The 434,331-nt window shown below is 67.3% G+C and carries 476 protein-coding genes, 6 tRNA genes, 1 other RNA gene and 9 pseudogenes (1 of these 492 only partly in view); 253 read left to right on the top strand and 239 right to left on the bottom strand.

Features of this window, described 5'->3' with window-relative positions; all coding sequences use genetic code 11:
* Positions 1-168 precede the first annotated feature (168 nt).
* Positions 169-244 (top strand) — tRNA-Cys (locus tag HALNA_RS02295).
* Between the two features lie 104 nt (positions 245-348).
* Here the strand turns inward: HALNA_RS02295 and HALNA_RS02300 are convergent.
* The 8 genes from HALNA_RS02300 to HALNA_RS02335 all read right to left on the bottom strand — a co-directional run bounded on the left by HALNA_RS02300 (position 349) and on the right by HALNA_RS02335 (position 7,481).
* Positions 349-612: a hypothetical protein gene (locus HALNA_RS02300; protein ID WP_049934755.1), complete on the bottom strand. Its 264-nt coding sequence runs from the start codon at positions 610-612 to the stop codon at positions 349-351.
* On the bottom strand, positions 581-1,180 hold the full coding sequence (locus HALNA_RS02305) for a hypothetical protein (protein WP_049934756.1): 600 nt from the start codon (positions 1,178-1,180) through the stop codon (positions 581-583). The genes HALNA_RS02300 and HALNA_RS02305 overlap by 32 nt, the downstream gene beginning before the upstream one ends.
* Positions 1,181-1,299: 119 nt before the next feature.
* A complete protein-coding gene (locus HALNA_RS02310; protein ID WP_245575982.1) occupies positions 1,300-2,115 on the bottom strand; it encodes an SWIM zinc finger family protein in 816 nt (271 codons plus the stop codon).
* A gap of 339 nt (positions 2,116-2,454) precedes the next feature.
* The gene (locus HALNA_RS02315) at positions 2,455-3,528 is read right to left on the bottom strand and encodes a succinylglutamate desuccinylase/aspartoacylase family protein (protein WP_049934758.1); all 1,074 of its coding nucleotides are present in this window, start codon (positions 3,526-3,528) and stop codon (positions 2,455-2,457) included.
* Positions 3,529-3,671: 143 nt separating this feature from the next.
* Complete coding sequence (locus tag HALNA_RS02320; RefSeq protein WP_049934759.1) at positions 3,672-3,971, bottom strand: hypothetical protein; 300 nt, start codon at positions 3,969-3,971, stop codon at positions 3,672-3,674.
* A gap of 139 nt (positions 3,972-4,110) precedes the next feature.
* On the bottom strand, positions 4,111-6,003 hold the full coding sequence (locus HALNA_RS02325) for an ABC transporter ATP-binding protein (RefSeq protein WP_049934762.1): 1,893 nt from the start codon (positions 6,001-6,003) through the stop codon (positions 4,111-4,113).
* A 24-nt stretch (positions 6,004-6,027) separates the two neighbouring features.
* Positions 6,028-7,188, bottom strand: coding sequence for a PAS domain-containing protein (locus tag HALNA_RS02330; protein WP_049934764.1), 1,161 nt, complete (start codon positions 7,186-7,188; stop codon positions 6,028-6,030).
* A gap of 2 nt (positions 7,189-7,190) precedes the next feature.
* The gene (locus HALNA_RS02335) at positions 7,191-7,481 is read right to left on the bottom strand and encodes a hypothetical protein (RefSeq protein ID WP_157573422.1); all 291 of its coding nucleotides are present in this window, start codon (positions 7,479-7,481) and stop codon (positions 7,191-7,193) included.
* 141 nt (positions 7,482-7,622) lie between these two features.
* Here HALNA_RS02335 and HALNA_RS02340 point away from each other — a divergent pair, with 141 nt between their 5' ends.
* Together HALNA_RS02340 and HALNA_RS02345 are read left to right on the top strand one after the other, a co-directional pair.
* Positions 7,623-8,630, top strand: a complete 1,008-nt coding sequence (locus tag HALNA_RS02340; RefSeq protein ID WP_049937928.1) for an alcohol dehydrogenase — start codon at positions 7,623-7,625, stop codon at positions 8,628-8,630.
* A gap of 162 nt (positions 8,631-8,792) precedes the next feature.
* Complete coding sequence (locus HALNA_RS02345) at positions 8,793-10,253, top strand: methyl-accepting chemotaxis protein (protein WP_049934768.1); 1,461 nt, start codon at positions 8,793-8,795, stop codon at positions 10,251-10,253.
* A 296-nt stretch (positions 10,254-10,549) separates the two neighbouring features.
* Here HALNA_RS02345 and HALNA_RS02350 read toward each other — a convergent pair whose 3' ends face one another.
* From HALNA_RS02350 to HALNA_RS02360, 3 genes are all read right to left on the bottom strand, one after another.
* Complete coding sequence (locus HALNA_RS02350) at positions 10,550-11,941, bottom strand: ATP-binding protein (protein WP_049934771.1); 1,392 nt, start codon at positions 11,939-11,941, stop codon at positions 10,550-10,552.
* Positions 11,942-12,136: 195 nt separating this feature from the next.
* Entirely contained in the window at positions 12,137-14,005 is a 1,869-nt protein-coding gene (locus tag HALNA_RS02355) for a cation:proton antiporter domain-containing protein (protein ID WP_049934772.1), read from the bottom strand.
* 108 nt (positions 14,006-14,113) lie between these two features.
* Positions 14,114-15,010, bottom strand: coding sequence for an MBL fold metallo-hydrolase (locus HALNA_RS02360; protein ID WP_049934774.1), 897 nt, complete (start codon positions 15,008-15,010; stop codon positions 14,114-14,116).
* A 148-nt stretch (positions 15,011-15,158) separates the two neighbouring features.
* Here HALNA_RS02360 and HALNA_RS02365 point away from each other — a divergent pair, with 148 nt between their 5' ends.
* The 3 genes from HALNA_RS02365 to HALNA_RS02375 all read left to right on the top strand — a co-directional run bounded on the left by HALNA_RS02365 (position 15,159) and on the right by HALNA_RS02375 (position 18,924).
* Positions 15,159-16,661: a hypothetical protein gene (locus HALNA_RS02365; RefSeq protein ID WP_049934776.1), complete on the top strand. Its 1,503-nt coding sequence runs from the start codon at positions 15,159-15,161 to the stop codon at positions 16,659-16,661.
* A gap of 143 nt (positions 16,662-16,804) precedes the next feature.
* A complete protein-coding gene (gene serS / locus HALNA_RS02370; RefSeq protein ID WP_049934779.1) occupies positions 16,805-18,190 on the top strand; it encodes a serine--tRNA ligase in 1,386 nt (461 codons plus the stop codon).
* A 188-nt stretch (positions 18,191-18,378) separates the two neighbouring features.
* Entirely contained in the window at positions 18,379-18,924 is a 546-nt protein-coding gene (locus HALNA_RS02375) for a hypothetical protein (protein ID WP_049934781.1), read from the top strand.
* A gap of 3 nt (positions 18,925-18,927) precedes the next feature.
* Here HALNA_RS02375 and HALNA_RS02380 read toward each other — a convergent pair whose 3' ends face one another.
* Positions 18,928-19,317: a nuclear transport factor 2 family protein gene (locus tag HALNA_RS02380; RefSeq protein WP_049934782.1), complete on the bottom strand. Its 390-nt coding sequence runs from the start codon at positions 19,315-19,317 to the stop codon at positions 18,928-18,930.
* Between the two features lie 185 nt (positions 19,318-19,502).
* Between HALNA_RS02380 and HALNA_RS02385 the strand changes: the two genes are divergently transcribed.
* Both HALNA_RS02385 and HALNA_RS02390 read left to right on the top strand, forming a co-directional pair.
* A complete protein-coding gene (locus HALNA_RS02385) occupies positions 19,503-19,991 on the top strand; it encodes a DUF367 family protein (RefSeq protein ID WP_049934783.1) in 489 nt (162 codons plus the stop codon).
* Between the two features lie 494 nt (positions 19,992-20,485).
* Positions 20,486-21,490 carry an NOG1 family protein gene (locus HALNA_RS02390; protein WP_049934784.1) on the top strand — a complete coding sequence of 335 codons (1,005 nt, stop codon included), beginning with the start codon at positions 20,486-20,488 and terminating at the stop codon, positions 21,488-21,490.
* Here HALNA_RS02390 and HALNA_RS02395 read toward each other — a convergent pair.
* The 3 genes and pseudogenes from HALNA_RS02395 to HALNA_RS02405 form a co-directional block, all read right to left on the bottom strand.
* Entirely contained in the window at positions 21,487-22,200 is a 714-nt protein-coding gene (locus HALNA_RS02395; protein WP_049934785.1) for an SIMPL domain-containing protein, read from the bottom strand. The two genes, HALNA_RS02390 and HALNA_RS02395, sit on opposite strands and share 4 nt — an antisense overlap.
* A 30-nt stretch (positions 22,201-22,230) precedes the next feature.
* Positions 22,231-23,649, bottom strand: coding sequence for a TIGR00341 family protein (locus HALNA_RS02400; protein ID WP_211225985.1), 1,419 nt, complete (start codon positions 23,647-23,649; stop codon positions 22,231-22,233).
* A gap of 106 nt (positions 23,650-23,755) precedes the next feature.
* Positions 23,756-24,349 (bottom strand): annotated as a pseudogene (locus HALNA_RS02405) (5-formyltetrahydrofolate cyclo-ligase); the annotation flags it as partial.
* Positions 24,350-24,364: 15 nt separating this feature from the next.
* Here HALNA_RS02405 and engB point away from each other — a divergent pair.
* Entirely contained in the window at positions 24,365-24,979 is a 615-nt protein-coding gene (gene engB, locus HALNA_RS02410) for a GTP-binding protein EngB (RefSeq protein WP_049934786.1), read from the top strand.
* On the opposite strand, the gene ddh (HALNA_RS02415) is transcribed toward engB, so the two are convergent.
* The gene (ddh, locus tag HALNA_RS02415; RefSeq protein ID WP_049934787.1) at positions 24,976-25,914 is read right to left on the bottom strand and encodes a D-2-hydroxyacid dehydrogenase; all 939 of its coding nucleotides are present in this window, start codon (positions 25,912-25,914) and stop codon (positions 24,976-24,978) included. The two genes, engB and ddh (HALNA_RS02415), sit on opposite strands and share 4 nt — an antisense overlap.
* A gap of 221 nt (positions 25,915-26,135) precedes the next feature.
* Positions 26,136-26,372 (bottom strand): hypothetical protein, encoded by a 237-nt coding sequence (locus tag HALNA_RS02420; RefSeq protein ID WP_049934789.1) that lies wholly within the window; start codon positions 26,370-26,372, stop codon positions 26,136-26,138.
* Between the two features lie 108 nt (positions 26,373-26,480).
* Between HALNA_RS02420 and HALNA_RS02425 the strand changes: the two genes are divergently transcribed.
* The gene (locus tag HALNA_RS02425; RefSeq protein WP_049934790.1) at positions 26,481-26,912 is read left to right on the top strand and encodes a hypothetical protein; all 432 of its coding nucleotides are present in this window, start codon (positions 26,481-26,483) and stop codon (positions 26,910-26,912) included.
* A 21-nt stretch (positions 26,913-26,933) separates the two neighbouring features.
* Here HALNA_RS02425 and HALNA_RS02430 read toward each other — a convergent pair whose 3' ends face one another.
* A complete protein-coding gene (locus HALNA_RS02430) occupies positions 26,934-28,166 on the bottom strand; it encodes an NUDIX domain-containing protein (protein WP_049934791.1) in 1,233 nt (410 codons plus the stop codon).
* Positions 28,167-28,247: 81 nt separating this feature from the next.
* On the opposite strand from HALNA_RS02430, the gene HALNA_RS02435 reads away from it, so the two are divergent.
* The 4 genes from HALNA_RS02435 (at position 28,248) to HALNA_RS02450 (ending at position 31,822) form a co-directional block, all read left to right on the top strand.
* Positions 28,248-28,751, top strand: coding sequence for a metallophosphoesterase family protein (locus tag HALNA_RS02435; protein ID WP_049934792.1), 504 nt, complete (start codon positions 28,248-28,250; stop codon positions 28,749-28,751).
* Between the two features lie 25 nt (positions 28,752-28,776).
* Positions 28,777-29,535: a coenzyme F420-0:L-glutamate ligase gene (locus HALNA_RS02440; protein WP_049934793.1), complete on the top strand. Its 759-nt coding sequence runs from the start codon at positions 28,777-28,779 to the stop codon at positions 29,533-29,535.
* Positions 29,536-29,651: 116 nt separating this feature from the next.
* Positions 29,652-30,644, top strand: a complete 993-nt coding sequence (locus tag HALNA_RS02445) for an aldo/keto reductase (RefSeq protein ID WP_049934795.1) — start codon at positions 29,652-29,654, stop codon at positions 30,642-30,644.
* Between the two features lie 197 nt (positions 30,645-30,841).
* The gene (locus tag HALNA_RS02450; protein ID WP_049937929.1) at positions 30,842-31,822 is read left to right on the top strand and encodes a 5,10-methylenetetrahydromethanopterin reductase; all 981 of its coding nucleotides are present in this window, start codon (positions 30,842-30,844) and stop codon (positions 31,820-31,822) included.
* 1 nt (position 31,823) lies between these two features.
* On the opposite strand, the gene HALNA_RS19745 is transcribed toward HALNA_RS02450, so the two are convergent.
* A complete protein-coding gene (locus tag HALNA_RS19745; RefSeq protein ID WP_157573423.1) occupies positions 31,824-32,033 on the bottom strand; it encodes a hypothetical protein in 210 nt (69 codons plus the stop codon).
* An 83-nt stretch (positions 32,034-32,116) separates the two neighbouring features.
* Between HALNA_RS19745 and HALNA_RS02455 the strand changes: the two genes are divergently transcribed.
* The gene (locus HALNA_RS02455; RefSeq protein WP_049937930.1) at positions 32,117-32,341 is read left to right on the top strand and encodes a DUF7573 domain-containing protein; all 225 of its coding nucleotides are present in this window, start codon (positions 32,117-32,119) and stop codon (positions 32,339-32,341) included.
* An 8-nt stretch (positions 32,342-32,349) separates the two neighbouring features.
* On the opposite strand, the gene mutL is transcribed toward HALNA_RS02455, so the two are convergent.
* The 5 genes from mutL to HALNA_RS02480 form a co-directional block, all read right to left on the bottom strand.
* Entirely contained in the window at positions 32,350-33,996 is a 1,647-nt protein-coding gene (mutL, locus tag HALNA_RS02460; RefSeq protein ID WP_049934798.1) for a DNA mismatch repair endonuclease MutL, read from the bottom strand.
* A gap of 8 nt (positions 33,997-34,004) precedes the next feature.
* Positions 34,005-36,656 carry a DNA mismatch repair protein MutS gene (gene mutS, locus HALNA_RS02465; protein ID WP_049934799.1) on the bottom strand — a complete coding sequence of 884 codons (2,652 nt, stop codon included), beginning with the start codon at positions 36,654-36,656 and terminating at the stop codon, positions 34,005-34,007.
* 38 nt (positions 36,657-36,694) lie between these two features.
* Entirely contained in the window at positions 36,695-38,923 is a 2,229-nt protein-coding gene (locus HALNA_RS02470) for an amino acid permease (RefSeq protein ID WP_049934801.1), read from the bottom strand.
* Positions 38,920-39,396 carry a universal stress protein gene (locus HALNA_RS02475; RefSeq protein WP_049934802.1) on the bottom strand — a complete coding sequence of 159 codons (477 nt, stop codon included), beginning with the start codon at positions 39,394-39,396 and terminating at the stop codon, positions 38,920-38,922. Before HALNA_RS02475 ends, HALNA_RS02470 begins: the two co-directional genes overlap by 4 nt.
* Before the next feature lie 159 nt (positions 39,397-39,555).
* A complete protein-coding gene (locus tag HALNA_RS02480) occupies positions 39,556-39,975 on the bottom strand; it encodes a hypothetical protein (RefSeq protein WP_049934804.1) in 420 nt (139 codons plus the stop codon).
* A 121-nt stretch (positions 39,976-40,096) separates the two neighbouring features.
* On the opposite strand from HALNA_RS02480, the gene HALNA_RS02485 reads away from it, so the two are divergent.
* From HALNA_RS02485 to HALNA_RS02505, 5 genes are all read left to right on the top strand, one after another.
* Entirely contained in the window at positions 40,097-41,878 is a 1,782-nt protein-coding gene (locus HALNA_RS02485; protein WP_049934806.1) for a site-2 protease family protein, read from the top strand.
* Positions 41,879-42,082: 204 nt separating this feature from the next.
* Positions 42,083-43,519 carry a heme-binding protein gene (locus HALNA_RS02490; RefSeq protein WP_049934808.1) on the top strand — a complete coding sequence of 479 codons (1,437 nt, stop codon included), beginning with the start codon at positions 42,083-42,085 and terminating at the stop codon, positions 43,517-43,519.
* Between the two features lie 55 nt (positions 43,520-43,574).
* Positions 43,575-44,474 (top strand): acyltransferase, encoded by a 900-nt coding sequence (locus tag HALNA_RS02495; protein WP_049934810.1) that lies wholly within the window; start codon positions 43,575-43,577, stop codon positions 44,472-44,474.
* 27 nt (positions 44,475-44,501) lie between these two features.
* Positions 44,502-45,632, top strand: coding sequence for a PQQ-dependent sugar dehydrogenase (locus HALNA_RS02500; protein ID WP_049934812.1), 1,131 nt, complete (start codon positions 44,502-44,504; stop codon positions 45,630-45,632).
* Between the two features lie 5 nt (positions 45,633-45,637).
* On the top strand, positions 45,638-46,345 hold the full coding sequence (locus tag HALNA_RS02505; protein ID WP_049937931.1) for an Nmad3 family putative nucleotide modification protein: 708 nt from the start codon (positions 45,638-45,640) through the stop codon (positions 46,343-46,345).
* On the opposite strand, the gene HALNA_RS02510 is transcribed toward HALNA_RS02505, so the two are convergent.
* On the bottom strand, positions 46,342-47,439 hold the full coding sequence (locus HALNA_RS02510) for a peptidase (RefSeq protein ID WP_049934813.1): 1,098 nt from the start codon (positions 47,437-47,439) through the stop codon (positions 46,342-46,344). The genes HALNA_RS02505 and HALNA_RS02510 overlap by 4 nt on opposite strands.
* 184 nt (positions 47,440-47,623) lie before the next feature.
* Positions 47,624-47,694: transfer RNA gene (locus HALNA_RS02515), tRNA-Gly, on the bottom strand.
* Positions 47,695-47,796: 102 nt separating this feature from the next.
* Here HALNA_RS02515 and HALNA_RS02520 point away from each other — a divergent pair.
* From HALNA_RS02520 to HALNA_RS02535, 4 genes are all read left to right on the top strand, one after another.
* Positions 47,797-48,132 carry a hypothetical protein gene (locus HALNA_RS02520; RefSeq protein ID WP_049934814.1) on the top strand — a complete coding sequence of 112 codons (336 nt, stop codon included), beginning with the start codon at positions 47,797-47,799 and terminating at the stop codon, positions 48,130-48,132.
* 103 nt (positions 48,133-48,235) lie between these two features.
* Positions 48,236-49,093, top strand: a complete 858-nt coding sequence (locus tag HALNA_RS02525; RefSeq protein ID WP_049934816.1) for an NAD+ synthase — start codon at positions 48,236-48,238, stop codon at positions 49,091-49,093.
* A 75-nt stretch (positions 49,094-49,168) separates the two neighbouring features.
* A complete protein-coding gene (locus tag HALNA_RS02530) occupies positions 49,169-49,834 on the top strand; it encodes a DUF7114 family protein (protein WP_049934817.1) in 666 nt (221 codons plus the stop codon).
* Between the two features lie 43 nt (positions 49,835-49,877).
* Positions 49,878-49,949: transfer RNA gene (locus HALNA_RS02535), tRNA-Thr, on the top strand.
* A gap of 29 nt (positions 49,950-49,978) precedes the next feature.
* On the opposite strand, the gene HALNA_RS02540 is transcribed toward HALNA_RS02535, so the two are convergent.
* Positions 49,979-50,491 carry a hypothetical protein gene (locus HALNA_RS02540; RefSeq protein ID WP_049934819.1) on the bottom strand — a complete coding sequence of 171 codons (513 nt, stop codon included), beginning with the start codon at positions 50,489-50,491 and terminating at the stop codon, positions 49,979-49,981.
* Positions 50,492-50,716, bottom strand: coding sequence for a UPF0175 family protein (locus tag HALNA_RS02545; RefSeq protein ID WP_049934821.1), 225 nt, complete (start codon positions 50,714-50,716; stop codon positions 50,492-50,494).
* Between the two features lie 520 nt (positions 50,717-51,236).
* Between HALNA_RS02545 and HALNA_RS02550 the strand changes: the two genes are divergently transcribed.
* From HALNA_RS02550 to HALNA_RS02570, 5 genes are all read left to right on the top strand, one after another.
* Positions 51,237-51,515 (top strand): ribbon-helix-helix domain-containing protein, encoded by a 279-nt coding sequence (locus tag HALNA_RS02550; RefSeq protein WP_049934823.1) that lies wholly within the window; start codon positions 51,237-51,239, stop codon positions 51,513-51,515.
* Positions 51,508-51,792, top strand: coding sequence for a type II toxin-antitoxin system RelE family toxin (locus HALNA_RS02555; protein ID WP_049934826.1), 285 nt, complete (start codon positions 51,508-51,510; stop codon positions 51,790-51,792). Before HALNA_RS02550 ends, HALNA_RS02555 begins: the two co-directional genes overlap by 8 nt.
* 1,035 nt (positions 51,793-52,827) lie before the next feature.
* On the top strand, positions 52,828-54,192 hold the full coding sequence (locus HALNA_RS02560) for a surface glycoprotein (protein ID WP_169719002.1): 1,365 nt from the start codon (positions 52,828-52,830) through the stop codon (positions 54,190-54,192).
* Positions 54,189-55,949, top strand: a complete 1,761-nt coding sequence (gene csg, locus HALNA_RS02565; RefSeq protein ID WP_049934830.1) for an HVO_2072 family ArtA-dependent S-layer glycoprotein — start codon at positions 54,189-54,191, stop codon at positions 55,947-55,949. The genes HALNA_RS02560 and csg overlap by 4 nt, the downstream gene beginning before the upstream one ends.
* A gap of 273 nt (positions 55,950-56,222) precedes the next feature.
* Positions 56,223-56,465, top strand: coding sequence for a hypothetical protein (locus tag HALNA_RS02570; protein ID WP_049934831.1), 243 nt, complete (start codon positions 56,223-56,225; stop codon positions 56,463-56,465).
* Positions 56,466-56,511: 46 nt separating this feature from the next.
* Here HALNA_RS02570 and HALNA_RS02575 read toward each other — a convergent pair whose 3' ends face one another.
* A complete protein-coding gene (locus tag HALNA_RS02575) occupies positions 56,512-57,348 on the bottom strand; it encodes a hypothetical protein (protein WP_049934832.1) in 837 nt (278 codons plus the stop codon).
* 171 nt (positions 57,349-57,519) lie between these two features.
* On the opposite strand from HALNA_RS02575, the gene HALNA_RS02580 reads away from it, so the two are divergent.
* From HALNA_RS02580 to HALNA_RS02590, 3 genes are all read left to right on the top strand, one after another.
* Positions 57,520-57,891 carry an Hsp20/alpha crystallin family protein gene (locus tag HALNA_RS02580; RefSeq protein ID WP_049934833.1) on the top strand — a complete coding sequence of 124 codons (372 nt, stop codon included), beginning with the start codon at positions 57,520-57,522 and terminating at the stop codon, positions 57,889-57,891.
* 111 nt (positions 57,892-58,002) lie between these two features.
* Positions 58,003-58,587, top strand: a complete 585-nt coding sequence (locus HALNA_RS02585) for a hypothetical protein (protein ID WP_157573424.1) — start codon at positions 58,003-58,005, stop codon at positions 58,585-58,587.
* 445 nt (positions 58,588-59,032) lie between these two features.
* On the top strand, positions 59,033-59,509 hold the full coding sequence (locus tag HALNA_RS02590) for a DUF7384 family protein (RefSeq protein ID WP_049934836.1): 477 nt from the start codon (positions 59,033-59,035) through the stop codon (positions 59,507-59,509).
* Between the two features lie 50 nt (positions 59,510-59,559).
* Here HALNA_RS02590 and HALNA_RS02595 read toward each other — a convergent pair whose 3' ends face one another.
* Positions 59,560-60,189, bottom strand: coding sequence for a non-canonical purine NTP pyrophosphatase (locus HALNA_RS02595; RefSeq protein ID WP_049934838.1), 630 nt, complete (start codon positions 60,187-60,189; stop codon positions 59,560-59,562).
* Between the two features lie 116 nt (positions 60,190-60,305).
* Between HALNA_RS02595 and HALNA_RS02600 the strand changes: the two genes are divergently transcribed.
* The 7 genes from HALNA_RS02600 to HALNA_RS02630 all read left to right on the top strand — a co-directional run bounded on the left by HALNA_RS02600 (position 60,306) and on the right by HALNA_RS02630 (position 65,228).
* The gene (locus tag HALNA_RS02600; protein ID WP_049934840.1) at positions 60,306-61,538 is read left to right on the top strand and encodes a translation initiation factor IF-2 subunit gamma; all 1,233 of its coding nucleotides are present in this window, start codon (positions 60,306-60,308) and stop codon (positions 61,536-61,538) included.
* A 17-nt stretch (positions 61,539-61,555) separates the two neighbouring features.
* Positions 61,556-61,921 carry a PIN domain-containing protein gene (locus tag HALNA_RS02605; protein WP_049934841.1) on the top strand — a complete coding sequence of 122 codons (366 nt, stop codon included), beginning with the start codon at positions 61,556-61,558 and terminating at the stop codon, positions 61,919-61,921.
* 1 nt (position 61,922) lies between these two features.
* A complete protein-coding gene (locus HALNA_RS02610) occupies positions 61,923-62,495 on the top strand; it encodes a DNA-directed RNA polymerase (protein ID WP_049934842.1) in 573 nt (190 codons plus the stop codon).
* Positions 62,495-62,692 carry a transcription elongation factor subunit Spt4 gene (spt4, locus tag HALNA_RS02615; RefSeq protein ID WP_049934843.1) on the top strand — a complete coding sequence of 66 codons (198 nt, stop codon included), beginning with the start codon at positions 62,495-62,497 and terminating at the stop codon, positions 62,690-62,692. The genes HALNA_RS02610 and spt4 overlap by 1 nt, the downstream gene beginning before the upstream one ends.
* A gap of 2 nt (positions 62,693-62,694) precedes the next feature.
* Positions 62,695-63,222, top strand: a complete 528-nt coding sequence (locus tag HALNA_RS02620) for a GTP-dependent dephospho-CoA kinase family protein (RefSeq protein WP_049934844.1) — start codon at positions 62,695-62,697, stop codon at positions 63,220-63,222.
* A gap of 77 nt (positions 63,223-63,299) precedes the next feature.
* Entirely contained in the window at positions 63,300-63,626 is a 327-nt protein-coding gene (locus HALNA_RS02625; RefSeq protein ID WP_049934845.1) for a 30S ribosomal protein S24e, read from the top strand.
* 6 nt (positions 63,627-63,632) lie between these two features.
* Positions 63,633-65,228, top strand: a complete 1,596-nt coding sequence (locus tag HALNA_RS02630; RefSeq protein ID WP_049934846.1) for a bifunctional N(6)-L-threonylcarbamoyladenine synthase/serine/threonine protein kinase — start codon at positions 63,633-63,635, stop codon at positions 65,226-65,228.
* Here HALNA_RS02630 and HALNA_RS02635 read toward each other — a convergent pair.
* Positions 65,225-65,509 (bottom strand): hypothetical protein, encoded by a 285-nt coding sequence (locus HALNA_RS02635; protein ID WP_084509869.1) that lies wholly within the window; start codon positions 65,507-65,509, stop codon positions 65,225-65,227. The genes HALNA_RS02630 and HALNA_RS02635 overlap by 4 nt on opposite strands.
* A gap of 148 nt (positions 65,510-65,657) precedes the next feature.
* Here HALNA_RS02635 and HALNA_RS02640 point away from each other — a divergent pair, with 148 nt between their 5' ends.
* Positions 65,658-66,641, top strand: a complete 984-nt coding sequence (locus HALNA_RS02640; protein WP_049937932.1) for an AAA family ATPase — start codon at positions 65,658-65,660, stop codon at positions 66,639-66,641.
* Here HALNA_RS02640 and HALNA_RS02645 read toward each other — a convergent pair.
* The 5 genes from HALNA_RS02645 to HALNA_RS02665 form a co-directional block, all read right to left on the bottom strand.
* The gene (locus HALNA_RS02645) at positions 66,638-68,155 is read right to left on the bottom strand and encodes a hypothetical protein (RefSeq protein WP_049934847.1); all 1,518 of its coding nucleotides are present in this window, start codon (positions 68,153-68,155) and stop codon (positions 66,638-66,640) included. The genes HALNA_RS02640 and HALNA_RS02645 overlap by 4 nt on opposite strands.
* 109 nt (positions 68,156-68,264) lie before the next feature.
* A complete protein-coding gene (locus HALNA_RS02650) occupies positions 68,265-69,557 on the bottom strand; it encodes a DUF58 domain-containing protein (protein WP_049934848.1) in 1,293 nt (430 codons plus the stop codon).
* The gene (locus tag HALNA_RS20440; RefSeq protein ID WP_049934849.1) at positions 69,554-70,192 is read right to left on the bottom strand and encodes a DUF7269 family protein; all 639 of its coding nucleotides are present in this window, start codon (positions 70,190-70,192) and stop codon (positions 69,554-69,556) included. The genes HALNA_RS02650 and HALNA_RS20440 overlap by 4 nt, the downstream gene beginning before the upstream one ends.
* Positions 70,189-70,482 carry a DUF4129 domain-containing protein gene (locus tag HALNA_RS20445; RefSeq protein ID WP_049934850.1) on the bottom strand — a complete coding sequence of 98 codons (294 nt, stop codon included), beginning with the start codon at positions 70,480-70,482 and terminating at the stop codon, positions 70,189-70,191. Before HALNA_RS20445 ends, HALNA_RS20440 begins: the two co-directional genes overlap by 4 nt.
* Positions 70,421-72,784, bottom strand: coding sequence for a transglutaminase family protein (locus HALNA_RS02665; RefSeq protein WP_049934851.1), 2,364 nt, complete (start codon positions 72,782-72,784; stop codon positions 70,421-70,423). Before HALNA_RS02665 ends, HALNA_RS20445 begins: the two co-directional genes overlap by 62 nt.
* A gap of 96 nt (positions 72,785-72,880) precedes the next feature.
* Here HALNA_RS02665 and HALNA_RS02670 point away from each other — a divergent pair, with 96 nt between their 5' ends.
* Positions 72,881-73,159 (top strand): DUF5808 domain-containing protein, encoded by a 279-nt coding sequence (locus tag HALNA_RS02670; RefSeq protein WP_049934852.1) that lies wholly within the window; start codon positions 72,881-72,883, stop codon positions 73,157-73,159.
* A gap of 117 nt (positions 73,160-73,276) precedes the next feature.
* The gene (locus tag HALNA_RS02675) at positions 73,277-74,281 is read left to right on the top strand and encodes a DUF5787 family protein (RefSeq protein WP_049934853.1); all 1,005 of its coding nucleotides are present in this window, start codon (positions 73,277-73,279) and stop codon (positions 74,279-74,281) included.
* On the opposite strand, the gene HALNA_RS19750 is transcribed toward HALNA_RS02675, so the two are convergent.
* The 4 genes from HALNA_RS19750 to HALNA_RS02690 form a co-directional block, all read right to left on the bottom strand.
* A complete protein-coding gene (locus HALNA_RS19750) occupies positions 74,274-74,450 on the bottom strand; it encodes a hypothetical protein (protein ID WP_157573426.1) in 177 nt (58 codons plus the stop codon). The genes HALNA_RS02675 and HALNA_RS19750 overlap by 8 nt on opposite strands.
* Positions 74,451-74,481: 31 nt before the next feature.
* Positions 74,482-75,306, bottom strand: coding sequence for an MBL fold metallo-hydrolase (locus tag HALNA_RS02680; protein WP_049934854.1), 825 nt, complete (start codon positions 75,304-75,306; stop codon positions 74,482-74,484).
* A 77-nt stretch (positions 75,307-75,383) separates the two neighbouring features.
* Positions 75,384-75,611: a hypothetical protein gene (locus tag HALNA_RS02685; protein WP_049934855.1), complete on the bottom strand. Its 228-nt coding sequence runs from the start codon at positions 75,609-75,611 to the stop codon at positions 75,384-75,386.
* A 64-nt stretch (positions 75,612-75,675) separates the two neighbouring features.
* Positions 75,676-76,206, bottom strand: a complete 531-nt coding sequence (locus HALNA_RS02690) for an ATP-binding cassette domain-containing protein (protein ID WP_084509870.1) — start codon at positions 76,204-76,206, stop codon at positions 75,676-75,678.
* Here HALNA_RS02690 and HALNA_RS02695 point away from each other — a divergent pair.
* Positions 76,164-77,012: a nitrilase family protein gene (locus HALNA_RS02695; RefSeq protein ID WP_157573427.1), complete on the top strand. Its 849-nt coding sequence runs from the start codon at positions 76,164-76,166 to the stop codon at positions 77,010-77,012. The genes HALNA_RS02690 and HALNA_RS02695 overlap by 43 nt on opposite strands.
* Here the strand turns inward: HALNA_RS02695 and HALNA_RS02700 are convergent.
* The 3 genes from HALNA_RS02700 to HALNA_RS02710 are packed head-to-tail and all read right to left on the bottom strand — an operon-like array spanning position 77,009 to position 80,478.
* Positions 77,009-79,507, bottom strand: coding sequence for a heavy metal translocating P-type ATPase (locus HALNA_RS02700; RefSeq protein WP_049934858.1), 2,499 nt, complete (start codon positions 79,505-79,507; stop codon positions 77,009-77,011). The two genes, HALNA_RS02695 and HALNA_RS02700, sit on opposite strands and share 4 nt — an antisense overlap.
* The gene (locus tag HALNA_RS02705) at positions 79,504-80,295 is read right to left on the bottom strand and encodes a sulfite exporter TauE/SafE family protein (protein ID WP_084509871.1); all 792 of its coding nucleotides are present in this window, start codon (positions 80,293-80,295) and stop codon (positions 79,504-79,506) included. The genes HALNA_RS02700 and HALNA_RS02705 overlap by 4 nt, the downstream gene beginning before the upstream one ends.
* Before the next feature lie 3 nt (positions 80,296-80,298).
* Entirely contained in the window at positions 80,299-80,478 is a 180-nt protein-coding gene (locus HALNA_RS02710) for a hypothetical protein (RefSeq protein WP_049934859.1), read from the bottom strand.
* A 173-nt stretch (positions 80,479-80,651) separates the two neighbouring features.
* Here HALNA_RS02710 and HALNA_RS02715 point away from each other — a divergent pair, with 173 nt between their 5' ends.
* Genes HALNA_RS02715 through HALNA_RS02730 form a run of 4 tightly spaced genes read left to right on the top strand, consistent with a single transcriptional unit; the run spans position 80,652 to position 84,740 of the window.
* Positions 80,652-81,956 carry a halocyanin domain-containing protein gene (locus HALNA_RS02715; protein WP_049934860.1) on the top strand — a complete coding sequence of 435 codons (1,305 nt, stop codon included), beginning with the start codon at positions 80,652-80,654 and terminating at the stop codon, positions 81,954-81,956.
* A gap of 12 nt (positions 81,957-81,968) precedes the next feature.
* Positions 81,969-82,472 (top strand): cytochrome c oxidase subunit II, encoded by a 504-nt coding sequence (locus HALNA_RS02720; RefSeq protein WP_049934861.1) that lies wholly within the window; start codon positions 81,969-81,971, stop codon positions 82,470-82,472.
* Position 82,473: 1 nt separating this feature from the next.
* The gene (locus tag HALNA_RS02725) at positions 82,474-84,153 is read left to right on the top strand and encodes a b(o/a)3-type cytochrome-c oxidase subunit 1 (protein WP_049934862.1); all 1,680 of its coding nucleotides are present in this window, start codon (positions 82,474-82,476) and stop codon (positions 84,151-84,153) included.
* An 11-nt stretch (positions 84,154-84,164) separates the two neighbouring features.
* On the top strand, positions 84,165-84,740 hold the full coding sequence (locus HALNA_RS02730; RefSeq protein ID WP_049934863.1) for a hypothetical protein: 576 nt from the start codon (positions 84,165-84,167) through the stop codon (positions 84,738-84,740).
* On the opposite strand, the gene HALNA_RS19755 is transcribed toward HALNA_RS02730, so the two are convergent.
* The 3 genes from HALNA_RS19755 to HALNA_RS02740 all read right to left on the bottom strand — a co-directional run bounded on the left by HALNA_RS19755 (position 84,737) and on the right by HALNA_RS02740 (position 86,371).
* Positions 84,737-84,883 (bottom strand): hypothetical protein, encoded by a 147-nt coding sequence (locus tag HALNA_RS19755; protein WP_157573428.1) that lies wholly within the window; start codon positions 84,881-84,883, stop codon positions 84,737-84,739. The two genes, HALNA_RS02730 and HALNA_RS19755, sit on opposite strands and share 4 nt — an antisense overlap.
* A gap of 312 nt (positions 84,884-85,195) precedes the next feature.
* Entirely contained in the window at positions 85,196-86,056 is an 861-nt protein-coding gene (locus HALNA_RS02735) for a hypothetical protein (protein ID WP_049934864.1), read from the bottom strand.
* A 135-nt stretch (positions 86,057-86,191) separates the two neighbouring features.
* A complete protein-coding gene (locus tag HALNA_RS02740) occupies positions 86,192-86,371 on the bottom strand; it encodes a hypothetical protein (RefSeq protein WP_049934865.1) in 180 nt (59 codons plus the stop codon).
* Between the two features lie 135 nt (positions 86,372-86,506).
* Here HALNA_RS02740 and HALNA_RS02745 point away from each other — a divergent pair, with 135 nt between their 5' ends.
* The 3 genes from HALNA_RS02745 to hemG all read left to right on the top strand — a co-directional run bounded on the left by HALNA_RS02745 (position 86,507) and on the right by hemG (position 90,429).
* Positions 86,507-88,003, top strand: coding sequence for a PQQ-dependent sugar dehydrogenase (locus HALNA_RS02745; protein WP_084509872.1), 1,497 nt, complete (start codon positions 86,507-86,509; stop codon positions 88,001-88,003).
* Positions 88,004-88,075: 72 nt separating this feature from the next.
* Positions 88,076-89,128 carry a ferrochelatase gene (gene hemH / locus HALNA_RS02750; protein WP_049934866.1) on the top strand — a complete coding sequence of 351 codons (1,053 nt, stop codon included), beginning with the start codon at positions 88,076-88,078 and terminating at the stop codon, positions 89,126-89,128.
* Complete coding sequence (gene hemG, locus HALNA_RS02755) at positions 89,125-90,429, top strand: protoporphyrinogen oxidase (RefSeq protein ID WP_049934867.1); 1,305 nt, start codon at positions 89,125-89,127, stop codon at positions 90,427-90,429. Before hemH ends, hemG begins: the two co-directional genes overlap by 4 nt.
* Here the strand turns inward: hemG and hemE are convergent.
* Entirely contained in the window at positions 90,419-91,426 is a 1,008-nt protein-coding gene (gene hemE, locus HALNA_RS02760) for a uroporphyrinogen decarboxylase (protein ID WP_049934868.1), read from the bottom strand. The genes hemG and hemE overlap by 11 nt on opposite strands.
* A gap of 86 nt (positions 91,427-91,512) precedes the next feature.
* Between hemE and HALNA_RS02765 the strand changes: the two genes are divergently transcribed.
* On the top strand, positions 91,513-91,863 hold the full coding sequence (locus tag HALNA_RS02765) for a hypothetical protein (protein WP_049934869.1): 351 nt from the start codon (positions 91,513-91,515) through the stop codon (positions 91,861-91,863).
* 17 nt (positions 91,864-91,880) lie between these two features.
* Here HALNA_RS02765 and HALNA_RS02770 read toward each other — a convergent pair whose 3' ends face one another.
* On the bottom strand, positions 91,881-92,216 hold the full coding sequence (locus HALNA_RS02770; protein WP_049934870.1) for a winged helix-turn-helix transcriptional regulator: 336 nt from the start codon (positions 92,214-92,216) through the stop codon (positions 91,881-91,883).
* Between the two features lie 216 nt (positions 92,217-92,432).
* On the opposite strand from HALNA_RS02770, the gene HALNA_RS02775 reads away from it, so the two are divergent.
* The 5 genes from HALNA_RS02775 (at position 92,433) to HALNA_RS02795 (ending at position 99,149) form a co-directional block, all read left to right on the top strand.
* Positions 92,433-92,849, top strand: a complete 417-nt coding sequence (locus HALNA_RS02775; protein ID WP_049934871.1) for a DoxX family protein — start codon at positions 92,433-92,435, stop codon at positions 92,847-92,849.
* 49 nt (positions 92,850-92,898) lie between these two features.
* Positions 92,899-94,005, top strand: coding sequence for a DoxX family protein (locus HALNA_RS02780; RefSeq protein ID WP_049934872.1), 1,107 nt, complete (start codon positions 92,899-92,901; stop codon positions 94,003-94,005).
* Positions 94,006-94,207: 202 nt separating this feature from the next.
* Positions 94,208-96,550 carry a methyl-accepting chemotaxis protein gene (locus tag HALNA_RS02785; protein WP_049934873.1) on the top strand — a complete coding sequence of 781 codons (2,343 nt, stop codon included), beginning with the start codon at positions 94,208-94,210 and terminating at the stop codon, positions 96,548-96,550.
* Position 96,551: 1 nt separating this feature from the next.
* Positions 96,552-97,271 carry a bacteriorhodopsin gene (locus HALNA_RS02790; RefSeq protein WP_049934874.1) on the top strand — a complete coding sequence of 240 codons (720 nt, stop codon included), beginning with the start codon at positions 96,552-96,554 and terminating at the stop codon, positions 97,269-97,271.
* Between the two features lie 33 nt (positions 97,272-97,304).
* Positions 97,305-99,149, top strand: coding sequence for a PAS domain-containing sensor histidine kinase (locus HALNA_RS02795; RefSeq protein ID WP_049934875.1), 1,845 nt, complete (start codon positions 97,305-97,307; stop codon positions 99,147-99,149).
* Here HALNA_RS02795 and HALNA_RS02800 read toward each other — a convergent pair.
* Both HALNA_RS02800 and gnd read right to left on the bottom strand, forming a co-directional pair.
* Complete coding sequence (locus tag HALNA_RS02800; RefSeq protein ID WP_049934876.1) at positions 99,146-99,742, bottom strand: 2Fe-2S iron-sulfur cluster-binding protein; 597 nt, start codon at positions 99,740-99,742, stop codon at positions 99,146-99,148. The two genes, HALNA_RS02795 and HALNA_RS02800, sit on opposite strands and share 4 nt — an antisense overlap.
* Positions 99,743-99,796: 54 nt before the next feature.
* Entirely contained in the window at positions 99,797-100,690 is an 894-nt protein-coding gene (gnd, locus tag HALNA_RS02805) for a phosphogluconate dehydrogenase (NAD(+)-dependent, decarboxylating) (RefSeq protein ID WP_049934877.1), read from the bottom strand.
* Between the two features lie 84 nt (positions 100,691-100,774).
* On the opposite strand from gnd, the gene HALNA_RS02810 reads away from it, so the two are divergent.
* Together HALNA_RS02810 and HALNA_RS02815 are read left to right on the top strand one after the other, a co-directional pair.
* Positions 100,775-101,869: an aminopeptidase gene (locus tag HALNA_RS02810; RefSeq protein ID WP_049934878.1), complete on the top strand. Its 1,095-nt coding sequence runs from the start codon at positions 100,775-100,777 to the stop codon at positions 101,867-101,869.
* On the top strand, positions 101,866-102,603 hold the full coding sequence (locus HALNA_RS02815) for a glycerophosphodiester phosphodiesterase (RefSeq protein ID WP_049934879.1): 738 nt from the start codon (positions 101,866-101,868) through the stop codon (positions 102,601-102,603). The genes HALNA_RS02810 and HALNA_RS02815 overlap by 4 nt, the downstream gene beginning before the upstream one ends.
* 2 nt (positions 102,604-102,605) lie before the next feature.
* Here HALNA_RS02815 and rnpB read toward each other — a convergent pair.
* Positions 102,606-103,080, bottom strand: an RNA gene (gene rnpB, locus HALNA_RS18855) — RNase P RNA component.
* Positions 103,081-103,190: 110 nt separating this feature from the next.
* On the opposite strand from rnpB, the gene HALNA_RS02820 reads away from it, so the two are divergent.
* A complete protein-coding gene (locus tag HALNA_RS02820; RefSeq protein ID WP_049934880.1) occupies positions 103,191-103,793 on the top strand; it encodes a TIGR00296 family protein in 603 nt (200 codons plus the stop codon).
* 142 nt (positions 103,794-103,935) lie between these two features.
* Positions 103,936-104,984: pseudogene (locus tag HALNA_RS02825) on the top strand (RNA-guided endonuclease InsQ/TnpB family protein).
* Between the two features lie 240 nt (positions 104,985-105,224).
* Here HALNA_RS02825 and HALNA_RS02830 read toward each other — a convergent pair.
* The 9 genes from HALNA_RS02830 to HALNA_RS02870 all read right to left on the bottom strand — a co-directional run bounded on the left by HALNA_RS02830 (position 105,225) and on the right by HALNA_RS02870 (position 111,937).
* Positions 105,225-106,373, bottom strand: a complete 1,149-nt coding sequence (locus HALNA_RS02830) for a nicotinate phosphoribosyltransferase (RefSeq protein WP_049934881.1) — start codon at positions 106,371-106,373, stop codon at positions 105,225-105,227.
* 117 nt (positions 106,374-106,490) lie between these two features.
* On the bottom strand, positions 106,491-107,888 hold the full coding sequence (locus tag HALNA_RS02835) for an Hvo_1808 family surface protein (RefSeq protein ID WP_049934882.1): 1,398 nt from the start codon (positions 107,886-107,888) through the stop codon (positions 106,491-106,493).
* 6 nt (positions 107,889-107,894) lie between these two features.
* Positions 107,895-109,481, bottom strand: coding sequence for an Hvo_1808 family surface protein (locus tag HALNA_RS02840; protein ID WP_049934883.1), 1,587 nt, complete (start codon positions 109,479-109,481; stop codon positions 107,895-107,897).
* Positions 109,482-109,683: 202 nt separating this feature from the next.
* Complete coding sequence (locus tag HALNA_RS02845; protein WP_049934884.1) at positions 109,684-109,929, bottom strand: DUF3194 domain-containing protein; 246 nt, start codon at positions 109,927-109,929, stop codon at positions 109,684-109,686.
* A 4-nt stretch (positions 109,930-109,933) separates the two neighbouring features.
* The gene (locus HALNA_RS02850; RefSeq protein WP_049934885.1) at positions 109,934-110,332 is read right to left on the bottom strand and encodes a prefoldin subunit beta; all 399 of its coding nucleotides are present in this window, start codon (positions 110,330-110,332) and stop codon (positions 109,934-109,936) included.
* Positions 110,333-110,409: 77 nt separating this feature from the next.
* Positions 110,410-110,688, bottom strand: coding sequence for a KEOPS complex subunit Pcc1 (locus tag HALNA_RS02855; RefSeq protein WP_049934886.1), 279 nt, complete (start codon positions 110,686-110,688; stop codon positions 110,410-110,412).
* A 78-nt stretch (positions 110,689-110,766) separates the two neighbouring features.
* The gene (locus HALNA_RS02860; protein WP_049934887.1) at positions 110,767-110,901 is read right to left on the bottom strand and encodes a DNA-directed RNA polymerase subunit P; all 135 of its coding nucleotides are present in this window, start codon (positions 110,899-110,901) and stop codon (positions 110,767-110,769) included.
* A gap of 1 nt (position 110,902) precedes the next feature.
* Positions 110,903-111,172, bottom strand: a complete 270-nt coding sequence (locus HALNA_RS02865) for an eL43 family ribosomal protein (protein WP_049934888.1) — start codon at positions 111,170-111,172, stop codon at positions 110,903-110,905.
* A gap of 42 nt (positions 111,173-111,214) precedes the next feature.
* Entirely contained in the window at positions 111,215-111,937 is a 723-nt protein-coding gene (locus HALNA_RS02870) for a DUF2103 domain-containing protein (RefSeq protein ID WP_049934889.1), read from the bottom strand.
* 90 nt (positions 111,938-112,027) lie between these two features.
* Between HALNA_RS02870 and HALNA_RS02875 the strand changes: the two genes are divergently transcribed.
* Complete coding sequence (locus HALNA_RS02875) at positions 112,028-113,374, top strand: hypothetical protein (protein WP_049934890.1); 1,347 nt, start codon at positions 112,028-112,030, stop codon at positions 113,372-113,374.
* On the opposite strand, the gene truD is transcribed toward HALNA_RS02875, so the two are convergent.
* The 7 genes from truD to HALNA_RS02905 all read right to left on the bottom strand — a co-directional run bounded on the left by truD (position 113,371) and on the right by HALNA_RS02905 (position 119,265).
* Positions 113,371-114,705: a tRNA pseudouridine(13) synthase TruD gene (gene truD, locus HALNA_RS02880; RefSeq protein ID WP_049934891.1), complete on the bottom strand. Its 1,335-nt coding sequence runs from the start codon at positions 114,703-114,705 to the stop codon at positions 113,371-113,373. The two genes, HALNA_RS02875 and truD, sit on opposite strands and share 4 nt — an antisense overlap.
* Positions 114,706-114,760: 55 nt before the next feature.
* Positions 114,761-115,423, bottom strand: a complete 663-nt coding sequence (locus HALNA_RS02885; protein ID WP_049934892.1) for a hypothetical protein — start codon at positions 115,421-115,423, stop codon at positions 114,761-114,763.
* An 87-nt stretch (positions 115,424-115,510) separates the two neighbouring features.
* A complete protein-coding gene (gene pth2 / locus HALNA_RS02890) occupies positions 115,511-115,849 on the bottom strand; it encodes a peptidyl-tRNA hydrolase Pth2 (protein WP_049934893.1) in 339 nt (112 codons plus the stop codon).
* A 48-nt stretch (positions 115,850-115,897) separates the two neighbouring features.
* A complete protein-coding gene (locus HALNA_RS19760) occupies positions 115,898-116,065 on the bottom strand; it encodes a hypothetical protein (protein WP_157573430.1) in 168 nt (55 codons plus the stop codon).
* A 103-nt stretch (positions 116,066-116,168) separates the two neighbouring features.
* Positions 116,169-117,320, bottom strand: a complete 1,152-nt coding sequence (locus tag HALNA_RS02895; protein ID WP_049934894.1) for a rod shape-determining protein — start codon at positions 117,318-117,320, stop codon at positions 116,169-116,171.
* A gap of 48 nt (positions 117,321-117,368) precedes the next feature.
* Positions 117,369-117,887 carry a FlaD/FlaE family flagellar protein gene (locus tag HALNA_RS02900; protein ID WP_049934895.1) on the bottom strand — a complete coding sequence of 173 codons (519 nt, stop codon included), beginning with the start codon at positions 117,885-117,887 and terminating at the stop codon, positions 117,369-117,371.
* A gap of 217 nt (positions 117,888-118,104) precedes the next feature.
* Positions 118,105-119,265, bottom strand: coding sequence for an MFS transporter (locus tag HALNA_RS02905; protein ID WP_049934896.1), 1,161 nt, complete (start codon positions 119,263-119,265; stop codon positions 118,105-118,107).
* A gap of 89 nt (positions 119,266-119,354) precedes the next feature.
* On the opposite strand from HALNA_RS02905, the gene HALNA_RS02910 reads away from it, so the two are divergent.
* Positions 119,355-120,560 carry a potassium channel family protein gene (locus HALNA_RS02910; RefSeq protein ID WP_049934897.1) on the top strand — a complete coding sequence of 402 codons (1,206 nt, stop codon included), beginning with the start codon at positions 119,355-119,357 and terminating at the stop codon, positions 120,558-120,560.
* Here the strand turns inward: HALNA_RS02910 and ddh (HALNA_RS02915) are convergent, their stop codons facing one another.
* Positions 120,561-121,502: a D-2-hydroxyacid dehydrogenase gene (gene ddh / locus HALNA_RS02915; protein ID WP_049934898.1), complete on the bottom strand. Its 942-nt coding sequence runs from the start codon at positions 121,500-121,502 to the stop codon at positions 120,561-120,563.
* A gap of 166 nt (positions 121,503-121,668) precedes the next feature.
* Here ddh (HALNA_RS02915) and HALNA_RS02920 point away from each other — a divergent pair, with 166 nt between their 5' ends.
* The 3 genes from HALNA_RS02920 to HALNA_RS02930 all read left to right on the top strand — a co-directional run bounded on the left by HALNA_RS02920 (position 121,669) and on the right by HALNA_RS02930 (position 123,946).
* A complete protein-coding gene (locus HALNA_RS02920; protein ID WP_049934899.1) occupies positions 121,669-123,282 on the top strand; it encodes a thiamine pyrophosphate-requiring protein in 1,614 nt (537 codons plus the stop codon).
* Positions 123,283-123,386: 104 nt separating this feature from the next.
* Positions 123,387-123,623, top strand: coding sequence for a DUF2061 domain-containing protein (locus tag HALNA_RS02925; protein ID WP_049937935.1), 237 nt, complete (start codon positions 123,387-123,389; stop codon positions 123,621-123,623).
* 53 nt (positions 123,624-123,676) lie between these two features.
* Positions 123,677-123,946 (top strand): hypothetical protein, encoded by a 270-nt coding sequence (locus tag HALNA_RS02930; protein WP_049934900.1) that lies wholly within the window; start codon positions 123,677-123,679, stop codon positions 123,944-123,946.
* A gap of 54 nt (positions 123,947-124,000) precedes the next feature.
* Here HALNA_RS02930 and HALNA_RS02935 read toward each other — a convergent pair whose 3' ends face one another.
* From HALNA_RS02935 to HALNA_RS02980, 10 genes are all read right to left on the bottom strand, one after another.
* A complete protein-coding gene (locus HALNA_RS02935; protein ID WP_049934901.1) occupies positions 124,001-125,968 on the bottom strand; it encodes an aconitate hydratase in 1,968 nt (655 codons plus the stop codon).
* 48 nt (positions 125,969-126,016) lie between these two features.
* A complete protein-coding gene (locus HALNA_RS02940) occupies positions 126,017-127,141 on the bottom strand; it encodes an ABC transporter permease (RefSeq protein ID WP_245575984.1) in 1,125 nt (374 codons plus the stop codon).
* Positions 127,138-127,833, bottom strand: coding sequence for an ABC transporter ATP-binding protein (locus tag HALNA_RS02945; protein ID WP_049934902.1), 696 nt, complete (start codon positions 127,831-127,833; stop codon positions 127,138-127,140). The genes HALNA_RS02940 and HALNA_RS02945 overlap by 4 nt, the downstream gene beginning before the upstream one ends.
* Entirely contained in the window at positions 127,830-129,362 is a 1,533-nt protein-coding gene (locus HALNA_RS02950) for a COG1361 family protein (protein WP_049934903.1), read from the bottom strand. Before HALNA_RS02950 ends, HALNA_RS02945 begins: the two co-directional genes overlap by 4 nt.
* Before the next feature lie 211 nt (positions 129,363-129,573).
* Complete coding sequence (locus HALNA_RS02955; RefSeq protein WP_049934904.1) at positions 129,574-130,116, bottom strand: NUDIX hydrolase; 543 nt, start codon at positions 130,114-130,116, stop codon at positions 129,574-129,576.
* A complete protein-coding gene (locus tag HALNA_RS02960) occupies positions 130,113-130,496 on the bottom strand; it encodes a hypothetical protein (protein WP_049934905.1) in 384 nt (127 codons plus the stop codon). The genes HALNA_RS02955 and HALNA_RS02960 overlap by 4 nt, the downstream gene beginning before the upstream one ends.
* Positions 130,497-130,534: 38 nt before the next feature.
* On the bottom strand, positions 130,535-130,948 hold the full coding sequence (locus tag HALNA_RS02965) for a DUF5809 family protein (RefSeq protein WP_049934906.1): 414 nt from the start codon (positions 130,946-130,948) through the stop codon (positions 130,535-130,537).
* A gap of 24 nt (positions 130,949-130,972) precedes the next feature.
* Complete coding sequence (locus HALNA_RS02970) at positions 130,973-131,368, bottom strand: DUF5810 domain-containing protein (protein WP_049934907.1); 396 nt, start codon at positions 131,366-131,368, stop codon at positions 130,973-130,975.
* Positions 131,369-131,394: 26 nt separating this feature from the next.
* A complete protein-coding gene (rimI, locus tag HALNA_RS02975; protein ID WP_049934908.1) occupies positions 131,395-131,916 on the bottom strand; it encodes a ribosomal protein S18-alanine N-acetyltransferase in 522 nt (173 codons plus the stop codon).
* A gap of 41 nt (positions 131,917-131,957) precedes the next feature.
* A complete protein-coding gene (locus tag HALNA_RS02980) occupies positions 131,958-133,136 on the bottom strand; it encodes a sensor histidine kinase (RefSeq protein WP_049934909.1) in 1,179 nt (392 codons plus the stop codon).
* A gap of 125 nt (positions 133,137-133,261) precedes the next feature.
* On the opposite strand from HALNA_RS02980, the gene HALNA_RS02985 reads away from it, so the two are divergent.
* The gene (locus tag HALNA_RS02985; RefSeq protein WP_049934910.1) at positions 133,262-133,840 is read left to right on the top strand and encodes a hypothetical protein; all 579 of its coding nucleotides are present in this window, start codon (positions 133,262-133,264) and stop codon (positions 133,838-133,840) included.
* A gap of 6 nt (positions 133,841-133,846) precedes the next feature.
* Here HALNA_RS02985 and HALNA_RS02990 read toward each other — a convergent pair whose 3' ends face one another.
* The gene (locus HALNA_RS02990) at positions 133,847-135,823 is read right to left on the bottom strand and encodes an aconitate hydratase (RefSeq protein ID WP_049934911.1); all 1,977 of its coding nucleotides are present in this window, start codon (positions 135,821-135,823) and stop codon (positions 133,847-133,849) included.
* Positions 135,824-135,971: 148 nt separating this feature from the next.
* On the opposite strand from HALNA_RS02990, the gene HALNA_RS02995 reads away from it, so the two are divergent.
* Together HALNA_RS02995 and HALNA_RS03000 are read left to right on the top strand one after the other, a co-directional pair.
* Positions 135,972-136,445, top strand: coding sequence for a deoxyuridine 5'-triphosphate nucleotidohydrolase (locus HALNA_RS02995; protein WP_049934912.1), 474 nt, complete (start codon positions 135,972-135,974; stop codon positions 136,443-136,445).
* A 61-nt stretch (positions 136,446-136,506) separates the two neighbouring features.
* Positions 136,507-137,070 (top strand): hypothetical protein, encoded by a 564-nt coding sequence (locus HALNA_RS03000; protein WP_049934913.1) that lies wholly within the window; start codon positions 136,507-136,509, stop codon positions 137,068-137,070.
* A 250-nt stretch (positions 137,071-137,320) separates the two neighbouring features.
* On the opposite strand, the gene HALNA_RS03005 is transcribed toward HALNA_RS03000, so the two are convergent.
* The 3 genes from HALNA_RS03005 to HALNA_RS03015 form a co-directional block, all read right to left on the bottom strand.
* Positions 137,321-137,431: transfer RNA gene (locus HALNA_RS03005), tRNA-Lys, on the bottom strand.
* Positions 137,432-137,731: 300 nt separating this feature from the next.
* Entirely contained in the window at positions 137,732-138,403 is a 672-nt protein-coding gene (locus HALNA_RS03010) for a DUF7119 family protein (protein ID WP_049934914.1), read from the bottom strand.
* Between the two features lie 71 nt (positions 138,404-138,474).
* Positions 138,475-139,290 (bottom strand): hypothetical protein, encoded by an 816-nt coding sequence (locus HALNA_RS03015; RefSeq protein ID WP_049934915.1) that lies wholly within the window; start codon positions 139,288-139,290, stop codon positions 138,475-138,477.
* A 165-nt stretch (positions 139,291-139,455) separates the two neighbouring features.
* Here HALNA_RS03015 and HALNA_RS03020 point away from each other — a divergent pair, with 165 nt between their 5' ends.
* Both HALNA_RS03020 and HALNA_RS03025 read left to right on the top strand, forming a co-directional pair.
* Positions 139,456-140,145 carry a lipoate--protein ligase family protein gene (locus HALNA_RS03020; protein ID WP_049934916.1) on the top strand — a complete coding sequence of 230 codons (690 nt, stop codon included), beginning with the start codon at positions 139,456-139,458 and terminating at the stop codon, positions 140,143-140,145.
* Positions 140,146-140,169: 24 nt separating this feature from the next.
* Entirely contained in the window at positions 140,170-141,471 is a 1,302-nt protein-coding gene (locus HALNA_RS03025; protein ID WP_049934917.1) for a dihydroorotase, read from the top strand.
* Positions 141,472-141,474: 3 nt separating this feature from the next.
* Here the strand turns inward: HALNA_RS03025 and HALNA_RS03030 are convergent, their stop codons facing one another.
* Positions 141,475-142,074, bottom strand: a complete 600-nt coding sequence (locus tag HALNA_RS03030) for a DUF5806 family protein (RefSeq protein ID WP_084509875.1) — start codon at positions 142,072-142,074, stop codon at positions 141,475-141,477.
* A 105-nt stretch (positions 142,075-142,179) separates the two neighbouring features.
* On the opposite strand from HALNA_RS03030, the gene HALNA_RS03035 reads away from it, so the two are divergent.
* A complete protein-coding gene (locus HALNA_RS03035; RefSeq protein ID WP_049934918.1) occupies positions 142,180-142,548 on the top strand; it encodes a universal stress protein in 369 nt (122 codons plus the stop codon).
* Positions 142,545-143,075, top strand: a complete 531-nt coding sequence (locus HALNA_RS03040; protein WP_049934919.1) for a GNAT family N-acetyltransferase — start codon at positions 142,545-142,547, stop codon at positions 143,073-143,075. The genes HALNA_RS03035 and HALNA_RS03040 overlap by 4 nt, the downstream gene beginning before the upstream one ends.
* A gap of 30 nt (positions 143,076-143,105) precedes the next feature.
* On the opposite strand, the gene HALNA_RS03045 is transcribed toward HALNA_RS03040, so the two are convergent.
* Complete coding sequence (locus tag HALNA_RS03045; protein WP_049934920.1) at positions 143,106-143,558, bottom strand: universal stress protein; 453 nt, start codon at positions 143,556-143,558, stop codon at positions 143,106-143,108.
* 79 nt (positions 143,559-143,637) lie between these two features.
* On the opposite strand from HALNA_RS03045, the gene HALNA_RS03050 reads away from it, so the two are divergent.
* A complete protein-coding gene (locus HALNA_RS03050) occupies positions 143,638-144,117 on the top strand; it encodes a universal stress protein (protein ID WP_049934921.1) in 480 nt (159 codons plus the stop codon).
* Positions 144,118-144,275: 158 nt separating this feature from the next.
* Complete coding sequence (locus HALNA_RS03055) at positions 144,276-145,475, top strand: DHH family phosphoesterase (protein ID WP_049934922.1); 1,200 nt, start codon at positions 144,276-144,278, stop codon at positions 145,473-145,475.
* On the opposite strand, the gene HALNA_RS03060 is transcribed toward HALNA_RS03055, so the two are convergent.
* Positions 145,476-145,898 carry a DUF5807 family protein gene (locus tag HALNA_RS03060; RefSeq protein WP_049934923.1) on the bottom strand — a complete coding sequence of 141 codons (423 nt, stop codon included), beginning with the start codon at positions 145,896-145,898 and terminating at the stop codon, positions 145,476-145,478. It abuts the gene before it with no gap.
* 87 nt (positions 145,899-145,985) lie between these two features.
* On the opposite strand from HALNA_RS03060, the gene HALNA_RS03065 reads away from it, so the two are divergent.
* Positions 145,986-146,264 (top strand): hypothetical protein, encoded by a 279-nt coding sequence (locus HALNA_RS03065; RefSeq protein WP_049934924.1) that lies wholly within the window; start codon positions 145,986-145,988, stop codon positions 146,262-146,264.
* Here the strand turns inward: HALNA_RS03065 and HALNA_RS03070 are convergent.
* Both HALNA_RS03070 and HALNA_RS03075 read right to left on the bottom strand, forming a co-directional pair.
* Positions 146,261-146,692, bottom strand: coding sequence for a DUF7112 family protein (locus tag HALNA_RS03070; RefSeq protein ID WP_049934925.1), 432 nt, complete (start codon positions 146,690-146,692; stop codon positions 146,261-146,263). The two genes, HALNA_RS03065 and HALNA_RS03070, sit on opposite strands and share 4 nt — an antisense overlap.
* Before the next feature lie 2 nt (positions 146,693-146,694).
* Positions 146,695-147,075, bottom strand: a complete 381-nt coding sequence (locus tag HALNA_RS03075) for a 30S ribosomal protein S6e (RefSeq protein ID WP_049934926.1) — start codon at positions 147,073-147,075, stop codon at positions 146,695-146,697.
* A 90-nt stretch (positions 147,076-147,165) separates the two neighbouring features.
* Between HALNA_RS03075 and HALNA_RS03080 the strand changes: the two genes are divergently transcribed.
* Positions 147,166-148,221, top strand: a complete 1,056-nt coding sequence (locus HALNA_RS03080; protein WP_049934927.1) for a matrixin family metalloprotease — start codon at positions 147,166-147,168, stop codon at positions 148,219-148,221.
* The gene (locus HALNA_RS03085) at positions 148,222-148,509 is read left to right on the top strand and encodes a hypothetical protein (RefSeq protein WP_394324586.1); all 288 of its coding nucleotides are present in this window, start codon (positions 148,222-148,224) and stop codon (positions 148,507-148,509) included. It abuts the gene before it with no gap.
* Positions 148,510-148,545: 36 nt separating this feature from the next.
* On the opposite strand, the gene HALNA_RS03090 is transcribed toward HALNA_RS03085, so the two are convergent.
* A complete protein-coding gene (locus tag HALNA_RS03090) occupies positions 148,546-149,073 on the bottom strand; it encodes an OsmC family protein (RefSeq protein ID WP_049934928.1) in 528 nt (175 codons plus the stop codon).
* A gap of 196 nt (positions 149,074-149,269) precedes the next feature.
* Between HALNA_RS03090 and HALNA_RS03095 the strand changes: the two genes are divergently transcribed.
* Both HALNA_RS03095 and HALNA_RS03100 read left to right on the top strand, forming a co-directional pair.
* Positions 149,270-150,070 carry a DUF7839 domain-containing protein gene (locus HALNA_RS03095; RefSeq protein ID WP_049934929.1) on the top strand — a complete coding sequence of 267 codons (801 nt, stop codon included), beginning with the start codon at positions 149,270-149,272 and terminating at the stop codon, positions 150,068-150,070.
* 167 nt (positions 150,071-150,237) lie between these two features.
* Entirely contained in the window at positions 150,238-151,470 is a 1,233-nt protein-coding gene (locus tag HALNA_RS03100) for an MBL fold metallo-hydrolase (protein ID WP_049937938.1), read from the top strand.
* Between the two features lie 157 nt (positions 151,471-151,627).
* Here the strand turns inward: HALNA_RS03100 and HALNA_RS03105 are convergent, their stop codons facing one another.
* From HALNA_RS03105 to HALNA_RS03115, 3 genes are all read right to left on the bottom strand, one after another.
* Positions 151,628-152,335: an alanyl-tRNA editing protein gene (locus HALNA_RS03105; RefSeq protein WP_049934930.1), complete on the bottom strand. Its 708-nt coding sequence runs from the start codon at positions 152,333-152,335 to the stop codon at positions 151,628-151,630.
* Positions 152,336-152,560: 225 nt separating this feature from the next.
* Positions 152,561-152,989 carry a CopG family ribbon-helix-helix protein gene (locus HALNA_RS03110; RefSeq protein WP_049934931.1) on the bottom strand — a complete coding sequence of 143 codons (429 nt, stop codon included), beginning with the start codon at positions 152,987-152,989 and terminating at the stop codon, positions 152,561-152,563.
* Between the two features lie 44 nt (positions 152,990-153,033).
* The gene (locus HALNA_RS03115) at positions 153,034-153,615 is read right to left on the bottom strand and encodes a cysteine hydrolase family protein (RefSeq protein ID WP_049934932.1); all 582 of its coding nucleotides are present in this window, start codon (positions 153,613-153,615) and stop codon (positions 153,034-153,036) included.
* 90 nt (positions 153,616-153,705) lie between these two features.
* Here HALNA_RS03115 and HALNA_RS03120 point away from each other — a divergent pair, with 90 nt between their 5' ends.
* On the top strand, positions 153,706-154,701 hold the full coding sequence (locus tag HALNA_RS03120) for a radical SAM protein (RefSeq protein ID WP_049934933.1): 996 nt from the start codon (positions 153,706-153,708) through the stop codon (positions 154,699-154,701).
* A 112-nt stretch (positions 154,702-154,813) separates the two neighbouring features.
* On the opposite strand, the gene HALNA_RS03125 is transcribed toward HALNA_RS03120, so the two are convergent.
* On the bottom strand, positions 154,814-155,065 hold the full coding sequence (locus tag HALNA_RS03125) for a hypothetical protein (RefSeq protein WP_049934934.1): 252 nt from the start codon (positions 155,063-155,065) through the stop codon (positions 154,814-154,816).
* Positions 155,066-155,154: 89 nt separating this feature from the next.
* On the opposite strand from HALNA_RS03125, the gene HALNA_RS03130 reads away from it, so the two are divergent.
* The 15 genes from HALNA_RS03130 to HALNA_RS03200 all read left to right on the top strand — a co-directional run bounded on the left by HALNA_RS03130 (position 155,155) and on the right by HALNA_RS03200 (position 169,748).
* On the top strand, positions 155,155-155,385 hold the full coding sequence (locus tag HALNA_RS03130) for a DUF7860 family protein (protein ID WP_049937939.1): 231 nt from the start codon (positions 155,155-155,157) through the stop codon (positions 155,383-155,385).
* Between the two features lie 301 nt (positions 155,386-155,686).
* Positions 155,687-156,019, top strand: coding sequence for an ATP synthase archaeal subunit H (gene ahaH, locus HALNA_RS03135; RefSeq protein ID WP_049934935.1), 333 nt, complete (start codon positions 155,687-155,689; stop codon positions 156,017-156,019).
* Complete coding sequence (locus HALNA_RS03140; RefSeq protein WP_049934936.1) at positions 156,006-158,246, top strand: V-type ATP synthase subunit I; 2,241 nt, start codon at positions 156,006-156,008, stop codon at positions 158,244-158,246. The genes ahaH and HALNA_RS03140 overlap by 14 nt, the downstream gene beginning before the upstream one ends.
* 263 nt (positions 158,247-158,509) lie before the next feature.
* Complete coding sequence (locus tag HALNA_RS03145; RefSeq protein WP_049934937.1) at positions 158,510-158,770, top strand: ATP synthase subunit K; 261 nt, start codon at positions 158,510-158,512, stop codon at positions 158,768-158,770.
* Between the two features lie 19 nt (positions 158,771-158,789).
* On the top strand, positions 158,790-159,371 hold the full coding sequence (locus tag HALNA_RS03150; protein ID WP_049934938.1) for a V-type ATP synthase subunit E: 582 nt from the start codon (positions 158,790-158,792) through the stop codon (positions 159,369-159,371).
* A complete protein-coding gene (locus tag HALNA_RS03155) occupies positions 159,368-160,417 on the top strand; it encodes a V-type ATP synthase subunit C (protein WP_049934939.1) in 1,050 nt (349 codons plus the stop codon). The genes HALNA_RS03150 and HALNA_RS03155 overlap by 4 nt, the downstream gene beginning before the upstream one ends.
* On the top strand, positions 160,414-160,737 hold the full coding sequence (locus tag HALNA_RS03160) for a V-type ATP synthase subunit F (RefSeq protein WP_049934940.1): 324 nt from the start codon (positions 160,414-160,416) through the stop codon (positions 160,735-160,737). The genes HALNA_RS03155 and HALNA_RS03160 overlap by 4 nt, the downstream gene beginning before the upstream one ends.
* A gap of 1 nt (position 160,738) precedes the next feature.
* The gene (locus tag HALNA_RS03165; RefSeq protein ID WP_049934941.1) at positions 160,739-162,508 is read left to right on the top strand and encodes an ATP synthase subunit A; all 1,770 of its coding nucleotides are present in this window, start codon (positions 160,739-160,741) and stop codon (positions 162,506-162,508) included.
* 1 nt (position 162,509) lies between these two features.
* On the top strand, positions 162,510-163,919 hold the full coding sequence (locus HALNA_RS03170; protein WP_049934942.1) for an ATP synthase subunit B: 1,410 nt from the start codon (positions 162,510-162,512) through the stop codon (positions 163,917-163,919).
* Between the two features lie 97 nt (positions 163,920-164,016).
* Positions 164,017-165,687, top strand: a complete 1,671-nt coding sequence (locus HALNA_RS03175; protein WP_049934943.1) for a bacterio-opsin activator domain-containing protein — start codon at positions 164,017-164,019, stop codon at positions 165,685-165,687.
* A 56-nt stretch (positions 165,688-165,743) separates the two neighbouring features.
* Positions 165,744-166,493, top strand: coding sequence for a bacteriorhodopsin (locus HALNA_RS03180; protein WP_084509876.1), 750 nt, complete (start codon positions 165,744-165,746; stop codon positions 166,491-166,493).
* 184 nt (positions 166,494-166,677) lie between these two features.
* On the top strand, positions 166,678-167,475 hold the full coding sequence (locus HALNA_RS03185) for a lycopene cyclase domain-containing protein (RefSeq protein WP_084509877.1): 798 nt from the start codon (positions 166,678-166,680) through the stop codon (positions 167,473-167,475).
* Positions 167,476-168,564, top strand: coding sequence for a Brp/Blh family beta-carotene 15,15'-dioxygenase (locus HALNA_RS03190; RefSeq protein ID WP_084509878.1), 1,089 nt, complete (start codon positions 167,476-167,478; stop codon positions 168,562-168,564).
* Positions 168,565-168,598: 34 nt separating this feature from the next.
* Positions 168,599-169,282 (top strand): V-type ATP synthase subunit D, encoded by a 684-nt coding sequence (locus tag HALNA_RS03195; RefSeq protein ID WP_049934945.1) that lies wholly within the window; start codon positions 168,599-168,601, stop codon positions 169,280-169,282.
* Between the two features lie 67 nt (positions 169,283-169,349).
* On the top strand, positions 169,350-169,748 hold the full coding sequence (locus tag HALNA_RS03200; RefSeq protein ID WP_049934946.1) for a DUF6276 family protein: 399 nt from the start codon (positions 169,350-169,352) through the stop codon (positions 169,746-169,748).
* On the opposite strand, the gene HALNA_RS03205 is transcribed toward HALNA_RS03200, so the two are convergent.
* Together HALNA_RS03205 and prf1 are read right to left on the bottom strand one after the other, a co-directional pair.
* Positions 169,745-170,962 carry a glycosyltransferase family 87 protein gene (locus HALNA_RS03205; protein ID WP_049934947.1) on the bottom strand — a complete coding sequence of 406 codons (1,218 nt, stop codon included), beginning with the start codon at positions 170,960-170,962 and terminating at the stop codon, positions 169,745-169,747. The two genes, HALNA_RS03200 and HALNA_RS03205, sit on opposite strands and share 4 nt — an antisense overlap.
* A gap of 42 nt (positions 170,963-171,004) precedes the next feature.
* Positions 171,005-172,249: a peptide chain release factor aRF-1 gene (gene prf1 / locus HALNA_RS03210; protein ID WP_049934948.1), complete on the bottom strand. Its 1,245-nt coding sequence runs from the start codon at positions 172,247-172,249 to the stop codon at positions 171,005-171,007.
* 97 nt (positions 172,250-172,346) lie between these two features.
* On the opposite strand from prf1, the gene HALNA_RS03215 reads away from it, so the two are divergent.
* From HALNA_RS03215 to HALNA_RS03230, 5 genes are all read left to right on the top strand, one after another.
* Positions 172,347-173,156: a nucleotide-binding protein gene (locus tag HALNA_RS03215; protein ID WP_049934949.1), complete on the top strand. Its 810-nt coding sequence runs from the start codon at positions 172,347-172,349 to the stop codon at positions 173,154-173,156.
* A gap of 39 nt (positions 173,157-173,195) precedes the next feature.
* Positions 173,196-173,324 carry a hypothetical protein gene (locus HALNA_RS21295; RefSeq protein ID WP_281172094.1) on the top strand — a complete coding sequence of 43 codons (129 nt, stop codon included), beginning with the start codon at positions 173,196-173,198 and terminating at the stop codon, positions 173,322-173,324.
* A gap of 122 nt (positions 173,325-173,446) precedes the next feature.
* On the top strand, positions 173,447-174,157 hold the full coding sequence (locus HALNA_RS03220) for a DUF120 domain-containing protein (protein ID WP_049934950.1): 711 nt from the start codon (positions 173,447-173,449) through the stop codon (positions 174,155-174,157).
* Positions 174,157-174,825: a 3,4-dihydroxy-2-butanone-4-phosphate synthase gene (ribB, locus tag HALNA_RS03225; protein ID WP_049934951.1), complete on the top strand. Its 669-nt coding sequence runs from the start codon at positions 174,157-174,159 to the stop codon at positions 174,823-174,825. Before HALNA_RS03220 ends, ribB begins: the two co-directional genes overlap by 1 nt.
* A 444-nt stretch (positions 174,826-175,269) precedes the next feature.
* Positions 175,270-176,217: a branched-chain amino acid transaminase gene (locus HALNA_RS03230; protein ID WP_049934952.1), complete on the top strand. Its 948-nt coding sequence runs from the start codon at positions 175,270-175,272 to the stop codon at positions 176,215-176,217.
* Positions 176,218-176,381: 164 nt separating this feature from the next.
* On the opposite strand, the gene HALNA_RS03235 is transcribed toward HALNA_RS03230, so the two are convergent.
* Positions 176,382-176,996, bottom strand: a complete 615-nt coding sequence (locus HALNA_RS03235) for a DUF502 domain-containing protein (RefSeq protein ID WP_049934953.1) — start codon at positions 176,994-176,996, stop codon at positions 176,382-176,384.
* A gap of 96 nt (positions 176,997-177,092) precedes the next feature.
* Here HALNA_RS03235 and HALNA_RS03240 point away from each other — a divergent pair, with 96 nt between their 5' ends.
* Together HALNA_RS03240 and pyrE are read left to right on the top strand one after the other, a co-directional pair.
* Positions 177,093-177,632 carry a CDP-2,3-bis-(O-geranylgeranyl)-sn-glycerol synthase gene (locus tag HALNA_RS03240; protein WP_049934954.1) on the top strand — a complete coding sequence of 180 codons (540 nt, stop codon included), beginning with the start codon at positions 177,093-177,095 and terminating at the stop codon, positions 177,630-177,632.
* A 111-nt stretch (positions 177,633-177,743) separates the two neighbouring features.
* Positions 177,744-178,268, top strand: a complete 525-nt coding sequence (pyrE, locus tag HALNA_RS03245) for an orotate phosphoribosyltransferase (protein WP_049934955.1) — start codon at positions 177,744-177,746, stop codon at positions 178,266-178,268.
* 15 nt (positions 178,269-178,283) lie between these two features.
* Here pyrE and HALNA_RS21300 read toward each other — a convergent pair whose 3' ends face one another.
* Positions 178,284-178,418 carry a hypothetical protein gene (locus HALNA_RS21300; protein WP_281172095.1) on the bottom strand — a complete coding sequence of 45 codons (135 nt, stop codon included), beginning with the start codon at positions 178,416-178,418 and terminating at the stop codon, positions 178,284-178,286.
* Between the two features lie 202 nt (positions 178,419-178,620).
* Here HALNA_RS21300 and HALNA_RS03250 point away from each other — a divergent pair, with 202 nt between their 5' ends.
* Complete coding sequence (locus HALNA_RS03250; protein WP_049934956.1) at positions 178,621-180,024, top strand: NCS2 family permease; 1,404 nt, start codon at positions 178,621-178,623, stop codon at positions 180,022-180,024.
* 64 nt (positions 180,025-180,088) lie between these two features.
* A complete protein-coding gene (locus HALNA_RS03255) occupies positions 180,089-180,337 on the top strand; it encodes a glutathione S-transferase N-terminal domain-containing protein (protein ID WP_049934957.1) in 249 nt (82 codons plus the stop codon).
* Here HALNA_RS03255 and HALNA_RS03260 read toward each other — a convergent pair.
* Positions 180,325-180,714 carry a cupin domain-containing protein gene (locus HALNA_RS03260; RefSeq protein WP_049934958.1) on the bottom strand — a complete coding sequence of 130 codons (390 nt, stop codon included), beginning with the start codon at positions 180,712-180,714 and terminating at the stop codon, positions 180,325-180,327. The genes HALNA_RS03255 and HALNA_RS03260 overlap by 13 nt on opposite strands.
* Before the next feature lie 47 nt (positions 180,715-180,761).
* Complete coding sequence (locus tag HALNA_RS03265; protein ID WP_049934959.1) at positions 180,762-181,733, bottom strand: transcriptional regulator; 972 nt, start codon at positions 181,731-181,733, stop codon at positions 180,762-180,764.
* A 115-nt stretch (positions 181,734-181,848) separates the two neighbouring features.
* Here HALNA_RS03265 and HALNA_RS03270 point away from each other — a divergent pair, with 115 nt between their 5' ends.
* Positions 181,849-183,108: a tRNA(Ile)(2)-agmatinylcytidine synthase gene (locus tag HALNA_RS03270; RefSeq protein WP_049934960.1), complete on the top strand. Its 1,260-nt coding sequence runs from the start codon at positions 181,849-181,851 to the stop codon at positions 183,106-183,108.
* Positions 183,109-183,317: 209 nt separating this feature from the next.
* Entirely contained in the window at positions 183,318-183,527 is a 210-nt protein-coding gene (locus HALNA_RS03275; RefSeq protein WP_049934961.1) for a DUF7511 domain-containing protein, read from the top strand.
* A 5-nt stretch (positions 183,528-183,532) separates the two neighbouring features.
* On the opposite strand, the gene HALNA_RS03280 is transcribed toward HALNA_RS03275, so the two are convergent.
* On the bottom strand, positions 183,533-184,591 hold the full coding sequence (locus tag HALNA_RS03280) for a pyridoxal-phosphate dependent enzyme (RefSeq protein ID WP_049934962.1): 1,059 nt from the start codon (positions 184,589-184,591) through the stop codon (positions 183,533-183,535).
* An 82-nt stretch (positions 184,592-184,673) separates the two neighbouring features.
* Positions 184,674-185,630 (bottom strand): succinylglutamate desuccinylase/aspartoacylase family protein, encoded by a 957-nt coding sequence (locus HALNA_RS03285; RefSeq protein WP_049937942.1) that lies wholly within the window; start codon positions 185,628-185,630, stop codon positions 184,674-184,676.
* 138 nt (positions 185,631-185,768) lie between these two features.
* Between HALNA_RS03285 and HALNA_RS03290 the strand changes: the two genes are divergently transcribed.
* The 3 genes from HALNA_RS03290 to HALNA_RS03300 all read left to right on the top strand — a co-directional run bounded on the left by HALNA_RS03290 (position 185,769) and on the right by HALNA_RS03300 (position 188,751).
* Positions 185,769-186,059: a DUF7536 family protein gene (locus HALNA_RS03290; protein ID WP_049934963.1), complete on the top strand. Its 291-nt coding sequence runs from the start codon at positions 185,769-185,771 to the stop codon at positions 186,057-186,059.
* 43 nt (positions 186,060-186,102) lie between these two features.
* The gene (locus HALNA_RS03295; protein WP_049934964.1) at positions 186,103-187,518 is read left to right on the top strand and encodes an MATE family efflux transporter; all 1,416 of its coding nucleotides are present in this window, start codon (positions 186,103-186,105) and stop codon (positions 187,516-187,518) included.
* Positions 187,519-187,590: 72 nt separating this feature from the next.
* Complete coding sequence (locus HALNA_RS03300; RefSeq protein ID WP_049934965.1) at positions 187,591-188,751, top strand: PAS domain-containing protein; 1,161 nt, start codon at positions 187,591-187,593, stop codon at positions 188,749-188,751.
* A gap of 36 nt (positions 188,752-188,787) precedes the next feature.
* Here HALNA_RS03300 and HALNA_RS03305 read toward each other — a convergent pair whose 3' ends face one another.
* A complete protein-coding gene (locus HALNA_RS03305) occupies positions 188,788-189,483 on the bottom strand; it encodes a TenA family protein (RefSeq protein WP_084509879.1) in 696 nt (231 codons plus the stop codon).
* Between the two features lie 93 nt (positions 189,484-189,576).
* Between HALNA_RS03305 and HALNA_RS03310 the strand changes: the two genes are divergently transcribed.
* A complete protein-coding gene (locus HALNA_RS03310) occupies positions 189,577-190,608 on the top strand; it encodes an NAD(P)/FAD-dependent oxidoreductase (RefSeq protein WP_049934967.1) in 1,032 nt (343 codons plus the stop codon).
* Here HALNA_RS03310 and HALNA_RS03315 read toward each other — a convergent pair whose 3' ends face one another.
* Positions 190,609-191,832, bottom strand: coding sequence for an MFS transporter (locus HALNA_RS03315; RefSeq protein ID WP_211225987.1), 1,224 nt, complete (start codon positions 191,830-191,832; stop codon positions 190,609-190,611). It abuts the gene before it with no gap.
* A gap of 69 nt (positions 191,833-191,901) precedes the next feature.
* Between HALNA_RS03315 and HALNA_RS03320 the strand changes: the two genes are divergently transcribed.
* The 3 genes from HALNA_RS03320 to HALNA_RS03330 all read left to right on the top strand — a co-directional run bounded on the left by HALNA_RS03320 (position 191,902) and on the right by HALNA_RS03330 (position 194,041).
* Positions 191,902-193,371: a molybdopterin-dependent oxidoreductase gene (locus HALNA_RS03320; RefSeq protein WP_049934968.1), complete on the top strand. Its 1,470-nt coding sequence runs from the start codon at positions 191,902-191,904 to the stop codon at positions 193,369-193,371.
* Between the two features lie 238 nt (positions 193,372-193,609).
* Positions 193,610-193,822: a hypothetical protein gene (locus HALNA_RS03325; protein ID WP_245575985.1), complete on the top strand. Its 213-nt coding sequence runs from the start codon at positions 193,610-193,612 to the stop codon at positions 193,820-193,822.
* Positions 193,823-193,852: 30 nt separating this feature from the next.
* Complete coding sequence (locus tag HALNA_RS03330) at positions 193,853-194,041, top strand: hypothetical protein (RefSeq protein WP_049934969.1); 189 nt, start codon at positions 193,853-193,855, stop codon at positions 194,039-194,041.
* 7 nt (positions 194,042-194,048) lie between these two features.
* Here HALNA_RS03330 and HALNA_RS20450 read toward each other — a convergent pair whose 3' ends face one another.
* Positions 194,049-194,216 carry a hypothetical protein gene (locus HALNA_RS20450; RefSeq protein ID WP_169719003.1) on the bottom strand — a complete coding sequence of 56 codons (168 nt, stop codon included), beginning with the start codon at positions 194,214-194,216 and terminating at the stop codon, positions 194,049-194,051.
* 103 nt (positions 194,217-194,319) lie between these two features.
* On the opposite strand from HALNA_RS20450, the gene HALNA_RS03335 reads away from it, so the two are divergent.
* On the top strand, positions 194,320-194,793 hold the full coding sequence (locus HALNA_RS03335; RefSeq protein WP_049934970.1) for a hypothetical protein: 474 nt from the start codon (positions 194,320-194,322) through the stop codon (positions 194,791-194,793).
* A 77-nt stretch (positions 194,794-194,870) separates the two neighbouring features.
* Here the strand turns inward: HALNA_RS03335 and HALNA_RS03340 are convergent, their stop codons facing one another.
* Positions 194,871-195,314: a CopD family protein gene (locus HALNA_RS03340; protein WP_049934971.1), complete on the bottom strand. Its 444-nt coding sequence runs from the start codon at positions 195,312-195,314 to the stop codon at positions 194,871-194,873.
* 166 nt (positions 195,315-195,480) lie between these two features.
* Here HALNA_RS03340 and HALNA_RS03345 point away from each other — a divergent pair.
* Positions 195,481-195,565, top strand: a tRNA-Ser gene (locus HALNA_RS03345).
* Here the strand turns inward: HALNA_RS03345 and HALNA_RS19205 are convergent.
* On the bottom strand, positions 195,547-196,071 hold the full coding sequence (locus HALNA_RS19205; protein ID WP_084509880.1) for an OsmC family protein: 525 nt from the start codon (positions 196,069-196,071) through the stop codon (positions 195,547-195,549). The genes HALNA_RS03345 and HALNA_RS19205 overlap by 19 nt on opposite strands.
* Positions 196,072-196,169: 98 nt before the next feature.
* Here HALNA_RS19205 and HALNA_RS03350 point away from each other — a divergent pair, with 98 nt between their 5' ends.
* Together HALNA_RS03350 and HALNA_RS03355 are read left to right on the top strand one after the other, a co-directional pair.
* Complete coding sequence (locus HALNA_RS03350) at positions 196,170-196,970, top strand: SipW-dependent-type signal peptide-containing protein (protein ID WP_157573431.1); 801 nt, start codon at positions 196,170-196,172, stop codon at positions 196,968-196,970.
* Entirely contained in the window at positions 196,970-198,820 is a 1,851-nt protein-coding gene (locus tag HALNA_RS03355) for a phosphatase PAP2 family protein (protein WP_049934973.1), read from the top strand. The genes HALNA_RS03350 and HALNA_RS03355 overlap by 1 nt, the downstream gene beginning before the upstream one ends.
* 123 nt (positions 198,821-198,943) lie before the next feature.
* Here HALNA_RS03355 and HALNA_RS03360 read toward each other — a convergent pair whose 3' ends face one another.
* Positions 198,944-200,668, bottom strand: a complete 1,725-nt coding sequence (locus HALNA_RS03360; protein WP_049934974.1) for a Rieske (2Fe-2S) protein — start codon at positions 200,666-200,668, stop codon at positions 198,944-198,946.
* 206 nt (positions 200,669-200,874) lie between these two features.
* On the bottom strand, positions 200,875-201,909 hold the full coding sequence (locus tag HALNA_RS03365; RefSeq protein ID WP_049934975.1) for a zinc-dependent alcohol dehydrogenase family protein: 1,035 nt from the start codon (positions 201,907-201,909) through the stop codon (positions 200,875-200,877).
* Between the two features lie 72 nt (positions 201,910-201,981).
* On the opposite strand from HALNA_RS03365, the gene HALNA_RS03370 reads away from it, so the two are divergent.
* On the top strand, positions 201,982-202,962 hold the full coding sequence (locus HALNA_RS03370) for an LLM class flavin-dependent oxidoreductase (RefSeq protein WP_049934976.1): 981 nt from the start codon (positions 201,982-201,984) through the stop codon (positions 202,960-202,962).
* A 76-nt stretch (positions 202,963-203,038) separates the two neighbouring features.
* Here HALNA_RS03370 and HALNA_RS03375 read toward each other — a convergent pair whose 3' ends face one another.
* Positions 203,039-203,497 (bottom strand): NOB1 family endonuclease, encoded by a 459-nt coding sequence (locus HALNA_RS03375; RefSeq protein ID WP_049934977.1) that lies wholly within the window; start codon positions 203,495-203,497, stop codon positions 203,039-203,041.
* A complete protein-coding gene (locus HALNA_RS03380; RefSeq protein ID WP_049934978.1) occupies positions 203,498-203,743 on the bottom strand; it encodes a PRC-barrel domain-containing protein in 246 nt (81 codons plus the stop codon).
* A gap of 127 nt (positions 203,744-203,870) precedes the next feature.
* Between HALNA_RS03380 and infB the strand changes: the two genes are divergently transcribed.
* Together infB and HALNA_RS03390 are read left to right on the top strand one after the other, a co-directional pair.
* Complete coding sequence (gene infB / locus HALNA_RS03385) at positions 203,871-205,673, top strand: translation initiation factor IF-2 (protein WP_049934979.1); 1,803 nt, start codon at positions 203,871-203,873, stop codon at positions 205,671-205,673.
* A gap of 140 nt (positions 205,674-205,813) precedes the next feature.
* A complete protein-coding gene (locus HALNA_RS03390; protein ID WP_049934980.1) occupies positions 205,814-206,041 on the top strand; it encodes a hypothetical protein in 228 nt (75 codons plus the stop codon).
* On the opposite strand, the gene HALNA_RS03395 is transcribed toward HALNA_RS03390, so the two are convergent.
* From HALNA_RS03395 to pepF, 3 genes are all read right to left on the bottom strand, one after another.
* The gene (locus HALNA_RS03395) at positions 206,022-206,405 is read right to left on the bottom strand and encodes a DUF5811 family protein (protein ID WP_049934981.1); all 384 of its coding nucleotides are present in this window, start codon (positions 206,403-206,405) and stop codon (positions 206,022-206,024) included. The two genes, HALNA_RS03390 and HALNA_RS03395, sit on opposite strands and share 20 nt — an antisense overlap.
* A 49-nt stretch (positions 206,406-206,454) precedes the next feature.
* Positions 206,455-207,684: a proteasome-activating nucleotidase Pan2 gene (gene pan2, locus HALNA_RS03400; protein WP_049934982.1), complete on the bottom strand. Its 1,230-nt coding sequence runs from the start codon at positions 207,682-207,684 to the stop codon at positions 206,455-206,457.
* Positions 207,685-207,757: 73 nt separating this feature from the next.
* Positions 207,758-209,551 (bottom strand): oligoendopeptidase F, encoded by a 1,794-nt coding sequence (pepF, locus tag HALNA_RS03405; protein ID WP_049934983.1) that lies wholly within the window; start codon positions 209,549-209,551, stop codon positions 207,758-207,760.
* Between the two features lie 101 nt (positions 209,552-209,652).
* Here pepF and HALNA_RS21565 point away from each other — a divergent pair, with 101 nt between their 5' ends.
* The 5 genes from HALNA_RS21565 (at position 209,653) to HALNA_RS03430 (ending at position 213,466) form a co-directional block, all read left to right on the top strand.
* Positions 209,653-210,063, top strand: coding sequence for a hypothetical protein (locus HALNA_RS21565; RefSeq protein ID WP_049934984.1), 411 nt, complete (start codon positions 209,653-209,655; stop codon positions 210,061-210,063).
* Positions 210,064-210,185: 122 nt separating this feature from the next.
* Positions 210,186-211,013 carry a CPBP family intramembrane glutamic endopeptidase gene (locus HALNA_RS03415; protein WP_084509881.1) on the top strand — a complete coding sequence of 276 codons (828 nt, stop codon included), beginning with the start codon at positions 210,186-210,188 and terminating at the stop codon, positions 211,011-211,013.
* Positions 211,014-211,139: 126 nt separating this feature from the next.
* Positions 211,140-212,636: a tRNA guanosine(15) transglycosylase TgtA gene (gene tgtA, locus HALNA_RS03420; RefSeq protein WP_049934985.1), complete on the top strand. Its 1,497-nt coding sequence runs from the start codon at positions 211,140-211,142 to the stop codon at positions 212,634-212,636.
* Positions 212,637-212,708: 72 nt separating this feature from the next.
* Positions 212,709-212,903, top strand: a complete 195-nt coding sequence (locus HALNA_RS03425; RefSeq protein WP_049934986.1) for a cold-shock protein — start codon at positions 212,709-212,711, stop codon at positions 212,901-212,903.
* 191 nt (positions 212,904-213,094) lie between these two features.
* Positions 213,095-213,466: a hypothetical protein gene (locus HALNA_RS03430; protein ID WP_049934987.1), complete on the top strand. Its 372-nt coding sequence runs from the start codon at positions 213,095-213,097 to the stop codon at positions 213,464-213,466.
* A gap of 59 nt (positions 213,467-213,525) precedes the next feature.
* Here HALNA_RS03430 and HALNA_RS03435 read toward each other — a convergent pair whose 3' ends face one another.
* Positions 213,526-213,993, bottom strand: coding sequence for a pyridoxamine 5'-phosphate oxidase family protein (locus HALNA_RS03435; RefSeq protein WP_049934988.1), 468 nt, complete (start codon positions 213,991-213,993; stop codon positions 213,526-213,528).
* A gap of 166 nt (positions 213,994-214,159) precedes the next feature.
* Between HALNA_RS03435 and HALNA_RS03440 the strand changes: the two genes are divergently transcribed.
* From HALNA_RS03440 to HALNA_RS03490, 11 genes are all read left to right on the top strand, one after another.
* Positions 214,160-214,399, top strand: a complete 240-nt coding sequence (locus tag HALNA_RS03440; protein WP_049934989.1) for a hypothetical protein — start codon at positions 214,160-214,162, stop codon at positions 214,397-214,399.
* A 47-nt stretch (positions 214,400-214,446) separates the two neighbouring features.
* The gene (gene arcS, locus HALNA_RS03445; protein WP_049934990.1) at positions 214,447-216,195 is read left to right on the top strand and encodes an archaeosine synthase subunit alpha; all 1,749 of its coding nucleotides are present in this window, start codon (positions 214,447-214,449) and stop codon (positions 216,193-216,195) included.
* 58 nt (positions 216,196-216,253) lie between these two features.
* Positions 216,254-218,077, top strand: coding sequence for an aldehyde ferredoxin oxidoreductase family protein (locus tag HALNA_RS03450; protein WP_049934991.1), 1,824 nt, complete (start codon positions 216,254-216,256; stop codon positions 218,075-218,077).
* On the top strand, positions 218,074-218,253 hold the full coding sequence (locus HALNA_RS03455; protein WP_049934992.1) for a hypothetical protein: 180 nt from the start codon (positions 218,074-218,076) through the stop codon (positions 218,251-218,253). The genes HALNA_RS03450 and HALNA_RS03455 overlap by 4 nt, the downstream gene beginning before the upstream one ends.
* 157 nt (positions 218,254-218,410) lie before the next feature.
* Positions 218,411-218,797, top strand: a complete 387-nt coding sequence (locus tag HALNA_RS03460) for a hypothetical protein (protein WP_049934993.1) — start codon at positions 218,411-218,413, stop codon at positions 218,795-218,797.
* 47 nt (positions 218,798-218,844) lie between these two features.
* On the top strand, positions 218,845-219,129 hold the full coding sequence (locus HALNA_RS03465) for a ubiquitin-like small modifier protein 1 (protein ID WP_049934994.1): 285 nt from the start codon (positions 218,845-218,847) through the stop codon (positions 219,127-219,129).
* A complete protein-coding gene (locus tag HALNA_RS03470) occupies positions 219,126-219,398 on the top strand; it encodes a hypothetical protein (protein ID WP_049934995.1) in 273 nt (90 codons plus the stop codon). Before HALNA_RS03465 ends, HALNA_RS03470 begins: the two co-directional genes overlap by 4 nt.
* A gap of 11 nt (positions 219,399-219,409) precedes the next feature.
* The gene (locus HALNA_RS03475) at positions 219,410-219,766 is read left to right on the top strand and encodes a hypothetical protein (RefSeq protein WP_211225988.1); all 357 of its coding nucleotides are present in this window, start codon (positions 219,410-219,412) and stop codon (positions 219,764-219,766) included.
* Between the two features lie 124 nt (positions 219,767-219,890).
* Complete coding sequence (locus HALNA_RS03480; RefSeq protein WP_049934996.1) at positions 219,891-221,381, top strand: response regulator; 1,491 nt, start codon at positions 219,891-219,893, stop codon at positions 221,379-221,381.
* 39 nt (positions 221,382-221,420) lie between these two features.
* The gene (locus tag HALNA_RS03485) at positions 221,421-222,167 is read left to right on the top strand and encodes an AzlC family ABC transporter permease (protein ID WP_084509882.1); all 747 of its coding nucleotides are present in this window, start codon (positions 221,421-221,423) and stop codon (positions 222,165-222,167) included.
* Complete coding sequence (locus HALNA_RS03490) at positions 222,164-222,502, top strand: AzlD domain-containing protein (protein WP_049934997.1); 339 nt, start codon at positions 222,164-222,166, stop codon at positions 222,500-222,502. Before HALNA_RS03485 ends, HALNA_RS03490 begins: the two co-directional genes overlap by 4 nt.
* 27 nt (positions 222,503-222,529) lie before the next feature.
* Here the strand turns inward: HALNA_RS03490 and aceA are convergent, their stop codons facing one another.
* Together aceA and HALNA_RS03500 are read right to left on the bottom strand one after the other, a co-directional pair.
* Positions 222,530-223,594, bottom strand: a complete 1,065-nt coding sequence (aceA, locus tag HALNA_RS03495; RefSeq protein WP_049934998.1) for an isocitrate lyase — start codon at positions 223,592-223,594, stop codon at positions 222,530-222,532.
* On the bottom strand, positions 223,595-223,849 hold the full coding sequence (locus tag HALNA_RS03500; RefSeq protein WP_049934999.1) for a hypothetical protein: 255 nt from the start codon (positions 223,847-223,849) through the stop codon (positions 223,595-223,597).
* Between the two features lie 218 nt (positions 223,850-224,067).
* On the opposite strand from HALNA_RS03500, the gene HALNA_RS03505 reads away from it, so the two are divergent.
* The 13 genes and pseudogenes from HALNA_RS03505 to HALNA_RS03565 all read left to right on the top strand — a co-directional run bounded on the left by HALNA_RS03505 (position 224,068) and on the right by HALNA_RS03565 (position 235,122).
* The gene (locus HALNA_RS03505) at positions 224,068-225,018 is read left to right on the top strand and encodes an ABC transporter ATP-binding protein (protein ID WP_049935000.1); all 951 of its coding nucleotides are present in this window, start codon (positions 224,068-224,070) and stop codon (positions 225,016-225,018) included.
* On the top strand, positions 225,015-225,782 hold the full coding sequence (locus HALNA_RS03510) for an ABC transporter permease (protein ID WP_049935001.1): 768 nt from the start codon (positions 225,015-225,017) through the stop codon (positions 225,780-225,782). The genes HALNA_RS03505 and HALNA_RS03510 overlap by 4 nt, the downstream gene beginning before the upstream one ends.
* 76 nt (positions 225,783-225,858) lie before the next feature.
* On the top strand, positions 225,859-226,758 hold the full coding sequence (locus HALNA_RS03515) for a S49 family peptidase (RefSeq protein ID WP_049935002.1): 900 nt from the start codon (positions 225,859-225,861) through the stop codon (positions 226,756-226,758).
* Positions 226,745-227,764 carry a DUF4350 domain-containing protein gene (locus tag HALNA_RS03520; protein ID WP_049935003.1) on the top strand — a complete coding sequence of 340 codons (1,020 nt, stop codon included), beginning with the start codon at positions 226,745-226,747 and terminating at the stop codon, positions 227,762-227,764. Before HALNA_RS03515 ends, HALNA_RS03520 begins: the two co-directional genes overlap by 14 nt.
* Positions 227,765-227,896: 132 nt before the next feature.
* The gene (locus HALNA_RS03525; RefSeq protein ID WP_084509883.1) at positions 227,897-229,555 is read left to right on the top strand and encodes an ABC transporter substrate-binding protein; all 1,659 of its coding nucleotides are present in this window, start codon (positions 227,897-227,899) and stop codon (positions 229,553-229,555) included.
* A gap of 3 nt (positions 229,556-229,558) precedes the next feature.
* The gene (locus tag HALNA_RS03530) at positions 229,559-230,506 is read left to right on the top strand and encodes an ABC transporter permease (RefSeq protein ID WP_049935005.1); all 948 of its coding nucleotides are present in this window, start codon (positions 229,559-229,561) and stop codon (positions 230,504-230,506) included.
* A gap of 2 nt (positions 230,507-230,508) precedes the next feature.
* Entirely contained in the window at positions 230,509-231,516 is a 1,008-nt protein-coding gene (locus HALNA_RS03535) for an ABC transporter permease (protein ID WP_049935006.1), read from the top strand.
* Positions 231,516-232,529, top strand: a complete 1,014-nt coding sequence (locus HALNA_RS03540) for an ABC transporter ATP-binding protein (protein WP_049935007.1) — start codon at positions 231,516-231,518, stop codon at positions 232,527-232,529. Before HALNA_RS03535 ends, HALNA_RS03540 begins: the two co-directional genes overlap by 1 nt.
* A pseudogene (locus HALNA_RS03545) lies at positions 232,526-233,497 on the top strand (ABC transporter ATP-binding protein); the annotation flags it as partial. The gene HALNA_RS03540 and the pseudogene HALNA_RS03545, both read left to right, overlap by 4 nt.
* 44 nt (positions 233,498-233,541) lie before the next feature.
* Positions 233,542-234,063, top strand: coding sequence for a hypothetical protein (locus tag HALNA_RS03550; RefSeq protein WP_049935009.1), 522 nt, complete (start codon positions 233,542-233,544; stop codon positions 234,061-234,063).
* Positions 234,064-234,092: 29 nt separating this feature from the next.
* On the top strand, positions 234,093-234,683 hold the full coding sequence (gene trmY / locus HALNA_RS03555; protein ID WP_049935010.1) for a tRNA (pseudouridine(54)-N(1))-methyltransferase TrmY: 591 nt from the start codon (positions 234,093-234,095) through the stop codon (positions 234,681-234,683).
* Between the two features lie 50 nt (positions 234,684-234,733).
* A tRNA-Pro gene (locus tag HALNA_RS03560) sits at positions 234,734-234,806 on the top strand.
* Positions 234,807-234,870: 64 nt separating this feature from the next.
* Positions 234,871-235,122 carry a hypothetical protein gene (locus tag HALNA_RS03565; RefSeq protein ID WP_157573432.1) on the top strand — a complete coding sequence of 84 codons (252 nt, stop codon included), beginning with the start codon at positions 234,871-234,873 and terminating at the stop codon, positions 235,120-235,122.
* Here the strand turns inward: HALNA_RS03565 and HALNA_RS03570 are convergent.
* Positions 235,086-235,493 carry a PIN domain-containing protein gene (locus HALNA_RS03570; protein ID WP_049935012.1) on the bottom strand — a complete coding sequence of 136 codons (408 nt, stop codon included), beginning with the start codon at positions 235,491-235,493 and terminating at the stop codon, positions 235,086-235,088. The two genes, HALNA_RS03565 and HALNA_RS03570, sit on opposite strands and share 37 nt — an antisense overlap.
* Positions 235,490-235,729, bottom strand: a complete 240-nt coding sequence (locus HALNA_RS03575) for a hypothetical protein (RefSeq protein ID WP_049935013.1) — start codon at positions 235,727-235,729, stop codon at positions 235,490-235,492. Before HALNA_RS03575 ends, HALNA_RS03570 begins: the two co-directional genes overlap by 4 nt.
* A 348-nt stretch (positions 235,730-236,077) precedes the next feature.
* On the opposite strand from HALNA_RS03575, the gene fer reads away from it, so the two are divergent.
* Positions 236,078-236,722, top strand: a complete 645-nt coding sequence (fer, locus tag HALNA_RS21305) for a ferredoxin Fer (protein WP_049935014.1) — start codon at positions 236,078-236,080, stop codon at positions 236,720-236,722.
* On the opposite strand, the gene HALNA_RS20820 is transcribed toward fer, so the two are convergent.
* Entirely contained in the window at positions 236,719-237,603 is an 885-nt protein-coding gene (locus HALNA_RS20820) for a PGF-CTERM sorting domain-containing protein (RefSeq protein ID WP_049935015.1), read from the bottom strand. The two genes, fer and HALNA_RS20820, sit on opposite strands and share 4 nt — an antisense overlap.
* 114 nt (positions 237,604-237,717) lie before the next feature.
* On the opposite strand from HALNA_RS20820, the gene HALNA_RS03590 reads away from it, so the two are divergent.
* Complete coding sequence (locus HALNA_RS03590; RefSeq protein WP_049935016.1) at positions 237,718-238,095, top strand: hypothetical protein; 378 nt, start codon at positions 237,718-237,720, stop codon at positions 238,093-238,095.
* Here the strand turns inward: HALNA_RS03590 and HALNA_RS03595 are convergent, their stop codons facing one another.
* Positions 238,096-239,136: a disk-shape morphogenesis protein volactin gene (locus HALNA_RS03595; protein ID WP_157573433.1), complete on the bottom strand. Its 1,041-nt coding sequence runs from the start codon at positions 239,134-239,136 to the stop codon at positions 238,096-238,098.
* Positions 239,137-239,257: 121 nt separating this feature from the next.
* Positions 239,258-240,190: a DUF7139 domain-containing protein gene (locus HALNA_RS03600; RefSeq protein WP_049935018.1), complete on the bottom strand. Its 933-nt coding sequence runs from the start codon at positions 240,188-240,190 to the stop codon at positions 239,258-239,260.
* 182 nt (positions 240,191-240,372) lie between these two features.
* Here HALNA_RS03600 and HALNA_RS03605 point away from each other — a divergent pair, with 182 nt between their 5' ends.
* Entirely contained in the window at positions 240,373-241,638 is a 1,266-nt protein-coding gene (locus HALNA_RS03605; RefSeq protein WP_049935019.1) for an aryl-sulfate sulfotransferase, read from the top strand.
* A gap of 30 nt (positions 241,639-241,668) precedes the next feature.
* Positions 241,669-242,313, top strand: coding sequence for an NUDIX hydrolase (locus HALNA_RS03610; RefSeq protein WP_049935020.1), 645 nt, complete (start codon positions 241,669-241,671; stop codon positions 242,311-242,313).
* Positions 242,314-242,358: 45 nt separating this feature from the next.
* On the opposite strand, the gene HALNA_RS03615 is transcribed toward HALNA_RS03610, so the two are convergent.
* Positions 242,359-244,293, bottom strand: a complete 1,935-nt coding sequence (locus HALNA_RS03615) for an aldehyde ferredoxin oxidoreductase family protein (protein ID WP_049935021.1) — start codon at positions 244,291-244,293, stop codon at positions 242,359-242,361.
* A 201-nt stretch (positions 244,294-244,494) separates the two neighbouring features.
* Between HALNA_RS03615 and HALNA_RS03620 the strand changes: the two genes are divergently transcribed.
* On the top strand, positions 244,495-245,565 hold the full coding sequence (locus tag HALNA_RS03620; protein ID WP_049935022.1) for an archaeosine biosynthesis radical SAM protein RaSEA: 1,071 nt from the start codon (positions 244,495-244,497) through the stop codon (positions 245,563-245,565).
* A gap of 98 nt (positions 245,566-245,663) precedes the next feature.
* Complete coding sequence (locus tag HALNA_RS03625; protein ID WP_049935023.1) at positions 245,664-247,883, top strand: hypothetical protein; 2,220 nt, start codon at positions 245,664-245,666, stop codon at positions 247,881-247,883.
* Positions 247,884-247,955: 72 nt separating this feature from the next.
* Here HALNA_RS03625 and purQ read toward each other — a convergent pair whose 3' ends face one another.
* The 3 genes from purQ to HALNA_RS03640 are packed head-to-tail and all read right to left on the bottom strand — an operon-like array spanning position 247,956 to position 249,959.
* Positions 247,956-248,648 carry a phosphoribosylformylglycinamidine synthase I gene (gene purQ / locus HALNA_RS03630; RefSeq protein WP_049935024.1) on the bottom strand — a complete coding sequence of 231 codons (693 nt, stop codon included), beginning with the start codon at positions 248,646-248,648 and terminating at the stop codon, positions 247,956-247,958.
* Positions 248,645-248,896: a phosphoribosylformylglycinamidine synthase subunit PurS gene (gene purS, locus HALNA_RS03635; protein WP_049935025.1), complete on the bottom strand. Its 252-nt coding sequence runs from the start codon at positions 248,894-248,896 to the stop codon at positions 248,645-248,647. Before purS ends, purQ begins: the two co-directional genes overlap by 4 nt.
* A 49-nt stretch (positions 248,897-248,945) precedes the next feature.
* Entirely contained in the window at positions 248,946-249,959 is a 1,014-nt protein-coding gene (locus HALNA_RS03640; RefSeq protein WP_049935026.1) for a phosphoribosylaminoimidazolesuccinocarboxamide synthase, read from the bottom strand.
* Positions 249,960-250,053: 94 nt separating this feature from the next.
* Here HALNA_RS03640 and HALNA_RS03645 point away from each other — a divergent pair, with 94 nt between their 5' ends.
* From HALNA_RS03645 to rnhB, 4 genes are all read left to right on the top strand, one after another.
* Complete coding sequence (locus HALNA_RS03645) at positions 250,054-250,581, top strand: DUF4112 domain-containing protein (RefSeq protein ID WP_049935027.1); 528 nt, start codon at positions 250,054-250,056, stop codon at positions 250,579-250,581.
* 34 nt (positions 250,582-250,615) lie between these two features.
* Positions 250,616-251,911 carry a tRNA pseudouridine(54/55) synthase Pus10 gene (locus HALNA_RS03650; protein ID WP_049935028.1) on the top strand — a complete coding sequence of 432 codons (1,296 nt, stop codon included), beginning with the start codon at positions 250,616-250,618 and terminating at the stop codon, positions 251,909-251,911.
* A 23-nt stretch (positions 251,912-251,934) separates the two neighbouring features.
* Positions 251,935-252,474, top strand: coding sequence for a peptide-methionine (S)-S-oxide reductase MsrA (gene msrA / locus HALNA_RS03655; RefSeq protein ID WP_049935029.1), 540 nt, complete (start codon positions 251,935-251,937; stop codon positions 252,472-252,474).
* Positions 252,475-252,671: 197 nt separating this feature from the next.
* The gene (gene rnhB, locus HALNA_RS03660; RefSeq protein ID WP_049937946.1) at positions 252,672-253,310 is read left to right on the top strand and encodes a ribonuclease HII; all 639 of its coding nucleotides are present in this window, start codon (positions 252,672-252,674) and stop codon (positions 253,308-253,310) included.
* Here the strand turns inward: rnhB and HALNA_RS03665 are convergent.
* Positions 253,307-254,869, bottom strand: a complete 1,563-nt coding sequence (locus HALNA_RS03665) for a preprotein translocase subunit SecD (RefSeq protein ID WP_049935030.1) — start codon at positions 254,867-254,869, stop codon at positions 253,307-253,309. The two genes, rnhB and HALNA_RS03665, sit on opposite strands and share 4 nt — an antisense overlap.
* On the bottom strand, positions 254,869-255,744 hold the full coding sequence (secF, locus tag HALNA_RS03670) for a protein translocase subunit SecF (protein WP_049935031.1): 876 nt from the start codon (positions 255,742-255,744) through the stop codon (positions 254,869-254,871). Before secF ends, HALNA_RS03665 begins: the two co-directional genes overlap by 1 nt.
* A 120-nt stretch (positions 255,745-255,864) precedes the next feature.
* Here secF and HALNA_RS03675 point away from each other — a divergent pair, with 120 nt between their 5' ends.
* Together HALNA_RS03675 and HALNA_RS03680 are read left to right on the top strand one after the other, a co-directional pair.
* Positions 255,865-256,557, top strand: coding sequence for a helix-turn-helix domain-containing protein (locus tag HALNA_RS03675; protein ID WP_049937947.1), 693 nt, complete (start codon positions 255,865-255,867; stop codon positions 256,555-256,557).
* 58 nt (positions 256,558-256,615) lie between these two features.
* Positions 256,616-257,416, top strand: a complete 801-nt coding sequence (locus HALNA_RS03680; RefSeq protein WP_049935032.1) for an alpha/beta fold hydrolase — start codon at positions 256,616-256,618, stop codon at positions 257,414-257,416.
* 3 nt (positions 257,417-257,419) lie between these two features.
* On the opposite strand, the gene HALNA_RS03685 is transcribed toward HALNA_RS03680, so the two are convergent.
* The 4 genes from HALNA_RS03685 to mch all read right to left on the bottom strand — a co-directional run bounded on the left by HALNA_RS03685 (position 257,420) and on the right by mch (position 259,982).
* Positions 257,420-257,893 carry a DUF5812 family protein gene (locus tag HALNA_RS03685; protein WP_049935033.1) on the bottom strand — a complete coding sequence of 158 codons (474 nt, stop codon included), beginning with the start codon at positions 257,891-257,893 and terminating at the stop codon, positions 257,420-257,422.
* Between the two features lie 51 nt (positions 257,894-257,944).
* A complete protein-coding gene (locus HALNA_RS03690; RefSeq protein WP_049935034.1) occupies positions 257,945-258,466 on the bottom strand; it encodes a hypothetical protein in 522 nt (173 codons plus the stop codon).
* A 92-nt stretch (positions 258,467-258,558) separates the two neighbouring features.
* Entirely contained in the window at positions 258,559-259,053 is a 495-nt protein-coding gene (locus HALNA_RS03695) for a hypothetical protein (protein ID WP_049935035.1), read from the bottom strand.
* Positions 259,050-259,982, bottom strand: a complete 933-nt coding sequence (gene mch, locus HALNA_RS03700) for a methenyltetrahydromethanopterin cyclohydrolase (protein ID WP_049935036.1) — start codon at positions 259,980-259,982, stop codon at positions 259,050-259,052. Before mch ends, HALNA_RS03695 begins: the two co-directional genes overlap by 4 nt.
* Before the next feature lie 458 nt (positions 259,983-260,440).
* Here mch and HALNA_RS20460 point away from each other — a divergent pair, with 458 nt between their 5' ends.
* Positions 260,441-260,614 (top strand): hypothetical protein, encoded by a 174-nt coding sequence (locus tag HALNA_RS20460; protein ID WP_169719004.1) that lies wholly within the window; start codon positions 260,441-260,443, stop codon positions 260,612-260,614.
* On the opposite strand, the gene HALNA_RS03705 is transcribed toward HALNA_RS20460, so the two are convergent.
* On the bottom strand, positions 260,611-261,504 hold the full coding sequence (locus HALNA_RS03705) for an ArsR/SmtB family transcription factor (RefSeq protein ID WP_049935037.1): 894 nt from the start codon (positions 261,502-261,504) through the stop codon (positions 260,611-260,613). The genes HALNA_RS20460 and HALNA_RS03705 overlap by 4 nt on opposite strands.
* Before the next feature lie 162 nt (positions 261,505-261,666).
* Here HALNA_RS03705 and HALNA_RS03710 point away from each other — a divergent pair, with 162 nt between their 5' ends.
* Positions 261,667-262,449, top strand: a complete 783-nt coding sequence (locus HALNA_RS03710; RefSeq protein WP_049935038.1) for a helix-turn-helix transcriptional regulator — start codon at positions 261,667-261,669, stop codon at positions 262,447-262,449.
* Positions 262,450-262,526: 77 nt separating this feature from the next.
* Positions 262,527-263,042 (top strand): DUF5817 domain-containing protein, encoded by a 516-nt coding sequence (locus HALNA_RS03715; protein WP_049935039.1) that lies wholly within the window; start codon positions 262,527-262,529, stop codon positions 263,040-263,042.
* 1 nt (position 263,043) lies between these two features.
* On the opposite strand, the gene hmgA is transcribed toward HALNA_RS03715, so the two are convergent.
* Positions 263,044-264,261 (bottom strand): hydroxymethylglutaryl-CoA reductase (NADPH), encoded by a 1,218-nt coding sequence (hmgA, locus tag HALNA_RS03720; RefSeq protein WP_049935040.1) that lies wholly within the window; start codon positions 264,259-264,261, stop codon positions 263,044-263,046.
* Positions 264,262-264,363: 102 nt separating this feature from the next.
* On the opposite strand from hmgA, the gene HALNA_RS03725 reads away from it, so the two are divergent.
* Complete coding sequence (locus tag HALNA_RS03725) at positions 264,364-264,816, top strand: YbhB/YbcL family Raf kinase inhibitor-like protein (RefSeq protein WP_049935041.1); 453 nt, start codon at positions 264,364-264,366, stop codon at positions 264,814-264,816.
* A gap of 69 nt (positions 264,817-264,885) precedes the next feature.
* Here the strand turns inward: HALNA_RS03725 and HALNA_RS03730 are convergent, their stop codons facing one another.
* Positions 264,886-265,407, bottom strand: a complete 522-nt coding sequence (locus HALNA_RS03730; protein WP_049935042.1) for an archaemetzincin family Zn-dependent metalloprotease — start codon at positions 265,405-265,407, stop codon at positions 264,886-264,888.
* 39 nt (positions 265,408-265,446) lie between these two features.
* On the opposite strand from HALNA_RS03730, the gene HALNA_RS03735 reads away from it, so the two are divergent.
* Genes HALNA_RS03735 through npdG form a run of 5 tightly spaced genes read left to right on the top strand, consistent with a single transcriptional unit; the run spans position 265,447 to position 268,324 of the window.
* Positions 265,447-265,863, top strand: a complete 417-nt coding sequence (locus HALNA_RS03735) for a UPF0146 family protein (RefSeq protein ID WP_049935043.1) — start codon at positions 265,447-265,449, stop codon at positions 265,861-265,863.
* A gap of 56 nt (positions 265,864-265,919) precedes the next feature.
* Entirely contained in the window at positions 265,920-266,531 is a 612-nt protein-coding gene (locus tag HALNA_RS03740) for a beta-class carbonic anhydrase (RefSeq protein ID WP_049935044.1), read from the top strand.
* A 51-nt stretch (positions 266,532-266,582) separates the two neighbouring features.
* Complete coding sequence (locus HALNA_RS03745; RefSeq protein WP_049935045.1) at positions 266,583-267,440, top strand: TIGR01548 family HAD-type hydrolase; 858 nt, start codon at positions 266,583-266,585, stop codon at positions 267,438-267,440.
* Positions 267,437-267,610 (top strand): hypothetical protein, encoded by a 174-nt coding sequence (locus tag HALNA_RS19775; protein WP_157573434.1) that lies wholly within the window; start codon positions 267,437-267,439, stop codon positions 267,608-267,610. Before HALNA_RS03745 ends, HALNA_RS19775 begins: the two co-directional genes overlap by 4 nt.
* 45 nt (positions 267,611-267,655) lie before the next feature.
* Positions 267,656-268,324, top strand: a complete 669-nt coding sequence (npdG, locus tag HALNA_RS03750) for an NADPH-dependent F420 reductase (RefSeq protein WP_049935046.1) — start codon at positions 267,656-267,658, stop codon at positions 268,322-268,324.
* Here npdG and hisE read toward each other — a convergent pair.
* Genes hisE through HALNA_RS03765 form a run of 3 tightly spaced genes read right to left on the bottom strand, consistent with a single transcriptional unit; the run spans position 268,321 to position 269,413 of the window.
* On the bottom strand, positions 268,321-268,629 hold the full coding sequence (gene hisE / locus HALNA_RS03755; protein WP_049935047.1) for a phosphoribosyl-ATP diphosphatase: 309 nt from the start codon (positions 268,627-268,629) through the stop codon (positions 268,321-268,323). The genes npdG and hisE overlap by 4 nt on opposite strands.
* Entirely contained in the window at positions 268,626-269,255 is a 630-nt protein-coding gene (pdxT, locus tag HALNA_RS03760) for a pyridoxal 5'-phosphate synthase glutaminase subunit PdxT (RefSeq protein WP_049935048.1), read from the bottom strand. Before pdxT ends, hisE begins: the two co-directional genes overlap by 4 nt.
* On the bottom strand, positions 269,252-269,413 hold the full coding sequence (locus tag HALNA_RS03765; RefSeq protein ID WP_049935049.1) for a preprotein translocase subunit Sec61beta: 162 nt from the start codon (positions 269,411-269,413) through the stop codon (positions 269,252-269,254). The genes pdxT and HALNA_RS03765 overlap by 4 nt, the downstream gene beginning before the upstream one ends.
* Positions 269,414-269,521: 108 nt before the next feature.
* Between HALNA_RS03765 and HALNA_RS03770 the strand changes: the two genes are divergently transcribed.
* Together HALNA_RS03770 and HALNA_RS03775 are read left to right on the top strand one after the other, a co-directional pair.
* Positions 269,522-269,788, top strand: a complete 267-nt coding sequence (locus HALNA_RS03770) for a thioredoxin family protein (RefSeq protein WP_049935050.1) — start codon at positions 269,522-269,524, stop codon at positions 269,786-269,788.
* 72 nt (positions 269,789-269,860) lie between these two features.
* On the top strand, positions 269,861-270,487 hold the full coding sequence (locus HALNA_RS03775) for a methyltransferase domain-containing protein (RefSeq protein ID WP_049935051.1): 627 nt from the start codon (positions 269,861-269,863) through the stop codon (positions 270,485-270,487).
* On the opposite strand, the gene HALNA_RS03780 is transcribed toward HALNA_RS03775, so the two are convergent.
* Together HALNA_RS03780 and HALNA_RS03785 are read right to left on the bottom strand one after the other, a co-directional pair.
* The gene (locus HALNA_RS03780; RefSeq protein ID WP_049935052.1) at positions 270,488-270,934 is read right to left on the bottom strand and encodes a hypothetical protein; all 447 of its coding nucleotides are present in this window, start codon (positions 270,932-270,934) and stop codon (positions 270,488-270,490) included.
* A 16-nt stretch (positions 270,935-270,950) separates the two neighbouring features.
* Positions 270,951-272,351 (bottom strand): DUF7096 domain-containing protein, encoded by a 1,401-nt coding sequence (locus HALNA_RS03785; RefSeq protein ID WP_049935053.1) that lies wholly within the window; start codon positions 272,349-272,351, stop codon positions 270,951-270,953.
* Positions 272,352-272,480: 129 nt separating this feature from the next.
* Here HALNA_RS03785 and HALNA_RS03790 point away from each other — a divergent pair, with 129 nt between their 5' ends.
* The 4 genes from HALNA_RS03790 to HALNA_RS03805 all read left to right on the top strand — a co-directional run bounded on the left by HALNA_RS03790 (position 272,481) and on the right by HALNA_RS03805 (position 276,364).
* Positions 272,481-273,626 (top strand): helix-turn-helix transcriptional regulator, encoded by a 1,146-nt coding sequence (locus HALNA_RS03790; protein ID WP_049935054.1) that lies wholly within the window; start codon positions 272,481-272,483, stop codon positions 273,624-273,626.
* Positions 273,627-273,677: 51 nt separating this feature from the next.
* A complete protein-coding gene (locus HALNA_RS03795) occupies positions 273,678-274,472 on the top strand; it encodes an electron transfer flavoprotein subunit beta/FixA family protein (protein WP_049935055.1) in 795 nt (264 codons plus the stop codon).
* Complete coding sequence (locus HALNA_RS03800; RefSeq protein WP_049935056.1) at positions 274,469-275,428, top strand: electron transfer flavoprotein subunit alpha/FixB family protein; 960 nt, start codon at positions 274,469-274,471, stop codon at positions 275,426-275,428. The genes HALNA_RS03795 and HALNA_RS03800 overlap by 4 nt, the downstream gene beginning before the upstream one ends.
* A gap of 93 nt (positions 275,429-275,521) precedes the next feature.
* On the top strand, positions 275,522-276,364 hold the full coding sequence (locus tag HALNA_RS03805) for a polyprenyl synthetase family protein (protein ID WP_049935057.1): 843 nt from the start codon (positions 275,522-275,524) through the stop codon (positions 276,362-276,364).
* Here HALNA_RS03805 and HALNA_RS03810 read toward each other — a convergent pair.
* The 5 genes from HALNA_RS03810 to HALNA_RS03830 all read right to left on the bottom strand — a co-directional run bounded on the left by HALNA_RS03810 (position 276,361) and on the right by HALNA_RS03830 (position 281,155).
* Entirely contained in the window at positions 276,361-277,476 is a 1,116-nt protein-coding gene (locus tag HALNA_RS03810) for a DUF373 family protein (protein WP_049935058.1), read from the bottom strand. The genes HALNA_RS03805 and HALNA_RS03810 overlap by 4 nt on opposite strands.
* Positions 277,477-277,517: 41 nt before the next feature.
* Entirely contained in the window at positions 277,518-279,425 is a 1,908-nt protein-coding gene (locus tag HALNA_RS03815) for a DUF2070 family protein (protein ID WP_049935059.1), read from the bottom strand.
* Positions 279,426-279,518: 93 nt separating this feature from the next.
* A complete protein-coding gene (locus tag HALNA_RS03820; RefSeq protein WP_049935060.1) occupies positions 279,519-280,067 on the bottom strand; it encodes a GMP synthase subunit A in 549 nt (182 codons plus the stop codon).
* Between the two features lie 42 nt (positions 280,068-280,109).
* Complete coding sequence (locus tag HALNA_RS03825) at positions 280,110-280,751, bottom strand: DUF7097 family protein (protein ID WP_049935061.1); 642 nt, start codon at positions 280,749-280,751, stop codon at positions 280,110-280,112.
* A gap of 38 nt (positions 280,752-280,789) precedes the next feature.
* Positions 280,790-281,155 (bottom strand): multicopper oxidase domain-containing protein, encoded by a 366-nt coding sequence (locus HALNA_RS03830; protein WP_342665004.1) that lies wholly within the window; start codon positions 281,153-281,155, stop codon positions 280,790-280,792.
* Between the two features lie 79 nt (positions 281,156-281,234).
* On the opposite strand from HALNA_RS03830, the gene HALNA_RS03835 reads away from it, so the two are divergent.
* On the top strand, positions 281,235-282,464 hold the full coding sequence (locus HALNA_RS03835; RefSeq protein ID WP_049935063.1) for an RNA-guided endonuclease InsQ/TnpB family protein: 1,230 nt from the start codon (positions 281,235-281,237) through the stop codon (positions 282,462-282,464).
* A gap of 253 nt (positions 282,465-282,717) precedes the next feature.
* Here HALNA_RS03835 and HALNA_RS20465 read toward each other — a convergent pair whose 3' ends face one another.
* The 3 genes from HALNA_RS20465 to HALNA_RS03845 form a co-directional block, all read right to left on the bottom strand.
* Entirely contained in the window at positions 282,718-282,885 is a 168-nt protein-coding gene (locus HALNA_RS20465; protein WP_169719005.1) for a hypothetical protein, read from the bottom strand.
* A complete protein-coding gene (locus HALNA_RS03840) occupies positions 282,886-283,095 on the bottom strand; it encodes a zinc ribbon domain-containing protein (RefSeq protein WP_049935064.1) in 210 nt (69 codons plus the stop codon).
* A gap of 78 nt (positions 283,096-283,173) precedes the next feature.
* Complete coding sequence (locus HALNA_RS03845) at positions 283,174-284,106, bottom strand: hypothetical protein (RefSeq protein WP_049935065.1); 933 nt, start codon at positions 284,104-284,106, stop codon at positions 283,174-283,176.
* Positions 284,107-284,275: 169 nt separating this feature from the next.
* On the opposite strand from HALNA_RS03845, the gene HALNA_RS03850 reads away from it, so the two are divergent.
* The 3 genes from HALNA_RS03850 to HALNA_RS03860 are packed head-to-tail and all read left to right on the top strand — an operon-like array spanning position 284,276 to position 285,756.
* Positions 284,276-285,004: a hypothetical protein gene (locus HALNA_RS03850; protein ID WP_157573435.1), complete on the top strand. Its 729-nt coding sequence runs from the start codon at positions 284,276-284,278 to the stop codon at positions 285,002-285,004.
* A 12-nt stretch (positions 285,005-285,016) separates the two neighbouring features.
* The gene (locus HALNA_RS03855; RefSeq protein WP_049935067.1) at positions 285,017-285,370 is read left to right on the top strand and encodes a DUF192 domain-containing protein; all 354 of its coding nucleotides are present in this window, start codon (positions 285,017-285,019) and stop codon (positions 285,368-285,370) included.
* A 47-nt stretch (positions 285,371-285,417) separates the two neighbouring features.
* Positions 285,418-285,756, top strand: a complete 339-nt coding sequence (locus HALNA_RS03860; RefSeq protein ID WP_049935068.1) for a cupin domain-containing protein — start codon at positions 285,418-285,420, stop codon at positions 285,754-285,756.
* Here the strand turns inward: HALNA_RS03860 and lysS are convergent.
* Both lysS and pyrH read right to left on the bottom strand, forming a co-directional pair.
* Complete coding sequence (gene lysS, locus HALNA_RS03865; RefSeq protein ID WP_049937948.1) at positions 285,753-287,360, bottom strand: lysine--tRNA ligase; 1,608 nt, start codon at positions 287,358-287,360, stop codon at positions 285,753-285,755. The genes HALNA_RS03860 and lysS overlap by 4 nt on opposite strands.
* Positions 287,357-288,067 carry a UMP kinase gene (pyrH, locus tag HALNA_RS03870; protein WP_049935069.1) on the bottom strand — a complete coding sequence of 237 codons (711 nt, stop codon included), beginning with the start codon at positions 288,065-288,067 and terminating at the stop codon, positions 287,357-287,359. The genes lysS and pyrH overlap by 4 nt, the downstream gene beginning before the upstream one ends.
* A gap of 119 nt (positions 288,068-288,186) precedes the next feature.
* On the opposite strand from pyrH, the gene HALNA_RS03875 reads away from it, so the two are divergent.
* The 3 genes from HALNA_RS03875 to HALNA_RS03885 all read left to right on the top strand — a co-directional run bounded on the left by HALNA_RS03875 (position 288,187) and on the right by HALNA_RS03885 (position 290,647).
* Positions 288,187-288,966, top strand: a complete 780-nt coding sequence (locus HALNA_RS03875; protein ID WP_049935070.1) for a molybdopterin synthase — start codon at positions 288,187-288,189, stop codon at positions 288,964-288,966.
* 215 nt (positions 288,967-289,181) lie between these two features.
* Positions 289,182-289,436, top strand: coding sequence for a DUF7123 family protein (locus HALNA_RS03880; RefSeq protein WP_049935071.1), 255 nt, complete (start codon positions 289,182-289,184; stop codon positions 289,434-289,436).
* An 83-nt stretch (positions 289,437-289,519) separates the two neighbouring features.
* Entirely contained in the window at positions 289,520-290,647 is a 1,128-nt protein-coding gene (locus tag HALNA_RS03885; protein WP_049935072.1) for a site-2 protease family protein, read from the top strand.
* Here the strand turns inward: HALNA_RS03885 and thiL are convergent.
* The gene (gene thiL / locus HALNA_RS03890; protein WP_049935073.1) at positions 290,644-291,513 is read right to left on the bottom strand and encodes a thiamine-phosphate kinase; all 870 of its coding nucleotides are present in this window, start codon (positions 291,511-291,513) and stop codon (positions 290,644-290,646) included. The two genes, HALNA_RS03885 and thiL, sit on opposite strands and share 4 nt — an antisense overlap.
* 90 nt (positions 291,514-291,603) lie before the next feature.
* Between thiL and HALNA_RS03895 the strand changes: the two genes are divergently transcribed.
* The 5 genes from HALNA_RS03895 to yqeC all read left to right on the top strand — a co-directional run bounded on the left by HALNA_RS03895 (position 291,604) and on the right by yqeC (position 295,003).
* Positions 291,604-292,644, top strand: coding sequence for a lysylphosphatidylglycerol synthase transmembrane domain-containing protein (locus HALNA_RS03895; RefSeq protein ID WP_049935074.1), 1,041 nt, complete (start codon positions 291,604-291,606; stop codon positions 292,642-292,644).
* A 68-nt stretch (positions 292,645-292,712) separates the two neighbouring features.
* Positions 292,713-293,168: a 30S ribosomal protein S19e gene (locus tag HALNA_RS03900; protein ID WP_049935075.1), complete on the top strand. Its 456-nt coding sequence runs from the start codon at positions 292,713-292,715 to the stop codon at positions 293,166-293,168.
* A gap of 65 nt (positions 293,169-293,233) precedes the next feature.
* Positions 293,234-293,590 (top strand): DNA-binding protein, encoded by a 357-nt coding sequence (locus tag HALNA_RS03905; RefSeq protein WP_049935076.1) that lies wholly within the window; start codon positions 293,234-293,236, stop codon positions 293,588-293,590.
* 1 nt (position 293,591) lies between these two features.
* Complete coding sequence (locus HALNA_RS03910; RefSeq protein ID WP_049935077.1) at positions 293,592-294,185, top strand: DUF7411 family protein; 594 nt, start codon at positions 293,592-293,594, stop codon at positions 294,183-294,185.
* Positions 294,186-294,277: 92 nt separating this feature from the next.
* Positions 294,278-295,003: a selenium cofactor biosynthesis protein YqeC gene (yqeC, locus tag HALNA_RS03915; protein WP_049935078.1), complete on the top strand. Its 726-nt coding sequence runs from the start codon at positions 294,278-294,280 to the stop codon at positions 295,001-295,003.
* Positions 295,004-295,130: 127 nt separating this feature from the next.
* Here the strand turns inward: yqeC and HALNA_RS03920 are convergent, their stop codons facing one another.
* The 3 genes from HALNA_RS03920 to hisS form a co-directional block, all read right to left on the bottom strand.
* Positions 295,131-295,742 (bottom strand): molybdenum cofactor guanylyltransferase, encoded by a 612-nt coding sequence (locus tag HALNA_RS03920; RefSeq protein WP_049935079.1) that lies wholly within the window; start codon positions 295,740-295,742, stop codon positions 295,131-295,133.
* 108 nt (positions 295,743-295,850) lie between these two features.
* Entirely contained in the window at positions 295,851-296,654 is an 804-nt protein-coding gene (gene truA / locus HALNA_RS03925) for a tRNA pseudouridine(38-40) synthase TruA (protein WP_049935080.1), read from the bottom strand.
* Positions 296,655-296,662: 8 nt separating this feature from the next.
* Positions 296,663-297,961, bottom strand: a complete 1,299-nt coding sequence (gene hisS / locus HALNA_RS03930) for a histidine--tRNA ligase (protein ID WP_049935081.1) — start codon at positions 297,959-297,961, stop codon at positions 296,663-296,665.
* Positions 297,962-298,064: 103 nt separating this feature from the next.
* Here hisS and HALNA_RS03935 point away from each other — a divergent pair, with 103 nt between their 5' ends.
* Together HALNA_RS03935 and HALNA_RS03940 are read left to right on the top strand one after the other, a co-directional pair.
* Positions 298,065-299,021 (top strand): AEC family transporter, encoded by a 957-nt coding sequence (locus tag HALNA_RS03935; RefSeq protein ID WP_049935082.1) that lies wholly within the window; start codon positions 298,065-298,067, stop codon positions 299,019-299,021.
* Positions 299,022-299,098: 77 nt separating this feature from the next.
* Entirely contained in the window at positions 299,099-299,815 is a 717-nt protein-coding gene (locus HALNA_RS03940) for a hypothetical protein (RefSeq protein WP_049935083.1), read from the top strand.
* Here the strand turns inward: HALNA_RS03940 and HALNA_RS03945 are convergent.
* Positions 299,812-300,273, bottom strand: a complete 462-nt coding sequence (locus HALNA_RS03945; protein ID WP_049935084.1) for a DUF3592 domain-containing protein — start codon at positions 300,271-300,273, stop codon at positions 299,812-299,814. The two genes, HALNA_RS03940 and HALNA_RS03945, sit on opposite strands and share 4 nt — an antisense overlap.
* Positions 300,274-300,381: 108 nt before the next feature.
* Here HALNA_RS03945 and HALNA_RS03950 point away from each other — a divergent pair, with 108 nt between their 5' ends.
* Together HALNA_RS03950 and HALNA_RS03955 are read left to right on the top strand one after the other, a co-directional pair.
* Positions 300,382-301,668, top strand: coding sequence for a hypothetical protein (locus tag HALNA_RS03950; protein ID WP_049935085.1), 1,287 nt, complete (start codon positions 300,382-300,384; stop codon positions 301,666-301,668).
* Between the two features lie 49 nt (positions 301,669-301,717).
* On the top strand, positions 301,718-302,653 hold the full coding sequence (locus HALNA_RS03955; RefSeq protein WP_049935086.1) for a CPBP family intramembrane glutamic endopeptidase: 936 nt from the start codon (positions 301,718-301,720) through the stop codon (positions 302,651-302,653).
* Here the strand turns inward: HALNA_RS03955 and HALNA_RS03960 are convergent.
* The gene (locus tag HALNA_RS03960) at positions 302,650-303,618 is read right to left on the bottom strand and encodes a hypothetical protein (protein WP_049935087.1); all 969 of its coding nucleotides are present in this window, start codon (positions 303,616-303,618) and stop codon (positions 302,650-302,652) included. The genes HALNA_RS03955 and HALNA_RS03960 overlap by 4 nt on opposite strands.
* A gap of 97 nt (positions 303,619-303,715) precedes the next feature.
* On the opposite strand from HALNA_RS03960, the gene HALNA_RS03965 reads away from it, so the two are divergent.
* Complete coding sequence (locus HALNA_RS03965; RefSeq protein WP_049935088.1) at positions 303,716-304,282, top strand: NUDIX hydrolase; 567 nt, start codon at positions 303,716-303,718, stop codon at positions 304,280-304,282.
* Between the two features lie 13 nt (positions 304,283-304,295).
* Entirely contained in the window at positions 304,296-304,733 is a 438-nt protein-coding gene (locus tag HALNA_RS03970; protein ID WP_049935089.1) for a desampylase, read from the top strand.
* On the opposite strand, the gene HALNA_RS03975 is transcribed toward HALNA_RS03970, so the two are convergent.
* The 4 genes from HALNA_RS03975 to HALNA_RS03990 form a co-directional block, all read right to left on the bottom strand.
* The gene (locus HALNA_RS03975; RefSeq protein ID WP_049935090.1) at positions 304,685-305,716 is read right to left on the bottom strand and encodes an AIR synthase family protein; all 1,032 of its coding nucleotides are present in this window, start codon (positions 305,714-305,716) and stop codon (positions 304,685-304,687) included. The two genes, HALNA_RS03970 and HALNA_RS03975, sit on opposite strands and share 49 nt — an antisense overlap.
* Positions 305,717-305,747: 31 nt before the next feature.
* Positions 305,748-306,986 (bottom strand): MFS transporter, encoded by a 1,239-nt coding sequence (locus tag HALNA_RS03980; RefSeq protein WP_049935091.1) that lies wholly within the window; start codon positions 306,984-306,986, stop codon positions 305,748-305,750.
* A gap of 38 nt (positions 306,987-307,024) precedes the next feature.
* Positions 307,025-307,918, bottom strand: coding sequence for an alpha/beta fold hydrolase (locus HALNA_RS03985; protein WP_049935092.1), 894 nt, complete (start codon positions 307,916-307,918; stop codon positions 307,025-307,027).
* Between the two features lie 115 nt (positions 307,919-308,033).
* A complete protein-coding gene (locus HALNA_RS03990) occupies positions 308,034-308,525 on the bottom strand; it encodes a phosphate-starvation-inducible PsiE family protein (RefSeq protein ID WP_049935093.1) in 492 nt (163 codons plus the stop codon).
* Between the two features lie 172 nt (positions 308,526-308,697).
* On the opposite strand from HALNA_RS03990, the gene HALNA_RS03995 reads away from it, so the two are divergent.
* The 4 genes from HALNA_RS03995 to yciH all read left to right on the top strand — a co-directional run bounded on the left by HALNA_RS03995 (position 308,698) and on the right by yciH (position 313,313).
* The gene (locus HALNA_RS03995; protein ID WP_049937949.1) at positions 308,698-309,690 is read left to right on the top strand and encodes an AAA family ATPase; all 993 of its coding nucleotides are present in this window, start codon (positions 308,698-308,700) and stop codon (positions 309,688-309,690) included.
* Position 309,691: 1 nt separating this feature from the next.
* On the top strand, positions 309,692-310,729 hold the full coding sequence (locus HALNA_RS04000) for a DUF58 domain-containing protein (protein ID WP_049935094.1): 1,038 nt from the start codon (positions 309,692-309,694) through the stop codon (positions 310,727-310,729).
* Positions 310,726-312,912: a transglutaminase TgpA family protein gene (locus tag HALNA_RS04005; RefSeq protein WP_049935095.1), complete on the top strand. Its 2,187-nt coding sequence runs from the start codon at positions 310,726-310,728 to the stop codon at positions 312,910-312,912. The genes HALNA_RS04000 and HALNA_RS04005 overlap by 4 nt, the downstream gene beginning before the upstream one ends.
* Before the next feature lie 107 nt (positions 312,913-313,019).
* On the top strand, positions 313,020-313,313 hold the full coding sequence (gene yciH, locus HALNA_RS04010; protein WP_049935096.1) for a stress response translation initiation inhibitor YciH: 294 nt from the start codon (positions 313,020-313,022) through the stop codon (positions 313,311-313,313).
* A 36-nt stretch (positions 313,314-313,349) separates the two neighbouring features.
* On the opposite strand, the gene HALNA_RS04015 is transcribed toward yciH, so the two are convergent.
* Genes HALNA_RS04015 through HALNA_RS04025 form a run of 3 tightly spaced genes read right to left on the bottom strand, consistent with a single transcriptional unit; the run spans position 313,350 to position 316,346 of the window.
* On the bottom strand, positions 313,350-313,700 hold the full coding sequence (locus HALNA_RS04015) for a rhodanese-like domain-containing protein (RefSeq protein ID WP_049935097.1): 351 nt from the start codon (positions 313,698-313,700) through the stop codon (positions 313,350-313,352).
* A 55-nt stretch (positions 313,701-313,755) separates the two neighbouring features.
* The gene (locus HALNA_RS04020) at positions 313,756-314,958 is read right to left on the bottom strand and encodes a hypothetical protein (protein WP_049935098.1); all 1,203 of its coding nucleotides are present in this window, start codon (positions 314,956-314,958) and stop codon (positions 313,756-313,758) included.
* Between the two features lie 41 nt (positions 314,959-314,999).
* The gene (locus tag HALNA_RS04025) at positions 315,000-316,346 is read right to left on the bottom strand and encodes an ABC transporter substrate-binding protein (RefSeq protein WP_084509884.1); all 1,347 of its coding nucleotides are present in this window, start codon (positions 316,344-316,346) and stop codon (positions 315,000-315,002) included.
* Positions 316,347-316,586: 240 nt separating this feature from the next.
* Here HALNA_RS04025 and HALNA_RS04030 point away from each other — a divergent pair, with 240 nt between their 5' ends.
* Genes HALNA_RS04030 through HALNA_RS04045 form a run of 4 tightly spaced genes read left to right on the top strand, consistent with a single transcriptional unit; the run spans position 316,587 to position 321,365 of the window.
* Positions 316,587-318,014, top strand: a complete 1,428-nt coding sequence (locus HALNA_RS04030) for a branched-chain amino acid ABC transporter permease (RefSeq protein WP_049935100.1) — start codon at positions 316,587-316,589, stop codon at positions 318,012-318,014.
* Position 318,015: 1 nt separating this feature from the next.
* A complete protein-coding gene (locus HALNA_RS04035) occupies positions 318,016-319,692 on the top strand; it encodes a branched-chain amino acid ABC transporter permease (RefSeq protein ID WP_049935101.1) in 1,677 nt (558 codons plus the stop codon).
* Positions 319,689-320,657: an ABC transporter ATP-binding protein gene (locus tag HALNA_RS04040; RefSeq protein WP_049935102.1), complete on the top strand. Its 969-nt coding sequence runs from the start codon at positions 319,689-319,691 to the stop codon at positions 320,655-320,657. The genes HALNA_RS04035 and HALNA_RS04040 overlap by 4 nt, the downstream gene beginning before the upstream one ends.
* A gap of 3 nt (positions 320,658-320,660) precedes the next feature.
* On the top strand, positions 320,661-321,365 hold the full coding sequence (locus tag HALNA_RS04045) for an ABC transporter ATP-binding protein (RefSeq protein WP_049935103.1): 705 nt from the start codon (positions 320,661-320,663) through the stop codon (positions 321,363-321,365).
* A 7-nt stretch (positions 321,366-321,372) separates the two neighbouring features.
* Here the strand turns inward: HALNA_RS04045 and HALNA_RS04050 are convergent, their stop codons facing one another.
* Positions 321,373-322,098 (bottom strand): DUF547 domain-containing protein, encoded by a 726-nt coding sequence (locus HALNA_RS04050; protein ID WP_049935104.1) that lies wholly within the window; start codon positions 322,096-322,098, stop codon positions 321,373-321,375.
* 106 nt (positions 322,099-322,204) lie between these two features.
* On the opposite strand from HALNA_RS04050, the gene HALNA_RS04055 reads away from it, so the two are divergent.
* From HALNA_RS04055 to HALNA_RS04065, 3 genes are read left to right on the top strand one after another with little or no spacing between them, the layout of a single operon-like run.
* Entirely contained in the window at positions 322,205-323,638 is a 1,434-nt protein-coding gene (locus HALNA_RS04055) for a radical SAM protein (RefSeq protein WP_084509885.1), read from the top strand.
* On the top strand, positions 323,635-324,354 hold the full coding sequence (locus tag HALNA_RS04060; protein WP_084509886.1) for a class I SAM-dependent methyltransferase: 720 nt from the start codon (positions 323,635-323,637) through the stop codon (positions 324,352-324,354). The genes HALNA_RS04055 and HALNA_RS04060 overlap by 4 nt, the downstream gene beginning before the upstream one ends.
* A 41-nt stretch (positions 324,355-324,395) precedes the next feature.
* The gene (locus HALNA_RS04065; RefSeq protein ID WP_049935106.1) at positions 324,396-324,887 is read left to right on the top strand and encodes a peroxiredoxin family protein; all 492 of its coding nucleotides are present in this window, start codon (positions 324,396-324,398) and stop codon (positions 324,885-324,887) included.
* A gap of 6 nt (positions 324,888-324,893) precedes the next feature.
* On the opposite strand, the gene HALNA_RS04070 is transcribed toward HALNA_RS04065, so the two are convergent.
* Positions 324,894-325,085 carry a hypothetical protein gene (locus tag HALNA_RS04070; RefSeq protein WP_049935107.1) on the bottom strand — a complete coding sequence of 64 codons (192 nt, stop codon included), beginning with the start codon at positions 325,083-325,085 and terminating at the stop codon, positions 324,894-324,896.
* A gap of 182 nt (positions 325,086-325,267) precedes the next feature.
* Here HALNA_RS04070 and HALNA_RS04075 point away from each other — a divergent pair, with 182 nt between their 5' ends.
* Positions 325,268-326,935 (top strand): methyl-accepting chemotaxis protein, encoded by a 1,668-nt coding sequence (locus tag HALNA_RS04075; RefSeq protein ID WP_084509887.1) that lies wholly within the window; start codon positions 325,268-325,270, stop codon positions 326,933-326,935.
* 41 nt (positions 326,936-326,976) lie between these two features.
* Here the strand turns inward: HALNA_RS04075 and HALNA_RS04080 are convergent, their stop codons facing one another.
* A complete protein-coding gene (locus tag HALNA_RS04080) occupies positions 326,977-327,588 on the bottom strand; it encodes a hypothetical protein (RefSeq protein WP_049935108.1) in 612 nt (203 codons plus the stop codon).
* Between the two features lie 55 nt (positions 327,589-327,643).
* A complete protein-coding gene (locus HALNA_RS04085) occupies positions 327,644-328,072 on the bottom strand; it encodes a hypothetical protein (RefSeq protein WP_049935109.1) in 429 nt (142 codons plus the stop codon).
* A gap of 164 nt (positions 328,073-328,236) precedes the next feature.
* On the opposite strand from HALNA_RS04085, the gene HALNA_RS04090 reads away from it, so the two are divergent.
* The 3 genes from HALNA_RS04090 (at position 328,237) to HALNA_RS04095 (ending at position 331,307) form a co-directional block, all read left to right on the top strand.
* Positions 328,237-329,445 (top strand): alpha-hydroxy-acid oxidizing protein, encoded by a 1,209-nt coding sequence (locus HALNA_RS04090; RefSeq protein ID WP_049935110.1) that lies wholly within the window; start codon positions 328,237-328,239, stop codon positions 329,443-329,445.
* Between the two features lie 79 nt (positions 329,446-329,524).
* Complete coding sequence (locus HALNA_RS19780) at positions 329,525-329,716, top strand: hypothetical protein (RefSeq protein WP_157573436.1); 192 nt, start codon at positions 329,525-329,527, stop codon at positions 329,714-329,716.
* Positions 329,717-330,422: 706 nt separating this feature from the next.
* Positions 330,423-331,307, top strand: a complete 885-nt coding sequence (locus HALNA_RS04095) for an NAD(P)H-binding protein (protein ID WP_049935111.1) — start codon at positions 330,423-330,425, stop codon at positions 331,305-331,307.
* On the opposite strand, the gene HALNA_RS04100 is transcribed toward HALNA_RS04095, so the two are convergent.
* Positions 331,308-331,736, bottom strand: a complete 429-nt coding sequence (locus HALNA_RS04100; protein ID WP_049935112.1) for a hypothetical protein — start codon at positions 331,734-331,736, stop codon at positions 331,308-331,310.
* Between the two features lie 100 nt (positions 331,737-331,836).
* On the opposite strand from HALNA_RS04100, the pseudogene HALNA_RS04105 reads away from it, so the two are divergent.
* Positions 331,837-332,265 (top strand): annotated as a pseudogene (locus HALNA_RS04105) (ATPase, T2SS/T4P/T4SS family); the annotation flags it as partial.
* 116 nt (positions 332,266-332,381) lie between these two features.
* On the opposite strand, the gene HALNA_RS19785 reads toward HALNA_RS04105, so the two are convergent.
* On the bottom strand, positions 332,382-333,425 hold the full coding sequence (locus HALNA_RS19785; RefSeq protein WP_157573437.1) for a hypothetical protein: 1,044 nt from the start codon (positions 333,423-333,425) through the stop codon (positions 332,382-332,384).
* Between the two features lie 354 nt (positions 333,426-333,779).
* Here HALNA_RS19785 and HALNA_RS19790 point away from each other — a divergent pair, with 354 nt between their 5' ends.
* The gene (locus HALNA_RS19790) at positions 333,780-334,334 is read left to right on the top strand and encodes a hypothetical protein (RefSeq protein WP_157573438.1); all 555 of its coding nucleotides are present in this window, start codon (positions 333,780-333,782) and stop codon (positions 334,332-334,334) included.
* A gap of 71 nt (positions 334,335-334,405) precedes the next feature.
* On the opposite strand, the gene HALNA_RS04115 is transcribed toward HALNA_RS19790, so the two are convergent.
* From HALNA_RS04115 to HALNA_RS21570, 3 genes and pseudogenes are all read right to left on the bottom strand, one after another.
* Positions 334,406-335,107: a GmrSD restriction endonuclease domain-containing protein gene (locus HALNA_RS04115; RefSeq protein WP_049935116.1), complete on the bottom strand. Its 702-nt coding sequence runs from the start codon at positions 335,105-335,107 to the stop codon at positions 334,406-334,408.
* A 72-nt stretch (positions 335,108-335,179) separates the two neighbouring features.
* Positions 335,180-336,040, bottom strand: a pseudogene (locus HALNA_RS04120) (hypothetical protein); the annotation flags it as partial.
* Positions 336,019-336,453: a DUF262 domain-containing protein gene (locus HALNA_RS21570; protein WP_049935118.1), complete on the bottom strand. Its 435-nt coding sequence runs from the start codon at positions 336,451-336,453 to the stop codon at positions 336,019-336,021. The gene HALNA_RS21570 and the pseudogene HALNA_RS04120, both read right to left, overlap by 22 nt.
* A 183-nt stretch (positions 336,454-336,636) precedes the next feature.
* Here HALNA_RS21570 and HALNA_RS19210 point away from each other — a divergent pair, with 183 nt between their 5' ends.
* Positions 336,637-337,500 (top strand): hypothetical protein, encoded by an 864-nt coding sequence (locus HALNA_RS19210; protein ID WP_084509890.1) that lies wholly within the window; start codon positions 336,637-336,639, stop codon positions 337,498-337,500.
* Positions 337,501-337,532: 32 nt separating this feature from the next.
* On the opposite strand, the gene HALNA_RS04135 is transcribed toward HALNA_RS19210, so the two are convergent.
* From HALNA_RS04135 to HALNA_RS04165, 7 genes are all read right to left on the bottom strand, one after another.
* Positions 337,533-338,651: a tyrosine-type recombinase/integrase gene (locus HALNA_RS04135; RefSeq protein WP_049935120.1), complete on the bottom strand. Its 1,119-nt coding sequence runs from the start codon at positions 338,649-338,651 to the stop codon at positions 337,533-337,535.
* On the bottom strand, positions 338,648-339,091 hold the full coding sequence (locus HALNA_RS04140) for a hypothetical protein (RefSeq protein WP_049937951.1): 444 nt from the start codon (positions 339,089-339,091) through the stop codon (positions 338,648-338,650). Before HALNA_RS04140 ends, HALNA_RS04135 begins: the two co-directional genes overlap by 4 nt.
* Before the next feature lie 38 nt (positions 339,092-339,129).
* Positions 339,130-339,579 carry a hypothetical protein gene (locus tag HALNA_RS04145; RefSeq protein WP_049935121.1) on the bottom strand — a complete coding sequence of 150 codons (450 nt, stop codon included), beginning with the start codon at positions 339,577-339,579 and terminating at the stop codon, positions 339,130-339,132.
* Positions 339,572-339,832, bottom strand: a complete 261-nt coding sequence (locus HALNA_RS04150; RefSeq protein WP_245575987.1) for a hypothetical protein — start codon at positions 339,830-339,832, stop codon at positions 339,572-339,574. The genes HALNA_RS04145 and HALNA_RS04150 overlap by 8 nt, the downstream gene beginning before the upstream one ends.
* A 105-nt stretch (positions 339,833-339,937) precedes the next feature.
* Positions 339,938-340,156, bottom strand: a complete 219-nt coding sequence (locus tag HALNA_RS04155) for a hypothetical protein (protein WP_049935122.1) — start codon at positions 340,154-340,156, stop codon at positions 339,938-339,940.
* 704 nt (positions 340,157-340,860) lie between these two features.
* A complete protein-coding gene (locus HALNA_RS04160) occupies positions 340,861-343,260 on the bottom strand; it encodes a PKD domain-containing protein (protein ID WP_084509891.1) in 2,400 nt (799 codons plus the stop codon).
* A gap of 357 nt (positions 343,261-343,617) precedes the next feature.
* Positions 343,618-344,406 (bottom strand): DUF429 domain-containing protein, encoded by a 789-nt coding sequence (locus tag HALNA_RS04165; RefSeq protein WP_169719006.1) that lies wholly within the window; start codon positions 344,404-344,406, stop codon positions 343,618-343,620.
* A gap of 310 nt (positions 344,407-344,716) precedes the next feature.
* Between HALNA_RS04165 and HALNA_RS04170 the strand changes: the two genes are divergently transcribed.
* The 4 genes from HALNA_RS04170 (at position 344,717) to HALNA_RS04185 (ending at position 347,315) form a co-directional block, all read left to right on the top strand.
* Positions 344,717-345,013: a hypothetical protein gene (locus HALNA_RS04170; protein WP_049935125.1), complete on the top strand. Its 297-nt coding sequence runs from the start codon at positions 344,717-344,719 to the stop codon at positions 345,011-345,013.
* Positions 345,014-345,200: 187 nt separating this feature from the next.
* Positions 345,201-346,250, top strand: coding sequence for an HNH endonuclease (locus HALNA_RS04175; protein ID WP_049935126.1), 1,050 nt, complete (start codon positions 345,201-345,203; stop codon positions 346,248-346,250).
* Positions 346,243-346,668: a DUF6884 domain-containing protein gene (locus tag HALNA_RS04180; RefSeq protein WP_049935127.1), complete on the top strand. Its 426-nt coding sequence runs from the start codon at positions 346,243-346,245 to the stop codon at positions 346,666-346,668. The genes HALNA_RS04175 and HALNA_RS04180 overlap by 8 nt, the downstream gene beginning before the upstream one ends.
* A complete protein-coding gene (locus HALNA_RS04185; protein WP_049935128.1) occupies positions 346,665-347,315 on the top strand; it encodes a hypothetical protein in 651 nt (216 codons plus the stop codon). Before HALNA_RS04180 ends, HALNA_RS04185 begins: the two co-directional genes overlap by 4 nt.
* Before the next feature lie 18 nt (positions 347,316-347,333).
* On the opposite strand, the gene HALNA_RS19215 is transcribed toward HALNA_RS04185, so the two are convergent.
* Positions 347,334-348,665 (bottom strand): SPL family radical SAM protein, encoded by a 1,332-nt coding sequence (locus tag HALNA_RS19215; protein ID WP_084509892.1) that lies wholly within the window; start codon positions 348,663-348,665, stop codon positions 347,334-347,336.
* Between the two features lie 508 nt (positions 348,666-349,173).
* Between HALNA_RS19215 and HALNA_RS04200 the strand changes: the two genes are divergently transcribed.
* A complete protein-coding gene (locus tag HALNA_RS04200; protein WP_084509893.1) occupies positions 349,174-350,223 on the top strand; it encodes an SPL family radical SAM protein in 1,050 nt (349 codons plus the stop codon).
* Positions 350,224-350,237: 14 nt separating this feature from the next.
* On the opposite strand, the gene tcmP is transcribed toward HALNA_RS04200, so the two are convergent.
* On the bottom strand, positions 350,238-351,263 hold the full coding sequence (gene tcmP / locus HALNA_RS04205) for a three-Cys-motif partner protein TcmP (RefSeq protein WP_049935132.1): 1,026 nt from the start codon (positions 351,261-351,263) through the stop codon (positions 350,238-350,240).
* Between the two features lie 324 nt (positions 351,264-351,587).
* Between tcmP and HALNA_RS19220 the strand changes: the two genes are divergently transcribed.
* Positions 351,588-352,538, top strand: a complete 951-nt coding sequence (locus tag HALNA_RS19220; RefSeq protein WP_245575988.1) for an HNH endonuclease — start codon at positions 351,588-351,590, stop codon at positions 352,536-352,538.
* Between the two features lie 3 nt (positions 352,539-352,541).
* Here the strand turns inward: HALNA_RS19220 and HALNA_RS19225 are convergent, their stop codons facing one another.
* Positions 352,542-353,027, bottom strand: coding sequence for an ASCH domain-containing protein (locus HALNA_RS19225; RefSeq protein ID WP_084509895.1), 486 nt, complete (start codon positions 353,025-353,027; stop codon positions 352,542-352,544).
* Complete coding sequence (locus HALNA_RS04210) at positions 353,027-354,049, bottom strand: GNAT family N-acetyltransferase (protein ID WP_049935133.1); 1,023 nt, start codon at positions 354,047-354,049, stop codon at positions 353,027-353,029. The genes HALNA_RS19225 and HALNA_RS04210 overlap by 1 nt, the downstream gene beginning before the upstream one ends.
* Positions 354,050-354,350: 301 nt before the next feature.
* Here HALNA_RS04210 and HALNA_RS04215 point away from each other — a divergent pair.
* The 3 genes and pseudogenes from HALNA_RS04215 to HALNA_RS04225 all read left to right on the top strand — a co-directional run.
* Positions 354,351-354,929 (top strand): annotated as a pseudogene (locus HALNA_RS04215) (secretion system protein); the annotation flags it as partial.
* 140 nt (positions 354,930-355,069) lie between these two features.
* A complete protein-coding gene (locus HALNA_RS04220; RefSeq protein WP_084509896.1) occupies positions 355,070-355,432 on the top strand; it encodes a hypothetical protein in 363 nt (120 codons plus the stop codon).
* A gap of 255 nt (positions 355,433-355,687) precedes the next feature.
* Complete coding sequence (locus tag HALNA_RS04225; RefSeq protein WP_049935136.1) at positions 355,688-357,277, top strand: pentapeptide repeat-containing protein; 1,590 nt, start codon at positions 355,688-355,690, stop codon at positions 357,275-357,277.
* Positions 357,278-357,536: 259 nt separating this feature from the next.
* Here the strand turns inward: HALNA_RS04225 and HALNA_RS04230 are convergent.
* Positions 357,537-358,810 (bottom strand): annotated as a pseudogene (locus HALNA_RS04230) (FAD-dependent oxidoreductase).
* 198 nt (positions 358,811-359,008) lie between these two features.
* On the opposite strand from HALNA_RS04230, the gene HALNA_RS04240 reads away from it, so the two are divergent.
* Positions 359,009-360,541, top strand: coding sequence for a phytoene desaturase family protein (locus tag HALNA_RS04240; RefSeq protein WP_049935140.1), 1,533 nt, complete (start codon positions 359,009-359,011; stop codon positions 360,539-360,541).
* On the opposite strand, the gene HALNA_RS04245 is transcribed toward HALNA_RS04240, so the two are convergent.
* Positions 360,542-361,591, bottom strand: coding sequence for a Brp/Blh family beta-carotene 15,15'-dioxygenase (locus HALNA_RS04245; RefSeq protein ID WP_049935141.1), 1,050 nt, complete (start codon positions 361,589-361,591; stop codon positions 360,542-360,544).
* 128 nt (positions 361,592-361,719) lie between these two features.
* Here HALNA_RS04245 and HALNA_RS04250 point away from each other — a divergent pair, with 128 nt between their 5' ends.
* Positions 361,720-362,367, top strand: coding sequence for a helix-turn-helix domain-containing protein (locus HALNA_RS04250; protein WP_049935142.1), 648 nt, complete (start codon positions 361,720-361,722; stop codon positions 362,365-362,367).
* 107 nt (positions 362,368-362,474) lie between these two features.
* Here the strand turns inward: HALNA_RS04250 and HALNA_RS04255 are convergent, their stop codons facing one another.
* Positions 362,475-363,308 carry a bacteriorhodopsin gene (locus tag HALNA_RS04255; RefSeq protein WP_049935143.1) on the bottom strand — a complete coding sequence of 278 codons (834 nt, stop codon included), beginning with the start codon at positions 363,306-363,308 and terminating at the stop codon, positions 362,475-362,477.
* A gap of 240 nt (positions 363,309-363,548) precedes the next feature.
* Here HALNA_RS04255 and HALNA_RS19795 point away from each other — a divergent pair, with 240 nt between their 5' ends.
* The gene (locus tag HALNA_RS19795) at positions 363,549-363,710 is read left to right on the top strand and encodes a hypothetical protein (protein ID WP_157573439.1); all 162 of its coding nucleotides are present in this window, start codon (positions 363,549-363,551) and stop codon (positions 363,708-363,710) included.
* 58 nt (positions 363,711-363,768) lie between these two features.
* Here HALNA_RS19795 and HALNA_RS04260 read toward each other — a convergent pair whose 3' ends face one another.
* The 9 genes and pseudogenes from HALNA_RS04260 to HALNA_RS04295 all read right to left on the bottom strand — a co-directional run bounded on the left by HALNA_RS04260 (position 363,769) and on the right by HALNA_RS04295 (position 373,096).
* Positions 363,769-364,422 carry a hypothetical protein gene (locus HALNA_RS04260; RefSeq protein ID WP_049935144.1) on the bottom strand — a complete coding sequence of 218 codons (654 nt, stop codon included), beginning with the start codon at positions 364,420-364,422 and terminating at the stop codon, positions 363,769-363,771.
* Between the two features lie 108 nt (positions 364,423-364,530).
* Positions 364,531-365,809, bottom strand: a pseudogene (locus HALNA_RS04265) (RNA-guided endonuclease InsQ/TnpB family protein).
* Positions 365,810-365,932, bottom strand: a complete 123-nt coding sequence (locus HALNA_RS21310; protein ID WP_004971932.1) for a hypothetical protein — start codon at positions 365,930-365,932, stop codon at positions 365,810-365,812. It lies immediately after the preceding pseudogene.
* A gap of 307 nt (positions 365,933-366,239) precedes the next feature.
* The gene (locus HALNA_RS04270; RefSeq protein ID WP_245575989.1) at positions 366,240-367,103 is read right to left on the bottom strand and encodes an ABC transporter permease; all 864 of its coding nucleotides are present in this window, start codon (positions 367,101-367,103) and stop codon (positions 366,240-366,242) included.
* Between the two features lie 5 nt (positions 367,104-367,108).
* Positions 367,109-368,023, bottom strand: coding sequence for an ABC transporter permease (locus HALNA_RS04275; RefSeq protein ID WP_049935145.1), 915 nt, complete (start codon positions 368,021-368,023; stop codon positions 367,109-367,111).
* Positions 368,020-369,090 carry an ABC transporter ATP-binding protein gene (locus tag HALNA_RS04280; RefSeq protein ID WP_084509898.1) on the bottom strand — a complete coding sequence of 357 codons (1,071 nt, stop codon included), beginning with the start codon at positions 369,088-369,090 and terminating at the stop codon, positions 368,020-368,022. Before HALNA_RS04280 ends, HALNA_RS04275 begins: the two co-directional genes overlap by 4 nt.
* Before the next feature lie 9 nt (positions 369,091-369,099).
* A complete protein-coding gene (locus tag HALNA_RS04285; RefSeq protein ID WP_049935146.1) occupies positions 369,100-370,167 on the bottom strand; it encodes an ABC transporter substrate-binding protein in 1,068 nt (355 codons plus the stop codon).
* A gap of 152 nt (positions 370,168-370,319) precedes the next feature.
* Complete coding sequence (locus HALNA_RS04290) at positions 370,320-371,708, bottom strand: cryptochrome/photolyase family protein (RefSeq protein WP_049935147.1); 1,389 nt, start codon at positions 371,706-371,708, stop codon at positions 370,320-370,322.
* Between the two features lie 95 nt (positions 371,709-371,803).
* Positions 371,804-373,096 (bottom strand): RNA-guided endonuclease TnpB family protein, encoded by a 1,293-nt coding sequence (locus tag HALNA_RS04295; RefSeq protein ID WP_049935148.1) that lies wholly within the window; start codon positions 373,094-373,096, stop codon positions 371,804-371,806.
* A gap of 58 nt (positions 373,097-373,154) precedes the next feature.
* Here HALNA_RS04295 and HALNA_RS20470 point away from each other — a divergent pair, with 58 nt between their 5' ends.
* Both HALNA_RS20470 and HALNA_RS04300 read left to right on the top strand, forming a co-directional pair.
* Positions 373,155-373,292, top strand: coding sequence for a hypothetical protein (locus HALNA_RS20470; protein WP_169719007.1), 138 nt, complete (start codon positions 373,155-373,157; stop codon positions 373,290-373,292).
* A gap of 67 nt (positions 373,293-373,359) precedes the next feature.
* Complete coding sequence (locus HALNA_RS04300) at positions 373,360-373,683, top strand: hypothetical protein (protein WP_049935149.1); 324 nt, start codon at positions 373,360-373,362, stop codon at positions 373,681-373,683.
* Here HALNA_RS04300 and HALNA_RS04305 read toward each other — a convergent pair whose 3' ends face one another.
* The 6 genes from HALNA_RS04305 to HALNA_RS04330 all read right to left on the bottom strand — a co-directional run bounded on the left by HALNA_RS04305 (position 373,684) and on the right by HALNA_RS04330 (position 378,847).
* A complete protein-coding gene (locus tag HALNA_RS04305) occupies positions 373,684-374,421 on the bottom strand; it encodes an SDR family NAD(P)-dependent oxidoreductase (protein ID WP_049935150.1) in 738 nt (245 codons plus the stop codon).
* A gap of 134 nt (positions 374,422-374,555) precedes the next feature.
* Positions 374,556-375,374, bottom strand: a complete 819-nt coding sequence (locus HALNA_RS04310) for an ABC transporter permease (protein ID WP_049935151.1) — start codon at positions 375,372-375,374, stop codon at positions 374,556-374,558.
* Positions 375,374-376,420 carry an ABC transporter ATP-binding protein gene (locus HALNA_RS04315; RefSeq protein ID WP_049935152.1) on the bottom strand — a complete coding sequence of 349 codons (1,047 nt, stop codon included), beginning with the start codon at positions 376,418-376,420 and terminating at the stop codon, positions 375,374-375,376. The genes HALNA_RS04310 and HALNA_RS04315 overlap by 1 nt, the downstream gene beginning before the upstream one ends.
* A 23-nt stretch (positions 376,421-376,443) precedes the next feature.
* Positions 376,444-376,863: a COG1361 family protein gene (locus HALNA_RS04320; RefSeq protein WP_049935153.1), complete on the bottom strand. Its 420-nt coding sequence runs from the start codon at positions 376,861-376,863 to the stop codon at positions 376,444-376,446.
* A 101-nt stretch (positions 376,864-376,964) separates the two neighbouring features.
* On the bottom strand, positions 376,965-378,245 hold the full coding sequence (locus tag HALNA_RS04325) for a hypothetical protein (protein WP_049935154.1): 1,281 nt from the start codon (positions 378,243-378,245) through the stop codon (positions 376,965-376,967).
* A gap of 71 nt (positions 378,246-378,316) precedes the next feature.
* Positions 378,317-378,847: a DUF4188 domain-containing protein gene (locus tag HALNA_RS04330; protein ID WP_049935155.1), complete on the bottom strand. Its 531-nt coding sequence runs from the start codon at positions 378,845-378,847 to the stop codon at positions 378,317-378,319.
* Between the two features lie 83 nt (positions 378,848-378,930).
* On the opposite strand from HALNA_RS04330, the gene HALNA_RS04335 reads away from it, so the two are divergent.
* From HALNA_RS04335 to HALNA_RS04345, 3 genes are all read left to right on the top strand, one after another.
* Positions 378,931-379,701 carry a hypothetical protein gene (locus HALNA_RS04335; protein WP_049935156.1) on the top strand — a complete coding sequence of 257 codons (771 nt, stop codon included), beginning with the start codon at positions 378,931-378,933 and terminating at the stop codon, positions 379,699-379,701.
* Between the two features lie 163 nt (positions 379,702-379,864).
* Positions 379,865-380,287 carry a hypothetical protein gene (locus tag HALNA_RS04340; protein ID WP_157573440.1) on the top strand — a complete coding sequence of 141 codons (423 nt, stop codon included), beginning with the start codon at positions 379,865-379,867 and terminating at the stop codon, positions 380,285-380,287.
* 20 nt (positions 380,288-380,307) lie between these two features.
* Positions 380,308-381,690 (top strand): HD domain-containing protein, encoded by a 1,383-nt coding sequence (locus tag HALNA_RS04345; protein ID WP_049935158.1) that lies wholly within the window; start codon positions 380,308-380,310, stop codon positions 381,688-381,690.
* Between the two features lie 17 nt (positions 381,691-381,707).
* On the opposite strand, the gene HALNA_RS04350 is transcribed toward HALNA_RS04345, so the two are convergent.
* Complete coding sequence (locus HALNA_RS04350) at positions 381,708-382,307, bottom strand: class I SAM-dependent methyltransferase (protein WP_049935160.1); 600 nt, start codon at positions 382,305-382,307, stop codon at positions 381,708-381,710.
* Between the two features lie 80 nt (positions 382,308-382,387).
* Here HALNA_RS04350 and HALNA_RS04355 point away from each other — a divergent pair, with 80 nt between their 5' ends.
* Both HALNA_RS04355 and HALNA_RS04360 read left to right on the top strand, forming a co-directional pair.
* Positions 382,388-383,527, top strand: coding sequence for a site-2 protease family protein (locus HALNA_RS04355; protein WP_049935161.1), 1,140 nt, complete (start codon positions 382,388-382,390; stop codon positions 383,525-383,527).
* A 53-nt stretch (positions 383,528-383,580) separates the two neighbouring features.
* Positions 383,581-384,885 (top strand): acetamidase/formamidase family protein, encoded by a 1,305-nt coding sequence (locus tag HALNA_RS04360; protein ID WP_049935162.1) that lies wholly within the window; start codon positions 383,581-383,583, stop codon positions 384,883-384,885.
* A gap of 3 nt (positions 384,886-384,888) precedes the next feature.
* On the opposite strand, the gene HALNA_RS04365 is transcribed toward HALNA_RS04360, so the two are convergent.
* Positions 384,889-385,152 carry a ubiquitin-like small modifier protein 1 gene (locus HALNA_RS04365; RefSeq protein WP_049935164.1) on the bottom strand — a complete coding sequence of 88 codons (264 nt, stop codon included), beginning with the start codon at positions 385,150-385,152 and terminating at the stop codon, positions 384,889-384,891.
* 7 nt (positions 385,153-385,159) lie between these two features.
* Positions 385,160-385,345, bottom strand: a complete 186-nt coding sequence (locus tag HALNA_RS04370) for an HVO_2922 family protein (RefSeq protein ID WP_049935165.1) — start codon at positions 385,343-385,345, stop codon at positions 385,160-385,162.
* An 86-nt stretch (positions 385,346-385,431) separates the two neighbouring features.
* Here HALNA_RS04370 and HALNA_RS19800 point away from each other — a divergent pair, with 86 nt between their 5' ends.
* Positions 385,432-385,578, top strand: a complete 147-nt coding sequence (locus HALNA_RS19800; protein WP_157573441.1) for a hypothetical protein — start codon at positions 385,432-385,434, stop codon at positions 385,576-385,578.
* Positions 385,578-385,790, top strand: a complete 213-nt coding sequence (locus tag HALNA_RS04375) for a hypothetical protein (protein WP_049935166.1) — start codon at positions 385,578-385,580, stop codon at positions 385,788-385,790. Before HALNA_RS19800 ends, HALNA_RS04375 begins: the two co-directional genes overlap by 1 nt.
* On the opposite strand, the gene HALNA_RS04380 is transcribed toward HALNA_RS04375, so the two are convergent.
* Both HALNA_RS04380 and HALNA_RS04385 read right to left on the bottom strand, forming a co-directional pair.
* Entirely contained in the window at positions 385,787-386,569 is a 783-nt protein-coding gene (locus HALNA_RS04380) for an iron-sulfur cluster assembly protein (protein WP_049935167.1), read from the bottom strand. The genes HALNA_RS04375 and HALNA_RS04380 overlap by 4 nt on opposite strands.
* Positions 386,569-387,633: an amidohydrolase family protein gene (locus HALNA_RS04385; protein WP_049935168.1), complete on the bottom strand. Its 1,065-nt coding sequence runs from the start codon at positions 387,631-387,633 to the stop codon at positions 386,569-386,571. The genes HALNA_RS04380 and HALNA_RS04385 overlap by 1 nt, the downstream gene beginning before the upstream one ends.
* Positions 387,634-387,733: 100 nt before the next feature.
* Here HALNA_RS04385 and HALNA_RS04390 point away from each other — a divergent pair, with 100 nt between their 5' ends.
* Positions 387,734-388,777 (top strand): NAD(P)-dependent alcohol dehydrogenase, encoded by a 1,044-nt coding sequence (locus tag HALNA_RS04390; RefSeq protein WP_049937959.1) that lies wholly within the window; start codon positions 387,734-387,736, stop codon positions 388,775-388,777.
* A 23-nt stretch (positions 388,778-388,800) separates the two neighbouring features.
* Here HALNA_RS04390 and HALNA_RS04395 read toward each other — a convergent pair whose 3' ends face one another.
* A complete protein-coding gene (locus HALNA_RS04395) occupies positions 388,801-389,256 on the bottom strand; it encodes a ferritin-like domain-containing protein (protein ID WP_049935169.1) in 456 nt (151 codons plus the stop codon).
* Between the two features lie 109 nt (positions 389,257-389,365).
* Positions 389,366-390,775: a receiver/sensor box histidine kinase gene (locus HALNA_RS21575; RefSeq protein WP_049935170.1), complete on the bottom strand. Its 1,410-nt coding sequence runs from the start codon at positions 390,773-390,775 to the stop codon at positions 389,366-389,368.
* 177 nt (positions 390,776-390,952) lie between these two features.
* Here HALNA_RS21575 and HALNA_RS04405 point away from each other — a divergent pair, with 177 nt between their 5' ends.
* The 5 genes from HALNA_RS04405 to HALNA_RS04425 all read left to right on the top strand — a co-directional run bounded on the left by HALNA_RS04405 (position 390,953) and on the right by HALNA_RS04425 (position 396,231).
* Positions 390,953-391,435: a hypothetical protein gene (locus HALNA_RS04405; protein WP_157573442.1), complete on the top strand. Its 483-nt coding sequence runs from the start codon at positions 390,953-390,955 to the stop codon at positions 391,433-391,435.
* Between the two features lie 115 nt (positions 391,436-391,550).
* The gene (locus HALNA_RS04410; protein WP_049935172.1) at positions 391,551-393,359 is read left to right on the top strand and encodes an L-aspartate oxidase; all 1,809 of its coding nucleotides are present in this window, start codon (positions 391,551-391,553) and stop codon (positions 393,357-393,359) included.
* 784 nt (positions 393,360-394,143) lie between these two features.
* Positions 394,144-395,463 (top strand): hypothetical protein, encoded by a 1,320-nt coding sequence (locus HALNA_RS04415; protein WP_049935174.1) that lies wholly within the window; start codon positions 394,144-394,146, stop codon positions 395,461-395,463.
* A gap of 74 nt (positions 395,464-395,537) precedes the next feature.
* Positions 395,538-395,897 (top strand): helix-turn-helix domain-containing protein, encoded by a 360-nt coding sequence (locus HALNA_RS04420; protein ID WP_049935175.1) that lies wholly within the window; start codon positions 395,538-395,540, stop codon positions 395,895-395,897.
* Position 395,898: 1 nt separating this feature from the next.
* Positions 395,899-396,231, top strand: a complete 333-nt coding sequence (locus HALNA_RS04425; RefSeq protein WP_049935177.1) for a DUF7521 family protein — start codon at positions 395,899-395,901, stop codon at positions 396,229-396,231.
* On the opposite strand, the gene HALNA_RS21050 is transcribed toward HALNA_RS04425, so the two are convergent.
* Complete coding sequence (locus tag HALNA_RS21050) at positions 396,228-396,569, bottom strand: ATP-binding protein (protein ID WP_049935178.1); 342 nt, start codon at positions 396,567-396,569, stop codon at positions 396,228-396,230. The two genes, HALNA_RS04425 and HALNA_RS21050, sit on opposite strands and share 4 nt — an antisense overlap.
* 431 nt (positions 396,570-397,000) lie before the next feature.
* Positions 397,001-397,513, bottom strand: coding sequence for a PAS domain-containing protein (locus HALNA_RS21055; protein WP_049935179.1), 513 nt, complete (start codon positions 397,511-397,513; stop codon positions 397,001-397,003).
* 213 nt (positions 397,514-397,726) lie between these two features.
* Here HALNA_RS21055 and HALNA_RS04440 point away from each other — a divergent pair, with 213 nt between their 5' ends.
* Positions 397,727-398,095 carry a hypothetical protein gene (locus HALNA_RS04440; protein ID WP_049935180.1) on the top strand — a complete coding sequence of 123 codons (369 nt, stop codon included), beginning with the start codon at positions 397,727-397,729 and terminating at the stop codon, positions 398,093-398,095.
* An 18-nt stretch (positions 398,096-398,113) separates the two neighbouring features.
* Here HALNA_RS04440 and trmB read toward each other — a convergent pair whose 3' ends face one another.
* Both trmB and HALNA_RS04450 read right to left on the bottom strand, forming a co-directional pair.
* Positions 398,114-399,160 (bottom strand): HTH-type sugar sensing transcriptional regulator TrmB, encoded by a 1,047-nt coding sequence (gene trmB, locus HALNA_RS04445; RefSeq protein ID WP_049935181.1) that lies wholly within the window; start codon positions 399,158-399,160, stop codon positions 398,114-398,116.
* Between the two features lie 89 nt (positions 399,161-399,249).
* A complete protein-coding gene (locus HALNA_RS04450) occupies positions 399,250-400,323 on the bottom strand; it encodes a glucose 1-dehydrogenase (protein WP_049935182.1) in 1,074 nt (357 codons plus the stop codon).
* Positions 400,324-400,431: 108 nt separating this feature from the next.
* Between HALNA_RS04450 and HALNA_RS04455 the strand changes: the two genes are divergently transcribed.
* Positions 400,432-401,676, top strand: coding sequence for an HAD family hydrolase (locus HALNA_RS04455; RefSeq protein WP_049935183.1), 1,245 nt, complete (start codon positions 400,432-400,434; stop codon positions 401,674-401,676).
* An 87-nt stretch (positions 401,677-401,763) separates the two neighbouring features.
* Here HALNA_RS04455 and HALNA_RS04460 read toward each other — a convergent pair whose 3' ends face one another.
* On the bottom strand, positions 401,764-402,213 hold the full coding sequence (locus HALNA_RS04460) for a universal stress protein (protein ID WP_049935184.1): 450 nt from the start codon (positions 402,211-402,213) through the stop codon (positions 401,764-401,766).
* Positions 402,214-402,443: 230 nt separating this feature from the next.
* Here HALNA_RS04460 and HALNA_RS04465 point away from each other — a divergent pair, with 230 nt between their 5' ends.
* Both HALNA_RS04465 and HALNA_RS04470 read left to right on the top strand, forming a co-directional pair.
* A complete protein-coding gene (locus HALNA_RS04465) occupies positions 402,444-403,856 on the top strand; it encodes an ATP-binding protein (protein WP_049935185.1) in 1,413 nt (470 codons plus the stop codon).
* 60 nt (positions 403,857-403,916) lie between these two features.
* Positions 403,917-404,714, top strand: coding sequence for a histidine kinase (locus HALNA_RS04470; protein ID WP_049935186.1), 798 nt, complete (start codon positions 403,917-403,919; stop codon positions 404,712-404,714).
* Between the two features lie 423 nt (positions 404,715-405,137).
* Here the strand turns inward: HALNA_RS04470 and HALNA_RS04475 are convergent, their stop codons facing one another.
* The 13 genes from HALNA_RS04475 to HALNA_RS04530 all read right to left on the bottom strand — a co-directional run bounded on the left by HALNA_RS04475 (position 405,138) and on the right by HALNA_RS04530 (position 415,835).
* Complete coding sequence (locus HALNA_RS04475) at positions 405,138-406,850, bottom strand: VirB4 family type IV secretion system protein (protein ID WP_211225991.1); 1,713 nt, start codon at positions 406,848-406,850, stop codon at positions 405,138-405,140.
* A 332-nt stretch (positions 406,851-407,182) separates the two neighbouring features.
* Entirely contained in the window at positions 407,183-408,208 is a 1,026-nt protein-coding gene (locus HALNA_RS04480) for a hypothetical protein (protein ID WP_049935187.1), read from the bottom strand.
* 20 nt (positions 408,209-408,228) lie between these two features.
* Positions 408,229-409,650: a hypothetical protein gene (locus tag HALNA_RS04485; RefSeq protein WP_245575991.1), complete on the bottom strand. Its 1,422-nt coding sequence runs from the start codon at positions 409,648-409,650 to the stop codon at positions 408,229-408,231.
* A 27-nt stretch (positions 409,651-409,677) separates the two neighbouring features.
* On the bottom strand, positions 409,678-409,950 hold the full coding sequence (locus HALNA_RS04490) for a hypothetical protein (protein ID WP_157573444.1): 273 nt from the start codon (positions 409,948-409,950) through the stop codon (positions 409,678-409,680).
* Positions 409,951-410,239: 289 nt separating this feature from the next.
* The gene (locus tag HALNA_RS04495) at positions 410,240-411,442 is read right to left on the bottom strand and encodes a hypothetical protein (protein ID WP_084509900.1); all 1,203 of its coding nucleotides are present in this window, start codon (positions 411,440-411,442) and stop codon (positions 410,240-410,242) included.
* Positions 411,443-411,574: 132 nt separating this feature from the next.
* Complete coding sequence (locus tag HALNA_RS19810; protein ID WP_157573445.1) at positions 411,575-411,715, bottom strand: hypothetical protein; 141 nt, start codon at positions 411,713-411,715, stop codon at positions 411,575-411,577.
* A 112-nt stretch (positions 411,716-411,827) separates the two neighbouring features.
* Entirely contained in the window at positions 411,828-412,238 is a 411-nt protein-coding gene (locus HALNA_RS04500; RefSeq protein WP_245575992.1) for a DUF3368 domain-containing protein, read from the bottom strand.
* A 101-nt stretch (positions 412,239-412,339) separates the two neighbouring features.
* A complete protein-coding gene (locus HALNA_RS04505; protein ID WP_049937960.1) occupies positions 412,340-412,630 on the bottom strand; it encodes a UPF0175 family protein in 291 nt (96 codons plus the stop codon).
* 167 nt (positions 412,631-412,797) lie between these two features.
* Complete coding sequence (locus tag HALNA_RS04510; protein ID WP_049935193.1) at positions 412,798-413,286, bottom strand: hypothetical protein; 489 nt, start codon at positions 413,284-413,286, stop codon at positions 412,798-412,800.
* Between the two features lie 2 nt (positions 413,287-413,288).
* On the bottom strand, positions 413,289-414,263 hold the full coding sequence (locus HALNA_RS04515) for a transcription initiation factor IIB (RefSeq protein WP_049935194.1): 975 nt from the start codon (positions 414,261-414,263) through the stop codon (positions 413,289-413,291).
* Positions 414,264-414,497: 234 nt separating this feature from the next.
* Positions 414,498-414,878: a type II toxin-antitoxin system VapC family toxin gene (locus HALNA_RS04520; protein WP_049935195.1), complete on the bottom strand. Its 381-nt coding sequence runs from the start codon at positions 414,876-414,878 to the stop codon at positions 414,498-414,500.
* Positions 414,875-415,138 carry an AbrB/MazE/SpoVT family DNA-binding domain-containing protein gene (locus HALNA_RS04525; protein WP_049935197.1) on the bottom strand — a complete coding sequence of 88 codons (264 nt, stop codon included), beginning with the start codon at positions 415,136-415,138 and terminating at the stop codon, positions 414,875-414,877. Before HALNA_RS04525 ends, HALNA_RS04520 begins: the two co-directional genes overlap by 4 nt.
* A gap of 229 nt (positions 415,139-415,367) precedes the next feature.
* Positions 415,368-415,835, bottom strand: coding sequence for an SWIM zinc finger family protein (locus HALNA_RS04530; protein WP_049935198.1), 468 nt, complete (start codon positions 415,833-415,835; stop codon positions 415,368-415,370).
* A gap of 263 nt (positions 415,836-416,098) precedes the next feature.
* On the opposite strand from HALNA_RS04530, the pseudogene HALNA_RS04535 reads away from it, so the two are divergent.
* Positions 416,099-416,650: pseudogene (locus HALNA_RS04535) on the top strand (Cdc6/Cdc18 family protein); the annotation flags it as partial.
* A gap of 207 nt (positions 416,651-416,857) precedes the next feature.
* On the opposite strand, the gene HALNA_RS20475 reads toward HALNA_RS04535, so the two are convergent.
* The 9 genes from HALNA_RS20475 to HALNA_RS04575 form a co-directional block, all read right to left on the bottom strand.
* The gene (locus tag HALNA_RS20475) at positions 416,858-417,022 is read right to left on the bottom strand and encodes a hypothetical protein (RefSeq protein WP_169719008.1); all 165 of its coding nucleotides are present in this window, start codon (positions 417,020-417,022) and stop codon (positions 416,858-416,860) included.
* A 216-nt stretch (positions 417,023-417,238) separates the two neighbouring features.
* Positions 417,239-417,853, bottom strand: a complete 615-nt coding sequence (locus HALNA_RS04540; protein WP_049935199.1) for a class I SAM-dependent methyltransferase — start codon at positions 417,851-417,853, stop codon at positions 417,239-417,241.
* Positions 417,854-417,998: 145 nt separating this feature from the next.
* Positions 417,999-418,403 (bottom strand): DUF4864 domain-containing protein, encoded by a 405-nt coding sequence (locus tag HALNA_RS04545; protein WP_049935200.1) that lies wholly within the window; start codon positions 418,401-418,403, stop codon positions 417,999-418,001.
* Between the two features lie 536 nt (positions 418,404-418,939).
* The gene (locus HALNA_RS04550) at positions 418,940-419,293 is read right to left on the bottom strand and encodes a hypothetical protein (protein ID WP_049935202.1); all 354 of its coding nucleotides are present in this window, start codon (positions 419,291-419,293) and stop codon (positions 418,940-418,942) included.
* On the bottom strand, positions 419,290-419,646 hold the full coding sequence (locus HALNA_RS04555) for a hypothetical protein (protein WP_049935204.1): 357 nt from the start codon (positions 419,644-419,646) through the stop codon (positions 419,290-419,292). The genes HALNA_RS04550 and HALNA_RS04555 overlap by 4 nt, the downstream gene beginning before the upstream one ends.
* Before the next feature lie 177 nt (positions 419,647-419,823).
* Complete coding sequence (locus HALNA_RS04560; protein ID WP_049935205.1) at positions 419,824-421,035, bottom strand: mandelate racemase/muconate lactonizing enzyme family protein; 1,212 nt, start codon at positions 421,033-421,035, stop codon at positions 419,824-419,826.
* A 518-nt stretch (positions 421,036-421,553) separates the two neighbouring features.
* The gene (locus tag HALNA_RS04565) at positions 421,554-421,958 is read right to left on the bottom strand and encodes a PIN domain-containing protein (RefSeq protein ID WP_049935206.1); all 405 of its coding nucleotides are present in this window, start codon (positions 421,956-421,958) and stop codon (positions 421,554-421,556) included.
* The gene (locus HALNA_RS04570; protein ID WP_049935207.1) at positions 421,958-422,239 is read right to left on the bottom strand and encodes an AbrB/MazE/SpoVT family DNA-binding domain-containing protein; all 282 of its coding nucleotides are present in this window, start codon (positions 422,237-422,239) and stop codon (positions 421,958-421,960) included. The genes HALNA_RS04565 and HALNA_RS04570 overlap by 1 nt, the downstream gene beginning before the upstream one ends.
* Positions 422,240-422,808: 569 nt before the next feature.
* On the bottom strand, positions 422,809-423,648 hold the full coding sequence (locus HALNA_RS04575) for a hypothetical protein (RefSeq protein ID WP_049935208.1): 840 nt from the start codon (positions 423,646-423,648) through the stop codon (positions 422,809-422,811).
* Positions 423,649-424,187: 539 nt separating this feature from the next.
* On the opposite strand from HALNA_RS04575, the gene HALNA_RS21315 reads away from it, so the two are divergent.
* On the top strand, positions 424,188-424,319 hold the full coding sequence (locus HALNA_RS21315) for a hypothetical protein (RefSeq protein ID WP_281172096.1): 132 nt from the start codon (positions 424,188-424,190) through the stop codon (positions 424,317-424,319).
* Positions 424,320-424,443: 124 nt separating this feature from the next.
* On the opposite strand, the gene HALNA_RS21580 is transcribed toward HALNA_RS21315, so the two are convergent.
* Together HALNA_RS21580 and HALNA_RS20480 are read right to left on the bottom strand one after the other, a co-directional pair.
* Positions 424,444-425,388 carry a cold-shock protein gene (locus HALNA_RS21580; protein ID WP_169719009.1) on the bottom strand — a complete coding sequence of 315 codons (945 nt, stop codon included), beginning with the start codon at positions 425,386-425,388 and terminating at the stop codon, positions 424,444-424,446.
* Between the two features lie 354 nt (positions 425,389-425,742).
* On the bottom strand, positions 425,743-425,919 hold the full coding sequence (locus tag HALNA_RS20480; RefSeq protein WP_169719010.1) for a hypothetical protein: 177 nt from the start codon (positions 425,917-425,919) through the stop codon (positions 425,743-425,745).
* Here HALNA_RS20480 and HALNA_RS21325 point away from each other — a divergent pair, their 5' ends adjacent.
* The 7 genes from HALNA_RS21325 to HALNA_RS04605 all read left to right on the top strand — a co-directional run bounded on the left by HALNA_RS21325 (position 425,920) and on the right by HALNA_RS04605 (position 429,223).
* Positions 425,920-426,051, top strand: coding sequence for a hypothetical protein (locus tag HALNA_RS21325; RefSeq protein WP_281172097.1), 132 nt, complete (start codon positions 425,920-425,922; stop codon positions 426,049-426,051).
* A 132-nt stretch (positions 426,052-426,183) separates the two neighbouring features.
* Positions 426,184-427,401: an exodeoxyribonuclease VII large subunit gene (xseA, locus tag HALNA_RS04585; protein WP_049935209.1), complete on the top strand. Its 1,218-nt coding sequence runs from the start codon at positions 426,184-426,186 to the stop codon at positions 427,399-427,401.
* Entirely contained in the window at positions 427,398-427,583 is a 186-nt protein-coding gene (xseB, locus tag HALNA_RS04590) for an exodeoxyribonuclease VII small subunit (protein WP_049935210.1), read from the top strand. Before xseA ends, xseB begins: the two co-directional genes overlap by 4 nt.
* A gap of 505 nt (positions 427,584-428,088) precedes the next feature.
* Complete coding sequence (locus HALNA_RS04595) at positions 428,089-428,358, top strand: AbrB/MazE/SpoVT family DNA-binding domain-containing protein (RefSeq protein WP_049935211.1); 270 nt, start codon at positions 428,089-428,091, stop codon at positions 428,356-428,358.
* A complete protein-coding gene (locus tag HALNA_RS19815) occupies positions 428,355-428,531 on the top strand; it encodes a hypothetical protein (protein WP_157573447.1) in 177 nt (58 codons plus the stop codon). Before HALNA_RS04595 ends, HALNA_RS19815 begins: the two co-directional genes overlap by 4 nt.
* A 167-nt stretch (positions 428,532-428,698) precedes the next feature.
* Positions 428,699-428,968 carry a type II toxin-antitoxin system HicB family antitoxin gene (locus HALNA_RS04600; protein ID WP_049935212.1) on the top strand — a complete coding sequence of 90 codons (270 nt, stop codon included), beginning with the start codon at positions 428,699-428,701 and terminating at the stop codon, positions 428,966-428,968.
* A 3-nt stretch (positions 428,969-428,971) separates the two neighbouring features.
* Positions 428,972-429,223, top strand: a complete 252-nt coding sequence (locus HALNA_RS04605) for a type II toxin-antitoxin system HicA family toxin (protein WP_049935213.1) — start codon at positions 428,972-428,974, stop codon at positions 429,221-429,223.
* A 277-nt stretch (positions 429,224-429,500) separates the two neighbouring features.
* Here the strand turns inward: HALNA_RS04605 and HALNA_RS04610 are convergent, their stop codons facing one another.
* The 4 genes from HALNA_RS04610 to HALNA_RS21755 all read right to left on the bottom strand — a co-directional run bounded on the left by HALNA_RS04610 (position 429,501) and on the right by HALNA_RS21755 (position 431,776).
* Entirely contained in the window at positions 429,501-429,800 is a 300-nt protein-coding gene (locus HALNA_RS04610) for a hypothetical protein (RefSeq protein ID WP_245575994.1), read from the bottom strand.
* Between the two features lie 341 nt (positions 429,801-430,141).
* On the bottom strand, positions 430,142-431,230 hold the full coding sequence (locus HALNA_RS04615) for a ComEC/Rec2 family competence protein (protein WP_049935215.1): 1,089 nt from the start codon (positions 431,228-431,230) through the stop codon (positions 430,142-430,144).
* 152 nt (positions 431,231-431,382) lie between these two features.
* On the bottom strand, positions 431,383-431,580 hold the full coding sequence (locus tag HALNA_RS04620; RefSeq protein WP_049935216.1) for a hypothetical protein: 198 nt from the start codon (positions 431,578-431,580) through the stop codon (positions 431,383-431,385).
* An 85-nt stretch (positions 431,581-431,665) separates the two neighbouring features.
* Positions 431,666-431,776, bottom strand: a complete 111-nt coding sequence (locus tag HALNA_RS21755; RefSeq protein WP_449404877.1) for a DUF7861 family protein — start codon at positions 431,774-431,776, stop codon at positions 431,666-431,668.
* Between the two features lie 154 nt (positions 431,777-431,930).
* Here HALNA_RS21755 and HALNA_RS04625 point away from each other — a divergent pair, with 154 nt between their 5' ends.
* Positions 431,931-434,331 carry the 5' portion of a type IV secretory system conjugative DNA transfer family protein gene (locus tag HALNA_RS04625; RefSeq protein WP_049935217.1) on the top strand. The gene runs 1,265 nt beyond the window's last position, so the window shows 2,401 of its 3,666 coding nt (coding positions 1-2,401); the start codon lies at positions 431,931-431,933; its stop codon lies off the right edge, out of view.

The following is a 434,331-nucleotide window of genomic DNA, read 5'->3' on the forward strand; positions in this document are numbered from 1 at the left end:
GCGAGCCTCTGGGAGATCCGATTCGCCGCCTCACCATTCATACTTCATTCACATTGGTGAGCTACCGCTGTCTGTGCTCACCGTTTTTCACCGTCCGAGCGGCCGCACTGGCCAGCCGTGGCCGCCGACCGCTAGGCTTAAGCGCGGGACGCCGATACTATCGACTGCGCCAAGGTGGCAGAGTCCGGCCTAACGCAGCGGCCTGCAGAGCCGCCCATCGCCGGTTCAAATCCGGCCCTTGGCTCTCACACGATACCCTAAAGCCCAAGACGACTACGTCTTGACGACTCCTCTTATTTCGAGGCGCTGTGTACGATTATCGAGAGAAATTTTCAACGAGGAGGTCGACTACTCCGAATCGTCGTCGGACTCGTCGTTCGCTTCGAGGATCTTCGCCGCTACATCCGTTACGTGCTGCTGGTGGGCAACCGATGTCCGGACGCTTTGGGCTGCATCGAGTTGGTCGTTGACGACCGCGTTCTGCTGGGGCCCCCACGTCTCCGGTGGCTCGGACTCGATGTACTCGACCCAGCGCTTGACACCTTCGATGCGCTGTTCACGGTTGCGTTCGTGCTTCGCATCAAGGCGCTCGTGCGCGTTTGAGTCGCTCATAGTCGGCTTCGAAATCGAGTCGCGTTACCCACTCTTTGAGGCGGGACACACTAAGACTTTCCTCGAAAAGAGTGTAGAGGTGGACCGCATCTTCGATGTCCTCCTGCGCGCCGAGGTGGAGTTTGTATGCGATCTGGAGCTCTAAGGGGCCTATCGGAACTGTCTTTCCACCGATTCGGGCCGTGATTGAGTTTTCGAGGGACGCGCGGTCGAACTCGTCGCGCGCGAACTTGACTTCGAGATGCGGCGTGATCTGATTCGTTGGCGCGACCCAGATGTTATCCCTCTCGTACATCGATGTGAGTGGCATCGCTGGGCTCCAGAACCCGTTCTCATCGAGTGTCTCTGCGAGTTCGTCTACAGCCTCTTCGTCGATCTGTTCGATGAGGATGTCGATATCTTCGGTAGAGCGAGCCCGACCGGCGAGGATGGAGACATACCCCGCGATGTAGACGTGCTTGATGTCGAATTGACCGAGAATCTCGGCGAACTCAATCGCCAGCTCGTCGAGCTGATTCGGTCCACGTTCGACGACGAGTGTGCCGTTTCGTAGCTCGATACCGCCCATAGAGGTTCGTTCGCAGGTGGGCGCATAACTTATCGGGAGTCGGTGGTCAACACCCAAATCCGGATTTCGGTAGCTGGTTCCCTGCTCCAATGATCGTTCGGTACAGGCTGACCGAACTTTCACTGGGCGGGTACTCGACCGTCATCGTCGCTCTTCGAGGTCGTCGATCGCTCGGTATTCGATGGCGGTTTCGATGTCGCTTGGTCTTCTAACACACCTCTGTACTTCTCGAACTCGTCTTGGTCAGGGTCGGCCGCGAGCACGCACTCGACGTAGCCGTCGAGGGCGGACTGCAAGGATTTGGTGTAGCGGCCGTATGCGGCGTCGATGCGGGTGTAGTTGTCGTCGATTCCCTCGAACAGTGCACGGTAGGTGATCGCAGCCGCCCGGTAGCGCTCGCGCCCGCGGTACCGCTCGGCTACTTCGAAGAAGTGTGAGAAGTCGATTGCCTCCGTGACGACTGGATAGTGCTGTGTGTGCTGGTCGAACGACTCTTGGATTTCGTCACGATACTCCTCTACCGACTTGCCGCTGTCGCCGAAACGGGCGAGAAACTGCTCACGCAGGTCCGGGTTCTCGGCGAGTGCGTCCCGCACGAACGCACGCAGGTCGTCGGGTGGGACATCTTCGATCACCCCGTCGACGCGTTCGCTCTCGTCTTGGGGCGGATCGGCGACGACATCCAGCAGCACCGCGACAACGTGTTTGCACTCGCCCGCCCCCTCGTAGGGACACGTACACCGCGCATCGATGGTATTCTCGCCCAGTTCGACGGTCACGTCGTACAGACTTGACCCCCGAACCGCGGCTGTGACCACGCCGCCAAACCGTTCGATTCGCCGAATGCGTCTTTCGTCTCGGTAGTTCCGCCCGCGCTCGAACACCGCGTCGGTACAGGCCTCCCGAATTTTTGCCTTGTCGAGATCCATGCTCATGGCACAGTCGTCTACCCTGGCTCGTCCGTTCGCGGCTCTATTCGTGTAGTAGTTCACAGGGATTATCGTAGCGGTTCATAGGCTCGGTTTCGCCCGAGTCGGAGACCACGGCCAGTCGAGTATCGCTAGACCTCCGGATGGCTACGATACTCCCTATCAGTAACACTCTCGACGGGGGCGTAGTAGCAGCGTTCGATCCGCCAGCGTATCATAATTAAAATGTGGATTCGATTCGGGTCCTTGGCCCTCATGCCGGAACGGCGTGAGGGCGCAGAGCCGAACGGCCGCGATTTGCACGATACGCGAAGCGACGGTCGTTCGAGCCCGGTCCACAGTTACTCACTCCGCGTCCTCCTCGTCGGCCATCCACCGTTGTCCGTACGACCGGTAGCCGTCGAACTCCCCGCGGGAAATCTCGTGCTCGATCTCCTCGCGTGTCTCGCTGCTGATCCGGACGAGATGGCAGATGGGATGGCCGGGCAGGGCGACGGGATTCTCGAGGACGCCGACGATGAGGCCGGTGAAGGGGGCTTCGACGACGCGTTCTCGATCCTTGAAATGATCCGAAATCGTACAGATCGCGTCTCCCTCGTGAACGAGGGGATTGGGTCCCCACTGCATCTCGACGAGGCCGCCCGTGTCGGCACGGAGCCACCGTTTCTCCTCGTTCGGTCCCATGACCGTCCGCCAGGACGGTTCGGTCACCGTCCCCTCGGGATAGACGCCGTACTCTGCGAGAACGTTCTCGACGCCGCTCAGTGCCTTCTCGATCAGGCCGGGTTGGAAGCGGTGTGCCTTCCCCATCTCGACGGTGATCGTCGGGACACCGTTTCGGGAGGCGACGGCGCGGAGCGATCCGGCGTCACCCTCTCCGGAGAGGATCACGTTCGTCCCGAACGCCGCGGCGAGGCGCTCGGTTTCGGGGCTTCCGATGTCGGCGCGGGCGTGATACATGGTGGTCCGGTTTCTGGTCGAGGTGTGGAAGTCGAGGCCGAGGTCACACTGGCTCACGAATCGGTGATACACCGCATGAGCGATACGTTCGGCCGTGTTCGACCGTTCTTTCCCCGGGAACGAGCGGTTGAGATCCTGATCGTAGATGGGGAGATACCGTTGTTGGGCCTGGTAGCCGGGAACGTTCACGACGTGGAGACAGACCAGCGTCCCGTGGATGTCCCCCGGCCGGTAGCGGTCGGCGACTTCTTGGAGTACCTTGACGCCGTTGAGTTCGTCGCCGTGGAGCGCCGCAGTCAGGCAGATACGGGGGCCGTCCCCCTCGCCGTTGACGACCGTCACGGGAATCTCGACGGGGTCGCCGAGATACGTCTTGCTCACTTCGAACCGGAACTGCCGTTTCTCACCGGGGTCGATGTCGGCGTCGATCCGGAACGGGCGTGGCTGGTCGTCGGACATATGCACCGAGTGGTGGGTGCGGATAATTAACTGTCGGCTCTCGGTGGGGTCACCGACCGCTCATACGGTTTATCGTAAGTCATTACCGGTGGAGTGCCGAGACGAGCCGGCGATTCACCGGTGAACAGTTACAATAATCCGTATCAGTCCCCATTCTCCGCTGCGGCCCGTTCGATGGCCCGTGCGACGCCGTCCTCGTCGTCGGCCTCGAACGCCGCCGTGAAGGAGTCCATCACCACCTTCGCCAGTTCGCGCGCGTCGGCTTCACTCGACTGGACGTTCTCGACACGGGTCGACTCCTCGCGCTCCTCGTCGACGATCCAGACCTCGAAGGTGCCGTTGCGCTCCGGCGTGGGCTGGAACTTCACTTCGACGTCGACGGTCAGGTTCTCGTACTCGCGGCGACCAGTTTTCAGCCAGCCGTCCGGAACTGCTTGGGTCATACTCCCTACTCCGTCGGTGATCGAAATAAGGCTATTGTGGGTCGGTGTCGGGCGCGGATCGGCTCGTAGTGATCGTTGTACGTCAGTACCGGCGGTTCGCCAGAACGGTCGGTCGAACCACCGGTCACAGTAAACAGTATCAGTCGTCCGCGACTCGTCCGGCGTCGGCTTGGGCCTGCCAGAGTGCGGCGTAGTCGCCGTCGTCAGCCAGCAGATCGGCGTGGGTGCCGGATTCGGCGATTTCGCCGTCGTCGAGGACGACGATGCGGTCGGCGTCCCGAATCGTCGAGAGGCGGTGGGCGATGACGAACGCGGTGCGGTCCTCGATGAGACGGTCGAGGCTCTCCTGGATGAGTTCCTCCGTCTCGGTATCGACGTCGCTGGTCGCCTCGTCGAAGACGATGATCGCGGGGTCGTTGAGGAGGGCACGGGCGATGGCGAGGCGCTGGCGCTGGCCCCCGGAGAGTTTGACGCCGCGTTCGCCGACCATCGTGTCGTAGCCGTCGGGCAGGTCGCTGATGAACTCGTGGGCCTCCGCGGCCGTCGCCGCCTCGACGAGGCGCTCACGGACCGTGTCGTCGTCCCGTCGCTCGGCCGCCAGCGCGTCCCGATCCCCGTACGCGACGTTCTCGGCGACGGTGCCGGAGAAGAGGTAGGGGTTCTGTTCGACGACGGCGATCTCCTCCCGGAGCGCGTCGAGGTCGTAGTCGCGAACGTCGACGCCGTCGACGCGCACGGCGCCGGCGCTCGTGTCGTGAAATCGGGGGACGAGTTTCAGGAGCGTCGACTTCCCGGCCCCGGTCGGCCCGGCGAGGCCGATAGTGGCGCCCGCGGGCACGTCGAGCGAGACGTTCCGGAGCACCGGATCGCGGTCACCGTAGCTGAAGGTCACGTCGTCGAAGGTCACCGCGCCGTCGACGCTGTCGGGCAGGTAGGGGTCTTCGGGGTCCGTGATCGTCGGCTCGCGCCCGAGGAGGCCGAACACGCGCTCGGCGCTCGATTTCGCGAGCTGATACTTGTTCGCGGACTTGCCGACGCGGCGCATCGGGGAGTAGAGCCGGCGTAGATAGAGAAAAAAGAGCGCGAAACTGCCCGCGGTCAGTGCGCCTTCGGCTCCGGTGATGTTGTCCATGCCGCCGATGTAGAGCACGAGAACGAACACGACGCCGGTGAGGAGACGGAGCGCGGCGAAGAAGGCCCGCCGGATGCGGAGAGCAGCCACCTTCTCGTCGTGGTACTCCTGGCTTCGCTCGGCGACTCGGTCGCGCTCGAAGGCGTAGCGGTTGAACGTCTTGATCACCGCCGCGCCGCCGAGGTTGTTCTCCAGTCGGGTGTTGAGGCGGGAAACGGCTTCCCGTATCGACTTGTACCGGGGTTCGATCCACGTCAGGAATCGGCCGCTCGCGACGCCGATCAGGGGGACGGGTGCGAGCGCGATGACGGCGAGTTTCGGCGAGTACGTCCAGAGGACGACGGCGATGCCGCCGACGGTGGCGACGACCCTGATGAGTTGTCTGAACTCGGTGTTGAGAAACTGCTCCAGTCGGTTGATATCGCTGTTCAGAATAGACATCATCGCCCCGGTCTGGTGGTCGACGAAGAAATCCATCGAGAGGTGCTGGAGGTGATCGTAGGTGTCGTTCCGGAGGTCGCGCTGAATCTTCTGGGCGGCCGACTGGAGGAGATATCGCGAGCCAAAGCGGGTGAGCGAGCGGACGACGTACGCGAGCGCCGCGATGGCGACGAGGCGTTCGAGCAGCGCCGTCCGCGCCGCGGTGCCGGCGATCCGACCGGCCGGGAGGAGCCCGATCCGGGCCAACAGGCCGGGATCGGCCGGGCCGAGGACGATCCGGTCGATGGCCGTAGCGACGAGAATGGGCGGGACGAGCCGGGCGAAGCGGGTACAGAACGCCGCGGCGACGCCGAGCGAGACGCGGGTCCAGTAGGGGCGGGCGTAGGCGAGCAGGCTCACAATCGGGTGGCCCTCCAGCGTCTCGCGTACGTCCTCGAACCCGCCGTGGTCGTCCGTCATTCGGGCGTGCTAATCAAGGCAGGTTCAAATACCGTGTGTCTCGTCGTCGGCCCGCTGGAGTTCGACACAAAAAATCGTCCCTTTCGGCTCGTTGTCCTCGATCCAGACCCGGCCGCCGTACGTCTCGACGAGGTTGTCGACGAGGTAGAGGCCGAGGCCGCTGCCGGGGCTCTCCAGCCCCTTTTTCCCGCGACCGAACACCTCGCGCTTGCGCGAGTCCGGAATGCCGGGGCCGTTGTCGGCGATGCGGGCGACGACGGTGTCTTCGTCTACCGTGATCTCGATGTGGATACGGATCTCGGCCTCGTCGTTGTGAAAGACGGCGTTGTCGAGGAGGTTGCCGAACACCGACGAGAGAATCGAGGTGGCCCACACGTCGACGACGGGTAGGTCGGCGTCGCCGGTGATCTCGATGCTTTCGGATCGGTAGTCGAAGTTCGATCGGACGCGCTCGATCTCCCCCCGGAGCACGTCGTCGAGCGCGACGGATTCGAGTTCGGGATCGGTCGGCCCGAGGATGCCCGCGAGGTCGCCGACCGCCTCGGTGAGCTCCTTGGTGTGTGTCACGGCGGTCATGACGCGTTCGAAGGCGTCGCTGTCCTCGTCGGGGATACGGTCGGCGAGTTCGCCGCCCCAGCCGAGCGCGACAGTCATGTCGTTGCGGATGTCGTGGCGAACGATCTGGTTGAGCAAGGCGAGGCGGTCGCGTTCGGTTTCGAGTGCCTCCTCGGCTCGCTTGCGGTCGGTCACGTCCTGCTGGAAGCCGACGTAGTGTGAGGGTTCGCCCCCCTCGTCGTAGATGGGGGCGATGGTCACCTGGTTCCAGAACTCCTCGCCGTTGCGGCGGTAGTTGCGCACTTCCACGGTCACTGGCTCCCAGCTGTCGACGGCGCGGCGCATCCGCGCCACCGTCTCGGGGTCGGTGTTTTCCCCCTGCAGGAACCGGCAGTTCCGGCCGACGACTTCCTCGATCGGATACCCCGTGATGCGTTCGAAGGCGGCGTTGGCGTAGACGACGGGATTGTCCGGCAGCGACGGGTCGGAGATGGTGATTCCGATGGGCGCCTCGTCCATCGCCCGCTCCTTGAGACGGAGGTCCGCGGCCGTCTCGCTACGGGCGGCCCGACCGACGTGAGTTACCACCGCGTAGCGCTCATCCTCGTGGCCGGCGGCGGCGTACCGCACGATCAACGCCTCGCCGTCCGCGTCGGCGTGGTAGGGTACTCCCCGCTCGCCTCGCTCTCGCCCTCGAACAGCGCCTCGAGTCGTCCGGCGAGGGTTACGGCTTGCCCGTTTTGCGACCGCCGGAGCGTGTCGAGATACGGGCGGTCGTCGTCGGTCGGGACGAGCGGATGGTCGTGATCGGCGACGAACGCGCGCCACGCGGCGTTCGACTCGACGATCCGTCCCCGGCCATCGATCACCGCGATGCGGGCCGGGAGCGTATCGAGGACCGTCTCGGTCAGCCCCGATGACATACTGGTGCCGTCACGACCGATCCCTGGCAGGCCACCGTAATAGACCTGTTCGCTCGCGGGCGTCACACACGGTGGCCGACCGCCGCGAATGCCCGGGCTTTTGTCGTGCCGTCCGTTGGAGTCACACGCATGACAGACACGATGCACGCGGCCGTGGTTCCCGAGGCGGGCGCCGACTTCGAACTCGTCGAGCGACCGATTCCGGACCCCGACGCCGACGAGGTTCGGATCGCCGTCGACGCCTGTGGTATCTGCCACAGCGACGTGTTCGTCAAAGAGGGAACGTTCCCCGGCGTCTCGTACCCCCGAGTTCCGGGACACGAGGTGGTCGGCCGGGTCGACGCCGTCGGGGCCGACGTGACCGCCTGGAGCGAGGGCGACCGCGTCGGCGCCGGGTGGCACGGCGGCCACTGTTTCACCTGCGAGCCGTGTCGCCGCGGCGACTTCCTCCTGTGTGAGAACGCCGAGATCACGGGGCTCACGTTCGACGGCGGCTACGCCGAGTACGCGACCGTTCCGACCGAGGCGCTGGCGGCCGTCCCCGACGACCTAGACGCCGTCGATGCCGCGCCCCTCCTCTGTGCGGGCGTGACCACCTACAACGCCCTGCGGAACAGCGACGCGCGTCCCGGTGACGTGGTCGCCGTGGTCGGCGTCGGCGGCCTCGGCCACCTCGGTATCCAGTACGCTCACGCCGCCGGCTTCGAAACCGTCGCAGTCTCGCGGAGCCCGGACAAGCGTGACCTCGCCCTCGACCTCGGCGCCGATCACTTCGTCGACGCGAGCGAGGACGACCCCGCCGAGGCGCTCCAGCAACTCGGTGGCGCTCGGGTCGTCCTCACGACGGCGCCGTCGGCCGACGCGGTCGAGTCCGTGGTGGGTGGCCTCGGCGCCGACGGCGAAGTCGTCGTCGTCGGCATCCCCGGCGACCCCGTCCCGGTCGACGCCCAGCATCTCGTCGGCACGCGCGGCGCCGTCTCCGGTTGGGGCTCCGGCCACGCCCGCGACTCCCAGGACACCCTCGAGTTCAGTGACCTCCGAGATATTACGCCGGTCGTCGAGACGTTCCCCCTCGACGAGGTGAGTGCGGCCTACGACCGGATGCTTGACAACGAAGCGCGCTTCCGGGCCGTCCTCGATCTCACGTAGCGGCCGAAAGCTATCGGCTTTCCGACCGATTTGGTCGTTCGCCGGGTCGCCAAACCGACACCGATCCGGCCCTCACCGTCCGGGAGTACGGTATCAGTCGAGATAATCCGCCCACCAGATATATGTTGGTGACCCCGAGTCTCGGCGGTAGTCACGAGAACCATGACCGTCTCCCAAGAGCCCGGACACCCGGCGGCCGAGTTTCCCCTGTCGTTCGACCGAATCGTCGGCCGTATCGGCGCACCGATCTTCATTCTCGACGCTGACCACGAGGTGGTCCTGTGGAACGAGGCTATCGAGACGTTGACCGGTAGTAGCGAGGCCGACGCCCGGGCGGCGGACTCGGTCGGCGAGGCCTGGTATCAGGACGGTCGCCGAGCGAAGACACTCGCCGACAAGGTGCTCGAAGCCCCCCGCGACGCCCACCGGCAGTTCGACGTCGAGCGCATCGACGACGGCGACCACCCCGAGTACCGCGACCGGAGCACGTTCACCGACACCCGCGGCGACACTCGCCACATCACGTTCAGTGCGTCGCCGCTGTACGACGACGGCGAACTCGCTGGCGTCGTCGAACTCGTCACGGACCGCACCGAGGAGGTTCGGCGCCGCCAGCGCGTCGAGGACCTCGTCGAGGAGGTCACCGCCACGATGCACGCCATCCAGCGCGGTGACCTCGGAGCGCGGGCGGAGTTCGAAGACGACACCGTCGACGACGAGTTGCTCGCGGTCGTCGACTCGTTGAACGAGATGGGGGCAACCCTCGATGGCCTCGTCGCGGACGTGGACGAACAGACCCACGACCTCCGGGAGATCACACGCGAGGTTGCGGACAGCGCCGCCCGGATGGAGGAACTGGCCGACGAACAGGCCGACCGAACCGAGGAGGTGGCGGGCGAGGTGTCGAACCTCAGCGCGACGGTCGAGGAAGTCGCCTCGACGGCCGACTCCGTCGCCGGCACCGGTCGACAGGCCCGCGATCACGCGGAGAACGGGCGCGAACTCAGTCAGAGTGCCCGCGAGACCATGTCCTCGGTCCGGGCGTCGAGTCGCGAGGTGCGATCGGACGTGGACGCACTCAGCGGCACCGTCGACGACATCGACGCGGTGATCGAGGTAATAAACGACATCGCGGACCAGACGAATCTGCTCGCCTTGAACGCCAACATCGAGGCGGCGCGCGCCGACCGCGACAGCGAGGGGTTCGCCGTCGTCGCCAACGAGATCAAATCACTCGCCCAGCAGGCACAGGAGCAGGCCGGCGAAATCGAGTCCATGATCGTCGACGTCCAGCGCCGGACCGAGGGGACGGTCGACAGCCTCGAGACGACCGAAGACGCCATCGACGACGGCGTCGAGGAGGTCGAAGCGGGGATGCGGAAACTCGACGACATCGTCGACGCCGTGGGCGAGGCGGTCGCCGGGATTCAGGAGGTGTCGACGGCGACGGACGAACAGGCCGCGAGCGCCGAGGAGATCGCGGCGATGGTCGACGACGCCCGCGACCGGGCCGACCGGGTCGCCGACGAGGTCACGCAGGTCGCCCGCGCCGCGGAGCGCCAAGCCGAGAAGGTCGAAGAAATCGAACGGAGCGTCGGGCAGTTGCGCGGCGACTCGGCGTGACGCGCCGGGGGACACCCGCGCCCGCCTCGCAGTGATCACTGTAACCGTTTCCCGGTGAGTCGCCGACCGACCTTGACGAACTCCGATACTGACTTACAATACTCACGATCACCGCTGGGCGAGGCCGGATCGAAGCGCCGACACCCGCGCGTTCTCCTTCAACACCTCGCTCACGGTGAGGTCGATGCCGCTCTCGTGGACTTGCGTCGTCTCGTGAAGCAGGCCGCCACGAAACCGTTCCCGGTGTCGCTCATGAGTCGACCGAGCCCCGCGACGGAGAAAAATCCCGGCCGGCGTCAGTGATCGTGGTCGTGGTCGTGATCCGAGTGCCCACCGTCGCCCGCAACTAGGGTGTCGGAGTCGCCGTCGATCATATCCATGTTCTTGAGGTTGTCCCGTTCCTCGAAGTCCTCGACGGCGTCGAGGATGTCCTCCTGGGTGAGCGCCGTGCGCTCCTCGGTGAGCGCTTCGAGCACGGCCTCCCGGAGCACCATCCGGAGGTCGCTCCCGGTGAGCCCCTCGGTGCGTTCGGCTACCGACTGTGGATCGAACTCGGCGATCTCCATGCGGCGGGTGATCACCTCGAGGATCTCCGCTCGCATCTGTACGTCCGGTTTGGGGAAGTTGACGATCTCGTCGAAGCGACGCCACGCCGCGGCGTCGAGCTGATCGGGGTGGTTGGTCGCGCCGATCAGGAGCACTTCGTCCCGGATCAGGCTGATGTCGTCGATGCTCTTGAGCAGGGTGTTGACCGCCCGCTTGAGCGCCGCGTGCTCGTCGGAGCGGCGGGTCTTCGCCACGGAGTCGAACTCGTCGATAAAGAGGATACAGGGCGAGAGACGCTTGGCGACCTCGAAGGTCTTCTCGACGTTTTTGGCCGTCTCGCCGAGATACTGGCTGGTGATCATCGACAGCTTCACCTCGACGAACGGCTGGCCGAGTTCGTGGGCCAGCGCGCGGGAGGCGGTGGTCTTGCCCGTTCCCGGCGGGCCGACGAAGAGCAGTTTCCCGATCTCGCGCAGGCCGATCTCCGCGAGATACTCGCGGTGTTCGATGGCCTTGACGATCTTCTGGATTTCTCCCTCCTGATCCGCGGTGAGCACGAGGTCGTCGAGGGTCATCTCGATCTCTTCGGGCGCCCGAACCTGCACCAGATCGAGCATCTCGGCGTCCTCCTCCTCGTCGAAGTAGGCGTCGAGCAGGCTGTCGATCCAGACGCGGTCGGCGTGGATCGGGCGGGTCTGTTCGCGCGCCTCCGCGAGCGTCACGTCCACGTCGTCGCGGTCGGCGATGACCGACGCGAGCGTGGGGTTGGTCGCGAGGCGGTCGCGGTCGGCGCGTTCGACGACCCAGTCGATCGCCATATCCGCCTGGGTCAGCGAGATGCGGCCGGAGAAGTTCTCCTTCTCGGTAAAGAGGAGATCCGACACCGCGTCCCACGGGTGTTCGACTCCCGTCGCCTGCCGGGCGGTCCGCTCGGTCACGACGAGGGGCCGCTCGATCCCCCCGGTCATCGCGTCACCGGGACCGGGCCGTTCCTCGCCGTCGCCGTCGTCTGCGTCCTCCCCGTCGGCCCAGAACACGCGCCGGTAGCGTGGCGGGAGGTCGTTTTCGTCGAGGCTCCGATCGTCCGTGTAGACGTGGGCCGTCAGCAGGAACTCGACGACTTCGAGAGCCGGGTCACTCATCCCTAACCTGTTCTCGTGGCACGGGTTTAAGATCGTCGGATTACGTCCCCGTTCCGTCCGCCGATCGTACGGATCGCGGTGTCGACCGGACGGGGCAACGGCACAGTCCGTCTCGTACGGATTATCGTAACTGTGTACCGGTGGTTCGGCGGACCGTCCTGGCGAACCACCGGCAATGACTCACGACGAACCGTCTCAGTCCTCGCTGGGATGGGCGAACCCGAGCGCCTGTGTCACCGATTCGCTGTCGCCGATGAAGGTGATGCGGTCGCCGTGTTCGAGCCGACAGCTTCCATCGGGGACGATGGTCTCGCCGTTGCGGGACACGAGCGCGATCAAACACCGCGGCGGGAGCTGTGGGCCGATCTCCGAGATGGTCTTGCCGACGAGGTCCTCGGAGGTGACCTCGATCTCTTGGACCTCGCCCTCGTGGCCGATTTCGCTCATCCAGTTGACGAGCGACGGGCGTTCGATGTAGTCGTCGAAGGCCATCGCGGTGGCGTCGACGGCGGAGATGGCGCGCACGCCGAGATCCTCGAACGCGTCCACGTTGTCCGGGTTGTTGACGCGGGCGAGGATGGTCTCGGGCGAGAACTTCGAGTCCGCGAGCTGGGCGACCAGGAGGTTCACGTCGTCGTCGCCGGTGGTCGTCGCGACGATTTTGGCGTTCTCCGCCCCGGCCGAGCGCAACACTTCGGTGTCGGTGCCGTCGCCGTGGTGGACGGTCAACCCCGCGTTGCGCGCCGTCTCCACGTTGTTCACGTCCTGTTCGATCAGGACGACGTTCTCTCCGCGGTCTTCGAGGCGCCGAGCGAGGGTGCGTCCCACGTTCCCGGCGCCGATGATGATCACACGCATGGGTATCACGTCGAGGAATTCGGCGATCTGTCTGGCGAACCCCGCTTCGAGGGCGACCGTCAGGAAGATGACGAGGAAGACGGTGCCGACGAGGACGTTCGCGACTTCGGGCATCCCCTCGGCACGGAACTCGACGGCAAAGAGCGTCGCGACGGAGGCGGGGATGATCCCCCGTGGGCCGACGAAGCTCATGAACAGCCGTTCCCCTCTGGTGAACCGATCCCCCCGCGTGCTGACGAACACGAGCACTGGACGGATCACGAGGGCGACGAGGGCCGCGACGACGAGGCCGCCAAGCCCCAATCCGAGGAGGTATTCGAACTGGAGCAGTGCGGCGAGCGCGATGAAGACGAAAGAGAGGACGATCAGCGTCACGTCTCCTTTGAAATCGGTGATCTCCTCCTCGTACGGTACGTCGGCGTTGCCGAGCAGGATGCCCGCGGTAGCGACCGCGGCGATGCCGGCCTCGGTGGCGACCGCGTCGGCGGCGCCGTAGGCGACGAGTGCGCCGCCGAGGACGAGCAGACGGGCGTTCTGTGGCGCGTTCCCCGGCGACAGATCGACGTAACGGAGGGCGTAGTAGACGATGCCCGCGACGGCGAGGCCGACGACGATTCCGGTCCCGAGTCGCTGGGTAAAGAGCGCGAACAGTTCCCCCGGCGCCCGGACGTCCTCGATGATCGCCTCGAAGATGACAATCGCGAGAATGGCCGCCGTCACGTCGTTGACGATGCCCTCCGTTTCGAGGGCGGTGCCGACGCGACTCCGAACCGGCACCACCTCCAGAATGGGTGCGATGACGGTCGGGCCGGTGGCGACGAGGAGGGCGCCGATCAGCGACGCGACCAGCCACTCCGTCCCGAGGGCGTAGTGGACGACCACCGTCGTGCCCACGAGGGCGATGACCGCTCCGAGGGTCACGAGTTTGAATGTCGCGGTCGGCGCCTCGCGCAGACGGTCGATACGCAGGTGGAACGCCCCCTCGAAGACGATGACTGCGACGGAGAGGCCGACGATGGCCGACAGCGCGTTTCCAAAGGAGTCGGGTCCGACGACGCCCATCACCTCGGGGCCGAGGATGACTCCGGAGGCCAGCAGAAAGACGACGCTCGGGATCCGGTAGCGATCGGAGAGGATCTGGGCGACCACGCCCACGCCGATCAGTGCCGCGACCAGTGTGATGAGATTCCCGCCGCCGGCGGCCACTTCAGTCCACCCCCATGTGTGGACGACGACGGCGTCGACGCCGATAAAACCAGCCTTTTGCCCGCCGGTCGGCGCCACCCAATCGTCCACTCGCCACCGGGCGGCCGGTCAGTTCTCCTCGTCGAGGTAGCCGAGGACGCCTTTCACGTTGAGGCGGTACTCCGCGCGGGTCTTGCGCTCGCCCCACGGCTCGACCGTCTCGGCCGTCTCGGCGAAGTAGTCGATGACGGCGTCGTCGTCGTCGAGTTCCGCCCGCTTCGTGCGCACCTGCTCGACCCACTCGGTGAGAACCGTCCCGTACTCGTCCATCAGGTCGGGGCTGAAGGGGGCGGCGCCGAAGTGGCCGAAGCAGATGCGGTCGGGGTTCCGCTCGGCGATGGTCTCCGCGTCCGCGATACAGGCCTCCAGATCGAAGTTGACCGGCGGTGAGGTGGGGAAGAGGTCGGCCGCCCCCTCGGGGCGGATGCCACCCGCGTCGCCCGAGAACAGGAGGTCGTCGCCCCGGTCGTGGAAGACGACCTGGTGGGGGGCGTGTCCCGGTGCGTGGATCACGTCGACCGTTCGGTCGCCGAGATAGATCTCGTCGCCGTCGTCGAGCGATTCGATGCGGTCTTGGGGGACCGGCTTCGGATCGACGTAGTACTGCCACTGGTCACCGACGGCGGCTTTCGTCCCCGCGACCAGACGCGAGGGGTCGATCAGGTGGCGAACGCCGATGTCGTGGGTGTACACCGTCGCGTCCGGGAACGCCTCGGCGAGAAAGCCCGCCCCGCCCGCGTGGTCGAGGTGGATGTGTGTCGTCAGGATGGCGTTCAGGTGGTCGATACCCACCTCGTCGATGGCGTCGAGGAGGGTGTCCACGTTCGTCCCGAGGCCGGTGTCGACCACCGCCGGGCGGTCCGCATCGAGGATGTAGACCGAACCGTAGCCTTGTACGTCGTACGCGCCCACGTCGACGTAGTAGAGATCGGTGCCGTCGACCGCAGTGAGATCGCCGATAGCCATGATGGGTGGCCGTCGTGGCTGGTGAAAAGCCTTCGCCCCGGCTGGCCGGTAGTGTTCGGAGACGCGTGTGGCCCATCATCCCTCCCGCTCTCCTCCGAACAGTACCGGCTGGCCGAAACGTTTTGCGCGTCAGACCGTAGGAGGAGGTATGCCGTCTTCCCCGGGAGCGTCGTTCCGTGCTCGGCTCGCGACCGTCGATCACGAGACGGCGACGGCGTTCGTCGCGGCGGTGTTCGCGGCTCGGGGGTGGACGGTCGACCACCGTGGAGACGACCTGCGAGCGACGCCGCCGGGTGCGGATCGGCCCCGTCGACTCGTCGTCGACATCGGGGTTGGGGAGCACGCCCACGCGGAGGCGGACACGAACGCGGCCGACGGCGCCGACCCGATTCGCGTCGACGCCGCGACCCTCCACGAACTGGTCGTGTACGCGCTGTCGACGGCGGAGCGGACGCGTCTCTGTCGGGAGTTCCTCGACAGCGAGTTCGGCGCCTTCGACGCGCCGCCGACGGTCGATCGGGTGGACGTGGGGACGGGCCGGAACGCGCGGGACAGCGACTCGCGTGGGACGGCGGACACGTGGCGGGAACGCGGTGGTGGGGCTCCGGCCTCGGACTCGACCGACGACGCCCGGTCCCGGGACGAGGTCCCCGAACACGACGGGGACGGAGAGTCGAGCGCGAGCGGGGACGCACGAACGATGACGCGGCGGGAGCGACGCGTCCGCGTGGGGGTCGCGGTAGTCGCGCTCTCGCTCGTCCTCGGCGGCATCGTGACCGCGGTGGGACCGGGACTCACGGGGTCCGCGGCGGCGATCCTCGACGGCGGCGTGACGGCCGACGACGGCGGCGGCGGGCAGGCGGACGAAGTGCAGTTGGCGGCCAACGGCTCGTGGCCCCCGGGCCTCGACGGGAGCGGCGTCGGAAACGCACGGCGACTCGCCGATGCACACGAAGCCGCTCTCGACGGCCGGCCGTTCCGGCTCCGGATCGTCTTCCGGGAGTTCGACGACGACGGTATGCGCGGCGTCGCCCACGAACGCGCCGTCGTCGCGGCGTCGGGCCGCTACCGATCCGAAGTGCGACGGATCGGCACGATCGATCACGGGTCGTCGGTGATCGGCGCGGCGGAGACGTACTCGGACGGGGAGCGACGGTACGTGCGTTCGGCGGACGGCGACGGCGACGCTGCGGGTGAGAGCCCGACGCTCCGGCCCTATAGCACGATGGCGACGACGGACCCGAACCGCCTCGTCGACCGGACCGAGCGGTACGTCCGGTGGTATCTGGGTGTGAACGAGTCACGACTCACCGGAACCGTCGATCGGGACGGGACGACGCTGTACGCTATCGACTTCGAGGGGGACCCCTGGCCCGCCGCGACCGACGCATCGGGCCGGGCGCTCGTCAGCGAGACGGGTGTCGTCCGCGAGATTCGCCGGACGTACGTCCCCCGGAGCGACCGGTCGGTGCGGATCGAGATCGTCGTCCAAATCACACCGGAGCCGGTGGCGGTAACGCGGCCGGACTGGGTGCCGACCGACGAGCCGGGACACGGGACGGACCCTCGGCCACCGCGGAACGCGAGCGCCGTCGACGGCCGCGCCGAAGCCGTCCGGGCCGGGGCACGACGCGACGTAACCACCGTCTGATACGGTTTAGTGTAAGTCATTACCGGTGGGCCGCCAGGACGGGTCGGCGACCCACCGGTGAACAGTTACACTAATCCGTATGATACGATCCGCCGCCCGTCGTCCCGACACGGTTTTGTCCCGGCCGCGAGAAGGTCAGCCAAATGCTCAGCAGGCAGTATCTCCGGGAGAATCCCGACGTGGTGCGGCGGAATCTCGACGACCGGGGAATGGCCGACGACGTCGATCTCGACCGACTGGTGGAGATCGACGAGGAGTGGCGATCGCTCAAAAGCGAGGGCGACGACCTCCGCCACGAGCGCAACGAAGTGAGCGACCGGATCGGCCGCCTCAAAGCCGAGGGAAAAGAGGAGGCGGCCCAGGACGCCATCGACCGTTCGGGGGAACTCAAAGAGCGGTTGGAGGACATCGAGGACCGCGCCGACGAACTCGAAGCCGAACTCGAAGCGGGTCTCATGGGGATTCCGAACGTCCCCCACGAGGACGTGCCCGTCGGCGCGGACGAGAGCGACAACGTCGAGGAGCGTCGCCACGGCTTCGACGACCTGCGCGACCTGCCCGACGCGGTGACGCCTCACTACGACCTCGGCGAGGAGTTGGACGTCATCGACGAGGCGCGTGGCGCCAAGACCACTGGCGCCGGCTTCTACTTCCTGAAAGGCGACGGCGCCCGCCTCGAACACGCGCTCGTCCAGTTCATGATGGACGTACACCGCGAGCAGGGCTATGTCGACCTCTTCCCGCCCATCCCCGTCAAGTCCACGTCGATGGAGGGGACGGGTCAGTTGCCCAAGTTCGCGGAGGACGCCTACCGCATCGGCGGTTCGGAGACCGAAGCGTACGACGACGACGACCTGTGGCTCTGCCCCACCGCCGAAGTTCCGGTCACCAACATGTACGCCGACGACATCCTCCTGCGGGAGGATCTGCCCCTGAAACACCAGGCGTACACGCCCAACTTCCGTCGCGAGGCGGGTGAACACGGCACCGAGACGCGGGGCATCGTCCGCGTCCACCAGTTCAACAAGGTGGAACTCGTCAACTTCGTCGACCCCGAGGAGAGCTACGAGCGCCTCGAAGGCCTGGTCGAGGAGGCCGAGGAGGTCCTGCGGCGTCTCGGCCTGCCCTACCGAATCCTCACGCTCTGTACCGGCGACCTCACCTTCGCGTCCGCGAAGACCTACGACATCGAGGTGTGGGCGCCGGGGACGGACGCCGACGACGGCCCGGAACGCGGCGGTCGGTGGCTCGAAGTCTCCAGCGCCTCGAACTTCGAGGACTTCCAGGCCCGTCGCGCGGGCCTTCGCTACCGCCCGGAGCGCCACGAGTCGGCGGAGTATCTCCACACGCTCAACGCCTCCGGCACCGCCGTCGGCCGCGTGATGGTCGCCATCCTCGAATACTACCAGAACGCGGACGGCACGGTGACGGTTCCGGAGGCCCTCCGGCCGTACATGGGCGGCATGGAGGTCATCGAGGGACACGAGAAGGTGGGAGAGAGCGCGGTTGGCGCCGGCGACCGGGAGTGAGAGCGGACGGCCGGCCCACCCGTAGCGACCTCACTTACGCTGGCGGCCCGACAAGCGTCGGCCGCCACGACCGAGACGCCAACGCCCGACGACTACTTCCAATAGGAGTGTCGCGTCGGCGCCGACGCTGGGCTGATCGTCGTCCGACGCGCCGAAACTTGTAGGGCCGCCGGGTCGAACCCACGGCCATGGCCGACTCGTCGCCGGATATCGAGTTCACGACCATCCTCTACGGCGTCGTCGCCTCGAACGCCCTGTTTCGCCTCACGCCCGCGGTCGACATCCGAAACGCCATGTTGCTGTTCGCGTTCGGCATCCTCGCGGCCGACTGGTTCGAATACCGGCTGTCGGCGGCCGCCGTGCCCGACACCGTCGGCGCCGACCTGCGCCAGTTCGGACTCGATATGCTGATCCTGGTCGTGTGGGCGTTCTTGCCGGTGTTGCCGGCGACCGCCCTCCCGACGTATCTCGCCGTCGTCGCCGTCTTCGTCGTTCTACAAGGCGTGTGGGACGCCGCGTTGCTGGAGACGCCGCCCACCCGCGGCATCCACACCCGGGCCGAGTGGGAACTCGCCGTCGGCTACGGCGCCTTGCTCGGTGCGTCCGTGCTCGTCCCCGTTTCGCGGCCCGCCCTGTTCGTGGCCGGTGTGGCCCTCTTTCTCGGTCCGAAGGGACTGGCCTGGCGGACGCTGTACCGCCGGGCGAAACGGGACGGCGCGACGGGCCGGATCTGACGGTCAGTCCGTGTACGTCCGCAACGACTCGATGCCCGCATCGCTCACGCGGTGAACGTCGACGAATCCGAACAGGTCGGTGCCGTCGACGGCTCGCAGTCGGCCCTCGACGAAGACGGCCGACGGGCCGTCGTCTCGCGGCCTCTCGGACACCTCGCCCCCGTTCCGGGACGCCGCCGTCGTCTCCCCCCCGACGCCCACCGCCTTGAGGACGTGTTCGGTGTCGGTTCGTGGCCGCTCCTCGCGCATGAATCGGACGAACGACTCCGGTCCGTCCAGGGTCCGGTCGGGACGGTGCTGGACGAAATCGGGCGCGAGGAGGGCACGCAAGCGGTCGTAGTCGCCGGCGTCGACGGTCTCGTAGTACGCCATCGCTGCGTCGCGACGATCCATACCGCCCCGTTCGTCGGTGGGCGGATGAAGCGTTCGGTCCACATAATGACAACAGTTTACCACGAACGGCGCGTGGAGGGACGTACGAGCGACGGGCCGACGACTTTCTCGCCGATCCCGACGCGCACCGACTGCTCGGACCGGCGTAGCCGAATCCCTTTATTCACTGGCCGCCTGCCCCCGCTGTGGACCTCCACGTTCGCTACGCGGGCGACGACGACCCCGAGAAATGCACCGCCCGCAAACTCGCGCGGTTCGACCTCGCCGAACTCCACCGCTCGGACCGGGGGACGCCGTACGGCGTCGTGCTCAACCCCCACGCGGAGCGGGCGCTCTCCCCCGCGGATGCGACGGAGACGCTCGTTGCTCTCGACTGTTCGTGGGAGTCGGCGGGCGAGGCCCGCTTCTCACTCCCCGGCGAACACCGCGCGCTCCCCTATCTCGTCGCCGCGAACCCGGTCAACTTCGGCAAGCCCTTTCGTCTGACGACGGTGGAGGCGCTGGCCGCAGGGCTGACCATCCTCGGCGACCGATCCCACGCCGAGCGGGTGCTCTCGAAGTTCACGTGGGGCGAGACGTTTCTCGAACTCAACGACGAACCGCTGCGGCGGTACGCCGACTGCGACGACTCGGCGGCCGTGGTGGCGGTGCAAGGCGAGTATCTGGATCGGTAGGTCGGCGGGCGCCGCCCGAAGCTGTAGAATCGTCGGTGTGTGCCGCCTAACGGCGGCGTACGCGGTCCCTCAAGCCCGTTCCCACCACCCTCGCCCTGGCCGGTGCCGCGGTCATCGCCATCGGCGTCCACCAGGGGCTCGTCGGCGTCGGCGCCGTCGCGGCGCGCCGGTGGCGACGCCTCGCCGTCGCCCCAGCCGCGACGGGTTTCGTCGTCCTGTTCTATACGCTCCGGGCAGTCCTGCACTACGCGCTGGAGCCGGGTCTCTACGTCGAAGTCACGACGTACGGGGCGCCGACGCGGTTCGTCCTCGGCGCCGAACCGATACTGCTCGTCGCCGGCGGGTTACTCCTCGTCGGCGCCGGCGTCGTCGGGTGGCGTGGAGCCGACCCCGACGGCGCGGAGGACGGCGAGACGCCGCGCGCGCCGTCGACACGGTAGTTCTCGCCGGTGCGAACGGACGACCTTTTATCCGCCCGTGTCGAAACGTCGACAATGATTTTCGAAGCCCTGCCGACCACGCCCCGGTCGGCGGAACTCATCGACAAGGCGTTCTCTCGGGCCGCGCGCACCGGGCGCGCGAAATCCGGCGTCGAGGCCCAGCAGTCGATGCTACAGACGGCGGGCAACATCCTCTCGGACAATCTGGAGAACGTGGTGACGGAGTGGCCGGATTTCGGCGTCGTCGATCCGTTCTACCGCGAACTCGCCGACGCCGTGTTGCACGGCGAGATGAGCACTCGCACCGCCGACGACGGCACCGAACAGACGGGCGTCGACGCCCTCCGGGCGAGCCTCTCGGAAGTGACGTGGGCGAGCCGTCAGGTCGAGGAGATCCAGCGTGAGTACAACGCGAAACTCCGGAAGACGGACCCCGAGACGGCAAGAAAGCATCGCAAGCAGGCCTTCGCGCGCATGGCGGACGTGGTCGAGGAAGTCGCCGACGACCTGTTGCGGGTGGGCGAGGCCCGCGACGCCCTCCGTGACCTGCCGGATATCCGCCCGGACGAACCCACCATCGTCGTCGCCGGCTACCCGAACGTCGGCAAGTCGTCGTTCGTGAACGCGGTCACGCGCGCCGACAACGAAATCGCCCGGTATCCGTTCACCACCCGCCGCATCGGGATCGGTCACTTCGACCGCGACCACATCCGCTACCAGATCATCGACACGCCGGGGCTGCTGGATCGACCGGAAGACGAGCGCAACGACATCGAGAGCCAGGCGGTGAGCGCGCTGGCTCACCTCGCCGACGCCGTCCTCTTCGTCGTCGACGCGAGCGAGGCGTGTGGCTACCCGCTCGACGCCCAACTCGACCTGCGGGACGCAGTCGTCGACCGTTTCGACGCGCCGGTCCTCACGGTGTGTAACAAGAGCGACCGCTCGCGGGCCGTCGACGCCGACGCCTACATGAGCGTCAGCGAGGGTGACAACGTCGAGAGCGTCCTCGATCTGGCGGTCGAGACGGTGGACTGGGAACCCGACCTCCCCTCGCGCTAGGCGGCGGTGTAGGTCACGTCGACCGTGACGGTGACCGTCACGGGAGCGGGCTGGATGACCGTCCCGCCGCCCTCCGCAGCGTCCTCGAACCGGGCAACGGGGAAGGGCGTGAACTCCGCGCCGGTCGAGGTCTGCCGGACGCCCGTCACCGAGAGGTCCGCCGCGGACGCGATGCCGTCCGCGTCGGTCCGGGCGGTGTCCATCGCCCGCTCGAGCGCCGTCACGCGCAGTTCGGCCCGCCGCTCGTCGCTCAGAGTGAAGCGGACGCCGTCGAAGTGCGTTGCGCCGTTACCGACCGCGAGGTCGACGATTTCGCCGACCCGGTCGGGCGCCGTCTCTATCGCGAGCGCGTGCACCGCGCGGTAGCCGACCACCTCGCGCTCGCCTCGTGAGTAGTTGTAGACGGGCGCGATGCCAAACGTCGTCGTCGTCACGTTCGCGTCGGCCACCCCGCCGTCGGCGAGGGCGCCCCGAACGCGCTCGATGTCGCGGGCCACCTGCGCGCGGGCCGCGTTCGCGCCGTCGGCCGTCGTCTCGACGGCCACGTTCACGACCGCGAGGTCGGGATCGGCGTTCGCCGACCCGGTCGCCGAGACGGAGATGGTCGGTCCGGACGGGGCGTCTCCGGTGTTCGCACCCGCCTGTAGCGGGCCGATACAGCCGGCGAGGAGGACGAGCACGACGAGTGTCAATGAAACAATAGCTTTCATACCTGTGGGGACGGCGGCCGAGCATATGAACTATCTCCCGTGGTGAACGATAGCGTGGCTCGGCGTCCCGACGGGGGGTCGTTCCGGCGTCTCGGGCGCGCCGGACCGAACGGTCGCCGCGGCGGCCGTCCGATCGGCGCTCGTCCCCGTGTTGACGGCGACGTACCGGACTTCGACGGTGATGGGGCCGTCGATCCGGAGGAGGGGATTGTCGAGGGCGTCGATCCGTTCGGCGAGCCGGCCCGCGAGCGCAGGCATCTCCCCTCCGGGCGGGTGGCCGACGGTGATCGTCACGCGTTCCGGACTGGAGAAGGGAAACGTCTCCTCGTAGGCGACGGTGAGCGAGAGGCGCTCCAACTCCTCGTAGTCGTCGAGCACGTCGTCGACGGCGGCACGGGTGTTCTCCTCGAACGTCGCGGTTCGGTAGGTACCGTAGGTGACGCCCGCCAGGAGTGAGGAGAGGGCGAGGAGGGCAACGCCGAGCGTGGCGATGCGTTTCAGCGTCGCCGTCCGTGCCTCCTCGCGTCGGAACCAGTTTTTCGGGCGATAGCCCGTGAGCCAGAGGACCGCCAGCGCCGCGAAGTTGATCGAGAGGAAGTTGACGAGGACGAGGACGAACGCGCCGGAGACGGTTCGGGGCGATCCCCACGCGAGGCCGATGCCGACGACGGCGGTCGGGGGGACGAGCGCCGCGGCGATCATGACGCCCACGAGCGCCGTCGAGACGCCGGTCGAGAGGCTGAGCGCGCCCGCGGCGCCCGCACCGAGCGCGATGACCAGCGAGAGCACGTCCGGAACGAGGCGTTCCCGCACCTCGTCGATGGCGAACACCTCCGCCGCTTCGAGCGGGACGACGTGGGCCGTTCGGAGCAGCGTCGCGAACGCCCCGGCGGCGACGACGGCCAGCACGCCGCCGGCGATCTGGAGTTTCACTCCCCGAAGCAGGAGGTCCCGATCGTCGACGACCGATCCAGTGCTCGTCGCCATCGCGGGGCCGATCAGCGGCGCGATGACCATCGAGCCGACGACGACGGCCGCGGAGTCGAGCAACAGGCCCGCGGTGGCGACCACGGCGCTCACGACCGTCATGATCACGAACGTCCGCCAACTCGGTGCGAGCGAGCGCGCCCGTGCCGCCAGTTCCTCGCGCGCGATCCGGTCGCCGTTCTCCTCGCCTTCCTCGTAGCGTTCGACGAGATCCTCGAATCGCCGCGAGATAACCGTCTCGGCGTCGAGGACGACCGTGTAGGCGTCGCGGTCGAGACCAGCCTCTCGAAGCTCCTCCAAGACCGGCTCCACCGCCGCCTGCGGGAGCGGGAAGGTTACCGACGCGGTGTATTCGCGGTTGCTGGTCTCCTCCGTGACGACGTAGTCGATGCCCTCGTCGTCGAGGGTCCGCAGGATCGACTCACGCTTGCCCGCGGGGACCATGACCTGGACGAGTCGCACGGACGCATATCCACCCGCGTCGGCAAATAGTCTGTGTCGGGTCGCGGTCCCGTTCGGTCCGCTCCGTTCAGCGGCCGTCGGGGTCGGCCGGCGGCGGCGTCTCGGCGACCTGCAGTTCGTGGACCGTCGTCGCCGTCGTCGTGTCGTCGTCGACGAGGCCGAACTCGCGCAGGACCGCGAACTCCAGATCGCTGTACCCCTCGCCTTTCCCGACGCGGGCCCCGTCCTCGGCCACCGCGACGCTGCCGCTGACGATCAGATCCACCGTCTCCATCCCCGCGGGTCCGACGAGGTCGCCGTACTCGTCGATACCGCCGACGGTGGTCGCGGCGTCGTACTCGTCGATAGCGTCGGAGTCGAGACGACGGAAGGCCTGCTCGTCGCGCAGGCGCGGCACCGCCACGTACACCGTCTTCCCGTCCCGGAGCGCCACTCGCCGAACCGGCAACTGCGGAGCGTCGGGATTGGCCTTGATCGTCCCCGCGTCCGCCCACTCGTCGGTCGCGGCGAGCCGGTCGGCCGCCTCGCTCGCGCCCGCGAAATTGGGGATGCGGCCGTGCGGTGGAAACGGGAACCGGGCGTCGCCGCGTTCTTCCAACTCGTCCCGGATTCGGTCGCGGAGGGCCGCCTTGTCCGTACGACCCGTCGTCGCTCGCGGTTCATATACGTCGCCCCGACACGCCGAGTTTAAACCCGTCACCCGTCTATCGACCCTATGTTCGAGGACCGTCCGGACCGCGACGAAGTCGTTCTCGTCGGCCGGTCCAACGTGGGGAAGTCGACGCTGATGCGCGAGCTAACCGGCCACTCGGTGACGACGGGTCGGAAACCGGGCGTCACCCGCCAGCCCAACCACTTCGACTGGGTCTCCGAATCGTTCATGTTCACCGACCTCCCCGGCTTCGGGTTCATGTCCGGGGTGCCGGAGGAGCAACGCGAGCGAATCAAAACCGACGTGGTGCGCTACGTCGAGGACAACGCCGCCGACATCCTCGCGGGCGTCCTCGTCGTCGACGGGAAAAGCGTCGTCGACATCATCGACCGCCACAGCGGCGACGACGAGATTCCACACGACGTGGAGCTGTTTCACTTCCTCCGCGAACTCGGGGTTCCGACCGTCGTCGCCGTCAACAAGATGGACAAGGTCGACGACCGGGACGAACGGCTGGACGACCTCTGTGACCGACTGGGCATCCTCCCGCCGTGGCAGCAGTGGCAGGAGACGGTCGCCCCCATCAGCGCCAAGCGGGGCGACATCGACGCCCTCACCGACGCGCTGGCGACCCACTTCCACGAACAAAAGCGGGACGACCTGCTGAAGTTCCTCTAGACGACGCGATTCGTCAGCGACTCGCCCGCATCGAACCGCCGCAGGTTCTCGCGGACGATGGTCGCGACACGCTCGTAGTACTCCTCGTTGAAACCGGCAGCGTGGGGGGTGACGATGACCTCCTCGCGGTCCCAGAGCGTCGAGTCGGCGGGGAGCGGTTCGGTCTCGAACACGTCGAGACCGGCGCCCGCGAGTTCGTCGGCGTCGAGGGCGTCGACGAGGGCGGCCTGATCCACGACGGGGCCGCGCGCGACGTTGACGAGGTAGGCGTCGTCGCGCATGGTTTCGAACTCGGCTGCCCCCAGCATCCCCTCGGTGTCGTCGGTCAGCGGCACCGCGAGGGCGACGAAGCGGGCGTCTGCGATGGCCTCGTGGAGGTCCTCGGGTGGGTAGACGCGGTCCACGCCGTCGACCGGTGTCGGGGTTCGCTTGACGCCCGTCACCGCCATCCCGAGCGCCGACGCGCGGGAAGCGATGCCCTGACCGAGCGTCCCGAGGCCGACGACGCAGGCCGACTCTCGACGGAGCGGGAAGGCGTCGTCCCACGCGGGTTTGACCCACTCGCCGCGCTCCTGATTCGAGCGGTGGACGTGCAGGCGGCGGGCGAACGCGAGCATCAGTCCGACCCCCGTCTCGCCCACCACGTCGCCGTGGATGCCCGTGCTGTTGGTGAGGGCGACCCCCCGCTCCCGCAGGGCGTCGAACGGGAAGCGATCCACGCCTGCTTGGATCGAGTGGATCCAGTCGAACTCGGCGTCGAGGAAGCGCTCCTCGTAGGTGAAGGTGACGAGGGCGTCGTAGGCGGCGAGATCGTCGTCGCCGACGACGCGGACCGTCGGCCCGCCGTCGCCGTCGACGAGGGCGTCACGAAAGACGGACGGCGGGAACACTTCGGCTACCGAGTCGTGGACCCCGAGGGTCGAAATTTCGGTCATGCCGACGGCTACCGATGCTGGCACGAAAAACCTATAGTCTCGCTCGGAACTGAATGTCACCCGATCCTGGGGCTGCGCGGGATGGGTTTCAACCGATACGATCCGTGAACGGTGGCTCGGGAAAATCCCTCGTCATAAGGGGCTCGGAGGGGGTAACTGTCGTCACGGCCACCGACGGCCGTTCGTCGCGCGGCCTCAAGAACCCCGCGTCTCGGCGGCGTTCAGTCGTCGGCGGGCGTCGCTGCCGTCTCGACCCCGTGTGCCGCGACGCCCGCGTAGCGAACCAGTTCGACACCCAGCGTCAGGAAGGCCGACTCGGGATCGGTCGGGGTGTGGACGCCCTCGTCCATGCCCGTCGACTCGGCGGCGTGACGGATACATTTCGGCGTGGACTGTCGGCTCCGCGCGCCGCCCGCCGGCCACGGCGGCGCCGGGGGCGCCGAACGATCCGGGTTCACCACTCTTGACCGGGATTAATCGTCGTTAAATTCGGTTCAAACCGCCGAAATTCGGGTTGACGGGAATCGGGGTTCAATACCCCCCAGCCACACGGATCGAGCGCAACGATGACCCGAACGAAACTCGTCGCAGTCGCGTTCGCGGCGCTGCTGGTGACCGTCGGTACGGTCGCCGCGGCGCCGGGCAACGCGCCCGTCGACGTCGGTGCGGACGACCAGTACGATGACCACGCGGACGCGGCCGCCGACAACGCCGACGACGCGTCCGAAGACGACGACGCGGCGGCGAACGAGTCGAACGACGGTCAGCCCGCCGACGCGGCCGCCGACAACGCCGACGGCGCGGCACCCGATGCGGCCGCGGAGAGCGCCGACCGTCGCGGCCCGCCCGCGGATCTGCCCGCGCAGGTGCCCGATCACGTCTCGGCGATTCACGACCTGATCCGGTCGTTCCTGGGCGGCGATCACGACGGCTCGCTCGGCGAGTCGGTGAGCGACGCGACGCCCGACGACGGTGGCGAGAACGCCGCGCCGGCGTAATCGTCACGCCCGCTGACGCCGTTACCCTTCCTCGTCCCACGCCGCGTTTTCTTCGTGTTCGGCCGCCACGTCCCGAACTCCCTCGCTGTCCAGCGCGCCGCGCTCGGTGAGCACCGCGTCCACCACTTCGGCGGGCGTCCGATCGAAGATGGGGTTCGAGACGGTCACGGCCGCCGATCCGTCGTAGAGGTCGACGGCGTCGCCCGCCTCGCCGTGGAATCGCTCGTCGGGCCGTATCTTGTCCGCGGCGGCGACGACGTACACCGGCACGCCCTCGCGGGCGGCCGCGAACGCCAGGCCGCGGGTACCGACCTTGTTGACGACGCTCCCGTCCGCGAGCACCGCGTCGGCGCCGACGAGGACGGCCGTTGGCGCCGAGTCGGCGAGTTCGCTCGAAAGCGCCGCGTCGGTCGTCAGCGTCACGTCCAGTCCCGAGTCGGCCAGTTCGGCCGCCACGTCGACGCCCTCGCGGGCGGGGCGGGACTCGCCGATCAGGACCGACGGCTCGGCCGCCCGGAGCGCCGCGAGGACGGTGCCGGAGCGCGAGAGTGTGGCCACCGATGCGCCACACCGCTCGGCGGCGAGCGTCGCCGCCGCGTCGTCGGCGTCGAGGGCGTCGCTAGCGACCGCCTCCGCCCGCTTTCGCACCGCCTCGGGCGTCCGCTCGGCCGTTGCCAGCACCCGGTTCACCCGGTTGGCGACGGCGGCCATGCTCGGCCGGGCGTCCCGGAGTTCGCGCGCGACGGCGACGACCGACGCCATCGAGTCGGCCGTGGCGGCCCGGTCCCGCAGGACGTCGAGTGCCCGCACTGAAATCCAGGCCGAGCCGTGCGTTTCGTCGTCGCGCACCGTCTCGACTGTCGGCGCGACGGCCGCGTAGGCGTCCCAGAGGCCGGGAACGGTGGATCGCTCGCGGATCGCTGGGGGCGACACCCACTCGTGGGCGACTATCTCCTCGTTCGGCTCGACCGTCCGATCTCCGACCTCGAACAGGAACGGGTGGACGGTCCACGTTCGGTCGCCGTCCACGATGTCCAGGGGGTCGCCGGCGCGGACGAGCGTCGCGTCGGTGCGCCCGACTTCCTCGCGAATCTCACGGCGGGCGTCGGCTTCGGCGTCGGCGGGGTCGCCCTCGACGTAGCCCGAGACGCCAGCCCACCGCCCGGCGTAGGTGCCGACGGCGCCGCTCCGGCGACCGAGCAGGACGTGTGTCCGGTGGCGCAGAAAGCAGGTGACGACGTGGGCGTGGGGCATGGCGGTCGTTCGACGGCCAGCCACACGGCTCTTGTGCCGCCGGTGGGACAAGGATTTCACCTCGCGCGACTACGCCAGTGTATGGAGTTGGCGATCATCAGCGACACACACGTTCCCGATCGGGCGAGCGGCATCCCCGACTGGGTCCGTGAGCGGATCGAGGCGGTCGATCACGTCATCCACGCTGGCGACTACGAGACGGCCGCCGTCGTCGACGAGGTTCGATGCCTCGCGGGCGGGTCGTTCACCGGCGTCCGGGGCAACGTCGATCCGGCGAGTGTCGACCTGCCCGAGGTGACGACGGTCGAGTCCGGTGGCGTCGAGTTCGTCGTCACCCACGGCACCGGCGACCGCATCGGCTACGAGGACCGCGTCGCCGCCGCGGTGCGGGAACACGGCGGGCCCGACGCCGTCGGCGTCGCCGGCCACACCCACGAACACCTCGACGGGGTCCACGACGGCGTGCGCATCCTGAACCCCGGCACGGCGACCGGTGCGAATCCGGGCACCGAGACGACGATGTTGACCGCCACCGCCGTCGACGGCAACCTCGACGTGACGCTCCACCGCGGGGACGGCTGGTGACGCCCGTCGCCACTGGAGGCGGCCGATGAAGCTCTCTCCCGTCCCCGACCTCCCCGAGTTCGACGCCGGCGACGACGTCCCCGCCCTCGTCTCCGAACGGGTCGACCTCCGCCCCGACGACGTGGTCTGTGTGGCGAGTACGATCGTCTCCAAAGTCGAGGGGCGCGTGGCCGACCTCGCCGACTTTCCGGCCGGCCCCCGCGCCCGCGAAGTCGCTACCCGCCTCGAACGCGCCACGGGCGAGCGGAAGGACCCGCGGTTCGCGCAGGCGGTCTTAGAGGAGAGTACGGACCTCCTGATGGAGTCACCCTTCCTGCTGACGGAGACGCGATTCGGCCACGTGACGGTCAACGCGGGTATCGACCGCTCGAACGTGCCCGGCGGCGACCTGTTGCTCCTCCCGAAGCGGCCAAGCGAGAGCGCGGCCCGGATCGCGGCCGGCCTCGACGCCGACCGGGTGGTCGTCACCGACACCTGCGGCCGGCCGTTCCGTCACGGCCAGCGTGGCGTCGCCATCGGGTGGGCCGGGACGCCCGCCGCCCGCGACTGGCGGGGGGAGCGCGACCGCGACGGGCGGGAACTCGGCGTCACCGTCCAGGCCGTCGTGGACGAACTCGCGGCCGCCGCCAACCTCGTCGCCGGCGAGGGTGCGGGCGGGACCCCCGTCGTCGTCGTCCGCGACTTCGAGTTCGGCGACCACGACGGCAGCGACGCCCTCTTCCGGGACGTGGAGGGTGACTTCGTCCGGCAGGCACTCCGGGGCTGGTCGTTCGAGGACGGCTGATACTGTCGATCGTAACTGTGTTCCGGCGTGTTGCCGACCCGTTCGACGACACGCCGGTACTGACTCACATGCCCTCCCCCGGCACCCTTTTGTCACCCCCCCGGCCTGCGGGTGGCATGGAGTATACGACGCTCGGATCGACCGGCACGACGGTCAGCCGTCTCTGTCTCGGCTGTATGAGCTTCGGTTCGAGCGACTGGCGCGACTGGGTGCTCGACGAGGCCGAGAGCCGGCCGATCATCGAGCGCGCAATCGATCTCGGAATCAACTTCTTCGACACGGCGAATATGTACTCGCTCGGCGAGTCCGAACGCATCCTCGGGAGCGTCCTCGACGAGTACGACGACGACTGGCCGGTCGTCGCGACGAAGGTGTACAACTCGATGGACGACGACAACCCGAACGCGCAGGGGTTGTCGCGGAAGGCCATCGAGCAGGAACTGCAGAACAGCCTCGACCGCCTCGGCATGGAGACGATCGACCTCTATCAGATCCACCGCTGGGACTACGACACGCCCATCGAGGAGACGCTGCGCGCCCTCGACGACGCGGTGCGTCGGGGCCGGGTTCGTCACCTCGGCGCCAGTTCGATGTGGGCCTACCAGTTCGCGGACGCGCTCCACACGAGCGACGCGTTGGGCCTCGACCGCTTCGTCACCATGCAGAACCACTACAACCTTGCCTACCGCGAGGAGGAACGAGAGATGCTCCCCCTCTGTGCGCGGGAGGGAATCGGCGTGCTCACGTGGTCGCCGCTCGCCCGCGGCTTTCTAGCGCGCCCCCACGAGGCCACCGGCGAGACGACCCGCGGCGAGTTCATGGACAACCACGACCGCATGTCCGAACGGGTCGCCACCTACTACGCCAACGGCGGCGCCGAGATCAACGAACGCGTTGAGGAACTCGCCGCCGAGAAGGGCGTGACGATGGCACAGGTCGCACTCGCGTGGCTCCTCCATCAAGACGAGGTGGACGCCCCCATCGTCGGGACGACGAGCATCGAGCATCTGGAGGCCGCGGTCGAAGCGCTGGAGATCGACCTCTCGGGGAGCGATCTCGACTATCTGGTGGAGCCGTACGGGCCGGTGCCGGTCAACGGGCACACCTAGGATCGGCGGCGTCGCCGTCTGTCCGAGGGGCGTCGCTCCTCGCTATCACCGGACTCCGCCGGTTGTTCGTGGCGCGAGGCGCCACGCTATCACCGACACCGGCAGGTACCGCGTACGACGAACGGTTTTTGAGCGTCGGGGCCAACCGACTGACGGATGACCCAGCCCACGCGCGCCCGACGGAGGAACCGCCGCTGATGTTCGGGATCGAACTCACGCCCGAGCATCCGCTCGATCGACTGGTCGACCTCGGCACCGCGGCCGAGGCCGCCGGCTACGACACGCTGTTCGTCTCCAGTCACTACAACAACCGGTCGCCCTTCGCCGCCCTCTCGCGGCTGGCGGCGGCGACCGACGACATCCGGCTGGGGCCGGGCGTCGTCAACCCCCTCGAACGCCACCCCGTGACGCTCGCGGGCGAGGTGGCGACCGTCGCCGAGGCCAGCGACGGCCGCGCCGTCTTCGGCATCGGTCCCGGCGATCCCTCGACGCTCGGCAATCTCGGCCTCGCCGAGGACCGGGGGCTCCGCCCCGTCCTGGAGGCGTTCAAGATCGCCCGACGGCTCTGGGACGGCGAGCGCGTCAGCCACGACGGCACCTTCACCGCCGAGGACGCCGGTCTCAACTTCGACGTGCCCACGCCCATCCCGACCTACGTCGGCGGCGAGGGGCCACATATGTGCAAGATGGCCGCCAAACACGCCGACGGCCTGCTCTACAACGGCTCTCACCCCGCCGACCTGCGCTGGGCACGCGACCAGGTCGACGACGGACTCGACGACCGCCTCGACGACCTCGGCGAGTTCGACCTCGCCGCCTACGCGAGCGTCAGCGTCGCCGCGGACGGCACGGCGGCCCGCGAGGCGGCCCGCCCGCCGGTCGCCTTCATCGCCGCCGGGTCGCCCCCGCCGGTCCTGAAGCGACACGGCATCGACGCCGACCGCGCCGACGAGGTGGGCAACGCCATCGCAGCCGGCGACTTCACCGACGCCTTCGACCTCGTGACGCCCGCCATGATCGACGCCTTCTGTGCCGCGGGCACGGTCGACGAGGTGGCCGATCGGCTGGCCGACGTACTGGCGTACGCCGACAGCGTCGTCGTCGGCTCGCCGCTCGGACCGGATCTCGACGCCGCGATCGATCTCGCGGCGGAGGCCCACGAGCGGGCACGGGAGTAGGTCAGGAGACGACGGTATCGCGAACCCACGCGAACAGCGCGCCGACCGTCAGCGCGCCGAAGAGGCCGGCGGCGACCGTCGTGAGCGCCGCGCCGACCAGAAAGACCAGCAGGCCGATCGGATCGTGCGGCGCCACCTCGGTGACGAAGACGATCACGAGGTCGACGACGCTCTCCACCAATCGCACAAGTAACTCCGTCACGGTAGCCATATCCCCGGTAGGTGCGCGTCGAACTTGACCGCTCCGGGCCCGTCGCCGTCACGGTTAATGCGCTCGACGCCCGGACGACACGCGTGTCCGACCGTTCACTCGACGAGTTCGCAGTTGCGTCGACGGAGGGTGATCAGGCCGACGTGGCAGACGACGAGGCGTCGACGCCCGCGGCCGACGCCGCCCCCAGCGTCCCGACGATGCGGTGGTCGGCCAACGGCGCCGCCTGCGACGACTGTGACGCCGTCGTCTCGCGTCGCTGGCGCGATGGCGATTCGTTCGTCTGTGCCGACTGCAAGGAGTGGTAGCCGCCGCGTCAGCGACGGTTCGGATGCCGATCGAATCCGCGGGCGAGGTGTGTCTCGTCGATGGCGAGGACCGTCGGCCGGCCGTGCGGGCAGGCGAAAGGCTGGTCGCATGCCCCGAGTCGCTCGATCAGCGCCGCCGCCTCGTCGTCGGTGAGTTCGTCCCCCGCCTTCAGCGACGGGTGACAGGCCAGATCCGCGAGCAGGGCGTCCCGTTCGTCGGCTCCCGACCCGTCACGGAGCGCGGCGAGCGTCGATTCCAGCGCCTCGGGGTCGGCGACCCGCCCGAGCGGCGCCGGGACGGCCCGGAGTCGGACGGTGCCGCCCCCGAACGGCTCGGGGTCGAAGCCGAGACGGGCGAGTTCGTCGGCGTGGGCCTCGACGGCGGCGACGTCGGCGGGCGAGAGCGACAGCGTCGCCGGCGGGTCGAGCGTCGCCGACGGGACGGCCGCCGAGTCGACCGCCTCGCGCAGGCGCTCGTAGTTGATTCGCTCGTGGGCCGCGTGCTGGTCGATCACCAGCAGGTCGCCGTCGGCCGCACAGAGCAGATACAGGTCGCGAAAGCGGCCGACGAACGTCGCGTCGGCGAGCGCCGACTCGTCGGCGTCGACCGGTTCGAGCGCCGCGTCGAGGTCCATCGCCACCTCCGCCGACCGCCGGAGGTCGGCCGTCGAGAGGGCGTCACCGACCGCGTCCTCGACCACACTCGCCACCGCGTCGGCCGCCCGAAGCGCCACTGTCTCTTTCGTCGGGTGGACGTTCGGATCGACGGCCCACGGCGGGAGCGAGACGGCGAGGGCGGCGACGGGATGGCGATCACCCGGCAGGAGCGACCCGTACCCCCGTTCGACCGCCAGGCGGAGCGCCGGCACCGAGACGGGGCGGCCGTTGACCGCGAGGCGGACGTGTCCGGTCGACGCCCGGGTCGTCGACGGGTAGGCGAGCAGGCCGCGGACCGCCACCTCCGTCTCCCGACCGGCAATCTCGACCGGCGCCGCCGCGTCGAGGGTCGTGCTCTCGCGGGCCACCGTCCGGCCGTACACCGAGAGCGCGGCGTCCGCGGCGTCGCCGGTGCCGGGGGTGGCGACGGTCCGCCGGCCGTCGTGATCGAGCGAGAATGCCACCGCGGGACGGAGGAGCGCGTAGTCGGCGACGCGGTCGCTGATCCGCTCGAACTCCGTCGCCGGCGCGGCCAGCGACTCCCGTCGGGCCGGGCGGTTGTGGAACAGGTCGCGAACCTCGACGGTCGTCCCGCGACCACGGCCCGCGGACTCGACGGTCACGTCGTCGCCGTCCACGGTGACCCGCGTTCCCCTCGGCCCCCCATCGTTCGTCGTCAGCGTCAGCCGGGCCACGTCCGCGACGCTGGCGAGCGCCTCGCCCCGGAACCCAAGGGTCTCCACGGCCGTCAGGTCTCCCTCGGGTAACTTGCTCGTCGTGTGGCGCTCGACGGCCAGTTCGGCCGCCTCGGTGCTCATCCCCTCCCCGTCGTCGGCGACGCGGATTCGCTCGGTTCCGTCGCCGTCCACCTCGATTTCGATCCGCTCCGCGCCCGCATCCAGCGCGTTCTCGATGAGTTCGACGACGACCCGCGCCGGACGGGTGACGACTTCCCCGGCCGCGATGCGGTCGACCGTCTCGCGATCCAACCGTCGCATGGTCGGGCTCACGACTCCTCGACCCGATCTTTCAGCGCCGCCAGCAGGTTCAGCGCCTCGATGGGCGTCGTTCGAGCGAGGTCGGTCTCACGGAGGGTGGCGGCGACGCCGTCGTCGGCCTCCGCTCCTCCGCCGGTCGCCCCCACCTCGACGCCGTCACGGTCCACGCCGTCGAGTGTCACCTGTATCCCGTCGTCGTGGCCGTTCGTGCCCCGGTCCGCGTCCTCGACGAGCGCCCGCGACCGCTCGACGACCGGATCGGGAACCCCGGCCATGCGCGCCACCTCGACGCCGTACGACGACGAGGCTGGCCCGTCGGCGACGCGGTGGAGGAAGGTCACGTCGCCGTCCTCGCGTTCGGCCGCGAAATGCAGGTTCCGAACCCCTTCGTACGCCTCGGCCAGCCCCGTCAGATCGTGGTAGTGGGTCGCAAAGAGCGTCGTCGCGCCCACCTCGTCGTGGAGGAACTCGGCGGTGGCGCGGGCGATGGCGCGGCCGTCGGCAGTGCTCGTGCCGCGCCCCACCTCGTCCAGCAAGACGAGGGAGTCGGGCGTCGCCTCGTGCAGGATCGCGGTGAGTTCGGCCATCTCGCGCATGAAGGTGGACTGCCCGCCCGCGATGTCGTCGCTCGCGCCGACGCGGGTGAACACCCGGTCGACCACTGGGAGACGAGCGGCGTCGGCGGGGACGAAACTCCCCATCTGCGCCAGGACGACGATCAGCGCCACCTGTCGCATGTAGGTCGACTTCCCGCTCATGTTCGGGCCGGTGACGAGGCTGACGCTGCCCGGCGGCAGGGCGGCGTCGTTCGGGACGAACCGGTCCTGTGTCGCCTCGACGACCGGATGGCGGCCCGCCTCGATGTCGATGCCCCCGTCGTGGAACGTCGGCCGCGCGTAGTTCCGGTCGACGGCGACGCCCGCGAGCGTCGCCAGGGCGTCGAGTTGGGCGAGAGCGTCGGCGACCGCTTGCAGTCGGTCAGTCTCGGCGGCGACCGACTCGCGCACCTCGCAGAAGCGTTCGTACTCCAGCGTGTCCGCCCGCTCGGCCGCGCCAAGAATCTCGTCCTCGCGGCGTTTCAACGCCGGCGTGTAGAACCGCTCGGCGTTTTTGAGCGTCTGACGCCGCGTGTAGTCGTCGGGCACCCGATCCAGATTGGGGTCGGTCACCTCGATGTAGTAGCCGTGGACCTGGTTGTGCCCGACCGAGAGGGAGTCGATGCCGGTCCGCTCCCGTTCGCGGGCTTCGAGATCCGCCACCCACGCCCGCCCCTCGCGTTCGGTCTCCCGAAGTCGGTCGAGTTCGTCGTCGAACCCCTCACGGATCACGCCGCCCTCGGTCAGTTCGACGGGCGGATCGGGCTGGATCGCCCGCCCGATCAGGTCGCGCACGTCGTCGACGGGGTCGATACGCTCGCGCAACTCGTCCAGCCGGGCCGCGTCGCCGTCGACTCCGTCCACGCCCGCCAGCACGTCGGGGACGGCGTCGAGCGTCGCTTTCAGCGACCGCAGGTCGCGGGCGTCCGCCCGTCCCCGGGAGATACGCCCCGAGAGCCGTTCGAGGTCGTACACCGCGTGGAGGGCGTCACGGATCGTCTCGCGGGCGAGGACGGCGTCGGCGAGGGCGTCGACGGCGTCCAGTCGCGCCTCGATTCGCTCGCGGTCGACGAGCGGTCGGCGGAGCCAGCCGTCGAGTTTCCGCCGGCCGAGCGCGCACGCGGTGTCGTCGAGCACGTCGAACAGCGTCTCGCTCGCGCCGGCGCCCCGATTCTCGAACAGTTCGAGACTGCGGACGGCCGTCGCGTCGAGGCCGAGGGCTGCCCGCGGGTCGTAGCGACGGATGCGCGTGACGTAGTCGAGGGGACCGTCGTCCCCCTGTGTCCACTCGGCGTAGGCGAGGGCGGCGCCACAGGCCCGGCGTTCGGCGTCGCCCTCGACCACCGCATCGGGGCGTGAGACGTACGCCGAGAGGGTTTCGGCCGCCGCTTCGACATCCAGATCGGCCGCCTCGTGGTCGGTCATCATCGGCGCGACGGCGAGCGTCTCGGTGTCGACGCTCGCGTCGGGACCGACGAGCAGTTCCGCGGGCGCGAGGCGGTCGAGTTCCGCGTACAGGCCGGCTTCGTCGTCGACGCTCGTCACCAGACACTCGCCGGTGGCGGCGTCGACGGCGCCGACGGCGCGGGTCCGACCCTCGCGGGTCACCGCCGCGACGTAGTTTTTCGTCCCTGCCCCCAGCAACTCGTCGTCGATGACGGTTCCCGGAGTGATCACCTGCGTGACCGCGCGGTCGACGAGCCCCGACGCCGCCTCGGGCCGTTCGACCTGTTCCGCGACGGCGATTCGGTAGCCGGCCTCCAGCAGGCGTTCGACGTACGTCGCGGCGTTGTCGACGGGGATGCCCGCCATCGGGTAGGTGCCCGTGCTGTCTTCACGCTGGGTGAGCGTGAGTTCGCACACCCGCGCCACCTCCTCGGCGGCGTCACAGTAAGTCTGGTAGAAGTCGCCGTTCTGGAAGAGGAGGAGGGCGTCCTCGTACTCGGCACAGCGGTCGAAGTACTGACTCAACATCGGCGTCAGGTCGTCGCGGGCGTCGACCATGCCGTCCGGAGGGCCAGTGACGGCGTCCGCGTCGGCCTCCGTGCCGGCGTCCGCGTTCATACCCGCTACCGGGCGGTCGAAGAATAAAAACCGTCAGGTTAGCCGAACAGCCGTTCGATCAGCCCGCGGTCCCGTTTCCGCTCGGCCAGCAGGACCGAACACTCCACGTCGTTGACCACGTCGAGGACGAGCGTTCCGCGGACCAGCCGGGAGAGCAGGCCACGCTCCGTCGCGCCGATGACGAGCATCGTCGCGTCCGCGGCCTCCGCCTCGATGGCCGCCTCCACGTCGCCGGAGCGGACGACGAGTTCGGCGTCCGAGAGGCCGTTTTCGGCCGCCCACTCCTCCAAGAACGCCTCGCCCGCGTCCACGTCATCGGCGACGTGGAGCACCCGCACCTCGGCGTCGTTGGTGAGGCGGAGGAGCGCCGCCACCTCCGCCGCGAGTTCGGAGTCCGGCCCGCCCGCGGTGGGGACGACGATCCGCGAGGGGTCGAACCCGCGGTCGTTCAACACCAGCATGTCGCAGGGCAGGCTGTGGACGAGTTCGTCCATCGTGCCTTCGACGCGGCCGGGGGCGCCGTGGGCGCCCGGATTCCAGCCCATCACCACGAGGTCGGCGTCGTGGGTCCGCGCCGCGTCGAAAATCTCCTCGTAGGAGCGATGCGAGAGGATGGTGTGGGTCTCCACCTCGACGCCGAAGGTTTCGGCGTCCTCGCGCGCCCGGTCGAGCAGGAACTTCGAGGTTTCGTCTATCTCGTCGGCCCGCCCTTTGGCGCGTTCCAGGGCCGTCTGGTCCGGCACCGTGATGATGTGGGTGGCGACGACGGTCCCGCCGCGTTCCTTCGCGATGGTGCTCGCTAGTTCGATCAGTTCCCGTTCGTGTTCGGGATTGGCCAGCGGCACCATCACCCGATACTCGCCGCCGTCCGGCTGGACGCTCGCGGCGGCGTCGACTGCGGCGTCGGGGAGTTCGTCGGCCCGATCGACGATATACTCCGAGAGGATCCCCTGTTTGGTTGCGCGGGTGCGGGCGTACGCGAAGTACCAGATGATCGCTCCGGCGACGAGGAGGGCGCTCAGCCCGATGACCAGCGGCGTGATGAAGACGATCAGCCCGAGCGCCGTGAGCGCGCCGAGGATCGGAACGACCGGGTAGAGCGGGATCGTGTAGTCCGGGTCGTACTCCGCCGGCTTCGCCTCCCGCATCACGATCAACGCGACGTTGAGGAGGGCGTAGATGACCAGGTGGAGGACACTCCCCATCGCCGCTAGCGTCTCGACGGTTCCCGCGGCGATGAACGCGAGGATGAGCGCGCCGGTGATGGCGATGGCACGGTAGGGGGTGGCGAATCGGGGGTGGATCTCGTTGAGCGACTCGCTGACGATGCCGTCCCGGCCCATCGCGAAGTTGATTCGCGAGGACGCGAGGATCGAGGCGTTGGCGCTAGAGGCCGTCGCCAGCAGACCGCCGAGCAACATGGCGATGGCGCCCGCGGGGCCGAGGAGGAGTCGCGCCACCTCGACGACGGCGATCCGTTCGGTCGGGAGGGCGTTGATGAATCCCTGCTCCACCGCGGCGGCCATCGTCACCAGTACGAGCGCGTAGATCACCGTCACGAGGAGGACGCTTCCGATGACCGCCCGTGGCAGGTTCCGGCCGGGGTCTTTGATCTCCTCGGCGACGCTCGTGATCTGGACGAAGCCCAGATAGGAGACGAAGATGATGCCGGTCACGGCCATCGTATCGCCGAACCCGGCGGCCGGCGGCAGGTTCGCGGGGTCGGCCCGGAGCGCGCCGTAGGCGGTGAAGACGGCGAGAATCCCGACCAAGACGATCACGATGACGTTCTGGAGGCGTCCCGTCTCCTTGGCGCCCACGTAGTTGACGCCGACGAAGAACGCACCGCCCGCGAGGGCGATGAGCTTCACCGGGTCGAGCCCGATAGGGCCGAGGCCGACCGTTCCCGTGATCCCGAATATCTGCTGGATGTACTGGCCGAACCCGACCATATAAAATGCGGAGGCGAAGGCGAGGCCGAGCCAGTTGGCCCAGCCGGCGATCGATCCAAAGAGCGGCCCGAGCGCGTGGTTGACGTAGTAGTACGCGCCGCCGGATTTCGGCATCGCCGTCCCGAGTTCGCTCGCCGAGAACGCCGTCAGGAGCGCGATGGCGCCCCCGAGGACGAACGCGACGACGGCGAAGGAGCCGGCCTGACTGATCGCCGTCCGCGGGAGCACGAAGATGCCCGCGCCGATCATCGTCCCGACGCCGATGGTGAGGGCGGCCAGCGGACCGAGGTCCTTCGCGAGTTCCTCGTCGCTCACTGGTCGGCCTCCGCGTCCGTGCCGTCGCTCGCAGCGTCCGGCAACACCACGACCGGTCGGTCGCTCTCGGCGATCAGCGTATCGCGTACGTCGCCGGTCAGGAGGTCGAGCAGCCACGACCCGCCACGGGGGTGGAAGACGATCGCGCTAGCGTCGAGATCCGCGGCCGCGTCGAGGATGGCATCGACCACGTCGGTGCCGTACCGGATCTCAGTCTCGACGTCGACCCCCGCCTCGGCGGCGCAGTCGCGAACGGCCGAAAACGCCGCTTTGGCCGCCTCCTCGCGCCCTTCGACCGAGGCCTTATCGGGCGCGCCTCCCGCCTTCTCTATCACGTGGACGACCACGGCCCGGCCGTCCGCGGCGGCGATACGCGGGAACGCCGTGTGACAGGTTTCGACCGCGTCGTCCTCGCTCGCCACTGGTATTAGCGGCCGCGATAGGAGGGCTGGCGGGGGAGTCGCGTCACTCACGGCCCCGCTCCTCCGATCTCCACGAGACGTTCATAATTCAGTATCCCGTTCGCCACGAGTATCACGCTTCCCCTCCGGTCGTACGGATCGTCGTCCGTCGGACCCGTCCGTCACCGACGCGGGACGGCGACTCACCGGCACCCAGTTACGGCCCCCGTCTCACACCTGCGTCACCCACGCCCGGTAGCCGTCGTCGAGGCCGTAGGTGGCCTGCAGGGCGCGGTCGGCGAACTGTCCCAGCCGGTTCGCGTCCGAGCGCGCGGTGACCCGAACGTTCGCCCCCTCGGCCTCGTCGGGTCGTTCGATCCGGTCGATACGACATTCGGGAAATTCGGCCAGCACGTCCTTCAGGCGGTCGAGCTCCGCGTCGGTGCAGTCGAGGTTGAACGTCTTTTCGGCGAACTGGACCCAGGGCACGGGCGCGGGGTCGTCGTCGCCGTCGTCGGGATCGACGCCCGGTGCGTCCGCGGGGTCGACCTCGATGGTCAGAAACTGGCTGCCACGGTTGCGGTGGGCGAGTACCGCCTCCGCGAACAGTTTGCGTCGCCCGGCCGTGTCGGCCGCGTCGAAGCGAGTCATGTCTCGACACTTGGTGGCCGACGGGAAAAAGCCGCGCGGGTTCGGTCGGCGGCGAGGAGACGCCCGAAGCGTGGTGATCGTATCCGAACGCCTTTTGCCGTCGCGGCCTTGCCTCGGGTAGATGAACACGCTGCTGTGGGTGCTCGTCGGCGTCCTCGTCTACTCCCTCGTGGCGAAGGCCCTCCAGATCCGCGGCTACCTCCCGAGTGCCGTGCGATTACAGGGTCCAATCGCGACGATTCACACCCGCCGTGGACGCGCCCTCCTCACCCGTCTCGCGCAGCCGAGGCGCTTCTGGCGCGCGTACAGCAACGTCGGCGTCGGCGTCGCGCTGGTCATCATGGCCGGTATGTTCCTCCTCCTGCTCTTTCAGGCGCTGACGATCCTCCGAAACCCGCCGCCGCCGTCGGCGGTCAACCAGCCCCAGAACTTCCTCGTCGTCCCCGGCGTCAACGACTTCCTCCCGCTCGCCGTCGCGCCCGAAATCGTCTTCGGCCTGCTGGTCGGCCTCGTCGTCCACGAAGGGGGACACGGCCTCCTCTGTCGCGTCGAGGACATCGACATCGAGTCGATGGGCGTGGTCTTTCTGGCCTTTATCCCCATCGGCGCCTTCGTCGAACCCGACGAGGAGAGCCAGGGGGCGGCCAACCGCGGCGCCCGCACCCGGATGTTCGCGGCGGGCGTGACCAACAACTTCGTGCTCACCGCCGTTGCCTTCGCGCTCCTTTTCGGTCCCGTCATCGGCGCGGTGGGCGTCGCTCCCGGCGTCGCCGTCGACGGCGCGTACGAGGGGTCGCCGGCATCGGCCGCCGGCATCGGCCACGGTGACCGGGTGACGGCCGTCGCCGGCACCGAGGTGACGACCGAGCGCGACCTGGACGACGCCCTCCTCGCCGCGGATAACCGGACCGTCGCCGTCGAAATCGATGGCGAGCGGACGATTCGGGTCGAGCGCTCGCTGACCGTCGTCGGGAGCGTCGGCGGCAACCCCGCGAACCTCTCGGTCGGGGACGAACCGATCCGCGTGACGGCGGTCAACGGCACGCCGGTCACCACCCGCGGCGAGTTCCGGGCCGCGGTGGCGAACGACACGTTCGCCGAGATCGAGACGACCGCCGGCACGCGCACCATCCCCGTCGGGGCGTACATCACCGGGGTCGCCCCCGACGGGCCGCTCGCCAACGCCAGCGCCCCGACGAACGCCACGCTGATCATCACGAGCATCGGCGGCGAACGGGTCACCTCCTCGGACGACCTGTCGCGGGTGCTGGACGGCTACGAGGAGGGCGACCGCGTCCCCGTCCGCGCCTACGTCGACGGCGAGTTCCGAACCTACGACGTGCGCCTCGGCGAGAACCCGCGAGACGGCAACGGCTTCATTGGCGTCGACATCTTCCCCGGCACGAGCGGGCTCCTCATCACCGACTTCGGCGTCCGCACCTACCCCGCGGGCACCTACCTCGAACTGCTCGGCGGGTCGGGTGGCGCCGGCGGCTCGGCCGTCGCCGGCCTGACAGACTCGCCCTTTGCCCTCGTCTACGTCGCCCTCGTCCTTCCGCTCGCCTCCGTCGTGCTTGGCATCCCCAACTTCCCCGGTTTCACGCCCTCGGTGACGAACTTCTTCGTCGTCGAGGGGCCGCTTGCCCCCCTCGGTGACGGGGTGTTCGTCCTCGCCAACACCCTCTTCTGGGCGGCGTGGGTGAACCTCCAGCTCGGCCTGTTCAACTGCATTCCCGGCTACCCGCTCGACGGTGGGCGCATCCTGCGCATGGGCGCCGAGTCGGTGGTGTCGCGGCTACCCGTCTCCGACCCCGCGAGGCTCGTACGCACCATCACCACTAGCATCGGGCTGACGATGCTCGCCTCGCTCGTGTTGATGATCTTCGGGCCGCAGTTGCTCTAAAACGCTCACCTTTTATTGCGCTCGGTCGCTTATAAAAGCTGGACCAAAAGCCTGCGGACCGCCTTACAGTCGGTCCTTGGCCCGCGCTCCGGTCGCAACCCTCCTCACAGCGACCGCACCGCCTCCGCCGCCGCATCGGCTCCCCTTCCCATCGCCTGGCGACGACACACAACTCCCATACCCCCCCAGTCCCAACGGACTCCTATGCGCGAACCACCCCAGACGGACGAAGGCTGGTACGCACTGCACGACTTCCGTCGGATCGACTGGGCGGCGTGGCGTGACGCCCCCGAGCGGGAGCGAGAGTCGGCCATCGAGGAGGGCGTCGCGTATCTCGACGCTCACGAGGCCGTCGAGGACGCCGAGGACGGCGTCTCGGCCGTCTTCGCGATGGTCGGGCACAAGGCGGACCTGATGATCGTCCACCTGCGTCCGACCCTCGACGCGCTGTCGACGGCCGAACGGCGGTTCGACCGCACGGCCCTCGGCGCGTTCACCGAGCAGTCCACCTCTTACGTCTCCGTCACCGAAGTGAGCGGCTACGTCTCGGACGCCTACTTCACCGACGACGAGGAGGAGACCGACGAGGGTCTCAAACGCTACATCGAGGGGAAACTCGAACCCGACATTCCCGAGGGCCAGTACGCCTGTTTCTACCCCATGAGCCGGAAACGGGGCGAGCAGGACAACTGGTACGACCTGCCCTTCGAGCGCCGGCGGGAGATGATGGAAGAGCACGGCGAACACGGCCGCGAGTTCGGTGGGCGGGTGAAACAGATCGTCTGCTCGTCGGTCGGCCTCGACGACTGGGAGTGGGGTGTGACGCTCTTCTCCGAGGACCCGACGAATCTGAAGGATATCGTCTACGAACTCCGGTACGACGAGGCGAGTGCCCGCTACAGCGAGTTCGGGCCGTTCTACGTCGGGCGCCGGTTCCCACCGAGTGATCTGCCCGCGTTTCTGGCGGGCGAGTCGGTGCCGACCGGCGACGACGCGCACGCCCACGACGAGGCCGACGCGGACCACCACGGTGACGACGAACACGACGAGGCCGACGCGGACGACATCCGCGGCGAACTCGAAGACCTGGACATCTACGCCGGCAAGCCCCACGGCGAGGACGTGTACGCGACGGTGCTCTACTCGGAAGCCGACGCCGACGGCCTCTTCGACGAGGTGGACGGCCTACGATCCAACTTCGACCACTACGACACACACGTCAAGACGGCGGTGTACGACGCCCTCGAACGGGACCGGCGGGCGGTCGTGAGCATCTGGGACACCGCGAGCGCCGCCGACACCGCCGCGGGCTTTCTCTCGGAACTCCCCGGCATCGTCAGCCGGGCGGGCGAGGAGTCCGGCTTCGGCACGATGGGTATGTTCTATACGGTCAAGCCGGACCACCGCGAGGAGTTCGTCGAGAAGTTCGAGACGGTCGGCGGCGTACTCGCGGACATGGCGGGCCACGGCGAGACGGACCTGATGATCAACCTCGAAGACGAGAACGACATGTTCATCGCCAGCCAGTGGCGCTCGAAGGAAGACGCCATGAACTTCTTCCGTTCCGACGCGTTCACCGACACCGTCTCTTGGGGGCGCGACGTGCTCGCAGACCGGCCGCGCCACGTCTTCCTCGCCTGACCGCGGACCGTGCACACCCGAACCCCTTTGAGTACCCGTTGCTTACCGGGGCTGCATGACGAAGCGACACGTCTCTCTCCCCGCCGATGCCGAGGACGGCGTCGGGGAGTTTATCGACTACGTCGACGAGCGACTCTCCTCCGACGAGGATACGTGCAGGGTAGTACGGGACGTACTGGTCGACCTGTTCGGGGACCGCGAGGCGTACGAACGGTGGCAGGACGGCGGCGACGTGTCCCCCGCCGAGCGCGTCCGCCTGCAGGGATACGACCCGTGTAACGCCACGCTCGAGAGCGAGTACTACGCGGAGAAAGACGAAGAGCAGTTCAGGGAGTCGAAGTACCTCCAGTGGCTCTGGCGCCAGTTCGACGCCACGCCGATGGCCGACAACGTCGAGTTCGCGCTCCGGTTCCGGCGGATGCTCGCCAACCACCTCTTCGCCGACTGCGGCGACGACTGTCGCTTCTTCAAGGGTATCACGTTCACCTACGGCCACAACATCGCCGTCGGCGACAATGTCGTCGTCCACGACGACGTCCACCTCGACGACCGGGGGCGACTGACGGTCGGCGACCGGGTCTCTATCTCCGACGGCGTCCACGTCTACAGCCACGACCACGACATCGTCGACCAGACCGAGGTGCGTAACTACCACACGATCATCGAGGACGACGCCCGCGTCACCTACGACTCGATGGTCAGCGCCGGCACGCGCGTCGGCCCGAACGCCGTCGTCGGCGCCCGGGCGGTCGTGCAAGGCGACGTACCGGCCCATCACATCGCAGTCGGGATGCCCGCCAAGAGCGTCCGCGTCAAACCCGGCTGGGACGAGGTGGCCGAACCGCTCGACGCCGGCGGCGAGAACCGCACGGAGGAGCGCCGCATCGACTACGACCTGCCCGACGACCTCGATGTCTTCGACGAGTTCGGCCGGAATCTCTCCCCCCCGAAGTAGTTTATCGCTCCAGTCCTACCGGCCGATATGGACCGACGACGCTACCTCGCGACCCTCGGGGCTACCGCGGTGCTCGGGGGCTGTGCCGAGCGGTCGGAGACGGGCAGTGGCTCGGCCGGGAGCGACGACACTGCCACCACCGACGGCGTCGCTACCGAAACTCTCGCTACCGGCCTGGAGATTCCGTGGGGCGTCGGCTACCGCGACGGCACCCTCTACCTCACCGAGCGGCCGGGGCGGATCGTCCGGCTGATCGACGGCTCGGTCGAACCCGTCGTCGAGTCCGTCGACGGCGTGCGCCACGTCGGCGAAGGGGGCCTGCTAGGGCTTGCTTTCCACCCCTCGGAGCCCTACGCCTACACCCACCAGACCTACGAGGCGGACGGCGGACTGGCCAACCGCCTCGTCCGTCACGATCTGACCGACGGCTGGGCGGCCGAACCGCTTCTCACGGGGATTCCGGGGGCACACATCCACGACGGCGGGCGCCTCCTCGTCCACGACGACGCCCTCTATATGACGTGTGGCGACGCGTCGGCCGCCCCGAGCGCCCAGGACTCCGACGTTCTCGCGGGCTCGGTGCTCCGCGTGACCCTCGACGGTGAGCCCCACCCCGACAACCCCTTCGACTCCCCCGTGTTCAGCTACGGCCACCGCAACCCCCAAGGGCTCGCCGTCCGCGACGGCCGACTCTACAGCACGGAACACGGCCCCTCCGTCGCGGACGAAATCAACGTCCTCCGGGCCGGCGAGAACTACGGCTGGCCCGAAGCCAGGGGGCCGAGCGACGACGACCGGTTCACCGACCCGCTCGCCCACTACTCCCCCACCATCGCGCCCGCGAGTGCGACGTTCTACGACGGCCCCATCGAGGCGTGGCGGGGGGATTTCTTCTTCGGGACGCTCAAGGCCGAACACGTCCGCCGGGTTCGGTTCGGGGGGAGCGAGTCGAGACGCGACTCGAACGGATCGGACGACGAGCCGCGAGGCCGCGACGCGGTGGTCGAACAGGAACGGCTCTTCGAGGGGGCGTACGGCCGGATTCGGACGGTGTTCACCGGCCCCGACGGCCACCTCCACGCCGTGACGAGCAACCGCGACGGTCGGGGGTCGCCCGTCGGAGCGGACGACCGCCTGCTCCGATTCACCCCAGCGTGAGCGACATGCCCCGAGCCATCGCCATCAACGTCGGCGCCAACACCACGCTCCCGGGGTTCCGTGGCCCCGTCACCCCGGACGGCCGGTTCGCGTACGTCCCGATTCCCGAACGCGAGCCGACGGGCGAGGCGGTGCCGACGTACGGTGATCTCTCCTTTCGGCTCCCCGTCGACACGAGCGACGTGGCCGACCGGCGGGTCCACCTCGACCCCGAGTTCGCGGGCGTCCACGGCTCGACGACCCACACCTACGGCGACGAACACGGCGTGAAGGCGGGGCCGCTCTCGACGCTCGATCCCGGCGACTCCCTCCTCTTTTACGCGACGCTGTCGCTCCGCGGCGACCCCGCCGGGGCGCCCGCGTTCCCGCCCGAGTGGGGCGCCTACCTGATCGGCGAGTTTCGGGTCGAACGCGCGGTGACGGGCGAGACGTACCGTGAACTCGACGACGCGGCACGGGCGCCGTTCACGAGCAACGCCCACCTCAAACGCGCGGCGTTCGACGCGAAGGTGCTGGTCGCCGGCGGCGAGGGCTCCCGCCTGCTGGATCGGGCGGTGCCGTTGAGTGCGCCCGATGCGGGCGCGACGGCCGGTCGCCTCGTCACCGAACTGTCGAGCGACTCGGGGAAGGGGCCGTGGTGGCGGCGGGTGCTTCGGTACGACGAGGGGGCGACGGCCGAACTCCGACGCGTCGTCGACGACGCCCAGCCTTAGCGCCCGCGCAAGCGGTCGATCCGGTCTCCGAGGGCGACGTTCACCGACAGCGGATTCGGCACGCGCCGCCGCGTCGGTTCCAGCGCGTGCACCTCGGCGTAGCGCTCGAACGCGTCGGCGACGGCGTCGTTCCCGACGGTTCCTGCCGCCACGTCGTCGGCCGCCCGGACGCCGCGTCGGGCGAGCCAGAATCCGACGAGGACGACGCCGACGGCGCTCCCGAGTAGCGGCCACCGTGGCCCCCATCCGGCCACCGCCGCGACGAGCGGTATCGCCGCGAGGGTGGCGCTGCCGGCCCGCCGGACGAGGAGGCGCGTTCGGACGCGGCCGGCCTGCACCGCGAGCAGGGCCGCCGCCGTCTCGTCGTCGAACCGGTCGAGGAACGTGGTCGTGACGAACAGCCGGCGGTAGCCCGGCGGGCCGCGGACGTAGGCGGCCGCCGTCTCCTCGTCGTCGGTGTCGAGGACGAGCGTGTCCCGGACGTCGAGTCCCGCCCGGTTCCGGAGCGTCGCCAGTCGGTCCCGAACCGACTCGTCCGGCGAGGTGGTCGAGCGAAGCGCGGCGACGATCCACGGCGAAGCGCCGACCCCGACGAGAAGCAGGACGGCGACGACGATAGTCAGTCCGAGCGGCGACACGCCCGACCCGACTCGAAGCGGGAGCATGACCACGGCGACGGCGACGCTCACCCCGACGACGTATCGCGCCATCCGGGCGACCGCCGTGGTCGTCGAGAGATCGATGTCGCGGACGGCCCGCACGCCGCGGATCGTGGCCGCGTATGCCGCCAGCCACACGACGCCGGCGCCGAGCAGCCCCGTCGCGTCCGCGACCAGCGAGCCGAGTGGGCCGGCCGTGCCGACCGTCGCCGCAACGGCGCTCCCGAACTCGAGGAGGGCGAGGACGCCGTACGACAGCAGCGCGAACGGCACGAGAACGCCGAGATACAGGAGTCGATACTTGCCGACGGGGTTCGATAGGCGGCGCGCGACGGCGCTTCCGAGCGCACCGAGACCGACGCCGCCGACGACGAGGACGACGAGAAACGCCAGCGGCGGGCCGAGTGAGGGCGGAGCGGACTGGAGGGGGACCATGGGCACGGTACGAGCGTGGTCGCACAAAAATCGTGTGTGACTGCGCCATTCGGGACGTGGGAGGGCAAACGACCACAGGGAGTGCGCCGTCCGGGAATCGAACCACGGTCGTTCCGCTCGCGTTCGCTCGCTTCACTTCCTGATTCGATTCCGTGGCGATTTCGCCTCACTTCGGTCGCAGAAATGCGCCGTCCGGGAATTGAACCCGGGCTAGTGGCTTGGGAAGCCACTGTCCTACCACTGGACCAACGGCGCGCGTCGGCCATCCGGACAATGGCCGATGAGTCGTATAAATACATCGGATGCGGGAGCGTGGGCACCGCTACTGATATGTGAGCTGATATTTCACTGGGCGGTATGGAGCTCCGACGATGGACGCCGTTCACCTTCCTCGTCCCCGATCAGTACGTCGATAACGACGCCCGGTGGCGGACGTTCGACTTCGAGAGGTGGTCGCGGTCGACCTACGAGTGGACCGCCGACGGCGACCCCTTGCACGTCGACGCCGTCGACTTCTACGACTCCGGGGTCTGGGTGACCCACGCCGGCGGCCGCGACTTCTTCCCGTACGAGCGCGTGCTCCGCATCCGGGAGGAGGCCACGGGCGGCGAGGCGGAGACGGCGGGCGAGCGACGCGACGCGGCCAGCGGGACGACCGGCGCCGTCGACGAGACGACACTCGACGTGGAGTGACGAACTGTCCGTCCGGTCGATTTCGGGATCGCTGTTCGGACGCACGTCCACCGCATTCCGTGAATGGGAGAGTATTTCAAACCGGCACCCGTACACCGAGTCGATGAGCGACGAATCCGTCATTCTGGAGGAGTCGGCCCCGCTCGACCTCCGCCTCTCGGAGGCGGAACTGGCGGCGACGCGCGACCATATCACCGCGTTCGTCGCGGATGTCGTCGACCGTGCCGGCGCCGACGGGGCCGTCCTCGGCCTCTCCGGCGGTATCGACAGCACGCTGACGGCGTTTCTCGCGGTCGAGGCCCTCGGTGCCGACCGCCTCCACGGTCTCGTGATGCCCAGCGAGGTGAACGCCGCGGACAACATGAGCGACGCCGAACGCGTCGCCCGCGATCTCGGCATCGAGTACGATGTCATCGACATCGAGCCCATCTTCGACGCCTTCGTCGACGCCTTCCCGGAGCAGGGGACAGGGGAGCGAATCGACACCGACCCGCTCCGGACGGCCGCGGGGAACGTCCGCGTTCGGGTTCGGGCTGTCCTCAACTACTTCGTCGCCAACGCGGAAAACCGGGTCGTCCTCGGGACGGGCAACCGGAGCGAGGCGCTCACGGGCTACTTCACGAAATACGGCGATCAGGCGGTCGACTGCAACCCCATCGGCAATCTCTACAAACAGCAGGTACGGCAGATGGCTGCCCACGTCGGCGTCGACGACGATCTGGTGACGAAGACGCCGTCGGCCGAGATGTGGACCGGCCAGACCGACGAGGCGGAGATGGGGCTCGGCTACGACACGCTCGATGCCATCCTCGCGTTACACATCGACGGCCCGCTCTCGAAGTCCGGGACGGTTCGGCATCTCGACGTGACCCCCGATCAGGTCGACCGCGTCGTCGATCTGTACGAACGGAGCGCGCACAAACGCGAGATGCCACCCGCGCCCGATCCGATTCACCTGTAAGGCTCCCGTCGTGCCGTCGGCGCCTCGGACACCGTTTCCAAAGGTCTTTGGCTCTCCCAGTGCTACCGCTTTGTAATGGACAACGCCGTACGGGCCCGGCGTGCCGCCCGCGACGCGCTCGCCGACATCGAACCCGAACGGCTCCGCGAAGTGCTTCGCGACCGTCTCGCGGACGCCTCGATGGCGCCCAGCGTCCTGACGTTGCTGAGCGCCCGCGCGCTCGACCCGGCGGTCGATACCGCTCCCCTCGCCGAACGCGCCGCTGGCGTCCAACTCATCTACGAGGGGCTTCGACTCACCCGGACGCTCGCCCACGATGAACCCTGGGCCGACGGTGAGAGCGAGGCCGCTCGGCAGGCCGATCTCGACATCCTCGCTGCCGACGTGTTCGTCTCCCGGGGGTTCTACCTCCTCGCGCGCACGGAGACGGCCGACCGCGCCGTCGAAGTGGTTCGGGCGTTCGGCCGGGACCAGACCCGGCGCCACGGAACCGGTGCCGACGCCGACCACGCGGCCCTGGATCGCAATCTCGAAGCCGACGTGTTCGCTCTCGCCGTCGCCGCCGGAACGACCGGCGTCGGCGTCACGCCCGGGTCGGACCTCCTCGAATACGCCGCCGGCCTCGCCAGGGAGTTCGACGGCGACCTTCCGCCCCCCGACGCCGCGCTCCCGGACGCGACTGCCGACCGTATCCTCACGCTCGCCGACGGCGACGCCGCGCCCTCGGCCGCCGACCCGTAAATCGAAACGCCTAAAGACGGCTCCGGCCAACCGGAATACGCGCGCCTGGGTAGCTTAGCGGTAAAGCGCGTCCTTGGTAAGGACGAGACCCCGGGTTCAAATCCCGGCCTAGGCTTGCGCCCGCGGCGCAGACTGCCCTCGTTTCTACTGCCCGTCGTCGAGTAACTCTGTCACGCTCTCGACCGGCGCGTAGTACCCTCGGCGTTTGCGCCACCTATCGAGCCACTCGTCAGCCGTTTTGCTGTCGATCCGCTCGCGTTCGATACCGAGCACGAGCAGTCCGATCGATCCCGTGACGGGAAGATCTCTGCTCTCGGCGACCCGGCGAGCGGCCAGGTCGTCCGTCGCCACCGTTCCGCCGTGGGAGAGTACTCCCAGTATCGATTCCGCTTCACCGGCATCGAGTCGGTCGCGGATCTCCGAATCGTCCGCTTCGGACGGTACCTCTCGAATCGGTAGCGACTCACCGATCGCATCGACTGCGACGCCGAGATACTCGTATCCGGCACGCTCTCCGCGTTCGATCTCTTCGCGAACGGCAGGCACGACGACTGGCGATTCGAGCAACGTCGAGAGAAATCCGATTCCGTCCGTGCTGGCGAAGTTGCTGACGACGGTCGTGTCGAGAAACACCGGTTGCGGATGCCCTTCCGCCATTTACTCGCCGAGGTTCCGAGCGGTGTCGATTTCCGCTTCCAGCTGGTCGTCCGTTCGTGGCCCGTACAGTGACTCGAAGCCGGCGTCCCGAAGTACTTCCTCGAACTCCCAGCGGGTCATCCCCGCCGCTTCGGCGGCCTTCCCGAGGGATATCTCGCCGAGGACGTACTGACCGACGGCAGTCGCCAACTCGTCGGTGGGTTCGGAACTGGTGGACGATGCCATTACATCTCTATGTCGGGCCTCTCGACGTAAGAATGTTCCCTCGGGAGCGTTGGAGCCGAGACTGGACTTCGAGCGGCCATCTTCTCACTTGGTGTAGTCTGCTAAACAGCCGCGTGTAACCGCCAGCGCGGTGACGAGAGTCCCGGGTTCAAATCCTGGCCTAGGCTCTTTCTGCCGTACACTCCTTGTACGCACACTTTAACGGCCACACACCTCTGAACGAAACCCGTTCAAGATTGACTCCTCTCGCTAAACGGGGCATCCCTCGCCGTAATGCGATTCGATGATGTGTCAGGACACACAGACTAATTCATAGACAGCGGCGGGATAGACCCGAAATCGACCGAGGCGCGTCCCCTCAGGGACACCACGGATTTCGCTAATCCACACTCACAGGACGGACGATGAACCGTAGTCAGGAATGTGATAGAATGGCCTCGATGCGGCCATCCACGACGGTTACGTGGCGAGTGGGATTCCGGCGAAACGACTATTGGTAAGACCAGCGTATTACGTCTATATGTCCGAAGCGGATACAAACGACGGCGGGGACGACATCGCCACGGTGAATTTCAAACTCACCGAATCGTTCCTCGAACAGATAGACGATACGTGGCAGGGGCGCGGGTTCAACAGTCGGAGCGAGTTCATCCGGTACACGCTTCGGGACGCTGTCGAGTTCCCGACGTTCGACCGCGACGAACTCGTCGCCCTGCTCGAAGCCGAGGAGGACATCCGCGAGGGACGGACGACGAGCGCAGAGGAGGCCCGCGAGCGGTTCGGCACGAGCGATGAGTGACGACGGGTGGACGTGGGAACTCTCCTCGACAGCCGAAGACGACCTCGACGGACTCTCCCCCGCCGACCAAGACCGGATACTGGACAAGCTCGATGAAATCGTCTCCTCACCGTGGCGCGACCCGCCGGACTACGGGGAACCGCTCCAGAACAGTCCCTACAAGAAGATACGAATCGGGGAGTTCCGGCTCTCCGTGACCTTCCGCCCGAACGACGGGCGGCTGGTCGTCGCACGCATCAAGCGTCGTAGCGGCGCGTACACCGCTGACGACGACTAGTACTCTCGATGGTGAGACGCGAGAGAGATACGTCGAATTCGCTCCGGTCGTAATCGGTCAGTAGCCGCCTCACCGCGGCTGGTTGCTTTTTCCCTCCTCGGTGTGTGGAGCGTTTGAGAGATACTGGAGATTTATTTGTGTATGCGGGAAGTTGCTAGCGTGAAGTGATTCATTCTCCAGCTGCTAAGCGATAGAAGACGTATATCAGGGCGGTCAGAACCAGAAAAGCGACGAACACATCCGCCCAATTGATCATATAAGGGAATGGGCCACCGGGATGTGCTTGTAGCATCATACACGCGTAATTATTCATCGAATATCAACCATCTACCAATTCTCTCAGAGGGCTCAGCTACCGGAACTACGCATCCAAAATAAAATGTAATTCGACCAAACCACCGCACCGGCAATTGCCACCAAGATAGCGATTCCGAGGAGAGTCATTTCGGCGGAGGTGTTCGGGTTGTGGGCCGTGCCAGTACGGCCCCCGGCCGGGATAGTGGGCTTCATCTACCTCCGCGCGGAGTGCGTATCCGTACCCCGGACTCGGCATCACAACCGACGAGCGCCGGTACAATCAACGTTTTGCCGGCTGTCGGCTTCATCCCACGACTGAACTCGTGGGCTTTCGCCTCGAAACTCCGTAACCGCCGGAGCGGCGACGGGAGACCCGGCGTTCCAAATCCCGGCCTAGGCTCTTTCTGCTGGACAGTCCTCATACCAATTAGTGTAACTGTTCACCGGTGGGTCGCCAGGACGGGTCGGCGACCCACCGGTAATGACTTACACTAAACCGTATCACACACAAGCGTCGCTTCGTGCGCATCCCGGACACCCGCCACCGGGCGGACCGCCTGTTCGATTCCACCCTCCAACGACACGCTTCGGACCGTACCGGGATACTCGTATCCAGCACGCTCGCGGTGTCGGCGCCCACGGCAAACCTCAATCAAAATTAAGTTGACGCAGTGACAAGAGCTACACATGGCGTAGACAGTATATCTGAGCTCTAGAACGTCTGTTTTCGCGCCGCACGTGATTTGCTATCACGCTGATACCAGAAAACATTTAATACAGGATGGGTATGTTTCGACTACCCCTACCGGTGGCTGGCGCGACGCCGGACCACAAATTCGACACGAAAGAGGGTCGACCTCGGGACTGTCACTGCAGACAACAACGAAAAACATGACAGACTATAATAAGAAAGTCCGCGCAGTCATCCTGGCCGCGCTCATGGTGTTCAGCGTCTTCGCTGGCACCGTGGCGCTGTCTGGGAGTGCTGCGGCAGCAGCCGGTACTCCAGTGCTCCAAAACGAGAGCCTGAGTCCGACTAGTGTTGCACAAACCACTGTGACACACGATGTATCGTTCGATGTGGATAATTACTCGGCAACTGGCGACAGTACGACCGAAATCAGTATCAGTGCCGGTTCATTTGCTGATGCCGATCTCGAAGTCACAGACGTAGACAACACTACTACCCTTTCCGGGAAAGCTGTTTCAACTGCGTCTGGATCTTCGATTGACATCACAACTAATGGGAAACAAAATGTTTCCATTAGCGGGACCGTCACTATCGACTGGAGTGGAACCACTTCGGGAGATAAAACTGTCAATATCAACGCTTACGACGGTTCAGCAACCGCCACTGGGACTGTTGACGCCAACACACCTGTCACCGTCACCGTCTCCTCCAGCACCACCCGGTCCAACCCGGGCGCTGGTGACGCGGACAGTCAGGTCTACAACGGATCGACCGTCTTCCAGGGTGAGGAAGACATCACGTTCGTCGATTCCAGCGGGAATCAGCTCGACTCCCTGACCGGCACCAGCGGTGATGCCGAGGGGCAGACGCTCACGATCCCGATCGACGACGACCAGGCGACCGGCCAGTACGACGAGAACGGTCCCGACCAGTTCCAGGACAGCGTCTACGGCGTGACGGTCCTGCAGCCCCAGATCGAGGACCTCGAAATCCTCAACACGAACGGCGAGGACATCGCTGGCGGCTCCGTCCGCGAGGGCGAGGGTGGCGCTAGCGGTCCCAACACCGGAACCGGTTCCGGTGACCTCGACGTCGTGGCCGACTACAACTACGAGGAGTCCGAGAACATCGAACTGACCGTCGAGGACGACACCGGCCTCGACGTGACCGGCGACGCGCTCACCCAGAACGGTGGCCCCGCGGTCAAGGGCGCCAACACCGACGGTGAGGACGTCACCTGGAACCTCGACCTGACCGACCTCGGGACGGGGACCTACACGGTCACCGTCGCTGGGAGCGACGACCTCGACTTCGGGTCGGCGACCGAGTCGACGACAATCACCGTCACCGGTGACGACGACATCACCAACGACCTCGACATGGAAACGGCCACGCGCGGGGTGAGGACGTGACCTTCACGCTCCGTGGGTCGGACGCTGGTGACAACCACTACGTGGTCATCGACGCCGAAGACTTCCGTGACACCAACAGCAACCTCGACTCGGCGCGCATCTTCCGCCAGGTCGGTGACACGAACGATGTCGGCCTGATCAACGCTTCCAACAGCGTGCTCACCCGGACGGAGATCAGCAACGGTGACACCGTCGGCACCGTGGAGTACGCCTACGCCAACGTCACCATCGACGACGACACGGGCGTCGGTGTCGGTCAGATCGAGACGCAGTACCTCGATACGACCGACGTCGATGTCGACCTCCACGCGTCGGGCACGACTCCGACGCAGATCGTCAACGGGCAGGAGCCCGAAGACGACCCGACGCTCACCGTCGAAGAAGGTGAGGTCTCCCTCGAGACTCCGGACAACACCTACGTGGTCGGCAGTGAAGTGACCATCAATGGTTCCGCGAGTCAGGGCATCGACGATGTCTCGCTCTACATCCGGCGCCAGGGCGACTACCAGCTTCTGGACGTCGACGGTACCGAAACCGGTAACGACGGTGCCAGCAGCGGTCCGGTCGACGGGTCGATCAGCGTCGACGCTGACGACACGTTCGAAGTCGAAGACGTCATCCTCTCGGAGGGTGACGGCGGAGGTAACGAGATCCTCTCGCTGCCCGGCAGCTACCGCATCGGCGTGATCGACACGGCCGACGCGGGTGGTACGGGTAACCCCGACTCGTCGCTCAACGTCTCGGCGTTCAACACGGGGACGAGCAGTCAGAAGTCCCTCCGTGTGGTCGACACCGAACTGAGCGCAACCGTCCAGACGGTCGGTGGCCAGGTGGCCATCGAGGACGACGAAGTGAACGTCACCGGGACGGCTCTGGGTAACCAGAACGTCGACGTGATCTTCGTCGGCGAGCGTGGGAACGCGAACTACGAGTCCATCTCGGTGGACGACGACAACACGTTCGAGGAAGACGAACTCAGCGTCTCCGGCGGTCAGGGCCTCCAAGAGGGTCAGGTCAGCGTGCACGTCCTGATCCCGGGCCGTGACGGCGACTACGGTGACGGTAACTTCCCGACCGGTGTCAACGATCTCCAAGACTTCGCCGAGAACGAACTCGACGGTGCGGGCCTGACGGGTGACCAGATCCGTGCGCGCATCCTCGATCAGACGACCGAGGAAGTCGCGAGCGACGACCGGATGGTGACCCAGCAGTTCCGCTACGCTGACGCGCAGACGACGATCCAGAACGTCTACCCCGAAGGCGCCGAGGCCTCGGGTGTCAACCCGATCGCCGTCGACGACACGATGGTCGTCGAGGGCAGTACGAACCTCGTGCCGGACGACAACGCGATCACCGTGGAGCTGCTGACCCAGGAGGGTGACTCCGTCGCCCTGACCACTACGGACAGTTGGTCGATGGACGGAACCTACCAGGTCTCGCTGGCACTCGAGGACGTGCAGACGGGCACGTACACGCTCGAGTCCGACGACAGCTACAACACGGACACCGAGACCGTGGAGATCGTCCAGAACCGCCAGACTGCGACGCCGGAACCGACGGCGACGCCGGAGCCGACTCCGACGGAGACGCCGGAGCCGACGCCGGAGCCGACGCCGGAACCGACGCCGGAGCCGACGCCGACGGCAACGGCAACGGCCACCGACACGACTAGCGGTGGCGGTCCCGGCTTCGGTGCCATCGTTGCAGTCATCGCGCTCATCGCGGCTGCGCTGCTGGCCGCCCGGCGCGACAACTAAGATAACCACGACTGACCGCCGAAAGCGGTCACCCGGTGCGGATTCTTTTATCGGCGCCACCCGGTCAGCGACGGCTGTTTCGACACGAAACGGGGGTCGCTGTCACCGTCTTGAGTCGCTGCTGCGACGGCGGACAGCACGGGCGTCCTCCACGTCCGAGTCCGACAATGTTGACACGCCCGTGAGCCGTTCGCTGATGCGACGACGGCTTCCTTGGACGTAGCCGCCGGATGCTCCGTCCGAGCCTCCCGCCTTGGAGCCGGCTCCGGAGCGATGACGCGGGCACGACTCGTCGCCGGCTTCGACGGGGAAACGGCGAATCGAGCGATAACGGGTGTAGATCCGCTCGTCGGCGCTCACGGCAGCGTTCCGGGGAACGAGATTCACATGGGTGAGACGCGGACGACGGTCGCCGTTCTCGGAACGGACCTCTACGGGCCCCGAGAACTCGACGATCCGCGAGGTGTTCGTCGACGCCGCTGGGCGGCCCCGCGCCCCGCCGACGGGTCGTCGTAACTGGGTATCGGCCGTCGTTGTCCCGTGGAACTGATTACAACGCGTGTCACGCGGTCCAGATGACCTTCACGTCGCCGTTCGAGAGCGACGCCTCCCACCAGCAGGTGAGGTCGCTCGCCTGCGTCCCCGTGGGGACGGCGTAGACGAGGTCACCGCGCCGAATCGTCCGTTCGTCGAGTTCGGTTCCTTCGTACGGATCGTCGCTCACGGCTTGGAACTGTGGACGGCGCTCGCCGTTGACTTCCAGAACGAACGTCGACGCTGCTGGCGTGTCCTGTGGCTCCTGCAGACGGTTTCGGACCTCGAGGCGCATGACTGCCCACTTCTCACCGTCGGGCGCGGCGGTCGACGTCCCGTTCGTCGCGGTCGATGCTGCCGTTTCGAACGATCCGCCGAGGAGGCTGAAACGGAGTCCAGTCGGGACGTTGTACGAGTCGCCGAAGCCGAGCGTCCTCGGCGTGACCTGGGTCGACCACTGCTCGTCGAACGCCACGATACGAAAACGGATCGGGTCGAGATACCGGGGCACGAACCGGGCGCTTTGCCACTCCCTCGTCTCGCCGGCGGGCACCGATACCGAAAGCTCGCCGGCAGTCCGCCACTCCGCGTCGCCGATTTTGATTCGAATCGGCGACGTGAACGTCCCGTCGGCCGACCCGACGTTTCGAACGGTGACGGTGAACGACTCGGGAACGTTCAGCTGGACGGAGTCGGGCGCCTGCACTCCGACGAACTCGAACGCCGCCGAACCACGCCCGCCGTTCGTGCTCGTCGACGGAGTGGGCGTCGGCGTGGCGGTTGGATCGGTCTCCGACCCGTCGTTGCCCGCGCAGCCACCGACCACGGTGGCTCCGAGCGTCCCGAGGAAGGCGCGGCGTTGCATACGCCGTGCGTTGTGGTGACGACTACAAATTCCGTTCGATGTCGACGGTGACTCCCATCCGCCACCAGCGCCCGTCGCCAGATGGGTCCGGTACCGAACGGTGCCGCCCCGAAAACAAAAATTTTTTATAGAACCGCGAACAAGGATCGGATGGAATCGAGGTGATCAGCAATGGCTCTGCAACCGAGCCCGTCCAGTTCGTGGATGAGTGGTCTCGATTTCCCGAACCGACTCTTCGAGATGGGATCGGACGACTACGAACTGTACGAGGAGGACGACGAGTTCGTCCTGAGCGTCGAGATGCCGGGGTTCGATCCCCAGGACATCCAAGTGACCTGGGACGACGGGGTCCTCAATATCGCCGGCGAACACGCCGACGAGTCGCGGAACCAACGGCGGACGTATCACCGCCGGTTCCGGTTCCCGAAGACCATCGACGACGATGACATCTCGGCCCGATATCGTAACGGTATCCTCGAAATCCGGCTGCCGGTTCTGGAGGGGGCCGCCACGCAGGGGACCACGATCGACATCCAGCAGTAACCGGCGCCGATCTCCGGTCTTCCGATCGGTGTCGCGCGGTCACCGCCGTCCGTGAACGGCGCGGTGAGACGGTTTCAAGTCGACGGGCTGAGAACGACCGGACGATACGTCGTGTCGTCGGTTCCCGAATCGCTGTGGCGCGAAGCCTGGCCGCTGGGAGCCGCGACCGTGCCGATCTTCGAGGGCACGGCCGCCGCCCTCGTGTCGAGCGCGGCCGGTCTCGTCGCCTGCGGGGCGTTCGTCCACCTGTCCGGCGGCCTCGTCGCTCGGCGTGACATGGCCGGCGGACAGCCGGTGTCGCCGACGACGCTCGCCCGCGCCGTCCGTGCCGCGATACACCTCCTCGCGTCGCCGCTTCTGGTCGGGGCGTGGAGCCTCGCCGTCGCTGCGGGCGCCCTCGTCCTCGCTCCCGATCTCGACGCCGTCGCCACGGCGCTGGCGGCGCTCGCGATCGCCGTTGCCGTCCGGGCGGCCGCGTACTACAGCGAGGACTTCTCCCGGACGCTGGCGACGATGCTCCCGTTCTCGTTGCTCGGTCTCGCCGTTCTGGACGGCGTAGTGACGCGCTCGCCGGCGACCGCCGCCGACGTGGTCGTGCGCCTGCTCGCCCACTGGCCAGTGGCCGTCTACGGGCCGTCGGCGCTGTTGCTCGTCGAGGCGATACTCGGAACGATCGACGTCGTGCGCCGTCGGTGACGCGTTTCTCGCACCCCGGCTCGGTACCCGGCCCCGCGAGCGTGTAGGGAGCTCCGGCTACCCGTCGCCGAAGACGGCGCCGTGGGGGAACGGCGCCGAGCACCGAGGTGCCAGTGGGGTGTGCCGGGCGCGCGGGTGGGGAGGATGGGAACTGAAGCCGGTGGTGCGCGCCCAGTGGTATGCTGTCCATGCCCGATTATAAATATGCGTCAGACAGGGGTCTGCCGTCACGCGATACGGGGCGGGCAAGGCTCTTTAGGCGGCCCCGCTCACACCCGACTATGACTTGGGCCGACCTCTTCGCGCGCGCGGACCGCTACGACCGGACCGAGGAGGACGTGACCGACACGCTCCGCCGGCACCGCGCGGACGACGATGACGACTAACGTAACTGCCGTATCCGCGTCCCCATGCGCCACCGGAACGGGACGACGGAGCCCCGATCGTGACCGATAGCGACCCCTCACCCGCCCGCGTCGTCGCCGACGCCGACGTTCTCGCGGCGGACCTCCTCGTCGGCGGCCCTGCCCGCGCGGCACTGGATCACGTCCGCGAGCACTCGTGGGTCACGCTCGTCGCCAGCGACCCCCTCCTCGACGACGCCGTGGCCGTCGTCGAGACCCTCGGCGACGCCGACCTGGCGCGGGACTGGCGCACCCGGATCGAGCGGGCGTGTGAACTGGTGTCCCATCCCGCCGAGGACCATCCGGCGCTCGCGAGCGCCTACCGCGGCGGCGCGATGCACCTGCTGACCCTCGACGACTCGCTGCTGTCGGCGTCGGCGGGCGCCGCCCTCCGGGGACGCGTCGAGACCAGCCCTCGCCATCCGCGCGCGTTCGCGACGCTGTTCGACGCCGCGAGCCTCCATCGCGAGGTGGTGGGCAGCGAGTATCCCGGGCCGGACCGAGACCCACGTGGGTAGGCGTCGAACACGGGAGCGCCGTGCGAGCCGTGTCGAGTCGGGTCGCGGCGCTACCGCGTCGCGTACCACTCCGCGAACTTCCCGAGCGCGCGGCCGCGATGGGAGACGGCGTTCTTTTTGACCGGTCCCATCTCCGCGAACGTCGTCCCCTCGTGTTCGAACACCGGATCGTAGCCGAACCCGGCGTCGCCACGCGGGTTGACGAGGCGCCCGCGGACGACGCCCTCGAAGAGTTTGACGGGGAGTGTGGCGTCGTCGTCGTCCTCGTCGACGGCCGCGGCGGCGGCCCGGTCGCCCCGGTCGATGGGGTCGGGGCTGGCGTCGAAGGAGTCGCCGTCACAGTAGGCGAGCACGCAGCGGAAGGCGGCGCGTGCCGGGTCGGGATCGGCAACATCGCGGGCGAGCGCGCTCACCCGTTCGATGCCCAGTTTCTCCTCGGCGTACGCGGTGTACGGCCCGGGGAAGCCGTCGAGACCGTCGACGAACAGGCCGGCGTCGTCGACGAGAACGGGTTCGCCGGCGTGGCGGTAGGCCTCGCGGGCGCCGCGGGCGGCGATCGGGTCGAGCGTCGGCGCCTGAATCTCGGTGTAGTCGAAATCGAGCTGTGAGACCGAGCCGTCGGCGAGATACTCCTCGGCCTCGCGCACCTTCCCGGCGTTGGTCGTGACGTAGCGAAGCATAGCGGGCGTGGGGCCGGTCGGGGCAAAGAGGCGTCGGTACCGGTCCCCGCTCTGTGCGTCGGCAAACAGCAAGTTTATCACCGCCAGGGGGCGAAAATCCTCCAAGATTACTCTCAATGGCGACGGAAACACACCAGCAACCGGAGGTGAACATCGGCCTCGTCGGCCACGTCGATCACGGAAAGACGACGCTGGTCCAGGCTCTCAGTGGGTCGTGGACCGACCAGCACTCCGAGGAGATGAAACGCGGTATCTCCATCCGACTCGGGTACGCGGACGCGACCTTCCGCAAGTGCCCCGGCGTCGAGGAACCGGAGGCGTTCACCGTCGACGAGACCTGCCCCGACGGCTCCGAGAGCGACGTACTCCGGACGGTCTCCTTTGTCGACGCGCCGGGTCACGAGACACTGATGGCGACGATGCTCTCCGGGGCCGCGCTCATGGACGGCGCGGTGCTGGTCGTGAGCGCGACCGAGGGGGTCCCGCAGGCCCAGACCGAAGAACACCTGATGGCACTCGACATCATCGGCGTCGAGAACATCGTCATCGCCCAGAACAAGATCGACCTCGTCGACCGTGACCAGGCGGTCCGGAACTACGAGGGGATCGAGGAGTTCGTCGAGGGCACCGTCGCCGAGGACGCGCCGATCGTCCCCATCAGCGCCCAACAGGAGGTGAACATGGACCTCCTCATCGCCGCCATCGAGGAAGAGATTCCGACGCCGAAGCGCGACGAGGGCGAGGCGGCCCGGATGTTCGCCGCCCGCAGTTTCGACATCAACCGCCCGGGGACGACCTGGCAGGATCTCAACGGCGGCGTCGTCGGCGGGAGTCTCGTCGACGGCACGCTGGAGGTCGGCGACGAACTCGAACTCCGTCCCGGCCGCGAGGTCGAGGAGGGTGGCCAGACCGAGTGGCGCCCGATCACGACCGAGGTGCGATCGCTCCAGGCCGGCGGCCGGTCGGTCGAGGTGGCCAGCCCCGGCGGGTTGCTCGGCGTCGGCACCGGTCTCGATCCGTCGCTCACGAAAGGCGACGCGCTGGCGGGGCAGGTCGCCGGCGACCCCGGGACGCTCCCGCCGACCTACGAGTCCTTCGAGATGGACGTGGAACTCCTCGACCGCGTCGTCGGTGAGGAAGAAGAAGAGATCGAGGAGATTTCGACGGGTGAGCCGCTGATGCTCACTGTCGGTACCGCGACGACGGTCGGTGCGGTGACCAGCGCGCGCGCCGGCGAGTGCGAAGTATCGCTCAAACGCCCGGTCTGTGCGGAGTCGGGCGACCAGATAGCCATCAACCGCCGTGTCGGCGCGCGCTGGCGACTCATCGGTATCGGCACGCTCAAGTGACAGAACCACCCGTCGCAATGGACACCAGCGCGCTCATGATGCCGGTCGAATGCGACGTGCGGCTGTTCGACGAACTCGACCGCCTCCTCGGCGACTGCGAGTTCGTGACGCCGGCCGCCGTGATCGCCGAACTGGAGTCCCTGGCGACGGGTGCGGGTGCTGAGGCCACCGCAGCGAGCGTGGGCCGGGACCTCGCCGAGCGATGCCGTGTGGTTGAGACCGACGCGTCGTACGCCGACGACGCCCTCGTCGAACTCGCCGAGGGCGGCGAGTGTGCGTGCGTCGTGACGAACGACCGTCCCCTTCGGGACCGACTGCTCGAACGCGGCGTTCGGGTAATCGGTTTAAGGGGTCGGAACACACTGAACATAACACAACCTTAGCATGTACAAACGGGTACGACTCAAGGACACGGTCGAAGTGCCGCCCAGGCACCTCGCCGACGTGACGCCCGAGCGGGTGAAGCGCCTGCTCCAAGACAAGCTCGAAGGACGGATGGACGAGGAGGTGGGGAGCGTCGTGAGTGTCATCGAAGTCCACGACATCGGTGACGGCGCGGTGTTGCCCAACCGACCCGGCGTCTACTACGAGGCCGATTTCGACGCCATCACCTTCGATCCACAGATGCAGGAGGTCGTCGACGGGACGGTCGTCGAAGTCGTGGAGTTCGGTGCCTTCGTCGGGATCGGTCCCGTCGACGGCCTGCTCCACGTCTCTCAGATCTCCGATGAATATCTCGCCTACGATGGCGAGAACCAGCAGCTCGCCTCGACGCAGACGAACCGGACCCTCGGCGTCGGCGACGAGATTCGGGTGCGCATCGTCACCAAGAGCGTCGACGAGCGCAACCCCCGTGACAGCAAGATCGGGTTGACGGCCAAACAGCCCGGGCTTGGCAAGCACGGCTGGCTCGAAGAGGAACGCCAGAAACGCGAGGCGCAGATGGAGGGTAACTGATGGCCGAGGACCGCCTCGCCTGCCGTGAGTGTCACTTCATCAACGATCCCGACACGCAGACGTGTGCGAACTGCGGATCGTCGAGCCTCACGGAGGACTGGGCGGGCTACGTCATCATCACCCACCCCGAACGCTCGGCGGTCGCCGAGGAGATGAACGTCTCCGCGCCGGGCGGCTACGCACTCAAGGTCCGCTGACCGTGCTGGAACTCCCCGACGACCTGCGGGGAGCCTTCAAAGACCCGCTGGGTCCCGTCTTCACCGATCCGGAGACGCTTCTGGCGGCCGACGACGCCGGCACCCCGCTCGTCGCCGTCGGCGACGTGGTCACGGCCCACCTCCGCGACGCCGGTCACCCGCCAGACGTGGCGGTGATCGACGGGAAGACCGAGCGCCACGCCGTCGACGACTCCATCGGACGCTCGCTTCCCCACCCCGACATCGAGGTGACGAACCCGCCGGCCACTCTCTCCCGCGCGCTTCTCGATGCGCTCGTCGAGGCGCTTGCCCGTGACGCCCCGACGACTATCGGCGTCGACGGCGAGGAGGATCTGGCGGCGCTGCCGGCCATCCTCGCGACGCCACTCGGCGGCTGTGTCGTCTACGGCCAGCCCGGCGAGGGAATGGTGCTCGTGCCCGTGACCGCCGAAACGCGAACGCTCGCTCGCGACTTGCTCTCGCGGATGGCCGGCGACGTCGATGCCGCGCTCGCCGGTCTCGACGGCTGATCGGCCGCTGTGAACGCCTCGCCGACCGCTTCGTAATCCTTTTGTCCAGTTCGGGACCACGTATGGGTAACTGAACGATGGATATCGACATCATCGAGGAAGACGAGAACCCCATGTTGCATCGAACGGACGTGCGTTTCGAGATCACTCACGAGGAGGCGACGCCCTCGCGCCTCTCCGTCCGCGACAGCCTCGCGGCCAAGCTGAACAAGGACTCCGCCGAAGTGGTCGTTCACAAACTCGACACGAAGTTCGGGATGCGAAAGACCGTCGGCTACGCCAAAGTGTACGAAAGCCCGGACCACGCCCGCGACGTGGAACAGGAGCATATGCTCGACCGGAACAAGATCAGTCCGGACGGCGAGGACGCCGACGAGGCCGACGCGGAAGCCGAAGAAGCGTAACGCTGGATGCGCATTCTCGGCATCGAGGGCACCGCGTGGGCGGCAAGTGCCGCCGTCTTCGACTACGACCCCGACGACCCCGCGCCCCTCGACGCCGACCCACCGGTTATCGAAACCGACGCCTACCAGCCACGTAGCGGCGGCATTCACCCGCGCGAGGCCGCCGAACACATGGGCGAGGCCATCCCCACGGTGATCGAATCGGCGCTCGACGCCGCCGACGGCCCCATCGACGCCGTCGCCTTCTCTCGTGGACCGGGACTCGGCCCCTGCCTGCGTATCGTCGGCACCGCCGCCCGCGCCCTCGCGGGCAGCCTCGACGTACCCCTGATCGGCGTCAACCACATGGTCGCCCACCTCGAAATCGGGCGATACGGCGCCGGGTTCGACGCCCCCGTCTGTCTGAACGCCAGTGGCGCCAACGCCCACCTGCTTGGCTACCACGGCGGCCGATACCGCGTCCTCGGCGAGACGATGGACACCGGCGTGGGCAACGCCATCGACAAGTTCACGCGACACGTCGGCTGGTCACACCCGGGCGGCCCAAAAGTCGAGGCGTCCGCCGAGGACGGCGAGTACGTCGACCTCCCCTACGTCGTCAAGGGGATGGACTTCTCGTTTTCGGGGCTCATGAGCGCCGCCAAGGACGCCTACGACAGTGACACGCCCGTCGAGGACGTGTGCTTTGCGCTACAGGAGACGATTTTCGCCATGCTGACCGAGGTGGCCGAACGCGCCCTGTCGCTCACGGGGGCGGACGAACTCGTCCTCGGCGGCGGTGTCGGGCAAAACGAGCGCCTGCGGGAGATGCTGGCGACGATGTGTGCCGACCGCGGCGCGCGGTTTTACGCGCCCGACCCCCGCTACCTCCGCGACAACGCGGGCATGATCGCCGTCCTCGGCGCGAAGATGCTCGCCGCAGGCGACACCGTCGCTATCGAGGAGTCGGCGGTCGATCCGAACTTCCGCCCCGATCAGGTCGACGTGACGTGGCGGGCCGATGAGGGGTCCGTCGCCGTCGCCCCCACGGAGACGCCCGAACGACGCGGCGCGGAGGCGGTCGTCACCGTGGCCGACGACCGCGTGACAAAGCGCCGGATTCCGAAGCCGTACCGCCACCCCGAACTCGATGCTCGCCTGCGTCGGGAGCGGACGGTCGCCGAGGCCCGCCTCACCAGCGACGCGCGCCGGGTGGGCGTACCGACGCCAGTCGTCCGCGACGTGGACGTAGCCGAGGCGACGCTCACGTTCGACCCGGTGGGCGACCGTGACCTCGGCGCCGCGCTCACCCCCAACCGCGCCCGGACCGTCGGCGAACACCTCGCCCGCCTCCACCGGGCGGGCATCGTCCACGGCGACCCCACGGTTCGGAACGTCCGGGTCGGGGGGCGCATCTACCTCATCGACTTCGGCCTCGGCTACCACAGCGGCCACGTCGAGGATCACGCGATGGACTGTCACGTCTTCGGCGGGAGCGTCCGCGGGACGGCCACCGACGTGGACGCGACGCTCGCGGCGTTCGAGGCGGGCTACGCCGACACCGGCGACGACGCGGTACTGGGTCGCTTACGGAAGATAGAGGAGCGGGGCCGGTACACCTAGCAGTCCGCACGCGGCCTGAACAGCGCCGTCCACGCCGACCAGTAGTCGCCGACGGCGTCGACGTAGCGTCGGAGCGGTCCCTCGGGAGTGGGTTCGCGGACACGTCGGTCGTCGACGACGCTCCGGCAGTCCGGACAGCGAAGCCGCTGCCGTTCGCCGACGGTCCGGACGGTCCAGTCGCCGTCGACCGGACTGGCGTGGCCGCAGTCCTGACAGAACAGGGTCGCCTTGTGGTCGCTCGTGTCGGCGCCCGACGGCGACGAAACGTGGGTCGAACTCATCGGTTCAACTACGAGCCTGAGTCGGATAATGTTGGCGGCAGACGGTCTGAATCGGTAGATAATGATGAATACGGGTTGGCGAGTCGCACCCGAACCACCCCGAAGACCTATGTACGAACGCCCCCTGGCCGACGGCGTGACCGAACCGATGGACGTCGAGACGGCGGCGGGCGTCTGTAGCGACATCGTCGACCGGGTGGGCGAAGCCGTCATCGCCGATCGAACCTTTCTGGAGACGGTGTTGACCGGCCTGCTCGCCCGTGGGCACGTCCTCGTCGAGGACGTTCCCGGTACCGGCAAGACGCTGACCGCCATCGCGTTCGCGGACGCCCTCGGCCTGGAGTTCAACCGCATCCAGTTCACGCCGGACCTCCTCCCGAGCGACATCACGGGCACGCACGTCTACGACGAACACGAGGGAACCTTCCGCTTCCAGCGCGGCCCCGTGTTCGCGAACGTCGTCCTCGCCGACGAAATCAACCGCGCGCCGCCGAAGACCCAGTCCGCCCTGCTGGAGGCGATGGACGAAGGGCAGGTAAGCGCCGACGGCGAAACGTTCTCGCTCCCCGACCCGTTTTTCGTCATCGCGACACAGAACCCCGTCGAACAGGAGGGCACCTTCCGCCTGCCCGAAGCCCAGCGCGACCGGTTCGTCGTCGAAGTCTCGATGGGGTATCCGGATCGTGACGGCGAACTCGAACTCCTCGAACGGCGGAGCAACCGGACGACGACGAAACCCCGCGTCGACTCCGTCTTCGACTCCGGAGCCGCGAGCGACCGGCCCAGCGCCGACCGCGTACGCACCCTCCGACAGGTGCCCGAGACGGTGACCGTCGAACGCGGGGTGTGCGAGTATCTCGTCGACCTGGCGCGGGCGACCCGCGAGGACGACCGGGTGGCGGTGGGCGTCTCCCCCCGTGGCATCCAGCGGTTCTACGAGGCGGCCCGCGCCCACGCGGTCGTCGCCGGCCGGTCGTACGTCGCGCCCGACGACGTGAAGGCCATCGCGTCCGCGGTGTTGACCCACCGGCTCGTGCTCACCTCCGAGGCGTCCATCCGCGACGTGGACCCTTCGACTATCGTCTCGGCCGTCTTGGATAGCGTGGCCGTGCCAGCGGCGACGGCGGACTAAGCCCGCAGGACACCTAGCAGGATCACCGCCGCCGCGACGGCGGCCACCGCGCCGAGTAGCGCGCCGTCCGGGAGCGCCACCGCACCGACGAGGCCGAGCGACACCCACGCCACGCCGACGCCGACGGCAGCGACGGCGACGCTCCCGACGACGTGGACGGCTTCGATGCTCGTCGCCGACCGCGGGCCGAGATCCGCCCGCGCCGCCACGCCCCGGTCGCTCACGTCCCACGCGACGACCCCGAGGCCGACGAGGACGAACGTCGCCAGCGCGGGCGCTGCCCCGAGGCCGAGGACGACCGCACACGCCGCCAGCCCCGTTCCGGCGAGGGCGCCGCCGCTCCCCCGAGTCGGCACGAGGTCGACGGCCAGAAGGACGACGAATGCAGTCAGCGCGGCGATCAGCGCCCCCAGCGCGCCGACGACGACGCCGAGCACGAGTCCCGTCGGCGAGAGCGCGTCGAGCAACCCGACCGCGACGGGCCGCACCGCCGACGGTAGCCCGTCCACGACGCCCCGGACGGCATCCTCCGTGCCGACGGCGACGACGACGACACCGACTCCGCCGACCGTCGCGGGCAGTATCCGGCCGAGCGCAGCCGCCGTGTCCCCCGCGGCGGCCTGCAGGAGGCGTCCGGCGAGCGCGAGCGTCGCCGCAGCGGCTGCCAACGAGAGGAGGACGACCCGCGGCCCCGTCGACGCCACGAACGCGGCCACCGCCACGACCGGGAGCGCCTCGCGGACGACCGGGAGCGCCGTCGGGAGGCTCGCGCTCGCGGCCACCACGCCGTATTTCACCGCCACACGGCAGTCGGCGTCGAGGCGGTCGACTACCTGTCCGACCGCCTCGCGTCGCGCCCGCGGCGCCAGTTCGACCACCGGCAGGACCGACAGCGCCCACCGGCCGGCGAGCGCCGCGGCGACGACGAGGCCGAAAAACGACACCAGCGACATCGTCGGCCCACCCGGCGACAGCACGGGGTCGAGAAGCGCACCCGGCGCGAACGCCGGCGTTGAAAGCCCGTCGAGCGCGTCGAATCGGGCGACCAACACGGCGCCGAAAGCCAGTCCGATCACCGTCGCCGTCACGATGGCGGAGCGATACACCTGCCGGAGCGCCACCTCACCGATCCCGTCCCCGAGCGTCCCGGTCGCGCCGAAGGCCGCCACGCCGGCACCGACCGCCAGGGCGACTGCGGGGAGTACCGCCGCGAACTCGCCGCCGAGAAGTCCGTCCAGACCTCCACGCTCCGCGGCGACGCGGACGACGCCCGCGACACCGACGAGGGCGACGACGGGCGTCAGCGCCGAACCGACGGCCGTGGCCGCCGGGCCGTCGTGGGCGCGACAGAGCGTCGCGACCCCCAGCCCGACGCCCGCCGCTGCCGTCGCCGCGACGCCCGCCGCCGCCCCACCCGTCACGCCCGCGACGATCAAGCCGACGCCGACGGCGAGTGCCACCGTCAGGCTCGCCGGTCGGGACGCGCCGGCGCCGAGAGACGAGTCGTGGCTCACGGCTGTCCCCCCGCCCGGAGCGCCCGGGCCAACGCCATCGGCAACTGTTCGTCTCGATCCCAGTCGACGACGGCCGCCCCGACCGGCGCGCCCGTCGACACCCTGCACATCACCGCACCCCCGCCCGGAGCGCCCGGGCCAACGCCATCGGCAACTGTTCGTCTCGATCCCAGTCGACGACGGCCGCCCCGACCCCTCGCATCCGGTCGAGCCGAACCGCACGCTCCAGTGCGAGCACCCGCCCACCCACGGACGCCGGCGTCACCGACGGCGAGAGGACGGTCACCGCGTGGCCGCGGCCCCGGAGCGACTCCACCGTCGACACCGCCGCGTCGTCGAGAGCGGGCGTACAGTGGATCACCTGGGCCGACGCGGGGAGGCGGCCAAGCAGTTCGCGGCTGTCGCCGCCGGCCCCGTCGGCCCGCACCGCGTCGGTGACCCCGTCGTCGGCGCCGGTCGCGGCGGCGTTGCAGACGGCGGCGGCGTGGGTCGCGAAGGCGTCGGCGTCCGGCGGCACCCACGCCGGTCGGCGGTCGGTGATCGGATCTGCGGTGCCGAGGGCGCCGACGCCGACGTGGTGGCCCTCGTCGCGAAGCGTTCGGACCGCGAGGGTGGCGGCGTACGCACACAGCGTCGCCCCGGTCGGGCGCGACGCCTCGCCTGCGACGTGGTTCGGCTCGCGGCCGTCGATCAGTACCGCCACCCGTGCGGCGCGCTGTTCGCGGTACTCGACCGTCGATAGCTCGCCGGTCTTGGCGTAGCGCCGCCAGTTGATGCGGTTGACCGGGTCGCCCGCGCGATAGTCACGGGTGGCGTGAAACTCGACGCCGACGCCGCCCGTGTCGGTCGCCATCGACCCGGTGAAGGCCGCGGTCCGCCGGCAGAGGGGTACGTCCTCGGCATCGATTCGACACTCGAACGCCGCGGCGCCGTCGGCCTCGCGGGTCGCCTCGTCGACGACCGTTCCGCTCACGCTCGACGCCCGGAGTCGGACCGGCTCGAACGCGTAGCGCCCGCGGTTCGCGGTCAGCGTATACGTCGCCGTCGTCGACTCGCTGCTCCGAAGCGCCGCGCCCGTGCTCTCCGACCCGTCCCGGACGGCGAGTTCCTCGGGCACGCCGTCCCGGACGCGCAGGTCCGGCACGACCGACTCGCCGACGTTCGTGGCCGTCAGCGTCACCTCGACAGGCTGACCCGGGAGCGGCGCCTCCGGCCGAATCTCGCGTTCGATCCGCACCCGGCCGTCGAGGGGCGCGAGCGTCGACAGCGCGCCCTGGATGACGAACGCGAGGGGGACGACCCCCGCGACCAGGAGCGTCGGCGTCCCCGTGCCGACGCCGACGGCGACGAGGAGGACCGTCGCCGCGGCCAACCCCCCGTACCGCCGGACGCGACGGGTCACGACGACCCCTCCAGCGCCGCACGGAGGGCACGGAGTCGGCTCCGCGGCGACGACACGTCCGGCGCCTCGTACCCGGACGACCGTTCCTCGTACGCTCGCTCGGTGGCGGCGAGCGCCCGACGTACCCGTCGGTCGTAGGCGCGACCGGGATAGAGCCACGCGTACAGCCGGTGATACCACGGGTAGTCCACGTCGGCGGTCGTCGAGAGGAAGGCGGCCGCGTATCGGTCGTCGGTCCACGTCCCCCGGTCGACGGACGCCGCGGCGTCGCCGTCGACGCTCGCGACGACCACGTCCCGGAGTCGCCGCCGGATGGGGTCGCGCGCCGCGTCGTCGGGACCGTCCTCGACCGCCCGCTCGTGGTACGTCGAGAGGTCGGTCCCGGCGACGGCCGGCGTCGAGGGAGCTCCCTTGCGCTCCGACATCGGCGTCGTGACGTCCGGTTCGGTGAGCCACGAGTACAGGAGGCCGATCACGCCGGCGACTGCGCCGGCGAACACCAGCGCCAAGCCGCGGTCGACACCGGTCCGTATCGACGCCGGAACCGACCCCGGCGCGTAGCCGTACCAGACCGCGAACCCGACGCTAGCGAGGGCGAGGCCGACCCCGCCCCGACGCAACGTGAGGTGGCTCATCCCTCTCCCCGAACCGCCTCACGAACCGCCCGAAGCGCCTCGCGGGCGCGGGAGAGGCGGTCCGCATCGGGCGCGAAGCGGCCGTACTCGGCGTCTCGATACGCCTCGGTCAGTGCGTGGATCGGCGCCGCCGGCAACCCCCGGTCGACGGCGTAGCGCGCGATCTCCCCCGGCGTCCGGGTGGTCGCCCGCGGCGGCGCGACGAGGCCGACGAACTCGCGCCAGAGGTCACGGAGCGTCGCCGTCCCGTCGTCGCCGTCCTCGGCGTCGAGCCCCGAGACCGTCGTCACGCGACCGCCCCCACCGTTCGACTTCGATTCGGCCGACACGCTCCGCGACAGCACCGCCGCCAGCCACCGGCGGAGCAGCCGGACGAATCGACGCGGATCGAGCGCCGCGAGTGCGGCCAGCCCCTGCGTCGCGAGTCGTCCCGGGAACGCTACGAGACGCCCCAGCCCGCGACGGAGCGTCCTCCCCGCGGCGACGAGACGGTCGGCGGCCCGGACGCAGGCGCTCGCCGCCCACGCGACGATCCGAGGCAGTCGCGCCGCCACCGCCCGGCCCGCGCGCCGCGCGGTGACGTTTCGCCGCCGGAGCGCCCGGCCGACGAGTGCGAGGCCGACCAGTCCGGCGGCGCCGACGACGGCGGCGTTGCGGGCGAGCGGAAGGGACACCCGCGCTTCCCCACCGCCCGGGCCGCGGGCGACGACGCTGGCGCCTCCGGCGACCGGGAGCGAGACGCCGAGCGTGCCGTTTTCGGTCGTCGTGCCCGCCTCGCGTCCGTCGACGGTCACCGCGGCGCCGCCGACCGGCGTCCCGTTCCGCGTCGTCGTCACCGTCGCCGAACCGCCCGGGAACACGAGAAGCGGCGCCGACACCGAGAGATTCAGCGGCGGCGGCTCGGCTCGTGGCGCCTCGCCGGCGGCGTACACCCGAACCGTCGTCGTCGCCCCGCTCGCCGTCGAGGGTCACTGTCGCCCCGCGGACGGGCACGTCACGGATCACCGCCCAGACCGTCATTCCACCGCCCGAGACGGGCGTCCCTTCGACGGTGATCGTGACGTTCGTGTCGCTCCGGTAGGTCCGCGAAGATCCGTTCGGCGCCGGCGCGGCCCGCTGTGTGGCTATCGGCAGTCCGTCTGTCACCGCCCCGCCACCGGCCGGAAGCGCCGCGCCGCCGGCCCACAGGTCGGCCGCCGTCCCGCCGTCAGCCCCTGTCCGATTTCCCGAGGACCGTGCCCCTTCGTATTTGCTCGCCCCGTCCGGCGGCCGCGCGGTCACGGTTAGCTCGGCCGCGTAGGGGAGTCGCGTCCGAACCGTCCCGTTCGCGCCCGTCCAGCCGACCCGCTCCCCGTTGATTTCGACCGGTGCGCCGACGACCGGCGACCCGTTCTTGGCGACGCTGACCGTGACGGGCGCACCCGCCACTGCCGAGCGGTTCAACGAGATGTCGTACGGCGGCTGGGGGTTCTGCACCGGCAGTCGTCCCGAAGCCGTCGGATCGAATCGTACCCACCCGGTCCCGGGGAAGAAGGCTTCGACCCACGCGTGCCCCCGGTCGGCGGTGACGAGATACTGCTTTTCGCCCACCCGCTCGCCCGGCGCGTAGCCGACGACGTACCGCGCCGGGATACCCTGCGTGCGCAGCATGACCACCATCGACGTGGCGTAGTACTGGCAGTAGCCCGACTCCATCTCGAAGATGAACTGGTCGGCGACGGGTTCGCCCGGTTCGTGGCTGGCGTTCAGCGAGTAGGGCTTCCCCTTGAGCCAGTCGCGGATCGTCACGGCCCGATCGTACGCCGTCTCGTCGCCGGCGGTCAACTCGTCGGTGAACGCGCCCACCCGATCGGGGGTCGACTCCGGCAGTTGCGTGTACCGCTCCTCGATCCCTTGGGGGTAGTCGGTGCCCGCCGCTCGGAGCGTCGACGGGTCCGCCGGCGGCGCCGCGCTTCGGGCCAGATACGTCGTCTCCGCGGGGAGCCGGCGTGTCGCGCGAACCCCCCCGACGCTCGACGCCTCGACGCTCGCGCTCCCGTTCGGCACGCTGACCGCGCTCGGCTGCCAGGCGGTCGGGAGCGACGACGAGGGGACCAGCAGGGTCACCTCGTAGTCCATCGCTCGCCCGTCGACCGTCCGCGCGTCGTTGGGAACGCCGTCGGCGATGGATCGCCACTGCGGCGAACTCGACCACGCCGACCCCGTGTACGTCGCGTACGCCGTCTGTCGCCAGTAGGTGTTCTCGCCACCCTCGACGACGAACTGTGGCGTCTGGGGGAGTTCGCCCTCGAACCCCCGTGTCGAGCCGATTCGCGTCCGATCGGGCGGCTGCGAGAGCGGGACGCCACTCGGCGATCCGCCACGTAACGCCTCCATCGGGGCCGTGGACGCCGGTCGCTCCCCACCGGCCTCGGCCGTCGCCGTCGCTGCCGGCGTCCCACGGTCGCTCGGTTCGCTCGCGCCGCCACCGAGTCCGGCCGCGGGAAGCAGCGCCGCCGCGACGACGAGCGCCGCGACGGCCGCCAGTGCGAGCGCGGCTTCGCCGTACTCGACCCCCGTTTCGTCGGGGCCGTCGGACCCCTCACCACTCATTGCGGATAGCGTCACTCGGCCGCCGTCGACAATAACCCTGTTCCCGCTCGGCGTCGAGCCGAAACGATTTATCCCGGGGAACCGTACGACTCGGCTATGGCAGACAAGCCGCAGTCAGGATCGATTCTCGGCATCCCGTACAACTTCGAACGTCCGAGCCTCGGGCGCCTGCTCTCCGCGCACTGGAAGCCCGGTGAGGGGATGATCGTCGAGAAACCCTTCGGCATCGGCTACACGCTGAATCTGGCGAACTGGCGGTCGTGGATCGTCGTCCTCGTCGCCGGCGTCCTGCTCTGGCAGGAGCGCGGCGGCGCCGACGACTTCGACGAGAGCGACGACGGCGACGAACCCGTCGAAGTCGTCGTCGACGACTGAGACGGTTTATCGTCACTATTCACCGGTCAGCCGCCGTGACGTGTCGGCGCCGTACCGGCAAACGGTTACGACACCTCCGATGACCGCCCGTCACCGCCGTCCCGACTCCGCCACATCATGAACGCCGACGAGCACGCGGGGTCGGAGTACGCCTTCGAACTCGCGCTGTGTGCCCACCTCGAACGCACCCGAGACTGGGTGCTCGGCCGCCAGATCGGCGCGTCGGTCGCCGACCCCGGCGCCCGCATCGTCGATGTCTGTGCGGTCGTCCCCGGCCCCGAGTTCGACCGCCGGGCCGCGATCACGAGCGAGACCATCCCGCCTCGTGCCGTCGAGAGCGACGTGGGACCGGGCCGCGCCGTCGACCCCGCTTCGGCGTTCGACTGCTCGCCCGACCACGCCCGGAGCGTCGCCGACCGCGCCGTCGACGTGGGCTACTTCGAGGCCGAACACCGTGGGAGTCGCCGGCACGTCCGCGCGACGGCGCGCTACCCCGACTGGATCGGCCGCCTCGTCGGCATCGAGAACAAACCCGACCTCGGCCGCCCCGGCGACCTCGAACGCCAGTTGCGCCGCGACGCCTCGCTCGGCCTCTTCGACACCGTCGTCCTCGCCACCGAGAGCTACGTGACCGGCGCGCATCTGAACCGTATTCCCGACGCGGTGGGCGTCTGGCGGTTTGGCGAGGCCTCGGAGACGCCTCGGGGCGGCGACGCCGCCGACCTCACCGTGATCCGGGACCCGACGCCGCTCGATCCGGCCGCGCCGGGGATCGAACCCCTCGCCGACCGACCGCTCCGGACGGACGTGGCCGTCGTCTCGCCGGACGCGAAGGCACGCAAACGCCGCGCCGTCGCCGAGCGCGCCTACGGCAAAGGGTGGCGTCCTCGCGAGTTTCCGGGCTGTGCGTCGATGTGCCCGACCGACGACGGCCGGCCGTACTGCGCCGCCTTCGAGCGCGTCGTCGACCCCGCGAGCGACTGCGGCGAGTCGTGTCCGGCCGTCGACCCCGCCGACCCGCCGACGGTCGACCGCGAGGCGTTGCGCGACGCGCGGACGCCGTGGGTCGCGGAGCCGGCGGGGGTGGCGCGGCGACAGGCCGGGCTGGATCGGTTCAGGTGAGGCGGGCGACGGCCGTCACGGCCGCAACGAGGGCGGCGAGTGCGAGGCCGGCGACGGCCGCTCGCTGGGGGTCGGGCGTGCCGAGGAAGAGCACCGAGGCGGCGACCCAGGCGAACGCGCCCGCGAGGCCGCTGGCGGCGCCGCGGCCGAGCGTCGAGGCGACGGTCATGGTGGGTGTGTGAGGTCGGGGCCCATTATACTTACAGATCGTACTGCTCGCCGTCGACGGCCAGTGGCTCTTCGAACGCCTCGTCGGCCGGGTAGTAGTGGGCGAGATGGACAAGCCGCGTCCAGTCGGCACCCAGTTCGGCGGCCAGATCTAACGCCCCCTCGCGGGTCATGTGTTTCGTCCCGAAGGTCCGCGGGACGCCGTCGGAATCGTGGTGTTTCCCGCCGAGTGGGTGGTGTACCGCCGACGACGCGGGGACGATACCGTCCGCGAGCAGGAGGTCGGGGTCGGACAGTGCTGCCCGCGAGTCCCCGGGAATCCCGTAGCTCGTATCGCCGGTGAGCGAGCATTTCGCGCCCGTCTCGGGGTCCTCGACGACGACGCCATAACACAGGAGCGGGGGGTGGTCGACGGGGACGAGACGCACGTCCAGCCCGCAGGTGCGAAACCACTCGCTCGGCGTGTGGTCGCGGACGCTCACGCGGTCGAGATAGTCGTATTTCCGGCGGATGGTGTCGGCGACGCTCTCCCCGGTTACGGGGTCCACCTCGTTGGCCGCGTGGACGGGCAGGTCGTCGAACAGGCGGTAGGCGTTGCCGAGGCCGTCGAGGTGGTCGAAGTGGATGTGGGTCACCAGCGCGGCGTCCGGGAGCGACACGTCGTGTGTGAGAAACTGGTAACGGAAGTCGGGGCTCAGATCGATCAGTAGCGACTCGCCGGTCCGCCCGTTCTCGACGTGGACCGAGAAACGCGAGCGCTCGACGCCCAGTTCGCGGGCGCGTTCGCAGGTGTCGCAGTCACAGCCGACCGTCGGCGTGCCCGTCGTATCACCCGTCCCCAGTAGCGTCACCCGCATTCGGTCGCCGATTGCCGCCCGCCCGTCTTATACTGTCGGATGTTCCCGGGCCGAAGCGGTGGTGTCCGTCCCCACCGTCAGCGCCCGCGATTCACGCGGTCGGACGCGTAGCCGTGACCGACGACGAGCGCCGCGGCGTTGCAGGCGAGGAGGACCCCGATCCACGTGAGCGGGACATTGAGTGCCAGCAAGCCGATGACTGCGAACGGGAGGGCAACGGCGCTCCAGAAGGCGGCGGCGCGGACGGCGGAGCCGGTGCGCGCGGCGGCGGACCGAGCGCGGTGGGTGGCGACGGATGGGACCATACGTGGTTCTCGAACGGGCGATGCAAAAGGGTGTGTAAGACGAAAGCGGGCGTTTGAGTGACGGTCAGATACCGATGTGTTTCCTGATGAGGCCGTCGTTTTGTAACCGTTCTACGTCGCCTTCCTCGACGATGCGACCGTTCTCGATGATGTAGCCCCGATCCGCCACGGCGAACACGAGTTCGATGTTCTGCTCGACGACGATGACCGGTACGTCCTCGTTGCGGTGGATCTCGGGAAGGATTTCGCCGATCTGTTCGACGATGGACGGCTGGATTCCTTCGGACGGTTCGTCGAGAAGGATGAGTTCGGGATTGGTCACGAGGCCGCGAGCGATTGCCAGCATCTGCTGTTGGCCGCCACTGAGCGTCCCACCTTTCTGTTCGAGTCGCTCCTCCAGAATGGGGAAGTACTCATACACGCGTTCGCGGTCCAGCGGCGTCCGATCACCGGCCGCGTACGTCCCCATCTGCAGATTCTCGTCGACGGTCAGATCCGGGAATATCTCCCGTCCCTGCGGGATCAGCGTGATTCCGCGGCGTGCTCGCTCGTGTGACGACCCGAGTCGGCGACTTGGAGGGGAACCGCGAGAAATCCTGTGAGTTCATCGAGGACGCCGCCGAACGCGGCGCGGATTTCATCGTCCTCCCCGAACTCGCCAACTCGGGCTACGTGTTCAACTCCCGCGAGGAGGCGCGGTCGCTCGCCGAGCCCATCCCCGAGGGGAAGACGGCACAGCGATGGATCGACCTCGCCGAGGAGTACGGCGCCTACATCGTCGGCGGCTACTCCGAACGGGACGGCGACCTGCTGTACAACTCCTCGATTCTCGTCGGCCCCGACGGGTACGTCGGCACGCACCGGAAGGTCCACCTCTGGAACGAGGAGAAACTCTGGTTCGAACCCGGCGACGAGGTAGCGGTGTTCGAGACGAAGATCGGTCGGATCGGCATGCAGATCTGTTACGACCAGTGGTTCCCCGAACTGACCCGGATTCAAGCGGGCAAGGGCGCCGACATCATCGCCGAACCGACCAACTGGGTGCCGATCAACGAGTACGAGCAGTCGGGACGGATGGACGAGGACGAACTCGCCCGCGCGAACTACCTCGCGGTGTCGAACGCCCACGTCAACACGGTGTGGTTCGCCTGTGCCGACCGCGTCGGCACCGAACGGGGCCAGCCCTTCCTCGGCCGCAGCCTCGTCGTCGACCCCGCGGGCAACCCCATCGCCGGTCCCGCGAGTCAGGAGGACGAGGAACTGCTCCTCGTGGAGGACTGTAACCTCATGGACGCCCGCAAGATGAAGACCTGGAACGACCACAACGTCATCCCGCGGGACCGCCGAACCGATCTCTACGACGAACTCTGTGGATACGAGGACGACCCACACGCCTTTTAACGCGCCTCGGACCCACCGTCGGCGACCGTCGCAGCCGGCTCCGGCGTCCCGTCCGGGGATGACGCCGTCGTGGGCGACGACTCCGCGTCACGCTCCCCCGTCCCCAGCCCCCGCGCCGAGTTCCCGACCACCAGCAGGCTGCTCGTCGCCATCGCGACGGCCGCGACGAGGGGATTGAGAACGCCGAGTGCGGCCGCCGGCACGGCGAGGACGTTGTAGAGGAACGCCCACCCGAGGTTCTCGTGGAGACGGCGCTTCGTCGCCGCGGTCAGGTCGAACACGGCCGGAACGGTCGTCAGGTCGTCCGTCGTGACGACGGCGTCGGCGGCGTCGGCGGCGAGGCGGGTGCCGCTCGAAAGCGAGATGCCCAGGTCGGCGGCCGCCAGCGCGGGGGCGTCGTTGCTCCCGTCGCCGACCATCACCGTCGTCCCCTCCGCGCGGAGTCGATCGATCACCTCGGCTTTCGCCTCGGGAGGCACGCCGGCGAAGGTGTCGTCCACGTCGGGATGGTCGCGGAAGCGGGCGGCCGCCGGCTCCCCGTCGCCCGTGATGACGACCACGCGATCCACCGCCGCCGCGACGGCCGAGACGACCGACTCCCACTCCGGACGGGGTTCGTCGCCGGCGACGAGCACTCCCCGGACCCTGCCGTCCCAGCCGACGTAGGCGGCGATACGCCCGGCGTCGACGGCGCGGTCGTAGCGCTCGCGGTAGGCGTCGGGAATTTCACAGTTCTGGAACAGATCGGCGCGGCCGACGGTTACGCGGTCGCCGGCGATACGGCCGCTCACGCCCCGTCCGGGGTGGTGCTCGAAGTCGTCGACGGCGAAGTCGGGGATATCGACCGCGTCGGTCACCGCCGTCCCCATCGGGTGATCCGCGAACGTCTCGACGGCGGCGGCGCGGGCGATGGCGTCGCTTTCGGCGGACTGCGTCCGGCGCTTCGAGGAGTGTGGCTCCTCGCTGTCACCGACCGCGTCGTACAGTCGCATCTCGCCCGTCGTCAGCGTCCCCGTCTTGTCGAAGGCGACGATGTCGGCCTCGGTCGCGCGCTCGAACACGTCGCCGTCGGTGATGACGACTCCCGAATCGAGCGCCTCGCGGACGCCCGCGGCGACGGCGAGCGGCGTCGCCAGCCCCAGCGCACAGGGACAGGAGACGACGAGGACGGTCAGCCCGGTCAGAAACGCCGTCGTCGGCGCCGCCCCGAGGGCGAGGTGGACGGCGAAGGCCGCCACGGCCAGCAGGACGACGACGGGGACGAACACCGCCGCGATGCGGTCGGCGAGGCGCTGGACGCCCGAGCGCGAACTCCGGACGTTCCAGAGGTGGGTGACGAGGCGGTCGAGCGTACTCGTCGCGGCGTCGTCGGCTTCGATCACGAACCCGCCCTCGGCGACGAGGCCGCCGCCGATCACCTCGTCACCGACCTCCCGCCGGACGGGCACCGACTCGCCGGTCACGAGCGACTCGTCGACCGCGGCAGTCCCCTCGATCACCGTGCCGTCGACGGGCACGCGGTCGCCCGTGCCGACGACGAGTTCGTCGCCCGCGGCCACGTCCTCGACGGCGACTGTCTCCTCGCCCTCGTTCGTCCGCCGTCGGGCCACCTCGACCCGGCTCTCGGTGAGTTCGGTCAGTCGCCCCGCCGCGCGCGCTTTCAGGCGCGTCTCGTAGTAGCCGCCGAGCGTCACGACGATGACGACCACCGTCGTGATGTCGAAGTAGACCTCCGTCCCGCCGAGAAGGATCGTCGCCGTGGAGTAGACGTAGGCGGTGCCGGCCGCCAGCGCGACCAGGAGGTCCATGTTCGGCCTGCCGGCCCGGAGGCTGACGTATGCCCCCCGGAGGATGGGGTAGCCGGTGTACCCGAGGACGATACTCGTCATCAGCCAGACGTTCCAGAGGAGATACGTCCCCGCGATACCCGTCACGTCGAGGAGGCTCACGTCGAGGCCGAGGTAGGTCGGGTAGAGAAAGAGGACGTACCACGCCATCGTCATCATGCCGAAGAAGCCGCCGATGATCAGGCGACCGATCGTCTCGGTGGTGTCGTCCTCCCCGTCGGCATCGACGGGGCGGGCGCGGTAGCCCGCGCCGTCCAGAATCGAGGGGAGGTCGGCCTCGTCGAGGCGGTCCGGGTCGTAGACGAGTCGAACCAGGTTCGAGGGGTACGACGCCTCCGCCTCGACGACGCCCTCGTCGTCCGTCGCCCGCGCTTCGAGAAACGCCTCACAGGTCGCACAGTGCATCCCGTTGACGGCGACGAAGGCCGCCTCGGTGTCCCCCGTCTCGGCGGCGGCCGACGCGTCGTCGGCGCCGAGGGCCGCCCGCACGTCGCCGGGGCCGTCCACCTCCGCGGCAGCCGACGCGTCGTCGGCGTCGAGGGCCCGTGCCACCTCCAGACAGCCCCGACAGCAGAAACGCCCGTCGACGGCCTCGTCCGTGACCGGCGGATCGGGCGTCGGCAGGTCACAGAGCGTACAGGACATCATCCGAGCGGTTGGTAGACGGGGATCATCGGGTGGGGGATGTGGATGCCGACGAGCATCAGCCCGTGCGCCAGCGGCAGGTAGCCGAGGACGACGAAGGCGACGCCGAGGACCCGGTGGAGCCCGACCCGCGTTCCCGTATCGAGCGATTGGAAGACGGTACCGTAAGCGAGCAGCGTCGGCACGGTGCCGATACCGAGAACGGCGAGCGACAGCGCCCCGCGAAGCGGGGAGCCGACGGCGAACGCATAGAGGAAGGCGGGGTAGAGCAACGGACAGGGCAAGAAGCCGTGGAGTGCGCCGAGTGCGGCGATTCGTGGGCCGCCGACCCACCGATCGACGCGGGCCGTGACCGCGCCGTAGAGCCGTGCGAACGCGTCCCCGACGACCGGGAGCGAGCCGCCGTGTCCGACCGAGCCCCGGACGACGTAGCCCGCGCCGGTGAGGACGATGAAACCGCCGGCCACGATGCCCGTGATGGCGCGCACGTCGGTCGCGACGGCGGCGACGGCCGCGGCGTCGAAGAGGACGGCGCCGAGCGCCCCCATCAGTCCGCCGATGAGCGCGTAACTGGCGGTCCGTCCGGCGTTGAAGAGGAGATGCTGGCGAACGTCGATGGGGCGCACGCGGTCGGCGTCGGCACCCATCCGGTTCGCGTACAGCGTCACGAGCGGCCCACACATTCCGAGACAGTGGGCGCCGCCGAGCACCCCGATCGCGAGGAAGACGAGCAGCCCAACGTCACCCTGTACGGCGGGGAGTACGCTCGACACGCCGGCGAGTGACAGCATAGCCTACGCGGAGGCGGCCTTGACCGTCGACTCGCTGGGCAGGAACATAACGTACACGCTCGCCGCGATGAGAACGACGTTGACCAGCGCGACGGCGACGACGGTGCTGATCGAGAACGCGTACGCCGCGACAGGCAGCAGTGCGAGCAGTCCGACGACCGGCACCTGGTGTACGGAAATCATACTGGGATTCTCGGGGAGTCGTCCTAATAACTACCTCCGCCATTCCAGCGAAGCGAAAATCGCCGGTTCGTATTATATGTGCAAGGTGGTGAGGTGGCACGTATGGTGGTAGACGACGGCAGTGAACGACTCGTCGGGACGTGGGATGGACCCCACGTCGGGAGGCGACGACGATGAACCGGGACCCCGACGGTGGGCCACGGACGCTCACTCGACGGGCGGCACTCCGGACGGCTGCGGGGACCGTCGCCGCCGGCGTCGCCGGAACGGGCGTCGCCGGCACCGCCGCCGCCCAGGGCGGCGTCGACTACGGCGGCTGGTTCGGGAACGCCACCGGCGGCGAGACGGGGAACTTCGACGGCACCGTCGACCGGACCGGTCAGGACTCGGTGACGGTCGACGTCGGCGCCGAGGGCAACGGCGGGCCGTACGCGTTCGGTCCGGCTGCCGTCCGCGTCGATCCCGGTACGACGATAACCTTCGAGTGGGTGTCGAACACCCACAACATCCTGATCGAGAGCCAGCCGTCCGGCGCTAGCTGGGGCGGCGTCGAGGCCATCGAAAACTCCGGATTCAGCCACGAACACACCTTCGAGACCGAAGGCATCTACAAGTACTACTGTCAGCCACACCTCGCGCTCGGGATGAAAGGCGCCATCGTCGTCGGTGGCGGTGGTGGTGGCGGCAGCAGCAGTGGCGGCGTCGCCGCCGACTACGGCGACTGGTTCGGGAACGCCACCGGCGGCGAGACGGGGAACTTCGACGGCACCGTCGACCGGACCGGCCGGGATTCGGTGACGGTCGACGTCGGCGCCGAGGGCAACGGCGGCCCGTACGCGTTCGGGCCCGCCGCCGTTCGGATCGATCCCGGCACGACAGTCACGTTCGAGTGGGTCTCCGACACCCACAACGTCCTGATTCAGGAACAGCCGTCCGGCGCCGGCTGGAGCGGCCACGAGACGATAGAGAACTCCGGGTTCACCTACGAACACACGTTCGAAACCGAAGGCGTCTACAAGTACTACTGTCAGCCCCACCTCGCGCTCGGGATGAAAGGCGCCATCGTCGTCGGCGCGGCACCGTCCGGGGGCGGCGGTGGTGGTGGTGAGACCCCTGCCGGCGGTGGTGAAGCCGGTGGTGCCGGGAGTTCGCCCGCTCTCACGCTCGCGTTCCGGCTGGTCGGCGGCGCCGTCGCGGCGGCGCTGGCCGTCGTCCTCGGCGTCACCGCGTGGGTGTTCATCAACTACGACGAGTTCACGACCGGCGGCGGAACGGCGGGCGCCGTCAAATCCGTCGCCGAACGGACGCCGGCCGAGTCGGTGTTCGAGTCGGGGGTCGTCCGCGAACTCGGCCACGACGACTTCGATCCGTACGGCACTGCGACGCTCATCGCTATTTACGTCGGTCTCATCAGCCTGCTGTGGGTGTTCATGTACTTCGTCGAGTTCCTCGGCGGCGGACCGACGGTGATCGGATAGGAGGGCACGCACATGGAAATTCACCGATACGAGAAGATCTGGACTGCCGCTGCACTGCTACTCATCGTCGGGCTTATCGCCACCGTGACCTACGGTGCGCTCGGCCCGGGTGTGAAGATGGTCGACGACTCCGGCGGGACGGTCGATCCCGGATCGCTCGGCGAGACCGAGTTCGCCGACCCCGGCGTGACACGGACCGGCGAGAACCAGTACGAGGTGCACGTGGTCGCCCGGCAGTTCCTCTTCCAGCCGGGCACTACCTCGCCGATCCGCGTCCCGGCGAACTCGAAGGTAACGTTCTACATCACCAGCGCCGACGTGGTCCACGGCTTCGAGGTCGCCGGCACCAACGTCAACGTGATGGTGGTCCCCGGACAGGTCAGCGAAATCACGGTCCGATTCGACGAGCCAGCACAGTACGGTATCGTCTGTCACGAGTACTGTGGCGCCGGCCACCACACGATGGCCGGACAGCTCGTCGTCGTCCCCGAAGACGAGTACGACGGAGGTAACTAGCATGGCATACGTCGACGACTTTCCGACCGACGCACGCATCGTTCGCTGGAATATGGGGGTCGCCTTCCTCGCGCTCGGGGTCGGCGGCCTCTTCGGGATGATTCAGGCGCTCCACCGGACGGGCATCTTCCGCGGCTTCGTGAGCTCCGCCGATTACTACACGGTGCTTACGGGTCACGGCGTCCTGCTCGCCCTGGTGTTCACCACGTTCGCCCTCGCGGGCCTGTTCACCTGGGGCGTCACCCGGAGTCTCGACCGGCCGCTCCCGAGTCCACGCTTCACGATGTCGTGGTTCGTGCTGATGCTCGTGGGCGCCGTCCTCGCGGCCGTCACCATCCTCGGGGGTCTGGTCCCCCAGATGCCGCTGAAGGCCGACGTGCTCTATACGTTCTACGCCCCGATGCAGGCACACCCGCTTTTTTACATCGGGCTCGTGCTGTTTATCGTCGGGTCGTGGCTCGCCGGCTTCGACTGGTTCCGTACCTACTGGCAGTGGCGCGGTGACAACCCCGACCGGCGCATCCCGCTGCAGACGTTCATGGTCCTCACGACCATGCTGATGTGGTATATCTCCTCGGCCGGCGTCGCGGTGGAGGTCCTCGTGTTCCTCCTGCCGTGGTCGCTCGGCCTGATCGAGAGCGTCGACCCCCTGCTCACCCGGACGCTGTTCTGGTACTTCGGCCACCCGGTCGTCTACTTCTGGCTCATGCCGGCCTACTTCATCTGGTACACCGTTCTGCCGAAGCTCTCCGGTGGCCGCCTGTTCAGCGACCCGCTCGCCCGCGTCGTCTTCGTCCTCTTTCTCCTGCTTTCGACGCCGGTCGGCTTCCACCACCAGTACACCGACCCCGGCATCCCCGAGGGCTTCAAATTCATCGCGATGACGAACACGATGTTCCTCCTGTTGCCCAGCTTACTCACCGCCTTCACCGTCGTCGCCAGCATCGAACACGGCGCGCGACAGCGCGGCGGTGAAGGGCGTCTCGGCTGGCTCCGCTCGCTCCCCTGGGACGAACCCGCCTTCGCCGGCTGCGTGCTCGCCGGCCTCATGTTCGCCGCCGGCGGCTTCTCCGGCATGATCAACGCGGGCATGAACATCAACTACCTCGTCCACAACACGCTGTGGGTGCCGGGTCACTTCCACCTCACCGTCGGCACCGCCTCGGCCCTGACGTTCATGGCCGCCGGCTACTGGCTGTTCCCACAGATCACCGGCAACCGCCTGCGCTTTCGCTCGCTCGCGACCGTCCAGCCATACGTCTGGTTCATCGGCATGACGCTGATGTCGAACGCGATGCACCGGGCCGGCCTCGCGGGCGTCCCGCGCCGGACCGCCGAACCCCAGTACGACGCCGTGACGTTCCAGGGTGTCGTCGGCGGGATCAGCGAGATGCGTCTCCAAATCGCCATCGGCGGCACGATCCTCTTCGTGGGGCTCGTGCTCTTCCTCGTCGTCATCTTCGGCACGTGGCTCGCCGGCAGCGGCAGCGACTCCCTCCGGGTCAACGGGACGATCCCAACACCACTCTCCGGCCCCGAACACAGCCCGAAGATTCTCGACAACCTGAAGCTCTGGACGGCCATCGCCGTCGTGCTGATCGTGCTCGCCTACGGGCTGCCGCTGTCGGCGCTGCTCGCCGACGGCCTGTTCGCACCGGGTAGCCCGCCGATCCCCGTCTAACCTCCCTATTCGTGACCGACACACCCGACGACGGCGACGACACGCCAGGCGGCCTCTCGAAGCGGACGCTGATCCGCCTGCTGGTGGGGTTCGGTATCGGCATCCCGATCCTCGTCGAGGCGATCACCTTCCTCGGCCTGCTCGACCAGCAGTTCGGCGGCGGGGAGGACCCCGACACGGGGTCGACTGCGACCACGACGGCCACGCCGAGTGTCGCCGTCGGCGACGACCTCCTCCCGGAGACCGACCGATCCGAGACGCTCGCCTCGGCCGTCCTGCGGGAGGTCAGTGGCGACCGCTGGCCCCTCACGCTTACCGTCGAGGTCACCAATTCCGGCGACACTGATTACGAGTTCCAACTCCTCACCATCCATCTCGACGACGGTCGGACCGTGAGCGGGCGCACGAGTACCGACCGCCTCGAACCCGGCGAGCGGCGGGCCATCACCGGCGAGTGGTCCATCCCCGCCGGATCGACGCCGCGTTCCGTTGAGGTGGTCGCGCTCGTCTATCCCGGCGACGACGGCGCAGTCGAGACTATCGAACGCCGCGTCGAACTGGCGAAAATCCCCGTCCGAGGCGGCTAATTCTCCTCGGCGTCGCCGAAGGCCGTCGGTTCGATGCGGATATACTCGTCACCGTTCACGTCGCCGCGCTGGAAGCGTAGCCACCGCTCGTACGGTCGAACGGGACGGTCGGATCGGCTGCCCTCGAGACCGCGGTTTCGCATATCGCCCGCCGACCCTCCCCAGCGGTAGCCCCGAGCGGTCAGTTTGAGCGTCCCCGCGCGGTTCTCCGCGCAGTTGTACTCGAACGCGCGTGACCGTCGCGCTCCCCCGCTATCGGCGTCGGAGAGGCGCCGTTACTGGACGGGCAACCGAGCCGCCGTCGCTCGCTCCGCGACGGGGTGGCCCCAGCCGAGTCCTCGTAGACGCCCACCCTTTCGGGTCGCCCCGGACTCTCATCTTCGACGGGAGGACGGCCGGAGAAAAGATTCCGGGCGGTTTGCCGGGTCGCCGGACGTGCCGCCCGAGAGTTCCGCTCAGTACCGCGAGGGCAGGTACGCCATCCCGAGCAGCATGATCGCCGTGCTGAAACTGACGATCGAGACGCCCCAGAGACCGTTGACGTGGTCGCGGTAGCTGTCGATTTCGTTCACCTGTTCCTGGTAGACGTTGTAGTCGCTCTCGAGGACGAGCGTGCTGTTATCGGGGAAGTACGCGAAGTACTGTTGCCCGTTCACCGTCACGTTCGCCTCGTTGCTCACGCTGACGGTGTTGGTCCGCGGCGCGGTCCACGCCAGGGTCGCGCCCTCGCCCGTCACGTCGGCGACGGTCGTCGCGTTCCCCTGGAACTGGAGGGTGTCGTCTTCCGCGTACTGTGTCGTGGACGGCGTCGGGAAATACTCGCTTGCGGGGATCAGCGTCCGGTTGTCGCCCGCCTCGCGGACGACGTACTCCGTGCCGTTCACCGTCACCGTCTCGTCGTTGACGGCCGTGTCCGCCTGCAGGACGGCGCTCCGGTTGATCTCCTCGACCAGCTGGAACGAGGTGGGGTCGTCCGCGTCTTCGACGAGGACGCGGTACTCCTCGTCTTGATACGTGATGGTCGCGTTGTGCTCCCATGTCTGTGTGTACCGAGCCGAGTCGTTGGTCCAGGAGAGCTCCCCGGAGCGGGTGACGCTCGGGGCACCGCCGTGGCCGCCGCCGCCGGACGTCTCGGCGGAAATCGACGAGACGGTGTACTGGCGGTTATCGACCGAGAACTGGTCCCCTTCTGCGAGCCTGTGATCGGGATTCTCGAACCCGATCGTCGGCGCCGTGGCCGTCGCGATCACCGAGTACGACGCCGCGCCGAGCACGATAAAGAACGCGACGTAGATGGCTGCAGCGCGTCGTTGCATACGTCGAATCTAGTCCACCCGGCGTATAACGATTACTAAGTCGCGTTTGGTCCGCCCCTGGCAACGGCTCGACCGCCGGACCGCACTCAGGTGTCCGAACGACTCCACGGCACCCGTAGCCCGACCGCCCGGCACTCACTCCTCGAGTGCCTTGACGAGTTGGAGCGCCTGTCTGAGGTGAAAGCGCGTCTCAGGCGACTGCGACGCGTCGAGTGCCTCGGTAAGCTGGCGCTCGATGGCCTCACTCGCCGAAGCGACAGTCGGTCCGGCGTCGGTGTCGGCTCCCCGCTGATCGGTTTTCGAACCGGAGCTCATACCTCATCATTCGTCGTCATCCGGAATAGGTATCGGTACCATACCGTCCGTCTGTGCGCCGTTGAATCCGGTTCGAGCGTCCGATCAGAATCCGCATTTCGTCGGGTTTTGAACCGGTTCAAACCGGAGAAATGTATGCCTACGGGGGTGTTCGGGGGCGTCGACGAGACGATCCAAACGCTCTACTTGCCACCCTTCGTATGCGGGGTCGTGACACGGGAACTTCACGGGGACGGCGCGGGGCGGCGGACGACCACCGGTCGCCGACGCTTCCTCCGACTGGCAGCCGGCGGGGTCCTCGCCGGACTCGCCGGCTGTGGAGGCGACAAGAGCGGGCCGGGTGCGACGCGGACGCCGACGGAGGCGGTGACGCCCACGGCCGCTCCCGACCGCGCCAGCGTCGGCGCCGACCCCGTCGCCGACGGCTTCACCGCCCCGACCGACGTGGCCTTTCCGACGGGCATCGACCGCGCGTTCGTCGGCGACCAGCCGGGGCAGGTGTACGCGACGGACCGCCCCGACGGGCCCGTTCTCGACCTCTCGGAGCGCGTCGTCGACCTCCGATCCGGGCCCGACGAGCGGGGGCTCCTCGGCCTCGCCCCACACCCCGACTTCGCGTCCAACGGCCGCCTGTTCGTCCGGTACAGCGCGCCCGTGCGCTCGTCGACGCCACCCGGCTACTCACACACGTTCGTCCTCTCCGAGTTCGCCGTCGATCCGGCCGCCGACCGCGCCGCCGCCGAAACCGAGCGGATCGTTCTGGAGATTCCCCAGCCCCAGCCCAACCACAACGCGGGGTCGCTCGCGTTCGACCCCGAGGGCTCCCTTTTCGTCGGCGTCGGCGACGGCGGCGGCGGCGGCGACGTGGGGCGTGGCCACGCCGAGGACTGGTACGAGCGGGTCCGCGGCGGCAACGGGCAGGATCTCACGGAGAATCTGCTGGGGAGTATCCTGCGACTCGACGTGGACGGCGAGCCGACCCGGGCGCCTCGGGGAGGCGGCGATCCCGAGGGGGACGGCGGCTACGCCGTCCCCGACGACAATCCGCTCGTCGGCGCGGACGGCCTCGACGAGCAGTGGGCGTGGGGATTCCGCAACCCCTGGCGGTTCTCGGTCGACGGGGATGCCCTCCTCGTCGCGGACGTGGGGCAGGTGCGGTACGAGGAGGTGAGCCGCGTCGAACGCGGCGGGAACTACGGCTGGAACGTCCACGAGGGGACGAGCTGTTTCGACCCGTCGGCGCCGGCCGAGGGCCCCGCGGGCTGTCCGAGCCACACGCTCGCCGGCGGTCAGTTGCTGGACCCGGTGATCGAGTACCCTCATCCGGGCGTGGAGGACGACCCGACTGCGACGGGTATCGCCGTCGTCGGCGGCTACCGCTACGACGGCCCCATCGAGGCGTTCGACGGCCGGTACGTCTTCGCCGACTGGCGGGCCGACGGGCGGCTGTTTCTGGCCGACCCCGTCGACGACGGCCTCTGGCCGATTTCGACGCTCCCGATCCGCGGCGAGTCGGTCGGATCGTTCGTCCGCGCGTTCGGTCGCGACCCGGACGGCCGCCTCTACGTCCTGTCGAGCCAGCGGGGCGGGGTCGCGGGATCGACGGGTGCGCTCCATCGCTTCGTCGCGTAACTCCCCGTGCCGATACCCACCATCCCGCACCGATCGACAGGTTTTGTACCGACCTGTCCCTAAGGGCGACGCATGACCACCGGAATCGTGTTACTCAACTTCGGCGAGCCGCCGGAGCCGGATCGTGACGTCGTCGTCGACTACCTCGAACGCATCTTCTTCGCCAACATGGACATCGAGGGCGAGGAGACAACCGAGGCGGAGGCGCGAGCGCGGTCACAGGAACTCGCCAAGCGCCGTGCCCCCGGCCTCATGGAGGAGTACGAGGCGATCGGCGGGTCGCCGCTGTACGACCACGCCACCACGCAGGCGACGATGCTCGCCGACGAACTGGAGCGTCGCGGCTACGACGTAAACACCTACTACGGGATGCAGTACACCGAGCCGTTCATCACGGACGCGGTGGGGCAAGCCCGTGAAGACGGCGTCGACCACTTGGTCGGCCTGCCGATCTACCCGCTCTGTGGCCCGTCGACCAACGTCCAGTCGCTGGACGAACTCGACGCGGCCCTCGACGAGGTCGGATGGGACGTTCCCGTCGACGGCCTGACGGGCTGGCACAAACATCCGGCGTACACCCGCCTCCGCATCGACAACATCCGCGAGTTCCTCGACGAGAACGACCTCACGCTCGGCGACGGCACGAAACTCATCTTCTCCGCGCACGGTACGCCCCAGTACTACCTCGACGAGGGGAGTCGGTACGAGCAGTACGTCGAGGAGTTCTGTGGCGTCGTCGCCGCGGCGCTCGACGCGCCGGACTACGCGCTCGGCTACCAGAACCACGAGAACCGCGACGTGGAGTGGACCGAACCCGACGTGGAGGAGGTCATCGAGACCATCGAGGCCGATCGGGTCGTCGTCGAACCGGTGAGCTTCATGCACGAACAGAGCGAGACGCTCTCGGAACTCGACGTGGAACTCCGGGAGGAGGCCGAGGCGGCGGGACTGGAGTTCTACCGCGTTCCCATCCCCTACGACGACGCACGCTTTGCCGGCGCGCTCGCGGACCTCGTGGAGCCGTTCGTCGCGGGCTACGACCCCTCCTACGCCGGCCTCCAGCAGTGTCTGTGCCGGGATACACCGGGAACGATGTGTCTGAACGCCGCCCACCACGACGAATGACGGTCGGCATCGTCGGCGCCGGCATCACGGGCCTCGCGCTCTCTCACTACCTCGGGAAGCGTGGGGTCGACGCCGTCGCCTTCGAGGCGTCGTCCGACCCCGGCGGCGTCATCAGGTCCGAACGGGTCGACGGCCGCGTCCTCGAACACGGCCCCCAGCGCACCCGGCTGACACCGGAGATCGAGGCGCTGATCGACGACTGCGGGCTGGGATCGGCCCTCCGAACCGCCGACACCGACCTGCCGCTGTACGTCTACGTCGACGGCCGCCTCCGACGGGTGCCCTTCTCGGTCGAGGAGTTCCTCTCGACCGACCTGCTCTCGGTGCGGGGGAAGCTCCGCCTGCTCGCGGAGCCGCTGACCGCGGGGGCCCGCGACGGCGAGACGGCCGCCGACTACTTCGTCCGGAAGTTCGGCCCCGAGGCGTACCGGAACCTCGTCGAACCGCTGTTCGGCGGTATCTACGGCTCCGACCCGGCGGAGATGCCGGGCGAGTACGCCTTGCAGACGATCAAGAAGATGGAGCGGTCGGGCAGTCTGATCCGGGCGGCGGTCAATCGTCGGCTTGAGGGCACGGAGCGCCAACCACCCATCTCGTTCGACGAGGGCATGGCCCAACTCCCGCGTGCGCTCTACGAACACAACGCCGACCGGATCGAACTGGAGACGGGAGTCGATCGAATCGTCCCCGAAGGGTCGGGTTACCGGCTGGAGACGGCCGCCCGGGACCGACTCGTCGACCACGTGGTCGTCACGGCGCGGGCGGACGTGGCCGCCGGCTTGCTGGCCGACGTGGACGCCGACAGCGCCCGCGCGCTCCGCCGTCTCTACTACAACCCGCTCGCGTACGTTCACGTCTACTCCGCGGCCGACCCGGACGGCTACGGCTATCAGGTGCGCCACGACGAACCGCTCCGCACCCTCGGCGTGACCTGGAACGCCAGCCTGTTCGACCGCGACGGCGTCTACACCTGCTTTCTCGGGGGCATGGAGAACCCGGGGCTCGTCGACCGCTCCGAGCGCGAACTCGGCCGGATAGCGACCGAGGAGTTCGAGATGGTGATGGGCGCGTCCGCGGAGGTGTTGAACGTCACCCGCCACCCGCGGGGCATCCCCGCCTACGACGGGTCGTGGACGGCGATGGCGGACGTGAATCTCCCCGACGGGATCACGCTGGCCTCGAACTACGCGGGCCGCATGGGCGTTCCGGCACGGATTCGCGAAGCGGACCGGCTGGCCGAGCGGTTCGCGGGCGACGGTGCGGACGCCGACGCCGCGGCCCCCGCCGAAGCTACCGGCTGATCGACTTCGCCGTCTCGACGAACGCTTTCACCGACTCGACGGGCGTGTCGCGGTTGACGCCGTGGCCGAGGTTGAGGATGTGGCCCGCCGGCCCGGCGGCGTCGACGACTTTTTTCGTCTCCTCGCGGACGAACTCGGGTGACCCGAACAGATACTGCGGGTCGAGGTTGCCCTGCACCGGCTGGTCGCCGAGTTCGGCCCGTGCCGCGGCCATGTCGACGGTCCAGTCGAGGCTCACCACGTCCGCCCCCGTCGCCTGCAGGCTGTCGAGGCGGCCGCCCATGTTGCGCACGAAGACGATGGATGGGACCGAGAGGTCGGACAGGATTTCGCGGTGGAGCGGGAGGACGAACTCGCGGTAGTCGGCGGGTGAGAGGACGCCCGCGTAGGTGTCGAACAGCTGGACCACGTCGGCGCCGTGGGCGGCCTGATACTCCAGATACTCGCGCACCACGTCGGCGAACTCGCCGAGGAGGGTTCGGAAGGCCTCGGGGTGGCGGGCGCGGAAGCGACGAACGGGGCCGTGATTGCGGGAGGACCCACCTGCGACGACGTAGGACGCGAGGGTGAATGGGCCGCCGGCGAAGCCGATGACGGCCGTCTCCGATCCGACGCGGTCGACGAGTCTGTCGAGGAGGGCACCGACGAACTCGAGGTCGGTCGCCACGTCGCCGCGGGGGCGTTCGGCGTCGCCGGGGCCGTCGACCGGGTTCTCGACCACAGGACCGACGCCGCTCTCGATGTGGTAGTCGAAGCCGAGCGGTTCAAGCACGGTGAGGATATCGGAGAACATCACGACTCCGTCGGGTTCGTACAGGTCCCACGGAAGGAGGGTGATGCGCTCGGCAACCTCCGGCGTCTCGATGGCTTCGCGAAACGTGTAGTCGGCGCGTATCTCGCGGTATTCGGGGATGTGTCGGCCGGCCTGACGCATCAGCCAGACGGGCGGCCGCTCGGTCCGCTCACCGCGGGCCGCACGGACGAGGAGGTGGGTCATGGACGTGGATTGGGCCGCGGCCGGCTAAGTATGTCGCATCGCGCTCAGCCGGGAGTATATGTGCGTCCGGACCGTAGCTTGTGCGCATGCGATCCCGCCTGATAAATAGTGACAGTACGTCCCCGCTCGACCTGACGCTCCTCGGGATCATCGCGGTCATCGTCGGGTGGTACGGCCGGACGATGTCGGTGCCGGCGACCACGAAGCCGGATCTCATCCGGTTTTTCTCCGTCTCCCCGGATCGAACCTACCCGGCGGTGATGCCCCAGGACAAGGCGTTGCTCCTGTTGAGCGATCCGGCGACCGGGCAGGCGACCGGGGAGGCGACGGCGAGTACCGCCGGCGCCTTGAACGGCGTCTGGGCGCTCGTCGCCCTCGTCGGGTTCATGCTGGTGTTCGCCGGTCCGATGCTCGTGTGGGTCAACCGGGGTAACTAGCTTCCGTCTCGGACGTACTACGCCGTCGACTCCTCCGCGATCCACTCTTTCGCCCAGTCGCCGATGGCGTCGAACACCGGGCAGAGCGACTCCCCCTTGTCGGTCAGGGAGTAGTATGTCGCTACCGGCGCGTCCTCCTCGAGGCGTCGGTCGACGAAGCCCATCTCCTGCAGGTCGTCGACGACCCGTGAGAGCGTCCGCGAACTCGCGCCCGTCGAGCGTTTGAGTTCGTTGAACCGCTTTTCGCCCTCCTGAAGGTCGTGCAACACCGCCAGCCGCCACTGGGAACCGATCTGTTCGAGCGAGTCGATGACGTAACACGTCTCGGCGTCGTCTCCCGTTCCGATGGCCATACCGGCCCAACGTCGCCCGCCGGGTTAGCAGTTTCGTTCGGAATCAGGTGTCGAAATGTTACCGTGATACCGACCGACCCGGTGACACCGACGACACCCGGTGACACCAATGTCAGATAACGTATATATTTGCGGGCGGCGTACGGGGTGTACGATGATCGACCCATCGACTCACGACGTATCGCTCGCACCCACCGCAGTCACGGAGGCCCTCTGATGGCGTTCGACACCGCCGGCGCGGGCCTCGCCTTTCTGCTCGCGCGCGCCCTCTTCGGCGCGGTGTTCGCCTTCACCGGCCTGAACCACTTCCTCGACGCGGAGGGGATGATCGGCTACGCGCAGGCGAAGGGCATCCCGATGGCGTCGCTCGGCGTCCCGGTGTCCGGTGGAATGTTGATCGCCGGCGGCCTGGGCATCGCTCTCGGCGTGTATCCGACGGTCGCCGCGGGCGCCATCGCCGTCTTCCTCGTCGCCGCCACGCCGACGATGCACGACTTCTGGAACGCGCCCGAGGAGCAGCGACAGGGCGAGTTCAACAACTTCCTGAAAAACGTCGCGCTGCTCGGTGCCGCGCTCGCTCTCCTCGCGTTCGCGAGCGAGACGTGGCCGCTCGCGGCGAATGTTGGGCTGTAACTGCACCGAAACCAGTTTTTATCACTCTCGTCCCATTTGTTCAGGAACGATGAGTCTCGACTGGACGCGCCGCGCTCTGGCCGGCACGCTCGTGAGCGTCGCGCTCGCCGCCCGCCCGGCGGCTGCACACGTCGACTACGTGACCGACCCCGGCGGATCGGGGCCCAGTGTCGCCGAGTTCTTCGCGGCTGTCTTCTCCCAGCCGCTCAACGTCGCCCTCCTCGTCGCCGGTGGGGCCGGCGTCACCGTCGCGACGCTCGGATGGCTCCGGTACGGCGACGGCGTCGCGGACGTGACGGTGACACGGCAGGCGCTCCGCTCCTATCAGCCGTATCTGGGCTGGCTGCTGCGGCTCGCGACCGGCCTGCCGCTGATGGGTGCCGGCTTCGGCGGCTACTTCTTCTCGCCCGTCGTGACCGTCGAGGCCCGTCTCGTCCAGATCACCCTCGCCTTCCTGCTCCTGTTCGGCCTGGCGACGCGGTTGGCGGCGCTCGCCGGCCTGCTCACCTACGCCGTCGGCCTCGCCACTCACTTCCCGACGCTCCTGCTCAGTCTGGAGTACGTCGCCGGCTTTCTCGGCATTCTCGTCGTCGGCCCCGGTCAGCCGAGCGCCGACCTCCTGTTCCGGCGGCTGATCCTCACCGACGGCACGATCATGAGCCGCTTCCGGGGCCTGACGACTGTCGGCGACCTGCTCTCCGGCCTCGGCATCGAGAAGCCGGCCGCCGGCCTCGTCATCCGCGTTTTCCTCGGGCTCAACTTCGCCTACCTCGGCGTCACCGAGAAGTGGCTCGACCCCGGCCGGGCGCTCCAAGTGGTCGCGAAATACGACCTTACGGCCGTCGCCCCCCTCTCTCCCGAGATGTGGGTGTTCGCCGCGGGCCTGGGCGAACTCACCGTCGGCGTCCTCATCCTGACCGGCACGTTCACCCGGAGCGCCGCCGGCGCCGGCTTCGTCATCCTCACGACCACCCTCTTTGGGCTCCCCGACGATCCGGTGCTTGCCCACGTCACCCTGTTCGGACTCACCTCCGCCCTGCTGATCACCGGCAGTGGCCCCCTCGCCGCCGACCGGACCGTGATCCCGGCGCTTCGCCAGCGCATCGGTCGGCCGTCGACCGACGGCGACGCCGAAACGGCGACCCCCGCGGACTGATACGGTTTATTGTAAGTCATTACCGGTGGATCGCCGGGACGGGCTGGCGATCCACCAGTGAGCAGTTACAATAATCCGTATGATACGGTACTGGCGTACAACAGCCGTCTGCGCCGGGGCGAGCCCTCGCCGCACCCGATTATCAGACCTTGTACTTGGGGGGGTGCGATTATTAAACGGTAGACAAAATCGGGGCACAAGCATGGGTCTCCCCTTTCTACACCGTATTCGGGAACGGTACGGGCTCAAACTCGCGGTGGCGTTCACCGCGGTTCTCCTCCTGACCGTCGGGGTCGGGACCGTCGTGAGCGCCGACGCATCCGCACAACTGCGCGACGACGTCGAAGGGCACATGATCGAGACGGCCGACGGGCGGGCCGATCGGCTCGACACCTGGTTGACGGGCGTGACGACGCAGGCCCGCGTCGCCGCCGACCATCCGGCGCTCCGTAGCGACGACCGCGGGACGGTCACGGCGTATCTCGACGAACTGGCGAGCGACGAACGCGCCCCGCCCGGCGTCGTCGCCGCCCACTACGTCGACGCCGACTCCGGTAAAATCATCACGAGTTCGAACGCGGATCTCGTGGGCGTCGACGCCCGCGCCCAGGGCGCCCCGTTCGCACAGGAGGAGGTCTCTCTCGCCGGCACGAGCGACGTACTCGTCACCGATCCCTTCCGGCCGTCGGTCGTCGACTTCACGACCGTCGCCGTCGCGACGCCGGTCGACGGGCGGTCCGACCGGCTGCTGGTCTACATGGTCAACTTCGAGCAGCGAGTCGAGGCGTTCGCAGGCGGTGCAAGCGAGAGCGATACCGTCGTCGTCGGTTCGGACGGCACGATCATCGCCCATCCGAACACGGATCTGATCGGCTCGCCGGTCGCGGGGACGTCGACGGTCGTCCCGGCGTCGGCGTTCGAGGGGACTACCTTCCAGCAGACCGGCGGCGAGGCTATCGCGGCGGCGCCGATGGCGACCACCGACTGGGCGGTCGTGGTCTCGCAACCCGCCACAGCGGCCTTCGCCGTCCAGCGATCCGTCGTCTCGGGAATCGTCGGCCTCATCCTCGTCGCCGTCGTCAGCCTCGCCCTGATCGGCGTCACTATCGGGAGCCGGACGACCCTCTCCCTGTGCCGACTCTCCGGGAAGGCCGAGGCGATGGCCGACGGCGACCTCGACGTGGATCTGACGACCGGTCGGACCGACGAAATCGGGGGACTCTACCGGTCGTTCGACGCGATGCGTGACTCGCTCCGCGAGCGTATCACCGAGGCGGAGGAGGCCCTCGCCGACGCCGAATCGGCCCGCACCGAAGCCGAAAACGCCCGTGCCGAGGCGGAAGCGGCCCGTACCGAGGCCGCACGGACCAACGAACGGCTCGAACGCACCGCGGAGGCGTACGGCGAGGTGATGCAGGACGTGGCAGACGGCGACTTCACTCGCCGGATCGACGTGGACGACGCCACCGGCGCGATGGCGACCATCGGGGTCGCGTTCAACGACATGGTGTCCTCGATCGAGTCGACCATCGAGGAGGTGAAAGCCTTCGGGGCGGACGTGGCGAACGCGGCCGAGGCGGTCGACCGAAACGCCACGGACGTGATGGCGGCCGGCGAGGCGATGAACGACTCCGTCGCCGAAATCGCCGACGGCGCGCGCACACAGACCGAGAGCCTCCAGGATATGACCGGCGAGGTGAACGACCTCTCGGCCAGTGCCGAGGAGATCGCGGCGACCGTCGACACGGTCGCGGACACCTCCGAGCGGGCGGCCGACGCCGGTGCGGACGGTCGTGCCGCCGCCGAAGCCGCCGTCGAGGAACTCGACGGGATCGAGGAGACGACCGAGTACACCCAGACCGAAGTCGAGGCGCTCAAAGACGAGATGGCCGAGATCGGCGAGATCGTCGATGTCATCTCGGACATCGCCGAGCAGACGAACCTGCTGGCGCTCAACGCCTCGATCGAGGCCGCCCACGCCAACGGCGAGGCGGGTGACGCCGACGGCTTCGCCGTCGTCGCCGACGAGGTGAAGAACCTCGCCGAGGAGACCAAGGAGTCCGCGAGCGAGATCGAAGCGCGGATCGAGTCGGTCCGCGAACGGACCGAACAGGTGGTCGAGGGCACCCAGGAGACGACCCAGCGCGTCACCGAGGGCGTCGAGACGGTCGAAGGCGCCATCGACGCGCTCGAACGCATCGCCGACTACGTCGAGGACATCGACGCCAGCATCCAGGGTATCGCCGACGCCACCGACGGCCAGGCCGACTCCACGGAGCGGGTGGTCGAGAGCCTCGACGAGGTGGCGGCGATCAGCAAGGGGACGGCCGAACAGGCTACCGACGTGACCGAGACGGCGGACCGACAGGAACGGACCATCGCCGAGGTGGACGACGCGGCGGACGAACTCACCCGCCGGGCCGCCCGCCTGCGCGAACAGCTCGCCGACTTCGACGTCGGCGAGACAGGGCCGGACACGACCACGACGGCCGGCGGACGCGCCGACGCGCTCGGCGACGGCGGCCGCGACACGGGAGGTATCTGAGATGATCTCATCGGCAGCGATCTGGGCGGCGCTCGGCGCCGTCGGCATGGCACTCGGCACCGTCCCCCCGCTCTGGGGGCTGGCCAACGACCCCGAGCGGCGAACCCACTACCTCGTCCTCGCGGGCGTCACCGGCGTCGCCGCCGTGGCGTATACGCTGATGGCGTTCGACATCGGGACGATCACGGCCTCCGGTCGCGTCGTCTCCATCCCCCGCTATGTCGACTGGTTGATCACGACCCCGCTCATCCTCCTCTTTCTCGCGATGCTCGGGCGGACGGGACGGGGATCGCTCGTCCGTCTCGTGGTCGCCGACATCGCTCTGTTGCTCCTGGGTGGCGTCGCCGTCGTCATCTCCGGGCCGATCCGCTGGGCTGCCTTCGCCGCCGGCGTCGCCTGTTTCGGCCTCTTGGCCTACGAACTCTACGTCACCATCCCGCGAAAGGCGACGTTCTCGACCGAGCGGACGCGCATCCTGTTTGTCACCCTGCGCAACCTCACTATCGCGCTGTGGACGCTGTACCCCGTCGCCTGGCTGCTCGCACCCTCCGGCATCGGGCTTCTCAGCCGTGATATGGCGATGCTCGTCGTCGCCTACCTCGACCTGATCAGCAAGGCGGCGTTCGTCGCACTGGCGGTCGACGGGATGGACGCCCTCGCCGACGGCGACACCGGTGCCGTCGCGGTCGACCCCGACGAGTCGACGCCGGCGGCCGACTAATCGATTCACGTTCACCTCCGCAACTCCCCATCGATGCCCCACCCGACATCCACCCCGTCGATCGACGTGCTGTACGTCGGCGACGACGCGTCCACCGCCACCACCGAGGGGATCGCCCACGCCGACGACCGGCTCTCGGTCCGGCGGGTCGCGTCGGTCGACGACGCACTCGCCGCCCTCGACGCCGATCGACCGGTCGACTGCGCCGTGATCGATACCCGCTTCTCGGCCGGCCCCCTCGCCACCCTCGCCGCCCTCGACGACGCCGACGCGTCCCTTCCCGTACTCTTTTATTTCGACTCCGCACACGACGTGACCGTCGGTGACGCGTTCGACGCCGGCGCCACCGACTGTGTCCGTTACGCGCCGGGCGGGGGTCACGGCCTCCTCGCCCATCGCATCCGCGACGCGGTGGCGAGTCACCGAACCGAGCGCCGCCTTCGCACCCAGCGCTCACAGTACCGACAGCTCTTCGACGACGCCCCGGTGATGTTCGCCGTCTTCCGGAGTGTCGACGACGAACCCGTCATCGAGGACTGCAACGACCGGTTTTGCGACCGCCTCGGCTACGACCGCGACGCGCTGGTCGATCGATCGGTCTGGAACCTCTACGCCGACGAGTCGATGGAGCGCGCCGTCGACGGCTTCGACAGCGGGCGACGGGGAACCTTCGGCCAGCAGGAACGGACGCTCGTCGCCGCCGACGGCGAACGCGTCGAGACCATCTTCCGGGCGAGTCCCCGCGTCGACCGGTACGGCGACGTGATCGGTACGGTCGGCTTGTACCTCGACATCACGGAGCGAAAGCGCCGCGAGCGGACGCTCGAACGCCTCCACGATGTTACCCGGAACCTGCTCTACGCGGAGAGTCGCGCGGCGGTCGCCGAGGCCGTCACCGACGCCGTCGGGGACGTGCTCGGCTACCCCCGGAATCTGGTCAGACTCGTCGACGACGGCGAACTCCGCTCCGTCGCCATCACCGATGCGGCCGAACGGATGCTCGGCGACCGCCCCGTCTACGCGGTCGGCGAGGGGACCGCCGGCCGTGCCTTCGCTCGGGGGGAGACGCTGGTCTACGACGACGTTCGCACGGTCGACGACGACTACGACCGGCACGGCGCCCGGGCGTCGATGTTCGTCCCTATCGGCGACCACGGCGTCCTGAGTATCGGCGACACCGAGGTCGGCACGTTCGATCGATCGGATCGCCATCTCGCCGAGGTGTTCGCGGCCAACGCCGCGACCGCCCTGACGCTTCTCGACCGCACCCGGAATCTGGAGCGCCAGAACGACCGCTTAGAGGAGTTCGCGAGCGTCGTTTCACACGACCTCCGCACGCCGCTGACGGTCGTCGACGGCTCGCTCGAACTCGCCCGTGCGCGGTACGACGACGACGACCTCGACCGCGCCGCGCGGTCGCTCGACCGGGCGTTCGATCTGATAGAGGACCTGCTGACCCTCGCCCGGCGGGACGACGCCCCCGACCGCCGGCCGATCGAACTGTCCGCGCTCGCCGAGGCCTGCTGGCGGACCGCCGACACGGCCGACGCGACGCTCGTCGTCGACGGGGAGCCGACGGTCCAGGCCGACGAATCGCGGCTCCGACGACTCCTGGAGAACCTGTTTCGGAACAGCGTCGAGCATGGCTCCACGAGCGACCTCACCGTCGCCCTCGGGTCGCTTCCCGACGGCTTCTACGTCGAAGACGACGGGTCGGGACTCCCCGACGACGACGTGTTCGAGGCGGGGTACACCACCGGCGACGACGGGACGGGCCTGGGGCTCGCCATCGTCGAACGGATCGCGGAAGAACACGGGTGGTCGGTCGACGCCGTCGACGCCGACGGCGGCGGCGCGCGCTTCGAGTTTCGCGGTTAAGGGGCTTCGCCAGTTTCGATGGTGAAGTCGGCCTTGGGGTAGGCGACGCAGGTCAGCGTGTAGCCGTCGTCGAGTTCGTTGTCGTCGAGCATCTGCTGGTCGTCGTGGACGACGTAGTCCTCGGAGTTACCGCCCGAGGTGATCTGCCCGGCACAGGAGACACACTGGCCCTGCCGGCAGGCGTAAGGCAAGTCCCAGCCCTCGTCCTCGCCGGCTTCGAGGACCGTCTCGTTTTCTTTCACCTCGACTGTCGACCCCTCTTTGACGTACTCGATTTCGAAGACTTCGGCCTCGTCGTCAGCCACGTCCCAGGGGCCGGCCTCCTCGGCCGCCTCGGCGCCGCCTTCGAGTTCGGCGCCCTCCTCCTCGCCAGCGACGGCGCCGGCCGCGACGGCCCCGCCGCCGGCGCCGATGGCGCGGTTCATCGGCTCCGGGAAGTCCGTCTCCGGCACCGACTCGGCCCGGCGTTCGAGTACTTCCTGGCTGATGTCGGTGGTGGGGGTCCATCCCGTCCCCTTCGATAGATGGAGCGCGACGGCGGTGAGCGTCAGGAGCGCCCCCATGCTCAGCCCCACCAGATTTACCTCGACCATGACTGTCGGTTTGGATGCGGGGGTTAAGGGGATTGTGATTGTCGCGCCCCGTCCTCACTCCCGGCGTGCGACCTCGTGGCGTCCGAAGCCGTAGCGCAGTCGGTTGGCGAGTCGCCGCGAGAACCGCTCCCGGCGCGACGCGAACCGCTCCGCGAGCGCCTGATGAATCAGCGGTACCGGCACCTCCCGTTCCAGGGCCTCCTGCACCGTCCAGGTGCCCGTCGATCCGCCCGCGACGTGGTCGGCCACGTCGCCCAGATCCGAGCCCTCCTCGCGGAACGCCTCCTCGCAGAGTTCGAGCAGCCACGACCGGATCACGGCGCCGTTGTTCCACGTCCGCGCGACGGCTTCGAGATCGAGGTCGTACCGCCCCTCGTGGAGGAGTTCGAACCCCTCGCCGTACGCCTGCATCAGCGCGTACTCGACCCCGTTGTGGATCATCTTCACGTAGTGGCCCGACCCCGCCGGCCCCATCCGGTCGTGGCCGTCCGGCCCCGTCGCCACCGCGTCGAAGACGGGGACCAGTTCCTCGTAGGCGCTCTCGGGGCCGCCGACCATCAGCGAGAAGCCGAGTTCGGCGCCCGCGGGGCCGCCGGAGGTGCCACAGTCCAGATACGCCGCGTCGGTCGACGCCGCGCGGCGCGTCGAGTCCTCGAAGTGGGAGTTGCCGCCGTCGACGACGATGTCGTCGTCGTCGAGGTGTGGCTCCAGTTCCGCCAGCGCGGCGTCCACCGCGTCGCCCGCGGGCACCATCAGCCAGATCCGTTTCCCCGCGCCCAGCCGATCGACGAGGTCGTCGAGCGAGTCGGCCGGCGTCGCCCCCGCGTCCGCCGCCGCCGCCACCGCCCCGTCGTCGATGTCGAACGCCACCACGTCGTGTCCGGCGTCGAGTACGCGGTCGACGACGATCCGTCCCATCCGCCCCAGTCCGACGACTCCGAGTTGCATACCTCCGGCTCCGCCGCGACGGGAGGTAGTGGTTGTGGTTCGCTCACCCGTCGCGCTTTTTACCGCCGCCCGCCACGGCCGCACATGGACGACCGCATCCGCGCCCACGCCGAGACGCTCGTCGACTGGAGCGCCCGGGTCGAACCGGGCGACGAAGTGGTGATGCGCGTCGCCGAGGGCGCCCATGACCTCGCCGTCGCCGTCGCCGCCGAACTCGGCGCCAGAGGGGCGACACTGCTCGCCACCTACGGCTCCGACGAAGTGCAACGCGCTTACCTCCGCGCCTACGACGGCGACTTCGCCCCCGCCGAGGCCGAACGCGCGCTCTACGACCGCGCCGACGTCTACCTCTCGCTCGGCGGCGGCCGCAATACGACCGCCACGGCCGACGTGCCCGGCGAGACCCAGAGCGCGTACGCCCGCGCCCGAGAAGACGCTCGTGAGGCCCGCTTCGCGACGGACTGGGTGTCGACTGTCCACCCCACCCGCTCGCTCGCGCAGGCAGCCGGTATGTCCTACGAGGCCTACCGGGACTTCGTCTACGACGCCGTCCTCCGCGACTGGGAGGCGCTCGCGGCCGAGATGGGGCAGTTGAAAGAGGTCCTCGACGACGGCCGCGAGGTTCACCTCGTGAACGAGGGGACCGACCTCACCCTCGACATCGGGGGCCGGACCGCCGTCAACAGCGCCGCCAGCGTCACCTACGACTCCCACAACCTCCCCAGCGGCGAGGTGTTCACCGCACCCGCCGGCGCCGAGGGCGAGGTCACCTTCGACGTGCCGATCACGGTCAAGGGCCGTCGTCTCCGCGACGCACATCTCGTCTTCGAGGACGGCTCGGTGGTCGACTTCGCCGCGGTGGAGGGGGGGGACGCCCTCGCGGACCTCCTCGACACCGACGAGGGCGCGACACGACTCGGCGAACTCGGCGTGGGCATGAACCGCGGTATCACCCGCCCCACGGACACCGTGCTCTTCGACGAGAAGATGGCCGGCACCGTCCACCTCGCCCTCGGGCGCGCGTACGACGCCTGCCTGCCCGCAGGCGAGTCGGGCAACGAGAGCGCGATCCACACCGACCTCATCACGCGGATGGACGAGGGCTCGCGCCTCGTCGTCGACGGCGAGACGATCCAGCGGGACGGCCTGTTCCGGTGGGAGGACGGGTTTGCGGGATGACCCGAATCGTCGCCCACCGCGGGTTCGCGGGTGTCACCCCCGAAAACACGGTGGGTGCGGTTCGGGCCGCGGCGGACCGGGCCGACCGGGTCGAACTCGATGTCGTCGCCTGCGCGGACGGCACACCCGTCGTCTTCCACGACACCCACCTCGGTTCGGCGGGCGGGAGCCGTGGCATCACCGACGGTTCGGGCGCCGTCGCCGACCTGTCACCGGACGCCGTGACCGCCGCCGAAGTGCTCGACAGTGGGGAGTGCGTGCCGACCCTCGACCGTCTGCTCGCCGAGACGGACACCCCGCTCAACGTCGAACTCAAACGCCCCGTCGCGGCGCCGGGGCCTCGCGGCGCACTCCCGACTGCCGACCGCGACGCGGCCCGCGAGCGGTGGCAGTCGCTCGTCGACCGGGTGCTCGACTGCCTCGACGACCGCGACATCCTCCTCTCCTCGTTCTACGAGGGCGCGCTGGCCGCGGTCCGACGACGCGACGGGGCGGCCGCGCTCGCCCCCATCTGTACCGACCTCGGCACGGGCCATGACCTCGCTGCCCGGTACGACGCCGGGACGATCCATCCGTCGCTCTCGGCGGTGCAGGATACCGATCCGATGTCGACCGATCGGACCCTCAACGTCTGGACGATTCGGACGTGGCACGAGGCACGCGAGGCGATTCGAGCGGGGGCCGACGGGCTGATCGCCGACTACCCCGGGCTGGTGCGGTGGCTCGAAGCCTGAGCGGCTGAGAGGAGTAAGCCCCCTTCTGTTCGTCCCGGCATTCGGCTGAGCGTCCACCTCCGCGTCCGGACTACCTTGACGAGGCGGACTTGCACCGGTGAGGATTCGCCGTTCCATCCGTTCTCGGCCGTCGCGGGACCCGACGGGTCCCGAAGGCGCGCGGTTCCACCGCGCGCCCGTCGAGACGCGTGGCGCCTCCCTGCTCGCGGCTTCGCCGCTCGGGAGACGCGTGGCGGCTCGCGGTTCGCGGCTGACGCCGCTCACCGTTCGGAGATGCGTGGCATCTCCCTACCCTCGGTGGGTCAACTCCCCTCGCTTGCGCTCGGGTTCGCACACCTCATCGGTCGGGCCGAGTGGTCTCGTTTCTGTTCCAGAGCCAGCCGTCTCCGACTCCGGGCTTGCGCCCGGTCACCCGTCCGGACGGTGGGGGGACTTTCCTCATGCCCTCGCGGGCACGGGAGCCGGGCTCTCTCTGCCGCCGGAACGTAGGTCGGTGGGTCGAATAAGCCGTTCGGTCGGCGGGGATTCATCATGGTTCTCCCCGATGGAAAGGAAGACTTCAAGTCTATTCGGCGTAAGGTTGTCCTATGTCCGAGGCGCAGACGGTACACCTTTCTTACGAAGACGGGGCCCGAGCGGTCGAACTGGCTCGTGAGGCTGTCGAGGCGTACGTGCTCCAGGGCCAGCGGGAACAGCCGGGAAGCATGCGTGATGCGTTCTACGCCCGAACGGGCGCGTTCGTGCGAATCACGTCCACCCGCGGCCGCGGTCGACTCCGTGGCTGTGCCGGCGCGTATCGCGGCTCCGACCAACTCGGCCACGCCATCGTCGACGCGGCCATCACCGCCGCATCCGACGACTCCTGTGGCTCCGAAATCGAACCCCCGGAGCTCCAGACGCTCAACATCTCCGTCTGTGTCGTCTGTAATCACGTCCTCACCAACGATCCGCTCGCCGACCTCGAACTCGGCACACACGGCGTCGCCCTCGATGCAGACGGCCAACACGCCTGGATGTACCCCACGCTTCCGGTCGAGAACGGCTGGAACGAAGAACAGTTCCTCACCCACGCCTGCCGCAAAGCCGGCCTCTCGCCGCTCGCCTGGCAGGACGACGACACCATGATCACCCTCTTCGAGGGACAGGTCTTCCGAGAGCGCCCCGGAGGCGGCTCCGTCGAACAGTTGTAGGTCGCCCTTACGGAAGTGCAAGGAGAAAGCCCCGTGCTTTAGCGCGGGGATGAATCCGACACTACCTTTCACGAACCACCGATGATAGCACGGCCTGATATTCCAATATTTTCTTAAAATAGCGTATACTATTACAAATGTAATGGTCACGGTGACTGTCACCGCGAAGTTCCACAACCCATCCCTCTCACGGCGCAAAGAGTGGCAACGGGGCACTCGCCTCTACCGTGACACCAAGCAGTTCTGTATCGACGGATGGGAGAATGGCGACTTCGGCAAGTCCGTGACCACAGCCAGCATTGACAACGGCCTCTACTCGGCTATTCAGAACCAAGCCATCCGAGAGGCGAAATCCGACCACAACAAGGGCGGAAAGGTTCGCTACCGAGAGAGTCAACCGTTCGCCGTCAACAACCAGAACTGGGAAATCGACACGACCGAGAACGGCACAGTCGTCGTCGGATTCCCATGCATTTCCCAATGGTGGTACACGCCTATCGAAGTGTACGACGACATTGCCGACCCCGTAGACCGACTGGTCGAGGGTGACGCGAAGAAGACGCGATTTCAAGTGTACCGTCGTGGTGACGACTGGTACTGTACGTTCAACGTCAAGTACGACGCCGATACGTCGGGTGAAACTCCCATCGGCGTCGATATTGGGAACGGCACATCCTTGCTGTGACCGCCTACGGTGAAGGCGAGTCGATGCTGGTGTCTGGTGGTGAGGCGAAGTACGTTCGACGCAAATATCGTTCCCTACGCGATTCGCTTTCGGAAGCGGGTGCGCTTCGCGCACGCAACCGTGTGGGTGACAGAGAACAGCGTCGAATCAAAGACCTGAATCACAAACTCTCCCGTCGTCTCATCACATTCGCGGAACAGTTCGAGAACCCCGTCATTCGGATGGAAGACCTCGAAGGTATCCGTGAGAACAGTTCGTGGTCGGGTGTCCACTCGTGGCACTTCCACCAACTCCAACAGTTCATCACGTACAAAGCCAAACGCGCTGGTATCCGTGTTGAGAAGGTCGATGCGTACCATACCAGCCAGCGGTGTTCGGAGTGTGGTTCGGTGGGAACCCGTGATGGCGACCACTTTTCGTGTTCGGAGTGCGACCGTGGACGACACGCCGACCTGAACGCTTCGGAGAACATCGCACAACGGGAGGGGGAACCATGCACGGCGTAACAGTTCGGCTGACGCGAACCGTGCTACCTCGTTGGTTGAATAGCCAACCGTCGTTGACGCCCGCTGTATGCGGGGAGGAAGGCCCCATTGACAGGGCTACACGCGCTGGAAAGCACGTCCTTGGTCACAACTGGACGGCGACCGTTGACGGCCCACGCGAAAGCGTACTTGAGGCCCGAGGAAACGCGCAACCTGAATATCCACTTCGTGGAATCCTCGCCCTTTAGCGCGGGGAGGATGTCAATCCCCGAACCCGACGGCATCCGCGTCAGCCAGCGCCCGCTCGGCCGCCGCGTCCACGTCGAACTCCCTGACCACCTCGCCGTCCCGAATCAGCGGTTCGAGCAGGGGGTCGCCGTCGGCTGGCCCTTCGCGGTCGGCGAGGCCGACGTGATGCCCGCCGTCCGGGGTCCGATAGACCTGCTTCGTCCCCGAGAGCTTCCCGCGCTTGGCCGCCGGCTCCCCGTCCACCTCCACGATGTCCAGCGCGAAGTCCACGGGTTCGGCGTTCGAGATGTGGCTCCCGACTCCGAAGCCGTCGGCCACGTCCCGGAGTCGCCGGAGGGCCGCGGGATCGAGGCCACCGCTCGCGAACACGTCTACGTCCTCGTTCCCTCGGGTGTCGAGTTCCCAGCGCACCTCCCGGAGGATGTGCCGGAAGTCGCCCCGGCGTGATCCCGTGGTGTCGATCCGGACGCTGTCCAGGTCGTCGCCCAGCGTCTCGGCCGCCCGCAACACTTCGTCCACCTCGTCGCTGTAGGTGTCACAGAGCGCCACTCGCGGCACCTCGGACGCCACCGCGTCGTCGAACGCCCGCCACGCCGCCTCCTGTTCCCCGCGGCCGAAACAGATCACGAGGGCGTGGGGCATCGTCCCTCCGGCCTCCCGGCCCAACACCTCGCCCGCGGCGACGTGTGAGAAGCCGTCGACCCCGGCGATCAGCGCGCTCCGCTCGACGACCGCCGCGATGGACGGGTGGACGTGCCGCGCGCCAAAGGAGAGCACCGTCGACTCCGGGGCGGCCCGCCGTACCTCCAGTGCCCCCGTCGCCATCCCGCTGGCGTGCGAGAGGAAGCCGAGCAGCGAGGTTTCGAACCGCGCGAACTCGAGGTAGGGACCTTCGATCCGCATGACTGGCCCGCCGTCGAACAGCCGCCCCTCGCACATTGCGTCCACGTCGATGTCCCGGCCCTCCAGCAGCGCCGCGGCGTCTTTCACGCCCGCGAGGAGTTCGAAGTCGCCGTCGGGGAACTGATCGGCCGTCACCTCCGCGACGACTGTCGGGTTCCGGCCGGCATGTCGCAGCGTCGTCTCCGTCCGCAGAAAGTACGCGTCGGTCGCCGTCCCGTCGCGGATGGCGTCGGAACCAACGATGTCGAACGGTGGCATTGCCGCCGGCTTCGCACCCGCCGGTGAAAAATCCGTTCGTTCGGTCACCGCTGTCGAAGAGGATTCGTCTTCATACGCCCCGTCGTGGATCGTCGTCCGCTTCGGCACCCGACGCGACTACCCGGCTCGACGCGCGTACACGCCGTCGAGCGCCTCCACCGTCGGCGCGTTGACGACGGTGACCGTCGTCCCGTTTCGCGTCACCCGGAACGCGTCGGCGTAGGGGCCGGCGGGCACCACCAGTACGTCGCCCTCGCGACGCTCGGCACCCCGGCGCGTCCGCAACAGGTCGCGGTACGCGATGGCGAACGCGGCGGCGTCGCCCGTCGTCGCCCACTCCGTTCGGAGGACGTAGGCCGTTTCCGTCCCGTTGCGGTAGGGGACGAGTCGGTCGCCGACCCAGCCGGCGGTGGTGGGATGAGTGTAGTTGTACGCCCGGTGTGGGCGCGTGGGGCGTTGCAGGTGGAAGGTCCCCGTCCCACCGTTGGCCCAGACGGTCGCGAACAGCGACGCCTCGCCGACCGTCGTCCCCGGCGGCGACCGATCGAACCGCGTCCAGTTCGCCGCCGACCGGTCCGGAATCCGAACCTCCCGCGCCGACCAGTTCGGGTAGCGGTCGGGGTGGATCACCTGTGCCGAACTCGTCGGGGGGTCGGCGTACGCGGCGTCCACCGCGGCCCAGCCACCGCGCTCGCGGAGCCGGTGGACGAACGCCGGCCCGTCGCTGTACGGCTGGTACGCGGCGACGTAAACGCCCATATCGTCGTCGAGGCTCGCGCCCGGCCCGGCCGGCGGCCGCGGGAGACACGCCCACCCGCTTTCGCACCGTCGCTCGTAGAGGTCCTCGATGTAGCCCGCGTCGCCCTCGATCAACCCCTGTCGCGCCAGCCGCTCGTCACGGGTCAGATTCGCCCGTCCGTCGAACACCGACCCGAAGTGCTGGTCCTGCAGGGCGTGGACCAGTTCGTGGGCGAGCGTCCGCCGATCCAGCATCGGCCGTGGTGTGTCGCTCACCACGACGATCCGATCCTCGCTTGGAACGTACGACCCCTGAACCGACGCGCCGTAGAACGACTCGAACACTGCCTCGACCGACCGATCCTCGCCGACGAGGAGCAATCCCTCCCACACGGCCTCGTCCCACCCCGTCGCCGTCACGTTCTCGTCGGCGAGATACGTCTCGCGGTCGACGACTGTAACGGGCACTGCCGACTCGAACTCCAGGCCCCGAACCCGCTCGACGCGGGCCATCGTCCGCGCGACGACGGCGTTCCGTTCGCTCGCGTTCAGCCCGTCAGTGGCGTTCACGTCGAGTGACTCGTCGAACCAGTAGCCCGCCTCCCAGCCGAGGCGATCCGTGGCCGGGTCGGCGAAGTCGGGGTGGGCGGGCATCGGCGTGGGCGTCGCTGTCGGCGTCTCGGTTTCCGTCCCCGTCGCCGCCGCTTCCGGGCCGACCGCGCCGCCACAGCCCGCGAGGACGACGAGCGCCGCCAGCAGAACCGGCCGGAGAGACATCCCGGTTCAGTGCCGCCGGGTCACCGTGGCCAGCGCCACCGCGGCGATCAGGGCGAGCACAGCCGTAAGCGCCCCGAATCCGGGCGCTTCGAGGCCGGTCGATCCCGATTCGCTCCCGTCACCGCCGGCGGCGGCCGTGGTACCGGCGCTACTCCCGCCGTCGCCGCTCGTCCCCGCCGGCCGCACGTCGCTCAGGTCGTCGGCCGTCGGCGCGTTGACGATGGTGACTCGCGTCCCCTCGCGGTCGATGCGGAAGGCGTCGGCGAACCGTCCCTCGGAGATCACGTACGTGCGCTCGCCCTGTTGGGTCGCGTCGTGTGCGTTCAGGATGGCGCGGTAGGCCCTGAGGAACTGGTCGGCATCCTGTTGGCTATCCCACTCGGTCACCCAGACGTAGCCGTACTTGGCGTCCTCACCGCTTCCCTTGCGATACGGGAACACCCGGTCGTTCCCCCAGCCGGCCGCGGCGCGCGTATCGTAGTTGTACGTATCGAGGCTACTGGTGGGGCGTATCGAGCGCTGCCACGACGTTTCGAGCGTGTTGGCCCCGGTTCTGCGCGCCTGATACCAGAACATCACGTACATCGAGGCCTCGCCGACCGTATCGGAGCCGTTCACGCCCTGGTTCGGGAACGTCTCCCAGCCGTTTCGCGCGCGGTCCTCGTACTCGATGGGGACCGGTTCCTCGTCGTTCAGGTGGATCACCTGCTCCGTCGAGGTGGGGGGGTTCTGAAACGCCTCGTCGACCGCCTGCCAGCCGCCCCGTTCGAGGAGCCAGTCGATGTACACCGGCCCGTCGGAGTAGGGCTGAAGGAGCGTCAGGAGGATGCCGAGGTTCGGTGGCGCTCCCGTCCCGCCGGCGCTCGAACGCGGCGTCTCGACGCAGTCCCACTCCGCGCCGCATCGCTCGGTGTAGCGTTGCTCGATGTAGTTGGCCTCGCCCTCGACGACGCCGTCGGTCGCCAGCCCGGCGTCCTGGGTCTCGGTGCTCGAAATCCGCTCGCCGAGGTCGCCCGTCTGGTCCTGCAGGGCGTGGGTGAGTTCGTGGACGAGCGTCGCGTTGTCGATGGTCGGGCTCCCCGGCGAATCGGTGATGATCCGGATGCGGTCGTCGCTGGGGGCGTAGAAGCCCGCGGTCGACTGCCCGGTCGCCGACTGGAGTTCCTCGTTCGCCCCCGCGTCCTCGCCGATGACGAACAGCGCCTCCCACACCTGGTCGTTCCACGCGTCGAAGTCGGGGGTATCCGTCTCGTTTCGACTGCGCTGGTTCCGGAACTCCTCGCGCGAGATGACCTCGACCGGCACCTCGCTCTCGAACTCCGCCCGTCTGACGTACTCGACGCGCGCCATCGCCCGCGCCACGTACGCGTCGAGTTCGGCGTCGGAGAGCCCGTCGGACTGGTCGACGTCGATGGGTTCGTCGTGCCAGTAGCCACCCTCCCAGCCCATGGCGTCACCGTCCGGATCGGAACGCTGTGGCGCCACGTCCCGGTCGGGGTCGATGGCCGCCGGGGACGCACCCGCAACGACCGCCGGACCGACGGACGCCACGACGATCAGTACCGCGAGACAGACGGAGGCCCGCTTTCGCATACCCCTCGTTGGGATGCGCTACGGAAGTACCTTGCCCGCGGTGTCGTCGTCGCGCCGACGGTCGCTACTGCGATACCTTCGAGGAGGCCACGGCGTGCCGTATCCCGTGTCGGTCGATCACTTCACGCAGTCCTACGCGGGTGCTAAAAGTGAAACGCCGTTAACGCCGGTTTGGAGCGGATTAACGGCAGTGTGGTTCGATTTATGCGTCTTCGAACAGCTCGTCGACGGCGTCCCGAGCCGCGCGTGCGGCTTCGTCCGCCACGGCCTCCGGGTCCGCCTCGTCGTCCGGTGCGTTCAGGTAGACGTCGACATCGAGGACGCCCGCCTCGAAGGTGACCGTCACGTCCAGGTCGCGCACGTCGGACTGGCGGTAGTGAGCGAAGACGACTCCCTCGGCCGCCTCGGCGGCCGTCCGGACGACGGTTTCGTCGTCGGGCTCGGCCACGGCCTTACGCGCCGCCGGCGCCGCCCGGTCCCATCGGGCCGCCGCCAGCGCCGCCAGCGCCGCCCTGCAGCATCTGCTGGAGCTCCTCCTGGAGCGACTCGAACTGCTCGCGGACGCGCTCTTCCTGTTTACCCAGCTGTTCGACGCGAACCTCCAGGCTCTCGACTTTCTCCTCGAGGTTCTCGTAGGCGTCGTCGTACTCCGTCGAGACGAGGAGTTCACCGACCTCGCGGTACATCTCGGTGTCCTCGTCGATGTCCTCGAGCGCGTCGAGCGCCGTCTGGGACTCGTTGAGCGTGGTCTCGGCCTGCTGTTTCTGCGCCGCGACCTGCTGAGCCGTCTCCTGCAGATCCTGCAGTTCCTCGATTTTCTCCTGGGCCTCCGGCGGCAGATTCCCTTGCATGGGCGGACCGTTGGGTCCCGGAGTGAAAAAGCCCCGTATTCCGTCCCGTGCCGGCGTGATCGACCGACTACGGCGGGCTACCTGTCGTCGGATCGCGCGTCGGCGCCGACCGTGACCGCCTCGGCTACGTCCACCAGCCGCAGCCAGGTGTTCGCTCCCGCCCGCAGGGCAACGAGGTCGGCCGCCCCGACCCGTACTCGAACCGTCCGCTCCTTGCGGTCGACGGCCGCCGTCGAGCGGCCGTCGTCTATCTCCCCCACTTCGACCCGGACGCTCCGTTCGACGATCCGGGCGCGTCGCTCGGCGTCGTACTCGAAGCGCAAAGAGAGGGTGTGTGGCGCGTCGTCGACGAGCACGTTAGATGGGCCGTCGTGTACCGGTGGGTCGCCGTGCCGGGTCTACGACCTGCCGGCACCGACCGACGACGAGCACGGTTACTCGATGTCGACTTCCTTGATCGTCGGCGCGCGCTCCTTCAGGAGCACCCGGTGCCCGCAGTACGGACAGCGAACGCCGCCGTACTCGTCGAGTTCCACGTCTCGCTTACACCGGGAACACTTGTAGCTCATGTTATTCGTCGTCGGTGGCGAGTGCCGCGCGGATCGACCGCCGGACGGTACGGCCGCCGGGCGTCTCGGGCCGGTACGCCCCGCCGGTGAAGGTTTCGCCCGTCTCCTCGTTCTTCCAGACGCCAGTTCCGACGCGGGTGACGCTGTCCCCGTCGAGCGTGGCGTTCTGCATCTCTCCTTCGATTTCCTTGACGCGCCGGCGGGCGACACGCCCGTATCGCGCGCCGAATCGGCCCGCGCTCCCGGTGCTGCGTGCCTTGTTCTCGGCCATAGTACCGCTCAATACCGCTAGCGAACGGATAAACCCTGCGAGTTACTCCTGTAGATCGGCGGCCGCCAGCGCCTCGTTCAGGTCGTCGCGAACGCGCTCACCCGTCTCACGGTTCATCGCCGTCGTGACGATCCGGTTTTCCTGCACGCTCGACCCGTCGCGCAGGAGCAGTCGCACGTTGCCGTTGCCGTCCGCACGCGTCACCTTCGCCCGCAGGCCGGACTGTGACCCCGTGCCGCCGGCGTCGATCGGCCCCGGAACGATCTTCTTGACGTGTGGATGCTCCGCCACCGTCGAGATGGCCCGTCTGCCCGTTCGTCCGCCTATCAGCGTCGTGTGCCGGCCACCGAGTTTCTCCTTCGGCGCCGTCTCCACCACCTCCAGCGCCCGCTCGCCCCGGCGATCCAGCACCGCGGCGACGGGGTCCTCGCCCGCGACGCGGTAGAACTCGTAGTGGGTCTCCGCGCGCACCGCCCGGATCGTCTCGCGGTCGCCCGCCGCGAACACCGTCTCCGGGCGCTTTCGGCGCAGTTCGTCCGCGATCAGCCCCGCGAAGTTCCGGCGCTCGATCACCCGCGCCTCCCCCTCCTCCTCCGGTCGCGTGGTGATCGTCGTCTCGCCCAGTACCTCCTCACCGTCGAGCATCGTCAGGTGGGCGCGGTCCTCGGCCACGTCGAGGACGACGGCGTCGCAGTTGGCGGTGTGACAGACCAGACAGTAGTCGCCCGGCCGGTCCAACGGGGATCCACACCGCCCACACTCCATACAGTCGTGGCAGACGGCCGCGCCGGATAAGTCCGTCTTTCGCGCCCGGACGGCACAAAACCCATTTGCACGCGCCGACACGCCCCGCCTATGGTCCGCCGCCTCCTCGTCGCCGCCCTCCTCGTCGGATCGCTCCTCGGGGTCGTGTTCGCGGCCCCCGTGACGGCCAGCCCTCGCCCCGTCGCCGTCTGTGCACCCTGCGAGCGCGGGTTCAGCGCCGCGGCACGGGCCCACGACACCCCCGTTCGGATCGAACACAGCACTGCCACGATGCGCGTCCACCGGAACGGCTCCGCGACGTGGACCGTCGAGAACCGCCTGAACGACACCACCGCCTTCGAGAACGCGTCGCTCCGCAACGCCGTCGCCCGCGACGCCGTCGCGGTCCACGACGCCCGCCTGCTGTCGACGAGCGTCGACGGGGATACGATCCAGATGCGCTACCGCACGCCCGACGCCGCGACCGAGGCGCCCGGTGGCGTCCTCCGGGTGACCCACTTCCGCGACGACCCCGGCGTGACAGTCTACACCGGTCTCGGCGCCGACCGCCTCACCCTCGTCGCGCCCGAGGGGATGGTCGTCGGCATCGGCCTCCCCGGCGCCGACGTATCCGACGACGACCGCCGGCTGACCGTCACGTCCTTCGAGGGCGACGGCGACGGTCCGTTCGTGACGCTCGTCCCCGAGGGTGACCCGCTCGCACCGCTGTGGAGTCTCGTCGCCGTCGCCCTCCCGCTCGCGCCCATCGTCGGGCGCAACCTCCTCCTTCTCGTCGCCGTCCCGACGCTCGTCTTCGCGGGTGGACTCCGAACGGTCGCGTGGGCTGTCGGCGCCGTCGGCCTCGATCCGGGCACCGCCAACCCCGGCCGGCGCGCACTCGCCGTCGTTGCTCTTGGCGTCCTCGCCCTCGCCCACCCGCTCGCACCGGGTTCGTTCGCGCTCGGCGGGACCGAACCCCCCCTCCTCGTCGGCGCGGTCGGTGTCATCGCCCTCGGCGGCGCCCTCGCTCTTCCCGCCGTGCGCGCCCGCCTCTCCTTCCGCTCTCTCGCCGGTCTCGTCGGCCTCACCTTCGCCGTCACCGTCGCCGTCGGCTTCGCCCTCCGAGCGGTACCGGGCTTGCACGTCGACGACGGTGTCGTCCGGCGGATGCTCCTCACGCTCCCCGTCTACACCGCCACGCTCGTGGGCTACGCGGCCGCTCATGGTGGACTTCGGTGCGCGCTCGCGGCCGCCGGCGGCGCGTTCGCCCTCGTCCTCGTCACCACCTTCCCCATCCTCTCGCAGGGCGGGACGCTCTACTTCCTCGGCGTCGTCCTCGCCGTCATCGGTGCCGTCGCCGGCGGCGTCGTCGGAATCCCGCTTTTCGTGCTGGGCCACGGGCTTCCCGGTGGGAGGTCGCGTGCGGAGGGTGGGACCGCCGGCGACGCGCCGGTCTAGAGGTCCCGCGGGTCGACTTTCAGATACTCCCTGAGGACGGCCGTCGCGTACGACCCGCTCGGGAGGGAAAAGGAGAGAGTCAGCGGATCGCGCGCGAGTTCGAGAGCGGTGTCGACGAGGATCGCCCGCCGCGTCCCCGTCGACTCGAAGTTGCCGGGGAGGTCGAAATCCGCGGGGTCGAGATCGAGATCGGCGAGGATTTCGCGCTCGATGTCGCCCGGTTCGCCGTCGCCGAGTTCCGTCTCCGTCCCCACCAGCGGCGCGGTGACGAACGCTCGCCCGCGCTCGCAGTGGCGACGAACCACGTCGACGCGGTCCGCGCTCACCCGCTGGAGCCGGCCGGTGTCGGGGAGGGCCACCCCGTCTGGCGCGTCGGCGTCCGCGAACGCCACCACGTCGCCGGCGACCGGACGGTCGAACGGCAGGCCGCGGCGCAGGCGTTCGGAGAGTATCCGATTGAACGCGTGGGACTGTGCCGCGTTGACGAAGAGGCGCTGGAGGTTCCACGGGACGGTTTCGAGCGCCGCGCGGAAGTCGGCGGGCTCCGCCCCGCCGTTCTCGACCAGCTTACGAAGCATCGACCGCTCGTAGCCGAGATGTCCCGGCATCGCGTCGAGCGCCGCCTGCCAGTCGGGGTCGGCGCTCGCCGCCACGTCGTCGACCGTCTCCCGCGCCGCCTGGGTCCGCTCCGGCTCCGTCTCGGCGGGGTTGCCTGCGTAGACGAGGACGGCCTCGCGCCACTCCTCGCGGACGACGTGGAGACCGACCTCGTGGGTGACGGGGCGCTTGCTGCCGAAGCGCTGGTTGCCGAAGACGTTGGGGACGGCGACGCGTCCGCCGCCGAACTCGCTGAGGTCCTCGGTGACGGCGGCCACCGCGTCGGGCCGGTCCGGATCGCGAACCCGGATCTGGAAGGCGTTGCCGGCGAGGTCACCGAACTCCAGGTTGCGGCCGATGCGGCCCAGGGGGTCGACCTTGGCGGCCGAGAGGGCGGGTAGGTCGGCGGCGTCGACGCCCCGGATCGAAAACAGCTGCGTCGTGACCGCGCGTTTGTCCTTGGTGCCCGCCCACGACACCCGTTCGCGGCTGATGCCCAGCGCGTCCGAGAGCGCGCCCGCGAAGTCGTTGGTGTCCCAGTCGGTGAGCGTCGCGCGGACGAGGAGGTGGGGGTACGCGCCGGGGTCGGCGTCGAGTGGCTCCGGCGCCATCGCCTCGATTTCGCGCACCCGGAAGTCGGCCGGGTCGGCGCGAAGGCGCCCGCCCGTGCCGGGACCGTCGCTCACGTAGTAGTCGATGCCGACCTGCCGTTCGAGTGGGTGTGCCTCGCGCATCTGAGCCGTCGCCTCCGGCTTCGCGGTCCCGACGGGATACGCTGTCGGTTCGGGGTCAGCCGACGAGGCCGACCCACTCGACCAGCAACAGGCAGCCGACGCCGATCCCGAGGGCGCCCGCGAACCCGTGGAGCGCACGTTCCAGCCCCGTTCCCAGCGTTCGCCCCCACAGCGCCGACACCGCCGCCATCGTCAGGACCGAGCAGACGCCGAAGGCGGCGAGAAAGGTGGCTGCCGTCGGGAGACCGGGCGCCGTCGAGACGAGGGCGACGACGAGGGCGCCGCTGCCGGCGACGCCGTGGAGGGCGCCCACGACCGCGGAGTCGCCGTGGAGGTGGACGTGGCCGCCGAGCGACAGTCGCCCCACGTCGACGCGCCCGTGGAGCGGCCGGGACCCGTGGGCGTGTTCGTGGCGACGGCCCACGCCCGCGAGCATCCGGGCGCCGAGGTAGATCAGGACGGCACCGACGGCCGCCTCGAAGAGGCCGACGACCGACTCGGGGAGACGTACGCCGACCAGGAGCAAGGCGAGGCCGAGGACGGCGATTGGGGCGGTGTGCCCGACACCCCACGACGCGCCGACGAGGCTCGGACGCGAAGCGGTGCCGTCCGATTCGTGGGGCTCGACGAGCGTCACCACTGCCGCGAGATGGTCGGTTTCGAGGGCGTGACGGGTGCCGAGGGCACCACCCGCGACGGCCGCGGCGACCAGTGACACGCTCGACACTCGTCGACGGGTGGCTTAATTCGCGCGGTTCGCGGTACGCCCCCAGCGAGTCCCACCGACGCCCACGGATACCCCCGCTCAGTACAGCGAGAGGTCGCCCGTCACCCCGTCGACCTCGTCGTCGTCGCCCGGCCCGACCGCGAGCGCCGTCACCGTTCCCGACTCCAACTGGGTGTGGCCGGCGTCGCGGATGATGGCGTTCGGCAGGCCCGCCCGCTCGGCGGCGTCGGCCAACTCGAAGAGTTCGGATTCGCCGCTCGCCTTCAGGACGACTTTCTTCTGTCCCTCGCCCTTCCACGCCCGGCGGGTGCGCTTGCTGGCGTCCTCGTACGCCGAGAGCGAGGCGTGGGCGACCTGTGCGGCGAGTTTCCCCTGTCCCATGCCGAGGTCGGTCCGCGCGACGATGGCCTGTTTCATACCTCGTCGCTGACGCGGGGGCGCCAAAGCGTCGTCGGTCCGGCGCGGTCACTCCTCGGTCGGTTCGGGGGGTCGAAGGGCACCGTAGCCGAGGCTCCCGACCAGATACAGGAGCGCCCCGGCGAACAGCGGAATCGTGACGAACGTCGCGATGGAGCCTTCGCTCCCGCCGGGGTCGATTTCGTATAGCTGTGCCGAGATGGCGCTCAGTTGCACGAGCAGGACGGCGATGCCGCGGCGGACGGTCCGCTGGAGGGCCGGCGTGTCAATGCGCGGCGTCTCGACGGGGCGGAGAAAGTCGTTTTGACTGGGGCCGGCGTCAGTACGCGTCCGCGTCGACGAGGCGGTCGGCGATGCGCTGGGCGCCGACGGCCGCCGACGTGGCCGGTTCGTCCGGCGCCGTCGCCTCGACCTCCCGCTGGAGTTCCTCGCTCAGCCGCTCCTCGAACTCCTCGACGATGCCGGGGATACAGGCCATCCCGCCGGTGAGGACGACGGGGCGGTCGAGCGCGAGCTGGTACACCTTGATGTAGTCGTTGGCGAGTTCGGGCAGGAAGGCGTTGGCTATCTCCTCAACGGCGTCGTCGACGTACTCGTCGACGGCGTCCATGACGCTGCGCTCGATGGTGAACTCGTGGGAGCCGCCGCCGGGCTGCTGGATCACGTCCGTGAACGGCTCGAAGTCGACGAAGTCGGCGTGGGCCTCCTTGTACTCGCGGGCGGTCGTGTTGTCGATGTTCACGCGGCCCTGAGTCTCCTCCTCGACGTAGTTGGCGATCATGCGGTCGACTTCGTTGCCGGTGACGGCGCCGGTGGTGAAGGGGACGAGCTGCTCGCCGCGGCGGTAGGCGGAGGCTTCGAGGTTCGTCGACCCCAGGTTGACGGTGACGAAGATGTCGTCGACGGCTTCGAGGCCGTCGCCGAGCGCGGGGACGGAGCCACAGAGCGACTCCGGATAGCTTCTGATCAGCGCCTCGCCGATCGAACTCCCTTCGATGACCGACTGGAGGTTCTCCAGCCCGCGTTCGTTGTCGATGGTCGGGATGGCGTAGACGACGGCGCTGTTTTCGGGGACGTCGTTGGCCTCGATCACTTCCTGGAAGAACGTCGACGTCAACTCGGCGCGGGATTCGTCCTCCGGCAGCCCCGAGCGGAGCGTGTACTGTACCCGGTCGGGATACTCGGTCGCCGCCTCCTCCCCGTAGAGTACCTTCTCCTCGCCCGTGATCACGTCCTCGTAGGTGGCGAGGCAGGTCAGTGTCTTGACCGTCCGCAACCCGTCGCCGTCGGGGATGGCGATGACCGTCCGCGTGCTCCCGAGTTTGACGCCGATGGGAATCGGTTCGCCGTCGCCGCCGTCGGCGGCCGTCTCGGCGTCCTCGCTCTCCGAGGACCGTGGCTCCTCGCTCTCCGAGGACCGTGGCTCCTCGCTCTCCCCGTCCGCCCCGCTCTCCGCGTCGGTGTCGCTCATACGGCCGGCGCTACACGGGGGGATGGTAAATAATCACGCCCACGATTCTCAGCGTTGCGAAAGGGAGGCGAGCCGCGCGACGTAGTGGAGGCTCACCCGATGATCGTCGGCGTCGAGGTCGTTCGCCGCGTTGGCTCGCGGATGATCGATCCCCGACAGGTAGCGCTCGAGCATCTCGGCGGCGTCGCGTCCGAGCCAGCCCACACGTTCGTAGAAGTCGAACGCGTCGGCCACCGACTCGCGGCCCGCCTGCATGACGAGAAACTCCAGCCACTCGAAGATCAACGCCTCGGCCGAAAGCGACGCGGGGAGCGTCGACAGATACGGCCGCTCGACGGCGCCCCGGTCCAACGCCGCGAGGTCGCGCGCGATGGCCGTCTCGAAGGCGACGGCGGCGGCCGGCCGGTCCGGGTCGTCGCCATCGTCGTCGCTCGTCTCCGCGGCCTCGTCGTCGTCCGCCGCGTCGACCCACGCCCCCGGCCACTCGTCGCGCCCCCCGAGCGACGGCTGGCCGACGCTGGCCGCCCGGAGTTCGTCGAGGTCGTAGTTTCGGGGGTCGATGGCCATCCGAACGCGAAGGCGTAGGGCCGCCCGGGAATTAAACCTTCGCGCGCGAGCCGGGATGAACGCTTATATCGTCGTCTCCGTGGCCGACGCCCGTCGGACGGACGTTGCACCGGTTCGAGCGACGGCCGGCAGTCACATACGGTTTAGTGTAAATCATTACCGGTGGTTCGCCGACCCGTCCTGGCGAACCGTCGGTAAACAGTTACACTACTCCGTATCAGGCGTCGACGCCCAGGACCCGGTTGGCGACGATGACCGAGACGAGGACGGCGAGCAGGATGCCGACGAGTCCGTAGGCGGCGAGCCAGCCGACCTGCGCGGCGAGTGTCCCGGTCACGCCGCTCCCGAGCGAACTCACGAGCAGGACGACGGTCCGCACGAGGCCGAACCCGGTGCCACGCTCGTCGGCGGCGAGGTGGTCCATGAACCGGGAGTTGAGGACGCCCGGCCACGAGAGGCCGAGGCCGACGAGGAGGGTTCCCGGAACGACGGCGAGGAGGCCGCCGTCACCGAACAGGAAGCAGGCGTAGCCGCCGACGCCGGCGAGAAAGGAGGCGGTCAGGGTCCGGTCCCGTCCCAGCCGATCCGAGAACCAGCCGAGCGACGGCGCGGCGACCAGCGTGACGGCGAAGACGACGCCGAAGACGAAACTCGCCCGCCCCGTCCCGAGGCCGACGTACTCGACGAGGAACGTGGGAAAAAAGGAGGCGAAGGACTGCCAGGTGAAGAAGGCGACCATCGCCAGCAGGGTGGTGAAGGCGATGCTGGGGCGGGCGAGCAGCGCCAGCAACGCCCGCGGGTCGACGTTCCACCCGGCGTCGGGGTTCGTGGGCGGCGTCTCGGGCACCCGCCACGCGAACAGGACGAGGGCAACGGGGGCGACGACGGCGGGGACGAGCAGGCCGGCCCGCCAGCCGAAGCGGACGGCGACGGCGGCGCTCGCGACGGGGGCGATCAGGCCGGCGCCCGACGCGCCGATTTCGTGGACGCCGAGCGCCCGGCCGGTGTTCTCGAACTGATCGGCGAGAAAAGATGTGCCGGCGGTGAAATAGAGCCCGGCGCTGGCGCCGAGGGTGACGGCGCCGACGGCGAACACCGCGATTCCGGGCGCGCTCGCGAGCAGGAGGCTCGTCGACGCGATGCCGCCCATCGCGAAGGTGACGACCCGGCGCTGTCCGATCCGGTCGGCGACGATGCCGCCCGGGAACTGAAAGAGGGCGTAGGCGGCCCACATCCCCGAGAGCGCGAGGCCGACGGTTCCTTTCGAGACGCCGAAGGCGTCGATGAGGTCGGGCACCAGCGGGCTCGGCGCCAGCCGGGCGACCATCGTCACGAAGAAGGCCCCGGTCGTCACGCCGAGCAGGTCCCACCGCTTCATCGGTGACTCCGTCCGCACGCACTCGCTTCGTTCTTGCGTTCCCGACCGACCGGGCGACGTTTTATCCGCTCGGCCGACGGAGGGAGGATATGGACCCTGGGGACGTGGAGTACGAGCCGATAAGCGTCAAGGCCGTCCTCGTCGAGATGAAGGACACGGCCGAACTCCTCATCGACCTCTCGTACTCGGCGGTCCTCCACGGGAGCGACGAGGTGGCCGGCGAGGTGCTCGAACTCGAAGAGCGGATGGACGTGTTGCAGATGCAGGCGCGGATGAGTCTCCTGATGGCGGCCCGGAGTCCCGAGGACGCGGAGGGGTTGGCGCCGGTGCTCGGCGTCGTCGGCGCCGCCGAAAAGATCAGCGACGCCGCGGGCGACATCGCCAAGGTCGTACTGGAGGATATCGGCGTCCCCGAGGCGATGCGGACGGCGATTCCCGAGGCAGTCGAGACGGTGGTGCGGGCACAGGTCGTCCCGGACGCCGACTACCTCGGCGCGTCACTCGGCGACCTCAACCTCGAGACGGAGACGGGTGTCCGCGTCATCGCTATCCGCCGGGCGGGCGAGTGGATCGTCAACCCCGACCGGGAGACCACGTTCGAGGCCGGCGACGTGGTCTTGCTCCGGGGGACGGAGACGGCGCTGTCGGCGGTGTACGAAACCGTCACCGGCGAGGCGTACGACCCGCCGGCTCCCGTCGAATCCTCGATCGACGATCTGGAACGCGCCGTCGACTCCATCGTCCTCATGAAAAACATGAGCGAACTCGCGGTCGATCTGGCCTACGGGGCGGTGTTGTTCGACAGCGAGGGGGTCGCCGAGGAGGTGGTGGAACTCGAAGCCGAGGTGGACGCCCTCAAATCCCGGTTCGAGGCGTGGGTGTTGCGCGCCGCGTCGCGGGTCGAAGACCCCATCTCCCTCCGGGGCCTGGTCCATCTCGCGAGCGCGACGGAGGTGATCAGCGACGCCGCCTTGGAGATCAGCGAGGGGGTCCTCCGGGGACTCGACACCCATCCGGTCGTCGCCGCGGCCGTCGAGGAGTCCGACGAGGTGATCGTTCGGGTGACCGTCGGCGGCGGGAGCCGACTGGCGGACGCCTCTCTCGGCGACCTGCAGGTAAAAACGGAGACGGGGATGCGCGTGATCGCGGTGCGGCGTGGCGACGGCGACTGGGTCATCTCGCCCGGCCCGGAGACGACGGTCCGAGACGGCGACGTCCTCATCGCGAAGGGGACCCGCGCCGGCGCGACCCGCCTCGCGGAGCTCGCGGGCGCGGACGATCCGGTCGACTCGTAGCTACGCGACGCGGTTGCGCAGCGTTTCGCCGGCCTGGTACTGCTCGAAGATCTCCGTCACCAGTTCCGCGATGTCGAGGTGGTAGCGGTTGGTCGCGGAGCCGCGGTGGGGCGAGATGATGACCTCCTCGAAGTCCCAGAGCGGCGAGTCCTCGGGGAGGGGTTCGGTCTCGAACACGTCGAGGCCGGCGCCCGCAATCTCGCTGGCGTCGAGGGCGTCGATCAGGGCGTCCTCGTCGACGATGGGGCCGCGCGCGACGTTGACGAGGTAGGCGTCCTCGCGCATCAGTTCGAGTTCGGCCGTGGAGATCATCCCCTCCGTCTCGGGGGTGTGGGGAACGGCCACGACGACGAAGCGCGCCCCGTCGATGGCCTCGTGGAGGTCGTCGGGGTGGTAGAGTTCGGAGACGCCGGGGACGGGGTCGTCGGAGCGGCGGACGCCGACCACGTCCATCCCGAGGGCGTCGGCGCGTTCGGCGATCCCCCGGCCGAGTGTGCCGAGGCCGATGACACAGAGCCGCTCGTTCTCGACGGTGAAAGGGCGGTCGTACTCGGGTTCCGCGAGCCAGTCGTGGTCGTTCTGGTGGTCGCGGTAGATGTGGAGCATCCGCGCCAGCGACACCATGTAGCCGATGGCGAGTTCGCCGACGGTCGTGTCGTGGATGCCCGTGCTGTTGGTCAGGGGGACGCCTTCGGCCTCGTAGGCGTCGGTGTCGAACTCGTCGTACCCCGCGCGGATACAGTGGGTCCAGCCGGCGTCGAGAAAGGCCTCACGGGGACGGAACGACGCGACGGCGTCCGTCCGATCGAACGATTCGTCGTCGCCGACGACTTCGACCGGCACGTCCAGATCGGCGAACGCGTCGGCGAACGCCTCGATCGGGATTTTCTCGTCGACCGTCTCGTGGATGCAGAGCCGTTCGAGTTGGGGCCTGTCGGACATGTCTCCGACATCCGGACTCTGCGTATTCAAGGTTTCGTCAGATGACGACTGTCCACTAGCTAACTGTCCTCATGATTTCGACGATTGACGATCGCGCATTAGGTATATGTCCTTATCTTTAATAAAAATTAACTTTACAATCCCGGAGATAATGCAGTGAAGTAGGATGAACGTAACAGATGCCATCGCGGAAATCTTGGCCGAAGAAGGTGTAAACCATCTGATTGGATTCCCGAGCAACCCGCTGTTCGACGACAACGCCGCGGCGGAGGCCGGTATTCGGCCCATCGTCGTTCGACAGGAACGGACCGGCGCGCACATACTCGACGGCATCGCCCGGATCACCTCCGGCGATCAAGTGGAGGCGTTCGCGTGTCAACACGGCCCGGGGACGGAGAACTCCGTCGGCGGCATCGCGCAGGCGTACGCCGAGTCGGCGCCCATCGTCGCGCTCCCGGCGGGCTACTCCCGTGCGAAGACGAACACCGACCCCAAGTTCAGTTCGCTCATCAACTACCAGGCGGTCACGAAGACGACGGAGCAGTTGACCGACCCCGACGCGACCGAGGAGACGATCCGGCGCGCGTTCCAGGCCGCCCGTAACGGCCGCCAGCGTCCCGGACTCGTCGAGATTCCGAAAGACGTCTTCTACGAGGAGGCCGGCGACATCGACTACGAGCCCACCACGTCGACGCGCTCGGGTCCGGACCCACACGCCGTCTCGGAGGCCGCCGACGCCCTCCTCGACGCCAACCTGCCGGTCATCAACGCGGGACAGGGCGTCCACTACGCGAAGGCGTGGGAGCCGCTGCAGGAACTCGCGGAACTGCTCGAAGCCCCGGTCGCCACCACGCTCAACGGCAAGAGCGCGTTCCCCGAGGACCACCCGCTCGCGCTCGGCGCGGGCTCGAAGAGCGAACCCCGCCAGCTCAACCACTTCATCAACGAGGCCGACGTGTTCTTCGGCATCGGCTGTTCGTTCACCAAGACGGCGTACGGCATCACGCCGCCGACGGACAACACCCTCATCCACTCGACGAACGACCCCGGCGACGTCGACAAGGACGTGAAATCGGACATCGCGGTCATCGGCGACGCTAAACTCACGCTCGAAGCCCTCGTCGACGAGATCGAGACCCGCGTCGGCGACGACGCCGACTTCGGCCGGTACGACGAGGTCACGTCCGAGATCGCCGAGATCGAGGCGGCGTGGCTCGACGACTGGGCGGACGTGCTCGAATCCGACGAGACGCCGATCAACCCCTACCGCGTCGTCAAGGAACTCGACGAAACCCTCGACAAGGACGAGGTCGTCGCCACCGCCGACGCCGGCAACGCCCGTGACTTCATGGCACCCTTCTTCGAGGTCACCGAACCCCTCTCCTATCTCGGATGGGGGAAGACGACCCAGCTCGGCTACGGCCTCGGCCTCATGATGGGCGCGAAACTCGCCGAACCCGAGAAGACCTGCGTCCACGTCATGGGCGACGGCGCCATCGGTATGACTGGCATGGACTTCGAGACGGCCGTCCGCGAGGACATCCCCATTATCGCCGTCGTGCTCAACAACTTCGAGATGGCGAGCTACGACACGCCGTTTTCCGGCCACTACGCCGACTTCGCCGAATCCATGGGTGGCTACGGCGAGCGGATCGAGGACCCGGAGAACATCTCCGACGCCATCGAGCGCGCCGTCCGCAAAAACGAGGAGGGGACGCCGGTCCTGCTGGAGTTCCTCACCGCCAAGTACACGAAGCTCTCGCGTCCCGATCTCGACTAGCGCGGACCGATATCGCGGCCGCGAAACAACCGTTCGACGTTTCTCCCCCGACATAATGTAACTGATACTAGTTACTTATGTGGCTGGCGGCCCGAACGTTCGCCATGCCACCGAGCGCCGTGACCGGTTCGCCACGGCAGCCGCGTTCGCGCGCCCTCGTCAAGACACTCGGCTACCGGCTGCTGATGATCGTCGTCACCGTCGTCGTCGCGTGGCTCGTTCTCGGTGACCTGCGCGACGCGGCGAGCATCGGCATCGTCGCCAACGCCGTCAAAACGGGGACGTACTACGCTTACGAGCGATTCTGGGACCGGATCGCGTGGGGGCTGTCGGAGCCGTGACTGCTACACGCTCGTGGGAAACGCTAACGAACGTCCAGCACGTATAGGCGCCCATGGCCTTCGAAATCGGCTTCCTCGTCGGGTCGCTCGCACTGCTCGGCGTCGTCCTCTACATCACGCGGATTCGGGGCCCGTCGCTTCCCCACGAGGCGATGGTCGAGGGGGCGAGCGAGGGCGAACGCGCCGACGCCGGGCAGCACGCCGGTCCGGCCGGGCCGCGAGCGCCGACGGTCGAAGCGTGCGAACTCTGCGGCGAGAACCCCGCCACGGAGTCGGTCAACGAGATGGCTGTCTGTGCCCAGTGTAACGACGACCTGTTGTGACGTGCCGGTCGCGCGACCGGCCGGAGCCCGGGATCGACAGTCGTCACGCCGCGTTCAGACCTCTTCTCCGACGCTGTCGCCGAACTGCTGGCGGGTGTGCGGGAGTTTCCCGCCGGCCGCGAGGAGTTCCCGCTGTCGCCCGTTGGCGTCGAGGTGGGCCTCGGCTTCCCACTCGTCGTCGACGCGGATCGTGACCGTCTCTTGGCCGCTCTCGACCGCGTCGACCGCGTCATCGACGATTTCGATCCCGTCGCCCTGTTCGATGCGGTCGTAGGTTTCGGCGTCGATGGTCAGCGGCAGGAGGCCGAAGTTGATGAGGTTGGACTTGTGGATGCGCGCAAAGGACTGTGCGAGGACGCCGTGGATACCGAGATACATCGGACAGAGCGCGGCGTGTTCACGGGAGGAGCCCTGGCCGTAGTTCTCGCCCGCGACGAGGAAGCCCCCGTCGGCTTCGGCCGCCCGCCGGGCGAAGGTTTCGTCGACCCGCTTGAGCGTGAACTCCGATAGCTTGGGGACGTTCGACCGGTAGACCGACACTTCCTGGGTCGCCGGAATCACGTGGTCGGTCGTGATGTTGTCGGGCATTTTCAGAAGCGCCGGGCCGGCGAGGGAGGCGCCAAGCGGGTCTTTCAGCGGCACCTCGTCGATGTTCGGCCCCTTGACGAGGCCGTCGTCGACCGCCTCGTCGGGCATGATGATGTCCGACTCGCTGGCGCCGATGTAGCGGTCGGGGTACTCGAAGCCCGGCGCCGCCAGGTCGTCGAGTTCGTCGGCCAGGTCGCGGGGGTCGGTGATCTCGCCGGTCAGCGCCGTCGCCGCCGCCACCTCGGGCGAACAGAGATAGACCGCGTCGTCTTCCATCCCCGACCGCCCCTCGAAGTTGCGGTTGAAGGTGCGCACGCTCACCGACTCGCTGGCGGGGACGTGGCCCGCGCCGATGCAGGCGCCACACGTCGCCTCGGAGATGTTGACGCCGGCGGCCATCAACTCGGCGGTGAGGCCGTTTCGCGCGGCCATCTCCGCGGCCTGTTTCGACCCCGGCGCGACGATTGTCTCCGTTCGCTTCGCCACCTCGCGGTCCCGAAGCATCTTCGCCACCGGGAGGATATCTTCGTAGGCGCCGTTGGTACAGGAGCCGACGAGCACCTGATCCGTCTCGATGCCCGCCACCTCGCGGACCGGCACCACGTTGTCGGGCATCGACGGGCAGGCGATGAGGGGTTCGATCTCCGAGAGGTCGACGACGATTTCGTCGTCGTACTCCGCGTCGGGATCGGGTTGCACCTCGACGTAATCCTCCGGCCGCCCGAGTCGCTCGAAGAACTCCTTCGTCCGCTCGTCGGTGGGGAAAACCGAGGTGGTCGCGCCGAGTTCCGTCCCCATGTTGGTGACGACGGTGCGTTCGTGCGCCGAGAGGCTCTCGACGCCGGGGCCGGTGTACTCGAATACCTTGCCGACGCCCTCCTTGACCGAGAACCGCCGCAGGAGTTCGAGGATCACGTCCTTCGCGGTCGACCACTCGGGGAGTTCGCCCTCCAGTCGGACGTTCACGACTTCGGGCACGTCGAGGTAGAAGGGGGCACCGCCCATCGCGGTGGCCACGTCGAGGCCGCCGGTACCGATGCCGAGACAGCCCAGGCCGCCGGCGGTGGGGGTGTGTGAGTCGGCGCCGATGAGCGTCTTGCCCGGCGCCGTGAAGTTCTCCTTGTGGACCTGGTGGAGGATACCGGTCCCCGGCCGCGCGAAGTAGGCGCCGTACGTGCCCGCCGCCGACCGGAGAAATCGGTGGTCGTCGGAGACTTTGAAATCGGGCTGGTAGGTCTGGTGGTCGCAGTGCTGGCCGGCCACCTCGACCTGTACCTCGTCGAGGCCGAGCGCCTCGAACTGGAGCCACGCCATCGTCCCCGTCAGGTCGTGAGCGATGGTCTGATCCACCGCGATGCCGACCTCCGACCCCGTTTCGACCTCGCCGTCGACGAGATGATCCGCCAGAATCTTCTCCGTGAGAGTCCGTCCCATAACTACCGGGGCTTGCGCACTGGCTTACATAATCGTTTCCCACCGATGCTACCCCCGCAGCACCTCGACGGGGTTCGCCGTCGACGCCTTCCACGCGGGGTAGATCCCGCTGAGCGTGCTCGCGAGGACGGCGAAGCCGAATCCGAGCGCCAGGAACTCGAGATTGCGGGGCTGGAAGACGAGCATCGGCTGGCCGTTGAGTTGGCCGTTGACGGCCCAGCCGATCACGGTCGAGAGGGCAACGCCGACCGCTCCTCCGAGGACACCGAGGAGGGCGGCCTCCGCGACGATCATCCGCATCACCTCCCGCCGTCGGATGCCGACCGCCCGAAACACCCCGATTTCGGCGCGTCGCTCGACGACGCTCATCAACATGACGTTCAGGATGCTGACGCCGGCGACGACCAGCGAGATCGAGCCGACGCCGAGGAGTGCGGCGTTGAGTGTCGCGAAGAAGCCGCTGACGCTCTCCTGGATGTCCGCAGGGGTAAACGTGCCCACGACCTCCTCGCGCTCGTTCAGTTCGGCCGGAATCTCCTCGGCCAGTCGCTGTGCCTCCTCGCCGTCCGCGGCGACGACGGTCACCTGATCGTAGCCGTCCTGATCGACGTCGTCGAGCGGGATGACGACCGAGACGCCCTGCCCGAACCCACCGGGTTCGTCCAGGATGGCGATGATGCGGTACGAACGGCCGCCGATGGAGACGGTCTGTCCGAGTTCCACTCCGAGTTCCGCCGCGATGTCGGCGTTGAGCAGGGCGCCGCTCCGCATCGGCGACGGAACGGTTCCCTCGGCGACGTCGTAGAGCGCATCGGGGCGGGACACCGCTTGGACGGTCACTCGTCGGCGCTCCGACCGGGAGGCGACCGCCATCGTCTCGGTGCGCTGGGGGGCGACCACGGCGCCGGTGGCCACCCGCTCGATCGAGTCGACCTGCTGATCGGTGATGACGTTGTCCTCGTTTTCGTCGCCGGGGAACACCGTCACGGTGTTCGAGAGCCCGCCAAGTTCCTGGGTCGCGCCGTACTGGAGCGCCGTCCCCGTGATCCCGATCGCGGCGATGGCGACGACGCCGATGACGATACCCAGAGTCGCCAGCCCGGTCCGAAGCCGGTTTCGCTGGAGGTTGAGCCACGCCATCCGTAGCGCCGGCGCGTCGAGGGGATCGATCACTGGATCACCCCGTCGATTAGCTCGACCGTGCGGTCGGTGAACTCCGTCACCAGTTCGTCGTGGGTGACCGCCACCACGCCCACCTCCTCCTCGACGCTGATGCGCTCGAACTCCTCGAGGATGCGACGGCCGGTGTCGCGGTCCAGGTTCCCGGTCGGCTCGTCCGCGAGCACGAGGCGGGGCTCGTTCACCAGCGCCCGGGCGATGGCGACGCGCTGGCGCTGGCCACCGGAGAGTTGGTCCGGTCGGTGGTCGAGTCGATCACCGAGTCCCACCCGCTCCAGCAACTCTCGGGCCCGGCCCGTCCGATCCCCCGAGACGAACATCGTGGGGACGAGGACGTTCTCGACGGCGGTCAGCATGGGAACGAGGTGAAACGACTGGAAGACGAAGCCGATGGTCCGCCGACGCGCCATCGTTCGTGCCTCGTCGTCGTGGTCGGTCACGTCCTCGTCGTCGAGACGCACCGTTCCCGAGGTGGGCACGTCGAGGAGACCGAGGAGGTTGAGGAGCGTGCTCTTCCCGGAGCCGCTGGGTCCGATGACGGCGACCATCTCGCCCGGCTCGACGGCGAAATCGACGTGGGAGAGGGCGGCGATCGTTTCGCCGCCGCTTCGGTACTCCTTGCCCACATCGTCGAGTTCGGCCACCGGGTCGACGCCGGCCACGGCGCCTCCGTCCGGATCGCTCATCCCTCCTCCTCGCCGCGGCGTTGCCACCAGTAGATCACCCCGCCACCTACGGCGACGACGGCGGCGAGGCGGAGCAGAATGCCGAGCACGTCGATACTCCCGAGTCCGAGGAAGCCGCCCCCACCGCTGCCGGGTGGACCGTCCGGCCCGTCGCCTCCGGTCGCCCCGGCCGGGACGCCCCCGACGTCGTTGATCGTCACGTCGACGACTCTGGAGTACTGCTCGCCGTCCGCGATGTAACTGACCCGAACCGGCACCGTGTCCGTCCGGTTGCCCGCCAGGCGTGCCGTCAGTTCGAACGAGGTGAACTCGCCCGCCGGGACGTTCCCGACGAAGTAGTCCTTCGCGGGCGACACCGGCGTCACGCGCTCGGTTCCGACGACGCTGACGACGGCGCCGGTCACGGCCGTCTCGCCGGTGTTCGAGGCGCTGCCGGCGAGCCGGATCGAGCCGCCGGTCGGGATCACCTCGATCCCGGTCAGCGCAATCCGCCCGTCGGTCGTCGGTGCGAAGTCGACGGTCGTCACCGTCTCCCGGCGCTCGCCGGTGGCCTCGTACACCGCCCGCAGGGTGACGAGCCCGGCCGGGAGGCTCGACTCGCTGATCGAGACGCTCCGCGTCGACTCCGTCCGCACGTCCTCGACGAGTTTGCGAGCCACCGTCTCGCCGCCCGATTCGGCGCGCAACCGGACCTCCTCCAGCGGGACGTTGCCGAAGTTGGTGAGCGAGGCGTCGATTCGGGCCGTGCCGTTCTCTCGTACCACCTCCGCGTCGAGTTCGGCGTCGACGTTGGGCGGCTCGATGTCGAACGTTCGTGATTCGGTGACCGTCTTCCGGTCACCGTCGGCGTCGCGGTATTCGAGCGTCGCTGCGAGCGGGTGCCGGCCGGGACCGTCGAAAGTCACGTCGTACTCGACCCGTCGCTCGCTGCCGGCAGCGAGCGACGCGTTCACGCGGGTGGTGTCGTCGACGGTGGCGTTCGGCCCAGAGAGCGTCAGCCGGAGGTTGGAGACGTTGGTATCGGCCCCGTTGGCGGCGGTGACGGTAACCCGGCTCTCCGTCGACGGGCTATCGGTCGGCGTCTTCAGCGACAGTTGTACGTCGCCGTCACCCTCGTTGACCGACACCGTCACCGGATACTGGATGTTGAAGACGCCGCCCTCGGCGCTCTGTCCGTAGACGTAAAGCGTGAGGTCCTTCCGCCCCGGCGTCTCGAAGTCGGTCGTCAGCGGCACGTTGGCCGTGCCGCCGGCTCCGAGCGTCCCCAGATCCTCGGTGGTCGCGATCCTGTCGATGCCCGACCGAAGCGAGACCTGTGTGATCTCTGCGGACGCGGCGCTGCTCTCGAAGTTTTTGATCGTCGCGGTGATGGTTACGTCCTCGCCGACGTTCGGCGCTGACGGCTCGACCGTGACCGACTGGACGATAACCTGACTCTGGGCCGTCGCGACGCCGGCACCGAGCGTGACGGCGCTCGCGGCGAGGACGGCGACGAGCGCGAGCGCGACGGCGGCGGACCGATCAGTCATGGCGTTGCCACCGCGGACCGATCGGCTGGGGAGAGGGCTCGCGGGCGGTTCGAGCGGGGAGGAACATCGGGGACCATCACCGGTCGGTCCGTTCCGATCGGACTTAGATTGTGTGGTGTCATCGTCGGCGTCCCCGGACGCCCCGGCGCAGTCCCGCAACGACTCTCATCGGTCGGTGACGGGCCGTTACCGTGGCTGTTCACTGCTTTGCTTACAACAGCCCTTCCTCGTGCGCGAGCAGGATGCCCTCGATCGTGGCGTCGTTGGTCGGCGGGGTCCGGGCCACGTCGAGTGCCTCCGAGACGGGGACCGTCCGGACCGTCAGGAACTCGTTCGAGTCGAGTTCCCGCGCCCCGGGCGTCAACCCCTCGGCGAAGACGATGCCGCGACGGTGACGCAACAGCCCGGTACAGGTCGGAAACTCCTGGAGCAGCGCCGTCGAGTCGGGGGCAAAGCCCGTCTCCTCCTCGAGTTCCCGCGCCGCGGCCGTCGTGAACGACTCGCCGTCCTCGACGATGCCCGCCGGGAGTTCGAGCTGTGTCTCCCGTATCGTCGGCCGAAACTGCTCGACGAAGAGCACCCGGTCGTCGACGACGGCCACTACCACCGCCGCGGGTGGCAACTCCGCCCAGTAGTAGCGTTTCGTCGAGCCGTCGGGCTGTTCGACCAGGTCGTAGCCGCCGGTGTACCAGCCGGTTTCGTACGCCGTCACCGACTCGATCACCGGCCAGTCGTGGTCTCGTGGGTCGGTCATCCGCGCGTCACCGCCACGACGTACCGCTCGTCGCCGTGAGTCACGAGGACTCCGCTCTCGCGCCGGGCGTCGGGATTCCGGGCGATCAGCCCGTCACGCTCGTCGAACGGCGAGTGGGCGAACGACTCTTTCAGACCGAGCGGTCCCCGCCGGTAGGGCTCGGACCGTCCCGATTCCGATTCGATGGCCGCAGTGAGATACGGGTAGCGACGCTCGGAGAGGTTCGTGACGTTCACCGTCGGGCCGTCCGCCTCGGTGGGCGTGGCCGTCAGGTAGTACGGCTCGCCGGTCCCCAGGAGGGAGGGAAGGGCGCCGAGAGCGAGGAGGGCGAGACAGACGAGCGCGAACCCGAGGAGCGCGCGGCGGGTGATCGGTCGCACGGGGGCCGTTGGCGCGGCCGGCTCAAACGCCTTTCGCCCTACAGTTCGTCGCGGTAGAGCCGTCCGAACGCCCCCCGGCGACACGTCGCGACCGCCGCGTCGCGTTCCTCCTGGAACGTTGCGGCGACGGCGGCGTCCGCGAAGCGGGCGACGTGCCAGACGACGTGGTCGACTGCCTCGCTGCCGAGGAGGGTCACGTCGGCGTCGGCGTCGGCGCGCCAGTCCTCGAACGTTTCACGGTCCCCAACGTGGACGACGAGCAACGAGGCGAAGAGGGCGTCACGGGCCGTCTCCACCACGTCGCTCGTCACGCGGTCGTGGTACTCCTCGCGGTCGAACTCCATCGCCGTCGCCGTCTCGCGAACGACCGTCTGCGCCGCCGGGCCGACCGACTCGTAGGCCTCGCGGGCGTCCGCGAGCGTCTCGGGGTCGAACACGCCTTCGGTCTCCATACGTTGCCTCCTGCCGGCGGCGGCTTAGGAGTTGGTATCGTCGTCGTCGCCGTCCGCGTCGAGCATCGCCTGCGTCATCTCGCGGGCCTCCGCGAGGACGCGCCGAACGTCGCCGTCGGCGGTGTCGGTCGGCCGTCGTCCGTGCGCGTGATTGTGGTCGCCGGCCGCCCCCTCCGGCACCTCGCCGGCCGCCCCCTCCGGCACCCGCTCCTCGAACATCTCGTCGTAGTCGGCGTCCTTGGCGTACTCGACGACGACCGGCGCCAGTTCGTCGACGCCCGCCTCGCCCCACCCCGGCGCGTGTTCGTCCAGCCACGTCTCGTGGGCGTCGCCGTGGAGCATGGCGGTGAAAGCGAGGTGGTTCGCGAGGTGGTCGGCGTCGCGCTGGGGCGTCGCACAGACCGGGCAGGCGTATCCCATGGTCGGCACACGGGGCCTGAGAGGTATTAGGGTTCGGCCTCGCCGTCGCCGTCACGCCACTCGGCCACGCCCAGTACCATCACGAGGGCGTCCTCGCCGTCCCGGTAGTACCGTGGGACGCGCCGGGCGGTTTCGAAGCCAACGTCGCGGTACAGCGTTCGGGCGGCGTCGTTGCTCTCGCGCACCTCCAGTTTCACTACCTCCGCGCCGTCGACTTCGAGGGTGACGAGCGAACGGACGAGCAACGACCGGCCGATGCCGCGATGGCGGGCCGCGTCGGCGACGGCGAGGTCCTTCACGTGTCCGATGTCGCGCCCGAAGTTGGGCGTCACGTCGCCGACGACGTAGCCGACCACTGCGTCCGGCCCGTCGTGTTCCACGCTCGACTCCACCGCGACCAGAAACCCCGGTTCGTCGAGAAACCGCTCGAAGGCCGTGTAGGGCCACGGCTGATCGAAGGCAGCGCGTTCGATGTCGACGATCGATCCTAGATCCGACTGCTCGGCGCCGCGGATGGTCACGCCGGCTGGCGTCGTGGGAGCGGCCACGCGAGACGGTACGACCGACGGCAGCAAAATACCTCGGACGGTCAGGGCGCGGTCCGCTCGGGGGCGCGGGGCGATACGGTCTCCGCGTCCGTTCTGGGCGGTCGATCGGTGGCGCTCGCCGATTCGAGCCGTAGCCGGAACACGGTGCCGTCGGGGCCGGTGGTTTCGAGGCGTAACCGTCCGCCGTACAGTTCGACGAGATGCTGGCTCAAAAACAGGCCGTAGCCGTGATCGCCGGATTCCGGGGGGTCGAACAGCGTCGCCCGCGCCGCGTCGGGGATACCCGGTCCGTCGTCACACACTCGGACGACGACGATGTCGTCGTCGGCCCGGATGCCGATCCGGACGGTCGGGTCGTCGCAGTGCAGGGTCGCGTTCTCGACGAGGTTGACGAACACCCGGTCGAGCAGGTCGCCGGCGGCAGCGTACACCGGACCGGACGCGTCCACGGTCACCGTCGCGCGCCCCTCGTCGACGTTCACCCGCTCGGCCGTCGCCTCGGCGATGGCGGTCACGTCCGTCGGCTGGATGCGCAGGTTCTCGCCGTCGGCGTTCATGATCGCCCGGATCGAGGAGACGAACGTCCCCACCTCGCTACTCGACCGGCCGATGATCCGCGCCCACTCGTTGGCTTCCCCGTTCGTCCGTGCCGCCAGCAGGTCGGCGTAGCCGTCGATCTTGTTGATCTCGTTGAGCACCTCGTGGCGGAGATACTGGTTCAGATACTCCAGGCGCTGTTGCTCGTGTTTCCGGCGACGCGCCTCGACGGCCGCCCGTTCCTGTGCCCGACCGCGGTTGATCGACCGGGCTTCGACGACGCCCGTCACGGTACCCATCGACGCACCGAACCCGGTCGCCATCAACAGCAACAGCAGGTGTTCGCCCCGGTCGTACTGTGGCTCGAGGACGAACAGGGCCGTCGCCACGGCGATCAGAAAGAGTACGGCGACCCCGACAACCCAGACGACGACCCGGTAGTGGAGCGCCCGCTCCACGTCGGACTCCGACATCCAGACGAGGGAGCCAAAGAGGACGACGAGCGGCACGCCCAACAGGACGACTTCGAGGTAGCCGTCCACCTCCGCGTCCGCGATTTCCCGGGCGTCGTTGTAATGATAGAAAAAGAGCAGGTACGCACTCAGAAAGCCCGTCCACAGCACCCACATCCCGACACGTCCCGGATCGCGTCGCAGCCACCGACCGGGGAAGCGAGCACTCATCGGGGTGACCGAGTCGGCGGCCGGTAAAGAACTCTCGTATGTGCTCTATATACCGCTCCCGTGCTGGTCTCTCGATTGATACTCGGGGAGTGAGGTTTTAGTTCGGAGTTGCGAAGCGACGACTAATGGCTGCACAGCGAGCGGAACGGGGCGCGCGCGGTATCGATCCGCTCCACGTGGTCGGCGTCGGCGTACTGAGCGGGCTGTTGTTCACCGTTGGCCTTCTGGTCGCCGAGGCGCCGGGCGAGTTGGCCCTGGACGTGGATCTGAAGCCGTTCTTTCTCCCCTACCTCCTGATCGCGGTCGTCCGATACGGCTTCCTGACGCTCTCGGCGGGCCTGGGCGCCGCGATCGGTGAAGGGGCCCTCGATGTCGCGGAGGGCTACGAACTCGACGATCCCGTCGGCTTCATCGGCTACGTCGTCGGGTTCACGCTTTTCGGCTGGTATCTCCATCGCGTCGCTAACGATCCGACCGCGCGGCGCGCACAGACCGTCGCCGCGATCCTCGGCGCGTTCGGACAGGCCGTCTTCGAGGGGCTGGCGTTTCTGGTGTTCGCGACCGATGCCAGTCCGCTCGATGCCGGCGCGAGCGTCGTGGGCAATACGGTCACACACGGCGTGGTACTCGGCGCGATTCCGCTCGTCGTCCTGTACCCGTGGCTCGAACCGCTAGTTGAAAAAGAATCGGGCGAGAGCGACTGAGTGCGGTCAGTCGTCGGCGGGCGTCGCGCCGCCGGCACCCTCTTCGTACTGCTGTTTCGTGAGGGTGAGTTTGCCGCCGGCCGCGAGGATTTCACGCTCGCGTTCGGAGGCGTCGAACTGGGCGGTCGCCTCCCAGTCGTCGTTGACGCGGATGGTGAACTCCTCCGCGCCCGACGCCACCGCGTCGGCCACGTCGTCGACGACCTCGATGTGGTCGCCCTGTTCGATGCGGTCGTAGGTCGCCTCGTCGATGGTCAGGGGTAGGAGGCCGAAGTTGAACAGGTTCGCCTTGTGGATGCGGGCGAAAGACTGCGCGAGGACGGCCTCGACGCCGAGATACATCGGACACATCGCCGCGTGTTCGCGGGAGGAGCCCTGGCCGTAGTTCTCGCCGGCCACGAGGATGCCGTGATCGGAGGCCCTGGCGCGCTCCGCGAACGTCTCGTCGACACGCGAGAGCGTGAACTCCGAGAGTTTGTCGATGTTCGAGCGGAACTTGAGGATGTCCGAGGTGGCGGGGATGATGTGATCGGTGGTGATGTTGTCCTCCATCTTGAGGAGGGTCTCGCCGCCGATGTCGGCCCCGAGCGGGTCCTTCAGCGGCACGTCACCGATGTTCGGACCCTTGATAAGGTCGTCGTCGACCGCCTCGTCGGGTTCGATGATGTCGGCTTTCGAGCCGTCGTACTGGTCCGGGAGTTCGACGCCGGGTGACTCCAGATCGCCGAGTTCCTCGGCCAGATCGCGCGGATCGACGATTTCGCCGGCCAACGCCGCCGCTGCGGCCACCTGTGGCGAACAGAGGTAGACCGAGTCGTTCTCGATGCCCGACCGACCCTCGAAGTTCCGATTGAAAGTCCGGAGGGAGACGGAGTCGGAGGCGGGGACGTGGCCGATGCCGATACAGGGGCCACACGTCGCTTCGGAGACGTTGACGCCGGCGGCCATCATCTCGGCCGTCCAGCCCTCGCGGGCGAGGAGTTCGCCGGCCTGCTTCGAGCCGGGGGCGACGATCATCTCGAGGTCCTTCTTGATTTCGCGACCCTTGAGCATCTTCGCGGCGGGGAGGATGTCCTCGTAGCCGCCGTTGGTACAGGAGCCGACGATGACCTGCTCCACGTCGGTGCCGGCAACATCGCGGACCGGCACCACGTTGTCGGGCATCGACGGACAGGAGATGAGCGGTTCGAGTTCCGAGAGGTCGACGACGATTTCGTCGGCGTACTCCGCGTCCTCGTCCGCCGAGAGTTCGACGTACTCGTCGCCGCGGCCCTGGCGTTCGAGGTACTCTTTCGTGTGCTCGTCGGTGGGGAAGATGGAGGTGGTCGCGCCGAGTTCCGTCCCCATGTTCGTGATCGTCGTTCGCTCGGGCACCGAGAGGCTCTCCACGCCGGGGCCGGTGTACTCGAACACTTTGCCGACGCCGCCCTTGACCGAGAGGCGACGCAGCATCTCGAGGATGAGGTCCTTCGCGGACGCCCAGTCGGGGAGTTCGCCCTCCAGTCGGACGTTCACGACTTCGGGCATCTCGACGAAGTAGGGGCCGCCGCCCATCGCGACGGCCACGTCGAGGCCACCGGCGCCGATGGCGAGTTCGCCGAGGCCGCCGGGCGTCGGCGTGTGGGAGTCCGACCCGAGCATCGTCTTGCCGGGGGCGGCGAAGTTCTCCTTGTGGACGTTGTGGCAGATGCCGTTGCCCGGGCGGGAGAAGTACGCGCCGTAGGTTCCCGCGGCCGACCGCAGGAACCGGTGGTCGTCGGTGTTTTTAAAGTCGAACTGATACGTCTGGTGATCACAGTACTGCGCGGCGAGTTCCGTCTGCACTTCGTCGAGTTCGAGCGCCTCGAACTGCAGCCAGACCATCGTGCCGGTGGTGTCCTGTGTGAGTACCTGGTCGATCTCGATCCCGATCTCCTCGCCGGGTTCGAGATCCCCCTCGACGAGGTGGTCGTCGAGGATCTTCTCCGTGAGCGTCTGTCCCATAACGTCCGGCCATCGACCGCCGACGGATATAAATCCCGCGTTGAAGCGCGTTAACTCCTCCCGCGGCGGTTTTCACTACGAACGTACCCCGCTTCGACACACGCCGAACGACCGCCACGGTTTTGTCCCGTCTCGGCGACCCCCCGGTATGTTTCGCGCCGGTTCGTTCGTCGCCGATCACGTCTCGCCCGTCGCGCCCGAACAGGTCCAGCCAAACGGCGTCGACCTGACCGTCGACGCCATCTTCGAGACACGAGAGCGTGGACGCATCGGCCGCGACGGCAAGCGGATCGGCGACCGGGCGACGCTCGATCCCGATCCCGACGCCGGTGCCTACGTCCTTCCCGCCGGTGGCTACGTCGCCCAGTACGGGGAGACGATCCGGATCCCCGAGGGCCACGTCGGCTTCGTCTACCCCCGCTCGTCGCTCATGCGAAACGGCTGTATGCTCCACACGGCCGTCTGGGACGCGGGCTACGAGGGCCGCGGCGAGGGGTTGCTCGCCGTCCACCGCGACGTGGAGATCGAACCCGGCGCCCGGATCGCCCAACTCGTCTTCGCCGAGGCGAACCACGACGGCACCTACGACGGCAGCTACCAGGGCGAGCGAATAGACGATTAACCCCCGATTAGCCGCCGATACGCACCGATTACTCAAGGCACTCGGCGGCGAGGACTCCTCCGTGTCACCTCGCCGACCGCGCCCGCCCCGGGCGGTACTCGAACGGCTCGTTGCCCAGTTCCCCCCACGGCTCCGGGACCGTACCCTCGACGCCCCGCCGTCGGATGCGACCGCCGTCCCGCCGCCACGATCCGCCATCGTCGAGGTGGCGTGCTGGGCGCCGGTGGCCGGTCCGGACGGTCCGTCGGCCGACCCCGAGCCGCGGACGACGCTCCTTGCGGACCCCGCGGCGCCGGGTGGAACGGACGCCCCTGTCTCGCACACGCTCGTCCTCGAAGTCGACGCGCCGACGCGCTCCGTCGCCGTTGATTACCGCTCGCTCGACTCCTCGGTAGTGGCGGCACACGGCGTCCGCGTGCGGACCGACGACGGCAACCCCGTCCCCGTCAGCGAGACGCGTACCGACGGCGGCGCGTTCGTCGTGACGCTCGCCGAACCACGGACCGACGGCGCGCTGTTCGTCGAGTACGACGTGACCCGGAATCCGAGCGGCGGTCGCCACACCGTCGGCGTCGTCGTCGACGGCGAACGCGAGACCGAGGCGCGGTTGGTGGTGGTCGGGTAGGGACCCGTCGGTCGCCGGAACACGGACCGGGAGGGAGTTGAACCACGCGACTGCATCGCTACCGCTTGGCGGTCTCTCATTCAACACCCTCGTAACCGCTTCGCTCGTCACGTTCGTTCCTCGCAGAAGCGGGCCGGGAGGGAGTTGAACCACGGTCGGACGTGCTCGCTTCGCTGTGCTCGACCTCTCTGGTTCGACTCCTTCCTGCCGGTTCCCTCACCGCCTCGTTGTCACTCGGCGGTTCAGTGCACGGGCCGGGAGGGAGTTGAACCCCCGACCGTCTGGTCACTTCCGCACCCGCCCGTTCGACCGAGCGACCACGTTAAAAGCCAGACGCTCTGCCTGACTGAGCTACCGGCCCCGAATTGACGAATGTGAGCAGGGGTATAAACGCTTACGATGAGCCGTTATTCGATCGACGAGAGTCAGCAATCGATCCCGAACTTCTCTGCTCATACTGCCGGCTGTAAGTCAATCAAGATATTCGCCATCCTGGGATGGCGAATATCTTGAAACAGTTACAGCCGACAGCATCAGTTGATGTTTGGCGACCGCTTCGCTGAGTTGGCCTCTCCCTCTTTTCGATGGTCTGGTGCACTCATATCGAGTTCGTATCGAACTGTACCGATAAAACCGGAGATATGGCCGACGGAACCGATCCTCACAGCTCCAGATACTCGTCCAGCGCGTCCGCGACCAGCCCGTCGGGGTCGCGGTTCTCGACCGACGCCCGGCGCCGAAGCTCGATGTACTGATCCGGCGGGAGGGTCACGCCGAGGCGGCCGAACGTGAGGTCACGCTCCGACAGCGCGCTCTCGACGTCGGTGCCGTTGCCGACTTCGCTGGCGAGGCGGCGAATCTCACGGACGGTAAGGTCGTGTTCGAGCGTCGCCCACGCCAGCGCGTAGCGGTCGTCGCCGGCGACGCGCGCGATGTGTTTCGCGGCGGTCGGGGCGATGGTGCCGCGCGCGACGTGCCGACGGATGGCCCGCGGCAGGTCGTGGACCCGCGCCCACTTCCGGATGAAGGCGACGGAGACGTCGCCGCCGGCGCGTTCCGCGGCCGTCTTATAGGAGCCGACGCCCCGAACCAGCGCGGCACACGCCGCCGCCCCGCGTAACATGTAGACGTGGTCCTCGGAGCCGACGGTGTTCTCGGCGAAAGAGCGCACGGTGTCGGCGGCGAGCTGGACGCTCTCGGGGTCGTCGGGGTCGAAGCCGACGGCCTCGGTCGCCCGCTCGCCAGTCACCGCCGGGTCGGCCCGGACGACGGGCGCGCCGACCGGCGACTCGCGGTCGGCGGGGCGGTCCGGGACGTCCGGATCCTCGCTCATCGCCCCCTCCTTGGAGAAGGGGATTCAAAAGCCCCCGGTGGGTGTGTGCGGTCGCCACCGGACTAAACAGTTCACTCGGAGGACACCGACACAGTAACGCGATCCCCGACCGCGAAGTCGTGGTCCGGATGGACCAGTTTCGCGCCGAAGTCGGCGTCGCGGGCGACGAACAGCGACAGCCCGGTGATCGACGCCCCGTTCGCCGAGAGCGATACGTCGTCCCACGTCACGTGACGCCCGTCGGCGACGCCGGCGCGCGCGCCGACGACCGACACCGGCCCGTCGGCGCCCGGTAGGACGCCCCCGCCGTCGTAGTGGGGGTAGCCCCCGTCGAGGACGACGCCCCGACCGCCGGCCAGCCCCGCCCACGTCCCCGGCTTCGGATGCACCGGCTCGTCGAGGACGACGTACGTCTCGCCGGCCTCGCGAACGACGCCGGTACCGTCCCAGTCCAGCGGTCGCACGTCGATGTCGATGTCGACGGGGAGCGACCCCGCGGCCCGGTAGGGGTTCGCGCCCGGCTCGCGAAAGCCCAGGTGGACGTGGTTGTCGACCCACGGGGCAAAGAAGCCCGACCGGACCATCTCGCCCAGCGAGTCGCCGACAACGACGGTGTCCCCGGGGATGACGGCCGGATCGACGTGGAGGATTCGCGCGATATGCTCGCCGGTGTCGACCAGGACGAGGTGATCCTCGGGAACGGCGTAGGGTCGCGACGGCGCGCCCACGGTGCGGGTGTCGAGCACCTCGCCGGCGACGGGCGAGATGCCGCGGTTGCTCTCCGGATAGAGGTCGATGGCACACCCCCGGTCGTGGGCGGGGTACGGGGAGTTGTAGCGGGAGAACCGTCGGTAGTGGTCGAGCGTCGACGCCGGAACCGTGACCATACCGGGAGTTGGGCCGGGTGGGCTTATATAGTGGCGCTTGTAAGTCATCTCACATCTGATCCCACGCAGTCTGGCGATCAGGTGTGCAAACAGTTCCAAACGCTACTATACTGACGGTCGTGAGCGTGGGGTGTGCCTATACGTCTCGACGCCCTCCACCGGACTATGCGTGTCCTCAGGGGCCGGGTGGAGACGGTGGCGGCCGACCGGGAGCGAACCCGCGCGATGCTCGACCGGACGGCGGAGACGGGCGAGCCGGCGGTGCGGGTGTGGACGCCACATCGCCAGGTGGCGTTCGGCCGCCGTGACGCGGCGGAGCCGGGCTACGACCGCGCCGCCGATGCCGCTCGCGAACGCGGCTTCGAAGCGGTCGAGCGGTCGGTCGGCGGGCGGGCCGTCGCCTACACGGGCTCGACCGTCGCCTTCGCCCACACGGTGCCCGTCGAGGGCCACCGGACCGGCCTCGACGACCGCTACGACGCAGCGACCGAACGACTCCGGCGGGCGCTCGCGGCCCTCGGCGTCGACGCCACACCCGGCGAACCGCCCGAATCCTTCTGTCCGGGGAGTCACTCGTTGCAGTGTGACGGGAAGGTCGTCGGCGTCGCCCAGCGGGTGCGGACCGACGCCGCGCTGGTCGCCGGCTGTGTCGTCGTCGCCGACCGCGACGGCCTCGCGGGCGTTCTGGCGGCGGTGTACGACGCCCTCGACCACCCCTTCGACCCCGAGAGCGTCGGGAGCGTCGCGGCGGCGGGCGGGCCGAGCGATCCGGCGTCGGTGATCTCGGCGGTCGAACGGGAACTCGTCGGCGACGAGCCGACGACCATCCACCGGCTCGGAAACGGGGGAACTTAGGACGGTACGGGCGAACGGAAAGACATGCTCGTACGGAACGCGACCCTTCCCGACGGTCGCGTGCGCGACGTTCGCATCGAGGGAGAGCGCATCGAGGCGGTCGGCACCGGTCTGGAGTCGGGGAGTGAGGTCGTCGACGCCGCCGACCGACTCCTCCTCCCCGGCGCCGTCGACGCCCACGTCCACTTCCGGGAGCCCGGCGCCCCGCACAAGGAGACGTGGCGAACCGGCTCCCGGAGCGCCGCCGCGGGCGGCGTCACGACCGTCGTCGACCAGCCCAACACCGACCCGCCGACGACGACCGGCGCCGCCTACGACCAGAAGGAACTCTGCGCCCGGCACTCGCTGGTGGATTACGGCATCAACGGCGGCGTCACGCCCGACTGGGACCCCGAGACGCTGTTCGACCGCCCCCTCTTCGCACTCGGGGAGGTCTTTCTCGCCGACTCCACGGGCGAGATGGGTATCGACGGCGACCTGTTCGAGGACGCGGTCCACCGGGCGAGCGAGGCGGGCGTCCCCGTCACCGTCCACGCCGAGGACGCGACGCTGTTCGACGAGCACGCGCGCGACCGAGCGGGCGAGGGGACGGGTCGGGAGGCGAACGCCGACGCCTGGAGCGCCTACCGCGCTGCCGAGGCCGAAATCGCCGCCGTCGAGCGCGCCGTCGAGATCGGCGTCGGCGCCGGCGCACGCCTCCACATCGCCCACACCAGCACGCCCGAGGCGGTCGATATCGTCGCCGACGCGCCCGACACTGTGACCTGCGAGGTGTCGCCGCATCACTGCCTGCTCTCGCGCGACGACCTCGCCGATCTCGGCACGCTCGGACGAATGAACCCGCCGCTCCGGAGCGAGCGGCGCCGGGAAGCGCTCTACGATCGCGTGGTCCGTGGCCGGGTCGACATGCTCGCTACGGACCACGCCCCGCACACGCGCGAGGAGAAGGACGCGACGCTGCTTTCGGCCCCGAGCGGCGTTCCCGGCGTCGAGACGTTGGTGCCGCTCCTCCTTGCCGAGACGCTTTCGGGGCCGCTGACGGTCGAACGCGTCAGGGACCTGACGGCGGCGAACCCGGCGTCGACGTTCGACCTGCCGCGGAAAGGCCGGATCGAGGCCGGGATGGACGCCGATCTGGCGCTGTACGACCTCGATCGGGTGCGACCGATCAGGGGGAACCGACTCCACTCGAAATGTGGGTGGACGCCGTTCGAGGGGCGGACGGGCGTCTTCCCGGAGTGGACGCTGCGACGCGGCGAGCGCGTCTACGACGGGACGATGGATACGTTCGGCTCGGCGAACGGCGAGAACGTGCGGTCGGCATAGGCGCTACAGGTCGTCCCGGAGCGTCTGGCTCGACTCGCGCACCTCGCGCATCACCTCGGAGACCCGATCCTCGGCGTCGAGTTCCTCGGCGACCGAGAGGTCGACCCCCTCGACTTCCAACAGGAACTTCGCCACCTCGGTCACCTCGTACATCATCTCGTCCAGCTCTTCGGCGGTGAAGAAGCCGGACATGGCGCCGTAGAGGAAGGTGGCACCGGCTTTCTGGACTTTCTCCTCGAAGCTCGCCCGCGCCTGGTTGACCGCCTGTGGCGAGTAGGTGTCGGTCATGAAGGGGACGAGTTCGGGCAGGTTCTCGCCGATTTTCGTCATCTCGACCCCGGTCTCGGTGCGGAAGTCGACACAGAGGCGGGCGATGGCCCACTCGCGGGCGGTGACGTACGTCCGGTCCCGGAGGAAGTCGTTGACACGGTCGTACTGGGCGCCGTCCATCTTCTTGAAGCGTTCGTACTTGTGCACGTCGGAGGGCACGGCGTCGCCGTCGGCGTCGGTCGGGGGCGACGGCGAGGTTCCGGTCGCCGACGACCCGGTGGAGGCGGCCGCGGGGTCGTCGTCGGGTCCGTCAGCCTGCGAGTCGTCGCTCATACGCCGGAGTTCCGCGCGGCGGTGGAAAAGGGTTCCGTCGGTGTCTGCCGGCCGTCAGACGGCGTGGCGCGTACCTTTTTCACTCGCGCCCCCGAGCCAACGGGCATGAAGCTACTGCTGGGCATCGGCGGGAGCGACGACTCGATCCGCGCTCTGGAACGGGCGGTCGACCGCGTCGCCGAGACGGGCGACGATCTGACCGTCGCGATCCTCCGAAACCCGGCGACTGAGGCGGAACCGGCGGCCATCGAGGACCGGGTGCAGGCGGTCCTCGACGACGCGGGGGTATCGGCAGCCGTCCGACATCTGGAGGGCGACCCCGGAAGCCAACTGGTGGATCTGGCCGAGCGCGAGTCGTTCGACCGGATCGTCCTCGGCGGCGGCGAGACCAGTCCAATGGGCAAGATCAAACTCGGGGGGATCGCCGAGTTCGTCCTCTTGAACTCCCACGTCTCGGTGACGCTCGTCCGATGAGCAGCGACAAATACCCCGACGAGCCGGCGGGACCGTTCCCCGACCCGCCGACGACGGTCGAGGACCGCGAGGGTCGGTCGATCACGGTTCGCCGCTACGACGAGCAACGGGACCGGGCGGCGCTGGAGGCCATGTACGACGCGTTCGACCCCGCGGACCGGGCCCAGGGCATCCCGCCGACGGGCGCGGACCGCATCGCCGACTGGCTGGACAGCATCACCGACGAGGGGACGGTGAACGTCGTCGCGACCCACCACGAGACGGTGGTGGGCCACGCGACGCTCGTTCCCGACGAACCGGAGGCGACCGCCGAACTCGCCATCTTCGTCCTGCAGGACTACCAGGGCGCGGGCATCGGCACGCACCTCATCGAAACGCTTCTCGGCGTCGGCCGGGCGGCGGGGGTCGAACGCGTCTGGCTCTCGGTCGAGCGCTGGAACGAACCGGCCATCTCCCTGTACGAGAAGGTGGGCTTCGTCCCCAGCGACACCGAGAGCTTCGAACACGAGATGGCGATTCGGTTGTAACCGGCACACCGGCTGGCTTCCGAGACCCTCCTACACCGACAGGACCGGCTGGCTCGCGTAGAGAAGGACGTACTCGGCGGCCTTCGCGAGCACCTCGTCGGGGTCGCCGGAGACGGGTTCGCGCGGGACGACCACGAAGTCGGCGCCGAGTTCCTCCGCGGTGTCGAGGACGACGCTGCCCGGATGCCGGGAGAGCTGTCGGGTCGAGAAGCCGTAGGCCATCGACGTCGAGAGCGGGACACCCGCGCCGTCGACGATATCGACGACGGCCCGGAGGAAGGCCTCGGTGTCGGCGGCGAGGGACGCGTCGTCGACGGCGCCAGTGTCGATGGCGCGGGCGAGGTCCTCGCTGACGACGTAGAGCGCGTGGACCGCGGCGTCGTACTCGGCGGCGATAGCGGCGGCGTACTCGACGGCCGAGAGCGACTCCTCGCTCCCGTCGACGGGGACGAGTACGAGCGAGGGCGAGAGCGGATCGGTCATGCCGGGGCCTGCGCGGGCCACGGTCAAAAACGCTCCCCCATCGGGACGTTTTATACACCGACCGGCCGAACCTCGGGTTATGAACCCCGAGTTCGACACGATCGTCATCGCGACCGACGGTTCGGAGAGCGTCCGCCGGGCCGTGAGCGTCGCCCTCGACCTCGCCGACCGATTCGACGCGACGGTCCACGCGCTCTACGTCGTCGACGAGAGCGAGGTAGCGTCCTCGCCCGAACAGGTGCGCGAGGAGATGCGCGACGCCCTCGACGAGTCGGGTGCGGCGGCGCTGGAGACGGTTGCCGACGCCACCGACCGCCCCGTGACGACCGCCGTCCGCGAGGGACGGCCGGCCACGGTGATCCGGGAGTACGCGGTCGACCACGACGCCGACATGGTTGCGATGGGGACCCGCGGCCGCCACGGCGAGAACCGCTTTCTCATCGGAAGCGTCGCCGAACGCGTCGTCCGAACCTGCCCAGTCCCCGTGCTGACGGTGCGGCAACTCGACGAGAGCGAACGCGACGGGGCCGACGGCGTCGGGGACGCCGCGACCGCCTGATAGTGATTATTGTAAGTCAGTACCGGTGGTTCGCTGACTCGTTCTGGCGACCCACCGGTAACCAGTTACGATAAACACTGTGAGACGGATCGTCCGAAGCCGCGCCCGTGGATCCGGCGAACCGCGGCATACTTCCCACCGGCCCGCTTCCGACCGGTATGGACGACGATCTGATCGATTCGGACGCGCTCTCGCTCTCGCGGAAGTCCCGACTCCCCGGTGCCGGCTTCTTCTACCCCGACTCGCTCGACGAGGAGTACGCCGACCGCCGCGCCCGCGAGGCTATCGAGGGCGCCGACGTGGTGGTCGTGGCCGACGGCGACGCCGACGGCCTCGGCTGTGCGGCGCTGCTCCGCGAGGCTCACGACGCCGCCCTCGACGTGGCGCCGTTCGAGGCGTCGCTCGCGGCACGGACGGACCCGACGCTTTCGGCCGACGACGACGAGGACGAGGACCGCGAGGAGTCGCCCGTCGGCCTCGTCACCGCCAGCCCGCACTCCCTGGCCGACGCCCTCGAACGCGTCGCCGAGTATGCCGACCCCGGCGTCGGCGTCTTCGTCTGTGACCTCTGTCCGGACGACGAGTCGGTCGTCGAGGCCGTCGAGAGCGTGGTCGACCGCGACGGGACCGTCCGCTGGTTCGACCACCACCAGTGGGACGACGACGTGGCGGCGGCGGTCCGCGAGGCCGGCGTCGACCTGGTCGTCGGCGAGTCCGACGAGGAGTGTACGGCCGACGTGACGCTTCGATCCCTCGACTACGACTTCCCGGACGATCTCGTCGACCTCGCGGCGGTCACCCGGGATCACGACCTCTGGATCAAAGAGGACCCCCGGAGCGACGACCTGTCCGACTACGCCCACTGGGCGAGCATCGAGGAGTACGTGACCATGGTGGGACAGTACGGCCCCGACCTCCCCAGCCCGGTCGTCGACTACCTCGAAGACCGCCGCGTCGAGAAAGAGCAGTTGATCGGGGCGGCAGTCGACCGCGCGGAGATGGAGTCGGTCGGCCCGTGGACCGTCGGCGTCACCTACGGCCGGTGCTCACAGAACGAGGTTGCCGAGGCGCTCCGCGAACGGGGCGCCGACGCCGCGGTGATCGTCAAACCCGCCGGGAGCGCCAGCATCCGGGGAACCGAGGGGTTCGAGCGCGCTCACGAGGTGGCGGGACTGGTCAACGGCGGCGGACATCCCCGCGCCGCGGGCTGTAAACCCGACATATACGACGACATGCTCGACTACGCCCACCACTGGACGACGGAGGGGTCGGCGGCGAAACAGGTGATCCTGGCGGCGTTCCAACGCATCGCGGCCGACGAAGCCAAAGCGGACGCCGACTCCGGAACGGACGAGTAGCTACGCCTCGCCGACGATCCACCGATCCGAGAACGCGGTGCCGTCCGGGCAGGCGGCGTAGGCGTGGATCACGTCGCCCTCGGCGTAGATGCCGCCCACGTCCTCGTTCCGTGCTTCCGCGAACGCGAGGACGTAGGCCACGCCCTCGCCGCAGTCGGGGCAGGTTCCACCCCGCAGGTCGCGGTCGATGTCGCCCTCGGTGCCCATCGCCCGCTTGGCGAACTCCATCGCGTCCATGCCCGTCCCGGCCGAGAAGAGCTTTCGACCCGTCTCGCCGGGGACGACGAGGACGACGCCGCCGTCGACGGCGGCGCCGTAGTCGGCGAGTTGTCCCTCGTCGTCGAGGTAGTCGTCGGTGAGAAAGAGGACGACGTGGTCGAGCCGGTCGCCTGCGAGGAACGCGTCGAGGTCGGTGTCGCTCATACCGGGCGATGGCGGTCGAGGGGTAAAGAACGGTCGTTTCCGACGGAGAGCGACGGGGTTTTGCCCCCGGTCGCCGTGTCATCCGGCGTGGATCGAACGCGTTTCACCCGGCTGACGTACGTCGTCTTCGGCCTCGCGTTGCTCGTCAGCAACGCCCTCTCGCTACGATCCTCGGTCGAGGTCCTGCCGGTCGTCGCCGTCGTTCTGAGTTTCCTGGTCGTCGTCGCGGCGATCACAGGGCTCCTGTGGCCCGATGCGACGCCGCTCGGCGTCTCCGTCGACATCGGCGCCCAACCGACGTGGGTGCTGGCCCTGCTGTGGATCGGGAGCGCGCTGTTGCTCGTCGGAACGGCCCTACAGCTTTAGCGGTCGTCCAGACGCTCGGCGATGGCCGACAGCGACGAGTCGGGCGCCTCGGTGACGGTGTAGACGGCCCGCCGGCCGGGGACGCGAAGCCCGTAAAGATAGCCCGGCGTCACCTCGTCGAGGTCGACGCTCTCCCCGGCCTCGCGGTCGGTGTCGCGGACCCACGCGACGAGGCGGTTCTCGCCCTCGCCGTCGGCCCGCGCGAGGCGGCGGTTGTCGTAGGCGCCGCGGACGACCGTGCCGTCGGCGTCGCCCTCGACTGTCGCGTGATACTCGGTGCCGTCGAGAACGAGACGGACGATGTCGCCGGGGGTGACTGCCACGTCCTCGGGGAGGCGGAGACAGGGGCGACGAGTGCCGCCGCTCCGTGCGAGTCGGGCGCGGTACGTGGTCACCGCCTCACCGTCGCTGGCGACGCGGTCGGGCACGGTTACTCGTCGTCGGTCAGGGCGTCGAAGTCGGCGTCGCCGTCGACGACCGTGACGTTGATCTGGGCGACTTCGTCGCTCACCTCTCGGCCGCGGACAGTCACGCGCTTGCGCTCGCCGTCGCGGGAGGGGTCGAAGCCGACGCCGCCTTCGAGGAGGAGTTCCTTCAACGCGGGGCCGGACACGTCGGCGCGCAGGGGGCGCCCGGCGTTGTCGGAGCCACCCGTCAGTTCGAGCGTGGTGCCGTCGAGTCCGACGGCGCCGCCGTCGACCTCGTCACCGAGTTCGCGTCCGAGGAATCGGTTCGCGTCCTGTCCGTCGACCTCGACCTGCGCGGTCCGGCCCGTCTCGGGGTCCGAAACCACGACCTTGAAGTCTGCCATGCCCGGATTCAGACGGCCGCCGATAAAAAGCACGTCGAAACCGAGCGTCGGTAGGGAACGGTTTTTGAGTGCCGGTCACGGAGTGTGGATATGGCGACTCGTCCGCTCGTTCTCGCCGTTCTTCTGGTTCTTGCGGGCTGTACGACACCGTTCGCCCCGACGACGCCGACGGCGGTGCCGGCCGACGCGCCGACGACCGCGACGCCAGCCGACACGACGGGAACGGAGACGCCCCGACACACGACCACCCACCCGCCGCTGGCGACGCCGAGCGCGAACCCCTGGGGGGCAGACCCCATCGTCGTCGCAATCGACTCGACGGCGGCGCCCGACCGCGAGTTCGCCCCGCTCGTCCGCGAGGCGACGGCCTTCTGGGAGGCGAACGGGGAGTATCTCGGGTTCGAAGTGCGCTACGAGGTGCGTCCCGACGCGACGGACCCGGACATCGTGCTCTCGTTCGTCGATCGGGTCCCCGACTGTGGCGACGTGGCCGACGCGGTGGGATGTGCGCCGCTGGTGACCGACCCCAGACAGCTCGACCGCCCGGAGACGGTGTGGGTGAAGACCGGCCTCTCGGACGCCTCGACGACGCTCGTCGTGGAGCACGAACTCGGGCACACGCTGGGGCTGACCCACGACGACCCTCCGCGGTCGGTGATGCGGGCGCGGTCGGTGCTGTACACCGAACCACAGCCGAACGCGACGGAGCGCGCGTTCCCGTGGGACGACGCCGATTTCACCGTGCGCGTCGACGCGACGAACGCCTCGGACCCGACGGGTGCGCGCACACAGACCGACCACGCGCTGACCTACTACGAGGACGGCGCGGCCGGGATGCCGGATACCATCACGTTCGAGCGCGCCGACGGTGACGCCGAGATCCTGGTTCGTTTCGGGGCGACCGACACCTGCCGGGCGTCGAGCGGGTCGTGTATCAGCACCTTCGGCACCGATCCGGACGGCGACGGCGCCATCGAGACGTACAGACGGGTCGAAATCACCCTCGTCGGCCTCGACACCGACGCGGTGGGCTGGCACGTGGGCTACTGGCTGGCACACGCGTTCGGGGCCGAAGCGGACGGCGAGAAACCGCCGCCGTTCCGCGACGCGAGCGGCCGGGAGCGGCGGAGCGAGTGGTGGGCGTAGATGGCCGGTATCGACCGCGAGCGTCTCGATCACGCGCTCGAACGCGCCTTCGGTGGGGGGGAGGGGGAACGCCGCGCCGTGGTCCGGGCAGCGGGCGATCTGGCCGACAGCGGCCGTCTCGCCGCCGATCGGGGGTCCGCACTCACCGTCTCGACGGTGGTAGCGGAACTGGCCGACGCGCCCGACGACTCGTCGGTCTCCGAGCGGTGGAACTGGTGGATCGGCGCCCTGGCGGTCGCCTACGGCGACGCGTACACCCAGTTCGGCGTGCGGCGGTACGAGGAGTGAGCCGCGTGGGATCGTGTCCCGACCGATGTGTCCCGATCAGTCGAGCGGAGCGCCGTTCAGCACCGTCGTGCCGTCGAGGTCGACCGCCTTCGAGAGCGTGCCGTGGACGTAACAGCGGGCTTCGGCGGCCGCGATCAGATCGCGTACGTCGGATTCGGGGGCGTCGGTTCTGAGCGTCGTCGTGTAGGCGATGGACTCGAAGTCGGCGGGGGCGTCGCGGAAGCCGAGGCCGCCGAGACGGTCGATTTCGCTCTCCACGTCGACGGCGAGTTCGTCGAGTTCGATCCCCATGCGGATGGCGTTGCGGACATACTGGGCCTGCAGGCAGAACGCGAAGCCGGCGAGGAAATACCGAAGCGGCCGCGGGGCGACGCCGGTGCCGCCGACCTTCGAAGCGGGTTCGTCGGCGTCGAAGACGAAGCCGTCCGCGTGCGCCCGGGCGTGGTAGTTTCGAAGCGTCTCCGTCTCGACGCTCGGGTGACCCGGCTTGAGTTCGCGCGCCGACCGAAGCCCATCGATTCGGCGGTTCAATCGCGTTTGCAGCGTCGTGTCGACGAGTGACATGGGGCGTGAGAGGACCGTCGCCCAGTTAGGGGTTGTGACGCCGACCGCGGGGGACCGGCCGACGACACAACCGACGTAGTCCCGAGAACAACCGAAGATGACTTAAGACAACTGTATTTTACACTCTCTGCTAGCAACCACAACCGCACCCGGGCTATGGCAAAATTACTTGACTGACCGCCCCGGAGTCGTGACGATGGCAGGGACCGACGACGAGGGCGTCCTCCGGAGCAAGCGCTCGGCGACCCGATATCAGATTCTGGTGGGCATCGCGGAGCGACAGCCGGCGGTCAGTCAACGCGAAATCGCCGACGACATCGGTATCACGGCACAGGCCGTGAGCGACTACCTCCAGGGTCTCATCGAGGAGGGGTACGTCCGGAGTCCCGGACGGGGGCGATACGAGGTGACCAAGGAGGGCGTCGACTGGCTCATCGGTCGTACCGACGAACTCCGGGAGTTCGTGGCCCACGTCTCGGAGGACGTTATCGGGCAGGTCGAGATCGAAACCGCCATCGCGGCCGCCGATATCGACGAGGGCGACGCCGTCTCGCTGTCGATGCAAGACGGCGTGCTCCGCGCCACCCCGGGCACCGCCGGGAGCACAACCGCGATTGCGGTCACCGCCGCCACCGCTGGCCGGGACGTGGGCGTCACCGACTTCGAGGGCGTCCTCGACTACGATTTGGGCCGGGTGACCGCCGTCTCGATCCCCCGGGTCCAGGACGGCGGGAGCGCCGCCGTCGCGAACGGGACGGTCCTCGACGGCGTCGCCGACGCGGATCTGGTGGCGACGGCCGGGACCGAGGCGCTGGTTGCCGCGCGGGCCGCCGGCCTCGATCCGGACGTGCGCTTTGGCACCCCACAGGCCGTGAGCGAGGCGGCAGTCCGCGGCCTCGACGTGCTCTTGCTCGCCGTGGCGGACGAACTCTCGACGCATCTCGACCGCCTCCGCGAGCACAACGTCAACTACGAAGTCGTCGATCCGGCGGAGTGATAGTGTTTATTGTAAGTTATTACCGGTGGGTCGACGGACCGTCTTGACGACCTACCGGTAGCCAGTTACAATAAACAGTATGAGACGGGTCGGTGCATCCGGTGACGACGGACACCGATCGGTACGAATCGACGGACCCAAACCGTCGGGCTGGATATGATCTTCGAATGCAGCTTCGGTTCCTCGGCGGGGCACGCGAGGTCGGACGGAGCGCGATCCTCGTGAACGAACGCCTCCTCCTCGATTTCGGGATGCTGACCGGCAACCCCCCACAGTTCCCGGTGGCGACGCCCACGCCCGAGGCGGTCGTCGTCTCGCACGGCCACCTCGACCACGTCGGCGCGATTCCCTCGTTGCTCTCCGGATCGGCCCGGCCGTCGATCCACTGGACGCCGCCGACAGCCGAACTCGCACACACGCTCGCGACGGACACGCTCAAGCTCCACGGCGGGACGCTTGCGTGTCCGTTCACGGAGAACGACCGCAAGCGCGTGACGGAGGTGTCGGAGACCCACGGCTATCGCGAGCCGTTCGAGGCCGCGGGACACGAGGTCACCTTCTACAACGCCGGCCACATCCCCGGAAGCGCACACGTCCTCGTCGACGACGGCGACACCCGGCTGCTGTATACGGGCGATTTCCACACCGACGATCAGCGCCTCGTCGCGGGGACGACCGCCCGTCCCGACGCCGACGCCGTGCTCTGTGAGAGCACGTACGCCGACGTGGACCACGAGGACCGAAACGAGGTGGAGCGGCGCTTCGTCGAGAGCGTCGAGACGACGCTCTGGGAGGGCGGTACGGTGGTCGTTCCGGCTTTTGCCATCGGCCGGACCCAGGAGATACTCATGATCTGTGCCGCCCACGACGTTCCCTGTTACGTCGATGGGATGGGCAAGCAAGTGACGGAGATGCTGCGGCGGTATCCGTCCTATCTCCGTGATCCCGAGGCGTTCCGCCGGGCGAAATCGCACGCGCGGTTCGTCACCGGCCGGGACGGCCAGCGACGGCGGATCATCGACCAGCGGGCGGCGATCATCACGACCAGCGGGATGCTCTCGGGCGGCCCCGCGATGAGCTACATCCCCGAGATTCGGGCGAACCCGACGAACAAGATCACGATGACGGGGTATCAGGTCGAGGGGACGCCGGGCCGTGACTTACTGGAGACCGGCCGTGCCGACATCGGTGGCCGGATCATGGCGGTCAGCGCGGGTGTCGAGCAGTACGACTTCTCGGCCCACGCCGACGCGGACGGACTCCGTACCTTCCTCGACGACTACGCCGGCTGCGAAGTGCTGGTGAACCACGGCGATCGGTGTGAGTGGTTCGCCGACCGGCTCCGGGCGGACGGCTTCGACGCGCGAGCGCCCGAACGGGCGGCGACGGTAGTCGTCTGATACCGATCGTCGGTCCCGTGTTCCCGGCGAGTCGTCGGGACGGCCCCGCGAACCGTCGGTACTGACGGAGCCTGAACCGTATCGCACGAGGTGGCGTGACCGCGTGCCCGCCGCCTCCGGAGGCGACGGCCAATACCGATCCGGCCACCCGTGGGCGTCACGCCGTCACGTCGAACTCGATCCGTTCGACGCCGTTCTCGGACGACACCGCGGTGATCCGGACCGTCCCGAGTTCGCCGAGGCGATCGACGTGTGTGCCGCCGCAGGGACAGACGTCGAAGTCGTCGATTTCGACGACGCGCATCGGATCGACGTGGTCGGGTATCCGATCGAGCTGCGCCCGTCCCTCGGGAACCGCGTCCTCGACGGCGTCACGCGGCCGTTCGGCCTTGTGAACGGGGAGGTCGCGGTCGACGGCGGCGTTCGTCAGGCGGTCGATCCTCCCCGTGTCCAGATCGGCGCCCTCGAACTCGACCCACCCGCCGTCGAGGGTCAGGCCGTTGCCGACCGTCGCCGCCCCGAACTCGTCGAGGACGATCCGCGAGAGGACGTGCTGGGCGGTGTGGAGGCGGGTGAGTCGGCCGCGTCGCTCGGCGTCGATCCGGCCGTCGACGGTCGTGCCGACCTCGGGAAGCGACGCCGCCCCGTCGACGTAGTGGCGCACGTCGCCGTGGTTCTTCCGCGCATCGACGACGGTCACCTCACCGCCCGACCACGAGAGCGTCCCGCGGTCGGCGGGTTGCCCCCCGCCGCCGGGGTAGAAGTACGTCCCGTCGAGGATCACGTAGTCGTCGCCCGTTCCCGTGACGGTCGCCTCGAACTCGGTCACGTCGTCGTCGTCGGGGAGATAGCGGAGGTCGGTCACACGGGGTCGATGGCGGTGGGCACACAAAAACCGACCGAGGGCCGTTTCGGCGATTCCATGATTCCGGGAGCGCGGGGATGCATTCGTCAGTGCGGACCAATCCGGGAGAAGGTGTGTTATAGTAGCGTTTGGAACTGTTTGCACAGCCGATCGCAAGACTGCGTCCGATCGGCTGTGCAATAACTTACGAACGCTACTGTAGCTATCGTCGTGGCGTAGCCCCCGCTACTCGGGCGACGCGAACGGTCCGAACTCGTCGACCGGCATCACCGAGTAGTCGACGCTGAGGGTGTCTTTCGTCGCCCGAATCTTGCCGACGAACGTCGAGATGCTCTCCAGTTGACCTTCGAGAACGAACAGTTCCATGCAGTAGTGGGTGCCGACGTGGCTGTGGAAGTTGGCGACGACGAGGCCCTCGTAGTCGTGCCGGAGGCCCATCATCCGCTCCTCGACGCTCGTCGTCTCGTAGTCGAAGATGACGGTCACGACGGCCATCAGTTCGCGGTCCTCCAGTCGCTTGTCCTCGAACTCCCCGAGGAGGTTCCGGGACGCCTCGCGGACGACTTCGCTCCGGCCGGTGTAACCGTGCTCCGACGCGAACGCGTCGATTCGCTCGACCAACTCCTCGGGCATCGAGACACTGACGACGGTCATGTATTAATCCATCCGCGTTCGGATATTAATCCTTACTAAACTGATCAACAGGTCGGGAGGAACTCCACCGCGTCCCGGGTCGTCGTCTCCCCGAACAGCCAGTCGGCGTGGTCGAGGGCGTACTCGCGGTCCGCCGTTTCGAGGTAGCCGATGGCGTCCTCGACGAGGACGGGACGGTAGTCACGGAGCCCCGCGCTGCCGGCGGTGTGGAGGACACAGACGTTGGCGAGCGTGCCACAGATGAGCAGGTCGTCGATTCCCCTCGCCGAGAGCCAGCCGTCGAGTTCCGTGTCGTGGAAGGCGTCGTAGGTGTGCTTCTCGACGACGTGGTCGCCCGGTTCGACGGGAAGGTCGTCGACGAGACGGCTCTCCCACGAGCCTTCGAGGACGTGTTCGCCCCACCGATCGAACTCGTCGTAGTAGTGGTTGTTCTCGAACTGCTCGGGTGGGTGGACATCGCGGGTGTAGACGACGCGGGCGCCGGCGTCGTGGGCGCGGTCGACGAGCGTCGCCACGTCGTCGACGGCGGCCTCGCTCGCCGGGGCGTAGAGGCTGCCGTCCGGGTGACAGAACCCGTTCTGCATGTCGACGACGACGAGCGCCGTGGTGTCGGGATCGTACGGCATGGGCGCCGGTATGGGTGCGAGGTAAGTAAACGGTCGCTTCGATCCGTACCGACGGCTTTTCACGCCTCGGGGACGATTTCCCGACAACGAATGATCTCGAAGGGCTGTGAACAGTGCGCCAAGGGTGGCAAGATGGTGCTGTTCGTCTACGGTTACTGTGACCAGCGCGACTGTTTCTACTGCCCGCTCGGCGAGAACCGCAAGAACGTCGACACCGTCTACGCCAACGAGCGAAAGGTCGAGAGCGACGAAGACGTGTTGACGGAGGCCCACCGGATGGACGCGCTGGGCACCTCGATCACCGGCGGCGAACCGCAGGAGGCCCTCGACCGGACCTGTCACTACCTCTCGCTTCTGAAAGAGGAGTTCGGCGAGGACCACCACACTCACCTCTATACGGGCATCACGGGCGGCCGCGAGAACATGCGCCGCCTCTCCGAGGCGGGACTGGACGAGATTCGCTTCCACCCGCCGCTCGATCTGTGGGGCGACCTCCACGGCACCGAGTGGGAAGAGATCCTCCATATCGCCCGTGAAGAGGGGCTGAAACCCGCGTTCGAGATTCCCGGCATCCGCGCCGAACCCGAATTCCTCGAGTTCTTAGACGAGGGCGCCGCCGACTTCTGTAACGTAAACGAGTTCGAGATGTCCGACGGCAACTACCGGCGGATGCAGGCGGAGGGGTACGACCTCCGCGAGGGCCACATGAGCGCGGTGGAGTCGCCCAAAGAGGAGATTCTCTCCGTGATGGGCGACCACGACCGGGTATACTTCTGTACTTCGGTGTTCAAGGACGCCGCCCAGCACCGCCGTCGGCTGAAGCGGATGGCCCGGACGATCCGCCGGGAGTTCGACGAGGTGACCGACGACGGCACGCTCGTCTACGGCAAGACGTGGGTGACCGAGGAGCGTCTGCGCGAACTCGGCGTCCCCGAGGAGTTCTACACCGTCAAGACCGACCACGTCGAACTCGCGTGGTGGCTCTTAGAGGAGATGGTCGACGAGGGCGACGTGGGCGAAGGGGAAATCGTCGAGCAGTACCCCACCGTGGACGGGACGGTGGTGGAGCGGACGCCGTTGGCCTGATGCGGAGTTTTGGTCCAGCTTTTGCGAGCGAGCGAAGCGAGGGAGTAAAAGGTGGGACTGGGACGGTGGTGGAGCGGACGCCGTTGGCGTAAGCTGTGTCCCCGTCGTCCGTTCAGTCCGCCAACTGTCGCCGCACTGCCGCCAGTTTCGGTCGGAACTTGTCGGTGCTCATGAGGTAGGCGAAGTAGAACGCCATCGCGCCCATGAAGCCCATCCACGCTCCGAGTTTGACGTTGCCGCTCTCGATGGTGGCGAGTGCAAACTGTTCGATGTAGATGCCGGCCACGGAGAGGCCAACGCTCCCGACGCCGAACAGCAGTAGCTCGAGGAGTTCGGGCAGGAGGCCGAGGAGTGCGGTGCTCATATCTCGGGACTGGTGGGTGCCCGTTGTGGCTCTTTCGGTCCGTCGAAGCGAAACGCTCTTTGGCCGACTGGGCGGAGTCGGAGTCGATTATGACCGGACGATACGGTGACCTCGACTATCCGACGCTGGCGAAACGCGGGACGCTTCTCGGCCTGTGTCTGTTCGCACTCGGCGCACTCGGCGAACTCGGCACCCACGCCATCGGGATGTCGATTCCGGCGTGGGAGGCGACGCTCCTGTTCGACGCCGAAGTCCTCGGCGTGGCTCTCTTCTTGTTTTCCCCCATCGTGTTCGGTGTCGTCCTCCCGTTGACGGAGTGATGCCGACGGCGGCTCGCAGAGACGGTTCGACGACCTATCGATCCCGGTCGACGATATAGTATAGTGTTTACTGTAAGTCATTACCGGTGGGTCGCCAAGACGGTCCGGCGACTCACCGGTAACCAGTCACAGTAAACACTATAGCGTTTGGAACTGTTTACACACCTGATCGCCAGATTGCGTGCAATCAGGTGTGCTCTGACTTACAAACGCTACGATAGTTCGCGAGAGCCGCCGGCAGCGGCCCCGTTCCGCAAACACCTTATACGCCGATTGCGCACATTCCCAACGATCAGTAGTTATGCCGAGACCAGAGGTTCTCGAACGGATCAAGGCGGCCGAGGAGGAGGCCGAAGAGATCGTCGCGGAGGCGGAGCAGGACCGCGACGATCGGATCGCGGAGGCGCGAGAGCGCGCCGACGAGATTCGCGCCGAGGCCGAGGCGGAGGCCGAGGAGATGGCCGAACGTCGCCTTGCGGAAGCCGAATCGGAGATCGAGGCCGAGGCGACTGAGATTCGGGAGGAGGGCCAGGCGGCCCGCGAGGAACTCATCGCCCAGGCCGACGCACAGATGGACGAGGCGGTCGAGTACGCCATCACACAGTTCGAGGAGGCGGTGCATGCTCAGACCTGAGCAAATGAGCAAGGTCTCGGTGACGGGATCGAAGGGCGTCATGGACGACGTCGTCGAGGCAGTCCACGACTGCAACCTGCTTCACGTCACCGAGTACGACGGGTCCTGGGAGGGGTTCCAACCGGGCAACCCGATCGACGGTGCCGAGGACGCCTCGGAGAAGTTGGTGACGGTCCGCTCCATCGAGAGCATTCTCGACGTCGACGCCGAGGACGCGGGGCCGACCCGCATCGTCACCGACGAAGCCCTCGAGGCGGAGCTCGACGAACTCCGCGAGCGCGTCAACGAACTCGAGGATCGACGCGACGACATTCGGTCGGAGCTCGGGAGCGTCGAGGAGAGCCTCGCAGCTGTCGAGCCCTTCGCCACGCTCGGCATCGACCTCGACTTGCTCTCGGGCTACGACAGTCTCGACGTGATCGTCGGCGAGGGCGATATCGAGGACGTGAAACGTGCGGTCGTCGACGCCGACGGCATCGACGCCGTCGAAACCTTCGCGGAGGGTGACGTCGTCGCCGTGTTCGCGCGCCCGACCGAGGGCGCCGACGACGACGTGCTCACCGACGCGCTGGTCGGCGTCGACTTCACCGCGGTCGAGGTGCCCGACGCCGAAGGCTCTCCCGAGGAGTACGTCTCGGAGCTCGAACACCGGCAACAGCAGCTCGAATCCCGACTCCGGACCGTCGAGGACGAACTGAACGAGGTGAAACTCGACGCGGCCGGCTTCCTGCTGGCCGCCGAGGAGAAACTCTCGATCGACGTCCAGAAGCGGGAGGCGCCGCTCTCTTTCGCGACGACGGACAACGCGTTCGTCGCGGAGGGGTGGATTCCGACCGAGGAGTACACCGACTTCGCGGCGGCGATCACGGACGCCGTCGGCGACCACGCGGAAGTCGAGGAGTTGGAGCGTGCGGCGTTCAAATCCGACGGAACCGAGGTCCACGAGGACGTCGCCGCCGGGACGCCCGAGGGCGCCACGGCCGCCGACGGCGGGGAAGAAGTCCGCGCCGACGGCGGCGGCAACGTGGTCATGCGCGCCGACTCGCCGCCGGTCATCGCGAACAATCCGGGTGTCGTCAAGCCCTTCGAAATCCTCACCCAGGCCGTAAGCCGGCCGAAATACGACGAGTTCGATCCGACGGTCGTCCTTTTTCTCACGTTCCCGGCCTTCTTCGGGTTCATGATCGGTGACCTCGGCTACGGGGCGCTCTATACCCTGATCGGGTACTATCTCTACTCGAACTTCGACAGTGACGCGTTCCAGAGTATGGGCGGAGTCACGATCTTCGCCGGACTGTTTACGATGCTCTTTGGCGTCCTCTACGGCGAGATTTTCGGCCTGCACCTGATCGCGACGTACTTCTGGGAGGGCGCGCTCGGTCTGGCGCACCCGCCGATGGAGAAGGGCCTCTCGCCCGCGGGACAGTCCTACGCCCTGACGTGGCTCGTCGTGAGCATCCTGGTGGGCATCCTCCACCTCAACGTGGGCTACGTCTTCGACTTCGTCGAGAACCTCGAGCACCACGACGCGAAACACGCCCTCTACGAGAGCGGCTCGTGGATTCTGATGCTCAACGGGCTCTGGATCGCCATCCTCTCGCCCGAGGTCATCAGCGCCACGCCCGAGTTCATGTTCACCATCTTCGACGGATCGGGCGTCGCGCCCGAGGGCGCCGAAGCGATTCACGCCACCTACGCGCTCGGGTTCAACGGCTTCCCGGGGATCATCGGGTTCCTGGGCCTCGCAGCCTTCTTCGTGGGGCTCATCCTGCTCGTCGTGGGTGAACCCGTCGAGGCCATCGAGTTCCTGAACGTGCTGGTGAACGCGCTGTCCTATACACGGATCGCGGCCGTGTTGCTGGCGAAGGCGGGGATGGCCTTCACGGTCAACCTGCTTTTTTTCGGCGTGTACGTCACCGGCGAAGGGTCGGAAGCGGCGTTCCACTTCGGACTCGGGCACATGCCTGCGGTCGGTGATATGGCCCACGGTCACGAGGTGACGGAGATCATGTTCGGCGGGCTGGTTCACTCCGGCCCGGCGATGCTGATCGTCGGCCTCCTCGTACTCGTGTTGGGCCACGCGCTCGTTCTCGCACTCGGCGTGACGAGCGCCGGCCTGCAGGCGGTGCGTCTCGAGTACGTGGAGTTCTTCGGGAAGTTCTACGGCGGCGGCGGCAAGGAGTACGAGCCGTTCGGGTACGAGCGGCGGTACACCACGGAGGACTGATAGTGTTTACTGTAACTGGTTACCGGTGAGTCGCCAAGACGGTCCGGCGACCCACCGGTAATGACTCACAGTAAACACTATGAGCGCCACGGGGGTTGCCCCTCTCTCTCCGTGTCACGCTGTAACGGACGACAACCCAATAGAAGCGGGTTTCGCACCGGTATTCGGCAATTTTCGCGGATCGGTTTGGGAAGCTTTATGGCAATCGTAGAGGCAACTACGGGATGTTCGGAGACTAAACGGACTCCACACCACTACACACAATGTACGAACTCGCAACGCAGCTGGCATCCGTCGTACTGCAGGCAGAAGGGGCAGCGGCACCGGCCATTCCGCCCACCGCCGCCGCGGCACTGGCCGTCGGTCTGGCCGCGTTCGGCGCGGGATACGCCGAGCGTGGCATCGGCGCGGCCGCCGTCGGCGCCGTCGCCGAGGACCAGGACCTCTTCGTGCAGGGGCTGATTTTCACAGTCCTGCCGGAGACCCTCGTGATTCTCGCGCTGGTCGTCGTGTTCCTGGTCTGAACACCTCCTCTCGCTTATCATGAGTTTGGACACAGTTGCCGAGGACATTCGAGACGAGGCCCGCGCGCGTGCGGAGGAAATCCGCGAAGAAGGCGAAGCGCGCGCCGAGGAGATCATCGCCGACGCCGAGGCCGACGCGGAGTCGATCCGCGAGGACCGCGAGGCCGAGGTCGAGCGCGAGATTACACAGCGGCGTGAACAGGCGATCTCCAGCGCGAAACTCGAGGCCAAGCAGGCCCGACTGGAGGCTCGCCGCGACGCCCTGGCGGAGGTTCGCGAGGAAGTCGAGGCGGCCATCGAGGACATCGACGGCGAGCGCCGTCGCTCGCTGACCGAGACGCTCCTCGACGTGGCCGCCGAGGAGTTCGAGGACGAGGAGTCGGTTTCCGTCTACGGTCGCGCGGACGATCGAGAACTGCTCGAAGACCTGCTCGAGGCGTACGAGGGCTTCAGCGTCGCCGGGGAACACGACTGCCTCGGCGGCGTCGTCGTCGAGAGCGAGGAGTCGCGGGTCCGTGTGAACAACACCTTCGACTCCCTTCTCGAGACGGTCTGGGAGGACAACTTGAAGGAACTGAGTAACCGACTGTTCGAGCGATGAGCGCGAGCCCCGGCAGTTCGAACCCGGAGTACGTCACCGCCCGTGTGCGGTCACGCCGTGCGGCGCTCTTTAGCGACGACGACTACCGGAAGCTCGTCCGCATGGGGCCGGCCGAAATCGCCCGCTTCATGGAGGAGTCGGAGTACGAACGCGAGATCAACGCACTCGGCGCGCGCCACTCGGGGGTCGACCTCATCGAGTACGCGCTCAACCGGAACCTGGCGAAGCATTTCAACGACCTGCTGGCGTGGGCGGACGGCCGCCTCTACGACCTGATCGCCCGCTATCTCCGAAAGTTCGACGCGTGGAACGTCAAGACGGTCCTGCGCGGGATCTACTCCGACGCGGACCGCGACGACGTGGAGACGGACCTCATCCGCGCGGGCGAACTGGACGACCGTCTGCTCGACCGCCTGCTCGATGCGGGTACCATCGAGGAGGCCATCGACCTGCTCGACCGGACGACCTTCGGGGACCCGCTCCGTGAGGCGTTCGACGACTACGAGGACAGCGGTGTGCTCGTTCCGCTGGAGAACGCGGTCGACCGCGTGTTCTACGAACGACTCCTGTCGGGACTGGTCGTCAACGAGGCGACCGAGACGTACCGCGAGTTCCTGCAGGCGGAGATCGACTTCCGAAACGCCCGGAACGCGCTTCGCCTGGCCCGAAGCGGGGCCGACATCGACCCAGGGGAGTACTTCATCGAGGGCGGTCGGCTCTTTTCGGCGAGCGAGATGAACGCGCTGGCGTCGAGTGTGGACGAACTCGTCGCGGCGATCCGCGAGAGCACGTACGGTGACGCCCTCGACGACGCGCTGGCGGAGTTCGAACGGGCAGACAGCCTCATCTCGTTCGAACGGGCACTCGACGCGGCACTGCTCGAATACTCGGACCGACTCGGCTTCGTCCACCCGCTGTCGGTGGCGCCGGTCATCTCCTACATCCTCGCCAAGGAGCGCGAGGTGGACAACATCCGCGCCATCGCCCGCGGTCGCGAGGCCGGTCTGTCCGAGGAGGAGATCGAGGAGGAACTGGTGATCCTATGAGCCAGGAGATAGCCGTCATCGGCAGCCCGGATTTCACGACGGGCTTCCGACTCGCGGGCGTACGGAAGTTCGAGAACGTACCGGACGAGGAGAAAGAGGAGGCGCTCGACGACGCCGTCATGCGGACGCTCGACGACGACGACGTCGGCATCGTCGTGATGCACGACGATGACATGGCGTATCTCTCCCGGTCGGCCCGGGAGGCCGTCGAGGGTAGCATCGAACCGGTGCTGGTCACCCTCGGTGGCGGCGCCGGCAGCGGCGGCCTGCGCGAGCAGATCAAGCGAGCCATCGGTATCGATCTGATGGAGGAAGACTAATATGAGTCAGGCAGACACGACCGTCCGAGAGGACGGCATCATCGACAGCGTGAGTGGTCCGGTCGTGACCGCCGTCGATCTCGACGCCCGAATGAACGACGTCGTCTACGTGGGCGACGAAGGGCTGATGGGCGAAGTCATCGAGATCGAAGGCGATATCACGACCATTCAGGTGTACGAAGAGACCTCGGGCGTCGGTCCGGGCGAACCCGTCGAGAACACGGGCGACCCGCTGACCGTCGACCTCGGGCCGGGGCTGCTGGACACCATCTACGACGGCGTCCAGCGCCCTCTCGACGTGCTCGAGAGCAAGATGAACAGCCCGTATCTCGACCGCGGGGTCGACGCGCCCGGCATCGACCTCGAAAAAGAGTGGGAGTTCACTCCCGAGGTCGAGGAGGGCAACGAGGTCGGCCGCGGCGACATCATCGGCACCGTCCCCGAGACGGTGACCATCGAGCACAAGGTGCTCGTCCCGCCGGACGCCCTCGAGGAGGGCGAGACGGCGGAAGTCGTCTCGATCGAATCGGGCGAGTTCAACGTCGACGAGACGGTGGCCGAACTCGACAACGGCGAGGAGATCCGGATGCGCCAGGAGTGGCCGGTACGCGAGGCGCGCCCCGCCGGCGATAAGCAGACGCCGACGGAGCCGCTCCTGACCGGCCAGCGGGTGCAGGACGGCCTGTTCCCCATCGCCAAGGGCGGTACGGCGGCGATTCCGGGGCCCTTCGGCTCCGGGAAGACCGTCACCCAACAGCAGTTGGCGAAATGGTCCGACGCGGACATCGTCGTCTACATCGGCTGTGGCGAGCGCGGTAACGAGATGACCGAGGTCATCGAGGACTTCCCGGAACTGCCCGACCCGCAGACCGGGAACCCGCTGATGGCCCGGACGACGCTCATCGCCAACACGTCGAACATGCCCGTCGCGGCACGCGAATCCTGCGTGTATACGGGCATCACCATCGCGGAGTACTACCGCGACATGGGCTACGACGTGGCGCTGATGGCCGACTCCACCTCGCGGTGGGCGGAGGCCATGCGCGAGATCAGTTCGCGTCTGGAGGAGATGCCGGGCGAGGAGGGCTATCCCGCCTACCTCGCCGCGCGGCTCTCCCAGTTCTACGAGCGCGCGGGCTACTTCGCTAACATCAACGGCACGGAGGGCTCCATCTCGGTCGTCGGCGCCGTCTCGCCGCCGGGTGGCGACTTCTCCGAGCCGGTCACGCAGAACACGCTCCGCATCGTGAAATGCTTCTGGGCGCTCGACGCCGACCTGGCCGAACGCCGACACTTCCCCTCGATCAACTGGAACGAGTCGTACTCCCTCTACCGGGACCAGCTCGACCCGTGGTTCGAGGAGAACGTCGCGGAGGACTACGCCGAGGTCCGCCAGTGGGCGATCGACACGCTCGACGAGGAGGGCGAACTGCAGGAGATCGTCCAGCTCGTCGGCAAGGACGCGCTGCCGGAGGATCAACAGCTCACCCTCGAGATCGCGCGGTACATCCGCGAGGCGTGGCTCCAGCAGAACGCGTTCCACGACGTCGACACCTACTGCGAACCCGACAAGACGTATCTCATCCTCACGACGATCAAGACGTTCAACGACGAAGCCTTCGACGCGCTCGAAGCGGGCGTCCCCGTCGAGGAGATCACGGCCGTCGAGGCCCTGCCGCGCATCAACCGCATCGGCGTGCAGGAGGAGTACGAGGCGTACATGGACGAGCTGAAAGACGACATCACCGAGCAGATTCGGGAGCTGTACTGAGATGAAAGAGTACAAAACGATCACCGAGATCAGCGGTCCGCTGGTGTTCGCCGAGGTCGACAAACCCATCGGCTACGACGAGATGGTGGAAATCGAGACGGCCGACGGCGAGATTCGCCGGGGGCAGGTGCTCGAATCCGAGGACGGCCTCGTCGCCATCCAGGTGTTCGAAGGCACCTCGGGAATCGACAAGAACGCGTTCGTCCGCTTCCAGGGCGAGACGCTGAAGATGAAGCTGACCGAGGACCTCCTCGGTCGCGTCCTCTCCGGGTCGGGCGAACCCATCGACGACGGGCCGGCGATCGAACCCGAGAAGCGCGAGGACATCGTCGGCGCGGCGATCAACCCGTACTCCCGCGAGTATCCCGAGGAGTTCATCCAGACCGGCGTCTCCGCCATCGACGGCATGAACACCCTCGTTCGCGGGCAGAAGCTCCCCATCTTCTCCGGATCGGGCCTGCCGCACAACGAACTCGCGCTCCAGATTGCGCGACAGGCGAGTGTCCCCGAGGAAGAGGAGGGCGGTGAGGGCTCCGAGTTCGCCGTCATCTTCGGCGCGATGGGAATCACGGCCGAGGAGGCCAACGAGTTCATGGACGACTTCGAGCGCACCGGCGCGCTAGAGCGGTCGGTCGTCTTCATGAACCTCGCGGACGACCCCGCCGTCGAGCGGACGGTCACGCCGCGGATGGCCCTGACGACCGCCGAATATCTCGCCTTCGAGAAGGATTACCACGTGCTGGTGATCCTGACGGACATGACGAACTACTGCGAGGCGCTGCGTGAGATCGGTGCCGCCCGCGAGGAGGTGCCGGGTCGTCGTGGCTACCCCGGCTACATGTACACCGACCTGGCCCAGCTCTACGAGCGCGCCGGTCGGATTCAGGGTCGTGACGGGTCGGTCACGCAGATTCCGATCCTCACCATGCCCGGCGACGACGACACGCACCCGATTCCGGACCTGACGGGTTACATCACGGAAGGACAGATCTACGTCGACCGCGACCTCAACAGTCAGGGCGTCCAGCCCCCGGTCAACGTGCTTCCCTCCCTCTCCCGTCTGATGGACGACGGGATCGGCGAAGGCCTCACCCGCGAGGACCACGCCGACGTCTCCGACCAGATGTACGCCGCGTACGCGGAGGGTGAGGACCTGCGCGACCTGGTGAACATCGTCGGCCGCGAGGCCCTGTCGGACCGCGACAACAAGTACCTGGACTTCGCCGACGAGTTCGAACGCGAGTTCGTCGACCAGGGCTTCGACACGAATCGCGACATCGACGAGACCCTCGACATCGGCTGGGACCTCCTCTCGAACCTCCCGAAAGAGGAGCTCAACCGGATCGACGAGGAGCTCATCGCGGAGCACTACCGCGAGGACGCGGTCGAAGAAGAGGCGACGGCCGACTAGCTCGGCGCCGGTTTCGGCCACCTCCTTTTTGCGACTGATCTCGCCGTTCGGGCGGACGCGCCCAAACTCATTTGTGGCTTCGCTCCCGCTTACGGTCATGACGGAAGGCCTCTCCCCCGACACCGATCCGGGCGTCGCGTCGGGGGCGGAATCGGCCGAGTCGACCGCGACGGCGGCGAGCACCGACGCCGTCGACGAGGCGCTGAAAACGCGGACGATGGACGAGGCGCCGGTGGGCATCACCATCGCCGACGCGACGATGCCGGATATGCCGCTGGTGTACGCCAACGCCGCCTTCGAACGGATCACGGGGTATCCGCCGGCGTACGCGGTTGGGCGTAACTGCCGGTTTCTACAGGGCGAGGCGACCCGGGAGGAACCGGTGGCGAAGATGCGCGAAGCCATCGAGAACGAGGCGGCGACGACGGTCGAACTCCGCAACTACCGGCGGAACGGCGACCTGTTCTGGAACGAGGTGACCATCGCGCCGCTCCGCGACGACGAGGGGCGTCTCACCCACTACGTCGGGTTCCAGCAGGAGGTGACCCGCCGCAAGCGAGCGGAGCAAGCGGCGGCCCGCCGGTCGGCCCGGGTCGAACAGGAGCGGGCGGCCCAGGAACTGCTGTTGGAGCGACTCGACGGCGTCGTCGCCGAGGTGTCGAGCGCGGTGGCGGAGGCCCGGTCGCGGTCGGATCTCGAACGGAGCGTCGTCGACGGGTTGGCGGCGACGTACGCCGGCGCGTGGATCGGGTCGTACGAACCCGCAGCCGAGGCGGTGATTCGGCGGGCCGCCGCGGGGTGGCCCGGCGACCACGGGGAGGGGACGGCCGACGGGTCGATCCCCGTCGACGGCGACCACGACGACATCCTCGAAACGGCCGTCGCCCGGGCCATCACCGACCGTCGGGTGACGATCCGGGCGTGTGACGACGGGACCTTGCCACCGACGGCCGTCGCCGCGGTGCCGCTTCACTACGGCGACGCGCTCTACGGCGTCGTCGGGGTGTACACCGAGAACAACAGCGAGTTCGATGAACACGAACGCGCCGTCCTGACGGCGTTGGGACGGACGGTCGCGACGGGGCTCAACACCCTCGAGAGCCAGCGGACGCTTCGTGGCGAGGAGACCATCGAACTGCAGTTCACCGTCATGCGACACCCGCTGGTCGATCTGTCCGGCGCGCTCGACTGTCGGCTGTCGTACCGGGGAAGCGTCGCCGACCGCGACCGGCCGACGAGCCTGTTCGAACTGTCGGACGCGACGGGCGAGGCGGTTCGGGCCGCGAGCGACGGGACGCCCGTCGAGATTCACGCCGTGCTCTTCGAGGGCGAGGCGGGCTGTCTCGTCGAACTGTCGGTCACGGACGACGACTTTCGATCCCTGCTCGCGGACTACGGCGCCGAACTCCGGGACGTGCGCGTCGAGGGCGGCGTTGCACGGTTCACCGTCGAGGTGGCCCGGGAGTCGCTGGCGCGGTCGATGACCGACGCCGTGATGGAGCGGTACGAGGGTGGGGATCTGGTCAGCTACCGACACGGCGACAGCCGCGTCGAGACCCGACAGGAGTTCGTCGCCCGCCTGCGCGAGGAGTTGACCGACCGCCAGCATGCGGCGCTGGTGCGGGCGTACACCGGCGGCTTCTTCGAGTGGCCCCACGAGGCGACGGGCGACGACCTCGCCGAGGCGATGGGGGTCTGTCGGTCGACGTTCCACGAGCACCTGCGAGCGGCCCAGCGGAAGCTCATCGGCGCTATTCTGGACCGCTAGCCAAACTAGTTGGGGACGGCGCTTAGGCCGATCGCCCGTCAAATATTGCCTGCATTATGCCACAACCTGGTAGCGAAGGAATTTGGCTGTGGATCGGCACGCTCGGCATGTTCCTGGGGATGTTGTACTTCATCGCTAGGGGCTGGGGCGAAACTGACGAACGGCGACAGGAGTTCTACATCGTCACCATATTCATCACCGCCATCGCGTTCGTGAACTATCTCGCGATGGCGCTTGGATTCGGGTTGACGATGGTGACGGTCGGTGGCGAGGAGCTACCGATCTACTGGGCCCGGTACACGGACTGGTTTTTCACCACGCCGTTGCTGTTGATCGACCTCGGCTTGCTGGCCGGGGCGACCCGGAACGAGCTGTCGTCGCTCGTCGGCCTGGATATGCTGATGATCGGGACGGGCGTCGTGGCGACGCTCTCGGCCGGTCCCGGCGTGCTCACCGAGGGCGCGCGGCGACTGGTCTGGTGGGGCGTCTCGACCGGCTTCCTGCTCGTCCTGCTGTACATGCTGTACGGCTCGCTCGACGAAAAGGCAAGCCGACTCTCGGGTGACGCGGCGTCGACGTTCAGCACCTTGCGGACGCTGATCGTCGTCGTCTGGCTCGTCTACCCGGTGTGGTGGATCGTCGGCACCGAGGGCCTCGGGGTCATCTCGCTGTACATCGAGACGGCCGGGTTCATGGTGCTCGACCTGGTGGCGAAGGTCGGCTTCGGTATCATCCTGCTGTCGAGCCGCGAAGTGCTCGACGCCGCCGGCACGACGTCGCCGACGGCCGAACCGGCCGACGACTGATCGGGAGTATCGGGAGTCTTCAGAGGTCCCCGCCGCCGCGGTGGCGGCACTCGGCGCGCCGCGCTCGACGCCGGCGGCCGGACGGGATCACCAGCCGGGATTCCCGTTCGCGATAACGGGTCCCGGTGGATTTTAGTAACGGACGACGAACCTGCGCTCGACCCCGCGACGACAACAGATACCGATGACCGGACCAACGTACCTGCAGTTCCACCTCGCCTTCCTGCTCCCGGCCGCGATGCTCATGATCGCCACGGCGTTCGTGAGTCGGTCGCGGATGAGCGCCGCCGTCCGCCCCCTCGGCGTCGGGCGGACGTACTGGACGGGCGTCGCCGTCATCACCGCCGTCGCGCTGGCGTACACGATACCCTGGGACAACTACCTCATCGCCCGAGGTGTCTGGTGGTACGGCGACGGGAGCACGCTCGCCAACCTCGGCCACGCGCCGATCGGGGAGTACCTCTTCATCCTCGTCCAGCCCTGGCTGACGGCGCTCTGGCTCTCCCATCTCTCGCTCCCGAGCGAGTGGCCGACGGTCGCCCACCCGATCCGGTCGCGGGTGGCCGCGACGGCGCTCGCCGTCGGCCTCGGCGTCGCCGGCTGGCTCATGCTCGGTACCGACGCCACGTTCTATCTCGGGGCGATCACCGCGTGGGCGGCGCCGGTGCTCGCGCTCCAGTGGGCCGTGGGGGCGCCACAGCTCTGGGCACGGCGGCGACTCGTCGCGCTCGGGACGCTCGTCCCCACGACGTACCTCTGTGTCGCCGACCGGATCGCCATCGAGTACGGCATCTGGATCCTCTCGGAGCAGTACACGACGGGGCTCACCGTCGCTGGCCTCCCCGTCGAGGAGGCGACGTTTTTCCTCGTGACGAACCTCTTTGTCGTGCAGGGACTCGTCCTCTACCGATGGGTGCTCGACCGGTGGACGGTCGACGAACCGGACGTGGTGCCGAAGGGCGCCGATCCGGACACGGCGTAGATGGGTCGAACCGCCCGCGGGACGGCGACGAGCGGCCGCGACGCCGCCCCCGTCGTCGGGGCCGACCCCGAACTGGCGACGCTCGTGCGCGCCGTCGGCTGTCGCCCCGCGTGGCTCACCGTCGCCGCCGTCGGGCTGGGATCGGTCGTCGTGACGGTGACCGGTCTCGCTCCCGACCTCCCGCTGTGGGTTCGGTATCTGCCCTTGGCGGCGAGTCTCCTCCTGTTCGGTCTCCCGCACGGTGCCGTGGACCACCTCGCGCCGACCCGCGCCGCTGGCCGGCCGACCACGCTTCGATCGATGGCGGTCGTCGGCCTCGTCTACCTCACACTCGGTGGCGCGTACGCGGCGCTGTGGGTCGTCGCGCCCGTCGCGTCGGCGGCGTTGTTCGTCGCGCTGACCTGGCTTCACTGGGGGCAAGGTGATCTGTACGCGCTCGACGCGCTGGGGAGTTCACATCTCGATAGCGCGGGCGTGCGCGCGAGCACGGTACTGGTCCGGGGTGGGCTGCCGATGCTCGTCCCGCTCCTGCGGTATCCCGAGCGATACCGGGCCGTCGTCGACGCGTGGGTGGCGCTGTTCGGGCGGGACCTGACCGCGGCATGGCTCGTCGCCCCCGATACCCGTCTGGCGCTGTGTGCGGGTTTTGCGGCGCTGACGGTCGGCACGCTCGCCGCGGGCTACCGCGCCGGCGACGCGGGCTGGCGACTCGACGCCGCCGAGACGCTTCTGCTCTGGGCGTACTTCCTCGTCGTTCCGCCGCTCGTCGCCGTCGGCGTCTACTTTTGTGTCTGGCATTCGCTCCGGCACGTCGGACGGCTGATGGGCGTCGACGGCGGCGCCCGGGCGGCGTTCCGGGACCGGGGGACGCTCGCGGCGCTGCTCCGAACGGGCGCGGACGCGACGCCGCTGACCGCCGTTTCGGTCCTCGTGATCGGGGGCGTCGCCGTCGTCGCCGGCGTCGACACCGCGCCGCGGGTGCTGGCGGCGCTGTATCTCGTCTTCATCGCCGTGTTGACCCTGCCCCACGTCGCGATCGTGACGTGGATGGACCGAGTCGAGGGGGCGGGGCTGGGACGGAAACAGTAAAAGGATAAGAGGCTCGGTCCACAACCCTCCGGCAATGGCCGAGGACGTCAAACCGACCCGCAAGAACCTCATGGCGATCGAGGATCGGATCGAACTCTCCGAGCGGGGGCACGACACGCTGGAACAGAAACGCGACGGCCTCATCATGGAGTTCATGGACATCCTGGATCAGGCCCAGGACATCCGTGCGGACCTCGACGACAACTACCGGACGGCTCAGCGCAAGATCAACATGGCGCGGGCGATGGAGGGCGACGTGGCCGTCCGCGGCGCCGCCGCCGCGCTCAAGGAGCATCCGGAGATCACCACCCAGTCGAAAAACATCATGGGTGTGGTCGTCCCGCAGATCGAGTCCTCCCGGGTCCGGAAGAGCCTCGATCAGCGCGGCTACGGCCTGCTCGGCTCCTCCGGCCGGATCGACGAGGCCGCCGACGCCTACGAGGAACTTCTCGAATCGATCATCCTCGCCGCCGAGGTGGAGACGGCGATGAAGAAGATGCTGACCGAGATCGAGACGACCAAGCGCCGCGTCAACGCCCTCGAGTTCAAGCTCCTCCCCGACCTCAACGAGAACAAGGAGTACATCGAGCAGAAACTGGAGGAACAGGAGCGCGAGGAGATCTTCCGACTGAAGAAGATCAAGGCGAAAAAGGAAGAAGAGGAGAAGGCGGAAGCCGAAGCCGAGCGCGAAGCGGAAGTCGCCACCGCCGACGACTAGTGGTCGCCGTGAACCACGACGGACGTCCGTCGGCTCGTGACCCCGGCCGTTCGTGGGGAGTCGTCCGATGACCTGTCCGGTCTGTGGCGGGCCGACGGTCGCCTTCGCCGTCCCGACCGACCTTCGCGACCACGCCCCCGAAGGGCGCGCGTACGCGACGCTCTGTTCTCACTGTCTTCGCACGCATCCCGCCGGCGGGGGGCCCGCGGACCCGACGTTCGACGCCGTTCACGAGTCGTTTCCGAGCGGCGAGGCGGGCGCGGCACTGGCGCTCGCGCTCGGCCTTCTCGACTCGCTCGCGCTCCGCCGTGACGACATCGACGACTGCTGTTCGTACGCCGAACGGGCGGGCGCGGACGTGTTGTTGACCCTCGATCGGTTGGCGGCGCCCGCCGAGGCCGACGATCTCGACCCGCACGCCGACATCGAGCGCCGCAGACACCAGTTGGCGGAGATGCTCCGCTAGTCGTCGCGGCGGCCGACCGAAACGGCGTCGCGCACGGACCGCTCGCGACCGGCGGCGACGCGGACGCCCGCGAGGCCGACGAGCAGGAGGTTGCCGTAGAGGCCGGGCTGCAGGAGGACGCCCGGCACCCACTCGGGGGCGACCATCCCGATCCAGCGGAGGCCGTACGAGTGGACCTGCAAGAAGAGGAGGCCGACCACTGGCAGCGCCGGCCGGCCGGCCGGGCGGTCGAGTTCGGCGGCGACGAGGAGGACGACGGTAGGGACGGCGGCGGCGAAGTAGTAGGCGTAGGTGAGCGGCGCGAGCAGGGGGACGGCCGCGAAGCCGAGGGCGATCACCTCGCGGACGGCGCCGTCGGCCCGGAGGACGCCGACGACGATGGCGAGGCTGGCGGCGAGTCGGATGACGAGCGAGTGGGGCACGTCGTAGAACGGCCGGTAGTACGGCGGGAGCCAGATTCTCGGCGAGCGGGCGGCGCTCCCCTCGTCGATCCCCCACGCGAGCACGTCGAGGAAGGTACGGTGGGCGTCGACGCCGAACAGAAGGAGGGAACAGAGGAGGAGTGCAACGCCGCCGGCGACGGCGCCGACGAAGCGGTCCCGATCCTCGAGCAGGTGGGCGCCCGCGGGGGCGTACGGGAGTTTGACGACGCCACAGCAGGCGGTGAGCGCTCCGCTCAGATATCCACGACCGCGGAGCGACGCCGACGCGGCGAACGTGAGGAGGGCGCCCAGCGCGGCCGCGGTCTGGCCGAGTTTCACCGAGAGGAGAACGGGGTGAAAGCCGACGACGAGCGGGAGGGCAGCGAGCCGTTCGAGCGGGTGGAGGGTGGCGCCGAGGGCGGTCGCGAGACGCTGGACCGCGAGCCAGAGGAGCCCGAGGGTGACGGCCGTCCACAGGAGGACCGCGGGACGGAAGGGGAGCGTGAGGAGAAACGGGGCGAACGCGAGCAGGGCAACGGGCGGGTAGAGGTAGCTGCCGTGGTAGCCGCCGTCGTCGTTCGGGACGTAGAGCGACTCGCCCGCGGCCCACCGGTCGACGGCAGCGGAGTAGGCGCCGAAGTCCCAGAAGCCAAAGCGGGGGGCGATGTCGGCGGCGCGAAGGTACCAGTCGACGGCGGGGTAGGTGGCGAGGACGAGGCTGGCGAGGAGGGCAACGGCGACGAAGCCGGGACGTTCGTCGCGGGCGGCGAGGAGCCGGCGGATGAGGGCCATAGCGACGTTGACTCCACGACGACGCCCGAAAAAACTATCAGATCAGATTCCGGTCGAGTAGCGCAGGATGCCCGCGACGCCGCCGAAGGCGTCGTAGAGCTGTTCGCCTTTCTCGAAGTCGGTGCTGATGAATTTCGTCTCGGTGCCGCGCTGTTCGGCGATGGTGATGAGGTGTTCGATCACGTCCTCCCGTTCCTGCATCTCGGCTTCGCCCCCGTCCGAACACTGGTGGTCGGGCGTGGCGTGTCGGCGGTCGATTACCTCGAACTCCTCCCCTCCGTCGCAGTCGTAGATCACCACGTCCTTGCGGAGGTCCTCGCTGATGAGCAGGCGGTCGACGGAACCCATGACGAGGTTCCGGCGGGTCTGCTCGAAGCCGTAGGTGGCGAGGTCCCCGGTGTGGAGGTTCTCGAAGAACTCCTCCATCTGCACCTTGTCCTTCATGACCTCTTGGTCCGCGAGCACGTCCTGGGCGGCGTCGACCAGGTCGTAGAGGCCGGATTCGTCGGTGTAGGACACGTCGAACTTGCCGACGACGAGGTCCCTCAGTTCGTGGTGGAGATAGTCACCGTCGAGGAATTCGTCTTTGGTCGGCGAGGGACCACCGACGAGGATGCCGTCCAGATCGTGGCGTTCGGGGACGAACAGGTCGTTTGCCATCTCCGCGACCTCCTGATAGAAGTTGTCGATGGCTTCCAGGCGCAGACGGGCGAACCGCTGGGCGGACTGGCCCCCTTTCCGCTGCTTGCCGGGGACGAGCGACGACGCGGATTTGACGGGTTCGACGCGTTTGCCCTTGAGCCAGCCGACGTTTGCCTCGCGGCGGTCGAGAACGATCAGACCGAACAGCCCCTTATCGGACAGCATCTCCTCCAGTGGCTCGGTGAGGAAGTCGGAGTCACAGTGGTAGCGAAAGGACTGGATGGGGTCGGGCGGGCTCTCAAGCACTTTCGTCACCATGTCGGTTTGTCCGCCGCCGGCGTCGACGGCGCCGCTGAAGACGACGATGCCGTTGTCGGGCGGGTAGGTGTCGTAGTAGCGGAGGCGGTCCTTGATGCTCGTCAGCGCGTCCTGGACGTTCGTCCGGGTCTGCTTGGACTTGATGTTGCTCGCTTCCGAGTGTTCTTGGGTGACGTGGGCGACGACGTCCGAAACCTGCTTGTCCGGCGGGATGTAGATAGTGACGAGTTGGGTGCCGGAGCCCTCGTACTCCTTCAGGTCCTCGATGACCTTCCGGAACTCGTATTTCCGACGGTCGTCGTCGGCGTCCTGCGTGTCGGTACTCATTGGTAGCTCTAGCGCCGGCAGCGCTGAAGTAACCTTTGACTGGCCACGGTTCGGGGAGCAGAGTTATATGCTCCCCGGCGGAGAGTTTTGACGATCCATGCGCGTGTACGCGGTCGCCAGCGGGAAAGGCGGCGTCGGCAAGACCACGACGGTGGCGAACCTCGGCGCCGTCCTCGCCGCGGGCGGACACGAGACGGTCGTCGTCGACGCCGACCTCGGGATGGGCAACCTCGCCGGGGCGCTCGGCGTCGACGCCGACGACGGCCCGACCGTCCACGACGTACTCGCGGGTCGGGTGACGGCCACCGACGCCTGTCGCGAGGGGCCGGTCGGCCTCGAAGTGTTGCCGGCGTCGGACGCCCTCGACGACTTCGGCGCGGCCAACCCGTCGAACCTGGCGGCGCTGCTCGACGGCCTCGACGCGGAGGTGGTCCTCGTCGACACCTCGGCGGGGCTGAGCCACGACAGCGTCGAACCGCTCCGGGTCGCCGACGAAGTGTTGCTCGTGTCGACGCCCGAACGCGGCGCCCTGAACGACACGGCGAAGACCCGCGACGTGACCGGACGCTTCGACACGCCGGTTGCGGGGGCAGTGGTGACACGGGTCACGCCGGATACCGATCCGGATACGGTCGCCGACCACCTCGGCGTCCCCGTCCGGGGGACCATCCCCGACGATCCGGCGGTGTCGGCCGCGGCCGACGCCGGTGACCCGCTCGTCGTCGCGGCCCCCGACGCCCCGGCGACGGACGCTTACCGACGGCTCGCGGCCGATCTGACGGGCGACGAGTCCCTGAAGCCGGCCGACGACGACGCGGATGCGGAGACGGAAGATGAGGGCGACGACGCGGTGGCCGACGACGGGAGCGAGCAGCGAACCGGATTCCTGCGCTGGCTCCTGCGGTGAACGGGAAGTTCTTTGGGGCCTCCCCGACGACGGGGAGTTATGGCCGAGTCGAACGCGGTTCCGCTCTGGTGGATACTGGTGTTTCTGGTGTTGGCACTCGGAATCGGAGCTCTCGCGGTGTCGGCGGTCGGCGGGTCGCTGATCGCCGGGGTCATCCTGCCGGCGTAAGCCCCCGCCGACGCGTTCGGAGACCAGCGTCGCCAGGGCGTTCTCGCCTCTCCCAAGTATAACGATTTTGTTATGCATACCGTATTCGGTATGCTTATAGGCGACGAGTCGTAACTTCGAACATGCCAGAGACCGCAGCGGCGTCGACGGTCGGTCCCGACGAACTCGCCGCCCTGAAGCGGGTGGCGCTCGCCGGCGGCCTCGACGACCGAACGAAGCTATCCTGTTCGAGCCTGGCCGAGCAACTGGACGCGTCGGCACAGACGGCGTCCCGGCGACTCCAGCGCCTCGACGACGCGGGGCTCCTCGACCGAGAGGTGTTGGCCGACGGCCAGCGAGTCACCGTCACCGACGCGGGCGTGGCGTGGCTTCGGCGCGAGTACGCCGACTACCGCCGGCTGTTCGAGGCCGACGCCAGCCTGTCGCTTACCGGCACGGTAACCAGCGGAATGGGCGAGGGAAAACATTACATCTCGCTGTCGGGCTACATGCGACAGTTCCGCGACCGCCTCGGCTACGAACCGTTCGCGGGGACGCTCAACGTCGAACTCACCGCCGAGAGCGTTCGCGCCCGTGCCGAACTCGAGGGGCTCGCGACCGAGGCGACGCCCATCGACGGCTGGGAGGACGGCGACCGGACGTTCGGCCCCGCGACGTGTTATGCGGCCCGCGTCGAGAGCGACGCCGGAACGTACGAGGGCGCACACGTCATCGTCCCCGAGCGAACCCACCACGACGCCACGCAACTCGAACTCATCGCGCCCGTGAAACTCCGGAACGAACTCGCCCTCGGCGACGGCGACGAACTCACCGTCCATCTGGGGGAGCGGTGATGCGGGGGGAATCCACCGGCGCCTTGGAGCGTGCGACCGCTGCCTTCCGGGCCGGCGACCCGGTGCTCGTCCACGACGCCGACGACCGCGAGGGCGAGACCGACATCCTCTATCCCGCCCACGCCGTGACGCCCGCCGCCGTTGCCCGGATGCGAAACGACGGTGGCGGCCTCATCTTCGTCGCGCTGACCGCCGCCGTCGCCGATCGGTTCGACCTCCCTTTCCTCCACGAGTCGGTCGACCACCCGGCGAACGACCACAGTGACCTCGGCTACGACGCCCATCCCTCCTTCTCACTGACGGTGAACCACCGCGACGGCTTCACGGGCGTCACCGACGACGACCGGGCGCTGACCATCCGCCGACTGGGCGAGGTGAGCGGCGACGAGACCTACGGCGTCGACGCCTTCGCCGGCGAGTTCCGAACGCCCGGCCACGTCCACATCCTCCGGGGGGCGCCCGGACTGCTCGACGACCGTCGCGGACACACCGAACTCGGCCTGGCCCTCGCCCACGCGGCCGGCGCCGCCCCCGCCGTCGCTGGCTGTGAGATGCTCGACGACGAGACGGGCGGCGCGCTCTCGACGGCCAGTGCGCAGGCGTACGCTCGCCGGCACGACCTGCCGTTCGTCGAAGGGGCGGCGCTGATCCGGGCGCTGACCGAGTAGCACGGCTCCGACCCCACGAGGGGTCCGCCTGAAAGTACTCTACTGGAGGCCGCCGAGGTCGTCTACTCCCGATACGACTCCACGTCGACCACCGCCCGCGTCTCCGAATGCGTGAGGTCGGCGTCGTTCGTGACGACTCTCATCCGTCGGTCCGCTCGACGGTCTTTCGTGCCCCCGCTCGTGTGTCTCGCGGGCCTCGGCGGCGGCGTCGGAGTCCGACAAGAACCCCATCCCATCCGTGAGATCACGTTCCCCGCCGAGGATGCGCTCCAGCGTGTCGTTGTGAACACGAAGACGGGCGCCGAGGGCCGACCGTTGTCCGGCACGGAAACTGTTAAGACTGGATTGGGCTAAAAAAGAAGCAACTCATGTCGCTCGATACGATGACTTCTACCGACGCGACTCGGACGGGAAGCGCACGCCTCGCTCTGGGGGGTGTGTGAGATGGGCTTCGACGAGATGCGGGAGGCCGGCGACGTCGACACCATCTGGCTCGACGGCGAGTTCGTCGACTGGGACGACGCGCAGATTCACGTCCTCACCCACGGCCTCCACTACGGGACGGGCATCTTCGAGGGCGTCCGCTGTTACGACACCGAGGAGGGCCCGGCCATCTTCCGGTGGGAAGAGCATCTGGATCGGTTCTACCAGTCCGGGAAACCCTACAATTTGGACATCCCCTTCGACCGCGAGGAGCTGACCGAGGCGACCAAGGAGCTCATCCGCCGCCAAGAGATCGAGTCGTGTTACATCCGTCCCATCGCCTACTACGGCTACGACATGCTCGGCCTGAACCCCGAGAGCTGCCCGGTGCAGGTCGCCATCGCCGTCTGGCCGTGGGGGGCGTATCTCGGCGAGGACGCACTGGAGGAGGGCGTCGAAGTCACCATCGCCTCGTGGCAAAAGTACGCCTCCTCGCAGATTCCGACCAACGCGAAGACGACGGGGCCGTACGTCAACAGCGTGCTGGCCAGTCTGGAGGCGAAACGGGAGGGGTACGTCGAGGCGCTGCTCCTGAACCAGGCGGGCAACGTCGCGGAGGGGCCGGGCGAGAACCTCTTTCTCGTCCGCGACGGCGAAATCTACACGCCGGGGCTCGCCGAGGGCATCCTCGACGGCATCACCCGCAACACCGTGATCACGCTCGCCGAAGAACTGGGCTACACCGTCCACGACGACGCGACGATCAGCCGGGGCGAACTCAACACGGCCGACGAACTGTTCTTCTCGGGCACGGCGGCCGAGGTGACCCCGATCCGCAAGGTCGACAACGTCGTCGTCGGCGAAGGGACGCGTGGTCCGGTCACGGCCGACATTCAGGGGGCCTTCTTCGATCTGGTCGAGCGCCGGACCGACGACCACGCCGAGTGGTTCGAGTACGTCGACGTCTGATAGTGTTTATTGTAACTGGTTACCGGTGAGTCGCCGACCAGTTCTGGCGACCCACCGGTACTGAGTTACAATGACCACTATGAGAGAGCCCCTTCGACGGCCTCGTGGATTCTCGCCGGACCGTCCCCGGAGGATGCATCGACCGGGACGATGTGCCCGCTGAACTAGTCGGCCGACTCCTCGCCGCCGGTCGGTACGTCGTCGACGTCGTCGACCTCGATGTCGATGGCGCGCTCGTCCTCGGCGAACCCGGCGCTGAGGATGCGCGTCAGCGCCTCTTCGACGCTCTCGCCGGTTTCCTCGATCCGATCGGGGCTGACCTCGATGACGAACCCCGTGGTGATGTTGGGTGCGGTTGGCATGAATAGGACCTCGTCGCCGTCGGCGGTCTGCTGCCCCGTCTTGAACGCCGTCATGTGGATGCCGGGCCAGGTCTCCAGCCGAACCGGCTTCTGGAGGTCCTCGGTCCCGGTGAGTGCCGTCTCGACGGCGAGTTTCGAGGCGTTGTAAAGCACCCGAATGAGCGGCACGCGGTTCATCGCGCTGTCGAGTCCCGTCTCGAACAGTCGTCCGACCGTCGTCCGCATGAGGTAGCCGACCGACAGCACCAGCATGGCGAAGACCACGAGCGCCACGGGCACGCCGTAGTACGGTGGCAGCGTGTCGACGATGGGAAGGTCGGCTACCCGCGAGTAGAGCCAGTTGAGAACGATCAGGATGACGAGGACGGGCACGACGACCACCAGTCCGCTGGCCACGTCGCGTCTCCACGAGGACATTATCGGATGGTGGGCGGCGGGGGTCTTCAGCGTGTTCCACCGACGGACCGATCACCCGCGTTTAACATCCTTCGGTGACCTACTCGACCGATACCGATGATTTCGCTCGTTGCGGGGGCGCTCTGGGCAATGCTGCCGGCGTACGTGCCGAACAACGCCGCCGTCCTCGCCGGCGGGGGACGCCCCATCGACGGCGGACGGACGCTCGACGGCCGCCGACTACTCGGCGACGGCAAGACGTGGCGGGGCACGGCCGTGGGCACGCTCGTCGGCATCGCCCTCGCCGTCGCGCTCAACGTCGCCCGCCCGACTGTCGTCGCCGCACTCGGGGCCGACCTCCCGGCTTTCCCGCTCCGGGCGGCCGTCGGCCTCGCGCTCGGCGCGATGCTCGGCGATGTCGGCGCCTCGTTTCTGAAACGCCGCCTCGGCCGGCAGCGCGGCGCCGCGGTCCCCGGCCTCGACCAACTCGACTTCGTGGTCGGGGCGCTCGCCCTCGCTGCGCTCCTCGCGCCCGCGTGGACCGTCTCGACGTTCTCGCTTGCCCGCCTCGCCGTCGTCGTCGTCGCCACCCCACTCTTGCATCTGACGACGAACGCCGGGGCGTATCTGCTGGGGCTCAAAACGGAGCCGTGGTAGGCGGCGCCCGCGTCGTGGGCGATTTGTCTCCGACGAACCGCCCCTCGATTCCGGCGGTTCGCCTCCGACGAACCGCCCCGTTTATGTCGGTTCGCGGCCCCGAACACGCCAATGACGAACCAGGCACTCATCGCGGCGCTCCGCGCGGCCGAGGCCGTGAAGTTCGGCGAGTTCGAACTCTCCCACGGCGGCACGAGCGACTACTACGTCGACAAGTACCTCTTCGAGACCGATCCGGAGTGTCTCTCCCTCATCGCCGACGCGTTCGCCGACCGCCTCGGCGACGACGAGAAACTCGCCGGCGTCGCGCTCGGCGCGGTGCCCCTCGTCGCCGTCACGAGCGCCGAAACCGGCCGGCCGTACGTCATCGCGCGCAAGCAGGCCAAGGAGTACGGCACCGGCAACCGGATCGAGGGCCGCCTCGACGAGGGCGACCACGTGGTCGTCCTCGAGGACATCGCCACGACGGGCAAGAGCGCACTCGACGCCGTCGAGGCGCTGCGCGAGGCGGGCGCCGTCGTCGACCGGGTTCTCGTCGTCGTGGACCGGGAAGACGGAGCGAACGACCTGCTGGCGGACCACGGCATCGAACTCGAATCGCTTCTCACGGCGAGCGACCTGCTGGCCGAGGAGTAACCGCCGCTCGCCGTTTTAAAAGAGCGAGAGGTAGACGACCCCACCGAAGCCGAGGGCGATCAGAACGGCACCGGGGATCTGGTAGACCCAGTCGGGGAACATCTCCACGTACTCGCCGTCGTCGGGCTGCGGTCTGGTTTTGGTTGCCATGCTAGGATACGAATCCGCAGCTACATATAAATATATTAATTGTTTATGATATATTTGCACTGACTCCGCCAGCCGCGTCCCTCACCGGTCGAGCAGTGCTCCCGTGCAGCCCCAGCGTACGGATTTTCTGACGGATCGAAACGGGGACCCCGACCAGCATGCCAACTGTTAAGTTCGACATTAGTGATACGACCAGTCGTACATGGGACTCAGCGACTCCCTGGCGAACTACTTCGGATTCGAGGAACACGGCACGACGCTCCGGACGGAGGCGCTCGCGGGACTCACCACCTTCCTCACGATGTCGTACATCGTCGTGGTGAACCCGAGTATCCTCGCCGGGATTCCGGGCGAGAAACCGGGCATCGTCGTGTCGGGGTACGGCCCCGGTGAGGTACAGTCGATGCTCGCCGTCGTCACCATCATCGCGGCGGCGGTGGCGACGCTCATCATGGCACTGTACGCGAACCGGCCGTTCGGACAGGCACCCGGGCTCGGCCTGAACGCCTTCTTCGCGTTCACCGTCGTCGGCGCACTCGGCATCCCGTGGCAGACGGCGCTCGCCGCCGTCGTCGTCGAGGGGATCATCTTCATCGTGCTGACGGCCGTCGGGGCCCGCGAGTACATCATCCGGGCGTTTCCGGAACCGGTCAAGTTCGCCGTCGGCACCGGTATCGGCCTGTTTCTGGCGATCATCGGGCTGCAGGCCATGGGCATCGTCGTCGACGATCCGGCGACGCTGATCACGCTCGGCGCCGTCGCCTCCGATCCGGTCGCTATCGTCTCCGTCGTTGGCCTCCTCTTTACTTTCGCGCTCTATGCCCGTGGCATCCGTGGATCGATCATCGTCGGCATCCTCGCCACGACGGCGCTTGGCTGGGGGGTCGTCGAGGCGGGCCTCGTGAGCGGCGAGGCGGCCAACAGCCTCGTCGCCGGTGCCCCCGGCGCCACCTACGACATCACGCCCCTCGCCGGCGCCTTCGTCACCGGCGTCGCCGACATCGAGGCGTTCACCTTCGCGCTCGTCGTGTTCACCTTCTTTTTCGTCGACTTCTTCGACACCGCGGGGACGCTCACCGGCGTCTCCCAGATCGCGGGCTTTCTCGACGAGGACGGGAACCTCCCCGACATCGACAGGCCGCTGATGGCCGACGCGGTCGGCACCACGGTCGGTGGGATGCTCGGCACCTCGACCGTGACGACCTACATCGAGTCGGCCTCCGGCGTCGAGGAGGGTGGCCGGACGGGTATGACCGCCCTCGTCGTTGCCCTGCTCTTTCTCGCGTCGCTGGCGGTCGTCCCGCTCGCGGCCGCCATCCCGCTGTACGCCTCCCATATCGCTCTCGTCGTCATCGGCGTCGTCATGCTCGGCAACGTCGTCGACATCGCGTGGGACGACCTGAGTTACGCGATTCCGGCCGGCATGACCATCCTCGTAATGCCCCTGACTTACTCCATCGCGACGGGCATCGCGGCGGGCATCGTCACCTACCCCATCGTGAAGGCCGCACGCGGCGAGTGGGACGACGTGCGCCTCGGTCACTGGGTCCTCGCCGGCGCGTTCGTCTTCTACTACGTCGTGCGGACGAACACGCTGGCGGCGTAGCGCCGTCGCGTCCGCGGCACACACGTCCGTCGGCCTCAAGTTCACGGAGCCTGTACTGTCACCGATGCCATCGCTGGAACTCTACGAACTCCCCGGCTGCCCCTACTGCGCGAAGGTAAAGACAAAACTCGACGAACTCGGTCTGGAGTACGTCTCCCACGAGGTACCCCGGTCGCACTCCGAGCGGACGGAAGTGAAGGAGGTGAGCGGCCAGACGGGCGTCCCCGTTCTGATCGACCCCGACCACGACGTCGAGGGAATGGCCGAGAGCGACGACATCGTCGCCTACCTCGACGAGACCTACGGCGCCTGATCCTCGACGACGTACGATCCGAAGCCGTCGACGGTCCCGACCGGCGGCGCGCCGAACGCCAACCAGACGTGTCGCTCCTCAGTGTGGTTACACAGGTTTCTGACCGTCTCCGGCGCAACGCGGACGATTCCGCCGGCCGGCACGTCGTGCACCTCGTCCGCGAGAGATATCTGCCCGCCGTCCATCGAGACGAACACCTCTTCCTGTCCCTCGTGGGTGTGGGGGGTCGTCACCTCGCCGGGGTCGACGATCACCTGGTTCACCCGGAGTTCGGCCGCCCCGAGCGGTTCGGTTAGCTTTCGTACGGCAGTCTCGCAGGTGTTGAACTCCCCGGCCGGCACGTCGTCGGGGTCGACGATGCTGTAGCCGTCCGGCATACCTAGACGAGCGGTCGGTGGGCGGATAGTTTTTCGCCCCGATCCGATCAGCTCTCGACGGGCGACCGCGCGCGTTCGAGAATCAGGTCCCGAAGGTCGTCGGCGTCCCGAAGCGCCGCCAGTTCCTCCTGGCTCACCAGCGCGGTGCCCTCGACGGCGTCGCGCTTCTCGCGTTCCTCGGTGACGTACACCGCGCGGGTGCGGGTCACCTCGCCGAGCGAGGACATAATTCGGGCGCGCTTCTCCGCGCTTCGGGTGAACGCGGAGTGGCCCGTCAGCAGATTCTCGATTTCGCGGTCGCCGTCCTCGCTGACGGCGGTGAACGGCGCTCGGGTCGTCGGGTGGACGGTGAACCCGACGCGGGCGAGGACCGCGAGGACGTGATCTTCCTCCGGGTCGAGCGCGGGGTCCTGTGGCGTTGGATCGGCGTCCCGGACCTCGTCGGCGCCGTCGAGTACGTCGACGGGATTGCTAAACGGCTGGTCGAACAGGTCCTCCAGCTTGATCGCCACGTCGATACTGGCGTTCATGCCGTCCTCGTACTTCGAGACGGTGCGTCGCGAGACGCCGAGTTCGGTCGCCAGACGACCGAGGCTCCAGCCGCGTTCCTCGCGTTCGTCCGCGAGCAGGTCGCCGTCGATGTTGACGTAGAGACCGCCGGGCGCCGCGTAGATGAGCGGCGGGACGTTCTCGACGAACAGGTCGAAGGCGGTGTCGGGGTTGATCGCGGGCACGCCGTGGCGGAAGTAGACCACCTCGGGTTTCAACTCCTCGTCGCGGGTCCGCAAGCCGATGACCAGCGGTGTCGCCGACAGATACGAGCCGAGTCGGCGCATCTCCACGCCCGTCTCGGCGTCGAGGCCGTCCACGTTGGCGAGAATCTTCACCAATAGCAGGTCGTCACCGCGCCGGGCCGCCAGATCGAAGCTCTTCGGGCGGATCGAACACCGGTCGCTCACCGCGAACCCCGCGTCCCCAAGCATCGCAGTGATGTTTCCGACCAGTGCTGACCGTGACATAACGAATGGTAAGCGCTCCGTGACATATATATGTTGTGTCGGGTATCCGGCTCACGTCCGTCGATTGGTTCGCCGACGCGAAACCGCTTTGACCGCCGGCGGCCCTACACAGTCCGTGACCCTCGTCGGCCTCGACGACACCGACTCCCGCGAGCGCGGGATGTGCACGACGTACGTGGCGGCCCGCGTGGCCGACGCCATCGAGGCGGCCGGCGGGTCGGTCGAGCGCCACCTCCTGATCCGACTCAACCCCGCCATCGAGTTCAAGACGCGGGGCAACGCCGCCCTTTGTCTCGACACCGACTGCGATCCGGCCCGCGCGTTCGACTTGGCGACCGCCGAAGTCGACCGCCTCGCCGAAGTCGCGGACCCGCGGACGGACCCGGGGGTCGTCGTCGCTGACACCACGCTCGACGCCATCCCCGACGCAGTCGTCGACTTCGCCGGTCGCGCGCTCCGCGAGCGACTCTCGGTCGAGGAAGCGGGGGGCCTGCTGGACCGCCTCGGCTATCGCCACGACGGCGGCCGGGGGCGGATCGGCGCCCTCGCCGCCCTCGGCGCCCGGCGCGCCTTCGACGACTGGACGCACGAACACATCGCGTACCGACGGCTGGAGCGGTGTGGGACCCCTCGCGATATCGACGCCGAGAGCGTCTTCGCGGCGGCCGAGGCGGCCTATCCCGACGCTTGGGACACGGTGGACCGGGTCGAGGGCGAACTCGTCTGCGTGCCGGCGGCGCCGGGACCCATCCTCTACGGCATCCGCGGCGACGACGCGGAGACGGTCCGCGAGGTGGCAGACGCCATCGAGAGCGAACCCGTCGAGCGGACGGTCACGTACCTGACCAACCAGGGGACGGACGCCCACCTCCGGGGGGGAACGATCGGTGCGGTGCAGGACGGGCGTGCCTACCGCGTCGACGGCGTCGTCGACGACGGCCCCGAGACGCGGCTGGGGGGACACGTCCACCTGACTATCCGGGACGGGGCGGCGACTCTCCCCTGTGTCGCCTTCGAGCCGACGAAACGCTTCCGCGACCGGGTGCGGCGCCTCAGAGCCGGCGACCGCGTCACCGTCTGTGGCGAAGTCGGGGGCGGAACGCTCAAACTCGAGAAGTTCGCTCTCCGGGACCCCGTGACGACCGAACGCGTCGTGCCCCGGTGTCCCGACTGCGGCCGATCGATGGAGAGCGCCGGGCGCGACCAGGGCTATCGGTGCCGGGACTGCGACACGACCGCCCCCGGCCGGGTGGAGCGACCGCTCGACCGCGCCCTCGATCCGGGGTGGTACGAGGTGCCACCCTGTGCCCGCCGTCACGTCGCCAAACCGCTCGTTCGCGGGGGGTTCGACGCGCCGACCCACCCCGAACGGTGATACGGTTTGTTGTCGGTCGGTCTTGGTGGGTCGCCGACCCGTCCTGGCGACCCACCGGAATCCAGTTACAGCAATCCCCATGAGGGTAATCCTCCCTTTCGCCCGTTCAACGGGTCGTTAAGCAACGGTAATCGGTGAATAGCCAAGCCCGATGCGGACCGTCGGTCGACTGTGATGTGTGATCGATCCACAGTTCGGGGTGGACCGCCGTGAGTTCGGTCGACGAGGGTGGGGGACTGCTGGATAGCCCTGCCCTCGACCGCTGGCCGACGTACACGCTCGAACACACCGTCGAGGCCGTCGGGAGCGACGGCGAACAGTGTACGATCTACCCCCCGACGGTCGACGACGACGAGCAACTCACGGCGTGGATCACGGCCGACTGCGACGCGTTCGTCGCGATTGACGAGATTCGGTAAGGAGCTTACTTCCCCCGGCCGGTGAGCGGCACGACGATGTCGTCGCCGTCGAGCGTCCCCCGGTCACGATACCCCCGGAGCCCCGCAACCGCCGCGGCGGCGGTCGGTTCCACGTCGAAGCCACTCGCCCGGAGCGACTCGTGAGCCCGCCGCACCGCCTCGGCCGACACCGCGATAGCGTCGCCGTCGGTCGCCTCGATGGCGTCGACGATGGCCGCGCGGCGGACCGGTTTCCGGACCTGAATGCCGTCCGCGAGATCGTTCGTCCCCGCCGTCTCCCCCGCGATGGGCGCGTAGCCTGCCGCCTGCACCGCGAGCAGTCGGGGGATTCGGTCGATCCATCCCGCCTCGGCGAGCGCCCGGAACCCCCGGTGGGCGCCGAGGAGGAGCGTCCCGTGGCCGAGGGGGACGACCACGGCGTCGGGCACCGACCAGTCGCGCTGGGCGGCGAGTTCGATTCCGAACGTGGCCGTGCCGGCGAAGAAGGCGGGGTTCCAGGCGTGACTGGCGTACCAGCCATCGCCCGCTTCGACGACGTTCCGACACGCGGCGGCCACCGTCTCGCGGTCTCCCGCTATTTCGATCACCCGTGCGCCGACGGCTTCGATGGCCCGCCGTTTCGCCGCCGCGGCGGCCGCCGGGACGTAGATGTCGGCGTCGAGTCCCGCGCGGGCGGCGTAGGCGGCGATGGCCGCGCCGGCGTTGCCCGAGGAGTCCTCGATCACCCGGTCGGCACCGAGTTCGACCGCCCGTGAGACGACCGTCGCCGCGCCACGATCCTTGAAACTCCCCGTCGGCGAGACGTACTCCAGTTTGAACGAGACGTTCGGGTCGGGTGCCTCGACCAGCGGCGTGAACCCCTCGCCGAGCGTGACGCGGCGTTCGACGGGGAGAAAGTCCGAAAACGCCCACAGGCCTCGCCGGGAGTCGAACGCGGCGAACTCCGGCGCCGGCCCGTCCGGCCGCGGCGCCGACGCGAACTCGAGGGGCGCGCCGCAGGAACAGCGCCAGCGGTCGGCGAACGTGCGGCCGCAGTCGGGACAGACGAGGTCGGCGGGGGGCATGATCGTCTTTATCCTCACTGTGTGCCGGTGGGTCGCCAGAACGGATCGGCGACCCACCGGGAACGACGTACAGTACGCACTATCAGTACGTGTCGACGTTTTTCCCCACCGAGCAGACGTACTCGCCGGTGGCGACCTGCGGGAGGCGCCGACTCCGCCAGAATATGCCGTCGTTGTCGGCGGTGATCCGGGCTTTCAACTCGCCGAAGATGTCGGTCACCTCGAACAGCGTCTCGTCGGCGCTCACGCGGTCGCCGAGTTCGTGTTCGAGGTTGACGAGGCCGCCGACCGGCGAGCCGTACTGGTCGAACGCCTTCGCCCGTGTCTGGGCTTCGACCGCCGGATCACCGGGCAGGAAGCCGTACCCCCGAAGGACGTTGAAGACGCCTTGGACGCCCTTGGCGATGCTCCCCTCGTCCCAGCCGACGGCGCCGCCGAGTTCGGGATCGATCGCCGGTACGCCGTCCGAGGGGGCGACGCGGGCGAGTTGACCGTCCGGCCCCTTCTGGTCGAGGACGTAGCCACAGCCGAACGTCTTCGCGAGTTCGAGACACTCGGAGTGGAGACGGTGGCGCCGGCCACACCTGACACGCACCTCGTCGATCATCCGACTGGTCGACCCCTGGTGGAGGTCAAGGACGATGTCGGCGGTCCGGGCCACGTCGTAGGTGGCGGCGGCGATGCGCTCGCTCGACGTGCCGCTCTCGTCGCCGGGGTAGGCCCGGTTCATCTTCGTGTCGTCGATGGGATTGCGGTGTTCGGCCACCTGAAAGGCGTGGTAGTTGACGATGCCGATCAGGATCACGGTCCCCGCGAGTTCGTCGGGATCGATCCGCGGGACGACGCGCTGAATCACGCCGACGCCGTTGAGCTCGTCGCCGTCGCTGGCCGCCTGAACGTAGAGGGTCTGCCCGTCGCGCGCGCCCTCGACGACGGCGACGGGGAGTCCGAACGTGCTGCCATCGCGGGTCTCGCCGACCTCGAGACGGCCCGTATCGACCGTCCCCGGCGACGCGTCCGCGGTTCCCACCGAAGTCATTGTTCGACCCAGGAACTCGTACCCTTTGAGCGATTCGGTCGCGAGCGGCGGCGTATTCGGCCGCGGGCGGGCAATCGGCACACGTGGCGACGCCGGCACAACGACGGGCCTTTGATCGTGGGTGTCTAACTCCCTCCCGTGAGCGACGAGCCCCCAGCGCGGCCGCCGTCGGCCGGACTCATCGACGCCCTGCAGGTGCGACGCAACGCCCTCGTCGGCGTCGCCGCTGGCGTCGCCCTCGCCGTCCTCGTCTACCTCGTGCGTGTGTTCGAACTCGTCGGTCCGGTTCCCGGGACCCAACGGTATCCAGTGCTCGGCCCCGAGGGGTGGTTTCTCGTCCTCGGGTTCGTCCTCGCGTCGGCGACGGCGTTTCTCGTGGCCGGCCTCCTGACGCTCGCGACGGCCTACCGGCTCACCCGAGAGCTGTGAGGAACCCACAACCTCCAAGACGTCCCCACCGTTACGACGCCCGATGGGTGTCCGACCGTTCGACCGACTCGCCGGCACACTGGACCGCGCCGGCGTCATCGACACCCGCCGCTTCCGCGAGACGTTCGATCTGTCGTGGCCCCGGATCGTCACCGGCCTCGCCATCATGTCCAAATCCACGGTCGACCTCGCGATGGTCGGGTGGGACGTGGGGACGGCGGCCGTCGCCGGACTCGCCTTCGCCAACGCCTACTGGCAGGTGGGGAAGTTCCTCGGCATCGGCCTCGCCGGTGGCACCGTCTCGCTCGTCTCGCAGGCCTACGGCGCCCGGAACTCGACGCGGGCGAGCGCCGCCGTCGCCGTCTCCCTGGTCGTCACGCTCCTGATCGCGTCACCGATCGCCCTGCTCTATGCCACCGCCGCGCCCGAACTCGTCGCCGTCCTCGGCTCCGAACCCGACCCCCTCCGTCACGCCGCCACCTACCTCGCCCTGGTTGCCCCCGCGCTCCTGTTCGAGTTTCCGAACCTGATCGCCAGTCGCACCTACGCCGGCGTCGGCGACACCGTGACGCCCATGCTGGTTCGTGCCGGCGGCGCGCTACTGAACGTCGTGTTCTCCGCGGCCCTGATCTTCGGCTACGGCCTCGGCGTCGCCGGCGCCGCCATCGGCACCTCGCTCGCGACGGGGCTCGTCGCCCTCGTCTTCGCGTGGGGCCTGTCCGGTCGGTCGTATCTCGGCCACGGGGCGTGTCCCGTCGCGGTCACCTGTGACACACTCGGATTCGACGGCTTCGTCCCGCTCACTCGGCGGCTTCTGGTCGTCTCCGCGCCGCTGATGGCCCGTCGGACCGCCGAGATGCTCGTCGCCTTCCCCCTCGTCGCCATCGCGGCCACCTTCGGTCCGGCCGTCGTCGCCGCCTACGAGGTGGCTCGTCGCGTTCGCACCCTGACCGACAGCTTCTCATGGGGCTTCTCCATCGCCGCGAGCACGCTCGTCGGCCAGCGACTCGGCGCGGGCGACGACGCCGACGCCGAGGCGTACGCCCTGGCAATCCTCCGCCTCTCCGCGACGGTGTACGTCGTCGCCGCGACGATACTCGTGGCGCTGTCGCCGTGGGTCGCGGGCGCGTTCGTCTCAGACCCCGCCGTCGTCGCCGTCGCCGCACCCTTCGTCGCCGCCGCCGCGGTCAGCGTCGTCTTCCTCGGCATCGACGGCTCCGCGACGGGAACGCTCCGCGGCGCCGGCGACACGCAGTACCCCTTCGTCACGTCGCTCGTCGGCCGCTACGGCTGTGCGCTCCCCCTCGCCGCTCTCGGTCTCGTCACGCCGCTCGGCGCCACCGCGTTGCTGGTGGCGATGGTCACCGAAACCGTCGTTCCCGCCGTGTTGAACGTCCGCCGCGTGCGCTCGAACCGCTGGAAGGCGATCGGTCGGGCACACGTCGCGGCCGGGGAGTAACGCGGCGTTACGTCCTGTGGCCCCCGACAAGCGTATCATCTCACGTACCGTCTGGTCCGTAGGTTTCGTCCGATGAACGTCACAGCCGACCCCATTCACCTCCTGCACGTCGACGACGACCCCCACATCGTCGAGTTGACGGCAACCTTTCTGGAACGCGAGGACGATCGGATCACGGTCACGACGGCGATGGACGCCGACGAAGGACTCGACGTTCTGGCGACCGGCGGTGTCGACTGTGTCGTCTCGGATTACAACATGCCGGGCCTGAACGGCATCGAGTTCCTCGAGACCGTCCGTGCGGACCACCCGAACCTCCCGTTCGTCCTCTTTACCGGCAAGGGGAGCGAGGACGTGGCGAGCGAAGCCATCTCCGCCGGCGTCAGCGACTACCTCCAGAAGGGCGGCGGTGCCGACGCGTACGCCCTGTTGGCGAACCGGGTCGGAAACCTCGTCGAGAAACATCGGGCAGAACGGGCCCGCGAGCGCGATCGGATAATCATCACGGAGGCCACGGACGCCATCCTCGTCGTCGGCCCGGACGCGACCGTCACGTACGCCACGCCGTCGACGGAGGCGGTCTTGGGACGGCGCCCCGACGACCTCCGGGGCACCGACGGCGCGGAACTCATCGTCCCGGAGGATCGCCCGCGGGTGATGGCGGCCTTTGCCGAACTGGTCGCCGATCCCGGCGGCCGTCGGACGGTCGAGTTCCGCCACGAACGGCCCGATGGCTCCCGGATCTGGATCGAAACGCGCGGACACAACCTCCTCGGCCGGGAGTTGATCGACGGCGTCGTCATCTACGGTCGCGACGTGACCGACCGGAAAGAACGGGAGGCTGAACTCGAGCGCCGGTCGCGGATCATGGACGAGGCACCGATCGGCATCACCCTCAGCGACCCGTCCCGCGAGGACAACCCGCTCGTCTACGCGAACGCGGCGTTCGAAGCGATGACCGGCTACGCGTTCGCGGAGGTCGACGGCCGCAACTGTCGGTTCCTGCAGGGCGAGCGGAGCGACCCCGAGGCGGTCGCGTCGATGCGAGAGGCCATCGCCACGCGGACCCCGGCCACGGTCGAGATTTACAACTACCGGAAGGACGGCACCGAGTTCCGAAACCGGGTGACGATCACGCCCGTCGAGAACGACGTGGGCGAAGTCACGAACTTCGTCGGGTTCCAGCAACCGGTCTCCGACGGCCGGGACGACGACCGGAAGTCGGCACCCTGAGACGGACCGCCGTCGTTCCGGCTGGGACCGCTTCGATCACCCGCTCCCGTCCCCGTACGGCGCCTCGAAGAACGCCCGCTCCAGTTCGACCGTCCGCCGGAACAGGGCGTCGAGGCGCCGCCGCCGGCGCGCCGAGACGGCCGTTCCCTCCCGATCCAGTTCCGCTCGGAGCCACGCCACGAAATCGACGAAGGCCGGGTTCGCGTGCAACTCGACCCACTCGTCGAGATAGAACGCGTCGGGACGGGAGTCGATCCCCGTCGCCCACGTCTCGTACACCCACTCGGCGGGCACGAGGACGGCGAGCGTCTCGGCGTAGCCACCCTGTCGACCGGCGCGTTCGAGTAGGTCGATAAAAGCACGCGTCGTGGCGTCCGGTTTTGCTTCCGGGTCGCCGGCCAGCGCCGCGAACGACCGCTCGAAGTAGTCGTTCTCCTCGTTCGTGATCGTACCCAGAAACTCGGCGAGCCGCGCCTTCGCCGCCATCGACGGCGCCTCGCCGAGTGCGTGGCCGAACGTGCCCGTCAACGTCTCGACGAAGGCGTAATCCTGCTCCAGATACCGGCGGAAGACGGCGTCGTCGACGGTTCCGTCGCCGAGTTCGCGGACGAATCGCCCGTCGACCGCCGCCGTCCAGTCCGGTTCGGATCGCTCGCGGAGCCAGTCGGTGAACCGGGCGTCCTCGCGGTCGGCCACGTACGCGTCGAACGTGTCGGGAACGGCGTCGCTCATGTCACCCTCTCGTCGGGCGATGGGCATATGTTCTCGGCCGACGGCCGGCGGAGCGTCCCCGTGTTGTTTTACCCGTCCAGCCGTAGGGTGGGTATGACATCGATCGGAGTCGTCGGCGCCGGCGCCGCGGCCGCCGCGGCCTGTTACGTCGTCGACGGCGCGGTTCCGGACGCCTCGATCACGGTACTCGAGAAGTCGGGTGGTCTCTGTGGCCGGGCGGCGACGCGCCGCCGCGACGGCGTGATCTACGACTACGGCGCCAACTACATCAAAGACGACGACGAGCGGGTACTCGACCTCCTCGACCGCTTCGACGACGGCCTCGTCGAAATCGAGGGCGGCATCGACATCTTCGACCGGACCGGCACGGTGAGCGACGGCCGGGACGATCAGGAACGGAAGTTCACCTACGAGACGGGGCTGACCCGCTTTGCCAAACACCTCTTCGGCGCGACGGACGCGGCGGTCCACCGGCGGACGCGGGTCGAACGGATCGCCCGGACCGACGGCGCGTGGACGCTGACCGACGCCGACGGGACCGAGTGGGGGCCGTTCGACGTCGTCCTCCTGAACCCCCCGGCACCACAGACGGCGACGTTGCTGGAGACGGCCGACTGGGAGGGGTCGCCCCGCGAGAACCTGCTCGACGCCGTCCGCGACGTGGACTACCGGACGGTCTGGACCGCCGTCCTGGGCTATCCCTTCGAACTCGACGTGCCCTACTACGCGCTGGTGAACACGGACAAAGAGCACGCGGTGGGCTGGATATCCCGCGAGGGGTGTAAGCCGGGCCACGTCCCTGACGGCGAGTCGGTCCTGATCGTGCAGGCGAACCACGAGTGGTCGGTTGAGCGCTACGACGCGGCGGCCGAGCGGAACGTGGCCGACCTCGCGGCTCACGCCGCCGACATCGTGGGTGACGACCGCCTGACCGAGCCCGCGTGGACGGACCACCAGGGCTGGCGGTACGCGCTCGCGGAGTCGGGGCTCCGTCGGGGCGTCCGCGACGCTCCGGAGGACGCGGGGCTCTACTGTCTCGGTGACTGGGTCGCCGGCGAGGCACGGGTCCACGCCGCCATCCGGAACGGGCTGGAGACGGGCGAGCGACTGGTGTACAGCCTGTAGCTACGCCCCGTCGATCCGCTCGTGGCCGACGCGGAGCCGCAGGAAGGCGGGGAGGGTCGCCGCCGCGAGGGCGAGTTCGAGGCCGCCGACGAGCAGGAACGCCGTCCCGTAGCCGTAGGCGTCGGCCGCGAACCCACCGACGAGGATGCCGGCGAGAAAGCCGAGGCTGCCGGCGATGTTGAACCCGGCCATCGCGACGCCGCGCTCCGTCCGCGCGGCGAGGTCGGTCACGAGTGCGAGCGTCGCCGGCGCCATGAGCGCGCCGAGGACGCCCACGAGCACCATCGCCGCCTGCGCGGTCCGGAGGTCGGCCACCGACCCGACGAGGATCACCGCGCCGCCGTACAGCGCCGACCCGACGACGATGGGGAGTGTCCGCCCGATACGGTCGGAGACGACGCCGAAGGGGTACTGGAGGAGGGCGAACGGGGCGAAAAACAGCGCGAGCGTCAGTCCGGTCGCACCCGGGCTCAGACCGAAGACGGTGCGGAAATACAGCGTTCCGACCAGGGAGAAAAAGCCGGCAGTCAGCCGGTCGACGAAGCCGAAGGCGTACGGGAGCGCGAGCGCCGGCGTCCGCCGGAGGCCGTCGAACGGTGACGGTCGCTCCCCGCCCGCCGGCGCCCGGTCGACGACGAACGGGACGGCGACGGCGATGCAGAGGAGCACCGCGCTCGCGGCGTACAGCGGGACGAACGGACCGAATTCGTACAGCAGGCCGCCGAGGGGGGCGCCCGTCGCCGTCCCGAGGCCGATGGCGATGCCCGTCGCGCCCATGTTGCGACCGTGCGACCCGTCGAGGTCCATGAGCATCGTCATCGAGAGGGAAAAGGCGCCGACGGTGGCCGCCCCCTGGAACGCCCGGACGGCGAGCGCGACGGCGAAGGAGTCGGTCACGCCCGACACGACGGCGAGGAGGGCGTAGCCGACGGCCCCGAGGAGGGCGCCCGCGGCGACGAAGGGGACCCGACGACCGGCGGCGTCGCTCGCCAGCCCCCACGGGATAGCGAAGACGACGAAGGCGGCGAACTCCGCGGTCAGAAACCACATACTCGCGTCGAGTGCCGTGTCGGCGCCGAGCGCCGCGACGAGCGTATCGACTCCGGGATAGAGCAACACCTGCGCCAACAGCACCGCGTAGACGACGGCGGCGAGTGCGATACGGCTCCGAGTCCGGGACACCGTGTGCTCGTACAGACGGGGCGCTCTACTGTCTTTCGCCATCCGAATTCTAGACGGAGTTTGGTCGAATTTTGAGAAATCCCTTACCTACTGGAGCGCCTCCGATACGGTATGAACCGACAGGCCCTTACCGACTGTCTCGCTCGGGCGACGGTCCCTCTTGCCGGCGGTGCCGCGGCCATCACCGGCTCCTACGCCGTCGTGGGTGGCTCGCCGGCCTTCGTCGCCGCCCCCATCGCCAACGCGACGGTCACGCTCGCACCCGCAGTCCTGGTCACGTTCGCCATCACCGTCCTCGGCGACCTGGGGAGCAAGCTGGCGTACGGGGGCGGACTGGCGGCCGCCGCCGTCGGCCTCGGCGTCGTCGTCGCGGCCGTCCGGGTCGCCGTCAATCGACTGGGGCGACCGCTCGCCGCGCCGGTCGCCGTCGCCGGCGGCGTCGGTATCGCCGCCGCCGCGCTCTCGGGGTCGGCGGCCTCCGCGGTCGGTGCAGCGGTCGGCGCGGCCCTGGTCTCGACCGTCGTCGACCTCGGAGGGACCGGCGACGGGACGGCCGACGACTCGCGGCGGGCGGCACTCTCCGGCGCCGTCGCCGTCCTCTTCGGCTTCCTCGCCCTCGGCGGCCGGCGGGTGCTCGCGACCGACGACAGCGACGACGCCCCCGAGGAACCGGTCCCCGACGACGTGGCGGCGCTGCTCGCCGAGGCCGAAGAGAAGTCCTTCGACGTGGAGTTCCTCGAACCGCTGGTGAGCGATCACTTCTACACGGTCGACATCGCCAACGTCGATCCTCGACCGTCCCGCGAGGACTGGTCGCTACGGATTCACGGCGCCGTCGGCGAGGAGACGACCTACACCCTCGAGGACATCGAGTCGATGGAACACGAGCACCGATTCAACACGCTCCGGTGTGTGGGCGAGTCGCTCAACGGGCGGAAGATGGACACTGCACTCTGGACGGGCGTCCCGCTGATGGACCTGCTCGAACCCGCCGATCTTCAAGGCGAGTACGTCATGCTCCGCGCCGCTGACGGCTTCTACGAGGAGTTCCCGGTGGACGCGCTCGAAACCGGGTTCCTGGCCGTCGGCATGAACGGGCGGGCGCTCCCCCGCGAACACGGCTCCCCGGCGCGGGCGCTCATCCCCGGCCACTGGGGTGAGATCAACGTCAAGTGGCTGACCGAAATCGAGATCCTGGACGAACCGGCGACGGGCTACTGGGAGGAACGCGGCTGGCACGGCACCGGCCCGGTCAACACGGTGGCGAAACTCTGGGCGGAGAACCACCTCGAGGACGGGCGGATCGAAGTCGCCGGCCCGGCCTACGCGGGCACCCGCGGGATCGAGCGCGTCGAGGTGTCGACCGACGGTGGGGCGACGTGGGCCGACGCGGAGCTCTCCGAGCCCCTGCCCGGCGACGACGTGTGGCGCCAGTGGGTGTATCGCTACGACCCCCCGGACCGCGAGCACGAGGTGGTCGTCCGGGCGACGGACGGCCTCGGCACGCTCCAGCCCGAAGACGAACGGCGGGCGTATCCGAACGGCCCGAGCGGCTGGGTATCGAAGACGATCAGTCCGTGAGCGTGACGACTGCGTTCACAACTCGGTTCACCACCATCTCGACATGCTGGAGGAGCACGACGTGATTGAGAACGGCGACCAAGCGTACGGTCGGCTCTACTCCTCACCGACCGTTTCGACCGCCATCGCGAGGAGTTCGAGGGGATCACGGGGCACGTCTAACATGGCGCCAATGACCCCATAGCGAGCGCCCTCGCGGGCCTGAACATCGCGTGCTGGCCGCCCTGCTGGCCGTCTGGTGGCGAACTACTGCGCGTTCGGAACACCGCTCACGCTCGGCCTCGTCGCCTTCGCGTTCGTCCTCGCCGTCGAGAACGTCGTCGCTATCGGCTTTTTCCTCAGTTCGGGGATGCTGTACGCCGCCGATCCGGGCGCTCAGATCGCCGTGCTCGCGATGCGTGCCCTCCAGTTCGTCGCGCTCGCCTCCCTGGCGTACGTGACGATGCGGTGAAACTATGGGGCCGGCACCGTTCCGGCCCGTATGGTCCGTGCGTCCCTCCTCACACCCGACACGAAGATAACGATCGCCTTCGTGTTTCTCGGCCTCACCGGCTGGTATCTGATCCAAGACGTGACCGACAGTGCCGCCGTCGAGTTCGGCGTCCTGATCGGCGTCGGCGTCGTCGTCCCGACGCTCATAACCGAGTGGCGGCGTCGCTCGAGGCCCTAGCGCCGGCCTACTGCGTCGGTTCGACCGTCAGGTCGCTCGCGATCCAGCCGTCGGTGTTGCCGGCCTCGAGAAAGACCGTCCGTCCGGGACACGTCTCACAAACCGACACCGCGGGCGTCTCGGGCGGGGACGGCTCGCCGTCGTCGTCCGTTCCCGACTGCGTACCAGTTGCCATCGGAGCCGTTTAGGGGGACCTAAAATAAAAAGCGTCCGGTTCTCACAGCATCGAGGAGGAAGCCCACGGCTTTAGCCGTGGGAGGAATCCGACACCGATCCTGTTGTACCTCTTTACCGGCGCCGTCGTCGGCTTTCCGGTCGCGTGTGGCGGGCCGGACGGGACGTTCGTCGTCGGCTCGTCGGGGAATGACGCCCTGACACTGTCGTGTGCGGCCGTCCGGACGCTGGTGAAGACGGTCGTCACCGTGGGCGGGAGTGCCGCGACGACGGTCGGCGTCGCCCTCGTCGCCGTCGCGGACCTCACCCATGGCTCGGTCGGACTCGGTCGGTCGGTCGGCAGTCACCGTCGTGTTCGACGACCGGGGCCGGGCCGCCGCTACGTGCGCGGCGGCGCCGACACCGGATGTACTTCCCAGCAGTCCGGACATTCGGCGTGTGACCGTACGCCGTCGTCGCGGGCGACGATTCGCCACCGGGGAATCGCCGTTCCGCAGTTCGGGCAGCGTGACATGAGGGGGTGGGGAGCGTGTGACACGGTCCCCGGTGGAGGACAGTGGCGCCGAAGGCTTAGTTAATCCGCGGTTAAGCGAACCGTCGGCCCGGTCAGCGAGTTCGCCGGAACCCTCCCGTCGACTGCCGATGGCCTCGACGCCTACAGCAGGACGCCACCGATGACGAGGAGGCCAATACCGGCCACCGCGGCCCCGGTGAGAAACGGCGTCGCCGACTGGGCGGGTTCCCGGACCTTCCGTTCGTCGAGGCCGTCGACGAGGCGGCCCGATCCCACCTCGATCAGCCCGGTCATGACGAGCCACAGCACCACCATCGCGACGACGAGGTAGCCACGCGTCGATCCGAGGAGGCTCTCGGCGGTGTAGCGCGTGCCCGCGAGATGGCCGCCGGTGAGAAAGAGCGCGAGGGAGGCGACGCGCGACCCCGTTCGGAACCGACCGATCAGCCCCTGTAGCGGTTCGGCGTCGAGGGTCCCCGCTCGCGCGGCGGGCAACAGTCCCCGCGAGACGAAGAGCACGCTTCCGGCCCACAGCCCGCCAACCAGCAGGTGTACCGCGTTGATCGCCGTATCGACAGTCGCCATGCCCGTGGCTTGGACGCCGCCGACTTGAATCCGCGGGATTCCGGCGGACGGCGAGCGGGACGCTAGCCCGGCTGCTCGTCGGAATTCTAGCGCACGGATCCGCCGGTATCGACGGCCGGCGTCGAATCGAAACCGATTAAACGCCCGCTCCCACACTATTGGGTGAGCCGAGGTAGCCTAGCCCGGCCAAGGCGGTTGCTTCGAGAGCAACTGTCCGTCAGGACTCGTGAGTTCAAATCTCACCCTCGGCGTTCTCCTCGAAGGTCCACTCGGTAGCGACCGCTGGCGACTCCACCAGCGTCCGATACACCACGCAGAACCGCTCGGTCGCGTCCCGGATCGACGCCGCGGTTTCGGGATCGAGGTCACCGGCGAGTGTCACGTCGAGTCGAATCTCCTGAAAGCCGACGGGTACGTCCGCGACGCCCATCGTCCCACGGAGGTCGAGATCACCCTCAACGGTCACCGACACGTCGGCGTCGACGCCGAAGTTCTCGATCACGGCCTGGGCGGTCAGTTGTGAGCAGGCCGCGAGCGCCCCGAGCAGGAGGTCACCCGAACAGGCGGCGGTCCCCGACCCACCCGCCCCCTCGTGGAGCTCCGCCTCGTACATCGCCTCGCCGACTTCGACGCTACAGGTCGTCGCGTCCGCCGCCCCGTCGCCCGTAGCGGTGAGCGTCAGTTGCGCCGCCTCTGGATCGGCTTCGTAGGTCTCTTTCAGCGGTTTCTGCGCCTCGCGGAGATCGTTGGCTGTCATACGTTCACATGGGCCGGTAGGCGGAAAAAGCGTTCCGGGTGTGACGCCGTATCGTCTCCTCTGATCCGCGTTAACCGCCGATTCAGTTCTCGAATGGTGTGATTAACGAAGTACGATCCCCTCGATCGGGCGGCACGATGGCCGGCGGCAACGGGATCACGCTGACGAGACGGCAGGCGCTGAGCGCCCTCGCCGCGACGGGCGCCGTCGCCGGTGGCGTCGGTGCCGGGACCGACGCTCTCTTCAGCGATGCCGAGTCGTTCGACGGGAACCGGATCGCCGCCGGCGAACTCGACCTGAACGTCGCGTGGCACAAGCGCGTCGAGGCGGCGACGACGCGCGTGGCGACGAGCGACGGCTGGCCGACACCGCGAAGCGACGCGACGGCGCCGCTCTGTGATCTTACGGATCTGAAACCCGGCGACTCGGGCCAACTCACGCTCGCGCTCCGCGTCGACGGCCTGTCCGGCTACCTCTCGCTCGTGGGGCGCGAGCGAACCGACGCCGAACGCGGGCAGTCGGCAGCCGAGGCCGACTCGCCCGGAGCGACCGACGAAGGAGAACTCGACGAACTGACCACGACGGCGGTGTCGTATCTCGACCCCGACGATCCGGGGCGGCCGGCGGCGACGGGGACGACGGCCGACGCCTACACCGGGTCGCTCTCGTCGCTCGTCGGTCTCGGCGGCCTCGGCTCCGGTATCCCCCTCGACGGCGACGAGGCGGCGAGCGTCTACGACTGCCTGGTCGACGGCGCGCCTCTCGGGACGTACCGCGGCGGGCGCACCCACTATCTCCGGATCGAGTGGGTGGTGCCGACGTGGATCGGCACCGCCGTCGCGAGCGACGCTTACGCCTTCGACCTCGGCCTCTACGGCGTGCAGGGAGGCGGTGGCTGATGACCGACGACCCCCACCGCCGCCTGCAGGCGGCCTTTCTCCGCCGGCAGCGGGCGGCGCGTCACCAACTCCTCGACTCGGCGTACCGGGTCGACGAGTCGGACGGCGACGACGGCCCGGTGACCAACTACGGGAAGGCGCTGACCCACCGCGACGACGGCGTCCCGACCGCCTCGGCGTACGCGAGCCTCGTCGACGCCCTCGACGCGGGGACGGTAGACGCGTACAACGCCGTCGAACTCGACACTGATCCGGAAGGTCGACGGCTCGCCGAACCCCCCGGCTCCCACGCCTTCGAGGGGATGGGCGCCGATCCGTGGGCGGTCGACATGGCGCCCCCACCCGCCTTCGCCTCGTCGGAGATGGGGGCGGAACTGATCGAACTCTACTGTCGCGCGCTCTGTCGCGACGTGCCCTTCGGCGCGTACGGCGAGGACGGCGCCGTCGTCGACGCGGTCACCGACCTGAACGGTCTGGCGGGCTACGCCGGTCCCGCGGGGACGGCCGATCCCCGCGGCGGGTCGCTCGACACCACGCGTGTCTTCCGGGGTATCGTTCCCGGGGCTGCGACCGGCCCGCACGTCTCGCAGTTGCTCTGGAAGGACGTTCCACGGGGGGCGATTCCACAGAGCCAGCGGGTTCGCGTCCTCGCGAGCGAGGCGGCCGCCGGCACCGGCGACGCAGACGTGGTCGGCACCGGCCCCGACTACCTCACCGACTGGAACGCGTGGCTCCGCGTCCAGCGCGGCATCCCGGTCGGGCGGACGAACCCGCCGCCGACGCTGGTCGACGCGGGCGGCGACCCCGACGAGGCGGTCACGCGACACATCGTCACCGGCCGCGACCTGGCGAACAAGGTTCGCCGACAGGTGCCCTACCTCGCCAGCCGGGACGCCGCCGAAATCCTGCTGGGGATGGGCGTCCCCTTCGACCGGCGGATTCCCTACCAGCAGGGCGGGGAGGCGAGTGCGACGGCCGGCACGTCGGGCATCCGAACCGCCGTCCCGGTCGTCAACTTCGGCGCCCACGACGTGCTCGAATCGGTTGTGAGCGTCTTCGATCCCGCCCAGACCGCTGCCTGGTATCGGAAGTGGCTCGTCCACCGCCGCCTCCGGCCCGAGGAGTACGCGGGGCGACTCGAAGCCGAGCGCCGGGGCGCCGGCGGGCCGTTCGACTTGCCCGACAATCTGCACGAGTCGGCTACACCCTCGCGGGTCGCCGACGCCCACGGCACCGTCCTCCTCCCGCAGGCGTACACCGAGGGGAGTCCCACCCATCCCTCCTACCCCGCCGGCCACAGCGTCGTCGCGGGCGCGACGGTGACGGTGCTGAAAGCGATGTTCGACGGTCGATATCCGTTCCCGGTCGAGGAGATGGTCGTGCCCGTCGCCGACGGGACGGCCACCGGCGAACTGGCCGGCGGCGGAACGACGACGGTCCAGTCGACCCGCCTCGCGCCCGTGACCGAGGTGTCGACGGCGCTCGGCGCGACGGCCGACTCGATCACCGAAGCGCGTTCGGAGACGATAACCGTCACCGACGAACTCAACAAACTCGCGACGAACGTCGCCCTCGGGCGCAACTGGGCCGGCATCCACTACCGCTCCGACGGGATCGAGGGGTTACTGCTGGGCGAACAGGTGGCCGTCCGCTACCTGCAGGACCACCTCCGGTCGACGGATCTACCGTTCGACGGCTACCGTCTCGAACCCTTCTTCGACGCCTATCCGGGGACCGCCGAGGGCGCCGGCCCCAACCGCGGCCGGGACGGCATCCTGCTCACACCCGACCGGATCACGACGCCCGAGGGCGAGTCGAGTGCTATCGACGTGGACGATCCGTCACGGTAGTTCGGACTGCCGTGGTGCCGCTTCGCGTCACCACGTTGTCCCAACAGGAGTATGGGACCGCCGTGGTGCCGCTTCGCGTCACCACGTTGTCCCAACAGGAGTATGGGACCGCCGCGGTCCGAATCACGCCTCGTGGATCGCCTCCCCTCGATTCAGTCGCTCGGCGATCCGGAACGTCTGTTCGCCCTCGCGGCGGGTCGGGGTGTGTGCCGCGAGGTAGCGTGCCGTGGCGATCAGGTGGACGCGGCCGTCCTCGGCCGCGTCGTACCGGCTGAACGCCGCCTCGACGTTCTGCCGGGGATGAAACCCCGCGTCCTCGCGGAGTAAGACCTCGCCGAGTGCACGCTTCAGACGGGTGGGGTCACCGCCGCTCGCCAGATACTCGGCGGCGTGGCGCCCCGCCTTCCCGACCGTCTCGTCGGCCTCGACTTCGAACGTCTCCAGGAGGGCCGTCAGCATCTCGTTGGGGTCACGACCCCCGTCCGGGTCGGGGAGCGGGATCGGCGGCGTGTTGAGGAAGCGATCGAGGTAGACGCTCACGGCGCCGTCGAGTACCGCGCGGTAGAGTTCGACGGCGTCGGTGCGACCCGCCAGCCCGCAGACCGCGTTGGCGTAGGTGTAGGTGTGATGGACGGTGTTCCAGTCACGGAACTCGTTGGCGGTGCCGAACTGTGCGACCCGCCGGGCAGCGGCGTCGGCGACGGCGCCTGCGAGTTGCGCAGTCGTCGCCCCGGCCGCGACGGCGTCGGTCAGGGCGTCGACGATATCGTGTGGATCGTCGCCGAGGAGCCGATCGACGAAGCCGTCCGGTTCGGTCCACGTCTCCCCTTCACCGCGGGCGACGAGGGCCGACAGATCGTCGCTCGCGCCCTCGACCAGCGCGACCACGTCGACCGGCTGGCGCCACGACGAGCGCTCCTCCGCTCGCTCGGCGTCGGCGAGGCCGGGGACGAGGCTCGGCAGGACCGCGTCGGCGTGTTCCCAGCCGATCCGGTCCAGGAGTTCGAACGCCTTGTTCACGAAGTCGAGGCGGTGACCCGAGTCGAGATAGCGGTGATCGGTGGCGGCGGCGACGAACGTGGCCGCGAGGGCGGACTCGTCGAGGCCGGCGTGGATGGCCGCGCGGATCACCCGCTCGGCCCCGTCGGCGTCCCGAACCTCGACGGTATCGCGGAACCACTCGGTGAGACGGTCGGCCGAGACGTGTTCGGTCGAGAGCGGCTCCTGTACGAAGAAGGGCGGTTCGCCCGCGCAGTCGTCGGCGACGGCGCCCAGGCCGACGGCCAGCGCCCGGCGGCGGTCCGCGGGCCGGAGGTCGGGCAACAGGGTCGCCATCGCGGCGAGGGTCGTCAGCCCGGAGCCCCATCCCCCTTCCCTGTACTCCGTGCCGAACGCCGCGCCGATCCGGAGCGACACCGCGGGGTCGACGCCCGCGTCGTCCAGGCCGATCACCGCCTTGTCGATGACGAGCGACAGCGACTCCCGGAGGCCGTGTTCGAGGCGCTCCTGCCAGTGGGCTGCCGGATCGGCGTCGCGTTCGGGGTCGGTATCGACGTACACGTCGCCGTCCCGCATCTCGACGGGGAAGGTGGACACGTCGTCGGCGAAGGGGTCGAACGTGTCGCCGCCGGAGAGTTCGAACCGGGCGTGGTGCCACGGGCAGGTCAGGATACCGTCCTCGACGGAGCCGTCTGAGAGGGGAAACCCCATATGCGGGCATCGGTCGTCGACGGCGTGAAACGACCCCTCGTGGTAGAACAGGACGACCGTCCGGCCGCCGACGCGGACGACCTGCGGGCTCGCCTCACGCACCTCCGCGGCCGACGCCACTCGCTCGAAACTGGTCATGTGTCGTGATAACACGCCGGGCGCGATAAGCTGTCGCTCATACTATCGGCTGTAACTGTTTCAAGAAATCCGTCACCTCGGGGTGGCGAATTTCTTGACTGACTTATACGGATTAGTGTAACTGTTCACCGGTAGGTCGCCGACCCGTCCTGGCGACCCACTGGTAATGACTTACACTAAACCGTATCACAGCCGGCAGTATCAGCTCAGGGTTTCACCAGCACTTTGATCGCCTCGCGCTCGTCCATCAGGCGGTAGCCCTCGGGGACGCCGTCCAGGTCGACGGTGTGGGTGAATATCGGCGACGGATCGAGCGTCCCGCCGAGCACGTCGGCCATCAGGTCTTCGGCGTACGCGCGGACGGGTGCGACGCCGCCCCGGAGCGTCACGTTGTCGCCGAACATCCCGTAGAGGTCGAGTTCGTCGACGCCGTGGGGGACGCCGACGTAGCCCACGGTGCCGCCGGGACGAGCCATCGCGACGGCGCCGTTCATCGACGACGCGGCGCCCACGCACTCGACGACGTGGTTCGCGCCGCCGTAGGTGAGTTCCCGTACCCGATCGATCGCTTCGTCGCCGCGAGCGGCGACCGTCTCGGTCGCGCCGAACGCCTCGGCGACGGCGAGGCGGTCCGTGTGGTGGCCAACGGCGACGATTCGCTCCGCGCCCAGCCGTCGCGCGGCGAGGACGGCACACAGGCCGACGGCGCCGTCGCCGACGACGACGCAGGTCGATCCGGCCTCGACGCCCGCGCTGACGGCGGCGTGGTGGCCCGTTCCCATCACGTCAGTCAGCGCCAGGAGCGCGCGCAGGGTGTCCTCGTCGTCGGCGTGACGCTCCGGCACCCGGACGAGGGTGCCGTCGGCGTGGGTCGCGCGGACGTACTCGCCCTGTCCGCCGCCGTTGTCCCCGCCCCAGCCGTCGCCGTTCACACAGGAGGTGTGCAGGCCCTTCCGGCAGAACTCGCAGGACCCACAGCTGATGCGGAAGGGGGCGAGGACGCGGTCACCTGGTTCGACCGACCGAACGTCGTCGCCGACCGCCTCGACGATTCCCATCGGTTCGTGGCCGACGGGGCTCCCCACCTCGCGGTCGCTCTCGCCGCGGTAGAACCAGAGGTCCGAGCCACAGACCGCGGTGTGGGTGACGCGGACGACGGCGTCGGTCGGGGAGTCGATTTCGGGTCGTGGTCGTTCCTCGATACGGATGTCGCCGGGGCCGTGGTAGGTGGCGGCGCGCATACGGAGTCACGGGGCCGGGGGATCAAAAGCCGCCGGGGAAGGGTTATGCCTCCGCCGGATCGAACGGACAGCATGACACGCGGTATCGTGTTACCACGGCGCGGCGTCGACGGCGCCCGGTCCGTCGCCGTCAGGTGCGAAGACCTCGGCTACGACGCCTGCTGGATCGGCGAACTCTGGGGGCGGGACGCGTTCGTGACACTGACCGCCGTCGCGGACGCGGTTTCGCGGGTCGACCTCGGGACGGCCATCGTCAACGTCTTCTCCCGTTCGCCGGCGACGCTCGCGTCCGCGGCGGCGACGCTGACCGAAGTCGCCCCCGCGGGCGTTCGCCTCGGCATCGGCCCGAGTACGCCCAAAGCCATCGAGGACCTGCACGGACGCGCCTACGACCGCCCGGTGCGCCGCCTCCACGAGACGGCGGAACTGATCGCCGCCTTCACCGCGGGCGAAGGGCGGGTCGAGTACGACGGCGAGACCGTCTCAGTCGCCGACTTCCCCGCCCTCGACGCCGATGTGCCCGTCTACACGGCGGCGCTCGGCCCCGCGGCGCGGCGCGCGACCGGCCGGGTCGCAGACGGGTGGCTTCCCCACAACGTCCCCTTTCCCGAACTATCGGACGCCTTCGAGACGGTGGCGCGGACGGCCCGCGAGTCCGGACGTGACCCGGATGCCATCACGGTCGCGCCGTACGTCCCCGCGGCCGTCGCCGACGACCCCGACGAGGCACGGGCGGCGATCCGCGGGCACCTCGCCTACTACGTCGGCAGCGGCGAGGGGTATCGCCGCGCCGTCGCGACGGCGTTTCCCGACGCGGCGGAGCGGATCGCTGCGGCGTGGCAGGACGGGGAGCGGAACGCTGCCCGGGCGGCCGTCACCGAGGGGATGGTCGACGCCCTCGGGGTCGCGGGGACGCCCGAGACGGCGCGTGAACAGTTCGAGGCCGTAGCGTCACTCGACGCCGTGGATCACCCGATCGTCGTCGTGCCCGACGGCGCGGACGCCGACCTCACCGACCGGACGATAGCGGCGTTGGCGCCGACGGAGGCGTGAGGGCGCCGGACGGGCGAACAGTGGCGTGAGGGCGCCGGACGGGCGAACAGTGGCGTGAGGGCGCCGGACGGGCGCCTCACGCGGGATTCTTCCGCGAGAGGTCACTCCCACAGATGGGACAACGGTCGCGGTGCTCGTCGAACTCGCGGCCACAGCCCTGACACTGGAAGCGCCAGTCGCGCTGTTCGGTGATGCCGTCGCGGGCGATGGCCTCGACGACGACGCCCAGGTGTTCCGCGACGTTTTGCATCGCGTAGTCGTCGGTGACGAGCGTGCCGTCGAGTTCGAACGCGGCGGCGATCAGGCGCACGTCGGTGTCGGAGAGTTCCTCGCCGTCGCCGGTCTCGACAGCCGCACGCTCGATCGTCTCGACCGTGTTGGCGGCGGGGATGTGAATATGCATTCCGGCCCCTTCCATCGCGTCGAAGCGGTAGGCGCTCTCGTCTTCGAGTTCCTCCTCGACCGCCGGCACGGAGGCCATCTCCTCGGAGGTGTGGTACTCGTGGATGAACGCAGAAGCGTCGAGAACGTGCATCTACCGATCGATAACGATGTAATCTTTCACGGCCTGCACGTGGGAGACGGGGACGTGGAGGCGGCCCTGATCGTCCTGTTCGAACCTGGAGTCGCCCGCCGGGAACTCCTCGTTCGGGGAGACGAGGAGGTCGTTCAGCGCCCCCGTCTTCAGGTTCATCGTGATGTTGTACAGCATACCGAGTTCCGTCCCGTCAGAGCCCATGACGGACTTTCCGGAGAGGTTCTCGGCGAGCACGTCGGTCATGCGAGTCACATTCGCGGGGACGACCTTAAACGCCACGGGGTCGCTCGCGTTCGGTCGCCGCATGTTGAAAGACTTAACTTCGGTCCACGGCTCTCTGTCCACACGAAAGCTTCTACCGGGGGACCCTATGTCAGATTCGGACACACGCGACCGACCGGATACGCTTCGCACCCCCATCGTCGCCGTGCTCGGGCACGTCGACCACGGGAAGACCAGCTTGCTCGATAAGATTCGCGGCTCGGCGGTCAGCGAGGGCGAGGCCGGCGCCATCACCCAGCACATCGGGGCCACCGCGGTTCCCCTCGACACCATCTCGGGTATCGCGGGCAGCCTCGTCGATCCCGACGACTTCGACCTGCCCGGTCTCCTCTTCATCGATACGCCCGGCCACCACTCCTTCTCCACCCTCCGCTCCCGCGGCGGCGCCCTCGCCGATATCGCCGTCCTCGTCGTCGACGTCAACGACGGCTTCCAGCCCCAGACCGAGGAGGCCATCGACATCCTCAAACGCACCGGAACGCCGTTCATCGTCGCCGCCAACAAGATCGACACGACGCCCGGCTGGAACCCCCAGGAAGGCGAACCGATCCAGGTCACCTACGACGCCCAGAGCGACCGTGCCCGATCCCGACTCGACGAGAACCTCTACGAGATCATCGGCCAACTCTCCGACTCCGGCTTCTCAGCCGATCTCTACTGGCGCGTACAGGACTTTCAGGCCAACGTCGGCGTCGTCCCCGTCTCCGCGGTCACCGGCGAGGGCGTCCCCGACCTTCTGACCGTCCTGATGGGGCTCTCCCAGCGGTATATGAAAGATCGGATGGCCATCGACGTGGAAGGGCCGGGCGCCGGAACCGTACTGGAGGTAAAAGAGGAGAAGGGCTTCGGCACCACCCTCGACGTGGTGGTGTACGACGGCACGATCCGCGAGGGCGACGAAATCGTCGTCGGCGGGATGCACGAACCCATCGTGACGGAGGTGCGGGCGCTCCTCCAGCCGAAGCCGCTCGCCGAGATCAGAACGGAAAAGCGGTTCGACCGCGTGGACGCCGTCGCCGCCGCGGCCGGGGTGAAGATCGCGGCACCCGACCTGGAGGACGCGATGGCCGGCGCGCCCGTCCGGGTCGTCCGCGGCCGCGAGCGCGAGGCCGTCGTCGCCGACGTGGAGTCCGAACTCGCCGAAATCGAGGTCGAAACCGAGGAGGAAGGCGTCGTCGTCAAGGCCGACACTCTCGGGAGCCTGGAGGCGATGGCCAACGCACTGGTCGAGGCCGAGGTGCCAATCCTCCGTGCCGAAGTCGGCGACGTGGCTCCCCGGGACGTGGCCGTCGCCAGCACCGCCGCCGAAGCCGAACACAAAGTCATCCTCGGGTTCAACGTCGACGTGCTCACAAACGCCCGGCGAGAGCTGGAGGAAACCGACGTGCGCCTGTTCGACGACGACGTGATCTACCAGCTCGTCGAGGATTACGAGGCGTTCGTCGCGGAGCGACAGCGCGCCCAGCAGGAGACGGTCCTCGACAAGATCGTCCGCCCGGCCCGCTTCCGGATCCTCCCCGATCACGTCTTCCGCCAGAACAACCCCGCCGTCGTCGGCGTCGAGGTACTGTCGGGCACGCTGAAGAACAACACCTACGTCGGCCGGTTCGACGGCAACGAGTTCGAACGCGTCGGCCAACTCAGCGGCATCCAGAAACAGGGTGACGACGTCTCCGAGGCCCGCGCGGGCGAACGCGTCAGCGTCGCCATCGACGGCCCCACCGTCGGCCGTCAGATCGACGAAGGTGGCGAACTCTGGGTCGACCTCCCCGAGAAACACGCCAAGATCCTGGAACAGGAACTCACCGACGAGATTCCCGCCGACGAACTGGAGGCGCTACAGGGATTTCTCGACAACCACCGGCGGCGGGACCCGTTCTGGGGGAAGTGACCCCGCGGCCGGGGTCACGCGCTCGTAACCGGTTCATATTATTCACGCCGCCCGTGTCGACGTTCCAACGAGGTGTGTCGTACACCTGAAGAAACTTTTTAGTCCGAAGATTCCACAAGTATCAAACGAGGTGTGTGCCGATGAGCGTTCGAACGACCCGTAGCGACGGTATCGGTCTGCCGACGATGTCCCGTTACGATCTGCTGTTGATACTCTTGCCCCTTCCCTTGCTCCTCGGCGCATGCGCGTCGCTGGTTACGTCGCTTCCGGAGCCGGTCGGTATCGGCGTCGGCAGTCTCCCTTCCGCGCTGTTGTTCGTCTACGCGATAACGGCCGCGGCGCCGACGACTATCGAGCGGTCGGCTTGACGCCGTCGCCGACGGCGTCCATCACCTGTAACGCGGCGCTGGCGGCGAGTCCACGCGCCACCTCGTCGCGCTCGGCGTCTGCCAAGCCGGTTTCGAGGTCGTCGAGGTCGGGGGTGAACCCCGCGCTGACCGGGTGGCCGGCGGGCGGACGGACCGCGACGGTCGCCGTCGGCCCGTTCGATCCGTAGGACAGCTCCGAGCCGACGGTGTAGCTGTCGGGCAGGTAGGACCGGGTCTGCGAGACGATTCCCGCCACGGCCCGCTGAAGGGACTGTCGCTGGTCCCGCGTGAGTTCGATATCCGTCGATGGCTGTCCGGCTTCGGCTACTCCGGGTGCGCCTCCGTACGGCGTGTTTCCATTCATCCGAGTCGCTACCGATAGGCAGAGCGCGGATAAAAAGCCGTCGGAGGCCCTAATATTGGTAGTCGGTAAAAGCCATCACCGGGCCGCCGTCCTCGGCGTCCTCGATTTTGGCCTTGGCGTCCTCGAAGTCCCGCATCCGCACTTCGGTGCGGTCGTCGCGGATGGCGAACATCCCCGCTTCCGTCGCCAGCGAGGCGAGGTCGGCGCCGCTGTAACCGTCGAGGTCGTCGGCCAGTTCGGCGTAGTCCACATCGTCGGCGACGTTCATGTCGCGGGTGTGGATTTCGAGGATGCGGGCCCGTCCCTCTCCGTCCGGCTTGGGCACCTCGATGAGGCGGTCGAACCGGCCGGGCCGCAGGATCGCCTCGTCGAGCATATCGAAGCGGTTGGTCGCGGCCATGATGCGGATATCGCCCCGGTCGTCGAAGCCATCCATCTCCGAGAGTAGCTGCATCATCGTCCGCTGGACCTCGGCGTCGCCGGAGGTCTTCGAATCCGTCCGCTTGGCGGCGACGGCATCGATTTCGTCGATGAAGATGACCGCCGGCTGGCGCTCGGCGGCGAGTTCGAACAGGTCGCGTACGAGCCGCGAGCCTTCGCCGATGAACTTCCGAACCAGCTCCGAGCCGGCCATCTTGATGAAGGTGGCGTCGGTTTCGTTGGCGACTGCTTTGGCGAGCATCGTCTTCCCCGTCCCCGGCGGGCCGTGGAGGAGGACGCCAGCCGGCGGGTCGACGCCAACTTCCTCGAACAGCTCCGGTGTCAGAAGCGGGTCCTCGACGGCCTCACGCACCTCACGCACCTGGTCGTCGATGCCGCCGATGTCGTCGTAGGTGACCGACGGCGACTCCTCGACTTCCATCGCCTGCGCCCGGGAGTCGGTCTCGTCGTCGAGCACCGTCTGGACGCCGAAGGAGTCGTTGACTGCGACGCGGTCGCCCGCCGCGAGTTCCTTGCGGATCCGCGGCGAAGGCTCGGTCAACACTTCCTGGTTGTTGCCGTGCTGTTTGATGATCGTGCCCTCGTCGGCGACTTCCTCGACGGTGGCGACGTAGAGCGACGAGGTCTTCAGCACCTCGTTGCGACGCTTGAGGTGGTCGACCTCCTCCATGAGCTCTTCCCGCCGGTCGTCGGTCTCGTCGAGTCGTTCCGCGAGTTCTTCGTTGACGCGGACCATGCGCTCGTAATGCTGGCGGATGGCGTCGAGACGCTCCGCCTCCGACATCTCGGGATCGAGATCGAGGCGCGGACGGTCCGGTAGCGACGGACTCCGTGACATTCTGTCCGTGCTAAGATGCGGGCGTAAATGTGCCTTTGGGTCGCGGCTCTACTGCCGCCGGCGGTTCGCTCCGCTACCCAACCAGCGTGTCCATCTCGTCCAGATACGTTCCGTACACGTCGAGGGCGTCCTCGATGGGCGCGGCCGTCGTCATGTCGACGCCCGCCGTCTCCAGTACGTCGATGGGGTACTCGCTCCCGCCGAGTCGGAGCGCCTCGCGGTAGTCCGCTGCCGCCGTCTCCCCTTCCTCGCGGATGCGCTCGACGATGGCCGTCGCCGCGCTGATCCCCGTGCTGTACTGGTAGACGTAGTAGCCGTAGTAGAAGTGAGGGATGCGCATCCACTCGCGGGCGATGCGGTCGTCGACGGCCGCGGGCCGGTAATACCGCCGTTTGAGGTCACCGTACAGTTCGTCGAAGCGGTCGGGGGTGAGCGCGCCGCCGTCCTCGACCACTTCGTGAATCCGCTGCTCGAAGTCCGCGAACATCGTCTGCCGGAACAGCGTCGACCGAAAGCGTTCCAGATACTCGTCGAGGACGTGCCGGCGGACCGCCTCGTCCTCGACCGTCTCCAGCAGGTGGTGAGTCAGCAGCGTCTCGTTGACCGTGCTCGCCACCTCCGCGACGAAGATGTCGTAGCTGCTGTACTGCCACGGCTGGGTGTCGTTGGTCAACTCCGAATGCATCGAGTGGCCGAGTTCGTGGGCCAGCGTGAACATCGACGCCACGTCGTCCTGGTAGTTCATCAGGATGAACGGCTGGGTGTCGTAGGTGCCCGCCGAGAACGCACCCGACCGCTTGCCCCGGTTCTCGTAGACGTCGACCCACCGCGAATCCAGTCCCTCGGCCATCCGTTCCTGGTACGCCTCGCCGAGGGGGGCAACCGCCTCGACGACGTGCTCGACCGCCTGCTCGTAGGTGATCTCGGGTGGCTCCCCCCCGGCCATCGAGGCGTAGAGATCCCACATCTGCAGGTCGTCGACGCCAAGCGCCGTCGCTTTCAACTCGGCGTGGCGATGGAGGTAGTCGAGGTTGTCTCCGACCGTCTCAAGCAGGGTGTCGTACACCTCGACGGGGACGTTCGGGCCGTCCAGCGCCGCCTCGCGGGCCGTCTCGTAGTTGCGGGCGCGGGCGAGTTTCACGTCCGCCGTCACGCTCTTTTTCAGCGACGTGCCCACGCTGTTTCGCACGTCCGCCCAGCGGTCGTAGAAGGCCTCGTGGACCGACTGCCGGAACTCGCGGTTCGGCCGCTTCTGGAGTTTGGTGAAGTTGCCGAGCGAGATTTCGACCGGTTCGCCCGCCGGATCGTCGACCGTCGGAAACTCCATGTCCGCGTTCGAGAGCATGCTGTACACCTCGCTCGCGGCGTCGGTCACGTCCGAGAGGTCCGCCAGCAGCTCCTCCACTTCCTTCGAGCGGGTGTGGGGCTTCCCCCTGAGCACGTCGTCGAAGTAATGCTCGTACTCGGCGAGGGCGGGTTCCTCGTCGACGAAGGCGTCGAGGTCCGCCTCGTCGAGCTCCTGCAGTTCGGGCTCGACGTAGCTCGCGGCGCTCCGGGCGTCGGCGGACAGCGACTCCGCCCGCGCCGACATGGCCTGATACTCCTGATTACGCGTGTCCTCGCTGCTCCGCAGGTTGGCGTACGTCGAGACGACTGCCACGTCGCGCAGGAGGTCCTCGCGCAGTTCGAGGAGTTCGAGCAGGGTCGACGGGCTCTCGGTCACCCGGCCCTCGTAGGCCTCGAGCTCCGAGATCCGGTCGCGAACGTCCTCGAAGGCTGCCTCCCAGTCCTCGTCGTTCGCGAAGATGCTCTCCAGAGCCCACTTGTCCTCGGCGTCGATGTCGTTCCGTTCGGGAACCGAACTCATCGGCGGTCGTTGGAAGGGCGTGGCCGTAAGGGTTCGTACTCGATTCCCGTCCCCGGAGGACAAAGCTACGTACTTGCTCTCCGGGAGGCCGTACGTCGTGGATGGCCGGCCAGAACTCCGATTCCACGCCCCCCGAGTCCGCCGCCGACGAGGGACACGACGACGTGCTCGCCGATCAGTTCTCCACCGACGAGGTGAACCAGCGAGTCGTCGCCGAGGCATCCGACGAACACGCCGGCGAGGCGTTCCTCCGGGACTGGGCCGACACGCACGGGCTGGACGACGTGGCGATCACCGTCGACCCCGGCGCCGTCGAACCGGCCATCGACAGGGCGGTGACCGACGGCACGATGCTCATGATGGGTGCCACCGAAGGGGGGTCTGCTCTCCCGTCTGGTTCGGAACTCGTTGCATCTGGACGTGATCCACGACGTGGACTGCTCGGTGCTTTTGGCCGAACGTCCCTCGGAGCGGTCGATCCGCGACCGACTGTTCGGCGCTCCGTCCCGTGATCGCCACCCGGCACGGGCGTTCCGGGACCGCGCCGAAGCGACCGTCGGCGCCGAACCGGCCGGGACTGCCGACGAGTGATCGCCGGAGGGAAGCTTTTCACCGTCCCGTCCAACGGCTGTGTATGGTCTCGTCCTCGCTCCCGTTCGACGATTCGACGACAGATCGCCTCCGGGCGCTCGTCGTCGTCCTGATCGTCTCCAGTCTCGGCCTCGGTGCCGGCGTCGCCCTCGTCGTCGGGCTCTCGCTTCTCCTGGTCGGTGTCGGGCTGAACCCGTCGCCGTTCACCCTCCTCGTGATCTCGCTCGTCTCGATCCAGGGACTCGCGTTCGGCGGCGTTGCCCTCATCTATCTCCGCCTCCGGGATCGCCCCGTCACGAGCGTCGGCCTCCGACTCCCGTCGGTTCGGGAACTCCTGATCGTCGTGGCGGGCTACGCGACGGCATTCGTCGCCGCCATCACCGGCGCCTTTCTCATCAGTATCACCGGCGCCCCGGCGGGTGAGAATCAGGTGGCCGAGTTCGCCAGCGCCGATCCGACCGTCCTCCTCTGGCTGATCCCCGCCTCCTTTCTCCTCATCGGTCCCGGCGAGGAACTGCTCTTTCGCGGCATCGTCCAAGGGCGTCTCCGGGAGACGTTCGACCGCGTCCCCGGTGTCGTCATCGCGAGCGCGCTCTTTGCTGCCGTCCACTTCGTCGCCCTGACCGGCGGCGCCGGCGGCCGCATCGTCACCATCGCCGTCCTCTTTTTCCCCGCACTCGTCTTCGGGAGCGTCTACGAACTCACGGACAACCTCGTCGTCCCCGCCTTGGTTCACGGTGCGTACAACGCGACGCTCTTTGCCCTCGCCTACCTCGCCATTCGGCTCTCGGAGTCGGGGGCGTTCCCGCAGGGCGACGGGGCCGGCCCAGCCACACTCGTCGTCGACGCCGCTGTGCTTCTCCCCCACTGATACTGTTTACTGTAACTGTGTACCGACGGTTCGCCGACCCACCTTGGCGAACCATCGGTACTGACGTACCGCAACCCGCTCGAGCGGAACGGAACCCTTACCGCCGCGCCCGTGAAAGCCGGGGCCATGCGCGAGCATTTCGAACTGCGGCGCGGCGACGCCCTCGGCCGCATCGGGGCGCTGACCGTGCCGCGGGCCGGTCGGACGGTCGAGACGCCGGCGCTTCTCCCCGTCATCAATCCCAACATCCGGACGGTGTCGCCCGCCCGTCTCGAAGCCGAGTTCGGCGCCGACGCCCTGATCACCAACGCCTACATCATCCGCAAGACGGCCGACCTCCGGGACCGTGCGCTCGAAGAGGGCCTGCACGACATGCTCGACTTCTCGGGGGCGATTTTCACCGACTCCGGCTCCTTCCAGCTCGCCGAATACGGCGAAATAAACGTGACGACCGGCGAGATTCTGGAGTTCCAGCGAGCGATCGGCTCCGACGTCGGGACGCCAGTGGACGTGCCGACGCCGCCCGACGCCCCCCGCGAGAGCGCCGAGGCGGACCTGGAGACCACCCGGCGGGCGCTCGCGGACGCCGAAGCCGTCGACACCGGCGAGATGCTGGTCAACGCGCCGATCCAGGGGTCGACCCACCTCGACCTCCGGGAGGCGGCCGCCCGCCACGCCGACGGGACCGACCTCGACGTGTTCCCGGTCGGGGCCGTCGTCCCGTTGATGAACGACTACCGCTACGACGACGTGGTCGACGTGGTGGCGGCGGCAAAGCGGGGGTTGGGCGCCGACTGCCCCGTCCACCTCTTCGGCGCCGGCCACCCAATGATGTTCGCGCTCGCCGTCGCGATGGGCTGTGATCTCTTCGACTCCGCGGCGTACGCCATCTACGCCCGCGACGGTCGCTATCTCACCGTCCGGGGGACCAAACATCTGGCGGACATCGACTACTTCCCCTGTGAGTGTCCGGTCTGCAGCGAGTGGACGCCCGCCGACCTCCGCGCCGCGGCCGACGACGAGCGCGACCGCCTGCTGGCCGAACACAACCTGCACGTCTCCTACGGCGAGTTGCGGCGGATCAAGGCCGCGATCCGCGAGGGCACCCTGCTCGAACTCGTCGAGACGCGCGCCCGCGGTCATCCCGCGATGCTCGACGGCTACCGCACCCTGCTGGATCACGCACGTCAGATCGAACGCCACGACCCCGCCTCCAAGGGCGCGTTCTTCTACTGCTCGGCCGAGGGCGCGCGCCGGCCGGAGGTGGTCCGCCACCACGACCGGATCGGCCGCCTCGACGCGCCCGACCGCCTGCTGGTGACCGAGGGATCGGCCCCCTCCGGCGACCGCTTCGATGCCGCGTGGCGCCTCCTCCCCCCCTTCGGCCCCGTCCCACGCGCGCTCTCGGAGACGTACCCGTTCACCGCCGAACTACCGGAGCGCCTCGACCGGGACGCCCACGAGGCGGCCGCCCACGGCGTCGCCGCCCTCGTCGACGCCAACCCCGCGACCGACGTGACGGTCGCCCACGACGACTGGCCGGCGTCGGCGCTCGCACTCCTCCCCGAGTCGGTCACCGTCGAGCCACTGGGGGCGCGACCGGAGCCGAACGGGACCGAGTGAACGGTCCCCGTCCTTCGTGGTACCGCGACTCTCGCAACGGTTATGAGTGAGCCGGGTGTACGATCGGTTGTAATGGCAAACGGTACGGTTGATTTCTTCAACGACACAGGCGGCTACGGTTTCATCGAGACTGACGACGCGGACGACGACGTGTTCTTCCACATGGAGGACGTTGGCGGTCCGGACCTCGAAGAGGGACAGGACGTAGAGTTCGAAATCGAGGACTCCCCCAAGGGTCCGCGCGCGACCAACGTCGTTCGTAACTAAACTGAACACGCGTCCGATCGGGATTCCCCGATCCGGACGCTCTCGGGCGTTCGTTTCGCGGTGACGCCCACCGACCACGATTTTTGACGTGCCGATCCCTCGCCCGCAGCGACGGCGACAGTGTGTCGTTCGCAACCGTCACACACCCACGTATCATTTAATTACCAACATCCCCTCGGTACGACCGACCGATGTCCAACCGATCCCGCGACGCCGACACGACGGACTGCGACGCGACCGAGCCGACGGACGGCGACCTGCTCGCCGCGAGCGCAGCGGCGGCCCTCCGCAATCTCGCCGATCGGATCGACGAGCGCGCCGAATCGCTCCCTATCGGCCCCGCGCGTCACCACGCTCGGCGCGCCGCCGCGGCCGCGCGGACGACGGCGGACGGCGACGCCCATCTCGGCGCCCGTCGCGTCGCACTCGGCGAACTCGTCACGGAACTCCGGACCGCCGCCGACGAGGCCGAGGCGACGCGGACCCAGTACGAACTGCTCCAACTCCTCTACGAGGAGGCGTTGCCGGTGACCCGCGAGGCGAGCGCCGACGTCTACGGCTGAGCGGACCGTCCTGGTGTGTCGCCGGGCGAGTGTCCAGCACACTCGCTTCCGCCGATTCGTCAGTCCCGGCCGCCGTCCACGTCCCGCATCCGGTCGGAGAAGTCCCACGAGTAACACCGCTCGGGGTCGACGCTGATCGTCACCTCGTCGCGCGCCGGGTCGAGGAGGCGACGGGCGAGCGAGGAGTCGGTGTCGCCGAGATACCGCTCCAACAGAGTTCGGAGGGTTTCCTTGTCGTCGTCCGGGGAAATCGTCGCCGAGCCACAGCCACGAACCCCCCGATACGGTGGGTCGTTCGTCGACACCTCGAACGCGACGCCGTCGTCCGCGCGGAGATAGCGCACCACGTCCGCGTCGGCCGAGGTGGCACATCGGAACACGCCGGCGTCGGCGTCGAAGTCGTACCACAGCGAGAGCATCCAGAGGCCGCCGGCGGGCGTCCGACAGGCCACCCGGATCGGGACGTACGCGTCGGCCAGAAACGCCGCAACCTCGGCCCGGTCCCACTCGCCGGTGTACTCGGTCATGCGCCGCGTTGGGACGCGGGTGGCTAAAATCCGAGGACGACTATCGTAGCGTTTGGAACTGCCTGCACACCCGATCGCACCCCGCCCTGCGATGGGGTGGGCAGTGATCTACCGCGGCTACTACAGCCGCCGAACGCTTTTCTCAGCCGGCCGAGAAGGGCGTGCCGTGCCCCTCCCAGTCCTCCAGGCCGCCGTCCCCGGCGGGATCGAACTCCTGATCGTACTCGTCATCGCGCTGTTTTCCCTCCTTCTCCCCCTCGGCGTCGCCGTTCTGGTCTACCGGGACGCGACGCGCCGGGGCAGTCGTCACGCCCTCGCGTGGGCGGTCGGCGCCTTCCTCGGCAGTATCGTCGTCTGGATCCTCTACTACGTCGTCCGCGACGAGGTGGGGACACGTTCCGTGTAGCCGGCTGGGAACGAAACGTAGTTTGGCGCCGGTCCCGACGACCACCTATGACCGAGTATTTCGAGGTACACGCGCGTGACGGCGCCGCGCGGATCGGCGAACTCCGCCTGCGTGACCCCGTCACGACGCCCACCCTCGCCGACGACGTGGTCGTCGACGCCGGGAGCCTTTGGGCCGCCGACCGCGACGTGCCCGAGGGCGACGAGGGGGCGCTGACGGTCCTTCCCCATCGTGCCTTCCCCGCGGGCACCGATCCGACCGTCCAGGAGTCGTTCGCCGTCGACTACCCCGACGTGGACTACCCGAGTGCCGGCGTCGTCACCGGCGAGACGGCCGGCGACTACGGCTGTGACGCGTACGTCCTCGCCACCGCCGCCGGCGTCGTCGGCCACGGCGAATCCTTCCGCGACGAACTGATCGCCGTCCGCGAGGCGACCCCGCCGGACACCGCGCTCTATCTCGCCGGCGTCGCCACCCCCGCGAACGTCGCCACTCTCGTCGCCGCCGGCGTCGATCTGGTCGACGCCAAACTCGCCCGCGTGAAGGGTCGCCAGGGCGTCTACCTCACGACCGACGGCGAGTACCACCTCGGCGAACTCGACGAACTCCCCGGTGCCTTCCCCTCGGACCCGCCGCTTTCCGAATTCACCCGCGAGGACTGTGTCGCCCACAACGTCGCAGCACTCGAATCGGCGCTGTCGACGGTCCGAATCCGGATTCGACGGGGGCGGCTGCGCGACTACTTGGAGGGACAGGCCCGCCACGAGAACTGGCTGACCGCCACCGTCCGCGAGTTCGACCACGAGTACCGCTATCTCGAGGCGCGGACGCCCGTCCTCCGCGACACCGAACTCAGCGCGGCGAGCGAGGAGACGATGGACCGCGTGGAGATCCAGCGCTTCGCCGACCGCGTGACGACCCGCTACCGCAACCGCTTCGACGGCCCTCTCGTCCTCGTCCCCTGTTCGGCACGGAAACCGTACAGCGACTCCCAGAGCCACGCGCAATTTCACCGCGCCATCAACTACCGCGGCCACCTCGTCTCGATGACCTCCCCCATCGGCGTCGTCCCGCAGGAGTTGGAGTGTACTTACCCCGCCCAGCACTACGACGCCGTCGTCACCGGCGACTGGACCGAAGGGGAGAAGACGTTCGTCGCGGAAGCCCTCCGGCGCTACCTCGACCGGAACGACTACCCCCGCGTCATCGCCCACGTCCCCGGCGAGGGGTACCGCGACATCTGTGAGCGCGTCGCCGAGAACGTGGATGTTCCCTTCGAGTTCACCGTCGCGGACCACCCCACCACCTCGGAGTCGCTGTCGAACCTCTCGGACACCCTCTCGGGCGAACTCAAGTACTCGAAGCGGACGCGCCAGCACAACACGGTGCGGGCCATCGCGGACTACCAGTTCGGTGTGGGCGCGGGCGACGACCTGTTCCCCGACCTGCAAACGACGAGTCGCCACCCGAAACTCCAGATCCGGGACGGCGATGGCACCCAGCTCGCGGCGCAGGTCCCCCAGTACGGCGTCCTCTCCTTTACGCTCGCGGGCGCCCGCCACTGGGCCGAGAGCGCGGCGCCGACCAAGCGGGTCGACATCGACTCCTTCGTCCCACACGGGAGCGTCCTCGCGCCGGGCGTCGTCGACGCGAGCGCCGACGTCCGCGTCGGCGACGAGGTAGTCGTCGAGGGGCCGGCAGCCTTCGGCGTCGGCCGCGCCGCGATGAGCGGGCCGGAGATGCGCGACAGTTCGCGTGGCGTCGCCGTCGAGGTGCGACACGTCGAAGAGCGGTAGCCGACGAGGCGTCGGGACGATGATAACGCTTAACACCGTTTCCCGATTACGTGGGTCGATGTCATCGCCCGGACGGCGCGACGTGATTCGGGTCGACCTTTCGGCGGGCACCGTCGTCCGCGAACGCGTCCCCGACGACTGGCGACGTGACTTTCTGGGGGGCAAGGGCCTCGGCGCCCGCTACCTCTACGACGAGCTCGACGCGGGGATCGACCCGCTCGGCCCCGACAACCGCCTCGCCTTCTTCGTCGGGCCGCTCTCGGGCTATCTCCCCGCCGAGTCGCGCTACGCCGCCGTCACCAAATCGCCGCTGACCGGCGCCTTCCTCGATTCCTACAGCGGCGGCTCCTTCGCGGACGCCCTCGCCGTCGCGCTCCCCGACGCGTTCGGCCTGCTCGTCCAGGGGGCGGCCGACGAACCGGTGCGACTCACCGTCGCGGACGGCGAGGCGGCGCTCCGGCCGGCGGACGATCTGTGGGGGGCCGACGCGGCCGCCGTCGACGACGCCCTCGACGGGGCCGTCGCCTGTATCGGCCCCGCCGGCGAGAACGAGGTGGCGTACGCGACGATCGCTTCCGACGGCGGCGACCACCACGCCGGCCGGGGCGGCGCCGGGGCCGTGATGGGCGCCAAGCGGCTGAAAGCCGTCGTCGTCCACGGCGACTCGCCCGAACCGACGCCGGAACTCGCCGAACTCCGGCAGCGGTACGACGACGCCTACCGCGACGACGACACCGGCCGCTGGCAGGCCGCCGGCGAGACGGTCGAGAGCGTCGACTTCGCCAACGAGGTTGGCGTCCTTTCCACCCGCGGCTGGCAGGCCGGCACGTTCGACGACGCCGCCGATATCGGCGTCGAGGCGGTTCGCGAGGCGTCGACGGGCCGGGAGAACGAGAGCGACGCGGTGCCCGGCGGCTTCCGTGTCGAGGCCGCGGACGGCGAGTCGGAGTCGGTGCCACGGGGCGGCGCCCTCATGTCGCTCGGCGCCGGCCTCGGGGTCGACGACTTCGACGACGTGGCCCGTCTCGGAGCCACCTGTGATCTGCTGGGGATGGACGCCATCAGCGCCGGCAACGCCGTCGCGTGGGCGATGCGGGCGGCGGACGCCGACGCTGTCGACTTCGAGGTCGCTGACCTCGCGTTCGGCGACGCCGACGCCGCCGAGGCGTTGCTGACGGCCATCGCCGCCCGCTCGACGACCCTCGGCGATACGCTCGCCGACGGCGTCGACGCCGCCCGCGAGCGCTACGGCGCCGGGACGGTGCCGACGGTGAAGTCGATGGAGCTTCCGGCCTACGATCCCCGCGGCGCCGCGGGGATGGCGCTCGCGTACGCCACCAGCGACCGTGGCGGCTGTCACCGCCGCGCCCGGCCGGTCGAGCGCGAGGCGTTCGCCCGCGACGAGTGGACGACCGCCGACCGCGTCGCTACCGTCGTGGGCGCACAGAACGTCCGCTCGACGCTCTGGAGCCTCGTCGTCGACGACTTCGCCGGCGAGACCATGTGGGAGGACCTCGGCGCCGAGTGGCTGTCGGCCGTCGGCCTCGACTACGACCGCGACTCGCTGGCGACGCTCGGCGAACGCGTCTGGACGCTCGTCCGCCTGTTCAACGTCCGCGAGGGCTTTGCCCGCGCGGACGACTCCCTGCCCGAACTGTTCGAAGACCCGCTCCCCGACGGCCCGGCCGCCGGCCGCACCGTCGACCGCGAGGCGTTCGATGCCATGCTCGACGCCTACTACGCCGCCCGTGGCTGGTCGCCCGACGGCCGCCCCACGGCCGAGACGGTCGATCGGCTTGGGCTCACCGCGGTCGTCGACGACCAAACGCCACTCGGCGCGGCGGCCGCCCGGACCGATTCCGACTCCGACCACACTCCGTGACCGACCGCGACACGCCCGCTTCGAACCCTTCGCGCCCCCACGACTGTTACCGGTGTGGCGCGACCATCGATCCCGGTCACGTCTACGGCGCCCTCGATCTGCTCGACGCCGACGGCGACCTGCGGGTGCTGCTCTGTCGCTCCTGTTCGGCCGAGTTGCGCGCGTTTCTGGACTGATACGGTTTATCGCCCGTCAGTACCGGTGGTTCGCCGGACTGTCTCGACGAACCAGTGTACACGGTTACGATACTCCGTACGAGACGGATCGCCGTGTCCGGGACGGCGATCCGTCACAGTGCGGGACCCTTTTACCCCTCGCGGGCTACCGGATCGTATGGACGAGTTCGACCTCGGCGTTCCCACGCAGATTCTGGAATCGCTCCCCGACGAGGACGAGGCGGCCCGGCAGGATATGCAGCGAGCTGTCGCCGGCCTCGAAGCGCGGCTGAACGAGGGCGTCGCCGCCGCGGACGACGAACGCGAGGCGGCCCAGACCGTCGTCGGCGCGCTCGAACGCCTCGAAGACCAGCTCGAACAGTACGACGAGTTCGTCCCCGAACTCCGGGCGTGGGGACAGTCGCCCATCTACGCCATCGCGTGGCGCAACCTGCAGGCGGACCTCATCATGCAGATCCAGGAGGTCGGCTGGGTCGCCGAGCGCATCGATCAGGAGCGCAACTACCGGACCGTCGAGGACGGCATCCGACTCCGCGATCGGTAGGGTGCGCTGTCGCGTTCCTTTTTACGCTCGCGCTCCGAACGGGTGGCATGGATCTGCAACTACGATTTTTCGCGACGTTCCGCGAAGCAGTCGGCCAGAAGACCCTCGATCACGAGTTCGAGGACGGTGCGACCGTCGGGGAAATCCTCCGCACCCTCGAATCGAAGTACGACGGGCTCGAAGGACAACTGCTCGACGACCAGGGCGATCTGCAGCCGAATCTAAATATCCTGAAAAACGGTCGGGAAGTACTGCATATGGACGGAACCGAGACGGTGATGGCGGACGGGGACACGCTGTCCATCTTCCCGCCGGTGGCTGGAGGGGCATGACGGCCGACGAGTGGGTCCACCGGGAACGCTCCTTTCGCGGTATCTCCACGCGGCTGGCGGTCAAGTATCTCGAAACCCTCGGTGCCGAGCGAGTCGACGACGACCGGGTCGAAGCCGAGGACTGGGCGGCCGACCTCGCCGAGCAGACGGTGACCGTCGGTCCGTCGGTGTCGCTGACGCAGGTCGATCTGGTCTTCGAGGGCGACCCCGAGACCCTCGACCCGCTCATCGAACGGTTCGCCCGGAAGGCGATGCGCGCCGGGGGCTGATCGTGTCCGGCGTGCCGAACTCACCGATCGACGGTCAGGTGTTCATGCTCGCCGCCGCGAAGGCGAGTGTCGACCCACAGACGCTCACGGAGCTTCTGGGACGCACCCAGGATCATCTCGACGGCCGACGCGACACCTACCGCCGCGAGTTCGAGCGCGTCGCCGAGAGCGACGGCCGCGAGGTGTTTCTCGTCCCGACGGGGCACTGGGAAACCATCGGCGACCGACTCGGGTTCAGCGAGCGCGAACGGAAGGCGGTCGCGCGAACCCACGCGGAACAGCTCCGGCGACTCGGCTCCGAGGCCGGCCGCGACGAGGAGTTCGAGACGGCCCTGGAGATTCGCGAAGCCGTCGTCATCGGCGGCTGATACGGCCGACGGTCCGTCCGATCGTGGGCGACGAACCGGTCCTCGCCGGCCGCCACGCCCCGCCATTTTCAGGCGTGAGAACTGTCCCCAAACGATATTACCCCGCCCTCGAAAGCGCCCGGTGATGGACGGCTCCGAGTCGGGCAGTATTCGCGTGCTTCACGTCGACGACGACCCCCAGTTCTCGGAGTTGACCGCCGCGTTTCTCGGGCGGACGGACGACCGACTGCGCGTCGAGGTGGCGTCGCGCGCCGACGAGGCGCTGGATCGGATCGACGACCGCTCGCCGGACTGCATCGTCTCCGACTACAACATGCCCGGGATGGACGGCATCGAGTTTCTGCGTGCCGTCCGCGACCGATGGCCACAGCGGCCGTTCGTCCTCTTTACCGGCAAAGGAAGCGAGGACGTAGCGAGCGAGGCCATCTCCGCCGGCGTCACCGACTACCTCCAGAAAGGGTCGGGAACGGAGCAGTACGAACTGCTGGCAAACCGGATTACCAACGCCGTCGACGCTCGGCGCGACGCCCGCCGGGCCGCCAGACAGGACGAACTGATGCGGCTCACCGAGTTCGCGGGCGACACCGGCGGCTGGCAACTAGATCCGGCGAGCGACGCCCTCCTGCTCACGGACGGGACACGACGGCTTCTCGACCATCCCGAAGCGGACGAGTTCTCGCTGGACGACGCGCTCGATTTCTACCACCCCGACGACCGGGACGACGTTCGGGCGGCGCTCGACCGGGCCCTCGACTCGGGGACGGAGACCCGAGGGACGTGGCGGGTCCGAACCGCCGAGGGACACGAACGCCTCGTCGACGTAACCATCATCCCCGTCTCGGACGACGGCGACGAGGTGTCACTGCTCCGTGGCTCGGTGCATGACATCACGGAGCGCCGCGAACGCGAGCAACGGTTCCGGGCGTTCGTCGAGCGATCCACCGACGTCATCTCCGTCGTCGATGCGGACGGTCGATTCACGTACCAGAGCCCGTCGCTCGAACGCGTTCTGGGGTACGATCCCGAGGAGACGCTCGGCGACCTGGCGTTCGAGTACATGCATCCGGACGACCGTACGGCCATCGCCGAGCAGTTCGAGCGGTTGGTCGCCGAGACGGACGCTACGCCGGTGCTGGAGTACCGCGCCCGCCACGCCGACGGGTCGTGGCGCTGGATCGAAGCCCGCGGCAACAACCAACTGTCGAACCCCGCCGTCCAGGGCTACGTCGTCAACAGCCGCGACATCACCGACCGAAAGGAGCGCGAGGAAGAACTCGGGCGGATCGGGGCCAGATACCGGGCCCTCGTCGAGAACGTGCCCGCCGTCTTCCTCCTGTTCGACGAGACGCTTCGATACCGGGTCGCCGGCGGCACCGACCTCGCCGACCTCCATCACACACCGTCGGAGATTGAGGGTTCGACGTCCCACGACCTGTTTCCGGCGGCGGTCGCGGACGAGGTCACGGCCGCCTACCGCGCGGCGCTCGACGGTATCCCGCAAACGTTCGAACGAACACACGGCGGCCGGCAGTATCGCGTTCGGACGGTTCCGGTCCGCGACGACGACGGCGCCGTCGTCTCGGGGCTCGACATCTCACGGCGCGTCTCCAAGTGAGAGGATGTCGGTCCGCGGTCATCTGCCGACCGACGCGCGATGGTGACGATCCGCGGACATCGAACCGAAACGCCGTTGGGCGATCGCTGCGGACGGCTACCCGTGCTTCCCGACGACCTCCTCGCCGGTGTCCGGGCGACGCTGCCGCTCCTCCTCGGCCTGGTTCCGTTCGGCCTCGTCGCCGGCATCGCCGCGGTAAACGCCGGGCTCTCGCCCGCACAGGCCGTTGGCCTGTCGACCATCGTCTTCGCCGGCGCCGCACAGCTCGCCGCCATCGATCTGCTCGGTCGCGACGCCTCGCTCGCCGTCGTCGTCCTCACCGCCGTCGTCATCAATCTCCGGATGATGATGTACTCCGCATCCATCGCCCCCTACTTCGAGTCGTTCCGTCGTCGGTGGGCCGTGGTGTCTTCTTACCTGCTGACGGACATGTCCTACGCCCTCGCGATAACCGAGTTCCGGAACGACTCGGAGACCGACAGACGGTGGTACTACCTCGGTGCCGCGGTGGCCATGTACGTCGTCTGGCAGGTGGCGACTGCCGTCGGCGCCCTCCTCGGGACGGGTGTGCCGTCGGAGTGGGAGGTCGGTTTCGCCGTCCCGCTGGTCTTTCTCTCCCTTCTCGTCTCGGACGTGTCGGATCGGCCGCGATTGGTCGCCGCCGTCGTCGGCGGGGGAGTCGCCGTCCTTGGGGGTGCGTGGCCGCTGAACCTCGGCCTCGTCGGTGGGGCGCTCGCGGGCGTCGCTGCCGGTGCCGCCGTCGACAACTGGGGGCGTGACGCGTGACGACGACGTACGGCCCGCTCGCCATCTGGGCGGTCGTTCTCGTCGTCGGCGCCGCCACCTTCGCCATCCGGTACTCCTTCGTCTACCTGTTCGGCCGGATCGACGGGGTGCCACCGCGGGTCGAAGCGGCGCTTCGGTTCGTCCCCGCGGCGGTGCTGGCGGCGCTCGTCGCGCCCGCGATGATCGATCCGGGGCCGACGCTCGTGGCGACGGTACTCGACGACCGCTTCGTCGCCGGTGCGCTCGCGGCCGTCGTGGCGTGGTACACCGACAACATGTTCGCTACGATCGTCGTCGGGTTGGGTGCGCTGTGGGCGGCGGGCACGGTGGTATAAAAACGGGGACGACGGTCAGCGATCCGATCAGTCGTCGTCGTTCGTCGGCGCCGTCTCGGTCTCCTCCGAGGAGGAGATGGGGTCGCTCTCGTCTTCGCTGAAGCCCGCGGAGGACTCCATCCGTCGCTTCGCCTCGGGGTCGAACTGCGCCTCGATGTCCTGGTACTTGCCCACGAAGGAGAGTTCGTGGTGGCTCTCCGTCGGGTGTCCCAGGTAGCGATCCTCGAGGTCGAACTGTGCTTTCTCGTCGTCTTCGGCCAGGCGCTTGAAGTCCTCGTAGACGGCGTGGGCGCCCGAGTGGAGGCCGAAGAGGGTGATGAAGATGTACTTGTAGCCGAGGTCGCCGAGTTCGGCGAACGTCAGCGGGTCCTCCTCCTCGGACCACGCAAAGGAGGAGGAGTAGTTGAAGGCGAGGTCGAGATCCGGGTGGGTCTCGTGGATTGTCTCGGCGTAGTTGATCGCGTCCTCGCGGGAGGGGTCGGGCATCTCGGGCCAGACGAGGTCGACGCCGGCGTCGGCGTAGATGCGCCCGCGTTCGAGGTGTTCCTCCCAGTCGCCGTTGGCGGAGCCGTAAGCGTCGGTGCGGGCGATGATCACGGTGTCGTCGCACTGCTTGGCGTCGACGGCGGCGCTGAACCGCGCCTTCGCGTCCTCGCGGGAGACGATCTGTTTGCCCGCGATGTGGCCACAGCGTTTGGGCGTCGTCTGGTCCTCGATGTGGACCGCGGCGACGCCGGCCTTCTCGTACTCGCGGACCGCCCGGCGGACGTTGTGGATGCCACCGTAGCCGGTGTCGCAGTCGGCGATCACCGGGAGCGTGGTGGCCTCCGCGATGCGCTTTGCGTTCTCGACCATCTCGGTCATCGTCACCATCTCCAGGTCGGGGAAGCCGAACTGGCCGAGGACGGTCGAGTAGCCGCTCATGTAGACGGCGTCGTGACCCGTCATCTCCGCCAGCCGGGCGTCGAGGGCGTGGTAGAGGCCGGGCGCGAACACGAACTGCTGGTCGGCCAGTTGCTCGCGGAACTGTTCGGCTGCGGGGTTGTCGATGTCTCTGGTGACCGTGTCGGTGTCGAGGTCTTCGGGCGTCATTTAGGTGTCCGTGGTGTCGTCGGTTCGGGAGCGATCCGGGCGGCCGAGATAGGGGACGACCGGCGCCTCCTGCGCCAGTTCGTCGTCGTACGCCTGTCGATCCGTAGAATCAGTCGGGGGCGTCCGCATCGTCGGACGTGGTCGACCCGTCCGTTCCCGGCCACCGTCCGTGCGGGGACCGTCCGCGCGGCCGATGTCGGGAACGAGGGGGGCTTGCTGTGCTAGTTCGTCGTCGCGTCGGGCCGTGGGTTCCATGATGTGGGTTGGGTGTCGGTGGTCGGTCGTCTGCCGGTTCGACTCGCCTCGAAGCGGTGATCGCGTACGTGCATTGCGTCCGACCGAATGCCCGGGGAGCTAATAAACTTAATGATCTATAATGATAATATTCGTTAATCATCCTTAATTGTGGCGTGGTACCGATCCACGAACGCACTTCACGGGGCTTAATTCCGTCCGGCGCCGATATCGGTCAGATGGTAGCCGCGATAGAGACCGACGACCTCAGGAAGGAGTACGGCGACGTGACGGCGCTGGACGGCGTCTCGCTGACCGTGCCCGAAGGGAGCTTCTTCGGGCTGCTCGGCCCGAACGGCGCCGGCAAGACGACGTTCATCAACGTCCTCGTCGGCCTCGTCCGCAAGAGCGGGGGGACGGCCCGGGTGTTCGGCCACGACGTGGAAGCGGACTACTGCGCCGCGCGGGACTGCATCGGTCTCGCGCCCCAGGAGTTCAACGTCGACCGATTCTTTCCGATTCGCGAGGTGCTCGAACACAAGGCGGGCTATCACGGTATCCCCGCGAGCGAGGCACGGGAGCGGGCCGACGAGGTGCTCAAACAGGTCGGTATCTACGAGAAACGCGACACGCGCTTCGACTGGCTCTCCGGCGGTATGAAGCGCCGCTTCCTCATCGCGCGGGCGCTGGTCACCGATCCGGACCTGCTCATCCTCGACGAGCCGACCGCCGGCGTCGATGTCCAGCTCCGGCACGACCTCTGGGACCTCATCACCGACCTCAACGCGAACGGGACGACGATCCTCCTCACGACCCACTATATCGAGGAGGCCGAACGGCTCTGCGACGAGGTGGCGATTCTCGATTCGGGCCGCGTCGCCACGGTGAGCACACCCGACGACCTCATGGATCGTGGAACCGACCACATCACCGTCACCTTTCGCGAGCCGATCCGGTCGACACCGGATATCGCGGCCGGCAACGGACAGGTCGAGGCAGTCGAGGTGCAGGACGGCCGCCTCGTCGTCTCCGCGTCGCGGGGTGGCCTCGTCGCCCCCGAACTGGTGCGCGAACTCGACGACGCGGGCTACGAAATCGTCGACCTCGACGTGTCGCGCACGTCGCTCGAAGAGGTGTTCGTCGAGATGACCCGCACCGGCTCCGCGGTGGCCGACGGGGGGCAGTCGTGAGCCGGAGCACGGTCCAACTGAAGACGCTGGTGCGGCGGGAGATCCTCCGATTCGTCCGGCGTCCGTACAACACGTTCCTGCCGCCGATCATCACGAACACGCTCTACTTTGCCGTCTTCGGCGTCATCCTGGGGAGTCGGATCGGCTCCATCGCCGGCGTGAGCTACATCCAGTTCGTCCTGCCCGGCCTCGTCGTCCTCGGCGCTATCTCCGACGCCTTCGAGAACGCCTCCTTTTCGATCTTCCACGGTCGGTGGAACAACTACATCGACGCCGTCGTCGTCACGCCCATGTCGAATTTCAACATGGTCGCGTCGTACGTCCTCGCGAGCGCGACACGCGGCGTGCTCACGGCCCTGCTCATCGTGGGCGTCGGCCTGGTGTTCACCGCCGTCCCGCTCTCGCATCCCCTCTATCTCGTCGCTTTCATCCTCGTCATCACGACCCTCTTCGGGAGCCTCGGCATCGTCGGCGGCCTGTGGGCCGACGACTTCGATTACCTCACCGTGATGAACCAGTTCATCCTCCGTCCGCTGGTGTTTTTCGGCGCGGTGTTTTACTCGCTCGACATCCTGCCGCCGCTGTGGCGGAGCGTCTCCCTCCTGAACCCGATGGTGTACATGGTCAACGGCGTCCGCTACGGGATGATCGGCGTCTCCGAAATCGACCCGAACACGTCGCTTGCCGTGCTGTCCGCGGCGACTGCTGTCGTGCTTTTGGTCGACTATCTGCTGTTCAAGCGTGGCTACGGCCTCACCGAGTGAAGAGTTCCCAAGGTACAATCGGCGTTTTCGCCAAGCCAGCTTATTACGGGACGGCCCACCGACGCCAGGATGCACTATGTCGAACAGCCCCGACGGCTCGGGACTGACGCGGGTACAGTCGTACGCCCTCGTCGTCGCCGCGGCCGTCCTGTTGAGTGCGGTCCTCGCCCCGGTCGCCTACGACCGGGCGACGGCTCCGGACGGCACCGTCGCCGTCATCTCCGTCGAGGGATTCATCTCCTCCAACTCCGTCACGTCGGTGCAGGAGGACCTCCGTGAGGCCCGCGAGAACGAATCGATCGACGCGGTCGTCCTGAACGTCGACAGCCCCGGCGGGTCGGCGGCCGCGAGCGAACAGCTCTACCTCTCCGTCCAGCGCACCGCGCAGGTGATGCCCGTGGTCGCGAGCGTCAAATCCACGGGCGCGTCCGGCGCGTACTACGCGATGCTCCCCGCGCGTGACATCTACGTCACCCCGGCATCCATCGTCGGGAGCGTCGGCGTCCGCGGTGCTGCGCCCGGCCCCTCGCTCCCCGGCGAGATCAAGAGCGGCCCGGATAAGGCCAGCGCGACGGCCGACCAGCGCCGCGCACAGATCGAGACGCTCAAAAACGCGTTCGTCGGCACCGTCATGAAACACCGGGGCGACGAACTCTCGCTCTCGCGCACCGAAGTCGCGCACGCGAAAGTGTACACCGGCGCCCGTGCCGTCGAAAACGGCATGGCCGACCGGATCGGTTCGACGCCCGAAGCCATCGAACGCGCCGCCTCCGCGGCCGGCCTCGAGGACTACGACGTCGTCCGCAAGGAACCGCCCCGGCTCGGCGGACTCTTCCTCCTCAGCACCGAGGACGGCGGCGCAGTCGTCGTTGAGGAGAGCCCCGCCGGCTACGACGCCGTCGACACCCCGACGTTCCTGATGGTGTACGGCGACGTGCAGACCCAAGACGAGGTGATCGGCAATGTCAGCGCCTAACTCCAGACTCGCAGTCGTCTTCGTCGTCATCGTCGCAGCCATCGTCGGCGGCGCGGCCGTCGCCCCGTACGCCCTCGGTTCGAGCGACGACAGCGCCGACCCCCCCGCGGTCGAGAACCAGCAGTTCCAGCCCGGGACGATCCTCCCCGACGAGACGCCCGAAAAGGGCAAGATTACGATGGAGAGCGACGCGTCCGGCAAGACGGTCCTCGTCGACGTGGGCCACCAGAACGGCGTCACGGAGAGGGAGCTCGAACCCCTGGTGTCGACGCTCGTCGAGAACGGCCACCAGGTCCGGTTCTATCGCGGCCAGCGGGCGAGTCTCAACGAGTCGCTCCGCTCGGCCGACGCCTTCATCGTCGCCAGCCCCCGACAGCGCTTCACGAACGACGAACTCGCCGGCGTCGAGGCCTTCACCGACGCCGGCGGGCGGGTGCTCGTGATGGGTGACCCGGCGTCGATCCGGATCTCCGGTGGCATCCTGTTCGGCCTCGGCGGCCTCCAGCCCACCGGCCCACGGACGACGGCGCTCGGCTCGACCTACGGCGTCACCTACGGCTCGGGCTATCTCTACAACATGGAGACGAACGACAACAACTACAAGAGCATCTTCGCCGAATCGGCGTCGAGCGGCGGTCTCGCGGCCGGCGTCGACCGCGTCGTGATGCGTGAAGCCGCGCCCATCCGGACGGCCGACGCGACGCGCGTCCTCGTCGGTACGGACGGCACGCACCTATCGAAGACCCGTGACTCCGGCCAGTACGCCGTCCTCGCCCGCAGCGGCAACGTCTCCGCCGTCGGTGATACGGACTTCGTCAGCCGCGAAAACGCCTACGACGCCGACAACGAGGTACTGATCGGTAACCTCGCCGACTTCCTCGTCGACGGCGAGAAGGAACCGGGCGCGCCGACGCCGCCCGGCGCGGACCGGCCCCAGCGACCCCCGACCGGCGGGAGTGGCGGGGTGCCCACCCAGCCACCGAGGCCGACGCCGGTGCCCGCCTGACCGGTCCGTAGTCACCCCCGTTCGGCGATACACGGGGACGACACCCCCCACGTCCGCCGTCGGTCTCGGTCCCCGAAGTGTTCCTCCAACCGTAGCATATTTCGGCGTCGCCCGTCGGACTGGTAGTATACTATGCCATCGCTCCCCACATCTCGCCGCCGACTGCTGCGATGGGTGGGGGCGGCGAGCGCCGCCGGGGTCGCCGGCTGTGCCGGCGGCTCGGACGCCGTCTCGGAACTCGTCGCGACGCTCGGCGCCGACGTGAGCACGTACGATCCGACGCTGGCGAACGACACCACGTCACAGAAAGCGTTCGGCCTCGTCTACGAACCTCTCGTCTCCGTCGACTTCGAGGGGTCCGTCCGTCCGACCCTCGCGACCGCCCTCGACCGGCGGGACGACCTCACTTGGCGTCTCTCCCTCCGCGAGGGTGTTACCTTCCACGACGGCAGCGACTTCACCGCCGCCGACGTGCAGGCGACGTTCGAGCGCTACGAGGGCACGCCCCGCGAGTCCGACGTGTACCTCTGGTACGACGACTCGACGATCCGCGACGACTACACGCTCGACGTGACGCTCTCGGAGCCGTACGCCCCGTTTCGACTCACCCTCGGCGGCATCCCCATCGTCCCCGAGGCGGCGGCGAACGGTGGGCTCGACCTCTCTACCGGCCCCGTCGGGACCGGCCCTTACGCCTTCGACACCCACGAACCCGACCGGCTCTACCGGCTCGTCCGCGCGGACGACCACTGGTACGAGGGCGGGGAGCTTGGCGACCTCTCGGGGAACGGCACCGTCGACGCCGGCGAGGTGCCCGCCGACCCACCCATCGAGACGGTCACGTTCCGCATCATCGTCGAACAGTCCTCGCAGCTGGCGGCTCTGCAGGGTGGCGACATCGACCTCGCCAACAACCCACCGGCCGACGCCGTGTCCGACCTCCGCGACGACGACACCATCACGGTCACCGACCACCTCGCCGGCGGCTTCGATATGCTCGTCTTCCCGCTCGCCACGCCCCCCTTCTCGAACCGCGACGTTCGCGAGGGCATCGCACGGTCGATCCCCCGGGAGGAGATCATCGAATCGGTGTACGGCGGCATCGGCCAGCCCGCCTACGCCCCCGTCTCCCCGCTGCTCGACGACTACACCTCGGAATCGTTTCTGGCCGAGATGGCCGAGGAGTACATGGGCCACGACCCCGAACGCGCCCGCGAACTGTTCGAGACTGGCTTCGCGACCCTCGACATCGAACCGCCGTACGAGACAGCTATCGTCACCAACCAGACGGCCGACCGGGTGCGCTGGGCACAGCTCGTCCGCGACGAGTTGAACGCCACCGACTTCTTCGACGTATCGATCGAGCAGTTCGAGTGGAACACCTACATCGAACGCGTGCTCTCGGGTGACTCCCACCAATCCGAGGAGATGATGGCGCTCGGCTGGTCCGGCGGCTGGGACCCCGACACCTACCTCCGCAACCTCTTTTACAGCGGGCAGGCGACTCCATCCTGCTGTAACGCCGCCCACTACGCGAACGACGAGGTGGATCGGCTGCTCGACGAGGCGCTCACCACCTACGACACCGCCGAGCGCCGCGACCACTACGAGCAGGCTCAGCGCCGCATCGTCGCCGACGCCCCCGTCGCGTTCGTCCGCTTCGGGACGCGCATCGAGGCGTTCCGATCCGACGCCGTCGAGGGCTTTCGAACCTACCCGCTCGACTCCGGCGAGTTCACCTCGATCTACGCCCCGTGGGCGGGTGCGTACACCGCGTCCGGAGGCGGGTAACCGGTGTCACTCCGTCGCTACGTCCTCCGGCGGACGCTACTCACCCTCCCGATCCTCCTCGGCGTCTCGGCGCTCACCTTCGGCCTCGTGAAGCTCCTGCCGGGGACACCGGTCGACTACGTCCTCCAGTTCCAGGAGGCGACGCCCGAGCTCCGGGCGTCGCTTCGCGCCCAGTACCACCTCGACGAACCGATCTGGAGACAGTACCTCCTGTGGCTGTCGGACGTGCTTCGCCTCGATTTCGGGGAGCGGGTGATCTCCGACCGGAGCGTGAGCGCCGCCATCGCCGAACGCCTGCCCGAGACGCTCGCCCTCGGGAGTATCGCCTTCCTCATCGCCCTGCTCGTCGGGATTCCGACAGGCGTCGTCGCCGCCGTCCGCCGTGGGACGTTCCTCGACGAGGGGAGCCGCGTCGTCGCCCTCGCTGGCATCGCCACGCCGAACTTCTGGCTCGGCCTCCTGCTCATCCTCGTTTTCGGCGTCCACCTCAACGTCGTTCCCGTCATCCCGCCGGTCGCCCCGCTGTTTGCCCCCGAATCGCTCGCCTTCCTCGTGCTCCCCGCGATCACCCTTGGCACCGCCTCGGCCGCCCTCTTCACCCGGCTCACCCGCTCGGCGGTCACCGAACAGCTTCGCAAGGAGTACGTCCGCGCCGCCCGCGCGAAGGGGTTGCCCGAACGGACCGTGATCGTCAAACACGTCCTCCGGAACTCGCTCATCTCCGTCGTCACCGTCGCCGCCGTCCAGGTCGCCTTTCTCGTCGACGGCGCCGTCGTCGTCGAGCGGGTGTTCTCCTGGCCTGGCCTCGGCCGCCTCCTCGTCCGTGCGATCCTCCAGCGCGACTTCCCCGTCGTGCAGGCGGTGGTGTTGCTCGTCGCTACGGCAGTCGTCGTCGCCAACCTGCTCGCGGACATCGTGTACGCGTGGCTCGACCCCCGCATCACCTACTAACCATGCCCCGAAACCCGCTCGACGGCCGTGGCCGCCTGCGAGTCCGGGGGTTCGCCGGCGACGCCGATAGCGCGACCGACGACGCGGGGCCGACCACCACCGCCACCGCCCGTCGGTCGCGCGCCTGGGACCGCTTCCGCCGTGACCGGGCCGCCCGTGCCGGTCTCGCCATCATCGCCGTCATGGCCCTGCTGGCGGTCTTCGCCCGACCCATCGAGATCGGTGGCGTCGTCGTCCAACCGATCGCGCTCGCGCCCTACGATCCCATGGCCTCCGGTGTCGCCCCCGCCTACCGTCCGCCTTCCCTTGCTCACCCCTTCGGCACCGACTGGGCCGGCCGAGACGTGTTCTCCCGCGTGCTCTACGGCGGCCGCTACAGCCTCTCCATCGGCGTCGTCGCTGTCTCCCTCGCGCTCGTCGTCGGCGTCCCCCTCGGCGCCGTCGCGGGCTACGTCGGCGGCTGGGTCGACGAAACGATCATGCGGCTGGTGGACGTGCTCTATGCCTTCCCCTTTCTCGTCCTCGCTATCGCCCTCGTCGCCGTCTTCGGTCAGGGCTTCTGGAAACTCGTCGGCGCCCTCGTCGCCGTCGGCTGGATCGGCTACGCCCGCCTCATCCGCGGCGAGGTGTTGAGCGTCGTCGAGCGCGACTACGTGCTCGCGGCGCGGGCAGTCGGCGCGGGTGACCGGCGCATCCTCGCTCGACACGTCGTCCCCAACGCTATCGCGCCCGTCGTCGTGCAGGCGACGCTCAACGTCGGCACCGTCGTCCTCTCGGCGGCGGCGCTTGGCTTCCTCGGCCTCGGCCTCCAGCCCGGGACCGCCGAGTGGGGCTCCATGCTCTCCGCCGGCCGTGACACCCTCGTCGGCGGCGAGTGGTGGGTCACCGTTTTCCCCGGCCTCGCCATCTTCCTCTTTGTCCTCTCGATCAACCTCGTCGGCGACGGCGTTCGCGACGCGCTCGACCCCGACGCCGGGGCCGGAACCTACCGCTCCCGGGAGGCGCGCTAGTGGCGCTGCTCGAAGTCGAGGACCTCGACGTGCGTTTCTACACCGAGGGCGGCGTCGTGCAGGCGGTCGACGGCCTCTCCTACACCCTCGACCGTGGCGAACGCCTCGGCGTCGTCGGCGAGAGCGGCGCCGGCAAGACCGTCACCGCGCTCGCGCTTCTCGACTTGCTCGACGACCCCGGCCGCATCGAGAGCGGGTCGATCCGGTTCGACGGCGAGGAGGTCGTCGGCGCCCCGCCCGACCGCCTCCGTCGCCTCCGTGGCGGCCGGATCGGGCTGGTGTTTCAGGACCCCGAGACGGCGCTCGACCCGGTGTACACCGTCGGCGAACAGGTCGCCGAGGCGGTTCGCGTCCACACCGACCGCGACGGCGACGCCGCGGACGACCGCGCCGTTGCCCTGCTGGATCGGGTGGGGATTCCCGACCCCGCCGCTCGCGCGACCCAGTACCCCCACGAGTTCTCTGGCGGCATGGCCCAGCGGGCGGTCGTCGCCATCGCCCTCGCCGGCGACCCCGACCTCCTCGTCGCCGACGAACCCACCGCCGCGCTCGACGTGACGATCCAGGCCCAACTGCTCGATCTGTTCGACGACCTCGCGGCCGACGACCTCGCGGTCCAACTGATCACCCACGACCTCGGCGTCGTCGCCGAGTTCTGTGACCGCGCCCTCGTGATGTACGCCGGCCAGGCCGTCGAACGCGCGTCCGTCGACGACCTGTTTTACGACCCCAAACACCCCTACACCGCCGGCCTCCTGAGCGCGGTGCCGCGGATCGGCGACGACCGTGACCGGCTGCCCACCGTCCCCGGCACCACACCCGACCTCGCCTCGCCGCCCCCGGGCTGTCGGTTCCACCCCCGCTGTCCCTACGCCGAGGATGCGTGTACGAAACGCGACCCGCCGCTCGCCGACGACGGCGATGCCCACCGCGCCGCCTGCCTCGCCTACGTCGACGACGCCGACTTCGAGGGCGAACTCGACTTCTACGTCGAAACGGAGGGCGAGTCGTGACCGATCCGCTCGTCAGCGCCGAGGGCCTCGTCAAACGGTACCCGACCGAAGAATCCTTCCTCGCGCGCCTGCTCGGCCGGCGCCGGTGGGTGCACGCCGTCGACGGCGTGGACCTCCGGATTCGACCGGGCGAGACGCTGGCGCTCGTCGGCGAATCCGGCTGTGGCAAGAGCACGCTCGGCCGTGCCTTGGTCCACCTGGAGGAACCCACCGCCGGCACCGTCCGCCACCGCGGCGACGACCTCTCGGCCCTGTCGGCGGCCGACCTGCGGGACCGCCGGCGCGACCTCCAGTACGTCTTCCAGAATCCGACTGCCAGCCTCGATCCTCGATTCACCGTCGGCGATGCGGTTCGGGAGGCCCTCGATGTCCACGACATCGGCCCGGTCGGCGAGCGTGACCGCCGCGTCGTTTCCCTGCTGGAGACGGTCGGTCTCCGCCCCGCCCATGCCGCCCGCTACCCGCGCGAACTCTCCGGCGGCCAGCGCCAGCGCGTCGGCATCGCCCGCGCCCTCGCCGTCGACCCCGAGTTCGTCGTCTGTGACGAACCCGTCAGCGCCCTCGACGTGAGCGTGCAGGCGGGCGTGCTCAACCTCCTGTCCGACCTCCAGGACGAGTTCGGTCTCACCTACCTGCTCGTCGCCCACGACCTCTCGGTCGTCGGGCATCTCGCCGACCGGGTGGCGGTGATGTATCTCGGCGAACTCGTCGAAGTCGGGACCGTCGAGGACGTGTTCTCGCCGCCGTACCACCCCTACACCTACTCGCTGCTCTCGGCGGTCCCCGAACCCGACCCGCGGTGGGAGGGCGACCGAGTCGTCCTCGACGGCGCCGTCCCCTCCGCCACCGACCCGCCCGATGGCTGCAAGTTCCACACCCGCTGTCCGATCGCACAGGCCGACTGCGGCGAGTGGGACGCCCACCCCGATCTGGAGGCGGTCGACGGCGACGCCGACCACGCCATCGCCTGTCCGTACCACGACCGACTGGACGCGGAACTGGCGGCCGACCGATGACCCGACCGCCGCGCCGCGCCGAACGGGGCGACGCCCTCGCACGCGACGACCACCCGGGCACGCCGGTCCCGCGCCCGACGGCCACCCGATCGTTCGACGCCGCGAAGGCGAGTCACGTGCTTCTCCCGCGATCGCTCCGCCGACGCGCCCTCGACGTCGACTGCACGACCGACCGCGCACGCTACGCCCCGGACGAGCCCATCCGCCTCCGCGTCACCGTCCGCAACCGACTCCCCCTCCCGCTTCGCCTGCGCACGACCGCCCCCGTCCCGTGGACGTGGTCGGTCAACGGCGTCGACCGTGCCTCCGAACGCGACGCGCTTCCCGACGACGACGGCACTCTCCGCCTCGCCGGACGCGAGACGAAGACGTTCGCGGCCGTCTGGTACCAGCGAATCCGCGTCGCGCCCGACGAGTGGGTCGCCGCCGACACTGGCGAGCACCGACTCGAAGGCCGCCTCCTCGTCCCCGATCCGTCGCCCCGTCTCGCCGCGTCGACGACGGTCCACATCGAATAGGCCAAGGCCGCCCGGCTCCCAGTCCCGCCATGCGCCAGTTCGTCGTCGTCGGTCACGACGCCCCCACGACCCCTGACTTCTCGCTCGACGACCTCGCCGGCGCCGCCGGCCGTCTCGACGTGCTCTGTCGGTGTGTCAACTCCGCCTTTTTCTTCTCACACGCCATTCGCGAGGACGTTCGCGTCCATCTCGTCCTCGCCGATACGTTCACGGTCACCTTCGAGGGGAGCGACCTCCGCCGGCTCAACCCCGACGAGCGGAGCACGGCCGCACTGATCCGCACGGCCCTCGACCGCCGCGACGACGCCATCGGTCACCAGCCGGTCGAATCCAGCCCCGGCGTCGCCATCCGCCGTCGGGGGTTCGAGGCGACGCCCGACGCCCTCGACGGGACGCTGATCCACCTCCACGAGGACGGCTCGCCGGTCGTCGACTACGATCCGCCGACCGATCCGGTGTTCGTTCTGTCCGATCACCACGACTTCACGGCCGACGAGCGCGAGCTGCTGGCCGACCGCGCCGACGCCCGCATCCGCCTCGGGCCGACGGCGCTCCACGCCGACCACGCCATCACCGTCGCGCACAACTACCTCGACACCGACGGATTCCGGTCGTACTGACCCGGCCGAATCACAACTGTTAAAGTCGCCGCTGGCGTTCGTTCGGGCGCGGGCCGGTGGGGTAGCTTGGTATCCTTCGGCCTTCGGGTGGCCGTAACCACGATTCAAATTCGTGCCGGCCCACTGGGTACATACCCGTTTTCCCGCATTTCCTGACAGGTAGCGCCCGCTCTACGGGGTGGTCCGCGTGAGCGTCGAGGACCCGGTCGACGTCTCTGTCGGCCTGGACATCGACGACAACTCCCTCCGAGCGGTCGTCACGAAGCGCCACGAACTCGATGTCGACGAACAGGTCGCGCTCCTGTGGGGCGGGTGGGCCGACCTCGAAACGTTCCTCGATCACTACCACGGGGAGGCCTCGCCGAAGGCGCAGCGCCGGGAGCGCGAAGGGGTGGCTGTGACTCAGTACGTGACGACGTCGAGTCCGTCGACGTCCTGAAAGTCCTTGTCGTTCGATATAACTGGCTCGCCAAGTGCGAGTCCGTGGGCTGCAACGAACGAATCTGCGCCATCGAGGTTCCGTAACCGATCCGAGACGCTGTGTTTCCCTCGAAGCGTCCCCGCCCGGCGCGCGATATGTTCGTCGACGTCCTCGACGGTCCGTGTATTGATGAGGTGTTCGTACCGCCGCTGAAGTTCCACAGGGACGCCGTCCTGTGTCGTATCATTTGCGAGGCCGTAGAGTATCTCCCAGATAACACTCGTCGGGAGACGTATCAGAACCGGCTCACCCTCGAACTCTCTTGCCAACGCGCGTGCATCAGGGTCCTGCGTCGCCAAGTCGCCGACGAAGTTCGTATCGAGTATCACGGAAGCTCCTCGTCCAGTTGCTCAAGATGCTCCTCGTCGTCGGCTTCCAGCTGCTCCTCGAATTCATCCGGGTCCCAGTGTTCGTCGGCTACCTCCGCCATCTCCTCAGCCCACTCGTACAGACTAAAATCTCGTCCCAGTCGCTCGGCCGTCTCACCGAGCGTTTCACCCGCTCGCTGTTTGCTCTTGAGATACGCGTGGTAGGACTCACTCACGCGAATCTGCTTCGTACCCATATCCGCTTGTTGACGCTGTCGACAAATTAAGCTGACGCCGACCGATCGGGTTGGCGATTGTCTACTTCTTCGTCTTGGCGCGAAGTAATCCGCCGGAAAATATAAAAACCCGCAAAAAGACGGGCGTATCCGGATGATTCCAAAAATTCTGGAACGACTGCACGGTTTGTAATCCTTCGAGCGGAATGAGCCGATGGGGGAGTCAAAGAGCGTGTGATCATGTGTGTGTTCCCTCGAATCCCCCCCTTCCATCACGTTCGAGGACGCTGACCGAGCCACTCGGACCGGCGAGCGACGGCGCTCGCGGGCGATCCGTTCTTTTATTCCCCTCACGCCCTACCTCTATTCGTGGACGATCCGTTCGAGGTTTTGGGTGTCGATCCGGATGCCGGTGACGCCGACATCGACGAGGCCTACCGCCGTCGCGTTATGCAGACGCATCCGGATCAGGGCGGGTCGGCGCGTGCGTTCCAGCGGGTGAAAGACGCCTACGAACGGATTCTGGCGATGGAGAACGGCGGGGCGGGTGACCGCGACGACGCCGAGGCGGTCGACCACCACCACGACGCCGGGTCCCGCGTCGAGTATCTGAACTACGAGGTGATCGCGGACCGTGGGTGGTCGATCGATGACGACGACCTGTTCGCTATCGCGGCCGACGCCGACCTCGATTCCGAAGATTACGGCGAGTTCCTAGTCGCTCCCGGGGAGACGCTGCTCGAAGCCGCGGAAAACAGGGGATTCGCGTGGCCGTACGCCTGCCGGGGTGGCGCGTGTGCGAACTGCGCCGTCGCCGTCGTCGAGGGCGAGATGACGGTGCCGATCGATCACGTGCTCTCGACCGAGATGACCGAGCGCGGCATCCAGCTATCCTGCATCGGCGCGCCGGCGACGGCCGAGATGAAGGTCGTCTACAACGTCAAACATATGCCCGAACTCGACGAACTCCGCCTTCCCGCGTACCGCTTCGAGCGGACGCGCTCGGTCGACTAACGCCGACCGAGGAGCGCGATAGCCAGGAGCGCGAGGAGGGCGGCGACGACGCCGAAACCGGGACCGTCACCGACGGTCGTCCCGGTGAACGGCGTCGGACTCGCCGTGACGGTGGGTGTCGCCGTCGGCGTCGCGGTGGGCGTGGGCGTGGCCGTCGCGGTGGGCGTGGGCGTGGGCGTGGCCGTCGCGGTGGGCGTGGGCGTGGGCGTGGCCGTCGCAGTCGGCGTGGCCGTCGCCACCTCGCCGCGGACCCGAACGGTCGCCGTCGCGTTGCCGGCGTCGATGTCGCTCCCGACGGCGGTGACGGTGTAGGTGCCCGGCGTCGGCGTTCCGAGGTCGACGGTGATGCGTTCGCCACTCGTCGTGATACGGCTGGTGGCGACTTCGTCGCCCGACGGCCCCACGACGGTGATGTCGAGTCTGTCCGCGTCGTCGAAGTTGTATCGAGCCAGGATCGTCAGCCGGTTCAGATCTTCGGGGTCACCCTGACCGTCGGTGACGGCGACCGACCGCTCGTCGCGGAGTTCGAGCGTGGAGACCTCCGGTCGACTGACTCGAACGTCCGCCTGCACGTCGCTGTCGTTTTCGGCGTAGTAGGCGCCCGAACTGACGCCGTCGAAGTCGGCGTTCGCCGGGTCGACGGTGAACGACTCCCCGCCCCCGACGGCGACGAACGTCGTGGAGGCGTTTCCGATCGTTCCACCGCCGGAGAGTCGGACCGACGAGATATCCAGCGTCTCGCTGGCGTACACCTGAACCGGCGGGTCCGTCGCCGCCGGTTCGTCGCGGGGTTCGCTCACGGCGACGACCGGCAGGGCAACCGCACCGACGAGGAGGGCGACGACGGCGGCGACCGTGGTGAGTTTCGTGTGGAGTAGCACTGCTCCGATATTCGTCCAACTGACATATAAATGTGGACCACGGGGGCCGTGTTCGCGGCGGTGATGTCGTCACGCGGGGGGAAGGCTAAATAGGTGGGGCGGAAATCCGGAGGTATGGACTGCCCGCAGTGTGAGGGGACACTCGCCACGTACGCCCTGGGCGGCCGGGAGGCGTCCGTCTGCGAGGACTGCGGCTACGTCGGTATCGCGGCCGAACACCGCGGCGACCCCCGGTCGGTCGAGTCGTGGGACGACGCACTCCGCCGATTCTACCGCGCCCACGGGGGCGACGGCGCGCCGAGTGTCGAACTCGAACCGCCGCTCTCGCGGCCCGCCCGCTCGGCAAACGAGTCGTGGGACGACGCGCTCAGACGGTTTTACGCCCGGCAGGGGGCGCCGTTGCCCGACGCCGTCGACGAATCGGACGACGAATCGGACGACGGTACCGTCGACGACGGCGACGGCGTCGAGGCAGACGCCGGCGGTCGATAATCAGTCCTCCGCGGGCGACTCCTGGGCCTGCCGGCCGCCGCTACCGCCCTCGCCGTCTTCCTGTTCCTCGTCGGATCGGGCGGCCACGAGGGCGCCGCGGGCGACGCTGTAGAGCGGTTCGTCGACGCTTTTCACTTCGCTGATCGAGAACGGAATCGAGGCGTCGCGCAGGTGGTCCTCGAACAGTTTCTCGAAGCCGCGGGGGCTGGAGGTGCCGCCGGTGACGACGACGGGCACGTCCAGGTCCTCCTCCACGTCCTCCTCGTCGACTTCGCGGGCGATGTTCTCGATGACGTAGTCGAGCAGGTTTTCGTAGTAGATGGCCAGCGCACCCTCGACGCCGCCCACGTCGGTTCGGAAGTCGAGTTCGAAGTCGTCCTCTTTGATCGAGGTGACCTTGTCGACGGGCGTTCCGGTGGCCTGCGCGGCCTGTTCGTCGATCCAGTCGCCGCCGCGGGCGATAGAGAACTTCATAACCGGGACGGCGTAGTACGACAGGCAGACGTTGGTCATGCCCGCGCCGAAGGAGACGCCGAGACCCGTGAAGTTGTGGTTGGCGAGTTCGGAGTAGATGACCGCCATCCCCTCGTTGATCGGCTCCGTCTCGTAGCCCATGTCACCGAGCATGGATTCGAGGGTCTTCTCGTGATAGAGCGTGGAGAGGTTGGAGTCGATGGGGTCGGCGGGCGAGGAGAAGTAGAGGCGCTCGCCGGGGTGGTTGGGCTGGCCCACGACCTGTTCGGTGATGAGCTTGATCATCGGAATCGCCGAGGACTCCTCGGAGGAGAGGATGCCGTGTTGCATCGGGCGGCGCGTCTCCTCGTTGAAGATGTTCGCGAAGTTGAGGGCGTCGTCGCCGACGACGTACACCTTGTCGTCCTTCCGGATGTGGAGGACGTCGCTCCGCGAGAGCATCTGCTCCGCCATGTCGGAGTACTCGATTTCGACGAAGGAGTTGCGCTGTTGGACGAATACAGTCTCCGCACCCTCCTGCTGTGCCGAGATGAGATTCATAGTGCCGACGTCTAGGCCTTTAGCCATACGCGTGTCATGCGCCGTAGCCATCATAAACGTTCGCCCAAGTGTTCGACCGCTTACCTAGGTCTGACGGGCGTCAGACGGTCGAATTCGGCGAGTTCCGGGATCGAGTGACGGGGAGCAGTCACGACGAAAATAGCCGTTTCGCCCGGTCGATGAGGCCCGCCTCGTCCTCGGTTGCGACCTCTTCGGCCTCCTGCTGTTTCCGGAGTTCGGTCAGCGCTGCCGTCTGGTCGTCGACGCCCGTCGACGAGTCCGTGTCCTGCTCGCGTCCCTGCAGTTTCCGCAGGTTCGACAGCGCGTCGTCGACGTTGCTCCCCGAGGAGCGGACGGTCGTCGCCTCCGCGTTCTCGAACGCCTCGCGGTCGACCTCCACGCCCGGCGTGTTGAGTTCGAGGCGCTTGGTGTTTTTCCGGTTGACGCCGCCCCACGACAGGTCGGCGTCGGCCATCGCTTCGTCGATGTCGCGGCGCACCTGCTCGTCCGATACCGTCTCGCCCGGCCCGTTCGCACCGCCCGCGCCGTCTGTCCCCCCGGCGTCACCGGCGCCGGCGCTCACCTCGGTCGCGCGCTCTCCCGGCGTCGCGCGTTCGACCTGATGACCGACCAGCGCTGCCCCCGTCGCGCCGACGACGGCCACCAGGCCGACCGCGTAGATGGCGACGCCCTGCGCGCTGTAGTCCGGCGTCCGCGCCACGTTCCAGTTCATCGGGTACGTGGCGACGAACAGTCCGACCGCGACGAGACAGACCGCCAGCCCGCCGACCGCGGCGTACGTCATCCGCTGGTCGGCGGGAAGGAGGACGACCATCCCGAGCAGGATGACGGGAAAGCCCACCGACGCGGCCACCATCGCCACCTCGCGGATCGCCCACGCCGGCGTCCCGCCGCCGCTCATCGCCGCCGACAGCAGGAAGACGGCGATACCCACGGCGCCGAGGGCGATGCCGCCAAAAAAGAGCGCGAACCCGAGATAGACGTCCGTCTCCGTCTCGGGATCGCCGATGTACCGCTCGTACCACTCGAAAAGGACGTTGTCGGGGGTACCGTCCGTCATTGGGTGGCTCTACAGGCTCGACCCACATGACTGTTGGCGCCCCGTCTGACGCGGGTCTGACGGCGGTCACTCGCTGACCGTCGGTGCCGGCGCCGCCACTCGTCCGGCGTCACGCCGGTCATCGGGGATGGGGGACCGCGTATCCGAAGGCTTATCATCGCCACTCGACACCCGGCCACTAGATGCCCTCCCGGTTCGGAATCGGCGACCTCCTCGTCGCCATCGGCTGTTGCTGTCTCCTCGCGACGGTCGTCGTCGGGGCGGCGCTCTCGCCCACGACGACCGGCGCCTCGTCGCCAGACGCCGACAGCTCCCGCACCCTCCTCGGCGTCCAGGGTGTCGGCAGCTACCACGAGGGCGGCTCCGTCCGCTTGCTCGACGGGGACGAAGAGCAGTGGCGGGTGTCGACGGGTCTCGTCTACTTCGACGTGACCCGACTCGACAACGGCTCCGTCCTTGCGAGCTACATGGACGACGGTTACGAGGACTGCGGCCCCTATCCGTCGACCTGTCACCGGACCGGCTTCCGGATCATCGATCCCGACGCCAGTCCGTCGCCCGAAGTCGTCTACGAGTGGTCGTTCCCGGTGCGCAACCGGGTCGCGAGCGAAGTTCACGACGTGGAGCCCCTCCCCGATGGCGGGTTCGTCGTCGCCGACATGGAGTACGAACGCGTGTTCGTCGTCGAGGACGGCGAAGTGGCGTGGCAGTGGAACGCCAGCACTCGCTACGACGGCCCCGACGACCCGACGACACGGGACTGGCTCCACATCAACGACGTGGATCGGATCGGTCAGGGACGCTTTCTCGTCTCCGTGCGCAACGCGAACCAACTGGTCGTCCTCGAACGCGGCGAGGGGGTCGTCGAGGTGATCAACGCCGACCGCGACGACGACACCGACGACGACGGCCTGGTCGGCGATCCGTCCGTCCTCCACCGCCAGCACAACCCCCAGTGGCTCGGCGACGGTGCCGTCCTCGTCGCCGACAGCGAGAACCACCGCGTGGTCGAACTTCACCGGAACGACGAGGGGGTCTGGGAGCCCGTCTGGGTGCTCGACGGCGCCGCCGGCCAGAAGTTCGACTGGCCGCGCGACGCCGACCGCCTCCCCAACGGTAACACGCTGATCACCGACACGCGCAACGCCCGCCTCGTCGAGATCAACGCCACCGGGGGCGTCGTCTGGACCCACCAGCTCGACTACCGCGCCCTGCCGTACGAGGCCGACCGCCTGCCTCAGGGCGAACCCGTCGGCGCCCCCACTTACGGCGACACGCCGGCCGACGGCGTCGAGACGGGCGCCAGCGTGCCGATCCTCACCCCCCTGCTCCGCCTGATCAGCGCCGGCGTTCGGCTTCCGCTGTGGGTCGGCGAGATTCACCTCCTCGCGACGCTCGTCTCCCTCGGCCTCGTCGGGACCGGCCTGCTCGTTCGGCGGCGGAACTAGCTTTTTCCGCCGCCGTCTCTCACCCGAGGTATGGACGAGGATATCCGGTGGGAGACGACCGACTCGGCCGTCGACTACACCTGTCCCGGCTTCGACGTGCGCCGCGACGAGGTGACCCTCCCCGACGGCACCGAAACCGACTATCATTACGTCGACGAGCCCGAAGCGGTGGTGATCCTCCCTGTTACCCCCGACGGCGACGTGGTGCTCATCGAGGAGTGGCGACAGGCGGTCGGGCGGGTGAACCGCGGCCTCCCCGCGGGCTCCGTCGAGGACGAGGACGGCGATTTGGCGGCCGCCGCACGGCGCGAACTCCGCGAGGAGACGGGCTACGAGGCCGCGGAGGTGTCCCCGCTGTGCTCGGCGGAGCCGACGAACGGCATCGCCAATGCCGTCCACCACCACTTCGTCGCGCTCGGCTGTACCCCCACCGCCGAGCGCGACCTGGATTTCAACGAGAGCATCCGCGTCGAGACGGCCGACTACGACGCGGTGCTCGCGGCGGCACTGGGCAATGCGGCGCCACGCGCCGCTGGTAGTCGGCCACAGACCGACGACGACGCGGAACGCATCCCCGGTCGATCACAGGCCGACGGCGTGTCCCTCCGCGACGGTCGGGCGATGCTCGCGCTGTTGCAGTACGAACTGCGGTACGGCGTCAGTTCGGGGCCGTAGCTACCGGATCGGAAAAAATGAAGGAATCGTGGGCTGATCGCCGGGTTAGTCGTCGGCCGGAGCCTGACCGCCGGAGCCGGAGACGCCCGTGCCCGGACCCGCGGTGATGTCGAGGTCCTCGAGCGTCTCGTCGGTGACGACGCCGTCGACCCAGCCACGGTGGCTGTAGTACTCCGCTTTCATCTCGGCGAGTTCGCAGAGTTCACCCTCGGAGCCGCGCTGGCCCGGGATGGCTTCCTCGTCGCCCTCGACGAAGCGACCCGGGAGCGAGTCGTCCGAGCCGTCGAAGCCGGCGAGGTTGTTGTAGTAGCGTTCGAGGTTGTACACGCGCTCACCGGCCGTCATGAGCTCCTCCTCGGAGAGGTCACGGCCGGTCATGCCGTTGTACTGCTTGATGTACTCCTCGATGCCTTCCGCGAACGCGTTGAACTTGCAGATGTCAAAGGAGTCCGAGATGGCGTGGAGGTCCTGGAAGGTCGCACAGAGTTCGCCCTTGCCCTCCCACTCGTAGGGATCGACCTTCTCCGGGATGCCGAGAATCTCGGCGGCCGGCGTGTAGCCGCGCAGGTGGCAGGCGCCACGGTTCGAGGTGGCGTAGCCGATGCCCATACCCTTCATGCAGCGCGGGTCGTAGGCGGCGATGGTCTGGCCCTTGACGTCGAGACGGCAGTCGTGAGCGTCCATCTCCTCGGCGGCGCGTTCCGCGCCCATGGCGAGCAGGTCGCCCAGGTCGCTGGAGCGGCGGCCGGTCTCCTCGATGAGGTCGATCATGTGCTCCTCGTCGCCCCAGTCGATGTCGTCGTCGAGGTCGTCGAGGTAGCCCTTCTCGGTCATCTCCATCGCCATGGCGAACATATTCCCCATGTCGATGGTGTCGAGACCGACGTCGTTACAGCGGTCGATCATGACCGCGATGGAGTCGCGGTCGTCGTTGCTGGAGTTGGTGCCGAGGGCCCACGCGCTCTCGTACTCGTAGGACTCCATCCGGACGTTCATGTCCTCGCCCTTGTGCTGGTAGTTGACCTCGACTTCCTTCTTACAGGCGACGGGGCAGGAGTGACAGGTCGGCTCGTCGACAAGGATGTTCTCGCGAACGTTCTCGCCGCTGATCTTCTCGGCCTCGACGTCGGTGCCTTCGACCTCGTTCATCGCGAAGGAGGACGTGTACTGCCCGTTTTTCGTCGGGTGACCGTCCATCTCCTCCGTGATGTTCATGAGGACGTTCGTACCGTACATCGAAAGCGCACCCTCGTTGGGCGCGGTCACGTCTGACTCCTGGATGACCTGCATCGCCTGCCGGGCACCCTCGCCGAACGTGTCGGAGTCCGCGGGCTTGGGCATCTTGGTGCCGGATTTGACGACGACGGCCTTGAGGCCCTTGTTGCCCATCACACAGCCGGTACCGCCACGGCCCGAGGACCGGTCGTCCTCGTTCATGATGCAGGCGTAGCGAGCCTCGTTCTCGCCGGCCGGACCGATGGCCATACAGGAGAGGTTCTTCCCGTAGGACCCGTCGATCTCTTCTTCGAGGATCTCCTGGGTCTCGTGGACGCCCTTACCCCAGAGGTGAGAGGCGTCACGGAGTTCGACCTCGCCGTCCTCGACGACGGCGTAGACCGGCTCCTCGGACTGCCCGTCGAAGAGGAGGCCGTCGAAGCCCGACCACTTGAGGCGGGCCCCCGACCAGCCGCCGTGGTGGGAGTCGGTGACGGTCCCCGTGAGCGGGGATTTCGTACAGACCGCGATCCGGCCGCTCATGACGGCCTGCGACCCGGTCAGTGGCCCGGTCATGAACGCGAGTCGGTTGTCGGGACCCAGCGGGTCGACATCCGGTCCGGCGTCGAAGACGTATTTTACGCCGAGACCGCGTCCGCCGATGTATTTTTTCGCGTCCTCGTCGTCGATGCTCCGATAGGACACATCGCCGGACCCGAGGTCCACCTGTGCTACGTGATCTCTGAAACCGCCTAAGTCTGTCATGGTAACGTACGTTAGTTTATTACGTCTCCAAGAGGTTAGTCGTTGCTTCGGGGATGTAATTACATCCAGTTACGTGACCCGTTCAGGGCGGCTCCGTGTGGCGAAAAGTAGCCACGACTCCCCTTATCGTTCCGGACAGTCCGGGCACCACGCCGTGCCGGCCCCGAAGCCGCTTTACGCGTCGGCGGGCTACCCCCGACAATGAGCGAGCCGAGCCCCGACGTGTACGAACGGGGAAAGGGCATGGACGCCCACAATCAGGTGATGCGGGAGATTCGGTCCCGCAAGGAGAAACGCTACGACCCACACGAGCCGACGCGGGTGTGGATCGACGAGGATCGGACGCCCGACGGTGTTTACCAGTCGCTGACGATCATCCTCAACACCGGTGGCTGTCGCTGGGCGCGGGCCGGCGGCTGTACCATGTGTGGCTACGTCGCCGAATCCGTCGAGGGTGGGTCGGTCACCCACGACGCCCTGATGGATCAGATCGACGCCTGTCTCGCCCACGAGGCGGAGAACGCCGCCGACGAATCCGACTTGATCAAAATCTACACCTCGGGCTCCTTCCTCGACGAACGCGAAGTCGGCGCCGAGACGCGCCGGGCCATCGCCGACACCTTCGCCGACCGCGAGCGAATCGTCGTCGAATCACTCCCCGACTTCGTCGACCGCGGGAAACTCGTGGACTTCACGGATCGGGGCCTCGCGACCGACGTGGCGATCGGTCTCGAAACCGCCACCGATCGCGTCCGTCACGACTGTGTGAACAAGTACTTCGATTTCGAGGACTTCGTCGTGGCGACCGACGAGGCGGCGGCCGCCGGCGCGGGCGTGAAGGCCTACCTCCTCATGAAGCCGCCCTTCCTCTCGGAGGCGGAGGCCGTCGAGGACATGGTCGCTTCGATCCGACGCTGTGCGGAGTACTGTCACACCGTCTCGATGAACCCCTGTAACGTCCAGCGGTACACGATGGTCGACGACCTCTACTTCCAGGGGGGCTATCGGCCGCCGTGGCTCTGGTCGGTCGCCAAGGTGCTCGAACGCACCGCGGACGCCGACGCCATCGTCGTCTCCGACCCCGTCGGCGGCGGGAGCGACCGCGGTCCCCACAACTGCGGCGAGTGTGACGAGCAGGTCGAACGCGCGATCAAGGACTTCAGCCTCCGCGGCGACCCCGCCGTGTTCGAGCAGGTGTCCTGTGACTGCGAGGCGACGTGGGAGACGGTCGTCGGCGAGGAGACGGGGTACGCGATGCCGCTGGCGCGGTAGCCCCAAAACATTTCGTTCGGCACCCGCAGTAGCCAGTATGTCACGAATCGCGCCGTCGACGGTCGTCCCGCGCCGCCCCACACCCCCCGACGCAACCGATGGTCGATTCTGACGACGCCGGCCTCCGCCGCCGGTCGCTCCTCGGCGCCCTCGCCGGGACGAGCACCGCGGCCCTCGCCGGCTGTCCGAGTGGCGGTGGTCCGAGTACCGATACGCCGGACGGCCACGGCAACGCCGTCGACACCGACACCGACACGCCGACCCAAACACCCTCCGCCGAGCGTGCTCTCGAGTTGGCCGAACGGTTCGCCCCCGCGCTCACGTTCGACACTGCCGAGCGGTGGTTCCCGACCGATCCCCGTCCGTACACGAGCGGCCGCGATGGCGAGACGGTCGTCGACGGCTTCGACGCCTTCGACGGCTACACGGCGGCGTTCGCGGAGTCGGGCGAGCCGCCGGCGCCGACGGTGTTTTACCACGTCGTCGAGTACGCCGAGTCGCCGCTCGCCGCCGTCCAGTTCTGGTACTACTCGGCGTTCGACCAGTTCACGACCAACTTCCACTGGCACGACTGGGAGGTGTTACACGTCTTCGTCGACACCGACTCCGACGAGCCCCAGCTGTTCGTCGCGAGTTCACACTCCACTCGCGTCCCCAACAACGAGTTCCTCGACCCGGACCCCGACCGCGTCCCCCGCATCCTCTCCGAACTCGGTTCACACTCTAGCGCACTGTCGCTGAACAACCGGCCCAACAGCTTCCAGCGGCTCCCCCTCGACGACCTGCCCGCAGACATCACGAACCGTGCGGTGGGCGCCGTCGAGGCGCTGGCCGAACTCCCGGCGGCCTACGGCCTCCCCCGCGACGAGGGGCTCCGCCTTCCCTACGTCGTCCCCGAACTCGACGGCGTGCCCATCTACGACCACGAGCGACTCCCCACCGTCACCCGCGAGTCGCTCGTTCCCGAGGCGCTGACGATTCGGTCGTTCGACGCCCTCTCCGAACCGCCCACGGACCTCCCGGCGCGGGAGACGGGTATCGTCTTCGGCTACGAGGGGCGACCGACCCCGGACGCCGACATCGACGTGACCTACGACCTCGTGCCGACGGCGGAACTGGAGGACATCTCGACGTTCACCGGCCCGCAGTTGAGCTTCGAGTTCGCCGTCCCCCAGTTCGCGGAGGACGCCATCGCGAGCCACATCACCACGGCCGGCACGCCGTGGGCCCAGGAGCGGTACGCCGATCCGGCGGTCGACATCACCGAACCGGCCCATCGAGCGGCGCTCTCCGACCGCTACGACGCCATCGACCCGCCCGGCCCGATCAACGACGTGATCGCGACGGTTAGCCAGGTGATCCAGTCGCCGGACGCCCCCGACAGCGCGGGCGTGACGACGACGGAGACGGCCGTCGAAGCCATCGCTCTCCTCCGGAGCGACCCGGTCGCCGCCCCGACGTTCCGTGGCGTGTCGGTGTTCCGCGGCGTCGAATCCGGTTCCCACCGCCTGACGGTCAACGCCCCCGGACTCGCGCCCCACGAGGAACCGGTCGAGGTGGGTGACGGGGGCGCGAACACCGACACCGACACCACCGCCACCGCGACGGCGCCCGAGTCCGACACCGTCCGAACGACGGCTCTCGCCGGCGTCGACGGCGAGATTCCCCTCGTCGCGAGCGCGGACGCCGCCAGACTCGAACTGAACGCCGACGGGACGGAGGCGGAGTTGACCGCCGTCACCGTCGCCGACGACTTCGGTGGCCGGCTGTACGAGGCGACCCTCGACGGCAACGACGCCGTCTACGTCCACCGCGCCGGGGCGTACACGACGGAGGTCAGGGATACCGACGGTGCGATCGGTGCCTTCCGCGTCAACCCGGCCGAGGCCGCGCCGGTGCGGATCGAGCGCCCGCGGACGGGCAAGGCGTCGCTCGCGTCCTTTGTCGCCGACATCACGGGCGAGACGGCGGATCGTCTCGCGTCCATCGGCAGCGACGACGAGGAGGACGGCGACGCGTCGGCCCCCGGGGACGCCGCCCCCGGCGCCGCTAGCACGACCAACACCCTCGGTGGCCTGCTCCGCGCGCTGGAGGCGGTCAGCGGCGCGGCGGAGCGGGCGGCCGAACGGGCCGAGGGAGGTGACCGGCGCGGAACCGATCGGGCGCTGGAGACGCTCGCCTCGAACCTCCAGCGCGCCGTCGAACGGTTCGACGGCCTGCGCGATACGCTCCCCGACCCCGAGGCCGCCTCGGCCGACCGCGGGTTCCGGCAGGCACAACGCCGTACCAACCAGGCCATCGCCTCGGAGAAACTGTAGGTAGGGTCACCCTGACGGCCGGATGCGCGCCGGTCGATCCGACCGAGACGGAGATGCGGGCTGCGGTTCGAATCAGACCTCCGCCAGCGCCGCCTCGAACCCGCGAAGCAGGCCGGCGCCGTCCGTCCCGCCGAGATCCGGGAGCGTCGCGCGTTCCGGGTGAGGCATCATCACGGCCACCGTCTCCCGGTCGCCGAGGACGCCCGCCACCGATCCCCGTGAACCGTTGGGGTTGGCGTCGTCGGTGACGGCGCCCTCAGAATCGCAGTAGCGAAGCAGGATCCGATCCTCGTTCACGAGGCGGTCGTACGTCTCGTCGTTCGCCTCGAAGCGCCCTTCGCCGTGGGCGATGGGGAGTTCGAGTACGTCGCCCTCGTCGTACGCGCGGGTCCACGGCGTGTCGGCGTTCTCGATGCGGACGTGGACGCGCTCACACTGGAAGCGTGCGCTCTCGTTGATCGTGAACGCGCCGGGCGTGAGGCCGGCTTCACAGCCGATCTGGGCACCGTTACAGACACCGAGGACGGGGACGCCACGGCTTGCGGCCTCGCGCACGTCTTCGAGGATCGGGGTCCGGGCCGCCATCACGCCCGCGCGGAGGTAGTCGCCGTAGGAGAAACCGCCGGGGAGCATCACGCCCGTCGCGTCGGCGGGCAGGCCGTCCTCGTACCAGACGCGTTCGGCGTCGATACCGAGATGCGTGAGCGCGCGCACTGAGTCACGGTCGCAGTTGCTCCCGCCGAACTGGATCACCGCGACCGTCATCGCTCCGTGACCCCAACCTCGTAGTCGTGGATGGTCGGGTTCGCGAGCAGTCGCTCCGCCATCTCGTCGGCGCGTTCCTCGGCCGCGGCGACTGATTCGGCGTCGAGGTCGATCTCGAACCGGTCGGCCGACCGGAGGTCCTCGAGTTCGAACCCGAGTCGTTCGAGCGCGCGCTGGGTCGTCTCCGCCTCCGGATCGAGGACGCCCCGCTTGAGTCGCACCGTGACCGTCGCGGTGTATGCCGTCATCGCCCGACCGTCGGTGGCCGGGCGCAAAAGCCGTTTTGGAGTCGTCGTCCTACAGGTTTCGCACCGCGTCCACCGCGTCCCCGATGTCCGGCGCGTCGAACCACGCGCTGCCCGTGTAAGCGTTCGCCCCCGCCGCGTACATATCGGCGACGGCGGTGATCACGCTTTCGGGAAGCGGGTTGGGTGCCACGTCACACAGCGGTCGCCAGTCGGCCACGCCCTGTCGGTCGGCCGCCGCCTTCGCCTCGCCCACCGCCTCGACCCACTCGGGGTGGGCCCGCTTGTAGTACTGACGCACCACCTCTTTCGACACCTCCTGTCCCGCGTAGGCGAAGCGGTTCTCGTCGAACGTCCCCACCACGTCCGCCACCCGAACCTCGCCGTCGACGTAGCAACACTCGATCTTGCCATCCTCGTGGACGAAGCCCGTTTCGGCCGCTCGGTCGGTGACGACGCGGTTCACCTCGCGCGCCAGGTCGTCGAGGGCGTCGACGTCGGCGGCGCCCGCGATGCGTTCGGCCTCGCTTCGGTCGAGATACCGGTCCTGCTCCTCGTATTTCGTCGAGAACTCGACGACCGGCTCCGGCAGGTCGACCGGCCCGTCCGGCCACGAGTCGTGGTCGAGGCCGTAGTTGCTCGGCTCGCCACGGGTCCGGAGACTCGACCCCACGGGCACCGTGTTTCGGAAGACGATTTCCAGGGGGATCAGGTAGTTCGTGCCCGCCGCGCCGTGGTAGGCGTCGTAGTCGTACGCGCCCGCGGAAAAGGGCAGGTCCGGCACCTGCACGAGTTCGATGGCGAGTTCGCGCGGCGCCGCCTCGGCGTCGTCGAGGGGCACGGCGTCGGGGCCGACGCCACGGTAGTGGGTGGGGACGCCCGCGGCCTCCAGCCGTTCGAAGTTGAACGCGCCCATCGTACAGAGGCTGCGGCCCTTCTCCGGAATCCGGTCGGGCATCGCCCCCCAGTCGAAGACGGAGTAGTCGTCGGTGAAGGCGAAGCGCCCGCGCCCCGTCGCCGCCGCCGTGGGTTCGTGCTCGACGCGGAACTCCTTGACGCTGGTCATACTGAGGGACGCGGCGCCCGCCGGCAAAAGCGATTCGACCCGTCCGGCTCGGCGGACCCCCGATGCTTTTACCCCGGCGCCCGTCGGCTGACCCGTGCCCGGCGCCTCGCCCGACACCTCGGATGTCGACGCGTCCGGCGTCACCGTCGATTCCGACCCCGTGACCGATGTCGACCTCCGGCGCCTCCGCGACCTGAGCTACCTGCTCGACGACTCGATCCGGCTCCCCGGCGGCTACCGGATCGGCATCGAACCGCTGATCGGCCTCCTGCCCGTCGTCGGCGACGGCGTCGGCCTCGCCATCTCGGCGTACGTCTTCGCCGTCGCCGCCCGCGCCGGCGTCCCGCGGGCGACGCTCGGCCGCGTCGCCGTCATCCTCTGGCTCGACGCCGTCGTCGGGAGCGTCCCCCTCCTCGGCGACCTGTTCGACGCCTACTGGAAGGCGAACCTGCGGACGGCGAACCTGCTCGACGCCCGCGTCGCCGACCCCGCGAGCGCGGTCGCCGACCGCCGGTATCTGCGCCGGGTAGCCGTCGTCGCCCTCGCTCTCACGCTCGTCGTCGTCGCCGTCGTCGTCGCCCTCGCGTGGTGGGCCGCGACCCGGGTCGGCGTGATCGGATAGCAAGACAGTTACGCGCGCCGACCCCGACTCCGGTATGAGCCTCCTCGACGACGCCCGCCGCCTCGCCGCGACCGGCCCGGTGTGTGATGCGTGTCTGGGGCGCGTCTTCGCCGACCGGAGCTTCGGGTTGACCAACGCCGAGCGTGGCCGGTCGCTCCGCGTCGCCGCCGCCATCGACGACGACGAGCCGTTCGACCCCGTCGACCGTACGGACTGCTGGGTCTGTGAGGGCCGCTGTGCCGACTTCGACGACTGGGCCGAACGTGCCGCCGAGTCCGTCGACGGCATCGAGTTCGACACCTACCAGGTCGGCACCCGCACGCCGCCCCTGATCGAGGAGAACGAGCGCCTGCTCCGCGAGGAGGTCGGCGCCGATCCCGACGCCGGCGAGGCGTTCAAGTCGGAGTTCAACCGCGAAGTCGGCAAGCGCGTCGGCCGCCGCACCGGCACCGAGGTGGACTTCGAGCGCCCGGACGTGCAGTTCGTCCTCGATTTGGACGCCAATCGCGTGGAGACGACGATCAACTCCGCGTTCGTCTACGGTCGCTACCGCAAGCTCGAACGCGACATCCCCCAGACGGAGTGGCCGTGTCGGGAGTGCGACGGGAGCGGACGGCAGGGGAGCCAGCCCTGCGATCACTGCGGCGGGTCGGGCTATCTCTACGACCGGAGCGTCGAGGGGCTGACCGCGCCCCTCGTCGAGGACGTGATGGACGGCGTCGACGCCACCTTCCACGGCGCCGGCCGCGAGGACGTGGACGCCCGGATGCTCGGCACCGGCCGGCCGTTCGTCGTCGAGGTGAAAGAGCCCCGGCGCCGCGATATCGACGTGGCGCGGCTCGAATCCGACATCAACGCCTTCGCCGACGGCGCCGTCGAGGTGGAGGGGCTTCGCCTCGCCACCTACGAGATGGTCGAACGGGTCAAGCGACTGGACGCGAGCAAGACCTACCGCGCCGCCGTCGAGTTCGACGACCCGGTCGACGCCGACGCCCTCGCCGACGCCGTGGCGGCACTCGACGGCGCGACGGTCGAGCAGTACACGCCCCGGCGGGTCGACCACCGCCGGGCGAACCTGACCCGCACTCGCGAGGTGTACGACATCTCGGGCGACCTCGACGATCCGACCCACGCCACGGTCGAGATTCACGGCGCCGGCGGCCTCTACGTGAAGGAACTCGTCTCCGGCGACGACGGGCGGACGGAGCCCAGCCTCGCCGGACTGCTGGGCGTCGGCGCGCGCGTCACTGCCCTCGACGTGCTCGCCGTGGCGGGCGAAGACGAACCGTTCGAGGACGAGGCGTACTTCGCGGAGCCGCCGGGTACATAGTCGTCCGGTGCCTACAAGCCTGCATGACGGACGATCACGCACTCGCGACGCTCGCGGGCGGCTGTTTCTGGTGTCTCGAAGCACCGTTTCAGGAACTTCGCGGCGTCCACGCCGTCACCTCCGGCTACGCCGGCGGCGACACGCCCGATCCGACCTACGAGGCGGTGTGTTCCGGGTCGACCGGCCACGCCGAAGTCGTCCAGGTCGAATACGACCCCGACCGCATCTCCTACGCCGACCTGCTGGCGGTCTTTTTCGCGCTCCACAACCCGACCACGAAGGACCGACAGGGGCCGGACGTGGGCTCGCAGTACCGCTCGGCTATCTTCACCCACGACGACGACCAGCGGGTGGTTGCGGAGGCGACGGTCGAACGCCTCGCCGACGACTACGACGACCCCATCGTCACCGAAGTCGAGCCACTGGAGACGTTCTATCCCGCCGAGGACTACCACCAGGACTACTACGCCAACAACCCCCAGCGGGCGTACTGTCAGGTGCAGGTCCGGCCGAAGCTACAGAAGGTTCGCGAGCAGTTCGCGGCACAGGTGGCCGAGGACTGATAGAGAGTACTGTCAGTCATCGCCGGTGGGTCGGAACGGGTCGGCGAACCACCGGTAACCAGTTACAGTAAACAGTATGAGACAATCCGTCGTCACTCCGCCGGGCGCCGTCCTCGATGGCGATGGCGTTTCGGACGGGCTCCCGTGCCGTCGACTTCGACCCAAACGGCTTTGATGCGGTCCGCACACCAGCCGGTATGCAGATCGGTGCCGACGAGGCGGGCAAGGGGCCGGTGCTCGGGCCGATGGTCGCGGCGGCGGTCCGGGCGCCGGCCGACGCGGTTCCCGACGCTGTCGACGACTCGAAACGGCTCGCGCCGGCCCGTCGAGCGACGCTGGCCGACAGGCTCCGGAGCGACACTGCCGTCGATGTCGGCGTCGCCGTCGTCCCGCCGGCCCGCATCGACGATCCGGAGACGGACATGAACTCGTTGACCGTCGCGGCACAGGCCGAGGCGGTCGCGGCGGTGGCGGCCGAGGGCGACGCCGTGACCGTCGACGCGGGCGACGTGGACGCCGAACGGTTCGGGCGGCGGGTCGCCGAGGGCGTCGACGCCGCAGTGACGATGCGGTCCGAGCATCGCGCCGACGAGACACACGCCCACGTCGCGGCGGCGAGCATCGTCGCCAAAGTCGAGCGTGACGCCCGTATCGATGCGCTCGCGGACGCCTACGGCGAGGTGGGCAGCGGCTATCCGAGCGACGAGCGGACCCGGGCGTTTCTGGCCGCGTACGTTCGCGAGAACGGATCGTTGCCCGACTGCGCGCGGGCGTCGTGGTCGACCTGCGACGACGTGCTCGCGGCCGCCGAGCAGTCGTCGCTCGCGGACTTCTAACTGTCCCGCGTCAGCAGCGCCCGCAGGATGTCACCGTACGCCGGGCGCGTGAGCAAAACGCCCACGACGACCCCGAGGATGGTGAAGATGGCAAAGCCCTGCAGGTCGCCGAGCGAGAGGACCGCGAGCGGACTCATCGCGATGATGGTCGTCGCGGCGGCGGCGCCGATGACCCAGAACGCCTTCTTGAACCGGGACTGGAAGACGCGGCGACTGTTCACGTCGCCCTCGGCCATCACCTCGTCGGCGATGATGATGAGGTCGTCCACCCCCGTCCCGATGACGGCGATGAAGCCGGCGATGACCGAGAGGTCGAGCGGGTAGCCGATGCCGGCCGCGAACCCGAGGAGGATCACCACCTCCGAGAGCGCGGTGACGACCATCGGCAGGGCCACCTCGAGTTCACCGTAGCGGACGAAGACGACGCCCGAGACGGCGAACACCGCGATGATCCCGGTCAACAGCGAATCGGTTCGGAACTGCTGGCCCTGACTCGGGGAGACAAACGAGGAGGTCCCCGCACCGTCCGGCCCGATGTCGAGGGGCGCGGGGAGCGCGCCGGCGCGCAGGTTGATCGCCACCTGTCGCGCCGCGCTGAAGTTCCGGGTCTGCAGGATGAACCGGGGGTCCTGTGCCCACTCGCCGGAACGCATCCCGGACGCCAGCCCCGGGCTCATCCCGAAGGAGTTGACGACCTGTCCGTCGACGATCAGCAGGAGACAGGCGTCGGTGCCGTTGGGGTTCGTCGTGTAGGAACATCGCGAGCCGCCCTGGCTTGCGAGGCCCGTCCGAATCATCGCCTGCTGGAACTCGGGGGCGACGCTCTCGCGCACCACGACCGGGACGTTCGGCAACTGACCCTCGCCGCCCTGCTGGGCGTTACCGATGCTCTGGAAGTCGTCCTGTTCGAGCACAGTCCGCTGTTCGTATCCGCTGTCGGTCGGGTAGTAGGCGTCGACGCGGACGCTCCCGCGCTGGTTCACCAGGTCGACCACGCGCTGACGGTTCTCGTCCGGCACCTCGATGAGGATGTAGTTCTCACCCGTCGGCGTCTGAATCTGCTGGACGGTCCCGCCGGAGAGGCCCGCCTCGTTGATCTTGTTCGAGAGGATGTCGACGGCCTGGGCGCGCGTCTGCTCGGTGACGCCCTCCCGCGTCTCCTCGTAAGTATACCCCGCGGCTTCGAGGGCGTTCCCGAGGTCCTGTGGGCTCACGCCGTCGATGGTCACCTCGACCGTGCCCCCCGTCTGGGATGTCGGGCGGACGATGACGTCGGCGACGGTCACGCCGTCGAGTTCGCCGGCCACGGCCTGCTCTATCGCCGGCGGCTGATCGCCGCCGAACTCGACGCCCTCGGCGGTGACGCCCACCAGCGGCGCGCGGATGCGCGTCCCGCCGGAGAGCTGCAGGCCGTACTGGAGATTCGTCACCCCGCTACTCGCGAGGCCCGCCGCGTCGCTGCCGTCCTCGGCCATCGTGGGCGAAAATAGCGCGAAGAGGCTGCCCACGAGCACGAGGATCAGGAGGATGACCCGCCAGTTCTCACGGACCGTACCCATCAGTTCCCCACCCCCTCGTATTTGTACCAGCGAAGGAGGCTCAGGTTGAGCATGTAGGTGTTCAGGAGGTCAGTCGTGAGTCCGAACACGAGGACGGTCCCGATGGCGGCGAGGAGTTGGATGCCGAACAGCGTCGCCACGATGGTCATGACGACCATCGCCGCGAGCGACGTGAGCGTCATGGTGACGCCGGTCCGCATCGCCCGGTACGTCGACTCGTAGAACCCGCCCGACCGCCTGAGGATGTGGTTGTTGAGCAGGATGTCGGAGTCGACGCTGTACCCGATGATCATGAGGAGCGCAGCGACGGTCCCCAGCGTGAGTTCGATGCCGAGGACGTTCATCAGCGCCACCGGGATCACGATGTCGGAAAACGCCGAGATGACGACTGCTATCGAAGGCACGAACGTCCGGAACATGAGGAAAACGAGCGCGCTCATGCCCAGGAAGGCGAAGGCGACGCCGCCGAGGGCGAGCAGTTGCGTCCGCGACCCGAAGGAGGGCGAGACGGTGTAGCTCGACGCCACCTCGAAGCCGGCCGCTCGCGCCTGCTCTTCGAGCGCCGAGACGCCCACCTCCTCGGTCTGGAAGGTCAGAATGTAGGTGTTGTCGGAGGGCACGCCCCGGATCGACTCGGGTGCGGGATCGAACGCCGCCCGTATCTGCTCGCGTGCCTGCCCGTCCGGTGCGTCGACGGCGACCCGAAGCTCGGCGCCGCCGGTGAATTCGAGGCCGGGATTGACCGGCACGCCGGTCGCGACGTACCACCCTGCGATGATCAGGAGGGCGATGGCGAGCACCGCGAGTGGCACCGCCGCGAGCTGGCGATTCGTGTACCGGGTGTAATCGATCTCCGGTACTTCGAACGCTACCATGTCCGCCGGTCCAGCCCGACGCCTACTAAGCCTTCTTATGTCCGCCGGAACGGACGGTCCCGGCGGCGCGTCCGCGTGTCCATCGACACGCCCATTATCGCCGCCGTTCGTCGGACGCGTATGGGACTTGTCGCCGAGTACGCGATCCCATGTGACGGCCTGCCGCTCGTCGGCGTCGCGGCCGCCGTCCCCGACGCGACGCTGGAGGTGGAGATTCAGTTCAACCACGGCGCCCGCCCCCCGTTTCTCGTCTACGCGACCCACGACGACCACGCCCCGATCGAACGGGCGTTCGAGCCGTCGGACTTCGTCGACCAATATGTGCTGGTAGGGCAGGCGGGCGAGACGCGGCGCTATCAGGTGCGGCCGGCAGTCAGCATGAAGGCCCAGCTGGGCGACCATCTCGACGACCTCGACGACCTCCGGGCGCTGGCGACGGCCGAGGCGATCGTCGAACGGATTCGAGTGACCCCGACGGGCTGGGTGCAGACCGGCTGGTTCGCCGACCGAGCGGCGTTCGACGAGTTTCGGACGTTCTGGGTGCGCAACGACTGCTTCGCGCTCCGGCGACTCACCCGCGACGGCGACCCCGAGCCACCGGGCAACGGCCTCACCGACCGCCAGCGCGAGGCGCTCCGCATCGCCTACGAGATGGGCTATTTCGAGGTTCCACGGCGCGCGTCGCTCGACGACGTGGCCACCGAACTCGGCATCTCCGCCTCGGCGCTCTCCGAACGCCTCCGCCGAGCCCAGACGCGGGTGATCGAGACGACCGTCGCCTCGACGTGGCCGCCGTTACCCGACGGGACATAAACGGCCTCACGACTGAGAGTGAGACGTAGGCCGCCGGGCGACGAACCCGGAGTCGCCGATGCCAACTGTAACGTCCCCGGACGGTACACGGATCGCGTACGAACGACACGGCGACGGCCCGCCGCTCGTCTGCCTCCACGGCGGGCTGACCCGGCGCTACTGGGACCCGCTCGTCCCGCAGTTCGCCGACGACTACACCGTGATCAGGCCGGATCGACGTGGCCGCGGCGAGAGCGAGGACGCGGACGCCTACAGCATCGAGCGCGAAGTCGCGGACGCCCGCGCCGTCATAGAGGCGGTGGACGGCACGCCCGTGCTGTTAGGCCACTCCTTCGGCGGCCTGCAGGCAATCGAGACGGCCCGCGACACCGCCGTCGCGGGCGTCGTCGCCTACGAACCGGCCTATCTCGTCGACGACTACCGCGCCGAAGCCGACCTGGCGGCGCGGATGCAGGCCCGTCTCGACGCCGGCGACCCGCACGGCGCAACGAAGCTCCACCTCCGCGAAGTCCTCCACGGCGACGATGTCGACGACCTGGACGCGTGGCTCGACGACTGGCCGGTCTGGCCCGCACCCGTCGACCACGTCGAGAACACGATCCGAATGAACCGCGCGCTCGAAGATCACCCGCTGCCCGAGACGCTCGACGTGGACGCACCCGTCCTCCTGTTGACCGGGAGCGAGGGGCCTGCCCACCTCCGCGAGAGCGTCCGCGCCGTTCACGACGCCCTTCCCGACAGTCGCCTCGTCGAGTTCGCGGGCGTGGGACACAGCGGGCCGACCGAAGCCCCCGACCGCACCGCCGAAGCGGTGGGTGACTTCGCCGACGGCGTGACGCCGACGCCGCCCCGAACGTAACCCCTACGGCAGGTATCGAACGCTCACCACGCCCGGCTCCGAGCGCACGACCACGCGCTCGACGCCGAGACGCGCCGCCCGCGACCGGAGGCCGTCTTCGTCGTCCAGTACGTCCGCGACGGCTGCTTCCGTCTCCGACTCCGGGACCGTCAGCACGTGAATCTCGCCCGTTCCCGCCCGTTCCCGTTTCGTGAGTTCCCCCACGGCCCCCTCGGCCGCAATCTCACGTTCGTGTGTCGTCGGGGCCTCGGAACTTTCCTCGACGCTGATCGACCACTGCTCGGCCACGTCGACGAGTCGCCATGCGACTTCGAGCGGCGGTTCCGGCGCGACCGTACCCTCGACGGCGTCGCCGGTTTCGACCCCCGGATTCGTCGCCAGCGTGTGTACCTGTCCGTCGTCCACGTCCGCGAGGACGGCCGAATCGTCGTCGGCCGCCGTGACGAGGAAGGTCCCCGTCTTCTCGTCGTCGGTCATAGGTGCGGGTAGGGGGGCGGGGGGCTTCGGGCTTTCGTCACGCTAGCGGCGTCAGCGAAGCGACCGATGCGCCAGCAGGATGACCGCCGCGGCGAGAAGCGGCGGTACCACTCCCACGAGTTGCGGCAGGCCGTACAGCCCGGCGATCAGGGGCGCGAGCGCCCCCGTCGGCGTCGTCTGCTGGGCGGGCGGCACCGAGATGACGAGGCCCACGTAGAGCGCGAAGACGAACAGGTACCCCCCGGCGGCGAGGGCGGCGTCGTACGGTCCCGCGACGGCGTCGCCCCGCTCTCGCGCCCGACGGTGCCGGCGCGCGACGAACAGGACGGGTGCCACCAGCGGCACCACCACGAACAGGCCGACGACGGCGAAAAAGGACCGCGAGAGCGTCAGGCTCCCCCCGCGGCCGCCGGTCGTCCCCGCGATGACGCCGACGACGGCAGCGATAAAGAGGAGGCTCACCGCGACGGTCAGCAGGCCGCCGAGGGCGACGTAGCTCCGGAACAGGAGCGAATCGCTCGCCCGGAAGGCGTAGGGGAAGGCGCCGACGACACCACGGTAGTCGTCTGCCATCGACGGCCGTAGGCGTCGCGGCGAGTTAACGGCCGTGGATTCGTCCGGTTCGTCACAAGCCATCGTCAAAGCGTTCCGACGATCCGGCGCAGTCACGCGAATCGATACCGGGGGGCTCCGTCGCCACCGGTGCGTGCCGCCGCGTCCAGCAGGACCAGCCAGTCGAGCAGGTCGGCCACCCGCTCGCGCCACGCGTCCGTCCACTCGGTGTCGCGGTGGCGCTCCCACGCCGGCACGCGTTCACGGACCGCCTCGAACGCGGCGTCGGCCGTCAGTGGCCCCTCGGCCGCCAGCGCGTCGCGGACGGCGTCGGCGGCGAACACCCGATTCAGGAACGCCTCGCGACAGCCCGCGACCCCCGGTTCCCTGTCGGTCCGCCGGTAGCCCGACGGCGTCTCCTCGGCGAGTTCGAGCGCCCGCAGGAAAGTGAGCCACGTCCGGGCGGCGTCGCGACTCGGCAGGTCGAGTCGGTTCATGAGGCGGGCACAGCAGTCGTCCTCGGTGCCGGGGACGAGGGGTACCGCCCGCTGGACGCGGGTGACGTACCCGAATTCGTCGGGTGCGGGCGGGACGGGCTTGAACTTCACAGCCCGAACGACTCGGCCAGCAGGTCGTGGTTCGTCTCGCCCAGCGCGTACGTCGGCCCGTCGATCACGTCGACTGTCACCTGCGCGGGCGCGAACACCGACTCGGGCACCTCGTAGAAGTCCCAGTCGGCGTCCTCGAACACCTGCTCGAAGGGCGTGTCGTACTCCGCGGCGGCGGTGGAGGGCACCTCGTCGAAGCGGTCGAAGTCCTCGCGCACCTGCACGTACACTTGCCCGCCGTAGGCCAACGCGTCGTTCGTCCGGCCCATCGCCACCCCTTCGTCGTGGCTGACGGGGGCGACGGGCGCGCTGCCGGCCGCCGACACCACGTCCGTCGGATCGTAGCCGAGTTCGAACAGGCGAAAGAGGGCGAGTTCGGGGGCGCGTGCGGCGGCGCTGACGCTCCCGGCCATCGATCCCGTGGCGTACGTGGGGAGGAAGACGCCGCTCGGGGCGACGCCGGCGCGGTCGGCCACCTGCTCCGCCGTCGGATCGCCGGGGAGGCTGTCGGCCTCGACGGTCAAGACGGTCAGGTCGAACTCGTCGTAGTAGCCCACCACTTCGAACTCGTACTCCTCGCCCACGAGCGCTCGGGCCGGCCCGGAGCCGAGGCCGTCGACGCCCTCCGAGACGAGTTCCCACCCCGCCTTCTGTGAGCAGAGCAGCGAGAGCGCCGGCTTGTCGGTCGTGAGTTCGACGTACGGGAACGGCGTCCCCGCCACCTCGTCCATCCGGGTCTGGATCGTCGCCAGCCCGGCGGTCTGTATCTCCGCGAGCAACAGTCCGGCTTCGAGGCCACCCGCCGCCTCGACGCCGAAATCGAGCACCGTCGCCCCCGAGTCGAGTTCGAACACGTCGACGTTGAGTTCGCCCGCGAAGTCGATGGCTTCGTCGACGAGTTCGACGGCCATCCGGTTGAGACTCTCCATACGGGCCGATTGGGCGTTTTCACTTATAGGGGTTGTCGGTCTCCCGTTCGCGCTTCGCAGGCGGCGAACGGTTCCCCACGTCGTCCGCTTCGATCACCGTCCCCATCGGATTCGTCTCGTAATCGTCGCCGGCGCTACGTGCCGGCTGTCATAGTGTTTATTGTAAGTCATTACCGATGGCTCGCCGGACCGTCTTGGTGACTCACCGGTAACCAGTTACAATAAACACTATCAGAGGGAGCTTCGATCCCTCGCTGTCGAGTGCGGCCACCGCGTCCGCCACGTCCTCGGCCATGTTCTCCGTTTTCACCGGTGCGACCGACGGGAGTGCAACGACGGTCGTAGGCGACGGTCGGGCGACCGCAGGTATATCTCCCCTCGCCGTACTCGCCCTCCCCGCCGGCGGGTGGCTGTGGCTCCGGCGGTAGCCTCTTGATCGCTCCCACCCACGACGGCCCATGAGCGCCTGCACCTACTGTGGCTGTGACGTGACCGCCCACGATCCGGTGTTCGTCGCGGAACTCGCGGACGGCGACCGTCTGCCAGCCGGTCAGTTCTGCAACTACGGCTGTCTCGCCGCCCACATCGACGAGGCCGGACTGACCGAGGGAACGGCCTGCCGGATCGACTAGTCGACCCGCGTCGCCTCGATCACCGACGGCTCCTCGTCGAGACGCAGTCGAAGCGTCTCGCCCTCGCAGCCGACCCGCACCGTCGCGTGCAGGGGGTCGCGGTCGGTGATCGTCGTCCGCTCGTCCGAGGCCGCGAAGGGGAGCGACCAGATGTGTCGGCGCGTCACGTCGACCGCGTGGTCGTGGAAGAAGGAGACGACCGCCGGATGCGTGACGACCAGACCGCCGAGGCGGGTGTAGATGGCGCCGTCACAGGTGTCACAGGCGTGCAGGACCCGGTGCTCGATGGCGGGGTTGTCGCGGTGGGGCATCTCGGCGTCCGGCGGGAGGACGCGGGCGGTCATGCGACCACAACACCACGGGCAGACGCCCTTCGCCATCGACGCGATTTCGCGCTGGATGCGCTCGTTGGCCGCGCGGAGGACGCCCTCGCGCTCCCGGTCGGCTAGGCTGCTCGGCGGGCAGAAGTACTTGTAAAACACCGCCCCGCAGTCGCCGCCACAGCGCACGCGGAACATGCTGTCGTCGTAGGCGGCCTCCTGGGGGGCGCCACAGACGTGGCAGACGGCGTCGAGTTCGAAAGGGTCGATCCGCACGCGGTCGGTGAACGTCCCCGCCTTGATCGCCTGATACACCCGCACCCCGGGGTAGCTCAGGCGGTAGCCGTCCTCGGTCTCCTCGACGAACTGCCCAACCAGCTTTCCGAGGTGGTAGTTGAACCGGCCGCTTCCCGAGATGTCGGCCCGGCGGCGAAGCTCCGAGAACGGCAGCGTCTCCGGCACGCCGGGCGTGGAGGCGTCCCCGAGGGCCCTGATGATCTTGATCCGCGTCCGGTCGGCTAACAGGGTAAAGGCGTCGTCGGGGCGCAGGGTCTCGGTGTCCTCGGTCACCGTACGGAAACGGGTTGCCGACGTACATATACCCTCGGCCGTCGTCCGGGGATCGCGTTTCACCGGCGTAGCCGAACGCCACTCGCCTGCCGCCATTTCGGGGGGCGGCATGGTGAATCACGCGTTGGTTTTAACGGGGTACCGTCCGCCGATAGCACACGAATGTCGGCCACCGCGCTCGAATATCTGGCTGCGTCGTCCGTCCGCCCCGACGTACTGGCTGTGCTCCGGGAGCACGGCCTGCTCTCGCTCCGGGATCTGGACGACCACGTCTCGGCCTCGCGGCGCACGGTCAAGCGGACGCTGAGCGCGATGGAGTCCCGCGGGTGGGTTCGGAAGGTCGACGGCGGCTACGAACTCACCGCCCTCGGCGAGACGTTGCTCTCGGCCTACGAGCGGTTCCGCGAGCGAAGCCGCGTCGCGAGCCGTCTCCGGCCCGTCCTCGAACACGTCCCCGCCTCGATGTTCGACTTCGATATCGAGGCACTGACCGACGCGACGGTGGTCGCGCCCGACGACGATCCGGCGGCCTTTGCCGACCGGATGGTTGCGCTCCGTGCGGACGCGAACCGGATCCGCGAGTACGCCCCATTTCTCACGCTCGACAGCGTCCGACAGCTAGCGCAACACGTCGAGAACGGCCGCCCCTCGCCCGATACGACGATCATCGTCCGGACCGACGCGCCACCGCAGTCGTCGCCGGAGTATCGCGAGCGATTCCGGACGCCGGTCGAAGCTCCCGGCGTCGACATCCGGCATCACCCGGACGGCCCGATGCTCGGGTTCGGCATCGTCGACGGCCGCGCCTTCCTCGGCGCGGCGGCCGACGACGGAATGCCGTGTTTCCTGCTGGAGAGCGAGGGGTCCGCACTCGTCTCGTGGGTCGACCGGCAGTTCGAGAACTGTCTCGCCGCTGCGGAGCCGCTGTCGGTGGAGCGGTCGTAACCGGTCGCGCTCCGCCGGGCCGAACGCGACGGGGCTGGACCCGTGGATTCATACGCCGGAACGCGCAACTCGCGGTCATGTACGCGGTGGTGGGCTGTACGGACTGTCACGCCCTGTGGCTCCTTTCGGACCCGGAGTCGGCCGAGACGGCGACCTGCCCGCGTTGTGGGCGGCGCCACCGGACCGGGAAGCTGAAGCGGCTGTTTACCGCCGAGGACCGCGAGACGGCCCGCGAGGCCCGCGCGTCGATGCTCGCCGACGCCGCCGACGCGACGGCGTCGTTCGAGTCCGTCCCGTCGGACGCCGAGACGGACGCCCCCGTCGTCGACGACGACGAGTATCTGGACGCGGCGGGCATCGACGCCGACGCGGTGGCCGCGGCGGGTGAGCGCTCCGACCGACGCTCGCGGAGTCGAAGCCGCCCCGAAATCGTCCGCGACGCGCTCCGCGAACTGGAGGCGCCCGACGAGCGCGACGTGGTGGCGTACGCGGCCGATCACGGCGTCCCCGAGGACGCCGCGGCGGACCTGCTCGATCGGCTGGTGCGGCGGGGCGAAGCGACGGCTCACGGCGGCACGTACCGGCTATTGTAGCTCACCGCCCCAGCGACTCGTGGGCCGAGGAGAGGTGTCGCGATCCGAGCGCCGCGAGCAGGGAGAGTTCGCCCGCTAGCGCGCCGGCGGCGATACACTCCGCGAGGGCGTCGGCGTTCGACCCGGGCGGGTCGCCGCCGCCGCCGACGCCCAGCAGATCCAGTCCCTCGCCCTGTGTCGGGAGTTTCGTCCCGCCCCCGACGGTGCCCACCTCCAGGCTGGCGAGCGAGACGGAGACGTACAGGCCGTCGTCGCGCGCCTCGGCGGTCGTGATGGCGTTCGACCCCTCGACCACCTGCGCGGCGTCCTGCCCCGTCGCGAGGAACATGGCGGCGACGACGTTCGCGACGTGGGCGTTGAAGCCGAGACTGCCGGCCTTCGCGCTCCCCACGAGGTTCTTGCGTCGGTTCACCTCCGCGATGGCTTCGGGCGTGGTGTGCAGGCGCGACTCGACCACCTCGCGCGGAATCGTCACGTCGGCGGTGACGCTTCGACCCCGCCCCTCGACGGCGTTGATCGCCGCCGGCTTCTTGTCCGTACACAGGTTGCCCGAGAGCGCGATCAGCGAGGCAGTCGTCGCCTCCTCTATCGCCTCGGCGGCCGCCCGCGTCGCGATGGTGGCCATGTTCATCCCCATCGCGTCCTTGGTGTCGTACCGAAAGCGCAGGAAGACGGAGTCCCCGACGACGTACGGCGTCACGTCGAGCAGTTCGCCGTGGCTCGTCGTCGCCTCGGCGGCCTCGCGGAGCCCCCCCTCGTTGTCCCGCACCCACTCGACGAGCGCCTCGGCCTCGGCCACGTCGCCGACGCGGAAGACGGGCGCGCGGGTCATCCCCGATTTCGTGACGCGGGCCGTCGCGCCGCCGGCGGCGTCGACGACCGAACAGCCGCGGTTGACACTCGCCAGGAGGGCCCCCTCGGTCGTCGCCATCGGGAGGTAGCGCGCCCCGTCGACGGCGCCGCCGTTGACGGTGACGGGGCCGGCGACGCCCATCGGTACCTGTGCCGCGCCGATCATGTTCTCGATGTTGGCGTCGGCCCGTTCGGCGGGGAAGCCGTACGACCCGACCGCGTCCAGGTCGACGCCGGCGTCCGATTCGACGATACGACGCCGCGCGTCCGCCGCCGCGTCGGCGTTCGCGTGCGCTTCGAGTTCGTGGAGTCGGATGTCGCCGTCGCGGACCCGGTCGACGAGGGCGGCGACACTGTCGTCGGTCATGCCCCCCCGTGGCGGCCCCGGCGCCTAATACCCTCGGGTGTCGCCGGGGCGGGCACGGCACAACGCCCAAACAGTAAACTCGTCCGCCGACGACCGTTCCCTATGGAGCTATCCAGCCCGGCCTTCCGAGACGGCGATCCCATCCCCGAGGAGTACGGCTACACCGAGCGCAACGTGAACCCGCCACTCGAAATCTCCGGAGTGCCCGACGGCGCCGAATCGCTCGTGATGGTCGTCGACGACCCCGACGCGGTCGACCCCGCGGGCAAGATCTGGATTCACTGGCTGGTGTGGAACGTCAACCCGACGCGCAAGCGCATCCCGGAGGACTGGTCGACCGATACGGCCACGGCTGTCGAGGGCGAGAACGACTACGGCGAGGTGGGCTACGGCGGCCCGAACCCCCCGGATCGCGAACACACCTACCGCTTCCGGCTGTTCGCCCTGGATGATGAACTCGGCCTGTCGGCCGGCGCGTCGCTCGACGACCTGGAGCGGGCGATGGAGGGTCTCGTCATCGAGTCGACGACGTACGAGGGGACGTACGCGCCGTGAGACGGAGCGGTGTGTGGGTGGCGGGCCGCCGCGACGCCCCGGCGACTCGCGGATACTGACGCGCCCGCCTCAGAACAGCGTCCGGTTACAGGAGCCACACAGCGTCTCCTCTTTCTTGTCCACTTCGCGGACCGTCGGGGAGAAACTCATGACGCAGCGTTCGTTGTCACAGTGTTCGAGCCCGACGGTGTGACCGATCTCGTGGACGATCTCCTTGCGCACGCGGTCGGCGAACACCTCGGATTGGGGTTTGTGCGTGACGCCGCCATCGGAGGAGGTCTGGAGGCGGTACGTAGAGACCACGGAGCCGTTGCCGTTGAGATAGGCGAGGCCGAAGACGTAGTTCCGGCGCCGGTAGTAGAGGTCCTCGGGCGTGATGCCGATGTTCTTCTCGCCGGAGCCGACGCGGCTCGTGAGTTCGATGAACTCCTCGGCCCGGTACTGGTTTCGACTCCTGTCGAACGCGCCGTCGGGGATGGATTGGGCGTCGTGGATCGTCACCTCACAGTCGTAGACGGATCGCAGCCCGGCAGAAGCCTCGCGTTTCACCTGTGCCGGAACGTCCCCGATCGGCACGATGTCGACGAGCATGGCAGACGTTAAGCGCGGCCCCGCTATAAATATCCCGACGTGTCCGCCACGCGCACCGAACTCGCCGCCCGTCTGGCCGTCTACGACCGCCTCGTCGAGGTGGGGATCGGCCGCCGCCCCGAAGTGGCGGCCGCCCTCGCTGACGCCGACTGTACGGTGACCGCGACCGACGTGTTCGACGCCCCCACTCCCGAGGGCGTCCGCTTCGTCCGCGGCGACGTGGTCGCGCGAGCCGAACGGGTTCGAGCGGGAGGCGACCCCGGCGACCCCTACCGCGTCGACGCCGTCTACGCCCTGAACTGCCCCGCCGAACTCCAGCGACCTGCCCGCGACGTGGCTCACGCCGCCGACGCCGACTTCCTTTTTACCACGCTCGGCTTCGAGGACCCCGTCCTGCCGGTCGAACGCGAGACGGTGGGCGGCGAGACGCTGTACGTCGCCGAGCGTCGTAGATAGCGGGCAGGGTTGCCGACGGGCGAACGGGAAAGCCGCTCGCGGCCGCACGTCCCGCTGTGTCACACGACCACGACCACGACCACGAACCGGGGCACCACCACGAACACGTCGACGAGGCGGTCGAGGCCCACGACGACTGGGCGCGCCGACGGCGCAAGGGCATCCCGACCGACGATCAACTCCTGGTCGTCGCCTGCATGGACGAACGTATCCCCGTCGAGGAGGCCCTCGGCATCGAACTCGGCGACGCCCAGATCTATCGGAACGCGGGCGGGAAAGTGACCGACGACGTGATCCGGTCGGCGGCGCTCACGACGCAGTTTTTCGACACCGAGGAGATCATCGTGATCAACCACACCGACTGCGGGATGATGAGCGCGCCCGACGACGCCGTCGTCGAGGGTCTCGAAGCCGCGGCGGGCGGCAGTCTGGACGACGTGGACCTCGATCCCTCGCTACCCGAACTGACCGTCGGCGACGCATCCGTCGCAGATTGGGTGCGCATGACGGACGACATCGACGAGGCCTGTGCCGCGCAAGTGCGGTATCTGGAGGACCACCCGCTGATCGACGCCACCGTCCACGGCTACGTCTACGAGGTCGAGAGCGGGACGCTCCGCCACCCCGGCGGACGCATCGCCGAGGAGATCAGCACGCGCGTCGAGTAGGCCCGCTCACCGGATAGAAAGGCACTTGCCCCGACGCGCCCGCCACCGGATATGGACGTAGACGCGGTCGTTCTCGACATCGACGGGGTGCTCGTCGACGTGGCGGACTCCTACCGCCGCGCCATCGTCGAGTCCGTCGACCGGGTGTACGGGCGGACGGTCGACGACGCGGCGATCCAGGCGTTCAAAGACGCCGGCGGCTTCAACAACGACTGGGAACTCACGTACGCCGCGGCGCTGTTCGTCCTCGCCCGTGAGGCGGGCTACGACGCCGACGTGCCGGCCTTCACCGACGCGGTCGCCGAGGCGGGTGGCGGCCTCGACGCCGCCGAAGCCGTCGTCCGCGACGCGGGGTACGACGCGGCCTTCGATCGATGGGACCCCGACCGCCTGCGAGAGACGTTTCAGGCGCTCTACCTCGGCACGGACCTGTATCGCGACCTGGAGGGCGGCGAGCCACCCTTCGAGGCACGGGGCTACATCCACGACGAACCCGTCATCGTCGAGGCGTCGACGATAGCCGACCTGAACGAGCGGTTCGCGGTGGGCGTGTTGACGGGCCGTCCCGCCGCGGAGGCCGATATCGCCCTCTCGCGGGTCGGGCTCTCGGTTCCCGACGCCCACCGCTTCACGATGGACGACTGGGCGGAGGGCAAACCCCATCCCCACGCTCTGACGACACTCGCCGACCGACTGGACGCGGCGCGCGTTGCCTTCGCCGGCGACACACTCGACGACGTGCGGACGGCGGCCAACGCCGCCGAGAGCGACCCTGACCGGACCTACCACGGCGTCGGCGTCCTCACCGGCGGCCTGACCGGCGAGTCGGGCCGCCGAGCGTACACGGACGCCGGCGCCGCCGCGGTGGTCGAGTCGGTGAACGACCTGCCGGCCCTGCTCGACTCGTGACGCCCGACTGGTCCCGGTTTTTCGGCGTGCTCGTCGGTCTTCTCGTCGTCGTCGTCGCCGTCGTCGCCGTCGTCTCCCCGTCCGATCCGGCCACGTGGCTCCGGGGACTCGCTCCGGGCGTCGTCGTCGCCCTCGTCGTCGCCTACCTCGTCGCCATCGGCGGCGAATAGGGCCAGTCCCAACACGTTTACCTCGGACCGGGCCACAGTCCGCCCATGCGAATCGCGCTACTCGGCGGGACCGGCGACGTGGGCGAGGGGTTAGCCCTCCGGTGGGCGTACCACACCGACCACGAGGTAGTGATCGGCTCTCGCGACCCGGAGAAGGCCCGCGCGAAGGCCGAGGAGTACGAAACCGAACTGTCGAGCCGCGGCGTCGACTGCAAGATCAACGGCTTCGAGAACGCGATGGCGGCCGACCGGGCGCGGGTGGTCGTCCTCGCCGTCCCCGCCTACCACGCGACCGACACGGTCGAGGCAGTGGCCGACTCGCTCGACGAGGGGACGGTTCTGGTGACGCCCGCCACGGGGATGAAACGCGACGACGACGGCTTCCACTACAACCGCCCCGGCGCGGGGAGCGTCACCCTCCTCGTCGCCGACGCCGCCCCCGACGACGTGGCCGTCGTCGGCGCCTTCCACAACCTCGCGGCGGGCCGCCTCGCCGACCTGGACGCCGACCTCGGAATCGACACCCTCCTCGTCGCCGACGACGCCGACGCGAAGGACCTCGTCTCCCTTCTCGCCGATGGCATCGACGGCCTCCGACCGCTGGACGCCGGTGGCCTCGCCAACGCCCCCGAAATCGAGGCGCTGACGCCGCTCCTGATCAACGTCGCCATGCACAACGACGGCCTCCACGACCTCGGGGTCCGGTTCGACTAAAACCGGCCTTCGAGCTCCGCCCGAAGGTCGTCGACCGTCGCCCCCTCCATCGCCAGCAGGACGAGTAGGTGATAGACCAGGTCGGCCGACTCGGCGAGCAGTTCCTCCCGGTCGTCGTCTTTCGCGGCGAGGATCACCTCCGTGGCCTCCTCGCCGACTTTCTCCAGCACCGCGTTCTCGCCTTTCTCGTGGGTGAACAGCGAGGCGGTGTAGGAGCCCTCGGGAAGTTCGTCGCGGCGGTCCTCGATGGTGGCAAAGAGGGCGTCGAGGACGGCTTCCGTGTCGGCCGCCGCATCGTCGCTCACGCCTCGGCCCCCTCGTCGCCGGCGGCTGTAGCACGGAGCGGGTCGAACAGCGCGAGCCGGTGGAGGCGGTCGTCGGCGGTGAGCTCCGGATGAAAGGAGGTGGCGACGACCGATCCCTGTGACACGGCGACGGGGCGGTCCTCCCACGTCGCCAGCACGTCCACGTCGGGACCCACTTCGTCGACGACGGGCGCGCGGATGAACACCGCGTGGAAGGGGTCGTCGAGCCCCGTCACGTCGAGGCCGGCCTCGAAGCTGTCGACCTGTCGGCCGAAGGCGTTGCGGTCGACGCTTACGTCGATCAGGTCGAGCGTGTCGACCCGGTCGTCACGGGCGTCGCTGGCGGCGACGATCAGTCCGGCACAGGTCGCCAAAATTGGCTTGCCGGCGGCGGCGTGGTCCCTGATCTCCTCGTCGATGCCCTCCAGTGCCAGCAGACGCGAGATGGTCGTCGACTCGCCGCCGGGAAGCGCGAGGGCGTCGCAGTCCGGGACGATCCCCGAGTCACGGACCCCGACGGTGTCGACGTCGAGGCCGGTGGCGGACGCCGTGCGTTCGATGGCGTCGACGTGCTCGCTCACGTTTCCCTGGACGGCGACGACGCCGATACGGACGGTCCCCGTCACAGCGAGACGACGTTCAGAATCTGCACGAGAACGCCGAACAGCACGCCGAACGCGACCACGGTCTTCGGGTCGATCCGGATGGCGTTGCGGTCCTCGGCGTCGAAGTAGCGAACGAGCCCCGCACTCGACATCAGGCCACCACTTTGGCTCCCACTCATGGGCGATTGTGGGGTCCTCGCTCGCCTAAACGTTTCGGCTCGGCGCCGACGGGGACTCTCCAATGCCAAACGCTTATGCGCGCCGCTCCGGAACCCGGTGGACGGATCATGACCGTTCGACTGCTCGATTTCTACGCCGACTGGTGTGGACCGTGCGACGCACAGGAGCCGATTCTCGAGGAGCTGCTCGCGGACTACGAGGGCGTCGAGCTGACGAAAATCGACGTGGATCAGGACCAGGACACCGCCAACGAGTACCAGGTCCAGTCCCTCCCGACGGTCGTCGTCGAGAACGACGACGGTATCGTCGATCGGTTCGTCGGCGTCACCCAGCGTCCCGACATCGAGGACGCGCTCGAACGCGCCGGCGTCTAGTCCTGCCGGCCGTATAACCCGCCGCCCGCGAATCCCCACCGTTATGCCGATCGGACCCTAACCGGCGTTTAAATGGGGATTCTCGAAGACAAATCCCGGGCGCGGCTGTTCTACAAGTACCTCTCGAAGGTGTACGACCAGGTGAACCCGTTCATCTGGAACGAGGAGATGCGCGCCGAGGCGCTCGAACTCATCGACCTCGATCCCGACGACCGGGTGCTCGACGTGGGCTGTGGCACCGGTTTCGGCACCGAAGGCCTCCTCCAGTACACCGAGCACGTCCACGGGCTCGACCAGAGCATCCACCAGATGGAGAAGGCATTCGAGAAGTTCGGCCGCACGGATCGGGTGGACTTCTACCGCGGCGACGCCGAGCGCCTCCCGTTCAAAGACGACAGCTTCGACGCCCTCTGGTCTTCGGGCTCGATCGAGTACTGGCCCAACCCCGTCGACGCCTTAGAGGAGTTTCGCCGCATCGTCGAACCCGGTGGCTCGGTGCTCGTCGTCGGTCCGAACTACCCGCGTAGCTCGGTCTTCCAGCGACTCGCCGACGCGATCATGCTCTTTTACGACGAGGCGGAGGCCGACCGGATGTTCGCCGACGCCGGTTTCGACGACGTGACCCACGTCACGATGGGGCCGGCGTACAACCCCGAAATCGCGATCACGACGCTGGCGCGCGTCCCCGACTCGGCGTAGCTACGCCGTCGCCGTCAGGGTCGCCAGCCGCCGCTCCCCGTACCGGAGTTCGACCGTCACGCGAGCGCCGGCCACGAGTCGCGGCCGGTTCGTTGACGCGAGCCGAACCGACGCACGCTCCCCGACCTCCCACCGCGGATCGGCGGCGGCGTTGAACGGTCCGGTCGGTCCCGGACGAAACCCCCGTGCCGAGAAGAACGGAACCGGCGGCTGATGGCGCAGGGCCACGCCGTCGACGCGGACGGTCACGTCGAGTCGGCGCACGTCCACCGGATCGCCCGCCCGGTGCGTGAGGAGGAGTCGATCCCCGTCGACCGTGAGGCTGATCCCGGCGGCGGTCGGTGCCGCGGGGGTCGCGCCGAGGCTTACGGCCGCGACGGCGGTCCCGACGACGACGGCGAACGCGAGTCCGAGAGCCGACCCGGTGGTGACGGCACGGCTGGCCATAGTGCCGGTGGTGCCGTTATCGCTTATAAGCGTCGGCGTCGACAGCGCTCGCGATGGCGGTCGGCATCGGTGTCGTCGTGTTGTCCCCGTCGGACCCGGATTCCGTGCCGGTGCCGGTGCCGGCGCCCGTGTTCGCATCCACCCGTGGCGGCGCGCCGGGGTCGACGACCGCCTCGACGGACTCGCCCTGGCTGTCGACGGTGATGGTGTAGCGGCGGTACGGCGAGAGCGTCCAGAGAACGCCGTCGTCGCCGGTGGTGCCGAGGCGGGTCGACCCGCCCGTTTCGATCGACATCGAGACGGTCGCGTCGACCGGATCGCCGGTCACCGAGTCGACGACGCGAATCTGTGCGGGGCCGCCCGGGTACGTCCGATTCACGACGAGCCGAATCCCGTCGCCGGCTCCCTCGGCTCGCCGGTTCGCGACCATCGACGCGAGCGGCCGGCGCTGGTGTTCGGCGTAGACGACGCGTGCGTCGCTGTCGACGAACGCCGTCAGATCACCGCGACCGTGGACGACCCGGACGGGATAGGTTTCGCCCCCGCCGAACACCTGCGTCTGCTCCCGCGTCGTGTTCCAGATGACGGGGTAGTTCGACGACACGATATCGAGGGCGACTTCGAGTTCGATGGCGTCGCCGTCGCCGTTCCGGAGGTCGCCGCGATACGCCTCACGGAGGTACGTCTCGTCGAGGATTGTCGAGAGGGTAACACTCTCGGGCCCGGTCGCGATGTAGAAGCGGTCGGGCGGGGCCTCACCCGTGAGGACGGCCCGGGCGTGGGCACGCACCGGTCCAGTGAACGCGGAGAGACGGTTACTGATCGAGGCGAGGCGCCCGCGGTCGATATCGAAGCCACGCGTCTCTGCGGCCAGCGACTCGATACGGTTCCGCCGGTCGCCGAGTTCCTCGGCCGCGATGCGCACGCGAACGAGCGTGACGAGCAGGTCGTGGGCGTCGATTTCGCCGCGACCGTACGCCGCGACGGCGGCCGTCTGTCGCTTCTCGAGGCCGTCGACTCGCGCTTCGAGGTCGCGAAGCGCCGTCCGGAGACGGTCGCGACGCTGCGCGGTCGTGTTCGCGGACTCGACCCGTTCGACCATCGCGCGGGTCCGGAGGTGATCGGTCGTCGCGTTCGTCGAGAGGCCGATGGCGGGGCCGAGGTCGACGTACTGTGTATCGACGCCCCAGCGTTCGATCGATGTCGGGGGGATATCGAGGACGGAGATCTGCTGGGGGCCGCCCCCGCCGTCGGTCTGGGCAACGGGGGTGGCTGGATCGAGGGCGGGCGGCGCGGCATCGTCGCCGGCGACGGGGGCGGCGCCGGTCTCGGTCGCCGATCCGCCGAGGTCGCCGGTCGCCCCGACGACGGCGGAGCAGACGAGGAGGGCAACCGCGATGACGGGGAGGGCTCTCATCGGGCGACGGTAGAGTCGCCGGCTACTAAAACCCCGCCGTCCGCCGTTCGTCTGACGCCCGCTCTCTCCCCGACAGGCTCTCTCCCCCGATGGAAAGCGTTTTCCCGTCACATCGAGACGCACGAACTAATGCGGATCGCCGCGACCCTCCTTGCCCTCCTCGTCCTCTGTTCCGGGACGATTCCCGCGGTGGCGTTCGCCGCCGACGGGACCGAAGCCGCCGCTGCGGCCACGGCCGACCGGCCGGCGCTCGTCGGGCCGTCGGTCGCCCGCATCGACACCCCCGAGGTCACCGAGTTCTACATCGCCCCAAATCCCGACGGAAGCGCGCGCTGGACCGTCTCGGTCCGGTACAACCTCTCGACTGACGCCGCCCGCGCCGCGTTCGACGACTACGGCCGCGAGTTCGAGGCGGGGGAGACGACCGTGGGTCTCGACGCCGATTTCTTCCGGACGCTCGCCGCGGCAGCCAGCCGCGAAACCGGCCGCGAGATGTCGATCCGGAACACGACCCGCAACGCGACCGTCCGGAACGGCACGGGCGTCCTCAGCCTCTCTTTTACGTGGACGAACTTCCTGACCGACACCGACGCTGGCTTCGTGATCCGGGACGCGGTGTTGATGCCTAACAACCGCACCTGGCTCGCCTCTATCGGCCCCGAACAGCGACTGGTCGTCGAGACGCCGAAGGGCTATCAGGTGACGGACACGCGCTTCGGCCTCGACAACGGCTCGGTCGTCGTCGAGGGGCCACACCGATTCCGTGAACCGCTCTCTATCTCCTATCAGCGGACCGCCGTCGAGGAGCCGGAGCCCTCCCCGTTCCCGTGGTCGCTGATCGCCGGGGCCCTGCTCCTCGGTGCCGTCCTCGCCGCCGTGGCGTACGTCCGGTTGCGCGGCGACGAATCGGCGCCGCGGTCGGAAGACACCGTCACCGTGCCGTCCGGCGGGGGCGACGGCGGCGATGGCGGTGCAGGGCCCGAAACGGACGAGGCGTCCGCGGCGGGCGACGACGGCCGGCCCGACCCCGACGAGGGCGACAAAATGGACGACGCGGACGTCGATCCCACCCTCCTCTCCGACGAGGAGCGGGTCGAACACCTCCTGGATCGGAACGGCGGGCGGATGAAGCAGGCCCGGATCGTCAAGGAGACGGGGTGGTCGGACGCCAAGGTGTCACAACTGCTCTCGACGATGGCTGACGACGGACGCGTCGAGAAGCTCCGCCTCGGCCGCGAGAACCTCATCTCCCTGCCCGACGAGGAGCCGGAGTAGCTGGCGGTCGCTTCGGAAAACGTTTACTCCCGGCAGAGGAAGGGGTCGCACATGAAGATTCTCGTGACCGTCAAGGAGGTCGCCGAAGTCGCCGACGACTTCGAAATCGAGGGGCGTTCGATCCCCGAGACGTACCTCGAATACGACCTCAACGAGTGGGACGACTACGCCGTCGAGGCGGCGGTTCGGATCGCGGAGGACCGCGAGGACGAGGACGTGGAGGTCGTCGCCGCCACGATCGGTCCGGAGCGAAGCGAGGAGACGATCCGGATGGCGCTGGCGAAAGGCGTCGACCGCGCGGTCCGCGTCTGGGACGACGCGCTCGCCGAGGCCGACGTGCTCGACCCGACGACGACCGCCCGGATTCTCGCGGCCGTCGCGGAAGAGGAAGCGCCGGATCTCGTACTCTCGGGCGTTCAGGCCGCCGACGACGGCTTCGGCGCGACCGGCGTCGCCCTCGCCGACCTGCTCGATATGGGGTGGGCCGCCGTGGTGAACGATCTGGAGTTGACGGACGGCGACGCGTCGGTGCGACGCGAACTCGAAGGTGGCGTCGAGGAACTCACGACCGTCCCCTGTCCGGCCGTGCTGACGATCCAGACCGGGATCAACGAGCCACGCTACGCCAGCCTGCGCGGGATTCGGCAGGCCCAGCGGAAGGAACTCGCCGTCCATACCCTCGCCGACATCGGCCTCGACCCGTCGCTCGTCGACGACGATCTGACACTCGCCGGGATGGCCAAACCCGAAAGCGAGTCCGACGCGACGCTGTTCGAGGGGAGTGCCGAGGAGACGGCCGCGGAGCTAGCGACCGTCCTGCGGGACGCGGGGGTGGGGGCGGAATGAGCGCCACGGACGTGCTCGTCGTCGCCGACCACCGCCGCGGCGAACTCCGGCCGGTGAGCTACGAACTCCTCACCGTGGGTCGGGACCTCGCCGACGCGATGGGTGGGGACCTCCACGCCGCCGTCGTCGGCGGCGACGTGGACCGCTTCGCCGAGAAACTCGACTGCGAGGGGGTGGATGCGATCCACACCGTCGCCGAGGGCGACGAGTTCAACCACGACGTGACCGTCGCCGCCGTGACGGCGCTTTTCGACACGCTCGACCCCGGCGCGGTCGTGATGCCCAACAGCGTCAACGGGCTGGATTACGCCCCCGCGGTGGCGACGCGTCTGTCGCTCCCGCTCGTCACCGACGCCGTCGCCATCGACTACGACGACGGCCCGACCGTCACCCGGGAGATGTACGGATCGAAAGTCGAGACGGCAATCGAGGTGACGAGCGAACCGGTCGCGCTGACGATCCGTGGCGGCGAGTGGGCGGCCGCCGAGGGGGTCGGCGACGCCGACATCGAGCCGTTCGCGGTCGATATCGACGAGTCGTCGATCCGGTCGACGGTTCGTGGCTTCGAGGAGGTCGGTGCCGGCGACGTGGACATCAGCGAGGCGGAGTTCATCGTCTCCGTCGGCCGCGGCATCGAGGAGGAGGAGAACCTCGAACTGATCGAGGAGTTGGCCGGGGCGTTGGACGCGACGCTGGCGTCGTCGCGACCCATCGTCGACAGCGGGTGGCTTCCGAAGAACCGCCAGGTCGGACAGTCCGGGAAGGCCGTCACGCCGAAAGTGTATCTCGCCATCGGCATCTCGGGGGCGGTCCAGCACGTCGCGGGGATGAAAGGCGCCGACACGATCATCGCGATCAATACGGACCCCGACGCGCCCATCTTCGACATCGCGGACTACGGGGTCGTCGACGACCTGTTCGAGGTGGTGCCCGAGTTGATCGAGCAGTTCGAGTAGGCGCGGTCGACCGTCGTCGCCCCCGATTTTAGGACCGTCTCGAACGCCCAGATAGCGTCACGTACTTGACTCGCCCGTCCCTTCGTCGGGGCGATGGAGTATCTGGATCGCCGCGTGGGCCTGGTGAACGACCGGTTGGAGTCGCTCGTCGAGGCGGTCGAACCGGCGGAACTCTCGGCGGAACTCGGCCACGTCGTTCTCTCGGGCGGGAAGCGGGTTCGCCCCGCGGTGACGGTGCTCACCTGCGAGGCTGTCGGCGGTGCGCCGGCCGACGCCGTCGACTTCGCGGTGGGGATCGAACTCGTCCACAACGCGTCGCTGGTCGTCGACGACATCATCGACCGCTCGGACGTGCGGCGCGGGACGCCGAGCGCGTGGGCGGAGTTCGGCTACGGACCGGCCATCGTCGCCAGCGACGGCCTCCTCGGCGAGGCCTTCGCCCTCTTTTCCGAGAACGAACGCGCCATGCGCATCGTCGCGGAGGCGATGGTCGAACTCGGCGAGGGCGAGGCGACGGAACTGGTCGCTCGCCCCGAAAACGAGGTCGAATACATGACGCTCGCCCGGCGGAAGACGGGTGTGCTCTTCCGAGCAGCGGCGGAACTCGGGGCGGTGGCCGGCGGCGCCGACGCCTTCACGGTCGAAGCCCTCGGCGACTACGCCGAACGCGTCGGCGTCGCGTTCCAGATCCGGGACGACGTGTTAGACGCCACTGCGGACGCGGCGGACCTCGGCAAGCCCACGGGTCAGGACGCGGAGATGGACCGGCCGTCGCTGGTGCAGGTGACGGATCTCTCGCCGGAGGAAGCCAACGCCCGCGCCCAGCGCGAGTCGGATCGCGCGCTGGCGGCGCTGTCGACGGCCGACACCGAGGAGGTCGACGCCGTCGAGTATCTGCAGGACCTCGCGGAGTTCGTGGTCGTGCGGGAGCGCTAGGCTGGGTCGGCGCCAGTCGGATAGCGGGACTCCGCGAGCGCGAACGTGAGCGTGCTCAGGACGCCCAGCAGCGTCCCGACGGTGAGCGCCACCGCGAGATCGGTGAGCGTGAGCGTCGTCACCCCGTCCACGGGCGGGAGGAGAAAGCCCGAGACGGCATAGAGGACGATGGCGATGGCGACGACGTAAAACGGCGCGTTCAGATAGCGCCACTTGAACTGGTCGGCCAGACACTCGTCGGTCACCTGGCCGAGACTGCTGGTGATGCCGGCGGCGGCGAACCACCGGATAGCGCCGTTGACGAGCGCCGCGAGCACCGTCACGGCGGAGGGGTCGCCCGCGACGCCGGCTTCGATGGTGCGGAGGGTGTCGACTCCCTCGGCGCCGCCGACGATCAGGAGGGCTGCGGCGACGACGTACGTGATGATCGTCACCCGGCCGGCATAGAGGAAGTTCCGGACACGGTCGGCGGCCTCGTCGACCGTCGCCTCTAGCCCCAGTCCCCGGAACAGCGTATAGAGACCGAGCAGCGCGGAGATGAGGCCGAGAACCGCCGCGCCGGGCACGTCGAAGAACGTGGCGATGGTGACGAACGGGTAGATGAGCAGGAGGATGCCGAGCGGCACGAGCAGGGTCCCCCGCGTTTCGGGGTCGGCGAGCACCTGCTTGACCGTGTAGTACATCGATTCGAGGTTCTGTGCCTGTCGGACGACCACCCGGCGGACGCTGTCGATGGGCACCCGCGACCGGATCACGGGCAACACCGACTCGTCCTGTGCGCCGTCGGTGATGACGATGGCGCGGACGGACTCGCCGGTCGAGAGGCCCGCCAACACCCGGTCGACTTCGTCACCGACCTCCCGTGTCGCGCGCACTTCGCTCCCTTGCAGTCCGGTGACGGCGGCGATTTCGACCTCCTCGCTCTCCGCGGTCCGCAGGTCGTCGAGGACGTGCAACCCCTGGAACATGACGTTCACGTCGGAGTCCTCGGGGTCAGCGGTGGCGAGGGCGACGGCGGCGTCCCTGACGGCGTCCCGGCCGATGACCGGCGTCTCGATGCCGGTTTTGCGGCCGAGGTCGTCGTCGAGGTCGACACAGAGCACGAGGAGCACGACCGGAGGTAGGCTATCCGCCTATTTTTGCGTTTGGGCGGCTACCCCGTCACGAAAAAGACCAGGACGCTGACCGCCATCGCGACGAGGATGATGACGGCTGCGAGCGCGCCGCCCATCGAGACGACGGCGTTGGCGTGGCTGGCGAGCGTCTCGGTGCGGTCGTTGCCGAACACCGTCACCGTCGCACGCTCGGTCGCCAGCCCCGCCTCGACGGGTTCGAGGTCGTCGACCGCCGCGTCGACGAGTCGTTCGATAGTGGCGACGAACGCCCCGTGATCGATGGCCGCGCCCACCTGATTGTCCGCCTCGACGGTGTTGACGATGTGCGTGTCGGTCGTCATCACCTCGGCCACGTCGATGCCGCGTGCGGTCACCGCGTCGACGACGCGGTCACGCAGGCCGGGCACCATGTTGTTGCCGTCGACGAGGACGTACGCCGTCTGTTGGTCGCCCACCTCGACGACGGCGGCCCGGATTCCGAGCGGGCCGATACCGTCCAGGGCGTCCCAGTCGGTGCGCTCCCACGCGACGCCGAGGCGGATCGGGCCGGTCGGCGCCTCGCACAGCCGCCCGCCGGCCTGCTTCGCGGCGGTGAGCATGTCGAACGCGCGCTGGCTGCCGGGCGTGACGTGGCCGAGGTCCTCGCCCTGCAGGCCGTTGTTGGAGTTGTGGGCGTCGACGAGGAGCACGTCGTCGAGGCCGACGGTCCGGGCCTCGGCGGCCGCCGAGAGGCCGACGCCGTACTCCACGTCGTCCGCGAAGCCGGGGGCGTAGGAGGCGACGAGGAGGGCGTCGTTACCGAATGCCTGCCCGAGCATCGACGCCTCCCCCGACCGCGTGCGGACGCTCCGGGTCGCCGTTCCCGAGTACGTGAGCTTCGTCTGGGCGGCGTCGATGGCGTCGAGAATCGAGTCCACCTCGCGCTCGGTGACGAGGTTGAAGTCGTGGCCGGCGGTGGCGTGGGGCGGGAAGACGAGGCCGTCGGTGTGTTCCGCGACGCGCGTCGGGAAGTTGCCGCCGCCGATCTCCCCCATCGGCCCGGGGTGGATCATCGGCAGGACGAATCGCGCCTTCTGTGTGCCGTCGCGGCGGCGGAAGGCGAGTACCGAGACGGGGACGATGGCCTCCTCGCCGAGCTTCTCGAAGAAGTCCTCGAGTTCCCTGGAGCCCTCGGCGACGTGGCCGATGAAGCCGCGGATGAAATCGAGGACCGAGACGCCGAGGCTGCGCTGCCACGGGCGGTCGATCACCCGGATGAAGACGTAGACGGCGCCCGCGTAGAGCACGCACATGATCCCGAGCAGCTGGAAGTGCTGGGCGTCGATGACCCAGAGTTCGGCCGGGGCCTCCGACGCCCGCGAGAGGTAGGGCATCAGATAGGCGTCGACGAGCGGCCCGCCGAGTTCCAGAAAGCGGACCGTCCCGCTGTAGACGAACAGGAAAAGCGCCGAAACGACGGTCTGGAGGCTGGCCGGAACGGCGGCGATGAGCAGGGAGGACTGCGACACCGCCATGACGACCAGCAGGCGGAAGGCGAAAATGGAGGCCAGTGCGATCACCAGCGCGTCGTAGATGAACGTCTGGCCGAGCGGCGTAAGCAGCGAGACGATGCCCGCGCCGATGACGATAGCGACGAGGATGACCTCACAGAGAAGCGCCAGCAGCGACGATCGGTTCGGCGTGAGTTTCCCGCCGACGAAGCGGTCGACACCGGTGGTGCCGACGGAGGCGATGACCGTCGGCAGGCCGATGAAGAAGATGCCCTGCCAGGCGTCGCGTCCGAGGATGAGCAGGCTCCGCCATGTGGGCGAGGTGCCGCCGGAGTCGAAGGCGGCGATGCCGGCCATCGCCGCGATGGCGAGGGCGAACCCCAGGCTGGCGTACCAGCTGGGTGCGGTGAAGATGTACCGCGACAGCCCCGCGAGGTCGGACTGCGTCGCCGTCATGTCAGTCGCCCCGACGAGGCGGGGCGTCGTAAATCCCTCCCTTCATACCTGTCGTGGTCACTGTTCGTCGCCGGCGTAGTCCCGCGCTCGGTTCTATCGACAGCGTTCGATGAAGTTCGCGAACAGTTCCTCGCCTTCCTCGGTGTGGGCCACCTCGGGATGCCACTGGACCCCGTAGAGCTCGCGGTCCCGGTCGCTCATCGCCTCGATGTCACACACGTCGCTCGTCGCGGTGTGGGTAAAGCCCGTGGGGAGGGCGGTCACCTCGTCGGCGTGACTCGCCCACACGCGCGTCTCGGGGGCGAGCGAGCCGACGAGGGGGTCGTCCTCGTCGACGATGCGGACCGTCACGTCGGCGTAGCCGCCGTAGTCGCCGGCGTCGACGGTGCCGTCGAGTTCGACCGCCATGATCTGCATACCGAGGCAGATGCCGAGAACGGGTACGTCCATCTCGAGATACTCCGCACAGCGGCCGATCCGATCCATGTCGGGACCGCCCGAGAGCACGAGGCCGTCGGTGTCGAGCTCCTCGGGGGGCGTGGTGTTGTCGACGATGTCGGTGTCCACGCCCGCGTCCCGGAGCGCCCGGTGTTCCAAGTGCGTGAACTGGCCGTGGTTGTCGACGACGACGATTCGAGTCATTACGCCGTCGTAATCCGGAAGCGCGTAAAAACGGATCGAATGTTAGCGCTCGTCGCGCTCCGCCGCCGTCCGGAAGCCGAACTCCGCTTGCTCCGTGCTCCGGCGCTCCTCGCGGGCCGCGAGCGCCTCCGCGTCCGGGTTCACGTCGTCGTCGACCCGCGCCCAGCCGGCGTGCACTTTCGCGTGACACCAGCGACAGAGGGAGACGGTGATCTCGTGGGCCGGGTCGTCGTCGCCGTCTCGCTTTCCGGTGCCGTACGACAGGTGGTGTTCCTCCAGCAACGGCCGCGCGTCCTCGTGTGCCAGGCGCACCTCCTCGAGTCCACAGCGTCGACACTCGCGGCCGTCGGTCGTCGAGCGGTAGTGTGGGCAGTCACGCCACGTGGTGTCCTCGTCGGCGACGACACAGGCGTAGTCGTCGTCGCGGCGCGCGGCCGCGAACGCGGGGTCGTCGCCGGCCGCCGGCCGACTGCCCGAGGGACTGTGTCCCTCGCTGTCACCGGACTGCGTCCGGTTGCTCGCGGAGCGTGGCTCCGCGCTGCTTGAGGGACATCGCCCCCCGCTGTCCCCGGCGTGTTCGAGCGCGAACCGACACCGCCCGTCGCCGGTGAGGTGGTCACAGCGGTCGGCGTGGGCGTAGGGGTCGTCCACTCCGACCGGTGTGCCCGTTGGCGTCCGCTCCATGCCGGGCGGTCGGTCCCCACCGTCATCAACCTGTTCCGCTACGGCTCGTAGCCCGCGTACTCCATCAGCTGTGCGAACACGTCCGAGTCCATCGCCGATTCGTAGACGATGCCGCCGACCATCCCGCCGGGGTAGGAGTTGCCGTTCATCGCGTGGCTCACCTTGTGACAGTGCATGAGGTAGATGCCGGGGTCGGCGTCCGCCTCGAACTCGACGGTTTTGCGCTCCGCGGGCGCCAGATCGAGGATGTCCTCCTCGTACTGGGCCACGTCGGGAATCCGCGAGCCGTCCTTCTCGACCACCCGGAACCGGTGGTTGTGGGTGTGGATCGGGTGGTTCATAGAGATTGCGAGGCGGATACCCCGACCCTTGAGGTCGGGGAGGAAGCCGACAACCGATGACACAAACCACGCACGATGGCAAGGCCGACTCCCCCACGTCTAAACAAATACCTTCAAATATTTCTATCGGTACTAATGAAGTATAGAGGTCGTCCGCAACATCCAGCTAAAGCTCGACGTTCCCGAGGACGCTCACAGCGTTCTCGATGAGACGTTCGAGCAATTCCGTCAAGCGGCCCAACACGTCGCTGACGCTGGGTGGAGCGACGACCCCACGCAGATCGAGGACATCAAAAACACGCTCCACGAACAAACCTATTCAGAGGTTCGGGAGCAGACCAGTCTGCAAGCCAGTCTCGTCCAATCCGCCCGCAACCTCGCTGCCGACGCGCTCAGCAACTGCAAAGACCGCATCCTCGACGACGGTCAGAAAGCCAGCAAGCCCGAGTTCCGAGGCAGTGTCGTCGCGTACAACGGTCGAACCATCACGTACAACGACGACCACGTTACCCTCGCCACGGTTGGCGACCGCGTGACCGCCGAGTTAGTCACACCTGAAGACGAGGAAGAGACGCCGTTTGCGGAGTATTGGACGGATGACTGGGAACGCAAGGAAGCAACGCTCCACAAGCGTGACGGGACGTACTACCTCCACGTCGCAGTCAAGAAACAAGTCGAATCGGCTGATTCTGGCGACGAATCGACTGGGAACGGAGTGGTTCTCGGCGTCGATTTGAACGTGGACGGCTCTCTCGCCGTCACCAGCACAGGGGCCTTCCTTGGAAACGCAGACTACCTCAACCACCGCCGCGACGAGTACGAACGTCGGCGCGGCAACCTCCAACAGACAGGCACTCGCTCCGCACACCTCACCATCGAAAGCATCGGGTCACGGTTCGCTCGGTGGAGTGCGGACTACCTCCACCGCATCTCGAAGGCCATCGTTCAGGAGGCTGTGGAGAACGATTGTGCGGCGATTGCGTTCGAGAATCTGACGCATATCCGCGAACGCATCTCGAACGCTTCGAAGTTCCAGCAGTGGGCGTTCGGCGAACTCCAAGGCCACGTCGGATACAAAGCCGAAGAGTACGGTATTGACGTGGACGATGTTGCCCCTACCTACACGTCACAGCGGTGCAGTCACGGCGAGTGCGGATTCACGCACAAGGACAACCGCAATGGTGACGAGTTCGAGTGCCTGAAGTGTGGAAAAGAACTCCACGCGGATTACAACGCCGCTCGGAATATCGGGTGGCGTCTTGTCCAGCACTGGCTCAAGTCCGGTGCTGGACGGGCCACCAGTCAACTGGTCTTCAAGTCAGGGACGCTGAACGCGAACGGTGATTACACGCCTTCCGCCTTGCGCGGATAGAGCGGGAGTCCACTGACAAGCCTCGGGGCTTGACCCCGAGGCGGTTGACGAACCGCCGACGCGAGAGCTTCGTTCCGGGTGCACCAACTTGGTCCGTGATAACGAGTGAACCTCTGAGAGGGACGGACAAGCCTTGCTCGACGGTTCTCGCCGGCCGACACTGCTGTGCCGAATACCCGAACCGGTTCGGCCTATTTAAATATCCGCTGGCGTCGCTGCGGCAAGAATGTCGAAGATATTCGATAAAACCCCGTCAGCGCCGGTCGTGGTCCTCGTCGGTGTCACGGCGCGCGACGCGTTCGGCCGACGCTCGATCCATCACTTCGCGGTCGTCGTGTTCGGCGCGAACCAGCCAGTAGAGCAGGAGCGACGCGCCGATACCGAGCAGGAGGAACAGCACGACGACGCCGACTTCGGCCATCTACCCGAGGAACACGTCGACGATGTCGCTACCCTGTGAGCCCACGTCGCGGTACAGTTCCGAGTAGCCACACGAGGTACACGACACCACTTTGAACGAGTTGGTCTGGATGTCGAACATCTTGCTGAGGCCGCCGCCAGTGGTCGAAATCTTTCCCACGTCGGTCTCGGTGTGGCCGCATTTCGGGCAGCCGCGGTCTTCGGTGTCCATGAGTGACGACTCGGGAGGCTCCCCTCAAAAACCGGCGGTGACTCAAACGCCGGTTCGTGCGAACCGTTCACACGAGCGTCAGGAGTTGTTGTCGTAGACGGTCTCGGCGGTGGTGGCGCGACTCGACGCCAGGTCGAGCATGTCGCTCGCCACGTCCTCGAAGGCGTCGGCCCGGTCCGGAAGCTCCGAGAGCCGTTCGTCGAGCCGGTCTTCGACATCGCTGAGGAGTTCGTACGCCTGATCGGCCTTCTCCGCGGCCTCCTCGGGTCGGTTCTCGTCGACGGCGTCTCGCGCCTCGACGATCAGCGAAATCCCTTCGTGGAGGTCGGTGGCGTCGTCTCCGAGCGCGGCGAGTACGTCCGCCTCGTCGGTTAGCTGACCGACTTTCGAGCTGTACTCGTCGCCGCTGATGGCGTCGACTACGGCCGCGCTGTCGGCGTCCATCTCCTCTCGAATCGTGGCGGTCGGCTCCGACACCTCGTCGTTCGCCGTCTCGACCCGTTCGATGTCCGCCTCGGCCTCGTCGAGGTCGCGTTCGTCGAGGTGGGTGTACGCCTCCGTGAGCGCATCGTGGCCGTCGATGAGCCACGACTGGGCGTCGGCCGCCAGCGTGAGAAACCGCTGCATCGTATCGAGCGACGCGATGGTCGCCCGCTGTTCGTCGGTGTTCGCGTCCGCCTCGGCGGCGGCGATGGCCCGCTGTACCCGGTCGAGACGGAGGAGCACGTCCCGAGCGCGGAACTCATCGGTCTCGGCGGTCACCGACAGGAGGTCGTCGGTGACGCCGCCGGTGTAGACGTAGACGGCCTCGGTGAGGCGGTCCTGCGCGTCGTCGATGTGCTGGGCCGCCTCGGGCGACGCCTCCGGTTCGGGCGTCGGGGTCGGTTCGGGTGTTTCGGTCGGGGTCGGTTCGGAAGTCTCGGTCGCCGTGGGCGTCGGCTGGCTCTGCTGGCCGCCGAAGCAGCCGGCCACGAGAGGGGTCAGGGCGACGAGGAACGCGCGTCGATCCATGTTCGGTGCCTACGCGTCGATAGAGTAAAGCATATCGATACTGTCAGACGCGTGTTAGACGTGAAACTGCCGAAAAACGTCTTTCGAGTCGTGCTGTGCGACGGGCGTCAGACACATATCAGATTTTGATAGAAATTTATACGTCGTCGTCGCCGCACAGTTCGTGACGATGACCCTCCTCGGCACGTCGGGCGCTGCCCGCTCGCGAGCGGCCGCGCTCGTGGTCTCGCTGTTGGTCGCCATCACCGCGTGGAACGCCACGCTCAATACCCTCCTCGCCCGGTCCGGGCTGGCCTCGGCCATGCAGGTCGCCTACGAGCCGACGCTGCCTCTCACGGCGCTCGGGGCGGTCGGGGGCCTCGCCGTCGCCACCGTCGCTGCTGTCGCCGTTCTCGCGGCGCTAGCGCGGACTGTCGCCCCCGACGGCGACGCCCTCGGCGGGAACGAGACGATCGGTGAGACGGTGCTCGCCTACGCCCGCGCCGTCGTCGTCGCCGTCGGCGGTGTCGTCGCCGCGGCCGTCGGCCTCGGACTCCTCGTCGTCCCCGGCCTCGTCGTCCTCGTCCACCTGCCGCTGGTTTTCGTCGCCGTCGCCGTCGACGGCGACCCGATCGGCCGCGCGGTCGGTCGAACCTGGGCCCGTGCCAGCGGCTCCCGTGCCCGCATCGTCGCCGTCGCCCTCGCCGTCGTCGCCGTCCCCCTGTCGCTCGCGGTGATCGCCACCCTCACCACCCTCCTGTCGCCGACCGTCGAACTCGTCCTCGGCGTCCTCGTCACGAGCGTCGCCGCCGCGGCCGGCATCGTCGCCTTCGTCGCCCTCGCCGATTCGCTCGACGGCTCGTCGGGCGGCGCCGCCCGGACCGATCGGGTCGCTCCCGGCACGTCCCGACAGCTCTGATCGGCTCCGCCCATGACACGCATCGTCCACGACGGCGACGGCGACACCCGCGTCCTCGCCACGGACGTTCGCGTCGCCGACTCCTTTCTCGCCAGGGCGCGCGGGCTGATGTTCCGCCGCTCCTTTCCCGACGGGTCGGCGCTCGTCTTCCCGTTCGGTCGCCCCGCCCCCCGAACCCTGCATATGGTCGGCGTCCCGTTCGACATCGACGCCGTCTGGCTCCGCGGCGGCCGGGTCGAGCGGGTCAGTCGCCTGTCGGCGTGGACGGGTCTCGGCCGGGCGGCCGCCGACACCGTGATCGAACTGCCCGCCGGCGCCGCCGACGGCGTCCGCGAGGAGGACACCGTCCGCGTCGACGACGGGTGATGGACGCCGGCACGACAATTTATGATCCCTGCCCGCCCCCGAACGGTATGGACATTCGTTCGTACGACGACACGGCGATGACCGAAGCGGTGCCGGACGTGCGCCTCTCGCAACTGGCCGCGGGCGAGAAGACGAGCGTACAGGGCTACGTCATCGACCCCGGCGCCGAGGTACCCGAACACAGCCATCCACACGAGCAGGCGGGCTATGCCTGGCGCGGCGAGGCGGTCTTCATCATCGACGGCGAGGAACACGCCGTCTCGGCGGGTGACTCCTACGTCATCCCCGGCGGCGACCCTCACCGGGTCGAAAACCGTGGCGACGAACCCTTCGAGGGCGTCGATATCTTCAGCCCACCGCGGACCGATCCGGACTGGAAGGACTAGCCCTCTCGCCGCAGCCGCTTCACCACGAACGACTCGTCGAGTTCGCCGAGGAACTCGCCCAGACGCGGCCCCTCGGTGTCGTCGAAGAAGAGCCGATAGCCCGCGGCGAAGAAGTCGCCCACCTCGACGCCGTGAGCACGCGGTATCTCGTACATCTGGCCCTGAATCTCCTCGCCGTCGTGGCCCTCGGCCACGAAGTCGGCGAGGTCGGAAAGCGCCGCGACCACGCTGTCGTCGAAGTCGGTTTCGGGCAGTTCGGCCTGCAGGCGGTAGTTGTAGGCGTTGTCCATGCGCTCGGCCCAGGTGCGTGCGCGCTCGACTCGCGCCAGCGCCGCCTCCACCGCCCACGCCGGCGTGTCGTCGTCGAAAAAGCCCTGATTGCGCGCCATCCGCACTCGAAGGTCGCGGTCGTCGGTCATGCCAAGCACCGCGGCGAAGGTGTACGGGAGGCGCACCCGCTTTTCGCGCACCTCGTCGACGAGGTAAGGGTAGGCCCGCTCCGCGAGGGGTTCGAGGTCCGCGTCCGCCTCCTCGCCGAAGTAGACGCGCTCGAAGCGGTCGAACTCGTCGACCAGCAGGTCGATACGCGCCACGTCGAAGTCCTTGGCGCGCTTGGGGTTGCGGACGAAGAAGTAGCGAAGCACCTCGGGTTCGAGGAGGGCGAGCACCTCGTCGACGGTGACGACGTTGCCCGCCGAGGAGGAGAGCGGTTCGCCGTTGAGCGTGAACCACTCGTAGGTCATCGGGACCGGCGGCTCGATACCGAGCACCCGGCGGGCGATCTCCTCGCCGCTGGGCCACGAGCCCTCCGCGTGGTCCTTCCCGAAGGGTTCGAAGTCGACGCCGAGGACCGTCCACTGTGCGGGCCACTCGAAGCGCCAGGGGAGTTTGCCCTCCCGCAACGTGGCCGTCCCCGCGTGTCCACAGCCGTCGATGTGGTCGCCGCCGGCGTCGAGGCCGGAGCAGACGTAGTCGACGGTCCCCGCCTCCAGGTCGACGCCGCGCACGTCCTGGGTGAGCCGCCCGCACTCCGAACACTGCGGCATGAAGGGGACGTAGTCCTCGTCGACCCCGTCCTGGTATTCGGCGAGCACCTCGCGGGCCAGGTCGCGCTTTTCGAGCACGTCCCGCGTAACGGCCTCGAACTCACCGGATTCGTAGAGGTCGGTGTTCGACACCAGTTCCACCTCGACGTCGACGGCCGCGGCGCTCCGGGCCAGCAGGTCGGTGAAGTGGTCTCCGTAGGAGTCGCTCTCGCCGACGGGGTCGGGGATGTCCGTGTAGGGTACCCCGAGGTTCCGTCCCAGCGCCCCCGCGTCGATGTCGCCGAGGCCGACGAGGTTCCAGTCCGCGTCGGCGAGGGTCCGGGGGACGCTCCGTAGGGCGTCGCGGTCGTCGCTCGTGAACACCTGCCGGACCTCGTGGCCGCGTTCCCGGAGGACGCTCGCGACGAAGTAGCCGCGCATGATCTCGTTGAAGTGGCCGAGGTGGGGGACGCCGGAGGGCGAGACCCCGCCCTTGATGACGATGGGGTCCTCGGGCTTTCGTGCCTCGATTTCGTCCGCGATGTCGTCGGCCCAGAAGGCGTTGTGGTCGTCGCTCATGTCCACCGCTCCGGTTCGTGACTCCCCTCGGGAATCACGTCGGTGCCGGAATGCTCGCCCCCGAGGACGGCGTCCGCGACCCGTTCGGGATCGGTCCCGTCGAGGACGATCGTCCGCATCGTCGAGCGCTCGATGAGTTTCGCCGCCAGCAGGTCGACCGGTGCCGACGCCCCGGCGCCGCGACTCATCGGCGCCACGAGGTCGACGAGTTCCGTTCCCGAGAGCCGGGGGTACTGCTCGGCGTCGGGGTCACCGTCGGGGTCGGCGCTGAACACGCCGTCGACGCTCGTGGCGTAGACGAGGAGGTCGGCGTCGACGTATTCGGCCAGCGCCGCGGCGACGGCGTCGGTCGTCTGCCCGGGCATGACACCGCCCATGACGGCCACGTCGCCCCGGCGGAGCGCCTCGCCGGCCGCCTCGTAGTCGCGAGCGGGCGAGGGTGCGGAGACGTCGCCGAGTGCCGCGATCAGCAGGCGGGCGTTGATCCGCGTCACGTCGATGCCGACCTGGTCCAACTGTACCTCGTTGGCGCCGAGGCGACGCGCCGCCCCGATGTAGTCGCGGGCGACGCCGCCACCGCCCACCACCGCGCCGACTTCGCAGTCCGCCTCGACGAGACGTTCGACCGCCGCCGCGTGGCCCGCGACGCGGTCGGCGTCGAGGTCGGGCGCGAGGACGCTCCCGCCGATGGAGATGACCACTCGCATTGGCCTTCGGTTGCCGCGATGCCGGCTTAAGGGTTGTCAAGCGGTCCCCGCTTCGGTACGCGTCCGCGTGCCTCGCGCCGTCGAGACACTGTTAAGGGTCCGCGTGCGCTTCCCCACGTATGAAAACCCTCAATCTCGTCGGCCCCGACGCCGTGGAGGTGGCCGACCGACTCGTCCCGCGACTCGACGGCCGGGTCGCCACCGTCGAGACGCTCCCCGAGACGGCCGCCCGCGACACCGACGCCGGCGCGGCATACGGCCTCTCACCCGACGGCTCGTGGATCGGCGCGGGCGACGGTCGTGACCTGCCCAACCTGCTCGACGACCTCGTCCCGGAGTTCGACTACGCCCTCACCGTCGGCTTCGCGGACGCCCGTCTCCCGACGGTCGCCATCGGGGACGCCGACCCCGCCGGCGACGTTATCCTCACCCTCGCCGACGCCGCCGCCGACCTCGATCCGGTGCTCGACGCCGCCGCCGACCTCGATCCCCGAATCACCCTCGAATCGCTCGTCGACCGGGCGAAAGCCTCACCACTCGCGGAGCGATCGGGCGCCATCGCGACGTTCACCGGGCGCGTCCGCGTGAAAGACGCCGCGGACGACACGCCGACTACGCACCTGGAGTTCGAGAAGTACGAGGGCGTCGCTGCCGACCGGATGCGGGCCATCCGCGAGGAACTCGAAGCCCGTGACGGCGTGTTCGAGGTGCTGATGCACCACCGAACGGGCGTCATCCGCGAGGGGGAGGACATCGTGTTCGTCGTCGTCCTCGCCGGCCACCGCGAGGAGGCGTTTCGAACCGTCGAGGACGGCATCAACCGTCTGAAAGACGAGGTCCCGATCTTCAAAAAGGAAACCACCGAAAACGAGGAGTTCTGGATTCACGAGCGGCCCTGATCCCCCGGAACGATCGCGATTTCGGCCGTATTAATTCTCAACTCTATTTTCTGGAAACGAAGTCTTTGGAGAGATTATAAAATGTCTCGTGGTCCAATAAAACGTCTTAAAGATTTCACGAAAGTGGGTAAATCGATAAAACTGGCCGAACTGCTCCGAACGTTCCTCCCTTTATAACATCCTCGGGTATGTACGTCGGATCGAGGCGACAACAAATGAGCGCAACCCCAGACCCCTCCACCGGGACCGACGACAGCGCGTCGAAAGAGGAGCGCCTGAAGGAGTACCTGCTCTCGAAGGCCCAGGACGGTGAACTCTACTTCAAGAGTAAGTTCATCGCCGACGAGGTCGGTCTCTCGCCCAAAGAGATCGGTGCCCTGATGGTCAAACTCCGCGACTCCGCGACCGAACTCTCCGTCGAGAAGTGGTCGTACACGAGCGCGACCACCTGGCGAATCGAACCCGCGTAGGCCCCCTCGTCGCCGCTGGTCCCCGCCACGCACACGGGCCCGCTTCACGGGTTTTATACGACTGAGCGACGTACCGAATACCGATGGACAGAGCCGATGGGCCGCCATTGGACGCTCTCGAAGCCGTATTTTACGTTCGCGACATCGACCGCGACGGCGACAGGCTTCGCTACTACGGCGAGCCCCTCGTTCCGCGCAGTTCGCTGGGTGACGAACTCCGGGAGCCGTTTCGCCACGCCGGCTACCGGGTCGACCTCGAAGCCGGTCGCGAACCCTACGAAACCGTCGTCGTCGCGACGCCCGCGGACGGCCGGATCGACGGGTTTCCGTGGCCCAACCTCGCCCTGTTGGTCGCGACGATGGTCTCGACGCTTTTCGTCGGCGCCTTCGCGTGGTACTACATCCCGCCGGCCGACCTCGCCGCGAACCCCCTGCTCGCCCTTCGAGCGTGGCCGTTCACGGCCGCCGTCCTCGGCGTCCTGACCGCCCACGAACTCGGTCACTACCTCGCCGGCCGATACCACGGCGTCGACGTGTCCCTCCCGTATCTCATCCCCTTCGTCGTCCCCTTCGGGACGCTCGGGGCCATCATCCGGATGCGCGGGCGGATGCCCGACCGCAAGACACTGTTCGACATCGGCGTCGCCGGCCCGCTGACCGGCCTCGTCGCCACGGTCGTCGTCACCGCCATCGGCCTCTCGCTCGACCCGATGACGATCCCGTCGAGGGTCGTCGACTCCTCCGCACAGGTCATCGTCTTCAACAACCCGCCGCTTCTCGACCTGATCGCGACGGCCCTGGGACAGCCGACCAGCTACGCCGACCCGACCAAGACCGTCCACCCCGTCATCATCGGCGGCTGGGTAGGGATGTTCTTCACCGTCCTCAACCTCCTCCCTGTCGGCCAACTCGACGGCGGGCACATGGTCCGAGCGATGCTCGGACGGCGCCAGGAGACGGTCGCCTCGCTGGTGCCGATGGTCCTGTTCGGCCTCGCGGCCTACCTCTACTTCGTCCGCGACCTCTCGATCAACGAATCCGTCGGGTTGTGGGCCTTTTGGGGCCTGTTTGCCACGTTCATCGCGTACAACGGCCCCGCCAACCCCGCGGACGAGACGCCGCTCGGCTGGAAACGCCAGGTCGTCGGCCTCCTCACCTTCGCCCTCGGCGCCCTCTGTTTCCTGCTCGTTCCCATCCAGCTTCTGGGTTAGTGGCTGTAGCCCCGGTCCGGAAGCGGGTCGCCGTCGGCGCGGACGCCGCCGTCGGTCACCGTTCCGATCCGTGTGATCGTGGTTTCGACCGACTCCCGAACCGCGTCGACTGCCGCCGCCGATCCGGTGAAGACGAGTTCGAAGTCCTCTCCGAAGTACGTCGAGAGGTCGCGACGCTCGCGCTCGTCGGCCGCGACGGCCTCGACGCTCGGATCGACCGGCAGCCGATCCCACTCCACCTCGAAGCCGCAGTCGCTCGCCGCGGCGAGTTGGTGCAGCGAGCGTGCGAGGCCGTCCGAGGAGTCCATCATCGCCGTCGCGACGGGGGCTAGCTGTCGGCCGGCCGCGACCCGCGGCTCGAACCGAAAGAGGTCGTTGCCCCGGTCGGCGTTCCCCCGTTCGAACTCGCGGATGGCGGCGCCCGTCCGCCCGAGCGTCCCCGTCACGTAGACCGCCTCGCCCGCCGACGCGCCCGTCCGATAGACCGGATGGTCGGTCCGGCCGACGACCGTTCCCGCGACGGTGAACTCGTCGTGGTTGTCGAGGTCGCCGCCGACGTACTCGGCGCCGGTCATCTCGCACACGTCGCTCGCGCCGTCGACGAACGCCGCTATCTCCTCGGCCTCGAACGTGGGCGCGCCGTAGGCGGCGACGGCGGCCGTCGCGCTCGCGCCCATCGCCGCCACGTCCGATAGCGACGCGCCGATCGTCCGCCAGCCCGCGGTGTATCGGGTCGTCCCCGCCGGAAAGTCCGTCCGTTCGTGGAGCATGTCGGTCGTCACGACCAGCCCGTCGATCACCGCCGCGTCGTCGCCCGCCGCGTCGATCCGTTCGGCGAGCCGTCCCAACGCGCTCCGTTCGTCCATGCACGGCGTTCACGACGAGCGAATAAAAAGCCACGACGAACGGCGGCGCGAGTCGGTGGGTTAATGGGCCGTCTCCCCTTCCCCGCAGGCATGTCCGGCGGACGGATTCGAGCGACGATTCTCGGGTTCGCCGGCGCCCTCGCCGTCTTCGCCATCCTGCTTTCGGTCGCAGGGGTCGACGACCTGGTCTCGCAACTCGCGGCCGCCGACCTCCGGGTGGTGGCGCTGGTCTTTCTCGCTACGCTCGGTTGGCTCGCGGCCTGGGGCTTTGCCCTCCGAATCGTCCTCGATGTCCTCGGCGTCTCGCTGTCGGTCCCGCAGGCCTTCCTCGTGTTCACGGGCGCGATGTTCGCCAACAACGTCACGCCGTTCGGTCAGGCGGGTGGCGAGCCGATCACCGCCCTCCTCATCTCGCGTGTGACAGATGCGGAGTACGAAAAGGGGCTGGCCGCCATCGCCAGCGTCGACACGCTCAACTTCGTCCCCTCGATCACCATCGCCCTCATCGGCGTCGGCTACTTCGTCACCGAAGTCGCCCTCGGCACGAACCGTCGCCTCGAACTCGCGCTGGCGGCGGTGACGGTCCTCGCCGTCGGCGTCCCCGCGCTCGTCTATCTCGGCTGGCAACGTCGCTACCGGCTGGAACGACGCGTCGTCGGGTTCCTCACGCCGACCATCCGCCGGGTGGCGGATCGGCTCCCACGCGTGCCAGTCCCGACCGTCGGCGGCATCGAACGTCGCATCAACGGGTTCTTCCGGGCCATCGAGCGCGTGGCGGCCAACCCCCGCGGCCTGGCGCTCGCGCTCGCGCTCTCCGCGCTCGGCTGGTTCTGCCAGATGCTCGGCCTCTGGCTCGCCTTCCAGGCCATCGGCCACCCGGTCCCCCTCTCGGTCGCCCTCTTTATCGTCCCCATCGGTGCCATCGCGGGCGTGACGCCCCTCCCCGGCGGCGCCGGCGGTATCGAGAGTGTCCTCGTCGTCCTGCTCGTCGCCGCCCCGCTTCCCGGCGTCACCGAGGCCGTCGCCCTCGCCGCCGTGGTCGTGTTCCGCGGCGCCGTCTACTGGACGCCGACGGTGCTTGGCGGTATCGTGACGGGCGTCGTCGGGCTCCGATCGCGCGGCGCCTCGTAGCCTTCGAGTGCGTGGCCCGCGTACCGAATACGATGGGTTTAAACTCCGTCCGCGGGAACGCTGCGCCAATGGTAACCCTCTACGACGTGCCGGCCGACGCGCTCATCGAGGCGCTCGCCGACCGGCTCGAGGACCGCATCGACGCCCCCGACTGGGCCGACTACACCAAGACCGGCGTCAGCAAGGAACTCCCGCCCCAGCAGGACGACTTCTGGGTCACCCGTGCCGCGAGCCTCCTGCGGAAAGTCGCCGTCGACGGTCCCGTCGGCGTCGACCGCCTCTCGACGGCGTACGGCGACCGAAACCAGGGCTCGACGCGCTACCGCGTCGCCGCCGCCCACGCCGACGCCGGCAGCAAGAAGATCATCCGCACGGCGCTCCAGCAACTGGAGGAGGAGGACCTCGTCTCCACCGCGCAGGGCGAGGGTCGCGTCGCCACGCCCGCCGGACGGAGCTTCCTCGACGAGGTGGCCGCCGACGTGCTCGCGGACCTCGACCGCCCCGAACTCGAGAAGTACGCGTAGACCGACGCGGCCCGACCGCTTCGGCCTCCGAAATCGTTTTTACTGTTTCGACGGAATTCATAGTCATGAGTGGGAACCCCGACGACGAACGACTCGAGGAGCTTCGCCAGCAGAAGATGCAGGAACTGAAAGACCAGGCCCAGGAGGGCGGCGGTCCCGAGGGGGGCGAGGCCCAGCAGGCCGCCCAACAGCAGGCCGAAGCCCAGAAACAGGCGCTGTTGAAACAACACCTCACCGACGGCGCCCGCCAGCGGCTCAACGCCGTCCAGATGTCGAAACCGGAGGTGGCCGAACAGGTCGAACAGCAAGTCGTCGCCCTCGCACGGAGCGGTCGGATTCAGGACCGCATCGACGAGGACCAGATGCGGAAGCTCCTGAAGGAGCTCACGCCCGACAAGAGCTTCGACATCCGTCGGCGGTAGCATGGACGTCGCCGTCCTCTACAGCGGCGGCAAGGACTCCACGCTCGCGGCGCTCTCCCTCGACCCCTTCTACGAGGTGACCCTCGTCACCGGTACCTTCGGGGTCAGTTCGGATTGGCGTCACGCCCAGCGGGCGGCCGAGCGCCTCGGCTACCCGTTCCGACGGCTCGACCTCGACCCCGCAGTCGCCGACGACGCCGTCGACCGACTCCTCGCCGACGGTTACCCCCGACACGGCATCCAGCGGGCACACGAACACGCGCTCGAACGCGCCGCGGACCTCGACGTGACCGCCGTCGCCGACGGCACCCGCCGCGACGACCGGGCGCCGACCGTCGACCGCGCGACGGCGCGGAGCCTCGAAGACCGTCGCGGCGTGGACTACCTCGCCCCCCTCGCCGGCTTCGGCCGGCGGGCCGTCGACCGCCTCGCCGACGCCACCCTCGACGTGGACACCGGCCCGAGCGAGTCGATCACCCGGGCCGACTACGAGGCGGAACTCCGGGCGCTCCTGACAGAGCGCGAGGACGGCGCCGTCGACGACGTGTTCCCGGCCCACGAGCAGTCGCACGTCCGGGGCGTGACCCGACCGTGACGAGGGTGGGCGCCGGCCCGCTCGTGTCCCGCCCGTAATCCGTCGGATCACGCGCCCGATACGCCGAAGTGACTGGACGCGAAAGCAGCGGTATGGATCTCATCGAGGCGCTGTCGGCCGACTCGCCGCTCGTCTGTGTCGTCGGTGCCGGCGGCAAGAAGACGACGCTCTACGCGCTCGCGAACCGGCTGGATCGCGCCGTCGTCACCGCGACCGTCCGCATCCCCATCTTCGACGACGAAGTCGCCGCGGTACGTCTCACCCGCGACCCAGTCGGCGCGCTCCGAGACGCGACCGACTGGCCGCTCGGCCTCGTCCCCGAACGGGAGCGCGACGACCGGTATCTCGGCTACGACCGCGAAACCGTCTCCGCCATCCGCGCGACGCCCGGACACGGGCCGGTACTGGTCAAAGCCGACGGCGCCCGAACGCGCCTGTTGAAAGCGCCCGACGAGCGCGAACCCCAGATCCCCGCCACCGCCGATACGGTGATCCCCATCGCCAGCGCCCGCGTCGTGGGCGAACCGCTCTCGGAGACCCACGTCCACCGCCCGGAGCGGGTCGCCGAACTCACCGGCCTCGACCTCGGCGATCGGATCGGCCCCGAGGACGTGGGCGCCGTCCTCGCGGACCGACTCGGCGGCCGCAAGGGCGTCCCCCCGAGTGCGACGGTCGTCCCGCTGATCAACATGGTCGACGACGACGACCTGGCCGCGACCGGCCGCGCCATCGCGGACGCCGTCCACGAGCGCACCAACGTGTCGCGGGTGGTGCTCGCGCGGATGCTGGACGCCGAGGTGGTCGACGTGGTCGAGTAGCGCCGCTCCCGTCCGCCACGACCGTTCGGCGGGCTACGGCTCCTCCTCTGTAGTAGCCTTTATAAGTCAGAGCACACCTGATGGCACGCAGTCCTGCGATCAGGTGTGCAAACAGTTCCAAACGCTACTATAGCCGTCGCGCCGCGTCCTCGAAGTCCTCCGGCGTGTTGCAGTTCTCGAACGTGCTCGGACGACCATGCGTTCGGACCTCGTCGCCGTCGACGACGACGAAATCGAGGTCGAAAAGCGGCGCGACGATGCGATCCTCGCCAGCCTCCAGCGCCGCCTCGCAGGCGTCGGCCATCGCCGCCGCCCGGTAGACGGCGTGGGTGGTCTCGAACCACTGGTCGGGGCGCGGGACGGCGGCGTCGTGACCCGCTGCCCGCTCGAACAGGTAGTCCACGAACCCGGCGTCGACGAAGGGCATGTCGCAGGCGACGACGAACGCGTACTCGCCGTCGACGGCGCGAAGGCCCGTCGCCATCCCCGCCATCGGTCCCTCGTCGGGGTAGTCGTCCTCCGCGAACGCGACGGGGACGCTGGCGCCATCGAGGGCGTCCGCGATCGCTGCTCGCTGTGCGGCCCGACAGTTGATCACGACGGCGTCCACGACGGGGGTTATCCGGTCGACGACCCGGCGGATCATCGGCGTCCCGGCGAGGTCGGCGACCGACTTGTCACCGTCGCCGAACCGCGTCGACCGACCGCCGGCGAGGACGACCGCAGTGCGTTCGGACATGCGGGCGGATACACGTCCCACCGTTTTACGTCGTCGGGTCGCGATCCGTGTGGCTGCTCCGCGCAACCGCCGGCGGACACACGCCCGTCTCACCTCGCACCGCGCCGTTCACTCGAGTCCGTCACACAGGTCACCGACGACTCGTGCGGCGGTCGACGCCTCGATGCGCCGCTCACCGAAGGCCTCGCGGGCGCTCTCGACAGCCTGAGGGTCGGGCTCGAACGAGAGCCCGGGATACGTCACGTCCGCGAGGACGAGCGGCGTCGCCGGCGCGGTCGGGACGCCTCCCGGGCCGTCGAGTGGGTCGGGGCCGAGGACCCGATCGATCCGGTCGAGGCCGCTCTCCCCGCTCCCGACCGCCCGAACGAGCGAGACGATCCGGCGGACCATGTGCCGGGCGAAGCCGTCCGCCGAGAGCGTCAGGACGAGGAAGTCGCCGTCGCGGGCGCAGTCGGCATCGAGGGTTCGGACCGTCCCCTCGTCGTCGGTGGTGAGGTTGTGGAAGTCGCCCTCGCCGGTCAGCGCGTCGAGGGCCGCACGCACGCGGTCGTCGTCCAACCCGGGGCCGTGGCAGTAGTAGCGGTACGTGCGCCGGGTCGCGTCGTGGGTTGCGTGGAAGCCGGCGGGGGCGTCGGCGCCCGCCCACGCCCGGATCGCCGCGGGGAGTTCCGCGTTGAACGCCGCCGGCGTGAGCCAATCCGGTGCCTCGAATGCGACGGTCTGGGCGAGCGCCGAGACGCCCGCGTCAGTGCGGCCGGCGGCGGCGTAGCCGGGCGGGATGTCCGCCCCGTCGTTCGGAATACCGTGTGCGCGAAGCGCATCGAGCAGTTCGTCTTCGACGGTCGGCACGTCCGGCTGGCGCTGGAAGCCGAAGTACGGGCGGCCGTCGTAGGCGACGCGGAAGGCACGCATCGGGTCGCTTACGCGAAGTCGTCGTAGGTCGGCCGCTCCCGCTCACCGGGAAACTCGTCGACGGGGGCGGTGGTCTGGTCGCCGCTCGACATCTCCTTGACGGTCACCTCGCCGCTTTCCAGGTCACGCTCGCCGACGATGACGACCGTCTCGGCGTTGACGCCGTCGGCGTAGGACATCTGGGCGCCGAAGCTCCGCCCCGCGAGATCCGTCTCGACGACGTGGCCCCGGTCGCGCAGGTCCCGGGCCACCCGCGCCGCCGTGGCTCGGGTGTCGCCAACCGAGAGGACGTAGTAATCCGTCGACAGTGCCTCTTCGGGCCAGACGCCCGCCCGCTGGAGGAGCAGAGAGAGGGTGGCGTGGCCGGGAGCGACGCCCACCGCGGGCGTGGGCTGACCGCCGTAGCTTTCGATCAGGTCGTCGTAGCGCCCGCCGCCGAAGACGGCGCGGGACACCTCGCCCTGCGTGTCGAAACACTCGAAGACGGTGCCGGTGTAGTAGTCCAGCCCTCGAGCCGTCTCCAGGGAGACGGTGCAGTAGTCGCGAACGCCGAAGTCGGCGGCGGCGTCGAGGACGTTCCGGAGGTTGCCCACCGCGTCGGCCACCTCGTCGGTGCCCGCGAAGTCGGTCAACTCGGAGAGGTCGCCCGTCGCCAGCAGGTCGTCGAACCGCTGGGCTTGATCGTAGGAGAGCCCCGCCTCGTGGAGCAGGTCGTAGTATTCGGCCGGTTCGATCTTGGCCGACTTGTCGACGGCGCGGATCGCCGCTCGCACGTTCACGTCCGCCTCGAACGCCCGCAGGAGGCCGCCGAGGATGTCGCGGTGGGAGACACGGAACTCGAAGTCCGCGCCTTCGAGGCCGAGCGTCGTCAGCGCGTCGGCCGCGTACGCGAGGATCTCCGCGTCCGCTTCGGGTTCGGCGGAGCCGAAGACGTCGACGTTGGTCTGGTAGAACTCGCGGAATCGCCCCTGCTGGACCTGTTCGTACCGCCAGAACGGTCGGGTGGACATCCACTTGATCGGCTTCTGGAGTTCCTGACCTTTCGCGACGACCATCCGCGCCACCGTCGGCGTCAGTTCGGGCGTCATCGCGACGTGCCGGCCGCCCTTGTCCTCGAAGGTGTACAGTTCGTCGACGATCTCGTCGCCGCTTTTGTCGGTGTAGAGGTCGACGGCTTCGAGCGCCGGGGTACCGATCTCCCGGAACCCGTACTGCCGGGCCGTCCCCTCCAGCGCGTCGGCCACGGCCCGCCGGGCCGCCATCTCCTCGGGGTAGAAATCGCGGAACCCCTTGAGTCGGTCGTACATGACGCCCCGTCGGCGCCCGCCGCGCTTGAAACCTGTCCTTTCGGAAGCGGAAGCCCTTGCTTCCACACGGGGGTTGAGACGCCCCGACGGCGACCGGCCGTCCATGTCCCTCGTCTCCGCGTTCACCTCCGCCATCCTCCCCATCGTGTCGGTGATGGGACTCGGCTACCTCCTCGCCTCGACGCTCGATCTGGACGTCGATCCGTTGAACGACGTCGCGCTCTATCTCTTTCTCCCCGCGCTCATCTTCCACAGCATCGTCACGACGACGCTCTCGGGCGCGACGGTGGCGCGCATCTTCGCCGGCGTTTTCCTCTTCGTCGTCGCCACGATGGGCGTCACCGAACTCGCCGACCGACTGCTGGGGGTTCCCGAACCCTACCGGAGCGCGGACGTGTTGGCGGGCGCGCTCCCCAACGCCGGCTTCTACGGCATCCCGCTCGCCGAATTCGCCTTCGGCGCCATCGGCCGCACCACCGCCGTCATCTACATCACCGCGCAGGCGTTCCTGATGTACACCCTCGGTGTCTACGTCGCCTCCCGCGGCGGCGGCGAGGCGGGCATCGGCGCCGTCAAGGAGATTTTCCGTCTCCCCCTCGTCTACGCCATCGCCGCCGCGGGCGTCGTCCGCTTTCTCGGCGTCGCGCCCCCGACCGACGGCACGTTCATGTCCACCGCCCGCCTCGTCGGCGACGCCTCCATCCCCCTGATGCTCGTCATCGTCGGCATCCAACTGTCCGGACTGGCGTACGGCAACGTCCGCCGGGTGCTCCGCCCGTCGGTCATCAAACTCGTCATCGCGCCGCTTGTCGGCCTCGCCGTCGCCGTCGCCCTCGGCGGCTTCGGCGACCCAGCCGTTGCCCGGGTGTTCGTCCTCCTCTGTGCGACGCCCGTCGCGCTCATCCCCCTCGCGCTCACACTCTCGTACAGCGACACCGCGGAGCGCGACGGCCTCTCGGCCTCGGAGTATCTCACCATGACCATCTTCGTGACGACCATCGCGAGCGTGCCAGTGCTGACCGTCTTGATTACGCTCCTGCAGGACGGCGTCGTCTTCTGATCCCCTGAACGTTTTTGCCCGTTCGTCCGGTCGGTTTCACTATGTCAACGGCTACCATTCGTGGCGCGGTCAGGGGCATGGGTCAGCGGGCCAATCCGGCCTTCGCCGCCGGGGCCGTCGCCGTCCCGGTCGTCGCGCTCGCCTACGCGCTCACCGTCGCACCGGTCGTCCACCACATCTACGTCCACGTGATGGCGGGCGTGCTGTGGACGGGCATCGACCTCTTCATGGCCCTCGTCCTCGGCCCCGTCCTCGGGGGCCTGCCCGTCGAGGAACGCGCCAGCGTCTTCCAGCGATTCACGCCGAAGATGACCTTCCTGATGCCGTCGCTCGCCCTCGTCACCATCGTCGGCGGCGTCACCCTCGCGGAACGCCTCGGGGTCTTCCCCCATTCCCAACCCTGGATCGCCCTGCTCACCCTCGCCACCACCGTCCCCGCGCTCCTCCTGATCGGCTGGCAGTTCGACGCCTTCGACGACCCCCGGTGGCTCGCCGCCTTCGCCGTCTCGCTGCTCGGCGGCGGTGCCTACCTCGCCGTCACCGCCAACGCCTTCGGCGTGCCCTCGGTCACTATCCTCCTCGCGCTCGCCATCGTCACCGTCCTCTCCGTCGTCGGCTTCGGCGTCTTGCTCCCCGGCGAGGTGCGCATCTACCGACAGCTCGCCTCCGGCGACCCCGACCCGACCGTGATCAGCCGGATCGGTATGCGCAACGCCCGCCTGAGCGGCCTGCAGGGGTTCTTTCAACTCACTATCGTCGTCGTGATGGTGTATCTGCGGTGGCCGGCGGCCTAACCCGTCAGCACCAAGCGTCCCGCGCCCACGACGAACAGGGCGCCGACGCCGACCAGGATGAACGGCTTGTTGGTGCTCTCCGGCTCGAGATACCCCGCCCCGGGCGAGTCGGTCGGGACGTACACCGTCACCGTCGTGCCCGGTTCGTACCCCTCCAGTTCGGCGCTGGCCGCACGCTCGGTGTCGAAATCCTTCGAGAGCGTGCCGGGGTAGACCTTCGAGGACGTGTACGTCTCCCCCCGGTAGGTGTAGTCGAACGTCGCCCGCGGCGTATACGAGGCGCCCCTGCCCGACGATTCCTCGATTGACGTGGACGTGATCGTCCCCTCGACCGTCGTTGCGGAGTCAAGCGCCGCCGACTGGGTGGTGTAGCTGTACGCGCCGAAGCCTATCGACGCGAGACCGATCACCAGCGTGAGGGCGATGCCGAGTCGCCCGGAGGGCCCGCTGATCTTCATATCGACCGCCGACGCCGTCGTCGGTGTTAAAACACGGCCACGCGTCTCCCGCCCGCGAACCGTACGGAACGGGAAACGACTTTATTCGCTCCTACCGCGCCTACGCGTATGTACGTCGACCTCGGCAACGCGCTCGACGCCGAACCTCGGCTGCCCCGGGCGGCGCTCGACCGCCTCGACGAGCGCGTCACCGACGCCCACGAACGCATCGCCCGCGGTCGCGACGACGGCGAACACGGCTACGCGGCCCTGAACCTCCCGACCACCGCCGATCCCGCCGCGGTCCGTGCGGCCGTCGACGGCTTCGACGACCCGAGTGCGATCCTGACCGTCGGCATCGGCGGGAGCGCGCTCGGCGCCGCGACCCTCTCCGAAGCCCTCGGCGGCGCGGTCGACCACTACGTCCTAGACAACGTCGACCCCGCGGGCGTCGACCGGCTCCTCGACTCCCTCCCGCTTGCCGACACCGTCGTCCACGTCGTCTCCCGGTCGGGCACGACGGCGGAGACGCTGGCGAACTTCCTCGTCGTCCGGGAGGCGATGGAGCGCGCGGGCGTCGACTGGACCGAGCGGACGCTCGTCACCACGGGCCCCGACGGCAACCTCCGGAACCTCGCCGACCGTCACGACCTGCCCGCCCTCGACGTGCCCGCGGGCGTTCCCGGCCGCTTTTCGGCGCTCTCGACCGTTTCCCTCCCCGTCGCCGTCCTCGCCGGCGCCGACATCGACGCCCTCCTCGCCGGCGCGCGGGCCGAGGCCGACCGTCTGGCTGGCTCCCTGTTCGAGTCGCCCGCCTACGCCTACGGCGCCGCCTGCTACGCACTCGAACGCCGCGGCGCTGGCGTCAACGCCGTCATGCCCTACGCCGAATCTCTGGAGTGCTTCGCGGAGTGGTTCGCGCAACTGTGGGCCGAAAGTTTGGGCAAAGACGCCGTCGGGCAGACGCCAGCCCGCGCGCTCGGGGCGACGGACCAGCACTCACAGCTCCAGCTCTATCGCGCCGGCCCCCGCGACAAACTCGTGACACTCGTCCGCCCGCGCGAGGGCCCCGACGTGCCCATCCCCGAGACGGACCTCGACGGCCTCGCCTACCTCGGTGGGGGGAGCCTCGGCGACCTGCTCGACGCGGAGTTCGAGGCGACGGAGGCGAGTCTCGCGGCCGCGAACTGCCCGAACGTCCGCGTCGAGGTGGACCGCCTCGACGCCCACGGCGTCGGCGAACTGCTCTACGGCATGGAGGCGGCCTGTGTCCTCTACGGCGAACTCGCCGGCGTCGAGACGTTCACCCAGCCCGCCGTGGAGTGGGGAAAACGCGCCGCCCGCGGCCTCCTCGGCGGCGGCGACTTCGAGGAGGCCACGGCGGTGGGCGAGAAACGGCGGCTGGTGGTGGAGTAGCCGGTCGCCGATCCGACCCATTCTTACTTCCGGGGCGACTCCCTCCACCATGGTCAACGAACTCGCCGCGGCGGCGATGCTTCACCTGCTCGGCGGGCTGGTACTCGCGACGCTCGTCCACCAGGACGCGTCGCTCCGGGGCCACCATCGACCGTTGGCCCTCGCCGGCGGCACCCTCGTCCTCGGCGTCGTCGGCGCGGTCGGCTACTACGCCACCAGGGAACGGATCGGCGACCTGCCCGACGACGTGACCCACGTGCGCGCCCCACTCGGCGTGCGCGCCCGCGATCTGTTCAAAGGCGTCCTCCTGATCGTCGGCGCCTTCCTCTGTGCGACCGCGATCGTCGGCCTCGGTGCGAACGCCCTCGTCGCCGCGGGCGTCGTCGACCGTGGAACGCTGGAGTTCCGCGTGATCGCCTCCGTCCTCCAGTTCGTCGGCTTCGGCGTCGGCGTCGGGGGCTATCTCGCCATCACCCGCGACTGGGACCTCCTCCAGCTTCGCGTCCCGACGCTTCGGACCGTCGGCCTCATTGCCCTCGGCGTCGTCGCTCTCGTCCTCGCCCAGCTCGCCATCGCCCGCCTGCTGACCGTCCTCGGCATCTCCGTCGCGCAGAACCAGGTCGTCGTCACCGGCCAGCAGGACCCCCGATATTTCCTCTATATGATCCCCGTCGCCATCCTCCTGGTCGGCCCCTTCGAGGAACTCGTCTTCCGGGGCGGCGTGCAGGGCATCCTCCGACGGACGTGGGGTCCGGGCGTCGCCATCGTCGTCGCGAGCGTCCTGTTCGGTCTCGTCCACTGGATCGCGCTCACCGGGGCCGGCGGGTCGCGGGTGCCCTACGTCACCGTCGCCGCGACGCTCGGTCTCGTCCTCGGCTACCTCTACGAGCGGAGCCGGAACCTCGTCGTTCCGGCCGTCGTCCACGGCCTCTACAACACCGTACTGTTCGGCGCGCAGTACCTGTCTGCGACCGGGATGGGCTAGCGGACCTGAATCCCCAGGTCGTCGAACTGTCCCTGCACCAGGTCGTCGACTTCGCCCCAGTCGACCGGCGGTTCGCGGCCGTCGAGGTCCGCCTCGAACCGGTCGAGCGAGTCGGCGACCCCGGCACGCTTCGACTCGAAGTCGTCTATCTCCGCCGTCGCGGCGTCGAGCCGCGCTGAACACGTCTCGTGGCGCGCCGCCAGTTCGTCGAGGCGGTCCCGCAGCGTCGCCACGTCGGCCCCGTACGAGCCGTCCCGTCGCTCCAGCCACGCCTCGAGGTCCGCGATGTCGGCCCGGAGGTCCTCGAACACCAGCGACATCATCCGCTGGAGGTGGTAGGCCGCGAGCCACGCGCCGAACGGCCTGATCCCCGCGGGGTCGTCCGCTTCCAGCCGATCGAGGAGGCCCTCCGTGTTGTCGAGATATCGCTCGAAGCCGTCGATCTCCTCGTCGAGCGTGTCGATCCGGGTCGCGGGGTCGCCGAGCCACGTCTCGAACTTCGCCACTTCCGCCTCGACGTGGTGGAGCGAGTGGGCGACCTGGTGGACGACCTGTCCACACCGCCGGAGGTTCGCGGCCGCCTCGTACGCCGCCACGGCCGACTCGGGGGTCCTCGGTGTCGCGTCCAGTCGCTCTTCGGTGGCCGCGAGCGCCGAGCGCATCGAGTCGAACCCGTCCTCGTACTCGTCGAGTCTGGCGCGGACCCGGTTCGTGTCACGGTCGATCGGATCGAGCGACGCCTCGAGTGCCTCGAATCGCGCCTCGGCGTCCGACAGGTCCGCCGCCGTCGAGCGGTGTGATTCCCGACACGTCCGGTACCAGTCCCGCATGGTTTCGACCGTGATCCGGCCGTCGTCGGCCCGGTCCTCGATGGCGGTCAGTCCGTCCGCCACGCCGTCGAGGTCGTCTCGCGTCTGGACGCGTTCCCGGACGGTCGAGACCGCCCATCCCTGCTCGTCGGTCATGGCTGGCCGTTCGACGGACACACATATAGGCGATTCGAGCGCCCCCGCCGGAGCCCGCATCGAAGACACCATTAGCCTCCCCACCGACTGCCCTGACATGAGTCCGAACGAGGGCGGCGACGCCGAGAGCCACCCCAACGCCGCACAGGAGGTCATCGCCGTCGATGCCGACGATCAGGAACAGGGCACCGTCAACCGCCTCGACGCCCACACGGGCGAGGGGGTTCGCCACCGCGCGTTCACTGCCCTGGTCTTCGACGGCGAGGGGCGCATCCTCCTCGGCCAGCGGGCACCGGACAAACGCCTCTGGGACACCCACTGGGACGGCACCGTCGCGTCCCACCCCCGCCCAGGCCAGAGCCAAAAGGACGCCTGCCGCCAGCGCCTGATCGACGAACTCGGCGTCACGCCCGACCAGTACGGTGACCTCCGCATCACGGACAAGTTCGAGTACAAGCGCTACTACGAGAACGCGGGCCTGGAGTGGGAGGTGTGTGCCGTCCTGAAGGTGACCCTCGACGACACGACGCTCGACCCCGCACCCGAGGAGATCGCCGGCCGCCTCTGGGTCGACTACGATCACCTCCACGGACACCCGCGGGCGTACCGACAGCTTCGCCTCTGCCCGTGGTTCGAAATCGCGATGCGTCGTGACTTCGAATGATCGGGAGTCGAGCGTGACCGCAGACGACTCCCACGACGGCCTCACCCTCGCTCCCGGCGTCCGCGATGCCCTCCTCGACCACGCCCGCAAGGGGGCCGACCGCGATCCGCCGGCGGAGGTCTGTGGCATCTTCGCCGGCGAGCGCGGCCCCCCGGATCACGTGACGGCGATCCGGCGTGTCCCGAACGTCGCCGCCCACCCCCGTACCGAGTACGAACTCGACCCCGCGGCGACGATGGCGGCCATCGACCGTATCGAGGACCGCGGCGACGACGCCGTCGGCTTCTATCACTCCCACCCCGAGAGCGCCCCCCGTCCCAGCGCGACGGACCGCGCGCGGGCGACGTGGCCGGGCTACGTCTACTGCATCGTCTCGCCGCCAGATGCGATCCGCGCGTACCGCTACGTCGACGACGGGTTCGTCGAACTTCCCGTCGAGAGCGCCGAGTAAGCCGCCCACGACGAATCGACCCCCGGCGCCTCGATCTCCTCGCCGTCGATGGCGACGCCCTCGCCGTCGACGACGCGGCCGATACGCGCGACGGCCGCCCCCCGGTCGTCCAGTGCCGACCGCACCGCCTCGGTTCCCTCGGGAGCGACCGTCACCACCAGCGATCCCGACGCCGTGGCGGTCCAGGGGTCGATCCCCAGCGTCTCGCACGTTTCCTCGACGCCAGGCCGGATCGGCACCCGGTCGCGTTCGAGTTCGAACCGGACGCCCGCGCCGGTCGCCATCTCGACGAACGCGCCGTGGAGGCCACCTTCGGTGGCGTCGTGCATCGCCGTCACCGGCCCCGCCGCGGCCGCGGTCATCGCGTCGCGGACACAACTCGCCTCGTCGAGGCGGGCCTGTGCCGTCCGGAGAGTGTCGGGCGGGAGGTCGATCCGATCGGGAAACAGCGTCGTCAACAGGCCGGTCGTCTCGACGGCCGGCCCGTTCGTCACCAACAGGTCGTCGCCGGGGCGGGCGCCGTCCGGCCGGATCACGTCACCGGGGTCGCCGACCGCGAGCGCCGTTGCCCCGCCGACCCACGGAAACGAACAGCCCTCGTAGCGGGCGGTGTGGCCGGTGACGACGCTCACGCCCAGATCGGCCGCCTCGGCGTGCAGTCCCGCCCAGACGGCCGCGAACTCCTCGTCTCCCATCCCCGGCGGGAGCGAGAAGGAGATGGCCAGATGCGACGGGGGCAGGCCGCTGACGGCCACGTCCGCGAGCACCACGTCCAGCGCGAACCGCCCGGCGCGTTCGTAGCCGATGGGCGGGAGGACCGAGACGGGATCGGTCGCGATGGCGACGGCTCGCCCGCCGATATCGAGGAGGCCGAAGTCGACGCCCGGCGTCGGACCGAGGCGCACGTCGTCGCGGTCGGCTCCCAGGCGCGGGCGGACGTGCGTCTCGAAGAACTCGCGATCGATCTTGCCGAGGTCGGGCATACCCCCGTTCGCTCCCGACGGCCCAAAGGCGTTACCCGCCGACCGCGAGATTGGCGTAGCGGTCGGCGAGGACGACGGCGACGACGCCGAGGACGCCCCCGACGGCGACGACGCCGAGGAGCGTCCCCCGGACGGCGGCCTCGAAGCCGTAGCGCGGCGTCGCGAGGGCGACGGCGCCGCCCATGACGACCGGCGTGAGCGTACTGCCCACCCGGCCGGCGGACTCGCCGAGACTCACCAGCGACCCCCGGAGGGCGTCCGGCGCGAGCGTCGAGATGGTGCTCCGATAGAGCGTCAGGACGAGGCCGAAGCCCGCGCCGACGACGACGGCGGCGACGATGGCGACGGGGAGCGATGGCGCGAGAGCAACACCCCCGAGGCCGGCGCCCGAGGCGGCCGTGCCCGCGAGAAGGGGCACCCGCCGTGTCTCGAAGGCCGCCGTGAGACGCCCGACCTGCGTGCCGCCGACCGAACTCGCCACGCTGGCGACGCCGACAAGCGCGCCCGCCGCGCCGGGCGTCCCGTCCAGAAACCGCACGACGACGATCGAGTTGTACGTCAGGAAGCCGAACCAGAGAACCGAGGGGACGGCCCGTCCGAGGAGCACGAGTCCGAGCCGAGGGCTGCGGAGCGCGTCGCGCAGACGGCGGTCGTCACCGGTCTCATTTGCGTCCCCGTTCCCACCTGCCGACTCCTCGTAGTAGCGGTGGACGACGGCGGCCGCCGGGAGGCCGAGCGCGTAGATAGCGAAGGGGTACTGCCACGCGAGTGCGACGAGCAGCCCCGCCAGTACGGGAACGAGGGCGAGCGAGAGGCCGACCGTGGTGAACCGAAGCCCCTGTGCGGTCGCCTCGCGGTCCCCCGCGAAGAGGTCGCCCGTCGCGGCGATGAGGACGGGCGCGACGCCGGTGTAGCCGACGCCTTGCAGGAATCGCAGGGCGACGACCGCCCGGAAGTCGGTCGTGAACGCGAGCGCGGCGCCCGCGGCGCCGAAGACGGCCAGCCCCGCCGTGAGCACGGGTTTGCGGCCGTAGCGATCCGACACCAGCCCGACGAGCGGGATGGCGACGATGGCGGGCGCGGTAAAGGCCGCCATCACGAGGCCGATCCGCGCCTCGCTCACGCCGTAGACCGAGACGAGCGAATCGAGCAGCGGCGAGACGAGCGACGCGCCCATCGGGGAGACGAGGCTCCCGAGTAGAATCACCCTGAACCGTGGGTCGGCGGCCACGTCCGCGTTCTCGCCGACCAGTCGCTCCGTGAGTGCCACGTGGGTCGTGGACGACGCCCGGATTTGAGGCTTCCCTTCTACGGCGTCGGTCCCGCCGCGAACCCCTCGCGCAGACTCCTTGCCACCCGGTCCGGCCGCTCGTGATGAATCCAGTGGGTCGCGTCGTCGACGAGGACCGCCCGCCCGTCCCGGCAGTACGCGGCGCTCTCGCGTGCCATCTCGGTCCGGAGGAACTCGTCGTCCGTCCCCCACAGCACGAGCGTCGGCGGGTCGACCGGTTCGACCCGTTCCGGGAGCGGATACCGCGCGGCCGCCCGATACCAGTTCACCATCGCCGTGATCGCGCCGGGTTTCCCCCACGCCGCCCGGTAGCGTTCGAAGTCCGCGGCGTCGAACGCCCCCGGTCGACTCGTCTCGCGCAACGACTGCTCGAAGAGCCGCCAGTTGCCGGCGCGGAGGACTCGTTCTGGTAGGGCGGGAAGCTGAAAGAAGCCCATATACCAGCTTCGCCGGCGCTGGTCCCACGACCGCCGCAGGGTTCGCTGCATGACCGTCGGGTGGGGAACGTTCACCGCGGTGAGCGTCGCGACCCGGTCCGGATCGTCGAGTGCCAGCCACCACGCCACCGCGGCGCCCCAGTCGTGGCCGACGACGTGGGCGGAACCCCCCGTCGCGTCGATCAGGTCCGCGGCGTCGGCCGCGAGCGTCGGCAGGCGGTAGGCGGCGACGCCCGACGGCTTCTCGCTCTCGTTGTATCCCCGCTGATCGGGCAGGTGGACGCGGTAGCCCGCCTCGGCGAGACGACGGGCGACCGGGAGCCAGCCGAACCAGAACTCGGGGAAGCCGTGCAGGCAGACGACCGGCGGGCCGTCTTCGGGGCCGAGGCTGACGACGTGCAGGCGGACGCCCTCCGTCTCGACGACGGTCGACGTGCCCTCGGACGGGCGGGGCCGCGCGGGATCGGTGGACACGTCCGGACGTACGGCGCCGAGTACAAAGTATGCCCGCGTCGTACGGACTGCTGTAACGGGTTACCGTGTTCGCCGACCCGGGCGACCCGCCGGGACTGACTCACAATGATCACTATCAGCTCATGAGTTTCTGCCCGTAGCCCCGTTCGACGAGGAGGAGTCCGACCAGTCCGAGGATGAGGACGGTGTACGCCACCGCGGCGAACAGGGCGTCCTGTGTCGTCGCGTACTCGCCGGTCCGGAAGATGATCGTCTTTCGAACCATCGCGATGACGCCGGTGTAGATCACCAGCCGGACGATCCGTCGCGTCTCGCTCTCCTCGGTGTACGCGATGACCGTCTCGTACACCTCGACGATGATGAGGAGGAGGAGGCCGGTGTCGATGAAGCCGATGACGACGAGCGGGTCGGTGATCCTCCCGCTCCGAACCGCCCCCACGATCTGGATGATGAGGTCGACGACACCGATGGCGAAAAGCAGCGCGAACACCGCGGCGGCGACGAGTTCGGCCGCGTGGATGAACCGGTTGGTCATGTTGGCGACGCGACCCGGCCCTGGCCGCTCGCGTCCCTCCGGTTCGACTGACTCCTCCGCGTCGTCGGTCATACGACCACGCCCTCGCCTCGATTCCGAGACACGCGATACCGTACGTGGGCGCGGAGTAAAAGCCAGTGGTCGGTCACGGCCGAAAGTATAGGTGTGTCGGGGCGTTACACACGGCAACTCGCCGCCGGTCGGTCGACCGCCGGTCGGACGCCCCGTCGGCGCGATGCTATCCATGACGGACACAGGGACCCCGCACTCCGACCCCGACCCCGAGAACGTACAGGCGGCCGCACCTGCCGACGGCCCCGCTCCCCTGTCGGTGTCGGACGCAGCGACGCTCACCGACCGCATCATCGAGAACGTCGAGGAGGTCATCGTCGGCCAACACGACGCCATCGAACACATCCTCGTCGCGATGCTCGCGCGTGGTCACCTCCTCTTGGAGGACGTGCCCGGCGTCGGCAAGACGGTTCTGGGGCGGGCGGTCGCTACCTCCGTCGACTGCTCGTTCAAGCGCGTCCAGTTCACGCCCGACCTCCTCCCCTCCGACGTGACCGGCGTCAACGTGTTCAACCAGAAGACCCGGGAGTTCGAGTTCCGCTCCGGCCCCATCTTTGCGAACGTCGTCCTCGGCGACGAAATCAACCGTGCGCCGCCGAAAACGCAGGCCGCCCTGCTGGAGGCGATGGCCGAAGAGCAAGTCACCGTCGACGGCGAGACGCGCACGCTCCCCAACCCGTTTACGGTCATCGCGACCCAGAACGACGTGGAGCCGGGACGCACCTACGATCTGCCGATGGCGGAGATCGACCGCTTCATGAAGAAACTCCGCCTCGGCTACCCGGACGAGGACGCGGAGACGGCGCTGCTTCAGCGGGTTGCGGGCGACCATCCGATCGACTCGCTCGATCCCGTGGCGACGCTCGACGACCTCCGTGGCGCCCGCGCGACGGTCGCGAACGTCACGCTGAGCGAACCCGTCCGTCGGTACGTCTCGCGGCTGGCGACTCACACGCGCGACGAGGCGACCCTCGGCGTCAGTCCCCGGGGCGCCATTGCCCTCGTCCGCGCCGCGCAGGCGCGGGCCGTCCTCGACGGCCGCGACTACGTCATCCCGGACGACGTACAGACCGAGGCGCCGAGCGTCTGGAGCCACCGTATCGACGCCGACCGCGCCGGACTGGCGGTCGTCGAGGCCGCCCTGGAGGCGGTCCCGGTCGAGTGAGATGCGCGGGGTTCGACCGACGCGGCGCGGCGTCGCCGCCCTCGTCGTCGCGGCCGTCGCCGTCGCCATGAGCAGGGCCTTCGGCCCCCGGGCGCTCGACGCGGTCGTTCTCCCCATCGCCGTGGCGTTCCTCGCCGCGGCGGTCCAAATCGCCTTGCTCGACGCTCCGGCGGCGACCAGAACGGTGCCACGACCGGCCGACCCGGGCTCGACGGGCACCGTTTCGCTGTCCCTCACCGCCGACACGCCCGCCACCGCGACGGTCCGTGATCGCCTCCCGCCGGGACTCGACGGCGACGGGCGGGGGACCGCCCTCGTCGGCGGCGATCCCGTCACCTATCCGGTGACCTACCGCGAACGCGGCGTTCACGAATTCGGCCCCGCCGTCGTCCACGCGCGGGATGTCCTCGGCCTCGTGCGGCGGACCTTCGTCACCGAGGGGCGGACGCCGGTGCTGGTGTATCCGCGCGTCTACCACCCGTCGACCCCCGTCGCCGAGCGGTTGCGGGCGCTGTCGACCCCCGCCGCGGCCGCCGAGCGCGGCGCGTTCGACCACCTCCGGGAGTACACCCGGAGCGACTCGCTTCGCGACGTGCACTGGAAGTCGAGTGCCAAGCGCGACGACCTCGTCGTCCAGGAGTTCGTCGACGAGGGGGACGGCCCGACGGTGACGCTGTCGGCGAGCGCGGCGTCGGGGTATGCCGACCGGATGGCCGAGGCGGCGGCGACGGTCGGCTACGCCCTCCTCACGGAGGAAGCGAGCGTCGTCCTCGTGACACCCGGTGGACGGGTGCTGTGCTCGCCCGGCGAGACCGACCGCCTGCTCGCCCACCTCGCCCGTGTCGACGCCGGACACGTCACCGACCGCGACGCCGACGTGGTCGTCCACGCGGGCGACGACGGCACGAGGGTCCGGATCGACGGCGCGACGCTCCCGTTCGATCCCGGGCGGCGGCGGTCGATCGGCGGCGACGACGCGGGTGTGGAGACGACCGCCGATCGACCACCAGCCGCCGACAGGCCGGGGGTGACGGCGTGAGCGTCGACACCGGACGCCCCGGCATCCTCCCGGCCTCGTTCGTCCCGGATTTCCGTCTCGTCACGCTCGCCGCCCTCGTCGCCCTCACCGCCTCGTACGGGAGTGTCCTCTATCACGTGACGGACGTGGTCGGCGGGGCGCGACTCATGATCGCGGTGTTGCTCGGCTCGGCGTCGCTCGCCCTCGCGGTCGGTCGGGTGCTCCGGGTGCGGACGGCCGTGTTTCTGACCATCCTCCTCGTCGGCGGCGGGGTGACGGTGTATTTCGTCTCCGTGCCCGCGAGCCAGCGGGCGCTCATCTCGCCCGCACGCCTCGTCTCGGACACCGTTGCCCTCCTCACCGGGCTGTCGGTGTTGCGGCTGACGCAGGCGAACGTCTGGGCGCTGTCCGTCGCGCCCGCGCCAGTCTTTCTCTCGTGGTATCTGGCCGTCCGCCGACACTACGTCGCGAGCGTCGTCGTCGGTGGTATCGCCCTCGGCCTCCTCGTGTTGACCGGCGACGCGGGGACGTTCACGACGCTTCTCGGCGTCGTCGGCGGGGCGGCCGTCGTCGGCTTCGGTACCCTGGATCGCCACGGTGGGACCGCCGCACAGGTCGACACGCTCGTCGTCCTCTTCGTGGCGATGGTGGTGGTCGCGGCGACGCTCTCTATCGCCCCGACGACGCGTGCGGGGCCCGTCCTCCCCGACCGTTCCTCGCCGAGCGGCGTGACGAGTTTCGTCGATTCGGGCGACAGCGTCCGGGTCGTGGGGACGATTCGGCTCTCGCCGCAGGTGCAGTTCACGGTCGAGAGCCCCGTCGAGGAGTACTGGGCGACGGGGACGTACGACCGCTACACCGGATCGGGGTGGGTGCGCTCCGGCGACACCGACCCGTACGTCGGTCGGTTGGGTGGACCACCCGGTGGCGGGCGGGCAGTCACCCAGACGGTCACCGCGGAGACGGACCTCGGTGCGATGCCGGCGGCGTGGCGCCCGACCCAGGTGGAGGGCATCCCGTCGGGTCGCGTTCGGGTGACCGACCAGGGGACCATCCGTCCCGCGACGACCATCGACGCCGGTGAGTCCTACGTCGTGACGAGTCGGGTGCCGAACGCCCCGGTGGAGGAACTCCGGGTCGCCGACGCCGACTACCCGGAGGAGGTGGCCACCCAGTACACACAGCTTCCGTCGTCGACGCCGGATCGGGTCGCGGAGCGGGCCGCGGCGGTGACGGCCGAGGCGGACGCCCAGACGCCCTACGAGAAGGCGCGGGCGATCGAGTCGTATCTGGAGTCCAGCAAGCGCTACTCGCTGACCGTCGAGCGACCCGACGGCGACGTGGCCGACGCCTTCCTGTTCGAGATGGACGCCGGCTACTGCACCTACTTCGCGACGACGATGGTGACGATGCTCCGTGCCGAGGGCGTCCCCGCGCGGTTCGTCACCGGCTACACCGCCGGCGAACGGGTCGCCGACGACGAGTTCGTCGTGCGCGGCCTCGACTCCCACGCCTGGGTGCAGGTGTATCTCCCCGATCAGGGCTGGGTGCGCTTCGATCCGACGCCGGCCGGCCCCCGGCAGTCCGCGGAGCGGGCGCGCCTCTCCGAGGCCCGACAGAGCGGCGACCCCGGCGTCGATACCGAGAACTCGGGCGGGACGACGCCGACGCCGACGCCGACCGGCGACGAGGGGGCCACGACCGACGCGACGCCGACGCCGGCCGGCAACGCGTCGGTCGGCACCGGCGATCCGGGCGCCATCGGCGACACCGGCCCGAGCATGTCGACGACGACCGACGGCGGGTTCGAACTCCCCTCCGGAGAGATACTCGCGTTCTGGGGGGTCGTCCTCGTCGGCGTCGGGGCGGCCGTCCGTCGCACTGGCGCCGGCCGTCGTGCCGTCCGGGCGGTGTGGCTCCGCCGGCGCGGGCCGCGGCGCGACCCCGACGCCGACGCCGTGCGGGCGTTCGACCGCCTCGCGTACCTGCTCGAACGACAGGAACGGCCGCGCCGAACCGGCGAGACGCCGCGGGCGTTCGTCCGGAGCGTGACGAGCGACGCGCGTGCCCACCGCATCCTCGCGACGTACGAACGCGCCCACTACGGTGACGGGGTGGACCGCGCCGCCGCCGCCGACGCCACCGACACCGTCGGCGAACTGATCCGAGAGCGAACCCTCCCGATGCGGCTGTTCGCCCGCTGAACGGTCGCGTCGGGCGGGACGGGACGCCGACCGTGACTCGCGGAACCGCTATCCCGCCCGGCATCCCGACACTGTTTAATAGTCCCATCCAGTAGCTTTACGCTGTAATGTCGGAAGTCTGCTCGACGTGCGGGCTCCCTGAGGAACTCTGCGTCTGTGAGGACGTGGCCAAGGAGTCTCAGGAGATCAATATCCGCATCGACGAGCGCCGTTACGGGAAGGAAGTAACGATCATCGAAGGGTTCGATCCGAAAGACGTCGACATGGACAGCCTGTCGTCGGACCTGAAGTCGAAGTTCGCCTGCGGTGGAACCGTCGAAGACGGCTCGATCGAACTTCAGGGGAACCACCTCGGCCGCGTGGAGGATTTCCTCCGCGATAAAGGGTTCAACGTCGCGTGATCGTGACCGCCACCTGACCGCCCGCCCGTCGAGTTCTCAGAACGGCGACTCCGGCGTCTCGCCGTCGTCCGTCGCTGCTTCGAAGTCACCCTCCCACGCCTCCAGGCCGCCAGCCATGCTCTCGACGCGTGCGTCTTTCGTCCCCTCGTAGGAGCCGATGAGCCGCGCGGCCTGTACGCTCGCCTTCCCGTGTGGACAGACGGTGACGATGTGGTCGGCGCCGGTCAACTCGTCGATCCGATCCGGTAGCTCCCCGAAGGGGACGTTCTCGCTGCCGGGGATGTGGCCGCGGGCGAACTCGCCCGGCGATCGAATGTCGACGATTCGCGGTCGGTTCTCGTCGTCGAGCAGGGCTTCGACCTCCTCGACGGAAATCTCGTCGTCCATACCCGCCCAACGAACGTCGAGTGGATAAGCGTCCGGGTCCACAGCCGCCCGACCGTCACCCGGTTCGAAGCACTGCCGTCGGCAGTCGGTCCCGTCGCTCGGCCGGATCAGCCGGCAGGTCACGCGTCTCGTCGAGCCCCGCGTCGGGGGCCGTCCACAGGAGCGTGGTGTCGGCGCCGTCCGCGTACGCCTCGACCGTCGGCCGCGTCACCCGTTCGACGGCGAGCGTCCGGTCGTCGAGGAGCAGACGTTCGAGGTGGGCGAACGCGTCGGCCGGCCCGTCGACGGCGAGGAGGTGCAGTCCCGTGCCGGCCGGCCGGTCGGCGACGGCGAGGGCGGCCACGCCAGTCGCCTCGGCCCGCTCGACGAGTTCGGGGAGTGTCGCCTCGACGCCCGCGAGCGCGTCGTGGAGGCGGTCGACGCCAGCCGAGGGGTCGACCCGTTCCCCGTCACCGTCGCCGTCGTCGAACACCGTCAGCATCGACCCCGTGCCCGTCCCCGTCGATCGTTCCTCGATCCCGAACGGCAGGACCCGGTCGCCGATCCGCACCGCGTCGGCGTCCGCGACGGCCGGGGGGAGCGACGCGGCGCCGGGGTCCGGGACGTGGACCGACAGCGGCAGGTCGCGGTCCCAGTCGGGGCGGACCGTCTGGACGCCGATGGCCGCTGCCCCACGGTCGTCCCGGAGCGTCTCGATCAGCGCCCGTAGCTCGACGGTTTCGACCGTCTCGTCGAGCAGGCGTTCGACCGCGTCGCTGAAGCTCTCCTCCGGGCCGAGATGGCGTGCGAGGCGTTCGACCACCCGCCCCTCGACCCACAGGGGCGTCGGCTCCTCGAAGAGGTCGGCGGGGTACGGCGGGGGCTGGGTGTACTCGACCGTCGCCTCGGCGGCGTCGATTTTTCCCCGCGCCCGGTCGTGGTAGTCGGCGACGATGGTCCGCGAGAGGGGGTCACCGTCGGCCGACCGGCCGATGGCCCAGACGTAGAGGCCGATGGCGTCGAAGGTGAGGCGGTCGGCCCCGTCGTGGACGAGGTTGCGCAGCACCCAGGTGGTCGCCTCCCGCTCCGAGAGCGTCGTCTCGGCGGCGACCCGTTCGACGTAGGAGCCGTACAACTGTTCGAGCGTGTAACAGTACTCCTCGATTTCGTCCCTGGTGACGTTCTCGGGGAGCGGGTCGACGCGCGTGAAATCCAGCGCCGCCCCGATGACGTTTAGCTTGGTCGAGGGGTGCCAGCCGTCCTCGAACTCGGCGCGCATGGCGGCGCTACGAGGGGCGGCGGGTTAAACGCCCGGTCGGCTCAGATCTTGCCTTCGAAGTACGACAGCGGCACCTCCTCGACCATCTGGGCCTCGCCGCCCTGAACCTGCAGGATGCGGTAGGGGACGACGGGTTCGAGGTTCTCGTTCAGGTCGACCGTGCCGGAGGCGCCGTCGTAGTCGATGGCGTCGCCGTTGGCGATAGCGTCCTTGCCGGCCCCGAATCCCGCGACCGACACCTGTGTGTCGCTGTCGCTGTTGGGCCGCGAGACGCTCCGGATGTTCCGCGCGATGCCGGTGCCGCTCGCCTCGCCCGCCTTCTCCAGCGCGAAGCCCATGAGATACGTCGCGTCGTAGGCGTGGGGAGCGAACTGCGTGATGTTGCTCTGGCCACCCATGTTCTCCTGGAACGTCTGGCTGTTTGCAGTCTGGGGCGACGTGATGTACATCCCCTCGACGATGTCCGAGAGGTCGGAGAGGAGCTGTGGCGACAGGATGGCTTCGGCGCCGACCCACTGGCCGCCGTAGCCGCCCTGATTCCACTGTTGGAGGATCGTCCGACCGTTGCCGGGGTACATGACCGCGCCGATGGCGTCGGGGTCACCCTGGAACACCGAGTTGAGCGTCGACGTGTAGTCGCTCGTCGCCTGGGAGTACGCCACCATATTCAGCGTCTCGCCGTCGAAGTTCTGGCTCGCAGCCTCGGCGAGTCCCTGCCCGTACGGGTTGTCGACGTAGAGGAACGACACCGTCTCGGCCTGGATCGACTGGTTCAGCACGCGCGCCATCACGAGTGCCTGCTGGACGTCGTTCGGCGAGGTCCGGCCGTAGTATTTCACGCCGTTGCTCTCGTTGACGCCGGCCGTCGCCAGCGCGGGCGAGGTGTTGCCGTTGGACACCTCCATCACCCGGTTGTCGCGGGCGATGGGGGCGAGCGTCGTCCCGATGCCGCTGGAGTACGGTCCAACGAGACCGACGATGCCCTCCTGATTGATCATCGTCCGGAACTTCTGGGCCGCCCGCGACGGGCTTCCCTCGGTGTCGCGGTTGATTGGGTTGATCTGCCGTCCGCCGAGGACGCCGCCGCTTCCGTTGATCTCCTCGACGGCGAGGTTGAACGCCCGCTGGTGGCCGCCGCCGTAGGCGCTGTTCGTGCCCGTGATCGGGAAGATGGAGCCGAGCGAGATGGGCTCGCCGCCGTCCATGCTGCCCTCGGTTTCCGTGGCCGTATCACCGCCGCCGCCGTCCATCGACGTTTCCGTGGGCGTCGCCTCGTCACCACCGCCACCGCCGCCGTCCTGTTGGGAGCAGCCGGCAAGCGAAACGATACCGACCGTACCTGTCGCGCCGAGTCCTCTGAGTACGTCCCGTCGACTTCGTTCTGACATTACGTGTGCTGTGTTCTTTCTTGACATAGATTAATCTATGGTCCGAGAAAGTCGACAACTCGGGGGTTCCCGATAGGAGCGGTCCATGTATCGCGCCCGACGGCCCCCGGACGTGTGGGTTCGTCCGGGCAAAAAGTATAAATTAATTGAATAGATCGGCGACGGACGCTCCCCGCGAAACGTTCACGATCGATTCACCGCCACCGAAATGATATTAACCCCTGACAGTGATTCGCAGACATGGCCGCCGAGACGGGTTTATTGAACGCGGTTATGACCGGCATCGTCACGGGGAGCATCGTTGCGCTCGGGGCGACTGGTCTCGCGTTGGTGTACGACATCGCCGAAGTCCCCAACTTCGCCCACGGGGATCTGTTGACACTCGGCGCGTACGCCGCGTTACTGGTCAACAAACCGGATACGGTTCCGCTGTTCGACGTGCTCGCGACTGGCCCCCAGCAGGTCGGCGTCGCCGGCGCCGCCGTCCTGTTCGTGCTCTCGGCCGCCGGCGTCCTCGGCACCGTCTACCACCTCGGCGGCGTTCCGGCGCTGAAAGGACGCTGGTGGGGCGTCGACGTTCCGGACGGCCTCGCCCTCGGCGTCCACGCCGGACTCGCCGCGTTGGTCGGCGCCGGCGTGGTGCTCGGGGCACCCGACTTCGGGGCTGCACTCCTGTTTTCTTTCGTGTTGCTCGGCGCCATCGTCCCGCTGCTCGAATCGCTGGTCTTCCGGAAGTTCCGCGAGAAGGACGTCGAACTCGCCTTGATGCTCATCGTCTCTCTCGCCGTCGCCTTCGTCGTCCGCTTCGGCATCCAGACGATTTTCGGCGGCCAGATTCGGTTTTACTCCGTCGAGACGACCCTCTCTTTCATGGGCGGGCAACTCGACATCACGCTCGCGAAGTTCTTCGACTTCTTTCTCACGAACGAGGGGCTATTCGTCAGCATTCAGGAGACGCGTGGCGGCTCCTCCGTCCAACTACTCGTGATGCAGTACGCGTGGCTGGAACTCGCCGTCGTCGCCGTCGCCGCGGCGGCAGTGGCGTACGCCGCCCACCGCTGGCGGCGGGACACGGCCGGCGTCGTCGGGCCGCGACTCGCCGCCACCATCGGCGGCCTCGCCGTCCTCGCCGTCGGCGCGGCGGCGTTCTGGGGCGGTGCCAACGGCACCGTCCCCGACGCGTCGCTGCTCTCGACTCGAATCCGCACCTCACCGCTGCGTCTCGGCATCATCGCGCTCGCCCTGCTCATGATGTCGGCGCTTCATTACCTGTTACAGGCGACGACGCTCGGGAAGGCGATGCGCGCGACCAGCGACAACCGCCGGCTGGCGATGGTCCGCGGTATCAACACCCGTCAGGTGATGATGTCCGTCTGGATCATCTCCGGCCTCTTCGCCGCCATCGGCGGCGTCATGCTCGGCTTCCTGTTCAGTTCCATCACGATCAACCTCGGATTCAACCTCCTGCTCGCCATGTTCGCCGGCGTCATCCTCGGCGGCATCTCCGTCTACGGCGCCATCCTCGGTAGCTACGTCGTCGGCCTCGCGATGGAGGTGGGTATCTTCGCCATTCCCGGACTCAGCGCCACCTACCGCATCCCGGTGGCGTTCGTCGTCCTCCTGCTCGTCTTACTGGTCAAACCCGAAGGCATCGTGGGGGGGAGCTGAGATGGCGGCCTCCGACGTCGTCATCTCCTTTATGTTACTGGTGTCGATTTACGGCATTCTCTCGCTCGGCCTGAACGTCAAGTACGGCCACACGGGGCTGCTCGACTTCGGCCACGTCGGGTTCTACCTCGTCGGCGCGTACACGGCGGCGCTGTTCGTGCTCGGCCCCGACGATCCGACCGACTTCACCGCGTACGTCATCGGGTTCGGCGACGTGCCGGTCGTCGGCACGTGGGGCGTCGCCATCCTCGCGGCGACGCTTCTGGCCGGCCTCGTCGGCGGTCTGGTGGCGCTGCCGACGATCAGGTTACGCGAGGACTACCTCGCCATCACCGTCCTCGGGGTGTCGGTCATCTTCCAGCGGGTCATCCAGTCCGAAACCTGGCTGGCCAACGGTCCGGACGCGCTTCGGGGGTACAGCCCGCCGCTCCAGTCGCTGTTCCCCCTGGCGATGGACACGACGGTCGGCCCGGCCTTGTTCGGCCTCATCATCACCGTCGTCTGGGCCATCGCCACCGGCGCGTTCGGGCGGCTCCGCGACGGCGACTCGCGGCTCCCGCTGTCCGCCGTCTACGCCGTGGCCACGTTCGGCTTGGCGCGCCTCCACCGCCGGACCGACGGCCTGGGCTCCCTCCCGGCCGTCAGCGCGCTCGCCGGCCTCGTCGCCGGTTTGCTCTCCTTTGCCCTCCTCGTCGCCGTCGACCCGCTGTTGACGCTCGGCGTCCTCGTCTCCCTCTATACGTGGTTCGTGGCGCTGGTGGCCGTCTCGCATCACTACCGCCACCTCGGGTGGCGCGAGGGGGCCGTCGGCGTCGCGCTCGGGACGGGCCTACTGGTCGCGTTGCTCCCGCTTCCAATCGTCGAGTCCGTCGGCCTCAAAAGCGCCCTGACGCTCGGCCTCCTCGGCACGCTGGTCGTCGCCTACTACCTCGCGGTCACCCGGGTCGAGTGGGTCGCCGCGGTGAAACTCACCGTCGTCGGCGTCGGCGCGCTCTGGTTCGTCGCGCTCTGGTATTTCCTCCTGCCGATTCTGGGGCCGCTCGGCGACGGCGACGTCGCCGCCGCGCTCAACGTCCTCTTCCAGAACGTCGTCTGGGTGCTCCAGTTCGGCGGTGACGTGGGTATCGACTACGCCGTCGTCTTCATCGGTGACCTGACGACCAAGGTCGACTACTCGCGGTTCCAGCTCGCCGGGTTCGTACTCTTTCTGGCCGGGCTCTACTACGTCCTCGAACTCACCGTCCGGTCGCCGTTCGGCCGCGTCCTGCGGGCCGTGCGCAACGACGAGACGGTGGTGCAGTCGCTCGGGAAGGACCCCTTTGTCTACAAGGTCCAGACGATGGCCCTCGGCTCGGCGCTCGGCGGCTTCGCCGGCGCCCTCTGGGCCATGTACGCCCAGGGGCTGACCTTCACCACCTTCGCCCCCCGGATCACTTTCATCACCCTCCTCATCATGTTCCTCGGCGGCGTGGGTAACAACAAGGGGATGCTCCTCGGTGCCGGCATCTTCTGGGCGTTCCAGCAGGCGACGACACAGCTCGCCTCCTACTTCCCGCCCGCAGTGCGTGTCAACATCCAGGCGTTCCGGCTCGTCGTCGTCGGCGTCCTGTTCCTCCTGGTCCTCTACTACGTGCCGGAGGGCCTGCTCGGCCGCGACGAACGGGAGGTGGAGGGATGAGCGACCCCATCCTCGAAGTCGAGGACCTGCGCAAGACCTTCGGCGGCATCGTCGCCGTCGACGGCGCCACCTTCGACATCGCCGAGGGGTCGATCACGGGCCTCATCGGCCCGAACGGGGCGGGCAAGACGACGACGTTCAACCTCATCAGCGGCTTCTACGAGCCCGACGGCGGCGTCGTCAGATACGACGGCCGTGACCTGCAGGAGATCATGCGCCCCCACCGCGACGAGACGGTCATCTGGGGCGGAGCCAGCGGCATCACGGCCGGCACACTCGGCGGCATCGTCGGGCTCGGCCCGCTCGGGCTGGGCGCGGCACCCGCCCTCGGCACGACACTCGCCGGGACGGCCCTCGGCGCCGGCGGCTATCTCGCCAAACAGCGGCTGACACAGCGCCGCCCCGGCCACACCAACAGCCGGCCCTACATGCTCGCCCGTGAGGGGCTGGTGCGGACCTTCCAGCTCACGCGCGAACTCGGCGAGATGACGGCACTGGAGAACCTGATGCTCGCGCCCCAGGGGCAGGCGGGCGAGAACCTGGCCAACACCTGGTTCCGGCGCGACGCCGTCCACGAGGAGGAGGCGACGGTGCGTGCCCGCGCCGAGGAGATGCTCGAACTCCTCGAAATCGAGCACGTTCGCGACGAGCCCGCGGGCAACCTCTCCGGCGGCCAGCGCAAACTCCTCGAACTGGGACGGGTGTTGATGCTCGAACCGCGGCTCATCCTGCTCGACGAACCCGTCGCCGGCGTCAACCCGTCGCTCACGAAGAAGCTGATGGCCCGCATCGAACGGCTCCGCGACGAGGGCTATACGTTCTGTATCGTCGAACACGACATGGAGGTCATCATGGAACTCTCCGATACGATCATCGTCATGAACGAGGGGAAGAAACTCGTCGAAGGACAGCCCGAGGAGATTCGAAACGACGACGCGGTCATCGAGGCTTACCTCGGGGTGTAACGAATGGCACTACTGGAAGCACGCGACGTGGTGTCGGGCTACGGCGATGCGGAGATCATCCACGGCGTCGACCTCGACGTCGGAAGCCAGGAGATCGTCACCATCATCGGGCCGAACGGCGCGGGCAAGTCGACGATGATGAAGGCCATCTACGGCCTCATCGACTGCTGGGAGGGCACCGTCACCTTCGACGGCGAGGAGATAACCGACCTCCGGGCGGACCAGGTGACCGAGCGCGGGATGTGTTACGTGCCACAGCGCGAGAACATCTTCCCGACGCTGACGGTGCGCGAGAACCTCGAAATGGGCGCGTACATCGACGATCCGACGCCCGCCGACTTCCAGGCGGTGTGGGATCGGTTCCCGTTCCTCGAGGAGCGGGAGAACATGCGCGCCAGCGCTATGTCCGGCGGCCAACAGCAGATGCTCGCGCTCTCCTCCGCGCTGATGATCGACCCCGACCTGTTGCTCGTGGACGAACCGAGCGCCGGCCTCGCGCCCGACCTGGTCGACGACATGTTCGATCGTCTGGTCGAGATTCGCGACGAGACCGAGACGGCCATCCTGATGGTCGAACAGAACGCGAAGAAGGCGCTCTCGGTCTCCGACCGGGGGTACGTCCTCGATATGGGTGAAAACCGGTTCGAGGGCTCCGGCGCCGACTTGCTGGAGAGCGACGAAGTCGCCGAACTCTATCTCGGCGGATGAGCGGCCGTCACGCGACGAACTTGCCAGGGGTCTTCGACCAGTCCCACGCCCGGTGGCGGATCGACGGCGACGCGTCCGCGGGGACGATTCCGTACTCCCGGAGTAGCCGCCTGATCCCCGCTCCCCCGCCGAAGTCGCCGCGGTACCACAGGAACACGCGCGGAACGCGGACGACGCCGCCGTCGGCGTCGTAGGTGACGGTGGCGTCGAGGTAGGTCCGCGTCGCCAGATCGAGTTGCTCGTCGACGGCGTCGGGCTCGTACGCTCGAATCGCCGGACAGCTTGCGGCCCCACAGTTCAACGCGAAGTGAATCCGCGGATCGAGGGATGACAGCCGGTAGCGACGCTCGAACGACGTACTGTGGAGCTTCGGGAGATAGCCCAGGCCGTACTTCGACCGGCCGCCCCGCAGCAGGCCGTTCTCGATGCGACCGAGCGAGAGGGGAGTTCCGCCGACCGTGAGCGCCGGCGTCCGGAAGAACCGAACGACTCGGAGTGGGCTCTCGTACAGTGCCGGCCGGTCGTCGAGCAACAACTGCGTCCCCGCGTTGTAACAGTTCAGCCAGAACGCGAGCGCCGTCTCGCGGTCCGTCCGCACCCGTTCCAGGTCGGCGTCGTCGAGCGACGCGAGCGCCGACGCGTACGCCTCGGTCGCCGTCCCCCGCTTGCAAGCGACCAACAGTTCCCGGGCGAGGGTAGCCGGTGTCGACGCCGACGGTTCCCTCACCTCCATGCCCGTCGGTCTGCGTTACCCGGAAAAAAGCGTTGTGCGCTTCGGTATCCGTCACGCCCACGCACAGCCACGACACCCTTATGATCGACGTGTGCTCACGCCACCCATGGCAGCCGACGAACTCGGCACGACGACGAGTCTCTGTCCCGACTGTCTGGAACCCGTGCCGGGTCGGTACGAGAAACGATCCGACGGCGTGTATCTCACGCGGGAGTGTGCCGACCACGGGGTCGCCAGCCGACAGGTCTGGGGCTCGTTCGACCACTGGGAGTGGGCGGGCGACTTCGGCCCCTCTCCCACTCACGACGGCGGCGACCTGACGGTCGACCCCGACCACGCTTGCCTCGCCATCGTCGAGGTGACCGACGACTGTAACCTCTCCTGTTCGTTCTGTTTCGCGAGTTCGGGTCCCGGCGGCGAGGGCCGGTCGACGGCCGAAATCGACGCCCTCCTCGACACCGTGGCCGAGGCCGGCGGGCGCCCGATCCAGTTCTCCGGCGGCGAACCGACGGTCCGGGACGACCTGTCCGAACTCGTCGACCACGCACGGAACCGGGGCATCGACCACGTCGAGGTCAACACGAACGGCATCCGGTTGGCGACCGAGGACGGCTACGCCGACACGCTCGCCGACGCCGGCGTGACGGCCGTCTACCTGCAGTTCGACGGGCTGACGGCCGACACCTACGAGCGAATCCGCGGCGTCGACCTCGTCGACGAGAAGGGCGCCGCCATCGACGCCTGTCGTCGGGCCGACCTCCCGGTCGTCCTCGTCCCCACCGTCGTCCCCGGCGTCAACGACGACGAGATGGGGGATATCGTGCGGTTCGCCCTCGATAACCGTGACGTGGTCCGCTCGGTCAACTTCCAGCCGGTGGCTCACTTCGGCCGCTACGACCAACACGAGGGCCGGTACGCTATCGACGACGCCACCCGACAACTGGCCGACCAGATCGACAGCCTCGACCCCCGAGATATGCTCCCCGCCCCCTGCTGTTCGGCCTACTGTCAGATCGGGACGGCGTTCGTGCCACGGGACGCCGACGTGGACGGCGACGACGGTGCAGCGAGTGCCGACACCGACGACTTCCCTTTCGTCCCCCTCACCCAGTTCGTCGACGACCACCTCTGGGACACCGTCTCCGGGCTGGTCGACGAGGTGGACTACATGGAACTGCTCGCGGGCACCGCCGCCGGCCAGGAGTGGGCCTGTAAGACCGCCGGCTGCTGTGGCGTCGATACGGGTGGCGTCGCCGACCTGTTCGACGAGGTGGTCCCCGTCTCGTTCACGGGATTCATGGACGCCGACGCCGCCGACGTGAACCGCCTGAGCAACTGCTGTCTCGCCGTGCCGACGACCGACGGCGACCTGGTCCCCTTCTGTGGTTACAACATGACGACGACCGACGGCGAGTACGCGCTCCGAAACCGCAACGGGTGGGGCGGACGCGAGACGGTAGATGGCGAGACGCCGCGGCCCGACGGCGGCGACGTCGACTGCGATGCCCCCGCCGATCGGACGGGGGGCGATCCCCGATGAGGGGGCTTTTGGACGCCGCTCTAGCCGATCCGTGGACGACGCTCGACACCCTGCTCGACGGACCGCTCCATCCGGGCGGGCGGGCGGCCACCGAGCGCCTCCTCGACCGCGCGGACGTGGGGGCTGACACCCGACTGCTCGACGTGGGCTGTGGCGCCGGCGCCGGCCTCACGCTCGCTCGGGACCGTGGCGCCGATGCCGTCGGCCTCGATGCCAACCCGCAGATCGACGGCCTCGGTGCCGGCCCCGCTCCGATCCGCGGCGAGGCGACGACGCTTCCCGTTTGCGACGGCGCCGTCGACGTCGTCCTCGCCGAGTGTGTCCTCTGTCTGACCGATCTGCCGGCGGCGCTCTCCGAGTGCCGGCGCGCCCTCCGCGGGGGCGGGCGGCTCGCAGTGTCCGACGTGGTCGTCGACGGCGATGGTCCCGTCGTCCCCGACGCGGTTGCCGAGGCGTGCTGTCTCACCGGCGCGCGGAGCCGTGCCGACCTGACCGCGGCGCTCGCCGACGCCGACTTCGCGGTCGAATCGATCCACGACCACCACGACGACCTGGTGGCGATGCGTGACCGCGTGCAGGACCGGGTCGACTACGACACGCTCCTCGGCTTCATGGGCGACCGGGGGCAGCGAGTACGGACCGCGATCGAGGAGCTAGAGGGCGCCCTGGTGGATGAGCGCATCGGCTACGTCTCCGTCGTCGCGCGCGCCGAGTAGGTAGCCGCCAGCGTATTGTCGCCGCGGCCCGACGTTCGACCATGCACGAGGTCCGCGAGTTCTCGCTGCCGAACGTCGGTCCCGGCCCCGATCCGTTCACGCTCGACGCACTCGACGCGGACGTGGCCTTCGTCGTCCTCCTGTTCCAGCGTGATTACTACTGCACCAACTGCCGGAGCCAGGTACAGGCCGTTGCCGATCGGATCGACGACTTCCGTGCCCGCGACGCCACGCCCGTCTCGATTCTCCCCGAGTCGGTCGAACGCGCCGACGCGTGGCAGGAGCGGTACGAGCTTCCCTACCCGTTGCTCGCGGACCCGGACGCCGACGTCTCCGACGCGTACGACCAGCCCGTTCGCTTCGGCTTCCTCGGTCGCTTCAGCGACTTTCTGGGCCGGATGCCCGAGGTGGTGATCCTCGACCGACGGGTCGATCCGCCGTCGATAGCCTACGTCCACCAGGGGCGCTCGACGTTCGATCGGCCGTCGGTCGACGACTTGCTCGGCGAACTCGACGCGCTCCGGGAGGCGTGACGGCCGCTATTTCCGACAGGGACAGACGCTCGATTCGACCCGGTCGCGCACCGTCCCCGCAATGAACCCGCTCGCGCCGCCGAAGCCGGCGCCGATACCGGCGCCGACCGGCCCGAGGGGACTGCCCATCGCCGCGCCGACGGCCGCACCCGCCGCCGCGCCCTTCTTCGCGTGGTCTTTCTTCTTGTGTGGAAGCATCGACCGGGGTTACGGTTTGGTCGGCAAAAGCCTACCCCCGACGCCACGGCCGGTGACCGGACGCCCGGTCGGTTCGGGGTGTGATACTGGCGCCGTCAGTCGCTCGACGCCATCCCGTCGCCGTTCCTACGAGCTGATAATCGGAGGTGGGGTTTGTTCGCCGTCACCGCGACCGGCCGTGTATGGACGCGATACTGGACCGCTACCAACGAGCCCTCTGGGGGTCGATGGACTACCTCGGCGTCACCGAATCGATCGAGCGGAAGTTCGTCGCCGCCGTGACGATTCAGTTCGGCGCCGCGGTTCTGCTCGCCGTCCTGCCGTTCGTCCTGGCCGGGACGGTGCGTGCCGTCGTGACCGCGGCACTGCTCGGTGGCGCCGCCGTCGCCCTCGGGAACACCCTGTTGATCGCCCGTCGGGACTTCGTGGCGCCCGTCCGGGAACTGGAGGCGGCGGCGACGACCATCGCGGCCGGCGAACTCGACGCCGCCGAAGTCACGGTCGAGGACCAGGCCGACGAAATCGGCAGTCTCGTCCGCGCGTTCGACGGGATGCGCGCCTCCTTGGAGACGGTCTCCGCGCAGGCCGACGCCCTCGCCGCGGGGGCGTTCGACGACTCCGTCCTCGACGAGGCGGTGCCCGGTTCGTTCGGCGACGACCTCGATCGGATGACGGACAACCTCCGCGCGAACACGCGCGAACTCGAGGCACTGACCGAACATCTCGAACGCACCGCCGACGAGTACGGCGACGTGATGGCCGCCGCCGCGGCGAAGGACCTCTCGGTCCGGATGGAGCCCGACGACGAGAGTCCGGCGATGGCCGCCATCGCCCGCTCGTTCAACGAGATGCTCGACGATCTGGAGGCGACGGTCGGCGAGGTGTCCGCCTTCGCTGACACCGTCTCGGAGCGGACCGTCGACACCGCCGCCGACCTCGACGAGGTGGCGCGGGCGAGCGAGGAGACGAGCGAGGCCACGGGCGACATCGCCGCCGACGCCGAGACCCAGCGCGAGCAGCTCCAGCGGATCGTCGCCGAGATGAGCGACCTCTCGGCCACCGTCGAGGAAATCGCGGCGTCGGCCGAGGGCGTCGCCGAGGTGGCCACCCGCACCGCGGACCGGGGCGACGAGGCACAGGAGGCGGCCGGCGAGGCGCTCGACCGGATGGACGCCATCGAGTCACGGGCGACCGAGACGATGGCCCGGCTCAGCGAACTCGACGACCGGATGGACCGCATGGGCACTATCGTCGCCACCATCTCCGACATCGCCGAGCGGACGAACCTCCTCGCCTTGAACGCCTCCATCGAGGCGGCCCACTCCGGCGAGGGGGCGGACGGCTTCGCCGTCGTCGCCGACGAGGTCAAAAGCCTCGCGGAGGAGGCACAGGCGGAAGCGACGGACGTTCAGGAGATCATCGACGGCATCCAGTCCCAGACCGAGACGGCCGTCGAGGGGATGCGCCGGACGACCGAGGAGGTATCCGACGCGGTCGAGACGGTCGAGGCCGCCATCGACTCGCTCGACCGGATCGTCGAACTCGCCCACGAGACCGACGAGGGGATGCGGGAGATCACCGACGCGACCGACCAAGGGGCCGCCTCGACCGAGGAGACCGTCGCCACGCTCGAACGGATCGAGACGACGAGTCAGGAGACGGCCACGGAGGCCACCGATCTCGCCGAGGCCGCGACGGCCCAGGCCGACTCGCTCGACGACACCTCGACGCGCGTCCACGAGTTGGCCGACCAGGCCGAGACGCTCATCGACCTGCTCGACGAGTTCGCGCTCGATACGGCGGGCCGGCCGGCGGCGGCCGACACCCGGGCCGCCGCCGATGCCGACTGACGGGCCGACGACCCACCGGCACACAGCTACGGCAATCCGCCTCAGTCGGCGACGGCGGCGAGGTTCGCGGCGAGGCCGCTGAACAACAGGAGGACCGTCACGGCGAGGTTCGCCGTCTCACTACCGAACACGACCGGCACCGTCGAAATCTCCGCCGCGAAGCCGTTGAGCACGCCGCCAACGATCAGCGTCACGCCGACGAGCCCGAGCACGAGGCTGCCGATCCGTCCGAACCGGCCCTTGTCGCTTCCCGCCATCGCCTCGGCGATGGCCTCCCCGACCGTCTCACGCACCGCGTCGTTGACGTACTCCTGTAAAGTCGACTCCCGCTCGTCGAGTTCGGCCGCGCGCTCCGACAGCTCCTTTTCACGCTCCGCGATGGCCGTCTCCCGGTCGTCGAGTTCCGTTTCACGCTCGGCGATTCGCTTCTCGCGGCCGTCGAGCTCCGCCTCCCGCTCGTCGAGTCGCTTGCGCTCCTGTCGAAGCTCCGTCGCGCGGTCGTTCAGCTCCGCTTCCCGCTCGTCGAGTTCGTCGGCGAAATCCGACAACCCTCGCTCTCGCTGGTCCAGCGCCCGGCGCTCCTCGCTCAACGCCCCCTCGTCCGGCGGGTCGGTCACCTCGGCGTCGGTGAACGGGTCGTCGTCGTTGCTCATGGGAGTCGTTCGCATCCGGACGAGTAAATATGGGGTGGTCGTCGGGCCGCGGCGATCACTCCGTCTCCTCGGGCGGCGCGTCCGTGGCCGGCTCGCACTCGAAGTCGACGACCTTCCGGTGAGTCACGGTGCAGGTGTGTCCGCCCCCGACGCCGCTGCCGGGAACCTTCGACAGCAGCCAGTCGCGCCAGCGCCACGTGCAGGACGCCCTCGGCGGGCTCGACCAGACGAGCCGCCCGATCTCGCGTGGCGTGGGATCACACCCGTCCGGGCAGTCCCCCGCCGCCCGCCGGAACGCCGTCAGCAGGACGTTTACGTCCTTGATCGCCGTTGCGTTCGCCCGCCGGTAGGCCGTCCCGCGGGTAGCGTCCGTCGCGCTGGCCGTCGACTGCCGGTCGAACTGCTGGCCGTCGGGGCAGCCGCGCCAGATGCGCGGGAAGACGTTCAACAGCGCTTCCTGGATCTCCACTTCGGTGATTCCCATAAGTAAGCCTCCTCGCGTCCGCACCGTGCGAACACGGAAGCCAAAGCTAGGTCGCGAGGCGTGTTAGTAACGCGTACCCTTCCCACGGACCGAGTAACTAACCGACGGCCGTGCTTTCCCCCACGTTCCCGGTAGCTTATTTTCGATCGGTCCTTAGCCGGGGTATGTCAGAGCTCGGCAGCGGGTACGGCACACGGCGAGTCAACGAACTCTACCGCCGCGGCACGCTGGACGGCGACCCGCCGGACTTCCCCGTCTCGTACGACGACCTCCGGACGGCCGCTCTCGAAGCGATGTCGCCGGAGGGACGGGCGTACGTCGCAGGGGGTGCCGGGAACGACGAAACCTTCGAACGTGGACAGGACTTCTCCGCGTGGCGCATCGTCCCGCGGATGCTCCGCGACGTCGAGTCACGCGACCTCTCGACGACGGTCGTGGGTCAGGAGTTCCCGGTCCCCATCGCGCTCACGCCGCTCGGCATCCAGTCGCTGCTCCACGAGCGGGCCGAACACGCGACCGCGGAGGCCGCCGCCGATGTCGGCGTGCCGACGGTCCTCTCCTCGCTCTCGTCGACGCCGATGGAGGCGGTCGCCGACGCGCTCGGATCGACCCCGAAGTGGTTCCAGTTCTACTGGTCCTCGGACGAGCGCATCGCCCGGAGTTTCCTGACGCGGGCCGAGGACGCCGGCTACGACGCCATCGTCGTCACCGTCGACGCCCCGATCCTGGGCTGGCGCGAACGACTGATCGAGCGCGGGTACTACCCCTTCTTGGAGGGCGACGGCGTCGCGAACTACTTCTCCGACCCCGCGTTCCGCGACCGACTCGACGCGCCGCCCGAGGAGGACACCGAGGCGGCCGTCGAGGAGTTCCTCGACATCTTCGGCGACGCCTCGCTCACGTGGGACGACCTCTCGTTCGTCCGCGACCACACCGACCTCCCCATCGTCGTCAAGGGCGTCCTCGACCCGCGTGACGCCGAACTGGCCGTCGAACACGGCGTCGACGCGGTCGGCGTCTCGACACACGGCGGCCGGCAGGTCGACGGCTCGATCACGGCTCTCGAAGCGCTGCCGGAGATCGCCGCGGCGGTCGGCGGCGAGGTCGACATCACCTTCGACAGCGGCGTGCGCCGCGCCGCGGACGCGTACAAGGCGATCGCCCTCGGCGCCGATCTGGTCATGCTGGGCCGCCCCTACGCGTACGGACTGGCCGCCGGCGGCGCCGACGGCGTCCGGACGGTGCTCCGGAACCTCCTCGCGGAGTTCGACCTGACCATGGGGCTGTCCGGTCGCCGGGCGGTCGACGACATCGGCCGCGACGCCGTCCGGCACGCGTCGACGCTCGCCCCGGAGCGATCCGGACGGCGCTGACCGGGTTCCCCCGCCCCGAGTATTATACGTGATAGCGAGGCACCAACCGCTATGTCGTCTCCGGGAGGAGCCACGAAGGATGAGTGACGGACCGACGCTCTCGGTCGGTGGTGGCGAATCAAGCACCGACGACGGCCCGGTACCGACGCCGCGGGCGCCCGACGACCCCGACGCGTGGTACGCGCTCTCTATTCAGCACACTCGCCGACACAACTCATCTACCGAGGGTTTCAACAGAGTCGGTCCAATTGATTGGGGATGGTGGGATTAGCGGAATTGGTGACGAAAATAGGTTTTCGTTTCATAATCAGAATTGGAGAGTCAGAACCGACAACACACCGTTTGAACGGCTTTCCATCCGTTTCGTAATCGTCATACGTGGACCCTACCCCCGCAAGACGGAATCACACCGCTCGCAAATCCCAGTATGCAGCCCTCCGACGCACTAACTACAGCAAGTGGTCACTCCGGCGCAGACGGGCCAACACGTCCGCGACGCGGAGATCGAACGACCTGAGCGACGCGATCGCGGCCACCGATCCGATCGTCAGCGGGTTCATACTCGGTTGCTGTCGGGCGATTCGGCGGTATAGATGACCGCGACTGCGTACGGGCTGACTCCGATGAGAGCGACGACACAGCCGAAATCGGCAGGTGACGCACTAATTGCTTGATGGTGTGGGCCGTGTGGGCGTGGTCGTGCGTTGTTCGTGCCGCAGTCAGTTTCGGTGTCAGATCGATTCTTGCGGGCATACACGCCGATTATGAACAATGAGCTGCTGCCGCTGTGCGTCCAAGCAACCCTATGCGACGGCCTCGCCCTGTTCAGCCGACTATGACACGAGACTTGTCCGCAACAGAATCCACTGCCCAGTCTTCATGTGGGGCCTCCGGTTCAGGTGACCCCGCTCTACACGAACAGAATTTCCCAGTCCTCCGACCGAACACCCTTGGGGTAGCGTCCCGTATGCCCCACAATGCGTGTCCTCGTCGTTGGCGCAACCGGGTTCGTCGGTGGCCGACTCGTCGAGTCGTTGCGCTCGGCCGGCCACGAAGTCGTCGCCTTCTCTAGGAGTGCGAGTCGGTCGAGCTTTCCGGACGATGTCGAGATATTTGAAGGCGACCTCGCTGATCCGGCATCGCTGGAGGGCCTTTGTGAGGGAATCGACGCGGCTTACTACCTCATTCACTCGCTGACAGCCAAGAATTTCGCGGAGCTGGACCGAGCGTATGCCCGCCGGTTCCGAGAGGTGGCGTCGGCGGCCGGCGTCGACCGGGTGGTCTACCTGAGCGGCATCAGCGGCGACGAGCGGAACCTCTCGCCACACCTCGCCTCCCGTCGCGAAGTTGAGTCGGTCCTCGAAGCGGGGAACTTCGATCTGACCGTCCTCCGAGCGGCGATTATCATCGGTGCCGGCAGCGCGAGCTTCCGCATCGTCGACGACCTCACCGACCGGCTGCCCGTGATGACGGTCCCGAAGTGGGTGAGTACGCCGTGTCAGCCGATCGGGATCGACGACGCCGTCGCCTATCTCATCGGCGTCCTCGACGTTGAGGAGACCCGTGGCGGGATCTACGATATCGGCGCGCCGGAAGTGTGGTCCTACAAGTCTCTCCTGAAGCTGACTGCCGAGGAGAAAGGCAAACGCGTGTTTATCGTGCCGGTGCCAGTGATGTCGCCGGGCCTCTCTTCGCACTGGCTCCGATTGACGACGGACGTTCAGTATGCCATCGCCCGCCCGCTGGCTGAGAGTATGCGGAACCCCGTGACGGTCGACCCCGGCCGGGACCTGCAGTCAGTCGTTCCGATCGAGCAGACGCCGGTCAAGGCGGCAGTCCACCAGGCGCTGGCGGATGGCTGATCAGTCCTCTTCGGTGGGGGCCTCCTGGACCGGTATCTTCTGGACCTGTCGTAGATCCGCGAGGTGGGCTGCGGCCGCCGCCGACAGCGGGAACGTCCCGTCGAGATCCGCAATCGTTCGGCCGTGGATCAATCGGCCAACCGGGGCGCCGCCGGTCGCATAGGCTCGCTTCAGCCCCGCAACCAGCGGGTCGGCAAGTCCCAGTCGACTGAGCATCCGCCCGACCGTCTCCGTGCCGACGTGGACAGACTCGCCCTCGACGAGGATGAACGCGAACGGGCGGGAATCAAACTGCGCTTCGAGGAACGCCTGTATTGGCGTGGCGTCCCAGCGGACGGCCACGACGCCGTCTGCCTGGCGGGTCGCCGCCTCCGCGGCCGCACGAAACATCGGGTTGCTACCGTCGTACACGAGGAGCGACTGTGTCACGTCTCCGTTAGCTGCTTTGGGGATTTGAGTGTTTGCGAGCGGAGCGATCGTCTCGCTGGACCACGGCGTCCTCACCGTTCCCGTCCGCGACCCGCATCTAGAGGACGGCCCGCACGTCTCCGTCCGCAAGCAGGCCGCCGACGTCATGACGCCCGTCGATCTGATCGAGCGCGACGCCATCTCGACGGAGCTCGTCACCCTGCTGTGGATGCTGTACGAACGCCACGGCGTCGTCCTCTTCTCCGGGCCGACCGGGGTCGGCAAAACGACGCTCACGAACGCTCACATGCCATTCGTCCCCTACGACGACCGCCCCGTCTCCATCGACGAGGGGAGCCGCGAGGTGCGACTCCCCCACGAGACGGGCGTCTCCCTGACGACCCGGGACCACGAAAACGAGTACAAACGCGTCTCGATGGCCCGGCTGATGACCGAAACGAACTACCTCAACCCGGACGTGGAGGTCATCGCCGAGATCAACACGCCCGCCTCCTTCGAGACGTTCGGCGAGACGCTCAATACGGGCTATAGTCGAGATCCGCTAATACAACCTTGCTGAAGTTCTACTCCAGAGATATGATTTGGACGGCGTGCTGAATACAGGGCGCTTGTTTCTCATCTCGGCGATTTTTGAAAAGATTCATTTCAAAGGACTGTTGGTAAGTAGAATTCTAATAACAGAAACATGAGCGGCAATAAAACCGATCCCGCAAACCTCACGATCACGCCAATCGAGAGGGGATATAATCGCACGGATTGGTGTTCATTGTATTTTTCTCGCAAACGCTGTAATTCCATCTCTTTCTTGACGAGAGGACCCGTCGACTCTTCTGCCGTGTTCTCGACTTGTTCTAATTCAGCTTCAAGTTGATTGATCCGACAACGTAGTTCTTCCAGTTTCGACGCACGTTTTTCTTCGGCCTGTCTATTCGCCTGGATTGTCGGGTAAACGAAGATCCCAACCAATATGACGAGGTATAGACCCACTCCCATATAGACGACTGACTCGAAAGATCCGCCGGTAGCCAACTGAAAGGCGTAGGGGAATGACAAGGCACCGAACGAAGCGATCGCCATCGTCGAGACACAGAATTCTCCGATAAATCCTAACCCACCCAATCCGTCGACGTGTAAAGGATCGATCTGTAGATCAGTCTTGGAAACCCGACTAACTGCGATGAGCGTCGTGAGGATCAGATGAATCCCGAGGCTACTGATAAGTGAGGTACAAAGAGCATACAGCATATAAATTGTGAATGATAAAGTACCAATCTCTCCCACTCCTTGGGTCTGATAGAATCCAAAGTTCGCAGCGAATGCGATTGGAGAAAGGATACCGTATCCGATCGTCGTTTTCCACCAATCTGCCCGATAGAACCGTACCAGACCATTACTGACTGATTGCCACTCCGGGCCAGTAATCCGTTCAACATCCGAAATGAATTTTGGGAGAACCTTTTGATCGTAGTACCAGACCAAATAACAGATGCCTGAAAGCAAGCAGGTCAATAGGGAATGGGTCAGCAGGAACGTCCACGTATATCCACTTGCGACATTAAAATAGAGGACAGTGAGAATGATCGGCACTGCCCCAATTGTAACTAAGTTTGCAATAATCGGAGGCATTGCCCAACGGGTAGCGACTGCATCAATCAGATTGGAGACCCATATCCGATCGGGGACTGACATTACTCTCAGCTAATACTGAGACAATAAAAAATGTAGCCGGTAGTTCATCAGCAAATCCATTTTAAGAGGCATTTCTATACGCCTGAGCAGACGATCTGCTGCAGACATCCTCTATATTCTGCATATAGCTTCTATCAGCTTCGGGAGACTTCAGCAAGAGCCTCATTACAGGTTATAGCCGAGATCAACTAATACGGCCGTGTTGAAGTTCTTCTAAATGGATATCTTTTGAACGGTGTGCTGAATACAGAGAGCCCATCGTGCACCAACTAGTTGCTAGTGCTAGTAGTGCCTGAGCTAGTAATTACCCTTACTTCCATGGGGATATATTCTCTATCCACCGAATTCACATCCATGGGGTTAGGCCAATATAATAGCGGTCCGACTGATGGACACGATTCACTCCCGGGCATCCTTGATGAGGTGATTCCAGAGGTAGTTCGTGATAGAATCTTTGGGACGCATCCAAAGTACAGTGATATCACGCCTAACGAGGTTACAGACCAAGGGATTCTCGATGCAGTCGATTGGGATAAGACCCCTAAACGGCAGAGGAAATGGCTGTGGATGTGTGGAGAGGTCGTCCTATGGGCAGATAAGCGACGGGAGAGATCCGAGATGTACCGCTTGCAAGAGACCCGTTCAGAGGGGTTCGGTCAGACGACATCACTCAACTGGCAGAACTGTTATAACGAGGCTGCAGATGCTGTGGCAATCTACCTGAACGATGCATCCTGTGCTGAAAGTGTGAAAGACGGACTACGGCGACAGACGTTTGGGAGTGAGATATCTATAAGCGTCCCACGTGAAGTACTCCGGCAAGTGGAAGCACGTGTTCGTGAACACGAGAATGTCAACCCCGATGCTGTGATTGCCGCTCACAAGGAAGCTGTTGAGCATCGAGTCTAACGCTACTCACGCTGCAAGGATCCAAGTTGCCACGGATCGGGATGCGGTAAGTGCAGTGTGAGGCCCCTTCCTCAGTCCGTAGACGTGGTAGCACGGCTCCGTGGACTAACGAGTGTCGGCTTGTCACCGGATAAGGGAATGCGATTCCCAAGAAGAAGGAGGTATGTGATCGCCCTCCCGCGTTTCTTACAGAACTCCCCGAACCTTGCGTATTCGTAGTCTTCGGGGTCGTCGAACGGTAGGTGATGTCGGTTGATCCGTTCGCGCAGTCGGTCATATTCTCTGTCCCGTGCGAGCCAGTTAGATGGATCGCGATTAGATTTCTCCTGATTCTCCGGGATCAGCTGGAGGTTCGCGAGAGAATGTCTGTACTCAGCACAGTCAGCTCGAACCTCGTCGTTGACATCGTCTAGTGGGCTATCGTCGTCGCTCTCTGAATCGTAGCGGAGCCCGTCCTGTGGATAGATGTGATCAATCTGGACCGGTTGCGTATCGCTTTCATCGTTCTCAATCTCGTCAAGGGGGACGACACCACCGATTCGGTCGGTGTACAGTCGCGACAGGAGTAGGTAGAGCCGAGCACTGCTGCTGGTGTAGTCGATATCCTCGAGGATTGCACCGAGTCGTTGGTAGGTCAGTTCGAACGAGTCGTCCTCACGCTCGATTGTGTCGAGTAGCTCCGTTGTCGGGAACAGCGGATAGTGATCGTCGATCAATTCCTGTGCGGGCTCTAAGACCTGCTTCGGTCCCTGTTCTAGCACGTTGTTGAACACTGTCGAACACAGCCAGCGGTCAAGCTGGTAGACTATGTCGTTCGGGAGTTCTTTCTCATCATCTTGGTGATATTAGTAGAAATAATAGCAGATCGGAAGCACGGCGGTTTTCGAGGTGAGACACTTGTTGCTAAGCCGGAGATCCTGGGTGACTACGGTGAACGTGTCTTCGATGGCGCGTCGGAATGACGGAGTCGCCCACGTCTCCCCGGTCGCTCGCATCGTGTCGGGCGAGAAATTGCGCCGTCGGAATGATGGCTCCTCTCCGGCGAGCGTGAGCAGTGCCCGGATTGTGAACCGTTTGCCGAACCCGAATCCGTAGGCACCGAACTGCTGGCTCAACTCCGTATTGAATTCCTCGATCGCTCCTTTCGGACTATCAATGTCCAGTGCGTCGACATCGTCCCAGTAGACGGACATCAGCGAGAAGGCGATATCCTCGTTCCCGAGTGGTTCGCCGGCGTCGTTCCGCCGGACAAAAAGCTCAACAGCGGTCTCGCTATCCATCCCCGTGACCCGTTCGTACTGAAGCCGCGTGTCGTCTGTGAGTGTTTCAGCGAGATGCGTTAGGTTCGTGCAGACATTCGATCGGATGGTGTCGACTGACGGCTCGTCCGCTGCTCGTTCGGAAACCACCTCGTTGGCGATACGGTCGATTCCATCATAGTCGGTCGCGCCATCTCTGACGATCGAGCGAAACTCCTCGACAGGCCACCAGTACTCGTCCTCGTTGTCGGAGAGGCGACTGTAGCTCTCATCACGGAACTTGAACTGGTAGCGGTGCTCTTGTGCCTCGCGCTCAGCTCTTGGGTCGGCAAGGAGGTCCAGACACAGCCGCATTGGGGTGTAGGAACCCCACTTCCGGTACATGTGGTTCGTTTTGTGCTTGTAGAACCGTCCAGACAGGCCGATCAGTAGTGCTGTGAGCCGCTGTTGGCCGTCAAGTGCGAATTAACCGGGGTGCCAATCCGGTCGTCTTCAAGCTTCGCACTCGTGTTCCGAACGTACCTGCGATCGCTCGACGAGCCCCATTCTGTGGCAGGAAACTTCGAGCTGTTCGCGTAGCGCCGGATGAACTCGTAGGTCGCTTCCGTCTCCGCGAGCGAGTCACGACTGACGTGCCAGAGCAGGAGTGACCCGATTGGAAGCCCACGGAGGAGCGAGTCGAAGAGCGTGGTTATTTGCTTGCGGCCCCAGCAGAACTCTCGCTGGAGCGATGGGATTACTACGGGAGGGTCGGCAACGTTATCTTGCTCTTTTGTAACCAGCCGACCGTATAGAGAGAGCGGCGATTCGCTATCCGGTGTCGTCTCTGGGGAAGATGTTTTATTGTTGGATCTTAGCACGAGTGGGAGGGTATGTAGCTATAATAATATATCTGTGGGCGTCGTCAGTAAGCCCAGCCGACTGCTAATTTGGGCAAGCCATATGAACGGTACGAACGCATATTCTAGGAACTGCAGCCCTTCCGGCCGAAATCAAAGCGACTTGAACACCACCTCTGAGGTCGAATACAAGGGCAACACAATATGATAAATGAAGCTGGAATCTATGACTCTGATTGGCTCGGCTTCGATTGGTCCCCATGGCTGAGCCTCCATCCGGACGACGAGGAGTTGGACGTTCTGCCGACTGATCCGGGCCTGTATCGGCTCCGACACGAAACATACGAGGGGCTCATTTATATCGGCGAAACAGGCAGAAGCCTACGCGGTCGACTCCGTGCCTTAGTTCGTGGTATCTTCGACGACGAAATGCCATTCAGTGACCCGCATACCGCCTCACCGAGCCTCTGGGCTATCGTTGATCGACATGGGCTGGGCTTTGAGGTGTCGGGGACAACTCCACCGGAGGCTGAAAACAAACAGCAGCGCAAGGCAATTGAAGACGCCCTGATCGCGTTGCACCGTCGAGAATCGCATACAAATCTGATTGGAAACTTTGGTCGGATGCCGCCAGGGTACAATAAATCGAAACAGCGTAGCTCGGGAATTCGCGGCGGACGGAGTGACGACGATTCGCATCGGAGCTTCCGGGAAGGCGTTGATCCCCTCTCATGGACGAATCCGACGGGTGTTACTGACTCGGATTGGATGGGACTTGCTTGGTCATCATCTGAGCCGCTCAGCGAGTCCAGAGGCAGCGTCCCCGACAAGAGTGGTCTCTATCGGATTTGGGACCCTACCGATGCACCACCACTTGAGTACATCGGCGAAACGGTCACTCTTAGTAATCGGCTCAATCGTCATCGGCGGAACCGTGATGAGAATCTCCACTTCTCTTACGTCGTTCGTCCGGAACTCAACGAGAAATTCAAGCTGAGTCAGGTCGAATCAGAGCTGCTTGGCGCACACTGGCTTGCCTGTAAGATGGCGCCACGAGACCAGTATTAGGGTCAAAGATTGTGTGATCGCGACAGAGAGAATCACACATTCAGCTTGAACACATTTTCGCGATATAGGTCTGTGATGTCTTCGTAATAGGTGTGAATGTACTCGTCAATCGCACCGCGTTCTTGAATCGACATGGATCCCGCAGTATCACCCCGCATGTACTTGATGAGCTCTCGATTCAGATCCTTTTCAACCCGCCAGTATGTCGTGAAGTAGTGGCGACCGTAGTGGCTGGTGACGGCTCGATTCTGCTCCGTCTCGGCGTACTCCGGTCGGAAAGCATCTTTCCACGGCTGGTTGATGTCCTGTTTTCGGAGCTGCTCGTGGCGAGTTAACGAGAGGAACACCCATGGCCCACCAGTATCCGGTCGGATGAGCAGATATCGGAGCAGCACACGCCGAAGCTCGTTGTCCAGCGGCAGGAGGCGTGGACGCTGGGACTTGTTCCCTTCGCGGTCGTGCGGCACGTACACGGCGTTCTGACGCCCTTCCAATCGCGGATTCGACCCGAGCTCCGGATAGTGCTCCCGGAGGTCGGCGTTCTGAATATCGATATCCGACAACTGCAGGTTACACACTTCCGTCGCCCGGAGGCCGAGTTTCAACTGGAGCGCGATGATAGCACGGTTGCGGACGTGTGTGACGCCCTCCAGTACGTCCCGGAGGTCCGCCAGCGGGATTCGTGGCGGTTCCTTACTCTCCACGTCAGCGAACGTCACCTTGGTTTTCGCGAGGCTGATAGGATTGTAGTCTTGGGGGTGCGGAAACGTTGGATCGTCCTGCCAATAGGTGTAGGCGTTGTTCAGCTTTCGGAGCTTCTCTTTCACCGTGTCGGGATGGTTGTCCTTGGTGTCGAGTTCGTGGCGAGCGAAGCCCTTCACATGGCCTTCACTCGGACAGGCTGGATGACGACCTTGGTCAGTCATGAACTCGCGCCACTGTCGAAAGACGCGGTCGTACCCCTCGCGTGTTCGAGCGGCGATATCTCGTGTCGCCAGTACTTCGGCTGTGAATAGGGCGAAGGGATCCGCATCAGCCTGCTGGAATGTCGCCTCATACTCTGCAAGCGGATCCAGCTCCTGACCGAACGCAACGGCCAGTTCCGCCCATTGTGCGTCTGTCGTCGTCTCGGTGTTAGGAGTGTCACTCATCGTTTCGAACCTCCACGACGGCGGGCCATCTTCTCGTCCCACACCTTGCCTGCCGCTCCACCGTCGGCGGCAGCCATCAGTACCGGATGGTGCGTGTGCGGATGTTCAGTGTGCCACTGGAGCCAGTGGTAGAACCGCTCCACACGGACCCAGTAGGAGTTGTACGCGGTCTTGAGTTTCAGCCGGTCTAGGAGGTCTGTCATCCACGTCTCCACGTCGGCCGGCGTGGCAAGCGCGTGATGACGGCCGCGCTCGGCCATGTGCTCCTTCCAGTAGCGACCAGCGCGGCGAGCATCCTCTTTGAACCGGTCGGAGTCAAAGCGTGGAAACAGGTGCTCGGTCAGGAACTCGTCCCACACGTCGCGTCCTTCGTAGGCGTTCGCGTGGTGGTGGAGGCGATAGCGATCCGGCACGTCCGACAGCCGCTTGTAGACGCCCATGCGATCTCGCGGATCCGGGGACTTCCGGCCGCGACTCATCACCCACCACCATCCGAAGCGTCCTCAGTCGCGTAGTACGCGCTGTCATCGGTCGTGAGGGACTCACCCTCCAGTTCATCGAGGTGGTCACTCACCCGCCCTGGAACGGTGTCGATGACGTGTTGAATGATTTCGTCGTAGGTAGCTCCGGGGTTGTTCTCGACATATTGATTGACGGTGTTCCGTTCGTCGTCGTGAAGACGATCCTCTAACGTCTGGATACGTGCTCGGGTCCGGTCGAGCTCGTCTTTCAGGTCGTTTCGCTGCTCTCGGAGTTCTTGATTCGTTTCGTCCGGATCGACGGTCGCGTCGAACTTCTTGAGCCCGGCCTCGACCATCGCTTGCATGAACTCGGAGACGCTCATGTCGAACGCATCTGCCCGGTCCTTCCAGCGTTCGTACTGTTCCGTCGTCGGATAGGTCATTGCCGGCTGTGTGTCGCTACTCATCGTCTTTCTCGTTCGTCTCGCCCGACTCGTCCACCACAATAGCGGCTTGGAGTTCCGAGTACAGGGCCGGGTGATTTTCATGGAGGATCTGGACATCCTCGTCGAGCTTCTGGATTTTCTTCCGGACGCGACTCACGACCGCGTAGTAATAGTCCTCGTTGACATCGGCTTCGCCGGACAGTATCTCCCGCTCTCGTGGAGTGAGCAGCGCCCGTCTGTCGTCGGCCATCTGTACTGTTTGCATCGTTGCCATACACTTACCACATATGGTTTCCTTGGAATAAACTTACCGCATATGGATACACTACCATATGTGGTAGTGTTCTTGAGCCGGTGGTACTGTAGCTGATTGCCGGTTTCATTCTTCCTCCTGAACAATCGGTATCAGCTGTACCTCGCCATCGACGATGCGCAATTCGACGGCCTCTGCCGTTGTGGGATTGACGGCGATATTCCGGAGTTCTTCGGGAGTAAAGAACATCGCCGCCCCGATCGGCTCCCCATCGCTGTCGTGGGCGATACGCGCTGTTCGACCGTCTGGGTGCGTGCGGATGATGGCTGGAATCTCGTTGCCCATCGCCTACGCCGATTGTCTCCGATGGTAAATACGGTCCAATTAATTGGGATTGGTAGAATTGGTGGAATTGGCGACCGGAGTAGAATAATTGGCGTTACTTCCTCTTCATAATCAGAATTAGAGATTTGGAACATATAACACGCCGTTTGAGCGTCTCCCCATCTGTTTCGTAATTACTATACTCGGATCTACCCCCGCAAGAAGGAATCAAATCCTTCGAAAACTCCCGGTATGAGGCTGACGACGCAACTGATCACAGCAAGTGGTCAATCCGACGCAGACGGGCACAACACGTCCCCGGAGTGGAGATCGCACGAACGAGCTGCTCCTTCCCCGCCCGTGTGGGGGCTTGCGGCCGACCCGGCGGCCGTCGTCGTTCTCTTAACAAACCTCGGCCTGTGCCTCCCAGTCGTTTGGGAAACCTCCATTTGAGTCGTCTTCCGGCTACCGGATTCTGTTGAACTTCTCAGAGTTCGAGAACGACACGCTCACCGCCGGGGAGCATCACACCATTTCCGATGTTGACCCAAGCTACTGGCTCTGTTGGAATTCTATTCTTCAGACATATTTTGTCTGAAACAGCCGGTCACTGAAGAGTGCGTACTGAACGATTCACAAATGACACTTCGACCACCAATTACGACGGACAGCCGAGACAAAATGTCTACGAACCGTACGTTGTGATTGCCCTCAGAGTAATCTCACTACCCAAGTGCATCAAGATCACTCTGGAGCAAATTCCCAAGTGCATCGAGAACACTCTGGAGCAAATTCTCAAGCGCATCGAGTATCCCCTCGCCCGATTCTTCGCTTGGCGGTGCAGTCTCCGTGCTCGTCTGTTCGTCGGTTGACGAGGAAGCTTCCGTATTCGTTGGCGTTGTCTTGGCTCGTGTTTCGCCGTCGTTATTGATGATCCCGGTTATCGTCGCAGAGCCCCCCTCATCGTCAACAACGAGTAGTTCGATGTCGCGAGAATCAACGTCTTGGGCCTCGTAGGTTACCTGTTTGCCCGTCACCAGAGTGCCGTTTTCGAAGGTCCAGACGTACTGGGTGATGGTCCCGTCGTCATCCTCAGAGGCGCTCGCATCGAGCGTTACCATCCCGGACTGGCTGTCGACCGATGAAGTAAACGCCGCGGTGGGCGGTCTATTTGGGACAGAGACGTTAATTTCCTTTTCACGCACATCAGTATTCCCGATGCTATCAGTTACAGTCAATCGAATGGTATAGACCCCACCACTCGCGTAGGTGTGTGTCTGCGTCGGCCCGTCCGCAGTCGATCCGTCGCCGAATTCCCACCGATACGAACTGATAGGTCCCTCGGCGTCGGTCGATGCACTGGCATCAAACGACACAGATTCGCCCGTCTGCGAATCAAACGTGCTCGGGGCAAACGCGGCTTGCGGTAAGGTGTCTTTCACGGTTACTGTCCTCGTCGCTGTATCAGTGTTACCGTTCCCGTCTCGGACTGTCAGCTCGACCGTGTACGTCCCGGGACTGGTGTAGGTGTGGGTTCGGCTTGCAGTCGAGAGCTGTCCCGTCGAGCTGCCGTCGCCGAACGACCACTTATAGGCTGTGATGCTGCCAAAGAGACTGTATGACTGTCGTGCCGTCAGTGTGATTGGGTCGCCGACTTCAACGGTCGTCTCGCTCGACTCGAAGCGCGAAGCGACGAGCTGGACATTTTGTATCTGGCTCAGATCCGTTTCGAGCTGGGAGTCGGTCAGGTTTGTGTTCGAGAGAATCAGTTCCGGTTCGGAGCTGTCGTCCTCTGTCCTCTCAGTCGTCGACGTATCTGTTGACCCGTTGAGCGATGTGTCGTCGAACGACGGTTCGGAGATGCTGGTAATCAGACTATCGTCCACGAGTTCGGTTGAGATCGTATCGCCAGCCCTGACATCTGTGAACTGGCTTGGGGTCTTTCCATCAGCGCTGATGAACACGTCGTATGACCCCTCTACCCACCGTTCTCCACTCCACGGCGTCACTCCGACAACCTCACCGTCGACGAAAACGGTCGCCCCAGGCTCTGTGGTGCGGACCGTTATCGGTTGCTTGATCTTCGTCAGTCGAGTATCAATGTCGCGTGGCTCGGCCATACGGCGCGTTTCGGGAAGGTACCCCCGATCGGCCACAGTAACTCGAACCGAGCCGTCTCTCCCCACATCTGTCGGGACCTCTCCTGTCCACGGCGTCGTCCCAACCCGCTCTCTGTCGATAGTTACGACCGCTCCGTCGACGTTCGAGGTGACCGTCACCGTCTCTGTCCGATCCTGCTCGGGGGATTCGATTTTCAGTGGCTCGTCGGGCACGAAAATGTACGGCGGGGTCCCATACAGTGAGTCGAAAATCTCAGCGAAGCCTTGGTCCGGAATGTCTGTCGGCTGCAGACAGGCGTCGAAATCCTCGCCTGTCAGCGAACCTCTTGCTTCGGGATCCCAGCAAGTTTCAAACTTGATCGATTCGATAGTCGTTCGCTTCTCGCCAGGCCCGAGGAACTGCGACATCTCGATGGCGTGACTGCCGTGTGACCACACCTTGTCCTCGCGTGAAGTTCCGACGTATAGCGGTGTCTCATCGCCCTTCTCTCCTGGGCCGAAATACCTTTTCGGTCCAATCGGCCGGTACGTCACGATGTCACGAGTTCCGTCAGCGGTATTCGCGCTCACCTCGTGCCCGGGAGTAAAGAACTCGTCAGAGGCGTCTTTCGTAAAGAAACTGTGCAGCTTCTTGAACGGACCGCCAATGAGGACCGAGAATAGTTTGGCCGTCGAGCGCCCAGCCTGACCGTTATCTTTCGGATCTTTTGGGCGCGTGTCGCTGACCATCTTGAGCTGGAATCCGGAGGCGTATCCGTCGCCATCACGGTCGATACGTTTAACAACGACCAGTTTTTCTATGCCTCCCGATCCTCGTGTGTTGAATTCGATTTTCGCCGGTAGTGACGTTCCCGCTTCTGTGTCTACAGATGGTCTTACCTCCGGCGGCTCGTTGTAATCAGTGGTAGGAAGACCTGGTGTAGTCGCTCCGATCGCCGGTCCGGCAGCGAGAACGATCATAATGACGGACAGGATGGTTAGCGTGGTGTAACGTATGTTTTTCATACTAGTATCCAAATATTCTAATTTATTCAGATGTAACTGGTAAAGGTCTATTGGTTAATTATTAACAGTGTCTTTTCTGTAGAGCTTTCAATGGGCTCTAAACCCAGCTACATCGTAGCTGCGTTCGCAAACCCGAAGTACTCCAGACAGGAACCAGGTATGTTGAGGCCAGTTTTGATACTTCGTTTGTCTGTATTGAGCAATCCGGAACGGTTGAATCTCTGTGCGGTTCTATGCGAGATACGCGCAGTGTATTCAGCGCGGCTTCCGAAACCTATCATTGACTGAGGAATTCAACAAAGCCATCCTTTCGATCGCACCCGTGCTCTCTCTTCTATCCGGTCTATGTGGGGACTCCTATGCGTAGATGTGCCCTTCGATAGCTCTGCCTTCGCGAGCCACCCCGTCGCTCAGTGCCCGGCGGACTGCAAATGCGGCACACAAGCTGTCTAGGGCGTCATCTGAGTGACTCGCTCTCTCGACGTCCTCGTCCTTGATGGACATCTTCTCGTGGGCCTGTAGCCCCTCGGCATTCACTCGACGACGCCGTCGTGATTGCTGACTATTGTCCTTGTACCCGGTCCGATAGAGCCGTTCAACGCCGAATGTGGCTGCTGGATACACCTCCAGCAACGTCGGTTTCATCGGGTCTCGACGCTGCATCGGCACCACTCGTACCGCATCGTCGGCGACGAGCGGGTGGAGCACGTCACGCAGCCCATAGAAGACCTGATACTGTACCTGGGGGCTCATCGGGGATTGCCCACCAAATCGGAAGTCAGTCTCTCGCTTTGAGCGGCCGTTCGATGCATACGCACCGGGATAGGCCTCAACCTCCTCCCCGGCAAAGGTATTTGCAAAGCGGTGAAGAAACTCGTCCCAGTGGTCGACTCCGGTCGTCGACTGTGGGAGTGAAAAGGGAAAATCCAGTCCGAAGACAGCTGTCTCTGTCCGGCGAATCAGATCGCGTAGCGCAGCAAGAATCTCATCCCGGTAGGTGGCTTCGAATCGATCTGCCGCAGATTGGACGGTTTCGACCTGGAGGTGATTGTCTGGTGTGCCTGTCATCGAAGCCTCGGTAATCCAAATCTTCTGGCCCGGTGATTTACTCCCGCTAAAATCGATTCCGTAGACTGTGATTGACATAGCGACCATTCAACTCTCTGTACAATTGTTCTATCGACCACTGATGTCGACTCTGTCCTCTTCATGTTGACCACCAACCCCCGGCAGTCTGGCGAGTGAGCGGTGAGGCACGATGCGCTACCCAGATTGGAACCGATACTGTGTTGATTCAGAGCCAGGGCGTTGCTAATAGAAGCGATTCCGGCTGTTCAGTAATTGGCAATCTCATGACTCGAATGTTAGCAATCACAGGATTGCTTGTGATGGCAAACGGGGGACTGCCAATGTTGGCAGTCCGCGATTATATACGGTTTCAGATTGAGGTCCCGATGTGGATCGAGACTTGGAACTGCGAGTCAACGGCCATCTCTACGAGATTACGGCGGTCAACGACGAAGTCATCGGATCAAGACAGGGGTTCCCAGCAGCGGAAGATGGCTACTCGAAAACGCTTGAGAGCGTGGCCGACTGTGCGGGTCGTGAGTTGGTGGATCAGGTTGCCGAGAGCATCAAAGAGCACATTCGCACTCACGAGGAACGCCCGACTAACCGATCCGTGCGTCGAGATGCCCGGACGCTCCTTGCGGAGGCTAATATCGTAGCGGACACGTATCTCAATCAGGCCTAATCCAGAGCAGTCTACACGTACCAAGGACCTTCTTTAGAACGTTCGAGGCACCGCTGTCCGGGCGGGGGCAGAGCGCTAATTAATGCAATCAGAGTAGAGTCTGTCTAACACGAATGAACCCACTTCAAGGTATAATTTCCACAGATATGGCATACTCTTACAATCTCGGTGATATTACAGAACGAGCATGACTGACAACCGCCGGATGACCGCCGATCGGTTCTACGGCGGTGTCTCCAGTCGGCTCCAAAATCTCCGGTCGATGCTCACCTACGTTCGTGACGAGTCTCCCACCCGAAACGAACTCAATCAGTGGGTCATCGAAAACACCCGAGCAGGAAGTTCGGATGCCGTCAGCCACCATCTCACGTTTCTCGAGTCAATTAGACTCATCGAGCTATCCGACACCGGGTGCGAACTTAATAAGTATGGCCAGCGGTGGCTCGAAGACCAGACACCGGAAACGCTCTACGAGGCTCTCTCATCGGGAGTGAAGGGATTCGACACTATCCTCGAAGCCCTGCAGGAGGGGTCGATGACTGATGAGGACATCATGGATCTGCTCGTCGGTGAGTTCGACGAGGCTCAGATGTCAAAGCCTGGACCTGCGATTCGACACCGGGAATGGTTGCAAGTCCTGGGGTTCGTGGAACGTGAAGATGGAGTGAATAGACTCACCCCTGAAGGCCGCGAGTTACTGGAAGCGGAAACTGAAACGGAATCTGAGGCACGTCACGGGACGGGCGAGCCGACCCAGGGAGCCGTTGAAACGGAACGCACACGTCTCGAAAACGCAACGGATAGCGAACCGCAATTGATTGACGACGAGGAGATATATACTGAAGCTCGCAGACGTGCGCGTGATACGGCGTTCTCGGAGTTGGTTCGGCAAGCGTATGATACGACGTGTGCTATCTGTGGACGCAGTCGAGAAACACCGAATGGGAATCCCGAGGTCGAAGCAGCTCATATCTACCCCAAACAGGAGGGCGGAGCCGATGATGTGCGAAACGGGATTGCCCTCTGTAAGCTACACCACTGGGCCTTCGATACGGGGTGGCTCGCAATCAGTGACGAGTATGAGATTTTGGTGAAGGAGGCCCCTGCTCGGAACGGCTACCACGAATTCAAGCGGCTTGAAGACGACAAGATTACTCTTCCCGACGAAGAGCAGGCAGAGCCTCATCCGATGTTTCTCACAGAACACCGCCAACGTCACGGATTCAACGATGACTGAAATTGGACTTGTAAGCTGTGTCAAGACCAAGCAAGAGGAGTCAGCTACTCCAAAGAACCTCTACACATCACCGTATTTCGAAAAGATGCAGGCATATGCCGAACAGTACCACGACGACTGGTGGATCCTCTCGGCCAAGCACGGTCTTCTTGACCCAGACGGGATTGCTATCGAGCCCTACGACGAAACTCTCACTGGCGCAAGAGTCGGACAGAAGCGAGAGTGGGCCAATCGCGTTGCCGAACAGTTGGATGAAGAGGGGCTTCTTTCAGACGATATTACCCTCGTTCTACACGCAGGGAAAGACTACTACGAGGAATTGCTACCCCTTCTCGAAGATAACAACGTGTCTGTTGAAATCCCAACAGAGGGGTTAGCTATCGGAGAGACGCAAGCGTGGTACAACGAACGACTATGACGACCAAGGGGGAGATCTGGCAGAAGTGGACGGATCGTTATATTGACACGGAGAGTCCAATTCCGTTGTTTGAGACTGATGAGACTCTCACCGTCGAATACAAGAACTACGGCAAAGACGACAGACGAATCCTGAAACGAAGCGAGGAGATGGAAACGCTCGTCCGAGAGGAGGGGAGGAAGGTTATCAACGATTGGTCGACCTCCGACGACACGTATGATGGATTGATTTACTTGATGTACTGGCTGGAGGATGGAAATGTCATCCCCCTCTACGTCGGCAAGGCAGGGAAGTACGGACGAGACGGTGAAGGCCTAAGTGCGAATCTACGTGGCCTCCGTGGAACGAGCACAGGGAAGTTTGCTCGATGGGGAGACGGTCACTACTACCATATCGGGAATCTCAGCGCTATCATCTTCGACCACGATAAGAACCAGAAACAGAAATATGAGAAATGGGCTAACCGGCTTTTCGAGGAGGGAAGGCAACTTCGGCAGCAAACGTATTTCTGGACGAAAGCTTGGCGGCAGGATGATGTTGGCCTGTACCACGACTTCGAGGTGCCACTTGAACAACTCGAATACCAGATTATTGGTTTAATTTCTGATCTTCACTCTGGAAGACTGCTGAACGAAGAGGGGGCATAGGATAGCCTATTCGATAAATTACTCCCGAGCATTCGCATCGCGAGCGAGCGGCCGCTGAGCGGGGTCAGGATCTGGTGGCCCTGTTTCAAAAGATTCCGTTGAGACGGCCTCCTGCATTTGCTTCAGCTGGCGACGTAGTTCGCCAGACGCCGCCTCAACGAGCTTTCTGTCCGGCCAACTGTGGATAGTCACATTCCCGAACTTCTCTGCTTTCTTCTGTACGAGGTCAATCTGCTCAAGAGCATATTCAGCCCACGCGTCCTGATCTGTGAGCCGCTCAAATTCACGGGCTGCACGCTCGTAGCCGGCCTCCTGAACGGCATTAATGCACATCTCAAAATTCACCCCTCGCGGGTTGATCGGCTCGTGAAACACTACCTCTGGGTCAATCGCGGAGAACCAACTAAGCGCCTTTTCGATATCCTCACCATCCATCGTCGGATAGGTCGGTGAGAAAGAAACGAACCGAGGCACTCCGGCCCGGAACAGCTTATCAAGAGCTTCCCATCGGGCCATTGGCGGCGGCGCGTTCGGTTCGATAGTCCGCACCAATGAGGCGTCGAAACTCGGAATTGACGTGCCGACTGTCAGGTTTCCATTCGCGTTTTTGAACAGATCGATATCCCGAATCACGTTCGGACTCCGAGTGAGAATCCGTGTTGGAATATCATGTTCGATCAGTTCGTGGACACAACTACGGGTAATCTGTGCTGCTCGACGGTCTTGGTAACAATCCGTTCCGCTTGATAGCATTACGACGCCGCGCCCACGTTCGGTCTTCTTCCAGTCGTCGAAGTTGTGATTCCCCAATCCCGCATGAAGACGCTCGGGGAGATCGTCGCGATAGAGCAGATAGTTTCCCCAGTCGCGCTGAGGATCGTCTACGTCGGCCTCTTCTGCCAACATATCCTCACGACTGTCGACAGCCGGCGTTGAGGGAACGTAACAGAATTTACAGCCGTGGCGGCATCCGGTGGCGACGTTGATGACATAGTCACACAGGCTCTTCTCGTGAAGTTTCGACTCGCTCAGAACCGATTTCGTCGGATCGGTGCCGATATTAACGTCACCTTGACTATCAGCGGTAGTCTGTTGTGCACACTTCCAACAGAGAAGGTGTCCGTCCCTATCGGTACTGAAGCGACCCGTAATCTGGTTCCCACATTCGGAACAGACGAGGCCCTGTTGCCAGAGATTGATTCGTTCGCCGTGTTCTCGCTCGGCCTCGCGAAGCTCGTCCAGTGTCGGATTCTTTCCGAACTCCCGAACGACGTTGCCCTCGTCGTCGACGAGGTTCACGAAGCGGTCGTACCAACCGCCGTCGTCGTCCCGTTCGGTCTGGATATGCATGAGAACCTCCTGTCCGTCTATCTATCCCCGAACTGCAAAAACTCACGGCAGCCAAGGCGAAAGTGAAACTAAACGTGCTTACGAACGCGTACGCCAAAATCGGTAGAAGCGGATAGTCTTCTGAAGAGCCCTTCCGTTTCAAATGGTGTCGGAACTGATCTTCACGGCTTCCCTGCGTGCTTGACGGACTTCTCATCCAGCCATAGATGAACCAGGGTCCCTAGCTTTTCACTACGTTCTTCAACGCCGGTCAGCTGCTCCATCAAATATTCTGCTCACCAGTCTCGGTCCCAGAGGTAGTCGGGTTCTTTCGCCAGCCGTTCTGATCGGTATCACGCGCCGCCTGCACGGTTGTATGTGATTCCCACTGCGCGGAGTGATCGGCTTCTAGGAGATTACATTCGAATCTATGCAGCCTTTGAACGTTTGCAGGACATTTTAGAAGCGTCCGAATGCCGGTGTATTCCACACATTTATATCTAGAGACAGACAATCGGTGATAGAAACGATGCCTGACTCTGAAGAGGGGATCCGTACTGGTGGAGACCCAACGAAGGCGATCCTCAGCGAGTCGGGACTCAACAGCAAACACTTGTGCGACTACGTAGTTAACGTTGCGACCGGCTGCCGTCACGGCTGCAAGTTTTGCTACGTCCCTTCAACACCAAATATCCGAGCGCGGCCAGATATGCTCAAAGAGGCTGCTGACGTGGATAACGGCCAAAAAGAGTGGGGAAACTATGTGCTTTACCGCGACGGACTAGGTGAAAAACTCGACGCCCATCTTGATCGCAAACGAACTTGGCATGAGACTGATCGAGGACAGGGTGTTGTTGGGGTATCTTTCTCGACGGATTGCTATATGGACGGACGGGCAGGCAAAATCACCCGGAATGTGGTAAAGGCTCTCACGAGTCATAATAAATACACACGGGTTCTTACACGAAATCCGATTCTGGCGCTCCAAGATTTGGATGTGTTCCAGAAGGCTGGTGAGTACGTCACTATCGGCTCGTCAATTCCGTGTATGGATGCGGATCAAGTTGGTGCTATCGAACCAAGTGCTCCAGCGCCTGAGCTACGATTGCGGGGACTCAAGGAATTCAATGAGCATGGCGTCCAGACATTTGTCAGCATGAGTCCGACGTACCCGACTCAAGACAAGGCTGCCCTGCGCACACAATTGGAACGGGTCGCCGAGTGTGATCCAGCAGTCGTCTTCCATGAACCAATTAATCCCCGAGGCGGGAATTTTGAAATGACTGTTGAGGCGGCACAGGAGGCAGAGGAACACGAGCTTGCTGACGCACTGGATGAGTTGCGAACTCGCGATCGGTGGGTTGAGTACGCGACGAACCATCTCCGGTGGGTTCAGGAGATTGGGCGGGAACTCGATCTGCCGGTGCACCTCTGGCCTGACAAGCAACTCATCAAGCACGTAGACGACGAGACGGGGCTGTGGTTGCAATCTTGGCGGGAACGGCAGTCCCCTGAGAAATTCGCCGAGCGGGAGATGCCGACACAGACCGAGCCAGCCTATCCAACGAACTCAGTTTAGAATTCTCAGCCGCGCTATTTCGTAAAATCGCCGATACTCGTCTGATCGGACACCTCCTCATCAGGGACCTCCTCGTCGATATCACTCTCGGGAAGATATTGTGTAAACGACGACTGATCATCGTGAATCACGTCAAGAAAGTTATCAACGTCACCCGCGTGGACATCCTCAATGAAATCCCGGACGTACTGAATGACTCGAATATATCCACTTCCACCATCGGTTTCTCGCGTTGCGTAGAGGAGGTCGTACTCATAGCTACCAACATTGGCATCGACATTCGTAACTCGTTGGACAGATCGTCCATTTTGAGCGAGACACTTTTCGTAGAGGGCCTTCATCTTCGGCCGAACGTCTGTTTGTGGAAGATCCTCTTTGTTCAAGTCCATGCAGTAGAACTTGTTCAGTTCCTCCGGAACCGGACGCCTTGTGGCGTTGCGACCGATCCCCGAGGCAGTAGGGAGATTAATCAGAAGATCCCCCCACGGCTTCGGCGTGAGGGCTTCGATGGCGTTCCATTTCACGTTGAGTTCTTGATTGTCGATGAAGCAATAATAATTGAAGCCACCGTCCTGTACGTCTGAGATATCTCTTGCAACCTTTGGAAGCTCTTCGTTTGCATCACCCCGGATGACTGTCCAGTCTTCGGGCTCCTGAGCATCGGTGTGGTTGTCAAAGATATACTGCATGCGCTTCTCTAAGGCGTCGGCTTTCTCCTCATCCAACTCGATGAGATACATCTTTCTGAACGGCTCTTGGGCAACCTTGGCAGCGATTATGGGTGACCCTAAGAAACACAGATCGTCATCGCCGTAGGTAGACACACCGGATCCAGCTAAGGCATCGATATAAAAAAGATCCTGAAAGTAATCGTTGCTCTCCAGCACGTTAGTATACATATTAACAGCCGCCGAATGGAGGATCAGCTTCAGCGCAGACCAGCTATCGAAGTCGTTTGTTACCGGAGAGAGGTCGCGTATCTCCTCAGAATCCTCAGTCAGAGATTGAATTCGTTTTTTAATATACTCCGACGAATCCATCGTATCCTCTGTCAAAGATGTACGGATAGTTAATTGTTGCTTAGCTGTCCCACTTTCCAGTAATAGCTGCGGCTGCAGCCATTCTCAGCACACAGATTTGAATCGCCACTGAGTTCGAAACGCGCGAAATGTGTATGGGTGGTTTCAAGAACTTTGTTGAATTCAGGATATAAATACAATACCATTGGCCTTACTACACTATTTTGTCATATTGTGTATGTGTCCGGCTTTCTTTTGTTTTATAAGAACCGTCGAATGTGGTTGTCCGATCAGTAGTTGGTTTGAGGGATAAATATACTTATCCTCAATTTGAATCATAAATAAATGGCAAGCAGTTCGGATTCTGCTGACAGGCCAGCCGATATCGATTTGTTCATCATTCCTGTTAGTGAGGAGTGGCTCCCAAAATTTGACCGAACTGTACGTTCGCCTATCGTTTTGGATGGCCCTGGAATCCCGGATGAATTGGTTGGTCGTGAAGAGAGAATTTGGGGTATGCTCCGAGGGCCCCGAAATACAACTACCCATGAACAGATGACCCCACGCGACTGGCTTCTATTCTATAATCAACAACAATTTTTCGCAACGGGGCGCATCGGCCAGTGCTTCCATCATGACGAGCTGGGCGATAATATTTGGAATAATCCCAGATCGGAGCTCGGATTCACCGTAGAAGATTTTAGCTCTGTGCGTATTCCGCTTGATGATGTCCGGTCTGCATTGGATTACAAGTCGAATTATTACCCTCGGGGCCCGAGCCGGGTTGCTGACGAGAATCTATCAGAATTGCTGAATCAATCCGGAACGATAAGCGAATTTGTAGAGGGGTATTCTGGAGAGCGCCCGGATTCAGAAGAGCAGGTCGAAGACTATGAACAACCAAAGCGTACCGAGACCACTACTTCTCGAATCATACGGAATACTGATATCGTAAAGGAACTCAAGGAAACGTACGACCACGAATGCCAAGTCTGTGGAACGAGTCGTCAGAAGCGAGGAGGCGATGGATATGCAGAAGGCCATCATCTAAAACCGCTAGGTGAGCCTCACAACGGGCCGGATATCAAAGAAAACATTCTCATATTGTGTCCCAATCATCACGCAGATTTCGATTATGGAAGAATCGCTGTGAACCCACATACTAACGAAATCACACACGCTTACGAAGGGTCTACAGATGGAGCGACTCTCACGATGGCGTCAGGAGATTCTATCGACGAAGAGCTACTTCGGTACCATAATCAAGAGATATCCGAGGTCAACCCTCCGAGCTAATTCTCAAGAGGTATCGTACTGGTTCAGCTTCCCTTGTGTAGTGTGTGTTTTATGTGTTGGAACCAGGTTGAAGAATTCTGGATTCTCATCGGGGCTCAAATACAGGAAGTTCTGGGGAGCACGGAACTCGCCAAGCGCTTTCTGAATATCTTTCTTGTGGATCGGCTCATCATATCGCTTTGTGTCTGATATATGGAGAGCCTGACCGACATCGTTTCCTGAAAAGTATTCTTCAATTTCAGAGTAGCTATGGGGTGTCTTCTCCAGCGTTCGGTCTAAGAGATTCTCAACGGTATCAGAGAGTATACGATCAACACGAGCTTCGCCGACCACTTCGCTTGCGCCATCCGTCGCGTATAGAAGGATATCATAGGGCGGGTCTAACGTTGGTGCAGATCGGCGATATTCATACTCTTTTTCACCGTCCAGAATTTTCTCGGCCCATTGCGGGTGTATGCTTAGAAAGACGACTCGGCTAGACTCGGACATTATCGCCCCTCCTTGATGAATTTCCCGAGGAATATATTGTCTATTCCTGGTTTGTACGGCTCGCGAAGGAATCCCTCGACTTGGAATCCCTCTCCACGCAGCAATTTCAGAAGTTCAGTTTGAAGATGAGGAAGCATGATGTATAGCTTGCGGTGGGTTTCCTTGAAATCCTCATATATACGTTGGAGGAGTTCTTTCACCATCTCTGCTGTTCCGTTGTTCCCGAACAGTAGAGGAACGAGTTTAACACTTCCTCCTCGCTTCGGAGTGGCGACACAACACCCACAGATCTCCTCATCCGTTGCGACAATGTACACGACCTTTCCTTTCTTCCTGTATCCCTCGTCTATGCGCTCTTGAGCGTCAATAATGCCTGTGACAAATTCATCATCAATCTCGCCATACCACCGAGTCATCTCGCCCAATATCAGGCTGCGGAAACCAGATTCATAATCTGGAATGAGCTCGGAAACCTCGAAGTCGATATCCGTCGTCATAAACCCATTTTCAACCGGGATATTCCCTTGTTCGGGATTATCAAGCATTTTCCCCATGATGAACTCATCTTGACCGGTATCATACTGTTCTCTGAGTATCGCCTCAAGATGCGCACCAAGATCTGAAAACCACTTATACAACTCATCCCGGTAGAGCGGAGCGTGAGTATACAGCTTACGGTGGCCTTCGTCTCTATAATGGGACTCCGCTTTATTCCACAACGCTGTGCCGTACCCTTGTTGACGGCAGGGTTCTTTGACTAAGATGGGAGATATTTTGACGCACCCACCACGTTTCTCGGTTCCAACAATATATCCCACAGTTTCTCCCCCATCTTCACCAACCCAAATCGTCTTTGTCTTGGTGAAGTATCCATATGGGTCACGGTCTCTTCGATGAGCACGAGAAATATTCTCAGCGAACGAATCGTCAATATCAGCATAGTGTTTCCCGATTTCGTCTTTGGCTAACTGCTTGAACTCCGGGATTTCGCTCTCCTGAATCTCCCGGAACGTGACCTCCATGAAAAGTAAGATGGGTCCTTCCTCAGAAAATTCTTTGCCCCGATATCACCTTGGAATATTTCACTCATTAGTTCTCAACGCCTCCCCGGTACGTGACGGAAATTTAGCATCGAAATAAGCCATAATTGCGTGACATAACCGAAAGGTAAACTCGAACACGTCTGAAGTCGACACCAGAAGAGTCTCTACAGCAGGGTATCGTCGGGTTCATGACGATGTCTGGAATCAACCTCAAATTCATTAATGTCACTCGTATATAGGGTTTTCTCCTACCTATTGATGTTTATCTGCAGACCAGACGGAGTGGCTTGCTACTAATATATCTCGACTTTATACGGGCCACGGTGTCATCGGCACCACCCACGCCGAGAACGTGGAGACGCTGATCAACCGCGTCGTCGAACAGGGTCTCCCGCCCTATCTCCTGCGCGAAATCGACCTCGTGGTCTTCCCCCACCACGTCGACGACGACCGCTACGTCGCCGAGGCGGTCGAACTCCTGAGCGAAGCGGAGTACGAGGACCTCGACGGCGGGACGCTCCCGTCTGGCGTCGTCGAGAAGGGGGGTCGCACTCTCTGCTGGAACGTGGTCGCCCGCCGCGACACCGGGGGACGGTTCGAACTCGACTACGCCCATCCCCACCTCGACGACGGCCACCGCGCGCTCGGCTTCCGGCTGTTCCATCGCCTCGCCGACGCCACCGACCGCGAGGTGGAGGCCGTCGAGGACGAGTTCCACCGGAAACACCGCTACGTCCAGTATCTCGTCCAGGAGGGCATCGCCGACTTCGAGGAGCTGTTCGCGTTCGTCTCCGACCTGCGCACCGACGAGGCGGCGACGGTCGAACGGGCAAAGAGCGAGACGGCGAGTGACGACTGAGACGGACTACCGTAACTGTTTGCCGGCGGGCCCCCGAGACGACCCGGCGACCCGCTGGCACTCCCCGGACCGGTCCCCGCTCGGCCGCCGCGCCCGGGAAACGTAACGCACTTTTTACGCTGTGGATCGTACACGGAGTCGTGTCATCGAACCGTTCGTCTCCGTTTTTGACCGCCTCGGCGGTCATCGCGTTGTTCGGCTGTCTGCTCGCCACCGTGACGCCGGTCGTCGCCGGTGCGAGTCGCGCCTTCACCGGGAGCCTCGTCACGAGCGGGCTCCTCGGTGTCGTCTTCGCCGGCCAGAACCTGCGGCTGTATCGACGGCGTGCGTCCCCGTCAATCCCGGCGGCGACGCTGACCACCATCTTCGGCGGCTGGTTCATGCTCGCCCCGCTCATCTACGACGTGGGCTTCATTGCGACCGCCGGGACGCAACTCGGGGGCCTCCTCGTCTCGGCCTTTGCCCTGTATCTGCTCGTGGCCGCGATCGAGCCGTCGGACTGAGCGGACGAACGGGCGCCCTTCGATCGACCATCGAAAGCCTCCGCGTCGGGGTCGATGCGTCTCCCGTCGACTCATCAGGAGGCACTGTCGCACAACTATTATCAATATCTCAATGAATGGGGTAGTATGGCTGGGCCAGAGGGTCGTTGCGGATTCGTTTACACGACCTCGACCGATCCCACGTCGAGTTGCTGCTATCGTCCCACGTGGCGAGATCGGGAGCACTGTGTGTGGCACGCTGAAGCACCGGCTGAGGTGAAACCCGTCGACGAACTCGTCGCCGTCCGGGCACCTGCGTCGGTACGGGAGCTCAATGGCCCCTCCAGCCCTCGAGAGCTTCTGGATGGCGTCAGTATCCCCGATGTCGAGTTTCAGGATGGGACGGACTTCGCGGGTGTTTCTCTCCGGGAAAGTGATCTTTCAGGAGTTAACATTCGTAATGGCGACTTGCGCGATGCTACCGTCGCATTTAGTGACTTGACTGACGCCGATTTCCGTGGCGGTACACTCACTGCTATTGATTGCCGGGAAGCGACGCTGGCAGAGGCCGATCTTCGCTCGACTGATATGCGTAATGCGGATCTGTTCAACGCCGACGTTCGCGGTGCGCTTCTCGCCCAGGCAGAACTATCACACGCTGATCTGCGAGGCGTCGACGGCTCGGAGGCGGTGCTGAAGAAGGCAACACTGCAAGAGGCACGGATGGACGAAGCGACCTTCCCACGCGCCGACTTTCGAGAGGCCACGCTGGCCGATGCAGCGCTACCGAGTGGTGACTTTACCGACGCAGACTTCGCGGATGCGTCCCTCGACGACACCGTCCTCCGTGGAGCAACGTTGGAGCGAGCGAACCTACAGCACGCGACCATGAGAACCGCCGAACTTCTTGCAGCGGACCTGAAACGAGCAAATCTGCTTGGCGCGGATCTCACCGAGGCGTGGCTCGTCAAGGCCGACCTCTCACACTCTCATCTCGTCGATGCAACACTTCGGCACGTCGATTTGCAGTCCGCAACGCTTGCCGATGCCCGTCTGCAGGAGAGCGATTTCACCAATGCAAGCCTTCGAGACGCCACCCTTCGGAACTGCCAGGCCCGGGCTGCCTGCTTCGACCGAGCTACGTTGGCGGGTGCGGATCTCGCCGATATCGGATTGGCCGAAGCGACGCTGGTGGGGGCAAACATCGAGCGTGCCGTTCTCACACAGGCCGATCTGTTCGATGCTGACCTCCGACAAGCATGGTTCTACGGGGCGGTGCTCGCCGAAGCCCGCATCAACGAAGCGACCAACTTCGGCGAGCGCTGTGCGTACGACCCACGCTCGCGTACGGCCGGTGGGGAGGACGGCGCCGACCCGGACCTCGCCAAAGCCGCTGGCGCGTATCAGGAACTGGAGAAGCTTTGCCGAGAGAATGCCCTTACGCGCAGACAGGCCTACTACTTCGTTCGCAGAAAGGACATTCACCTTGCCCAACACCGGGCAGCTGGACGACGCGGTCGGACCATAGCTGCCCGGGCGTCTCGGTCGTTCACCCTCTACGGCGAGAGTCCGTGGCGTGTCTTGGGATTGATGAGCTTGGTTATCGTCGGTGCCGGCCTCGTTTATCCGATATTTGGGGTTCAATCCGCGGCGGGTGGAAACACGCTCCGGTATTCTTCCGAAATAGCCTCCTCCGTTCGGGCGCTCCTGGTTAGCTTGTATTTCAGCACGCTCACCTTCACGACCGGGTTCAGCGGATTTCGCCCGTTGGGACTCGGGCGAGTGGTAGCGACCGCCGAAACGCTTTCCGGAGCCATTCTGTTGGCGTTGCTGGTTTACGTGTTTGGTCGACGAGCGAGTCGATGAGTGCCCGTTCCGCCCGATCTACCGACCTGTTCGGGTCGTCTCGAACTTCGCACTAACGAGACGGCGACGGTCGAACGGAAGTGAGGAGACGAGAGACGCCCGCCGCCCCCAATTCAGTCGACCAGTCCCACGTCGTGCACGTGCCGGCGGAGCGCGGCCTCGCTCTCGAAGCGTTGGCCACAGACGTCACAGCGCAATTCAGTGTTTTCTGTTGACATGTGTCGCGGTACTCGACGGTGGCAAATGAGCGTTCCGCCGCTCACTCGAGTTCGGCGGCCGCCTCGCGGAACAGGCCGTCGAGTATCTCCGGCGTGGTGGGGTGGTACGCACGGTCGGGCACGTCCCGAACGTCGAGACCCATCTCGACGACCACCTGTGCCGTCTTCGCCATCACGTCAGCGTGGTAATAAATTCCCTGCCACCCGAGGACGGTGCCGTCGGTGCCGACCACGAGACGCGCCAGCCCTTCCGGGACGTTCTTGGTCCGGAACACGCCGTCGCTCGCCGTCTCACGAGTGACGACGACGTGATCGACCCCTGCCGCGCGTGCGGACGCGGCGGAGTGCCCTACTCGCGCGTAGGGGAGGACCCCCAGCCCCGAGAAGACGACGTGGTGGTGGACGTTCTCGTACGCGACGAGTGCGTCGCCGCGCCGGTGTCTGCCGATGTTCTCCGCGGCGGTCGTCCCGTGTTCCTTAGCGACGTGGAGGATGGGCTCCTTGCCGTTGGCGTCGACGACGACGAACACCCGGTCGTCGTCGCGGGCTTGCATCGTGTCCCGCACCCAGTCGGGGTCGGGGTCGAGCGACGTGTTCGACAGCCCCAGTCCGTCCAGGGCGGGCCGTCGCCCGGTGAACGTGACGAGACGGTCGGCGTCGATGGCCCGTTCCTCGCCGTTGCGCTCGACGGTCAGGCGGACGCCGGCCGCGGTGGACTCGACGCCTCGTTCGGTCGTCTCGGTCAGAATCTCGACGTCGAACTGCTCCCGGTAGTAGTCGAGGAGCGCGTCGCCGAAGGATGGGTCGGCCTCGTCCAGCGGGCGGGCGTCGTGTTCGACGACCGTGAGGTCCATCCCGCCCGCCTCGCTCAGGTAGGGGACGAGCTCCAGTCCGACGTATCCGAAGCCCATGACGACGCCCGAGTCGGGAAACGTCGTCGCGTCTAGGACGTCGGCGCTCGTCATCGGCTCGACGTCGTCGATCCCCGGAAGCGAGGGGCGGTTGACCGTCGAGCCGGTCGCGATCACGACATAGTCCGGTTCGACGTCTGGTCGCCGACGGCCAGGCGCCGGTCGTCGACGAAGCGGGCGGTCTCGCGAAGCAGTTCCACGCCGTCGCGGTCGGCGAGGCGGTCGACGGCGGCTCGTCGGTGCCCCGCGAAGGTCGCCGTATGTTCGTCCTTGCGGGCGACGACCGCCGCCGTGTCGACCGTCAGCAGGCCGTCGAGACGGGGGTCGTCACGGCTGGCATACCGGTGTTCGGCCGCCACGCCGGCACTTCCGTACGCACCGACGACCGCGACGTGTGTCGTCATAGCTCTACTCACGGGCCACCGACGTATTTATCCACGCCGTGGCGCGTCGCAGCGGTCGAGGGCCGTCGCGTGATCGCCGGTCGCCGACGAGCGGATAAAGACCCGTACAGCTCGGGGGCTGTCCTCTGTGCGACCGCGCCCGTACGTTCGCCACTGCGGTCGGCAGTCCGGGAACGACGCCGGCCGCGAGGTGACATCATGACGGGACTCGACTCCGAATCCGTCGTCGTCGTCGGCGCGGGGTTCGGCGGGCTCTCGGCCGCCTGCCACCTCGCCGACGCCGGGGCCGACGTGACGGTCATCGAGCGACGCGACCACCTCGGCGGCGTCGCCGGGCGCATCGAACGCGAGGGGTTCCGGTTCGACACCGGCCCGTCGTGGTACCTGATGCCCGAGGTCTTCGAGCGCTTCTTCGGGCGCTTCGGGCGCGATCCGTCCGACTACTACTCGCTGACGCGCCTCGATCCTCACTACCGCGTGTGCTGGAAGGACGGCGACAGCGCCGTCGTCCCCGCGGACCGCCCCGGACAGCGCGCGCTCTTCGAGTCCTACGAGTCGGGCGCCGGCGATGCGCTCGACGCCTATCTCGATGGCGCGGCCGAGGCGTACGAGGTGGGGATGGAGGAGTTCGTCTACGAACGCCGACCGCGCCTGCGCGACTGGATCGATCCGAGCCTGTTACGGGCGGCGCGCGGTGTCACCCTCCTCGGATCGATGGACGACCACGTCGGCGACTACGTCGACCACCCGAAGCTCAAGCAGGTACTGGAGTACACGCTCGTCTTCCTCGGCGGGTCGCCGTACAACACGCCCGCGCTCTACTCGCTGATGAGCCACGTCGACCTCGACCGCGGCGTCTACTACCCCGACGGTGGCATGGCGAGCGTCGTCGACGGCATCGCCCGGCTGGCGCGGGACCTCGGCGTCACGTTCGAGCGCGGGACGGCCGTGACGGGTATCGGGCCGACGGCCGACGGGATGGCGGTTCGGACGGCGGACGGCCGGCGGACGGTCGACCGAGTCGTCAGCAACGCCCCGCCGTCGTACACCGAGCGCGAGTTGCTCCCCGCGGGGGTCGGAGACCACGACCCCGACTACTGGGAGACGCGAACCTACGGCCCGTCGGCGTTCATGCTGTATCTCGGCGTCGAGGGTGAGCTGTCGGAGCTGGCCCACCACACACTCGTCCTCCCGACGGACTGGCGCCCGCATTTCGAGTCGATATTCGACCGGCCGGCGTGGCCCAGCGATCCGTCGTACTACGTGAACGTGCCATCGCGCACCGACGACGGCGTCGCGCCCGACGGCCACTCGACGGCCGTCGTCCTCGTGCCCATCGCGCCGGGCCTCGACGACGGTGCGGGACAGCGTGCGCGTTTCCGCGAGACGGTGCTCGACGACTTGGCCGCCCACGCGGGCGTCGACCTCCGCGACCGCATCGTCGTCGAGGAGTCGGCCTGTGTGACCGAGTTCGCCTCGATGGGCTACCCGCAGGGGACGGCGCTCGGACTCGCCCACACTCTCGGACAGACCGGGCCGTTCAGACCCGACCACCGGTCGGGGGCCGTCCCCGGCCTCTATTACACCGGCTCCTTCACCGACCCGGGTATCGGCGTGCCGATGTGTCTCATCAGCGGCGAACACGTCGCCGACGCGGTTCGCGAGGACGCCGCCGCGTCGGCGGACGGTGGCGCCGGGTCGCTCGTTCCTGTGGCGCTTCGCTCCGACTAGCTACGGGACGTGCCAGATGCCCCGCTCCCGGTCGAGGACGTTGCCGACGACGACGTGGGGGAGGGCAACGACGCTGATGAAGACGCTCCAGAAGGCGACGGCGCCGAGGCGGGGCGGCCCGGGAAGTGGGGTCGGGACGAGCACCCAGAAGGCGACTGCGACGGCGGCCGTCGCCAGCGCGCCCGCGACGAGGACGCCCCACGCCCGCAACGCCACGGTCCCCGTCGAGGCCTCGCGGCCGCCGAGCAGATCCGTCCCGTGGCCCGGCGCATCGTCCACGGCGAGTTCCCGCGCCACCTGCCTGACGGAGTACCAGCACGGGAAGTAGAGCCCGACGGCGACGACCACGGGGACGACGGCGAAGTAGGACACGAGCAACAGCGTCTCCAGGGCGTCGGCGGCCCACGACCCGGTGCCCGGCCGGCGGGCGAAGCCGAGGCCGAGGTGGGCGAGGACGGCCGCCCCGTAGAGCCCGCCGATCAACGGCCGCGTCACGTCGAAGTAGCCCGCGACCCCCGCGAGACCGCCGGGATCGACCATCGAAACCATCAGGCTGCTGAACGTATGAAACGTCGCCGGGAACGCGACGATGGGGACGGCCATCACCGCGCCGCCGCGCGCGATGACGGCGAGCAGTCGCTGGGGACGCGAGCGAAGGTGGCCGGTCCCCGTCGTCGCCCGCAGGACGTACAGGTCGCCGCCGCCACCTTTCAACACCGCGACGGTGATGGCCAGTGCCAGGCCGACCACCGGGGCGACGAGAAACAGGCCGACGAACGCGCCCGCGAGGAGGAGGTAGCCGGCGACGTATCGGCCACGGAACTCCATCGCCCGCCGACGAAGGTTCGCGAAGTGTTCGTAGCCGCCGTGTGGGAGGTTCAACGCCACCATCCCGACGAGATACACCGCGGCCTGGGTCCGAAGCGACACGGTGGTCCCGAGGCCACGGGTCACGGTGAACAGACAGACGAGTCCTGCGAGCGCCGCGCGCGAGAGCGTCACCGCCCCCGCGCCGACGCGCGTCGTCGCGTGGGTTCGGACGGAGCGCATACCTGCCTGTACGGTCCGGGGCGTGGTTGCCGCGGTCCCGTACAGTTTTGGGGCTTTTTATAAGACGTGTCGTCAGGTCGGTTCGTCCGCCACGGGGTTTATGACTCCCGAGCGGTGCATTCGGGACGATGCCAGACGGCGTCCGCGCGGAACTGGTGGTCCACGAACCGGCGAACTGCCCGCTCGCAGCGCTCGCCGACGAGAGCGACGCCCCCGTGACCGACGTGACGTGGGCGACGGGGGAGAACGCCACGGCCGAGGAGTTCCGGGTCGCGAGCGACGACACCGAGGCGGCCGCGGCCCTCGACGCCGTCACGCCCGTCGTCGATGTCGGCGAGGAGCGCGTCTATCGCTTCGAACGCGACTCCGACACCACCTGTGCCTGCGAACTCGTCGAATCGCTCGGCTCGCCCGTCGCGGACGTTCGGCTCGACGACGGCACGCTCGTCCTCACGCTCCATCTCGAAAGCGTCGACCGCCTGCGGACGGTGGTCGGCGAACTCTCCGACGCCGCCGAACGGGTGGAACTCAACTATCTCGTCCACACGGGGACGGCCGCGGTCGACGACGGCGATCCGACGGTCGTCGACCGGAACCGCCTTACCGACCGACAGCGCGATGTCGTCCGAACGGCTCACCGTATGGGCTATTTTTCGTATCCGCGCGAGGCCAACGCGACGGCCGTCGCCGACGAACTCGGGATCGGTCCCTCGACGTTCGCCGAACATCTCGCGGCCGCCCAGCGCACCCTCCTTGACGACCTGCTTCGCGAGTGAGCGGCCGACGGACCGCCGACCGGTTCATAGTGTTTATTGTAACTGGTTACCGCTGGATCGCTGGACCGTCTTGGCTACCCACCGGTACTGACTCACAACGAACAGTATCAGTCGTCCCCCGGGGCGGTCCCTCCCAGTGCGCCCCGCGTCGCCGAGACGACGCCCTCGTTCGCCGCGACCCACCGCAGGAGCAGGAACGAGAACACGTACTTCGCGAACACGTCGAGAATGGAGTAGCCCCACGACGTGAGCCCGACCGACCCCACGAGCGCGAGGCCCTCGACGCCGACGGCCCAGATGATCGGGTAGCCGAGCCAGAGCACGACTGTCAGCGCCCGGAGCGTTCCGAAAATCTCGTCGGTGCCCGCGGCCGTCGCCGACGCCGCCCACTCCGTCAACAGCGCGTAGAGGACGACGAGGAAGAACGTGCAGCTGACGGCGTAGAAGGCCCAGCGGAACAGATACGAGGAGGTCGTCAGCGCCGCTGCGAGCCCGGTCACGCACATGGCGATGTCCGCGGCGATGACGGTGAGCAGGCTTCCCGTATCCACGTCGGCGACTAGCCCGAGCGCGAGGAGGATCATCGGCGTCGACAGCGTCCACGTCAGATACCGACCCCACTGGCTCATCACTTCCTGGCCGGCGAGGGCGTGCCCCGCCGGCATCTCGATGAAGCCGACCGTCAGCCCGGAGAGCAGCGCCAGATAGCTCGAGATGGAGACCAGCGGGATCATGAGCGTCGCCCCCCAGACCAGCTTGGCGCGCTCGCTCGTCACGTTCCGGCCCATGTAGACGAAGAGGAGAATCGAGAGGCCGGCCAGCGCGACGTTGATCCACAGCGACGAACTGAGCAGCGGGTCACTCCGTACCGCCGACAGGGCGTCGGCCTGAGTGGCTTGAAGCAGTACGTCGAGTCCACGTGTGAGCGGTGGAGTGGGCATACAGGAACCGTTGGTTTCGTTCGTACAAATACCTGCCCTGAGCGGTGGGATTTTATTCGTCACTTGCACGTCCCACTGAAAAACGACACGAACGGTCGCTTCCGGCGGCTAGACGGCCGTTCGGCCGCACAGCGACGCGGATGCCGACCGGTTCACCGGCGCGGTGGCGTCCCGTTCATCGCTCGATGTCGTCCCGCGGAACGGTTTTAATCGTCCAGCTCTCACCATCTCGTGGGTGATGTGACCATGTGTCATCACTACGAGTACGAGAGCACGTCCTGGTGGGACGAACGCGCCGACGACGAACCGGCCGACGCCGAGGACGACGACTGGACACCCGAGGGCTTCGAGGAGGACCGCGACGTCGGGGTGGAACTGATCACCGACGGCGGCGACGAGTAGCGTCGGTCGCGGCCCGATCCCCCCTCCGATCTCGCCGTTTTTTGCCGGTGCCGCCCGCTCAGCGACGGATCGCGTACGGATCGAACACCGGCCGGGTGTCCGCGTCCAGCGGGCAGTCGTATCGCTCCCGGAGACGCTCCGCGAGCGCCGTCGACGGCCGAGTGAACAGGTAGACGACGCCGTACGGCCACGCGTACGACGACGCCTCCGGTGGATCGGGGTCGAGAAAGACCGCCTCGACGGCCGGTTCGCAGAGCCTCGGCACGGACGCGAACTCGGACTCGAGGGGGAGGAGTCCGGTCAGCACGTTCGGGACGAACGCGCCGTTCGGCAACGGGGCGCGTGGCTGGACGCCACAGACGCCGACGGGCGCCCCGTCCTCGGTCAGGACGGTGTACGCCGGCTCGGTCCGGTCGGGCGTCCAGCACTCGCGGGCCACCTCGGGCGGGTCGACGTCGACGGCGAAGGCGGTCCGAACCCGGTCGATCCGGTCGACGGCGGCCAGTCGCCACGGCTCCGTATCGTCGTCGGGGTCGCCGGCGAGCGTCGCCTCGATCAGGTCGCCGGTTTCGAGGCCGTCGACCGCCGGCTGGAGATCGCCGTAGCCGGACTGGTAGACGGAGTACAGCGTCGGCGAGTCGACGGCCTGTACGTTGACGTGGGGAACCGATTCGACGACGCGGTAGACTCGAAAGCGCCCCGACCGTTCCATACGGAGCGGCGGGGCCACGCCGACGTAGGCCTTTCGCGCTCACCGCGGCGCGTGGGTGACGCCGCCGTCGATCCGCATCGTCTCGCCGGTGACGTGAACTACCCCACCCTACCGCTCGCCTGACGGCTCGCGCTTGAGGATGGGGCTTCCTGCTTCCACGACGCGCTTTGCAGACACCGAAGTGTCCACGGGGACGCAGTCTCCACAGGCGTTGACGAATCGCTCTGCGATTCGTTCGCCAACCAGAAATCTTTGATTTCTGGTGACGTTGATTCGGAGCGTCCCGCTCCTAACCGCTTCATGATACCGCGAGAAAGAATGTTCCACGCCGCGTTTGCGTCTCTGTCTACCTCGAACCCACACGCCGGACAGGAGTGTTCACGGACCCACAACGGTTTCTCTGTCGAAACGCCACAGGACGCACACTCTTTGGTCGTTCCGCGCGGATTCACCGCGACGAAGTGCGTCCCTTCGCGTTCGCACTTGTATTCAAGCATCCGCAGGAACGTTCCCCACGCCGCCCCCGCTCGATTCCGCGAGTTGCCCGGTAGTTCGACCAAGCCCTTCGTGTCGAGGTCTTCCACCGCCACGAGGTCGTATTCTCGGGCGTAGTAGTTCGACAGCTTGTGAAGAAAGTCGCGGCGCTTGTTCTTGAGGTCGGCGTGGCGTTCTGCCACGACCCGACGCTGTTTCTCCCAATTCGCGGAACCGTGCTGTTTCCGTGAGAGGTCGCGCTGTGAGCGTTCCAAACGTTCGCGTTCGTCGGACAGGTCAAGGGATTCGACGGCGGTTCCGTCGGTGTCGTGGGCGTACTTGAGAATCCCCACGTCGATACCGACGCACCCCCCAGGACTCTCCGGTTTCTCCGGCGGGTCGTTGGGCATCTCGACGCCAAGAATAGCGTACCACTTCCCGGTGGGTTCTTGCTTGACCGTGACAGTCTTGATTTCGGCGTCGTCGGGCAACTCACGGTGGAAAGTGAGCGGGATTTCTCCGAGTTTCGAGAGCCACAGACGAGTCCGACCGCTCGTGTTCTTGAGCTTGAAGCCGGATTGACTGTAGGTGAAACTGCGGTACTCGCCCGGTGCCTTCCACTTGAGCGTGCCGACGCGGTAGCCGTTCTCTTTGCGCCCACGGAGTGTGGAGAGGTTGTCGTACAGGCGTTGCACGACTTTCTGAAGGACCTTTCAGTGAACTTGTTTCAGGTCGTTCCACCACTTCTTGAGACTTGGCAAGAGTTTTTGCTCGCTGTATGCCGAAGTATCGTCGGTTCGGTTGAGTCGGTGGAGGAAGTGGTTGTAGACCTGTCTACAGGTATCGACAGTCCACGATAACTGCTCTTCGAGAGCGTCGGACGGCGGAGTCGATACCTGTAGTTGTAGTTCATCTACGAGCGTTCTTCGATGAGTTCGTCAAGTTTCTCTTGGACGAACGACGAGAGGTTGAGATGGTTGTCCTCAACCCACTCGGCTTGGTCGTCGCGGATAGAGATGTTCTTGCGCGTTGCCACACCACAATATACACAAACTACACAAATAGGAGTTGCGATCGCGTGGGCCTGTGGGCCGAGCGTCGCACGTGTTTGGTACTCGGGCGGCGCTGTATCCCCACCCTACTCGCTCCCTTTAGTCGCTCGTTGAGGAAGGGACCTTAGCGCCTCAATTCGGGTAAAGGACCCCGCGGGGCCCCGCGACCGTCCTACAGTCGGCCGTTCTGCCGGATTGAACTACGAGCCCACGTCGAGGTAGACTCCCGGCGATCATAGGGCACGGTCGACGTTCCCGCCGGATAGGAATCGGAGCGGTGGCGAGTGCGCGTCAGGTCGGTGGCTCCAGACTGGCAGCGGCCGCGGCCACGGCGCCACTGAGCAGGAGGACGAGCACGCTCGCGGCGTTGAGGAAACTCGTCGCCCCGATGCGGACTTTCCCGTAGATTTCGAGGGGCATCGTCGTCACGCCGCTGCCCGCGAGGAAGAAGGTGAGCAGGAACTCGTTGAACGAGAGCGCGAAACAGAACAGGACGGAAGCGACGAGCGCGGGCCAGAGCCGCGGGAGGGTGACGGTCCGGAAGACGGTCGCGCCGTCGGCGCCGAGGTCACGCGCCGCCTCGGCGACGCGGTCGTCGAGGGTGGCGTACCGGGACGCGACGAGGAACGTACTGAACGGCAACACCCAGTAGAGATGGCCGGCGACGACGGGTCCGAGGCCGAATCCGAGACCGACCCGGCCGGCGGCGACGCCGATACCCAGCGCGACGACGACGGTCGGGACGAACAGCGGGATGGCGACGACGAGGGCGACGCCGGCCCGGAACCAGGCCGGCAGTCGCCCCCGGACGATGGTGCGAGCCGCGAGGAGGCCGAGAGCCGTCCCGACGACGGCGGCGACGGCACCGATGGCGGTACTGGTCACGAGCCCGCGGACGAACCGCCCGTCGGTCAGTACCGCCCCGTACCACCGGAGTGTCGCGCCCTCCAGCGGGATCGACGGCTGTGACGCCGGCGCCAGCGACAGGTAGCCGACGACGAGGACCGGGCAGTACAGAAAGAGCGCGGTCAGGACGACCGTAGCCCGGAAGAACCCGCCGCGAACGGTGGTGACGGCGTGGCGGCGGATACGTCCGTCTGCCCGGAGTCGGGAGGCGTCGCCATCCTCGACTGCCGGTTCGGAGCCCTCACCCACGACGATCACCACCGTTTGAGTTCCGCGCGCACGTCGGTCGAGAGCGCGCCGACCCCGAACCCCACGAGAACGACGGCGAGAAAGGCCACCGAGAGCGCCGCCGCGAACGGATAATCGAGGACATCGTAGAACTGCGTCGTGATGATCTGGGCGATCATCTGTTCGGACGGCGCCGCGAGGATCTGTGGCGTCGCGTACGCGCCGGCGATTCGGGCGTAGACGATGAGCGCGCCGGCGACGGCGCCGGCGTACGTCTCCGGGACGACGACGTCGAGGAAGACCCGCAGACTCCCGGCCCCCAAGTCGCGGGCGGCCTCGACCTGCCGGTAGTCGAGGCGCTCCATGGAGACGTACATCGTGAGGAGGACGTAGGGGAGGTAGATGTGGACGAAGCCGAGGCCGAGCGAGAGGCCGGGCAGTTCGAGCGCCCCGACGCCGACCCCCGAGGCGGTCCGGAGCAGGTCGAGCGGTCGATCCACGACCCCGAGTCCCGTCAGCACCGTGTTCACGACGCCCTCGCTCGCCAGGATCCACACCCACGTGTAGTTGAGGACGACGTAGTTCAGCCACAGCGGCAGGGTAAACGAGACGAGAACGGGGAGTCGGTAGCGAGCGGGACAGCGGTGGGCGAGCCAGTAGGTCACCGGGTACGCGATGGCCAGACAGACCAGGGTGACGACGACGCCGATGCCGAGCGACCGGAACATGACTGCCGGGTAGACGCTCCCGCCGAGGTCCGCGTAGTTCGACAGCGTCACCGGCGGACTGACGCTCTCGACGAGCAGGACGAGCAGGGGAACGACGCCGAGTGCGGTCGCCAGAAGCGCCGGGAGCGCGGCGAGGGCGGCGTCGGCGAGCGCCCGCCGCCGGTCGCGGTCGACCGGGAGCGGAATCCACCGCCGGTCGGTCTCGCCGCTCATCCCCGCCCTCCAGTCTTCGGAGCCGGTCCCGCCTCACCGTCGACCACCGCCGCGTCGGCGACGTCGAGGCCGACGGCGTCGTCAACGGCGGCGCGGTCGTCGGTTCCGCTCCGGACGCGCACCGTCTCGCCGGTATCGAGACCGATCGCGTACTCCTCGAAGGCGCCCTTGTACTCGACGCTCCGGACCGTCCCGGTGAGGGTCCCGCCGTCGAGGCGAAGATCCTCCGGCCGGATCATGACCGTCACGCCGCCGGCGGTCGACTGGTCGTCGTCGACGGCGGCGTCGAACCGGCCACCGCCGGCCGCGACGGTAACGCGGTCGGTCCGACGCTCCCGAACCGAGGCCGACAGGAGGTTGGCGTCGCCGAGGAAGTCGGCGACGAAGGCCGTCCTCGGGCGGGTGTAGAGCGCTTCGGGCGGCCCCCGTTCGACGACGCGGCCGTCACGCATCACCGCCAGCCGGTCGGACATGCTCATCGCGCTCTCCTGGTCGTGAGTGACGTAGAGGAAGGTCGTGCCCACGTCGCGCTGTATCCGGCGGAGTTCGGTCCGCATCTCCGTCCGTAGCGTCCGGTCGAGCGACGAGAGGGGTTCGTCGAGCAGGAGTACCGCCGGCTCGTTGACGAGCGCACGCGCCAGCGCGACCCGTTGACGCTGGCCCCCCGACAGGTCGGCCGGATCGCGCTCGCCGAAGTCCGCGAGCCCGACCGTCGACAGCATCTCCACGACGCGCTCCTGACGGTCCGGCTTCGGGACGCCGTCACGGGCGAGGCCGTACCCCACGTTCTCCGCGACGGTCATGTGTGGAAAGAGCACGAGGTCCTGAAACACGAGGTTGGTGTCACGTGCCCGGGGCGGCCGCTCCGTCACGTCCCGCCCGTCGAGTTCGACTCGCCCGGCGGTCGGCGACTCCAGCCCGGCAAGCATCCGCAGGGTCGTCGTCTTCCCACACCCCGACGGGCCGACGAGCGAGAAGAACTCGCCGGCCGCTATCGAGAGCGACAAGTCGGAGACGGCCGTCGTCCCGCCGAACCGTTTGGTCAGGCCGTCGGTGCGCAGGATCATCGTCGGTCGTTACGACCCGGCGGCGCTTTTGGCCTCGCTCCACACCTGCGCGTACCGCTCGATCAGGGACTGTGGCTTGGGGTCCTCGTAGATGAACCGGTCGGGGTCGTCGAGGCCGAACGCCGCCCGTTCGACGTCGTTCGCCTCGAACACGCGCGCGTTCGGGATCGCGATGTTCGACGGCGCCATCAGCGACTCGTAGCCCATTCCGGCGTGCCACTCCTGAACGAACCGGTGTGCGGCCTCGACGTTCTCGGCGCCCTCGGGGATACAGAACTGGATGAACCACGCCTTGGTCCCCTCTTCGGGGTACACCCGCTCGACCGGCACGTCGCTTTCCTGCATCGACGAGATGACGTAGTTCCAGACCGGCTGGATCGCCACCTCGCCCGAGCGGAGCAACTGTTCGGACTCGCCGCCCGACGACCACAGGCCGCCCGCAAGGTCGACGTGTCTGGCGAGACGGTCCCGGGTCGCCGCGAAGTCCACCGCCTCGGCGCTCGTCGGATTGAGGGGCTCCGCCCCGAAGGCCGCTCGCTCGTACAGGAACTGCAGGCGGGCGTCGTCCCGACCGCCGATCCGGCCCGCGTACGCCTCGTCGAAGAGGGCGCGGAGGCTGGTCACGTCGTCGTCGACGGCGTCGGTGTTGACCGCGAGGGGCGTCTGCCCGAACGACCGCGGGACGCCGTACACGTCGCCGTCGGCCCGGAAGTAGTCCCGCTTCACCACGTCGAAGATGTCGTCGTACGCCGGCACCCGATCGAGGTCGACCGGCCGGAGCAGTCCCTCGTCTATCGCTGGCGGGACGGCGTAGTTGCCGAGGCCGACGAGGTCGTGATCCGACCGCCCCGAGCGGAGCAAGGAGAGGTTCTGTGCCGAACTCTGTGCGGCCTGGAGTTCGACCGTGATTCCGGTCTCGGACTCGAACTCCTCCAGTACCCCGTCGGCGTACACGTAGTTCCAGTCCAGCAGCCGGAGGGTAGAGTCGTCGCTGCCGCCGCCGGCGCCGAGACAACCGGTCCCGACCGCCGCCGCTCCCGTCCCGATGCCGGCGAGGTAGTGCCTCCGAGTGAGCATCGCCTCCCGTTACGACTAGATCGTAATAAACCAACTGCGGGGCGTGTTAGTACCCCACGACTGACGCCGTGGGCCTTCGCCTCGCCTATCCGCGACCCCGCCGGAGCCGTCCGTCCGTGGCGCGGCCCGGCACCTCGGCGTGCCGGACCATCTCAGCGCTTGCCGAGCGCCCGCTCGAAGACGCGCTGGGCCCGTTCGTACCCCTCGTTGCGGTCGACGATGGGGTGTGGGTAGTCGGGTGCGAGCGACTCGCGCTCGCTCCGCGACAGCGTCGGCCAGTCGACGATCCTTCTCGCCGGGACGCCCCGCAGTTCGGGAACGTACTCCGTGACGAACGCCGCACCGTCGTCGTACTTCGACATCTGACTCACGGGATCGAAGATGCGCACGTCCACGGAGTCGGTGCCCGTCGACGCGATCCACTGCCAGTTGCCGTTGTTCGACGCGTAGTCGTGGTCGAGCAGTTTCCGCTGGAAGTGACGCGCCCCGCGACGCCAGTCGATCAACAGGTGTTTCGTGAGGAAGCTCGCGACAACCTGCCGCGGGCGGTTGTGAACGTACCCCTCCCGCTCCAGTTGGCGCATCCCCGCGTCGACGAGGGGGTAGCCCGTCTCGCCCGCCGCCCACGCCTCGAACGCGTCATCGTCCTCGCGCCACTCGATCTCGTTGGGGAACGACTCGTAGTTTGCCTCCCCGAGGTCGGGGTTGTGATACAGCAGGTGGTAGTTCTGTTCGCGCCACGAGAGCTCGTACCGGAACTTGTCGACGTTCCGCGCTTCGCCCCCGGTCACCGCGTCGTACACGTCGGTGGCGTCGGCCCACACCTCCCGAACCCCGATCATTCCGGCGGCGAGATACGGCGAGAGCCGGGAGACCGCCGCCGTCGGCGCCTCGACCGCCAGTGCGAGGTCGTCGCGCGTATCGTTATAACTGTAGATACCCGCGTCGAGGAAGTCGTCGTACCGCTCACGGGCGGCCGCGTAGCCCGCCTCGGGAAGGTCGATATCGACCGCCGAAACCGGGACGGTCGTGCTGTCGCTCATGTCCGCGAGCGACTCGGGGGCCGGTTCGCCGGCCGGCGGCGTCTTCGGGACTCGCTGCCAGTCGTCGTGGAACAGGCTGTGATTCGGATACGCCGCGTCGAGTCGCCCCGGATCGACGAGGACGAGGTCGGTCCACGACTCGGTGTCGACGCCCGCGGCCCCGAGCGCCCGTTCGACGCTCCGTTGTCGGGCCCGCCGGGCGGGACGGTAGCCCTCGGCGTAGCCGACGGTATCGACGCCGAACTCCTCGGCGAGGTCGGTCAGTACGTCACCCGGCGTCCCGCTCCGGACGAGCAGATCGCTTCCGAGTTCGCGGTACCGCTCTTTGAGCGCCCGGACACCCCGCATGAAGAAGGCACGCTGTCGCTTTCCGATCGTTCCTAACGCTTCGGGGTCGTAGACGTACACCGGAACGACGGGGTCGTCGCGTCCCGCCATCGCCGCCAGTCCCACGTTGTCCCGCGTCCTGAGATCGTGCTGATGCCAGTACAGGTGCATGCGTGGGGAACGGACTCGATACACGAGTACCCGCCGAAACGTCCACCCACCGTTGCACTCAATTGGCCGGGGCCGTACCCTCACACGTGACATCCTCACCCGCCGTGAACGGCGGGGCTTCCTACAAGAGAAGGCTCGCTACGCGAGGAAGTTTCGGAACTGTACGCCGAGAGGGTCGTCTGTCGGGATTTCCGACTCGCCCCTCGGTGTCCCGTGGTGCTGTCACAAGCACTCCCGTCCCGTGGCAAGTCATCGCCCGCCGGTTTCCAAGGCAGGCTCTCTCCCCACGGGTCGAGGCGACCGGCGATGTTGGCCGCCGCGTTGATGTCCGCTTGGTACTCCGTCACCCAACACTCCGCGTTCGTGCATCGGAACGCCGCCTGCGACGACCGCGACCCGATGTGGCCGCAAGCGTGGCACGTCTGACTCGTGTACGCCGGATTTACCGTCCGCACCGGGATACCCGCTTCGAGGGCTTTGTCCTCGATGCGGCCGGTAAGACGTGCAAACGCCCAGTTGTGGAGGCGGCGGTTCATCCACGCGCCGTAATCCAGATGCTCACGGATGTACGACAGGTCTTCGAGGACGATAACCGGATTCTCGAACTGTTGGGCGTACTCGACGGCTTGTCGAGACGCCTTCTCCACGATGTCCGTGAGGGCGTTTTGGTAGTAGTCGAACCGTTCGTCTACGCGCCACTGGGCGGCCTCACGCTCTTGGAGGCGCTTCAGCGTGGTGTGCATCTCCTTTCGGAGGTGTCGGGCACGCCCCCCGTCGAACAGCATAGGGTCGCTCGGAGTACCGTCCTGACAGGCACAGCCCGTCAGGAGTTTGGATTCACCGATGTCGAAGCCGACCGGCGTCGGGTCGTCCGGCTCCTCTGGTTCCGCAACCTCGTACTCAATGGTGACGTGAAGCACCCATGTCGTCCGGTGTTCTTGCAGTCGGAACTCGCCGACCGACACGTCACCGTCGAGCAGGTCATCCCACGACTCCCGCTGAGCGGGGTTGATGCGGAGTGGAATCCAGAAGGCGTTGCCACGTCCGGCCTGCGGAACGCGCCAGCAGAACTCGTGCGTTCTGTCCTCGGAGTGGTCAAGTGTCCATCCCCGGTTCGTGAATCGGACGGGATGGTCGTCCTCCAACTCCGAAGCGTTGTACGTGTCGCGGAGTTGCGGGACGTAGTTCTTGAGCGCGTCCTTCGCGTAGGACGTGAGAGTGTAGCCAGTAACGACATCGTTGACCGCCGTTTGCGTGTCCGCGCTACTCTCGAACGCATCGTCAAGAGCGCGGCGGTACGTCGCCACGGTGCGCTGAAGCCGACGCTCTTTGTGCGCCGTCGGCGGCGCGAGCGTGGCTTCGAGCGTTTTCGTGGCGGTGGCGGTCATCCGACAGTACCACTTACAACCCGAAGGTACATAAGAATATGGAATAAGATACTCATGTATGCCAAAGAGCATTCACATCAAGGTAAACGAGGAGCAGTACGAGGAACTAAGCGAGTTCAAAGAGCGGCGCGGGTACACGTGGAAAGGCCTTCTTCTCGAAGGCTATCGCGCGCTCGACACCGACAGAACGCAGTAGTTGGACAGACGGCTAAGTGTCGCATTCCTCCCCGCCCTCAAGGGGCGGGGTTTCCTGCTTGAAAAAGATGAGCGATCCGTCACTCCTGTTGGCACCGTTTCTCGACGACGACGAAGACGTGCGTCTCGTCCAGCGGTACGCGAGCGCGGGCGCCCGAACCGGCGCGAAGATGGGGGCGGCTGCGGGCCCGGTCGGCGCCGGCGTCGGCGCCGGATTCGGCGGCGCCGCCGGTTTTTTCATCGGCTACGGCGTCACCGGCGTCGACCCCTCGGACCGTCGCGTCGGCGGGGGCGATGACAGTCATGGGGCGTCCGACGGCCACGACGCCGACGACGGACCGGTGACCATCGCGGTGACCGAGGCGTCACCCGACCACGACGCCGACGGCTGATCACTCCTCTGCCAGTCGTCCGCCGTCGACGGCGACGTTCTGCCCGCTGACGTAGGCCGCGCTCTCGTCGAGGAAAAAGAGGAGCGGCGCGGCCACGTCGTCGAACGACGCCGGCCGCCCGCGCGGGAACGACGACACGTCCGAGACGGTGTTCTCGACGGCAAAGGGCGACACCGCATTGACCGTGATCCCATCGTCCTGCGTATCGGCCGCGAGCATCCGCGTGAACATCAACACGCCTGTCTTCGCGACGAAGTAGGGGAAGTTGACCGGGTGAGCAACCCCGCGGTCGCTGTCGGCGAAGCCGACGTTGACGATCCGACCCCACCCCGACTCGCGCATCCCGGGCAGCGCCCGCCGCGAACACAGGACGGTCCCGTAGAACGTGCTCTCGACCACGTCGCGCCACGCCGCCCACTCGATGTCCGCCCAGTGGCGCGCGTCGAAGTTGCCGACGTTGTTGACGAGGACGTCGACGGGCCCGAGTTCCGACTCGACGGCGTCGAACATCGTGTCGACCTCGTCGGGGTCGGTCACGTCGCCGTGGACGGTCGTCGCCGCGACGCCGTGGTCGCGTGCCTCCTCGGCTGTCGCCGTCGCCGCCGCGTCGCTCTCTCGGTAGTGGACGGCCACGTCCGCGCCACACGCCGCGATGCGCAGGAGGAGTTCGCGGCCGAGTCGCGTCGCGCTCCCCGTCACCAGTGCCGTTCGCCCGCTCAGGTCGGGTGTTTCCGACATGCGTTCCGAACGGTCCGGACGGTGTTGAATCCCTCGCGGCTCCCGCAACCGTCCACGGGGACTGCCGACACGCCCTCGTACGGTTTATGATAAGTCAGTACCGGGGGTTCGCCAACCCACCACGATACTCCGTCTCAGTAGTCGCCGAGGACGCCGAGTCGCCGCGCCCGCCCCGTCGTGTATCGGAACACGACGTAGCCGAGACCGAGGTACGCGACGGCGACGCCGATCAGGAGGGCGATATCGGCGGCCGGGAACTCCCAGAGTCGCGTGCCCTCGACCATCGCCCGCTGGAGGAGCGCGCTGCCGTGGGCCAGGGGCAACAGCCGCAGCCACCACAGGTCGAACGCCGGCGCCGACACCAGCAGGACGAACCCGAACTGCAGGAGGTTCAGCCAGTTGCCGATTCGCTTGTACAGGACGGCGATCCCGCCCGCCGCGAACCCGACGCCGAGCACCGACGTGACCGCGAGCGCCGCTACGACGACGACCGTGAGGGCGTCGAGCTGGAGCGTCGTCCCCGTGACCACGAGCATGACGGCGAGGACGACACCCGACGTGAGGAAGGTCCGAACGAGTTTCGCCACTCCCTTCAGGAGGATCACTGGCGCGAACCCGAAAGGCGTCGTGACGTGTCGTTCGAGCGTCCCCCACTGGACCTCGCTTCCGATGTCGTTCGAGATGGCCGCGTATGCGCCCACGGCCAGCGTCCAGAGGAAGTAGCCGACGACTAGTCCCTCGATGGAGTCGGCCAGCGCCCGTCCGGCGAGCATCCGCCCGCCGTAAAACAACACGCCGAAAAAGAAGAGCGCGACGACGATCCCGCCGACGGCGTTCGCGGGATACCGCACGAACACCAGATACTCCCGGTAGAGGACGGCCCGTGCGAGGTGGGTGTAGCCGGCCCGCTCGGCCCCATCGCGCCTGTCCTCGGTGTCGGCGTCTACACCCATCACTCCTCTCCCGCACCCGTCGTGAGGTCGACGAGTACGTCCGAGAGACCGCGCTCGACCGTCCGCATCCGCGAGAGGGGGACGTCGTGTTCGCGGAGGTGGGTCATCAGCGCGTACAACCCGTCGGTGTCCGTCGTCACCTCGATCCGTGCGCCGCGGGTCAGCCACTCGATGTCGGTGACGGCGACCTGCTCGCGCAGGGCGGCCAGCCGCTCGCGGTCGAAGGCGGGGCTCGTCAGGCGGACGATGTGGGCCCCGTCGGGGCCGAGCAGGGCGTCGACGGCCTCGTCGGCCACGACCCGCCCGTCCGAGACGACGATCACGCGATCACAGACCGTCTCGACGACGCCCATGTCGTGACTGCTGAGGATCACCGTCAGCCCCGTCTCCGCCGCCAGTCGTCGGATCTCCGCCTGGAACGTCCGCGCGCTCTCCACGTCGAGACCGAGGGTCGGTTCGTCGAGAAAGACCACGTCCCCCCCGCCGCCGAGCACGCTCGCGAGCGACACCTTCCCTTTCATCCCTCGGGAGAGGTTGCGCACCGGCTCGTCGGCCTTGTCGGCGATGTTCAGCCGCTCCAGCAGTCGTTCGTGCCGATCCGCGACCGACGACGGGTCCACGCCGCTGATCGTCGCGAAATACCGGAGGTTCTCCCGGACCGTCAACCGCCAGTAGTCGTTTCGTGCCCCTTCGAGCATCGCGTCGACGTGAGCGTAGGCCTCGCGTGGCGATTCGCGGGCGTCGATGCCCACGATCCGAACCGACCCCGCGTCCGGACGCACCGTCCCCAGAATCGACTTGATGAGCGTCGTCTTGCCGGCCCCGTTCGGCCCGAGGAGGCCGACGACCGAGCCGCGTTCGACCGCGAAGGAGACGCCGTCGACGGCCGTCACCGCGTCGGCACCCGAGCCGAACTGCTTCCGGAGATCGTCGACGGCGATGGCGGGCGTGGCCGCCCCTCGCGGCCCCGCCGCTCCGTCCCGCTCCCGTCGGGCGCCGTTCGACGACCGATCCCCGGCGTCCTGTCCGCGGCGTCGCGTGGTCATCACTCCCCCTTGGTGTGTAGGAACTAAACGTCGGCGGGGGTCGAGCCACAGGCGAGCGTCACGTCGAGGCTGTAGTCGGTCGTGCTCGTGCGCTCCGCGCTGTCGGTCGTCGCCGTGACGGCGACGCTCGCCCCCGGGGCGAGCGTTCCCACGATGCGGTCACGGCCGGACGGCTCCCGCAACCCGGTCGACGTGGCCTGTTCGAACTCCACGCGGAGGTCGTACTCGACTGTCACGTCGCCGTCGTTGTGCAGCCGGACGGTTACCTCGGGCACCGCGCCCCGCTCGATCCGCTCCTCGCGGTCGACGATCCGGAAGCCGTCGGCACACGGCGGGCGGTCGGGGGCGACCGTCGAGCGCGTGCCGGGAGCCGCGCCCGATCCACAGCCGGCGAGTCCAGTCAGCGCCGCCGACAGGCCCGCGAGGAGCGCTCGTCTCTCCATACCGTCCGTTGGACTCGGGCCGCAAAAGCCCGCGATCCGCGGGCGCCCATCCGCCCATCGGCTCGGCGGCCGCCGGCCACGCGTGGACGCGGCCGCCGCCGCTACCCCTGCCAGATCCGGACGCGACCGGCCGTCCCGGCACCGACGGCGAGACGGCCGTCGTCGAGGGCGACCCCGGCCACGTTCGTCACGAGTTCGCCGCCGAGCGGGAGCGCCCACGCTCGCTCGGCGCCCCGCTCGGTCCGCCGGACCGCCGCCAGCGTCCGCCGCCGACTCGCGGGGAGCAACAGTTCCCACCGCCCGTCGCCGTCCAGGTCGGCGGCCAGCCCCCCGTCCACGTTCCGCGAACCGTACGTGTGGCTGGCGTAGCCGTCGTGGGTCGCCGTCACGGTCAGGTCGCCGTCGTCGAGCCGGTAGAACTCCAGCGTCCGGTCGACGTGTGGCTTCCTGACGACCGCCAGTTCCCGCCGCCCGTCCGGCCCGAACGGCGCGACACAGAGTTGGTGTCGCCAGCCGGGGCCGTAGACGGGGCCGGTCGCCAGTTCGGTGCCGTGGGCGGCGTACGCCCGGATGCGTGCGCCGTCGACCGCGTCGGCGACGGTCGTCACCACCTCGCGGTCGCCGTCGCCGTCGAAGTCGGCGGCCAGCGGTGACAGCCCCTCGAAGACCGTCGGCGCGTCGAGGGGTACGTCGGCGTCGATCCGCCCCCGCGCGGCGTCGACGACGAGGAGCCGGCTCCCTTCGACGGTGTCGCCGAGCGCAGCGTGGCGGTAGCGGGTCGTCCGTCCCCCGTAGAGGGCGTATCGGTCGTCGTCGATCCGTACGGGACGGCAGTCCGCCGGCGCCGCCGCGTCCAGCCGGGTCGACGTCCCGTCGCGTCGGACGACCACGTCGCCGTTCGTGGCCACGTACAGCAGGCCGCCGTCGACCACCACCGGATGCGTGTGTTCGGCACAGTCGGCCGGCGCGTCGACGACGCCGAACGCCCCGCCGGCCGCGTACGCCAGCGGCGGCGTCGACACGCGGCCGTGGCTCGCAACCGTCTCGCTCGTCCCGTCGCCGACCCGGTGGGTCGTCGCCCGTCCGTCCGCGCGGACGACCGTCCAGTAACTCGTCGCGCCGCGTCCGGGGAACGCGAGCAGCCACGCCGGACGGCCGTCGACGGCGATGTCCACCGGCCGGGCATCGTCGACGGTGCCGGCGCCGTCGACGATGCGGTTGCCGTCGGCCCGGAGATGCGTGAACGCGTAGTCCGCCCCCACGGGTGGGGGTATCGGCGTTGCCGTCGATCCCTCGAACGTCGTCGGTGACGGCGACCCGGCGCACCCGCCGAGTCCGGCCGCCGCCGCGGCCACGGTCAGCAGCGTCCGCCGGTGCCACATCGACCGCCCTCTCGCGCCGATGGGCAAAAACGCCGTGGCCGGATGTGGCCGGTGCAGTGCAACGACCCGCCTCAGCCCTCATCGACCGGCGTGCCACCGTCGGCCCCGACCGGGGCGTCGTCACCGGCCGTCCGCCCGAGTCGGCCTCCCGCCGTCTCGGCGTGGCCGGACGCGGGTACCGTCTCGCCGACTTCGCCGAGCCCCGTCGGCGGCATGTTGTTGTAGACGGCCTCGTACTCCCCCTCCCTGACGAGATACGTCTCGTGCCAGATGCCCACGTCGCCGCCCTCGCCGATCCGGTGGTTGAACGCCTTCCACGCCGGCAGATGCTCGCCCTCGGCGTCGCGGGCGTACGCCTCCAACTTCTCGAACGACTCCCAGTACTGGACGAGGACCGGACTGCGGAGGCCGAACCAGGCCCGCGATTCGAGCAGGCCGCTCTCGGGGTCGGCTTCGAGTTCGCGGAGCATTCGGGGCATGGCGAGAAAGACGGGGAGCCACCTGTGGACCTTCCACAGCGCGTTGATACGCATGCCGATGAGAAAGACGACGAAGTCGCCGTCTACCTGTGCAGTCACTCGTTCGGGGATGATTCTCGACATCTCGGACGCTCCTACACTGCCGATCCGGATAGGCGTTGGTGGGCGGGCGACGCGCTTGTGTCGGTGCAGTCCTCACGCCACCCATGACGACGACCGACGACCGCGTCGCCGCGGGTGTCACCGCGCTGGCGGAGCGAGCCGAGGAGCGAGCGGGCGACGAGTTCACGCGGGCGGCGTGGTTGTCCCTCGCCGAGCCGCGGCCGGCCGAGGAACTGAGCCCGTTCGACCCCGACGACCGGGGCTGGGTTGGCGAGGGGCTCCGGTGGCTGGTCGCCGCGGCCGCCGCCTACCGCGTCGCCGGCCGCGACGCCCGTGCGTCCCGACGGGGCGTCGAAGGCATCGCCGTCGCGCGCGACCTGCAGTCCTCGCTCGACGGCCCCGCCCAGTCGGCCTGTCTCGACGAGTTCGTCGCCGACTTCCGGGTCGCCGCCGGGATGAACGACGCCGAAGCGGCCTACCGCGACGCCGCGGACGCCTACCGCGACGCCGGGGCTGCCGTCGACGACACACACCGGGTGGCGACGAGCCCGCTCTTCCGTGCCGCCGCCGAACCGATCGAGCAGGTGGCCCGGGGCACCGCGAACGGCGAACTCGCCGTGAACTGGGAGGACCTCCACGGGACCGACCCGTCCGACCCCGGCGCCTTCCTCGCGCACCGGGCCACGTACAAGCGCCAGCGGTTCCCGTCACTGCTCGCCCGCGCTGTCGACGCGGGACGTCTGGCCGCCCCCCGCGGTACGACCGAGTACGGCAACGACACCTACCGGTGTCCGGACTGTGCGTCGACGGACGTGAACTGGACCGCCGGGCGGACGCTCTGTCTGCGGTGTTCGGCGCCGATGGAGCGGCGTTAGCTGGCGGTTGGTGAAATCGTCGTCATGGTACCTCAACCGTATCATCATCAAGTTCCTTCGTGACGTGATGCACCGGCTGATGTTAATTTTCGCCGACCGATTACCACCGGAAAATCAGCCATATCCGTTCCATGTCTGACGAATTCGGGGAAAGTTTATATACGTGTCAGACGACATGAAAACCGTCATGTCTGGGCTGGGGGAGTCTCCACTGGATGTAAAGCCGGACGCCGAAGGAATCAAACGACGACAAGCAGAATTCCTTGTTTTGTATTATCTTCGCCAACAGGAGGTCGCTTCTAAATCGGAATTGAAAACTACGGTGAAGTCTGCCGCCCGGAAGATCGCCCAAACTGATGAGGAGCCACCGATTTATTTCAATACTACCGCTGGACGGGCGACCCACCAAGGCAGAGAATTTAACGAGGTGCTTGATCGCTGTCTACATCGAAACTGGGTGGAGCGAACGATTGAGGGACAGTACGGCATAACGGACAAGGGGATTCAGCGGCTTGAAGAGATCGAACAATCCGGACAGTACGAAATCACGCAGGTACTGAATACCTTTTCTCGACACGCTGACTAATACTCCGTTCTGATTGGCAAATGAAGCGACTCAAAGACCCGGTACACGGGTACATACAGATCGAAGACAAATTTTTTGATCAGATAATCGACACCAGACCATTTCAACGACTCAGGGATCTTAAGCAGCTATCGGCGACGTTTATGGTGTATCCGTCTGCGAATCATACTCGATTTGAACACTCGCTGGGCGTCTTCTCCCTTGCTAAGCGCGCCTTCGACAATCTTCGCGAAAATCGTGAGTTCCGAAATGGAATCGATTGTGACGAAGTAGAAACGACGCTCCTCTGTGCAGCCTTGCTGCATGATATCGGACACCCTCCGTTTTCGCACATCGCTGAGGAACTTCTGGATAAGTCCTTGCTGAAGTCCAAACTGGCCACTCTCGGACTCAAAAAGCGAATGGACGAGGCAGGGATCGGTAGCGTTCTGACCGATAACCATCCGCTTGACCAGAAAGCCGAACACGAACTACTGAGTTGTATCATAACGCTACGTTACTACACGTCTGCGATTGAGGAGATGGGCGTCGACCCATACGAAGTGGCGGCGTACATCCTCGGCTATAGTATCAGGGCTGAACAAAACGAAGGGTGGCAACACAGGGTCACGTCACATATACTTTCCTCAACGATGGATGTCGACCGTCTCGACTATGTACGCCGAGACAACTTCATGACCGGTGCAGACGTAGCAAATATCGACACTGAACGGCTCGTTTCCTCATATACCACTCACCAAAATTCGGATACCGGCGATTACGAACTGACCTTCTCCGATAACGCCCTCAGCACCGTGAGTAATTATCTTGAGGGCCGGCTTGCAGTTTATATGTGGGTCACCCAACACCACAAATCGGTGTACGCGAATGCTCTGCTACGCGAGCTCCTTACAGAATTGGATGAATATAACCGAGGGGACCTATTCACTCCGGAGAACGTTCTAGACAAGTACCTCTCCGATAGTGACGTTCGAACACGACTTCGCCGTGCTCGGGACGCAGATGAAAACGAACGACTCTCCCGCCTGTACGACCGCTTCTTTGAACGCGATTTCCTGACTTCCTGCTGGAAACACAAACTAGGATATCAAAATAAAATTTCCATTGATGCAAGGGAGGCCTTTGAGGACAAGCTTGGAGACAACGAAACGCAGCTTGAAAAGCGAATCGCGGAAGCCATTTCGATTGATGATCGTTTCGTCTGGGTAGAGCAATCGTACGTACCTAACTACAAGCCAGCCGATCTTCGTGACGTACAGGTGGCATACGAGGGTGAAGTACAGTCCGTCAGTGATATCGGGCTATATAAGGAAGACGACTACACTGGACCGACGCCGTATATTTTCGCCCCTAAGGGTCACAGTCACGAAATCGTGGATCTGTTGAATGACGCACTTGGCTGAGTTACCCAGTACATCCGTTACGAACGGTGGTTCGCAAACACGAACTCCGTGCTGCTTCCGAGCGGATCGGTCGCCGTCTCCGTCCGCAGGTCCACGAAGCCCGCCTCGCGGAGCTGGGCGAGCGTTCGGTCCCGCCCCGGCGCCGAGAAGAACATCCGCCCGCCCATCCACCCCTCGCGAACTGTCTCGAACCGGCTGCCGGGCAGGGTCATCAGGAGTCGGCCGCCCGGCCGGAGGACGCGCTCGAACTCCCGGTACACGTCGGGCTGTGACTCGCGGGGGACGTGAAAGACGGCGTGGTAGGCGGTCACGGCGTCGACGCTGTCGTCGGCGAGCGGCAGTGCGGCCATATCGCCCTGAACGAGACGTGCCTCTGGCCCCGTCTCCCGCGCGAGTTCCAGCCCCCGCCGCGACAGATCGAGGCCGACGCTCCCGGCCGGGAGGTTCGCGAGCGTCCGCGCACCATCGCCACAGCCGGCGTCGAGGACGGTCGCGTCGGGCGGGAGTTCGTCGAGCAGGTCACCGATGAGCGCGGCGTCCGAGCCCGTCGGGTCGCGCCGGCGGGCGTACGTCTCCGCGACTGCGTCCCACGCCCGCCGAATCTCGTCTCGGTCCATACGGAGTCGTGGGCTCGGAGCGGGGTAGGTCTCACGCCCTGTACGACCGACTTAAGTTTTAGCGGACTGACAACTGTAGTATGCGGAGCTACCGACTCCTCTCGATCTGGGGGATCCCGATTCGGGTCAACACCTCGCTACTGATCTTTCTCCCCATCCTCGCGTGGCTGATCGGAAGTGGGGGACAGATCGAGACCTACGCCGGACTGATCGGGCGACTCACCGGCGTCGAGTTCGACCTCGCTCGCCTCCGCGCCGGATCGATGCCGTGGCTCGTCGGCGTCGTCGCGGCGGTCGGCCTGTTCGTGAGCGTCACCGTCCACGAACTCGGGCACTCGTGGGTCGCCATGCGGTACGGGATCGAAATCGAGTCGATCACGCTCTGGATCTTGGGGGGATTGGCGTCGTTGAAGACGTTCCCGAAGGAGTGGAACCGGGAGTTCTGGATCGCTATCGCCAGGCCCGTCTCCAGTCTCCTCGTCGCCGTCGTCTGTTACGTCGCCGTCCTCGTGATGCCGGAGTCGCTTCAGATTCCCCGGTTCGTCGCCGGGTGGCTCGCCATCGTGAACGTCACGCTGGCGGTTTTCAATCTTCTCCCGGCGTTCCCGATGGACGGGGGTCGCATCCTGCGTGCGCTCCTCGCTCGCTCGCGCCCGTACGGCACCGCGACCCGTCTCGCCGCCCGGGTCGGCGTCGGCTTCGCCTTCCTCTTTGCCATCGTGGCCGTCCTCAACTTCCAGATCATCCTCCTGCTGCTCGCCTTCTTCATCTACAGCGCGGCGACGACCGAGTCGAAGGCGGTCCTGCTGGATGAACTCCTCGAAGGGATCACCGTTGGCGACATCATGACGCACGATCCGGCGCGGGTCACGATGTCGACGACCCTCGACGAGTTCGGGGGGCAGATGCTCCGCGACCGGCAGACGACCTACCTCGTGACCGACACGGGCGGCACGCCGGTCGGCCTCGTCACCCTCGACGATCTGAAGAAGGCCCGCCGGGGGGACCGCGAGACGGCAACCGTCGGCGAGATCATGCGCGACGTACCGAGCGTCGACTCCGCGGCAGACGCCTTCGAGACGCTGGCGCGACTGCAGGGACCGGGTGGGATTTACGCCCTCGTCCAGCGCGACGGCGAACTCCTCGGCATCCTCTCCGAGGCCGACTACGCCCACGCCATGACGATCCAGCGGGGGTTCCGGAGCGGGATCGGCGGGTAGGCGCGTGCCCGGCCCCGTGACAGTTATGCCCGCACACGACAACTGTCGAGCGTATGTCCCAACAGATTCAGCAGGAACTCGACGTGGATCGGTTCACGCTCGGCCTCGTCGGCCCGGATCAGGAGTGGGCGGGCACGGTCGCCGACGGCGGCACGGTCCGCACGCACACGCCCCCGGCCTGCTGGGGGCCGATGATCACCCCCGAATTCCGCGGGGGTCACGAGGTGACACGCCCGATCCGGGTGGAGAACGCCGAACCCGGCGACGCCTTGGTCGTCCGCATCAAGGACGTGGAGGTGACGAGCGTCGCGACGAGTACGGGGAGCATGGCCGAACGCGAGGGTGCCTTCGGCGACGACCCCTTCGTCGACCACCGCTGCCCCGAATGCGGCACCGAGTGGCCCGAGAGCGTCGTCGAGGGAATCGGCGAGGACGCGATCAAATGCGCGGAGTGTGGCGCCAACGCCTCCTCTTTTGGCTTCGAGTTCGGCTACACCGTCGCCTTCGACGACGACCGTTCCGTCGGGCTGACGGTCGGCGAAGAGGGCGCGACGGCCCTCGCCGAACGCGCCGACGAGGCGATGGCGCTCCCCGAGCACTCCCGCCAGCATCCCATCCTGCTCTACAAGCCCGACGAGATTCCGGGGACGCTCGGCCACCTCCGGCCCTTCATCGGCAACATCGGGACGACACCGCCCCGGGAGTTCCCCGACTCCCACAATGCCGGCGACTTCGGACAGTTCCTCGTCGGCGCCGGTCACGACTGGGGCCTGCCCGACGAGGACGCCCTCGCGGACCGCACCGACGGCCACATGGACTCGAACGACGTACGGCCGGGCGCGACGCTCGTCTGCCCGGTGAAAATCGAGGGCGCCGGCCTCTACGTCGGCGACCTGCACGCCAACCAGGGCGACGGCGAACTCTCCCTGCACACGACGGACGTGAGCGGGCGGACGGAACTCGAGGTCGAAGTGATCAAGGGACTGGACATCGACGGGCCACTTCTCCTCCCGAACGAGGCGGATCTGCCGCCCATCGCCAAGCCCTACACCGACGCCGAACGCGAAACGGGCGCCGAACTCGCCGCCGAGTACGACGTGGACGAGGTGGGAGACGCCGCGCCGATCCAGGTGATCGGCTCGGGCGCGACCATCAACGACGCCACCGACAACGCCTTCGACCGCGCGGGTACGCTCCTCGGGATGACCGAAGGGGAAGTCCGGGCCCGGTGTACGTTCTCCGGCGGCGTCGAAATCGCGCGCCTGCCCGGTGTCGTCCAGTTGTCGATGCTGGCGCCGATGGATCGGTTGGCGGACGTGGGACTGGCCGACGCCGTGCGGGCGCAGTACGATCTGTAGCCGCTACGAGCCCCCGCGCATCGCCGGAAACAGCGCCACGTCGGCGCCGGCCGGGCAGTCGTCGTCGAGACTCGCCCGCTCGCCGTCGACCGTGACACGGACGCTCGGACGGAGCGTGCCGTCGCAGTCGACGAGGTGGGACTCGGCGCGGGGGTAGGCCGCGACGAACGCTTCGACCACCGCGCGGACCGTCCCTCCTTCGGGGTCGACCGACACCCGCTTCTCGCCGGTCGCGGAGCGGAGCGGGCCGTAGACGGTCAGTTCCACGGCGCCGTTATCCCTCCGTCACCTCGGCGTCGGGGGCGATCCGTTTGACACACTGGATGCCGCGTTTCGCCCCCTGTTTCGACACGTACCCCTCCGCGCTGTCCGCGACGATGTTGCCGTTCGACGCGACGAGCCGCCACCGCCACTCCTCGCCCCTGTCCTCGTACACCTCGAAGACCGGTTGGGCCGCCATAGTCGCCGTTCGCCCGAGCGCGGTATACGTGTTCCGTCGCCGAGACGGGCGACATCTTTACGTATCGGGTCACGATACCACGTCACATGGGAATGACGGCCGACTGTCAACGGTGTAGCGAATCGTTCGACTACCGACACGACGCCTGCCCGAACTGCGGGTGGCGACCCGAGACGTGGCGTCAGAGTGGTCGGTACGGACTCGGCCGCCCCGGCCTCGGGGAGCGGGACTGATGGGCGCGGAAAACGAGTGTCTCGGCTGCGGCGTCGACTTCGACTACGACGAGGGCGCCTGTCCCGAGTGTGGCTGGGACCCGCGGGACTTCTCGGCGCGCGGTCGCTACGGGCTGGCGAAACCGGGACACGGCGAACCCGACGACGAGAGCGACGGCGAACGCGACGGCGGGCCGAGCGGGCCACCGCCGGGACCCAAGGGGCTGTTCTAGTCCGACCGCATCGACAGCGGCGGCCGGTCCTCGGCGCGTCGCGACTCGTGGAGCGCGTCACAGACCGACCCCTGCCCGCTCATGTTGACGCCGGCCAGCCGGGTCCGGTGGCGCACCGTCTCGAACTGCGCGGGGTCGATGGGGTCGCCCTCCGGCGTCCGGAACAGTTCGGGGTGGTCGTCGTCGAGGCGGCCGGTCGCCCGCGCCTTCTCCAGATATCGCTCCAGCGGGTCGGCCTCGACGACGACGGCGAGGCCGCCCGCTCGACACCAGACGTGGGCGCGGCCGTCCTCGACCGTCACGTCCTCGCGGGTCAGGGTGACGATCTGGTCGCCGTCGAGGCCGGCGTCGAGGAGCGCCCCAGTTGCGTCGTGTTGGCGGGCGATCCGCGCCTTCTCGTCGAGTTCGGCGCGAACGGGGTCGACGCTCCCGTCGGCGTCGGGAAACGCCTCCCCGAACGAGAGGCGCTCGTTGACGCCACGAGTGATCTCCGCCTCGTGCATGTGCTCGCGGAGTTCGATCCGCGCGCGTTCGACGCCCGGCAACGACTCCACCTCGTCACGGGCGTCGGTCGTCATCATCCACGCGAAGGCGGGCGAACACCACGCCGTCGGGAGCGTCATCGCCACCCGCACCTCGCCCCCGTCGATCCGAACCGCATCGATGTACTCCAGTTCGACGATGGAGGTGTCGAGTTCGGGGTCGGTGACCCGGTCGAGGCGTTCGCGGACCTGCGTCTCGGTCACGCCCTCGTCGGGGTCGAACGAGTCGGTCGACATCAGTCGTCCGCCGGCGCCGCGCTCGACCCGGCGTAGTGGTCGGCGAGGCCGAACTCCTCGGTCACGTCGTCGGATTTGAACTGTTCTTTTTTGGCCTCGATGTCGATGTCGTAGAGTTCGGCGGCGTTCTCGCCCATGATCTTCTTTTTCGTCTCCAGATCGAGTTCGACGCCGTACTCGTCGCGTTGCTCCTCGGTCAACTCGGCGTTCATCACCACGTCGACCAGCCAGTCGGGGTTCCAGAGCGCGTAGTCGGAGCCAAAGAGCAGGCGGTCCTCGCCCAGCCAGAAGAGGAGTTCGCCCATGATCTCGCCGAACTTCCGGGGGCGGTGGACGGCCATCGGCGCCGCGACGGCGAGGCCGCCGTAGACGTTCGGCTCCTGGGCGGCGATCCAGCAGAAGTCGTCGAGGCGGGGCAGGCCGACGTGTTCGACGACGAAGTTGAGTTCGGGGAAGGAGGTGGCGGCGTCGTCGACGTCCGCCACGTCGAAGGCGTCGCGGTTGAGCGGCCGGATCGTCGGTCCCTTGTGCGGGTGGATGTTCCGGATGCCGAGTTCCGCGCACTTCTCGAGGAACCTGAACGACTCCTCGCTGTCGAGACGCCAGCCTTTCGACTCCCCGCGCCACTCCGCCGTGTAGAGTTTCACCCCCTGCAGGTCGTACTTGTCGTTCAGCTCCTCCAGATACGCCAGCCCTTCCTCGCCATCACGCGGGTCGAACGTGCCGTTGAGGACGAACCGCTCGGGATACTCCTCGGCGAGTTCGGCGTTGTCCTCGGTCGTGTTGAACCCCTCGTCGTAGAAGTCGGTGAGATACGTGGGCTGGAAGATGCCCATATCCACCGCGGCCGACCCGAACAGGTCCTCTTTCATCCGATCGGCGCCGTACTTCCGGTACTCCTCCAGCGACCACTGCTTCTCTTCCGGCGTAAACGCGGTGTGGTAGTCGTAGAAACACTGGATGAACTGCTCGCCGCCCTCGTGGACGATGTTCTCCTCGGTCGCATCCCACAGGTGGAGATGCGAGTCGATGACGAACACGTCCTCGCCCTCGTACTCGTACATGGTACGACCGTCCGTGAGGAATGTGCACAAATAACTATTATGGTCGTTCGTGTTTGTCGCCGGAGCAACGCTTTTGTCGGCCGGGATGGACGGCTCACACATGCTCGCGGCACGACTGCACGCGTACACGGAGGAGATGGGCGACGCACTCTCCATCGACGAGGTGGACCGACCGGCCGCCGACGGTCCCGACGACGTGATCGTCGAGGTCGAGGGCGCCGGCTGGTGTCAGACCGACAACCACATAATCGAGGGGATGTGGGAGGAGTACGCCCCCCAACCGCTCCCGATGACGCTCGGCCACGAAAACGCGGGGACCGTCGTCGAGGTGGGCGAGAACGTCGACATCGTCGACGCTGGCGACCGGGTGATCTGTCACCCGCACATGACCTGTGGTACCTGTCGGCCCTGTCGGCTGGGCGAGGATATGTACTGCGAGAACGCCCAGTTCCCGGGGCTGACCACCGACGGCGGGTTCGCGGAGTATCTCCACACGAACGAGCGGGCGGTGATTCCTCTTCCCGGCGGCGTCGACCCCGCGGACATCGCGCCCCACGCCGACGCGGGGATCACGGCGTACCACGCGGTCAAGAAGGCCGTGGACGAACTCGACCCCGGCGACCACGCCGTCGTCATCGGCGTCGGCGGTCTCGGCCACATCGGCCTCCAGTGTCTCGACGCCATGAGCGCCGCCGAGATCACCGCCCTCGACATCAAACCGGCGGCCCGGGACCTCGCGACCGACCTCGGCGCTCATCACACCGTCGACCCGTCGAGCGTCGACGTGGCCGACGAAATCGCGTCGATCACCGACGGCGTCGGCGCCCAGCAGATCATCGACTTCGTCGGCGCCGACGTGACGACTGGCTACGCGCCGTCGATTACGGCCGCCGGCGGCGACCACCACATCGTCGGCTACGGCGGCCACATCCACGAACCGTCGCAGGCGCTCGTCAACGGCGAGTTCGCCTACCGCGGTACGCTCGTCGGCCGCTACACCGAACTGCAGGAACTCGTTGCGCTGGTCGACCGTGGCGACGTGGAACTCCGGACCTCCCGCTACGACTTAGACGACATCAACACCGTCGCCGAACGCCTCGAACACGGCGACATCGAGGGGCGAGCGGTCATCGTGCCGTCGTAACGCTTCCACGGCTCGAGAGGTCGCTACTCGGTCCGATACTCCTTCTCGAACCCGCGGAACTCGGTGCGGTGGGCCTCCTCGTCCGCGAGGATGGTCACTGCGAGGTCCTCGGTCACCGGGTCGTTCGCCGCCTCCGCCGCGTCGATGAGCGCGCGGTACGTCTCGATGGCGCCTTCCTCCGCGTCGAGGACGCCCCGGATGACCGAGAGCACGTCCGTCGAGTCCGCGGGCGGCTGCAGGGAGTCCTGCCGGGCGACGAAGTCGGCCGACCCCGGCGGGCGCGCGTCCAGTTGTTTGAGACGTTGCCCCAGCTGTTCGGCGTGAGTCAGTTCCTCCTGGATGTCTTGCTGGAGGCTCTCTTTGATCTCCTCGGCCCGCACCCCGTCGAGGACGATGGCGTTCGTCTGGTAGTTCATCACCGTCTCAATCTCGTCGCCGTACGCTTTCCGGAGAAGCTCGACGACACGGTCTGCTGTCATATCGACCCGAGCTACGCACCGCCGACGGTAAACCGTTGTCCCGGCAATCGGGCACAGTCGTCTCCCGTGTGCCGGCAGTCACCGATCGGGCGGCACTGCCGACGCCGGATCAGGCCGTCCCGTACGTCGCCCCGGCGTCGGCCGTCGTGAACTCGAAGCGGGCGCCACCCGTCGTTCCCTCGACCACGGCGACGCGCCAGCCGTGTGCCGCCGCGATGGTTCGGACGATGTCGAGGCCGAATCCCGTGCCGTCGGCTGCCGTGGTGTACCCCGGCTCGAACACGTCCTCGCGTATCGACTCGGGGATGCCGGGGCCGTCGTCGGCGACGTAGAACCCCGATTCGGTGCCGCCGACGGTGATCGTCACGGCGCCGGCCTCGGCCCCCGGCCGGCTGTCAGTGGAGCCATGTTCCACACAGTTCCGAAACAGGTTCTCGAACACCTGTGTGAGCCGGCTCTCGTCGGCCCGGACGGTTCCCGGATCGCCGTCGAACACCAGTCGCGCGCCCTCGGTGTCGGTCGTCGCCCACGCGCGTTCGGCGACCGAGCGGAGGTCGACTGGCCGCACGTCGTCCACCGTCCGGCCGGAGCGAGCCAACGTGAGGAGGTCCTCGATCAGTTCGTGCATCCGATCGAGGGCGTCCGCCACCCGATCCAAGTGCTCGTCCTCGACGGCCATCCGCGCGAGTTCGAGGTTCCCCTCCGCGACGTTCAGCGGGTTGCGCAGGTCGTGGGAGACGACGCTCGCGAACTCGTCGAGGCGCCCGTTCTGTCTGGCGAGTTCGCGGTCGCGATGGGCGAGTCGGTCGCGGGCCGCCATCGAGTCGAGGGCGTGGCCGATGCTCTCGCCGAGTTCGGAGAGCGCCTCGCACTCCCGCGTCCCGAACACGTTCGCGCGGTTGGCGTAGACGCTGAGGAAGCCGTAGACGCGATCCGGCCCGACGAGCGGGACCACCGCCAGCGACTCGACGCCTTTCTGGGACAGCATCCCGTACCACGGTGCCAGCGTCGGCTCCGCGAACACGTCCTGGATCGGCTGGATCTCGCCCGTCCGGATCGCCTCGCTTCCCGGCCCGCCGCCGTTCGGATCGTCCGGGTCGACGTCTATCTCCAGCGGGGCGAAGTATTCGTCGTCGTGGCCCGCCCACGCCGCCGGGGTGACGGCCTCGTCGCCCGGTTCGTACCGGCCGATCCACGCCCCGTCGTAGATGTCGGAGTCGGTCAGTCGTCGACAGACCACCGCTTCCAGTTCGGCCCGTTCGGTCGCGTTCACGATCTCCCGGGTCGCGATGCGGAGCGTGTCGTTGATGCGGGTCAACTGCTCCGCGCGCTCCCGCTGGCTCCGGGCGCGGGCGTCGTAAACGCCGACCACGAGGCCGACGAGCGCCCCCAGCGTGGCGGCGTTGAGCACCGTCCGCATCGGGACGGGGACGCTCCAGCCCCGGACGCCGGCGTCGACGAACAGCCACCCGACCGCGACGCTCAGCGACAGCGTCCCGACGACCGCCCAGCCGAGCACCCTGTCGGCCGACTCCGGGGGGCGAGCCGATCCTCTCGGAGGGCGCCCCCGACACCCGCCACGGCCAGCGCGAGCACCAGGGGAACGACCGCCTCGATCAACACCAACCTCGGCGACGACCGCAAACGGACGGCCGACTGGAGGTGGACCGCCGCGAGTGCGAGTCCGGTGACGGCGATGATCGTTCTACTCGTCGATGCCGACAATCGCTCCATCGCTCCGGAGACGTTCGGCGTCGGCCTGTATAGCCCCCTCGTTATCGACTTCGACGCGGACACTGCCGTCGACCGGGCGGTAGAGCTAACAGCTTCCGGCTCCACTGCCGGATATGTCGCCGCCGACCCCGACGCGGCTCGACGACGCCGAGAGTCGCCGCTCGACCGCTCCCGCCATCGCACCGCCGCTATGACCGACCTCGCCTCGAAGATTCGCCGCGACGGCTCGTCGATGGCGTTCGCAGTCGTCGGCGTCCTGGTGGTCGTCGCGGTCGGATTCGGGATCATCGTCGGCTCCATCCGCCTCCTCCTGCCGGCGGCGTACCCCGTGCTTCCCGGGACCGATCCGACGATGCTCGCCGCGGCCGTCGGATTCGGCCCCGCCCTCGTCTACGGTGTCGTCGTCGCCGTCGCCATCCGGCGATACGTCGTCAAAAGAGGGTAACGCTCCGACCCGCCGATTCCCCGATTCGTCACGAAATCGGTCCCCGAACCGGACGCCCGACCACCGCCAGCGGCGGCGTCGCGGGGGCTATGGCGCCCTCTCCCCTACATGATGTATGACCAGTTCCTCCCGACCGACGAACGACGAGTCACGTTCGGTCGACTACGAGACGATCCCCGTCCGCGTACTGATCGTCGGCGCCGGCGCGGCCGGCGCCCGGACGGCTATCCAACTGGTCGAGCAGGGTCTCGACCCGGAGGATATCCTCGTCGTGGGCAAGCGGAGCCACGGCGACGCCCACACGACGTGGGCGCGCGGCGGGATCAACGGCGCCCTCGGCACCCACGACCCCGAGGACGACTGGACGATCCACGCCGCCGACACGCTCAACGAGGGCCACCACCTCAACGACCCCGCGAAAGTCGAAGCGGTGACCCGGCGGATGCCCGCCCTCCTCCGCGAACTCGACGACTGGGGGATGGCCTTTAGCCGGACCGACGAGGGCGACATCGACCAGCGGTACTTCGGCGCGCAGTCGTTCCGCCGCACCGCCTTCGCCGGCGACCACACCGGCGAGTCCCTGCTCGATACGCTCGTCGAGCGGGCGCAATCCCTGTCGATTCCCTACCGCGAGAACGTCTTCGTCTCGAAACTGCTCACGGACGACGGCGGGGACCGGGTCCTCGGCGCCGCCGCCACCGACCTCGACACCGGCGACTTCCTGCTGTTCGACGCCGACGCCGTCGTTCTCGCCGCGGGCGGGTACACCAGCCTCTACCGCCGCCACTCCTCGCGCGACGACGAGAACACGGGCGACGGCCCCGCCCTCGCCTACGACGCCGGCGCTCGTCTGATGGATATGGAGTTCGTCCAGTTCCACCCGACGGGCATGGTCGGCGCCCGCTACGGCGAGGAGTGGGACGGCCGCCTCGTCACCGAGGCCGTCCGCGGCGAGGGCGGGCACCTCTACAACGCACAGGGCGAGCGGTTCATGGAGCGGTACTCGCCCGACCAGATGGAACTGGACGCCCGCGACGTGGTGGCCCGCGCCATCGACGAGGAGATCGCGGCCGGCCGCGGCACGGAACACGGCGGCGTCCTCCTCGACATCTCGCATCGCGACCCCGAGTTCATCCGCGAGCGCCTCCCCCGGATGTACGAGCGGTTCGCCGACCTCGGCGTCGACATGGCGACGGAGCCGGTGGAAGTCGCGCCCACTGCCCACTACGGGATGGGCGGAGTCGTCGTCGACGACGCGGGCGAGACGACCGTCGACGGCCTCTACGCCATCGGCGAGACGATGGCGGGCGTCCACGGCGCGAACCGCCTCGGCGGCAACTCGCTCGCGGAGACCATCGCGTACGGGCAGGTGACCGGCGACGCCATCGCGGCGCGGCTGGCCGATTGGTCCGCCGGCAGCGGCGCAGATCCGTCGGCGCTTCACGACGCCGCCGGTCGTCACTTCGCCGACCTTGCGTCCCTCGCCGGGAGTACGGGATCGATCCGCCCCGACGCCCTGCTCGACGACCTCCGGGCGACCCTCTGGGACCACGCCGGCATCCACCGGGACGAAGCGGGCCTGACTGCCGGCCTCGACGCCCTCGCCACGCTTCGCGAGCGGGCGACGGGCCTCGACGTGGCCGACTGCACGGACCGCTCGTTCGAGTTCGCGCTCAACCTCCAGTTCGGGCTGACGGTCGCCGAGGCGATCCTCCGAAGCGCGGCCGAACGGCCGGAATCGAGGGGCGCCCACCACCGCCCGGACCACCCCGAGACCGATCCCGACTGGCGGCGGAACGTCGTCGTCGAACGCGGGACGTTCGGCACGATGGCGCTCTCGACGGCGCCCGTCGACGAGCCGAGCCCGGCGGTTCGCGACGCCCTCGACGCGGGGTACGAACTCGACTACCACCAGCTGGAGTGAGCCGCGAGGCGCCGTCGTACGGATTCGTGTAACTGTCTACCGGTGACTCTCCGGGACGGTCCGGCGAACCGCCGGTACTGACTTACAATAACCCGTCTCAGCGACGGACACGAACCGGCGACTCCGCGAGAATGAACGGTTCGTCGTCGCCGTCGGCGGCGAAGGCGATACCGCCGCCGTCGTCGCGATGAACTCGCCACCTCGGAGTTCCGGAATCCCATACGCCGCCGGATCACAGGTGGTGCCGACGATTGCCCACTCGCGTGCCCGCATCCTATCGTCCCCCCACGACGGTGGTCACGGCCCGTTCCCGGTCGAACCGCGGTTCGTCGCCAACCGGTGTCATCGTGACCGTGTCCGACTGCGTCCCCCCCCCGTCCAGCCGGCGGTCGGTCCGCTACCGACGACTGCGCCGCCATTGGCCACGTCCTCCCGACGTGTCGGTGCTCGCTCCCGTCCGTTTCGTCACTCATAGAATTTAGGCCAGCCTAAATACACGAAGCCCTTTCGAAAATTAGGCGCCCCTAAAACGAGCGCTCCGGGTGCCGTCGCCAGTAGTCTGCCACCCCGTAGACACGTCCGTGGGTCGTCAGCGAGGGTCCGCAGTCCGGACAGTGACGGTCGCTGTCCGGGGACGTGATGGCCGCCGTGGCCGCTTCGTCGGTCGATCGGTGGTTCGGGGTCGGGGTGGCTCCGATCCGATACATAAACGCTTCGATGCTTCACGCGCCAGCACGGCCCGTCACGGGGAGTAATACCCAAGGCGTGTGTACGGCTCGACGCGATGGTCCCCAACACCCCCGCTGACGACGCGTCCCCCACACGCCGCGCCTTCCTCCGGCGCGGCGTCGGCGCCCTCGCGACGGGCGTCGCGGCCGCGACTACCGGTTGCGCTTCGGCCCTCCCCCCGCTCGGCGCCGCCCAGCGGTTCGGACGCATCGACGTGCCCGACGCGGACCCCCCGCGGTATCGACGCTGGCTCCCCGCCCCGGCCGCCGTCGACGGCGTCGACGCCGAGCAGTACGCCTACCTGTTCCGCCGTCCCGGCGCCCTCGACTACCCCGCGCCCGTCCGATTCACGACGCCGCGCAAGCGACTCCTGGCTTCCCTCGATCACTTCGGCGTCGGCTACGCGAACTACGACGCCCTCCTCCACACTCCGTTCGGGACGGTGCTCGGCGGGTCGTTCGACGCCGCGGCCGTCGCCACGACGCTCACCCAAAGCGGCTACGCCGCGACTGGATCACGCGGCGACTACGACCTGTTCGAACGCGACGACGTGTCGAGACGGGTCGCCGTCCGCGACGGGACCATCGTCCGGTCGAGCGAGCGCGTCCACGACACCCCGGCTGTCGCGGCCCTGATCGATGCCTGGGCCGGTCGCATCGAGCGCTACCACGCGGCCGACGCCGGCGTTGCCCGTCTCATCGACACCGTCGGCGAGAGCCGGATGGTCGAGTACATCCCGCCCACCGACGACCGCTACTGGCAGAAATGCGAGGGGTTCCGGTTCGACGGCTCGACGGCCTATCACGTCATGACGTTTCTCTATCCCGACGGGCGCACGCCACCGGAAGCCGAACTCCGGGACCGCGCGGTCGACGGCACCGTGTTGACCCGGGAAGTCGAGAACTCCGACTTCCGCATCGACGGCCGTCTCGTGGTCGTCGAGGGACGAATCCCGCCCGGTGAGGGCGTCGACCCCGCCGACATCACCCCGCCCTACCCGCCGCAGGTGACGTGGGGGTACGACCGCGACGCGGCCGCGGGAACCGTGACGCTTCGCCACGAGGCGGGCGATCACGTCCCGACTGCCGCTCTCGGCTACCAGTTCGACGCCGACACTCCGGACGACTGGCTCGTCTTCCCGGAGCCACGCCCGCTTCCGACGGACGCCGAGACGCTCGCGCCCGAGGATCGGGTGCCCGTCACCCTCCCCGAGACGCCGACGGTCGAGGCCATCCCGTTCGACGCCATCGACCGCGACGCCGAGGACCCGTTCGCGGCCACGGAGTCCCGTCCGGCGACTCGCCTCGACCTGCTCTACGGTCCCGGATCGAGTGACCGACCCGTCTTCGCGGTGCCCCTGGAGGGGTCGTCGTGACCGTCCGCACCGCCCGCCAGTCGGCGACGCCGCCCGCCCCGTCGAGGTGGGCGGGCGATTTATTTCTCGGTCGCATGACTGATGACTCGGTGGCCGACGACCCTGACCTCGCGACGCTCGTCGACCTCCTCGACGACGAACACGTCCGGACGATCCTCGCGGCGACGAGCGCGGAGCCGCTGTCGGCGGCGGCGCTGAGCGACCGCTGTGGGGTCTCCACCTCCGCCGTCTACCGCCGGGTCGACCGCCTCGTCGACGCCGACCTGCTCGACGAGCGGACGCGCCCCCGGAGCGACGGCCACCACGACACCGTCTACGTGGCGACGCTGGAACGCTTCGAACTCCGCGTCGTCGACGGCGCGGTCGACTGGACCGTCGACCGGGCGAACAGGGACGTGGCCGACGAACTCACGCGCCTCTGGGGGAAGTTCTGAGATGGTCGCTCTCGGCTCCGCCGTCGACGCCCTCGCCGGCGCCGTGGCGACCGGCTCCGCCCTCGTCGGCCTCTACATCGGCTATCAGGCCTACCGCGGCCTCCGCCGCAACGACGAACCCGCGATGCGGTATCTCGCCGTCGGCATGATCATCCTCTTCGGCGTGACGTACCTGCTCGCGGTCGTCGGGCAGGGGCTCATCGCCTTCCACGTCGTCACGCTCCGGTTCCAAGGCGTGTTTCGCCTGTTCGTCCGCGCCCTCCAACTGCTCGGTCTCTCGCTGATCGCGTACTCGCTTCACCTCGCGGCCGGCAGTCGCGTCCCGGGCAGCTAGCGAAAGAGGACGGTCGGCCGTCGCGCGACGGCCTCGACCGGCGTTTCGGCGTCGATGCCGGGGAGCCTGATCGCCGCGACCGAACCCGCGGCGTCCTCGCGTGGACGAATCGCGAACGAGCCGCCGTACCGCGTCACGATCCAGTTGACCAGCCACAGCCCCAGCCCGGAGCAGTGGACCAGCGCCGTCTCCGTCCCCGCGTCGATGGCCGCGGCCTCCATCTCGTCGATGCCCGGTCCGTCGTCCCTGACGACGAGTTCGACCCACTCGCCGTCGTCGCTCGCATCGAGTTCCACCCGCGGCTCGTCGTCGGGGTTGTGCGCCACCGCGTTCCCCACGAGTTCCGCCAGCGCCCGTTCGAGTTCGGGGCCGGCACAGATCCCCCGCTCGGTCCGAACGTCGGCGTCGACGGTCGCGCCCGCCGGGAGGTCCGCCGTCGCGGCGTCGAACAGGGCGGCCGGGTCGAGCCGTCGCGGCTCGCGGTCCGTTCCAGTTCCCGGGCCCGTTCGCTCGTCTCCAGCAGTCGGTTCGCGGTCCGCTCGATCCGCTCGCCAAGTTCGCTCACGTCCCCCGTCACCGATCCGGACTGGAGGTGGGTTCCCACCCCGAGCAGGACGTTCAGGTCGTTGCGGAGGTTGTGCCGGAGGACGCGGTTGAGCAGCCGGACGAGCTGTTCGCTCCGCTTGCGCTCGGTCACGTCGGTCTGAAAGTCCAGATAGTGGGTGAGGTCGCCGTCGTCGTCCTCGACGGGGTCGAGCCGCACCTGGTTTCAGAACGGCGATCCGTCGGCGCGGTAGTTGAGCAGTTCGGCCGCCGCGGACTCCCCGGCGTCGATGCGATCCCGCAACCGGTCGACGGTCTCGGGGTCGGTCGCCTCCCCCTGGAGGAACCGGCAGTTCCGGCCCAGCATCTCCTCGGCGTCGTAGCCGGTGATTCGTTCGAACCCCTTGTTGACGTAGACGAGCGGCAGGTCGCCGTCCGCGTCGGCCATCGAGATGCCGACCTGCGCCTCGTCCATCGCGCGAGTCTTCCGGCGGAGTTCGCGTTCGCGCTCCTTCCGATCGGTCACGTCGCGACCGACACCCTGCACCCCGACCACCCGGTCGCCGTCCCGGATCGGCGTGGCGTTGACCGCGATGACGACTCGGTCACCAGCCGCGTCGGTGAAGTCCAGTTCGAGGTTCTCGACCGTCTCCCCGTCCATCGTCTGTCGGTAGGCTGCGAGGGCGTCGGCGACCGCCGACGACGCGGCGGCGTCCTGCACTGCGAGCGTTCCCTCCATCTCGATCGTCCGCCGACAGTACGACTTGTCGAGCGGGCAGTGATATCGACGTCCGCGTCGGTGCCGGCGAAGATGTCGTAGATCTCCTCCCGGTAGGCACTGGCCTCCATTCGGCCGTCGTACGGACACGGCTCTCTTATACACGTTGGCCGAATTTTCAGCGCTGATTCCGGCCGCCGTGACGCCTTTGTCCGCTCGGCGCCTGCGACGCGTATGGCCGACGTTCGTCGAGACGGACTCCTCGCGCTCGCCACCCTCGTCGGCCTCGTCGGCGTCGGGACGCGCGTCGGCGTCGCGCCGTTCGTCCGACCGCTCGCCGTCGTGACCGGCGTCGTCGGCGCCCTCGGGATCGAGTGGGCGTTTCTCGCCTCGCCGACGCTCGCGGCCGGGTGGGAGCGCCGCGGCGTCCCCGTCGCCGGCGCGGTGGGCGTCCTCGTCGCCGCCGCCGTGGTCGTCCCGCGGGCCCCGTGGCTCCTCGGCGCGGCCGCGTGGGGGCTGGTCACCTACGGCTGTCTGCTCGGCTGCGTGCTCGCCGGGTGGGGGAACCCGGTGGCACGGCTCCCGACGGGACGCGGACGCTGAGCCGTCTGGCGTGTTCGGTCACCCCGGCGGCTCGTCGTCGACGACGATTTCGGCCGCCTCGACGTCCTCGAACGCGGCGGCCTGGCCGCCGATATCGACCTCACCGTCCTCGGTCCGCAGCGTGAGCGAGGCGGTCACCCGATCGACGCCGACGGCCACGTCGACGAGTTCGCCCTCGACGGTCCGGGGCTCGCCGGTCTCGACGTCGCGGCCACGGACGGTCACGTACAGCGCCCCGTCGCTGTCGTCGAGTTCCTGCACACAGCGGCGGATGGAGGCGTAGCGCCGCGGATACGGGCGGGTGTCGGGCCGCTCGACGAGCGTCGTCGCCGACGCCCAGACGACCGTGTTCAGAAACCCCGAGACGAGAAAGCCCAGTTCGGAGCGGTTGAACGTGACGCCGTACCGTTCCGCCCCGTCGGTCACGGCCTCACGCGCGGCGTAGATGGAGTACTCGCCGTCGGCGACGGCGGCCACGGGCGTCGTGCGCCCACGTCGGGAGCGGACGGCCGACGCCACCGTCGTGTAGTCGTACTCGTCGGCGTCGGGTATCTCCGCCGCCGGCGCGAGCAGGAGGTCGATACTCACACCCTCGGCGTGCCGGTCGGCCAGGTCGTCCTCGAACCGGGCGAGCAGATCCGGCGTCAGCGACAGCAGCAGTTCGTACTCGGCGCTCGTGATGACGTCCTCGAGATAGCGGAGGATCGTCCGCCGGGATTTGATGAGCGAGACGGCCTCCGCCCCCCTACTCGGGGCGGTGTACCGCCGTTCGAGGGCCGTGACCAGATCGTCGAGTGTGGTCCGTACCTCGCCGAACGCCTCCTCCGGATCGATCGCCACCACCTGCATCGGCCGGGATTCGTGAATCTCGACGACCCCGTGTTCGGCGAGGCTCCGGACCGTGTCGTAGACGCGTGGCTGCGGGATGTCGGTCTCGTCCGCGATCGCCGACGCCGTGAGCCGCCCGTGTTCGAGCACCGTCACGTACGCCTCGATTTCGTACTCGCCGAAGTCGAACCGGGACCCCACCGCAGCGAGCGTCCGTTGGAGGTCGTCGTCGGTCATATCTCCACCCACAGCCCTAACGCGTAAAGAGCCTCGGCAACGGTGGGGTCGAGCGTGCTCACACAGAAGCAAGGAGGACGCCCACGGCTTTAGCCGTGGGTCACTGACTGCGTCCCGAACTCCACCGCGGTCTTCATCGTCGCGTCGGGGTCGAACGCCGCCTCGAACGACTCGACCGGCGCCACCTCGGTCACGTAGTCGTCGAAAAACCACTCGGGCAGCGAGGCGAGGCGGTCGACGGCCGCGTGGAAGTGGCTCGGGCCGGCGTTGACGCTGCCCACCAGCGCCTTGTTCGTCATGACCAGTTCCCGGTGGAACTGCCCGCCATCGATGCTGAACTCCCAGGACTGCGGCACCCCGAGCAGCGCCGCGACGCCGTTGGGAGCGAGGGCGTCGACACAGTCGACGGCGTGTTTCGCGTAGCCGGTGGCCTCGTAGACGAGATCCATCGGCTCGTGGACGCTCGCCACCGCGTCGACCGGCGTCTCGCGGCCGTCGACGTACGTCGCACCGAGATTCTCGACCAGATCGACGCTCGGATCGGGGCGGTCGCGCCGTCCCAGACAGTAGACGTCGAGATCCGGGACGAGCATCGCCACGGTCACCAGTCCGAGCGGCCCGTTTCCGAGGACCAGCGCCGTCTCCGGCGTCCAGGTGAACGACGACCGGGACACACTGGCCAGGTCGAGTGCCTTCTCCGAGACGCTGATGGGTTCGACCAGAAACCCCCACTCCGCGTGCGTCTCGGGGACGGGGATCAGGTACGGCGCCGGGCTGGTGAAGTATTCGCTCATGAACCCGTGGGCGCCGTCGATGCCGCACTCGACGCATTCGTCCGGCGGCGCCATGTCCGGTTCGGCGCGCTCGAAATACTCGTTCGTCCCGTCGGGCGGCGGTCGCCGGACCATCGGCGCCACGACATCGCCGGCCTCGAAGTCCGTCGTGGTGGGGTCGACGACGACGCCGACCGCCTCGTGGCCGAGGACGAGGTGTTCCGCATCCGGGGGCGGCCCGCCGTGTGCGCCGGCGACCACCTCGTGGTCGGTCCCGTCGACACCGACCCGGAGCGTCCGGACCAGCACCTCGCCCGGCTTCGGCTCGGGCCGCGGTACGTCCAACAGCCGCGGCCCGCCACCGTCGGCCCCGATACCGATTGCCCTCATACACTGCCGTTCGCGCCCTGTCGAAAAATATTTACTGATTTCTAAGTAAATATACGCTCCGAACGGCTTAGGACGCTGACCGCGCTATATCGCCCCCACCGGAGACAAATGGAACGCTACGACCTGCTGTACCGGCTGTACGAGGAGTTCGACACCGAGCAACTGCGGACGTATCAGGAGTTCGTCGACCTGTTCCCGCCGGTCGACTCGCCGGTCGCCCTCGAACACTGGCAAACCGCCAGCGAAGAACTCGACGCGCTGAAAGCGGAGATTCGGTCCGCGTTCCCCCGGACGGGTGACGCGTTCGCCACGCTGGCGAGCCTCGCGACCCGCGATCAGGCCTTTACCGGCCTCGACCTCTACTCGACGTACGGCCGCCGGGTCAACGTGCTCGTTCTCGACGTCGACGAGACGCTCCGCTCGGCCGGTCGGACCGACAACGAGATTCCGCGCGATACGCTCCACCTCCTCACCCGGTTTCACGAGGCGGGCGTTCCCATCGTCATCTGTACCGGCCAGACCTTGGAGAACGTCAAGGGCTTTCTCATCCAGGGGCTCGGCAACGAACTCGTCCACTCGGGGACGGTGAGTGTCGTCTACGAGGCCGGCACGGGCGTGTTCACCCCCGGCCACGGCGCCGAGACCAAACAGCTCCTCTACGAGGATCTGGACCCGGACATCGGGACGACGTTCCGGACCCTTCGGTCCCGAGTGCTCTCGGAGGCCCCCGACTCCCTGCGCCGGGGCTGTCACCTCCAGGGCAACGAGTTCAACGTCACGCTCAAGCCGAACTTCGAGACGGGAAGCGACGAGGCCCACGCCGTCGTCGAGGAGGCACTCGTCTATCTGCTCGACCTGCTCGACGACGTGGTCGGGGGCGTCGCCGGCGTCGACCCCGACGCGAGCGGCCGGGCGAGGGCGTACTACGCCGCCGAGGACCCCGAAATACGCGGGGTGCTCGCCGCCCGCGACGCGGACCCGGCCGTGGACGCCGCGGCCGTTCCGCCGGCGATCACGGCGCTGTTCGAGCGCATCGACGTGGCCTACTACGAGGCCGACGCGGCCGAGGTCGGCAGTCGCGAACTCAACAAGGTGCTGGGCGTCGAAGCCGCGCTGGCCGTCCTCGGCGTCGACGACCCGTTCGCGCTCGTGATGGGCGACAGCAAGAGCGACCTCCGGGTGATGGAGTGGGCCACGGACAACGACGCCGGCATCGCCGCCGCGCCGGCGCACGCCTCCCCGGACGTACTCGACCACGTACGGGCGACCGACGACCTCGTCTTCGCCCGCGGCGACTCGGGCGAGATGCTCCGCACTATCTACGCGCTCAACCGACTGGCCGACGCGGACTGACCTCCCGTACGGTTTATTATAAGTCATTACCGGCGGTTCGCCGAGATAGTCCGGCGAACCGCCGGTAAACAGTTACAATAATTCGTATCAGTCGACCCGCCGCACGATGTGCACGTCGTATTTCGCGTCCGTCGAGAGCGGGCCGCCCACGCTCGTCACGGGCATCGAGACGCGGCCGGCGTTCTCGCTCCCGACGAAGATGATGGAGACATCGAGTTCCGCGGCGACCTGCCGGATCGTCTGGGTCACGTTGTCGATGGTCGTGGCCGTCGGATGCTCGCTCGGCGGCGGATGCTCACACCGGAAGCGCACGTCGTCGTCGATCTCCGCGACCCGTAGTTCGAACTCCGTGCAGACCTCGTCGGGATCGTACGGCTCGCCGGGCTCGATCCAGCCGCGCTCCTCGGCGAACGACTCGTCCTCGGGGACGACGGTCAGCGCGACGACCCCCTCGTCCCGGTAGCTGGCGAACTCCCGGGCACGCCGCAGGGCCGCCTCCGCGAGCGCCGACCCGTCGAATGGAACCAGTAGCGTCACGGCTCGCCATTCAATCGGCTCGGTCTTATATTATCGGCCCGTCGCCGGTGGTTTTCACACCTGATATTTTGTTAGACAGGGTTATACGGCGTTGCGCCAAGAGTCGACACAGTATGTGCGCTCCCCCGAAGCCGAAGCTTGCAGCCGATTCGCGGCCCCTCGCACCTCGCGCTGCATCCGATCCGTCGCCGATGCGCCGTGCCCGGTGACGGGTCGCCCACCGCAAACATATGTCGGACGCACTCACTACTCGAACGCTCGAATCGCTGTCCACTGGCGTCGCCGTCATCGACGAACACCGGACCCCCGTCGCGTCCAACACCGCCTGGGATCGCTTTCTCGACGACGCCGGTGTCGACGCGACGGTCGACAGGACGGCGATCAACTACCTCCGGACGCTCGCCGACACCTACGACGGGCCGCCGCCGACGGACCCCACCACGACCGAGACGCTCGCCATCACGCTGACGCTTCCGTATCACGCGAGCGACGACGACCGGACACACCGGCTCCGGATCGAACCCTTCGTCTACGACGAAACGTGGTACGCGAGCCTGAGCGTGGCGGACTGGACGCCGTCGAACTGGGCCCAGACACAACTCAAGGAACGCGCCATGGACGAGGCGCCGGTCGGCATCACCATCTCCGATTACACCGTCCCGGACAACCCCCTCATCTACGCGAACGCGGCGTTCGAGCGGATCACCGGCTACGACGTGATGGCAGTTCTCGGGCGCAACTGCCGATTCCTGCAGAGCGAGGCAACCGATCCCGCCGCCATCTCCCAGTTCGGAGTGGCACTCGACAACAACGACGCGACGACCGTCGAACTCCGCAACGAGCGCAAGGGCGGCGAGGAGTTCTGGAACGCGGTGACCATCGCACCCCTTCGCAACGCTCGTGGGACCGTCACGAACTGGGTCGGGTTCCAGCAGGACATCACCGACCGCAAGGAGACGGAGGCGGCACTCGGCGACGAGCGCGATCAGTACGCCCTCCTGAATCAGATCGTTCGCCACGACATCCGCAACGACGCGACGGTCATTCGCGGGTGGGGCTCGTACCTCCGCGACGACCTCTCGGCCGAGCATACGGAGGCGCTCAATCGCATCATGGCTGCGGCGACTCACACGCTCGAACTCACCGAGGCAGTCCGCGACCTCGCGACGATCGTCAGCACCGACGATCCGACGCTCGAACCCGTCGACCTCCACGACGTCCTCACGACGGAACTCCAGCGCGTCCGGTCGAACTTCGAGTACCGGTCCGACGCGCTCGACGTTCGGATCGACGACTCGATCCCCGAGGTCGACGTGCTGGCCACCTCGCTGCTCTCCTCGGTGTTCACCAACCTGTTCGACAACGCCGTCTTCCACAACGACGCCGACGAGATACGTATCGCCGTCTCCGTCGATGTCGGTCCGGACCGGGTGTGCGTCCACATCGCCGACAACGGCCCCGGCATCTCCGATGCGCGAAAGGACGCCGTGTTCGATCAGGGAGAACAGGGACTGGAGAGTTCGGGCAGCGGCCTCGGCCTGTATCTCGTCGACCAACTGGTCGAACGGTTCGGCGGTGAGGTCCGCCTCGCCGACAACGATCCGCAGGGTACGGTCGTCACCGTCGAACTCCAGCGTGCCTAATATGCTCCGGGAACACGCACCCATCACGGCCACGGACGCGATGTCCTCCGGGAGGGACGCGTGTCGCTGAAGCGGTTCTTCGACCGCGTCGACGCGTCCTCGCGGTCGCTGATCGTCGCCAATCGATCGGGACTCGACCCCGTCCAGACCGTCCTCGAAGACACCTTCGACGACCAGCCGGTTCGGGTCGCGGAGCGTGACCTCCCCGACGTCGAAAGCGACACCGTCCTCCTCGTCGAGGACGGAGAGGTGCTCGCGACTTCCCCGCTCTCGGCGCTCCAGGACGCCATCGTGATGGTCAACTCCGATCTGTACCGCACCGGCGCGCAGGGGCTCGACGACTTGGAACTCCCCGCAGTCATCAAACGGCTCCACGACGTGCGGTTCTCGCTCCGTGGCTACCCCAAATCCAACACGGAGAAGCTCATCTTGGTCATCATCTCCCGGTACATCGAGCAGGTCGCCGCCCGGGCCGGCCGCGGCCGACACCGCGCGTCCTTCCAGTCACTCTCCCGGATCAAGGACGAACGCGGCACGTTCCAGGTCTACGAGCACCTCGCCGACACGCCCGTCGACGTTCACGTCTACGGCACCCCCGACTGGGTCCCCTCGAAAGCCCTCGACGTGACGACCCACGCCGGTCACTCCACCGACTTCCGGGACTCGTGGTTCGTCCTGTTCACGCCGGCGCCCCGCGGGTCGGCGACGGATCGCTCCCCAGCGGCGGCCGCCCCCTCCGACCGCGGCCCCGTGGCGCTGCTCGCAATCGAGGCGGAACCGAAGGTCTGGGAGGGATTCTGGACGTTCGACCCGTCGCTCGTCGCCGACCTGAACGCCTACATCGCGCGGGAACTGTGAGCGATCGGTCCGGCGCCCAGTCCGGGGCACGTCCCGCGCAGCATGATGTCCCAGTGGTCCAGCCCCCGGTATGACTTCGGACCGCTCGGAACGGGCGATCTGAGCGGTCGTCTCCCCGACGCTTACCGTTGCTGGCTGTTAGCACCCGAGACGATTGCTGACCGAAGCGGTTCTGTACTCGGTGCCACTATGTGTCCGTTCGCCGTCAACCACTCTCCCACGTCACCACCGCGGAGGCGGACGTGCAGCACGACGCTGGGTAATCGCGTCTGTCGCTGTGGCTGTGAACAACGACACTGGCGGGTGGGGAGCTGTCACTCTACGGCCAGCGAGGACGAAACACTCGGTGCGACTGACGATCGAGAGCGGTCGCGTGGATGGAACGGCCGGGCGTTCGCCGTGGCACACTATGGATTTGTGGGTCTACATGTCCGCTCCCGGATCCCTGTCGATTACCTGCTGCTCGAACTCACTCGCCCGGATCCGCAGTGGGAACCACCCCTCTTCATCCACACCGAGTAAGGCCTCCGAGTACCCATCGTCCTCGTTGCCGGCCTTCGCAGTGCGCACCCAGTCCCGCTCGCGGGCGTTCAGGCCAAACCAGTCCGCGAGCGTCTCCATTTCCTCGCGAACCCGGTGGATCAGCGTCAACGAGCACAAATTGGCGATCGTCCGTGCTTCCGGGGTGAGCGTGAACTCTCCCCCAGTTTGTGTGATGAACTGTAGTGAGAGATCGTAATGCCGACTATGACGCACGGCCGTTTCGAGAAATTCGAGGGAACTCGTCTCGTTCAGGAGATAATGAGCCTCGTCGATGACAAACACGACACGCTTGTCGGTCTGTTTCGCGCGTTCGTACACCGACTTGAACAGCACCTGCATCATCAGACTCGTTCGAGAACGGCCGCGCGTCCCCTCTTCTTGCTGGAGATCGAGATATAGGCAGTTTGAATCGAAATCCAACGTCGTTGGCTCGGCGAGATTGGCGAGATCGCCATCGGGACGGAACGATGGCCGGAGATCGGTGAGCAACGACTGCGCGTCGGCTTGGACGCGGTCCTGCTCACCGGGTGTCGCATAGCCGAACGTCGCCGGCTCCGCGAGGAGGTCTTCGAGGACGGCGATGACATCGCGAATCGTCGGCGACGGATTATCGTGTGTCGACGGGTCACGGTCGATGCCCTGCCGTGTATAGGCCTCCTGGATGGCCCGTCTGAGTGTCTGTTTGCGCTTGCCGAGCGGGTTCGCAGCGACGTGGTCGAAGAATGTCTCGAAGAAGCTGAGCGCCCATGTAATCTGCTCGGCCCACGGATCGAGATCCGATTGCTCACGCCGGATTGCCTCGGGAACGGCCCGCAATTCGAGTGGGTTGAGGCCTCGCGTACCGCCGACCGTAATTCGGTCGCCACCGAGCACGTCGTGGAGGCCAGCAAAGCCGCCCAACGGGTCGAGTAAGACCGTCATCGTGTCGGCATCGTACATCGCCCGTCGCACGAGATGGAGTTTCGTCGAGAACGATTTCCCGGCTCCGAGCTTGCCGATCACCATCATACAGTAGCCGGTCTCTCGAGCGAAGCGATCCAGAATGAGCGGGCTCTCGTTGAGCGCGTACGTGCCGTATTCGATTCCCGGTTCCGCGACCGTCCCCGCGACGAAGGGGAACATCGCGCTGATGGCCCCCGCGAGCATCGGCGTCGTCGTTTCGAACTCCGTGTCCAATCGATTCACGCCGATCGGGCTCACGGAGACGAGGGCGTCCAACTGTGCCCACCGCGGCGTGATGGGGGTCAGGTTCGCCGGCGATTGTCGTGCCGCCCGCCGAACCGGCCCGGCGTCGATCCGGTCGGCCTCATTGTGCCGCGTCGTTAATAGCATCGCCACGTCGAACGCCTGGACCGGTGTGTTCCGCAACACGTCGTACAGGTCGCGATGGTCGTTCAGATCCTTCTTGACGCCGCGTGCGCCTGCTCGCCGTCGGTCGGCCAAATACTCGAAATCAGCTTCGAGATCCTCGATTCGGTTTTCGAGGCCGTCGAGTGTCGCCTGTGTCTCTCGTGGTTCGATGTGGAGACTGATGTCTGTCCGCCGCGTCTCCGGTGTCGCGTACAGCGTCTCGAAGAGCCCATCTCTCGGCATATCCGGGAATTCGCCGATCCAAAGTGTCTGTGTCCAGTCTGTCCCCGCCCGTACCGCACCGGGGCGACACGTCAGTGTCGATGGGCCAACGACACGTCGCTGGCGTGTCTGCCCGTCACTCGGTGGCCTGTCGGTCGGATCGTAGCTCACTGATGCCGTTGTCGCCGTCGATTCTGCGCCAGTCGCCGCTTCCTGTCCCCTGTCCGAATGGTCCGCTCGCTCGGGGGTGGCTCCCCTCTCTCTACCGTCCGCACTGGCGCTCAGAGCTGTCTCCGCACCCGCCTCCGTGTCCGTGGTGTCTCCCCCACGCATCCAGCGACGGAGCCAATCGATCATCGCGATCCTCCCACGACCGGTCGCGTCGTGATCACACGGTCGGCATCCTCGTACTCGACGTGCTCACCGCGCCAGAACGTGGCAAGCACTTCAGCCGCCTCCGACGCCGAAATACGCTCGACGTCACACCCGTCGATACCACGCAATCCAGTCCGAAGCTGCCGGACGCGGTCGTCAACGGCCTCGAACATCGCCGCCCGCTCCTCGTCTTGTCGTGGCGCACAGACTGCCTCGATGAACACTCCGAGTACGGGAAGCCGCGTGAGTTGTTGGGTCAGACTCTGCTGCTCGAAGCGAACCTCAGCCGGACTGACCGGCACGATGACGTAGTGATCGCGGATCGTCATCCGCCGCTGTTCGAGCTCCGTTCGGTACCACGAGATGTACTCGTCGATGAGTGTGGCCAACTGGGGATTGTTGCGCACGTCTGCATCGGTTCGCCGCGCCTCGTAGTGGGCGAGATACTCGTCGACCGGGAACGGCCGGGTGGTTGAGTACAGCTGGATCGGAAACTCGACCGATGTGTTCAGAAACTCTTGGAAGGCATCAGCCTTCGCGGCCCACTCGCTGTCGGTTGCCAGCGCCATCGGTGGCGGTGTCACCTGAATCACCCCGACGAAAGCCCCGTCGGTCCGCTCGATCACGTCGTGATCGGGATGCATCGCCGTGACGTGCGTGTGTGCGAGCGTGTCCGGATGGGGAATGTGACTGGGACGCCACTGGAAGCCTAGGATCATTCCAAGCCATTGGGCGGTCGTGAGATACGCCGGCGTCAAGTAGACCACGATCCCGCCCAGTGCGATGGCCACTGCGGTCGCCGGGAGCGTGAACGTCGCGAGTCGATAGCCAGCCACGGTCGTCGCCGGTGGAATGAGTACTTGGAGCACGAGTGCAACGACCACCCCCGGGAAGGCGCCGACCGCCAAATCAGTCAGGGTGTAGCGTCCGAATACGTTCGCGTCCGTCTCGATCGATTTGGGGATGCGCTTACTTGCCGTCCGCGTGGTTTTGTCGTTCGACATACGTTCGGTGTGGTTCTCAGTTATTCGTCAGTGCGATCACTGGACTGGGTAGAGCGGTTATCAGTCGGCCCCGACTCCTGCTCGAACAGGATCGGTTCGTTTTCGGTGCGGTCGAAGTCAGTCGGCTCGAAGCGATCCTGATCGAACTGAACGGGGGACTGGTCTTGACGGCCATCGGAGTGGGCGGGAGAGCCGCCGAGACGGCGCGTGGCACGCCGGAGTCGCCCACCCAAGCGATGGCTGCGAGACCGTGTCACACCGGAGCGGAGTTCGGTCTGCCCGTCGCGGCCGATGGCTCGCTGCCCGCGGATGCCACGGAGCGCGTTTCGCCCCTCGTTGGCGAGTGCGACCCCCTGCTCGCGGCCATGTTCGAGTCGTGTCTGGAGACGCCGTCGGGATACCTGCCGACCCAAGCGATCACCGATGAACAACACGGCCCCGGCTTGCCAGAACAAGACAAACGGGACGACCAGTGCGACGAAGGGAATGACCATCGCCGTGAGCCAGGCACCGATCCCGCCCATCGAGAGCTCCGCTGCATCGCCCAATAGTGCGGCCAGCCGCAGGAGCAGGGCCGTCGGTAGTGGCATGACCAGAAACGGCACGTAGAAGCCGGCGAGCCGCTTCGCAACCCGCGAGAGGAGTCGGAACGGGCCAACACCAGGAATCCACGCGACGATGAGCAGTGGCATCCCGAGTACGAATCCATAGAGCGCGAGCCGGCGCGTCAGATACACAAGCGCTAACAGCACAAACACGCCGAGATCGACGCTCAGGGAGACGAGGACGCCAAGCAGCCCGATCCCACCGAACGACGCCGTCTGGAACAGCGTGAGCGTGCTGAGATCAGGCAGCAGCAGCATCGCGAGGTGGTCCGCGAGCTGGAGAGACGCCGCGGCGAGCCACCACCACGAGAGCACGCCGAACAGCCCACTGATCGAGCGCCGCTTGAGATTCGCGCGGTGGTAGCTGCTGAACAACGTGCTGGTCGTCTCTAGCAGGATCACGATCCCGATCGCTAGCCCAAACAGCAGGAGCGCCAGTGGAATCATTGTCGTCCAGTAGAACCGATGGAGGGTTGGCCACGGGAGCGTCGTTGGCGTCTGGAATACTCGAGTCGGTGCGGGTGTCTCGACGATCAGCCGTAACAGACTGTCCCCATGTGTTTCGATGAGGTCCGTCACCGGCGCGAACAGCGTCCGGAGAAACGTCTCAAGCGCACTGATCAAGGCATTCACGAGTGCGCCGATACTGATACCGCCATTACCGCTGCTACCCCCGTCGCCGCTTGTCTGTGCTGTTCCTTCGCCGACCAACCAGACGAGACTGATACCGACTCCACCGAGTAGGTGGCACAGTCGACTCCACCAGAGGCTGCGCCCCCATCCCTTACTGGTGAGCGTCGGTCGTCTCTGCCGCGGTTTCGATTGTGACCCAGTCATCGTGTGTCCCCTCCGCGCCGGAATCGTTCAGAACGTACAATTCGCCCCACCAGCGACGACATTGTTCAGGATGAACTGGATGATCGTTGTGCCGAGGGGCGCCACGATAACTCCCCAGACGATCCCCTGATTACGGAGTTCCTTGATCTCGCGCTTGAGATCTGAGCGACGAATCGTCGGTAACGCAACGGTCGCACCGAGCGCGATGACTCCGCCGACCAGTGGGCCGCCAAACTGGATCAACTGGAAGAGGTTGAAGATCGTCTGTGCGAGCGCTGATTGACAGAAGGACTCCCCCACTGACTGAGCCGCGACCGGATGCGTACAGACCACTACTACTAGAACGAGTGTGGTCCAACGGCGGTGCCACCGCCGATGCCCAACCCAGCGGGCTGTGTGTCTTGACAGCCGACGCCACATCGTTCGGATCTGAGTACTTCCCTGCATAGCGACTGGCGCACCATCGGTGCCACGATTCCCCGGCGCCGATAGCGGCTACCGGCAGCTCACACCTGTCAGAAATAAAAACTCGGATAAAAATATCAGTACTGATATCGCAGTGCCGCTTACTGTTCGAGCCGTGGGAAAATCATTCTGTAGACATATCAAATCGCTCACGAAGCCGCGCTTCTCGCGCTTCGAACTGGCTCACCTGGTCGCGTAACTCGTCAGTGACTCGTTCGAGTTGTGCGAGCGCTGCTTGGCTCTCGATGCCGGTCTGCCCGTCGGCGTCAGTCTCGGCGGCCGCGCGGTCCGCGTACGTTCGTTGCACCTGCTCCAGCGTCGCTTCGGGGTTGAACAGGATGTCGTTGGCCGTCCGCACGTACCGATCGAGCGCTGTGCCTTCCTTCCCGGTGAAGGCGTGGGTGAGGGCGTACGTCGCCCCCGAGTGGAGCGTCCACATATCCGGCGCGAACGGATCGCCCGCGTTTGCCCGCGCATCGGTCGCTGCCTGTGTGGCGAGGTAGTCCGGGAATTCGAGCAGGCTGTAGAACTCCTCGAGATCGAACGGCACGCTCGTCAGATCGAGCGTCACGTCCTGTGCGTCCTCGATGAACGCCGCGAGATCGCTGCGAAGCAGCCCGACCTGTTCGAGGAGCTGTTCCCACCACACGTCGAAATCGGCCACGTCACCGACGTGTCTGACTGTCTCTCGATCCGTCAACGATCGAATTGAATTCGCACACGCCGTATCGCGGGCGAAGCCTTCGACGTACACCGCATGATTCCCGAAGAAATCGTAGCCAGAGGTGAGCCCCATCGTGATCGGCTCGCTCCGCTCCGGGAGCGTCACGCTGAGCCCGTCGAACATGATGTCCATGTGCACCTCGCCGCCACCCCGGTACTGCCGCATCTCGCCGAAGACGAGGTCACCGAGCGGTTGCCCCTCGTACGCCGTCTCGCGGAGGACGGCTTCGAGTGGGCTGTAGACATCAACCGGATTGATGATCGCGTACGACGATGTTGGGATGTGAAAGAGGGGATCGTCAGCGGCTTCACCGCCCCGCCCCGCAGCCGTGCCACCGTCCGTCGACGGCTGACGATGGTCGGCCTGTCGCTCCAGTCGACTCGGCTCCACGACGGCGCTGAACCGCTCCGTCGATACCCACTCGTCCGTGTAGGGATTCTTGTACGCCACCGTTGTCTCCGTCGCCCGCGGCAGTCGTCGCACCGCTTCTGCGAACGACACTGGGTCTGCGTCTGGCCGCGTTCGCTCGTACCACGCTGGCAGGCCTGCGTCTGTTCGGTTGTCGACACCACTGAATACCAGTCGCTCGTCTGGGTCGTTCATTCTCGAAGTCCTGCAGGCCCCCGATTGCAGGCGCCTGCGCCCGTCGCAGGCGCCACAAAACCAGACCGTGTTGGCTCGGCGGACGGGGTTCGCTGTCTTGCAGCGCGCTCTGATCAGGCAGAACGCCCGCATTCACTCCGTTTCGACGGCTATCCCGCGGATTTCGAAATGAGTCATCGTCGCTGTCAGGACCGACTTGTTGTGGACCGCAGCCACCGCTACGTTGGATGCACTGGAGACGCCAGCATTGGCGTCACTCCCTGCGTCGTCCATGGAAGCAAGCGATTCGTCCACTGTCCGTGCACTCGCTTCATCGATCTCGTTCCGGGGAATCCTCGCCGCTGGATGCGTCGAGAACGGAATCGGCTCCCTGTACGTTCCGTCGTCACTCGTACTCCTCGATCTTCTGAAGCAGTCTCGCGTAGAGATTCGGCGCACAGTACCAGCCGGCATCCACCATCGCATCGATCGTCGTCCGGGATTCCGCAGCCGTAAGCCGACCCTGTTGCAACAGACGTGGCACGAGATACGCTGTCCCCTTGGTTTCGAACCCTTCGGCTGCAGCGACAGCACGACCGTACTGCTCGTCCATCACCGCCGTCGCATTCGATTCGACAGCAATTGTGAGCACCGCCGCGTCGGCATCGCTGAGGCGATCGTTCTCTTGCAATCGGGCGAATCGCGTCTCATCCGCAACCGATCGCCGGTCGAGCAGGCCACCCACAACCGCTTTGTCGATCCGCCTCGCATCTGTGTGTCCACGCTCGACGCCGACGGTAACCACTTCGTCGTACACGCGGTTGGGCACGACACACGCTGTCGTAAGCCCGTCGAGAAATGCCAACCGCTCCACGGTTGCGAGATAAATGAGCGGCGTCGCGTGAAGACGTACATCGCTCAGAGCGACTCGATATCTTCAGCTAATTGATCACCTCCGACCCAGGTAATCTCGTGTTCTCTAGCAAGCTGTGCGAAATCCCAGACCGACATCTCCGCCAGTTCGGCCGCCCGACTGAACGTCACGTCCCCGGATTCCAACTTCTTCAGGGCACGCTCACGTCGCCACTGATCGGGTCCGTTCATGAGCAGCTTGCGGACGGCAGTACTTCGGTCGAGGTCCTCTGCTTCGAGATACGCCTCCAGGTCGGCCTCCAGATCGTCCGGGACGCGGGCGGATATCGTTCCAATAGTGTTTAGAATGTGTACAATAAATACAAAGCTTCCGCCGGTCGAGTCGTCGTCACCGGCCAGCGCGCGTCGCGCTAGCCCGATGTTCATACTGCCGGCTGTAAGTCAATCAAGATATTCGCCATCCCGGGATGGCGAATGTCTTGAAACAGTTACAGCCGACAGTATCAGTACCGCACCTCCGCGGGCACGATCCACACTGGGCCGTCCTGTTCCAACACCGCATCGAGGCGCTCGCGGTGCCGAATCCCCAGTCCGTACTGATCGTAGACGTAGATGGTCGGTCCCTCCGCAGCACCCAACTCGCTACACAGTCGCCGTATCCCATCGGCATCGCTCATGAGATCGAGCGACGAGTGAGCACGGAGCGCTTCGCATACCTGTTCCAATCGATCGAGAAACGCCGTCAGCGTCTCCGCCCATTGGCGTTCGAGGAGCGACGCGCCCGGTTCCGTTCGAACCGTCGTCGCACGTGGCCACGTCCCCCAGCGATCAGTGAGGGCCGGCGTGGGCTCTGCAAACGTTGTGTACGATTCGAACACGGGCTCACGCGCCCCCGCACCGACGAGTCGGTCGAACGTACAGCGACTGACGGAGAATGCCTCATCCCCGTCCGCGGCCGGCACGAGCGCCGTGACGAGCATCCGTTGGACCATCGTCACCGCCCCTCCGTCGTCGCCGTGCGTGACGACTCCACGTCGTGGAGTACCTCACACAGATCCTGCCAACCCTCTCGGAGCGTCACTGGCGTCACGTCCGCCACCGCTGCCAGCTCTTGTTGCGTCCAGTCCTGACCCTGCTCTCGTGTCGCGTGATAGAGACACGCCGCGGCGATCCCCGAGGGCTTTCGCCCGTTCGCCACGCCCGTCTCGACAGCGAACTCGGCGAGTTCGAGCGCCCGTTTTCGGAGTCGAGCCGCGACGCCCAGCGCAGAGGCGAACTTCGGAACGAAGTCACGCGGTGTCTGTGGCACTGCTGGCAGTCCGAGTTCGTCGTTGAGGACACTGTAGGCGTTGCGAACACGCTCCGTCGTGACTCGTGCGACGGCGCCGACCTCGTCGACCGATCGCGGCAACCCGGTACATCGACACGCTGCATGGACGCTCGCTGCCGCCACCCCTTCGATCGATCGTCCACGGAGGAGATCCGCACGCTGCGCCCGTCGAAACACCATAGCTGCTTGCTCGTCAAGGGAGTCCGTGAGATCAAGCACGCCGACGATCCGCGAGATTTCTTGGAGGCCGAATTCGAGATTCCGTTCCCGCTTCGAGCCGTGTCGTGCCCGGCGATGCTGGGTTCGCAATCGCCGCAGCCGACGCTGCCGCGCCCCATCGAGTTGGTCGCCCGTTCCGTCTCGGAACCGCCCGATTTGCGTCGTGAGGCCGCCGTCGTGCATCGTCGCCGTCCGTGGGGCGCCGATGTGTCGCGGATCCTTGTTCGACTCCGGTGCCGACCACGCTGTCGCCCCGTGGTCAATGTGATAGTCGTCGACGATCAGCCCACAGCCAGTACAGTGTCGTTCGCCACCGTCCGCGACCACGTTGCCATCGCACTCGGGACACGCCGCATCCGCGTCGATTGATCGGTCGGTCGATTCGTCGAATCCTGTCTCGTAGACATCGCCTGGATGCATCGATATTCCTGCGAGGCACGAATTCTTGCGCCCCGCACCCGTGGGGGGCGCGCATAACCACACCGGGCGATAGCCCGTTTTCTGTCCGTCGCGTCGTCCTATCGCCATCCGGCGTGGATGCGGATCGCAGGAGCGATGTCGCTGGCACGGCTCTCCCACAACACGACATGCCGCAACTCAGGTGACGGTCACCGACGGCTGCGCACCGTTGCGAACCGTTCTCATCGTGGCGAGCTACTCGGATGGTTGCTCCTCAATCGAGATCCGATCACCAGTCACCTCGTCAAAGGCCGAATCCGACGAAATAATTGGATCGGTATCGGCGTAGGCGACATGGTATGCGTCGAACGCGGTGAGGCCATACTGGTCCATATAGTCTGCCGCTTGGAAGAGCACCGTCTCGTCCTCCGGAACGGACGCAATCTCAAGCGTGTAGCTAAGTGCTTCCATTCGATCAAACTCGAATCGGTCGGAGATCATCAGTAACTCAAGTAGCGTTGCTCGCGACGTGTAGATCTCGCCCTCGTGCTCCGTCGCGATCGTCGCTGCTCGTTGCTGGAGCCAGTCGTCGTCCTTCACAAGTGCGATGAAAAAATCCGTGTCGGCGTAGATCATCCGCGCTCTGACTCCGTGACATCCTTGAGCGTGTCCTCGCGAGCCGCGTCACGAGCGTCTTGTTTTATTTCGGCGATCGATTTCCCTTCGAACGCATCGCCAACAGCCTCTCGAAGTCCCGCAACCGGGTCCTCTTGCAGCGGGATCAATTCAACTCGATCGCTGAGCTCAACGATCCGATATCGGTCCCCGTGCTTTTTCCGGATCTCGGATGGAATGACAATCCGCCCCCGATCGTCGGCCTCGGTTGTCTTACTCATGTTAGTCCCCTCTACCCGGAGAAGACACAAAAATACTCCCACAATTCATACGAAGTTCCCCGTGACGGCGTAGATGATTCCCTTCCGGCCGATTCGTCGACTCCTGTCTCGTAGACATCGCCTGGCTGCATCGATACTCCTGCGAGGCACGAATTCTTGCGCCCCGCACCCATCGGGGGCGCGCATAACCACACCGGGCGATAGCGTGCGTCGGTGCGCTCGCAGCTCGTCAGGCCTCGTCGTCGCCGGCGTCGACTGGAAGCGACTTCCGACCGGCGTCGACACATGGCCAGCAGGGAAGGCGATCGCCCGGGTGACACGCACAGTCTGCTGGCGCTGACTCCGTCTCACCGCCGTCGTCGGTGCCGGCGCCACTATCGACGTGATTGTTGGCCGTCCCGCCATCGGCTGCGACGGCCGCCTCGATCGCCATGTCGAGCACTTTCGATCGGATGGCGAGGCCGACACGGTGTTTGCACGCTCGCGCATACTCCACATCTGCGGGACACGTACAGTTGATCGGGAGCCCATCCGCAATCCCGATACGGTAGCTGTGGTTTTCGGGGTCCGGATAACTGTAATTTCGCACTTCGACGTACGGTGGCCGGATGAAGAAGGCGAGCGCTTCGTACTGTGCGCGTTTCAGGACGCGTGGCGAAACATCTAATCGGTCGAGTGGGTGTTGCTCACTGGCCATTGGAACACGCGGGGCCGGGGGAAGCGCCCCGCGCCCGTCGCGGGGCGCGCACAACCAAACCGGGCCGCGACGACAGCCCCCACACACCGCCTAGCGATCGGTCGTCCCCGTTTCCGGAAGTACTACACCCCGATCGGCACACCGCGCCAAATCGATCGCCAATCGCCCATCTACGCTCGGTTTACCGAGCCGAGTGCGCTCCTTTCCGGAAACGACGCGAGCACGTTTTATGAGCTGACGCGAAAACAGCGAGCTACGAGCAGATGATCCGCGATGCACGTGTCCTTCGGGCTGGCTTCGTTCCGCGGGAAGTCGAGCATCGCGACGCCGAAATCAACCACCTCTCTAGCGTCCTCGAACCGATCACGAATGGCGACCCCGCCGACACCGCCCTCGTCACCGGTCCCAGTGGCGTGGGCAAGACCTGTATCTCGAAATTCGTCACCGAGCGACTCCGTGAGGAGGTCCTCGACATCGAAGCCACCTACGTTAACTGCTGGCGCAACTACACCCGGTTCCGGACGCTCTACCATATTCTCGACGACATCGGGGCGACGATCGACATCCATCGTCAGTCGACGCCACACGACGAACTCATCAATCGACTCCAGCAGTACGATGGCTCCCGAACCGTGGTGATCCTCGACGAGGCCGATCAACTCGAGGATCCGAGCGTCATCTACGACCTCCACAGCCTCCCGCAGTTCGCGATTATTTGCATCGCGAACACGGAAGCGGAGCTATTCAGCCGCGTCGATGACCGGTTGGTAAGTCGGCTCCGCTCCAGCGAGCACGTCCGGATGGACAAGTACCACGGCTGAAGGGACAAGCCGGGATCGGACGTATTCACTCGCCGATACGAGGACATCAACTTGACCCGCGCAAGCACCGCCATCTCTCGCTAGATTGCCCACTCGCGAGCGAAGCACGTCGGAGTCAGCAGCCGCTCTGACCGGTGACTACAGGGCACCGCTGATCGAGCCGCCAGTCGCGACCGTACGGGTGAGCTGACGACCTCGCTCTCACGGTTCACTATCGGAGTCGTCGCGTCGCGAAACGACGATGCCCGCGACGAACGACACCACCCCTAATCCGATGAGACCGATGGTAAGCCCTCTGCCGGATAACAGCAGTCCCGCGCCAACAAGTACCGCAGCAGTTGCGTGGAGTATCGCCGTCGGGTTCATACCGATACGCAGGAACCGACGAATAAAAACGAGTCGGGGATGCTGCGGAACGGACTGATACACGCCCGATCCCGCTGACTCCAGCCTCCGGGGCTGCACTACCATCCGGACTCTGTCCGAACCGGGTGGTTCTTCGGTCTCCTGGGAGCGCTACTCTGATCCCAGTGCGACGCTCGGTGCATGCCGGTCGACGTGCTTCGCGCAGCCTGTTTCAGCTCAATGAGCCGTCTCTGACCGCCCGACGACGGCGTAAAATGGATCACCCACACCGTCGTCGGCGATCCGATCCGTCACGGTCAGGCCACCGGCGCGTAGATACGACGCGACCAACTCCGCTCGCTCGGCCATCGACGCTGTCCGCCACGCTCTGATGGCTTTCGTCGGAAACATCCGGTTCGTGAAGCTCACGACGACCGCCCCGTCACCGTCGAGCACGCGGCCGAATTCCCTGAACACTGCTTCGGGGTACTGCAAGTACTGTACGGAGAGGGCACAACAGACCGCGTCGACGGCGCCATCATCGAGCGGCAGTGACTGCTCCGCGTTGAAATCTTGGACGAACCACTCGTCATAGCGGTCGTTCGCAGCGAGTTCGTCCGCGTTGAGGCCATGACCGACGACGTGACCGAGGTCCGTCTTCGGGAAGTGTGCCACCCAACTGCCCATCGCATCGAAGACGCGATCGCCGGGGTCCAGTATCTCGCCGTACAGCGCCGTCAACCGCTGGCAGAACGCATCGTCAGCATGCGTCACGTACCGAGGCCTGTCGTAGAAGCCGCCGTCGTCGGTGTCGTCTCGCTTCCGACGCCCCGCTGCCGAGAGTACGTCCATCAATTCAGAAGACGGGCTGCATCCACATCAAAACCGTGCGCGTGGGCTGTTGCTTCGACTATGGCGCCACTCACGGCCGAGTCGGCTACAGAGAATGCAGGAGAGAGCCCACGACTTCAGTCGTGGGGGGAAGTCAAGATGGCGCTCACACGACGAGGACGCGATCGGTCAGCCAGCAGCCGTCCAGCGGCCCGCCCGATTGCTTCGAGACACCGAACCGGTAGGTGACCGTCCGGCCGTCGGGTCCGGTGAGCGTTACGTGCTGGTCCGCACGCGACCCCTGCCGTTCGAGTGGCCCGCTGACAGCGTCCTTGTGGTCGATCAGTGGCGCGTATTGGGGACTTTCGACCATCCGGACGAACCGATCAAGTGGCCCTGTCTGCCGGCGATTCGCGGGTGACGCGAAATTGTACGCCGTTTTGATGCCCGCGTTGGGGATCGGATCATCGTTGTGCGCGAGCGCTTCGAGCTGGATGCCCACGACACGCTCGGGACCGTACGACGGGTCCGGCGTCGGGACTCCCTCAATGGGATACGCCGAGTCCTCCATAGCCACGACAGGGACCGGTAGGGCATGCCCTTGTTGCCCGACCGCTGGGCAGCAGCCCGAACGGGGTCCAACCCACAACATCTCACTTCCCGGCACTCCCCTCGGAAGCACCTCTTTCAGGCGTCAAAATCGATGACTGCGTACCGATCGGCCACGCCGCCCACCTATTCCCTGGAATGCAGAAACGACACGCCGTCGCTTATTGGCTTCGGCGACTAGGGCCTCACCGTTCATCCGGGCCAGGACATTCCGTACGTCGTCGTTGACGACGACACAGCCTCGCGAGAGCGCGTCGCCTTGCCCCACGAGGAATCGACACGTACGACGCCTGCCGACTACGAGACGCCGGTGATCTGCGCCGTTGAGAGCAACCTCTCGCCACTTGGTTGGGATCAGGAAGATATCCGGACGACCCTCCCTGCAACGAGTGAGATGAAGCTTGCGGCCTTTGGATTGCCGGTAGAGTGAGTACCGAGGGATCGATCGGTCGAGGGACAGTGTGAGACAGCGCCCACCGTTCCAAGCCGTGCAGCAAGTCACAGATAGTCGACGAGTGTCTCGACGGCCCGGTCAAGCGGTCCGTCACGGATTCGGCACACGTAGTCGGTCATCAACACCGGTTTGAGCGATGCCACGGCGTGCGGAACAATTGCACTCCCTCGCGGTGCCGTCCGATGGCGATAGTCGTCGGTGTCGAGGGGGATCCGCTCGTCGTACCACGTCCGGGTCGTCAATCCCATCACGACGTACTGTTTCTTGTCAAACGGATGTGATTCGGTGTTGATGACGACCCACGGCCGCGTCGCGTCGGCGTCTGATTTGAACGGATCCGGTGCGAGGACGACGTGGCCGCGCTTGAGATCGTCAAATGTCGGCGCTGGATCGCTCACGATTTCGTTTCATCCGCATCCGCATCCGCAGCGGCCCGCAACCACTCCTCCCGACTCTCCGCCCCGAGTGTCTCGTTGAGGAATTCGACGGTGGAACTGAACATCATGGCGTCCTGCACCGCTTCGATGTCACCGATCGCCCAGTAGGGTTCCTTGTGTCGCACGAGTCCCCGCTCCTTGAGCCGATTCAATACTGGATGGATCGAGTTCTCGTTTACCTCGGTCGCGTCAGCGATTTCGACGGCCTTGTAGGCCTTCTCACGATTCTGGGCGAGGAATCGCACGACACGCTCCGCGTTGGTGTTCCGGGCGTCCGCGTCGTGTGATTCGAATTCGTCGATGCTGATCGGCATAGTAGCAATTTTGCTTTATTGACATAAAAATGTATGTCTATATGTGTGTACGCGATGGTCGCACCGGCAACTACCAGCGCCGCTGATAGCTGCGGACGGTGCTCGACTGCAGGACACGTCCGCCGCTGCGTCGAGGAGTGTAAGCAGAAACCCGTTCTCGTCACCACCGTAGCGCCCTCAGAAGTAGTCGGTGCCATCGAGTACGTGGTCGCGGGCTACGTCCTCATCGAGTTCGATGCCGAGACCGGGGTCGTCCGGGACGGTGATAGACCCGTCCTTGATCAGTGGGTCGCCGGTGTGGAGGTCGTCCCACCAGTCAACCTCAAGGGCGTGGTACTCCAGTACGTCGAAGTTCGGGATCACGGCCCCGAGGTGGACGCAGGCCATCGTCCCGATAGGGCTACAGACGTTGTGCGGCGAGACGGGCATGTAGTTTTCCTGTGCGCGATCGGCGATTCGCATCGTCTCGGCGAGCCCGCCCACCGTGGTCGGATCGGGCGTGATGATGTCGACGCCGTGGTTGTAGATGAGTTCGGAGAGTTCGTGGACTCGAAAGCGATTCTCGCCCGTTGCCACGGGAGTCCGCGTGTCTTTCGTTACCTCGATCTGAGCGTCCATGTTCTCCGGCGGGATCAGATCTTCCAGCCACATGAGATCGAAGTCCTCGAGTTCGTGTGCGAGGCGCTTGGCGCTCTCGACCGAGTAATCCCAGTGGCAGTCGAATGCGAGGTCGATCCCGTACCCGATCTCCTCGCGGACGGCGGCGACGATCTCCCGCTTGTTCTGGATCACCTCGTTGGTGAGGCGACCGTTGGTTCGGTCGGGAACGTTGTCTTCCGGCAGGTCGAGATCGAATTTCAGCGCCGAAAAGCCCATATCGACGACATCCGCGGCCGCCGCCGCGTAGGCGGCCGGCGAGTAGGCCGACTCGTCGGCGTACGCGGTTGCGCCGTCCTCGACGTGGTAGGCCTCGCCGGCGTGGGTATCACAGTAGATTCGCACCTCGTCTCTGTACTTCGAGCCGAGGAGTTCGTAGACCGGCAGGCCAAGGATTTTCCCGGCGACGTCCCAGCAGGCGACTTCGATACCCGAGGCGGCCGTGACGACCTTGCCCGTCGTGCCGCCGTGACCCGACATCTCTTGAACGATCTGCTGGACGATCCGTTCGGGATCGAGCGGATTCTCCCCGATGAGGAACCGGTTGGTGTACTCCATGAGTTCCGGCACCCCACCGCCACGGTACGATTCACCGATGCCGGTCACGCCGGCGTCGGTTTCGATTTTGACGAGATTCCACTCGAAGTTCCCCTCAATGACGCAGGGCTTGATGTCGGTGATCGCTACATCGCGATCCGTGGGCCGGGTCGCGTGGTTGCTGTAGTCTCTCATGATCAGTTCTTCTCGTCGTTGTCGTGGGAGCGCCCGCGCTATTACTCCTTCTGACTAACTGACTCCACCGAGAGGGCTAGAGTGGACCGAGACTGCCGAGTCGACAATTCCGTGGGCTACAGGCCTCACAGGAGGGGCACATGGGTCGTCTGCGAGACGGGTTCCGACAGTCCGCAGCGCCAAGTGTCGGACCGGCGAGTTGATCCCGCTGTAGTCTGCCAATTCTCTCTACTGACGGTCGTGGCTGCGCGCGCAGCGACCACAGGGAGCGAGCACGGAGCGGAGGGTGGGGAGGTGGGGTCTGGGTCGGTTCGGCGTCCAATAAAAAAGAGGGGGAGCGTTGACCTACGCGTCCCACCACCGCCCACGATCCGGGAACACCAGCTGGCTCGTCGACGTGAGCGTCACGGACCACCGCCCGCGATACCAGCTCACCTTCGCCGCGCGGAACCGCACCCGTTCAGTACGTCCCTCCGGAAACAATCCGGACGCGAATATTGCCCGCCGCTCTCTGCGAATCAGACGCCGTCGTCGCGGAACCGCCGTACGTCCACGTCGATCCCATTAAAATCGTCGTCCGCGCCACAATACGCGACGGCATCCTTCTCCATCGCCGTTGCAATGGTGAACACGTCACCGAGTGCGATTCGGTGGGCCTGCTTACACGCGGCTGCCCGCTCCCACACGGTCTCGGCGGTGACGACGTCGAACCAATTTCGAATTCGGCTGACGTACTGCCGGGCGGTCTCAGGATCGTCACGGCCACACACGTAGCGAACCTCCGTACACGTGACCGTGTTGATCCACCCCTGGACGTGCCCACGCTCGACAGCGTCGATGACTCCCTCGACGGCGTCGGCGCCGGGCTCGTCCCAGTAATACGCGATGAGGGGTTCGGCGTCGATGGCGATGGCCTCGTCCATCAGTCGCGCTCCAGCCGACGGGCTCGCTCGGCGTCACGCGCACGCTCTTTTTCGAGGATCTTAGTGCCGCTCGCGTCGGTGGCCGCTGCCCCGCGGAACTCCCGCAGCGTCGGTACTGGTTCGACCACGATCTCTCCCGCATCGTTTTCCCTGATCCGGACTTTCCCACCGGGTTCGATACCGTGCTTCTCACGCAGTTCCTTCGGGATGGTCGCCTGCCCCTTGCGACTCAGGGAGACGATCTGTCCCGTTTCGTCGTCGGGATCGTTAGTTGTACTCATATATGTTGTACTATCTCAAGTAGTACGCAAAAACGTGTCGTCGGTCGGCTCGGGGTCCGAATACTGTATCACTAATACCGCCTTACGGCGGGTTTGAGACGCGATTCAACTACTCGATATCGTCGTCTTCGTACGTTGCCCGCCACATCGCGTGGACAGCACGCGTCACAAGTGAGACTTCGGTCATGTTGATACAGCACGGGTTGGCGGCTGCCGTGGCTGTATCGGGTAGGGTGTGGAAGTGGACCTCGACACTCTTGACGACGACTAACGTGCTTCAATCTCGTCGTGGGTTGTCTCCCTACTGCAACGTCGCGGGATAGCATACAGGCTTTCACGTCCCACGGAGTTCCAATCCCGTCGTGGGTTTTTCTTCCTACCGCAACGCTTGAGGCGGGTCGCAGAACGGAGAAAACCCGAAGCGGGATCGTATTTAACCGTCGAAAGCAGTCCAAAAGGTCGTGGCTGCGCGCGCAGCGACCAACGGGAGCGAGCACGGAGCGGTGGGTGGGGTGGTGGGGTCTGGGCCGGTCCGGCGTCGAATAAAAAAGAGTGGGTGCGTCGACCGACTATTCCCACCACCGCCCGCGATCCGGGAACACGATCCGGCTCGTCGACGTGAGGGTCACGGACCACCGCCCGCGATACCAGCTCACCTTCGCCGCGCGGAATCGCACCCGCTCGCCCTCTCGCACCGTGGGGAGTTGGGATTTTTTGAACACGGTGAACTTCGTCCGCGCCGTGTCGTCACCGATCAGTCCGGCCTGTTGCACCGAGCCGTTCGTTTCGAACAACGTCTGCACCTCCCCTTCGATGCTCACTTCGCCCCGATCCACCTCGGGCACCGCCTCGATCGGGATCACCCGCCCCGGCGCCAACTGCTCGGTTTCGGCCACCTGAATGACCGCCTCGAACAGCTCCCGCCCGGCCAGGACGTGTTCGGCCAACTGCCGCCCGATCGTCGCCCGCGACAGCCGCCGACTCGACCCCAGGCGCTCGCACAACCGCTGCGCCTGCTGGTTCACCGCCGCCAACTCGTCCTGGGACAGGAACTCCCGTGCATCGACCAACTGCGTCTGTGCATGCCGCGTCCGGGCCTGTTCGCGCACGACCTGCCGCGTCCGGGCCTCCCGATCCGAGTCCTGCCGATCGTCGATCCGGTGTCGTGTCCGTTCGATCTCCCGCTCGCGCGCCTTCAGCTTCTCCTCGTCCGCGAGCGTCTGCCCGAACAGCCGGTCGTCGACCCACTCGTCGTCCGCGTGGTCGACCTTCGCTTGGGTGTCTTGCTCGACACTTGGCCGGAGCTCCGGGGTGTCGTCCCGCTCCGTGGCCGCCTCGCGCCGCTCGCGTGTTCGTTCGATCTGTTCGTCGACCCAAACCTCTTCAGCGATAGCGTCCTTATCTGACATTGGTCATCCCTGACCACGGCGCTGCACGGCGCCCACCCACCGCGCCCTAACGCGGTGGTTTCTGACGGACCTGCCCGCCAGACATGACTGCGCGCGCCGCTCGCGCCGTAGTGAGCGCCCGTATGGGCGCGAGCGGCGCGCGCCGACGGGCTGGCCGAGCAACCAGCCGCGCGCGCCGACCCGCCCAGAGCGAGCGGCCAGCGGAGTCCCCGTTTCGCCCGCGACGCAACCACGTCCGTCGCGGGGCGAAGCGTCCCGGAAGCCTCCGGAAGTCCGGGACCGAAAGGGGAGACCCGCTGGCGCGAAACCAGACGCGAAGCGACGTGAGAGCGCGAGCCCATTCGGCGAGCGCGTGGGTCGTGAGCACGGCGGGCCGCCCGGTGGCCCGCCGCGCGCAACGGCCCCGAACGAGCGGCGCAGGCCCGGACCGACGCGCGAGCGCATCGAGCGAGCGCGTCGCAGCCCGGAATGGTCGGTCGCGAGCGAAGCGAGGCGCGACGGTAGGAGCGCCTCGATGTGAACGGCGACCGGAGGGAGCCGTGAGCAAGCGGAGGGCCCGCGAACAGCGTGAGCGGGCCGTGTCGGTGAGCTTGCTCACCGACCGGTGGCAGCGGCGCGCGCGGCGTGCCGGGTTGATGCCCGCCTACACAGCCACCGTCGGGTGGGACTGAACGGGGCCGTGCGCTCGCCAGCCGAGACGACGCAAGCACCACCGGCAGGCGGCGCGCAGCGAGTCGCAGGCGGCGAGCGCACGGGGGCGTTCACATCACCGCCAGAACACTGCCACCACGCCACTCACGTATCTTTCGACCACTGCGCCCGGTCGCTCGCGAATGGGCTCTCCCTCCGATCCGGAGGCGTCCCGTTGCCCCCTCGGGAGATGTTGACCGCCCGGAACCCCTCGTTCGTCTCGATGACGTCGAACTCGAGGACCGTCTCCTCCTCGCAGTCCCCGCCTGGAACGTCGCTAACGTGGAAGAAGACGTCCGCGTCGTCAAGAGCCGGCGTCGATATGAAGCCGTACCCGTCGCTATCGTAGTGGACGACGGGGCCACTGGCGCCGCGAACAACGACTGTTCGTCCCGTCTCCGATCCCACACACGTGAACGCGTGGGCACGCAACGCGCTCCGGGAGTCGAACTGGGCACCACAGTCGGGACAGCGATGCGTGGAGGGTGACGGCGTCCCGTTCGGTGGCGCAGTGTTTGGGTCACTGCTGGCTCCCGATCCGAGGTTAGTGCTGGTGTCGCCGTCGGGACAGGCTTCGAGATGCTGCGTCAGCGCGTACTCGGCGATATAGGTCTGCTGACAGTGCGGGCACTCGAATCGCGCGTCACTGGGTCGGGCAGGACAGTCGAGCCAGTGTGATCGCAACGAGTCTTCGCTTTCAAATCCCGTTTCGCAGAACTCGCAGGTAACCGCTGGCTCCGTATCGGTGGCCGCGTCGGCGTCCGTAGTGGCAGTCGCCGTGTGAGCGGTTGTTGTCCCCGACGGCTCGGCTGCCGAGTGCAATTCGGCTGCCGTGATTACCGTGCCAATCTGCTGTTTCCGTGCTGGTGCCAGCTCGTCCCCGATCTCGTGTAACAGCCACTGGAGCGACTTGACGGTTTGCGTGCTGACGGTTGCTGCAGGCGGGTCGTCTGCCGCTGCGACGAGCGCCTGACTGCGCTGGGCCGCCGCTTCGGTTGTTGGACGGAGTTGCCCCGCCAGGATCCCTACGAGTACCAGGCCGTCTGGCACGGTCTCGTCGGGCAGTGTGCCGAGAACGCGTCGAAACAGCGGGCGTGCTCGAAAGGTACACTGTGCGCTGTCGGCGACAACCGTCGACTCTCTAACCCGAAACGACATGCGCTCAGTCGAGAGATAGCTACGCGACCACTAATAGAGGTTCACGTAGTGTGCCCGCCCTGACGACTGATCCGATCGGTGCCGACCGCCCTCATCTTCGGCGTCGCTGGGCGGGGATATCGCGTCCCGACGTGTACGTGGATCGGGAGCCGATTGTCGGCCGCAGCCATGGTGTCAGCGCAGCACGTCGGCTTCCTACTGTGGGGTGGCCGTGTTCGTCTCGATCGACGATCTATTCGCCCCGATTCACTTGTCGCTGCTACTGTGCTGCTCGACTTCCTGCAGGAAACTCACGTCGGTGAGGAGCATCGCTGCCACCTGAATCCGATGGGTGTCTGCCGTGGACAACTCCCCGGTCTCGATGTTGCGAAGGGTACTGAGCGCGCGGTGCACGTGATAGCCGGGCGTGTCGCGTGGGTCCATGTGAAGCGCCTCCGCCCGTCGCAGGCGCGCAAAACCGAGCCAGTCGGGCCGGTCGACCACCCGATGCGGGTGGGACTGAAAGGGGCCGGCGTCTCGGCGAACCCGGACGACGTAAGCACCGCAACGCAGTGAGGAGCGCAGCGAGTCCCGGGAGCCGAGACGCCGGGGGCTTTCGAGGTGCTCCCAGTGTCACCCGCGTCTCCCACCGCTACCCGCCCCGCCCGTCCCAGTCGTTTAATAGCCCCACCGCCTTCCCACGATCGTATGGGCTCGGAGTCGGCCCCTGACGAGCAGGCGGTCCCGCGCCGCGCGGTGCTCCAGGACCGCCTCGGCACCGAGGCCGTCACGTTCGTCGACACACTCGGGGCGGAGATCGCAACCGTCGTCGAGGACGCGCCCGCCCTCACGTTCGACTATGTCGTCGGCGAGGTGTCGGATCACGGCGTCTCGTCGAACGGCCACGTCCACTTCGACCTCACGCACGGGGACGCGACGATCCACTGCGTCTGCTTCGCGTCTCGGCGCTCGACCGTCGACGCCGACCTCGACGATGGCCAGCAGGTCGCCGTCACGGGTGACCTCTCCTACTACGAGGCGAACGGGAGCCTCTCGGTGATCGTCGCCGACGTCGTCACGGTCGGGACGGGGCAGTATCAGCAAACGTACGAGCGAAACCGTGCGATCCTCGCCGCGGATGGCCTCCTCGATCCCGAGACCAAGCGGGCACTCCCCACGTCTCCCGACCGGATCGGCCTCGTGACCAGCGCCGAGAGCGATGCACGGACGGACGCGGTCACCAGCCTCCGCAATCGCCATCGCGGCGTCGACATCGTCGTTCACGACACGCCGGTCCAGGGCGACGACGCCATGGCCGCGCTCATGGGCGCCGTGAGCGAACTGGACGATGCCGCTCGTGTCGACGTGATCGTCGTGACCCGCGGCGGTGGTGCGGATGTCGATCTCCGGGTGTTCAACGAGACGCCGCTGTGTCGGGTCCTCCACAACACGTCGACACCCGTCGTCGTCGCCGTCGGCCACGACGCGGATCGCACCCTCGCTGGTGCGGTGGCCGACGAGCGCGTGATGACGCCGACTGACGTGGGTCGCATCGTTCCCGACGTGACGGCCCTCGCCGAGGAGTGCGAGACGCTTCGACACCGCCTCGACACGGCGTATGCGGGTGTGGTTGAGGACCGCCTCGGGACGCTGGCCGGGCGGCTGGATCGGGCGTATCGCGACCACACTGCGACGCGACTGATGACGCTCCGGACCGACCTCGATCACGCCTACGACACGCGGGTGACCCAGCATCTGACGGCGCTCGACGAACGCCTGGCGACGGCGTGGACGGGGTTCGAGCGGCAGCGCGCGCATCGCCAGCAAACTGACCGCTATCGCCGCCAGCGCCGCCGCCTCGTCGCGGCCCTCGTGGTACTGGGCCTCGTCGTCGTGATACTCGCGCTGGTCCTGATCCTCTCATGACCGACGACATCGACGCCAAGATCGACCGCCTCGAAACGATCATCGAGCAACTGGAACAGGGGGAGGTCTCCCTCGACCGCGCCACCGCCCTGCACACCGAGGGCCGTGAGATCCTCGCCGAACTCGACGCGGAGGTAGCACTCGACGAGGACACGGTGGACGAGGTGACCGAGCAGTCCTGAACCGGGTGTGCCTTCCGCGCGCCGCGTTTCATCCTCGCCCGCTCCGTTCGTCGTCGTCACGCTGCCCCCGAGCCACGCTGCCGATCAGATGGATCCCTGGTCCCGCCTGCGGGTCACCACTTCCGTCGATGCCCCGACGTGCCACCCGACTCGACGGCCGAGCCCCGAGTCTGACCGTCGTCCCGGCCGGACCCCCGTTTGCGCTGCCGGCAGCCGCCCAGTCCCGGGCGCGGCGTTCCTCGGCGTTCGGGCTGGACACGTCACATTCGAGCACTTGGCGACGCTGCCCGTGGCTTCCTAGCGACGATCGCTGCTGCGGATGAGGCGTGGCTTGCGGACAGTTGCCCCGAATATCCTGCCGGACAAACCGCGTGAGAACACCGTAGCGCACGTTTGCGTGGGGCTGATGACGTCGCTTCGAGTATGACTTCGAGACCGGTCATCCCCTACTGCAATAGGGTGAGACGAACATTCAGGCGTAAGGCGCGAGTATATTCTGTAAGGAATGCCGATCACTGAAGACGCGGCGATCACGAGTACGGGGCAGGTGACGATTCCGAAGCGGATTCGCGACCGACTCGGTCTCGACGCTGGGACGGGGATCGAGTTTATTCTCGACGATAATGGAACTGTGCACGTCCGCCCAAAGGAACCGGCGAGGGAGCGCCTTCGAGCGATCAGGACGCAACTGGCGTCGCACGATGTCGACCTGGAGGCGACGCGCCGCGAGTCGAAGGCGGCGTGGGAGTCCCGGTACGACGGGGACGCCCCGTGATCTTCCTCGATTCGTGGGTATGGCTCGAATATCTCTGCAGCGGCGCCACGGACGAGGCCGCCGAGGCGGCCATCGAACGTGCCAACACCGCCGATGAAGGCGGGCTCATCGCGCCGACAGGTTCGAAGCCGCGTTTACGGACAAGCCCCACCCTCAATGAGCGACCCCGATAGGGTGAGCGAAGTAGGGCGGGGTAGGTGACTCCGTGAGCGGAGTCACCACCCGTGCTGAATAGCGGGCACGAGTCGGTCACGGGGAAGTTGCCTTCCGGGGTGGGTGCCCGGGTTCATCATGGAGTGCGCCGAACCCTTTTAAGATACGTCGCCCAACAACGAGCACGATGGCCAGTTCGACCAGGGAGAGTGACGCTCACGACGGTGAGATTCGTCTCTGGCAGGAGGACGACTGGTGGATCGCAACGGACGTGGACACGGGAGTCACGACGCAGGGCGAGTCCAGAACGGCCGCGCTGGAGAATCTGGACGACGCGGTGGCCTTGTACGACGGTGAGCGTGGCCGCCCGCCGACCGACGAGGAACTACGCGCCGCGGGCATCGAGCCTGCCGAGAACACCACGGGCACACGCGACCCGCCGGACGTTCTCGACTGATTGATGGGGCGGGCTACGTTCTCTGGGATGGAGGTGGTGAAAGTACTAGTAAACACGGGTGGATTCGAGTGGCGACGAACGACTGGAGACCACGCACAACTGTACTACGCACACCCGACGAACAAAGATGACCGCCGACAGGTGACGGTCCCGCTGCACGACGAACCTCGTACCGGGACGCTCCGGGACATCGCCGAACGCGCCGGAGCGAACGATTTCAACGCGTTCTGTGAGTGGATCGACCGAAACGTCTGAGACAGGTCGGACAGACCCGTGTCGGAATACTAGCGGATCCGCCCCGGCGTGATGGATGCATAGCGCGAGTCGATCACTCTGGTCGGTGAGTGTAGTGATCACCGCCGTGGCGATCCGCACCCGGTGGTGTTTCGAATGCGATCGTGCCACGCCGTGTCGGCCGCCGTCGCTGTTGACGCCCGTTCCAGTCCGTGCTCCGGACACAATAGTCCCCGTACCCGGCGTCCGACGGCCCCTCAATCCGACCCGGTTACCCCACTGGCGTGGGGAGTGACCCTCACGCTTCGGCGCCAGTGCCGGTGGTGACGCGGTCCTCGTCCTCGCTCCCGTCATCGTCATCGGTCACTGTCACCTCGAAATCCTCGATCGAGTAGTCCGTCCGGCTCAGTCGTTCAGCGATCAGACACTTCCGGGTGCGATCGAGTTGCTCCCAGTGGAGGTGTGCCGGTGGATCCGCAGCCAGCGCATCGAACCGCTCGATCACGACGGTATTGACGAACCGATCGAACTCGCCGCACACCGTGCAGGTTCGGGACAGATGTGAGACGTCGAACTCGCGCGTAATGGTCTCGTCCATACACCCGATACATCGGTACTTCGAGACTTGACTCACGTTCTCCATTCGGGCGCAGCGGGTTTGTATTCAGGGCTCGGACCGCGTGTGGCTGAACGGGGCCGATGGCTTAGGGCGCCCGGCCGTCCACGGTGACTTTACCGACGTGAGTTCAGGAGCGCGCCGCTCTTCGGGTGACGCAAGCACCGCAACGGAGTGAAGAGCGCAGCGAGGCCCGGGAGCCGTGCCGTCGGGGGTATTTGAGACGGTCACAGATACCTCCCCCTTCGGTCCAGTAAGCCGAATCGCTCTGCTGGCGACATGGAAATCGAGAGATCTCCGATGGATCCCGCAGGGGAGGAGCGTTACTCCCCCCGTTTCGCTTTGAGTACGTACGGATCCCGTGAGACCGGTTCCGCAGTCTCGATGCTCGTTTGGTTGAATCTGATATGCCCATGCACTCCTGTCCAGAGTACCTCGATACCATGGTCTGCACACCGATCAAAGAGTGCTGGATCCGGGTGCCCATAATTACCGGACGTTCCACTGGAAATTATGAGGTGGGTCGGAGCAACCTGTCCGAGGAACCGCTCACTATTACCGACAGTCCGACCCGCGCTTCGATCCGGATCCTCGGTTGCGCCGTGATGGCTCGCGTGGAGGATGTCGGCTTCCAATTTCAGCTCTGCACGCCGAGCGCGGGCACAGAGTTCCGCCTCGACGCGACCACTGATATCGCCGGTAAACAGATGCGTCTGGTTTGGAGTCGTCACCCGAAAGACACCACTGAGTTCATTGATCGTCCATGTGTCCGTGTTTGCGTCGGTAGTCAGTACATCGGTTGCTGGCCACAACACGTCAACGGTCACCGCATCGTCGTGGAAGCTGAAGCGATCCGTACCATCGATATCTCGTATCGTCAGTTCGTTCGGTGCTTCCAGAACCCTCTTTGCACGCTTAGAGTACTTTGTTGGGTCCAGCATATCCGGGAATTTTGACTCAATTGAGGACCGATCCTGCGCGAGTAACTCCATGAGGGCATAGTTTCTTGCCACATGTGTGTTATCAAGAATTGACCTATCCAGCGATGTGAGTTGGGGCTCGAGTGCTTCCGTAACAGACAGATTCAGGTCGGAAATACCGGGGGTATCGTCAGCGGCTGTGCGTGCCACCTCGAACGGGTATGGCTGCGAGACGGTGCCCACGTTGGTTCGGGCGATCAATTCCGCAAGCCCACTCACGTGATCTTCATCGAAATGCGTCAGAAAACAGTGCTGGACGCTGTCGGAGGGAATCGTTCTGCCAGTTTCTGACTGATCGTAGAAATCCTCAATATCCCCAATGTAGGCGGTGTCAATCACTACGGGGGGGTCGGTTGGCAAGTGTATCAGTGTGAGATCTGCATGTCCAACGTTGAATTTCTCGATACAAATTTCATCCCGCGAGTCGGTCATGTGACAATTGGCTGTACTGTCGGCGTATTATACTTTCTGCGTCACGTTGAGCATCGCTTGCGCACGTCCCTGGTAGCTAACTGGGAGCCACTCGGGTCTCCTAGACTCACACAGTTCGTCGTTCATGGCGCCGCCGTCGACGGGGAACGATCTCAGCGGTCGTCAGGATCGAGCCGTGTCGTCTCGACACCGCCTCTGCCGACTGCAGCGCGAATACTCACGGCCGCGAGGAGCACCGTTGCCACCGCGATACGACGGGTGTCCGCCTGTGGGAGTTCGTCGGTTTCGATGTTGCGGAGCGTACTGAGCGCACGATGTACCTGCTGTCCAGAACTGTCTTGTAGCGCCATTGTAACGCGCCTCCACCCGGTGGAGGCGCGAAAAAACAGGCATGCAGACGGTCCCTACCGAACGTGCGGCGACACGAGCCCCAATTCAGTGGCCATCGCGGGTCGTGACCGCTTCGATGGTCCGAGCCGACCACCGATTGCGGTCGTGGGTTGGGTGTCGGGCCTGAATTCGACCGTAGGCTATCGAACCCCCCAGTTACAGCCTGCTGGTGACCCCCCTCGTCACTCTCTGGAAGCGTGGCAGTGTCTGGCAACCCCACCCGTTCTTGGCTGCGCAGTCGTTCCATTTGGGCCGGGGATTTAAGCTGATTCTCTGTAATCGTCGGATAGACGCTGAGGCGACGCCGACGATGGCACGCGATGAGTCAGCCGCCGACACGGCCGCTCGCTCGTTCCTCCGGATCACACCGGCGACTGAGCCACTCGATCCGGCGACCGTCCACACGCAGTGTCGCCGACTCCACGCCCTCGCCGACTTCCAGTCCGGTCTCCAGTCCCTCGTCGGCCGGTCTGCCCCACCCACAATCGAGCTCTGTCTCCACAGTGACGGGACACGGATCGAGTATCTCGTCGGCTGCACCGGCGACGATGCCGCACCGATCCTCGACACGCTTGATCGGCTCTGTCACACGCTCTTCCCGGACAGCTACGCCATCGAGCGTATTGAACGCCCCCCTGATGCGCTCGTCCCGACGACGGCTGCCGCCGAGACGGCGCCGACCGCCCTCGTCTGCGAGGGCGTCCCCGACCGCCGCCGGGACTGGCAGACCCGCCTCACCCCCTTCGAGCAGTTCCAGACCGACGACCACGCCCGTATCCCGCTCGCCGCCGTCGCCGAGACGATGGCCGCCACGGATGTCCCCATGGTCTATCAGACCCTCATCCAGCCGTATCCGGACTGGACCGCCGCGGCCGACGACCGTCGCGCTGCTATCGAAGCCGGCCAGGACACGCTCGGGGGGCAGCTGCTCACGTCGCTCACGGGGCTTGATGCGCCGACCGCCGATGCCGACCCGACGCGTGAGGGGACGGGCGCGGCCGATGCGCTCCCCGCCTCGGATCGCAGCCGATTGGAATCGATCGACGCCAAGGACGCCACGCGGTCGTTCGTGGTGAACACGCGGGTCGTCGCCGCCACGAACGATGGTGACGGCTCGGCTGATCCACTCGCCGAACTCACCGCTGCCTTCAGCGAGTGTGCGGGGCCACATTATGAGCTCGCGATGCGCCGCCTCGACGGTGACGCCGCCGCTGCGGTGGCTACCGCGATCCGCGAGCGAACCGTCGACCCCCCGACCTACGAGTCCATGCGTGCCCGGCTCCCCGGCACGACCGTCCGCAGTCGCGGCCTCATCGTCGACGCCGCGGCGCTCGGGTGTTTCTGGCTCCTCGACGGCACCGCACTCCCCACGGCGAGTCGCCGGGCGCTCGACGTGATCCCCGAGGATCGCACCCCGCAGTCTCGCCCACCCGACCCGATCCTCGACACCTACGACGGCCCCGGGCTCACACTCGGTCGGCCGCGGACACAAGATGGGACAGCCAGTGACGATTCCATTGCTCTCCCGCCCTCCTTGCAACGCCTGCACACGGCGTGGTTCGGTCGGACTGGCTCAGGGAAATCCACCTCGCTCGTGCGGGCGATTCGGGACAATCACGCCGCGACCGATGGCGCCGACATCCTGCTTGATCCCAAGGGTGACGGCATGGCGACCGACTACCTCCGCGCGCACTACGCCCAGTACGGGCACCTCGACAACGTCCTGTATTTCGACTGCAGCGAGGTCCTCCCCGCCATCTCGTTTTTCGACGTGCGGGCCGATGTTGCGGCTGGCGTGCCCCGCGCCACGGCCGTCGATGATGTCGTCGACCACTACATCGAAATTCTGACGGCGCTGATGGGCCGCGACCGCTTCGAACAGGCCGTCCGTGCGCCCGATATCATCCGGTTTCTCGTCCGTGCGAAATTCGATCCCGTCCACGGCGACGATGCCTTCTCCCATCGCGACCTCCACGGGGCGGCCCGACGAATGCACGAACGGCAGTCGGCGCCCTCCGTCTCGAATCCGGATCTCGAACGCATGCTCGGCGGCGTCGTTGCCAACCGTGCCCGGACGTTCGACGAGGTGATGCAGGGTGTTGCGAACCGACTGGAGAAGGTGCCGACCGACCGTCGGCTCGCTCGCCTATTCAATCACGTTCCCGACGCGGTCACGAGCGATACTGACGCGGTGGCGACGACGAGTGCGGCCGCCTCGGCGACGACAACCACCACCGAGCCAACCCTAGGCTTCGATGACGAGTCACCGACCGCCACCGAACAGCAGACTGCGGACCCACGTGCGACGTCACCCACGCCTGGCACCGCGCACTTCGATCTCGGCCAGTATCTCGATGCGAATGTCGTGGTCATCCTCGATCTGGGTGGCCTCCGCATCGAGACGCGCCGCGCGATCACGCTTGTTCTCCTGTCGAACCTCTGGACAGCCCTGCGACGGCGCCGCCAGCGCCGCGAGGCGGATCGCCTCCCGCTCGTGAACTGTTACATCGAGGAGGCCGCCAGTATCGCGGCGACGGATCTCATGACCACCCTGCTTGCCCAGGCCCGCAGTTTCGACTGTGCGCTCACCCTCGCCATGCAGTTCCCCAACCAACTCGACCAACTCGATCCGACGGGGGCGGCGACGGACGAAGTCCTGAACAATATCGGGACGATCCTGACTGGGCCGATCGGCGTCGATCAGGGGCTCG

Source organism: Haloplanus natans DSM 17983 (assembly GCF_000427685.1).
Lineage (GTDB): Archaea > Halobacteriota > Halobacteria > Halobacteriales > Haloferacaceae > Haloplanus > Haloplanus natans.

What these genes read in the sequence shown, in the direction of transcription:
- HALNA_RS02300 (WP_049934755.1), bottom strand. Translation starts at nt 612, where the DNA reads ATGAGCGACTCAAACGCGCACGAGCGCCTTGATGCGAAGCACGAACGC.
- HALNA_RS02305 (WP_049934756.1), bottom strand. Translation starts at nt 1,180, where the DNA reads ATGGGCGGTATCGAGCTACGAAACGGCACACTCGTCGTCGAACGTGGA.
- HALNA_RS02310 (WP_245575982.1), bottom strand. Translation starts at nt 2,115, where the DNA reads ATGAGCATGGATCTCGACAAGGCAAAAATTCGGGAGGCCTGTACCGAC.
- HALNA_RS02315 (WP_049934758.1), bottom strand. Translation starts at nt 3,528, where the DNA reads ATGTCCGACGACCAGCCACGCCCGTTCCGGATCGACGCCGACATCGAC.
- HALNA_RS02320 (WP_049934759.1), bottom strand. Translation starts at nt 3,971, where the DNA reads ATGACCCAAGCAGTTCCGGACGGCTGGCTGAAAACTGGTCGCCGCGAG.
- HALNA_RS02325 (WP_049934762.1), bottom strand. Translation starts at nt 6,003, where the DNA reads ATGACGGACGACCACGGCGGGTTCGAGGACGTACGCGAGACGCTGGAG.
- HALNA_RS02335 (WP_157573422.1), bottom strand. Translation starts at nt 7,481, where the DNA reads ATGTCATCGGGGCTGACCGAGACGGTCCTCGATACGCTCCCGGCCCGC.
- HALNA_RS02340 (WP_049937928.1), top strand. Translation starts at nt 7,623, where the DNA reads ATGCACGCGGCCGTGGTTCCCGAGGCGGGCGCCGACTTCGAACTCGTC.
- HALNA_RS02345 (WP_049934768.1), top strand. Translation starts at nt 8,793, where the DNA reads ATGACCGTCTCCCAAGAGCCCGGACACCCGGCGGCCGAGTTTCCCCTG.
- HALNA_RS02350 (WP_049934771.1), bottom strand. Translation starts at nt 11,941, where the DNA reads ATGAGTGACCCGGCTCTCGAAGTCGTCGAGTTCCTGCTGACGGCCCAC.
- HALNA_RS02360 (WP_049934774.1), bottom strand. Translation starts at nt 15,010, where the DNA reads ATGGCTATCGGCGATCTCACTGCGGTCGACGGCACCGATCTCTACTAC.
- HALNA_RS02365 (WP_049934776.1), top strand. Translation starts at nt 15,159, where the DNA reads ATGCCGTCTTCCCCGGGAGCGTCGTTCCGTGCTCGGCTCGCGACCGTC.
- serS (WP_049934779.1), top strand. Translation starts at nt 16,805, where the DNA reads ATGCTCAGCAGGCAGTATCTCCGGGAGAATCCCGACGTGGTGCGGCGG.
- HALNA_RS02375 (WP_049934781.1), top strand. Translation starts at nt 18,379, where the DNA reads ATGGCCGACTCGTCGCCGGATATCGAGTTCACGACCATCCTCTACGGC.
- HALNA_RS02380 (WP_049934782.1), bottom strand. Translation starts at nt 19,317, where the DNA reads ATGGATCGTCGCGACGCAGCGATGGCGTACTACGAGACCGTCGACGCC.
- HALNA_RS02390 (WP_049934784.1), top strand. Translation starts at nt 20,486, where the DNA reads ATGATTTTCGAAGCCCTGCCGACCACGCCCCGGTCGGCGGAACTCATC.
- HALNA_RS02395 (WP_049934785.1), bottom strand. Translation starts at nt 22,200, where the DNA reads ATGAAAGCTATTGTTTCATTGACACTCGTCGTGCTCGTCCTCCTCGCC.
- engB (WP_049934786.1), top strand. Translation starts at nt 24,365, where the DNA reads ATGTTCGAGGACCGTCCGGACCGCGACGAAGTCGTTCTCGTCGGCCGG.
- ddh (WP_049934787.1), bottom strand. Translation starts at nt 25,914, where the DNA reads ATGACCGAAATTTCGACCCTCGGGGTCCACGACTCGGTAGCCGAAGTG.
- HALNA_RS02425 (WP_049934790.1), top strand. Translation starts at nt 26,481, where the DNA reads ATGACCCGAACGAAACTCGTCGCAGTCGCGTTCGCGGCGCTGCTGGTG.
- HALNA_RS02430 (WP_049934791.1), bottom strand. Translation starts at nt 28,166, where the DNA reads ATGCCCCACGCCCACGTCGTCACCTGCTTTCTGCGCCACCGGACACAC.
- HALNA_RS02435 (WP_049934792.1), top strand. Translation starts at nt 28,248, where the DNA reads ATGGAGTTGGCGATCATCAGCGACACACACGTTCCCGATCGGGCGAGC.
- HALNA_RS02440 (WP_049934793.1), top strand. Translation starts at nt 28,777, where the DNA reads ATGAAGCTCTCTCCCGTCCCCGACCTCCCCGAGTTCGACGCCGGCGAC.
- HALNA_RS02445 (WP_049934795.1), top strand. Translation starts at nt 29,652, where the DNA reads ATGGAGTATACGACGCTCGGATCGACCGGCACGACGGTCAGCCGTCTC.
- HALNA_RS02450 (WP_049937929.1), top strand. Translation starts at nt 30,842, where the DNA reads ATGTTCGGGATCGAACTCACGCCCGAGCATCCGCTCGATCGACTGGTC.
- HALNA_RS19745 (WP_157573423.1), bottom strand. Translation starts at nt 32,033, where the DNA reads ATGGCTACCGTGACGGAGTTACTTGTGCGATTGGTGGAGAGCGTCGTC.
- mutL (WP_049934798.1), bottom strand. Translation starts at nt 33,996, where the DNA reads ATGCGACGGTTGGATCGCGAGACGGTCGACCGCATCGCGGCCGGGGAA.
- mutS (WP_049934799.1), bottom strand. Translation starts at nt 36,656, where the DNA reads ATGAACGCGGACGCCGGCACGGAGGCCGACGCGGACGCCGTCACTGGC.
- HALNA_RS02480 (WP_049934804.1), bottom strand. Translation starts at nt 39,975, where the DNA reads ATGACTCGCTTCGACGCGGCCGACACGGCCGGGCGACGCAAACTGTTC.
- HALNA_RS02485 (WP_049934806.1), top strand. Translation starts at nt 40,097, where the DNA reads ATGAACACGCTGCTGTGGGTGCTCGTCGGCGTCCTCGTCTACTCCCTC.
- HALNA_RS02490 (WP_049934808.1), top strand. Translation starts at nt 42,083, where the DNA reads ATGCGCGAACCACCCCAGACGGACGAAGGCTGGTACGCACTGCACGAC.
- HALNA_RS02495 (WP_049934810.1), top strand. Translation starts at nt 43,575, where the DNA reads ATGACGAAGCGACACGTCTCTCTCCCCGCCGATGCCGAGGACGGCGTC.
- HALNA_RS02500 (WP_049934812.1), top strand. Translation starts at nt 44,502, where the DNA reads ATGGACCGACGACGCTACCTCGCGACCCTCGGGGCTACCGCGGTGCTC.
- HALNA_RS02505 (WP_049937931.1), top strand. Translation starts at nt 45,638, where the DNA reads ATGCCCCGAGCCATCGCCATCAACGTCGGCGCCAACACCACGCTCCCG.
- HALNA_RS02510 (WP_049934813.1), bottom strand. Translation starts at nt 47,439, where the DNA reads ATGGTCCCCCTCCAGTCCGCTCCGCCCTCACTCGGCCCGCCGCTGGCG.
- HALNA_RS02520 (WP_049934814.1), top strand. Translation starts at nt 47,797, where the DNA reads ATGGAGCTCCGACGATGGACGCCGTTCACCTTCCTCGTCCCCGATCAG.
- HALNA_RS02525 (WP_049934816.1), top strand. Translation starts at nt 48,236, where the DNA reads ATGAGCGACGAATCCGTCATTCTGGAGGAGTCGGCCCCGCTCGACCTC.
- HALNA_RS02530 (WP_049934817.1), top strand. Translation starts at nt 49,169, where the DNA reads ATGGACAACGCCGTACGGGCCCGGCGTGCCGCCCGCGACGCGCTCGCC.
- HALNA_RS02540 (WP_049934819.1), bottom strand. Translation starts at nt 50,491, where the DNA reads ATGGCGGAAGGGCATCCGCAACCGGTGTTTCTCGACACGACCGTCGTC.
- HALNA_RS02545 (WP_049934821.1), bottom strand. Translation starts at nt 50,716, where the DNA reads ATGGCATCGTCCACCAGTTCCGAACCCACCGACGAGTTGGCGACTGCC.
- HALNA_RS02550 (WP_049934823.1), top strand. Translation starts at nt 51,237, where the DNA reads ATGTCCGAAGCGGATACAAACGACGGCGGGGACGACATCGCCACGGTG.
- HALNA_RS02555 (WP_049934826.1), top strand. Translation starts at nt 51,508, where the DNA reads ATGAGTGACGACGGGTGGACGTGGGAACTCTCCTCGACAGCCGAAGAC.
- HALNA_RS02570 (WP_049934831.1), top strand. Translation starts at nt 56,223, where the DNA reads ATGACGCGGGCACGACTCGTCGCCGGCTTCGACGGGGAAACGGCGAAT.
- HALNA_RS02575 (WP_049934832.1), bottom strand. Translation starts at nt 57,348, where the DNA reads ATGCAACGCCGCGCCTTCCTCGGGACGCTCGGAGCCACCGTGGTCGGT.
- HALNA_RS02580 (WP_049934833.1), top strand. Translation starts at nt 57,520, where the DNA reads ATGGCTCTGCAACCGAGCCCGTCCAGTTCGTGGATGAGTGGTCTCGAT.
- HALNA_RS02595 (WP_049934838.1), bottom strand. Translation starts at nt 60,189, where the DNA reads ATGCTTCGCTACGTCACGACCAACGCCGGGAAGGTGCGCGAGGCCGAG.
- HALNA_RS02600 (WP_049934840.1), top strand. Translation starts at nt 60,306, where the DNA reads ATGGCGACGGAAACACACCAGCAACCGGAGGTGAACATCGGCCTCGTC.
- HALNA_RS02605 (WP_049934841.1), top strand. Translation starts at nt 61,556, where the DNA reads ATGGACACCAGCGCGCTCATGATGCCGGTCGAATGCGACGTGCGGCTG.
- HALNA_RS02610 (WP_049934842.1), top strand. Translation starts at nt 61,923, where the DNA reads ATGTACAAACGGGTACGACTCAAGGACACGGTCGAAGTGCCGCCCAGG.
- spt4 (WP_049934843.1), top strand. Translation starts at nt 62,495, where the DNA reads ATGGCCGAGGACCGCCTCGCCTGCCGTGAGTGTCACTTCATCAACGAT.
- HALNA_RS02625 (WP_049934845.1), top strand. Translation starts at nt 63,300, where the DNA reads ATGGATATCGACATCATCGAGGAAGACGAGAACCCCATGTTGCATCGA.
- HALNA_RS02630 (WP_049934846.1), top strand. Translation starts at nt 63,633, where the DNA reads ATGCGCATTCTCGGCATCGAGGGCACCGCGTGGGCGGCAAGTGCCGCC.
- HALNA_RS02635 (WP_084509869.1), bottom strand. Translation starts at nt 65,509, where the DNA reads ATGAGTTCGACCCACGTTTCGTCGCCGTCGGGCGCCGACACGAGCGAC.
- HALNA_RS02640 (WP_049937932.1), top strand. Translation starts at nt 65,658, where the DNA reads ATGGACGTCGAGACGGCGGCGGGCGTCTGTAGCGACATCGTCGACCGG.
- HALNA_RS20440 (WP_049934849.1), bottom strand. Translation starts at nt 70,192, where the DNA reads ATGAGCCACCTCACGTTGCGTCGGGGCGGGGTCGGCCTCGCCCTCGCT.
- HALNA_RS02665 (WP_049934851.1), bottom strand. Translation starts at nt 72,784, where the DNA reads ATGAGTGGTGAGGGGTCCGACGGCCCCGACGAAACGGGGGTCGAGTAC.
- HALNA_RS02670 (WP_049934852.1), top strand. Translation starts at nt 72,881, where the DNA reads ATGGCAGACAAGCCGCAGTCAGGATCGATTCTCGGCATCCCGTACAAC.
- HALNA_RS02675 (WP_049934853.1), top strand. Translation starts at nt 73,277, where the DNA reads ATGAACGCCGACGAGCACGCGGGGTCGGAGTACGCCTTCGAACTCGCG.
- HALNA_RS19750 (WP_157573426.1), bottom strand. Translation starts at nt 74,450, where the DNA reads ATGACCGTCGCCTCGACGCTCGGCCGCGGCGCCGCCAGCGGCCTCGCG.
- HALNA_RS02680 (WP_049934854.1), bottom strand. Translation starts at nt 75,306, where the DNA reads ATGCGGGTGACGCTACTGGGGACGGGTGATACGACGGGCACGCCGACG.
- HALNA_RS02685 (WP_049934855.1), bottom strand. Translation starts at nt 75,611, where the DNA reads ATGGTCCCATCCGTCGCCACCCACCGCGCTCGGTCCGCCGCCGCGCGC.
- HALNA_RS02700 (WP_049934858.1), bottom strand. Translation starts at nt 79,507, where the DNA reads ATGATGTCCTGTACGCTCTGTGACCTGCCGACGCCCGATCCGCCGGTC.
- HALNA_RS02705 (WP_084509871.1), bottom strand. Translation starts at nt 80,295, where the DNA reads ATGCTGTCACTCGCCGGCGTGTCGAGCGTACTCCCCGCCGTACAGGGT.
- HALNA_RS02710 (WP_049934859.1), bottom strand. Translation starts at nt 80,478, where the DNA reads ATGATTTCCGTACACCAGGTGCCGGTCGTCGGACTGCTCGCACTGCTG.
- HALNA_RS02715 (WP_049934860.1), top strand. Translation starts at nt 80,652, where the DNA reads ATGAACCGGGACCCCGACGGTGGGCCACGGACGCTCACTCGACGGGCG.
- HALNA_RS02720 (WP_049934861.1), top strand. Translation starts at nt 81,969, where the DNA reads ATGGAAATTCACCGATACGAGAAGATCTGGACTGCCGCTGCACTGCTA.
- HALNA_RS02725 (WP_049934862.1), top strand. Translation starts at nt 82,474, where the DNA reads ATGGCATACGTCGACGACTTTCCGACCGACGCACGCATCGTTCGCTGG.
- HALNA_RS19755 (WP_157573428.1), bottom strand. Translation starts at nt 84,883, where the DNA reads ATGCGAAACCGCGGTCTCGAGGGCAGCCGATCCGACCGTCCCGTTCGA.
- HALNA_RS02735 (WP_049934864.1), bottom strand. Translation starts at nt 86,056, where the DNA reads ATGCAACGACGCGCTGCAGCCATCTACGTCGCGTTCTTTATCGTGCTC.
- HALNA_RS02740 (WP_049934865.1), bottom strand. Translation starts at nt 86,371, where the DNA reads ATGAGCTCCGGTTCGAAAACCGATCAGCGGGGAGCCGACACCGACGCC.
- HALNA_RS02745 (WP_084509872.1), top strand. Translation starts at nt 86,507, where the DNA reads ATGCCTACGGGGGTGTTCGGGGGCGTCGACGAGACGATCCAAACGCTC.
- hemH (WP_049934866.1), top strand. Translation starts at nt 88,076, where the DNA reads ATGACCACCGGAATCGTGTTACTCAACTTCGGCGAGCCGCCGGAGCCG.
- hemG (WP_049934867.1), top strand. Translation starts at nt 89,125, where the DNA reads ATGACGGTCGGCATCGTCGGCGCCGGCATCACGGGCCTCGCGCTCTCT.
- hemE (WP_049934868.1), bottom strand. Translation starts at nt 91,426, where the DNA reads ATGACCCACCTCCTCGTCCGTGCGGCCCGCGGTGAGCGGACCGAGCGG.
- HALNA_RS02765 (WP_049934869.1), top strand. Translation starts at nt 91,513, where the DNA reads ATGCGATCCCGCCTGATAAATAGTGACAGTACGTCCCCGCTCGACCTG.
- HALNA_RS02770 (WP_049934870.1), bottom strand. Translation starts at nt 92,216, where the DNA reads ATGGCCATCGGAACGGGAGACGACGCCGAGACGTGTTACGTCATCGAC.
- HALNA_RS02775 (WP_049934871.1), top strand. Translation starts at nt 92,433, where the DNA reads ATGGCGTTCGACACCGCCGGCGCGGGCCTCGCCTTTCTGCTCGCGCGC.
- HALNA_RS02780 (WP_049934872.1), top strand. Translation starts at nt 92,899, where the DNA reads ATGAGTCTCGACTGGACGCGCCGCGCTCTGGCCGGCACGCTCGTGAGC.
- HALNA_RS02785 (WP_049934873.1), top strand. Translation starts at nt 94,208, where the DNA reads ATGGGTCTCCCCTTTCTACACCGTATTCGGGAACGGTACGGGCTCAAA.
- HALNA_RS02790 (WP_049934874.1), top strand. Translation starts at nt 96,552, where the DNA reads ATGATCTCATCGGCAGCGATCTGGGCGGCGCTCGGCGCCGTCGGCATG.
- HALNA_RS02795 (WP_049934875.1), top strand. Translation starts at nt 97,305, where the DNA reads ATGCCCCACCCGACATCCACCCCGTCGATCGACGTGCTGTACGTCGGC.
- HALNA_RS02800 (WP_049934876.1), bottom strand. Translation starts at nt 99,742, where the DNA reads ATGGTCGAGGTAAATCTGGTGGGGCTGAGCATGGGGGCGCTCCTGACG.
- gnd (WP_049934877.1), bottom strand. Translation starts at nt 100,690, where the DNA reads ATGCAACTCGGAGTCGTCGGACTGGGGCGGATGGGACGGATCGTCGTC.
- HALNA_RS02810 (WP_049934878.1), top strand. Translation starts at nt 100,775, where the DNA reads ATGGACGACCGCATCCGCGCCCACGCCGAGACGCTCGTCGACTGGAGC.
- HALNA_RS02815 (WP_049934879.1), top strand. Translation starts at nt 101,866, where the DNA reads ATGACCCGAATCGTCGCCCACCGCGGGTTCGCGGGTGTCACCCCCGAA.
- HALNA_RS02820 (WP_049934880.1), top strand. Translation starts at nt 103,191, where the DNA reads ATGTCCGAGGCGCAGACGGTACACCTTTCTTACGAAGACGGGGCCCGA.
- HALNA_RS02830 (WP_049934881.1), bottom strand. Translation starts at nt 106,373, where the DNA reads ATGCCACCGTTCGACATCGTTGGTTCCGACGCCATCCGCGACGGGACG.
- HALNA_RS02835 (WP_049934882.1), bottom strand. Translation starts at nt 107,888, where the DNA reads ATGTCTCTCCGGCCGGTTCTGCTGGCGGCGCTCGTCGTCCTCGCGGGC.
- HALNA_RS02840 (WP_049934883.1), bottom strand. Translation starts at nt 109,481, where the DNA reads ATGCGAAAGCGGGCCTCCGTCTGTCTCGCGGTACTGATCGTCGTGGCG.
- HALNA_RS02850 (WP_049934885.1), bottom strand. Translation starts at nt 110,332, where the DNA reads ATGCAAGGGAATCTGCCGCCGGAGGCCCAGGAGAAAATCGAGGAACTG.
- HALNA_RS02860 (WP_049934887.1), bottom strand. Translation starts at nt 110,901, where the DNA reads ATGAGCTACAAGTGTTCCCGGTGTAAGCGAGACGTGGAACTCGACGAG.
- HALNA_RS02865 (WP_049934888.1), bottom strand. Translation starts at nt 111,172, where the DNA reads ATGGCCGAGAACAAGGCACGCAGCACCGGGAGCGCGGGCCGATTCGGC.
- HALNA_RS02870 (WP_049934889.1), bottom strand. Translation starts at nt 111,937, where the DNA reads ATGGAGTGTGGGCGGTGTGGATCCCCGTTGGACCGGCCGGGCGACTAC.
- HALNA_RS02875 (WP_049934890.1), top strand. Translation starts at nt 112,028, where the DNA reads ATGGTCCGCCGCCTCCTCGTCGCCGCCCTCCTCGTCGGATCGCTCCTC.
- truD (WP_049934891.1), bottom strand. Translation starts at nt 114,705, where the DNA reads ATGCGCGAGGCACACCCACTCGAACGGCAGGTCGGCATCGACTACTAC.
- pth2 (WP_049934893.1), bottom strand. Translation starts at nt 115,849, where the DNA reads ATGAAACAGGCCATCGTCGCGCGGACCGACCTCGGCATGGGACAGGGG.
- HALNA_RS02895 (WP_049934894.1), bottom strand. Translation starts at nt 117,320, where the DNA reads ATGAGCGACACCGACGCGGAGAGCGGGGCGGACGGGGAGAGCGAGGAG.
- HALNA_RS02900 (WP_049934895.1), bottom strand. Translation starts at nt 117,887, where the DNA reads ATGGCCATCGACCCCCGAAACTACGACCTCGACGAACTCCGGGCGGCC.
- HALNA_RS02905 (WP_049934896.1), bottom strand. Translation starts at nt 119,265, where the DNA reads ATGAAGCGGTGGGACCTGCTCGGCGTGACGACCGGGGCCTTCTTCGTG.
- HALNA_RS02910 (WP_049934897.1), top strand. Translation starts at nt 119,355, where the DNA reads ATGGACCCTGGGGACGTGGAGTACGAGCCGATAAGCGTCAAGGCCGTC.
- ddh (WP_049934898.1), bottom strand. Translation starts at nt 121,502, where the DNA reads ATGTCCGACAGGCCCCAACTCGAACGGCTCTGCATCCACGAGACGGTC.
- HALNA_RS02920 (WP_049934899.1), top strand. Translation starts at nt 121,669, where the DNA reads ATGAACGTAACAGATGCCATCGCGGAAATCTTGGCCGAAGAAGGTGTA.
- HALNA_RS02925 (WP_049937935.1), top strand. Translation starts at nt 123,387, where the DNA reads ATGCCACCGAGCGCCGTGACCGGTTCGCCACGGCAGCCGCGTTCGCGC.
- HALNA_RS02930 (WP_049934900.1), top strand. Translation starts at nt 123,677, where the DNA reads ATGGCCTTCGAAATCGGCTTCCTCGTCGGGTCGCTCGCACTGCTCGGC.
- HALNA_RS02935 (WP_049934901.1), bottom strand. Translation starts at nt 125,968, where the DNA reads ATGGGACGGACTCTCACGGAGAAGATTCTGGCGGATCATCTCGTCGAC.
- HALNA_RS02945 (WP_049934902.1), bottom strand. Translation starts at nt 127,833, where the DNA reads ATGAGCGATCCGGACGGAGGCGCCGTGGCCGGCGTCGACCCGGTGGCC.
- HALNA_RS02950 (WP_049934903.1), bottom strand. Translation starts at nt 129,362, where the DNA reads ATGACTGATCGGTCCGCCGCCGTCGCGCTCGCGCTCGTCGCCGTCCTC.
- HALNA_RS02955 (WP_049934904.1), bottom strand. Translation starts at nt 130,116, where the DNA reads ATGACCGACCCACGAGACCACGACTGGCCGGTGATCGAGTCGGTGACG.
- HALNA_RS02965 (WP_049934906.1), bottom strand. Translation starts at nt 130,948, where the DNA reads ATGGAGACCGAAGGCGTGTTCGACCCCGAGACGCTCGCGGACGCCCGC.
- HALNA_RS02970 (WP_049934907.1), bottom strand. Translation starts at nt 131,368, where the DNA reads ATGGGATACGCCTGCCCGGTCTGTGCGACGCCCCAGCGCGACGCCGAC.
- HALNA_RS02980 (WP_049934909.1), bottom strand. Translation starts at nt 133,136, where the DNA reads ATGAGTGCTCGCTTCCCCGGTCGGTGGCTGCGACGCGATCCGGGACGT.
- HALNA_RS02985 (WP_049934910.1), top strand. Translation starts at nt 133,262, where the DNA reads ATGGCTGCACAGCGAGCGGAACGGGGCGCGCGCGGTATCGATCCGCTC.
- HALNA_RS02990 (WP_049934911.1), bottom strand. Translation starts at nt 135,823, where the DNA reads ATGGGACAGACGCTCACGGAGAAGATCCTCGACGACCACCTCGTCGAG.
- HALNA_RS02995 (WP_049934912.1), top strand. Translation starts at nt 135,972, where the DNA reads ATGTTTCGCGCCGGTTCGTTCGTCGCCGATCACGTCTCGCCCGTCGCG.
- HALNA_RS03010 (WP_049934914.1), bottom strand. Translation starts at nt 138,403, where the DNA reads ATGAGCGAGGATCCGGACGTCCCGGACCGCCCCGCCGACCGCGAGTCG.
- HALNA_RS03015 (WP_049934915.1), bottom strand. Translation starts at nt 139,290, where the DNA reads ATGGTCACGGTTCCGGCGTCGACGCTCGACCACTACCGACGGTTCTCC.
- HALNA_RS03020 (WP_049934916.1), top strand. Translation starts at nt 139,456, where the DNA reads ATGCGTGTCCTCAGGGGCCGGGTGGAGACGGTGGCGGCCGACCGGGAG.
- HALNA_RS03025 (WP_049934917.1), top strand. Translation starts at nt 140,170, where the DNA reads ATGCTCGTACGGAACGCGACCCTTCCCGACGGTCGCGTGCGCGACGTT.
- HALNA_RS03030 (WP_084509875.1), bottom strand. Translation starts at nt 142,074, where the DNA reads ATGAGCGACGACTCGCAGGCTGACGGACCCGACGACGACCCCGCGGCC.
- HALNA_RS03035 (WP_049934918.1), top strand. Translation starts at nt 142,180, where the DNA reads ATGAAGCTACTGCTGGGCATCGGCGGGAGCGACGACTCGATCCGCGCT.
- HALNA_RS03040 (WP_049934919.1), top strand. Translation starts at nt 142,545, where the DNA reads ATGAGCAGCGACAAATACCCCGACGAGCCGGCGGGACCGTTCCCCGAC.
- HALNA_RS03045 (WP_049934920.1), bottom strand. Translation starts at nt 143,558, where the DNA reads ATGACCGATCCGCTCTCGCCCTCGCTCGTACTCGTCCCCGTCGACGGG.
- HALNA_RS03050 (WP_049934921.1), top strand. Translation starts at nt 143,638, where the DNA reads ATGAACCCCGAGTTCGACACGATCGTCATCGCGACCGACGGTTCGGAG.
- HALNA_RS03055 (WP_049934922.1), top strand. Translation starts at nt 144,276, where the DNA reads ATGGACGACGATCTGATCGATTCGGACGCGCTCTCGCTCTCGCGGAAG.
- HALNA_RS03060 (WP_049934923.1), bottom strand. Translation starts at nt 145,898, where the DNA reads ATGAGCGACACCGACCTCGACGCGTTCCTCGCAGGCGACCGGCTCGAC.
- HALNA_RS03075 (WP_049934926.1), bottom strand. Translation starts at nt 147,075, where the DNA reads ATGGCAGACTTCAAGGTCGTGGTTTCGGACCCCGAGACGGGCCGGACC.
- HALNA_RS03080 (WP_049934927.1), top strand. Translation starts at nt 147,166, where the DNA reads ATGGCGACTCGTCCGCTCGTTCTCGCCGTTCTTCTGGTTCTTGCGGGC.
- HALNA_RS03085 (WP_394324586.1), top strand. Translation starts at nt 148,222, where the DNA reads ATGGCCGGTATCGACCGCGAGCGTCTCGATCACGCGCTCGAACGCGCC.
- HALNA_RS03090 (WP_049934928.1), bottom strand. Translation starts at nt 149,073, where the DNA reads ATGTCACTCGTCGACACGACGCTGCAAACGCGATTGAACCGCCGAATC.
- HALNA_RS03095 (WP_049934929.1), top strand. Translation starts at nt 149,270, where the DNA reads ATGGCAGGGACCGACGACGAGGGCGTCCTCCGGAGCAAGCGCTCGGCG.
- HALNA_RS03100 (WP_049937938.1), top strand. Translation starts at nt 150,238, where the DNA reads ATGCAGCTTCGGTTCCTCGGCGGGGCACGCGAGGTCGGACGGAGCGCG.
- HALNA_RS03110 (WP_049934931.1), bottom strand. Translation starts at nt 152,989, where the DNA reads ATGACCGTCGTCAGTGTCTCGATGCCCGAGGAGTTGGTCGAGCGAATC.
- HALNA_RS03115 (WP_049934932.1), bottom strand. Translation starts at nt 153,615, where the DNA reads ATGCCGTACGATCCCGACACCACGGCGCTCGTCGTCGTCGACATGCAG.
- HALNA_RS03120 (WP_049934933.1), top strand. Translation starts at nt 153,706, where the DNA reads ATGATCTCGAAGGGCTGTGAACAGTGCGCCAAGGGTGGCAAGATGGTG.
- HALNA_RS03125 (WP_049934934.1), bottom strand. Translation starts at nt 155,065, where the DNA reads ATGAGCACCGCACTCCTCGGCCTCCTGCCCGAACTCCTCGAGCTACTG.
- HALNA_RS03130 (WP_049937939.1), top strand. Translation starts at nt 155,155, where the DNA reads ATGACCGGACGATACGGTGACCTCGACTATCCGACGCTGGCGAAACGC.
- ahaH (WP_049934935.1), top strand. Translation starts at nt 155,687, where the DNA reads ATGCCGAGACCAGAGGTTCTCGAACGGATCAAGGCGGCCGAGGAGGAG.
- HALNA_RS03140 (WP_049934936.1), top strand. Translation starts at nt 156,006, where the DNA reads ATGCTCAGACCTGAGCAAATGAGCAAGGTCTCGGTGACGGGATCGAAG.
- HALNA_RS03145 (WP_049934937.1), top strand. Translation starts at nt 158,510, where the DNA reads ATGTACGAACTCGCAACGCAGCTGGCATCCGTCGTACTGCAGGCAGAA.
- HALNA_RS03150 (WP_049934938.1), top strand. Translation starts at nt 158,790, where the DNA reads ATGAGTTTGGACACAGTTGCCGAGGACATTCGAGACGAGGCCCGCGCG.
- HALNA_RS03155 (WP_049934939.1), top strand. Translation starts at nt 159,368, where the DNA reads ATGAGCGCGAGCCCCGGCAGTTCGAACCCGGAGTACGTCACCGCCCGT.
- HALNA_RS03160 (WP_049934940.1), top strand. Translation starts at nt 160,414, where the DNA reads ATGAGCCAGGAGATAGCCGTCATCGGCAGCCCGGATTTCACGACGGGC.
- HALNA_RS03165 (WP_049934941.1), top strand. Translation starts at nt 160,739, where the DNA reads ATGAGTCAGGCAGACACGACCGTCCGAGAGGACGGCATCATCGACAGC.
- HALNA_RS03170 (WP_049934942.1), top strand. Translation starts at nt 162,510, where the DNA reads ATGAAAGAGTACAAAACGATCACCGAGATCAGCGGTCCGCTGGTGTTC.
- HALNA_RS03175 (WP_049934943.1), top strand. Translation starts at nt 164,017, where the DNA reads ATGACGGAAGGCCTCTCCCCCGACACCGATCCGGGCGTCGCGTCGGGG.
- HALNA_RS03180 (WP_084509876.1), top strand. Translation starts at nt 165,744, where the DNA reads ATGCCACAACCTGGTAGCGAAGGAATTTGGCTGTGGATCGGCACGCTC.
- HALNA_RS03185 (WP_084509877.1), top strand. Translation starts at nt 166,678, where the DNA reads ATGACCGGACCAACGTACCTGCAGTTCCACCTCGCCTTCCTGCTCCCG.
- HALNA_RS03190 (WP_084509878.1), top strand. Translation starts at nt 167,476, where the DNA reads ATGGGTCGAACCGCCCGCGGGACGGCGACGAGCGGCCGCGACGCCGCC.
- HALNA_RS03195 (WP_049934945.1), top strand. Translation starts at nt 168,599, where the DNA reads ATGGCCGAGGACGTCAAACCGACCCGCAAGAACCTCATGGCGATCGAG.
- HALNA_RS03200 (WP_049934946.1), top strand. Translation starts at nt 169,350, where the DNA reads ATGACCTGTCCGGTCTGTGGCGGGCCGACGGTCGCCTTCGCCGTCCCG.
- HALNA_RS03205 (WP_049934947.1), bottom strand. Translation starts at nt 170,962, where the DNA reads ATGGCCCTCATCCGCCGGCTCCTCGCCGCCCGCGACGAACGTCCCGGC.
- prf1 (WP_049934948.1), bottom strand. Translation starts at nt 172,249, where the DNA reads ATGAGTACCGACACGCAGGACGCCGACGACGACCGTCGGAAATACGAG.
- HALNA_RS03215 (WP_049934949.1), top strand. Translation starts at nt 172,347, where the DNA reads ATGCGCGTGTACGCGGTCGCCAGCGGGAAAGGCGGCGTCGGCAAGACC.
- HALNA_RS21295 (WP_281172094.1), top strand. Translation starts at nt 173,196, where the DNA reads ATGGCCGAGTCGAACGCGGTTCCGCTCTGGTGGATACTGGTGTTTCTG.
- HALNA_RS03220 (WP_049934950.1), top strand. Translation starts at nt 173,447, where the DNA reads ATGCCAGAGACCGCAGCGGCGTCGACGGTCGGTCCCGACGAACTCGCC.
- ribB (WP_049934951.1), top strand. Translation starts at nt 174,157, where the DNA reads ATGCGGGGGGAATCCACCGGCGCCTTGGAGCGTGCGACCGCTGCCTTC.
- HALNA_RS03230 (WP_049934952.1), top strand. Translation starts at nt 175,270, where the DNA reads ATGGGCTTCGACGAGATGCGGGAGGCCGGCGACGTCGACACCATCTGG.
- HALNA_RS03235 (WP_049934953.1), bottom strand. Translation starts at nt 176,996, where the DNA reads ATGTCCTCGTGGAGACGCGACGTGGCCAGCGGACTGGTGGTCGTCGTG.
- HALNA_RS03240 (WP_049934954.1), top strand. Translation starts at nt 177,093, where the DNA reads ATGATTTCGCTCGTTGCGGGGGCGCTCTGGGCAATGCTGCCGGCGTAC.
- pyrE (WP_049934955.1), top strand. Translation starts at nt 177,744, where the DNA reads ATGACGAACCAGGCACTCATCGCGGCGCTCCGCGCGGCCGAGGCCGTG.
- HALNA_RS21300 (WP_281172095.1), bottom strand. Translation starts at nt 178,418, where the DNA reads ATGGCAACCAAAACCAGACCGCAGCCCGACGACGGCGAGTACGTGGAG.
- HALNA_RS03250 (WP_049934956.1), top strand. Translation starts at nt 178,621, where the DNA reads ATGGGACTCAGCGACTCCCTGGCGAACTACTTCGGATTCGAGGAACAC.
- HALNA_RS03255 (WP_049934957.1), top strand. Translation starts at nt 180,089, where the DNA reads ATGCCATCGCTGGAACTCTACGAACTCCCCGGCTGCCCCTACTGCGCG.
- HALNA_RS03260 (WP_049934958.1), bottom strand. Translation starts at nt 180,714, where the DNA reads ATGCCGGACGGCTACAGCATCGTCGACCCCGACGACGTGCCGGCCGGG.
- HALNA_RS03265 (WP_049934959.1), bottom strand. Translation starts at nt 181,733, where the DNA reads ATGTCACGGTCAGCACTGGTCGGAAACATCACTGCGATGCTTGGGGAC.
- HALNA_RS03280 (WP_049934962.1), bottom strand. Translation starts at nt 184,591, where the DNA reads ATGCCCCCCGCCGACCTCGTCTGTCCCGACTGCGGCCGCACGTTCGCC.
- HALNA_RS03285 (WP_049937942.1), bottom strand. Translation starts at nt 185,630, where the DNA reads ATGACTTCGGTGGGAACCGCGGACGCGTCGCCGGGGACGGTCGATACG.
- HALNA_RS03295 (WP_049934964.1), top strand. Translation starts at nt 186,103, where the DNA reads ATGGGTGTCCGACCGTTCGACCGACTCGCCGGCACACTGGACCGCGCC.
- HALNA_RS03300 (WP_049934965.1), top strand. Translation starts at nt 187,591, where the DNA reads ATGAACGTCACAGCCGACCCCATTCACCTCCTGCACGTCGACGACGAC.
- HALNA_RS03305 (WP_084509879.1), bottom strand. Translation starts at nt 189,483, where the DNA reads ATGAGCGACGCCGTTCCCGACACGTTCGACGCGTACGTGGCCGACCGC.
- HALNA_RS03310 (WP_049934967.1), top strand. Translation starts at nt 189,577, where the DNA reads ATGACATCGATCGGAGTCGTCGGCGCCGGCGCCGCGGCCGCCGCGGCC.
- HALNA_RS03315 (WP_211225987.1), bottom strand. Translation starts at nt 191,832, where the DNA reads ATGGCGAAAGACAGTAGAGCGCCCCGTCTGTACGAGCACACGGTGTCC.
- HALNA_RS03320 (WP_049934968.1), top strand. Translation starts at nt 191,902, where the DNA reads ATGAACCGACAGGCCCTTACCGACTGTCTCGCTCGGGCGACGGTCCCT.
- HALNA_RS03330 (WP_049934969.1), top strand. Translation starts at nt 193,853, where the DNA reads ATGGTCCGTGCGTCCCTCCTCACACCCGACACGAAGATAACGATCGCC.
- HALNA_RS20450 (WP_169719003.1), bottom strand. Translation starts at nt 194,216, where the DNA reads ATGGCAACTGGTACGCAGTCGGGAACGGACGACGACGGCGAGCCGTCC.
- HALNA_RS03340 (WP_049934971.1), bottom strand. Translation starts at nt 195,314, where the DNA reads ATGGCGACTGTCGATACGGCGATCAACGCGGTACACCTGCTGGTTGGC.
- HALNA_RS19205 (WP_084509880.1), bottom strand. Translation starts at nt 196,071, where the DNA reads ATGACAGCCAACGATCTCCGCGAGGCGCAGAAACCGCTGAAAGAGACC.
- HALNA_RS03355 (WP_049934973.1), top strand. Translation starts at nt 196,970, where the DNA reads ATGACCGACGACCCCCACCGCCGCCTGCAGGCGGCCTTTCTCCGCCGG.
- HALNA_RS03360 (WP_049934974.1), bottom strand. Translation starts at nt 200,668, where the DNA reads ATGACCAGTTTCGAGCGAGTGGCGTCGGCCGCGGAGGTGCGTGAGGCG.
- HALNA_RS03365 (WP_049934975.1), bottom strand. Translation starts at nt 201,909, where the DNA reads ATGCGCGCCGCCACCTACCACGGCCCCGGCGACATCCGTATCGAGGAA.
- HALNA_RS03370 (WP_049934976.1), top strand. Translation starts at nt 201,982, where the DNA reads ATGACACGCGGTATCGTGTTACCACGGCGCGGCGTCGACGGCGCCCGG.
- HALNA_RS03375 (WP_049934977.1), bottom strand. Translation starts at nt 203,497, where the DNA reads ATGCACGTTCTCGACGCTTCTGCGTTCATCCACGAGTACCACACCTCC.
- HALNA_RS03380 (WP_049934978.1), bottom strand. Translation starts at nt 203,743, where the DNA reads ATGACCGACGTGCTCGCCGAGAACCTCTCCGGAAAGTCCGTCATGGGC.
- infB (WP_049934979.1), top strand. Translation starts at nt 203,871, where the DNA reads ATGTCAGATTCGGACACACGCGACCGACCGGATACGCTTCGCACCCCC.
- HALNA_RS03390 (WP_049934980.1), top strand. Translation starts at nt 205,814, where the DNA reads ATGAGCGTTCGAACGACCCGTAGCGACGGTATCGGTCTGCCGACGATG.
- HALNA_RS03395 (WP_049934981.1), bottom strand. Translation starts at nt 206,405, where the DNA reads ATGAATGGAAACACGCCGTACGGAGGCGCACCCGGAGTAGCCGAAGCC.
- pan2 (WP_049934982.1), bottom strand. Translation starts at nt 207,684, where the DNA reads ATGTCACGGAGTCCGTCGCTACCGGACCGTCCGCGCCTCGATCTCGAT.
- pepF (WP_049934983.1), bottom strand. Translation starts at nt 209,551, where the DNA reads ATGAGTTCGGTTCCCGAACGGAACGACATCGACGCCGAGGACAAGTGG.
- HALNA_RS21565 (WP_049934984.1), top strand. Translation starts at nt 209,653, where the DNA reads ATGGCCGGCCAGAACTCCGATTCCACGCCCCCCGAGTCCGCCGCCGAC.
- HALNA_RS03415 (WP_084509881.1), top strand. Translation starts at nt 210,186, where the DNA reads ATGGTCTCGTCCTCGCTCCCGTTCGACGATTCGACGACAGATCGCCTC.
- tgtA (WP_049934985.1), top strand. Translation starts at nt 211,140, where the DNA reads ATGCGCGAGCATTTCGAACTGCGGCGCGGCGACGCCCTCGGCCGCATC.
- HALNA_RS03425 (WP_049934986.1), top strand. Translation starts at nt 212,709, where the DNA reads ATGGCAAACGGTACGGTTGATTTCTTCAACGACACAGGCGGCTACGGT.
- HALNA_RS03430 (WP_049934987.1), top strand. Translation starts at nt 213,095, where the DNA reads ATGTCCAACCGATCCCGCGACGCCGACACGACGGACTGCGACGCGACC.
- HALNA_RS03435 (WP_049934988.1), bottom strand. Translation starts at nt 213,993, where the DNA reads ATGACCGAGTACACCGGCGAGTGGGACCGGGCCGAGGTTGCGGCGTTT.
- arcS (WP_049934990.1), top strand. Translation starts at nt 214,447, where the DNA reads ATGACCGAGTATTTCGAGGTACACGCGCGTGACGGCGCCGCGCGGATC.
- HALNA_RS03450 (WP_049934991.1), top strand. Translation starts at nt 216,254, where the DNA reads ATGTCATCGCCCGGACGGCGCGACGTGATTCGGGTCGACCTTTCGGCG.
- HALNA_RS03460 (WP_049934993.1), top strand. Translation starts at nt 218,411, where the DNA reads ATGGACGAGTTCGACCTCGGCGTTCCCACGCAGATTCTGGAATCGCTC.
- HALNA_RS03465 (WP_049934994.1), top strand. Translation starts at nt 218,845, where the DNA reads ATGGATCTGCAACTACGATTTTTCGCGACGTTCCGCGAAGCAGTCGGC.
- HALNA_RS03470 (WP_049934995.1), top strand. Translation starts at nt 219,126, where the DNA reads ATGACGGCCGACGAGTGGGTCCACCGGGAACGCTCCTTTCGCGGTATC.
- HALNA_RS03480 (WP_049934996.1), top strand. Translation starts at nt 219,891, where the DNA reads ATGGACGGCTCCGAGTCGGGCAGTATTCGCGTGCTTCACGTCGACGAC.
- HALNA_RS03485 (WP_084509882.1), top strand. Translation starts at nt 221,421, where the DNA reads ATGGTGACGATCCGCGGACATCGAACCGAAACGCCGTTGGGCGATCGC.
- aceA (WP_049934998.1), bottom strand. Translation starts at nt 223,594, where the DNA reads ATGACGCCCGAAGACCTCGACACCGACACGGTCACCAGAGACATCGAC.
- HALNA_RS03500 (WP_049934999.1), bottom strand. Translation starts at nt 223,849, where the DNA reads ATGGAACCCACGGCCCGACGCGACGACGAACTAGCACAGCAAGCCCCC.
- HALNA_RS03505 (WP_049935000.1), top strand. Translation starts at nt 224,068, where the DNA reads ATGGTAGCCGCGATAGAGACCGACGACCTCAGGAAGGAGTACGGCGAC.
- HALNA_RS03515 (WP_049935002.1), top strand. Translation starts at nt 225,859, where the DNA reads ATGTCGAACAGCCCCGACGGCTCGGGACTGACGCGGGTACAGTCGTAC.
- HALNA_RS03520 (WP_049935003.1), top strand. Translation starts at nt 226,745, where the DNA reads ATGTCAGCGCCTAACTCCAGACTCGCAGTCGTCTTCGTCGTCATCGTC.
- HALNA_RS03525 (WP_084509883.1), top strand. Translation starts at nt 227,897, where the DNA reads ATGCCATCGCTCCCCACATCTCGCCGCCGACTGCTGCGATGGGTGGGG.
- HALNA_RS03535 (WP_049935006.1), top strand. Translation starts at nt 230,509, where the DNA reads ATGCCCCGAAACCCGCTCGACGGCCGTGGCCGCCTGCGAGTCCGGGGG.
- HALNA_RS03550 (WP_049935009.1), top strand. Translation starts at nt 233,542, where the DNA reads ATGACCCGACCGCCGCGCCGCGCCGAACGGGGCGACGCCCTCGCACGC.
- trmY (WP_049935010.1), top strand. Translation starts at nt 234,093, where the DNA reads ATGCGCCAGTTCGTCGTCGTCGGTCACGACGCCCCCACGACCCCTGAC.
- HALNA_RS03575 (WP_049935013.1), bottom strand. Translation starts at nt 235,729, where the DNA reads ATGGGTACGAAGCAGATTCGCGTGAGTGAGTCCTACCACGCGTATCTC.
- HALNA_RS03590 (WP_049935016.1), top strand. Translation starts at nt 237,718, where the DNA reads ATGGACTGCCCGCAGTGTGAGGGGACACTCGCCACGTACGCCCTGGGC.
- HALNA_RS03595 (WP_157573433.1), bottom strand. Translation starts at nt 239,136, where the DNA reads ATGGCTAAAGGCCTAGACGTCGGCACTATGAATCTCATCTCGGCACAG.
- HALNA_RS03600 (WP_049935018.1), bottom strand. Translation starts at nt 240,190, where the DNA reads ATGACGGACGGTACCCCCGACAACGTCCTTTTCGAGTGGTACGAGCGG.
- HALNA_RS03605 (WP_049935019.1), top strand. Translation starts at nt 240,373, where the DNA reads ATGCCCTCCCGGTTCGGAATCGGCGACCTCCTCGTCGCCATCGGCTGT.
- HALNA_RS03610 (WP_049935020.1), top strand. Translation starts at nt 241,669, where the DNA reads ATGGACGAGGATATCCGGTGGGAGACGACCGACTCGGCCGTCGACTAC.
- HALNA_RS03615 (WP_049935021.1), bottom strand. Translation starts at nt 244,293, where the DNA reads ATGACAGACTTAGGCGGTTTCAGAGATCACGTAGCACAGGTGGACCTC.
- HALNA_RS03620 (WP_049935022.1), top strand. Translation starts at nt 244,495, where the DNA reads ATGAGCGAGCCGAGCCCCGACGTGTACGAACGGGGAAAGGGCATGGAC.
- HALNA_RS03625 (WP_049935023.1), top strand. Translation starts at nt 245,664, where the DNA reads ATGGTCGATTCTGACGACGCCGGCCTCCGCCGCCGGTCGCTCCTCGGC.
- purQ (WP_049935024.1), bottom strand. Translation starts at nt 248,648, where the DNA reads ATGACGGTCGCGGTGATCCAGTTCGGCGGGAGCAACTGCGACCGTGAC.
- purS (WP_049935025.1), bottom strand. Translation starts at nt 248,896, where the DNA reads ATGACGGCATACACCGCGACGGTCACGGTGCGACTCAAGCGGGGCGTC.
- HALNA_RS03640 (WP_049935026.1), bottom strand. Translation starts at nt 249,959, where the DNA reads ATGACCAGCGTCAAGGAGTTCCGCGTCGAGCACGAACCCACGGCGGCG.
- HALNA_RS03650 (WP_049935028.1), top strand. Translation starts at nt 250,616, where the DNA reads ATGAGCCTCCTCGACGACGCCCGCCGCCTCGCCGCGACCGGCCCGGTG.
- msrA (WP_049935029.1), top strand. Translation starts at nt 251,935, where the DNA reads ATGACGGACGATCACGCACTCGCGACGCTCGCGGGCGGCTGTTTCTGG.
- rnhB (WP_049937946.1), top strand. Translation starts at nt 252,672, where the DNA reads ATGCAGATCGGTGCCGACGAGGCGGGCAAGGGGCCGGTGCTCGGGCCG.
- HALNA_RS03665 (WP_049935030.1), bottom strand. Translation starts at nt 254,869, where the DNA reads ATGGGTACGGTCCGTGAGAACTGGCGGGTCATCCTCCTGATCCTCGTG.
- secF (WP_049935031.1), bottom strand. Translation starts at nt 255,744, where the DNA reads ATGGTAGCGTTCGAAGTACCGGAGATCGATTACACCCGGTACACGAAT.
- HALNA_RS03675 (WP_049937947.1), top strand. Translation starts at nt 255,865, where the DNA reads ATGGGACTTGTCGCCGAGTACGCGATCCCATGTGACGGCCTGCCGCTC.
- HALNA_RS03680 (WP_049935032.1), top strand. Translation starts at nt 256,616, where the DNA reads ATGCCAACTGTAACGTCCCCGGACGGTACACGGATCGCGTACGAACGA.
- HALNA_RS03685 (WP_049935033.1), bottom strand. Translation starts at nt 257,893, where the DNA reads ATGACCGACGACGAGAAGACGGGGACCTTCCTCGTCACGGCGGCCGAC.
- HALNA_RS03690 (WP_049935034.1), bottom strand. Translation starts at nt 258,466, where the DNA reads ATGGCAGACGACTACCGTGGTGTCGTCGGCGCCTTCCCCTACGCCTTC.
- mch (WP_049935036.1), bottom strand. Translation starts at nt 259,982, where the DNA reads ATGGAGAGTCTCAACCGGATGGCCGTCGAACTCGTCGACGAAGCCATC.
- HALNA_RS20460 (WP_169719004.1), top strand. Translation starts at nt 260,441, where the DNA reads ATGAGCGCCTGCACCTACTGTGGCTGTGACGTGACCGCCCACGATCCG.
- HALNA_RS03710 (WP_049935038.1), top strand. Translation starts at nt 261,667, where the DNA reads ATGTCGGCCACCGCGCTCGAATATCTGGCTGCGTCGTCCGTCCGCCCC.
- HALNA_RS03715 (WP_049935039.1), top strand. Translation starts at nt 262,527, where the DNA reads ATGTACGCGGTGGTGGGCTGTACGGACTGTCACGCCCTGTGGCTCCTT.
- hmgA (WP_049935040.1), bottom strand. Translation starts at nt 264,261, where the DNA reads ATGACCGACGACAGTGTCGCCGCCCTCGTCGACCGGGTCCGCGACGGC.
- HALNA_RS03725 (WP_049935041.1), top strand. Translation starts at nt 264,364, where the DNA reads ATGGAGCTATCCAGCCCGGCCTTCCGAGACGGCGATCCCATCCCCGAG.
- HALNA_RS03730 (WP_049935042.1), bottom strand. Translation starts at nt 265,407, where the DNA reads ATGCTCGTCGACATCGTGCCGATCGGGGACGTTCCGGCACAGGTGAAA.
- HALNA_RS03745 (WP_049935045.1), top strand. Translation starts at nt 266,583, where the DNA reads ATGGACGTAGACGCGGTCGTTCTCGACATCGACGGGGTGCTCGTCGAC.
- npdG (WP_049935046.1), top strand. Translation starts at nt 267,656, where the DNA reads ATGCGAATCGCGCTACTCGGCGGGACCGGCGACGTGGGCGAGGGGTTA.
- HALNA_RS03765 (WP_049935049.1), bottom strand. Translation starts at nt 269,413, where the DNA reads ATGAGTGGGAGCCAAAGTGGTGGCCTGATGTCGAGTGCGGGGCTCGTT.
- HALNA_RS03770 (WP_049935050.1), top strand. Translation starts at nt 269,522, where the DNA reads ATGACCGTTCGACTGCTCGATTTCTACGCCGACTGGTGTGGACCGTGC.
- HALNA_RS03775 (WP_049935051.1), top strand. Translation starts at nt 269,861, where the DNA reads ATGGGGATTCTCGAAGACAAATCCCGGGCGCGGCTGTTCTACAAGTAC.
- HALNA_RS03780 (WP_049935052.1), bottom strand. Translation starts at nt 270,934, where the DNA reads ATGGCCAGCCGTGCCGTCACCACCGGGTCGGCTCTCGGACTCGCGTTC.
- HALNA_RS03785 (WP_049935053.1), bottom strand. Translation starts at nt 272,351, where the DNA reads ATGAGAGCCCTCCCCGTCATCGCGGTTGCCCTCCTCGTCTGCTCCGCC.
- HALNA_RS03790 (WP_049935054.1), top strand. Translation starts at nt 272,481, where the DNA reads ATGCGGATCGCCGCGACCCTCCTTGCCCTCCTCGTCCTCTGTTCCGGG.
- HALNA_RS03795 (WP_049935055.1), top strand. Translation starts at nt 273,678, where the DNA reads ATGAAGATTCTCGTGACCGTCAAGGAGGTCGCCGAAGTCGCCGACGAC.
- HALNA_RS03800 (WP_049935056.1), top strand. Translation starts at nt 274,469, where the DNA reads ATGAGCGCCACGGACGTGCTCGTCGTCGCCGACCACCGCCGCGGCGAA.
- HALNA_RS03805 (WP_049935057.1), top strand. Translation starts at nt 275,522, where the DNA reads ATGGAGTATCTGGATCGCCGCGTGGGCCTGGTGAACGACCGGTTGGAG.
- HALNA_RS03815 (WP_049935059.1), bottom strand. Translation starts at nt 279,425, where the DNA reads ATGACGGCGACGCAGTCCGACCTCGCGGGGCTGTCGCGGTACATCTTC.
- HALNA_RS03820 (WP_049935060.1), bottom strand. Translation starts at nt 280,067, where the DNA reads ATGACTCGAATCGTCGTCGTCGACAACCACGGCCAGTTCACGCACTTG.
- HALNA_RS03825 (WP_049935061.1), bottom strand. Translation starts at nt 280,751, where the DNA reads ATGGAGCGGACGCCAACGGGCACACCGGTCGGAGTGGACGACCCCTAC.
- HALNA_RS20465 (WP_169719005.1), bottom strand. Translation starts at nt 282,885, where the DNA reads ATGGCCGAAGTCGGCGTCGTCGTGCTGTTCCTCCTGCTCGGTATCGGC.
- HALNA_RS03840 (WP_049935064.1), bottom strand. Translation starts at nt 283,095, where the DNA reads ATGGACACCGAAGACCGCGGCTGCCCGAAATGCGGCCACACCGAGACC.
- HALNA_RS03845 (WP_049935065.1), bottom strand. Translation starts at nt 284,106, where the DNA reads ATGGATCGACGCGCGTTCCTCGTCGCCCTGACCCCTCTCGTGGCCGGC.
- HALNA_RS03850 (WP_157573435.1), top strand. Translation starts at nt 284,276, where the DNA reads ATGACCCTCCTCGGCACGTCGGGCGCTGCCCGCTCGCGAGCGGCCGCG.
- HALNA_RS03855 (WP_049935067.1), top strand. Translation starts at nt 285,017, where the DNA reads ATGACACGCATCGTCCACGACGGCGACGGCGACACCCGCGTCCTCGCC.
- HALNA_RS03860 (WP_049935068.1), top strand. Translation starts at nt 285,418, where the DNA reads ATGGACATTCGTTCGTACGACGACACGGCGATGACCGAAGCGGTGCCG.
- lysS (WP_049937948.1), bottom strand. Translation starts at nt 287,360, where the DNA reads ATGAGCGACGACCACAACGCCTTCTGGGCCGACGACATCGCGGACGAA.
- pyrH (WP_049935069.1), bottom strand. Translation starts at nt 288,067, where the DNA reads ATGCGAGTGGTCATCTCCATCGGCGGGAGCGTCCTCGCGCCCGACCTC.
- HALNA_RS03875 (WP_049935070.1), top strand. Translation starts at nt 288,187, where the DNA reads ATGAAAACCCTCAATCTCGTCGGCCCCGACGCCGTGGAGGTGGCCGAC.
- HALNA_RS03880 (WP_049935071.1), top strand. Translation starts at nt 289,182, where the DNA reads ATGAGCGCAACCCCAGACCCCTCCACCGGGACCGACGACAGCGCGTCG.
- HALNA_RS03885 (WP_049935072.1), top strand. Translation starts at nt 289,520, where the DNA reads ATGGACAGAGCCGATGGGCCGCCATTGGACGCTCTCGAAGCCGTATTT.
- thiL (WP_049935073.1), bottom strand. Translation starts at nt 291,513, where the DNA reads ATGGACGAACGGAGCGCGTTGGGACGGCTCGCCGAACGGATCGACGCG.
- HALNA_RS03895 (WP_049935074.1), top strand. Translation starts at nt 291,604, where the DNA reads ATGTCCGGCGGACGGATTCGAGCGACGATTCTCGGGTTCGCCGGCGCC.
- HALNA_RS03900 (WP_049935075.1), top strand. Translation starts at nt 292,713, where the DNA reads ATGGTAACCCTCTACGACGTGCCGGCCGACGCGCTCATCGAGGCGCTC.
- HALNA_RS03905 (WP_049935076.1), top strand. Translation starts at nt 293,234, where the DNA reads ATGAGTGGGAACCCCGACGACGAACGACTCGAGGAGCTTCGCCAGCAG.
- HALNA_RS03910 (WP_049935077.1), top strand. Translation starts at nt 293,592, where the DNA reads ATGGACGTCGCCGTCCTCTACAGCGGCGGCAAGGACTCCACGCTCGCG.
- yqeC (WP_049935078.1), top strand. Translation starts at nt 294,278, where the DNA reads ATGGATCTCATCGAGGCGCTGTCGGCCGACTCGCCGCTCGTCTGTGTC.
- HALNA_RS03920 (WP_049935079.1), bottom strand. Translation starts at nt 295,742, where the DNA reads ATGTCCGAACGCACTGCGGTCGTCCTCGCCGGCGGTCGGTCGACGCGG.
- truA (WP_049935080.1), bottom strand. Translation starts at nt 296,654, where the DNA reads ATGCGTGCCTTCCGCGTCGCCTACGACGGCCGCCCGTACTTCGGCTTC.
- hisS (WP_049935081.1), bottom strand. Translation starts at nt 297,961, where the DNA reads ATGTACGACCGACTCAAGGGGTTCCGCGATTTCTACCCCGAGGAGATG.
- HALNA_RS03935 (WP_049935082.1), top strand. Translation starts at nt 298,065, where the DNA reads ATGTCCCTCGTCTCCGCGTTCACCTCCGCCATCCTCCCCATCGTGTCG.
- HALNA_RS03940 (WP_049935083.1), top strand. Translation starts at nt 299,099, where the DNA reads ATGGGTCAGCGGGCCAATCCGGCCTTCGCCGCCGGGGCCGTCGCCGTC.
- HALNA_RS03945 (WP_049935084.1), bottom strand. Translation starts at nt 300,273, where the DNA reads ATGAAGATCAGCGGGCCCTCCGGGCGACTCGGCATCGCCCTCACGCTG.
- HALNA_RS03950 (WP_049935085.1), top strand. Translation starts at nt 300,382, where the DNA reads ATGTACGTCGACCTCGGCAACGCGCTCGACGCCGAACCTCGGCTGCCC.
- HALNA_RS03955 (WP_049935086.1), top strand. Translation starts at nt 301,718, where the DNA reads ATGGTCAACGAACTCGCCGCGGCGGCGATGCTTCACCTGCTCGGCGGG.
- HALNA_RS03960 (WP_049935087.1), bottom strand. Translation starts at nt 303,618, where the DNA reads ATGACCGACGAGCAGGGATGGGCGGTCTCGACCGTCCGGGAACGCGTC.
- HALNA_RS03965 (WP_049935088.1), top strand. Translation starts at nt 303,716, where the DNA reads ATGAGTCCGAACGAGGGCGGCGACGCCGAGAGCCACCCCAACGCCGCA.
- HALNA_RS03975 (WP_049935090.1), bottom strand. Translation starts at nt 305,716, where the DNA reads ATGCCCGACCTCGGCAAGATCGATCGCGAGTTCTTCGAGACGCACGTC.
- HALNA_RS03990 (WP_049935093.1), bottom strand. Translation starts at nt 308,525, where the DNA reads ATGACCGACGACGCGGAGGAGTCAGTCGAACCGGAGGGACGCGAGCGG.
- HALNA_RS03995 (WP_049937949.1), top strand. Translation starts at nt 308,698, where the DNA reads ATGACGGACACAGGGACCCCGCACTCCGACCCCGACCCCGAGAACGTA.
- HALNA_RS04000 (WP_049935094.1), top strand. Translation starts at nt 309,692, where the DNA reads ATGCGCGGGGTTCGACCGACGCGGCGCGGCGTCGCCGCCCTCGTCGTC.
- yciH (WP_049935096.1), top strand. Translation starts at nt 313,020, where the DNA reads ATGTCGGAAGTCTGCTCGACGTGCGGGCTCCCTGAGGAACTCTGCGTC.
- HALNA_RS04015 (WP_049935097.1), bottom strand. Translation starts at nt 313,700, where the DNA reads ATGGACGACGAGATTTCCGTCGAGGAGGTCGAAGCCCTGCTCGACGAC.
- HALNA_RS04020 (WP_049935098.1), bottom strand. Translation starts at nt 314,958, where the DNA reads ATGCGCGCCGAGTTCGAGGACGGCTGGCACCCCTCGACCAAGCTAAAC.
- HALNA_RS04025 (WP_084509884.1), bottom strand. Translation starts at nt 316,346, where the DNA reads ATGTCAGAACGAAGTCGACGGGACGTACTCAGAGGACTCGGCGCGACA.
- HALNA_RS04030 (WP_049935100.1), top strand. Translation starts at nt 316,587, where the DNA reads ATGGCCGCCGAGACGGGTTTATTGAACGCGGTTATGACCGGCATCGTC.
- HALNA_RS04035 (WP_049935101.1), top strand. Translation starts at nt 318,016, where the DNA reads ATGGCGGCCTCCGACGTCGTCATCTCCTTTATGTTACTGGTGTCGATT.
- HALNA_RS04040 (WP_049935102.1), top strand. Translation starts at nt 319,689, where the DNA reads ATGAGCGACCCCATCCTCGAAGTCGAGGACCTGCGCAAGACCTTCGGC.
- HALNA_RS04045 (WP_049935103.1), top strand. Translation starts at nt 320,661, where the DNA reads ATGGCACTACTGGAAGCACGCGACGTGGTGTCGGGCTACGGCGATGCG.
- HALNA_RS04050 (WP_049935104.1), bottom strand. Translation starts at nt 322,098, where the DNA reads ATGGAGGTGAGGGAACCGTCGGCGTCGACACCGGCTACCCTCGCCCGG.
- HALNA_RS04055 (WP_084509885.1), top strand. Translation starts at nt 322,205, where the DNA reads ATGGCAGCCGACGAACTCGGCACGACGACGAGTCTCTGTCCCGACTGT.
- HALNA_RS04060 (WP_084509886.1), top strand. Translation starts at nt 323,635, where the DNA reads ATGAGGGGGCTTTTGGACGCCGCTCTAGCCGATCCGTGGACGACGCTC.
- HALNA_RS04065 (WP_049935106.1), top strand. Translation starts at nt 324,396, where the DNA reads ATGCACGAGGTCCGCGAGTTCTCGCTGCCGAACGTCGGTCCCGGCCCC.
- HALNA_RS04070 (WP_049935107.1), bottom strand. Translation starts at nt 325,085, where the DNA reads ATGCTTCCACACAAGAAGAAAGACCACGCGAAGAAGGGCGCGGCGGCG.
- HALNA_RS04075 (WP_084509887.1), top strand. Translation starts at nt 325,268, where the DNA reads ATGGACGCGATACTGGACCGCTACCAACGAGCCCTCTGGGGGTCGATG.
- HALNA_RS04080 (WP_049935108.1), bottom strand. Translation starts at nt 327,588, where the DNA reads ATGAGCAACGACGACGACCCGTTCACCGACGCCGAGGTGACCGACCCG.
- HALNA_RS04085 (WP_049935109.1), bottom strand. Translation starts at nt 328,072, where the DNA reads ATGGGAATCACCGAAGTGGAGATCCAGGAAGCGCTGTTGAACGTCTTC.
- HALNA_RS04090 (WP_049935110.1), top strand. Translation starts at nt 328,237, where the DNA reads ATGTCAGAGCTCGGCAGCGGGTACGGCACACGGCGAGTCAACGAACTC.
- HALNA_RS19780 (WP_157573436.1), top strand. Translation starts at nt 329,525, where the DNA reads ATGAGTGACGGACCGACGCTCTCGGTCGGTGGTGGCGAATCAAGCACC.
- HALNA_RS04095 (WP_049935111.1), top strand. Translation starts at nt 330,423, where the DNA reads ATGCGTGTCCTCGTCGTTGGCGCAACCGGGTTCGTCGGTGGCCGACTC.
- HALNA_RS19785 (WP_157573437.1), bottom strand. Translation starts at nt 333,425, where the DNA reads ATGTCAGTCCCCGATCGGATATGGGTCTCCAATCTGATTGATGCAGTC.
- HALNA_RS19790 (WP_157573438.1), top strand. Translation starts at nt 333,780, where the DNA reads ATGGGGTTAGGCCAATATAATAGCGGTCCGACTGATGGACACGATTCA.
- HALNA_RS19210 (WP_084509890.1), top strand. Translation starts at nt 336,637, where the DNA reads ATGATAAATGAAGCTGGAATCTATGACTCTGATTGGCTCGGCTTCGAT.
- HALNA_RS04135 (WP_049935120.1), bottom strand. Translation starts at nt 338,651, where the DNA reads ATGAGTGACACTCCTAACACCGAGACGACGACAGACGCACAATGGGCG.
- HALNA_RS04140 (WP_049937951.1), bottom strand. Translation starts at nt 339,091, where the DNA reads ATGGGCGTCTACAAGCGGCTGTCGGACGTGCCGGATCGCTATCGCCTC.
- HALNA_RS04145 (WP_049935121.1), bottom strand. Translation starts at nt 339,579, where the DNA reads ATGAGTAGCGACACACAGCCGGCAATGACCTATCCGACGACGGAACAG.
- HALNA_RS04150 (WP_245575987.1), bottom strand. Translation starts at nt 339,832, where the DNA reads ATGGCAACGATGCAAACAGTACAGATGGCCGACGACAGACGGGCGCTG.
- HALNA_RS04155 (WP_049935122.1), bottom strand. Translation starts at nt 340,156, where the DNA reads ATGGGCAACGAGATTCCAGCCATCATCCGCACGCACCCAGACGGTCGA.
- HALNA_RS04160 (WP_084509891.1), bottom strand. Translation starts at nt 343,260, where the DNA reads ATGAAAAACATACGTTACACCACGCTAACCATCCTGTCCGTCATTATG.
- HALNA_RS04165 (WP_169719006.1), bottom strand. Translation starts at nt 344,406, where the DNA reads ATGTCAATCACAGTCTACGGAATCGATTTTAGCGGGAGTAAATCACCG.
- HALNA_RS04175 (WP_049935126.1), top strand. Translation starts at nt 345,201, where the DNA reads ATGACTGACAACCGCCGGATGACCGCCGATCGGTTCTACGGCGGTGTC.
- HALNA_RS04180 (WP_049935127.1), top strand. Translation starts at nt 346,243, where the DNA reads ATGACTGAAATTGGACTTGTAAGCTGTGTCAAGACCAAGCAAGAGGAG.
- HALNA_RS04185 (WP_049935128.1), top strand. Translation starts at nt 346,665, where the DNA reads ATGACGACCAAGGGGGAGATCTGGCAGAAGTGGACGGATCGTTATATT.
- HALNA_RS19215 (WP_084509892.1), bottom strand. Translation starts at nt 348,665, where the DNA reads ATGCATATCCAGACCGAACGGGACGACGACGGCGGTTGGTACGACCGC.
- HALNA_RS04200 (WP_084509893.1), top strand. Translation starts at nt 349,174, where the DNA reads ATGCCTGACTCTGAAGAGGGGATCCGTACTGGTGGAGACCCAACGAAG.
- tcmP (WP_049935132.1), bottom strand. Translation starts at nt 351,263, where the DNA reads ATGGATTCGTCGGAGTATATTAAAAAACGAATTCAATCTCTGACTGAG.
- HALNA_RS19220 (WP_245575988.1), top strand. Translation starts at nt 351,588, where the DNA reads ATGGCAAGCAGTTCGGATTCTGCTGACAGGCCAGCCGATATCGATTTG.
- HALNA_RS19225 (WP_084509895.1), bottom strand. Translation starts at nt 353,027, where the DNA reads ATGTCCGAGTCTAGCCGAGTCGTCTTTCTAAGCATACACCCGCAATGG.
- HALNA_RS04210 (WP_049935133.1), bottom strand. Translation starts at nt 354,049, where the DNA reads ATGGAGGTCACGTTCCGGGAGATTCAGGAGAGCGAAATCCCGGAGTTC.
- HALNA_RS04240 (WP_049935140.1), top strand. Translation starts at nt 359,009, where the DNA reads ATGACGGGACTCGACTCCGAATCCGTCGTCGTCGTCGGCGCGGGGTTC.
- HALNA_RS04245 (WP_049935141.1), bottom strand. Translation starts at nt 361,591, where the DNA reads ATGCGCTCCGTCCGAACCCACGCGACGACGCGCGTCGGCGCGGGGGCG.
- HALNA_RS04250 (WP_049935142.1), top strand. Translation starts at nt 361,720, where the DNA reads ATGCCAGACGGCGTCCGCGCGGAACTGGTGGTCCACGAACCGGCGAAC.
- HALNA_RS04255 (WP_049935143.1), bottom strand. Translation starts at nt 363,308, where the DNA reads ATGCCCACTCCACCGCTCACACGTGGACTCGACGTACTGCTTCAAGCC.
- HALNA_RS04260 (WP_049935144.1), bottom strand. Translation starts at nt 364,422, where the DNA reads ATGGAACGGTCGGGGCGCTTTCGAGTCTACCGCGTCGTCGAATCGGTT.
- HALNA_RS04275 (WP_049935145.1), bottom strand. Translation starts at nt 368,023, where the DNA reads ATGAGCGGCGAGACCGACCGGCGGTGGATTCCGCTCCCGGTCGACCGC.
- HALNA_RS04280 (WP_084509898.1), bottom strand. Translation starts at nt 369,090, where the DNA reads ATGATCCTGCGCACCGACGGCCTGACCAAACGGTTCGGCGGGACGACG.
- HALNA_RS04285 (WP_049935146.1), bottom strand. Translation starts at nt 370,167, where the DNA reads ATGCTCACTCGGAGGCACTACCTCGCCGGCATCGGGACGGGAGCGGCG.
- HALNA_RS04290 (WP_049935147.1), bottom strand. Translation starts at nt 371,708, where the DNA reads ATGCACCTGTACTGGCATCAGCACGATCTCAGGACGCGGGACAACGTG.
- HALNA_RS04295 (WP_049935148.1), bottom strand. Translation starts at nt 373,096, where the DNA reads ATGACCGCCACCGCCACGAAAACGCTCGAAGCCACGCTCGCGCCGCCG.
- HALNA_RS20470 (WP_169719007.1), top strand. Translation starts at nt 373,155, where the DNA reads ATGCCAAAGAGCATTCACATCAAGGTAAACGAGGAGCAGTACGAGGAA.
- HALNA_RS04300 (WP_049935149.1), top strand. Translation starts at nt 373,360, where the DNA reads ATGAGCGATCCGTCACTCCTGTTGGCACCGTTTCTCGACGACGACGAA.
- HALNA_RS04305 (WP_049935150.1), bottom strand. Translation starts at nt 374,421, where the DNA reads ATGTCGGAAACACCCGACCTGAGCGGGCGAACGGCACTGGTGACGGGG.
- HALNA_RS04310 (WP_049935151.1), bottom strand. Translation starts at nt 375,374, where the DNA reads ATGGGTGTAGACGCCGACACCGAGGACAGGCGCGATGGGGCCGAGCGG.
- HALNA_RS04315 (WP_049935152.1), bottom strand. Translation starts at nt 376,420, where the DNA reads ATGACCACGCGACGCCGCGGACAGGACGCCGGGGATCGGTCGTCGAAC.
- HALNA_RS04320 (WP_049935153.1), bottom strand. Translation starts at nt 376,863, where the DNA reads ATGGAGAGACGAGCGCTCCTCGCGGGCCTGTCGGCGGCGCTGACTGGA.
- HALNA_RS04325 (WP_049935154.1), bottom strand. Translation starts at nt 378,245, where the DNA reads ATGTGGCACCGGCGGACGCTGCTGACCGTGGCCGCGGCGGCGGCCGGA.
- HALNA_RS04330 (WP_049935155.1), bottom strand. Translation starts at nt 378,847, where the DNA reads ATGTCGAGAATCATCCCCGAACGAGTGACTGCACAGGTAGACGGCGAC.
- HALNA_RS04335 (WP_049935156.1), top strand. Translation starts at nt 378,931, where the DNA reads ATGACGACGACCGACGACCGCGTCGCCGCGGGTGTCACCGCGCTGGCG.
- HALNA_RS04345 (WP_049935158.1), top strand. Translation starts at nt 380,308, where the DNA reads ATGAAGCGACTCAAAGACCCGGTACACGGGTACATACAGATCGAAGAC.
- HALNA_RS04350 (WP_049935160.1), bottom strand. Translation starts at nt 382,307, where the DNA reads ATGGACCGAGACGAGATTCGGCGGGCGTGGGACGCAGTCGCGGAGACG.
- HALNA_RS04355 (WP_049935161.1), top strand. Translation starts at nt 382,388, where the DNA reads ATGCGGAGCTACCGACTCCTCTCGATCTGGGGGATCCCGATTCGGGTC.
- HALNA_RS04360 (WP_049935162.1), top strand. Translation starts at nt 383,581, where the DNA reads ATGTCCCAACAGATTCAGCAGGAACTCGACGTGGATCGGTTCACGCTC.
- HALNA_RS04370 (WP_049935165.1), bottom strand. Translation starts at nt 385,345, where the DNA reads ATGGCGGCCCAACCGGTCTTCGAGGTGTACGAGGACAGGGGCGAGGAG.
- HALNA_RS19800 (WP_157573441.1), top strand. Translation starts at nt 385,432, where the DNA reads ATGGGAATGACGGCCGACTGTCAACGGTGTAGCGAATCGTTCGACTAC.
- HALNA_RS04375 (WP_049935166.1), top strand. Translation starts at nt 385,578, where the DNA reads ATGGGCGCGGAAAACGAGTGTCTCGGCTGCGGCGTCGACTTCGACTAC.
- HALNA_RS04380 (WP_049935167.1), bottom strand. Translation starts at nt 386,569, where the DNA reads ATGTCGACCGACTCGTTCGACCCCGACGAGGGCGTGACCGAGACGCAG.
- HALNA_RS04385 (WP_049935168.1), bottom strand. Translation starts at nt 387,633, where the DNA reads ATGTACGAGTACGAGGGCGAGGACGTGTTCGTCATCGACTCGCATCTC.
- HALNA_RS04390 (WP_049937959.1), top strand. Translation starts at nt 387,734, where the DNA reads ATGCTCGCGGCACGACTGCACGCGTACACGGAGGAGATGGGCGACGCA.
- HALNA_RS04395 (WP_049935169.1), bottom strand. Translation starts at nt 389,256, where the DNA reads ATGACAGCAGACCGTGTCGTCGAGCTTCTCCGGAAAGCGTACGGCGAC.
- HALNA_RS04405 (WP_157573442.1), top strand. Translation starts at nt 390,953, where the DNA reads ATGATCGTTCTACTCGTCGATGCCGACAATCGCTCCATCGCTCCGGAG.
- HALNA_RS04410 (WP_049935172.1), top strand. Translation starts at nt 391,551, where the DNA reads ATGACCAGTTCCTCCCGACCGACGAACGACGAGTCACGTTCGGTCGAC.
- HALNA_RS04415 (WP_049935174.1), top strand. Translation starts at nt 394,144, where the DNA reads ATGGTCCCCAACACCCCCGCTGACGACGCGTCCCCCACACGCCGCGCC.
- HALNA_RS04420 (WP_049935175.1), top strand. Translation starts at nt 395,538, where the DNA reads ATGACTGATGACTCGGTGGCCGACGACCCTGACCTCGCGACGCTCGTC.
- HALNA_RS04425 (WP_049935177.1), top strand. Translation starts at nt 395,899, where the DNA reads ATGGTCGCTCTCGGCTCCGCCGTCGACGCCCTCGCCGGCGCCGTGGCG.
- HALNA_RS21055 (WP_049935179.1), bottom strand. Translation starts at nt 397,513, where the DNA reads ATGGAGGGAACGCTCGCAGTGCAGGACGCCGCCGCGTCGTCGGCGGTC.
- HALNA_RS04440 (WP_049935180.1), top strand. Translation starts at nt 397,727, where the DNA reads ATGGCCGACGTTCGTCGAGACGGACTCCTCGCGCTCGCCACCCTCGTC.
- trmB (WP_049935181.1), bottom strand. Translation starts at nt 399,160, where the DNA reads ATGACCGACGACGACCTCCAACGGACGCTCGCTGCGGTGGGGTCCCGG.
- HALNA_RS04450 (WP_049935182.1), bottom strand. Translation starts at nt 400,323, where the DNA reads ATGAGGGCAATCGGTATCGGGGCCGACGGTGGCGGGCCGCGGCTGTTG.
- HALNA_RS04455 (WP_049935183.1), top strand. Translation starts at nt 400,432, where the DNA reads ATGGAACGCTACGACCTGCTGTACCGGCTGTACGAGGAGTTCGACACC.
- HALNA_RS04465 (WP_049935185.1), top strand. Translation starts at nt 402,444, where the DNA reads ATGTCGGACGCACTCACTACTCGAACGCTCGAATCGCTGTCCACTGGC.
- HALNA_RS04475 (WP_211225991.1), bottom strand. Translation starts at nt 406,850, where the DNA reads ATGCCGAGAGATGGGCTCTTCGAGACGCTGTACGCGACACCGGAGACG.
- HALNA_RS04480 (WP_049935187.1), bottom strand. Translation starts at nt 408,208, where the DNA reads ATGTCGAACGACAAAACCACGCGGACGGCAAGTAAGCGCATCCCCAAA.
- HALNA_RS04485 (WP_245575991.1), bottom strand. Translation starts at nt 409,650, where the DNA reads ATGACTGGGTCACAATCGAAACCGCGGCAGAGACGACCGACGCTCACC.
- HALNA_RS04495 (WP_084509900.1), bottom strand. Translation starts at nt 411,442, where the DNA reads ATGAACGACCCAGACGAGCGACTGGTATTCAGTGGTGTCGACAACCGA.
- HALNA_RS19810 (WP_157573445.1), bottom strand. Translation starts at nt 411,715, where the DNA reads ATGGACGACGCAGGGAGTGACGCCAATGCTGGCGTCTCCAGTGCATCC.
- HALNA_RS04510 (WP_049935193.1), bottom strand. Translation starts at nt 413,286, where the DNA reads ATGGTCCAACGGATGCTCGTCACGGCGCTCGTGCCGGCCGCGGACGGG.
- HALNA_RS04515 (WP_049935194.1), bottom strand. Translation starts at nt 414,263, where the DNA reads ATGCATCCAGGCGATGTCTACGAGACAGGATTCGACGAATCGACCGAC.
- HALNA_RS04520 (WP_049935195.1), bottom strand. Translation starts at nt 414,878, where the DNA reads ATGATCTACGCCGACACGGATTTTTTCATCGCACTTGTGAAGGACGAC.
- HALNA_RS04525 (WP_049935197.1), bottom strand. Translation starts at nt 415,138, where the DNA reads ATGAGTAAGACAACCGAGGCCGACGATCGGGGGCGGATTGTCATTCCA.
- HALNA_RS04530 (WP_049935198.1), bottom strand. Translation starts at nt 415,835, where the DNA reads ATGGCCAGTGAGCAACACCCACTCGACCGATTAGATGTTTCGCCACGC.
- HALNA_RS20475 (WP_169719008.1), bottom strand. Translation starts at nt 417,022, where the DNA reads ATGAACCCGACGGCGATACTCCACGCAACTGCTGCGGTACTTGTTGGC.
- HALNA_RS04540 (WP_049935199.1), bottom strand. Translation starts at nt 417,853, where the DNA reads ATGGACGTACTCTCGGCAGCGGGGCGTCGGAAGCGAGACGACACCGAC.
- HALNA_RS04545 (WP_049935200.1), bottom strand. Translation starts at nt 418,403, where the DNA reads ATGGAGGACTCGGCGTATCCCATTGAGGGAGTCCCGACGCCGGACCCG.
- HALNA_RS04555 (WP_049935204.1), bottom strand. Translation starts at nt 419,646, where the DNA reads ATGCCGATCAGCATCGACGAATTCGAATCACACGACGCGGACGCCCGG.
- HALNA_RS04560 (WP_049935205.1), bottom strand. Translation starts at nt 421,035, where the DNA reads ATGAGAGACTACAGCAACCACGCGACCCGGCCCACGGATCGCGATGTA.
- HALNA_RS04565 (WP_049935206.1), bottom strand. Translation starts at nt 421,958, where the DNA reads ATGGACGAGGCCATCGCCATCGACGCCGAACCCCTCATCGCGTATTAC.
- HALNA_RS04570 (WP_049935207.1), bottom strand. Translation starts at nt 422,239, where the DNA reads ATGAGTACAACTAACGATCCCGACGACGAAACGGGACAGATCGTCTCC.
- HALNA_RS04575 (WP_049935208.1), bottom strand. Translation starts at nt 423,648, where the DNA reads ATGTCAGATAAGGACGCTATCGCTGAAGAGGTTTGGGTCGACGAACAG.
- HALNA_RS20480 (WP_169719010.1), bottom strand. Translation starts at nt 425,919, where the DNA reads ATGGACCCACGCGACACGCCCGGCTATCACGTGCACCGCGCGCTCAGT.
- xseA (WP_049935209.1), top strand. Translation starts at nt 426,184, where the DNA reads ATGGGCTCGGAGTCGGCCCCTGACGAGCAGGCGGTCCCGCGCCGCGCG.
- xseB (WP_049935210.1), top strand. Translation starts at nt 427,398, where the DNA reads ATGACCGACGACATCGACGCCAAGATCGACCGCCTCGAAACGATCATC.
- HALNA_RS04595 (WP_049935211.1), top strand. Translation starts at nt 428,089, where the DNA reads ATGCCGATCACTGAAGACGCGGCGATCACGAGTACGGGGCAGGTGACG.
- HALNA_RS04600 (WP_049935212.1), top strand. Translation starts at nt 428,699, where the DNA reads ATGGCCAGTTCGACCAGGGAGAGTGACGCTCACGACGGTGAGATTCGT.
- HALNA_RS04605 (WP_049935213.1), top strand. Translation starts at nt 428,972, where the DNA reads ATGGGGCGGGCTACGTTCTCTGGGATGGAGGTGGTGAAAGTACTAGTA.
- HALNA_RS04610 (WP_245575994.1), bottom strand. Translation starts at nt 429,800, where the DNA reads ATGGACGAGACCATTACGCGCGAGTTCGACGTCTCACATCTGTCCCGA.
- HALNA_RS04615 (WP_049935215.1), bottom strand. Translation starts at nt 431,230, where the DNA reads ATGACCGACTCGCGGGATGAAATTTGTATCGAGAAATTCAACGTTGGA.
- HALNA_RS04620 (WP_049935216.1), bottom strand. Translation starts at nt 431,580, where the DNA reads ATGGCGCTACAAGACAGTTCTGGACAGCAGGTACATCGTGCGCTCAGT.